Origin of the sequence: Micromonospora sp. NPDC018662, assembly GCF_044391475.1 — a bacterium.
Lineage (GTDB): Bacteria > Actinomycetota > Actinomycetes > Mycobacteriales > Micromonosporaceae > Micromonospora.
Window position 1 is genome coordinate 619,936 of record NZ_JBISAC010000002.1, and the last position, 363,428, is coordinate 983,363.

A 363,428-nucleotide genomic window follows, 5' to 3' on the forward strand; every position below is an offset into this window, starting at 1 on the left:
TCGGTGCGCTGACCGCGCTGGCGCTCGCGCTCTCCGGCTGCAACAACGGCTACGACGACGACGATGACGACTGCGCCCTCGGGCCGGCCGGCGGGGGCGGCGACACCGTCGCGGTGGCGCTGCGGGTCCCCGCGCCGGCCGCCGCGCGCGGCGACGCCGCCCCGCCCACCGCCGCGCTGCCCGACCGGGGCGGCTTCGGCACCTTCCTCGCCTCCTGCGGCGGCTGACGTGCGCCGCGAGGCCAGCCCGCCGCGCCCCGACTGGGACGACACCATCCGGGCCCAGGGCCTGGTGTACGTGGACACCGAGCTGCCCGACGGCGAGATCATGTCGTACTGGGACGAGACCGCGGCGTACGCGTTCACGCTGGACGAGGTGCTCCGGCTGGAGGAGGCGACCGAGGAGCTGCACCGGATGTCGGTGGCCGCCGCCGAGCACGTGGTGGCCCGCCGCCGCCACGCCGAGTTCGGCATCCCGGAGTGGGCCGCCGAGGCGGTCGCGCGTTCACTGCGGGAGGCCCCGCCGACGCTCTACGGCCGTTTCGACCTCTGGTACGACGGCAGCTGGCCGCCGAAGATGCTGGAGTACAACGCGGACACCCCGACCGCGCTGGTCGAGGCCAGCATCGTGCAGTGGTACTGGCTGGAGCACACCCACCCGGACGCGGACCAGTGGAACAGCCTGCACGAACGGCTGGTCGGCGCGTGGGCCAAGATCGGCGCCGGGCTGCACGACCCGCGGGTGCACGTGCTCTGGTCGTCCGAGGAGGAGTCCGGCGAGGACCAGATCACCGCCGGTTACCTCGCCGAGACGGCCCGCCAGGCGGGGCTGGACGTGACGCTCATGCCGATCCAGCGGGTCGGCTGGGACGGGCGGCGTTTCGTCGACGCCGACGACCGGCCGATCACCACCTGCTTCAAGCTCTACCCCTGGGAGTGGATGCTCGCCGAGCCGTACGGGCCACCGGCGCTGGACCCGGGCACGCCGACCACCTGGATCGAGCCGGCCTGGAAGCTGCTGCTGTCCAACAAGGCGCTGCTGGCCGTGCTCTGGGAGCTGTACCCGGGGCACGAGCTGCTGCTGCCGGCATACCTGGACTCGCCCCGTCAGATGACCGAGTACGTGGCCAAGCCGCTGCTCGGCCGCGAGGGCGGCTCGGTACGCATCGTGACCGGCGGCACCGAGATCACCAATCCGGGGATCTACGGCGACGAGGGCTTCTGCTTCCAGGAGTTCCGCGCATTGCCCCAGTTCGACGGCAACCACGTGGTGCTCGGAAGCTGGGTCGTGGACGGCGGGTCGGCCGGCGTGGGCGTACGCGAAAGCGAGAGCCTCATCACAGACGGTTACGCGCGGTTTCTACCCCACTACATCGACGCGCCGCGTCCGCGCTGAGTCGTCTACCGTTGGTCCCGTGAACTTCGACGCGTACGCCCGGACCGGGGTCGAGCTCGTCAACGCCCGGCTGGACGACCTGGACGGCCTGCGGGCCCTCTTCCCGGACGAGAACGCCTGGATGCGCGACGAGGTCGCGGAGCGGGACCTGGCGATCTTCCGGCGGGCGCAGAAGCGCCTCCGGGACGTCTTCGAGTACGGCACCTCGGGTCGGGACGCCGACGCGGTGACCGAGCTGAACGCGCTGCTGGAGGCGTTCCCCGTGCAGCCCCGCATCTCCGGGCACGACTCCTCCGACTGGCACATGCACGTGACCAGCCGGGGCGCCTCCGTCTCCGCCGAATACCTCGCCGGCGCCGTCTGGGGCCTGTCGGTCTGGCTCTGCGAGTACGGCAGCGCCCGGTTCGGCGTCTGCGCGGACGAGCGCTGCGGCAACGTCTACCTGGACACCTCGTCCAACTGCTGCCGGCGGTTCTGCTCGGAGCGCTGCGCGACCCGCTCGCACGTGGCGGCGCACCGGGCCCGCAAGCGGGCCGCGGTCGGCGAGCAGCCGGTGCCGACCCAGCCGCTCGCCCCGGTCAGCTGACCCGAGGCCGGCGGCCGGTTCCGGGCCGCCGGGACCGGGTGCCGGTCGCGGCGCGTGTCGGTGACGCCGGCCCCGCCGGTCAGGCGTCGACCGGGGAGGGCGCGGTCAGGTTCGCGCGGGCGAACTCCAGCGCCTCGCGCAGATCCGCCTCACGGACCGCGCGGCTCTTCGCGCCCCGGGTGGTCACCTCCACCGCTACCGAACCGGTGAAGCCGCGCCCGGCCAGCGAACGGAGCAGCTCCGCGCAGGGCTGGCCGCCCCGGCCGGGCACCAGGTGCTCGTCCCGCCCCTCGCCGGTGCCGTCGCCCAGGTGCACGTGCGCCAGCCCGGCGCCCATCCGGTCAGCCATGGCCAGCGCGTCGGTGTGCGAGGCCGCGCAGTGCGACAGGTCCAGCGTGTAGGAGGCGTAGCCGGTGTCGGTCGGATCCCAGCCCGGGACGTACGGCACGAACTGCCGGCCGGCCATCCGCACCGGGAACATGTTCTCCACCGCGAAGCGGAGACCGCCGAACTGCCCGGCGATGGCGCCGAGGCCGTCGCCGAACGTACGTGCGTAGTCACGCTGCCAGGTGAACGGCGGATGCACCACCACTGTCGGCGCCTCGAGCGTCTCGGCCAGCTCGGCGGCCTTGCGCAGCCGCTCCCACGGGTCGGCGCTCCACACCCGCTGGGTGACCAGCAGGCAGGGTGCGTGCACCGAGAGCACCGGAATGCCGTAGTGCTCGGAGAGGCCGCGCAGCGCGCCCGCGTCCTGGCTCACCGGGTCGGTCCAGACCATCACCTCGACGCCGTCGTACCCGAGCGCGGCGGCGAGCTGGAACGCCGCCGCGGTCCGCTCGGGAAAGACCGAGGACGTGGACAGGAGCACCGGGACGCGGGAAGTCACAACCCTCAGCGTAGCCGCACCCGCCAGGAGGCATCGGGACGAGCACCCGCAAAGCGCCCAGAGCGACCGCCGGGATCACATCGGCGCGAGCTGATCCAGCCGGCGCAGGATGACCCCCTCGCGCAACGCCCAGGGGCAGATGTCCAGGCTGTCGACGTCGAGCCGGCGCATCACCGCCTCGGCCACCACCGCGCCCGCGAGGAGCTGGTGGGCCCGCTGCGCGCTGACCCCCTCCAGCTCGGGCAGGTGGGTCGGCGGGATGTGCCGGACGAACCCGAGAACCTGCCGCAGCCCGGTACGGGTCAGGCTGCGCCGGGCCCAGAGACCGGCGCCGGACGGCGCGGCGCCGGCCAGCCGGGCCAACGTGCGGAACGTCTTCGAGGTCGCCACCGGACGCTCCCAGCCCACCTCGGTCAACTGCTTCACCACCGGGTCGAGCTGCGCGTCCACGTACTCCCGCAGCTCCTCCACGGCCTCGGCGGACGGCGGCATCAGGCCGGCCGGATCGACCGCCAGCCGCTCCCGGCTGAGCCGGCCCGCGCCGAGCGGCAGCGAGACCGCGACGTCCGGATGCTCGTCGATGCCGGCGGCCAGCTCCAACGAGCCGCCGCCGATGTCCATCGCCAACAGCCGACCGGCGGACCACCCGAACCACCGCCGCACCGCGAGGAACGTCATCCGCGCCTCGTCCGCGCCGGAGAGCACCTCCAGGCGTACGCCGGTCTCGTCCCGGACCCGGGCCAGCACCTCACCGGCGTTGGTGGCGTCCCGGACCGCGCTGGTCGCGAACGCCAGCAGGTCCTCGGCGCCCAGCCCGTCGGCCGCCGCCCGCGCCATGCCGACCGCCTTGACCAGCCCGTCCGAGCCGGCGTCGGTCAACGCGCCGTCCGGGCCGATCTGCTCGGCCAGCCGCAGCACCACCTTCTCGGAGTGCGCCGGCCAGGGATGCGCACCGTGGTGGGCGTCGACCACCAGCAGATGCACCGTGTTGGAACCGACGTCGAGGACACCCAGTCGCATGGGAAAGACCCTAGGGGCAACACGTTTCGTCGGCTCGCCGGCCGCGCGGGGAGAGCGCGCGTACGCTGGTCCGGGTGACAGGGCAGATCGAGCTTCACGTGCTGGTGGACGACCCGGCCGACCCGCGCAGCCGCGAGGTCGGGCTGGACTTTCCCCGCGAGTGGATCGAGTTCGCCGACCCGGCCGACCCGAAGCACCTCGTCCGGGCCGACCTGACCTGGCTGCTCTCCCGCTGGACGTGCATCTTCGGCAAGGGCTGCCACGGCATCGTCGCCGGGCGGGCCGCCGACGGGTGCTGCTCGCACGGCGCGTTCTTCACCGACTCCGACGACGAGAAGCGGGTGCGGGCCGCGGTCAAGCGACTCACGCCGGAGACCTGGCAGCACTTCCGCCGCGGCTTCAAGAACTGGACCGAGAACGACACGGTCGACGGCAAGACGCCGGCCCGGCGCACCGCCACCCGGGACGTGGACGCACCGTGCGTGTTCCTCAACGACGCCGACTTCCCCGCCGGCGGCGGGTGCGCCCTGCACGCCCAGGCACTGCGCGACGGCGTGCACCCGCTGGAATACAAGCCCGACGTCTGCTGGCAACTGCCGGTCCGCCGGGACCAGGAGTGGCACGACCGGCCGGACAACACCAAGGTGCTGATCTCCACGCTGGCCGAGTTCGACAGGCGCGGCTGGGGCGCGGGCGGGCACGACCTGGACTGGTGGTGCACCTCCTCCACCGACGCGCACGTCGGCGCCGAGCCGATGTACGTCTCCTACGGGCCGGAACTGACCGCGCTGATCGGCGCACCCGCGTACGCGAAGCTGGCCGAGCTGTGCGCCGCCCGCCTGCGTCAGGGGCAGATCGCGCCCCACCCGGCCAGCGAGTAGAGACGCCGAAGGCCGGCACCCCGGGTTCGGGGTGCCGACCTTCACGCTTCTTAGCTGTTCCAGTGCTGGTTGACGAGGTCGGTGGCCTGCTTCTCCCACTGCGCGTACGCGTCCGGGTAGGCCGACACCTGCACGGTCTGGGCAGCCTTGGTCAGCGGCATGTCCTGCCAGCCGTCGACCTGCTTCAGACCCTTCAGGAACGCCAGGGTCGAGTACTCCGGGTCGGTGATCTGCTCCGGCGTGCCCCACCCACTGGACGGGCGCTGCTGGAACAGACCCAACGAGTCGTGATCGTTGCGGTCGCCGAGGTGACCCAGGTTCTCCAACTTCGACTCCTGCAGGCTCGTCGCGATCGAGATGACCGCCGCCCGCTCCGGCAGGCCGGCCTTCTTCGTCGCCGCGATGATCGCCTTGGCGTTCGCGGTCTGCTCGCCGTTCAGGCTGATCGTCGACTGCTCACCCTGCACACTCGCGACCGCTACCGGCTTGCCAGCCGTGGCGGCGTGCGCGGCGTCGACGTGCCCGGCGATCGGACCGGCGAACACACCACCGGTGAAGGCCAGACCAGCAACACCCAGGATGCTCTTACGCAGGATCGTGTTCATGGTGGGGGCTCCATTCGGGGGTCAACACACCCGGGGATGGGTGCGGGCACCGTCAGGCGCTCTTGGGGGATCCGGCTGGCTCGCGGAAGCGCGGGGCCTCGACGCGGCGCCGGAAGACTCTGCAACGACCGGGGGCCCACCGTCATTCCCGGGGCGGGATCGGCGCGCGGGGGCGCTTGCCTTCCTCGGTCGTGCACCGGGATACAACGCCGCGACCCCCCGACCCATTCCACCGCCAGAGTGCCGCCCACCACCCCGACCCGGACAAACCACCCACCCGGCACACTCAGCGGAACACCACCCATACCGTTCCACCCACCGCCCACCACCACCGCGAGTGGAACGCCATGGGTGTCTCAGCGCCGTCCAGACACCCATACCGTTCCACCCACCGCCCACCCACCCCGCGAGTGGAACGCCATGGGTGTCTCAGGGCCCTCCAGACACCCATGACGTTCCACCCGCTGAAGGCACCCCCAGCGCGGCCCTCCGGACACCTGGCCGACCAGCCCCAGCCCCCAGCCCCCAGCCCCCAGCCCCCAGCCCCCAGCCCCCAGCCCCCAGCGATCATGAAGTTGACTGGGCGTGGGGTCCGATTTGTCGGCGCCAACTTCATGATCGACGCAGACAGGGCGGCGGGGCGGTGGGGTGGGGCGGGTCAGGGCTCGAACTTGTAGCCCAGGCCCCGGACCGTGACGATGTAACGCGGGGTGGACGGCTCTGGCTCGATCTTGGAGCGCAGACGCTTGACGTGCACGTCCAGCGTCTTGGTGTCGCCCACGTAGTCGGCGCCCCAGACGCGGTCGATGAGCTGACCCCGGGTGAGCACCCGACCGGCGTTGCGCAGCAGCAGCTCCAGCAGCTCGAACTCCTTGAGCGGGAGCTGGACGCTCGCGCCCTCCACGGTCACCACGTGCCGCTCGATGTCCATCCGGACCGGGCCGGCGGCCAGGGTCGGTGCGCCCGACTCGTTCGCCTCGGTGCTCTGCCGGCGCAGCACCGCCCGTATCCGGGCGACCAGCTCACGCGGCGAGTACGGCTTGGTCACGTAGTCGTCGGCGCCGATCTCCAGGCCGACCACCTTGTCGATCTCGCTGTCCCGGGCGGTGACCATGATGATCGGGACGTGCGACCGCTGGCGGAGCTGCCGGCAGACCTCGGTGCCCGACATCTCCGGCAGCATCAGGTCGAGCAGCACGATGTCGGCGCCGGTCCGGTCGAACTCGGTGAGGGCGGAGGTGCCGGTCGCGGCGACGGAGACCTCGAAACCCTCCTTGCGGAGCATGTAGGACAGGGCGTCGGAGAACGACTCCTCGTCCTCGACCACCAGTACGCGGCTCAACGGGTGTTTCCTTTCCTGTGGTCAGACCTGCCGGAGCTCGGCCGGGCCGGCCTCGATCCCAGCGGAGGCGAGTGTCGCCTCCAGGTCGTCCGGGGGGCGGGCAGGCAGCCGGAGAGTGAACGTCGAGCCCCCACCAAGGGTGCTCGACACATCCACCCGGCCGCCATGGTTGCTGGCGATGTGTTTGACGATGGCCAGCCCCAGACCGGTGCCACCGGTCGCCCGGGAGCGGGCCTGGTCGGCGCGGTAGAAGCGTTCGAAGATCCGGTCGACGTCGTTCGGGGCGATGCCGATGCCCTGGTCGGCCACCGCGATCTCGACGTGTTCTTCGGTGCCCCGCGTGGTCACCCGGACCGTGGTGTCCTCGGCCGAGTAGGTGACCGCGTTCTCCACCAGGTTCGCCACCGCGGTGGCGAGCTGGCTGTCGCTCCCGTACGCGGTCAGGCCCCGCTGCCCGGCCACGACGATCTCCACCCGGCGGGCGGTGGCCGCGGTGCGGGTCCGGTCGACGACCTCGGCGAGCACCCAGTCGAGGGAGACCGGTTCGGGTGCGGGTTGGGGTTCGGCGCCCTGGAGCCGGGTCAGCTCCAGCAGCTCCTGCACCAGCCGGCCGAGCCGGGTCGACTCGTGCTGGATCCGCTCGGCGAACCGCCGCGCGGCGATCAGGTCCTCGGACAGGTCGGGCCCGTCGGCGGCGGCCGGTTCGGTCGCGTCCACCAGCGCCTCGGCGAGCAGTTGGAGCGCGCCGATCGGGGTCTTCAGCTCGTGGCTCACGTTGGCCACGAAGTCGCGACGGACCCGGGCCAGGCGGTGCGACTCGGTGACGTCGACCGCTTCGATCGAGACGTAGCCCGAGCCGAGCCCCATGGCGCGCAGGTGCACACCGAGCGGGTTGTCGCCGGCGCTGTCGCGGCCCCGGGGCAGGTCCAGCTCGATCTCGCGACGCACGCCCGTGCGGCGGACCTGGCCGGCGAGGGTACGGATCAGCGGGTGCGCCGCGATCGACCCCGGCGTCGCCCCGGCCCGGAGCAGGCCCATCGCGCGGGCCGCCGGGTTCACCAGCACCGGCACGTCGTCGGGGTCGAGCACCACCACGCCGGCGCGCAACGAGTCGATCGTCTTGCGGCCGAGCCCGGAGAGGCCCCCCTGCGCTTCGTCCGGAATCGTCGGCCTCCCTGCGTCACGGCGGGTGGGCCCGCCGCCCCGCGACGCCCGGCGGCGCCGCCATTCCTCCACGGATCCGGACAGCAGCGAACCGGCGACCAGCCCGGTCACCAGCGCCAAGGCCACCGCGATGGCCACTGCCCACTCCACCCGGCGATCGTAGGGTCATTGTTAACCCTGGGATCGGTCACAAGGGGACGAATCACTCTCGCTTCCGGGAATGTTCACCCGCGGGTCCCGCGTCGTTCATCCGCGTTCACCCTGGTGCCGACCGTCCGGCCTACCGTGGGGCGCGCACCTGCTCATGCCGTACCCGAAGGAAGTGACGATGCGCGACGAGTTCCGGGCCGACCTGCAGATTGTCAGCCAACTGCTGGTGGACATGGCCGAGGCGGTGCGCGCGGCCATGCGGCAGGCCACCAGAGGGCTGCTCACCGCGGACCGCGTGGCGGCCGAGACGGTGATCGCGCGGGATGCCGAGATCGACGATCTCTACAAGCACGTCGAGGAGCGGGTCTGCGACCTGCTGGCGCGGCAGGCCCCGGTCGCCTCCGACCTGCGGGCCATGATCACCGCCCTGCACGTGGCCGCCGACCTGGAGCGGATGGGCGACCTGGCCGACCACGTGGCGAAGACGGCGTTGCGCCGGCATCCCTCCCCGGCGGTGCCGGCCGAGCTGCGGCCGGTCTTCACCGACATGGCCGGCATCGCCGACCGGATGGCCGAGAAGATCGGCGCGGTGCTGGCCAAGCCCGACGCGGACGTCGCCGCCGAGCTGGACCGCGACGACGACGCGATGGACGACCTGCACAAGAGCCTGTTCGGCGTGCTGCTCGGCGACGACTGGCCGTACGGGGTGGAGACCGCGATCGACGCGACCCTGCTGGGCCGCTTCTACGAGCGCTTCGCCGACCACGCGGTGAACGCCGGCGAGCACGTGGTCTACCTGATCACCGGATCGTCGTCGGCCTGACCCGCCCGGCCCCGGGGCAAGGAGGGGCCCCTTTTTAACAGGGGAGTGTTAAGAAGGGGCCCCTCCTCTACCGCAAGCGTTAAGAAGGGGCCCCGCCTTACATCAAGTGCTCAGCGGCCCTGGTTGGCTACCGCGGCGGCAGCCGCCTTGGCGGCCTCGGGGTCCAGGTAGGTGCCGCCGAGCACCTGGGGGCGCAGGTTGGCGTCCAGGTCGTAGCGCAGCGGGATGCCGGTTGGGATGTTCAGCTTGGCGATCGCCTCGTCGGAGATCTGGTCGAGGTGCTTGACCAGCGCGCGCAGCGAGTTGCCGTGCGCCGCCACCAGCACCGTCCGGCCGGCCAGGATGTCCGGCACGATCGAGTCGTACCAGTAGGGCAGCATCCGGTCGACGACGTCCTTGAGGCACTCGGTGCGCGGCATCAGCTCGTGCGGCAGCAGCGCGTACCGGGGGTCGCCGACCTGCGACCACTCGTCGTTGTCGTCGATCGGCGGCGGCGGCGTGTCGTACGACCGACGCCAGAGCATGAACTGCTCCTCGCCGTACTCGTCCAGGGTCTGCTTCTTGTCCTTGCCCTGGAGCGCGCCGTAGTGGCGCTCGTTGAGCCGCCACGACCGGCGTACCGCGATCCAGTGCCGGTCGGCGGCGTTCAGCGCCAGCTCGGCGGTGCGGATCGCCCGGCGCAGCAGGCTGGTGTGCACCACGTCCGGCAGCAGGTCGTGCTCACGGAGCAGTGCGCCGCCGCGCCGCGCCTCGGTCTCGCCCTTCTCGGTCAGGTCGACATCCACCCAGCCGGTGAAGAGGTTCTTGGCGTTCCAGTCGCTCTCGCCGTGCCGCAGCAGGACCAGCGTCCCGATGGTGGGCCCTTCGCTCGCAGTCATGCGGATCATCCTGCCGTACCGGCCCGGCGGACACGCGGGGACCGGTGGTGACGACCACCACGTGGAAATGCGGGTGACCGGCGTTCCGGCAGGCCACTAGGTTGTAAGGCATCTGAGTTTGATCGGTCATTACCAACGGGGGCGTCGGGGATGCGGACGGTACGGGGCTGGTTCCGGGACACGGCGGGCGGCTTGCCGCGTTCCTTCTGGTACCTCTGGACCGGCACGCTGATCAACCGGCTCGGCTCGTTCGTGCTGATCTTCCTCGCCATCTACCTGACCCGGGAGCGCGGCTTCTCGGCGGTCCAGGCCGGCCTGGTGATCGGCCTCTGGGGCGTCGGCGGCGCGATCGGCACCACCGTCGGCGGCACCCTCACCGACCGCTGGGGGCGGCGGCCCACGCTGCTCACCGCGCACCTCGGCGCGGCCACCATGATGGTCGGGCTCGGCCTGGCCCGGCCACTCTGGGCGGTGGCCGTGGGCGCGCTGCTGCTCGGCGCGTTCGCCGAGGCGGCCCGCCCGGCGTTCGGCGCGATGATGGTCGACGTGGTGCCGGAAAAGGACCGGCTCCGCGCGTTCTCGCTCAACTACTGGGCGATCAACCTCGGCTTCGCCTGCGCCGCCGTGCTGGCCGGGCTCGCTGCCGAGGCCGGCTACCTGCTGCTGTTCCTGGTGGACGCGAGCACCACGCTGGTCACCGCGCTGATCATCTTCACCCGGGTCAAGGAGACCCGGACCGCGCCGGTCGCCGTGGTCACCAAGGGGGCGGCGGCCCCGGCCGGCGCGTTGCGCACCATCCTCCGGGACCGGGTCTTCCTCGGCTTCGTGGCGCTCAACCTGTTCGCCGCGCTGGTCTTCCTCCAGCACATCTCGATGCTGCCGATCGCCATGGGCGACTCCGGGCTCAGCCCGGCCACCTACGGCTCGGTCATCGCGCTCAACGGCGTACTCATCGTGATCGGGCAGCTCTTCGTGCCCCGGCTCATCTCCGGCCGCAGCCGGTCGCACGTGCTGGCGCTGGCCGCGCTGATCATGGGCGTCGGCTTCGGGCTGACCGCGTTCGCGGACACGGTCTGGCTCTACGGCCTCACGGTGCTGATCTGGACGCTCGGCGAGATGCTCAACTCGCCCTCCAACGCCACCCTGATCGCGGAGTTGTCGCCGGCCGCGCTGCGCGGTCGCTACCAGGGCGTGTTCTCCCTCTCCTGGCAGCTCGCCGGCGCCAGCGCGCCGATCCTCGGCGGCCTGCTCCGGGAGCAGGCCGGCAACACCGCGCTGTGGCTGGCCTGCGCCGCGATCGGCGTGCTGACCGCGATCACCCACCTGGTCTCCGGCCCGGCCCGGGAACGACGGGCCGCCCAGCTCCGCGCCGCCGGCACCCCGGTCGCGCCGGTCACCCTGGCCCGCACCCCGGCGCCGGAGGCGGCCGAGGCCGCGGCGGCGTCCCCCGCCGAGCCGGTCCGGGCCGGTTCCTGAGTACGCCGACCGGCTGGGTACGGTACCGAGGGCGCATCAGTAAGGAAACCTTCCTGGAGGACGGGTGCAGGCCCTGCGGCGCTGGTGGGACGACACGGCGGGCGGGCTGCCCGCCACCTTCTGGTACCTCTGGTCCGGTCTGCTGATCAACCGGGCCGGCGCGTTCGCGCTGCTCTTCCTGTCGCTCTACCTCACCGCCGCGCGGGGTGCCCCGCCGTCGCTGGCCGGGCTCGTCGTCGGCGCGTACGGGATCGGCGGCGCGGCCGGCACGCTGCTCGGCGGCGTCCTGGCCGACCGCTGGGGCCGGCGGGCCACCCTGCTCGCCGCCCACCTCAGCGCCGCCGGGCTGATGGCCGCGCTGGCGTTCAGCCGGCACCTGGCGGTGATCGCCGTGCTGGCCACGCTGGTCGGGGTGGCGCACTCGATGCCGGGTCCGGCGTTCGTGGCGGCCATCGTGGACGTGGTGCCGGAGGCCCGCCGGTCCCGCGCGTTCAACCTCCAGTTCTGGGCGTTCAACCTGGGCATGGCGGTCGCCTCCCTGCTGGCCGGGGTGCTCGCCGAGGCGAGCTTCCGGGCGCTGTTCCTGGTCGACGCCGGGGCCACTGTGGCGGCGGCCGCGGTGATCGCGCTCACCGTGCCGGAGACACTGCGCCACCGCCCGGCGGTGGCCCCGGAGGCGGTGGTGGGGCGGCGACCCGGGCTGCACACCGCGCTGACCGACCGCACCTTCCTCGCCTTCGTCGGGCTGACGTTCCTGCTGGCCGTGCTGACCATGCAGACGTCGACGATCATGCCGCTGGCGATGCGCGCGGACGGCCTGCGCCCGTCCGCGTACGGGCTGGTGGTGGCGCTCGGCGGGGCACTGATCGTGGCCGGGCAGCTCTTCGTGCCACGGCTGATCGAGCCGTACCGCCGCTCGACCGTGCTGGCCGTCTCGACCGGGCTGATGGCGCTCGGCTTCGGCGCGCTGACCGTCGCCGACGGGCTGCCGCTCTATCTCGGCGCGGCGGTGGTCTGGACGGCCGGACAGATGCTCGCCGCGCCACCGAACGCGCAGATCAACGCGGACCTCGCTCCGCCGGAGCTGCGCGCCCGCTACCAGTCGGTGTTCTACCTGACGTTCCCGGCGGCGTCCTTCGTGGCGCCGGCGCTCGGCGGGCTCAGCCTGGAGCGGCTCGGCGAACGGCACTGGCTGGTGGTGGGCGGGCTGGGCCTGCTGGCCGCCGCCGGGCACCTGCTCGCCGGGCCGCCGCGGGAACGCCGGGTCGCCGCGCTGCGGGCCGCGTCCCGGCCGGTGGAGACGATGACGATCCGTCGGTGAGAACGGCCGAGCGCCCACCCCGACCCCCGTCGAGATGGGCGCTCGCACCGTACGCCCGGCGGCGGCGGGCGACACTCACCCCCGTAAGCGTCGCCCGCTCGCGCCGCCGGTTTCCACGGGCGGCACCGTCCCCCAACGGTGTGCTCCACCCGATCTTCGCGTCTCGCCTGCGCGGATCTGATCGATCCGCCGCTCCCCCGAACGAAAACAAGCGGTACGCGGTGCAATAAAGTTAGTTCGCCCGGATTCCGGATTCAACCCGGATCGCTGTCTTACCCGTCACAGCACCCGTGTCGGGAATCCGGCTGTCGCTGCTGCGGTCTCCGGTGTGGCCAACAAGCGGGTTCCCGTCGACCATTCCCGTAAACCTCAGCCATCCTCGCGATTCGGGTTCTCAGTCCGGAAGAAGTTGCTCTGCCGGCCGTCCCGCATCTGCTCCTGGTAGATCAGGTTCAGTCGTCGCGAGTCGAACGTCCGGAACCAGTCGTCCCAGGTGATCTCCCGGATCCGGCTGCTCTCCCGGTAACCCGGCAGGTTGAACGTCAGCACGCCGGGCCGGTCGCCCCGCTCGGTGCCGGCGATGGTGGCCGGCTTCGCGCCCCGGGCCCGGGCCCAGCGCTGGATCACGTCGTGGTTGCGGGTCACCAGGCTGCGCCCCGGACGCTCCGGACGGTCCGCGAGGGACGTGACGAGCTGCGACGACCCGATCGACCGGCTGGACGCCGGCCCCCGCGTCGGCGCGGCCTGCGCCCGCGCGGGTGCCGCCCTGCGCGCCGGAGCCGCCTTCGCGCGCGACGGAGCCGCCTTCGCGCGCGACGGAGCCGCCTTGGCGCGAGCGGGCGCCGCCTTCGCGCGCGAGGGTGCCGCCTTCGCGCGCGAGGCGGTCGCCTTCGCGCGGGCGGGCGCCGCCTTGCGCGTACCCGTCGCCTTGGCCCGGGCGCCGGTGGCCCGGGCGGCCGGCGCGGCCTTGGCCGGAGCGGTGGCCTTCCGGCGGGCCGACGTGGTCTTCCGGGCGGCGGTCCGCTTCGCCGCGGCGGTCTTCTTCGCGGCCGCCGGCCGGCCGGCCGGTCCGGTGCTGCGCCGGGCCGCGCCGCCGCGACCCTCCGCGCGCATGGTGCGCGCGAGCGTCTTCACCAGCTCCGGCTTGCGCAGCGCGGAGGTCCCGGAGACCCCGCGCCGGCGGAGCTGGCCCCGGATGTCGTCGACCTTCATCCGGGAGATCTCGGACTCCGACACCCTCGGGGTGTTCGGCGTCTGGTTACCGGTTTGCCGCTTCGTCCGGGTCGCAGTCGTGCCGCGACCTGAGCTGTTGCGCTGAGCCATGGGACACGCTCCTCGACAGTCCGTCCTCGGCCCGCGGTGGGTCCCAGTGCTCCGCACCGCGCGGTGCGGCATACCCGTCAGGCGGGCTCCGAACCTCCGGCGGCCGGGCCGGCCGGGTTCGACGGCTCGAAGAGGTGGGCGAACGCGGCCAGGTTGGCGGTCGACTCGCCGCGCTTCACCCGCCACTCCCACTCGCGGCGGATGGCGGCCCCGAAGCCGATCTCCAACATGCTGTCGAACGACTCGTCGGCGTAGGTCAGCACGGAGCCGAACAGGCGGTCCAGCTCGTCGGCGTCGAGCCCGGCCAGGTTCACCCGGCCGGTCAGGTAGACGTCGCCGGCCGCGTCGATGGAGAACGAGACGCCGTACATCCGCGCGTTGCGCTGCAACAGCCAGGCCCACAGCTCCTCGCGGCGCTCGTCGGGCTGGCGCATCACGAACGCCTCGATCCGCAACGCGTGCTCGCCGACGATCAGGTTGCAGATCGTCTTGAGCTTGTGCGTGCCCGGCAGGGTCACCGCGTACGACGCCTCGCCGGTGGACTCCCACTCCAGCTCGCGCTCCGCGCAGACGGCCTCGATCAGGGCGGCGACCTCACTCGTACGGCTCATCGCGCCCACTCTACGGTCGACCGGCTCCGCGCCGCCCGGCGGCGGTCACCAGGAACAACTGAGCGCCGGGTCGCCGAGCCGGCCGGCCAGCCGGACCCGGTGCTCGGTGATCGCCTCGCCGTAGACCGCGAGCAGCCCGGAGACGGTCCGGTGCCAGGAGAAGTCACGGGCGTGCCGCTCGGCGCCCCGGGCCAGCATCGCGCGACGCCTCCGCTCGGGCAGCAGGCGGGCCAGGGCCCGGGCCCAGTCGACCGGGTCGTGACCGTCGATGAGCATCCCGCTGACGCCGTCGCGTACGGCGGTGACCAGCCCGCCCACGGCGGCGGCCAGCACCGGCGTGCCGCAGGCCTGCGCCTCCAGCGCGACCAGCCCGAACGACTCGTTGTGCGACGGCACCGCGACCAGGTCGGCGGCGCGGTAGAGCGCGGGCAGGTCGTCGCCGGTGCGCGGCGGGAGGAAACGGACCCGGTCGGCCACGCCGAGCGAGCGGGCCAGCTCGATCAGCGCGGTGGGCCGGTCCAGCCCGCTGCCGCTGGGGCCGCCGCAGATCACCACCGTCAGCTCGCCGGCGAGCGCGGGATCCCGTTCGCGCAGCGCGGCGACGGCGCGGACCAGCACGTCCGGGGCCTTGAGTGGCTGGATGCGGCCGACGAACGCGACCACGTAGCCGTCGACCGGCAGACCGAGGCGACGGCGGGCGGCCCGGGTCGCGGCCTCCCGGTCACCGGCGGCGGGGCGGAAGCGGTCCAGGTCCACGCCGGGCTCCACCACGGCCACCCGGTCGGGGTCGGCGGCGTACCGGTCGAGCAGGTCGCGGGCCTCCACCCGGGTGTTGGCGACCAACCGGTCCGCCTCGGCGACCACCTGTTCCTCGCCGATCACCCGGGCCTTCGGCTCCGGCCGGTCCCCGGCGGCGAGCCGGGCGTTCTTGACCTTCGCCAGGGTGTGCGCGGTGTGCACCAGCGGGACACCCCAGCGCTCCTTGGCCAGCCAGCCGACCTGGCCGGAGAGCCAGTAGTGCGAGTGGATCAGGTCGTAGTGGCCGGGCGGGCGGGCCGCCTCGGCCCGCAGCACGCCGGCGGTGAACGCGCAGAGCTGCCCGGGCAACTCCTCCTTGGTCAGCCCCTCCAGCGGCCCGGCGGTGACGTGCCGGACGGTCACCCCGGGCGCCATCTCGACCACCGGGGGCAGGTCGCCGGCGGTGGCCCGGGTGAAGATCTCCACCTCGACGTCGGCCTCGGCCAGTCGCCGGGCGACCTCCAGGATGTAGACGTTCATGCCGCCCGCGTCACCGGTGCCGGGCTGGTGCAGCGGCGAGGTGTGCACCGAGAGGGTGGCGATGCGGCGCGGCCGGGGCCACGGCAGGGCACCTCGTTGACGACCCACACCGGTGTGCAACTCCGCCACGTCCGCTCCCTCTGTCACGGTTGATGCCGTCCCGCACGACCGGCGCCTCTCGGTCAACCCGTACGCCGGGTGTCATCTTCCCCATCGGGGTTCGGAAATGCCTGCGGCGGGTTCCCGGGCGTGACGGACCTCATCGCGGCACGGACCGCGACGGCGGGAGAGAATGGCCGGATGACAGCAGTCGCCATCGTCACCGGAGCGTCCAGCGGGATCGGCGCGGCCACCGCCCGCCGGCTGGCCGCCGAGGGTTTCCACGTGCTGGCCGCGGCGCGGCGTACCGACCGGCTGGCCGCGCTGGTCGCCGAGATCGAGGCGGCCGGCGGCGCGGCCACCGCGGTGGCGTGCGACGTGACCTCGGACGAGTCCGTCGCCGGCCTGGCCGCCGCCGCGGACGCCGCGCCCGGGCCGGTCACGCTGCTGGTGAACAACGCCGGCGGCGCGCGCGGCCTGGACCCGGTCGAGAGCGCCGACGTCGCCGACTGGCAGTGGATGTACGACGTCAACGTGCTCGGCACGCTGCGGGTCACCAAGGCGCTGCTGCCCGCGCTGGAGCGCTCCGGCACCGGCACCGTGGTGATCGTCAGCTCGACCGCCGGGCACGTCGTCTACGAGGGCGGCGGGGGCTACACGGCGGCCAAGCACGCGCAGACCGCGATCGCCGGCACGTTGCGCCTGGAGCTGTGCGGCCGGCCGGTGCGGGTGATCGAGATCGACCCGGGCATGGTGCGGACCGAGGAGTTCGGCCTGGTGCGGTTCGGCGGTGACGCGGACCGCGCCGAGGCGGTCTACGCCGGCGTGGCCGAGCCGCTGGTCGCCGACGACGTGGCCGACTGCGTCGCCTGGTGCGCCACCCGCCCGCACCACGTCAACGTCGACCGGCTGGTGGTCCGCCCGCTGGCCCAGGCCGCGCAGCACAAGGTGCACCGGGTCTAGCGTGAAGCGCGAGGAGTGAGCCGGGTCTGCGAGCCCCGCAGTCGCGAACCGGGGAGGCGCTGATGAAGCCCTTGGGCGTCGTCACCCGGGGCACCACGAACCCGAACCGGCTCCGGCGGGTGGACAACTGGATCGTCGAGACCTGCGGCGACGCGCTCCGCGCCGCCGCCGACCCGCTGGTGGTGGACCTCGGCTACGGCGCCACCCCGGTCACCCCGGTCGAACTGCGGGCCCGGCTCGCGACCGGCGTCCGCGCGGACGTGCGGGTGGTCGGGCTGGAGATCGATCCGGTACGCGTCGCCGCCGCCCAACCGGCCGCCGACCCGCCCGGGCTGACGTTCGCCCGGGGCGGCTTCGAGCTGGCCGGGCTGCGTCCCGCCCTGGTGCGGGCGTGCAACGTGCTGCGACAGTACGACGAGAGCGAGGTCGCCGACGCCTGGCGCACGATCACCGGGCGGCTCGCGCCGGGCGGGCTGCTGGTCGAGGGGACCTGCGACGAGCTGGGGCGGCTCGGCGCGTGGGTGCTGCTGGACGCCACCGGGCCGCGCACGCTCACGCTGGCCGCGAAGCTGACCGCGCTGGAGAGCCCGGCGACGCTGGCCGAGCGGCTGCCGAAGGCGCTGATCCATCGCAACGTGCCCGGTGAGCGCGTGCACGAGCTGTTCGGCGCGCTGGCGCACGCCTGGCGCTCCACCGCCGGATACGCCCCGTTCGGCCCCCGCCAGCGCTGGCTGCGCTCGGTGGCCGCGCTGAAGGAGGCGGGCTGGCCCGTCCAGGACCGTCCGAGCGCCTGGCGCCACGGCTACCTGACCCTCCCCTGGCCCGCCATAGCCCCCACCTGACCCCGCCCCACCCGGCCTCGCCTTGCCGATCATGGAGTTATGGCGCCCCAAGATCTAGCTTCTGAGGCTTCGCGAGGTGCTACACCTCCATGATCGCTGCCGTCCCGACCCCGGCGCAGAGATCTTGGTATCGAATGGCCCCCATGAGGGCCTTTTCCTTCCAAGATCTCTGCGTTTCCCACATTTTGGAAGATCGATCTCAACTCGGGGTCGGCGTTAGATCGTGGCGAGGTTCGTCAGCGCCGTGGCGAGGTTCGTCAGCGCCCTCGTGCACGGAGCCGGGCAGGGTCGGCACGGAGCGGAGCACGGGCGGCACGAAGCGGCGGCGGGGTATCAGACACGAAGGTGGGCCGGGGCGAAAAGGGTCAGATGGTGCAGTTGACCAGGACGGGCTCGGGGTGGAGGGGGACGCCGAAGCGGGCGTGCACGCCGTCGCGGATCTCCCGGGCCAGTGCCACCAGCGCGGCGGTGCTGGCGGCGCCGGAACGGTTGGTGAGCGCCAGCGTGTGCTTGGTGGAGATGGCGACGCCCCCCGGGCCGGCGTACCCCTTGCCGAAGCCGGCCTGCTCGATCAGCCAGGCCGCGCTGACCTTCACCACGTCACCGGCGCCCGGCCAGGCCGGCGGCTCGCCCACGCCCAGGTCGGCGGCGCGCGCCCGGAGCAGCTCGTACGCCTCGCGGTCGAGCACCGGGTTGGTGAAGAACGAGCCGACCGACCAGGTGTCCGGGTCGGTCGCGTCGAGCACCATGCCCTTGCCGGCCCGCAGCCGGCGTACGGCGGCCCGGGCATCGGCCAGGGGCGCCCGGTCCCCCACCTCGACGCCGAGCGCGCGGGCCAGTTCCGGGTAGCGGATCGGGCCGGAGAGCGGTGCGCGGGTGAGCCGGAAGTCGACCGAGAGCACCACCCAGCGGTCGCTGTACTTGAAGATGCTGCCCCGGTAGGCGAAGCCGCAGTCGGCCGCCGGGATCCGGACCACCTCGCGGCCCGTGCGGTCGTACGCCTCGACCGCGACGATCGTGTCGGCGACCTCTTGGCCGTACGCGCCGACGTTCTGGATCGGCGTCGCGCCGGTCGAGCCGGGGATGCCGGAGAGGCACTCCAGCCCGGCCCAGCCGCGCTCGACGGTGGCGGCGACGAGGTCGTCCCACGGCTCGCCGGCGGCCACGCGTACCGTGACGGTGTCGCCGTGCTCGGCGACGACCGCGAGGCCCCGGGAGCGGACGAGCACGACGGTGCCGGGGAAGCCCTGGTCGCCGATCACCACGTTGCTGCCGCCGGCCAGCACCAGCACTGCCTGCTCGCGGGCCTCCGCCTCCCGCACCTTCCGCACGATCGCGGCGGCGTCGCCGGCGATCTCCAGCCGACCGGCCGGGCCGCCGAGGCGCAGCGTGGTGTAGCGCGCCAGGGTGGCCGGATCGGTCGGTCCGGCGGCGGTCGTCGGTTCGGCGTAGACGTCTGGCACGCCTTTCACCCTAGGCTGAGGGGTAGCCGTGGCACCCACTGGTGGCCCGGTCACCCCCGGGAGGATGGCGATGAGCAGACTGCACCACACGAAGGACTTCTGGATCGGCGCGTTGCGGACGGAGGGCCCCGCGTTCGCCACGGCGGTGGCGGAGGCGCCTCCCGAGACACCCGTGCTGTCCTGTCCCGGCTGGACGGTCACCGATCTCGCCCATCACCTGACCCGCACCTACCTCTGGGTGGGCACCGTGCTGACCGCCGGTGGCACCGGCCGTCCGGAGCGGCGGGATGCGGAGCCGCCGGCCGGTCTCACCCCGTCCCGGTGGTACGCCCAGGAGTACGAGCGGCTGACCGCGCTGCTGGAGGGGCTGGACCCGGAGACGCCGGCGTGGAACTTCGCGCCCCAGCCGAAGAAGGCCGGTTTCTGGCCGCGCCGGGTGGCGCACGAGACGGCGGTGCACCGCTGGGACGCCCAGCTCGCCATCGGTGCGGGTGACCCGATCGAGGCCAAGCTCGCGGCCGACGGGGTGAGCGAGGTGCTGGACACCTGGTTGCCGGCGGGCCGGCGGGTCCGGTCCGGCCAGTGGCACGGGGTGGTCCAGTTGACCGCGACCGACGCCGCGCAGGAGTGGTACCTGCGGTTGCGGGGCGAGGGGGTCGCGTTGCTGGACACCGCGACGATCCTCGACCACGACGACCACCGGGCCCGGGCACAGGTGACCGGCACGGCCAGTGATCTGCTGCTGGCGCTGATGGGCCGGGTCAGCTTCGACACGCTGGGCGTGGCCGGTGACCGCAGCCTGCTGGAGGGGCTGCGGGTGGGCTGACACAGCACCCGATATCGGCGGAGAGGGGCGGTGACCGCCCCTCTCCGCTTTTTTCGGACGCTCTGAGAGCGCTCTCTTGACAGGACCGAGGGCATCGACCACGCTCTCGTGAGAGCGCTCTCTGAGTACCGGAACCGCCCTCCACCACCCGTTACGACCCCGAGAGGTCAGGACAGCATGCTCACCTTCACGCGCCGTCGACTGGCGGCGGTGGCCCTCGTCGCCGCCACCGCACTGCTCGGCACCACCGGCTGCGGCGGCGGCGACGAGCCCGCCGCCGACGGGCCGGTCACGCTCACCGTCGACGTCTTCGGCCAGTTCGGCTACGCGGACCTCTACCAGGAGTACATGGCCAGCCACCCCGACGTGAAGATCGTCGAGCGGGGCACCGGCAGCAACCTCGACGAGTACTCGCCGAAGCTCACCCAGTGGCTCGCCGCCGGCAAGGGCGCCGGCGACGTGGTCGCCATCGAGGAGGGGCTGCTGGTCGAGTACAAGGCGAACCCGCAGAACTTCGTGAACCTGCTCGACCACGGCGCGGCCGACCTGAAGGGCAACTTCCTCGACTGGAAGTGGAACCAGGGGCTCACCGCCGACGGCAAGCAGCTCATCGGCCTCGGCACCGACGTCGGCGGCATGGCCATGTGCTACCGCAAGGACCTGTTCGCCAAGGCCGGCCTGCCCACCGACCGGGAGGCCGTGTCGAAGCTGTGGCCCACCTGGCAGGACTACGTCAAGGTCGGCGAGCAGTTCACCGCGAAGAAGACCGGCGCCGCGTTCCTCGACGCCGCGACCAACACGTTCAACACCATCCTGCTCCAGACCGCCGGCAACACCACCGGCTACAGCTACTACGACACCAGCAACAACCTGGTCGTGGGCACCAACCCGGCGGTACGGCAGGCGTACGACATCACCATGGACATCGTCGACTCCGGCCTCTCCGGCAAGTACGGCTCCTGGTCGGAGGAGTGGGTCTCCGCGTTCAAGCAGTCGAAGTTCGCCACCATCGCCTGCCCGGCGTGGATGACCGGCGTGATCGAGGGCAACGCCGGCCCGGCCGCGAAGGGCAAGTGGGACATCGCCCAGGTGCCCGGCAACGGCGGCAACTGGGGCGGTTCCTTCCTCGCCGTGCCGAAGCAGAGCAAGCACCAGGCCGAGGCCATCGAGCTGGCCAAGTTCCTGACCAGCGCCAAGGGCCAGATCGGCGCGTTCAAGCTCAAGGGCCCGCTGCCCTCGTCCCCGCAGGCGCTGGCCGACCCGGCGATCGTCGACTCGAAGAACGCCTACTTCTCCGAGGCCCCGGTCGGCAAGATCTTCGCCGAGGGCGCCAAGAACCTGAAGCCGGTCTACATGGGCCCGAAGAACCAGGCCGTCCGCACCGAGGTGGAGAACGCCGTACGCACCGTGGAGCTGGGCAAGCGCTCCCCGCAGCAGGGCTGGACCGACGCCGTCGCCAACGCCGAGAAGGCCGCCGCCAAGTAACCCGAGCAGCGCGTGCGGGCGGTCCCGGCGACGGGTGCCGCCCGCACGGCGGGAAGGAATTCTCAGGTCATGGCAGTCCAGCTCGACGCCCGCCCGCCGGTCGCACCGGCCCCCCGGCACAGCCGTCCCGTCCGGGGCGCCCGGCTCAGCCGGTTCGACACCAAATACTCGCCGTACCTCTACATCGCCCCGTTCTTCCTGCTCTTCGGCGTCTTCGGGGCGTACCCGCTGGCGTACACGTTCTGGGTCTCGCTGCACGACTGGGACCTGCTCGGCGCCGAGCACCCGTTCATCGGCCTCGACAACTACAGCCAGCTCCTCGCCGACCCGGACTTCTGGCACTCCGTGGTCAACACGCTGGGCATCTTCGTGATCTCCACGGTCCCGCAGCTCCTCGCCGCGCTCTGGCTGGCCAACCTGCTCAACCGCCAGCTCCGCGCCCGCACCACGTGGCGGATGGCGGTGCTGGTCCCGAACGTCACCTCGACCGCCGCGGTGGCGATCGTGTTCGCGGTGCTGTTCGGCCGCGAGTTCGGCATGATCAACTGGCTGCTCGACCACGTCGGCGTGAGCGCGATCGACTGGAAGGCGAACAGGTTCGCCGCCTGGGTCGCCATCTCCACCATGGTCGACTGGCGGTGGACCGGCTACAACGCCCTGATCTTCCTGGCCGCCATGCAGGCCATCCCCCGCGACCTGTACGAGTCGGCGTCGATCGACGGCGCGGGCCGGGCCCGGCAGTTCTGGTCCATCACGGTGCCGCTGCTCAAGCCCACCATCATCTTCGCGGTGATCATCTCCACCATCGGCGGCCTCCAGCTCTTCACCGAGCCGCGGATGTTCAACTCCGGCACCAACGCGATCCGCGGCGGGCCACTGCGCGAGTCGCAGACGGTGACCATGTACATGTTCGAGAACGCGTTCGCGCCGCACTACAACTTCGGTTACGGCTCCGCCATCGCCTGGCTGCTCTTCGCGCTGATCGCGGTGGTCGCGGCGATCAACGTCCTGCTCCTGCGCCGGCTCGGCGGCGGCTCCCGCAAGGAGGTCTCCCGATGACCCGCGTCTGGTCGGCCAGCCGCCTCACCTACCTGGCCCTGGGGCTGTCGGCCCTGCTGTCGATCTTCCCGATCTACTGGATGTTCGTGGTGGCCAGCCGCACCAGCGACGCGATGGGCCAGGTCCCACCGCCGCTGACGCCCGGCGGCAACCTCGGCGCCAACATCGCCCGGCTCTTCGACAACACCGACGCGTACTTCCTCACCGGCCTGATCAACTCGACGATCGTGGCCGTCACGGTGACCGTCTCGGTGGTCTTCTTCGCCACGCTGGCCGGGTTCGCGTTCGCCAAGCTGCGCTTCCGCGGGCGCAACGCGCTGCTGCTGGTCATCGTCGCCACCATGATGGTGCCCACCCAGCTCGGCGTGATCCCGCTCTACCTGCTGATGACGAAGCTGAACTGGAACGACCGGCTGCCCGCCGTGATCGTGCCGGCGCTGGTCACCGGCTTCGGCGTGTTCATGATGCGGCAGTACGCCGGCCAGGCGGTCAGCACCGAGCTGATCGAGGCGGCCCGGATGGACGGCTGCAACACCGCCCGGATCTACTGGAACGTGGTGCTGCCCGCGCTGCGCCCGGCCGCCGCCGTGCTCGGCCTGCTCACGTTCATGACCACCTGGAACGACTTCCTGTGGCCGTACGCGGTGCTCAACGACCCGGAGAACCCCACCGTGCAACTGTCGCTGCGGGCCCTCTCCGACGGTTACTACCAGGACATGTCGCAGGTGTTCACCGGCACGGCCATCGCCACGCTGCCGCTGCTGCTGGTCTTCGTCCTGTTCGGCCGCCAGATCATCGGCGGGATCATGGAAGGTGCGGTCAAGGCATGACGAACGTCCGATTCCCCGAGGGATTCGTCTGGGGGGCGGCCACCGCCGCGTACCAGATCGAGGGCGCCGCCCGTGAGGACGGCCGCGGCCCGTCGATCTGGGACACCTTCAGTCGTACGCCGGGCGCCGTGCACCAGGGCCACACCGGCGACGTGGCCTGCGACCACTACCACCGGTACGCCGAGGACGTCGCGCTGATGGCCGAGCTGGGGCTGCGCGCGTACCGGTTCTCGGTGGCCTGGTCCCGGATCCGGCCGGACGGCACCGGCCCGGTCGAGCCGCGCGGGCTCGACTTCTACGACCGGCTGACCGACACGCTGCTGGCGCGGGGCATCGACCCGATCGTCACGCTCTACCACTGGGACCTGCCGCAGCCGCTGGAGGACCGGGGCGGCTGGACCGTCCGGGAGACCGCCGAGCACTTCGCCGACTACGCGGTCGCCGTGCACCGCCGCCTCGGTGACCGGGTCCGCACCTGGACCACGCTGAACGAGCCGTGGTGCTCGGCGTACCTCGGCTACGGCAACGGGGTGCACGCGCCGGGCCGGCAGGACGCCGGGGACGCGTTCCGGGCCGTACACCATCTGCTGCTCGGCCACGGCCTGGCCGCACGGGCGCTGCGCGCGGCCGGCGCGGAGACGCTCGGGATCACGCTCAACCTGGCCGACGTGCAGCCGGTCGACGCCGGCAGCGCCGCGGACGCCGAGGCGGTACGGCTGGTCGACGGCCTGCACAACCGGATCTTCCTGGACCCGCTGACCGGCGCCGGCTACCCGGCGGACGTGCTGGCGCACGTCAACCGGATGGTGGCGACGGACTTCGTCCGGGACGGCGACGAGAAGATCATCGCCGCGCCGCTGGACCTGCTCGGCCTGAACTACTACGCGCCCACCTACGTCGCCGGGCGGGCGGACGGCGCGGGCGGCAGCGCGTACCCGGGCACCGAGGGCTCGGTGGAGTTCCAGCCGGCGACCGGGACGCTCACCGACATGGGCTGGGCGATCGAGCCGGCCGGGCTCACCCGGCTGCTGGAACGGGTGGCCACCGACCACCCCGGGCTGCCGCTGATGATCACCGAGAACGGCGGCGCGTTCCCGGACCTCACCCGGGACGAGACGGGCCGGGTGGCCGACGCCGACCGGACCGCCTACCTCGACGGACACCTGCGCGCCGCGCACGAGGCCATCGCCCGCGGGGTCGACCTGCGCGGCTATCTCGTATGGTCGTTGCTGGACAACTTCGAATGGGCCGAGGGATACCGGAAGCGGTTCGGGATCGTCCACGTCGACTACCTGACCCAGCGGCGCACACCCAAGCAGAGCGCCCGCTGGTACCAGGAGGTGATCGCCCGGAACGGGCTGTGACGAGGTGGTGGTAACGGGGATGACGACGGCACAACGGCCGACCCTGGAGGCGGTGGCCCGACGGGCCGGCGTCTCCCGGGCCACGGTCTCCCGGGTGGTCAACGGCTCGACCACGGTCGCCGAGTCGATCCAGCAGGCGGTCCGCCGGGCGGTCGAGGAACTCGGGTACGTCCCGAACCTCGCCGCCCGCAGCCTGGTCACCCAGCGCACCGACTCGGTCGCGCTGGTCATGCCCGAGGCGGCCACCCGGGTCTTCTCCGACGACCAGGTCTTCCCCGGCATCATCCGCGGCGCCGCGCAGGAACTGGAGGCGGCCGACAAGCAACTCGTGCTGATGCTGGCCGGCTCGCCGGCCGGGCACGAACGGGTCGAGCGGTACACCACCGGGCGGCACGTCGACGGCGTGCTCTTCGCCTCGCTGCACGGCGAGGACCCGCTGCCCGGCCGGCTCGCCCGGCTCGGCATCCCGGTGGTGTGCAGCGGCCGGCCGCTCGGCGGCGCCGACGTGCCATACGTCGACGTGGACCACACCGGCGGCGTCACCCGGGCGGTCGAGCACCTGATCGCGACCGGCCGACGGCGGATCGCCACCATCGCCGGCCCGCAGGACATGGTCGCCGGCATCGAGCGGCTGATCGGCTACCGGGCCGCGCTCACCGCCGCCGGGCTGCCGGAACTGGTCGCGTACGGCGACTTCACCCGGGAGTCCGGCACCGCCGCGATGCGCGAACTGCTCGCCGCCGACCCGGCGCTGGACGCGGTGTTCGCCGCCTCCGACCTGATGGCGCACGCCGCCCTGCGTACGCTGCGCGAGGCCGGCCGGCGGGTGCCCGACGAGGTCGCGGTGATCGGGTTCGACGACATCGAGACCGCCGCGTACACCGAACCGCCGCTGACCACCGTGCGGCAACCGATAGTGGAGCTGGGCCGCGCGATGACCCGGCAACTGCTGCGCATCGCCGCCGGCGAGCACGTCGAGCAGGCCCTGATGCTCCCGACGGAGCTGGTGGTGCGCGAGTCCGCCTGAACGAACCTCGGCCAGGACCAGGTGTGCCCGCCGTCCAAGGGACGGCGGGCACACCTGTCACGACGGGACGAGTGGGCTACAGCTCGTCTTCGAAGTCGGCCGACACGACCACCTCACCACGGAGTTCCCGTAGGTCGGCGACCACCTTCCGCACGGCGGCGAGCATGGCGGCGTCGTCGACCCCCTCATCCCGGAAGACCTCGACCGTGACCGGCCAGGTCAGGAACGAGGGCGTACCGGCGATCAGATCCGGCCCCGCATCCCGGGGCATCGACTTGTTCTTCCTGACCGCGGCCCAGACCCCGTCCGTCACTCGCAACGACTGGTCGACCCGCTGGTAGTTCTGCGAACCCAGCAGCCGCTCCACGGTTTCCTCGGCAGAGCCGAGGCCATCGACGAAGAGACGGCACTCGTCGTATTCCTCGGTCTGGTCGCTCGCCACGTCAGCCTCCCACCGCATACCAGGGTCCGACATCGAACGGGCCACCGATGCGGATCACCGAGATGTCGACCTCGACGCCCAGCGACTTCTCAAGCTGCCTGCCGGTGCCGCTCAGGCCGATCTCGCCTCGCTGGATCTTACCGACTCTGATGCCGTGCTGAAGCGTCGCCCATCGGTTGCCTCCCGGTTTCAGGGTGGCGAGACGGGCCTGAGCGATGCGATCGAACTCGGCGTCCGACACCCGGATCGCGAAGTCGAAGTCGGAGTTCGCCCTGGGGGTGCCCCCGACCCGACTGCCGTGCAGCATCAGTTCGCCGTTGTATCCCTTGTCCCGCACCGCCTGACGCAGTAGCCCCATCGAATCGTCGAACGTCGCCTGGGTGGTGCCGGGCGGAAGGATCAATCCGTTGCCGCTCGGCGGGCGATTCATCGCCGCCGTGATACGAGCCAGCGCGGCTTCATCCGCCTCGGCCTGGGCGCTGATCCGTTCGAGCATGCCGGCGGCCCGGATACCCGCCGCGGTGCCGGCGGTTCCATACAGGCCCAGCAGCGCCGCCTCGCCGTACAGCGCGCCGAACTCCGGGCTGTTCGCGATGAGGAAGAGCCCGCACGGCTCCAGCACCGCGCACAGCAGGCCCAGTTCGAGCCCGACGAACGCGAACATCACCATGACGGCGGCGTCGATGAGCGGCTGGGCCAGTTCGAGCTGGCGGTTGTAGATGAACTCCGGGTTCAGCACGTCGTAGAGGCAGTTCTTGTGCGCCTCCGTGCCTTGCCGGTACATGTGTCCGCAGGTCTCGCCGAACACCAGCATCCGCTTGACGGTGTCGGTGGCCGTAGCACTGCCGATGGCCACACATTCCTTGCGGAGCTTCTCGTACAGCGGCAGGGTGCCCGGATACTTCTGCATGCACTTGGCAGCCTCGCTGCCGATCCGTTGCGCCTCCTCGTCCGCGATCTTCTGCTTGACCACGGCGAGCGCCTCGTTCGCAGCGACCGCGGCCAGTGCCGCATCCTTCTTCGCGGCCATCGAGGAGTCGAACGCCCGCTTGTACGAGGCGAACGCTTCCGCGGCGTACTTCCGCGCGCGCGCGGCGGAAGCCTGCGCCCACACAGCGGACTTGCTCGCCTCGTCGGCCGAGGCGGTCGCCCTGGCCGCCGCGTCCCTGGCGGTCGCTGCCGACGCCGCCGCCTGCTGGGCCGAGCGCTCGGCGTCGTTGGCGGAGTTCAGTGCCTGCTGAGCGAATCCCTGGGCATCGATCGCCGACTGCTTGGCCTGTTGGGCATAGGTGTTGGCGAGCGCCGCGTCGCCGCGAGCCTTCGCCGCGACCGCCTGTGCCTCCTGCGCACTCGCCAGGGCACTCGTCGCCGCCCGGGAGGCCTCCGCGAGCAGGCCCGACACCACCGCGTTGTGTGTCGCGCTGTCGTAGTCGTGCTGGGCGGCCGTGTAGCGGCCGGACCGGAGGAACTCGTTGAGGAGTGCCGGAGGACCGTCGAGCGCGGCCTGCGCAGCGCCCGCCAGTTCCGACCCGGGGGCCGCAGCGCTCAGGATCTGGTTCGCCTTGACCCGCGCGTCCATCGACTCGGCCTGGTATTGACCGGTGGCCAGGAAAGCAGCCAACACCGGGCCCGTGCCGGCGTCCAGCGCGTCCTGGGCCTTCTGCACGACGACCGTGTTGCCGGCTTCCCGGGCCTCGGCCTGAACGTTGTTGACGGCCAGTCGGTCGTCCTGCACCCTCCCCGGATAGTCCCGGGTGCGCAGGAACTCCGCGACCTGCGCGTCCGACCCCGCGAGGGCGGCCTGGGCCGCGGCGCTCATCGCATCGGAGCCGCCGACCGCCAGATCGGTCAGCGTCTTGCGATCGTCCTGGGCGGCTGCCTGCGGCAGGCCGGTACGCACGTACTCCAGCACCATCTCGTCGCTGCCACCGAGCGCCTCGAGCGCGGCGGTCCTCGTCCACTGCCCGTCGGACCGGGCCAGGGCGAGAGCGACCTTGCGCGCGTCGGTCACCGCGAGCGCGGGGTCCGTACCGGGAGCGGTCGCCTCGGCCAGGAGGCGGTTCGTCTCCGCCGAACGTTGAGCGGCCTGCTCCCGCTCGAGACTGACCCTCGACTGCTGCGCGGTCACCTTTGCCGCTGCTGCCAGGGCCGCCTGCTCGGCCTGTTGGGCAGCGGTGGCGATGCGCTCCCTCTCGGCCGTACGCGCGGCGTCGTAGACCGTCTTCGCCTCGTTGGCCGCGTTGATGGCGGCCTGGGCCGCAGCGGTGGCCGCGTTGGCGTGCGCGGTCGCGCGCTGCGCGGCGTAGGCCGCCTCGCCCGCATGCGCCGCGGCCTCGTCCGCGGCCTGAGCCGCCGCGTTGGCGTCGGCCACCGCCTTGTTGGCCGCGTCCCGTGCCTTGTAGGCCGCCGTCGCCGCGGCGTCCGCGAAGGCACTCGCCGCACCGGCCGCCCGGTTCGCGCGGTCGGCGTTCGCCCGTGCGGCAGCGGCCGCGGCGATCGCCTCCGCCGCGTTCGCACCGGACTGCTGGGCATAGACGCCCGCCTGCTCGGCAGCCTGCGCGGCAGCAGTGGCCTGCTGGCCGGCCGAGGTGGCCGCCTTGGCGGCGAGTCCCGCCTCCTTGGCGGCGTTTCCCGCCGCCGCGGCTGCGTCCGCTGCCTTCTTCGCACCGACCGCGATGTCTCGTGCCGCCTGGGCAGCGACCCGGGCATCGCTGGCCTTGTTGGCATCCACTGCGGCATCGGCCGCCGCCCGATACGCCTTTGATGCCGCCTGACCTGCTCGGGAGGCGGCGGAGGCGGCGCGGGAGGCGGCGCTCGCCGCGACTCGGGCCGCGGCGCTGGCGGCGTTCGCCGCACCGACCGCCTCGCGGGCGGCGTCGGCGGCGTTGTCGGCCGCGACTGCCGCCTGCTTGGCCGCCGCCGCGGCGGCCTGGGCGTTGCCCTGGGCGCTCGCGGTGGCTTCCTTCGCTCGTTCGGCGGCGGCGCGCGCGGCGGCGGCCTCCGCCGCTGCCTTCTCGGCGTTCTCCTTGGCGGCCTGCGTCTCCCGGGCCGACGTCTGGCTCGCCTCGGTCGCGGCGCTCGCCAGGTCGGCGATAGTCGCCGTCTCCTGGTCCCGGGCGGACGCCACCTCCCACTCTTCGTCGATGAACCGGGTGAACGCCTCCGGTGTCCCGGCGTCGAGGGCTCGCTGGGCGACGACCTTCACCTCGGGCCCGCCGCCGGCCTTGATCTGGTTTACCTTGATCCGCAGGTCGGTCTGCCAGGGCGTGCGCCAGCCGGCATCGATGAAGTCCTGGTAGGCGTCGTCGTCGTTGCTGTCGAGCGCCTTCTGCGCCGCCACCTTGAGCTGAGCGCCCCCGGCGGCCATCATCTGGTTGATGCGGACCCGCTGGTCGGTGCGCCACGGGTTACGCCAGCCCGAGTCCAGGAACCACTCCCGGTAGCTGCTCTCGGGCGAGTCGAGCGCCGTCTGAGCCGCGCTTCTGATCGCCGGGCCGCCGTTCGCCATCATCTGGTTGACGGCGATCCGCTCATCGACCTGGCGTCGCTGCTCCCAGTTGGTGGTCAGGAAGGCCCGGACGTCGGTCTCCGACCCCAGCAACGCCTTCTCCGCGGCGGCCCGCACCTCGGCACCACCGAGACGCCAGGCCTGCGCCACCAGCGCGCGATCGGCGGGGACAGGCGCTTCCTCGGCGCGTGCCGGCACCGCGCCGACCAGCGCCAGAACGACCGACAGCGCGGTGGTGGCCGCCACCGTCATACGACCGGCTGGTCGTATCCTCCATCTGCTCACTTTTCCCCCGTACTCAGCATTGTGGACATTTCACGCGGTCCCCGGCGGATTGGCCGGCGCTCGACCCGATGTTGCGCAGACAGCATTGGCCGCGTACCGCAAAGTGGTACGCGGCCAATGCCGGAGTGGCGTCCTGTGAACGGGTCGCCGGTCGTCGTCCCCGACGACCGGCGGTCGGTTACGGCTTGACGGTCAGCTGGACCAGAGTGGTCGGCTCGGTGCCGCCGTCACCGATGCCGAACTGGATGCTGCCGTTCGGGTCGAGGTTCTTCGTGGTCCTCTCCCCGTCGTCGGTGATGACCGTCGCCGTGCCGTTGTGGCCGGTGGTGGACGTCCGCCCGTCACCGTGGACCTCGTAGACAGCCGGCACCTTCAGGTCGAGCCGGCCGGTCGAGGCGAGCGCCTTGAAGCAGATCACGCCATCGCCCGTCTGACCGATCTGCTCAGTCGTGTAGACCTGGATCAGGCCGACGTCACCAGCGGGAGACGCGGCGCAGTCGGCCAGCACGATGTGCCCGTCACCGGAGATCAGCTCGACGTTCTGCTGGGCCAGGATGGCCGCCGCGCCCGGGTAGCTGAAATCCTCCACGATGGAACCGCCGTTGGTCTCGGTCGGCGCGTCGTCGGCCGCGGCGAGTGCGACACCGGCGAACGTGGCCGCCACCGCCGCTCCGACCGCACCGACGACCACAGCCTTTGACAACACCCGCATCTTTGCCTCTTCCTCACGTCATGTCCCAGCCGTCACCCGGCAAGGCACCTGCCCCCGTGCAGTGACGAACCCAGCACGCGGAGAGTACCCAAGCGCACGCGAGGTGTCTGCCCCGCTCGGACCGACCGCTGGTCCGGACCGGTCGCGGCCACGGCCGAAACCCGATGGAAGACGACAGGTGGCAACGCTAGGGTCGCCGGGATGAGCGACCTCGAGATCCGCGCCGCCCGTCCCGACGACGCGCCCGCCGTGGTGGCACTGCGCAAGCTGGTCTTCCCCTACCTGGTGCGCGGCGTCGAGTCGACCCGCCGGATGATCGACCAGCCGCCGCCCGGCGAGGACTGGGCGGCCTGGGTCGTCGAGGCGGACGGGCAGGTGGTCGGCTGGGCGTCGGCGTACCGCAACATGCAGACCTCGACGCCCGGAGTGGGCGAGATCTCCACGTTGCACGTCCACCCGGACCACCGCCGACGGGGCGCCGGCACCGCGCTGCTCGACGCCGCGCTCGACCACGTACGGGCCATCGGCTCGACCCGGGTGCTCGGTCACGCCCGCGCCGAGGCGCTGCCGTTCGCGCAGCGGCACGGCTTCACGCCCAGCCGGGAGCTGCGCTACTCCGCGCTCGACCTGGACCCGGCCCCGCCGATGCCGGAGCCGCCGCCGGGCGTCCGGCTGCTGCCGGCCGCCGGCCTCGATCCGCGCCGGGTCCACCGGGTGGACGCCGAGGCGTCCCGGGACGAGCCGGGGGACGTCCCGACGGACGCGCTCGACTACGACCTCTGGCACCACGAGTGCTGGGAGAACCTCGGGCTCGACCGGGAAGCCAGCACCGTCGCCGAGATCGACGGTGAGCTGGTCGCGTTGAGCCTGGTGAAGCGCGACGGCGACCGGATGTGGTCGGACTTCACCGGCACGCTGCCGGCCCACCGGGGGCGGGGGTTGGCCCGGCTGACCAAGCAGGCGGCGCTGCACGCCGCCGCGGCGCGCGGGGTGCGCACCGCGTACACCTCCAACGACGGGGCGAACGCGCCGATGCTGGCCGTCAACGCGCGGCTCGGCTACCGGCCGGTCGACAGCCAGTGGTCGTGCCGGCGCACGCTCACCTGAGCCCGGCGGCGACCCGCACCGCGGTCGCGTACGCGTCGGCGCCGAACAGCACCAGCCGGGCCTCGACCAGGTGGGCCGGGGTAGCCGCGTGCAGCACGGTCAGCGCCTGCGCGACCGCGTCCTCGACCGGCCAGCCGTAGATCCCGGCGGAGATCAGCGGGAACGCGACGGTCAGCGCGCCCAGCTCGTCGGCGACGCGCAGGCTGTTGGCGTAGCAGTCGCGCAGCAGCGCCGACCGGTCCTCGCCCGGCGAGAAGACCGGCCCGACGGTGTGCACCACCCAGCGCGCCGGCAGGTCGCCGGCCGTGGTGGCGACCGCCTGCCCGGTCGGCAGCCCCCGCCCGTAGCGGGCGGCGCGCAACGCCTCGCACTCGGCCAGGATCGCCGGCCCGCCCCGGTCGTGGATCGCGCCGTCCACGCCCCCGCCGCCGAGCAGCGACGAGTTCGCCGCGTTGACGATCGCGTCGACCTGCTGGGCGGTGATGTCGCCCTGGATCAGCACGGTGTCCATGGGGTCAGCGCTCCTCGATGTGCTGGCCGAACGAGCGGCGGGCCAACAGGGCGGCTCCGGCGACGGCTGCCGGCATGACCAGCACCGCGCCGAGCGGGATCAGGAAACACAGGAAGACCGCCGCCCCGAAGCCCAGCGCGGTCGGTCGGTCCGCCCGCAGCTTCGACCGTCGGTCCGGCAGCCGCATCCCGCGCCGCTGGAACGGCGCACCGACCAGCTCCAACGCCAGGAACCAGCCACCCACCAGGGCACCGACCACCGGCACCACCGTCTGCCCCACCAGCGGGATGAAACCGGCCACGAACAGGGGTACGCCGACCAGCGCGGAGATGGCCACCAGGCGCAACGAGTCGGCGATGCTGCGCCGCATCGAGGCCCAGAACGGCATCTCCACCTGGTCCGGGGTGCCGCCGAGGCGGTCCTCGACCCGCTCGGAGATGGCCTCGTAGAACGGGTCGCCGACGGCCAGCGTGACAGCGGTGAACGTGAGCACCCCGACCAGCGCCGCCACCCCGACGACGGCCAGCCCGGCGGTGACCCGCAGCAGCCCGCGCGCGGTCGACGACCAGTCGTCGGCGAACGGGGTGAGCCAGGCCGCCAGGTCGTCCACGAAGTAGAGCAGGGTGGCGAAGAGTGCCAGGTAGAGCACGCCGGAGATCAGCGCCGGCACCACGCCGAGCAGCATCAGTCTGGGGCTGCGGACGTACATGCCGAAGCCGCGCAGCAGCAGGCCGGCGCCGCCGAGGAAGCGGGTCACCGCGCCGGTGACGGGCGCGACGGTACGGGAGGCGTTCACGACGGCACAGCCTAGTGGGCTCGCGCACGCACAATGGGTGGGTGCGTGCGTCGCGGCTGATCTCGTTGGTGCTGCTGCTCCAGTCCCGGGAGACGATGACGGCGGCCGAGCTGGCCCGCGAGCTGGAGGTCTCCGAACGCACCGTCTACCGGGACGTGCTGGCGCTCTCCGCCGCCGGCGTGCCGGTCTACGCCGACCGGGGCCGGGCCGGCGGCTACCGGTTGCTCGGTGGCTACCGGACCCGGCTGACCGGGTTGAGCCGCGACGAGGCGGAGGCGCTGTTCCTGGCCGGGCTGCCGGGGCCGGCCGGCGACATGGGACTGGCCGACGCGGTGGCCGCCGCCGAGTTGAAGGTGCTGGCCGCGCTGCCGCCGAGCCTGCGGGACGCGCCCGCGCGTACCGGTCAGCGGTTCCACCTGGACGTGCCGGGCTGGTTCCGGGAGAGCGCGCCGCCGCCCCGGCTGGCCGAGCTGGCCGGGGCGGTCTGGCAGGACCGGACCGTCGAGCTGCGTTACCGGCGCGGCGACCGGGAGGTGACCCGCGCGCTGGCGCCGTACGGACTGGTGCTGAAGAACGGCGTCTGGTATCTCGTCGGCCGCGTCGGCGACGGGTGGCGGACGTACCGGGTGGACCGGGTGGTCGACGTCGAGGTGGGTGTGGAGCGCTTCACGCGGGACGAGCGCTTCGACCTCGGGGCGTACTGGCGGGAGCAGGCCGGCGCGTTCCTGCGGGACCTGCTGCGGGAGCGGGTCACCGTACGGCTCGGGCCGGCCGGGCTGCGGGTGCTGCGGCACCTGGTGGACGCGCCGTTCGTCTACGAGGAGGCGGTGGCCGCGGCCGGCCGGCCCGACGGGCAGGGCCGGCTGGTGCTCCGGCTGCCCGTCGAGTCGGTCGACGTGGCGTACGGCCAACTGTTGGCGCTCGGCCCCGAGGTGGAGGTGCTGGCGCCGCCGGAGCTGCGGGCCCGGTTCGCCGAGGCGGCCCGCCGCGCGGCGGCGCTCTACGCCGAGCCGCCGGACGACACCGGTCAGCGGTAGCCGGAGTCGTCGGCCGGCTTGCCCGGCGCGACCACCTCGTCGTGGTAGCGGGCCCAGTGCGGGCGGGTGCCGTCGAGGTCGGTGAAGCCGTACACCTGGGCCAGCCCGCCGCTGTCCAGCGACTGGCCGTTCCAGCGGTGCCGGTCCGGGTCGGCGGCCAGCGCGGCCACCGCCCGCCCGACGAACGCCGGCGTCTCGGACATGACGAAGTGCGGGTCGGTAGTCGCGCCGTCGCGCCAGTTGGCCTCCGTCACGCCGAAGTGCTCCAGCATCGCCTCGGAGCGCAGCCAGCCGGGCGTGAGCGCGACCGCGGTGCCGCCGTGCGGGGCCAGCTCGTGCGCCTGGGTGAAGCCGAGCCGGTTCACCGACACCTTCGCCAGGTCGTAGAAGACGGACAGGCGGTACGTCGCGTCGTTGTACGCCTTCGTGCCGTCGCCGATCTCGACCACCAGCCCGCCCGGCTTGCGGATCAGCAACGGTAGCGCGAAGTGGCTGGTGATGATGTGGGTGTCGACGGCCAGCCGCAGCGTCCGGAAGCCGGCGTCGAGCGGCTGCTCCCAGACCGGCTTCTCCCAGGTGATCAGCGGGTCCGCGCCCCAGATGTCGTTGACCAGCACGTCGAGCCGGCCCTGCTCGGCGTCGATCCGCTCGACCAGCTTGCGTACCTGTTCCGGGTCGAGGTGGTCGACGGCGACCGCGATGCCGGTGCCGCCGGCGGCGGTGACCAGCTCGGCGGTCTCCTCGATGGTCTCCGGCCGGCCCATCTCCGAGCGGCGGTCCCGGGTGGTGCGGCCGGTGGCGTAGACGGTGGCTCCGGCGGCGCCGAGTTGGACGGCGATCTGCCGGCCGGCGCCCCGGGTCGCGCCCGCGACGAGCGCGACCTTTCCGGTCAGTGGTGAGTTCATGGACTCACCGTGTCACCGATACCTGACAGCCGAAGTCCGGTTTCCCGATCGACTGGGATCCGCGATCATGACGGCATGGACCTGCTGCTCTCCGGCATCGTCGGCTCGGTCGCGTACGGGCTGGCCGGCCCCGGCTCGGACGTCGACCGGATCGGCGTGTTCGCCGCGCCGACGGTGGCGTTCCACGGCCTCCACCCGCCCCGGGAGTCGGTGGTCACCACCGACCCGGACGTCACCCTGCACGAGGCGCGGAAGTACGCGCTCCTGGCGCTGAGCGGCAACCCGACCGCCACCGAGCTGATGTGGCTGCCGGACGACTGTTACGAGACCCGCGCGGCGTTCGGCGAACGCCTGATCGACATCCGGTCGGCGTTCCTCAGCGCGCCCCGGGTCCGCGACGCCTACCTCGGGTACGCCTCGCAGCAGTTCCGCAAGCTCGCCGCCGCGCCGCTGGACACCGGTGGCCGGCGGCGCTCGGCGAAGCACGCCCGGCACCTGGCCCGGCTGCTGCACCAGGGCCGGGTCCTCTATGCCACCGGCGTGCTGGAGATCCGGCTCGCCGATCCGGAGTGGTTCCGGGCGTTCGGCGAGCGGGTGGCCGGCGGCGCGCTGGCCGAGGCGGAGTCGCTGGTGGCCGACGCCGAGGCGGAGTTCGCCCGGACCCGCTCGCCACTGCCGGAGCGCCCGGACGAGGAGACCGTGGAGCGGTGGCTGCTCGACGTCCGGGCGGCGCACCTGCCGGACTGACTCAGTCCGCGAGCCGGACCCGTACCCGGCGGTTGGCCCGGCCCTTGCTCTCCACCTTGACCACCTGGACCTTGCCGATCTGCGCGGTGGAGGCGACGTGCGTGCCGCCGTCGGCCTGCACGTCGAGCCCGACGATGTCGACGATCCGCACCTCCTGCTCGGTCGGCGGGATCAGGTTGGACTGGGTACGGATGATGTCCGGCAGGGCCAGCGCGTCGGCGCGCGGCAGCACCCGGACCGCGACCGAGCGGTCGGCGGCCACCTCGGCGTTGACCAGCTCCTCGATGCGGGCCTTGAAGTCGGGCGGCACCTCGGGGAGGTTGAAGTCCATCCGGGCCTCCCCGGGCTCCATGTTGCCGCCGGTGACCAGCGCGCCGAAGTCGCGGAACACCACGCCGCAGAGCACGTGCAGCCCGGAGTGGGTGCGCATCAGCATGGTGCGCCGGGCGTCCTCCACCGCGCCGGTGACGTCGGCGCCGACCGGCGGCAGCGGGTCACCATCGACCGGGATCAACCAGAGGTCGTCGCTCTTGCGGGTGCCCGCGATCCGGGTCTGCACGCCCTGCCAGAGCAGCACCCCGTGATCCGGCGGCTGCCCACCGCCGCCCGGGTAGAACGCGGACCGGTCCAGCACGATGCCCTGTTCGGGGTCGGCCGCCAGCACCCGGCACGTCCACTCGCGCAGCGTGGGATCGGCGAGGTCGAGGCGGTGCGTACGGCCGTGGTGTGTGACGCCCATGCCGGCCGACGTTACCCGTTGAGGAACGACGACACGCGCTCCCGCAGGTCGGCGCGTTCGGTCCAGAGCACGCCGGGCCGGTCGTACACGTGCAGGGTGGCCGCCGGCAGCGCGGCGGCGAGCTGCTCGGCCACGGCGACCGGGTGCAGGTCGTCGTCGACGCAGCCGATCACCAGGGCCGGAGCGGTGACCGCGGCGAGCGTGCCGGCGTCGTCCAGCGGGGCCTGCTCCGGCAGGCCGGCCAGCCCGGGCGCGAGCCCGTCGCGCAGCAGTTGGTCGAGCCGTTGCCGCAGGTAAGCCCAGCCGGCCGGGGTGTTGCGGACCGACGGCGGCAGCTCCAGCGACACCACCTCGGCGAGCGCGTGCGCGTCGCCGTCGGCCACCGCGTCGAGCAGGCCGGTGAGGCGGGCCCGGGCCACCTCGCCGCGCGGGGTGTCGAGCACGGCGGGGAGGAAGAAGACGAGTTTCTCGAAGCGTGCCGGGCTCTCGGCGAGCAGCCGGCACAGCGCGCCCGCGCCGAGGCTGGCGCCGAACGCGCGGGTGGCGCCACTCAGGTCGGCGACGGCCCGCAGGTCACGGGCGAGGTCGAGATAGCTCCACGGCCCGGGCGGGGAGTCGGACCGGCCGTGCCCGCGGAACTGGAAGAAGACCCGCCGGCCGGTGACGCCGCTGCCGAACGGCCGCGTGGTGGCGATGCCGTTGCCGAGCCCGTGCGCGAACACGGTGACCGGGTCACCGACGCCGGTGACCAGGCGTTCCAGGCTCACCCCGTGCGGGGTGTCGACCAGTTCCGTCTCCGGCTCGGGCAGCGCCGGCCGGCCGGTGCGCGGCCCGCCGGGCCCGGGCCCCCAGGTGCGGGGACCGCCGTCCGGCGGCGGGGGCCAGCGGAAACCTCTCACCAGGACCCTCGGCCGTCGTGCAGGTCACGCAGGCCGGGCCGCACGTCGAGCAGGTAGATGAGGCCGGCCGCGATGCCGACCAGTCCGAACAGGCTGATCGGGCCGAAGCCCAGCAGGGTCAGCAGCAGGCAGACCGCCAGGATGGCGACCCAGCCGCCCTTGGGCAGCGTGCCGAGGGCGGCGAAGCCGTCGCCACGCTGGGTGAGCGCGTGCACCAGGGCCACGCCCTGGATGACGAGGGCGAAGACGAGCAGGATCAGCTGAATCACATTGCGGACTTCGAACGCGAAGATCGGCGCGGCGTAGGCCATGTCGGCAAGCTTATGCCGAGACCCCGGAAACGTCCGACAGGACGCTGTCCGGGGTCTCGGTGGAGAGTCGGGTCACTCGGCGGTCGGGCGGGTCCGCTTCGTGGCCTTCGGCAGCTTCGCCGACGGGGTGGCCGGCTTGGCGGCGGCGGCCTGGGTGGCGGTCGCCTTGGTGGCCCGGGTCCGCTTCACGGCTGCCGGCTTGGCGGCCACCACCTCGGCGACCTCGGCCGGGCTCGGCGCCTCGGTCTTCGGGGCCACGGTCTTCGGGGCGGCCGGCGTCGGCACGGTCTCCGCGGTCGCCTCGATGTCGGCGTTCACCGTGTCGGCGGCCTCCAGCACGCCGGCGCCGACGACCCGCTCACCGCGGGCGACCAGCTCGGCGTACGCGGCCAGGGCGCGCTCCTGCGCGGCGTACGCGCCGGACACCACGGCGGCGGCGTTGCGGGTGGCGGCCTCGCGGAGCTTGTCCAGGTTGGCGACCTCGCGGAGCTGGTCGAGGTCGGTCGAGCGCAGCCCGGTGGCGGTCAGGTTGGCCGTCTTGAGCGTCTCGGTGGCCTTCTGGCGCAGCTCGTAACCGGTGCCGACGGCCTTGCCGCCGAGGTCGGCGACGACCCGGGTGCCCAGGCCACTGACCACGGTGGGCAGCTTGCGCAGCTGCTCCAGGGCCAGCTCGCCGGCGCCGGCGGCGGCGTAGAGGGGGGCGGGGATGCGGTTGGTCTTCGGCTGGGTCATGACTGCTCCTCTTCGGCCGCACCGGCGGCCTTCCGGGCCGCCCGGCGGGCGGTCGTGTCTGCACGGGCGGCGGTGGTCGGTGCGGGCGCGGGGCCCGCCTCGGTGACGGCGACCGACTCGAGGACCGCCTCGGTCGGGGTGCCGTCGGGTGTCACGGGGCCGGTCGCGGCCGGCGCGACGGTGGCCGGGGCCTCGGGCGCGGCGGCCGGGCTGGTGGGCTCAACCGGCTCCGCCGGCCCGGTGGGCTCGTCGGGCTCCGCCGGCCCGGCCGCGCCGGTCGCCTCGGCCAGGCGCGCGTTCTCGCGGCGGAACGTCTCGTAGATCTGGGTGAGCGACTGCTTCTGGGCCATCGTCAGCTCGGCGTCGACCGCGATGGCCGCGAGCACGCCCTGCCCCTCCTTGTCGTCCAGCAGCCCGGCCCGCAGGTACATGGCCGGGGTGGAGACGCGCAGCGCGCTGGCGAGCTGCTGGAGCACCTCGGCGCTCGGCTTGCGCAGCCCGCGCTCGATCTGGCTCAGGTAGGGGTTGCTGACGCCGGCCTGCTCGGCGAGCTGGCGCAGTGAGATCTTCGCGTTGCGCCGCAGGTCGCGAATGAACCCGCCGACATCGGGAAGGTCCTTGCTGGTGGCCATGACTCAACGCTAGCGCGGGCTGCTAGCTCCTGCAAGCAAAGTGCTAGCCAGAGTTAGCGAGGTCACCAGAAGGCGGTTGCGGGGCCCGCGTCCGCTCCGTACCGTTCCGCCGTGACCACGATCGAGATCAACGGCGCCGCGCTCGCCTACGACGAGACCGGCAGCGGCACCGCCGTGGTGCTGCTGCACGCCGGCATCGCGGACCGGCGGATGTGGCGCGGGCAGGTGCCCGCGCTCGCCGCCCGACACCGGGTGATCGTCCCGGACCTGCGCGGCTACGGCGAGTCGGAGCTGCCGCCCGCCCCGTTCGCCCACCACGACGACGTGGTCGGGCTGCTCGACGCGCTGGGCGTCGAGCGGGCCGCGCTGGTCGGTTGCTCGTTCGGCGGCCGGGTCGCGGTGGACACCGCGCTGGCCCACCCGGATCGGGTGAGCGCACTGGCGCTGTTCGGCGCCCCGGTCTCCGGCCACGAGTGGTCCGAGGAGACCGAGCAACTCTGGGAGGAACTGGTCGGCGACGTGGATCCGGCGGACTTCGGGGCCACCGCCGCCGGCGAGGTGCGGTTCTGGGTGGTCGGCCCGAGCCGGCAGCCGGAGGACGTCGACCCCGAGCTGATCCGGTTCGCCGAGGAGATGGACCGTCGGGCGCTCGCCGCCGAGCAGGCGCTCAGCGCGGTCGAGGTGGGCGAGCTGGACCCGCCGGCGATCGACCGGCTGGCCGAGCTGCGGATGCCGGTGCTGGCCGCCGCCGGCGCCGACGACCTTCCCGACGTCCGCCGGCTGGCCGACCGCATCGCCGCCGAGGCCCCACACGGGGTACGCCTCCCCGACGTCCCGAACGCCGCCCACCTGCTCCCCCTGGAGCACCCCACCCCGGTAAACACCGCCCTCCTCGCGTTCCTCCCCTGACCCGCCGTCGCCGATCTTGCACTTCCTGCCCCGGCAAACCTGGCACAACGGGCGAGACATGGGCCGCAAGTGCAAGGTCAGCGGGTCACCAGAGGGGGCGGACGGCGCCCACCTTCAGGCCGCCGCCCAGGAGGGGCACCTCGGCGTACTCGGTGAGGATGGGGGCGGTCAGGCCCAGGCGGGCCAGCGCCGACGTCAGGACCGGCATCCTCGGGCGGGCGGCGCCGTCGTCGACCTTGAGGGCGACCGCGCCGACGCCCGGGACCGCCGCCGCCATCACACCCTCCGCGCCGATCTTGGCGAGCAGCCCGGGTACGCCGCGCATCAGCCGGGTGTCGTCCGCCTGGGTGCCGCCGACCAACTCCGGGTACGCCCGCATCGCGTCCGCCACGGTCCGCTCGACGGTGCCCGGCTCGGCGTTCACCAGCCGCAGGAAGGCGCGCGCCAGCCCGGTCAACGAGACGGCGTGCACGGGTGCGCCGCAGCCGTCCACGCCCACCGCCGCCGCCCGCTCCCCGGTGAACTCCTCCACGGTGGCGGTCAGCCGCTGCTGGAGCGGGTGCTCCGGCCGCCAGTAGCCGTCGAGCGACCAGCCGGCGGCCCGGCAGGTCAGCAGCATGCCGGCGTGCTTGCCGGAGCAGTTCATCAGCACCCGCGTCGGGCCGCCGCCGGCCCGCAGCACGGCCTCCCGGGCGGCCTCACCGAACGGCAGGTCCGGCGGGCAGTGCAGCGCCCCCTCGGTCAGCCCGGCGCCCCGGAGCAGCGCGGTGACGCGCTCGACGTGGAACTCCTCCCCGGCGTGGCTCGCGGCGACCAGCGCCACGTCGGCCGGGTCGGTCAGCGCAAGCCCGGCCCGGAGCATGCCGATCGCCTGCATCGGCTTGTTCGACGACCGGGGAAAGATCGGCGAGCCGACGTCACCGGCGACGGCGACCGGCGAGCCGGCGGCGTCCAGCACCACCACGGAGCCACGGTGGACGCCCTCCACGAACCCGGACCGGACCACCTCGGCGAGCGGCACGCCGCCCTCGTACGTCTTTCCCACGGGATGGACGGTACCGACGGGACGATCACGGCCGGCAGCGGGGTGACCTGCGACGTCGGCCGCACCCGTACAGGTGCGGTTGCTCGTGCGCCGCTTACACGCCGAGCAGCGCGCGGGCCTCGGCGGTGGTCAGCGGCGGACGCTGGGCGAGCTGGGCGAAGCCGACCGCGCGCGCCACGAGCTGCATGTTGGACTCCACCGGGCGGCCCTTGGCGTAGGTGACCGTGTCCTCCATGCCGACCCGCAGGTGACCACCGGTGGCGAGCGAGGACAGCATCACCGGGATGGTGCTGCGGCCGATGCCGGTGGCCGCGAACGTGGTGCCCTCGGGCAGGTCACGCAGCATCTGCTGGGCCGCGACCAGGGTGGCGGTGGTGCCGGGCATACCACCCGGCACGCCCATCACGAAGTCGACGTGGACGTGCCCGCCGTGCGGCAGGCCGTACTTGCCGAGCAGCCGCTGCAACGCGGTGAGGTGGCCCAGGTCGAAGATCTCGTACTCGGGGACGACGCCCCGCTCCTGCATCCGGGTGTGCAGGTCGACGATGAACTCCCAGCGGTTGAGGAAGACGTCGTCACCGAAGTTGACAGTGCCCATGGTGCAGGAGGCCATGTCCGGCCCGGCGTCGAGCACCGCGAGCCGGTGCGCCTCCGGGTCGGTCACCGCACCGCCCGAGGAGAGCTGCACGATCAGGTCGGTGCTCTCCCGCAGCGCCGACACGGTCTCCCGCAGCCGGCCCGGGTCGAGCGTGGGTCGCGCCTCGTCGTCCCGGATGTGGACGTGGATCACGGCCGCGCCGAGCGCCTCGCACTCCTTGGCGGTCAGCAGCAGCTCGTCGAGCGTCACCGGCAGCGCCGGCACCTCGGCCTTGGCCGACTCCGCACCGGTGGGGGCAACCGTGAGCAACGTCCCTGTCGTCATGCCCCGGATCCTAGACCGCTCGCCAACCGCAAGTCTTCCCGTGTGCGACGTGTTAAGCGGGGGCCCTTCCTCTACCGGAGGCGTTAAGAAGGGGCCCTTCCTTACACATCGATGGCGGCGGCGCTGTCGCCCACCATCAGTCGGGCGTCGTCGGGGGTGTTGCGCTTCAGCACGGCGAGCGCGATCTGACCCAGCTCGTAGTGGTGCACGGCGGTGCCGACGAAGCCGACCGTCCGCCCGTCCAGCGTGACCGGCGTGCCGGCGGGCGGCGGCTGGTCGCTGGTCACGCCGTCCAGGTGCAGCAGCACGAGCCGGCGCGGCGGCCGGCCCAGGTTGTGCACCCGGGCCACCGTCTCCTGCCCCCGGTAGCAGCCCTTGTCCAGGTGCACGGCCGGGGCGAGCAGGTCCACCTCGGCGGGAATGGTGCGGTGGTCGGTGTCCACCCCGACCCGCGCCCGGCGGGCGGCCACCCGGACCGCCTCGTACGCCCACAGCCCGGCCACCGGCACGCCCGCGCCACGCAGCTCGGCCACCACGTCGGCCATGGCCGGGCGGGGCACCAGCAGGTCGACGCCGAGCGCCACCCGCCGGGCCCAGCCGCCGGACGGCAGCGGCTCGACGTCGTACACCACGGAGGGCCGCGCGGGCAGCTCGCCGGAACGGAACTTCGGACCCGGCACCCCGAGCAGGTCGGGTGCGGTCAGCCCGGTGACGCCGAGCGCGCCGAGCGCGTCGGCGGCCGCCGGCCCGACCAGCGAGAGCAGCGCGTGCCCGGCGGTGGCGTCACGCGGGTCGACCTTGCTGAAGAAGCGCATCTTCTCCAGGTATGACAGGAGGCCGCCGGTCATCCCCGGCTCGGTGTCCAGCCAGGTGGTCTCGCCGTCCTCGGCGACCAGCGCGTGCTGCTCGACGTGCCCGTTCGGGGAGAGCACCAGCAGCTCGGTGCCCTGCCCGGGCGCCAGCGCGGCCAGGTGCTGGCTGGTCAGCGTGTGCAGCCAGCCGATCCGCTCCTCGCCCGGCACCGCGATCACACCCCGGTGCGAGCGGTCGACCAGGCCCACGCCGGTGGCGAGGACGCGCTGTTCGCGCATCGGGTCGCCGTAGTGTGCGGCCACCGGCGCGACGCCGGCCGCCCGGTGTGCCGGCTCGGGCTGGTCCCGGGTCTCCTCGTCGATGGCGTCGGCGGCCACCGCGCCCGCGATGTCGATCATTTGCGTTCCCCGTCCTGTGCGCACCGACCGCAGACCCCGAAGAGCGCCACGTGCCCGATGTCGACCTGAAATCCGCGTTGCCCGGCGAGTTGGTCGGCGAGCGGCCCGAGCATCTCCGGGGAGATCTCGTCGATCCCCCCGCACTCCCGGCACACCAGGTGCACGTGCTGGTGCTCGCCGGCCGCGTGATAGGTCGGCGAGCCGTGCGACAGGTGGGTGTGGGTCACCAGGCCGAGCCGTTCCAGCAGCTCCAGCGTGCGGTAGATGGTGGTGATGTTGACCCCGGCCGCCACCTCGCGGACCGCCGTGTGCACCTGCTCCGGGGTGGCGTGCCCCAGATCCAGCACGGCCCGGAGGACCAGCTGCCGCTGCGCCGTGAGCCGCAGCCCGCGCGAGCGGAGCAGTTCCGCGAGGGAGGATTCGGACACCCCCCGATCATAGTTCGGCCGCCGCGCCGGTCCCGGTCGCCGCCGGGGTACGCCACTACGCTGCGCCCGTGGAGGCGATCCGGGTGGCGGTGCCCGGCCGGGGACTGGTCCCGGCCGGCGAGCCGGTGCTGCGCGGCGACGACCGGGGCGTCCTGCACGGCGACGGCCTCTTCGAGACGATGCACCTGCGCGCCGGCCGGCCCTGGCTGCGCGACGAGCACCTGGCCCGGCTGCGGGCCGGCGCGGCGGCGATCGACCTGCCGCTGCCCCCGGTCGAGGCGTTGGTGGAGCTGCTGGACGCGGTGAGTGCCGGCTGGCCGGCGGGGACCGAGGGCGCGCTGCGGCTGGTCTGCACGCGCGGGCCGGAGGGTGGCGGGCCACCCACGGTGTACGCCACGCTGGGCGAGGTGCCGGCGGCCACCCAACGAGCCCGGCGGGACGGCGTGACGGTGGCCACGTTGCCGCTCGGCGTCGCCGCCCGGTCCCGCCCCGGGCTGGGCTGGCTGCCGGCCGGCGTGAAGTCCACCTCGTACGCGCTGAGCACCGCGGCCCGGCGGTGGGCGGCACGGGCGGGCGTGGACGACGTGCTCTGGGTCTCGACGGACGGCTACGTGCTGGAGGCGCCGACCGCGAACGTGGTGTGGCTGGCCGCGGGCACGCTGCTGACCGTGCCGGCGGCGGCCACCGGCGTGCTGCCCGGCGTGACCGCCCACCACCTGTTGAGCCGCGCCCCCGAACTGGGCCTGACCGCAGGCGAGCATCTGCCCACCGTGTCCGACCTGCACGACGCCGACGCGATCTGGCTGACCAGCTCCCTACGCGGCCCCACCGAGGTCACCTCCCTGGACGGAACCCCCCGCCCCCGCTCCCCCCAGACCCCCCACCTGCAAACCCTCCTGGGCTTCCCTCCGGCCCACCCGCCCTTCCGGCGTTGATCAAGGAGTTTGCGTCGGAGTTGATCTCCCTGTTGACGCAAACCTCTTGATCAACGCCTCGGGAAAGGGGGTCAGCCGGCTACCCGGGTCAGGCGGGCGGAGAGGTGGGGGGTCAGGGGGTGGCCCATGGCGGCCATCTCCTGGGCGTAGAGCAGGGCGCCCTCGACGATGCCGAACAGGCGGGCGCCGGCGGTGACCTCCTTGGCGGTGGCCGTGCGGACGACCGCGTCGGTGGCGAACTCGATCTGGGTGCCCTTGCGCTTGCCGATGTGCAGCTCCATCACGCCGGTCGGCACGCTCATCAGCGCCTCGATCTCGTCGGTGACCCGCTCGCCGTCCAGCACCGGACGCCACCAGCCCACCTCGCGACCGGCCGGGCGGACCGGGCGGCTCTGCTCGTCCAGGATCCACGCCCGGGACTCGTAGAACAGGAACGGCCGGCCGTCGTGGCTGATCCGGATCTCCTGCGCGTAGTCGAAGTCCTCGATCGTCGGGAACCCGCCCCGGCCCCGGCCGCGCCACACCCCGATGTACGGCAGCAGCCCGTCCAGGCTCGGGTGCAGCTTGGGGCCGACGCGCAGGTCGTGGCTCTCCTGGTACGGGTACTCCTCGACCGGCGGCGCGTTCAGCCACGGCGGCTGAAGCGGATTCTCACTCACCATCTACCTCTTGCTATCCGGACTGCGACATAGACCAGGCCGCCGGCGAGCGCGCCCAGGCCGGCGACCAGCAGGCTGACGAACCCGATCTCGGTAACCATCCGGGCCATCCTATGCTGGGCGGCATGACGCGCACTCTCGTCGTCAAGGCCACCGCCGGCGCGGACGCCCCGGAGCGGTGCGCCCAGGCGTTCACCGTCGCCGCCACCGCGGCGGCGGCCGGGGTCGACGTGTCGCTCTGGCTGACCGGCGAGTCGACCTGGTTCGCGCTGCCCGGGCGGGCGGAGTCGTTCGAGCTGCCGCACTCGGCGCCGCTGGGTGAGCTGCTGCACGTGGTGCTGGCCACCGGCCGGGTGACCGCCTGCACCCAGTGCGCGGCCCGGCGGGACATCGGCTCGGACGACGTGCTCCCGGGGGTACGGATCGCGGGGGCGGCGGTCTTCGTCGAGGAGGCCATGGCCGAGGGCGCGCAGGCACTGGTCTACTGACCCACCCGCCGAGTTGTCCATTCTGACCGGTGCGCCGTTCCTGACCCGATATGCCGGGACCCCGCCTACCATTCGAATGTGAGCGAGGCGATCGAACGGTTCTTCGCGTCGTTGCCGGCGCGCGCTCCCGCCGTGCTGCGCAGCCCGATCGGCGGCACGCTCCGGATCGACCTGACCGACGGCAACCGCACCGAGCACTGGTACGTGACGCTGGCCCCCGGGTCGGCCCGGGTGAGCCGACGCGAGGAACGCGCACCCGACGCCGTGCTGACCGTCGGCACCCACCTCTTCGAGCGGCTGGTCACCGGCCGGGAGGCCGGGCTGGCCGTGGTGCTGCGCAACGAGGCCACCTTCGGCGGACACGTCGTGCTGTTCCTGGCGCTCCGCCGCTTCCTGCCCGACCCGCCCGGCGTGCGGGACCCGCGGGAGACCGCCCGCGAGCACGTCCGGCGGTCGGCGTGAAGGAACGGGTCAGCATCCTCGACGGCAACACGTTCCTGGTCAGCGACCGACGCGGCAACATCGAGCCGTCGTACGACTTTCCCACCGGCTTGTTCTCCTTCGACACCCGGTTCCTCTCGACCTGGGTCCTCTCCCTGGACGGCCAACCGCTGCACGCGCTCTCCATCGACGACTCGCTGTCGTACAAGACGCGGTTCTTCATGGTGCCGGGCGAGCCGACGCACTACCTGGACGCGGACGTCTCGGTGATCCGCAGCCGCTCGATCGGCGGCAGCTTCGACGAGGAACTGACCCTGCTCAACCACTCCGAGGAAGAGAAGGAGTTCCGCCTCCGGCTCGACATCGGCTCCGACTTCGCCGACCTGTTCGAGATCAAGCACCAGCGGGAGAAGAAGGGCCGCACCATACCCACCGTGGAGGAGAACGGGCTGCGGCTCACCTACCGGCGGCAGGGGTTCCACCGGGAGGCGCGGATCAGCAGCACCGCACCGACCGAGGTCGACCGGGACGGGATGACGTTCCGGATCCGGGTCGCGCCGCACCGCGAGTGGACCACCCGGCTGCACGTCGCCACCATGATCTACGGGGCCCGGGGTGAGGACATCCGGGCCACCCTGCCGCTGGGCGGACACCGCTCGGTGGCGGCCATCGAGGCCGAGCAGCAGGCGCTGATCGCCGGCGCGCCGAAGCTGGGCTGCGACTGCGAGCCGCTGGCCGGGGCGTACCGGCGCAGCCTCGCCGACCTGGCCGCTCTCCGGTACGAGTCGATCACGCTCGGCGTCCGACTGGTCGCCGCCGGGCTGCCCTGGTTCATGACGCTGTTCGGCCGGGACAGCATCTTCACCTCGCTCCAGATCCTGCCGTTCCTCCCCGAACTGATCCAGCCGACCATCCTCATGCTGGCCGGGCTCCAGGGCGGCCGGATCGACGACTTCCGCGACGAGGAGCCCGGCAAGATCCTGCACGAGTTGCGCTACGGCGAGACCGCCGGCTTCGAGGAGCAACCGCACTCGCCGTACTACGGCGCGGCCGACACCACCGCGCTCTTCGTGATCCTGCTCGACGAGTACGAGCGGTGGACCGGGGACGGGACGCTGGTGCGCCAACTGGAGTACGAGACGCGGGCGGCACTGGACTGGCTCGACACGTACGGGGACCTGCTCGGCACCGGTTACGTCTGGTACCAGACCCGCAACCCGGAGACCGGGCTGCCGAACCAGTGCTGGAAGGACTCCCCGGACGCCATCTCCTACTCCGACGGCCGGCTGCCGGAGTTCCCGCGGGCCACCTGCGAACTACAGGGGTACGCGTACGACGCCAAGCTGCGCGGTGCCCGGATGGCCCGCGAGTTGTGGGGCGACCCGGCGTACGCGGAACGCCTGGAACGCGAGGCGGCGGCGCTGAAGGAGCGGTTCAACCGCGACTTCTGGATCCCGGACCGGGAGTACTACGCGCTGGCGCTGGACCCGCAGGGACGGCACGTGGACGCGCTCACCTCGAACATCGGCCACCTGCTGTGGAGCGGCATCGTCGACGAGGCGCGGGCACCGGCGGTCGCCGCGCACCTGCTCGGCCCGCGCCTCTTCTCCGGCTGGGGCGTCCGGACACTCGCCGACGACCAGGGCCGGTACAACCCGATCGGCTACCACGTCGGCACGGTGTGGCCGTTCGACAACTCGATCATCGCGTGGGGGCTGTGGAAGTACGGCTTCCGCGAGGAGGCGGGCCGGATCTGCGACGCGATGCTGAGCGCGTCCCGCTACTTCGACGGCCGGCTCCCCGAGGCGTTCGCCGGCTACGAGCGCGGCCTCACCGACTATCCGGTGCAGTACCCGACCGCGTGCAGCCCGCAGGCGTGGTCCGCCGGCGCGCCGCTGCTGCTGCTGCGCGTCATGCTCGGGCTGGAGCCGCAGGGCGAACACCTGATCATCGACCCGGCCGTGCCGCCGGGGATGGGCCGGGTGGAGCTGCTCGACATCCCGGGCCGGTGGGGCCGGGTGGACGCGCTGGGCCGCAGCCGCACCCCGCACGACGAGGATGACCGGGGCTGAGCCGCGGCGGGAGGGGCAGGAGTTCCCGGACCACGCCGCCCTGACCCGGTCGGATCAGGCCCGGCCGGATCAGGCCCGGCCGGATCAGGCCCGGCCGGATCAGGCCCGGCCGGATCAGGCCCGGCCGGATCAGGCCCGGCCGGATCAGGCTCGGCAGGGGCTGGTGACCGCCACCCGGACCCGCTCGTCGACCCGCTCGGCCAGCACCGCCGGGTCACCCGGGCGGGCGTACCGGTCGGCGGAGTCCTCCACCGGCGCGGCGCCCGCGCCGAACGCGGCGGCCAACGGCTGGTCGGCAGCCACGGCGGCCTCGCCCCGGGCGGTCCGGACCGCCCCACCGTCCGGGCACGGCGCGGCCAGCACCTGGACCGCCCCGGTCGGGCCGCCCCAGCGGCCCAGCGCGCGGGTCAGCGCGGCCGTCTCGACGGCGGCGTCGACCGCCGGCGCCCGGTAGCCGTCACCGACCGGACGGCAGCCGGTGTCGGCGGTCAGCAGCACCCGACCGGGCCCGCCGGACCGGCCCTCGACCGCCACGAAATCGCCGGCGTCGGCGCGCAGCAACGGCTCGCCGTCGTACGTCGAGACACCTGCCCGCCACTCCGGCGGCAACCGGTCGGCGATCCGGCGCAGCACCTCACGGACGTCGGCGTCGCCGGTCGCCACCTCGACGCCGCGTTCCAGCGACGCGCCGGCGTCGATCGGCGTCACCCGGCAGCCCCGCGCCAGCCGGTCCGGCACGAGCGCCGGCACCCCGTCCGCCCCGACCGCGGCGGTCAGCTCACCGATCGCCCGGTCCACCAGCGGGCCGGCCTGGCTCAGCGAACGCTGCTCCTTGACGGTGGGCGGATCGTTGCGCACCGACCACCAGGTCAGGCCGGCGAGCAGCACGGCCCAGACCACCGTTGCGACCACCAGCCAGCGCTGCCGACGCCGGCCGGACGCGCGCCGGTCGGGCGCGTGCTGGTCGGGGGCCTGCTGGTCGGGTCGGGACGGCGGGGCGTACCCCGGCTGGACGGCACCACTCACCGGCCCATGGTGTCACGCCCCGGCACCCGCCGAGCGGCCCATCCCGATGCCGAGATCTTGGAAAGAAAGTGCCCCTATAGGGGCCGTTTCTTTCCAAGATTCACTCGGCTCCCACTATCCGGAAGATCGATCTCAGGGCTTGCGCAGCCAGGTCGCCGGGTCCGTCACGAAGACGCCCTTGCCCTGGTGACGGTCGATCACTTCCAGCGCCTCAAGGCGCACGAAAACCAGGCGGATCGTTGACGCGCTCACCCTGTGCAGCTCGCACAGCTCGGCGATCGAGGGGAGCTTCTCCCCCGCCTTGAGTCGACCGCTCCTCACGTCCGCCATGATCTCGTTAGCGATCTTGAAATAATCCGGCAAAGCAGGCATGGCACTCCTTGCGTGGCACCTGCGATTCGATCACGAGACACGCGCGGGGAACAAGCCAAAGACGCCAAACAGGCGGAGGTTGCCTTTAGTAACTTCAGTGACTATGTTGTCGATTGAGCGCTCCTCGCGTGGCAACGAGCAGGGCTCTCCCCCGGTCGGGGCGGGTGTCGAAGCTGGAAGGGACCGCCCGCCCCGGCCACCTTCCACGGCAGCCCCCACGGAGAGGTGGTCCTCATCGTGCCCAGGTTCCTCCGTCCGCTCGACCCGACAGTCCCAGGTGCACCGGTGACCACCGCTACCGACCGCGAGCGGTACGTCGTACACCTGACCGTGGCCGCCGACGACCTGCCGGCGGCGCGGCTGCTGGCCCGTGCGATCGGCCGGTCGCTGGCGTTCCTGCCGGAGCTGGTGCTCGGCGAGACGACGGTGTCCGAGGAGGGCGCGTCGGACGCGCAGCACCAGGTGTTCTGCGACCGGCGGCTCGGTGGGCGACGCCGCTGCGTCCGGCGGGTGCACCACCCGGGCGGCTGCACGTCCTGACCCGGTGGCCCGGCAACGGCTCGGGCCGGCCACCCCTGGACGGGGCGGCCGGCCCGAGCCGACGTACGCGGTGCGGAGGTGTTAAGCGGGGGCCCTTCCTATACCGGAAGCGTTAACAAGGGGCCCCGCCTTACGCCTTCACGGTGACGGTGACCTCGTTGATGCCGCGGGCGGCGGTTACCGCGGTGTCGCCGTTGCCGTGGCGGGAGAGCGCCCGCAGCGTCCACGGGCCCGGCGCGGCGAAGAACCGGAACTGGCCGGCGGCGGACGTCACCACCTCGGCGGTGAACTCGCCCGTCGAGTCGAGCAGCCGGACGTACGCGCCCGGCACCGTCTCGCCGGACTCGGCCAGCACCTGGCCGGTGATGACGGTTTCCTTCTCCAGGTCCAGGCTCGCCGGCAGCGGGGCGGCCTGGTCCGGTGCGGCGCAGCCGGCAGCGGTCGGAGCGGTGGGTGCGGTCGCCATGGTCACGCCTCCCCGGGCTCGTCGCCGAGCGCCACCGGCACGCCGACCAGCGAGCCGTACTCGGTCCAGGATCCGTCGTAGTTCTTCACGTTGCGGTGCCCGAGCAGCTCCTGGAGCACGAACCAGGTGTGCGAGGAGCGCTCGCCGATCCGGCAGTAGGCGATGGTCTCCTTGCCGTCGTCCAGCCCGGCGGCGGCGTAGATCTTGCGCAGCTCGTCGTCGGACTTGAACGTGCCGTCCTCGTTGGCCGCCTTGGACCACGGCACGCTGATCGCGGTCGGCACGTGGCCGGCCCGCTGCGCCTGCTCCTGCGGGAGGTGGGCCGGGGCGAGCAGCCGGCCCGCGTACTCGTCGGGGCTGCGCACGTCGACCAGGTTCTTGGTGCCGATGGCGTCGACCACCTCGTCGCGGAACGCACGGATCGAGGTGTCCGGCGCCTGCGCGACGTACTGCGTGGCCGGGCGGGTCACCGTGTCCTTGACCAGCGGGCGGGCGTCCAGCTCCCACTTCTTGCGACCACCGTCGAGCAGCTTGACGTCGCGGTGGCCGTAGAGCTTGAAGTACCAGTACGCGTACGCGGCGAACCAGTTGTTGTTGCCGCCGTAGAGGACGACGGTGTCGTCGTTGGCGATGCCCCGCTCGGAGAGCAGCGCCGCGAACTGCTGCTGGTTGACGAAGTCGCGGCGGACCTGGTCCTGGAGGTCGGTCTTCCAGTCGAGCTTGATGGCGCCGGCCAGGTGGCCGGTGTCGTAGGCCGAGGTGTCCTCGTCGACTTCGACGAAGACGACGCCCGGGGCGTCGAGGTTCTTCTCGGCCCACTCGGCCGAGACGAGTGCGGTGTCGCGACTCATCAGATCACTCCCTGGTGAGGATGGGTGGTGAGCCTGCGCGCGGAGATCGAAGCCGGTGGTAGTCGCACCACGCGCGGGACCCTGAGCTAGGAACGGATCACGGGTACGTGCGACGGCGCCGCTGCCGGGCGTTCGGGGGGTGTAAGGAACCCTTGGTGCCGGTGGTCGCTCAGGCGACCGGAGACAGCCCCGCCGTCAGATGACGGGGCGACACAGGCAGGTGGCCACGCGGCACAGGTCGACCGCGCGCCGTTTGGTGAGGTGGGTCCCCATGGGCAGGGAGACTACCAGCCGACCCGGTCTAGGGGCACCGGGCCGACCAGCATCCGGGACGTCAGCGGGTGGAGTTGATCGGCACGTTCGCGGCGTCCGCGTCGACCACCAGGCCCTCCGGCCTCGGCTCCACCTTGCGGACGTTGAGCTGGAACGGCAGCTCCGGCAGTGGCACGTCGATCGAGATGCTCCGGGCGTAGTTGGCCAGCAGCGTCCGCGCCAGCGCCACGTTCGGCAGGCCCTCGGCGGTGAGGTCGCTGAAGCGCAGCGCCACCTTGCCGTCGGCCACCGTCACCGCGGCGATGCCGTTGACGGTCAGCTTCACGCCGAGGATGTCCACCGGGGCGGTGACCGCCAGCTTGCCGTCGCGCTCGCCGAGCGTCAGCCCGGGCCGCTTCAGCAGCCTCGCCAGGCTGTCGTAGGTGACGGTGCCCCGCCCGTCGACGCGCTTTGCCACCACGTCGCCCTGGCCGGAGCGGATCGTGTCCAGCGACGCGGTCACGTCCCGGGCGTCCACGTCCAGGCGCGGCACGTCGACCGTGTCGCCCTGCACGTCGCCCTTGACGTCGGTCAACTGGATCGAGATGCGCTCGTACCTGCCGGCGAGCACCTGGTTGAGGAACGGGAAGCCGCCCACCTCGACCTTGGGCGCGGCGGACTGGGCGTCCTGCTTGGCGACCTCCTGCCGCACCTGGTCGGCGATCGCCCGCTCGGCCACCCCGGCGGCCACCCGGTCGGCGACGACCAGCAACCCGGCGAGCACCAGCAGCAGGACGAGGAAACCGATCAGCACCTTCCGGCCCCGACGACGGGGCCGGCCCTCTGCCGGGTACGCCTCTGCCACGCCGCCTCCAGTCCTCGCCACCGTCACCGCGCCTCGCGGCGCAACCGTACTTACCCGGGGCGCGGTTCCCCCAACCGGGCGGTCAGAGGAAGAGCACGCACATGGCGTACGCGGCCGGGGCGGCCAGCGCGAAGCCGCCCAGCGGCCCCTGCATGTGCCGGGCCGCCCACATGGTCGGCGGCTCGCCGGCCATCAGCCGGCCCGCCTCGGCGTACCCGACGGCGAGGTCGGCCAGCACGGCGGTGGCGGCGGTGACCACGCCGACCAGCGCGGCGCTGGTCGGGGTGAAGCCGACCAGGTAGCTGCCGAGCACGGCGCTGGTCAGCGTGCCGAGCATGGCGCCCGCGACCACGCCGGCCGCGCCGCGCGGCACCTGCGGCGCGAGCCGGGGCCACGGGGCCACCGCGTCGGTCAGCCGGGCCACCAGCAGGGCCACCCCGGCGGCGGTGAGGCAGACCGTGATCGCCTGGGTGCCCTTGGGGATCCGGCTGAGCACGATGAGCGAGGCGAAGGCGACCACCCCCACCACGATGAGCAGCGTGCCGCCCAGCGAGTCGGTCACCCGGACCCGGTCCACCCGGCGGACGAGCTGGCCCAGCACGCCGAGCACGAGGCCGGCCACCGCCGCGTACCCGAGGGGGGCCAGGCCGGCGACGTCGGCCCGGACGGCGGCGACGTCGGCGATCACCGCGGTGCCGGCGCTGACCAGCGCGACGACCAGCAGCGCGGGCGGTCGCATGGCCATCGTCCAGGCGAGCACGTAGAGCAGTTGGACGCCGAAGATGATGGCCGCGAACGGCAGCCGGTGCCCCGGACCGGCGGTCTGTGCCCCGAGCACCAGGCCGACGCCGAGCAGCGCGGCGAAGCCGGCCACGGTGAGCGCCAGCGGCCGGCGGAACTCCACCGGCGGCACCTCGTCCTCGGGCGCCTCGTCGACGGCGTCGTCGGGGCGTCGGCCCGGGCCGCCCTTGCGGAGCCGGCGGGGGCCCTTCCGCTCAGGTCGCTCCCCCTCCTCCTCGCCGGACCCGGCGCGCGGGGCGGGCGGGTAGCCAGGGGCCGGGCCGGACGGCCCGGAGGACGGGTCGTCGGCCCACGGTTCACGACCGGCGTCGCGCGAGGTGGAGGGAAACACGCCCCGATCGTGCCAGACCCGGGCGGTCCGGCGGGGGTCCCGGTTTCGGCAACGTTAAAACCTGCGCCGCGATCGAGGGCAGAAAGGGCAAACGGGAAAAGGCGCGAAGGTGACGGTCGGACCATCGGTTACGCTCAACCCGTTACCCCGCCCGTCAGCGACGCCGGGACCCACGCAAGTTCACAGCGCCGCCCCCACCCGGGCGTGCCGCTGGTCGCGCGCGGCCGAAGGGCCGCCGGGACGGAGGTGATCGTGGAGCTCCTGCTGCTCGTGACCGCACGGGCCGGTGAGCCGTCGGCGGTGTTGCCGGCACTCGACCTGCTGCCCCATTCGGTGCGCACCGCACCCCGGGACGTCCGCACGCTGGTCTCCGGCCCGACGCCGGACGCCGTCCTGGTGGACGCCCGCTCCGAGTTGAGCGAGGCGCGCGCCACCTGCCGGATGCTGCACGCCACCGGGCTCGGGGTGCCGCTGGTCGCGGTGGTCACCGAGGCCGGCCTGATCGCGTTGAACGCCGACTGGGGCGTGGACGACGTGATCCTCGCCGGTGCCGGCCCGGCCGAGGTGGAGGCGCGGCTGCGGCTCGCGGTCGGCCGGCTGAGCAACGCCGTCGCGGGCGCCGGCGGCTCGATCCGGGCCGGCGAGCTGAACATCGACCCGGACACGTACGCCGCCAAGCTGAAGGGCCGGCCGCTCGACCTGACCTACAAGGAGTTCGAGCTGCTGAAGTTCCTCGCCCAGCACCCGGGGCGGGTGTTCACCCGGGACCAGTTGCTGCGCGAGGTCTGGGGCTACGACTACTTCGGCGGCACCCGCACGGTCGACGTGCACGTCCGGCGGCTGCGCGCCAAGCTCGGCTCGGAGTACGAGTCGATGATCGGCACGGTCCGCCAGGTCGGCTACAAGTTCGTCGTGCCGCCGTCGCGCTCGCTGCCGGAGTCGGAGCCCGCCCCGCTGCCGGTCTGACCGGCGTCGACACCGGCCCCCGCCGGGGGCACTTTCCCCATATGCCCTATTTGCCCGCTGAGCCCCTCATATCCTGACTGCCTGATTTGTCAGGACCGAGGGGGGCCACGGTGCGCGCGGTGACCACGGGGGCGAAGACGGTGGCGGTGGTGACCGCCGTGCTCGCCGGGCTGCTGGCCTCGGCGTACGCGCTGGGTCGCGGCTTGGTGCCGGAGCACCATCCGAGGACCACGGGCGTGACCACCTCCGCGAACGCACCGCACTACGCCGACCAGCCACCGGAGACCGGCCGGCCGAGCCCGGACGCCGCCACGAGCGCGCCCGACGTCGGCGGCGACGGTCCGGGTCCGTACGGCGCACACGTCACCACCGGCTCGGCCCGGGTCGCACTGACCTTCGACGACGGCCCCGACCCCCGGTGGACGCCGCAGGTGCTCGCCCTGCTGAGCCAGTACGGCGTGAAGGCCACGTTCTGTGTCGTCGGCGAGAACGCGGAGAGCTACCCGGACCTGGTCCGCTCCATCGCGGCCGAGGGACACACGCTCTGCAACCACTCCTGGAAGCACGACGTCAACCTCGGCCGGCGAACCCCGGAGACGATCCGGGCGGACCTGAGCCGCACCAACGACGCGATCCTGGCCGCCGCGCCGGACGCCCGGATCGCGTACTACCGCCAGCCGGGCGGCGCCTGGACCGGCCCGGTGGCGTCGGTCTGCGCGGAGCTGGGCCTCACGCCGCTGCACTGGAGCGTCGACCCGTCGGACTGGCGGGCGCCCGGCGCGGAGACCGTGGCGGCGAGGATCCGCGCGCAGATCGCGCCGGGCGCGATCGTGCTCATGCACGACGCGGGCGGGGACCGCTCCGGCACGGTCGCGGCGTTGCAGCAGCTGCTGCCCGAACTGCTCGCGCGGTTCGAGCTGGAACCGCTGCCCACCCGCGCCCCGTGACGAGCGCCACCGCACGCCGTCGCCGCCCACCGGGACCGACCGCCCGCCGGCCGCTAACGTGACGGGGATGAGCAGCACCGAGCCGACGAGCAGTCCCGGACCCGAGGCGGCGCAGCAGAGCGGTCCGGTCGCGTCCACCGAGCGGCTGACGACGGCCGAGATCGCCGACGTGCTGGCGCTGGCCCGCGCGGCCGGCGACGCCGACGGCGCCGATCCGCTCGACGAACACGTGCTGCTGCGGCTGCGTGACCCGGAGGCGCCGGCCGTGCACCTCACCGCCCGCGCCACCGACGGCACCCTGACCGGGTACGCGCACCTCGACACCACAGCCCCCGCCGAGGGCGTCGGCGTGGAGCTGGTGGTGCACCCGGCGCACCGGCGGCGCGGCACCGGCCGGGCGCTGGCCCGCGGCGTGTTGGCCGCCGCCACCGGGCCGCTGCGCGCCTGGGCGCACGGCGACCACCCGTCCGCCGCCGCGCTCGCGGTCGACCTGGGCTTCACCCGGGCCCGGGTGCTCTGGCAACTCCGCCGCCCGCTGACCGAGCCGGTGCCCACGCCGGTCCTGCCCGAGGGCGTCGAGCTGCGCGCGTTCCGCCCAGGCGAGGACGACGAGACCTGGCTGGCGGTCAACAACGCGGCGTTCGCCCAGCATCCCGAGCAGGGTCGGTGGACGCTCGACGACCTGCGCGTACGGTTCGCCGAGCCGTGGTTCGACCCGGCCGGCTTCCTGCTCGCGGTGGACTCCGCCACCGGCCGGCTGCTCGGCTTCCACTGGACCAAGGTGCACGAGCGGCCCGGCTCGGCCCGGATCGGTGAGGTCTACGTGCTCGGGGTGGACCCGTCCGTGCACCGGGGCGGGCTCGGCCGGGCGCTCACCGCGGCCGGCCTGGCCCACCTGCGCGATCGGCGCGGGCTGGACCGGGTGATGCTCTACGTCGACGAGAGCAACACCGGCGCGGTCTCGCTCTACGAGCGCACCGGTTTCGCGCGCTGGTCCGCGCACGTCAACTACCAGCTCGGCTGAGGGCCGAGGGGCGCCCGCCGGGCGATCACGGAAGCATCACGCCGGAGGCACGGCGGGATAACAGCCGCCTGGATAAATCACGCTAAAAGCGATAGCGGGTCGCGAGTTCACGAAATGGACAGGCTCGCCTCAGCGTATGGCCACCTCGCCGGACGGACGTGTTCATCCCGCGTTCACTTCCGACCGGCGAACCGTCCACCTGGTCCTCCTAACTTTCACGTCAAGCCGGTCAGCGCCGGCCCCCGGCAACCCCGGGCGACCTGACCAAAGACGTGAAGGGAAACCTTTCAAGTGAAGCTCCAGCGGCACGGCGCCATCGCCTGTCTCGCTCTTACCGCGGTTCTCGGTCTCAGCGCCTGCGGCTCGGACAACAACGAGCCGGCCGCCGGCGCCTCCGGTTCCGCCGCCGCGGTCGACTGCGGCAAGGGCACGCTGAACGCGCAGGGCTCCTCCGCGCAGAAGAACGCCATGGCCGAGTGGATCAAGGCGTACCAGCAGAAGTGCGCGGGCACCACGATCAACTACGAGCCGAGCGGCTCCGGCGCCGGCATCCAGGCGTTCATCGCCGGCACCGCCGACTTCGCCGGCTCCGACTCCGCGCTCAAGCCGGAGGAGCAGCCGCAGGCCGACGCCAAGTGCGCCGGCGGCCAGGCCCTCAACCTGCCGATGGTGATCGGCCCGGTCGCGGTCGTCTACAACGTCAGCGGCGCGGACAACCTCCAGTTCAGCCCGGCCACCCTGGCGAAGATCTTCGCCGGCAAGGTGACCAAGTGGGACGACGCCGCGATCAAGGCCGACAACCCGGACGCGAAGCTGCCGTCGACCGCGATCCAGGCGGTCCACCGCTCCGACGAGTCGGGCACCACCGACAACTTCACCAAGTACCTCTCCAAGACCGCCGAGGCGGACTGGACGCTCGGCAACGCCAAGGCGTGGAAGGCGCCGGGCGGCGTCGGCGCGGCCAAGTCCGACGGTGTGGCCAGCAAGGTCAAGAGCACCGACGGCACCATCAGCTACGTCGAGTGGTCGTACGCCGAGAACTCCGGCCTGAAGATGGCCAAGATCAAGAACGGCGCCGGTGAGTTCACCGAGCTGACCGCCGAGTCGGCCGGCAAGACCATCGCCGGGGCCAAGTTCGAGGGTCAGGGCAACGACCTCAAGATGTCGATCGACTACAACACCAAGGAGGCCGGGGCGTACCCGATCGTCCTGGCGACCTACGAGATCGTCTGCAGCAAGGGCCTCGCCGCCGACAAGCTGCCGCTGGTCAAGGGCCTGCTCGGCCACGCGGCCAGCGCGGAGGGCCAGCAGGAGCTGGTCGAGCTGGGCTACGCCCCGCTCCCGGACGAGGTCCGCACCAAGGTCGAGGCCGCGGTCAAGAGCCTCTCCTGACGCCCTGATCGACACCTCCTCAACGCGAAGCGAGCGAGCAGATGGGTGACACCCCTCAGCGCTCGGCGCACGCCGGCACCGGCGGGACCCCCGTGGCCACGAGCCACGAGCGGCCCGCCGGTGCCTCGGCGCGTGTGGCCGAGCGCTCCGGCAACCCTGGCCGTCCCGACGGCGGCCTCGGCGGGGGCGGCGGCCTGCCCCGCGCCCGCGCCTTCGGCGCGGAACGGGCGTTCCGTGGCCTGACCCTGGCCGCCGGCAGCACCGTACTGATCATCATCGCGGCCATCGCGATCTTCCTGATCGCCAAGGCCGTGCCGGCGCTGCGGGCGAACACCGAGTCGTTCTGGACGTTCGAGGGCTGGTTCCCGAACGACGACCCGCCGAAGTTCGGCATCGGCGCGCTCGCCTTCGGCACCGTGCTGAGTTCGCTGCTGGCGCTGCTCGTGGCCGTGCCCGTCGCGCTGGGCATCGCGCTCTACCTGTCGCACTACGCCCCGCGCCGGCTCGGCAACAGCCTGGGCTTCCTGATCGACCTGCTGGCCGCCGTGCCGAGCGTGGTCTTCGGCCTCTGGGGCCGCGACTACTTCGCCGGCCCGGTCGCCGACCTCTCCGCCTGGCTGAACAAGTACTTCGGCTGGATCCCGCTCTTCGGCGAGGGCCCGTACGGCAGCTCGATCCTGCTCGGCTCCGTGGTACTGGCGATCATGGTGCTGCCGATCGTCACCTCGCTCTCCCGCGAGGTGTTCCGGCAGACCCCGACCGCCAACGAGGAGGCCGCGCTCGCGCTCGGCGCCACCCGCTGGGAGATGATCCGCACCGCGGTCCTGCCGTACGGCCGGCCGGGTGTCGTCGCCGCGGTGATGCTGGGCCTGGGCCGGGCGCTCGGCGAGACCATCGCGTTGGCGCTGACGCTCGGCTCGACGTACGCCATCTCGTTCAACATCCTCGAGGCTGGCGGCAACTCGATCGCCGCGAACATCGCCAACCGCTTCGGCGAGGCGAACGACACCGGCCGCGGCGCGTTGATCGCCTCCGGCCTGGTGCTGTTCGCGATCACGCTGATCGTCAACATCACCGCGCGGGCGATCATCTACCGCCGCCGCGAGTTCACGGAGTCGGCCGCATGACCACCACACTCCCCACCCACCGCCCGCGCCCGCCGGCCCAGCCGGCCACGCTGCGGGCCCGGCGGCTCCCGGCGTACGCCGCGCCCGCCATCGCCGTCGCGGCGCTGCTGCTGTCGGCGGGCCTCGTGTACGGCGCCGGCATCGGCGGCCCGGTCCTGGTCGTGGTGCTCGGCGCGCTGCTCTACCTGGCCGGCCTCTTCGCCGCGGCGAACGCGGTGGAGGGCCGCCGGTCGGCCCGCAACCGCACCTGGAGCGCGCTGATCCACTCCGCCTTCGTGCTGGCCGTGCTGCCGCTGGCCTCGGTGGTCTGGACGCTGGTCAGCAAGGGCTCCGAGCGACTGGACGCGAACTTCTTCGGCACCTCGATGAACAACATCGGGGCGCGGGACGCCAACGGCGGCGCCTACCACGCGATCATCGGCACGCTGGAGCAGGTCGGCATCGCCGCGTTGATCACCGTGCCGCTCGGCGTGCTCTGCGCGATCTACATCGTCGAGTACGGCCGCGGCCGGTTCGCCTTCACCATCCGCTTCTTCGTGGACGTGATGACCGGCATCCCGTCGATCGTCACCGGCCTGTTCGTGCTCGCGTTCTGGGTGCTGATCGTCTCGCCGTGGTTCAACGACGGCCGGCCGGGCTTCTCCGGCTTCGCCGCCGCGCTGGCGTTGAGCGTGCTCATGCTGCCCACCGTGGTCCGCTCCACCGAGGAGATGCTCCGGCTGGTGCCGGCGCCGCTGCGCGAGGGCGCGTACGCGCTCGGCGTCGCCAAGTGGAAGACCATCCTGCGGGTCGTGCTGCCGACCGCGCTGCCCGGCATCGTCACCGGCATCATGCTCGCCATCGCGCGGGCCGCCGGGGAGACCGCGCCGGTGCTGCTCGTCGCCGGCGGCGGCGCGGCGATCAACTTCAACCCGTTCGAGAACAACCAGTCGTCGCTGGCCCTCTTCGTCTACCAGCAGGCCGGCGAGGCGTCGAAGTACTCGCCGGCACGGGCGTGGACCGCGGCGCTGACCCTGGTCGCGCTGGTCCTCGTCCTGACCGTCGCGGCCAAGCTGCTGGCCCGTCGAAACCAGCTCGGCCGATGAACCCCGGAGGTACCGCCACCATGGCCAAGCGCGTCGAAGCCTCGAACGTCACCGCCTACTACGGCGGTTTCAAGGCGATCGAGAACATCAACCTCACCGTCGAGCCGAAGACCGTGACCGCCCTGATCGGCCCGTCCGGCTGCGGCAAGTCGACGTTCCTGCGGTCGATCAACCGGATGCACGAGGTGCTGCCCGGCGCCCGGGTCGAGGGCAACCTGACCATCGACGGGCAGGACGTCTACGACCGCGACGTGGACGTCACCGCGGTCCGTCGGATGATCGGCATGGTCTTCCAGCGGCCGAACCCGTTCCCCACCATGAGCATCTTCGAGAACGTGGTGGCCGGCCTGAAGCTCAACGGCGTCCGGCGCAAGTCGATCCTGGAGGAGACGGCCGAGAAGGCGCTCCGCTCGGCGAACCTCTGGGACGAGGTGAAGGACCGGCTGGGCAAGCCCGGCGCCGGTCTCTCCGGCGGTCAGCAGCAGCGGCTCTGCATCGCCCGCACCATCGCGGTCGAGCCGCAGGTGGTGCTGATGGACGAGCCGTGCTCGGCGCTGGACCCGATCTCCACGCTGGCCATCGAGGATCTGATGTTCCAGCTCAAGGACAAGTTCACCATCATCATCGTCACGCACAACATGCAGCAGGCCGCGCGGGTGTCGGACCGCACCGCGTTCTTCTCGATCGAGAAGACCGGCGACCCGGGCCGGCTGATCGAGTACGACAACACCCAGAAGATCTTCAGCAACCCGACCCAGAAGAAGACCGAGGACTACATCACCGGGCGCTTCGGGTGAGGTGTAAGGCGGGGCCCCCGGTTAACGCATTCTGCATAACCGGGGGCCCCGCTTAACACCTGCGGTCAGAGTGTCGGCCCGAGCTCGCCCAGCCGGACCTGGGTAGCGCCGGCCTGCCTGATGGTGCCGTCACCGTTGAGCCCCACGTCGAACGTGATGCCCCCGATCCTTCGCTTCCCGAGCACGCCGATCGGCACGCCGTCGATCACGACCTCCTTCGGGATGTCCAGGTAGACGTCGGCGCCGGCCTGGTTGATCCAGTAAATCGTGCCACCTTGGATCAATTCCCCCTCCTCACCGTCGCGGGGGCGGGGGTTCTCCAGGGAGAAGGTCAGGCCGGCGGGAATCGGCGACGAGGTCAACTCGGGTTGGATCGGCCAGATCCGCTGCCGGGTCACCTTGCCGTCCAGCCAGCACCAGCGCCCCTTGAGCTGCGCGTACGCCAGGCTGTCGATGACGTTGCGGGGGTCGTTGGTGCCGAGGATCCTGCCGTAGGTCACCGCGCCGTACTCGCCGGTGACGGTGAAGTCGCGGCACTGCTCCCCGGCCGGCGGCGCGCAGGTCCAGCCGTAGGGGTTGCCGGGGATGCCGATCGGAATGGTGGACACCTTGGCCACGGTGACGATGGCCCCAGGCTCGATGGTGCCCAACGCGCCGCTGTGGCCGGTGCCGTCCTCCTTGACCACGCCGCCGCCGGTGCCCACCGACACCGTCTGCCAGTACGACCCGTAGGAGAAGTTCACCGCGGTCCCCCAGCTACCGGGGTACCAGTTGTTCGCGGTGACGTAGAAGTTCAGGATCGAGCCGGGCCAGCGAGGGTCCGGCCGGTCCATCTGGATCAGGTAGCAGCCCGGGTCGTACGGCGAGTTCGCCCCGCCGAACTGGAGGCTGACCTGGGTTTGCGTATCGACTGTGAACTGCCGGGGCCCGGCGGCGCGGGCGGGCGTGGCGACGACCATCCCGGCCAGCAGCACGGCCAGCAGGGTGAGGACAACTGTTCGTGTGGGCCGGGACAGGGGCATCTGCATGTCGTGCCTTCCGGTGTGGAGTGGACTACCTGCGCCAAGAAAAGGGCATCGATGGCAGTGAGCGGAAGTGACGAATGCGCACCGCCGGTCGCGCTCCCAGTGCGTCCCGCGCAATACCGCACGTCGCCGGTCCCGGCCCTCGGGCGACGGGTATAAACAGCAGTGTGCAATGGCCCGACCTTCAGGCGTTCGCCGAGGTTTCCGAGGAACTCTCGTTCGGCCGTGCCGCCGAGCGACTGCACCTGTCCCCCTCGGCCGTGGTGCGCCGGATCCAGCGCCTGGAGCGCGATCTGGGGCAGCGACTGCTCGAGCGCTCCACTGTGCACGTGGCACTCACCCCGGCCGGCGCGGCGCTGGCCGCCCGCCTGCCCGTCCTGACCGACCACTGGCAGCAGGTGATCCGGGACGTGCGCGACGCACCGGGGTCGACGCCGCGGCTACGGTTGGGCCTGATCGAGCTGTGCAGCCGGCGGATGGCCGAACACATCGCCGCCGGCATGCCGGAGCGCCAGCTCGACTGGCTCACCGACGACGCCGCCGAGTTGTCGGCCATGCTGCGGCGCGGCGACCTGGACATGGCACTGTTGGCGGCCTTCCCCGGGGAGCCGCTGGACGTTCCCGCGCCGTTGCACGCGGTCACCGTCGTCCACGAGCCGATCTGGATCATGATCGGCCGGGCACATCGGCTCGGCGACACGGATCTGCTGGACATGGCGCAGTTGGCGGCGGAGAGCTGGGTGATCAGCCCGCGCAGCCAGTCGCCGTTCCAGTGGGAGGCCCGGATCCTCGCGGACTATCCGCAGGCGACGGTGGTGCCGACGACGTTCATCGCGGGCCGGCAGTTGGTCGATTCCGGGCGGGCGGTCGCCTTCGCCAGCGCGCTCGCCCACTCCCTGCCGCCGTACCGGGTGGTGCCGCTGCGAGGGCTCGCCGGGTCCGCCGCACGCCACGTCTACCTGGCCTGGAATCCGACGTTGGTGGGTGGGCAGTTGCCCAACCGGGTGCTGGCCCTGGTGCGGGGCCTCTATCGGGCCCAGGCCCGCCGGTCGCCGGCGTACTGGGACTGGATCTGTCGGCATCCGACCTCGTTCCCGGGGATCGCCGACGGCACGGGCTAGTGCTCCAGCCGCACGGACGCCCGTACGCCGCGCCGCCGGCTCAGGGTCACCGCCGCCACGGCCAGCAGGCCAACGACCGCGCTGACCGCCAACAGCGTAAGCCCCGCCATGACCGCGCTGATCGCGACGCCGGCCAGGGCCCATCCGGCGGTGAGGGTGTAGGGCAGTTGACCTCGGAGCAGGAAGGCGCCGACGCCTGCGGCCGTGGCCGCCGCCACCACGAACGCGCATTGCAGGGCCAACCCCGGACGCCCGACGAACGCCGACTCCGGCAGCAGGGTGGCCGTGTTGATGCACACCGCAGCGGTCGACCAGCCGGCATAGACACCGAGCACCCCGCCGACCAGCGCCCGACTCGTCCGCTCGCCTTCGTCGACCGGGCGCAGCACCCGTCGTAGGCTCACCGCCAGCCCGGCGAGCATCGCCACGAAGATCGGCACGGTGAGCCAGGTCGCGGCGGAGGCGGCAGCGACCAGCCAGGCGACGAAGCCGAGCTGGACCAGCGACAGCGGCACCTGCACCCGACGGTACGGCGGCGCCGTCGCCCGGCTGAGGGGAAAGCCCCACACCGCCACGGCGAGACAGCCGATCAGGATCACGCCCCAGACGGCGAAGAACGGCCCCGGCGGCACCAGGGGTGGATCGTCAGCCTGGCTGCGGAAGCCGATCAGCGGCGGCGCGGCGACCTGGAGGAGCGCCGTGGCCAGCAGCAGCCAACGGCCGACCGATCCAACGGTGCGATACGACTGGTTCACGGAGAGTGGCATGACCAGTGTTCGTCGACGCATGCCGCGGTGGATGCAACCGGCAGCGCGTCAGCGCAACAGGAAGCGCGGCTCGGCACCGTCCAGATCCTCGATACGCGGCAGGATCGGCGTACCCGGGTCCCGTTCGGACGCCGCGCGGGCCACGCCGGCGAGGTCGCCGGCGGCGGCCACCTCGGCGAGCGTGACCATGGTCGGCGGCAGCATGGTCAGCTCCCCCGCCTCCGCCCGGGCCAGCGCGTCCGCCGGGCGCAGCCAGGTGGTGTGGTCGGCCTCGCCGGAGACGTCGCGGGTCCGCTGCCCCTCGGGCAGCAGGGCGACGAAGAAGTACGTGTCGAAGCGGCGCGGCTCGAACTCCGGCGTGATCCACCGGGTCCATGGCAGCAGCAGGTCGGACCGGAGCGTGAGCCCGCGCCCGGCCAGCAGCGCGGCGAACCCGGTACGCCGGCCGACCAGATCCTGCCGGGCCGCCTCCCAGTCGTCGCCGCTCACGTCCCCGACCACGGTCTCGGCGTCCGGGCCGGCCAGCAGCACGCCCGCCTCCTCGAAGACCTCGCGGGCCGCGGCGCAGACCACCGCCTGCGCGTCCGCCGGGTCGAGCCGGAACCGCTCACCCCAGGCCGCCGGCGCCGGCCCGGCCCAGCCGAGGTGCGCCTCCGAGTCGGAGCGGTCCACCCCGCCGCCGGGAAAGGCGTACATGCCGCCGAACGTCATCGCCGCCACCCGCCGGATCAGGTAGACCTCGAAGTCGTCACCGGCCGGGCGGAGCAGCAGCACGGTCGCGGCGACCCGGGGCACCGCCGGCACGCCGCCCTCGGCGTGGAACCGGCGGGCATGCTCCACCAGGGCAGGGGGTGCGGCGAAGCCGTCGATCGTCATGGCCCGAGCCTAGGCCCTGCCTCGCGGATCATGTTCGGCCGCAAGCGCCCGCCCGGCCCGCTCAGCGTCCGCACCCGGTTTCCGTGGGCGGCCGGATTGCCGTGGCTGTGACCCCATCATGCGGTCGACAGGACAATGGCATCATCGGCCGATGAGCGATGGTCTCGATGCCGTGATCGCCAAGGTTCTCGACTGGGAGCCCGGGGCCGACGAAGCGCTGATCGCTGCCGGGCCAACCGGAGCGAGACGTGTCTTCGACCTCTACTACGGCAAGGTCAGGGCGAACCTGGTCACGAGAGCCACGGGTCGGGAGCTGGGTGACGGCTGGTCGGCCGCCCTGCACGTCGCCGCCTTGATCGCGCCCGAGGAGTTCCTCGCCCAGATGCCGAGCCGCGTCGGCACCACGGAGATCGTGATCCTCGGCGACATCAATGATCCCCGCGCTACGCACATCCTCTGCGAGCAGGCTCGGCACAAGGACTTCCTGCACCGCGTCAACGCCGTCAGGGCGCTGGCCAAGCACACCGGACCGGCGAGCCGGGCGGCGGTCGAGCAGGCCCTCGCCGATGAGGATCTCGTGGTACGCAGTGCGGCGATCCGGTGCGTCGCCGACACGGATCCCAGCCGAGGCAGGACCTTGTACGAAGCATTCCTGGAGGAGCCTCGCCTCACCCCACTGCTGCGGCAGGAGGCGGGGTGGGCGTTGTCCTACCTGCGTAGAGGCAGTCCAATACCGCTCCACCCGTGGTGAGTTCCCGGCTCGGCGACACGCCCCGGCGCAGCGGTTCGAGCGGCGGCAACTGCGTCGAGGTGGCCGACGATCTTGCCGGCGTCGTCGGCGTACGCGATTCGAAGGACCCGACCGGGCCGGCGCTGCTCTTTCCCGCGGCCTCGTGGCGCGCGTTCGTCGCGGAGGTCCCGGGCCGGGCCTGACGTCCCGACGGGTGGATCACCCTGCCGGCGGCGGAAGCGACCGGGATAGCGTTCGGGCATGACGCGTTGGGGAATCCTGGCCACCGGGCACATCGCCGCCTGCTTCGCCGCCGACCTGCGGCTGGTGCCGGGCGCCGAGTTGGTGGCGGTCGGGTCCCGGACCCGGGAGAGCGCCGAGGCGTTCGCGCGGCGGTTCGACGTGCCGCGGGCGTACGCCTCCTGGGCCGAACTGGCCGCGGACCCGGACCTGGACGCGATCTACGTGGCCACGCCGCACGCCGCGCACCACGAGGCGGCGCTCGCCTGCCTGGCCGGCGGCAAGGCGGTGCTGGTGGAGAAGCCCTGCACGCTGGACCTGCCCACCACCGTCGAGTTGGTGGAGACGGCGCGCACCCGCGGGCTCTTCTTCATGGAGGCCATGTGGATGCGGACGAATCCGCTGATCCTGCGCGTGCTGGAGCTGATCTCCGACGGCGCGATCGGCGAGGTGACCCACGTCCGGGCCGACTTCGGGGCGGCCGGGCCGTTCCCGCCCGAGCACCGGATGCGGAATCGCGCGCTGGGCGGCGGCGCGCTGCTCGACCTCGGCGTCTACCCGCTGAGCCTGGCCCACCTGGTGCTCGGCGCACCGCAGCACGTGCAGGCGTGGGCACGGCTGAGCCCGGAGGCGGTGGACGAGAACACCGGCATCGTCCTCGGCTGGGACTCCGGCGCGGTGGCGACGCTGAGCTGCGGCATCGTCGGCGCCACCGCGATCACCGCGTCGATCACCGGCACCACCGGCCGGATCGACCTGCCCGAGCCGTTCTTCCGGCCCGGGTCGGCGGTGCTGCACCGGCTCGGCGCCGAGCCGGAGACGATCGCGGCGGACCTGACCGGCGGCGGCTACCAGTACGAGGCGATCGAGGTGGGACGCTGCCTGGCGGCCGGGCTGACCGAGAGCCCACTGGTGCCGCACGCCGCCACGCTGGAGATCATGACCCTGATCGACGACATCAAGGCCCGGATCGGCGTCTCCTACGTGTAAGGCGGGGCCCCTTCTTAACACCCGGGTGTTAAGAAGGGGCCCCGCCTATACCGAAAGCGTTAAGCGGGGCCCCCGCCTTAAAACAGCGGGCGGACCAGCAGGTACGCGAGGCACGCGATGGCGGCCGCCGCCGGGAACGTGATGATCCACGCGATCACGATGTTGCCGGCCACGTTCCAGCGGACCGCGGAGAGACGCTTGGTCGCGCCGACACCCATGATCGCCGAGGTGATCGTGTGGGTGGTGGAGATCGGGGCCTTCAGCACCAGGGCGTTGAAGTAGAGCACCGCGCTGGCCACGGTCTCGGCCGCGAAGCCCTCCGCCGGGCCCAGGTCGATGATCTTCCGGCCCAGCGTCCGGATGATCCGCCAGCCGCCCGCGTACGTGCCGAGCGCCAGCATCGTCGCGGAGGTCCAGAACACCCAGCCCGGGATGTGCGTCTTGCTCTCCTGGAAACCGCCGGTGTAGAGCGCCAGCACGATGATGCCCATGGTCTTGGCGGCGTCCTGCATGCCGTGGCCGACCGACATGGCGGCGGCGGACGCGGTCTGCGCCCAGCGGAAGCCGCGGTTGAGCTTGCCCGGCTGCCCCTTCCGGAACAGCCACATGATCGCCAGCATCACCAGGAAGCCGAGCACCAGGCCGACCACCGGCGAGAGCACCATCGGGATGAGCACCTTCGCCACGATGTTGCCCCACTGCACGACGCCGTCGGCGGCGAACAGGGTCGCGCCGACCAGGCCGCCGAAGAGCGCGTGCGAGGAGGACGAGGGCAGGCCGAAGTACCAGGTGATCAGGTTCCAGGCGATCGCGCCGAGCACGCCGGCGAAGACCACGCCGAGGCTCTCCACCCCGGTCGGGAGCGTGACCAGGCCGTCGCCGACCGTCTTGGCGACCCCGGCGCCGAAGTGCGCGCCGACGAAGTTGCCGACGGCGGCCAGGCCGAGGGCGATCCGGGGCGTCAGCGCCCGGGTCGAGATGCTGGTGGCGATCGCGTTGGCCGCGTCATGGAAGCCGTTCGTGTAGTCGAACGCCATGGCGACCGCGATCACCGCCAGCACGGCGATGAGTTCGGGGCTCACAGGATCAGGACTCCTTGACCGCGATGGTCTCGACGGTGTTGGCGACGTGCTCGAAGGCGTCGCAGGCGGCCTCCAGCTCGTCGGCCACCTCCTTCATCTTCAGCACCGTGAGCGCGTCGTACTCACCGGAGAAGAGACGCACCAGCAGCATCCGGTACGCCTGGTCACCGTCGTTCTCGAGGCGGTTGCACTCGATCCAGTAGTCCTCGAGGTCCTTCATCGACTTCAGCCGGGGCATCGCCTCGGCGGTGAGCTTGGCCTGCTGGTCGAGCACGTTGACCAGCTCGTGCAGCTCACGCGGGAGCGACGGGAGCTTGGTCAGGCCGTACAGGTAGAGCAGGTTGCCGACCGCCTCCAGGTGGTCCATCACGTCGTCGAGCAGCGACCCCAGCCGGTAGATGTCCTCCCGGTCGAACGGCGTGATGAAGGTGGAGTTGATCTTCTTGTAGAGATCGTGCGTGATCTGGTCGCTGTCGTGCTCGACCTCGGTCAGCCGCTCGCTGATCGACTGCACGTCCGCGCCGGGCAGGCCCAGCTCGTTGAGCAGGTCGGTCCCCTTCACCAGGTTCTGCGCGGCCCTGGTGAAGAGCTCGTAGAAGGCGCCCTCGGTGGGACGGAAGGAAAACTTCACAGCACGGACCTCGTCGTGTCGGTGGAAGGGTGGCCGTCGCCTGGCAAGGCGCCTGCTCTGGGCATGCTAGGGACCCGGCGGAACCGGGCATCGACCGGCCCACCCCTGGTCAGACCCGATTCACCGCTCGTTCACCTGTTGTTCACCTGGCCGCTCCGAGCCCTGGTCGCGCAACCGGTCACGCTCCCGTTCCACGTCGAAATCGGCAGGCGGATACCCCAGATCCAGGCCGTCGAACGTCTCCCGCAGCAGGTGGGCCAGGGCCCAGTCGCGGTACCACTTGCGGTCCGCCGGCACCACGAACCAGGGCGCGGCGTCCGTGCCGCAGCGTTCCAGCGCCTCGGCGTACGCGGCCTGGTACTCGTCCCACCGGGCCCGGGTGTCCAGATCGCTCGGGTTGTACTTCCAGTACTTCGTGGGGTCGGTGAGCCGTTCCATCAGCCGCTCGCCCTGCTCGGCGTACGAGATGTGCAGCATGACCTTGACCACGGTGACCGCCTGCCCGGTCAGCTCCCGCTCGAAGTCGTTGATGATCTCGTAGCGGGACCGCCAGGTGGCGTCGTCGACCAACCCCTCCACCCGGGCGATGAGCACGTCCTCGTAGTGCGAGCGGTTGAACACGCCCACGTAGCCGGGCGGCGGCAACGCCCGCCGGATCCGCCACAGGAAGTCGTGCCGCAACTCCTCCTCGGTGGGCGGGCCGAAGGAGCGGATGTGCAGCCCGAGCGGATTCATCGCGCCGGCCACCCGCTTGACCGCGCCGTCCTTGCCGCCGCAGTCCATGGCCTGGAGCACCAGCAGCACCCGGCGCGGCCGGTCGCCGTCCAGTCGTCCGCCGGCCTGGCTGGGCGCGCTGGTGGCGCTCCCCGGGCCGGCCGCGACCTGGGCGGCGGCGTACAGCATCTCCTGCTGCCGGCCCAGCTCGGCGCCGATCAGCTCCACCTGGCCACGGGCCCACTCCTTGCGCGCCGAACCGTGCCCGGCCGCCCTCGGCAACCCCGGCATCGAGCGAGGGTCCACCGCCCCGAGGTCCACCGGCCCCGGCCCCACCCGCAACAACTCCCGCATCGACCCGTCCTCGGGCCTCACCACCCCACTCATCCCCCGATCCTCACCCGCGCGGCCCGATCATGGGTACGGCGCGTCCGGTACGCCCGCTTTGCGATCTGCCACTGGCCCCACCGCCACCCCTGCCCACCCTTCGACCCCGCCGTGCCCGTCCTGGCCTCTTCCAAAAAATGGGATCGGCGTAGATCTTGGTGAAAAGTGGCCCCATAGGGGCCTTTTCTCTCCAAGATCGGAGGGCGGCAGGCAGCCGGCCGAGAAGGGGCGGCGGGCGACCTGCCACCGCTGGGCCCGGACGCCGGCTGGCCGCCGCGCTGGTGACGCGCGGCTCAGACCACCAGGGCCAACCACTTCCGGTACGACGTGGCGAACGGCTCGGTGCCGTCGCCGAGCGCGCCGAGCAGCCAGCGGGACGCCGCCTCGGCCTCGGCGACCAGGTCGTCCGGGTAGTTCCACCGGGCCCGGTGCTCGGCGAACTCGTCCTCGTCGCGCAGCTCGACCAGGCCGGTCTCGCGGCGGCGCACCACGTCCAGGTCGAGGTCGACCAGGTGGACCGTCTCGTCGCCCTCCCAGCGGGCCGGCGTGGCGATGTCGCAGTAGACCTCGCTGGTGCGCGGCGGCGGGTTGAACATGCCCGTCCACCAGGCGTGCCGGGGCACCAGCAGGACGAACGGGATCTGCTCGACCGACGGCCGGCCGTGGTAGACCGACTCGGTGCCGACCGGCACGCCGAGCCAGACGCCGAGGTCGTCCTCGGCGAGCCGGCGGGCCGGGTAGTCGCGGTGGGCGCTGCCGTCGTACTTGCGGTAGATCACGCGGACCACATCGCTCGGCATGCCTGGCACCCTAACCGATTCCGGCCACGCCACGCGATCGGCAGGTAACCGGACGCGACCCGGTACTCCGCCACGCCGCCGGAGCGGCCGGACCGGCGTCGGTGCCGGCGGGTACGGTCGCACGGTGAGCCCGTCCCGCACCGCCACCGGCACCGCCGTCCCGAAGAAGCGCCGGAGTGGCCGCGCGAGCGGCACGGAGCTGCTGGCCGCCGCGGTCGGCGCGGTCCCGGGCGGCGCGACCCGGCCGGGCCAGCAGCAGATGGCCGAGGCGATCGAGCGCAGCATCGCCTCCGGCGAGCATCTGCTGGTGCAGGCCGGCACCGGCACCGGCAAGTCGCTGGCCTACCTGGCGCCGGCGCTGACCGTGGACGGCCCGGTGGTGGTCTCCACCGCCACCCTGGCGCTGCAGTCCCAGCTCGTCGACCACGACCTGCCCCGGCTGGCCGACGCGGTCGAGCCGGTGCTCGGCCGCCGGCCCACGTTCGCCGTGCTCAAGGGCCGCCACCACTACCTGTGCCTGGCCCGGCTGGACAGCTCCGTCGAGGACGAGCCGGACGACGCGCTCTTCGACGCGCCCCGGCCCGGCGGCGGCACCAAGTGGCTCGGCGAGGCGGGCCGGCTGGGCAAGCAGGTGCAGCGGCTGCGGGACTGGGCGGAGGAGACCGCCACCGGCGACCGGGACGAGCTGGATCCGGGCGTCGACGACCAGGTCTGGCGCAGCGTCTCCATGCCGGCCCGGGAGTGTGTCGGCGCGAGCCGCTGCCCGTTCGGGCAGGAGTGCTTCGCGGAGGCGTCCCGGGCCCGCGCCCGGGAGGCCGACCTGGTGGTGACCAACCACAGCCTGCTCGCCGTGGACATGCTCGCCGGGCGGCACATCGTGCCCCCGCACCGGCTGCTCGTCGTGGACGAGGCGCACGAGTTGGCCGACCGGGTCTCCTCGGCGGCCCAGGCCGAGCTGGTGCCGGAGCTGATCGACAGGTCCACCCGGCGGGCCCGGCCGCTGCTCCGCCCCGACCACGCCGACCGGCTCACCGAGGCCGGCGACGCGCTGGCCGTGGGGCTGGCCGAGGCGCCGGCCGGCCGGCTCACCGCCGGCCTGCCGTCCGCGCTGCGCGAGGCGTGCACGTTGCTCGACTCGGCGACCCGGGCCGCGCTGGAGGCGATCGGCGACGTGAAGGCCGACGACCCGGACCCGGTCCGCAAGCAGCAGGCCAAGGCCGTGCTGGACGAGCTGTCCACCACCGCCCAGCGCCTGCTGGAAGAGGGCGACCACGACGTGGCCTGGGTGGAGAAGCCGGAGAACGGCAGCCGCCGGGCGCTGGTGGTGGCGCCGCTGTCGGTGGCCGGCACGCTCGCCACCCACCTCTACGACGAGCGGACCGTGGTCGCCACCTCGGCCACGTTGGCGCTGGGCGGGCGCTTCGACACGGTGGCCCGGGCACTCGGGTTGGAGGCGCCGCCGCCGGCCCCGCCGTCGCCGGCCGCCGCCGCGATGGCGACCGCAGCCGCCGCCGGCCGCGGCACCGGTCCGGGGCCGGTGGCGAGCACCGAGGGCAGCCGGGCGGCGGTCGGCACGGTCCCGGCCACCGAGGGGCCGGGCTGGCGGTCGCTCGACGTCGGCTCGCCGTTCGACTACGCCCGGCAGGGCATCCTCTACGTGGCCGCACACCTGCCCCGTCCCAGCGTCTCCGGGCTGCCCACGGCGGCCGGCGAGGAGCTGCTGGCGCTGGTCGGCGCGCTCGGTGGGCGTACCCTCGGGCTCTTCTCCTCCCGGCGGGCCGCGCAGCAGGCGGCGGAGCTGGTCCGCGCACGGACCGACCTGCCCGTGCTGCTCCAGGGCGAGGAGGCGTTGCCACTGCTGGTGCGCCGCTTCCGGCAGGAGCGGGAGAGCTGCCTGTTCGGGGTGATGTCGCTCTGGCAGGGGGTGGACGTGCCGGGTGACGCCTGCCAGCTCGTGGTGATCGACCGGCTGCCGTTCCCCCGGCCCGACGAGCCGCTCGCCGCCGCGCGGGCGGCAGCGGTGGACGCGGGTGGCGGGTCCGGTTTCGCGGCGGTCAGCGTGCCGATCGCGGCGGTCCGGCTGGCGCAGGGCGTGGGCCGGCTGATCCGGGCCACCGGCGACCGGGGCGTGGTCGCGGTGCTCGACTCGCGGCTGGAGACGGCGCGCGGCTACGGCCCGTTCCTGCGCCGGTCGCTGCCGCCGTTCTGGTACACGACTCGTCCCGAGGTGGCCCGGGGCGCGCTGGAACGCCTCGCCAAGAGCTGACGCCCGCGCCCCCCGGGTGGGGTGACGCGGGCGTCGGCGGATCGGGCCGGGTCAGGGCGCCTGGGAGGCGACCACCACCGCGTCCGGCGGGGTGTCCGGCACGGTACGCGCGGCGAGCCGGCGGACCGCGGTGTTGAGCACGGCGATCAGCGGCACCGAGACCAGCGCGCCGGCGATGCCGGCCAGCACCACGCCGGCGGCGATGCCGATGATCACGGCGAGCGGGTGGATGGCCACCGCCCGGCCCATGATCAGCGGCTGGAGCACGTGGCCCTCGACCTGCTGCACGCCGACCACCACGCCCAGGATGATCAGGGCGGTCACCGGGCCGCTGTCGACCAGCGCCACCAGCACGGCCACCACGCCGGACAGGAACGCGCCGACGATCGGGATGAACGCGCCGAGGAAGACCAACGCGGCCAGCGGGAACGCGAACGGGATGTCGAAGACGACCAGGAAGATGCCGATGCCCACGGCGTCGATGAACGCGACCAGCACGGTGGCCCGCACGTACGCGCCGAGCGTCGCCCAGGACGCGCGCCCGGCGTCGTCGACCTTCCAGCGCGCGGCCACCGGCAGCAGCCGGACCAGGAACCGCCAGATGTTGTTGCCGTCGCGGAGGAAGAAGAACGTCGCGAAGAGCACCAGCACGGTGCCGGTGAGCACCTCGGCCAGCGTCGCGGCGGTGCTGAGCGCGCCGCTGGTGAACCGTTCGGTGTTGCCGTTGATCCAGGCCTGCGCCTCGTTGATGTAACGGTCGAGCTGGCTGTCGGACAGGTGCAGCGGCCCGGTCTTGAGCCAGTCCTGGATCTGCCGGACGCCCTGCGAGGACTTCTCGCTCAGCTCCGGCACGCCCTGGATGAACTCGTTGACCACCAGCGTGAGCGTGCCGATCACCGCAACCAGGCCACCGACCAGCACCACGCCGGTCGCCAGCGAGCGGGGGAACCGGGCCTTCAGCAGCCAGCCGACCGCCGGGGCGAGCAGCGCCGAGAGCAGCAGCGCGACGGTCAGCGGGATGATCACGATGCTGATCGTGCCGACGATCCGGAGCAGGGCCCAGGTGACGATGCCGATCACGATCAGTCGCCAGCACCAGGCGGCGGCGATGCGCAGCGCGTGCGGCACCTCGGTGTCGTCCCGGCTGACCGTCGAGTTGTGCATGGCGGCCGGCGGCTCGGCGCCCACCACCATCGCCGACGGCGACGCCACCGGACCCGGCGAGACGGGTGAGGCCACGCCCGCGTCGTCCGGTGCCGTGTCCGCCCCCTCCCGGCCGGCCCGGACGGACTCCCGTCCCGACTCGTACGCGCGGCGGAGCCGTCCGCGCATCCGCTCGAAGCGGCTCAAGCGCACCTCCGGCAAAGTTGGCCCACCCACGTACGTGACAGGGGGGACAGGATACGTCCGCCGCCCCACCATAGGGCGGCTCCGCCACACATTGCCCCGCCACGGTCCGGGCCAACCACGGCGGGATCGATCGCGGGGCACGCGGTAGCGTTTTCGCGTGACCGCCGACCAGAGTCTCGACGCCGGGCTGCCCATCCGCCTGCTGCACGATCGCGTGCTGGTGCGTACCGAGGGCGGTGAGGGGGAACGCCGCTCCACCGCCGGCATCGTGATCCCGGCGACCGCGGCGGTCGGCAAACGCCTCGCCTGGGCCACCGCGGTCGGCGTCGGGCCGCACGTACGCTCGATCGTGGCCGGGGACCGGGTGCTCTTCGACCCGGACGACCGGTCCGAGGTCGAGCTGCACGGCCGGGCGTACGTGCTGCTGCGCGAGCGCGACGTGCACGCGGTGGCGGCGGAACGGGTGGAGAGCGGCGCCACCGGCTCCACCGGGCTCTACCTGTAGCCCCGCGCCGTTTGCGGCGCTGCCCGGCGGGAAGCCCAGGCACCTCAGTGCGCCCTGGGGAGGGACCATGCCGATCGTGATCAAGAGGATTCTCGCCTGGGGGTTCCTCGCGTTCCTGATCTACTTCATGGCGTTCCGGCCGGACGGCGCGGCGCAGCTGTTCCGGGGGATCGGGGCCGCGCTGATGGCCATCGCCCAGGGGCTCGGCGACTTCCTCACCGGCATGATGACCTGACCGCCCCCGCGTGGGTGGGTGCTCAGCGGTGCGGGTGCCAGGCGTGCGGGCCGTAGCCCGGGGGCGGGGGCGGCGGGGCCAGCACCACCGGGATCGGCACCACCGGCTCGTCCGGCGCCTCGACCGCGCGCCGGGACCCGTCCGGGAACCGCAGGTGGTAGCGCTGCCCGTCCCAGACGCCGACCGGCGCCTGCGGGTCGCGGCCGACGAAGAACGACCGGTACGCGGCGATCGCGTCCAGCAGTTCCCGTTCCTCCCGCACCGTCCGGTCCCGCTCGGCGGGCTTGCGGTCGAGGCCCCGGCGCATCCCGTCGCGCAGCAGCGCCAGCCGGGTCGCGGCGAACTGGTAGCCCCGCATCGCCTTCACGCCGCCGTCGCCGGCCACCCGCCGGGCCCAGGCGCGGGCCGCGTGCCGCCGGCCCAGGCTGCCCAGCGCCGCCACCTCGGGCGGGGTGAGCCAACCCGCCCGGACGTAGTCGGGCAGCGTGCGCTCGGTGAGCCGCCCCTCCCAGGCCCGCAGCCAGACGGCCAGCCCCACCATGCCGAAGAAGATGGGCACCATCACGCCGATGTAGCCGTAGAGCACGATCACCTGCTGCCCGGTGGCCTGCGCCAGTGAGGGCAGCAGGTTCCAGGTGCCGTGCAGCATCATGGCCAGCAGCAGCCCGGCGAGCGGGGCGAGGATCCGCACCCGCCGGTCGGCGGTACGCGCGGCCACCCCCAGCCCGACGCCGGTCATCGAGGTGAACAGCGGGTGGGCGAAGCCGAAGAGCAGGATCCGCACGATGAAGATCGCGATCACCTGCTGTGCGCCGGTCGCCGGGCCGTACTCCTCCACGCCCGTGCGGTAGCCGTATCCGCCCAGGTAGAGGATGTTCTCGACCATCGCGAAGCCGACCGCGGAGAGCCCGCAGTAGACCAGGCCGTCGGTGATCCCGGAGAACTCCCGGCGCCGGAAGATCAGCAGCAGGATCGGACCGGCCGCCTTGGTCAGCTCCTCGATGAACGGCGCGACCAGCACGGCGGTCAGCGCGGCGGGCAACCCGTTGTCCTCGAACAGCCGCGCGCCGGTCTCGTTGACCAGCAGCGAGATGGCGGTGGAGACGAAGGCGCCCCAGGCGAAACAGAAGATCAGGTATTTCAGCGGCTCGGGTTCGTAGCGGTCGAGCCAGAGGAAGCAGGACACCAGCACCGGCACCGGCAGGATCGCCGCGATCACGCCGACCAGCAGCGCCTCCGCGCCCAGGCTCTCGCCCAGCGTGAAGACCATGAACAGCGCGCCGGCCGCGATCAGCAGCACCACCGCGGCCAGCGCCAGGAAGCGCCGCCAGCCGAGCCGGCGCAGCGGCATCCGCGGCGTCGGCGCCCCGGGCGGCGGGACGGCGGGCGCGGGCGGCGGCGGCAGTGCTCCGCCGGGCGGGTTGACGGCCATGCGGTCAGCGTAGCCACCCGCGCCCCACTGGTCCGGCCGCATCGTGACGGCTATGCTGCCGGGCAGGTCACGAGCGCCAGCGTCAAGCCCCGGCTTGCTGGCCGGCAACCCTCGTCGAGTTCGCGGTGGGGTGCCCCGGGTGATGACCGGGCCCAGCGCCGCGTCGCGTGCTGGGCAAGCGCGGACCCCGTCCCGGCACGCCGGGGTCCCGGTTCCCCGGAGGCTCCGCCATGACCGTCACCCTCGTACCCGCCCTTCCCCCGCTGCCCACGCCGGTCCGGCCGGACCCGCTCGGCGTGCTCGGCGTACCGGGGGAGATCAACCTGGACCATGCCGCCAGCGCGCCGTGCGCGCGGGCCGCGGCCGACGCGGTGGCCGAGCTGCTGCCCTGGTACGCGAGCGTGCACCGCGGCGCGGGCGCGCTGTCGCGGCGCTGCACGCTGGCCTACGAGCGGGCCCGGCAGACCGTGGCGGACTTCGTCGGCGCACGTCCCACCGACCACGTGATCTTCACCCGGAACACCACCGACGCGCTGAACCTGCTGGCCCGGGCGCTGCCCGCCGGCACCACGGTGGTCACGTTCGGCGGCGAGCACCACGCGAACCTGCTCCCCTGGCCGCGCGGCTCGGTGCGGCTGCCGGTGCCGGACTCCCCGGCCGACGCGGTCCGGTCGCTGACCCTGGCGCTGGGCGAACTGGCCCGCGACGCCCGGCCCGGCCTGCCGGTGCTGGTCGCGGTGACCGGCGCCAGCAACGTCACCGGCGAGTGCTGGCCGGTCGCCGAACTGGCCCGGGTGGCCCACCGGCACGGCGCGCGCATCCTGGTGGACGCCGCCCAACTGGCCCCGCACGCCCCGGTCGACCTGACCGCGCTGGACGTGGACTACCTGGCGCTCTCCGGCCACAAGCTGTACGCCCCGTTCGGCACCGGCGTGCTGGCCGGGCGCGCGGACTGGCTGGACGCCGCCCCGCCGTACCTGGCCGGCGGCGGGGCCACGAGTCACGTCGGCGCGGCCACCCACCAGGTGCGCTGGGTGACCGGCCCGGCCCGGCACGAGGGCGGCACCCCCAACCTGCTCGGCGCGGTGGCGCTGGCGGCGGTCTGCGCGGCGTTCTCGGCGGCGGACCGGACCGCGCTGCACGCCCGGGAGCAGGCGCTGCTGGCCCGGCTGCGGTCCGGCCTGGCCGCGCTGCCGGGCGTGGTGGAGCTGCGCACGTTCGGTCCGGACGCGCCCCGGGTGGGCATCGTCAGCTTCGTGGTCGCCGGGCGGGACTCCGCCGAGGTGGCCGCCCATCTGGCGGCCCGACACCGGATCGGCGTCCGGGACGGCCTGTTCTGCGCCCACCCGCTGACCCGCCGCCTGCTGACCGAGGCCGCCGTCCGGTCCGGCCGCACCGACCTGCCCCCCACCGCCCTCCGCGCCAGCCTGGGCCTGGGCACCACCGAGCACGAGATCGACACCCTCCTGACCGCCCTGGCGGCGCTGGCCCGTCCGCGTCGATCAGGAAGTTGACCGACCCGGAAAACGCTCTCCCACCCGTCAACCTCATGATCACCAAGGCGGGGCGGGGGTCAGCCGACGGGAGGGGCGGTGCAAGCGGTGGCGGGCTGGTCCTTTCCGTGGAACGCCTGCCGGACCAGGCGGTTCGCCTCGTCCTGGTCGATGCCGGACGCCACCATCAGGTCGCTGGCGGCGGTCCGCACCTGGGCGATCACCACGCTGCCGGAGAAGCCGACCCCCTCGGCGTACGCCCGGCCGGCCTCGCTGACCGCGCGCAACACCCGCTCCCGGGCCTTTTCCGGCTCGTCGCCGGAGGCGAACTCGTGCCGGAGCAGGCGTACCGACTCGGCCAGGTGGGTGATGGAGTCCGGCATCGGCTCGGGGACCGGCTCCTCGTCCTCGATCATGGTGACCGCGCGGCGGATGAGCGTGCCGCTGTTACGCATGGCCCGGTCGATCGGTTCGGCCGCCTCCGCGTAGTGGGTCAGCTCGCTGCGCCGGTGCCAGCGGGCCGGCGAGATGGTGATGGTCTCCTTGGCGCCCTCGATCGCCTCGGTCAGCGCGGCCAGTTCCTCCTTGTTCTCCCGGAGCCGGAACAGCGCCCGCTGGGCGGCGCCCCGGTCCCGGTTGCGCAGCGCCTCGGCGCACGCGTCGAGCTGCTCGGCGAGCAGGTCCAGCGCCGGCCGGGCGGCCCGGTTGAGCACCCGGAGCGGGTTGAGCGGCAGCAGGACGGCGGTCACCAGCAGCGCGATGCTGCCGCCGACGAAGGCGTCGACGAAGCGCGGGAACTCGATGTTCTCGGTGGACGGGGTGAGCGTCACGATCAGCACCGCGGTGGCCGCCGCCTGGATCACGATGGCCACGCTCGCCCCGGCGAAGATGGTCAGCAGGATCGCCGAGGTCACCACCAGCGCGAGCTGCCAGGCGCCGGTGCCCAGGAAATAGATCAGCACGTCGCCGACGAGGACGCCGACCGCCACCCCGATGATCAGCTCGACGGTACGCCGGAACCGCTGCCCCACCGAGGCGGCCAGCGTGCCCACCGCGGAGATCGGGGCGAACACCGGCTGCGGGTTGTGCAGCAACCGGTGCGAGACCAGGTACGCCAGGCCGGCCGCGAGCCCCGCCTGCAACGCCAGGCCGAACGCCGTCCGGACCCGGTGCAGCCGGTCGTGCAGCGTGGCCTTGCTCCGGTGGCGCAGCTCGTCCATGGCGGAGGCGATCCGTGGCCCGTCGAGGTCGCCCAGCGACTCGCGCGACGTCATGCGCCGCAGGAACGGCGGTCGTCGGTCCCGGGCCATGGCGGGTACTACCCGTCCCGTCCCCGGTGAATCCTCGCCCCGACGCCGGAGTGGGGCACACTGCACCGGATGGACGAGCTGACGGCGCGGTGGCGGGCGACGGCCCGGGCGGCCGGCGCGACCGATCCGGCCGGCGTGGCACGCGCCGGGGCGCGGCTGCTGGCCGGTTGGCGGGAGCCGCACCGGCACCACCACACGGTGACCCACCTGCGGGCGGTGCTCGACGTGGTCGACGCGTACGCCGATCTGGCCCGCCACCCGGAGCTGGTCCGGCTCGCGGCGTGGTGCCACGACGCGGTCTACGACCCACGGGCGGGCGGCGACGCCAACGAGCGGGCCAGCGCCGACCTGGGCGGCGCGCTGCTCGCCGCCGCCGGGCTGCCGACCGCGGCGGTGACCGGGGTACGCCGCCTGGTGCTGCTCACCGCCGGCCACGCGGTCGGGCCGGACGACCCGGACGGCGCGCTGCTCTGCGACGCCGACCTGGCGGTGCTGGCCGCCGCACCTGACGACTACGACAGGTACGCCGCCGCGATCCGCCACGAGTACGCCCACGTCCCGGAGCCGGACTTCCGCGCCGGCCGGGCCGCCGTGCTGCGGCACCTGCTGGCCCTGCCGGCGCTCTTCCGGCTACCCGAGCCGCACGCCCGCTGGGAGGCGCCCGCCCGCGCCAACCTGACCCGCGAGCTGGGCACGCTGAGCTGAGACCGGCGCGGCCGAGGCGGAGACGTGTTTCGGGCGGCGCAGGTCGGCGGCGCGCAGCAGCCGGACGATCTCGCGGGACGGCACCACCGTCGCGCCCAGCCAGACCGCCACCCGGAACCGCTCGGCGGGCAGGTCGTAGTGGTCCCGGTCGAAGCCGCGCCGGCTGACGCCGAGCAGCTCGGCGAAGGCGTGCAGTTCCGCGTACGAGACGTCGCTGATCAGGTGCGACCAGAGCCGGCCGCGCCAGGGCACGGTGGGCGGGTCCAGGTAGAGCACGGCCACAGACGGTACGCCGGTAGCCTTCCCGACATGGCCGCCCATCCCCTTCTCGACGAGCTGCGGGCCGCGCTCGGCGAGTCCGCCGTGCTGACCGACCCGGACCTGCTGGCCGGGCACGCGCGCGACGAGGCCGACCTGTGCGACTCGGGCACCCCGCTGGTGGTGGTCCGCCCCCGGGACACCGAGGACGTGGTGGCGGTGGTCCGGGCGGCCGGGCGGCACGGCGTACCGGTGGTGCCGCAGGGGGCGCGGACCGGGCTGGCCGGCGCGGCGAACGCGGTGGACGGCGCGGTGGTGGTGAGCACGGTGGCGATGGACCAGGTCCGGGAGATCGACCCGGTGGGCCGGATCGCCGTGGTGCAGCCCGGCGTGGTCAACGCCGCGCTGGCCGCGGCGGTGCGGGCGCACGGGCTCTGGTATCCGCCGGATCCCGGTTCCTGGGAGTCGTCCACCATCGGCGGCAACGTGGCCACCAACGCCGGCGGCATGTGCTGCGTGAAGTACGGCGTGACCAGCGAGTACGTGCTCGGCCTGGAGGTGGTGCTCGCCTCCGGCGAGGTGCTGCGCACCGGCCGGCGCACCGCCAAGGGCGTCGCCGGGTACGACCTGACCCGGCTCTTCGTCGGCTCGGAGGGCACGCTCGGCGTGATCACCGAGGTGACCGTGGCGCTGCGCCCGGCGCCGGAGGCGTCGCTGACCCTGGTGGCGGTCTTCGGCACCACGGCGGCGGCCGGCGGCGCGGTGGCCGGCATCGCCGAGCGGGGCCTCACCCCCAGCCTGCTGGAACTGCTGGACCGGACGCACCTGCGGGCGATCGAGGCGTACCGGCCGATGGGGCTGCGGACCGACGCGGAGGCGCTGCTGCTGGCGGCGGTGGACACCGGTGACCGGGCGGCCGGCGACCTGGCCCGGATCGCCGAGGTGTGCACGGCGGCCGGCGCCGACGAGGTCTGGGCGGCCACCGACGCGACCGAGGCCGCCGCGCTGCTCCAGGCGCGGCGGCTGGCCCACCCGGCGATGGAACGGTTCGCCGCGCAGACGTTCCCGGGTGGCAACGGCGGCCTGGTCATCGACGACGTGGCGGTGCCGCGCGGCCGGCTGGCGGAGCTGCTGGACGGGGTGGCCCGGATCGCCGTCGCGTGCGACGTGCCGATCGGGGTGGTCGGGCACGCCGGCGACGGCAACATGCACCCGAACATCGTGGTGGACCGGGCCGACCCGGCGAGCCTGGAGCGGGGCCGGCGGGCCTTCGACGAGATCATGCGGCTCGGGCTGGACCTGGGCGGCACCTGCACCGGCGAGCACGGCGTCGGGCTGCTCAAGCGGGACTGGCTGGCGCGGGAGATCGGCCCGGTGGGCGTCCGGGTGCATCAGGCGATCAAGGCGGCGCTGGACCCGGCGGGGCTGCTCAACCCCGGCAAGGTGGTCTGACTCAGCCCTTGTCGTCGGCCGGCGTGGCCTGGGTGAGCAGCAGCAGCACCTGGTACGCCACCGGCGGCGCCGGCTCCCCCGGGCAGTCCTGGATGGTGACGGTCAGCCCCGGCGGGATCAGCAGCGTCGAGGTCAGCACGCCGATGCAGAGCTGCCGGTACCGCCGGGCCTGGTCGGTCTCCCGGGCCAGCGCCGGGTCGGCGAGCATCCGCTGCAACCGGGACGTCTGCTCGGGGTTGAGCGAGCCGGTCGCGTCGACGCCGTCGCCGGCGCAGTCCCGGCACTGCCACCGGCCGGTCGGCTCCACGTCGAGCGTGCGGACCGGGCCGTCCCCGCCCAGCCGCTGCATCAGGGTGACGAGGTTCCCGGTCGGTGTCGGTGTGGCCGAGCCCTGCCGACCGGGTGCGGCGGCGCCCTCGGCGTTGCCGAGGAGCGCGCAACCGGTCAGGGCGGTCGCCAGCAGGACGCCGGCGGACAGGGCGGGGACGCGCGACCAGGATGGGCGAACCACGCCGGAAACCTACACTTCCGTAGGTAGCGCGCACTAGCCGTCGAGCGGCCGTTAGGGGTTCGGGTCGCCTCAGCGCGGCGACGTCGGCAGCCCGGCGCCCCGGTCGGCCACGAAGCCCCGCACGTCGGGCGCACCGAGCCGGGCCGCGTCGGCGGCGATGTCGTCCGGCATGAGCTGCGACGCCCGCTCGGCCTCCACCCGTGCCCGGTAGTGGGCGACCTCCCGGGCGCGGGTCGCCGCGTCCCAGCCGAGCACCGCGCCCATCAGCTCCGCGGTGTGCTCCGCCGACTCCAGGCCGCGGTGGCTGGTCTCGATGGAGATCCGGGTACGCCGGGTGAGCACGTCCTCCACGTGCAACGCGCCCTCGGCGCGGGCCGCGTAGGTGACCTCGGCGGCGAGGTATTCCGGCGCGCCGGCCAGCGGCGAGGCGAGCAGCGGGTCGGCGTCGACCAGGGCGAGCAGGTCCAGGGTGAGGGTGCCGTAGCGCTCCAACAGGTGCTCCACCACGCCGACCGGCACCCGGTGCCGGCGGGCCAGGTCGGCCCGGTCCCGCCACATGGCGGCGTACCCGTCGGCGCCGAGCAGCGGCAGGTCGGCGGTGCGCGACGGGCGGGTCCGGCCGAGCCGGCGCGCCGCGTGGTCGACCACGTCGGAGGCCATCACCCGGTACGTCGTGTACTTCCCGCCGGCCACCAGCAGCAGGCCGAGCATCGGCTCGACCACGGCGTGCTCCCGGGACAGCTTGGAGGTGGAATCCGCCTCGCCGGAGAGCAGCGGGCGCAGCCCCGCGTAGACGCCCTCGATGTCGGCGGTGGTCAGCGGCCGGTCCAGCACGGTGTTGACCTGCTCCAGCAGGTAGTCGATGTCGCGCGCGGTGGCGGCCGGGTGGGACCGGTCGAGCTGCCAGTCGGTGTCGGTGGTGCCGATGATCCAGTGGCCGCCCCACGGGATGACGAAGAGCACGCTGGTGGCGGTGCGCAGGATCAGCCCGGTCTCGCCGACGATCGCCGAGCGCGGCACCACCAGGTGCACGCCCTTCGACGCCCGGACGCGCAGGCCGGGCCGCAGCCCGACGTCGTTGAGCATCCGCGACATGTCGTCGCTCCACACCCCGGTCGCGGCGATCACGGTGCGGGCCCGGACCTCGAACTCGGCGTCCGGCGAACCGGCCGGCGCCTCCAGGTCACGCACCCGGACGCCGGTCACCTCGCGGGCCTGGCGGATCAGGCCGACCGCCCGGGCGCTGGTGACGACCGTCGCGCCGAGGCTGGCCGCGGTGCGGGCCAGCGTGACCACCAGGCGGGCGTCGTCGACCTGACCGTCGTAGTAGCGGATCGCCCCGGCCAGCGTGTCGGGCCGCAGGCTGGGGAAGATCCGGCGGGCGCCCTCCCGGGTGAGGTGCCGGTGCAGCGGCATGCCGCGCCCGCCGCCGAACACGCCGGCGAACACGTCGTACGCGGCCACGCCGAGCCCGTAGTAGGAGCGGCGGAGGACCCGCCGGGGCAGGTCGCGTACGCCGCCGGAGGTGGGCAGCGGCACCAGGATCGGCACCGGGCGGACCAGGTGCGGGGCGAGCCGGGTGGCGAGCAGCCCGCGCTCGGTGAGCGCCTCGTGGACCAGGTGGAACTCCAACTGTTCCAGGTAGCGCAGGCCACCGTGGATCAGCTTGCTGGACCGGCTGGACGTGCCGGCGGCGTAGTCGCGCGCCTCCACCAGGGCGACCTTCAGCCCTCGGGACGCGGCGTCCAGCGCGGCGCCCGCCCCGGTCACCCCACCGCCGATGACCAGCACGTCGAACCGCTCGGCGCGGAGCCGGCGCAGGTCGTCGGCGCGGCGCTCGGCGGAGAGCTGGCCGGCCACGGATCGGGACACGTTGGGGTCGCGCACCCGTCCACGGTAGCCGTCCGCACGCCACGGCGACACGTCCCGGCCGTACCGTGATGACCATGCTGACCGGCCCGCCCGCTGTGCCCGTACCCCCGCCGTCACCGCGCGAGACCGGGCCGTGGCCGGTCGTCGCGGCGGTCGCGGCCGGTCTCTGGGCGGTGCTGGTGACCGTGCCCGGCCAGGTCACCGGCTGGCTGGTCGACCAGGTGGTGCTGGTCACCGGGCTGGACCGGGCGGTGGCGGTCTGGCCGGTGGTCGCGGCGGGCACCGTGCTGCTGATCGGCGCGCCGGTGCTGGCGCTGGCGCTGCTGCCCCGCTCGCCGGCGCTGCGCGCGGCCGGGCGGGCGTGGGCCGGCGGCGCGCTGGCGCTGGGCGTGGGGACGCTGCTGCGGGCGCTCCCGCCGGTGCATCACGAGGCGTACCTGGCGGCGCTGGCGGCGACCGGCGCGCTGCTGGCGCTCGCCGCCGCCCGGCTCGCCCGCCGCCGCCCGCCCACCCCGGCGGACGGCCCGGCGACGACGGCCTGGCGAAGCGGCCCGACCTCGGCGGACGGCGACACCCTGACGGACGGCCCGGGGGCGACGGCCGAGGGAACCGGCCCGACGGCGGTGGGCGGCCGGAGCGGGCCGGCCGGTCGCGGGGGCGCGCGGCCCGACGCGGTGACGCTGCTGGCGGTGGCCGCCGGGCTGGCGGTCCTGCTGCCCTGGGTGTGGGTGGGCGCGCTTGGCGGGGCGTTGGAGACGCTGCTCGCCGGCCTGGCCGCCGCCGCCTTCGGCATGCTGGCCGGCGTGCTGCTCGGCCCCGGCTTCTGGGCCGCGTTCGCGGCCGGGCCGGCGCCCCGACCGGTCCGGCTGGTGCTGCTCGGCGGCCTGGTCGCGGGCGTCACGCTGACCATGCTGGCCGCCGGCGCCGGGCAGTCCGGCGCGCAGTTGCCGGGCCTGCTGCTGCTGCCGCCGCTCGGCTTCGTGCTGGCCGCGCTGGAGGCCGCGGCCCGGCGCGCCGGGCGTCCGGCCGGGGCGACGCCGGTGCGCTGGCTGGTCGGCCTGGCGCTGGCCGGGCCGCTGGCTCTCACCGACCCGGAGGAGATCACCCTGCTGCTGGCCAGCAGCCGCGACGTGCCGTTCTGGGTCGCGGTGGGCACCGGCGCGGCGTTCGCCGTCGCGGTCCTGCTCGCCGTCGGGTACGCCGTGCTGCTCGCCCGCCGCCGCGCCGGCACGCCCCGTCGGGGCGTGGCCGGGCTGGCCGCCGGGGCCCTGCTGGCCGCCGTGGCGGTCGTGTACGTCGTCCCCGGCCAGCCGGGCCTGTACGGCGAACGGCTGCTGGTGGTGCTGCGCGAGCAGGCGGACCTGAGCGGCCTGCCGGCCGGCGCGCCGGGCCGGGCGGGGCGGGACGTCCGGGCCGCCGAGGTCTACCGGCGGCTGGTGGCGACCGCCGACCGCACCCAGGGCGACCTGCGCCGCACGCTGACCCGGCTGCGCCTGAACCCGACGCCGTACTACCTGGTCAACGCCATCGAGACGGACGGCGGGCCGGGCATCCGGGCGTGGCTCTCCGGCCGGCCCGAGGTGGCCCGGGTGCTGGTCGACCAGCGTCCGCGCCCGCTGCCCGCGGCGGCGCCGCCGGCCCGTGGCGACACCCCGGCGCCGACCGGCCCCACCTGGAACGTGTCGCTGATCGGGGCGGACCGGGTCTGGTCGGAGCTGGGCGTCACCGGCGCCGGTGTGGTGGTGGGCAGCTCCGACTCCGGGGTGGACGGCCGGCATCCGGCGCTGGCGGCCGGCTTCCGGGGCGGCGACGACTCCTGGTACGACCCGTGGGAGCACCGCCGCGCGCCGGCCGACCGAGGGGGCCACGGCACCCACACGCTGGGCAGCGCGGTGGGCCGCGACGGGATCGGGGTGGCGCCCGGGGCGAGCTGGGTGGGCTGCGTCAACCTGGACCGCAACCTCGGCAGCCCGGCCCGCTATCTGGACTGCCTCCAGTTCATGCTGGCGCCGTTCCCGCCGGGCGGGAACCCGCTGACCGACGGCCGGCCGCGACGCGCGCCGGACGTGCTGACCAATTCGTGGGGCTGCCCGCCGCTGGAGGGGTGCGACGCGGGGGCGTTGCGCCCGGCGACCGCCGCGCTGGCCGCCGCCGGCATCCTGGTGGTGGCCGCCGCCGGCAACGAGGGTCCGTACTGCGGTTCCATCGCCGACCCGCCGGCGCCGTACCCGGACGTGCTGACGGTCGGCGCGGTCGACCGGGCCCGCCGGCTCACCGAGTTCTCCAGCCGGGGCCCGACCGCTGAGGTTCCCAAGCCCGACCTGGTGGCGCCCGGCGCGGCGGTGCCGTCGGCGTTCCCGGGCGGCGGGTACGCCACCCTGGACGGCACCTCGATGGCGACCCCGCAGGTGGCCGGCGTGGTGGCGCTGATGTGGTCGGCGAATCCGGCGCTGATCGGGGACCTGGCGCGGACCCGGCGGATCCTCACCGAGACCGCCACCCCGGCCACGGTCCCGGCCGGTACGACCTGCGGTGGCACCCGGGACCTGGTCGGCGCCGGCCTAGTCGACGCGTACGCGGCGGTGCGGGCGGCGCGGACGGGGTGACAAATCGCCGGCAAGGCCATCAATGGGGGCATAACGCCGTTCGTCCTCCAGGCTGATCGACCGGCCCCTACCGTTCGAGGGGCAGAGGAGGCGCGGTATGGCCACGGATGACGAACGGACCGACGACCCGGCGACCGGCCGGCGCTCGACCGGCGAGCTGCCCACCGACCGGCTCGACGTGGGCGACGCCGAGCAGGCCGCGGCGGACCAGCCGGCCGTGGAGGAGCCCCGGCAACCGGTGGACGAGCCGAGGCGGCTGCTGCCGCCGTACGGACCGGCGCACAAGCGACGCAACCAACGGCCGCTGCCCACCTGACGCGGACGCGGAAGGGGGCGGACCGCTGAACGCGGCCCGCCCCCTGTCGGCGTACTGGTGGAGCTGGACTCAGAAGTCCATGTCCCCGCCACCCGGGCCAGCCGGGGCGGCCGGGGTCTTCTCCGGCTTGTCCGCCACGACGGCCTCGGTGGTGAGGAACAGCGCGGCGATCGAGGCGGCGTTCTGCAGCGCGGAACGGGTCACCTTGGCCGGGTCGATGATGCCGGCGGCCAGCAGGTCGACGTACTCGCCGGACGCGGCGTTGAGGCCGTGACCCGGGTCGAGGTTGCGGACCCGCTCGACGACGACGCCACCCTCGAGGCCGGCGTTGACGGCGATCTGCCGCAGCGGGGCGTCCAGCGCGATCTTGACGATCTGCGCGCCGGTCGCCTCGTCGCCGGCCAGGTCCAGCTTGTCGAAGGCGGTCTTGCCGGCCTGCACCAGCGCGACGCCACCACCCGGGACGATGCCCTCCTCGACGGCGGCCTTCGCGTTGCGGACGGCGTCCTCGATGCGGTGCTTGCGCTCCTTCAGCTCGACCTCGGTGGCCGCGCCGACCTTGATCACCGCAACACCGCCGGCCAGCTTGGCCAGGCGCTCCTGCAGCTTCTCGCGGTCGTAGTCGGAGTCGCTCTTGTCGATCTCGGCCCGGATCTGGTTCACCCGGCCCTGGATCTGCTCGGCGTCGCCGGCACCGTCGACGATGGTGGTCTCGTCCTTGGTCACCACGACCTTGCGGGCGCGGCCCAGCATGTCGAGGTTGACGGCGTCCAGCTTGAGGCCGACCTCCTCGCTGATGACCTGGCCACCGGTGAGGATGGCGATGTCGGCCAGCATGGCCTTGCGCCGGTCACCGAAGCCCGGCGCCTTGACGGCGACCGACTTGAAGGTGCCACGGACCTTGTTGACCACCAGCGTGGCGAGGGCCTCGCCCTCCAGGTCCTCGGCGATGATCAGCAGCGGCTTGCCCGACTGCATGACCTTCTCCAGGATCGGGAGCAGGTCCTTCACCGACGAGATCTTGCTGTTGACGATCAGGAGGTACGGGTCGTCGAAGACGGCCTCCATACGCTCCGGGTCGGTCATGAAGTAGGCGGAGATGTAGCCCTTGTCGAAGCGCATGCCCTCGGTGAGCTCGAGCTCCAGGCCGAAGGTGTTGCTCTCCTCGACGGTGATGACGCCTTCCTTGCCCACCTTGTCCATCGCCTCGGCGATGATCTCACCGACGGTGCTGTCACCGGCGGAGATGGAGGCGGTGGAGGCGATCTGCTCCTTGGTCTCCACGTCCTTGGCGAGCTTGAGCAGCTCCTCCGAGACGCTGGACACGGCGGCCTCGATGCCCCGCTTCAGGGCCATCGGGTTGGCGCCGGCGGCCACGTTGCGCAGGCCCTCGCGAACCAGGGCCTGGGCCAGGACGGTCGCCGTCGTCGTGCCGTCACCGGCGACGTCGTCGGTCTTCTTCGCGACCTCCTTGACCAGCTCGGCGCCGATCTTCTCGTAGGGGTCCTCGAGCTCGATCTCCTTGGCGATGCTCACACCATCGTTGGTGATGGTGGGGGCACCCCACTTCTTCTCGAGCACGACGTTGCGGCCCTTGGGGCCGAGCGTCACCTTCACGGCGTCGGCGAGCTGGTTCATGCCCCGCTCGAGGCCGCGGCGCGCCTCTTCGTCGAACGCGATCATCTTGGCCATACGGCGTTGTCCTCCTGGACACTCACGGGCCACCCGGGATGACCGGATGGGCCGTCTGGTGTACGCACCTTGGGGACGTCGCCACCTGGCGACGACGACGTCCTCCTCGGTCGGGCCGGACAGCCCGCGACGACCGGCCCCGTTCCGCTCCGGCACCCCGTGAGGCACCGGCGCGGCCGTGGCCCTACCGCCCCGACCATTGGCACTCACCGTACGCGAGTGCCAATGACTTGTTTAGCACTCTCCCTAGCCGAGTGCAAGCACGAGCGCGCCGCTCAGCCGAGTTCCGCCGCCAGTCGGGCCGCGTTCACCGGGCCTTCGTGGGCCCGCTGTTCGGCGTACGCGACGACCAGCCCGACGAGCTGCGCCAGGTAGGCCGGCGCAGCCAGCGCGGCACCCACCACGGCCAGCGCCATCGCCCCGACCGCGGTGCCCGGCGCGGACGTCGGATCGGTGCCGAACGCCGCGCCGCTCACCGCGCCCACCACCACGTCCAGCACGCTCGCCGCGAGCAGCGCGCACATGACCAGCGCCACCCGGCCCAGCACCATGCCGAACCGCTTGTGGAACATCCGCCAGGCCCGCCCGATCGGCTCCTGCCGCTCGAACAGGTAGACCGGGCCGAACAACGCGACCGCGAACGCGGCGTAGATGCCGGGCAGCAGGCAGAGACACGCGCCCACCGTGATCAGCAGCGAGACGACGATCGTCCAGCCCCACAGCCCGAGCGCGCGGCGCACGCCGTAGCGGAGCGCGCCGCCGAGGCCGGCCGGCTCACCGGCCGCCTGCCGGGCGACCACCCAGGTGCCCGCACCCCAGCCGACCGCCTGGAGCGGACCGAACACCACCGCGGCGAGCAGGATCGCGCCGTAGAACACGACCACGTGCTCCAGGTAGCCGTCCGGCAGCACCGGCGCGCCGTCCGGGCCGGTCGCCAGTTCGCCGGTGGGGGCCAGGAAGAGCGAGAGGACGGAGATCACCGCCGCCGGGACGCCCTGGGTGAGCAGCATGATCGGCAGGAGTTGCCGCCAGCCCCGCCGGACCGCGCCGGCGCACCGCGCGAACCAGCCCCCGACGCCCGCGTGCGGCGGGGTGACCAGCGGATCCTGCGGATCGAGACCGGGGTACCAGCCACCGGCCATCGGGTGACCGGGGTACGTCACGCCGGGCATCGGGTGACCGGGGTACGCGGTCCCGGTCGCCGGCCAGCCCCAACCGCCGGGCGGAGCGGCGTCCGGCGCGGGCCACCCGGACGGGGCGGCGTCCGGCGCGGGCCAGCCGGGCGGGGCGGCGTCCGGCGCGGGCCAGCCGGGCGCGGCGGCGTCCGGCGCGGGCCAACCGGGCGGGGTGCCCTGCGGCGCGGGCCAACCGGGCGGAGTGCCCTGTGCTGCGGCTGGCCAACCGGGCGGGGTGGCCTGCGGCGCGGGCCAACCGGGCGGCGGCGGGGTGGCCGGGCCGGACGGGTACGGGTGGGCGGGCGGCGGGCCGTACCCGGACGGGTTCGGCGCGTCCGGTTCGGAGTCCGGCCGCCCGGCGGAGGTCGGGTCGGCCCACGGGTCGACGGCCGGTTGACCGGCGGTGGGCGTCGGCGAGCCGGGCGACCCCGGCTGCTCCGGCACCGGCGGCCCGACGGCCGGCGGCGTGGGCCGGTCCGGGTCGGCCGGGGGCACCGGCTCGGTGGAACCCGACGGGGGCAGGTCGGACATGGGCCCTCCTCAGCGGCGACGGCTGGAACGGCTCATGATCTTCCACGGTGCGGGGTGGCAACGCAGCCCCGGTCGGGCGGCTCGGCTCGGCCGCGGGCGACGGCCGGGAGCGATCAGGCGATGACGCGGACGCGCTCGGCCTGCGGGCCCTTCTGGCCCTGGGCGATCTCGAACTCGACCCGCTGGCCGTCGTCCAGCGCCTTGTAGCCGTCCATCTCGATCGCGGAGAAGTGGACGAAGACGTCCTGGCCGCCGTCGACGGCGATGAAGCCGTAGCCCTTTTCGGAGTTGAACCACTTCACGGTGCCCTGTGCCACGGTGCACTTCCTCACTCTGCGCGGCGTCCCAACACCCGGAGACCGGCGGACCGGCACCGGCGGCGCACCGGTTCGGCGATCGGCGACGCTGAATAGGTGACCGAAATCGCACGCTACACGAGGCGTGACGACGGCGCACGACCACAAATCGGGCATTTTTCGGGCTGGTACGGCACCCGGACGCGCCGCCTCCGACCCGGTCCGGTATGTATGCGGCATGACCAGCGCGCCCGTCCCGCCCACGGTCCGGCGGATCCGCCCGGAGGACGCCGCCCGGATGCGGGCGCTCCGGCTGGAGATGCTGGCCGACACCCCGCTGGCCTTCCTGGAGACCGTGGCCGAGGCCGCCGCCCGCCCGCACGCGGACTTCGCGGCCCGGGTGGCGACGGTCTCACGGGGCGACCACATCGCCCAGTTCGTCGCCGAGGCGGACGGTCGCCTGGTCGGTCACGCCGGCGGCATCGCCGCCCCGGACGAGCCGGGCCTGACGCTGGTCTACGCGGTCTACGTGACGCCCGCTCGACGGGGCACCGGGCTGCTGGCCTCGCTGGTGGACGCGGTGGCGGCCTGGTCGCGGGCCTGCCGGCGGCCCGAGCTGATGATGGAGGTGGTGGTCGGCAACGAGCGCGCCTGCCGGGCCTACCGGAAGCTGGGCTTCACCGACACCGGGGTACGCGTCCCGCACCCCCGGCTCCCCGCCCTGCGCGAACTCCAGATGCGCCGCCCGGCCTGACGTCTGGTGTTAAGCGGGGGCCCCTCCTCTACCGAATGCGTTAAGAAGGGGCCCCGCCTTTCACGCGTGGCGGCGTGACTGCACGACGCGGAAGCGGTTGGCGACGTAGGCGCCGTCGGTCAGCGCGGAGTTCGCCGCGGGGTTCGCGCCCGAGCCGTGGAAGTCGGAGAACGCCGCCGACTGGTTGACGAACACGCCGCCGGTCAGGTTGCAGGACAGGTGCACCCCGGCGTCGATCGCCGCCGCCTCGGCCGCGTCCAGCACGGCCTCGTCGGTGGAGTAGACGGCCGCGGTCAGCGCGCCCTTCTCCCCCACCGTCTCGCGCAGGATGCGCAGGCTGTGCTCGGTCGAGTCGGTAGCGATGGCGAACGAGATCGGCCCGAACCACTCCCGCGCGTAGGTCGCGGTGTCGCCGGCGTCCAGCTTGACCACGGTCGGCGTACGCACCACGGCGCCCGGGAAGGACGGATGCTCGACGGTCCGCGACTCCAGCACCGGCTCGCCGACCTTGGTGACCTCGTCGAGCCGCTCCAGCACCCCGTCGTTGACGATCGCGCCGGTCAGCTCCACGCCCCGCGCCGGGTCGGCGGTGAGCTTGGCGACCGCGCCGGCGATCCCGGCGGCCACCTCGTCGAAGCTCTTGTGCCCCTGGTCGGTCTCGATGCCGTCGCGGGGGATCAGCAGGTTCTGCGAGGTGGTGCACATCTGACCGCTGTAGAGCGTGAGCGTGAAGCCCAGGTTGCGGCAGAGCCCGACGAAGTCGTCCGTGGAGTCGATCACCACCGTGTTCAGGCCGGCCTTCTCGGTGTAGACGGCGGCCTGCCGGGCGTTCGCCTCCAGCCAGTCGCCGTACTCGGTGGAGCCGGTGAAGTCGACGATCTTCACGGCCGGGTGCAGGGCCAGCGTCGAGGCGAGCTTCTCGCCGGCCGCCTCGGGGGCGAGCTGCACCAGGTTCGGGTCGAAGCCGGCCTCGGCGAGCACCTGCCGGGCGTACTTGACGGTGATCGCCAGCGGCAGCACGGCGCGCGGGTGCGGCTTCACGACCACCGGGTTGCCGGTGACCAGCGAGGCGAACAACCCGGGGTACGAGTTCCAGGTCGGGAACGTGTTGCAGCCGATGACCAGGGCCACCCCGCGCGGCACCACGTGGAACGTCTTGGTCATCCGCAGCGGGTCGCCCTTGCCGGCGGCCTTCTCCCAGCCGGCCGTCCCCGGGTGGCGGGTCATCTCGGCGTACGCGTAGGCGACCGCCTCCAGCGCGCGGTCCAGCGCGTGCGCGCCGCCGGCCTGGAACGCCATCACGAACGCCTGGCCGCTGGTGAACTGCACGGCGTTGGCCAGCTCGAACACGTTCTTGTGCAGCCGGTCGAGGATCTCCAGGCAGACGCCCGCGCGGGCCTTCGGGCCGGCGTCGCGCCAGGCCGGCAGCGCGGCGGTGGCGGCGGCCACCAGCTCGTCCGCGCCGGCGTGCGGGTAGCGCACGTCCAGCGCCACGCCGAACGGGCTGGCCTCGGTGGCCACGGTGGTGCCGTCACTCGCCTGGTCGAGCGGGAAGTCGCCGCCCAGGTACGCCTCGAAGGCGGCCTTACCGTCGGCGGCGGCGGTCTCGCCGTACACCCGGGGGCTGGGCGACTCGGGATAGGCGGACCAGTACCCGCGCTCCGTGATGGCGGTCAGCGCCCGGTCGAGGGTCTCGGCGTGCCTGGCGTACAGGGGGTGCGGGGTCTCCGTCATGCCCGCCATCATGCAACAGAAAGGCACCAGATCAGTAGGGGCGTGTCACAAGTCAGATCGTCAACTGCCAGTCGACCGAGCCGGCGACCGGGCGGAAGCCGAGCTGCTCGTTGATCGCGATCATGTGACTGTTGGCGGCGGCGTTCCAGGTGTCGACGGTACGCAGCGCCGGTTCGCGCTCCAGCGCGTACGCCAGGTTGGTGGTCTTGCAGAGCAGGCCGAGCCGGTGGCCGCGGTGGCCGGGGTCGACGATGGTGATCTGCTGCCAGGCGTGGTCGGTGCTGCTCGCCTCCAGGCTGAGCTGGCTCCAGCCGACCAGCCGGCCGGACGCCTCGTGCACCGCACCGGTGTTGTAGCGGCGCACGCCCCGGGCGTCGAGCGCCCGCTCCACGCCCCGCTTCCGCTGCGCGTCCATCTTCTGCTGCTCCCACGCCAGCTCGCCCATGGGCGCGTCGAGCAGCAGCCGGCCCTCCAGGTGGGCGATGTCCGCGACGTACTCGTCGGGGGTGTGGTCGCGCCAGCGCACGGTGCGGTAGCCGGTGGCCGCCGCGCGGGCGTCGGCCAGCAGCGCGGCCAGCCGGGCCCGGTCGAGCGCGGTGATGTCGAGCCGGCGGCGGACGTCGGTGTTCGCCGGTTTCGCGCCCATGGCGGCGGCGAACGCCGCGCCGGGGAACACCCGCTCCGCCTCGCCGGGCAGCGCGGCGGCGGTGGAGCCGACCAGCCGCTTGCCGCCGTGCTCCCGGAGCAGGCGTACGCCGTGCCCGTGCAGCGCGCGCCCGATCCCGCGACGCCGGCGGTCCGGGTCGACCACCAGCTCGACGCCGGCGTTCTCGACGTTGTCCAGCGTGTGCAGGTGGAGCCGGAGCCAGCCGACCGGCTCCCCGTCGAGGCGGGCGACGAGCCACCGCCCGGCGATGCCGGGCATCGGGTGCCGCAGCAGCGCCTCGAACCGCCGGCGGCAGGTCGGCGGCAGGTCCGGCTCGTCGACGGCGCGGGCCGCCTCCGCGATCCGGTACGCCGCGTCCAGCGTCGGCGTGTCGGCGACGTCCAGCGGGGTGACGGTCAGGCCCATGGCGGTGAGCCTGCCCCGGAAGAAGCGACAGGGCCAGCGGTTTTCCGCTGGCCCTGTCCTACGTTGGTCGGGAGGGACGTCCGCACAACGCCTCCGGCGTTGGGTCGCAAAACTTTGAAAAGTCTCCGGCGAAAGCCCTCCCGCACGGAGCATCTTGCGCCGTCCGGTTCCTGCCGTCAAGTCCTCCGGTGACAGTTTTCCGACACTCCCCGCACTCCCCCCGTCACCCCCCGCCCCTCCCGCGCGAGCCCCACCCCACTCAGGCGGCGCGCTGATTCACGGAAAGTGTGGCTATTTCGTCCCGGATAGCCACACTTTCCGGGAAAGAGCGGGCATGGGGGTGAGGGGTCAGGAGAGGAGGCCGGCGTCTCGGGCGGCGCGGAGGTTGGGCTTGATGCGGTGGGTGGGGCCGGACTCGGCGGCCACCGCGTCGAGCGTCTTCAGGCCCTCGCCGGTGTTGAAGATCACCGTCTCGGCGGCCGGGTCGAGCTTCCCCGACTCGACCAGCTTGCGCAGCACCGCCACCGTCACGCCGCCCGCGGTCTCGGCGAACACGCCGGTGGTCCGCGCCAGCAGCGTGATCCCGGCGCGGATCTCGTCGTCGTCGGCGTACTCCATCCAGCCGCCGGTGCGGCGGACCGCCTCCAGCGCGTAGACGCCGGCCGCCGGGTCGCCGATGTTCAACGACTTGGCGATGCCGGTCGGCTTGACCGGGACGATGGTGTCGCGGTCGTCGTGCAGCGCGGTGGCGATCGGGTTGCAGCCGGCGGACTGCGCGCCGAACACCTTCCAGCCACCGGCCGGCGCCTCGACCAGCCCGATCTCGACCAGCTCGGTGAACGCCTTGTCGATCTTCGTCAGCAGCTCGCCGCTGGCCATCGGGATCACCACCTGGGCGGGGATCCGCCAGCCGAGCTGCTCGGCCACCTCGTAGCCGAGCGTCTTGGAGCCCTCGGCGTAGAACGGCCGGACGTTCACGTTGACGAACGCGGTGTCCTCGAACTCGTCGGTCTCCACCAGCTCGCCGCAGAGCCGGTTCACGTCGTCGTACGAGCCGTCGATGGCGACCAGGTCACCGCCGTAGACCGCGGTGGTGACGACCTTCCCCTGCTCCAGGTCGCTGGGGATGAACACCACCGACGGTACGCCGGCGCGGGCCGCGTGCGCGGCGACCGAGTTGGCCAGGTTGCCGGTGGACGCGCAGGCGTAGCGGGTGAAGCCGAGGGCGCGGGCGGCGGTCAACGCCACCGACACCACCCGGTCCTTGAACGAGTGGGTGGGGTTGGCGCTGTCGTCCTTCACCCAGAGCGGCGCGGTGAGGCCCAGCTCGGCGGCGAGGTGACCGGCGGCGACCAGCGGGGTCAGCCCCGGGTCGAGGGTGACCCGGGTGGCCGGGTCCTGGCCGGCGGGGAGCAGGGCGGCGTACCGCCAGATGCTGTCCGGGCCGGCCTCGATCTGCTCGCGGGTGACGGTGGCCAGGGCGGCGGTGTCGTAGTCGACCTCCAGCGGGCCGAAACACTCGTAGCAGGCGTGCTGCGCGGCCAGCGGGTAGCGCGCGGAACAGGCGCGACAGACCAGGGCGCGGGCCGGGCTGCGGGTGGTGTCGATGCCGGAGACGGCGGGAAGCGTCGACGTCATGTCGAGGAAGTTCCTCTCATCTTTCCCCGCATCGCCGGGTGCGGCGGGGACGGAATTGGCACCTGCCCGCAGGGCGCTCGCCATCGAGCGTGCGGGTGGTTGCCGGGGCGTCGTCGGGCCGTATCCCTCAGCCCCTCTGGATGAGGTATGCAGTTGTGCCGTCGAGTCTATGCGCCGCCCACCGTGCCGCCACCCGGGGTTCCCACCCTCTGGGCCGCCCCCACCGACTCCCACCTCCCCACCCTCACCCCACCCCCGTGGTTGATCATGACGTTGGCAGCGACAAATCGGACCGCGCCTGCCGCCAACTTCATGATCGCCAAGGGGGTGGCGGGACTTCGGGAGGGTGGGGTGGGTGGGATGATCCTCGGATGCGGAGGATGTGCGCGGGGATCGGGGTCCTTGTCGGGGGGACGCTGCTGGTGGGCTGCGCTCCGACGCCCGCCCGGGTCGACCCGCTGCCCATTGCGCCGGAGCGGCCGGGCGTCGAGGCGGCGCCGTCCACCCCGCCGCCGTCCACCCCTCCGCCCTGCACGCCGGAGGGCATCCGGATTACCGAGCTCGGGGTGAGCGCCGCGATGGGGCTGCGGGCCATGGGCCTGGAGCTGGTCAACTGCGGCAACCAGCCGTACGAGCTGCGCGGCCATCCGGCGGTCAAGCTGCGGGACGCCGACGGGGACCCGATCACCGTCCGGATCATCCCCGGCGCGAAGGGGATCACCTCCGGCTTCGACGCCCCGCCCACCCGGCTCGTGCTGCGCCCCGGCGAACGGGCCGGCGCCGCACTGCTCTGGCGAAACACGGTCACCGACCCGACAGTGGTGGCCACCGCGGGCGCTCAGCTCGACGTCGCGCCGGTGGCCGGTCGGCCGACGCAACCGGTGGCGCTGGACGGGCCGATCGACCTCGGCAACACCGGCCGGCTCGGGGTCAGCGCCTGGAAGCGCCGCGACGCCGACCCGACCACAAAACCGGTCACGCCGAGCGCCCCACCCTCCGCGGCGGAGACCCCGGACAACCCACTCTGACCGCCACGCCTGCACCGCCGACAGCAATCGGAGAGATCTTGGAAGGAAAGTGCCCCTCCAAGGGCCATCTCCTTCCAAGATCTCGGGCCGTGGCGGTGAGGGACCTCGCGACAGCCGCAGTGGGGTGGATTGCCCCCGGGTAGTTATCCATTCACCTCGCGCACGAACACCCCGCGGCCGGGAGCGCCGACGACCACCCCACGGTCGCGCAACAGTGCCACCGCCCGCGCAGCCGTGGAGAACGACACCGAGTAGAGGTCGGCGAGCTGCGAGTAGGACGGAAGCTTGGCACCCGGCCCGTACTCGCCGCTCTTGATCCGACCGGTGATGTCGGCGGCGATGTCGCTGTAACTCAATGGAATCGCGGGCACGGCGGTCCTCCCGGGTTGGCGGTCCCATCTGATCACGGCACGCAACTCACCTCAAGCGCTTGGTTGACCTATGTCACTAGGAGCAATAGCATCGAAGCGAGTCGCCCGGGTTGGCACCAGGGCGTCCCCCCGGGACAAGAGAGCCCGGACCGCGCCGGAGCAGCGCACCTTCGACGGGACCAATGCGCTGCTCCGGCACCCCACCAGGCAAAGGAGGCGTGATGTGACGAGTTCGGAGGTGCCCGCCGCCAGCGCGATCTGGGCGGTCGAACAGGTGACCGGCGAGCTGCGGGAGACGTACCTCGACGTGGCCGCCGCCGCCGTGCTGCTGGAGCGCGTCGGCGCGGGCTGCGCGCATCCGGCGATCAAGCTGGCCCGGCGCAGCGGCGAGGACGCCCTCGACCTGGCCGGCGACGCGGAATTCCAGGTCAGTGACGGGGTACGCCGGCTGCGCGTGGCCGCCGGACACCGGGACACCGCCACCATCGGCGGGCTGGTCGAGGCGCTGGACGGGGTGCGGGACCGGTTGGGCGCGGCGGCCGATCGGATCGGGCGGCTCCCGGCCCGGATCACCGCTGCCGGGCGGCAGCTCTCCGTCGCCGGCCGGGACGACGACCCGGTCAGCGGCACGACGGTCCGGCAGTGGCAGGACGGCGCCGAACGACTCGCCCGGATGGCGGAGAGCCTGACGTCGGCCGCTGCGGCGCTGTCGTCGTACACCGAGGGGTTGACCGACGGGGGTCGACCACGGTGACCGACCCGCACTGGATCATCCACCTGCCCACCACCCTGACCAGCGTCGACGAGGCCGCCGCCCTGTCCATGGCGCTGCGCCGTTCGCTCGGGCACGTGCTCGCCATCGACTTCGGTGAGACCACGCTGTCCGAGGAGGACCGACAGTCGGTGCGGACCCGGGTCTGGTGCGACGCCCCGCTCGCCACCTCCCGACGCTGCTCCCGCGCGGCGGCCCACTCCGGCCGCTGCCGCTGACGGATCGTGGTACGGAACCGCCCTCGGAAGGGCGCTCCCGTACCACGATCTCGGGGACGGCGGGTCAGGCGGGGACGGAGGCGCGGCGGGTCGCCGGGGTGGCGTCGGCGGGGGCGCGACGACGGGAGATCAGCGCGTCGAGCGCCCAGGTGCCCGGGCCGAGCACCGCGACCAGCAGGAACGACCAGCAGAAGAGCGCGGCCAGCTCGCCGCCGTTCTTCATCGGCAGCAGGCCGTGCGGCTGGTGGACCACGAAGTACGCGTACGCCATCGAGCCGGAGGCGAGCAGCGCGGCGGGCCGGGTGACCAGGCCGACGAGCACCAGCACGCCGCAGACGAGCTGGATCAGCGCGGCCCACCAGCCCGGCCAGGTGCCGACCGGGACGGCGCCGCCGGTGGCCGGATTGCCGCCGAGTATGCCGAAGATCGACGCGGCGCCGTGGAGCAGGAAGAGAAAGCCGACGACGATGCGGAACAGGGAGAGCACGGGACCGTTCAACTGCGCCGGGACCATGGGAAACCTCCTGGGACGGGTAACGGACGACGTCCAGGATGGCGGCCATAAAGATTGAAAGTAATCAATTCCTTGCAGGCGGGACAATCCCATGGGAACGCTCCCATGATATGGAAGTCGGGTAGCCGACAGGAAGACCTCCGACCGGTCGGAGTGTGGCATCTGTGCACTAGCGTGCTCCTTGCTCCCCAGTGGACCGTTCGGGAGGTGACCGGTGGGATCGGAGCGGGTCACGCTGGTGGTGGTGTGCGCCGAGGACGCGGCACAGCCGCTGGTCGAGGTGCTGGACGCGCGGGGCGTCGCCGCGCAGGCGTCCGGGCGGCGCAACCTCGACGGGGCCGCCGTCACGTCGTGGATGGTGGTGGCCGGGGTGGCGCTGAAGATGGCGCCGGACATCCTGCGCGCCCTGGCTGAGCTGGTCAAACAGTTCCGGGTGGGCCGGGTGGAGATGAACCTGGACGAGCGCACCATCGCCGTCGACAACCCGGGGCCGGCGGACGTCGAGGAGCTGTTACGGCAGTTCCGCACCGTGGTGGAGCCCGCCGAGGACGACGACGCGGCGAGCTGACGTTCGCATGCTCGACGACGACGTCCTCGACCACATCGTGCGGTCGCAGGTGGGTGCCGCGGTCCGGACGTGGCGGCACGAGCGCGACGGCCTCAGCCCGATGAACGTCGTGCTGGACGTCGTGGACGAGGTGGTCGACCACCCCTACGCGGTCTACTGGGTCGACGGCGGCGTGCCGGAGATGTTCTCCCTGCCGGGCCTGAGCCCGTCGGTCGTGCTGTTCAACACGCGCTACCTGGAGATGACCGGGCACCTGCGGAGGGTCCTCACCGCCCGCGAACTGTCCCCCGAGCTCATGGCCGACGTGGCCGAGCAGGTCAGCCTCCGTATCGTCGCGGAGCTGGTGCTCCGGTACGGCGACCCGAGCCTGGCCTGCCACCTGCTGGTGGAGTCGCTGCCGGCGAGCCGGACGTACTACCTGCCGGTCACGCTCATGGATCTCGAGCGCACGCCGATCGGCCACCACTACATGGCCGTGTGGTTCTACGCGTTGCTGCACGAACTCGGCCACGTCCACGCCACGCACCGGGCCACCGGGGAGCACGAGCCGACCGGCGGCGATGAGCACCTCGACCGGCTCATCGAAGAGGTGGCCCGCGAGATGTTCGGCGCGGACCGGGAGGACGACGTACGCGGATGGCGTCGCCGACGGGAGCGTGACTCGCTGGACCACCGGGTGCTCCGGGAGGAACTCGACGCCGACGTGTTCTCGATGCAGATGCTGTACGCGGCCACCGTCCGCGTCCTCCAACACAACGGCACGCCCGACGCGTACCGCGCCGACCGGCTCGCCGGCGAGATCCTGCTGATGTTCGGGTCGATGCACGTCATGAACAGTTGCCTGCTGATCGCCCGCTACGGGGCCCGGCTGGCGAAGGACTCGCTCGACCCGTTCCAGAACGTGGCGAACAACGTCCGCCTCAACAAGATGATCGACTTCTTGTCGCTGCACCTCTCCGGCGGCGACGGCCCCGGCTCTGACGTCGACCGGGAGACCGTCGCCGAGTTCCACGCCGCGCTGCTGGCGATGCACGCCCGGATCAACGAGCAGTTCACCGCGTTCGAGGTGGGACATGTGCGGGCGATGCGGCACGCCGCGTTCCCGGAGGAGCGGCGGCTGGACGTCTTCGAACGCCTGGCCGAGGCCTTCGCGCACGACCCGACCTCGGCCGTCCTCCGACTCGAGATCGAGCGGTTCCTCACCCTGGCCCGGACGCTCGACGTCCAGCACCCGGACCTCGACCTGCTCGCCGCGTTCGTCGACCGGCCCGCCGACGCGGCGGAGACCCTCGCCCGCCAGCAGCGCGTCTTCCTGGTCCCCTGGGTGACCGGCGAGGGCGTCGACCAGCCGTTCGGCCTGCCCGCCCACGACGAGCTGGTGGTCTTCGTGTTCGCCGCCCAGCGCACCGTCAAGCACTTCATCGAGGAGTTCCGCCCGATGCTCGCGCCCGGCCTCGAGCTGAAGCTCGCCGCCATCGTCAGCCCCACCGAACAGAACGTCGTCACCATCCTGTTCCAGCGACTGCCCGAGCACCGGCGGCGGCTCCAGGTGGTGTTCCAGGGCAGCGACGCGTTCGCCGACCGCTTCCGCCAGCTCGACGACGGGACGTTCTGGGCACCGGAGTGACCGGCCGCCTCAGCTCGTGATGTCCTTGCGGGTGAAGCGCCAGAACGCGAGCCCCCAGAACAGCGTGGCGTAGACGATCGCCGAGATCGCGCCCTTGACCACGTCGTCGGTCTGCATCGGCGACGACAGCAGCCCCAGCCAGGCGCTGCTGTAGTGGGTCGGCAGCAGGTCGCGCAGCCCGCCCAGCGCGGTGATCTGGTCGAGGATGCTGGACAGGATCCAGAGCAGCACCGCCCCGCCGACCGCGCCGAGCGCCGCGTCAGTGGTCACCGAGAGCAGGAACGCCAGGCCGGCCACCACCAGCAGCACCACCGCGAGGTAGCCGAGCACGCCGACCAGCCGCAGCAGCCCGTCGGCCGGGGCCAGCTCGGCGGAGACCTGGCTGCTCAGCGGCTTCCAGCCGTAGCGCAGCGTGCCGGCGAGCAGCGCGGTGCCGGCCAGCAACACCAGCGCCAACCCGGAGTACGCGAGCGCGACCACCAGCTTCACCGCCAGCAGCCGGGCCCGGGGCACCGGCACCGCCAGCAGGTAGCGCAGGCTGCCCCAGCTCGCCTCGCTGGCCACCGTGTCGCCGCAGAACAGCGCCACCACCACGACCAGCAGGAACGACGCCGACACCAGGATCGAGAACAGGGTGAAGTTGAGCCCGCCCGAGGTGGCCAGGTCGGCCAGGCTGGCGAACTCGCCCCTTCCGCCGCCGTCGTCGTTCCCCGAGTCGAACTGGAACGCCACCAGGATGATCAGCGGCAGCAGCACCATGAACCCGAGCGCCAACTGGGTACGCCGCCGCGACGCCTGCCGCCGGAACTCCGCCCCGAACGGCAGCGTGGCCGACGGCCGGTAACCGGCCGCCGCCCCGCCCGCCTCGTGCGCCACCGAAGAGTCCACCATCACCGGTCACCGCTTCCCCGAGAGTTCTCGCCGACCAGGGCGAGGAACGCGTCCTCCAGGCGACGCCGGGGCACCACCCGGTCCACCCCGATGCCGGCCCGGACCAGTTCCGCCACCACCTCGCTGCGGGCGGTGCCGTTGGTGTCCACCACCAGCCCGCCGTCGTCGTCCGGCAGCACCCGTACGCCGTCCAGCCGGTCCAGCACGGTCCGCGCGGCGTCCGGGTCGCTCACCTCGAACAGCACGCTGGGCGACTCGCCGACGATGTCCTCGACCGGGCCGGACGCCACGATCCGGCCCTTGTTCACCACCACCGCGTGCGTGCAGGTCTGCTCCACCTCGGCCAGCAGGTGACTGGAGACCAGCACCGCCCGGCCGTCGGTGGCGTACCGCTGGAGCACCCGGCGCATCTCGGCGATCTGCGGCGGGTCGAGCCCGTCCGTCGGCTCGTCCAGCACCAGCAGCTCGGGCAGGCCGAGCATGGCCTGGGCGATGGCGAGCCGCTGCCGCATGCCGTGGCTGTACTTCTTCGTCCGCCGGTGCACCGAGGCGCCCAGGCCGGCGATCTCCAGCGCCTCGTCGAAGTGCGCGTCCGCCCACGGCCGCCCGGTGGCCCGCCAGTACGCCTTCAGGTTGTCCAGCCCGGACAGGTGCGGCAGGAAGCCCGGCCCCTCGACCAGCGCGCCGATCCGGGACAGCACCGGCGAGCCAGGCACCAGCCGGTGCCCGAACACGTAGATCTCCCCGGCGGTGGGCTGGGTCAGCCCCATCAGCACCCGCAGCGTGGTGGTCTTGCCGGCGCCGTTCGGCCCGAGCAGGCCGACCACCTGGCCGGGGTGCACCTCGAAGTCCACGTCGGAGACGGCGACGAAGCCGTCCGCGTACTCCTTGCGCAGGTTGCGCACGGCGAGCGGGACGCCCGCGTACTCCGGGTGGATGGAGCGGTCCTGGCGGCGGTGCCGGCGGCGGGCGAGCAGCACCACCACGACGAGCCCGACCGCGATCGCGGCGAGCAGGCCGGCCAGCACCCAGCGCCAGATCGCGGCCGAGGTGGGGATCGGCGTGGCGTCGACGGTGGGCAGCACCAGCGGGCCGTCGCCGAGCGCCACGGTGTGCACCGCCGGCTCGGCCGGCGTGGCGTACGCCTGGTCGGACGTCGCCACCACGAGCCGCAGCCGGTGCCCGGCCTCGATCCGCCGGACGATCGCCGGCAGCGTGACGGTGACCGGCGCGGCGGCCTCGAGGGTGGCCGGCAGGCCGGTCAGCCGCACCGGCGCGACCAGGCCGTCCGGCAGCGTCGACGCGCCCTGCGGGTCGACGTCGTAGAGCTTGACGAAGAGCACCGCCTCACCGGTCGCCGAGGCGACCCGGATCCGCACGTTCGGCGCGCCCACCACGTCGACCGGGTCGTCCAGCGGCGCCGACTCGAAGCGGGCGTGTTGGCCGGGGATGTCGCCGGCCACGCCGTCCAGCAGCGAGCCGAGCGCGCCGGCGAACGGTACCGCGGAGATCGCCGCCGGATTGCCGTTCGGCGGTACGGCGACCGGCTGGGCCGGCCCGGTCAGCGCCACCTCGCGACGCTCCTGCCCTCGCACGCCCGGGTAGTCGTCGGTGCGGTAGCCGGTGGCCACCAGGCCCCGGTCCAGCGCGTCGAAGCCGGCGATCCGGGAGAACGTGAACGTGTCGCCGGGCGCCGCCCCCTCGCCCTTGACGTAGTGGTCGAGCCACTGCGCGGTCAGGAACTTCACCCGGTCGGAGTCGGAGGTCGGGCCGGCGCCGCCGTCGTGCCCGCCGGTGAACCAGGCGACCCGCACCGGCGTGCCGGCGGCGGCGATGCCGCGCGCGTTGGCGTCCGCCTCGGTGAGCGGGAACAACGTATCCGCCTCGCCCTGCACCAGCAGCGTGGGCGACTTGATCCGGTCCAGCACCCCGGCCGGCGACGAGCGGCGCAGCAGCTCGACCGCCGCCTCGTCGGCGCGACCGGTGGTGGCGATGCGCAGGTACGCGGCACAGACGTCCTCGGCGAACCGGCCGCAGGACGGGTCGGCCGCGCCGCCCGGGGCTCGACCGGAGCCGCTGCCCGGCCCCGCGCCCGGCTGCGGGCTCGCCGGGCCGGCCGAGGCGGGCGCGCCCTCCGGCACGGCGGCGGTCGCGCCGGACAGCCCGGCCGGCCCGGAGCCGGCGTTGCCGCCGCCGCCGAAGAAGATGCCGGCCCAGCCCTTCTTGAACACACCCTCGGTGGGCGGCTTGCCGGTGCTCTCCGGCAGGAACGCCCGGGACAGGTCGTTCCAGGTGATCATCGGGACGATCGCGTCGACCCGCTTGTCCTGCGCGGCCAGCAGCAGCGCCAGGCCGCCGCCGTACGAGCCGCCGACCACGCCGACGCGCGGGTCGCCGGCCGAGTCGAGGCGGACCTCGGGGCGGGCGGCGAGCCAGTTCAGCAGGCGCTGCGCGTCGCGTACCTCGTAGTCGGGGCTGTCCAGGTGGATCTGGCCGCCGGAGCGGCCGAAGCCGCGGGCGGTCCAGGTGAGCACCGCGTAGCCGCGGGCGACCAGGTCCTCGGCGTCCGGGCGGACCGACTCCTTGGTGCCGCCGAACCCGTGCGCCAGCAGCACCGCCGGCACCCGGTTGCCGTCCGAGGCGTCGGCGGGCAGGTAGAACGTGGTGTCCAGGTCGACCGGCTCGTCCCCGGCCGGCCCGGACCGCACGGTCACCAACGCCTGCTCGGTCCGGAAGTCCGACCCCTGCGGGCGGACCGCCCAGAGCAGCGCGGCGGCGACCAGGACGACCGCCACCACGGCGGCGACGATCCGGCGCGGATGGCCGGCCAGGGCGCGCCGGACCCGCGCGACGGGTGATCTCATGCGGCACACGGTACGGCCCGCCGGCTGAGCGTTCCCTGAGATCCGCCGTACGTTCGTCCGGTTGCGCCGTTCGGTGTGCGCCGCCCGTCGTCCGCAGAAGGTCCAGAGCATCCCAGCGGGATGTATTCGGATCACGTGAATTCACATCTACAGCCGCAAATCAGTGCTCAAGCCACGACTCGACGAGCCGATCGGACGCTGAGTGTCGAGCGACTCGACGTTCGGTCACCCCGGACGAACTGACGTGAAGCCGACTCGGCGACCCCGGTTCGCGCTCCGCCCGGGTCGACTAATTTTCCGGTCCGGTGCACGGGACTGCTTGCGGCGACCTCCCGAGGCATCGACCGCCCCGCCGTCGCCGGAGGAGACAGACCATGACAGTTCCCGCGCCGCGGGTGCGTCGGCGACCCTCCGTACCGGGCCGTGTCCTGCCCCTGCTGTTGGCGCTGGCGCTGCTCGCCCCGCTCGGGCTGCTCTTCGCGCTGGTCGACGGCACCACCACCGACGACCACGACCTGGCGTCCCGGGAACGGCTCGGGGTCCGCTACCTGCGCGCCCTCGGGCCGGTCACCGACGCGCTGGTGGAGGCCCAGTCCACCGCCGTCGCCGGGGCGCCGGTCTCCCCGGCCGCGCTCAACGCCGCCATCGAGCAGGTGGCCGCCGTGGACACCGCCGTCGGCGACGAGCTGCGCACCCACGAGCGCTGGGCCGGGCTGCGGGCGAAGATCGAAGGGCTGCCGGACCGCGGACTCGCCGACCCCGAGGCCGCCTACCGGGCGTACGGCGAGGCCAACGACCTGCTGCTCGCGCTCCACCGGAAGGTACGGGAGAGTTCCGGCCTGATCCGCGACCCCCGGTCCGACTCGTTCTTCCTCCAGGACGGCATCGGCGGGGACCTGCCCACCGCGACGGTGCTGGCGGGCCGGCTCGCCGACCTGGTCCGGCTGGCCGCCACGCGCCCCGCCGCGGACCGCGCGAAGACCGGCATCGAGCTGGCCGAACTGCGGGTGGCCGCGTTCGGCCCGGCCAACGACCTGGTCGCCGACCTGCGCGTGGCGGTGGACAGCTCGGAGAGCACCGACCTGGGCGCCAACGTGCTCACCCCGCTGGACGCCTACCAGCGGTCCCTGGAGGCGTTCACCGCCGCGGGCGGCGGCCGGAGCGCGCCGAACCCCGCCCAGCTCACCGCCGCCGGGCTCACCGCCCAGTCGGCCGCCAAACAGCTCCGCGCCGTCATCCTCGACCAGCTCGACACGTTGCTGGCGGAGCGGGTGGACGCACTCGACCGGGACCGGCTGCTGGCCCGCATCGCGGCCGGCGTGGCGGTGGCGTTGCTCGTCGGGCTGGCCGTCACGCTGCTCCGGCGCCCCGCCGGCGAGCCGCACCGGGCGCCGGCCGACGCCCCGCTGCCCCCGGCGGTCCGTCCCGACCCGACGGCCGCCGGCCGGGACGCCGGCCGCCAGCCGGTCGCGGTGGGTCGCGGCGTCGAGGCCGAGCGGTGGAGGCCGTTCGATGCTGCTCGCTAGGTTGCGGATCCGGGGCAAGCTCGCCCTCCTGGTGATCATCCCGCTGCTCAGCATGGTCGGGCTGGCCGTGCCGGTGGTCGTCGACCGGGTGGCCGCCGCGGAGCGCGCCGCCGACACCGCGGAGACCGTCCGCGTCGCCAGCCGGATCGGCAGCCTGGTGCAGGACCTTCAGCAGGAACGCCTGCTCTCGATCGGGTTGCTGCTCGGCCGGGTGACCCGCACCGAGCTGATCCAGAAGTCCGCCACCGTCGACGACCGCGTCGCCGACCTGCGCGCCGAGTCGCTGCCGACGTCGGTCCAGGACGCGCTCGACGGGGTACGCCGGCTGGCCGACATCCGTACCGCGACGCTCGCCGGCCGGGCCACGCCGGAACAGATCCTCAACACCTTCGCCCGGGTCGACCTGGCGCTGATCGAGGCGCTGCGGCTGCCGTTCCGGGTGGACACCGACACCTCGGCCGGGCGGCAGGTGCTCGCGCTGGACGCGCTGCTGCGCACCGACGAGGCGCTGAGTTCGTGCGCCACCCAGATCGTGCTGGTCCGCGCGACCGGTGACCCGCGGGTGTCCGCCTCGTACATCGCCTGCATGGCGGCGCTCGACGTGGACAACGAGCGGTTCCGCCGGCTGATCACCCCGGAGCAGTTGAAGCTGGCGCTGCTGGACGACGCGGCGGTGGCGGCCCGGACCAGCCAGACCTTCCTGCGGGACAGCGTCCGGGACCCGGTCGGCGCGATCGCCCCGCTGCCGCTGGACACGCTCTTCCCCTCGGTCCGCTCCATGATCACGCTGGGCCAGTTCGTGGAGAAGAAGGTCGTCGCGGACGTCATCGCGGAGACCCGTACCGAGGAGCGGGACGCACTGGTCGCGGCCTGGCTGGTCGCCGTGGCGGCGGCCGCGATCCTGCTCCTGGTGGTGCTGCTGAGCATGACGGTGGCCCGTACGGTGTCCCGGCCGCTGAGCCGGCTCACCCGCTCCGCCGAGCGCGTCGCCCGGGTCGCCGAGGCGGAGCTGACCCGGGTGGCCGACGACGAGACCGAGGCGGTGCCGCCGGTACGCCTCGACCCGGTCGACGTCCGCGCCCGCGACGAGATCGGCGACCTGGCCCGCGCGTTCGAGCGGGTGCAGCACACCGCCGCCCGGCTGGTCGAACGGCAGGTGGCCGGCCGGCGCAATGTGGCGCAGATGTTCGGTCACGTCGGCCGCCGTACCCAGAACCTGGTCGGCCGCCAGATCGCGCTCATCGACCGGCTGGAACGGCAGGAGGTCGACCCGGGCCGGCTGGAGCACCTCTACCGGCTGGACCACATCTCCAGCCGGCTGCGCCGCAACGCCGGCAGCCTGGTGGTGCTCTCCGGGGCCACCGGCTCGGACGGCCACGTGGCGCCGGTCCCGCTGGCCGACGTGGTCCGGCTCGCGCTCGGCGAGATCGAGGACTACACCCGCGTCGACGTGCAGGTCCCGCCCGGCGTCTCGGCGGCGCCGGCGATCGCCGGCGACCTGGTGCTGGCGCTGGCCGAGCTGATGGAGAACGCGACCGCCTTCTCGCCGCCGCACACCCGGGTCGTGGTGGCCGGCGAACTGACCGACTCCGGCGCCCGGCTCGCCGTGGTGGACCACGGCATCGGCCTCACCGAGGAGCGGCTCGCCGAGGAGAACGCCCGGCTCACCCGTCGGGAGCGGCTCGACCTCGCCCCGACCGAGGTGCTCGGTCTCTTCGTGGTGGGTCGGCTGGCCCGCCGGCACGGCTGGAGCGTACGGCTGGTGGCGACCGCGGGCGGCGGGATCACCGCCGGCCTGGAGATCCCGGCCGCCTCGCTGGTGATCCGCCGCCCGGAGCCGGCCGACGTCACCGCGGCGCGGGCCGCCGCGCCGGCCACCGCCGCTCCGGCACTGGCGCGGCAGCCGGAACCCGCGCCGGTCAGCCACCCGGTCCTGACCCAGCCGGCACCCACCGAGCCGGCCGGCTTCGACGAGGCGCTGCTGAGCCGGGCCACCCGCAGCATCTCCAGTGGCGACTCGTGGAACGCCTTCGGCAGCCAGGGCGACGACGCCGAGGCGACCGGAGCGCCGGCCACGGCGACGGCCGGCGCGGCGGGCGCCGACGGCCCGGTCGCGGCGCCGGCGGTCGCTGGTCCGCCGGTCGAGGACTTCCGTTTCCCCACCGGCGGTCCGCCGCCCGCCTGGCCGCCGGCGGCCGCACGGTCCGCCACGCTGCCCGCCGGCCCGACGACGTACCGCACCGGCACCACCCCGCCGACACCGGTCGTCGGTCCGGCACCGGCCGCTCCCCCGGCCGCCGGGCCGACGACCGGCCCCGCCCTCGTCCCACCGCCGGCCGGGCCGACGCACCCCGCCGGGCCGGCCCACTCCGCCCCGCCCGCCGACGGCTTCCCGCCGGCCGGGCCCGCCGCACCACCGATCCGGCCCGGCGCACCACCGCCCGGACCCGGCGCACCGACGGCGCGGCCGGCCGGGCCACCGGCGCGGCCCGCTGGAGCGACGCCGGGGCCCGCCGGAACGACGCCGGGGCCGGTCGGATCGACGCCGAGGCCGGTCGAGCGGCCGGCCGCCGGGCCGCGCTCCGCCGGGCCCGGCCCGGTCGGCCGGCCGTCCGGACCGGCCGGGACCCGGCCGATCCGGAAACGGGTACCCGGCGCGAACCTGCCGGCCGGCCCTCCGGGCCCGCCGGCCGGACCGGTGATCGGGCCGCTGATCGGTGTTCCGGACGACCCGGCCGCGGTCCGCGCGCTGGTGGAGGCGTTCCAGGACGGGGTACGCCGGGCCGAGGACGACGCCACCCCGGCCGAGCCGGCGCCCGAACGGCCCCGGCTCAGCCGGCGGGTCCCCGGGGCGAACCTGGCCGTCTCCGCGGTGCCGCCCGCGCCCCCGGCCAGCTCCGACCCCGGCGACCCGGTCGAGGTCCGCAACCTCATCACCGACTACGAGGCGGGCGTCGCCCGTGCTCTGCGTGAAGTCAGCACCGACCGCCGCTATGAAGAGGATCCATCACGGTGACCAGCCCGTACCTGCACGACAATGTCGAACAGAGCACGACCGGCGACCTCAGCGCCGAGGCGCGCACCTTCAACTGGCTGCTCGACTCGTTCACCTCCAGCACGGCCGGGGTGATGGAGGCGATCGCGGTCTCCTCGGACGGACTGCTGATGGCCATGTCCGCGATCAAGGACCGGTCCAACGCGGAACGGCTCGCCGCCGTGGTCTCCGGCATGACCAGCCTGGCCGGTGGCGCCGCGAGCTGGTACGCGCTGGGCGGGCTCAACCGGGTCATCGTCGACATGGCCGAGGGCTACCTGCTGATCAGCGCCATCAGCAGCGGCTCGGTCCTCGGCGTGGTCGCCGACCGCTCGGCCAACCTGGGCACCGTGGCGTACGAGATGACGCTCTTCGCCGGCCGCGCCGGCGGCGCCCTGAGTCCCCGCCTGATCGCCGAGCTGAAGAACGCCGTCCAGCAATGATCCCGGGGGTCGCCGGCGAGGACCCGGAGCCGGAACCCGGCGTCCGGATCCGCCCCTTCCTGCGTGCGTCCGTCCCCGGTCCCGGACCGGACGCGGGCGACGGGGAGCAGCCGACCGGCCCGCGCCCGTTCGTGCTCACCTCGGGACGGGTGGACGGCGACCCGGCGATCGGCCTGGAGACCCAGGTGACCGCCCGGCCGGGCAGCGGCTCGTGGTCGGTGACCGCCCGGCTGACCCCGGAACTCGCGGCGATCGTCGCGATCTGTGTCGAGCCGGTGTCGGTCGCCGAGATCTCCGCCCGGACCCGGATGCAGTTCGGCGTGACCCGGGTGCTGGTCGGTGACCTGCGCGCCGCCGGTCACCTCGACGTGCACGTCGGGGACGGCGACGACGCCCTCGATCCCGATCTCATCCTGCGAGTGATTGATGGACTTCGTGCGATCTCCTGACTGGCGGGCGGCCGCCCAGGGCGGGCCGGCCGCGAACAGCGTCCCCGCCCGCTACGGCAACCCGGCCCCACTGATCGGCCGAGCCACCCCGCCCCCACCGGCCGGGCCGCCGCTGCCGTACCGGCCGCCCGGCGCGCCCGGCGAGCCGGCCCCGATCGTCAGCCGGGTACCCGCGCCGCGCCCGCCGATCCCGGTGAAGATCCTGATCGCCGGCGGTTTCGGGGTCGGCAAGACCACCACGGTGGGTGCGATCTCCGAGATCGCGCCACTGACCACCGAGGCGGAGATGACCACCGCCGGGATCGGCGTCGACGACCCGGGCGGGGTGCCCGGGAAGACCACCACCACGGTGGCGATGGACTTCGGCTGCGTGACCATCGACCGCAGCCTGAAGCTCTACCTGTTCGGTACGCCCGGCCAGGCCCGGTTCGGCTTCATGTGGGACGACCTGGCCCGGGGCGCGCTCGGCGCGCTGGTGGTGGTGGACAGCGCGCGGCTCGACGACTGCTATCCGGCGATCGACTTCTTCGAGCGGGCCGGGCTGCCGTTCGCCGTGGGCGTCAACGCCTTCGACGGGCGGCTGGCGCTGGACCTGCCGTCGATCCGCTGGGCGCTGGCGATCGCCGAGCACGTGCCGCTGGTGCAGTTCGACGCCCGGGACCGGCTCTCCGTACGGGACGCCCTGCTGGTCGTCCTGGACCGGGCGCTGGACCGGGCGACCCGGTCCCGGGAACGCTGAACCGGCCGCCGGTTCGGTCCGTGCTCTTCGAAGGGGTGGACGCGATGAGGGGTGATCTGGACGAGACACTGGCCCGGCTGGCCCGGCGCGAGGAGGCGCAGCGCCGACGCGAGCCGCTGCCCGGCGAGCCGGTCGAGGCGGTCGACCGGGGCACGCCGGCCGAGGTCGAGCCGGTGGAGGACCGGGCGGGGCACGGCGCGTACCGGCTGCGGGGTGGCGCGGCGCCACCGCCGTCGCGGCGGGACCCGGTCGAGGAGGTCGCCGAGGCGGTCCGGCGGGTGGTCGCCGCGCATCGCGGGCTCGCCGTGACGCTGCGGGTGGAGGTGGGCGACCAGGCGTACCCGTTGCGGGTCTCCTGGTCGGGGCCGGAGGTGACGGTGGGTCCGGTGCCCGCGCCGACGCCGCCGCCGGCCTGGCCCATGTCGGTGAAGACGGTGGCCGCCCCCGGCCACGACCCGCGGGAGACCGACCCGGCGGCCCGGCTCGCCGAGCTGATCCGCCGGGACCCCTCGCTCCTGGACGGCCCGGACCCGCGCTGACCCCGACGGGTGGTGGTGCCGGCGGCTACTGTCGGCGGGTGGCGGAACCCGACCTGACCCTGACCGCGAGCCTGCGGCCGGCCGCGCTGGACGCCCGTCGCGGTGTCGTGCGCCTGCACCCCGAGGTGCTGACCGCGCTGGCACTGCGGCCCGGCGACCCGGTGCGGCTGACCGGCCGCCGGGTGACCGCCGGCATCGCCGGCGCCGCCGACCCGGGCACGAGCAGCGCCCTGCTCCACGCCGACGACCTGCTGCTCGGCAACCTCGGCCTGCGGGCCGGCGGCCAGGTCACGGTGAGCCCGTTGCCCTGCGTCGCGGCGAGCCGGGTCACGCTGGCCGGCCCGGTCGCGGTGACGGCCGCGGTCCCGCCGGAGATGCTGCGGCTCGCGCTGCTGGGCAAGGTGGTCACCGCCGGCGACGACGTCTCGCTGCTGCCCCAGGACGTGCTCCCGGACGCCGCCGTGCGCGGCCTGGTGGAGGCCGCGCGGCACAGCCTCGCCAGCTCCGTCGGGTACGCCTGGACGAGCACCCTGCTCAGCGTGGTGGCGGCCGAGCCGGCGACCGGCGCGCTGGTCACCATGGACACGGTGGTGGCCTGGGAACACGGCCCGGCCACGCACGGCCCGGGCCCGGCCGGTCCGACCGGGGGCACCGGCTCGACGGGTCCGGCCGGGGGCACCGGCTCGACGGGTCCCGCCGGGGGCACCGGCTCGACGGGTCCGACCGGTCCGGCCGGTGGGGTCCGCTCGGACGGTCCGGCCCCGGGCGTCGGGGTGACCGGCCCGACGGCGTCGGAGGCGGCGACCGGGGCCGACGGCCTGCTCGGCCCCGAGGACGCGCCCGACGTGGACGAGCTGCCCGGCCTGCGGGCCCAGGCCGAGGAGCTGACCGAGCTGCTGGACCTGGGCTTCCACCACCGCGAGGTGCTGGGCCGGCTGGGCACCGCGGTCGCGCTCGGGGTGCTGGTCGAGGGCCCCGCCGGCTCGGGCAAGTCGTCCCTGGTCCGCGCCGTCGCGGCCCGGGTCGGCGCGCGCATCCGCCCGCTCTGGGCGCCGGAGCTGGCCGCGCTGTCGAACGACGCGGCGGCCCGCCGGCTGCGGGAGGCGGCCGAGGCGGTCCGCGCGGTCGGGCCGGCCGTGCTGCTGGTCACCGACGTGGAGGCGATCGCCCCGGCCGACGATCCGGGCCCGCTGGCCACCGTGTTCCGCCAGGTGGTCGCCGAGACGGTACGCGCCGGGGCGGCAGTGGTCTGCACCACCGGCCGTCCCGAGGCGGTGGACCCGGCGTTGCGCGGCCCGGACCTGCTGGCGCTGCGGATCACCGTGCCGCTGCCCGATCCGGCGCTGCGCCGGGAACAGTTGACAGTGCTGACCCGGCAGGTGCCGCTGGCCGATGACGTCCGGCTGGACGAGGTGGCGGCGCGTACCCCCGGTTTCGTCGCCGCGGACCTGGCCGCGCTGGTGCGGGAGGCCGGGGTGCGGGCGGCGCTGCGGCAGAAGACGGCGGAGACGCCGACGGTGGCGATGGCCGACTTCATCGCCGCGCGGGAGGTGGTCCGGGCGACCACGATGGCCGCGTCCACGCTGGAGCTGGCCTCGGTGACGCTCGACGACGTCGGCGGCCTGCACGAGGTGAAGCAGACGCTGACCGAGTCGGTGCTGTGGCCGCTGACCTATCCGGACACCTTCGCCCGGTTGGGCGTGACGCCGCCGCGCGGGGTGCTGCTCTACGGGCCGCCCGGCTGCGGCAAGACCTACCTGGTCACCGCGTTGGCCGGCTCCGGGCGGGCGAACGTGCTGTCGGTGAAGGGCGCGGAGCTGCTCTCGAAGTGGGTGGGCGAGAGCGAACGCGCGGTGCGCGAGCTGTTCCGCCGGGCCCGCGAGGCCGCGCCCACCCTGGTCTTCCTGGACGAGGTGGACGCGCTGGCACCGGTGCGCGGGCAGGCCAGCGACGGCGGTACGACCGATCGGGTGGTGGCCGCGCTGCTCACCGAGCTGGACGGGGTGGAGGCGCTGCGCAACGTGGTGGTGGTCGGCGCGACGAACCGGCCGGAGCTGGTCGACCCGGCGCTGCTGCGTCCCGGCCGGCTGGAACGCCTGGTCTACGTGCCGCCGCCGGACGGGCCGGCCCGCGCGGAGATCCTCCGGGCGACGGCCCGCGACGTCCCGCTCGCGCCGGACGTCGACCTGGACGCGCTCGGCGCGGAGCTGGACGGCTTCTCGGCCGCCGACTGCGCCGCCCTGGTCCGGGAGGCGGCGTTGGCCGCGATGCGCGAGTCCCTGACCGCCACCACCGTGACGGCGACGCACGTCGGGTCGGCCCGCACCAGGGTCCGCCCCTCCCTGGACCCCACCCAACTGGCCCACCTGGAGTCCTACGCCGCCACCCACCGCTGACCTCACCGCCCACGATTGATCCACCCGAGGAAGCGGCGTCGAAGAGGCAGCCAGCCAGGTGGACCGACAGGGCGACGTGGTCACGCCGGTAGTCCACCAGCAGCAACAACGCAACTTCCCGGAGCCGATCGCCGTGCTGGCCATGGGCAAGGTGTGGCGGAAGACAGACGTCGAGAAGTGGGTCAAGGAGCACCGCCCGGACCTGTCCTCCGGCTGACCGCCGTCCGAGATCTTGGTAGAAATCGGCCCCCATAGGGGCCCTTTCGTACCAAGATCTCCCCTGCTCCCAGCATGCAAGACGGCTCGCCCGCCTCGTGGAAGCAGCCGCACCGCGCACCAGCCAGCCGGCACGCGCGCGGTGGAACGCCACTCGATCATGAAGTTGGCGGCGATGTGGATCTCCGTGGACACGCGAGCGGGGCGGGGTGGGTCAGTCGGTGGGGAGGAGCGGGCCCAGGGGGCCCAGGTCCAGGTTGAGGTCCTCGGGGGACAGGCCGAAGTACGCGCGGAGCTGGGTCATCTGCTCCTCCAACGCCATCAGGGTGGTGCCGATCCGCTCGATCTGCTCGTCGGTGAGGTCACCGAGGTCGACCCGGCGCAGCGCCTGCCGTTCCATGAGCTGCCGGAGCAGTTCGACGACGGTGAGCACCAGGCTCGCCAGCCCGCGCTCGACCGAGTCCTGGTCCACGGCGAGCCGGCGGTCCAGCGGCTGGACCCGGGGCGCCCGCCACTGCGGCTCACCGAGCGCCGCCGCCAGCTCGGCCGCCTCGTCCCGGCCGGTCACGACGACGCCAGCGGGTCGGTCGGCGGGGCGAGCGCGCCGACGGACGCGATCAGCGCGCGCAGCGAGATCCGGACCAGGTCGACGTCGGCGATGGCCAGCGTGATGTCACCGCTGACCACCACGCCGGCGGCGAGCACCCGGTCGAGCAGGTCCACCAGGGCCACGGTCCGGTAGCCGGGGTCGTCGGCCGCGCTGGGCGCGAGCGTGGTCACGCCCATGCCGGCGCCGCCTCCGGTTCCGCCACGAAGGAGTACGGCGGCCAGGGGCCGGTCAGCTCCAGGCGTACCGCGGGGTGCTCGTCGGCCAACCGACGGGCGGACGCGGCGAAGTCGGGCCACCGGTCCCGGTCGACCAGGTACGCGCCGTTGAGCACCATGGCGGTGGCCGCGCCGGAGAGCCGCCGGTCCTGCGGGGCGTGCCGGTGCGCCGCCACCGCCAACCCGGCGAGCGCGGCGTGCACCGCGGCAGCCGCGTCGGCGGCGGCCTGCTGCCCCAGCTCCCGCGCGTCGAGCTGGGCCCGACGCCGGCGCAGGTAGGCGGCCCCGACGCCGCCGCCCCCGACTGGAACCTCGGCGCTCGGCAGGGCGCCGGGCACCACGTACCCCTTGACGCCCCACTCGGTGCGGTCGGCGAGCCGGGCCAGCGTGCCGGCCAGTTCGTCGCGCCGCTCGGCCAGCACGCCGGCCACCCCGGCATCGTCGCGGTGCACGGTGGCGAGCCGGGCCGGCACCACCGCGCCGGCCCGGGCCAGCGCGTCCACCACCGCGTGGTGCGCCCGGGCGGCCCGTTCCAGCCAGGCCAGATCCTCCAGGTTGCGACGCAGCGCGGTCTCGCCGTACTCGCGCAGTGGCACGTCGCTGACCACGGCGGCCAGGCCGGCGCCGGTCACCACGCGCGCCGGCGTGCCGGCGAGGCCCGGCAGGTCGGTCGGGCCGGTCCCGCCCGCGACCACGCCGTGCAGCCAGACGGCGGTCCCGGCGTCCGGCTCACTCATCGCGGTCCCGCCTAGCGGCCCGGGCGGCGACGCGCGGCCGGCGGGACGCCTCGACCTCCTCCGGGTCGCGCGGCCCCGGCTCGACCGGCGGGCGAGCCCGGGAGCTGAGCCACGGATCGTGCTCCCACCAGTCGATGCCGATCTGCCGGGCGGTGTCCACCGAGGCGATGACCAGCCGCAACTTCAACGTCAGCAGCTCGATGTCGAGCAGGCTGACCCGGATGTCACCGGCGATGACGATGCCCCGGTCGAGGACCCGTTCCAGGATGTCGCCGAGGTTCGCCGGCTCGTGGCCGGCCGGCAGCACCTGACCGGAGTTCTGCACCACCGAGGGCTCCCGCGCCATGCTCATGTCAGCCCCCGTCGCCCTTGCCGCGCTGGTAGCGGCGCGTCCGCCGGTAGCCGAGCAGGCTGCCGGTCATGTCCAGCTCGACCTCGTAGAGCCCGAGCAGGTCGGTCGACGCCGGGATGCGGTGGTCCTCGACCACCTCCACCCCGACCAGCCAGCCGTCGTCGGTGGGCTGGATCAAGGTGATCCCGAGCGCGTCCTTCCCGGTCAGCGCCACCACCTGGCGCAGCCCCTCGCGGGCCGCCTCGGCGGTGCCGACCACGTCCTCGTCGTCCTCGTCGAGCTGCCACTCCTGGTCGTCCCGGGCCCGCGCCGACGTCATCGTGGCCCCCCTCGTGGCCGGCGCGGCCCACCGCCGCGATCGGTGGTCGGCCGCCGCGCCGACCCGCCGCGCCGCGACGGGGTACGGCCGGCGGCCGGCCCGGTCAGCCGCTCCAGCACCTGCTGCTGCCCCCGGTCCCGCTCCTCCGGGGTGATCTCACCGGCGGCGGCGGCCCGGTCCAGCTCCTCCAGCTCCCGCCGGACGGTGACCGGGTTGTGCTGCTGCGACTCCGCCTCCCGGGCGACCACCTTGACGATCGCGGTGAGCCCGCGCACCGGCGCGTACGGCAGGGTCAGCAGCGTCCACAGGATGTCCATGCTCACTCCACCAGTTGGTGCGCGCTCACGAAGTCGTACGGCGCCAGCGGGCCGATCAGGCGCATCCGGATCAGCTCCCGACGCTGCTCGGCGAAGTCCTCCACCGCCCGGATGAACTCGTCCTCGTGGTCGCCGGCGACCAGGAAGGCGACGCGTACGGCGTCCATCTCGTGGCTCGGCGGGCGGACCGCGTCCGCCTCCGCGTACCGGCCCACCGCGTCGATCAGGTCGCGGTTCTCGGACTCGCGGCGCAGCTCGACCGCCTGGCTGATCATCTCGCCGAGCCGGATGCGCTGCTCCCGGCTCTGCGCCTCCGACCGGCCGCGCACCTGCTCGGCGAGCGCGGCGGCGTCCGGGTTGGCGGCCAGCATCCCGCCGATGAACTCCGGCTCGTCGAAGCGGCCGTGCACGGTGTACTGCACCCGGTCCTCGAACTCGTCGAGCGCGGCGGCGAACCGGTCGTGGTGCGCGTCGAGCAGGTCCGCGACCGCGTCCTCGCCGGTCACCACCGTGCCGAACCGTACCGGCAGCACCGGCGCGACCTCCGCCGTGCCGTCCAGCAGCCGCTCGTACGCGGTCAGGTCGGCCGGCCGGCCCAGCGGCTCGTCCAGCCCCACCGCGCTGACCAGCGCGGCCAGTTCGCCGTGCCGGACGGCGCTCACCTCGCCGGGCGGGGAGCCGACCCCCTCGGCGTCGGCTGTCGGCTCCACGTCGGACGGCACGATGCCGTAGATGAACAGCCCACTGTCCTGGCTCATCTCAGCGCTCCCCGTCCCGCCGGCGCGGCCGGTCCCGCCCGATCTCGCGGTCGCGCGGCGCGTCCACCACCGCGCCGCTGATCCCCCGGGCCGCCTGGCTGGCCTCGCCGACCGTCCTGCCGACCGCCCCGGCGACGCCGTCGATCAGGTCGGGCAGCGTCTGCTGGTCCGTCGGCACGATGTTCATCCGGTCGACCGTGTCGGCGAACCGCAGGTACGTCTCGATGCTGGAGATCGCCACCCGGGCGTCGATCTCCAGGAGCTGGATCCCGACCACGGCGATCGACACCTGGGCGTCGATCACCACGCCCTTGTCCAGCACGGTCTCCACCACGTCGGCGAGCGCGCCGCCCGCACCGCCGCCAGCGGTGCGTTCCAACGCGCTGCCCGGCTGGTCGGCCGTCACCAGGCTCATTCGCCACGCTCCTCACGGCGACGCCGGACGACCGGCCGGCGGGGCGCCTCGGGAGCACGGCGGGCCCGCTCCTCGCGCGGTTCCCGCTCCTCGCGCTGCGGGCGGCGGGCCCGCTCCGGCTGCCGACGGCGGGGCGGCGGCTGCTCCTCCACCGGCTCCTCGTCGTACTCCTCGTCGTCGAAGTCGTCGCCGGCGTCGTAGTCGTCGTACTCCTCCTCCTCGACCGGACGGCGGCGCTGCGGCGGACGGCGGCGACCACGCTCGGCGGGCCGGCGCTCCTCCTCGGCCGGCTCCTCCGGGCCGCGGCCCGGCGCCGGCTGCTCGCCGGCCTCCTGCTCCTCGCGGAGCGCGGTCTCGTGGTCCGTGACCACCTGGGAGTCCCGGATCTCGCCGCGCCAGCCCTCGACCGAGTCCGGGTCGAGCACGGTCTCGGTCATCACGTGCCGGACGAAGTGCTTCAGCTCCAGCCGGACCCGGCGACCCTGCGCCCGCCACAGGTTGCCGGTGTGCTCGAACAGGCCCTGCGGGTGGTACTCCAGCACGACCAGGATGCGGGTCAGCTCCGGGCCGACCTCGTGGAAGCTGACGGTGCCGTCGACCGAGCCCTTCTCGCCCTTGGACCGCCAGTGGATGAGCCGGTCCGGGATCTGCCGGACGATCGTCGACTCCCAGGTGCGGTGCGACCAGAGGACCTGCGCCTTCCAGGTCATCTTCTCGTCTTCGTCGCAGTCGGCCTGCTCGACCTTCTTCATGAAGCTCGGGAAGTCGCCGAAGGTGGTCCACTGGTTGTACGCCACCCGGACCGGCACGCCGACCTCGATGGTCTCGACGATGTTGGTGACCTTGAGCTTCTTGCCGCCGCCCTTGCCACCCTTGCCGCCGCCGAACGCCGACATCAGCTTCTCCTTACCGCCGGCCAGGCCGGCATGGAACATGGCCTTCAGCGGGGAGTGGCCGTCGGCGAGCTTCTGCGCGCCGGTGGCCGCGGCGACCAGGCCGGGGCCGCCGCCCTGCTTCGCGTACTCGCTGAGCCGCCCGGTGGCGCCGGTGACCCGCTCGGTCACCACCTGCACGGCGCGTTCGCCGATCGCGGAGGCGAGGTTGCGCAGCTCGCCGCCGATCTGGTCGCGGGCCCGGTCGGTGAGTCCGGTGGGGGGCATGGTCACCGCCCCCGTCGCCGGCGCACGGGGGCCGGCTGCTCGTCGTAGTCGGCCTCGTCGTCGTCGGCCCCGGGCTGCTCGTCGAGCTCCGGCTCCTCGTCGGGCGCCGACCGCCGACCGTCCGCGGACTGCTCGTCGGACCCGGCGGAACGCCGACGCAACGAGTCGGCGCTGCCCCGCAGCCGGCCGCTTACCGCGTCGATGCCGCTGCCGGCGGCGGCGGTCGCGGCGGCCCGGCCGGCGGTGACCAGCGGCGCGCCGAGCCGGGAGAGGTTGGCCAGTTGCGGGTTCGACCCGAGAAGGCCGGAGGCCATCTGCTTGAGTCCGCCGGGGTTCTGGCTGGCCCGACCGGCGGCCACGGCGGCGGCCAGGGTGAGCGCCGTCCGCAGCTTCCTGCGCCGGCCCAGGACATATCCGAAACCGACCGCCAGGGCGATCCGAGCTCCGCTCTTCATCAGTTCTCCTTCGCTCCCCCGCGGAAGGGACACCTCATGCGTGGAGCAGGCCCGGAAAACAGCTGCCGAGGATCAGCGAAAAAGGGGCCTGCGGCCGGTGTCCCACATCAGCGGACCCGGCGGGCAGTACCCGCCATGCCATTCGCAAAACATTTCTCCAGCGGAAGGGAAACGCTTCGCAGGAAGGGCGAAAGTTCGCGTTGAGCCGCGAATGAGCAGGGAGGACGCGCAAACGTTGTCGCGCGGCAAGCAGTGGTGTCAGCGGGTCGGCAGGGCCGAATCCAGACACATTCGAGCGAACAGCTTTCCGCTTTCTTCGTGCAGTTCCGCGCCGCATTTACGAAGGACGGAAATGGCACCGGCATTGTCCGGGGTGGTATCGGCGACGACCGTGCGCATGCCGGCTGCCGCGGCGGCGTGCAACAACTCCCGCAACGCGGCGGCGCCCAACCCGCGGCCACGCGCCGACCGGCCCAGCCACATCCCGGTCTCCACCGTCCCCGGTTCGTCCCGACGGGTCATCCGCACCATGCCGACCACCTCGCCGCCGGACACGATCGCGTACATCAGCGTGCGGGTCGGGCCGTCCAGGCCACCGAAGCTGGCGCGGTGGAACTCGCGGAACGCGTCCCGGCGGGCCAGCGACCAGCCGGCCGGGGCATCCACCGGAGGCATGACGTCCTCCGGTTCCGCCTCCGCCGCCGCTACGGAGAGCAACGGTTCCAGGTTCCGCTCGTCCACCGGCTCCAGCCGTACCGCACCCGTCACGAGGCGGAGTCTGCCGGCCGCTCCGGCGCGCGTCCACCCCTTTGCGGACTCAATGCCGGTACGGCGGAACGGGCCGTCCGGTCGTACCCCCGAGACGTTCCACCTCACGCTCCGTTGTCATCCGACCGGCTCTTCCGGGCGTGAGCGTGCTCACCCCGAGGTCGCGACCGCGCTGGGCCGGCACATTCGGCGACTTTCCGTCACCGCGACGGCGCGGGCGGTAGCGTCGGACCCGACCGATCGGACCGGTGACAGGGGGAGCGCCATGTTGGAGCGGTTGCACGACTCGGGAATCCGCGCGGAACACGCCTATGTCGCCGGGTTCATCAGCATCGGACTGTCCTTCACGAGCTGGTTCCTGTCCAAGAGCCTGGAACGCGCCGGCGTGGCGCGGGCAGACCGCTGGGGCATCTTCATCGGCGAGTGGGCGCCGACGTTCTTCGCCATCGGCAACGGACTGCGCTCGTACGAGAAGTGAGGCCGGTCAACGCCGCCGGTTGCGGGCCCGCGACGAGCGGAGCCGACGCAGCCGGCCGATCAGCACCGGCTCGGCCGCCAGCGCGGCGGGATGGTCGAGCAGCGCGTTGAGGAGCTGGTAGTAGCGGGTCGCGGAGAGGCCGAACGTGTCCCGGATGGCCTGCTCCTTGGCCCCGGCGTGCTTCCACCACCGCGACTCGAAGGCGAGGATCCGCACTTCCCGCTCGGTGAGCCCACCGGCCGGCTCCGCCGCCGCAGGCTCGACCGCCGACGTGGACTCGGTCGACGGCGCAGGCTCGACCGGCGGCGTGGGCTCGACCGGCGGCGTGGGCTCGACCGGCGGCGTGGGCTCGACCGGCGGCGGTGGCGGGACGGACTCGGCCGGCGGCGCGGTGCGGGGCGGGGGGACGGCGACGCCGGGTGCCGCGCGCGTACCCCCGGCCGGTGCCGGTGGGTCCGGCCGCCCGATGGCGGCCCGGTCCGTGGCGTCGGCGGACATGGTGCTCCTCTCCGACGGCGACTGACCGGCGCGGGAGACGCGCCGGCCGGGGAGACCCCAGCGTAACCAGGGCCCTCCCCGACCGCATCGTCCCGCGCGGTCCGCGCCGTCGGCGCCCGGCCGGCGGCGCGGGAAGCGTCAGGCGATGTCCCGCCGGCGCATCGTCCAGAACGCGCCGGCCAGGGCCACCACGGCGCCGATGCCGAACACCACTGCCGACTGCTGCCAGGTCACGACGTACTTCGCCGGCTCGCAGGCGCCCCGGGCGAACTCGCAGGTGTCGTAGTCGAACAGCTCCGCCTGTTTCATGAACCACGACTGGGCGTACGTGGAGAGCACGTAGCGGTCGCCGAACGGCACCGACAGCACGGAGACCGCGATCCGGATGCCGATCTCGCTGACCGCGAACAGCGCCACCGCCGCGCCCAGCGCCATCGCGGTGTGCCGACCCACCGAGGCGAGCGCGAACGCGACCGCGCCGACGACCAGGATCAGCGCCAGCGCCCGGAGCCCGTCCAGCCCGATCGAGCGCCACACCCCGGCGGTCATCTTCGCGGTGGTGCCGCGGGAGGTGCCGATCAGCCAGAAGGCGGCCGTCCACAACGCGCCGAGCACGACGCTCAGCCCGAGCACCGTGGTGAGCAGCGCGGCCAGCTTGGTGCCCAGCACGGCGAGCCGTTTCGGCCGCCAGAGCAGCAGGTTCATCATCCCGCCGGTGTTCCACTCGGCACCCACGAAGGAGGCGCCGACGATGAACGCGAAGAGCGCCACCGCGCCGGCGAACACGGCGATGAACGTGGGGAACTCGGCCCGGAAGTCGAACTGGTAGGGCAGGTTCCACTTCGGGTCGAACATGTCCGGCTGCGGCTGGAAGTCCTTGCCGCAGTTCGGACCGTAGCGCTCCTCGGTCTGCTCGCCGCGGGCCTGGGCGGCCTCGCACTCGGTGACGGTGCGCTTCCACTCCTCGACCGACTTGCGGTACTGCGCGTCGGAATCGGCCTGCGCGGCGGCCACCACCTCGGGCGAGAGCTTGTGGCTGGAGAAGCTGAACGCGGTGGCCACGGTGGCGAGCCCGACCACCAGCAGGACGAGCAGCAGCCGGGTGACCCGGCGCTTGGTGAGCCGGCGCAGCTCGGTGACGAACAGGCTCATGCGCCCCAACCTCCTGCGGTGCCGGTCTGGTCGACCTTGGCGGACTGATCGACCTGACGGTTCTGGCCGGGGACCGGCGCGGTGGCGGTCAGTTCGAGGAAGACGCTCTCCAGGTCGACCGCGACCGGGGTGAGCTCGCTGACGTAGAGGTCCTGCTCGGCGAGGAGCCGGCTGACCACGGCCGGCTTGTCCACGCCGGACAGCATCAGGTGGTCGGCCTCGGCGGCGACGCGGATCCCGGACCGGGTCAGCGTCTCCTCGGCCCGGGGCAGGTCGGTGACCGCCTCCAGGCGCACCCGCACGGAGCCCTGGGAGTGCGCGGCGAGCACCTGCTCGACCGGCCCGAAGGCGACCCGCCGGCCGAGCGAGATGATGGTGACCGAGTCGCAGATGAGCTGGATCTCGCCGAGGATGTGGCTGGAGAGCACCACCGTCATGCCGGATTCGGCCAGCTCCCGCATGAGTCGGCGCATCTCCCGGATGCCGCCCGGGTCGAGGCCGTTGGCCGGCTCGTCCAGGATCAGCAGCTTGGGGTTCTTGAGCAGCGCCGACGCCACGGCGAGCCGCTGCTTCATGCCGAGCGAGTAGGTCTTCACCCGATCGCCGGCCCGGTCGCGCAGCCCGACCTGCTCCAGCACCTCGTCGACCCGCTGCTTCGGCAGTTCGCCGGCCTGGGCGAGCAGGCTCAGCGTGTCCCGCGCGGAGAAGTGCGGGAAGAACTGCGGGCTCTCCACGATGGCGCCGACCTGGCCGGTCACCGCCGGCAGCGCCCGCGGCAGCTCCTGGCCGAGGATGGCCATCCGGCCGCCGTTGGGCCGGATCAGGCCGAGCAGCGTACGCAGCGTGGTGGTCTTGCCGGAACCGTTCGGGCCCAGGAAGCCGTGCACCTGGCCGGCCTCGACCCGCATGTCGAAGCCGTCGAGCGCGTGGCGGACCCCGCGTTTCCGGCTCCGGTACGTCTTACGGAGACCCTCGATCTCCAGGACAGCCGACACAGCTGACCTCCCCCGATGTGTAGGTGACAGCGACACCATACGCGGTATGCACGGGAAGGCAATACCCGGTATGCACGGGTGGTCGGCGTGTCACTCTCAGGCGCAGACGACGTGCACGCCGGCGTCGCGGAACGCCTGCACCACGTCCGGGTCCGCCCCGGAATCGGTCACCAGCGTCTCCACCCGGTCCACCGGGCAGATCCGGGCGAACGCGTGTCCGCCCAGCTTGGACGAGTCGGCGATCACTACGACCCGCTTGGCGCGGGCCACCATCAGGCTGTTCATGGCCGCCTCCCCCTCGTGGTGCGCGGCGGCGCCGAGATGCGGGTCGATCGCGTCCACGCCGAGCAGCGCGACGTCCAGGGTGACCTCGCGCAGCAACGCCCCGCCCAGCGGACCGACCAGCTCGAATGACTTCGGGCGGACCACGCCGCCGGCCACCACGACCTTCATCCGCGAGCGCACCAGCAGCTCGTTGGCGATGTTCAACGCGTTGGTGACCACGGTGAGCTGGGCGCCCTCGGCGCTGGTGTTCAGATCCGGGCGGACGGCGAGCGCGCGGGCCACCTCGGTGCTGGTGGTGCCGCCGTTCAGGCCGACGACGGTCCCCGGGGAGACCAGCGCGGCGGCGGCGGCGCCGATCCGCTGCTTCTCCGCCGAGTGCTTGGCGGTCTTGTAGCGCAGCGGCAGGTCGTAGGAGACGCCGTTGGCGACCGCGCCACCCCGGGTCCGGGTGATCATCTGCTGCTGGGCGAGCTGGTCGAAGTCCCGCCGGATGGTGGCCTGGGAGACCGCCAGCCGCTCGGCCGCCTCCTCGACGCTGACCCGGCCGCTGTCGGTCAGCATCTCGAGCAGCGCGTTCCAGCGCGCGTAGCGGTCCACCGCGGGGCCCTCCCCTGACTGTGCACGTACGGTGATTGATTGCGTGCACCGTAGTGCGCGAAACTGCGTCTGCGCAAAACCCTGGCCTGCGCGAATGGGGAGACGGTTGCCACGCCCACCCCACTTCGCGCAGAATGGCGCGCGAAAGAAGGCCCTATCGCGCCGTATTGCGCAAGGTCTCCCCTGGCGAGGAGTTGTCATGGCGTACGTCCACGCGGAGATCGCGAGCCAGCCCGACTGCTGGCGCGAGGCGGCCCGGCTCGCGCCGGCCGTCGCCGACCATCTGCCGCGCCCCGGCGAGCGGGTCGCCGTGGTCGGCTGCGGCACGTCGTGGTTCATGGCGGCGGCGTACGCCGGGCTGCGCGAGACCGCCGGCCAGGGCGAGACCGACGCGTTCCAGGCCAGCGAGTTCCCCGTCGACCGCCGCTACGACCGGCTCATCGCGATCACCCGCTCCGGCACCACCACCGAGGTGCTCGACCTGCTCGCCGCGCTGCGCGGGCGGATCCCCACCACGGTCCTGGTGGGCGATCCGGCCTCGCCGGCCGTGTCCCTGGCCGACGCCACGGTCGCGCTGCCCTTCGCCGACGAGCGCTCGGTGGTGCAGACCCGCTTCGCCACCACCGCGCTCGCGCTGCTCCGCGCCCACCTCGGCGAGGACCTGGGCCGGCTGGCCGCCGACGCCGAGGTGGCCGTCCGGGCCCCGCTGCCGATCGACCCGGCCCGCATCGAGCAGGTCACGTTCCTCGGTCGCGGCTGGACCGTCGGGCTGGCCCAGGAGGCCGCGCTGAAGTGCCGCGAGGCGGCCACGTTCTGGGCCGAGGCATACCCGGCCATGGACTACCGCCACGGCCCCATCTCGATCGCCGCCCCGGGCCGTCTGGTCTGGGCGTTCGGCGGGATCCCGGACGGGCTGGCCGAGGACGTGGCGGCCACCGGCGCGGCGTTCGTGCACAGCCGGACGCACGGCTGCCGCACGGTGCTGACGAGCTGGGCGGCCGGCCGCAACCCGGTCGACCCGATGGCCGACCTGATCCTGGCGCAGCGCTTCGCCGTGGCGCTGGCCACCAGCCGCGGCCTCGACCCCGACGCGCCCCGGCACCTGACCCGCTCCGTGGTCCTGGCATGAGCGCGCGCGACGAGGTCGTCGTCGCGCTGGACGTGGGCGGCACCGGGATGAAGTGTGCCCTGGTCCGGCCGGACGGCACGACCGTGCACACCGAACGGCACCCCACCGCCGCCCAGCGCGGGCCGGACGCCGTGGTCGCCACGATCCTCGACGTGGCCGAGGGGCTGGCCGACAAGGCCCGCGCCGACGGGCTCACGCCGGTGGCCTGCGGCATCGCCGTGCCGGGCGTGGTCGACGAGGCCCGTGGCGTGGCGGTCTGGTCGGCGAACGTGGGCTTCCGGGACGTACCCCTGCGGGACCTGGCGGCCACCCGCCTGCGCCTGCCCGCGGCGCTCGGCCACGACGTGCGGGTGGGCGGCCTGGCCGAGGCCCGGCTCGGCGCCGGCCGGGACGCCGGCCACGTGCTCTTCGTGGCCATCGGCACCGGCATCGCCGCCGCGCACGTGGTCGACGGGTCGGCCGCCGTCGGCGCGCACGGCGCCGCCGGCGAGATCGGCCACATCCTGGTACGCCCCGACGGCCCACGCTGCGGCTGCGGTCGTGCCGGCTGCCTGGAGGCGGTGTCGTCGGCCTCGGCGATCGGCCGTCGCTACACCGAGCTGACCGGTGCGCCGGCGACCGCCGCCGAGGTGGCCGACCGGGCGGCGGCCGGTGACCAGCTCGCCGGCACGGTCTGGCGGGAGGCGGTCGAGGCGCTCGCCGACGGCCTCGCCACCGGGCAGGCGCTGTACGACGTGGCGACCGTGGTGATCGGCGGCGGGCTGGCCCAGGCCGGCCCCCGGCTGTTCGACCCGCTGCGCGACGCCCTGCGCGAGCGGTTGACCTTCCACCGCGAGCCGCGCCTGGTCGCGGCCGCCCTCGGCGACGAGGCCGGCTGCCTCGGCGCCGCCCTGCTGGCCCTGGACACTGTGGCGAAGGAGAGTCGATGACCCGGCGCGTGACCGGCAAGGTGGTGACCCCGACCGGCGTCATCCGGCAGGGCTGCGTGGAGATCCGGGACGACCGGATCACCGCGGTCGCCGATTACCCGTCGGTACGCGACGGGCACTGGATCGTGCCCGGCTTCGTGGACATGCACACCCATGGCGGCGGCGGGCACACGTTCACCACCGGCGACCCGGACTCGGCCCGGCAGGCCGCCGCGTTCCACAGCGGCCACGGCACCACCACGCTGCTGGCCAGCCTGGTCAGCGCCCCGTTCGCGTTGATGCGCGACGCCACCGCCGCGTTCCGGCCGCTGGTCGAGGCGGGCGTGCTCGCCGGCCTGCACTTCGAGGGCCCCTACCTGTCGGCGGACCGCTGCGGCGCGCAGAACCCGGAGTTCCTCCGCGACCCGTCCACCGACGAGCTGACCGAGCTGATCGCGCTGGGCGGCGGCGCGGTGCGGATGGTCACGATCGCGCCCGAGCGGGCGGGCGCCACCGAGGCGATCGAGCTGCTGGTGGCGAACGGCGTGGTGGCGGCCGTCGGGCACACGGACGCCACCTGGGCGCAGACGCGCGCGGCGGTGGCCGCCGGCGCCAGCGTCGGCACCCACCTGTTCAACGGGATGCGCCCGGTGCACCACCGCGAGCCCGGCCCGGTGGTGGCGCTGCTGGAGGCCGCGAACGTGGTCTGCGAGCTGGTCGCCGACGGCGTGCACCTGCACGACGGCATGCTCGGCTTCGCCACCTCGGTGGCCGGTCCGGAGCGGGCCGCCCTGATCACCGACGCGATGGCCGCCGCCGGCATGCCCGACGGCGAGTACGAGCTGGGCGGCCAGGCCGTCACCGTGGCCGGCGGCGAGGCTCGGCTCAGCCGGGACGGCGCCATCGCCGGCAGCACGCTCACCATGGACGCCGCGCTGCGCCACGCGGTCGGCGCCGGCGTCGCGCTGCCCGACGCCGTGCGGATGGCCGCCACCACCCCGGCCCGCGCGCTCGGCCTCGGCGACCGGGTGGGCGCGCTCCGGGCCGGCCTGCGCGCCGACCTGGTGGTGCTGGACGACGACCTGAACGTGGTCCGGGTGATGCGCGCCGGCGAGTGGGTGGAGTGAGCCCGACGGCGTGAGCTTGGCGGAGTGCCTTGCGGCGGCACGCTGCCGGTCTGTGGCCGCTGCTGGGTACTCCGGGCGATGCCGCACCTCGCCTGGCGGCCCACTACAAACTTGATGGCGTAAATGGTTCACCAGCAATGCTCGGCCGCCTGCCGACCGCCACGCCTCGACAGCACGGACAACCGGCGGCCGACGGCTTCCGCAGCTCAAGCGTCTGACTCATTCTCGCCATCAAGTTTGTAGCGCCCCCACGGTCACCCGTTTCCCCCGCCGCTCAGGACGCCGCACCAGCCCAGGACGTCGCAAGGCCCGCCAGGCAGCGCGCGCCCGGTCTCGGGGCGGGGATCAGACGGTGGGAACCTCGACGCCCAGCACGGCCTGCTCGTCCGGGCGGTGCACCAGCACATCGGCCAGGTAGGAGTGGACGGCCCGGCGCATCCCGACGTCCCGGCCGGCCTGCTCGGAGAGCAGCCACTTGTGCTCGATGATCTGGGCGAACAGCTCCTGCGGCTCGAGCTTGCGCCGCAGGTGCGCCGGCACCGCCCGGACCACCGGCTCGAAGACCTCGGTGAGCCAGCGGTGCGCCGCCTGCTGCTCGTCGGTCAGGTCGCTCTCCACCCGGTAGGCGTCCAGGTCGTTGAGGAGCTTGCGGGCCTGGTTCTCCTCGGCGTCCAAGCCGGTGAGCCGCAGCAGCCGCCGGGTGTGGTAGCCGGCGTCGACCACCTTGGGTCGCACCAGGTAGCGCCCGTTGTCGACGGTCGACAGCGCCACCTCGGCCACGTCGAAGCCCAACTCGTTGAGGCGACGGATGCGGCCCTCGATGTCGTGCCGGGCGGCGCGCTCGACCTGCTGCTCGTAGGTGATCTCGTGCCAGAGCCGCTCGTAGCGCCGCACGACCTCCTCGCAGACCACCTCCGGGTCGATCGACTCGTGCAGCAGGCCGGCGGCCTGGAGGTCGAGCGCCTCGCCGAAGATGTTGACTCGGGCGATCTCCAGGTCCTCGCCGCGCTGGCCGTTGGAGAGCGACGGGTGCAGCGCGCCGGTCTCCGCGTCGACCAGGTAGGCGGCGAACGCGCCCGCGTCCCGGCGGAACAGCGTGTTCGACAGCGAGCAGTCACCCCAGAAGAACCCGGTCAGGTGCATCCGGACGATCAGCGCGGCGAGCGCGTCCAGCAGCCGGTTCATCGTCTCCGGGCGCAGCGTGTTGGAGAACAGCGCGCGGTAGGGCAGGGAGAACTGGAGGTGCCGGGTGATCAGCACCGGGTCGAGCGGTTCACCGTCGTCGGTCTGCCGGTCGGCCACGATCGCGATCGCCTCGACCGACGGGAAGTCGATCCGCTCCAGCGCCCGCAGCAGGTCGTACTCGCGTTCGGCGACCCGCTCGCCGGTCTCCTTCACCGCGTAGACGAAGCCGCCGAGCCGGACGAACCGCACGATGTGCCGGGAGATGCCCTGGGGCAGCGCCACCAGGTGCTCGGCAGGCCACTGCTCCAGCGGGGTCGACCAGGGGAGGTCGAGCAGCGCCGGGTCGACGAGGGCCGAGGTGATCCGCACGGCAACCAGTGTGACCGCTGACCCGGCGGAGCGCTTCCCTTCGTGGTTCGACACACAACCGCCGATGACCGGCCGCCGTCGCCGGCCGGTAGCGTGGTCGCGTGCGCCAGACCTCAGGGGTACGCCGCGACCTGCGGCTGCGGCCCGTCCGACCGGCCGGTTGGTGGTACGACGGGCTGCTGCTCGCCGCGCTGGTGGCGCTGACCGTGGCGCTCGCCGCCGGGCACCTGTTCGGGCTCGACCGGGCGGTCGCCGACTGGTCCGCCGCGCACCGGCCGACCGCCGCCCGATGGGTGGCGATGGCGTTCAACCTGCTCGGCCAGGGCACCCCGCTGACGCTGCTGGCGACCGGGCTGGGCGTGCTGCTGGCGTGGCGGGTGCGCTCGGTGCGGGCGGTGCTGCCGCCGGTGACCGCGTTCGTGCTGACGACCTTCACCATCGGCCCGTTGAAGGTGTGGACGGCCCGCCCGGCGCCGAGCGCCAGCGCGAAGGAGCCGTTCCTGCCGCCCGAGCAGACGCTGCCGCTGTTCCAGCACGAGTTGCCGGTGCGCTTCGCCCAGTCGTACCCGTCGGGGCACGTGGCGAACGCGATCGTCTGGTACGGCGTGCTCGCCCTGCTGCTGGTCCCGCTGCTGCGCACGGTGGGCCGCACCGTGCCGGCCAGGCTGGACACCGTGGTCCGGCTGGCACCCCCGGCGATCGTCTTCTGCACCACCGTCTACCTGGGCTGGCACTGGCTCACCGACTCGGTCGCCGGGCTGCTGCTCGGGCTGCTGCTGGACCGGCTGCTGCGCCGGGTGCCCTGGAACGCCCTGCCGCTGCCGGCGCGGCTCGGCGGCTGGGCCCGGCCGGTCGACCAGCTCGACTGAAAAATCCGCCTCTTGTCCCGGCGCATCGACGCCGGTATACATTTAGCAACCTTAACAGTTAAGTTTGTTAAATGTAGGAGGTGCACGTGCTGGCGAGACGAATCAGCCGCTGGCTGTCGGCCGGCGCCGCCGGTCTGCTGACCGCGGCCATGGCGGTGGTGGTGGCCGCCCCGGACGCCCGGTCGGCCGCCGCCGACGACGAGGCGTGCCGGCCCGACGGGCTCTACCGCACGCCCGGGGTGTCGGTGCCCTACTGCACCGTCTACGACACCGCCGGCCGCGAGAAGATGGGCGCGGACCACACCCGCCGGATCATCGGCTACTTCACCAGCTGGCGGACCGGCCGCAACGGCACCCCGGCCTACCTGGTCAACCAGATCCCGTGGCAGAAGGTCACCCACATCAACTACGCGTTCGCGCACGTCGACGGCAACAACAAGATCTCCGTGGGCAACCCGGCCGCCGCGAACAACCCGGCCACGAACATGACCTGGCCCGGCGTGGCCGGCGCCGAGATGGACCCGAGCCTGCCCTACACCGGGCACTTCAACCTGCTCACCAAGTACAAGAAGCAGCACCCGAACGTCCGCACGCTGATCAGCGTCGGCGGCTGGGCCGAGACCGGCGGCTTCATCGACGACAGCGGCAACCGGCTCGACTCCGGCGGCTTCTACCGGATGACCACCACCGGCACCAACACCGTCAACACCGCCGGCATCAACACGTTCGCCGACTCGGTGGTGACGTTCCTGCGCACGTACGGCTTCGACGGGGTGGACATCGACTACGAGTACCCCACCTCCAACAACAAGGCCGGCAACCCGCTCGACTTCGCCCAGGCCGACGCCAAGCGGGCCGGCCTCAACGCCTCGTACCAGGTGCTGATGCGCACGCTGCGGGAGAAGCTCGACCGGGCCGCCGCCACCGACGGCCGGCACTACCTGCTCACCGTGGCCGCGCCCGCGTCCGGCTGGCTGCTGCGCGGCATGGAGTCCTACCAGGCGTTGCAGTACCTCGACTACGTCAACGCGATGTCCTACGACCTGCACGGCGCGTGGAACCACTTCGTCGGCCCGAACGCGGCGCTCTACGACAACGGCGACGACGCCGAACTGGCCGCCGGCGGCGTGTACGGCGCGTACTCCGGCATCGGCTACCTGAACACCGACTGGGCGTACCACTACTTCCGGGGCGCGCTGCCCAGCGGCCGGGTGAACATCGGCGTGCCCTACTACACCCGGGGCTGGCAGGGCGTCACCGGCGGCACCAACGGCCTGTGGGGACGGGCCGCGCTGCCCGACCAGACGAAGTGCCCGGCCGGCACCGGCGGCTCGATCGGCTCCACCACCCCCTGCGGCAACGGCGCGGTCGGCATCGACAACCTCTGGCACGACCTCGACGCCGCCGGCAACGAGGTGCCCGGCGGCGCCAACCCGATGTGGCACGCGAAGAACCTCCAGGCCGGCATCACCGGCGACTACCTGACCGGGTACGGGCTCACCCCGGCCACCGACCCGGCCGACCGGATCAGCGGCAGTTATGCCCGGAACTACTCGTCGGCGCTGGTCGCGCCCTGGTTGTGGAACGCCGAGAAGAAGGTCTTTCTCTCCACCGAGGACGACCAGTCGCTCGCCGCCAAGGCCGACTACGTCGCCGCCCGGGGCATCGGTGGCGTGATGATCTGGGAACTGGCCGGCGACTACGCCTACGACTCCGCCAAGGGCCGGTACGGCATGGGCGACACGCTCACCACGCTGCTCTACGACAAGCTGAAGACCGCACCGGCCTACGGCGCCCGCAAGGCGAGCAGCACCATGCCCACCCGGACGCTGGACGTGGCGGTCGGCATGGGCGGCTTCGCGCTCGGCGACAACAACTACCCGATCAACCCGGAGCTGCGGCTGACCAACAACACCGGCGCACCGATCCCGGCCGGCGCACAACTGGAGTTCGACTACCCGACCACCACCCCGGCCACCCTCAGCCAGCAGTCCGGCTGGGCGCTCACCACGGTCTCCACCGGCCACACCGGCAGCAACGTGGGCGGCCTGAAGGGCGACCACAACCGGGTACGCCTCACCGTGCCGGCCGCCATCGCACCCGGCGCGTACGCCGAGGTGACGCTCAACTACCAGCTCCCGATCTCCGGCCCGGCGAACTTCACGCTCGCCTTCGGCGGCCAGACGTACGCGCTGACCGGCGACTGGGCGCGCGGCGGCGCGGTGGTCACCCCGTCGCCGAGCCCGAGCGGCTCCACCCCGCCCGGCGGGGGCACCTGCACCGCGCCGGCCTGGTCGGCGGCGACCGCGTACTCCGGCGGCGCGACCGTCTCGTACGGCGGGCACACCTGGAGCGCGAAGTGGTGGACCCAGGGCGAGACGCCGGGTAGCGCGGCGGTCTGGGCCGACCAGGGCGCCTGCGCCGGCTCCCCGACGCCCACCGCCTCCCCGACGCCCACCGGCACGCCCTCGCCGACACCCACCGGCGGGACCTGCACGGCGCCGGCCTGGGCCGCCGGCACGGCGTACTCCGGTGGTGCGGTGGTGTCCCACCTCGGACACCGGTGGACCGCGCGGTGGTGGACCCAGGGCGACGTCCCGGGGGCCAACAGCCAGGGCGTCTGGACCGACAACGGGCCCTGCTGAACCGGCACCGGTGCCGCCGGCGCGATTCCGCCGGCGGCACCGGCCGTTCACGTCCGGCCCCTAGGCTGCGGATGTGGAACGGCTGGCGCGGCGACTCGGCGTACCCGATGCGGTCGTCATCGGTCTGGGCTCGATGCTCGGTGCGGGCGTCTTCGTGGTCTTCGCGCCCGCCGCGTCGGCGGCCGGCGGCGTCGGGCTGCTGGTCGCGCTCGCGCTGGCCGGGTTCGTCGCGTTCTGCAACGCCACCAGCTCGGCCCGACTCGCGGCCCGCTACCCGGAGTCCGGCGGCACCTACGTCTACGGCCGGGAGCGGCTGCGTCCGTTCGCCGGCTTCGTCGCCGGGTGGGGGTTCGTGGTCGGCAAGACGGCGAGCTGCGCGGCCATGGCGCTGACGATCGGGGCCTACCTGTGGCCGGGGCGGGCGCGGCTCGTCGCGGTCCTCGCGGTGGTGGCGGTGACCGCGGTGAACCTGCGCGGGATCGGCAAGACCGCGACCGCCACCCGGGCGCTGGTCGCGGTGGTGCTCACCGTGCTGGGCGTGGTGGCGGTGACCGGTGCACCGCAGGTGACGGTCGACCGGCTCACCGGTGCCGCCGACGTCGGGGCACACGGCGTGCTCACCGCCGCCGGCCTGCTCTTCTTCGCGTTCGCCGGGTACGCGCGGATCGCCACGCTGGGCGAGGAGGTGCGCGACCCGGAGCGCACCATCCCGCGCGCGGTGCCGCTGGCGCTCGGCGCGGTGCTGGCGATCTACCTGACCCTGGCCGTGGTCGCGCTCGGCGTGCTGGGCGCCGGCCGGCTGGCCGCCTCCCCGGCGCCGCTGGTCGAGGTGGTGACCGCGGCCGGTCGGCCCGGGTGGGCCTGGCTGGTGCGGGCCGGGGCGACCGTCGCGGTGACCGGGGTGCTGCTCTCGCTGCTGGCCGGCGTCGGACGCACCACGCTGGCGATGGCCCGCCGCCGGGACCTGCCGAACGCGCTGGCCGCCGTGCACCCCCGCCACCGGGTGCCGCACCGCGCCGAGCTGGCCGTGGCCGCCGTGGTGATCGTGGTGGTGGCGCTCGCCGACGTCCGGGGCGCGATCGGCTTCTCCAGCTGCACCGTGCTGGTCTACTACGCGATCACCAACGCCGCCGCGCTGACGCTCGGGCGGGACAAGCGGCTGCTCGCCGCGCTGGGGCTGGTGGGGTGCCTGGTGCTCGCGGTCAGCCTGCCGCCGGCCAGCGTGCTCGCCGGGTTCGGCGTGCTCGCCCTCGGCGCGGCCGGCTACGCCCTCCGCCGCATCCGCGCGAGCTGACCGGGGTCACTCGTCCGGTTCCCGGGGGGCCGGCGCGGGCGGCGGGGCGGGCGTGGTCTCGCGCAGCAGGGCGGTCAGCCCGGCCCGCCGGGCCACCACGGTCAGCCGGTCGCCGGCGCGCAGCACCAGGCGCGGATCGGCCGACCAGTCGCCCTTCTGGCCGACCCGGGTGTGCGCGAGCAGGCGCACCTCGCCGGGGCGGGCCACCGCGCCGAGCGGGCGACCGTCCAGCGGCGAGCCGGCCACCACCGGCACCTCGGTGACCAGCAACGCGTGCCGGTCCACCGGGATGGTGGCGATCACCGCGCGGTCCAGCAGGGCCGCCGCGAACGACGGCGCGGCCAGGTAGGAGACGCTGCGCGAGATGCCGATGCCGAACGCCTGCTGGATCCGCTCGGCGAAGTCGCCGTCGAACAGCCGCAGCACCACCCGCAGGTCGGGGTCGAGGGAGCGGGCGATCAGCGCGGCGCGCAGGTTCGCCCCGTCGTCGGTGGAGACCACCACCAGCGCCTGGCTGGTGTCGACCGAGGCGGAGCGGAGCGTCTCCTCCAGGCCGGCGTCGCCGACGATCACCGGCACCCCGAGCCGGTGCGCCAGCGCGGCGCCGCGCGCGTCCGGGTTCTTGTCGATGGCCACCACCTCGACACCGAAGTCGTGGAGCTGGGCCATCACCCGGGTGCCGATGTTGCCCAGCCCGACCACCACCACGTGCCCGGAGCGGTCGGGCTGGATCCGGCCGGTGTGCAGGGCCAGCCGGGCGTTGACGATGCCGTCGACCACGGCGGCCGTGATCAGCGGGATCAGCGCCAGCCCGGCCAGGTTGAGCACCACCTGCATGACCTGCGCGGCGACCGGTTTGTTGACGTCCGGGTCCTGGCCGCTCAGCGTGGTGACCAGGGTGAGGTAGAGCGCCTCACCCCAGGTGACCGCGGCGGCGCGGGCGTTGAGCCAGCCCAGCACCGCGATCACCCCGAGCAGCACCAGCACCGCGATGCCGATCTTGCGGGTGGCGAAGCTGCGGATCGCGCGGAGCAACACCTCCACCGGCTGCCGGCGTCGCCGGGCCCGGACCAGTCGACGGGCGGCCAGCTCGGTGCCGGGCGGGCGACCGGTCGCCTCGGCCAGCACCACGTCGGCAGCGGCCTCGTCGGCGGGCAGCACCCGGACCAGTTCCGGGTCCGTCGTGACGGCCAGGCCGCAGACCACGTCCTGCGGGCGTACGTCGGCGCGGCGGGCCACGTAGAGCGTGCGGCCGGCGTGCCGGAAGTGGGTCGGCGCCAGCTCGCCCAGCGCGGCGGCGACGAAGGCGGGCGCGGCCATCGAGGCGTCGGAGATCACCGCCGAGCCGGGGAAGAGCTGCCGCAGCCCGTCGGCCAGGTTGGTGTTGAACATCCGCACCACCAGACGCAGCCGGGGCTCGACCTCCTGGGCGCAGAGCGCGGCGTGCATGTTGCCCACGTCGTCCTGGTGCAGCAGGGCCAGCCCGTCCGCGTCGGCCAGCCCGGCCCGGCGGAACGTGGCCTCGTCGAGCCGGTCGGCCCGGATGACGCGTACCCCGGGCACGTCCCGCCCGTCGGGGCCGTCGGAGCGGCGGCGTTCCGGCACCACGAGCGTGACCCGCACCTGACCGGCGGTCGGGCCGGTGCCGAGCAGCGCCCGGACCACCCAGTAGGCCAGCGGGTCGGAGCCGCAGACCACGAAGTGGGGGCGCTCGTCGCCGTTCGACCGGAGCCGCCACCCGGTCGCGCGGCGCGCGCGGTCGCGCAGGGGCTCGGCCATGCCCGGATCGTAGTCAGCCGCTCGCGACGCGCACAGCCCCCTTCGATCTTGAAGGCATGGTGCCGCCGGGTACGGGTAGAGCAGCGGCATGCAGACGTTCCTGCCGTATCCGGACTTTCTGGCCAGTGCCCGGACCCTGGACCAGAAGCGGCTGGGCAAGCAGCGCGTGGAGGCCATCCAGGTGCTGCGCGGGCTGACCCGCCCGGACTACGGCTGGCGCAACCATCCGGCGGTGAAGATGTGGGCCGGGTACGAGGAGGCGCTGACCCGCTACGGGCTGGACATGTGCGCGGTGTGGTGCGAACCGGGCCGGGCGGACACCTGCGCCGCCACGCTCGCCACCGACCTCGCCGCCGCCTGCGGCATCACCACGATCCGCACCCAGGAGGAGCTGGCCGGCAGCGGCGACCTCCCGCCCTGGCTGGGCCGCGACGACCTGCACCGCAGCCACCGTTCGTCGCTGCTGCGCAAGGACCCCGCCCACTACGCTCCCCTCTTCCCCGACACCCCCACCGACCTGGAGTACGTCTGGCCCCCCTCCGACCGCCCCCGTCACTGCCTACCGTGAGAGGAAGGCCCCCTCCTAGGGTGTGGGGATGACGACCGCGCCGCGGGAGGCGGAGACGCGCATCGGTCCGGTCGGCGCGCTGCTCTGCCGAGTGATGTTCCTGGCGATCTGTCTGGCCGGGCCGGTCCTGTTGGTCCCCGTCGTGTCGCAGAGCCAGAGCCTGTCCACCGCAGACTTCTGGGGCCTGCTCGCCGGGGATCTCCTGATGACGATCGTCGGCGGCGGCTTCGGAGTGTGGGGCTTGCGCCTCGTCACTCGCTCGCGTCGCGACATGCGGCGGCTCGCCGCCACCGGCGTCGCCGCCACCGCGGAGGTTCTCACGGTGGCCAACAATCTGGGTGGGGAGGAACCCGGGCTGAGACTCCGCCTGCGGATCAGTGGCCCCGGGTTCGCCACCTTCGAGGTCGAGGCGGTCCGCGCCGACGACCCGGCCCTCGTGCCGGGGGCGCTTCTGGCCGTGGTCGTGGATCCGGCGGAACGCGTCTTCTCGTTCGGGTAGCTGAGCCCCTTCCCCACAGCTCGGGCAGGATGGGGGCACTGTTGAGCGGAGGGTGGGGCGTGGGGCTGTCGCAGAAGGTTGGCCGACTCATCGGCGTACGCGAGCACGTGGTCGACCCGGGCGGCGGTGGCGCCCCCCGGGTGCCGCGACCGGCGTCGGCGCTGGTGGTGGGCGGCGGCATCGCCGGCATGTCGGCGGCGGTGGTGCTGGCCGAGCGCGGGGTGTCGGTGACCGTGCTGGAGGCCGCGCCGCACCTCGGCGGCCGGCTCGGCGCCTGGCCGGAGGCGCTGGCGGACGGCGTCCAGCGCAACGAGCACGGGTTCCACGCGTTCTTCCGGCAGTACTGGAACTGGCGCTCGATCCTGCGCCGCGTCGACCCGACGCTGGATTTCCTCAAGCCGATCCCCGGCTATCCGATCCTGTCCGCGCAGTGGCCGACCGAGGAGTTCGGCAAGTTGCCGCCGGCCCCGCCGGCCAACCTGCTGGCGCTGCTGCTGCGCAGCCCGAGCCTGCGTCTGGCGGACCTGCGCGCGATGGACCGGGACGCCGCGTTGCCGCTGCTCACCTACGACCCGGTGCGCACCTACGCGGAGTTCGACGAGCGGACGGCGGACGAGCTGCTCACCTCGCTGCGCCTGCCGGACCGCGCCCGGGCCATGCTGTTCGAGGTCTTCTCGCACTCGTTCTTCAACCACGAGGCGGAGATGTCGGCCGCCGAGATGATCGCCCAGTTCCACTTCTACCTGCTCGGCAACCCGGAGGGGCTGGCCTTCGACTGCCCGGACGAGGACTACGCGACGGCGATCTGGGAGCCGCTGACCCGGCACGTGGAGAAGCACGGCGGCCGGGTGCTGACCGGCACGCCGGCGACCCGGCTGGACCGTACGCCGGAGGGCTGGCGGGTGACCGGCGCGAACGGTGACACCTGGGCGGCCGGGCACGTGGTGCTCGCCGTCGACCCGCCGGCGCTGGCCGCGCTGGTCGACGCCTCCCCCGGCCTGGTCGCGGCGGCGCCCGAGCTGGTGGCGCGGATGCCCGCGTTCGGCCGGCCCGGCCCGCCGTACGCGGTGGCGCGCTACTGGATGGACGGGGACGTGCGCCCGGACCGGGCGGTGTTCAGTGGCGTGTCCCGGCAGCCCACGCTGGACTCGGTGACGCTCTACCACCGGCTGGAGGCCGAGCCGCGCCGCTGGGCGGAGCGCACCGGCGGTTCGGTGGTGGAGTTGCACGCGTACGCCTGTGAGCCGGACGTGCCCGCCGACGAGCTGGCCGCGCGCATGCTGCGGGAGCTGACCGCGCTCTGGCCGGAGGTGGCCGACCTGCGGGTACGCGAGCTGCGGGCCCGGGTGGAGGCGCAGGCCCCGGCGTTCACGCCGGGCAGCCACGCCGGCCGGCCGGGCGTACGGACCGACGCGGCCGGGTTGTACCTGGCCGGGGACGGGATCCACACGGAGTTCCCGAGCGCGTTGATGGAGCGGTCGGCGGCCACCGGGATCATCGCGGCGAATCACATCCTGCGCGCCGAGGGTGCGGCGGCCGAGCCGGTCCGCTCGATCCGTCCGCGCGGCCTGCTGGCCGGCCGCGCACGATGATCCGCTGATAAAGGGGCAAATAACGCATTAAGGTCGAGCGGTGAGCACCGCGACGCGGACGGAGGAGCGGCGGGACGAGCGGGCGGTCGTGGTCACCGCGCTACGGCTCGGCTGGTCCATGGCGGACGCCTACCACCACGCGCAGACCGCCGACCTCACCGACGACGCGGACCGGCCGGCGACGGCCCCGGCGAAACTGTCAAACGTGACCGAGCTGCCGGGCCGCCACCGGCTCGGCATGTACCTGGACGGCGTGGACGTCGCGCTGACCCAGATCGCCGCGCTGACCCCGGCCGGCCGGGTGCTGCCCTCGACCGCCGCCGCCCGGCGGGTCGCCGGGGTCGACCGCCAGCCGCTGCTGTTCGCGCTCGACGCGCTGAACGTCGACGTGCTGCGCTGGACGATGGCCACCGACCACCGGGTCGGGGTGGCGTACCGGCTCGGCCGCTCGCTCGCCGACACGGTCCGGCGCGGCGACGGCACCGAGCTGGTCCGGCGGTTCGGCGGGCGGCAGTTCCAGCTCAGCCGGTGGCTGGACGAGCTGGCCAGCGTGCTGCCGCCGTACTCGGCGGCGGTGGTGCGCCGCTCGCTGTCCGCGTGGTCCACCGCGGTCGGCCGCGCCACTGTCGGCGACCCGGCCGAGGCCGGGCTCGCCGAACTGGCCCGTGAGCTGCGCAACCAGGGCGACCTGTGGCAGGACGTGCTCACCGGCGGTCTGCACCCGCGCGACCTGCTGGACGAGGAGAACTGGGCGGTGGTGGCCCGGAACCTGATCATCCGGGACCGGAAGCTGGTGGTGCAGGCGGCCCGGGGCATCTTCTGGCCGGTGCTGGCGCCGCTGCTGGTGGTGCTCCTGGCGGTGGTCGGGGTGAGTGCCGCGGCAGCGGCCGGCTCCCCCACCACCCGGGCGGCGGTGGCGCTGGTCGGCCTCGGGGCCGGGCTCACCGCGATCTGGCGGTCGATCTCCACCCCGACGCTGTCGGTGGCCGCCGAGGTGAACCGGCCGCTGCTGGAGAGCGAGCTGGTGACGCAGATGAGCACCCGGATCGACCGTCCGCTCGCCGCCGCCCGACGGGCCGGTCGGGCCGGTCGGCAGCGGCCGGCATCCGACGGCGGATCGAAATACGTTGCAGCCGTTTCCCGGGTGGATCTACCGTGAACGCGCAAGGTCAACCACCGCTCCGGGAGCCGTCCATGTCGCCGCGAACCGCCACCACGATGACGTCGTGGCTGCCCGGCGCCGGCTGCCCATGGTCCGGAAGGCCCGACTGACGCGCACGTCGCGCGCCCCTGTCGTCGCCGCCCGGTCCCCGTGACCGGGCGGCTTTTTCGTCGCCGTACCACCCCACCGATCGTGAAGGGAGAGCCCGGTGGACGCCGTCCTCGTCATCAACGCCGACCTCGGCCCGCTGCACCGGGTCACCGTCCAGCACGCGATCCGGATGCTCTGCCGCCGGGTCGCGGAGATCCACGAGTCCGAGCCGGACCGGCTCGTCGGCGTCTTCCCGATGCCGCGGGTGGTCCGCCTCGTCCGGTACGTGGTGACGCGCTGGCGGTTCAGCGCCGGCCCGGCCTGGTCCCGGGCCGGGGTGCTGGCGCGCGACGGCCGCCGGTGCGCCTACTGCGACCGCCCGGCCAGCACGATCGACCACGTCCTGCCCCGCTCGCGCGGCGGCCGGAACACCTGGGGGAACACCACCGCCGCCTGCTACGCGTGCAACCAGCGCAAGGGCGACCGGACCCCGGCCGAGGCGGGCATGCCGCTGCGGCGGGAGCCGGCGACCCCGAGCTGGGCCGCGCTGGCGCGGTGACGGACGGCCGGCGGGCACAGGGGGCGGCGCCGGGGGTACGCCTCCGGCGCGGCGCCCGCCGGCCCCGTCCGGCCCTAGCTGTCCGTTGAACTTTCCCGGGCGCGACGCGGCGATCGGGAGCCGCTCCTGAAGTGACCGGCGTTGCGTGCCCGGCTCACGGCCAGGTGCCGCACCCAGCCCAGGAACCTGCCATACATCGCCACCCCGTCCGGCGGCTCGGCATTCAGCCGGGTCAGGTCGGCGATCGCCTCGTGCAGCAGCTCGGCCATGTCGACGGCCAGCCACTTCGGTTCGCCGGCGTACTGCGCGGCCAACTCCAGCCGAGCCGGTCCGCAGGGCCACGGGTTGGCGCAGGCCGCACAGAACCACAGCGGCTTGACGGGTGCATGGCGCTGCATCTCCACCTCCTGATGGGTCGACGTGAGGCCGCACCGCCAGCAGGGCGGGTCTCGCAACCCATCGCACCGCACGCTCCACCCCCCTGTCAATCTGGGGACCCCTATTTGAGTATCCCTGATCGGGGACCACCGTTCGGGGAGATGAGTATGTGCATATGTTCAGGCCATGGCCAAGGGACCCGGCACACTGATGGGACCGTGGGAGATCTGCGAACGGCTCGGGGTGTCCCGATCGCGGTTCCAGCAGATCGCCATGCGCCCCTCGTTCCCGAAGCCGTACCAGGAGCTACGCGCCACGAAGGTGTGGTTGGCCGCCGACGTGGAAGCCTGGATCGCCGAGCACCGACAGCCTCGACCGACCGACGACGAGTAGGCCCGCCCCGCGATCGGCCGGGGATCGGATGATCGACTCCAGTACGCCGAAGTAGCGGGGTCGCGGCTCTCGGGATGCCGCCACTTCCCCGAACCGGAGCCCGGTCCGTCTCCCGGGAGCCCCCTCAGAGCGGTTCCGTCGCCGGGTCGGCGGGATGCGCCCGCAGGAACGCCTCGGCCCGGCGCGCGTCGCGGAGAAGCAGCCCCACCAGAATCGACACCAGCGTGAAGAACACGATCACGCCGACGAGCAGCAGCCGAACCCGTCGGCGTCCCTGCCGGATCTCCTGAACTTGCCTCGTGCCGTCCCTCATGGCCCCAAGATGAGACCTTGGAAGGAAATGGCCCCGGGAGGGGCCGAGATCTTCCAAGATCTAGTGCAGCGCGCGGGTGGGCTCGATCGGGTGGTGGTGACGCAGGTACGTCGCCGCGCGGCGGGCGTCCCGGTGGACCTGCCATCCGGCGAGCGCGAACAGCGCCGCCACCAAGCCGAAGACGGCCAGCGCCACGGGCGGGGCGAACCGGGCCAACGCCTGCCCGAGGTTGAACACCACGAGCCCGACCGCGAGCGTCGCCCACCAGCCACCGTCCACCATCTGGCGCGCGACCATGGTGAGCGTCGATGGGTCGGCGTCGGTGTCGCCGCGCCGCACCTGCTTGACCAGCCGGGACCGCTCTCGCATGCCCATCGCCCACAGTGGGGACTGCCGGCGGGACCGGAGCCGCCCGTGACGGGCGGCCCACACCAGCGCACCGACCTCGACCAGCAGGCCGAGGACGGTGAGCGCGAGCCCGGTGACCTGCGCCCACTCCGGCGTCCGTCCCTGCGGCCAGGACGGCAGGTTCCCGCCGTTCACCTGCCGGGCGATCAGCACGCCGAGCAGGCCGCCCAGCAGCGGCACGCCGAGCATGCTCCAGAGGAACCGGCGTCGGCCGCGCCGGATCAGGTGTGCCTGGTCGCTTCGACCGTCCATCATGGGCCCCCGTTCGTTGCCCGGGGCGTACCCAGCGGGGGCCGCCGGTCAAACGGCGGTCAGTGCGGGGCCCAGCCGAAGCGCGGCGGCCGGCGCTCGTTGGCCGCCGCCACCCCCTCGCGGGCCTCGCCACTGTCCCGCACCTGCGCGTGCCACCAGGCGATCCGGTCGGCGTCGGCACGCCCGTCGACGATCTCCTTCGCGGCGGTCACGGTGAGCCGGGAGCGCCCGGCCACGGTGGCGGTCAACGCCGCCACCCGATCGGGAAGCCCGGCGGCCGGCAACACCTCGTCGACCAGGCCGATCCGCAACGCCCGCTCGGCGTCGACGAGGTCGCCGGTGAACAGCAGGTGCTTGGCCGCAGACGGCCCGACCAGGCCGGCCAGCCGCCGGGTGGTCGGCGCGGGATAGACCAGGCCGAGCCGCGCCGGCGGTACGCCGAACCGGGCGTCCGCCGCGGCCAGCCGCAGGTCGCAGGCGACGGCGAGCTGGCAGCCGCCGCCCACGCAGGCGCCCTCGATCGCGGCGACGGTGGGGCGGCCGAACGCGGCGAGTCGTTCCTCGGCGGCCACCGCGATGCTCCCGTCGCCGGCGGCCAGCAGCTCGTCCAGGTCACCCAGGTCGGCGCCGGCGCAGAACGTGCCGCCCGCCCCGGTGAGCACCAGCACCCGGACCGCCGGGTCCGCCTCCAGGCCGTCGAGCAGCACCGGGAGCTGCCGCCACATGGCCGGGGTCATGGCGTTGCGGCGGGCCGGGTTCCGGATCACCACGGTCGCCACCGGGCCGTCCACCGTGACGGTCAACTCCGCGTCGGACATGGGTCCGACCGTAACGGGCGGGGCCCGGTGACCACCCGCGTGGGGTGGCCGCCGGGCCCCGAGGTCGGGCGGTCAGGTCAGGAGACGTCGACCGCGGTGTCGTCGATCACGAACGAGGTCTGGAGGGACGCGTCCTCGGTGCCGGTGAACTTCAACGTGACGGTCTGCCCGGCGTACGCGGCCAGGGAGAACGACCGCTGGGTGTAGCCGGTGGCCTTGTTCAGGTTCGAGTAGGTCGCCAGCGTCGCCAGCACGGTGCCGGACGAGTTGAGCACCTGCACGTTCAGCTTGTCGTACTGCACGCTGGTGGTGGACTCGGCCGAGTCGATGTGCAGCCAGAAGCTGAAGTTGTAGGTCGAGCAGCCGCTCGGCAGCGCCACCGACTGCGCGATGTTCTCGTTGCTGCTGTAGCCGTAGCCGTTCAGCCAGGCGAACCGGGTGCCGCCGTGCGCCGACTGGCCGGTGAAGGCGCCGATCGCGCCGGTGGTGCCGGTCCACGGGCTGGTGCCGGTCTCGAAGCCCGCGTTGCCGAGCTTCTGGCCGGCGCCGGTGCAGCCGCCGCCGGTGCCGGTGACGGTCAGCGAGTACGTGGCGGACTTCGTGCCCGACGTCGCGCTGCCGGTGACCGTCACCGAGTAGGTGCCGGGCGTGGTGCTCGCGCTGGTGGCGATGGTGAGGGTGGACGAGGCGCCCGAGGTCACCGAGGCGGGGCTGAACGACGCGGTGGCGCCGCTCGGCAGGCCGGACGCGGAGAACGTGACGGTCTGCGCGGTCCCGCTGGTGGTGCCGGTGCCGACGGTGGCGGAGACGGAACCGCCCTGGGCCACCGACCCGGCGGTCGGGGAGAGCGAGACGGAGAAGTCGTTACCGGTGGAGCTGCACGGCGCGTCGCTGCCGGCCACGTTCACCGCGGTCCACGCCGCCTGGACGGCCTTGTACTCGGTCGAGCAGTTGCCGTACAGGTCGGTCGCCGCCCGCAGGCTGTAGGCCCGGGCGGTGTTCGACGGGGTGGTGGTGTTGACGTACGAGGTGTTCGAGGTGAAGTACACGTCGAGCGCCCGGTACCAGATCTTCTCCGCCTTGGCGCGACCGATGCCGGTCACCGCCGGGGCCGAGCCGCAGACCGGCGAGGTGCCGTACGCGGTGGCGCCGGTGCCCTCGGCCAGGTTGAAGTAGAAGTGGTTGCCCACGCCGGAGGAGTAGTGCACGTCCTTGTTCTTCGTGCTGGTGGACCAGCAGGAGTCGGACGAGCCGTCCAGCGACGGGTTGTACATGTAGCGCAGCGGCGTACCGTTGCCGTTGATGTTGATCTTCTCGCCGACCTGGTAGTCGCCCGGGTCGCTGGGCGCGGCGGCGTAGAACTCCATCATGTTGCCGAAGATGTCGCTGGTGGCCTCGTTGAGGCCGCCGGACTCACCGGAGTAGACCAGGCCGGACAGCGCCTCGGTGACGCCGTGGCTCATCTCGTGCCCGGCCACGTCCAGCGAGACCAGCGGGCGGGAGTTGCCCGAACCGTCGCCGTAGGTCATCTGGGCGCCGTCCCAGAACGCGTTGACGTAGTTGCTGCCGTAGTGCACCCGGCTCGGCACGCCCTGGCCGTTGCCGAAGATTCCGTTGCGGCCGTGCACGTTGAGGAAGTAGTCGAACGTCTTCGCGGCGCCGAAGTGGGCGTCCACGGCGGCCGACTGCCGGTTGGAGTTGGCGCCGTTGCCCCACGCGTTGTCGGCGTCGGTGAAGGTGGTGCAGGTGGAGGTGCCGTTGTTCATGTCGCAGGTACGGCCGTTGCCGTGCGACGGGTCGATCATCTGGTAGGTGCTGCCGGAGAGCGTCGTGTCGATGCTGACCGTGCCGGTGTAGATGCCCTGGCCGCTGCCGACCACCGACTCGATCTCGTCGTACGAGCCGATCACCTTGCCGGTGGTGGCGTCGGTGACGACGTGCAGCTTCGACGGCGTCTGCTTGTCCGCCTTCCAGCCGGAGGCGACCGTCTCCCAGGCCAGCCGGCCCTTGCCGCTGCTGGCGTCGACGAACAGCTCGGGCGTGCCGACGGAGGTGAGGCTGCCGGAGAACGCCTTGCGCGCGCTGGCCTTGGCCGCGGCCGCGCCGACCTTGGCGCTGGTGCCGAGCGTGAGCGGGGCGGACAGGCCGACCGAGGTGCCGGTCATGGTGCCGTTCGGAGCGGTGTGGACGACGAAGTCACCGCCGTAGACCCGCAGGCCCTGATAGGTCCGGGTGTAGCGGGTGTGCGCCGCCCCGGAGGGGTCGACCTTGGTGCGGACGGCCTGGTACGCCTCCCCGCTGGCACCCTGCACGGCGCCGGGGTTGGCGCGGAGCAGGCTGTCGGCGCGCGCCGCGGCGGCGCGCTCGGGGCTGGGGGCGCTGGGCGCTGCCGCTTGCGCCGTGCTGGTGACGCAGGCCAGCACGCCGCTGGTGAGCAGCGCTGCGCTGACGGCGGCGACGGTTCTTTTCACGTGCCCTCCTGAAAGGAAGTTGTGACGGGGGTAGTCACTGATGTAGATATAGCTGAGACATCGAAGGACGTGAAAGAGGGCGACGGTTTCCCGCCTCAGACACTGACCGAACGGATGAGGGGGGCGCGGTGGTCCGGAACCGGGTGGCCCCGTCGTGCGTCCGATCGGTATGAGAGCAGCCCCCGCCGCGGCGATCGCCCTCGCCGCCGTCCTCACCCCGCTCGCCGGCTGCGCCCGCGCCGACGCACCGGCCCCCGTCGGGCCGGCCGCCACCGCGCTGCCCGGCGTCGAGGTGGTGCTCGTGCGGTCCGGCGGCATCGCCGGGCTGACCGACACCGTCACCGTGCGGCCGGACGGCCACTGGACGAAGACCGACCGGGCCGGCGCCGCCCGCGACGGCCAGCTCGCCGACGCCGACCTCGACCGGCTGCGGCAGCTCATCGCCGATCCCCGACTGGCCGCCGAGGCCGCCGTCACGGCGCCGGCCACCATGTGCGCCGACGCGTTCCACTACCGGCTCACCGTCGGCCGGACCACCAGCTCCTACGTCGACTGCCCGCCGCAGGCCACCCCGCCGGCCGCCACCGCCGACGTGGTCGACCTGCTCACCCGCGCCACCGGCTGACCGGCCCGCTCACCAGCCCGGCGCCGCCGTCAGCAGCGCCCGGCGCACGGCCTGCACCTCGCGCCGCCCGGCCGCCCCCGGCCGGGCCGCCAGGAAGAGCGTGTTCAGCGGCGGCACCGGCGGCGCGAGCAGCGCCCGCACCGCGCCCGAGGCCAGCTCCCCCCGGCAGAGGTACGCGGGCAGCACGCTTGCCCCGGCGCCCGCCACCACCGCCGACCGGACCGCCCGCAGATCGGCCACGACCAGGCTGGGGGTGCGGGTGAGCCGGGTGTCGAAGACGGTCCGCCAGTAGCGGCGCAGGATCGGCGCCTCCTCCCCATAGGCGACCAGCGGCACGTCGCGCAGCGCCGCCGGGGTCACCGGGTCGGGCAGCCGCTCCGCCCAGGCCGGCGCCGCCACCAGCACGAACTCCTCGTCATAGAGTGCCTCCACGACCACGCCACGCCGACGCGGGCGCACGCTCGTCACCGCCAGGTCGAGCCGGCCGGCCACCAGGTCGTCCAGCAGCCGCTCCGGCATCCCGGCCACCGCCCGCAGCTCCAGACCGTCGGCGACCAGACCGGCGAGCGCCGGCAGCACCCGCTCCGCGAGCAGCTCGGCCGGCCCGCCGAGAAAGACCGTCCGGGCGTACGCCGCACCCGGCTCGTCGGTCAGCACGGCGGCGAGCCGGTCCAGCGGCTCGGCCACCCGGCGGGCCAGCTCGTCCCCGGCGACGGTCGGGGTGACGCCCCGGGGCAGCCGGTCGAACAGCGGTCGCCCGACCGCCTCCTCCAACGCCCGGAGCTGCGCGGTCACCGTGGGCTGCGCCACACCCAGCAGCTCGGCCGCGCCGGTGACCGACCCGGCGCGGTGCACGGCGAGAAAGCTGCGGAGCAGGTCCAACGACACCTTCACATCAGTAAACCTATCGCCGACGTGACTCTCGCCTATTGGTCAGCTATGGCTCGGCGCGCCAGCATGGATCCCATGACTCGTGCACTCATCGCGCTGACCAGCCATTCCGACCTCGGCACCACCGGCCGCAAGACCGGCTACTACGTCGGCGAGGCCGCCGAACCGTGGGAGGTCTTCCGCGCCGCCGGGTACGACGTCGACCTGGTCTCGGTGGCCGGCGGCGAGCCGCCGACCGACGGCCGGGACGAGACCGACCGGACCCAGAACGACTTCCTCGCCACCGCCGGCGTGACCGACACCCCGAAGGCGGCGGACGTCGACCCGGCCGGCTACGACGTGATCGTCTTCGCCGGCGGCCACGGCACCATGTGGGACTTCCCCGACGACCCCGACCTGGCCCGGATCGCCCGCTCGGTCTACGAGCGCGGCGGCGTGGTCGCCGCCGTCTGCCACGGCCCGTCCGCGCTGGTTAACCTCACCCTCTCCGACGGCTCCCGCCTGGTCGCCGGCAAGCGGGTCGCCGGCTTCACCAACGACGAGGAGGCCGCCGTCGGCCTCACCGACGCGGTGCCGTTCCTGCTCGCCGACAAGCTCGCCGAGGCCGGCGCGCAGCACGTCCCGGCGCCGAACTTCACCGAGCACGTGGTGGTCGACGGCCGCCTGGTCACCGGCCAGAACCCGCAGTCCGCCCGCGCCCTCGCCGACGCCGTGGTGAAGCTGCGCGGCTGACCCCGGCATCGGGCCACGGCGCGCCCCGCGCCCCCGCCCCCGTGCTCACATTCACCGAAAGAGTGGCTATCCGAGCCCGAACAGCCACTCTTTCCGTGAAACTGCGGGGTGCGTGGGGTGCGTGGGGTGCGACGCGGCGGCGTCGGGTTGCGGGGGGCGGCCCGGCTCCGGCCCGGGTGAGCGGACGGTTTAGAACCGGTAGTCGTCGGGCAGGCCGGTGGCGCGCAGCTCGGGCGGCAGGTGGGCGGCGTCGTTCACCGCGAGCACCGTCGGCGGGCCGGCCGAGCTGTAACGGATCACGGTCAACGCGCAGTTGGCGTGGGCGAGCCCGATCCACCGGTGTGCCGGCGCCTCCAGCGCGTGCCGGACCAGCCAGGCGACCAGGAAGTTGTGGGTCACCACCAGCTCGCGTACGTCGCCCTCGGCGGGGGCGGTGGCGAACCGGGCCACCGCCCCCGCCGTCACGCGCGGCCCGTCCCGCCGCTCCGCCTCGGTGAACTGCGTCAGGAACGCCGCGTGCCGTTCCGGCAGGCCGGCCGGGTCGGTGTCGTGCGGCATGTGGTCACCGGCCCGGTCGTCGACGTGGACCGGGACACCCGGCAACGACGCCGCGACCAGCGCGGCGGTCTCCGCGGCCCGAGCCAGCGGCCCGTGGTGCACCGCGTCGAGGCGCGCGTCGCGCAGGCGCTCGCCGAGCAGCGTCGCCTGGCGGCGGCCCCGCGCCGACAGGCCGGTGTCCGCCTCCTCCTCGGGGCGGTCCTGCTCGCCGTGCCGGGCCAGGAACAACAGCCGGCTTCCCATCGGTCACCTCACCAAGATCGGGAAAGCCGACCCTAGCCCGCCGCCCCCGGCACCCGCAGCCCCGCGCTCAGCCGTTCGCCCACCGCTCGCGCGGGTGCATCTGACCGATCCGGATCCGGTTGCCGAACGGGTCGCGGATGCCGAAGTCGATCCCGTACGGCCGCTCGGTCGGCTCGTCGGTGATGTCCACGCCCTTGGCCACCAGGTCCGCGTGCGCCTTGTGCGCGTCGTCAGTGGTCAGGAACAGGAAGCCGCCGGTGGCGCCCTTCGTGAGCAGCTCCCGGACCAGCTCGGCGGTCTTCGGGTCCAGCGCCGGCGGGCCGGGCTTCTCCAGCAGGATCTCCCGGTCGGGGTCACCCGGCACGTTGACCGTGAGCCAGCGCATGAAGCCGAGATCCTGATCGGTGTTGATCTCGAGGCCGAGCTTGCCGACGTAGAAGTCGAGCGCCTCGTCCTGGTCCAGCACATAGATCTGAGAGCGGGAAATAGCGGTCATCGTCATGCCGAGGACGCTAGAGCAGGCGTCCGGCCTGCTGCTTATCCAAAACTGCCTGTTCGGGCCGCAGCACGCCGATGCCCGCCCTGCACCGCTTTGTCCTCGACGGGACCGACCACCGCCGGTGCCGGCCCGGCCGGTCGGCCGGCAGCGGCGCTCGGGCGCATCCATGCCCTGGTGAAGCAGCTCGGCACGTCGGCCAGGGCGGCCCTGCGGCGGCGGTAGGCGGAGGGAGACTCGCCGACGATGTCGTGGAACGTCCGGCTGAACGTGCCGAGGCTGCCGAACCCGACCAGATGGCAGATCTCGGTGACCGGCTCCGCGGTGCGCACCAGCAGGTACATGGCCCGCTCGATCCGGCGACGTTGCAGATAGCGGTGCGGCGTCTCGCCGAACGTCGCCCGGAAGGTGCGAATGAAGTGCGCCTCGGAGACGTGCGCGACCCGGGCCAGCGCCGGAATGTCCAGCGGCTGGGCGTACGCCCGGTCCATCGCGTCCCGGGCCCGCAGCATCGCCCGGTTCGACTTCTCCACCGCCCGGCTCATCCGGACCGCGCCTCGGCCACCTCGGCACCGTACCGGGTGCCGAGTCAACCCCCGCGTGCCGTGCCCGCCGTACCGCCTCCGCCGTCGGCCGGCGCTCGCCCGCCGGCGCGGCGGCGCAGCGCCAGGGCCGCCGCGCCGGCCGCGCCCAGCGTCACGACGCCGCCCACCGCGAGCCCGGTGGTGGTGTCCTTCGCGGTCCGGCCGCCGTCGCCGGTCCGGGCCGCGCCCGAGGGCAGCACCTCCACCGGACGCATCATGTCGTTGTCCTGATGCTCCAGGATGTGGCAGTGCCAGACGTACCGGCCGGGATACCGGAACCGGGCCACGATCCGGGTCGTCTCACCCGGCTGGACCATGACCGTGTCGAGCGGGCCGCGTTCCTGCGGCGGCACTGCGCCGTCCCCGCGCGGCCCTCGGCCCAGCAGCAGGAAATGGGTGCCGTGCAGGTGGATCGGGTGGGCCGAGGGAGTGTGGTTGTGCAGCTCCCAGATCTCCGACTCCCCCGCCACGGGCGTCTCCGTGACCGGGTCGTCGAAGTGCAGCGGCCGCTCGCGCCCCCGGGCGTCCACGGTGCCGAGCAGGAACGCGGCGGGTTCCCGCTCCGCCCGGCGCTCGGCCAGGAGCAGCCGGCGGGTCCGCCGGGCGGCGCCCGGGGGCGGGGGCGCCGGGAGTGAGAGCTGGTCCGGGGGTACGGTGCGGTCCGCCCCGACGCGGTCGACAACCATCAGCTTGAGCACCTGCCCGGTGGTACCCGGGTCGGTTGCGTCATGCCCGCCGGCGCCCTGGTGTGCCGGGTCGGAGCCCTCGTTGACGAGGTACAGCGTCGTGCCCGCCGGCACGGCGGTGAAGTCGACGACGACATCGGCCCGCTGGGCGGCGGCGAGCGGGAGGCGGTCCAGCCGGACCGGCGCGGGAAGGAAGCCGACGTCCGAGCCGATCTGCCAGAGCGGCGGCTCGGGCCGCGCCGGCCGCGCCGTCGGGTGGGCGGCGATCGAGAGCGTCAGCGTACGACCGTTGCAGCCGTTCAGCAGCCGGAACCGGTACCGGCGCCGCTCGACCCGCAGCACCGGCCAGGTGACGCCGTTGACCACCATGGTGTTCCCCAGGAACATCGGGACCCAGATCGGGGGCACCGACGGGTCCGCGGCCGGCCCGTCCCCGCGCTCGGCGCTGCGGTCGGGATAGAACAACGAGCCGTCGGCCCGGAAGGACCGGTCCTGGATCGTCAGCGGGATCTCGTGCGGGCCACCGGGCAGTACGCCGGCCGGCAGGTCGTGCGGACCGCCGCGCAACAGGTAGAGCCCGGCCAGCCCGGCGTAGATGGTCAACCGGTCCACGCCGAGGGTGTGATCGTGGTACCAGAGCGCGGTGGGCGGCTGCTCGTTCGGATACCGGTAGGTGGCCGAGCCGGGCCGCCAGCGCAGGCCGGCGCGCTCGCGGGCGGCCTCGGCGTACCGGTCGTACCAGCTCCCCACCCGGGCGTAGCCGGCCGGGATGTCGCGGGCGTCCGGCAGGAACCACGCCTCGGAATGCCCGTCGAACTCCGGCTGGGTGAGCTGGCCGTGCAGGTGCGTGACCAGCGGCACCGGGCCGTCGTAGTGGTTCGGACCGGCGGCGTCCACGAGCGAGCCCCGCGAGTCCCGCCCGCGTACCCCGCCCGGCGGGTTGGCCCAGTGCAGCGTCGGGTCCACCGGCAGGAAGAAGCGCAGGTAACGCCCGTTGCTGTCGACGAGCTGGTTGAGCCAGGTGACCTGCACCGGCCGGCCGACCCGGGCCTCGATCGTCCGGCCCGGCCAACGGAACGTCCCCGGATGGTCCGCCGAGCCGTACCCCCAGACCGTCGTGCGGGGCAGCCCGACCGGCAGGACCTGCTGCGCGAACTGCCGTCCCGCGATGCGGTACTCGTCGACGTCACCGGCGGACCGGACCGCCGGCATCCGCCCGGGGAGCGGCAGCGAGGTGACGTACTTCGGGATCGTCGCCGGATCGAGCAGCGGCGTCGCGCCGGTCGCGGCCGGCGTTTCAGGGCTACGGGCTCCGGCCAGCGCGCCGGACCAGGATGCGACCGAGCCGCCGGCCAGGCCGGCGAGGCCGGCCACGATGACGTTCCGTCGAGTTGTCACGGGTGCTTCCTTCCGGACGAGCGCACCCGCAACGATTACCAGGGGATTCATGGCGCTATGGGCGGTATAGGGCTTCCGCCCTGGAATGCAACCCTTGCGGGGAATGGTGGACACCCCAGCCCGCCGTCGTTCCGGGCGATGACGCAGCGAGGACTGCCCGAGCGGCCGATCCGCCACCGCGCCCATCCACAGCAGGCCGAAAGCGTGACAGTCATCGATTGAGCAAATCGCGCCGGGAGGAGCCGCCATGGACGCACTGAGGAAGACCTGGCTGGTCGCGGGCGGGTGCTACGTGCTCGCCTGCGTCGGCACCGCCGTCGTGCTGTTCCGCCGTCGCGGCCCTCCCCATCGCGGTGTGGGAGTTCTCGCTGGGCGTCTACCTGATCGCCAAAGGCTTCCGGCCCGCGCCGGCCACCGTCGGCGCCCGGACCGTCCAGAACGCCACCGGCTGACTGTCGCGCGTGGGCTGTCCGCCGGGAAACGTCTTGTGGAATTGGAGCCCCCGGCCGGGATCGAACCGGCGACATCTCGCTTACAAGGCGAGTGCTCTGGCCAGCTGAGCTACAGGGGCGCGTGTGACGGGCTCAGCATAGCGACTGGGCTCGGGAAATCCCGCCTGGCAGGGGTCCCGAGCACGGAAAACGTCACTTTCCTGACCGGGGCGGCGGGCGGATCGTCCTCTGATCACGCTCACAACGGGGAGATTGATGCCTCCCAGTGCCTGGGTGACCGAAATGTGTATGCCGTCCGTCCCACCCGCTGCTCTCCGTCTTGGCACGATCGCGAAAGCCGTTTACGGTTCAGTGACACGGACGACACTCCGGCCGGCCTTGGCTGCCCGGGCGACGCCCCCGTTGGCCGGCACCTCGGGTGCCGGTCGCTCCTTCACTCGGATCGTCCGGCACGTTCCTGCCGGTGAAAGGAAGCGCTCCCTCATGGCTACGGTCACCTACGCGAAGGCGTCCCGGATCTATCCGGGCACCGAGCGCCCCGCCGTCAACCAGCTCGACCTCCAGATCGGTGACGGGGAGTTCCTCGTCCTGGTCGGTCCGTCCGGCTGCGGAAAGTCCACCAGCCTGCGGATGCTCGCCGGCCTGGAGGACGTCGACGACGGCGCGATCTACATCGACGACCGGGACGTCACCCACCTCCCGCCGAAGGCCCGCGACATCGCGATGGTCTTCCAGAACTACGCGCTCTACCCGCACATGACGGTGTACGAGAACATGGCGTTCGCGCTGAAGCTGCGCAAGACCTCGAAGTCGGAGATCGACCGGCGGGTCAAGGAGGCGGCCGGGCTGCTCCAGCTCGAGGAGTTCCTCAGCCGCAAGCCGAAGGCGCTCTCCGGTGGTCAGCGCCAGCGGGTCGCCATGGGCCGCGCGATCGTCCGGGAGCCGCAGGTCTTCCTCATGGACGAGCCGCTGTCGAACCTCGACGCCAAGCTCCGGGTGCAGACCCGTACCCAGATCGCCTCGCTCCAGGCGAAGCTCGGCGTCACCACCGTCTACGTCACCCACGACCAGGTCGAGGCCATGACCATGGGTCACCGGGTGGCGGTCATGCTGGACGGCGTGCTCCAGCAGGTGGACACCCCGCGGGCGCTCTACGACACCCCCTCCAACGTCTTCGTCGCCGGCTTCATGGGCTCCCCCGCCATGAACATCAAGACGGTGCCGCTGACCGAGCAGGGCGGCGCGTTCGCCGAGATGATCATCCCGCTCACCCGTGAGCAGATCGCGGCGGCCCGCGCCGAGGGCGGCGACAACAAGGTCACCGTCGGCTTCCGGCCGGAGGACTGCGACCTGGTGAGCCCGTCCGAGGGCGGCATGCCGGTCGTGGTCGAGCTGGTCGAGGACCTGGGCTCCGACGCCAACGTCTACGGCCACGCCGCGCTCGAGGGCCACAACGAGCGGTTCGTGGTCCGCACCGACCGGCGCAGCATGCCGAACATGGGCGACACCGTGTTCGTCAAGCCGCGTGCCGGCCGCAACCACGTCTTCAACGCCAGCACCGGCAAGCGGATCTGACGTACGCGAAGAAAGGGGCGGCCCGCCACGGCGGACCGCCCCTTTTCGGGTTTCCGGGTCAGGCCTCGACGGCGCGACGGCGCGCGACCTCGGCGAGCGTGACCGCGGCGGCGACGCTCGCGTTGAGCGACTCCACGTCGGAGACCATCGGGATGCTGACGGTCAGGTCACAGGTCTCGCCGACCAGGCGGGACAGGCCGCGCCCCTCCGAGCCGACCACCACGACCAGCGGGCCGACCGCGGCCTCCAGGTCGTAGAGGTCGGTCTGCCCGTCGGCGTCCAGGCCGACCACGACGAAGCCGGCCTCCTTGCACGCCTTGAGCGACCGGGTCAGGTTGGTGACCTGGGCGACCGGGACGCGCGCGGCCGCGCCGGCACTGGTCCGCCACGCGGTCGCGGTGATCCCGGCGGCACGCCGCTCGGGTACGAAGACACCCTGCGCGCCGAACGCGGCGGCCGACCGGATCACCGCGCCGAGGTTGCGCGGGTCGGTGACGCCGTCCAGCGCGACCAGCAGCGGGGCGGCCTGCTCCAGCGCGGCGGTGACCAGGTCCTCGAACGGCTCGTAGGCGAACGGCGGCACCTGGAGGCCGACGCCCTGGTGCAGCACCCCGCCGGTCATCCGGTCCAGCTCGGCGCGGCTGATCTCGAGGATCGCGATGCCCCGGTCGGCGGCGGTGCGGACGATCTCCTTGACCCGGTCGTCGACGTCGATGCCCTGCGCGGTGTAGAGCGCGGTCGCCGGCACCTGGGCGCGCAGCGACTCCAGCACCGGGTTCCGCCCGACGAGCAGCTCGGGGCTGTCCTTCGCCGGGTTCGACTTGCGGCCCGGGGCGACCCGGGGCCCGCCGGACCGGCCGGCCGGCTTGCCGCCGCCGCGGCCCTTGGCGGTGGGTACGCCCCGACCGCCGCCCTTGCCCCAGGTGGTGTCCTTGCTGCCGGGCTGGCCGATCTTGGGCGCCCGGCCCTCCTCGGCGGCGGCGCGGCGCTCCTTGTCCTGCTTCCAGGCGGTGCGCTGGGGCAGCTTCTCGGTGCCGGAGTATGCCTTGTGCCAGGGGCGCTCGTCGGCCGGCAGGGTGCGACCCCGACCGGCGAGGGAGTCCTTGTTCTTGCCACCGGTGCCCTTGGGGGCGCCTGCCTTCGGCGTCAGTCGCCGGCCACGGCGCTGCGAGTTGCCGGCCATCAGTCCTGCTCTCCAATAGTCCAACGCGGGCCCTGGGGGGTGTCCTCGACGACCACGCCGGCCTGCTTGAGCTGGTCGCGTACGGCGTCGGCGGCGGCCCAGTCCTTGCGGCTGCGGGCCTGGGCGCGCTGCTCCAGGGCCAGCGCGATCAGCGAGTCCACCACACCGCGCAGGTCGTCCGTGCGCCCGCCGCCGGTCCAGGCCGGGTCCAGGGGGTCGACGCCGAGGATATCCAGCATCCCCCGCGCGGCGGCGAGCGTCGTGCGGACGGTCACATCGTCGCCGCCGCTCAACGCCGTGTTGCCGTCCCGGACGACCTCGTGCAGCACGGCGAGCGCCGCCGAGGTGTTGAGGTCGTCGTCCATCGCCGCCACGAACCCGGCCGGCAGCCCACCGGGTCGGCCCTCGCCGACCCGCTCGGCGGCCCGCTGCACGAAGCCCTCGATCCTCCGGTACGCGACAGCGGCCTCGCGCAGCGCGTCCTCCGAGTAGTCGATGCGGGACCGGTAGTGCGCGGCGGCGTAGTAGTAGCGCAGCTCGACCGGGCGCACCCCGAGCGAGGCCACGTAGTCGAGGTCGAGCGTGTTGCCGAGCGACTTGCCCATCTTGGTGCCGCCGATGCCGAGCAGGCCGTGGTGCACCCAGTAGCGGGCGAACGGCAGGTCGGCGGCCTGCGACTGGGCGATCTCGTTCTCGTGGTGCGGGAACGTCAGGTCGAGCCCGCCGCCGTGGATGTCGAACTCGGCGCCCAGGTATCGCCAGCACATCGCCGAGCACTCGATGTGCCAGCCGGGCCGGCCGCGGCCCCACGGCGAGGGCCAGGAGGCGTCGACTGGCTCGCCCGGCTTGACGCCCTTCCAGAGCGCGAAGTCACGCGGGTCGCGCTTGCCCCGGTCGGGCGCGTCGCCGGCCGGTTGCATGTCGGCCGGGGACTGCCCGGACAGCGAGCCGTACGCCGGCCAGGACGCCACGTCGAAGTAGACGTCGCCGGAGCCGTCGGTGGCCGGGTAGGCGTGCCCGGTCTCGATCAGGCGGGCGATCAGCTCGTGCATCTCCGGAATGTGACCGGTGGCCCGCGGCTCGTGGGTCGGCGGGAGCACGTTCAACGCCCGGTAGGAGGCGGCGAGGATCTGCTCGTTGGCGTACGCGATCGACCAGAACGGCCGGCCCTGCTCGACGGCCTTCGCCAGGACCTTGTCGTCGATGTCGGTCAGGTTGCGGATGAAGGTGACCTCGAACCCGTTGCCGACCAGCCAGCGACGCAGCACGTCGTAGTTGACGCCGGAGCGAAGGTGGCCGATGTGCGGCGGCGCCTGGAGCGTGAGACCACACAGGTAGACCCCCACCTTGCCGGCTTCCCGCGGGACGAAGTCCCGCACCGATCGGGTGGCGGTGTCATACAGGCGTAGCGTCACCTCACAAGGGTAGCCCTCCACACATTTCCGGGTTGGCCGGAGCCGGGTCGTACGCTGCGTGCTGTGGACACGGCGGCACGCCCGGGAGAGACCGCGCAGACCCTGGACCGGGGTCTGCGCCTGCTGCACCTCGTCGCGGACGCGCCGGGCGGGCTGACCGTCACCGAGGCCGCGCACCGGCTCGGCATCGGCCGGGCGGCCGTCTACCGGCTGGTCGGCGCGTTGACCGCGCACGGCATGCTCCGGCGCGACGGCGAGGGCCGGCTCCGGCTGGGGGTGGGCGTGCTGCACCTGGCCCGCCGGGCGCAGCCGCTGCTCGCCGAGGGTGCGCTGCCGGCACTGCGCCGGCTCGCCGAGCAGACCGGGGCGACCGCCCACCTGACGGTGGTGGAGGGCGGCGAGGGGGTCGCGCTGGCCGTGGTCGAGCCGAGCTGGACCGCGTTCCACGTCGCGTACCGGACCGGCACCCGGCACCCGTTGGCGCGGGGCGCGGCGGGCCGGGCCGTGCTGGCCGGGCGGGCCGGCGAGTCCGGCCCGGTGAGCACCAGCGGTGAGCTCCAGTCCGGCGCGTACGGGGTGGCGGCGCCGGTGCTCGGCGTGCCCGGGCTGGAGGGGAGCGTCGGCGTGGTGTCGCTGACCCCGCTCGACGTGACCGAGGTCGGCGCCCAGGTCACCGCCGCCGCCGAGGCGGTCGCCGCCGCGCTCTCCTGACCGAACCGCCCCGCCTGGGCTGGCGGGCTGGCGGGCGCAAGTTCGGGGAAGTGGCGGCATCCGCCCGGCTCGCATACGCCCACCTCGGCGAAATGGCGGCGCCACCCGCTGCGGATACGCCCATCTCGCCGGAACGGCGTCGCTCCTGACCGCGGCGCGGTTCGGGAACGGGTGCAGGCCCTAGCACATCGCGGGCGTCGGTGGGGGCTGTCCACAGGCGTGGTACGGACTCGGCAGTGGTGATTGTCCACAGGGGTGTCGACAGCCGCCTCGGAGCCACCACGCTTGCCGTATGCCACCTCACCCTCACCGCCCGCCGCAGTTGGCCTGGCAGGTCTTTCGTGGCTCGGACGCGGTCCGGCGCGGCCTTCTCTCGCGCCACCACCTCCGGGGCGCGTCCTGGCTCCGGCTCCGGCATGACGTCTACGCCGACGCCCGCCTCGACCGCGACCACGAGCTGGCCTGCCGCGCCGTGTTGCTCCGCATGCCGCCCGGCACGTTGATCGCCGGGCCGTCGGCGGCCTACCTGCACGGGGTCGAGCACGCCGCCGACTTCACCGACGACGTGCACGTCCTGCTGCCGGCCACGGTCCGAGCCGACTCCCAACCCGGCGTCCGGGTGCACCACGCCCCGGTGTCCAGCACCCGCAGCGGCCTGCTGGTTCCCGCCGGCACCGTCACGGCACCGATGAACACCGCCGCGCCGACCGGCTTCGGCCCGATGCCGGCACGCGCCGCCATCTCGACCGGCACGACCACTCGGCGCGGCGCGGGCAGACGACTCCCGGCCGTCCGGCCACCCGACGCGGCGGACCCGGGCCGTCCGCCGGTTCGGCACCGCCCGCCGCGTCCGGCCGGCCCGACGACTCCCCCCGGGTCGCCGGCCGGATCGACCGGTCCCCCGGAGCTGATGAGACCCCCCGCCCCGGTCGGGCCGCCGGACCCGAGAACACCCACCCCGGCCGGGCCGCCGGACCCGAGAACACCCACCCCGGCCGGGCTGCCGAACCCGAGAACACCCACCCCGGCCGGGCTGCCGAACCCGAGGCCGCCCGCCCCGGCCGGACCGCCGCCCCGCACCGCACCCGTCGCCTGCGCCTGGGAGACGGCGGTCTGGGCCGATCCCGTGCGTGCCGTCGGCATCATCGACGGGCTGCTGCGCATCCGTGCGGTCAGCCCGGCCGGGCTCGCCACCGAGGCGGCGCGGAACGCCGGCCGTCCGGGCGGCCGGCGGGCGTCCTGGGTGTTCGGCCTGACCGACGGATGCGCCCAGTCACCGCCCGAGTCACATCTGCGGGTGCGGCTCGTGCTCGCCGGTCTGCCGCGCCCGGTGGCGCAGCACCCGGTACGCGTGCCGGCCGGCCCTGTCCTGCATCCCGACCTGGCGTGGCCGGAGTTCCGCGTGGCGGTCGAGTACGACGGCCGGTGGCACGCGGATCCCGATCGGATGCACCTCGACCGGTGTCGGCTCAACCAGCTCGTGGGGGCAGGCTGGCTGGTGCTGCACGTGACCGGCCGACGCCTGCGCCAGGAGTTCCCGGCCCTGGTTCGCGAGATCCGCGCCGCGCTGGTGGCCCGCGGCTGGCGCCCGTGACCTCTCCACTCCGGCGCACCGGTCCGAACACGCGCACCCGTCGCGCCAACTTCGCCGGTGTCGCCTCACCACTCGGAGAGGCGGCGACGCCCGGGAGATCCGGACGCCGCCGCACCGGTTTCCGGTCAGGCCGGCGTCGTCACGGCGACGATGCCGCTGAACGCCGAGCTGCCGAACGAGTTCACCGCCTGGATCCGGTAGTAGTAGGTCGTCGACCGGGCCCGCCCGGTGTCGCTGTAGCTTCGGGCGCTTCCGGCCAGGGTGAACGTGGCCAGGTTGGCGGTGAACGCCACGTTGGTCGCCCGCTGGAGCACGAAGCTGGTGACCACGCTGCTGGCGCTCTCCTGCCAGGTGAGGTTCACGGTCGCGGTGCCGCCGGCCACGGCGACGGCCGTGCCAGCAAGGTTCGTCGGGGCAGCCGGCGGGCCGCCGACGGCGATCGTGGCGGTGTTCGACCAGGGCGAGCCGACGCCAAGATAGACGGTACGCACCCGGTAGTAGTAGGTGGTGCCGGCCACGACGGTGGTGTCGGTGTAGCTGGTCGCGTTGGCGGCCAACGTGACGGTGGTCAGCCCGGTGGTGAAGGCGGCGTTGGTCGCCCGTTGGAGTTCCACCGAGGTGGAGTACGACCGGTTGATCCAGTTCAGGGTGACCCGCACCGGGGCGCTGCCCGGCTGGGTGGCGGTCAGGTTCGTGGGCGCGCTCAGGGTGACCACTGCCGACGCGGTGTTCGACCAGCCGGAGTAGCTGGCGCTGTTCTCCCGCCGCACCCGGTAGAAGTAGGTGGTTCCGGGCACCGCTGTCGAGTCGGTGTAGCTGGTCGCGCCCGCCGCGAGGGTGAAGGTGGTGAGGTTGGCGGTGAACGTGGAGTTGGTCGAGCGCTGCACGAGGACCTGGGTGGCGGCCGGCAGGCCGGCGGGGTTCGTCCAGTTCAGCACGATCCCCGGCGGGACCGTGGTCGATCCGGCGGTGGCGGTGGCGGTGAGGTTGGTCGGCGGCGCCGGCGACACCCGGATCACCATCGGCCGCATCATGTCGAAGTCCTCGTGGTCGACCATGTGGCAGTGCCAGACATACTCCCAGCCGAAGTTGTAGGGCTGGTTGGTGACGACGGCCGGGTCGCCGGTCTGCGGGTCGATCTGGGCGAAGCCGTTCGTGGTGCCGGGGACCTGGGTCGGGTCGAGCAGCCGGACGCTGTCGCCGATCTTGAACGGCAGGTTGACCGGCAGCGAGGGCCGCATGGCCACGATGCAGTCCTCGAGCGGATTCATCCGCACGGTCTCCTTCCACCCGACCTCGTTGGCGTCCGGCGGCTTGTAGACGCCGTCCCAGCCGACCCGGTTGACCAGTTGCACGTTGAAGTAGTGGAAGTGCATGAAGTGGGTGTCCACGCCGTTGTGGGTGACCTTCCAGATCTGGGTGCCGTCACCGGTGGAGCCGACCGGGGTGGCCAGGTTGGACATGTAGAGGATCTCGGTCGGCGGGTCGATGTAGCCCAGCGGGATCGTGGTCTGGATGAACGCGCTGGTCTTGGGCAGCTCGACACCGAGCGTCGGCAACGCCCGGCCGTAGATCGGGTCGAACTCCTCGACGATCGCCTTTGGTTGCAGGTCGAGGGTGACCGGGGTGGTGCCGCCCACCGGGACGTAGGTGATGGTGGTGTCCTGGATCGCCACGTAGTGGTTCGTGTAGTTGGTCCCGAACGCCGCGTTGTACGCCTTCTCCGGCACGATCGGCTTCGGCTGGCTCTGCGCGTACGCCTGGGGCAGTCGGGTCCGGAGCCGGGCGAGGTCGAACGGCGCGGCCGGGGTGCCCACGACGCGGATCTGCATGATGGTCCGGGTGTTCGGGCCGTAGCCGGGCTGGGTGGTGGGCGCCCCGCCGGTGTCGGTCTGGTCCGGGTCGCCGGTGTAGTAGTCGTACCGGGTGTCGTAGGCGGGCATGGGCGCCGGGGCGTCGTTGTAGAGGATGATCGTCGACCCGGGCGCGACCGTGGAGAAGTCGACGATCACGTCTGCGCGTTCGGCCGGGCCGATCAGCAGCGAGTGGTCGGAGACGTTGAGCACCGTGATCGAGCGGCGGTCGTACTCGTAGTTGATGGGCTGGGGCGGGATGACGGCGACCTCCGGCAGGAGCCCGCCCTCGTTGCCGATCTGGATCCAGTCCGGGCCGACCGCGCTCGGGGCGGGCACGCCGCCCTCCCGGCCGTCGGTGGGCCAGGTCGGCGGGAAGGCCGGGTTCGGGCACGCCTCGACCATCGGCACCTCGCCGGAGGCGCCGTCGTTCAACGTGCCGTCCGGCTTCCACATCGTCCCGTTCGAGGCGGCGTGGTAGAGCTGGAGGTTGAGCGCCCGGTCGTTGCACGCGTTGAGGATCCGGAACCGGTACGCCTTCGGCTCGACCTGCAACGTCGGGTAGGCGCAGCCGTTCACGATCGGGGTGTCCATGAACGCCTCGGGCGTGATGGTGGGCAGCGGCGTCCCGGGCTGCACCGGCGGCTCCCAGGGCCGGGTCACCGGGTCGTAGTAGGGGTTGGGCACCGGCCCCTGCTCGATGCCGGTGAACGGCGGCCAGAACCACGGTCCGTAGTCCCAGCGGCCCATCGGGTTGGCGCCTGCGGCGTTGAAGGGGTTCTGGTTGGGCATGTAGACGTGCGGCATCCACAGGCTGCCCGCGTCGCCCCAGTTGGCGGTGTCCCAGGTGGGGTCCTGCCGGGCGAGCTGGCTCGGACCCGGCACGAACGTCTTGTCCTGGAACATCAGGGGGATCTCCTCGGCGGGGATGACGCCGTCGGTCACCAGTTGCCGCTCCACCGGGTCCTGGAGCAGGAGCATCCCGAGCTGCCCGCTGTACGGGTTGAGGTGGGTGATCCCCTCGGTGTGGTCGTGGAACCACATCATCCGGGCGCTCTGCTGCATCGCGTAGTAGAGCGTGACCGCGCCCGGGCCGGGGTCGGGCATGTCCGGCACGTTCGCGTAGCTGGCCCCCTTCGGGTAGGACGTGACCTCGCCGGCCGGGGTGAACCACTGGAGCGGGGTGCCGTCACTGATCCACTGTGTCTCGGAGCCGTGCATGTGCATGACGATCCGGTTCTGCGGGTAGAGCTCGGTGTTGTTGAGCGGGCCGGTGCCGTTGCCGGTGAGCGTGATGTCGACGGGCAGGAGCAGGTTGCCGGCCGTGCCGGTGGGCAGTTGGTTGATCAGCTTGATCCGGATCGGGCGGTCCCGTCGGGCGTAGATGAGTGGGCCGCCGTAGAACGGGCGGGGCGGCGGCGGCACGGTGTTGTGCCCGTTGGCGTCGGTGCCGTAGTTGATCTGCTTGTAGCCGCGCAGGCGGGTGCCCGGCACGTCCTTGTGCAGTTGCTGGGAGTACCGCTGGACCCAGATCTCGTAGTAGTCGCTGCCGGGGTAGGTGATGGTGTCCGGCACCGCCACCGGCAGGTAGTTGCCCAGGTCGTTCGCGTTGCCGGGGCCGACGCCCGGCAGGGTGTCGACGAACTTGCGCACCCCGGTGCCCGGTTGCACCACTCCGCCGACGACGGTCGGGAGCGGGCTGTTCGCAAAGTTCGGGATGAACCCGAAGTAGTCCGGTGGCGCGGCGGCCACCGCCGCCTCGGTCGCGCCCTGCTTCGGGACGGCAGCCTTGCGGATGGTCTCCTCGGACATGTCGCTCCTCCTCCGCGGGGGCCGCCGCAGCAGCACCGCTCGCAGCCCAATGATCACTATCAGTAACCATTGAAGTCGAGCGACATCGCTGAAGGAAGGGACTTCCGGCCCAGTCGGAGGGGGTTTGAGCTGCACGAATGCCAAATCACACCAACCGGACAGCGTCCGGCGGGAAGACCACGGTGCGCATTCTCCAGGCGCGGAGAAGCCCGGGCGACGTACGCCGCCCGGGCTTCTCGTGATGCGGTGTGCTTACGGCCGCGCGTTGGGCTTCAGCGGCGTCTTCACCGCCGCGTAGGCGTCGACGATGCCGTAGCCGTAGAAGCCGTTGAAGTTCAACGAACCCGCGCAGTACGCGTTGTACGTCTCGTCCCGGCCCTCGTTGGTGTAGGTCTGCAGCCGCGGCTCCGGGCAGGCGTGCTCGGCCGCCGTCCGGTAGAGGTGCTGCTCGACCAGGTCCGGCGCCATGCCGAAGCCGTTACGGCCCTGCTGCTTGCCGTACCGGCTGACGATCAGCGCGGCCACACCGGCGGCGTGCGGGGACGCCATCGACGTGCCCTGGAGGTAGGTGTAGTAGCCGCACTCACCCTTGGCCGTGCACTGCTTGAACACCGAGTCCTCGAAGCCGGCCACGATGTTGCCGTTCTCGTCGACCGACCCCTCCTCCTGGAGCACCTTCTTCGGGTACGTGGAGAGGATCATGTTGGCGTCGGTGCGGTACGTGTCGGTGCCGAAGCCGTCCCGGAACCAGCCGCCCGGGGCCGCCACCGAGGTCTGCTCGGTGCCGTAGTTCGAGTAGTCGGCCTTCTTGCCGGACGGGCCGACGGACGACACGCTGATCACGTGCGGGCCCTCGGTGGGCAGGTCCCAGCAGCTCGCGTTGTCGATCGGCCGCGGGTACGGCGGGGTGTCGCCGTAGTCCGGGCTGCTCTCGTCGACGCGGGGGTCGCCCAGGTCCTCGTTGTTGTTGCCCAGCGCGCCGACCAGCGTGACGCCCTTGCGGTGGGCGAAGGTCAGGGCCCGCTTCATGGCCTCGATGATGGTCCGCTGCTCGGCCTGCTGCTCCGGGGTGTCGGCCGGGTTGGCGGTGCAGTTGTAGAGCCACGGGTCGACGTAGAACGACATGTTGACCACGTCGAGCCCGGAACGGCCGGCGTGCACCAGCGCGTTGACCACCGGGTTGAGGAAGAAGTAGCCGCTGTCCTGGCCACCCTTCAGCTCGACCAGGGAGATCTTCGGGGCCACGCCGGAGAGGCCGAAGCCGTTGGCGGCCGCGCCGATCGTGCCGGCCACGTGGGTGCCGTGGCCACCGTCGTCGGTGCCGACCGGGTCGAGGCAGCTCGCCACCTCGCAGGGGCCGTCGACGTCGGGGAGGTCCGGCGCGAAGTTGCGGGACAGCGCCCAGTTGAAGTTCGGGGCCAGGTCGGGCTGGCTGGCGTCGACGCCGGTGTCCAGGACGCCGACGGTCACCCGACGGTCACCCGGCTCGATCTTGCGCGCCTGGTCGGCCCGGATCATGTCCAGACCCCACAGCTTGTCGTCCAGCGGGTCCATCTTCTTGGCGTTGCCCTTGGCGGCCCGGCCCTTGCTCGCGGCGGCGGCGGCCAGGTGTTCCTGCTCGACCCGGTCGAGCTTCGGCTTCCGGCCGATCGCCTTCTCCTCGGCCGCGCCGAGCAGCGCGCCGGCGGCGGTGGCCCGGCTGGCGAAGTCCGCCCGGTCGCTGGTCACCTGGAACAGGCCCACGTCGTCGGTGCGGGAGACGATCGTGCCGCCGGCCGCCTTGATCGCGGCGATCGCGGCGTCGTTGGACACGCCGCTCTCCGCCAGCACGGTGAAGGTCCGGGTGTTGGACGGCGCAGCCGTCGCCGGGACACCGAGGCCGGTCACCGTGAGTGCCAGCGAGGCCGCGACCGCGACCGCACCGGCGGTGAAGCGCTTGCTCACCACATTCAGATCCTCTCGTTGAGGGACGTGGCTGTCATCCCACATCACGGGAGCAGGTTTCGCCAGGTGTACGCCCGGAATAGCCCTCAATCAGGCATTCGCGCTCGTCAACGCGGCCAGCACCCCGGGCAGCTCGGCCAACGTGGACACCTCGGCGTCGGGTTCGAGGCCGCGCGGGCGGGGCAGTCCGGCCCGGTTGAGCCAGACGGCCCGCAGGCCGGCCCGCTGGGCGGCGGCCACGTCGTGTTCCGGCGAGTCGCCGACGTGCACGATCCGGGCGGCGGGCAGCCCGGCGGCCGCCACCACGGCGGCGAAGAACGCCGGCGCCGGCTTCTCCGGCAGGCCGCCCTCGTGCGCGTACCGGGCGAAGGCGAACTGGCCGTCGAGTCCACAGCGTTCGGCACGGCTGTTGCCGTTGGTGGCGAAGCCCAGCAGGTGGTGCGGGCGCAACGCGGCCAGCGCCGGCAGCACGTCGGGGAACGGCCGGCTCAGGGCGTACCGGCGGGCGAAGAAGAGTGCCGCGAACTCGTCCAGGTGGGCGTCCAGCCCGGCCCGGGCCAGCGAGCGGGCCAGCGCGACGCGCCGGATCTCCCCCACCGGGGCCGCGCTGAGCGCGCCGAAGACCGCGCCCCAGTCCCCCTCCAGGTCCGCGAGCGACACCTCGGCCGCCGCCGGGGTCCGCCGCCGCATCTCCTCGAGTACGGTCGCCAGCGCGCCGGTGACCGCCGGGCGCAGGTCGATCAGGGTCTCGTCGGCGTCGAAGACGACTGCGGTTCGGGGCGCGGTCACCGCTCACCGGCCAGCGCCGACTCGGCCGGGACCGGCGACACCGCCCCGGGGTCGGCCCGCAGCTCGTCCACCCGGACCAGCGCGACGCCGCCGACGATGAGCGCGCCGCCGACGAGTTGGATCGCGCTCGGCAGCTCGTTCAGCACCAGCCAGGCGATCAGCACCGCGAACATCACCTCGGTCAACCCCACGAAGGACGAGAGCCGGGCGCCGAGCAGCCGTGCCCCGGCGACGCCGGACAGGTACGCGACCACTGCGGCGATCAGCGACAGCCCGAGGATCGGCACCAGCCAGCTCACCCGGTGCCCGGCGAAGCTGACGTCGGCGGTGCCGGCGGCCAGCGGGAGCACCCCCAGCGCGCCGAGCAGCAGCAGCACCAGTGCGCCGACGGCCATGCCACCGCTGGCCATCACCACCGAGGGCAGTTCGGCGTCGAGGCGGCCGGCGATGACGAAGTAGCCGGCCAGCCCGATCCCGGCGCCGAGCCCCCAGAGCACGCCCACCGGGTCGAGGCGGCCGGCGCCGGTGAGGTCGAGGACGAGCACCAGCCCGGCCAGCGCGGTGAGCGAACCGGCCACGGTCAGCACCCGGGGGCGTTGCCCGTGGACCAGCCACATCCAGCCGACCACCAGCACGATGCCGAGGTATTCCAGCAGCAGCGCCACGCCGACCGGAAGGTACCGGACCGCGTTGAAGAAGCATGCCTGGGCCAGGGCCACGCCGAGCAGCCCGAACAGCACCACGGTGAGCGCGTGGCGGCGCAGCACCGGCCAGCGACCGCGCAACACCAGCAGGGCGGGCACGGCCAGCACCAGGGCGGCGATGCCGACCCGGGCGATCACCACCGCCACCGCCGACCACTCACCGGTGATCAGCGGACGGGCGAACGTGCCCGAGGTGGCGAACGTGAGCGCGGAGAGCAGGGCCAAGCCGAGCCCGGCGCCGGACCGTTCACGCATCGGCATCTCCTGGTCATGAGTGAAGAAGGGGTACGCTGATGACGTTAGGGGTGCCGTCGGACAGGAGTCAAGTTGCTTTTCGCCCATGACACCGAGTGCGGGTTGGTGGCCGCCGCCGCGTTGGTGAACACCGCCGGCCCGGGCCGGGAGGGCCTGCCGGACGTGGCCGCGCTCGACGGGTTCTTCACCGCGTACGGGTGGAGCGGCCGGCACGAGCACACCGACGCCGAACTGCGCCAGGTCCGCGCGTTGCGGCCCCGGCTGCGCCGGATCTGGTACGCCGACACCGACGAGGTGGTGGAGATCGTCAACGGGCTGCTCCGCGAGTCGCACGCCCTGCCGCAGCTCATCCGGCACGACGACGAGCCGTACCATGTGCACGCCGTGCCCCGCGACGCGCCGCTGGCCACCCGGATGGCGGTCGAGGCCGCGATGGCCGTGGCCGACCTGGTCCGCTCCGGTGAGCTGACCCGGCTGCGCCGCTGCGACCACCCCGACTGCGACAACGTGCTGGTCGACCTGTCGAAGAACCGGTCCCGCCGGTTCTGCGACGCCGGCTGCGGCAACCGGGCCGCGGTCAGCGCCTACCGGGCCCGCAGGGCGGCGTCCCACTCCTGACGGATCGCGGGCCAGTCCTGGGCGAGCAGCTCGTACTCCACCTCGCCGTGCTCCGTACCCGGGATCGGGTCGTCGAAGACGAGGTGGAACGTGCGGGTGTAGCGCAACCCGGCGCGGGCCATCACCGCGCGGGACCGGTCGTTGACGGCCATGGTCTGGGCCCACACCCGCCGCACCCCGACCGTGTCGAACGCGTGCCGCACCAACGCGCGCGCGCCCTCGGTGGCCAGCCCGTGCCCCCACACCGCGCGATGCAACCGGTAGCCCAGCTCCGCCTCGACGCCGTCGTCGGACGGGTCGAGCGCCAGCCAGCCGAGGAACTCCCCGCTCAACCGGTCGAGCGCGGCCCAGCGACCCAGCCCGGGATGACGGCCGTACTGTGCCAGCAGCCGGGGCAGCACGTCGTCCCGGATCGTCGCGGCCGGCGTCGCCTCGCCGCCGGTCAGGAAGCGCATGACCTCCGGGTCGGCGTCCAACTCGACCAACCGGTCCACGTCGGCCATGGTGAACCGGCGCAACGTCAGCCGCTCGGTCTCCCGCAACACCCCGTCGTCGTCAGGCACGGTCGGATCATCCCGCCCTGCCGGTGACCGGTCGAGGCAATTACCGCCGCGGTGGCGAAGCCCACCCGGGTTGGCCGCACTGCGGCTGGGATGCGGTAGATCTTGGAAGAATCGCGCCCCTCTGGGGGCCATTTCGTACCAAGATCTGTGGTCACCGCCAGCTCGGAAGATCCTCGGCGACCCACAGGCCGCGACCCTGTAGGCCCACGAGCAGGCCCCGGTCCTGAAGGATGATGATCGCCCGCTGCACGGTCGTGACGCTCACGCTGTACAGGTCGGCGAGCTCCTTGTAGGTGGGCAACCGCTCACCCGGCGGGTACTCGCCACTTCTGATCCGGGTGGTCAGATCTTCGGCCACCTCTCGGTAGCCACCGCTCGGTATGGGCATGGGAGGTTCCTTCGTTCGGCAAGCGACGAACCGAGCCACGCAGCCGTCCGGGCAGGCACGGGCCTGGTCCCCAGGACGGCGTCGCGGTGGGACCGTCCCGCTCCCCCGGCCGGGCGGTCCCACCCCAGCCGGGGCGGCAGCGATATCACCAACGACTCAGCTCGAAAGGGACCGCACATGCCCCTACCTGACCGGCCCCACCTGGCGTTGCGCCCGCTCTGGCTGTGCCGGACGTGCGGCACGCCCTGGCCGTGCGCCGACGGGCGATGCCCCGACCTCAGGGGTGCGTCATCCGGAGCAGGTCCAGCGCCTCGTCCAACTGGGTCTCGGTGAGCTTGCCCGAGTCGACGTGGCCCCGGGAGATCACCACCTCGCGGATGGAGACCTGCTTGGCCAGCGCCTCCTTCGCGATCGAGGCGGCCTCGTCGTACCCGAGGTGGCGGTTGAGCGGGGTGACGATCGACGGCGAGCCCTCCGCGTACGCCAGGCAGACCTCGGCGTCCGCGACCAGGCCGGCCACCAGGCGCTCGGCGAACAGCCGGCTGGACGCGGCGATCAGCTTGATCGACTCCAGCAGGTTGCGGCCCATCACCGGCAGCATCACGTTCAGCTCGAAGTCGCCCTGCGAGCCGGCGAAGGCCACCGCCGCGTCGTTGCCGATCACCTGCGCGCAGACCTGGCGCATCGCCTCGGCCACCACCGGGTTGACCTTGCCCGGCATGATCGACGAACCGGGCTGAAGGTCGGGGATGCGCAGCTCGCGCAGGCCGGCGCGGGGGCCGGAACCCATCCAGCGTACGTCGTTGGCGATCTTGTAGAGGCCGACCGCGACGGTGCGGAGCTGCCCGGACGTCTCCACCAGCGCGTCCCGCGCGCCCTGCGCCTCGAAGTGGTTGCGCGCCTCGGACAGCGGCAGGCCGGTCGACTCCCGCAGCCGCCCGATCACCTTGCCCGCGAAACCGAGCGGGGTGTTGATGCCGGTGCCCACCGCGGTGCCGCCCAGCGGCAGCTCGGCCAGCCGGGGCAGCGCCGCCTCCAACCGCTCCACGCCGTAGCGGACCTGCGCGGCGTACCCGCCGAACTCCTGCCCGAGGGTGACCGGGGTGGCGTCCATCAGGTGGGTACGGCCGGCCTTGACCACCGTCTCGAACTCGGCCGCCTTCGCCTCCAACGCCATGGCGAGCTGCGTCAAGGACGGGAGCAGATCCTCCACCACGAACTGGGTGGCGGCCAGGTGGATCGAGGTCGGGAACACGTCGTTGCTGGACTGCGACGCGTTCACGTGGTCGTTCGGGTGCACGTCGCGGCCCAGCTCGCGGCTCGCCAGCGACGCGATCACCTCGTTGGTGTTCATGTTGGACGACGTGCCGGACCCGGTCTGGAACACGTCCACCGGGAACTGGTCGTCGTAGCCGCCGGCGACCACGTGCGCGGCGGCGGTGGCGATCGCCTCGGCCACGTCCGCGTCGATCACCCCCAGCTCGCCGTTGACCTCGGCGGCCGCGCCCTTGATCTGGGCCAGTGCCTTGATCTGGGCCGGTTCGAGCCCGCGCCCCGAGATCGGGAAGTTCTGCACCGCGCGCTGGGTCTGCGCGCGCCACAGCGCCTCGGCGGGCACCTCCACCTCACCCATCGAGTCACGTTCGATCCGGTAACCGGTCGCCTCTGGAGTCGTCACGCGTACCATCCTGCCGCGCCGCCGGCCGGTACGCAGGGAAAGCGACGCGGCCCTCAGCCCAGCTCGGCCACCAACTCCTCGGTCGCCCGCTGCTCCGGGGACTCGATCTGACGGAACAGCACCAGCGCCCGGCCGGCGAACCGGCGGGCCTGCTCGGCATCCGTGTCGCGCAGGCAGCGGGCCATGCCGTCCAGCGCACGGGCCTGCTCGTAGCGGGCGCCGAGCCGGGTGGCGTCGGCGAGCACCCGGCGGTGCAGGTCGAGCGCGCTGGCCACGTCACCCTGGTCGAGCAACGCCTGGGCGAGCAGGTTGCGCGAGGCGCCCTGACCGATCCGGTCGCCGGAGTCGGTCACCACCACCAGCGCCTCCCGGTGCAGGTCGGCCGCACGCTCGGGCCGACCGACCCGCCGCTCCAGGACGCCCATCTCGTTGAGCACCTCCGCCTCGCCGTACCGGCCGATGTACGTCTTCTTGAGGCGCAGGGCGACCCGCAGCAGCCGGCGGGCCGGCTCCAGGTGACCCATCCGGTGCCGGATCATGCCGGTGTGCGCGACCGCGTTCGCCAACTGCCGGAAATCGCCGTTCTGCCGCGCCAGCACCAGGTGGGACCGGCTGAGGCGGAGCGCCTCCGCATGGCGGCCGGCCGCCAGCAGCGCGTAGGCGACGTTGTTGATCAGGTTGGCCAGCTCCGCCGTGTGGTCGGCGCCGCGGATCATCTGCATCGCGGCGTCGAAGCACTCCATCCCCTGCTGGTGGTCCCCGTTCGCCGAGTAGGACACGCCGAGGTTCCACAGCGACACCCGCATCTCGTCGCGGAGCCCGAGCCGGCGACGGATCTCGAGCGCCTGCCGCATCAGCCGGATGGCGTCGGGGAACCGGGCCTGCCGGTAGTAGACCGAGGACAGGTAGTTGTAGATCGTGCCCACCGCCGCCTCGTCGCCGAGCGCCTCGGCCGCGCGCAGGCCGACGGTGTGCGTCTCCAGCAGGTCGTCCAGGTGTCCACTGTCGAAGTTAGCCCGCCAGCAGGCCCGGGCGAGCTGCCAGCAGTGCCGCAGGAAGCCCTCCGCCTCGGCGAGCTGCACCAGCGCGGTCAACAGCGCCGCGTGCTCGTCGAACCAGGCCCGGCCCTGCGGGAGCGAGGCGGCGACCAGATCGGGCCGGCGCGGCGGGTTGGTGGGCAGGGACCGCAGGCTGCCCGCCGACTCGATCGTCCGGGCGATGGCGATCGCCACGTCGAGGTGATGGTCCAGCAGCCGTTCCAGGGCCGTCCGGCGCTCCGCGGCCCGGTCCGGCTCGGCGAGCAGCGTCCGGGCGTACTCGCGGATCAGGTCGTGCAGCCGGTAGCGGCCCGGCTCGCCCTCCTCCACCAGGTGCGCGTCCACCAGCTCGTCGAGGAGATCCTGCGCCTCGGCCAGCGAGATCTCGGCCAGCGCGGCGGCCACCCGGTTGTCGAAACCACCCCCCGGTGGCAGGCCGAGCAACCGGAGCATCCGCTGCGCCGTGGGCGACACCTGGGCGTACGAGAGCGCGAACGCCTGCCCGACGGAACGTTCCCCGGCGGCCAGCTCGGCCAGCGGATCCGGGCTGGTGGCCAGCCGTTCGGCCAGGTCCGCGACCCGCCAGCGGGGCCGGTGCGCCAGCCGGGCCGCCGCCAGCCGCAGGGCCAACGGCAGGTGCCCGCAGCGCCGCGCCACCTCGGCGGCCGCCTCCGGTTCGGCGGCGACCCGGTCCCGGCCGCCGATCCGGCCGAGCAGCTCCACCGCCTCCTCCGGATCGAGGACGGGCAGGGACGACGGGCGGCCCTCGTCCAGCCCGACCAGCCGGCGGCGACTCGTGATCAGGACGAGGCAGTCCGGGCCGTTCGGCAACAGCGGGGTGACCTGCGCGGTGTCGGCCGCGTTGTCGAGCACCACGAGCGCGCGGCGGCCGGCCAGCTCGGTACGCCACAGCGTCAACCGGTCCGCCAGGTCCAGCGGCATCCGCTCCGGCGGCACCCCGAGCTGGCGCAGCAGGACCGCCACCGCCGCCGCCGGGGTCAGCGGCATGCGCTCGCTGTGCCCGTGCAGGTCGACGAAGAGATGCGCATCCGGGTAGCGGTCACCGAGGGCGGCCGCCAGGTGCACCGCCAGCGTGGTCTTGCCGCTGCCGGCCATGCCGTCGATGAGCTGGACCCGGACCCGGTCCTCCTCGATCTCCTTCACCAGCCGGACCACGGTCTGCTGACGGCCGGTGAAGTCACTGATCGCCCGGGGCAGCGAGCGGACCGGCGTGGTGGACCGGTTCTCCGGGACGCCCAGCGCCAGATCGCCGGCGAGCACCCGTTGGTGCAGGTCCTGAAGCTCCGGACCGGGCTCGATGCCCAACTCCTCGGCGTACACCCGGCGGCCCTCGCGGTAGACGGCGAGCGCGTCGGCCTGCCGGCCCACCGCGGCGAGGGCGCGCATGAGCTGGCCGCGTAGCAGCTCCCGCAGCGGGTTCCGCTCGACGCTCTCGGCCAGCTCGTCGACGAGGTCGGCCGCCGGCCACAGGCGCAGCTCGATCTCGACGCACTCCTCCAACGCGGCCAGTCGCTGCTCGTCGAGGGCCTGCGCCCGCCCGCGTACGCTCCGGCTGGTGATGCCGCTGAGCGCGGGCCCCCGCCAGAGGGCCAGCGCGGTCCGGTAGTGACGTCGCGCCTCGTCGGGCCGGCCGGCGGCGACCGCGGCCCGCCCGGCGTCGACCGCCCGACCGAAGACGTCGGCGTCGAGGTCGTCCGGCGCGACCCGGATGCCGTAGCCGACCGGATCGGTGACGATGACGTCGGGCGGCAGCCCCAGGACCGCGAGGCGCTGTCGCAGTCGCGACACGCAGATCTGCAGCTGAGCTCTGGCGGTGGCCGGTGGGCGTTCCTCCCAGACGGCGTCGATCAGCTCGTCGGACGGCACCACGCGGCCGGCGCGCAACAGCAGCAGGGCGAGCACGACCCGGTCCCGACCTGCGGTGACGGTGGCTTCACCGCCGCCTACCCGCAGTGGTCCCAGGATCCCGAACCGCATGCGCCGCCCCCGTACGCCCCTTGTGCACTTACTGCAGCGTAACCCGCTGGTCACCGAACGGCTCTGGCACACATTGACGCGTCGGCATGCCCGTCACACCGTCTTGGCGGCGGGCGACCTGGAAGCGGTCGCGGTGGCGTGGGGCAGTCGAGCGGGCAGCCCGGCGCTACCGGCTGTAGGGCTCACTCAGGAGCACGACGGCCATGGCGCCCTGGCCCTCACCGAACTCCCAACCGGCGATCACCTTGCTGCCCGGCAGGTCGGCGATCGGCCGCAAATCGTGCGGGCACTCACCGGGGCCGAGGTAGTACGCGCCGGTCATCCGCGCCCAGTGAGCGTCGAGGCACAGCCCGCGGAGGTGCCGTCGCAGCGCATCGTCGCCGACCTGGTCCAGGGCCGATTCCCAGCGAGGGTCGACCACACTCACCTCGGGCTTGACATACCCCTCCTGGACGAGGCTGTCGCCGATGTCGCACAGGCCGTCGGGAGCGCTCATCGTCCACGTCGCCGTCCGCATCGCGTCCAGCAGCGAGCCGTCCGTCCGCGGCCGCAGGAGCAGATGGGGATACTGCCGGTAGCCGTCGGGGCTGAGCTCGTCGAGACTCAGCGAGCCAGCCTGTAGCGCCCTGCCGAGGTCCCTGCCCCACACCATGGCCCGGCCGTCGTCAGTCGTGCCGGTGAGCAGCGGCTGGAGCGCGGCGGGCCGCACCTCCGTGGCGATGAACGCCGACCTGGCCAGGTCGTCCATCCAGCGGTCCGGGTAGAGCCAGTCACCGCCGTTGTCGCCTGACCTTCCGTTGACGTCGGCGACGAGTTCTGCGGGATCAAGGTCCTCGAGCACCTCGCCGGCGGTCTCGTCGTCGTAGTGGAAGACCGCGTACGTCCCCGCCGCGTCGAACTCCGCCAGCGGCCGGCCGAGCATCAGCCCGAACGCGTGACCCAGCAGATCGTCCCAAGAGGACACGCCGTCTCCTTCCGGTAGCTGCCGCCTAGCGTGACCGGTGACCCGGGACCGCTCACAGATGATGATGCCAGCCCTACATCCGAGGCTGAACGGCGGAGGCATTCGAGACAGCTCTACCTGCCGTTCGTGATGGGGGCGCGCTTGTCCGGGAGCGAGACGGCCGCCAGGATGCCCCCGAACGACGCGTCGAGGCGATAGTGATCTGATAGCGGATCGACAGCGACGCCGTCCAGACTCGTCGCGGGTTGTCGGTGACGACATCCGACGGGGGCGGTGCGCCCGTCCGGCCGCGAGGTCGGGCGAGCGCACCGATGTCGGAAGGTGGAACCGGGCGGGTCGAAGCGGGCGTCAGCGGCGGCCGACGGTGAGCACCGGCTTGGTGACCTCGGCGAAGAAGTCGCTGCCCTTGTCGTCGACCACGATGAAGGCCGGGAAGTCCTCCACCTCGATCCGCCAGACCGCCTCCATGCCCAGCTCCGGGTATTCGAGCACCTCGACGTGCTTGATGCAGTCCTGGGCCAGCCGGGCGGCCGGGCCACCGATCGACCCGAGGTAGAACCCGCCGTGGGTGTGGCAGGAGCGGGTGACCTGGGCGGACCGGTTGCCCTTGGCCAGCATCACCAGCGAGCCGCCGGCCGCCTGGAACTTCTCCACGTAGGCGTCCATCCGGCCGGCAGTGGTCGGGCCGAACGAGCCGGAGGCGTAGCCCTCGGGCGTCTTGGCCGGACCGGCGTAGTAGACCGCGTGGTCGCGCAGATATTGCGGCATCGGCTCGCCCGCGTCCAGCCGCTCGGCGATCTTCGCGTGGGCGATGTCCCGCGCGACGACCAGCGGGCCGGTCAGGGACAGGCGCGTCTTCACCGGGTATTTCGACAGCTCGGCGCGGATCTCGCCCATCGGCCGGTTCAGGTCGACGCGGACGACCTCCTCGGTGTCGAGCGCCTCGTCGGTGACGTCGGGCAGGAACCGCGCCGGGTCGGTCTCGAGTCGCTCCAGCCAGACGCCCGACGGGGTGATCTTGGCAACCGCCTGCCGGTCGGCGGAGCAGGAGACCGCGATCGCGACCGGGCAGGAGGCGCCGTGCCGGGGCAGCCGGACCACCCGGACGTCGTGGCAGAAGTAGCGCCCGCCGAACTGCGCGCCGATGCCGAAGTTGCGGGTCAGCTCCAGCACCTCCGCCTCCAGCTCCAGGTCGCGGAAACCGTGCGCGCTCATCGAACCCTGCGTGGGCAGCGCGTCCAGGTATTTCGCGGAGGCGTACTTGGCGGTCTTCAACGCGTACTCCGCGGAGGTGCCGCCGATGACGATGGCCAGGTGGTAGGGCGGGCAGGCGGCGGTGCCGATCAGCCGCAGCTTCTCCTCCAGGAACTGCATCATCCGCGTCGGATTCAACAGCGCCTTCGTCTCCTGGTAGAGGTAGGACTTGTTGGCCGAGCCCCCACCCTTCGCCATGAACAGGAACTTGTACGCGTCCGGGTGGCCGTCCGGGTCCTCCGCGTAGAGCTCCACCTGGGCCGGCAGGTTGCTGCCGGTGTTCCGCTCGTCCCACATGGTCAGCGGCGCGAGCTGCGAGTAGCGCAGGTTGAGCCGGGTGTACGCCTGGTAGACGCCGCGCGAGATCGCCTCCGCGTCGGCGCCGTCGGTGAGCACGTGCCGGCCGCGCTTGCCCATCACGATCGCGGTGCCGGTGTCCTGGCACATCGGCAGCACGCCCCCGGCCGCGATGTTGGCGTTGCGCAGCAGGTCGAGCGCGACGAACCGGTCGTTCGGCGAGGCCGCCGGGTCGTCGATGATCGACCGGAGCTGGGCCAGGTGGGCCGGGCGCAGGAAGTGGGCGATGTCGTGCATGGCCTCGGCGGTCAACGCGGTCAGCGCGGCCGGTTCCACGGTGAGGAAGCGGCGGCCACCCGGGCCGTTGACGACGTCCACGCCCTCGTCGGTGACCAGGCGATATTCGGTCTGGTCGGGGCCGGTCGGCAGGAGGGGCGCGTACGAGAAGGCGGCAGCACTGCTCATGACCGAAAAGCCTAGGGCAGAGCGGTCGATCGGTGACACCCGCCGGTGGGTCCTGGGACGCCGATCTCACCCGGCGTCACTTCCCGTCGGCGCAGAGTTCCTTCTTCGGCCCGCAGTCGTCCTGGTCGCTCGGGGGACGCCAGGTGTCACCCGGGTCGGGCACCGGCACGGCGCCCTGGTCGGCCGGCGGCGCACCGGTGCCGCCGGCGCCCCAGCGGACGTACCCGATCTCCCGCCCCTCCCCGATGATCATGCCGTTCGGGCCGACCGCCAGCGCGTTCGCCGAGGTGCGCAGCTCGGCCAGCACCCGCCCGCCGCGCGGCTCGGCCGCGACCAGCCGGGACGGCTTCTCCTCCGTGATCACCACCGCGTACGGGGTGAGCGCCGCGCCGCTCTTCTGACCGGCCGGGCGGGTCCACCGGGTCCGGTCGGCGGACAGCTCGCGGCCGAGCAGGGAATCCTTGTCGGCGCTGCGCACCACCGCGTACCGGTCGTCGACGGCGAGCAGCTTCTCGCCCTCCGCGCCCACCTGGAGCAGTCGGCCGTCGTAGCCGTCGAGCACCGCCTCGCGGCCGTCCGGGGCCACCCCGATGAGCACGTTGCGGGCGCCCTGCGGGTCCTCCCGCTGCACGCAGCCGGCGGCGTCCGCGGTCCGCAGGTTGACCCCGGCCCGCCGCCACACCTGCTGGCCGGTGGCCGGGTCGACGGCGGTGATGACGAAATAGCAGCTCCCGTCGCGAGAGGTGGCCGCGATCCGGAGCAGCCGGCCGCCGACCACCGCGAGCCGCTCCTCCCGACCGGGCTGGACGTTCTGCAGCACCCGGCCGGTGGCGGTGTCCACCACGTGCACCCGGCCGTCGACCGGGAAGCCGAGCAGCGGCGGGACCGACTCCGGCCCGGCCACCCCGCCGTCGATGCGGGTCGCGCCCAGCCGGCGGGTGCCGAGCAGCTCCGGGTTGTCGGCGAGCAGGCCGCTGTGCACGCCGGGCAGGAACGCGCTCCACAGCGGAGCGGTCCCGCGCGGCTCCCAGGCCCGCAGCGTGCAGTCGGTGGCCTGCACACAGTACGCGTCGAGCAGCAGGTTCCGGTACGTCCAGACGGCGACCGCGCGATCGTCGCGCCGACGGGTCACGCCGGTGGTCGGGTCGAGCACCTCGTACCCCTTGTCGAGCAGCTTGCCCACGGCGACGACCGACCCCTGGCCGCTGCCGGCCACCGCCGACCAGTCGGCCTTGCGCTCCCAGAGCTGGCTGCCGTCGGCGAGCTTGCGGGCCTCGATCCGGGTGCGCTGCTCGACGATCACGGTGTCGCCGGCGATGGTGACGCTGCGCGGGGTGCCGCCGACGCGTTGCTGCCAGACCACGTCCGGCTCGGAGATCGGCTTGCTCCGGTCGACCCAGTCCCACAGGCCGGGGAAGGGATTCCAGACGCCGGTGGCGGCGAGCACGACCACGGTGATGAGCCCGAGCAGCAACCAGCCGCGTACGCCTAGGCCCTTCACACCGGACACGGTAGCGACGATCACCGTTCCCCGGGCTCCGTGCGGGGCGTGTCGCGCCGCTTCTTGCCCGGCCCGAGGTGTTAAGAGGGGGCCCCGCCTCTACCGAATGCGTTAAGCGGGGGCCCTTCCTTCCCCTCGGCCGCGGAGCGGACGAGGGGCAACGTGCGGTAGGGGATCTGCTCGGCCAGCGCGATGATGGTGGAGGCGCGCCGGATGCCCTCCGAGGCGACGATCTGGTCGATGACCCGCTGGAGGTCGGTGTTCGACCGGGCCACGATGCGGCAGAGCAGGTCGCTGGAGCCGGTGATGGTGTGCGCCTCCAGCACCTCCGGGATGGCGGCCAGGTGCGCGGTGACCTGGTCGTGGCCGTGCCGCTGGCTGATCTCCAGCGTGACGAAGCTGGTCACCCCGAAGCCGATCGCGGCCGGGGAGATCTCCGGCCCGAACCCGCCCACCACGCCGCGCCCGACCAGCTTGTCGAGCCGCGCCTGCACGGTGCCCCGGGCCACGCTGAGCCGGCGCGAGCACTCCAGCACCCCGATCCGGGGTTCCTCCGCGAGCAGTTCGATCAAGCGCGCGTCCAGCTCGTCGAGCTGTACATCCTGACCAGTGTTCACGGTGGTCAACGGTACCAAATGTGCAACCTGACCAGGAATACCGCCAACTATTGCCCAATTCCCGGGCGTCCGGCGATGCTCGCCGGAAGCACATCCACGGCGGCCCACGAGGCCGGCCGGTACGCGAGGGAGGCCACCATGACCCAGGCGATCGACCGACCCCAGTCGACCGAGGAGGTCGACGCCGACGTTCTCGTCGGCGCCGTCGACCACGACATCAGCCGGGACCCGTTCCCGGTCAAGGGCCTCGACCACCTGCACTTCCTGGTCGGCAACGCCAAGCAGGCGGCGCACTACTACTCCACCGCCTACGGCATGACCTGCGTGGCGTACCGGGGGCCGGAGCAGGGCTACCGGGACCACGCGCAGTACGTGCTGACCAGCGGGTCGGCCCGGTTCGTGCTGACCGGCGTGGTCCGCCCCGGCGCCGACGGCGAGGCGCACGTGGCCAAGCACAGCGACGGCATCTCCGACATCGCGCTGGAGGTGCCGGACGTGGACGCCGCGTACGCGCACGCCACCGCGCAGGGCGCGACCGGCCTGCTGGAGCCGCACGACGTCAGCGACGAGCACGGCACCGTCCGGATCGCGTCCATCGGCGCGTACGGCGACACCCGGCACACGCTGATCGACCGGTCCCGCTACACCGGGCCGTTCCTGCCCGGCTTCGTGGCCCGCGGCCCGATCGTGGACCGGCAGCCGATGATCGACGCCGGCCTCCAGCCGAAGCGCTTCTTCCAGGCCGTCGACCACGTGGTCGGCAACGTGGAGCTGGGCCGGATGGACGAGTGGGTCGAGTTCTACAAGCGGGTCATGGGCTTCAGCAACATGGCCGAGTTCATCGGCGACGACATCGCCACCGACTACTCCGCGCTGATGAGCAAGGTGGTGGCGAGCGGCACCCGCAAGGTGAAGTTCCCGCTCAACGAGCCGGCGGTGGCCCGCAAGAAGTCGCAGATCGACGAGTACCTGGAGTTCTACCAGGGCCCCGGCGCCCAGCACGTCGCGGTGGCCACCAACGACATCCTGGCCAGCGTGGACGCCATGCGGGCGGCCGGCGTGGAGTTCCTGGACACCCCGGACTCCTACTACCAGGACCCGGAGCTGCGCGCCCGCATCGGCAACGTGCGGGTGCCGATCGAGGAGCTCCAGTCCCGCAAGATCCTGGTGGACCGGGACGAGGACGGCTACCTGCTCCAGATCTTCACCAAGCCGGTGCAGGACCGCCCCACCGTCTTCTTCGAGCTGATCGAGCGGCACGGCTCCCTCGGCTTCGGCAAGGGCAACTTCAAGGCCCTGTTCGAGGCGATCGAGCGGGAGCAGGAGAAGCGCGGCAATCTGTGACACTGTCCGCGTGACCCAGCCTCCCCCGAACACGACGCCGCCGCCCGCCGGGCCCCCGCCCGTGGGCGGCGGCTTCGCGCCGCCGACCGGCCCGGCGGTGCCCGCGCAACACACCCCGCCGACGTACGCGGGCCTCCCCGGCTATCCCCCACCTCCCGGGTACGCCCCGCACGTCGCGTTCGCGCCACCGGCGCTGGCCCCGAACGGCCAGCCGCTGGCCGGGTTCGGCGAACGGCTGGTGGCCTGGCTGATCGACACGGCGGTCGCCTCCGCGGTGGCGATGGTGCTCTTCACGCCGGTCTTCATCTGGCTCTTCCTCCGCATGATCGACCGGATGCCGGCGCCCGGCCCGGACGGCACGGTGGCCGAGCCCGACCCCTGGGTCGTCTTCGGCGACTTCCTCCTGCCGGTGCTCCTGGCCGAGCTGGGGCTGTTCCTGCTGCTGCTGGTCTTCTACTGGCTCTACCACGTCGAGTACGCCCGCCGGACCGGCCAGACGCTCGGCAAGAAGGTGATGAAGCTGCGGATCATTCCGGCCCGGCCCGACGCCACGCTGACCCGCGGCATGCTCGGCAAGCGCTACCTGGTCGAGTTCGTCGCCGCCTCGCTGGTGCCGTTCCTCAACTACCTCGACGGTCTCTGGCAGCTCTGGGACAAGCCCTGGCAGCAGTGCCTGCATGACAAGGCTGCCGGCACGGTCGTCGTTAAGGTTGCACCGTGAGCGTGAGGAGCGAGCCGGGCCTGCGAGCCCCGCAGTCGCGAACTGAAGGGACACCGTGAGCGTGAGGAGCGAGCCGGGCCTGCGAGCCCCGCAGTCGCGAACTGAAGGGGCACCGTGAGCGTGAGGAGCGAGCCGGGCCTGCGAGCCCCGCAGTCGCGAACTGAAGGGGCACCGTGAGCGTGAACGAGCACCGCGAGGCATGTCCGTGAGTCTGGAACCCGGCTGGTACGTCGACCCCGCCGAACCGGAGACCCGCCGCTGGTGGGACGGGGAGGGCTGGATCGGCGCGCCGATCCCGGTCGACGTCACCCCGCCCGACGGCCCACCGCCCGCCGAGCCCGAACCGGCCGTCGCGACGCCGGCCACCGGCTCCGCCGCCGACCGCCCGACCTCCGGCCCGGCGGGTGGCCCCACCGGTCAGCCGGCCGGGCCGGTCCCGCCCGGGCAGCCCGGCCCGGGGTGGGGGCAGCCGGGCCAGGCCGGACCGTGGCCAGGGCAGCCCGGACAGCCGGGCCAGGCGGGACCGTGGCCAGGGCAGCCCGGACAGCCGGGCCAGGCGGGACCGTGGCCGGGACAGCCGCCCCAGCACGGCCAGCCGGGCCAGGCCGGACCGTGGCCGGGCCAGCAGGGGCAGCCGGGTCAGCAGGGACCGCCGCCGGGCTGGCCGTACCCGCAGTGGCCGGGCCGGCCGCCGGTGCCGCGCCCGCATGGGCTGCCGCTCGCCTCGTACGGCGCCCGGCTGGTCGCCCGCCTGATCGACCTCGGCGTGGTGTTCCTGCTCAACGTGCTGGTCAACGGGTGGTTCGTCTGGCGCTACTTCGAGGCGATCGAGCCCTACCTGCGGGAGACGATGCGCCGGGCGTTGAACGGCGACACCTCGACCGAGGGGCTGCCCCAGATCGACGACCAGGCCGGCGGGTTGCAGGTCGCCATCCTGCTGATCGCCACCGCGCTCTGGTTCGCGTACGAGGTGCCGTCGATGGCGGCCCGCGGGCAGACGTTCGGCAAGCGGGTGGCCGGCGTACGCGCCCTGCCGGTCGAGGCGGACCAGCCGCTCGGCTTCGGCCGGGCCTTCCGGCGCTGGAGCACGCTCGGGATGCCCACCCTGCTCTGGTACTGCTGCGGGCTGGGCCTGCTGCTCCAGTTCGTGGACGCCGTCTCGCCCCTGTTCGACCAGCCGCTGCGCCAGGCGCTGCACGACAAGCGGGCGCAGACCGTGGTGGTCCAACTCCCCCGTAACCGGCCCGACCCCCGTACCGCCCCGCGCGACCGCGCCGACCCCCCGGGAGACAATCCATGACCGAGACCGGACGTCACCAGCCCGCGCCGCGGCTCACCCGCGTCGACCTGGACGCGCTGCCCAACTACGTGCCCGGCCGCAGCCCCGCCGACCTGGCCCGGGAGCTGGGCCTGCCCGAGGCGATCAAGCTGGCCAGCAACGAGGTGCCGTACGGCCCGCTGCCCGGCGTGGTCGAGGCGGTCGCCGAGGCGGTCGCCGGTTCGCACCGCTACCCGGACATGGGCGTGGTGGCGCTGCGCCAGGCGCTCGCCGAGCGCTACGGCGTGGACGCCGACCGGATCGCCACCGGCTGCGGTTCGGTGGCGCTGGCCGAGCACCTGGTGCGGGCCACCTGCCTGCCCGGCGACGAGCTGCTCTACTCGTGGCGCTCGTTCGAGGCGTACCCGATCATCGCGGCGACCAGCGGCGCGACCAGCGTGCGGGTGCCGAACGACGCCGGCCACGGGCACGACCTCGCGGCGATGGCGGCGGCGGTGACCGACCGGACCCGGATGATCCTGGTCTGCAACCCGAACAACCCCACCGGTACGGCGGTGCGCAAGGCCGAGCTGGACCGCTTCCTCGACGCGGTGCCGGACGACGTGCTCGTGGTGATCGACGAGGCGTACCGGGAGTTCGTCACCGACGCCGAGGTGCCGGACGGCCTGAGCTACCTGGACCGGCCGAACGTGGCGGTGCTGCGCACCCTCTCCAAGGCGTGGGGCCTGGCCGGCCTGCGAATCGGCTGGCTGGTGGCCGCGCCGGCCGTGGCCGCCGCCGTCCGCAAGGTGGTCACCCCGTTCTCCACCAGCATGGCCGCCCAGGCCGGCGCGCTGGCCGCGCTCGCCCAGGCCGACGAGGTGCAGCGGCGCTGCGCGCTGGTGGTGGCCGAACGGGACCGGGTCACCGAGGCGCTGCGCAAGTTCGTGCCGGACGTGCCGGAGAGCCAGGCCAACTTCGTCTGGCTGCCGCTGGGCGATCGGGCCGTGGAGTTCGGCCGGGCGTGCGAGACGCGCGGCGTGATCGTCCGGCCGTTCCCGGGCGACGGGGTACGGGTCACCATCGGCACCCCGGCGGAGAACGACGCGTTCCTGGCCGCCGCCGAGGCCGCGCTCGCCTGAGAGGTAAGGAGGGGCCCCTGCTTAACGCCTGGCGTCGAGAAGGGGCCCCTTCTCACCGGCCGGCCGATCAGGTGGCGGCGAGCAGCACCGACTCGGCCATCAGGTAATAGCCCTGGTCGTCGTCGTCGGGGGTGGCGTCCTCGCGGACCCGCTCCACCGCGACGTAGCCGTCCACCGCGTACGCCCGGCCCGGCTGCCAGCCGATCCCGTCCCGCCCGACGTCCAGCACGAACTCGGACCGGGTCGCGCCGGTGAGCGGGTCCAGCGTGACCAGTTCCCGCCGGTCGGTCAGCAGGTGCACCCGTCCCGGCTCGACCGCGAGCACCCGGGCCGGGTGGACGTCGGCCCGTCGCCACAGCTCCTCGCCGGTACGCGGGGACCGCCCGGTCACCACGCCGCCGGACGTGTCCACCACCCGCTCGCCGTCCAGCACCGACGCCGGCCCGTCCAGGCCCGGCGCGGCGGTCGGCTCGCCGGGATCCGTCACCAGCCAGCCCCGGCTGCGCCCACCGTCCGGCCCGGCGGTACGCAGGCCACGGCAGCCGGAGTGCCCGTAGTGGCAGCCGACCGCTGTGACCACGAGTCGGTCCGGCGCGTCCGGTGGCCGCCAGCGGGTGCGCACCACGCCGGTCGCCGCGTCCCGCAGCTCGAGCGCGGCCGGTCCGTCGCAGGTGTCCACGCCGACGAGTTCGCCGCTCGCGGTGCTGCCCACGTCGACCCGGCAGCCCCGGCCGACGTCGGCGCGCCACAGTCGGCGGCCGTCCGTCAACGCGTACCCGCCGACCGCGCCGGGACCGGCGGCGAGCAGCACGTCGCGGCCGTCGGCGGTGCGGGCCACGTGCAGGCCGGCCGGATCCCAGACCGTGGCGGCGAACGTGCGGCGGGGCTTCGGCACCGACCCCGGCTCGGGCCCGTCGGCCCGCCAGGCCACCCGGCCGGTACGCGCGTCCAGCGCCACCAGCTTCCCGTCGGACCAGCGGCTGACCACGGTGGTGCCCTCGGCCAGCACGCCGACCAGCGTCGCCGGCCACCGTCGGTAGGACCAGAACGGGGTGACCCGGTGCCGACCGGTGACCGGCTGGTCCGCGTACACCTGGCGGGTGCCGGCGTAGACGCGGAGCCGGCCGTCCACGACCAGCGGCGCCACCGGCAGCCGCCCGATCACCCCGGCGGTCGGTGTGGTCGCCTCCGGGTACGCGCCCCGGGCCTCGGTCTCGACCTCGGCCGGCGCCAGCACCCGGACGACCACGGCGACCGACGCCGCGACGGCCAGCACCGCCACCAGCGCCACCACGGCCCGCCGCCTGCCGGCCTTCGCCATCCGCCACCTCCGCCCCGGCACCCTACCGGCCGGGGCACGACCGCGATCCGGTCGCCCGACCCTCGGCTCAGGCGGCCTCGGTGGAGCGGCTGGGGCCGGCGGCCAGCGCCAGGTCGGCCAGGTCACGCCGGAGCGCGCCCTCCACCGCCCGGGCGGCCAGGCCGCCGAGGATCAGCGCCAGCACCCGACCGTACGGCCGGGTGGGCACCGCCTCCTGCTCGACGGTGACCTCGGTGCAGCCGCGCCGCCGCCGCTCGACCGTGCGCAGCGTGAAGGTGATCCGGTAGTCGACGCCGGACCCGGGAGAGCCGAGCACCAGGCGGCGCGGCGCGACGGCCTCGACGACCTCGAACTCCTCCGGCTCGGCTCCGCCGTCCGGTCGGAGGCGGGTCTCCCGCCAGGTGGTGCCGGGCCCGAACCCACCGGCGGTGAGCACCTCGACCGCGCCGACCGCGGAGAGCCAGTCGGCACGGGCCGGAAGGTCGGTGAGCAGGCGCCAGAGGTCGGCGTCCTGCGCTTCGATGAAGGCGGAAACGGTTACCGTGGACATGGCACCTCCCGTGTCGTCCACGGTACGGGCCGTCACCGGTGTGGGGGAGCCCCATGGTGACAATTCCGCCGCCGGCGCCCCCGGCGGGGCACCGGGGTCGCCGGGATCGATCAGCCGCGGAAGGCGTCGCGCCGCAACGCCGTGACGAACGCGGTCCACCCCGGTGGGCTCACCGCGAGTGCCGGACCGCTGGGGTCCTTCGAGTCGCGTACGCCCACCACGCCGTGCGCGGCCACCACGTTCGTGGCCACCTCGACGCAGAGGCCCTGATCGTTGGAACGGCTGCTGGTGCGCCAGACGGCACCGATCAGCTCGGTCATGCTCGGTCCTCCCTGTGTTTCCTCGTGGGTGCGTACCGGACCGGCACCGCCCGCGCGCACCCGATCCGCGTCGATCAACGCACGAGGAAACGGCCCCGGTCGCACAGTGGGTGCGACCGGGGCCTTCGGTTCGGGAAACCGGATCTCAGCGGGCCGGGAGGACCGTCCCGGTGACCTCGCCGAGCGCGATCGTGGTGCCGTCCGGGCCGGGCGCGGTGGCGGTGATCGTCACCGTGTCGCCGTCGGCCAGGAACGTCCGCTGGCTGCCGTCGGCGAACGTCACCGGCTCGGACCCGCCCCAGGTGAGTTCCAGGAACGAGCCGACCTGGCCGCGTTCCGGGCCGGAGACGGTGCCGGAGGCGTAGAGGTCGCCGGTGCGCAGCGACGCCCCGTTGACGGTGAGGTGGGCGAGCTGCTGGGCCGGCGTCCAGTACATGGTGGCGAACGGCGGCTCGGTCACCCGCTCGCCGTTCCACTCCACCGACAGCGTCAGGTCCAGCCCGAGGTGCGGGGTGTCGCGCAGGTAGTCCTGCACCGGCGGGTCCTGGTCGGGCGCGGGCACGAACGCGGCGCCGAGCGCGTCCAGCGGCGTGACCCAGCCGGCCACCGAGGTGGCGAACGACTTGCCCAGGAACGGGCCGAGCGGCTGATATTCCCAGGCCTGGATGTCCCGGGCCGACCAGTCGTTGACCAGCACCACGCCGAAGACGTGGTCGGCGAAGTCGGCCACCGGCACCGGCTCGCCGAGCCGGCTCGGCACGCCGACCACGAAGCCGACCTCGGCCTCGATGTCGAGGCGTACGGAGGCGCCGGTGGTGGGGCCCTGCGCGCTGGCGCGCTGCCCGCTGGGGCGTACCACCGGCGTGCCGGAGACGACCACCGTGCCGGCCCGGCCGTGGTAGCCGATCGGCACGTGCTTCCAGTTCGGCAGCAGCGGCGGCTGGCCGGGCCGGAAGATCTGCCCGACGTTCGAGGCGTGGTGCTCGGAGGAATAGAAGTCGACGTAGTCCGCCACCTCGAACGGCAGCAGCAGCTCGACCTCACCGACCGGCACCAGCAGCGGCTCCACCGCCGGCCGGTGCGCCGGGTCGGTGAGCAGCTCGGTGACGCGCTCCCGGACGGCGGTCCACTGCGGCCGGCCGAGCGCCAGGAACGCGTTCAGCGTGTGCCCGCCCAGCGCGCCGCCGGCCAGCACCAGACCGGCGGCCTCCGCGCCGGCCAGGTCCAGCACGAGATCGCCGATGCGGACGCCGATGCGCGGCTCGCGCTCACCGTGGCGGAACACGCCGTACGGCAGGTTCGTCACCCCGTACGGCGAACCCGCCGCCCCAGGAACCCAGCTCACGATTCGAAGCCTCCGTTCACCAGCCCCAGCCGGATCAGATCGGTAAGTGGTTCGGCGATGCTGCACGAGCCGTACCCGACCCAGAGCGGGCGCTGCGCCTCGCGCCGGGCCCGGGCCGCCTCGACCACGCGCACCGAGTCGGTGACGGCCAGCAGCTCGGCCACACCGTCCACCTCGGCGCCCTCGACCGCGGCCAGCGTGGCGGCCAGCACGTTGACGAAACCGTGGTGGGTGAAGCCGGTCTCCGGATCGCGGTGCCGGATCGCGTGGTGCAGCCCGGCGGTGAGCTTGAACGGCAGGTCCCGGTCCCGGCAGGCGCAGATGACCGCGGCCAGCTCGACCGGGGTCGGGAACAGCTCGGCGGCCAGCCCGCCGGTGCGGAACTTGGCCGCCACCGGCAGTCCGCCGGCCCGGGCCTCGGCGAGCGCGTCCAGCGCGCCCATCAGCCCGAACGTCAGTGGGATCTCCGCGTAGACGGCGGTGCCGTCGAGCCGCCCGGCGAGCGCGACCAGCTCGGCCAGGCCGGGTTGCGGGTCCTCGCCCCGCTTGGCGACCGGCGCCTCGACCTGCCGGGCGGTGACGCCGTCCGGCGTGAGGGCGGCGAGCGCGGCGGGTAGCCGGTCGAGGCCGGTGTCGCCGATCAGCCCGATGACGAAGCCATCGGCCGGGTCCACCTGCCCGCGCAGCGCGCCGTCCTCGATCTCCGAGGCGGGCAGCAGCAGCGGGCCGACCAGGCCGGCGTACCAGGCGTCGCGGTGCCGGCGGTGCGCGGTCACCGCGTCGGGCAGCGCGGCGTTGCCGGGCGGAAAGACCGCGGCGTCGTCGACCAGGCCGGTGAGGAGGCGGGGCACCTGCGTTGACACGAGAGAAGAATGTACGGGACGCTACGAGGAACGGACAACCGCGTCCGATTATCGGACGCCACCGGCCGGCCAACGGGACATAACGGAGGCGAGATGCCGTACTACCGCAGCGTGGGCGAGGTGCCCCGCAAGCGCCACACCCAGTTCCGGCAGCCCGACGGCACGCTCTACGCCGAGGAACTGGTCGGCCAGGAGGGCTTCTCGTCCGACTCGTCGCTGCTCTACCACCGGCACGCGCCGACCGCGATCCTCGCCGCCGAGGAGTTCGCCCCGCCCACCGTCACCCGGGTGCCGAACCTGCCGCTCAAGCCGCGCCACCTGCGCACGCACAAGCTCGACGGCAGCGGTGCGGACCCGGTGCTCGGCCGGCGGTACCTGCTCGCCAACGACGACGTCCGGATCGCGTACGTGCTGGCCGACCGGCCGTCGCCGCTGTTCCGCGACGCCACCGGCGACCACTGCCTCTATCTCGAATCCGGCTCGCTGCGGGTGGAGTCGCCGTTCGGCGCGCTCGACGCCGTGGCCGGCGACTACGTCGTCATCCCCACCTCGACCATCCACCGCCTGGTGCCGACCGGCGACGAGCCGACCCGGCTGCTCGCCGTCGAGGCGTCCGGCCACATCGGCCCGCCCAAGCGCTACCTCTCCGTACGCGGGCAGTTCCTGGAGCACTCGCCCTACTGCGAGCGCGACGTCCGGGGACCGGACACCCCGCTGCTGGTCGACGGCGAGGAGGTGGAGGTGCTCGTGAAGCACCGCCGCGGATGGACGAGGTACGTCTACGCCAACCACCCGTTCGACGTGGTCGGCTGGGACGGGCACCTGTACCCGTGGGCGTTCTCCATCCACGACTTCGAGCCGATCACCGGGCGGATCCACCAGCCGCCGCCGGTGCACCAGACCTTCCAGGGCCCGAACTTCGTGATCTGCTCGTTCGTGCCGCGCAAGGTCGACTACCACCCGGCCGCCATCCCGGTGCCGTACAACCACCACAACGTCGACTCCGACGAGATGCTGTTCTACACCGGCGGCAACTACGAGGCCCGGCGCGGCTCCGGCATCGAGCAGGGCTCGATCTCGCTGCACCCGTCCGGCTTCACCCACGGCCCGCAGCCGGGCGCCGCCGAGCGGTCGATCGGGGCGGACTTCTTCGACGAGCTGGCGGTCATGGTCGACACGTTCCGCCCGCTGGACCTCTGCGACGCGGGCACCGCCTGCGAGGACGACGGCTACGCCTGGACCTGGGCGCGCAAGCCCTGACGTACGACGAAGGGGGCCGCGCGAACGCGGCCCCCTTCCTCGCATCGGATCGTCAGAACGTCGAGGCGTCGATGACGAAGCGGTAGCGCACGTCGGAGGCGAGCACCCGCTCGTACGCCTCGTTGATCTTCTCGGCCGGGATCACCTCGATCTCGGCACCCAGCCCGTGCTCGGCGCAGAAGTCGAGCATCTCCTGGGTCTCCGCGATGCCGCCGATCATCGAGCCGGCGAACGACCGCCGGGCCGGGATCAGCGAGAACGCGCGCACCGACAGCGGGTCCTCCGGCGCGCCCACGTTCACCAGCGTCCCGTCCACGGCCAGCAGGCCCAGGTAGGCGTCCAGGTCGATGGTCGCGCTGACGGTGTTGACGATCAGGTCGAACGAGCCGGCCAGCTCCGTGAACGTCCCCTCGTCCGAGGTGGCGAAGTAGTGGTCGGCACCGAGCCGCAGCCCGTCCTCCCGCTTCTTCAACGACTGGGACAGCACGGTCACCTCGGCGCCCATGGCGTGCGCGAGCTTGACGGCCATGTGACCGAGGCCGCCCATGCCGATCACGGCCACCTTCCGGCCCGGCCCGGCGTTCCAGTGCCGCAGCGGCGAGTAGGTGGTGATGCCGGCGCAGAGCAGCGGCGCGGCGGCGTCCAGCTCGATGCCGTCCGGGATGCGCAGCACGAAGTCCTCGGTGACCACGATGGCCTGTGCGTAGCCGCCCTGGGTCGGCTGGCCGTCCCGGCCGACCGCCCCGTACGTGCCGATGTTGCCCTTGAGGCAGTACTGCTCCAGACCCCGGCGGCAGTTGTCGCACTCCCGGCAGGAGTCGACCATGCAGCCGACGCCGACCCGGTCGCCGACGGCGAACTTCGTCACCGCGGAGCCGACCTCCCGCACCACGCCGGCGATCTCGTGGCCGACGACGATCGGATAGGTGGTCGGGCCCCACTCGCTGCGCGCGGTGTGGATGTCGGAGTGGCAGATGCCGGCGAACTTGATGTCGATGAGGACGTCGTCCGGTCCGAGGTCCCGCCGCTCGATGGTGGTCGGCGTGAGCGGGTCGGTCGCGGACGTCGCCGCGTAGGCGTTGACAGTCAGCATTCGACCTTCCTACCCCGGGACCACCGGCCGGCACACGTATGCTTCCTCACCCGGGCCAGCGGGAATACCCGTTCAGCGCCGGGTGAGCGCGACGAACCCGGCGACCACCGTGGCGGTGATCGCCCCGACCAGCGGCCACGGGCCACCGACCAACGCGTAGACCAGCAGCAGCAGCGGCGCGGCGGCCCCCGCGTACACCGCCGGGGCCAGACCGCGCGACATCGCGTCCCGCACGCCGGGCAGCCGGGTCAGCGGCCGCCAGGCCAGCAGCACCGCCCCGACCGCCGCCAGCGCCGCGAGCAGCCGGGACACGCCCGGCGCGGTCGGGGCCAGCGCGGCGACCAGCAGGGAGGCGGCCAGCGACCAACCGGCGGCGGACAGCACCAGCCGGCGCACACCGGCATCGACGGTCCGCACCGGGTCGGGCCCGGCCGGGGAGATGTCGGCCACCTCGGTCAGGTGCTCCAGCGTCTCCGCGTAGCGCCGCCGCTCCAGCCGGGCCACGCCCGGGTCCTGCCCCGCGCCGGCCAGCTCCGGGTCCAGTCGCAACGCCTCCCGGTAGGCGCGCTCGGCCAGGTCGAACAGCTCCAGCCGGACCGCGACCAGGCCGAGCACGAGGTGCGCCTCCGGTTCGTCCGGCGTCAGCTCGACCCCCCGCCAGGCCGCGTCCAGCGCCGGCTGCCCGTTGCGCGCGGCGGACAGGATCGCGGCGGCGCTGCGCTGCGCGTACGCGTCGGTGGGGTCGAGCGCCAGGAGCTCGTCCGCGGTGCTCGCGGCGGCCTTCCAGCGCTCCAGGTCGAGCAGCGCGAACCCGCGTGCCACCAGCGCCGGCGCGCCACCCGGGTCGGCGGCGACCGCCGCCTCGGCCACCGTCAGCGCCTCGGCGGGACGACCGGCGGCGAGCTGCATCCGGGCCAGCATGGTCAGCGCGGCGAGGTGCGCGGGCTCCACCGCGATCAGCGCGGTCAGCTCGCCGATCCCCTCGTCGTAGCGGCCCAGCTCGGCGAGGAGGTGCGCGCGTTGCAGGTAGCCGTCGGCGGCGGACTGGTCGGGGGCGGCGTCACTCGGCATCCCGGCGAGCGTAACCGCCGTCACCCGGCGACGCGGAACGGGTCAGTGCGCCGGTGCCTCGTACACCAGCGCCACCGCGATGCCGGCCAGCCCCTCGCCGCGCCCGGTGAAGCCGAGGCCGTCGGTGGTCGCCGCGGACACCGTGACCGGCGCGCCGGCCGCCTCGGAGAGCACGCGTTGCGCCTCGTCCCGACGGGACCCGATCCGGGGCCGGTTGCCGACCACCTGCACCGACACGTTGCCGATCGTGAAGCCGGCCGCCCGCACCCGGCGCGCGCTCTCGGTCAGCAGCGCCACCCCGGAGGCGCCCGCCCACTCCGGCTGGTCGACCCCGAAGTTGGCGCCCAGGTCGCCGAGGCCGGCGGCGGAGAGCAACGCGTTGCAGGCGGCGTGCGCCACCACGTCGGCGTCCGAGTGGCCGGCCAGGCCGTCCTGCCCGGGCCAGTGCAGGCCGGCGACCCAGCAGGGCCGTCCGGCCGCGAACGCGTGCACGTCGGTGCCGACGGCCACCCGAGGAACGATCATGACCCGAGCGTACGCGTCGCTCCTGGACGATCGCGTGGGCTAGCGCTAGCTTTGTCCCGTACGCCCCAGTGTCGCCTCTGCCTCGTGCATGCGCCTGGGGCTCTTTTCGCTCCGGCATCGTGAGAGACCCCGGACCACTGGGTCCGGACCGCTCTGTGTGCTCTCCTCGTGCAAATCAGATCTCCGGGCGGTTGCCAGCGTGGCGTCGCGCCTTCAACACCCCACGCGCCCAATTCAGCATCGAGCACCCATCTTCCCGGCACTGCGCGTCCGGGTGGTCCAGCTCACCAGCCGGCCCGACTTCCCCGAGCCGTTCGAACGCCTAGCCGGTGGCTCCGTCTGGTGGGCGGAAGACGTAGAGCGTTGGATCGCGGAACACCAGCCGTGGAAGGCACGCGGCGCGGACGAGCCGCCGCCACCCGAGAGCTGAACAAGGCTGACTAGCACTACCTCACCGGGCATGCCACCACTCCGTCGCCGCCCACGTCGATCAAGGAGTTCGCGTCACGAGGGACCGTGCGGCCGACGCAAACTCCTTGATCGACGCAGCACGGGGACGGTCAGGCGCCGGCGGTCAGGAGGTGTTCGGCGAGGGTCAGGTCGAACGGGCGGGTGATCTTCAGGGCCAGCTCGGAGCCGGGCACGCAGAAGACCGCGACGCCCTGCTTCTCCACCAGGCCGGCGTCGTCGGTGAGCGGATCACCGGCCGCCCGGTGCGCGGCGGTCAGCACCGGCCGGCGGAAGCCCTGGGGGGTCTGCACCGCGCGCAGGACGGCCCGGTCGACGGTGCCGAGCACCCGCTCGGCGGCGTCGACCTCCTTGATCGTGTCGACCACCGGCAGCACCGGGATCACCGCGTCGTGCCCGCCGCGGACCGCCTCGGCCACCGCCTCGACCAGTTCGGGCGGGGTGAGCGCCCGGGCCGCGTCGTGGACCAGGACGATCTCCGGCCCGGCCGGCACGGCGGCGAGGGCCGCCGCGACGGAGGCCTGGCGTTCGGCGCCACCCGGCACCACGGTCACCGGTGCCACCGGGGCCAGCAGCGCCCGGACCGACTCGACGTCGGCGGCGGGCGCGGCCACCACGATCGTGTGCACCGACGGCGCGGCGGCGATCCGCCGGACGGCGTGCACCAGCAGCGGCTCGCCGCCCAGCGCTCGGAGCGCCTTCGGAGCGCCGGGGCCGAGGCGTACGCCGGCACCGGCCGCAGGAACGAGGACCGCGACGTCACCGCGCGGATTGAGCTGCGCGGTCACGTCGCGGTCCTCGGTTTCGTTCCTGGTGCTGCGGGTAGAGGCAGCGGTGCGGATCAGGCTTCGGTCAGCACCTTGTCGAGCAGCGACTCCGCCTCGTCCTTGGTGCTCTTCTCGGCCAGCGCGACCTCGCCCACGAGGATGTCACGAGCCTTGGCGAGCATGCGCTTCTCGCCCGCCGACAGGCCCCGCTCCCGCTCCCGGCGCCACAGGTCGCGGACGACCTCGGCCACCTTCAGCGGGTTGCCGGAGGCCAGCTTCTCCAGATTCGCCTTGTAACGCCGCGACCAGTTGGTGGGCTCCTCGGTGTGCGGAGCACGGAGCACGTCGAAGACCTTGCCCAGGCCCTCTTCGCCGACCACCTCGCGCACACCCACGATCTCGGCGTTCTCGGCGGGCACCCGGACCGTCAGGTCACCCTGCGCGACCCTCAGGACGAGGTATTCCCTGGGCTCGCCCTTGATGACCCGAGTCTCGATTGCCTCGATGAGTGCGGCCCCGTGGTGGGGGTAAACAACGGTCTCGCCGACACTGAAAACCATAGGTTCGAAACCCCTTTCGCTGTGTCTAGGGTAACACGCTCAGGCACCGATGTCTCACCGCTGTCCTGATCGTTGGCGCAGCTCAGGGGCCCTGTGAGAGGTATTTCTTCGGCTTGACAGGAGGCCAAGACGATGGATTGAACACGCTCCGTGACGAACAAATGACAACCCGGTACGGGTGACCGGAGCGTACGGATCTAGGGCAATGCGCTTCTTCCATGGTAGCTCCGTAACTCCACCCGCGCCCAGGTGTGGCGGTACGGCCCCCGGTGCGGGACCCTGATGGTGGACGTGACGTCCGCTCGCCGAGACGTTCCTGGGGGTCCGATGGGCGTGCCTGACGCGGACGGCCAAGGCCCGGCGGACGGGCTGCCGGGGCTGCCTCCGGAATGGGGCCGGGTCGTCGTGCCCGACGACGCCTCGGCGCTCGCCGACGAGGCCCGGCAGGTCCGCCGCGAGCTGCGCCGCGCGCCTCGACGCACCGGCCGGCCGGCCCGGTTCACGCTCCCCCTGCTGACGCTGCTGGTCTCGGTGCTGATCACACTCGCCGGGCTGGCCGCCGTCACCTGGCCGCGACCGCACCGCTCCCCCGGTGCGCCGACCGTGCTCCCCCGGGCCAGCGCTCCCACGCCGGCGGCGGTCGGCCCGCTGCCCGCGCTCGACCTGGTCGGCGCCGACGACACACCGGTGCCGCTGCGCAGCCTGCTCCCCGCCATGATCATCCTGGTCGACGCCTGCGCCTGCGTCGACCAGGTCGGCACGGCGGCGGCCACCGCACCCACCGGCGTCACAGTGGTCACCGTGACCGAGGGCCGCAGCGCCGGGCCCGCCACCGCTCCCGGGGTACGCCCACTCGGCGACCCGGCCGGCGGCCTGCGCTCCTACCTGCACCTCTCGGCCCACCCGGGCACCGCCGCCGCGCTGCTCGTGGACCGACGGGGCACGCTCGTCCGGGTGGTGCCGGAACTGGGACCGGCGGCGGACTACCAGGCCGACCTGGCCCGGTTGGCCGGCTGAACCCGGCTCAGTAGAGCGCCTCCATCCGCGCGTCCAGCTCGACCTCGCCCCGTACCGCGGCGAACCGCACCAACACCGGCGCGCCCGTGCCGCCCAGGAGCGAGACGTTCACCCGCCCACCGCAGCCCATCACCCGCTCCACGCCGTCGGAGCCGGCCCCGGACACCGTCATCGAGACGGCCCCGTCGCCGGCACAGCTCACCGACAGCCGGTACTCGTCGTCCCGCGACGGATTCGCCTGCCGCACGACCGGCGGCCCGCCCGGCGACAGCCGGGACGTCTCCCGCCACACCACGTGCGACACGTCCCCCTGGCGCGTCCCACCGTCGGGCTCCACGTCGACCACCACCGGCGAACGGACCTCGCCGGTACGGGGATCGACCTCGACCACCATCCTGGAGCGGGCTGTCGGCTGCTCCGGTGGCGCCGCCCCGACCGCGGCGTCGACATCGACGCGGGACCGGGCGAGGTCGTCGGCGGAGGCGCCCACGGTCGTGCCCAGCCAGGGCGCCGTCGACCGCCACCACCACCCGCCGAGCGCCACCGCCAGCACGGTCAGGCCGACCAGCATCGCCGCCCGGATCCGCTCCTCCGAGACCATGCCGAGCAGCGTATCGACGCGACCGGCGGCCCGTCAGCCCGCGCGCTCCAGCAACGCCGCGTAGAGCGTCAGCCCCGGCCCGAACGCGAGCATCACCACCCGACGCGGCGGCGACGGCCTACCGGCCAGCCGGTCCAGGATCAGCAGCACCGTCGGGGACGAGCAGTTGCCGTGCTCGGCCAGCGTCTCCCGGGACGCCGCCAGCGCCGTCGGCGGCAGCTCCAGCTCACGCTCCACCACGTTGAGGATCCGCGGGCCACCCGGGTGCACCGCCCAGCCGTCCACCTCGGACCGGTCGCAGCCGTGCCGGGCCAACAGGTCGTCCACCAGGTCGCGGACGAACCGGGACAGCACCGTGGGCACCTTCGGCGACAGCCCCATCCGGAAGCCGGTGTCGGTGACGTCCCAGGTCATGTGGTCGGCGGTGGAGGTGTCGGTGACGGAGGTGACCTCGCGCACCGCGTACCCCCGGCCCCCGGGGACGACCACGGCGGCGACCGCCGCGTCCGAGAAGAGCGCGTGCGAGACGATCTGCTGGGTGTCCACCCGGGCACCCGGCGGCTGGATGTGCAGGCTGGTCAGCTCCGCGCAGAGCAGCAGCGCCGGCCGCCCCCGGGCGGTGACGAAGTCGCTCACCGCACCCAGCCCGGGCAGCGCCGCGTAGCAACCCATGTGCCCCACGAACATGCGCTGGGTGCCCGGGGCCATGCCGAGGTCACGGGCCAGCAGGATGTCCAGGCCGGGCGTGGCGTAACCGGTGCAGGAACAGACCACGAACAGGCCGACGTCGGAGGCGTCCAGGCCGGCGGCGGTGAGCGCGCGGCTGACCGCCTCCTTCCCGAGCGGCAGCGCCTCGACCTGATAGCGGCGCATCCGGCGCTCGGTCGGCCACTCCGAGACATCCTCCAGCAGCGGGTTCACCGCCGCCTGCCGCCGGGTCACCCCGGAGTTGGCGAAGATCTTCTCGGCCAGCACCCGCGTGGTGCCCGAGAAGTGCTTCTCGAAGAAACCCGTCCACAGCTCGTCCTGCGCGGCGCCCGGCGGCAGCGCCATGCCCAGACCCGCGATCACCGGTACGCCCACGTCCCCCACCTCTCGACAACGTTCCCCGCTCCCGGGCCGGCCTTCGTTCGCGACTGCGGGGCTCGCAGAACCGGCTCACTCCTCGCGCTCACCAACGAGGGACCGAGCCGTCCCGGTCCGGGTCGCCGCCGAGCGCGGCGATGCCGAGCCAGTCGGCGCACACGTCGGAGGTGGCCGGATGCAGCGAGCCGCACCGGGCGTCCCGGTAGAGGCGCTCCAACGGATGACCCCGGCGGGTCGCCGACGTGCCGGCCGCCTCCAGCATGGACGCCGCCACGTCGGCCGCCGTGGTGCCGGCCAGCAGCTTGGCCCGCCACACCCAGCGGTTCGTCTCGGCGGAGCCGGGTTCCTCGTCGACCCGACGGGCCGCCTCGGCGACCACCAGCTCGGCGGCGGCGGTGGCCGCGTCCGCCCGACCCAGGCGGGCCCGGACCGCCGGCAACCCGGCCAGGCCGCGGGTGTTCAGGTGCTCGGCGGCCGCGTCGATCGCGGCCCGGGCCACCCCGACGTAGACGGCGGCATAGCTGGCCACCAACCAGTGCGGCATGAGCTGGGCCACCACCAGCGCCAACCCCTCCACGCCGCCGAGCAGCCGGTCGGCCGGGACGGTCACGTCCAGGTGCAGGTCGTGCGACGAGGTGGCGCGCATGCCGAGCGAGTCCCAGGTCGGCTCGACCGTGATCCCCGCCCCGGCCGGGACCAGGAACTGGGAGACCAGCGACTGGTCGGTGGCGCTGCGCGCGGCCACCAGGTAGCCGTCCGGGTGGCCGGCGCCGGAGCAGAACGTCTTGGCGCCCTTGATGTGCCAGCCACCGTCGACCGGCTCGTAGACGGTGCTGAGCTGGGACAACCGCGCGCCGGCGCCGCGCTCGCTCATCGCCACCGCATACCACGCGCCGTCGGCCGCCGCGCGCAACAGCCGGTCGCGGGCGGCCAGCGCCTCCTCCGGTACGCCGAGCGCCTCGGCCAGTTCCTCGGTCACCGCGCCCAGCGCCCCGGTGACCGAGGCGTGCATGTTGAACACCAGCGCGGTGGCGCCGTTGCCGCGGGCCAGTTCGGTGGCGACGGCGGCGTACTCGGCGAAGGTCGCGCCCTGCCCGCCCAGCTCGCGCGGGACCATCAGCCCGAACAGGCCGGCCTGGCGAAGGTCGGCGAAGTCGTCCACCGGGAACGAGCCGTCCCGGTCGTGCCCGGCCGCCCGGGCGGCCAGTCGCGGCGCCAACCGGCGGGCCGCCTCCAGCGCGTACACGGTCATGTCGCCCCCTTCTCGGCGTCCCTTACCCCCGGTGACCTCCGCTATCCGCCCCGGCGTCCACTGCCCTGGTAGAGCACCGCGGTCGACCGCGTCGGCACGATGCGCGGCTCCGTCCGGACCGGACGGTCGCCGCCCCGCCACCGGCGCAGCAACCAGGCCAGCGTGCCGCCCAGCTCCGGCCGGACCCCGCGCAGGCGCAACGACACGCCGTGCCGGGCACACTCGGCGACCAGCGCCCGGGCGTCCACGAAGAGCCGGTGGTCGTGGATGCCGCGCGGCACGGTCGGCAGCCGTTCACCCAGCTCCACCGCGACCAGCCGGGCCAGCAGCGTGTCGTTGAGCGTGTCCAGCACCAGCAGCCCGCCGGGCCGCAGCAACCGGCACGCCTCGGCCACCGCCCGTCGCCAGTCCGGCACGTGCTCCAGCAGCTCGCCGGCGGAGACCACGGCGGCGCACCCGTCGACCAGCGGCACGGCGGTGGCGTCACCCTGGAGCACTGTCACGCCGTGCGCGGCGGCCTGGTCGAGCGCGGAGCGGGTCAGGTCCACCCCGACGTGCCGGTAGCCCTTGCCGGCCAGGTGCGGCGCCAGCAGCCCGGCCCCGCAGCCGAGGTCGACCAGCAGGTCGTCCGGGGTGGACGCCGGGGGCACCAGGGCGGCGCGGGCGCGCGCCAGCCAGTGCAGCATGGCGAAGGCGCCGTCCGGCCGCCACCACTCGCCGGCCAGGTCGTCGTACTGCCGGGGGTCGTTCGGGGGCAGCGCCCGGTGCGGGCTCGGCACCGCCGACACGTCTGGCATGGACCGAGCGTGGCACGACTCCCCGGTAACGACCAGACTTCCCTTATGTCGACGCGGGTGTTAGGGCTGGTCAGGGCGAGTCATCCGGAGCCGGCGGCGGCGGTCGTGGTGGTCGCCGCGCTGCTCGCCGCCGGCGTCGGGCACACCGCCGTGGGAATCGTGACGGTGGCGCTGACGGTGCTGGCCAGCCAGCTCGCGGTCGGCTGGAGCAACGACCTGATCGACGCCGACCGGGACGCCGCGGTGGGGCGTACCGACAAGCCGGTGACCACCGGCGCGGTCAGCCGGCCGACGCTGGCCCGGGCCACCGCGGTGGCCGCCGTCGCCACCGGACTGCTGGCGCTGGCCGGCGGCCCGGCCGCGGCGGCCTGCGCCACGCTGGGGCTGGTCTCCGCGCTGCTCTACAACAAGCCGCTGAAGTCGACGCCGGTGTCGGTGCTGCCCTACGCGGTCTCGTTCGGCGCGCTGCCCGCGTTCGTGGTGCTGGCCCGGCCCGGCTCGCCCGCGCCGCCGGTCTGGCTGGTGGCCGCCGCCGCCCTGCTGGGCGCCGGGGCGCACTTCGCGAACGTGCTGCCCGACCTGGCCGACGACGCCCGCACCGGAGTGCGCGGGCTGCCCCACCGGCTGGGCCCCGCGGGCAGCCGGTGGGCCGCCGCCGGGCTGCTCCTCGCCGCCACCGTCGCCCTGGTGTTCGGTCCGCCCGGGCCGCCGTCGTGGACCGGCCTGTCGGCGGTCGCCGCCGCCGTCGCGGTGCCGGCCCTCGGGTGGTACGTCGGACGCGCCGCGGCCGGGACCGGCGGCCGTCCGGTGGCCGCCTTCCGGTCGGTGCTGGTGGTGGCGCTCATCGATGTGGTGCTGCTGGTGGCGAACGGCCGGGTGGTCTGAGCCGTCGCCACCGAGGGTGGCATTGCCGGGTCCGCGTGCGGGCCTCGATCAGCTCCAACTACCCTGGAGCGCGGTCTGCGCGGGTATGGCCACCCCGTGTCCGGGGGTCGACCGGGCGGGGATCGTGACGAGGAGGACCGACGTGACGCGCTCGATCAGGGGTTCCCGGCGGCCGGCCCTGCTGCTGGCCGGCACGGCGGCGGCGGCGAGCCTGCTGCTGTCCGGGTGCGGCGCCGGGCAGGTGGCCGAGACCGCCAACAAGATCCCGTCGGTCCAGGGCGTCAACGTCCAGACCTCCGACAACCTCTACAAGGTGCGCGGGCTCTACGTGCAGTTCCCCGGCCCGGAGGGCTACCAGGCCGGCGCGAACGCGCCGCTGAACGTCGTGATCTACAACGACAGCCAGGCCCCGGTGACGGTGACCGTCACCACCGACAGCGCCCGTGAGATCCTGCTCACCGGCGCGGCCGGCGCCAGCGGCGCGGCCACCCCGACCGGCTCGCCGACCGAGCCGGCGTCGGCGTCGCCCACCGCCGCCGACCCCAGCGCCTCCCCCAGCCAGTCGCTGGAGGTGCCCGCCTCACCGTCCGCCTCGCCCAGCGAGTCGCCGTCGGGGAGCGCGTCGCCGTCGGAGAGCGCGTCGGCACCGGCCGGCCAGCCGGCCCGGATCGAGATCCCGGCGCTCGGCTACGCGCAGCTCAACAGCGGCAACCCGCAGTTCCTCCAGCTCGTCGGCCTGAACCAGAAGCTCCTCGTCGGCCAGCAGGTCAACCTGACCTTCGACTTCGGCGACGGCAAGGTGATCAAGACGCCGGCGCCGATCGGTGTCCCGCTGACCCCGCCGGCGCAGCCGTCCCAGATCGTCAACCCGCGCGAGCACTCCGCCGAAGAGGGTGGCACCGAGGGCGGCAGCCACGGCTGACGCCGTACCCGTTCCGTCCGACACCGCCGCGGTGGCCAGCGCCACGCGGCGGTGTCGTCGTCTCGGCGGTGGGCTTTCGTCACACCGGCCGGATAGCGTCCGGTGGTGACCACGCCCCGATCGACCCCGTCCCGCGCCGGCGCCGGCCGCGGTCGCGCCGCCACCCGCGAGCCCCGCCCGGCCTACGAGTGCGACGCCTGCGGCCACCAGCCGCCCAAGTGGATGGGGCGGTGCCCCGAGTGCGGCGAGTGGGGTTCGGTGGTCGAGTCCACGGTCACCGGCCCACTGGTCTCCGGCCGGGTGGTCAGCTCCCGGATGCCGGCCGAGCCGGCCCGGCCGATCGCCACCATCAGCGCCGCGCCGGCTCGGGCCCGGCCGACCGGCGTCAGCGAGCTCGACCGGGTGCTCGGCGGCGGGCTGGTGCCCGGCGCGGTGGTGCTGCTGGCCGGTGAGCCCGGCGTCGGCAAGTCGACCCTGCTGCTCGACGTGGCCCAGCAGTGGGCCGCCGGCGCGGGCAGCCCGTCGCTGGTGGTCAGCGGCGAGGAGTCGGTCAGCCAGGTGCGGCTGCGGGCCGAGCGCATGGGCACCCTGCACGACCAGCTCTACCTGGCCGCCGAGAGTGACCTGGCGGCGGTGCTCGGCCACCTCGACGCGGTCAAGCCGGGGCTGTTGGTGCTCGACTCGGTGCAGACCATCTCCACCACCGGCACCGAGGGGGTGCCCGGTGGGGTGACCCAGGTGCGCGCGGTCACCGCGGCGGTGGTCGCGGTGGCCAAGGAACGGGGCATCGCCACCGTGCTGGTCGGGCACGTCACCAAGGACGGCCAGGTGGCCGGCCCCCGGGTGCTGGAGCACCTGGTGGACGTGGTGCTCCACTTCGAGGGCGACAAGCACTCCTCGCTGCGCATGGTGCGCGGCGTGAAGAACCGGTTCGGCGCGGCCGACGAGGTGGGCTGCTTCGAGATGCACGAGGGCGGCATCAGCAGCCTGGCCGACCCGTCCGGCCTGTTCCTGACCCGCTATTCCGAGCCGGTGCCGGGCACCTGCGTCACGGTGGCCATGGAGGGCCGGCGGGCGCTGGTCACCGAGGTGCAGGCGCTCATCGGGGCCACGGTCGCCGGCTCGCCGCGACGCACCGTCTCCGGTCTCGACGGCGCCCGGCTGGCCATGGTCCTGGCCGTGCTCCAGCGACGCACCGAGCGGCTGACGCTGCACGACCGTGAGGTCTTCGCCGCCACCGTCGGCGGCATCCGGGTGGTCGAGCCGGCCGCCGACCTGGCGGTGGCGCTCGCGGTGGCCTCCGGCGGGCTCAACCTCGCGCTCAACCCGCACCTGGTCGCCATCGGCGAGGTCGGGCTCACCGGCGAGGTACGCCGGGTCGGCGCGGTGCCCCGGCGGCTGGCCGAGGCCGCCCGGCTGGGCTTCCGGCTGGCCCTGGTGCCGCCCGGTTGCGGCCCCGGCAGCAGCGGCGTCGCCCCTGAGCAGATGCGGGTGATCGAGGTCACGGACGTGCGAGCGGCGCTCCAGGCCGCCGCCCGGGCATCCGCGGAGTGACAGTGGGTAGTCACGTGCCGGGAGCGGCCGGGCGATTCCGGACAGGCCGTCCCGCCCGGCGGCCCCCCGCCGCGCCGGACACCACGACACATCACAGTAACCACGAGAGCACCCACCGCACCGCAGTCCGTAGACTGTGCGCGTGCCGATCGACCGCGATGCCACCAAGCCCGCAACGGCGACGCCGCACGCCCGCACCGGCGCCGTGAGCGGCAACCCCACCCGTGCCATCAGCGTGAGCGTCGCCGGCAGCGGCGCCGGCGCCGGCGCCGACCCGCTACGGGCCAACCTCGCCCTGATGGCACCGGGCACCGCGCTCCGCGACGGCCTGGAGCGGATCCTGCGCGGTCGCACCGGCGCGCTCATCGTGCTCGGCTACGACAAGGTGGTCGAGCAGATCTGCACCGGCGGCTTCCCGATGGATGTGGAGTTCTCCGCCACCCGGGTCCGTGAGCTGTGCAAGATGGACGGCGCCGTGGTGCTCTCCAGCGACGGCACCCGGATCGTCCAGGCCGGCGCGCACCTGATGCCCGACCCGTCCATCCCCACCGAGGAGTCCGGCACCCGGCACCGCACCGCCGAGCGGGTGGCCCGACAGACCGGCTACCCGGTCATCTCGGTCAGCCAGTCGATGCGGATCATCAGCCTCTACGTCAACGGCCAGCGGCACGTGCTGGACGACTCGGCGGCGATCCTGTCCCGGGCCAACCAGGCCCTGGCCACGCTGGAGCGCTACAAGCTCCGGCTGGACGAGGTCTCCGGCACGCTGTCCGCCCTGGAGATCGAAGACCTGGTCACCGTCCGCGACGCGGTGGCCGTGGTGCAGCGGCTGGAGATGGTCCGGCGGATCGCCGACGAGATCGCCGGCTACGTGGTGGAGCTGGGCACCGACGGCCGGCTGCTGGCGCTCCAGCTCGACGAGCTGATGGCCGGCGTGGACGCCGACCGCACCCTGGTCATCCGCGACTACCTGCCGGTCGGCCGCAAGTCGCGCACACTCGACGAAGGGCTGGTCGAGCTGGACCTGCTCAGCGCCACCGAGCTGATCGACCTGGTGGCGGTGGCCAAGGCGATCGGCTACCCGTCCGCCTCGGACGCGCTCGACGCGGCGGTCAGCCCGCGCGGGTTCCGACTGCTGGCCAAGGTGCCCCGGCTGCCCGCGGCCGTGGTCGACCGGCTGGTGGTGCACTTCGGCAGCCTCCAGCGACTGCTCGGCGCGACAGTCGAGGACCTCCAGGCCGTCGAGGGGGTGGGCGACGCCCGCGCCCGGGGCGTCCGCGAGGGCCTGTCCCGGCTCGCCGAGGCGTCGATCCTGGAGCGGTACGTCTGACCCGCCTCAGCCGGTGACGGTCAACTTCACCGGCTCGCTGATCTTGGTGCCGACCCGGGCGAAGACCTGGTACGTGCCGATCGGGGCGTACGGGCCGGCGGCCAGCCCGTCGGCGCAGCGGCTGGTGTCCCGCCCGTTCCAGCCCAGCTCGTAGGCGCGCTCGAAGTTCGGCGTGAACGACTGCACATCCGAGCCCTTGCCGGTGCCGCAGGTGTCCGACGACCAGATCTTCTCCGCGCCGGCCTTGACGTAGAGCTCCTGGAGATCGGCGCCGACGTCCCGGCTGCACGTGCGGTTCGAGACGTTCTTGACCTTGAGGCGCAGCGTGACCACCGTGCCCCGCTGGGCGGTGGCCGGCACCGCTACCGGCGTCACCTGAAGCTCGGCGTCGGTGCAGGCGCCGTCGGCGGAGACCGGCTCCCCGGACGCGCCGCCGTCGCCCGAGCCGTCACCCGTGCCCGAGCCGCCCCCGGTGCTCGTGCCGCCGCCACTGCTCGTGCCACCACCGCTGCTGGTGCCACCACCATCGGCGCCGGTGTCACCACCCGAGGCATCCGGCGCCGGCGACGGGCTGGCCGTCTGCGGGCTCAACACCGAGCCGGAGGGACCCGGGGCCGCCCCGGCGGAGCCGCCCGGCGACGGATCACCCCCGCCCGGCCCGCCGGCGTTGCGGTCCGTGCCGGTGCAGGAGTAGAGCAGGACAATCAGGAAGAGCAGGCCCGCGCCGAGCACGACGGCACGACGCCGCCAGTACACGGTGGGGGGCAGGGGGCCGACCGTCAGACGCATGATGCGCCTACCGTAGCCGCGCGGCGCTCGGTGCGCCGGTCCGACGCGCCGGTAACCGCGTGTCACCCCAGCCGATCGTCCACGATGGAGCGTGCCGGACCGGTCAGAGATAGACCTGGCGCTGGTAGACGGCGTGCGCCCCGGCGACCCGGTCGAGAAAGAGCAACCCGGCGCAGTGGTCGATCTCGTGCTGGAGCGCACGCGCCTCGAAACCGTCGGTCACCAGTCGCACCGGCTCCCCGCTGCCCGGCAGCACGCCCGCCACCACCAGCCGGCTGGCCCGCTTCACGTCACCGGTCAGGTCCGGCACCGACATGCAGCCCTCCCGGCCGGCCTTCCACCGGCTCGCCTCCACCACCCGGGCGTTGCAGAGCACGAACGTGCCGTGCACGGTGACCGCCTTCGGGTGCCCGGTCACGTCCACCGCGAACACCTGGGCGTTCACCCCGACCTGCGGCGCCGCCAGACCCACGCAGCCCGGCGAGACGCGCATGGTGGCCACCAGGTCGGCGGCCAGCCGCACCACCTCGTCCGCGGTGGGGTCGACCTCCGGACCGGGTCGGCTCAGCACCGGCTCCGGGGCGGCGACCACCGGACGGACCTCGCCCCGCACGCCCAGCTTCTCCGGCGTCCAGCCGCCCAGGCCGGCGTACCCCTCGGTGGTCACAGCAGGTCCGAGTCCGCCGGGCGGAGGCTGACGCCGACACCCAACTCGGCCGCCGCCCGGGTGAGCCGGCCGGCCACCTCGTCCGAGCTGCCCGGCGGCAACTCCACCTCGGCGACCACCACGTAGAGCGAGCCGGTCAGCCGAGTGCTCAGGTCGGTCACGTTGCCGCCGGCGTCGGCCAGCACCCGGGTCATCGCCGCCACGATGCCCATCCGGTCCGCGCCGTGCACCGCCAGCACGTACGGCTCACCGGCCGCCGCGCTGCCGCCGTCCGGCGTGACCGCGCGTACGGTGGCCAGCAGGTGCCCGTCGGCGGCCAGCGGGGCCAGCGCGGCCTCGACGTCGGCGGCGGCCGGCCCGACACAGATCAACGTCATCGCGAAGTGCCCGCGCAACCGGGTCATCGTCGAGTCGGTGAGGTTCGCGCCGAGCCGGGCGAGGGCCTCCGCGACGTCGGCGACGATGCCCGGCCGGTCCCGGCCGATGACGGTGATCGCGAGCTCGTTCATTCGGACATTCTGCCCCGCCGCCGAAGTCCCGCCACGCCGGGCCCACCCGGCCCGCCCAACCAGCGGGAAAGCCGCCCGTGACATCATCGGCACCGCCATGACTGAGCCCACCTTCGCCACCCAGGTCAGCCGGTGGTACGAGCGCAACGCCCGCGATCTGCCCTGGCGCAAGCCCGGCATCGGCGCCTGGGCGATCCTGGTCAGCGAGGTCATGCTCCAGCAGACCCCGGTGGTCCGGGTGGTGCCGGCGTGGGAGGCGTGGCTGGCCCGCTGGCCGGAGCCGCGGGCGCTGGCCGAGGACACCCCGGCCGAGGCGATCCGGATGTGGGGCCGGCTCGGCTACCCCCGCCGGGCGGTACGCCTGCGCGAGTGCGCGGTGGCCGTCGTGGAGCGGCACGGCGGCGTGGTGCCCGACCGGCTGGACCAGTTGCTGGCGCTGCCCGGCGTCGGCACGTACACGGCCCGGGCGGTGGCCGCGTTCGCGTACGGGCAGCGGCACCCGGTGGTCGACACCAACGTCCGGCGGGTGGTGTGCCGGGCGATCGCCGGTGAGCCGGACGCCGGCCCGACCACCCGCCCCGCCGACCTGGTCGCCACCGAGGAGCTGCTGCCGACCGAGCCGGCCGCGGCAGCCCTGGCCAGCGCCGCGTTCATGGAACTCGGGGCGGTCGTCTGCACCGCCCGCGTGCCCCGGTGCGCGGTGTGCCCGGTCGAGTCCAGCTGCGCCTGGCGGGCCTCCGGGCAGGCCGCGCCGACCGGGCCGACCCGCCGGCCGCAGCGCTACGCCGGCACCGACCGGCAGGTACGCGGACTGCTCCTCGCGGTGCTGCGGGAGACCAGCGGACCGGTGCCGCACCAGCGGCTGGACCAGGTCTGGCACGACGACGTGCAGCGGGCCCGGGCACTGGCCGGGCTGGTCACCGACGGGCTGGTGGAACCGGTGGGCCCGGAGTCCTTCCGGCTCGCCGGCGACGGCCCACCGGTCCCCCTGCCCTGACGGCTCCCCCTCACCTGGACCCCGCACCGAGCGGTGATCAGGGAGCTCGCGTCGCCAACGAACGCAAACTCCTTGTTCACCGGGACGGGCGGGGGCGGCACGGGAAAGGCGACGGCCCCGGTGGCTCTCGCCGACCGGGGCCGTCGCCCTGGGAACAGTTGCCCGCTTACGCGGCGGCGTCGTCCGCGCCGGTGGCGGCGGCGCCGAGATCCGCCGGGACCGCGTCCGGCACGGCGTCCGGCCGGTCCGCGCCCCGGAAGACCAGCTTGGACTTGTCGATGTTCTCCGGGTCGCCCTCGCAGTCCACCACCACGATCTGACCCGGGGTCAGCTCGTTGAAGAGGATCCGCTCGGACAGGTTGTCCTCGATGTCGCGCTGGATCGTGCGACGCAGCGGCCGCGCGCCCAGCACCGGGTCGAAGCCCTTCTTCGCCAGGTACTTCTTGGCGTTGTCGGTCAGCTCCAGGCCCATGTCCTTGTTGCGCAGCTGGCCCTCGATCCGCTGGATCATGATGTCCACGATCGAGAGGATCTCGAGCTCGCGCAGCTGGTGGAAGACGATGGTGTCGTCGATCCGGTTCAGGAACTCGGGCCGGAAGTGCTGCTTGAGCTCGTCGTTGACCTTCTGCTTCATCCGGTCGTAGTTCGACTCGGAGTCCTCGGAGGCCTGGAAGCCCAGGGAGACCGCCTTGGCGACGTCCCGCGTGCCGAGGTTGGTGGTCAGGATGATGACCGTGTTCTTGAAGTCCACGATCCGGCCCTGGCCGTCGGTGAGGCGCCCGTCCTCCAGGATCTGGAGGAGCGTGTTGAACACATCCGGGTGGGCCTTCTCGATCTCGTCGAAGAGGACCACCGAGAACGGCCGGCGACGCACCTTCTCGGTCAGCTGGCCGCCCTCGTCGTAGCCGACGTAGCCGGGAGGGGCACCCACCAGCCGGGAGACCGTGTAGCGGTCGTGGAACTCGGACATGTCGAGCTGGATGAGGGCGTCCTCGCTGCCGAAGAGGAACTCGGCGAGCGCCTTGGACAGCTCGGTCTTACCGACACCGGACGGGCCGGCGAAGATGAACGAGCCGGACGGGCGCTTCGGGTCCTTCAGGCCGGCCCGGGTGCGCCGGATCGCCTTCGAGACCGCCTTGACCGCGTCCTCCTGGCCGATGACGCGCTTGTGCAGCTCGTCCTCCATGCGCAGCAGGCGCGAGGTCTCCTCCTCGGTCAGCTTGTAGACCGGGATGCCGGTCCAGTTGCCGAGCACCTCGGCGATCTGCTCGTCGTCGACCTCGCTGACGACGTCCAGGTCACCGGCCTTCCACTCCTTCTCCCGCTGGGCCTTCTGGCCGAGGAGCTGCTTCTCCTTGTCGCGGAGCTGAGCGGCCCGCTCGAAGTCCTGCGCGTCGATCGCGGACTCCTTGTCGCGACGCACCTGGGCGATGCGCTCGTCGAAGTCACGCAGGTCCGGCGGCGCGGTCATCCGGCGGATGCGCATCCGGGCACCGGCCTCGTCGATCAGGTCGATCGCCTTGTCCGGCAGGAAGCGGTCCGAGATGTACCTGTCGGCCAGCGTCGCGGCAGCCACGAGCGCGGCGTCGGTGATGCTCACCCGGTGGTGTGCCTCGTAGCGGTCCCGCAGGCCCTTGAGGATCTCGATGGTGTGGGCCAGCGACGGCTCACCCACCTGGATCGGCTGGAAGCGGCGCTCGAGAGCGGCGTCCTTCTCCAGGTGCTTGCGGTATTCGTCGAGCGTGGTGGCGCCGATGGTCTGCAGCTCACCGCGGGCCAGCATCGGCTTGAGGATGCTGGCGGCGTCGATCGCGCCCTCGGCGGCGCCCGCGCCGACCAGGGTGTGGATCTCGTCGATGAACAGGATGATGTCGCCGCGGGTGCGGATCTCCTTGAGCACCTTCTTGAGGCGCTCCTCGAAGTCACCGCGGTAACGCGAACCGGCCACCAGGGCACCGAGGTCGAGCGTGTAGAGCTGCTTGTCCTTCAGCGTCTCGGGCACCTCGCCCTTGATGATCTTCTGGGACAGCCCCTCCACCACGGCGGTCTTGCCGACGCCGGGCTCACCGATCAGCACCGGGTTGTTCTTGGTGCGGCGGGACAGCACCTGCATGACCCGCTCGATCTCCTTCTCGCGCCCGATGACCGGGTCGAGCTTGCCCTCGCGGGCGGCCTGGGTCAGGTTGCGGCCGAACTGGTCCAGCACCAGGCTGGTCGACGGCGCGGCCTCGCCCGGCGCGGCGCCCGCGGCGGCCGGCTCCTTGCCCTGGTAACCGGAGAGGAGCTGGATCACCTGCTGGCGGACCCGGTTGAGGTCGGCGCCGAGCTTGACCAGCACCTGGGCGGCAACGCCCTCGCCCTCGCGGATCAGGCCGAGCAGGATGTGCTCGGTGCCGATGTAGTTGTGGCCGAGCTGCAGCGCCTCGCGCAGCGACAGCTCCAGCACCTTCTTGGCCCGCGGCGTGAACGGGATGTGCCCGCTCGGCGCCTGCTGGCCCTGGCCGATGATCTCCTCGACCTGCTGACGGACGCCCTCCAGGGAGATGCCGAGGCTCTCCAGGGCCTTTGCCGCGACACCCTCACCCTCGTGGATCAGGCCCAGCAGGATGTGCTCCGTACCGATGTAGTTGTGGTTGAGCATCCGGGCCTCTTCTTGGGCCAGGACGACAACCCGTCGCGCTCGGTCGGTGAACCGCTCGAACATGCCCTCGTGCTCCTCACATGCCGTGCGCCTTGATGGTCAGATCTCGGCGGGGCCGGTGCGCGAACGTCCGGGACGGGCGTCCGTGCCTCCTTACTCTATCGCCGCGGACCGTCCCCGCTGAGGTCGTGTGACCCCGCCGATGACCGTTCCGACGTCGTTTCTGCCAACCGTCCACGCTCAGGAGGTGTTCCGGGACCCCCGCCTGTACGCGCAGAGCGAAATTCGACAGTCGGCGGAGGGCCCGGTCGAGGGGGCTGCGGCGGCGTCGACGCGCCCGCCGCGGTCGGTCGTCCACAGCCTGTGGACGGAATCTCCACCGCCTGTGGACAACTCCCCGGGACGCCGGATTCTTCCCCGCGCCGACGATCCGGCCGGACCATCCACCGATCCCGGCCCGAAGCGGACATCGCTAACGAACGGGTCGAAATGCCGACGCCGGCCCGGGAGTCATCCGGGCCGGCGTCGGTCGCCGTCGCGTACGTCGGGGTCAGTGCCCCGCCTTCGCGTGGTACTCGTCCACGATCTCCTGCGGGATCCGACCCCGGTCGGAGATGTCCTTGCCGGCCTTCTTGGCCCACTCGCGGATGGCCCGGTTCTGCTCGCGGTCGGCGGTCGCACCGCCCCGGCCACGTGCGGCCCGGCCGCCCACGACCACTCCCCCGCGACCGACCTTCGTCCCGTGCGCGATGTACTGCGCGAATGCATCGCGCAATTTTTCAGCGTTGGAAGCCGACAGGTCGATCTCGTACTGCACGCCGTCCAGCGCGAACTTGACAGTCTCGTCAGCGTCCCCGCCGTCCAGGTCATCGACCAGCTTGTGAATGATCTGCTTGGCCACGTCCCACATTCCTTTCGAGCAGGGTTGCGCTCCTGCATTACCCCGAGCACGATAACCTGCCCGATGCTTGCTCCGTCAATAGGACGGCGTAACAAGCCGGAGAAGCTTTGCGGCCCTACTCGGGCCGGACCAAGGGGAACAGGATGGTTTCCCGAATTCCCAGGCCGGTCAGCGCCATCAGGAGCCGGTCGATTCCCATTCCCATACCGCCGGCCGGCGGCATTCCATACTCCATCGCCCGGAGAAAGTCCTCGTCGAGTCGCATGGCCTCGTCGTCGCCACGCGCCGCGAGCTGCGCCTGGGCCACCAGCCGCTCCCGCTGCACGACCGGGTCCACCAGCTCGGAGTACGCGGTGCCCAGCTCGAAGCCGAGCACGTAGAGGTCCCACTTCTCGGCCAGGCCGGGCTCGCTGCGGTGCGCCCGGGTCAACGGGCTGGTCTCCTCCGGGTAGTCGCGGACGAACGTGGGCGCCTGCAGGGACGGCACCACCAGTTCCTCGAACAACTCCTCGGCCAGCTTGCCGGGACCCCACTTCGGGTCGACGGAGAGGCCGATCTTGTCTGCGTACTCGACCAGGCGTGACCTTTCGGTGCGGACGGTGACCTCCTCACCGAGCGCCTCGGAAAGAACACCGAACAGCGTCACCGACCGCCACTCGCCGCCCAGGTCGAACTCGCGGCCGTCCGCATGGGTCACCACCGTCGAGCCGGCGACCGCGACGGCGGCCTGCTGCACCAGATTTCGGGTCAGCGCGGCCATCGTGTCGTAGTCGCCGTACGCCTGGTAGGTCTCCAGCATCGCGAACTCGGGCGAGTGCGAGGAGTCGATGCCCTCATTACGGAAGTTGCGGTTGATCTCGAAGACGCGGTCGACGCCGCCCACGACCGCCCGCTTGAGAAACAGTTCCGGTGCGATTCGCAGATACAGATCGGTGTCGAGCGCATTGCTGTGGGTCACGAATGGCCGGGCGGTCGCGCCGCCGTGCAGCAGTTGCAGCATCGGCGTCTCGACCTCGATGAAGTCCTGCCCGTGCAGGGTGTCCCGCAGGCTGCGGACCGCGGCGGCCCGGGTCCGCACCATCTGCCGGGCCTGCGGACGGACCACCAGGTCCACGTAGCGCTGGCGGACCCGGGACTCCTCGCTCAGCGGCTTGTGCGCCACCGGCAGCGGGCGCAGCGCCTTGGCGGTGACCACCCACTCGTCGGCCAGCACCGACAGCTCGCCGCGCCGGCTGGTGATCACCTCGCCGGTCACGCCGACGTGGTCACCGAGGTCCACCAGGCGCTTCCAGTCCGCCAGCCGCTCCGGGCCGACCCGGTCCAGCGAGAGCATCGCCTGGAGCTCCGTGCCGTCGCCGTCGCGCAGCGTGGCGAAGCAGAGCTTGCCGGTGTTGCGAATGAAGATCACCCGCCCCGTCACCGAGGCCCGGTCGCCGGTGGCGGTGTCGGTGGGCAGGTCGGCGTAGCGCTCGCGGAGCCGTGCCAGCGTGGTGGTCCGGGGGAAGCCGACCGGGTACGGCTCGACGCCCTCGGCGAGCATCCGGTCCCGCTTCTCCCGGCGGACCTTCATCTGCTCGGGAAGGTCGTCGGCGGGATCTGTTGGCAGGGCGTTCTGCTCGGTCACGGCACGCTTCCTCAGGCCTTGGGGAACATCGGCGGGGTCAGCCCATGAGCGTACTCAAGCGCCGTGGCGGCCGTTACGGGATAACGTGCCCGCCATGACCGACCCCACTGCGGCGCTCTCGTTCGGCGCCGCCGCCGCCGCGTACGACCGCTTCCGCCCCCGGTACCCGGAGGCGGCGCTGCGCTGGGCGCTGGACGGGTCGCCGGCCCCGGCCCGGGTGGTGGACCTCGGCGCCGGCACCGGCATCCTCACGCGTGGCCTGGCAGCGCTCGGGCACCACGTCGTACCCGTGGAACCCGATCCGGGGATGCGGGCGCAACTGGCCGCCGCCACGCCGGGCACGGCGGCGCTGGCCGGCAGCGCCGAAGCGGTGCCGCTGCCCGACGACGCCGCGGACGCGGTGCTGGTCGGGCAGGCCTACCACTGGTTCGACCGGGACCGGGCGCACGCCGAGGTCGCCCGCGTGCTGCGCCCGGGCGGCACGTTCGCGCCGGTGTGGAACGTCCGGGACGAACGGGTCGGCTGGGTGGCGGAGCTGACCCGGATCGCCCACCTCGACCACACCGCGAGCGACGTCACCGAGCGGTACGCCGACTTCGGGCCCGCGTTCACCCCGGTCGAGGTGGGCGAGTTCGCGCACACGACCACGCTCACGCCGGACGAGCTGGCGGCCATGCTGCACACCCGCTCCTACTGGCTGACCGCCACGCCCGCCGAGCGGGCCCGGGTCGACGAAGGGCTGACGGAGCTGTTCGCCACCCACCCCGACCTGACCGGCCGGGCCACCGTCGAGCTGCCCTACCGCACGTTCGTGCTCCGGGCGCGACGGCGTTAACAGGGGGCCCCTCCTCTACCGGAGGCGTTAACCGGGGGCCCCTCCTTGCACCTCAGGTGTTGCGCTCGTAGACCATCCGCAGGCCGATCAGGGTGATCATCGGCTCCTGGTGGGTGATGGTGCGGCACTCGCCCACCACCAGCGAGGCCAGCCCGCCGGTGGCGATCACCGCCTTCACCTCGCCCAGCTCCTCGGACATCCGCTCGACGATGCGGTCCACCTGGCCGGCGAAGCCGAAGTAGAGCCCGGACTGGAGGCACTCGACCGTGTTCTTGCCGATCACCGAGCGCGGCCGGGTGGCCTCCACCTTGCGCAGCTGCGCGGCGCGCGCGGCCAGCGCGTCGAAGGAGATCTCGATGCCGGGCGCGAACGCCCCGCCGAGGAACTCGCCCCGGCCACTGATCACGTCGAAGTTGGTGGTGGTGCCGAAGTCGACAACGATCGACGGCCCGCCGTAGAGCGTGTACGCGGCCAGCGTGTTCACCACCCGGTCCGCGCCCACCTCCTTCGGGTTGTCGATGGCGAGCTGCACGCCGGTACGGACCCCCGGCTCGACGATCACGCTGGGCAGGTCGGCGTAGTAACGGCTCAGCATGGTGCGCAGCGACCGCAACGCGGCCGGCACGGTCGAGCAGGCGGCCACCCCGGTGATCTCCACGGCGTCACCGGCGAGCAGCCCGCGGAACATCAGGCCCAGCTCGTCCGCGGTGGAACGGGCGTCGGTCTTGATCCGCCACGAGTGCACCAGCTTGTCGCCGTCGAAGGTCGCCAGCACGGTGTTGGTGTTTCCGATGTCGATGCAGAGCAGCACAGCGGCAGCCTAGACGGTTACTTCTCGCGCAGGTCGAGGGCGATGTCGAGGATCGGCGAGGAGTGGGTCAACGCGCCGACGGAGAGGAAGTCGACGCCGGTCGCGCCGTACTCGGCAGCCACCGGCAGGGTCAGCCCGCCGGTCGCCTCCAGCTCCGCCCGGTCGCCCACCGTGGCCACCACCTCGCGTAGCTGCGCCGGGGTCATGTTGTCCAGCAGCAGGAAGCCCGCGCCGGCCTCGACCGCCTCCACCGCCTCCGCCGGCGTGTCCACCTCCACCTGCACCGGCACGTCCGGGAACGCCTCCCGCACCCGACGGAACGCGGCCGCGATCCCGCCGGCCGCCACCTTGTGGTTGTCCTTGATCATGGCGACGTCGTGCAGGCCCATCCGCTTGTTGGTGCCGCCGCCGGCCCGTACCGCGTACTTCTCCAGCGCGCGCAGCCCCGGCGTGGTCTTCCGGGTGTCCAGCACCATGGCCTTCGTGCCGGCCAGCGCGTCGGCCCAGGCCCGGGTGTGGGTCGCCACCCCGGACATCCGGGAGAGCAGGTTGAGCGCCGTCCGCTCGGCGGTCAGCAGCAGCCGGGTCGGCCCGGTCACGGTGGCCAGCACGTCGCCGCGGGCCACCCGCTGCCCGTCGTGGGCCACCAACGACACCTCGACCGTACGGCCGGCGCCGGTCACGTCGCCCACCAGCTCGAACACGGCGGCGGCCACCGGCAGCCCGGCGACCACCCCGTCGGCGCGCGCCACCAGGTCGGCGGTGTCGTGCTGCGCGTCCGGGACGGTGGCGACGCTCGTCACGTCGAGGAAGTCCGCGCCGAGGTCCTCGGCCAGCGCGTCGACGACGACCCGCCGGACCCGCTCCGGGTCCAGGCCGCCCTCCCGCAGCGCCCGCACCGTCGACTCGATCATGAATTCCCCTCCCAATGTTCGGCCAACCGCCCGTCCGGGCCCACCTCGGCCACCAGGTGCCCCCGCCACCTGTCGTCGGCCGCCGGGAAGTCCTCCCGCCAGTGGCAGCCCCGCGTCTCCTCCCTGGCGTACGCGGCGGCGACCAGCGTCGACGCCACGGTGAGCAGGTTCGTCGCCTCCCAGTCGGCGGTACGCGGCACGCCCCGCCCCTCGCCCAGCGCGCGCAGCGTGGCGGCGGTGTCGGTCAGCGTCCCCGCCGAGCGGAGCACGCCCGCGCCCCGCGTCATCGCCCGTTGCAGCTCCGGCGTGCCCGCCGCCGGCACCAGCCGGCCCGGCCCGCCCACCCAGGCACCGGTCTCCGCCGGGCGGGCCTGCTCGGGCAGCCCGGCGGCGACGTCCTCGGCGATCCGGCGGGAGAAGACCAGCCCCTCCAGCAGCGAGTTGCTGGCCAGCCGGTTGGCGCCGTGCACGCCGGTGCAGGCCACCTCGCCGCACGCGTACAGGCCGGGGATCGAGGTGCGGCCGTGCAGGTCGGTGCGGACGCCGCCGGAGGCGTAGTGGGCGGCCGGCGCGACCGGGATCAGGTCGGTCGCCGGGTCCACGCCGATGGCCAGGCAGGACGCCACGATGGTGGGGAACCGCCGGGCCAGGAAGTCGCCGCCCAGGTGCCGCGCGTCCAGGAAGACATGGTCCGCACCGGTGGCGAGGAGCACCCGGTGGATGCCCTTGGCCACCACGTCCCGGGGGGCCAGCTCGGCCAGCTCGTGCTGACCGACCATGAACCGCTTGCCGTCGCCGTCGACCAGGTGGGCGCCCTCGCCCCGGAGCGCCTCGGAGACCAGCGGCTGCTGCGCCAGACCGGCACCCGGCCCGCCGGCCGGCACGATCAACGCGGTCGGGTGGAACTGGACGAACTCCACGTCGGTGACGGCCGCGCCGGCGCGCAGCGCCAACGCCACCCCGTCGCCGGTGGAGACCGCCGGGTTGGTGGTGGCCGCGAAGACCTGCCCCATCCCGCCGGTGGCCAGCACCACCGCGCGGCCGAGGATCGCGCCGACGCCGTCCTCACTGCCCTCGCCGAGCACGTGCAGCGTGATGCCGCAGGCCGGCCCGAGCCCGCCGGGACCGTCGCCCGGGGCGCGCAGCAGGTCCAGCACCAGCGCGTGCTCGACCAGCCGGATCCACGGGTCGCGGCGTACCGCGGCGTGCAGCGCGCGCTGCACCTCAGCGCCGGTGGCGTCCCCGCCGGCGTGCACGATCCGGTCGGCCCGGTGGCCGCCCTCCCGGGTGAGCATCAGCGAGCCGTCCGGGTTCCGGTCGAACTCCGCCCCGATCCGCATCAGCTCGCGCAGCCGGGTCGGGCCCTCCTCCACCAGCACCCGCACCGCCGCCGGGTCGCAGAGGCCGACGCCGGCCACCTCGGTGTCGCGGGCGTGCGCGGCCGGACTGTCCGCCGGGTCGAGCACCGCGGCGATCCCGCCCTGCGCCCAGCGGGTCGAGCCCTCGTCGATGTCGACCTTGGTGACGACCGTGACGTGCAGGCCGGCCTCGCGCAGGTGCAGCGCGGCGGTCAGCCCGGCCACCCCGGAGCCGACGACGATCACGTCGGTCGTCTCCACCCAGCCGGGCGCGGGCGCGGCGAGCAGCCGGGGCAGCGCCGGCAGGTCGGCGGTGGGAAGGTCCATGAGCACAGTCAACCCGAAGCATCCTCGTCCCGGGCGACGGGGGCGGGACGAGTGGTTCCGGCTACCGCGTCCGGACCGGCATCCCGGCCGGACCGACGCCCTTCAACGAGGCACTCACCTTCCGGTCGCTGAGCCACAGATAGCAGCGGACCCCGCGGTCGCCGACCGCCCAGCGACCGGTGCCGGGCGGCCGGACCACCACGTTGCTGCGGTAGCGCAGCACCGGGTCGGCGGCCACCCCGGTCCAGCGCGCGATCGCGGCGTAGCAGCCGGCGTAGAGCGGGGCCCAGTCCGCCGGCTTCTTCGGGTACGGCCGGGCCGGCGCCACCCACACGCCGACGAACTCGGCGTCGTGCGCCGTCGCGCAGTCGACCGGGGTGAGCGTCTGCACCCGCCGCTGGTCCTGCCCGGTGCGCTGGCAGCCCAGGCGCAGCGGGGACGGCGACCTGAGCGCGTCGCGCAGGCTGCCCGTCCGGGTCACCACGGTGGCCGCCGCCTCGGTCGTGTTCAGCTCGGTCAGGTCGCAGCGGTACCAGCGGGAGCCGGCCGTCCACCCGGTGCCGGTGGGCATCGCCACGGCCAGCCGGAGCCGGCCGGCACGCCAGTCGTCGCCGACGTAGCCGCTGGCCCGGGTGTCGCAGTCGGCGAACGCGGTCCGCAGCTCCGGTGAGGTGAGCGCCGGCGGGGTGGCCCGGTCGACGGCGAACGCCCCGACGTGCACCGTCTCCACCCGATGGGGCAGGTCGCAGCCGACCGGGGCGTAGCCGGCCAGGCCCACGGTCGGGGTGAAGTCGGCGACCTGGCAGACGCCGGCCACCGGCGTGAACGGCCCGGGGGCGCCCAGCGCCGGCCAGTCGTCGACGAGATCCCCGTCCACCCCGCCCGACGAGGCACACCCGGCCAGCATCGCGCCCGCGACCACCGCGGCGACGACGCTGCGCATCGCACGGCCCATCGCGCCTCCCCCAGCCCGACGACCGTCGATTCCGACGGCCCGCCCAGGGTAGCCGAAAATGACCTTCCGGTAACAGACCGCGCTCGCCCCACCCCCGCCCCCGTCCCGGCGATCTTGCACTTGCCGCCCCGACAAAAGGGGCAAAAAACGTGGCGGAGGGGCACCAACTGCAAGGTCGCGGGAGTGGGGGGTTGGGGTCAGGGTAGGGCGGCGGCCAGGGGGTTGGGGACGGGGGTGCCGGCGGTGCCGGGGGCGGCGGTGGTGGGGTCGGCGGTCAGGTCGACGATGCGGTTGTCGGCGTCGACGTGCACCACCCGGGGCTGCCAGGCACGCGCCTCGGCGTCGTCCATCTGCCCGTACGAGATGAGGATGACCAGGTCACCGGGGTGCACCAGGTGCGCGGCGGCACCGTTGATGCCGATCACGCCGCTGCCCCGCCGGCCCGGGATCACGTACGTCTCCAGCCGGGCGCCGTTGGTGATGTCCACGATCGCGACCTGCTCGCCGGGAATCAGGTCCGCCGCGTCCAGCAGATCCTCGTCCACCGTCACCGAGCCGACGTAGTGCAGGTCGGCCTGGGTCACCGTGGCCCGGTGGATCTTCGACTTGAGCATGGTCCGGAGCATCGGGGTGCCTTTCCGCATTTCGTGGTGGGGTCAGGGACGCGGCGCGAGATGGATCGCCGTGTTGTCGATCAGGCGGGTGGCGCCCACCCAGGCGGCGATCAGCAGCCGGGCCGCGCCGGAGACCGGGCCGGGCTCCAGCTCCGGATCGGTGAGCACCAGGTAGTCGAGGCGGGCCTCCGGCGCGTCGAACGCCCGGTGCGCGGCGGCCAGCACCGCGCCCGCGTCGTCGCCCCGCTCCGCCGCCGCCACACCCGCGCGCAGCGCGGCGGAGAGGCTCAGCGCGGCCTGCCGCTCCGACGCGGAGAGGTAGCGGTTGCGGCTGGACAGCGCCAGGCCGTCCGGCTCCCGTACGGTCGGCACGCCGACGATCTCGGTCGGCACGTCGAGGTCGCGGACCATCCGGCGGACCAGGGTGAGCTGCTGGTAGTCCTTCTCGCCGAAGAAGGCCAGGTCCGGGCGGGTGAGCTGGAGCAGCTTCAGGACCACGGTGAGCACCCCGTGGAAGAAGCCGGGCCGGCTCAGGCCCTCCAGGTCCTCGCCGAGCGGGCCCGGGTTCAGCCGCACGGTCGGCTGGCCCCCCGGATACATCTCGTTCACCGGGGGCGCGAAGACCAGGTCCACCCCGGCCCGCCGGCAGATCTCCAGGTCCGCGTCGAGGGTGCGCGGATAGCGGTCGAAGTCCTCGTTAGGGCCGAACTGGAGCGGATTCACGAAGATCGTCACCAGCACGTGGTCGGCCCGTTCCCGGGCGGCCCGCAGCAGCGTCTCGTGCCCTTCGTGCAGCGCGCCCATGGTCATCACCACACCGACCGTGCCGGCCAACCCGTCCCGGGCCGCCGCCAACTCCTTGCGCGTGTGCACCACGTTCACCACGAGGAGGCCACCTCCATCCCGTCCAGCACGTCCCGCAGCGGCGCCGCGTCCGCCGGGCGGAGCCGGCCCGCCGCGACGGCGCGGTCCGCCGTCCGTCGGGCCAACGCCAGGTAGGCCGGCACCGATTCCGGCGCGGTCGCGGCCAGCCGGTCCAGGTGCCGGCGTACGGTGCCCGCGTCGCCCCGGGAGACCGGGCCGGTCAGCGCGTCGTCGCCCAGCCCCAGCGCGTTCTCCAGGGCGGCCCGCAGCAGCGGGGCGAGCACCTTCTCCGGCCGGTCCACCCCGGCGTCGCGCAGCCGGTCCGCCGCGTCGTTGACCAGTGTCACCAGGTGGTTGGCGCCGTGCGCGAGCGCCGCGTGGTAGAGCGGTCGGTCGGCCTCGCCCACCCACTCCGGCACCCCGCCCAGGTCGGCCACCAGCCGGGCCGCGAACGGGCGCAGCTCGGCCGGGGCGGTCACCCCGTAGGAGCAGCCGGCCAGGCGGGACAGGTCGTCCGGCGTACCGGTGAAGGTCATCGCCGGGTGCAGCGCGAGCGGCCGGGCGCCGGACGCGGCGGCCGGAGCCAGCACGGCGAGCCCGTGCGCACCCGAGGTGTGCGCCACCACCTGCCCGGGGCGCAGCGCGCCGGACGCGGCCAGGTCGGCGACCACAGCGGCCAGGGCGTCGTCGGGGACCGCCACGATCAGCAGGTCGGTGGCGGCGCGCGCCACGGCGGGCGCGGCGCGGTGCGGGGTCTGCGGCAGCAGCAGCGCCAGCCGGGCCCGCGAGGCGCCGGACGTGCCGGACGCGGCGACCACCCGGTGACCGGCGGCGGCGAGGGTCGCGCCGAGCACGGCGCCGACCCGGCCGGTGCCCAGCACACCGACGGTGAGGGTACGGGGAAAGGCGAGCGGGGCGCGGTGGGCCCGCGGGCGCAGCGGTGCGCTCATGGCAGCGATCCAGTCCTCGAAGGGGGTACCGGTCGATGGCAAGTATGCGCCGCGGTCAGGGAGCCGGAACAAGCATGTGTGAAATCGTTCACCGCCACCCGGACCGGGGCACCGCCACCGGCGCGGGGATCGTGGCCCGTCCCCGGTTCGCGCGCCGTAGGGTCGGCACGGTGACGTCCGGGGAACGAGGCATGCAGTGACGGCGCTGCGCTGGCGCGACGCGATGGAGGCCGCGCTCTACGGCCCGGACGGCTTCTTCGTCTCCGGCCCCGGGCCGGCGGCCCACTTCCGCACCAGCGTGCACGCGTCCCCGGTCTTCGCGTCGTGCCTCCGGCACCTGGTCACCGCGCTCGACCTCGCGCTCGGCCACCCCGCCCGGCTGGACGTGGTGGACGTGGGCGCCGGCCGGGCCGAGCTGCTCCGGTCGTTGCTCGGTGCCCTCGTGGAAGCACCCACCGATCCGTCGCTGGCGGAACGGGTCCGTCTCGTCGCCGTCGAGAAGGCCGGCCGCCCGGACGACCTGCCGGCGGAGATCGAGTGGCGGGACGAGATCCCCGACGACGTCACCGGCCTGCTGCTGGCCACCGAATGGCTCGACAACGTCCCCCTCGACGTCGCCACCGACACCCCCGACGGCTGGCGCCACGTCCTGGTCGACCCCGCCACCGGCGCGGAGTCCCCCGGCCCCCCGCTCTCCCCCGCCGACACCGCCTGGCTGACCCACTGGTGGCCGCTCCCGTCTCCCCCGTCCCCGGTGATCAAGGAGTTCGCGTCGGGCGGAGGCCCGGACCGCGACGCGAACTCCTTGATCACCGCCGTGAAGGGTGGGCGGGTGGAGATCGGGTGGGGGCGGGACGCGGCCTGGGCCGAAGCGGTGGGGCGGGTGCGGCGGGGGGCGGCGCTGGCGGTCGACTACGGGCACCTGCGGGACGCCCGACCGGTGGACGGGACGTTGACCGGGTATCGGGGCGGGCGGCAGGTGCCACCGGTGCCGGACGGGTCGTGCGACGTGACCGCGCACGTGGCCATCGACTCGGTCGCCTCTGCCGGTGAGCGGGTCGCGCGGTGTGCGTACACCCTGGTGTCGCAGCGGGCGGCGCTGCTGGCGCTCGGGGCCGACGGCGGGCGACCGCCGCTGAGCCTGGCCTCCCGGGACCCGGCCGGCTACCTGCGCGCGCTGGCCGCGGCGTCGGCGGTGGCCGAGCTGACCGACCCGGCCGGCCTCGGCGGGCACTGGTGGCTGTGGCAGCCGGTCGGCGTCGACCTCGATCCGCTTCTGGCACGATGACGGGCATGACCACGGACGCCGGCGACCTCCGCGAGCTGACCGTCGGGACCGGCGCCGGCGGTGAGCAGCTCGGCACCGACATGGTGCTCAACATCGGGCCGCAGCACCCGTCGACGCACGGCGTGCTCCGGCTGCGCCTGGTGCTCGACGGGGAGCGGGTGGTCGCCGCCGAGCCGATCGTCGGCTACATGCACCGGGGGGCGGAGAAGCTCTTCGAGGTACGCGACTACCGGCAGATCATCGTGCTCGCCAACCGGCACGACTGGCTGTCCGCGTTCTCCAACGAGCTGGGCGTGGTGCTCGCTGTCGAGCGGCTGATGGGCATGGAGGTGCCGGAGCGCGCCACCTGGCTGCGGATGGCGCTGGCCGAGCTGAACCGGGTGCTCAACCACCTGATGTTCCTCGGCTCCTACCCGCTGGAGATCGGCGCGATCACGCCGATGTTCTACGCGTTCCGGGAACGGGAGACCATCCAGGCGGTGATGGAGGAGGTCTCCGGCGGCCGGATCCACTACATGTTCAACCGGGTCGGCGGCCTGAAGGAGGAGGTGCCGGCCGGCTGGACCGGCCGCGCCCGCGCCGCCATCGCCGAGGTACGCAGGCGCATGCCCGACCTGGACAACCTGATCCGGCGCAACGAGATCTTCCTGGCCCGCACCGTCGGCGTCGGCGTGCTCTCCGCCGCCGACGCCGCCGCGTTCGGCGCGTCCGGGCCGGTCGGCCGGGCCTCCGGCCTCGACCTCGACCTGCGCCGGGACGAGCCCTACCTGGCGTACGACCAGCTCGACGTGCCGGTGGTGACGAAGACCGCCGGGGACTGCCACGCCCGGTTCGAGGTGCTGCTCGACCAGGTGTACGCGTCGCTGGACCTCGCCGAGCAGTGCCTGGACCGGGTGGACCGGATCAGCGGGCCGGTGAACACCCGGCTGCCCAAGGTCGTCAAGGCGCCCGAGGGACACACGTACGCCTGGACCGAGAACCCGCTCGGCATCAACGGCTACTACCTGGTGTCCCGGGGCGAGAAGACGCCGTGGCGGTTGAAGCTGCGCACCGCCTCGTACGCGAACGTGCAGGCGCTGTCGACGCTGCTGCCCGGGTGCCTGGTGCCGGACCTGATCGCCATCCTCGGCTCGATGTTCTTCGTGGTCGGCGACATCGACAAGTGACCTCCGGCGCGGCGGCACCGCCGCACGGACGGTCGGGTCCCGGTCAGCGCCAGCGGTCGGCGGCGTCCTGGTCAGCGCCAGCGGTCGGCGGCGTCCCGGTCAGCGCCAGCGGTCGGCGGCGTCCTGGTCAGCGCCAGCGGTCGGCGGCGTCCCGGTCAGTGCCAGCGGTCGGCGGCGTCCCGGGGCGTCGGGCCGTAGCCGTCGGGCTCCGGGCGGCGCCACTCCGGCTCGGGCTGCCGCCATTCCGGCGTGAGCTGCTGCCACTCCGGCTCGGGCTGCCGCCACTCGGGCTGGCCGCTGCGTTGGGTCGGCGGTCGCCACGCGTCCGGCGTCGGCACCCCGCCGGCCGGCAGCGCCGGCTGACCCTCGCCCGACCAGCCGCCGCCCGACGGCTCCCGGTCGGGTCGGGGCGCGCCGCCGTCGTGGTACGCCGACCCCCGGTCGTGGCGCGTCGGGCCGGCGCTGTCGTAGCCGGGTGGCGTGCCGCGGACGGAGGCCCACCGGTCCTCGACCCGGTACCCGGTGCCGCCGCCGTCGGCGTGCGCCGAGGCCCGCCGCTCCCCGACCCGGACCTCCCGCCCCTGGCCGTCGTCGCGGACCTCGGCCCAGCGGTTGCCGGCGCGCAACTCGGACCAGTGGCCGCCATCCGGCTCGCCGATCGCCGCCCGGCCGTACGGCTCGGGCGACGCCGCCCGCTCATGGTCCCCGGCCGACGGCCGACCGGCCTCTCCCGCCGGCGGCCAACCAGCCTCTCCCGCCGGCGGCCAACCGGCCTCTCCCGTCGACGGCCGACCGGTCCGGTCGTCATCCGACCCGGGCCAGGGCCGAGGCTCGTCCGCCGACCGGCCCGGTCGCGGGCCGGTCGACCAACCGTCCTCCGCCGGACGCGCCGGCCAGCCCCGGTCACCGCCTGCGGCACGACCCACGCCGGCCCACGGGTGCTCCCGCCCGCCGTCGGCCCGCGAACCCGACCACGCCGCACCGTCCCGCGAGCCGTCGTCCCGCGTGGCGGGCCACGCCCCGCCGTCCCGCGCGCCACCGGCCGAGGCACCGGGCCAGGGCTGCTCCGGGCCGGACCGCGGCGCTCCGGGCCAGGCGTCCTGCCCCGCACCGGACCAACCGGGGCGCGCCGGCTCGTCCCCGACCGGCTCCCGGTGGCCGGCGGCGCGCTGCCCGACCGGTTCCGCGCCCCTCGGCCGTTCCTCCGCCGACGGGGACCAGCGGCCCGCGTACCCGCCGTACCGGGAACCGGCCGCGTCGCCGCCGTCCACGATGGTGTGCCGGGTGGTGACGTGCACGGTCTCGGTGTGGTGGACCACCCCGACCGGGCGGGATTCCGGCCGGGCCCCCGGCTCGGGCACCCGCGCCGCGCCGTACACGCCGCCGGCGGCCCGTCCCGCGTCCCGCCCGGCCGGTGTCGACGTGCCGTAGGCGCCGAACTCCGTACGCTCCGCGCGCGGCCGGGGCGGGCCGGCCGGGTAGTCGCCGAACTCCGCGTGCTCATCGGCCGAGCGGTCGAGATCGGTGCCGAGCGGCTCCGGTCGCGCCCGCCCCTCGGCGGCGTACGCGTCGGATCCGGACCGTTCGGCCCGGCCGTCGACGTGACGGCCGGTGGCGTCGGAACGGGCCGGCCACGGCGAGTCGACCCGCCGGTCGGCGCCGGGGCGACCGCCCGCCGACCGGCTCGACGCGTCCTCGTCGGGGCCGGCCGGTTGCGCCCGCCCCGCGTCGTACGCCTCGACGACCGGCACCCGGGCCCGCCCGCCCGGACGTTCCTCGGCGGGTGGGGCGGCCAGGCCGGCGGCCGCCGCGTCGAGCCGGTGACGCACCGTGCCGGCCGCTTCCTCCGCCCGTCGCGCCTGGTCGAGCGCCTCGTTGCCGCGCTGGGCGGCGGCCACGATCTCGGCCCGCAACTCCCGCCGGAGCTGCTCCAACTCCTCGCGCAACCCCTCGGACACGGTCCCGTCGGCGCCGTTCTCGGCCCGCAGCGCCATGGAGAGGCCGATCAGCACGACGGCGAGGATCGCGAGCACGGCGCCGAACCGGAGCGTGCCGTTGCCGTCGGCGACCAGCAGGATCAGCGCCGCCAGGGGCGCCAACCCCACACCGGTCCAGAACAGGACCGTCAGCAGCGTCGGGGTGCGCTTGTCGGTGGGGGCGACCGAGGCGGGCATGGGTGAGCAGCGTACCGAGAGTTCCATCGGAGTGGAACGGCTCGGCACCGTCGGATGCCCGCACCGCCGGCCGGGCCATCAGCCCCGACGCGCCGCCGGCCGGCCGGTGCGACCGGCCGGCGGCGACCGGTCAGCTCGTGGCGAGCGCCGCGTCGGAGGAGAAGACCAGACCGACGCTGGCGGAACCGGTCTTCAGCGCGTTCTTGGTCTGCGGGCCGCCCGCGTCCAGCGAGCTGAACGAACCGGCCTTGAAGTCGTAGACCTCGACGAGCCCGGCCTGGCACTTCGGCCGCTGCGGGCACTCCGGCGGGCCGGCCAGCACGGTGGCCTGGCCGGAGCACTTGGCGGCCAGGTCGGAGAGCGTGGACACGCCGTACTTGTCGGCGAAGGCCTTGGTGACCGCGAAGGCGTTCTGGTCCTGCGCCTGGGACGGCTGGCCGAACACCAGGCCGGACTTCTCGCCCTCGGTCTTGAGCGCCGCGACCGTCTTCTCCAGCTCGGGCGAGGAGATCGGCTGGGCGTCCTTGCCGTTGGCCTTGGTGTTGAGGAACTCCGCCATGGTGGCGGCGTACTCCGGGACGACCTGGATCTGCCCCTTCTCCAGGGCCGGCTCGTAGAGCTCCCGGTTGCCGATGGTCTGCACCTTGACCTGGTAGCCGGCCGCGGTGAGCGCGATCTTGTAGAGCTCGGCGACGGTCTGGCTCTCGCTGAAGTTGCCGGCGCCGACCGTCACCTGGCCGCCCGGACCCTTCTCGATGCCGTCGGTCACGCCGTTGGCGCCGGCGAACTCCTGCGCCGCCACCTGAGGCGTCTTCCGGTCGACGTCGACCGCCCGGTTGAGCTGGATCAGCTTGGTGGTGTCGAGCTTCGCGGAGACCTTGTCCAGCGCGGCGACCAGCTGCGGGGTGGCCGCCTTCTGGTTGATCGCGGGAAGGACGTTGTCGGTGTTCTGGAGCTTCTTGTCGTCGGTGAGGACGACGAGCTGGTCACCCGCCACCGGGGCGCAACCGGCGCCCGAGGCGCCCGCCTCGGGCGCGTCGGTGCCGGACGAGCCGGCGTCGCCGCAGCCGGTGAGAAGACCCGCCGCGAGGAGGGCGCCGAACGCCCCCGCGGCCAGCCGTGAACGTGCGCGCATCAGATGCCCGCCTTCCGTGTCCCGGCGCGGCCCCTTCGGGCCGGCCGCGTGTCCGACGGGCGATCCGTACGCCGCCCGTGACTTCACCCAACATCCTCACGGACCGGACCGACAAATTCGGAGCGGTTTTCGTCATCGGATCGTCATCCGGAGGCCGCCCGACAGTGACCGGCGTCTCGGCGCCCGCCCCCGGACGCCGGGCGTCAGCCGCCGGCAGTGGCCGCCGCCGCGCGGCGGTTCGCCCGCCGTCGGACCCGGCGCAGCGGACGCGGTGTGACCAGCCGCTCCAGCACCGCGAGCACGCCCTCGACCAGCAGCGCCAAGCCGGCCACCAGGACGCCGCCGGCGATGATCTGGCCGCCCCCGGCGGCGATGTCGAGGCCGAAGCCGGCGCGGATGATCTGCCCCAGCCCACCGCCGTTGACGAACGAGGCCAGCGCGGCGGTGGCCACCACCTGCACGGCCGCGGTCCGGAACCCGGCCGCCAGGTAGGGCACCGCCAGCGGCAACTCCACCCGGCGCAGCACCTGCCCGCCGGAGAGCCCCATGCCGCGGGCGGCGTCCCGGGCCTCCGCGTCGGCCTGCCGGACCCCGGTGTACGCGTTCGCCAGCAGCGGCGGCACCGCGAAGACGGCGAGCGCCACCACCACTGACGCGCGGCCGAACCCGAGGAAGGTCAGCGGCAGGATGGTCAGCAGGGCCAGGGTGGGGATCGCCAGCGTCACGTTGGAGACCAGCAGCACCAGGCCACCACCCCGACCGCTGTGCCCGAGCCAGAGGCCGATCGGCCAGGCCACCAGGCAACCGAGCAGCACCGCCAGGGCGGACATGCTCAGGTGCTCGCCCAGCCGGTCCAGCACGCCGCCCGGGTTGGTCCAGTTCAGCGGGTCGTTCAGCCAGGTCACCGCCGCCGGCACCGGGTTCACCGGGCTGACCTTTCGCGCAGCCAGGGGGTGAGCAGCCGGCCCACGCCGGCCAGGACCAGGTCGAGCACCAGCGCCAGCAGCACGCAGAGCACCGTGCCGGTCATGATCTGCGCCTTGTAGAAGTTGTTCTGGAAGCCGGCGAAGATGAGCTGGCCGAGCCCGCCCCGGCCCACCACCACCCCGACCGTGACCAGCGCGACAGTGGAGACGGTGGCCAGGCGTACGCCGGTGAGGATGCCGGGCAGCGCCAGCGGCAGCTCGATCCGGAACAGCCGACCCCAGCGGCCGTACCCCATGCCCTCGGCGGCCTCCCGCACCTCGGGCGGCACCTGGTTCAGGCCGGCCAGCGTGTTGCGCACGATCACCAGCAACGCGTACAGCGCCACCACGGTGAGCACGGTCACCGCGCCGATGCCGAGGTAGGGGGCGAGGAATGCGAACAGCGCCAGCGACGGGATCGTGTAGAGCACCCCGGTCAGCGCCAGGATGGACGCGGCCAGCGACCGGAACCAGTACGCTGCCACCGCGAGCGGCAGCGCCACCAGCGCGGCGATCACCACGGCCCGGGCGGTCAGCCAGGTGTGCTCGCGCACCGCGGCGAGGATGCTGTCAGAGTTGTCCCGCACGTACTGCCAGGAGAACCACGGATTACCCGGGGCGGCCCGGTAGCTCAGGTGGAGGAACACACGTGGACGTTACCCCGGAGACCCCCGCCGGTCACGGCGCCGCCTCGATCACGCTGGAGGGCATCCGCAAGCGCTACCCGGACGGCACCGAGGCGGTCCGCGGGCTGAGCCTGGAGGTCCGGGCCGGCGAGCTGGTGGTGCTGATCGGCCCGTCCGGCTGCGGCAAGTCCACGGTGCTGCGGATGATCAACCGGCTGATCGAGCCGACCGACGGGCGGATCATGCTCGGCGACGACGACGTCACAAGGGTCGACCCGGTGACGCTGCGCCGCCGCATCGGCTACGTGATCCAGAACGTCGGCCTCTTCCCGCACCAGACCGTGGCCGCCAACGTGGCGACCGTGCCGGGGCTGCTGGGCTGGCCCCGGGAGCGCACCCGGGCCCGGGTCGGCGAGCTGCTGGAACTGGTCGGGCTCGACCCCGCGCAGTTCGGCAAGCGCTACCCGCACGAGCTCTCCGGCGGCCAGCGGCAGCGGGTGGGGGTGGCGCGGGCGCTCGCCGCCGACCCGGTGGTGCTGCTGATGGACGAGCCGTTCTCGGCCGTCGACCCGATCGTCCGGACCCGGTTGCAGGAGGAGTTCCTCCGGTTGCAGGCCGAGGTCCGCAAGACCATCGTGCTGGTCACCCACGACCTCGACGAGGCGGTCCGGCTGGGCGACCGGATCGCGGTGCTGTCCGAGGGCGGCGTCCTCGAGCAGTACGACCGGCCCGCCGCGCTGCTCGGCTCGCCCGCCTCGGCGTTCGTCCGCGAGTTCGTCGGCGCCGACCGGGGCATCCGCCGCCTCGCGGTCACCCCGGTGACCCGCGCGGTGCTCGACCCGCTCCCGGCCGGCACCGCCGACGGGCTGCCCACGGTGCCGCTGGGCAGCTCGGCCTACGACGCGCTGGGCACGCTGCTCACCGCCGGCGCCGACCAGGCGGTGGTCACCGAGGACGGCCGCCCGCTGGGCCTGCTCGCCCGAACCCGGGTGCTGACCCTGGGCGCGGTCGACTGAGACGACCCGACCGGGGGTCAGGCCCGGCCGGCTCGACCTGGCCAGGCCGACGATCCCCGCTAGGTCAGGCCCGGCCGCCCAGGCTGGCCAGGCCGACGATCCAGCCGGCGAAGAAGCCGTACGCGGCGCCGGCGCTCGCCGCCTGGAACGCGGCGTAGAGCGTGCCGTGCGGCCCGAGAAGCGTGGCCAGCAGGGCGCTGAGCCCGGCGGCCAGGGCGTACGCGCCCCAGCCGGAGAGGAACTGGCTGCCCGAGGCCGCCACCCGGTCGACCTGTGGGCCGGGCAGCAGGTAGAGCAGCGCCGCGGCCAGCACGATCAGCAGGATCGCCCGCAGGTTGGTGGCGAGCATCCCCTCGTCCGCGTGCCACCGCCAGGCCGGCCAGGCCAGCAGCCGCAGGAACCAGCCGCCGGCGCCGGACGGGTCGGTGTGCTCCTGCGCCCAGCCGACGTACATCGGGCTGCCGCCGACCGCGACGAGCAGGAACGCGGCGAGCGTGCCGGTGCCGGCGGCCGTGCCGTACCGGCCGACGGTGCGGGGGCGGTTGGTGAGGGCCATGGAGCGGTCAGTTCCCGGGCCGCCGCGCCGGGCAAACCTGCCCGGTCGCCGGGCCGGCGTCGGCCGGCGCGCGGCCACCGGGTCAGTGCTTCATCAGGTAGTCGATGAAGGCGGCGCGCAGCAGCGGCGCGGACTCCTCGTAGCCGTGCCCGGTCAGCTCACGCCACAGCGCGTTGGCCTCGTCGATGGTCGGCCCGACCGAGTTGGGCGCACCGTCCAGGGCCGCGGCCTCGTCGGCGTTCGGCAGGTGCCGCAGCACCGACCAGAAGAACCCCACGTCACGACGCTCCCGGGCCAGGTGGAACGCCTGCTCGCGCAGCTCCTCGGTGGAGAGCTTGTCGAGTTCGTCGAAGGTACGGCCGCCGGGGGCAGGAGTCTCCGTCATGCCGCCGAGCCTAACCGGCGAGATCAGCTCCGGCCCGTCGGACGCGACGCCGCCGGCCGACGTCAGCGGCCGTCGGTGTCCCAGCGTCGCGGCTCGTTCTCCCAGCGCGGCGCCTCCCAGGCGTCGACCGGGGTGTCGGTGTCCCGCACCGGCAGCACCGACGGCCAGGTGTCGGTGGGCTCGGGCCTCGGCGGCATCACCCAACCGCCGCTGATCGTGCCGTCGCCGGGGGGCCGGAGCGGCACCGGCGTGCCCGCTCCCGGCCCGGCCCCCGGGCGGGGGCGACCGAACGTCTCCACCAGGCGGGTGACCACCAGACCGGCACCGAGGACGGCACCGCCCACCGCCCAGCGGCTGACCGTCCAGTCGTGCGCGCCGGCCCAGGCCAGGAACACCACCACCAGGCAGACCGCCAGCAGGGCGCCGAAGATGCCGCCGCGCCGGCCGTACGCGCTGGTGCCGCCGAGCAGCACGGTGCCGACCGCCAGCACGGACCAGTCCAGCCCGGTGCCCGGCGGGACCGGGCCGTCGGAGTTCGCGGCCACCAGCACCCCGCCGAGCATCGCCAGCACGGTGGAGCCGACGAGCGCCAACGCGGTCACCGTGGCGGCCACCGCGCCCCGCCGTCGGGCCGGGTCGGCGACCGGGCGGAACCGGCCGAGCAGCCGGCGTACCGGTTTGATCGCGCCGAACAGGCCGCCCAGGACGGCCACCGCGGCGAACCCGACGAAGAGGTAGAGCGCGGTGCGGCGGGGGTCGTAGTCGCCCTGGACCGCGACCGGGGCGGTCCGCCGCTCCAGCCAGACGATCACGCCGGCCGCGCCGGCCAGGCTCGCCGCCCAGCCGGGCACGTGCAGCACCACCACGGCCAGGGCGAGGGCCAGCCCACCGGCCGCCGCCACCCCGAGCGCCGGCAGCAGCGCGTCCCGCAGGCCCCGGTCACCCTGCTCGGCGAAGTGCACCGCGGCGGCCAGCGCGACCGGGCCGACCGCGAGGTTCACCGCGGCGGCCCGCAGGCTCAGGCCGGCGGCCAGCGTGAGCAGGCCCAGCCCGGCCACGTCGACCAGCAGCATCTTCAACGCGCCGCCGCGCAACGCGTCCGAATCCTCCCGCCAGAGCAGCCAGGTCACCGCGACCAGGCCGGCCAGCAGCACGAACTCCCAGACCACGTGCACCGCGATCCGGTCCCGGCCGGGCTCACCGTGGGACGGGTCGTCGAAGACGTTCTCCAGCACCGCGGCGGGCACGCCGGACGACGTCTCCGGTGGCGCCGTCCGGCCCGACTCGTCGTACCCCATTGGCCCGTGCCTCCCAGTGGCCGCGTCCGGCCCACGCCGCGGGCGGACCGGTGGCGGCCGTCGCTCTCCGGTCGCCAGGGACGGTACCTGCGGGCGGAAGCGGGGGAAACCCTCCGCTCAGCGGCGCCCGCGTGGTGTCTCGCGATCGCCAGGCTCGCGGTCGTCGTCGTCCTCCTGCTCGGGCACCCGGCACGAGCGCTCCAGCCAGAGCGCGGCGGCGACCAGGGCCAGCGAGGCGACCAGCCCGGCCAGCGCGGCCGGGCGGTCGCCGGCGGCGGCCTTGGTCCGCTCCACGAGGAGCCAGCCGGCCAGCCCGGCGTAGAAGCCGGCGAAGATGGCCCCGGCCAGCGCGGACGCCTTGGCGAGCACCACGAACCGGGCGACCAGGAGCGGGTTCACCGGCTCCCGGCCGGGCCGCCGCTCGACCCGGGCACGGGTGTTGGCCGCCGCGTAGCCCTCCAGCACGGCCAGCCCGGCCAGCGTGATCACCGGCAGCCACGGCAGGTCGGGGGCGAAGTCGTAGTAGAAGCCGCTGATCAGCAGCCAGGCCACCGCGGCGGCGGCCAGACCGGCGACGACCAGCGTGGAGACCCGGGTCGGACCCATCCGGAAGCGGTCGGGGTCCTGCGGGGGCCGGGCCGTACTCATGCGTCCGACTCTAGCGTCAGATCGGGCCGCGGGCTCAGTTCCAGGGCGTCGGCGGCCAGCGGCTCGGCGTTGAGCAGGTCGGTCAGCCAGCCGTGCCCGGGCAGCCGGCCGTGCGGCTCGATGTCGATCCACGGCCGCAGCACGAAGGCACGCTGGTGCGCCCGGGGATGCGGCAGGGTCAGCTCGGGGTCGTCGCTGAGCACCGGCTGCCCGGCGGCGTCCCAGACCGCGATCACGTCCACGTCGAGCGTGCGCGGCCCGTACCGGCGGGCCGGGTCGCGGGTCCGGCCGGCCGCCGCCTCCGCGGCCCGGGCCCGCGCCAGCCAGTCGCCCGGCGCCGCCGCCGGGTCCGCGACCATCACCACGGCGTTCAGGTACGCGGGCTGGTCCGCGTCCCCCCACGGTGGGGTCTCGTAGACGCCGGAGACCAGCAGCACGTCGCCGCCGAGCGCGGCCACCGCGCCGCGCAGGTGGTCGAGGCGGTCGCCGAGGTTGCTGCCGATCGACAGCACGGCGCGGGTCACCGGGTACGCCGCATGATGACGGCCACGTCGCGGAACGCGTGCGGGATGGGGGCCTCCGGCTTGTGCACGGTCACCGTCGCGGCGGCGACCCGCGGCTCGGCCAGGCAGACCGCGAGCAGCCGGTCGGCGAGCGTCTCGATCAGGTTCACCGGCTCGCCGGTGAGCACCGCGACCAGCCGCTCGGCCAGCTCGCCGTAGTGCACGGTGTCGGTCACCTCGTCCGACCGGGCGGCCGGCGCCAGGTCGAGTTCGAGCACCGCGTCGACCACGAACTCCTGCCCCTGGGCCCGCTCGAAGTCGTAGACCCCGTGCCGCCCGTGCGCCCGCAGGCCGGTCAGCTCGATCCGGTCGGTCATCGGTCCCCTCCGCTGTGGACGGCGGCCCGCGCCGCGCTCGCCAGCCGTGGGCGGCCGGTCGCCCGCCAGACCGCGAGCGCGTCGGTGGTGCCGCGGACGTCGTGCACGCGTACCCCCCACGCGCCGGCGGCCACGGCCAGCACGCTGGTCGCGATGGTCGCGGCCGCCCGCCCGGCGGTGGGGCGCGGCTCGCCGGCCGGGTCGGCGAGCAGCCGACCCAGGTAGGACTTGCGGCTGGCCCCGAAGAGCAGCGGGAAGCCGAGGTCGACCAGCTCGGGCAGGCGGGCGCTGAGCTCCCAGTTGTGCGCGGCGGTCTTGGCGAAGCCGAGCCCCGGGTCGACGATGATCCGGTCGGCGGCGACGCCGGCGGCGAGCGCCGCGTCGACCCGCTGCCCCAGCTCGGCCCGGACGTCGGCCACCACGTCGGTGTAGGTGGCCAGGTCGCGCATGCCGCGGGAGTGGCCCCGCCAGTGCATGAGCACCCAGGGGCAGCCGGCGTCCCGGACCACCCGGCCCATGTCCGGGTCGGCGAGCCCGCCGGAGACGTCGTTCACCACCACCGCGCCGGCCGCGAGCACCGCCTCGGCGACCCGGGCCCGGCTGGTGTCGATGCTGACCGGGATGCCGGCGGCGCTCAGTTCGCGGATCACCGGCAGCACCCGGGCGGTCTCGGTCTCCGCGTCGACCCGGTCGGCGCCGGGCCGGGTGGACTCGCCGCCGACGTCGACCAGGTCCGCGCCGGCCTCGCGGAGTCGCACCCCGTGTGCGACGGCAGCGTCCAGATCGGCGTATCTGCCGCCGTCGGAGAACGAGTCGGGCGTGACGTTCAGGACGCCCATCACCACCGGGGCGTCCGCCCGTACCAGATCGGTCACGGACCCGACAGTACCGTTCGCCGGCAGGGCTTCCGGCGACCGGGCGCGACCCGGACGCGGTGCCCCTGACGTGCACATTGGAACAGGTGTACGATCGGTCGTCCGGGTCGAAGCGGGCCCACTCTTCGCGGCTTGTCGCAAAGGTGGCCGGCCCGTACGCTTTGGAATTGCCCAGCATCGAGATGGCGAAGCCCGGAGGGAGGGCCGAAGCGGGAACAATCCGCCCAAAGCTCACCACTGAGCGTGGTGGGTGACGGACTCAGCGTCGACGGCGCTGTTCCGATCGAGCACCATCCCGCCAGGCTTGTCCTAACTGCACCATCGCGGCGCCGCCGGCCGCGACCTTTGGGGAGGTTTCCAGTGATCGCCATCGAGCTCATGGCAACGGCGTCCACCGCCGTCGACCACGCGCTCCACACCCTGGCGTCGACTCCACTCGCCGAGCCGGCTCCGAAGGGCATCGACACCGACAACGTCGTCACATTCTTCGCCAGCAAGGTCGCGCCGATCCTGCTCGCCGTGCTCGGCGTGATCTTCATCGGCCGGGCCAGCCGGGGTGAGATCTCCAAGGTGCTGACCAGCTCCGCCATCGCCATCATCGGGCTGGCCTTCATCGCCGGCGCGGCCACACTCTTCTTCGTCGGCGACTACCTGATCAACCTCATCTTCGAGTAGGGCGTTGGGCGACGATGCGGCTGCGCACCGACGACGACATCTACCGGGCTCGCCTCGTCTACCTGGGGCCGCCCGGCTACACCCTGCCCGTCCATCTGCCGTACGCCCAGTACGGCCTGTTCATGCTGCTCGTACCCCTCTACGTGTTCATCCACTGGTTGTTCACGCTCCAGGTCGAGCTCTTCCCCGCGTGGGAGATCTCGCTGGCCATCGTGACGACCTCGTTCATCTTCCGGTACGTCGACCCGGACCGGCCGGCGCGCATGGTCATCCGGACCGCGCTGACCGACTGGCGACGCACCCGGGAGCCGGCCGCCGAGCTGCGCGACCCGCGCCTCGTCGCGAGCCGGATCAGGATCCGGGAGGAACTGGCATGACCGGGCGCAGGCCGACGGTGCAGACGAACGACGCGGGTGAGGCGGTCGCATGAGTCGCTCTTCCACGCCGGGTTCCCCGGCCGGGCGCCCGGCCGGCACGCCCGGTAACCGTGCGCGATCGTTCGACTACCCACCGGACGAGGACCTGGACGAGGTCGTGCTCGACCCGGCGCTCGTCACCAGCCCCGGCCACGGCCGGGTCGGCGTGTTCCAGCCGCCCCGCCCGCTCGCCGCGCGCGGCGCCGACCCGCGGGAGCCGGTCCGCCCCGACGGCGACATCGACTCGCCCTTCCTCGACCTGTTCGGCGGCGCACAACCCCGGGTCCGCCGCCCGGCCGCCGGGCCCACCCCGCCGGCGCCGCCGATCGAGCCGGTCGTCGCGCCGCCCCGCCGCGGGGTCGGCCGGGACGCGCTGCCGATCCCGCACCAGCCGGCCGTGCCGGTCGAGCCGGCGCCGCCGGTCCAGCCCGAGCCGCCGGCCCGGGAACACACCCCCGGCGTACGCGCGGTCGGGCGCCCCCGCCCGGAGCCCGTGCTCCCCGCGCCCGTCGAGCCACCCGCGCTCGACCCGCCACCGGCGGCCCGTAACCGGGTGCCGCTCCAGGCCGGGGACCGGCTGCCCGCCCTCCGGCCCACCACCGAACCGGAGCCGACCCCCGAGCCGCTCGCCCCGCCGCCGCCCGTCGAGGCGCGCGGTCCCGCCCACCGGCGCGAGCCGGACCTCGAACCGGTGGACGCCCCCACGGCGCTGGCCGCACCGTCCCGGGAGGTCGGGCGGCCGGCGCACCGCGAGGTCACGCCGCCCCGGCAGCGCTCGGCCGAGCGCCGGAACAAGCCCGCCAAGCCGGTCCGGGTCCGCGCCCCGAAGATCAAGTTCGGTGACCGGGACCCGGCGGTCGAGCTGGCCATCACCGAGATCGCCGGTCACCTCACCTTCACCCCCAACACGGTCACCGCCTGGTACTGGCTGCCCGAGGTGCGCTGGGCGTTCCGCCCGGACGCGGAACGCGAGGCGCTCCTCTCGGCGATCTCCGAGCAGTACGCCGGCCTGGCCGGGTTCCGGCTGCACCTGCGCCGCACCACCCGGCCCTTCCCGGCCGACGAGTGGGCCCGCACCATCGACGCGCACACCGCCACCCCGCTGCCCGACGTGGCCGGCACCGCCGGCTGGGCCGACCACCTGGTCGCCGCCCAGCGGCACCTCATGTCCGTCAACCACGCCGAGGGCCAGACCTACCTCGGCGTCACCTTCGCCCGCCGGTCGCTCGGCGACTCGCTCACCGAGCGCCTGCTGCGCACGTTCGGCCGGGGCACCGCCGACGGCGAACGGCGCCGGCTGGGCCGCACCGTCGAGCAGTTCGACGAGGTGCTCGGCGCGTTCGGCATGCGCGGCCGCCGGGTCACCGCGCCCGAGCTGGAGTGGCTGCTCTACCGCTCGGTGGCGCTCTGCATGGCGCCGCCCGGCGTGCTCTCCCCGATCACCAACGGCCGGTGGGAACGCGGCGACCTGCTGGCCCTCACCGAGCAGGTCGAGCGCTACCGCACCCCGTACGGCTCCACGGTGAAGCTGGTCAACCGGATGACCGGCGAGGAACGGCACGTGGCCGTGCTCGCGGTCGGCCGGATGGAACCGCTGGAGATCCCCGAGCGGCACGAGCCCTGGCTGCACTTCCACGAGCGGCTGCCGTGGCCGATGGAACTCTCCACCCGGGTCGACCTGCTCGGCCCCAACGACTCCTTCCGGAACCTCGAACACCGGCTCCGGATGATCCGCTCCCAGCAGCTCGACTACGCCGAGCACGGCATCGACGCCCCGCCCGAGCTGGAACGGCTGGCCAAGCGGGCGCTGGTGATCGGTGACGAGATGACCACCGGGCTGCCGGTCGACTCGGCCCGCGCGCACGGCTGGCACCGGATCGCGGTCGGCGGTCGTACCCGGGAGGAGTGCCTGGAACGGGCCCGCCGGCTCATCCAGCTCTACTCCCGCGAGCTGCGGATCTCGCTCCAGCACCCGAAGAACCAGGACTGGCTGGCCCGCGAGTTCATCCCCGGCGAGCCGATCGCCAACACCGGATACGTCCGGCGGATGCCGGTCCAACTGCTCGCCGCCGCGCTGCCCCAGGCCGCGTCCACCGTCGGCGACCGGCGCGGCGACCTGATCGGCCGGACCGCCGGCACCTGCCGCCGCCCGGTCTTCCTCGACCTGCACTTCCCGATGGAGGTACGCGAGCGCTCCGGGCTCGCCGTCTTCGTCGCCGAGCCGGGCGGCGGCAAGTCCACGCTGCTCGGCGCGCTCGGCTACCTGGCCGCACGACGCGGCGTGCAGGTGACGCTGCTCGACCCGTCCGGCCCGCTGGCCCGGCTCTGCGCCATGCCCGAGCTGGCGCCCTACTCGCGGGTGCTCAACCTGACCGGCTCGGAACAGGGCACCCTGGCCCCGTACGCGCTGATCCCCACGCCGCTGCGCAGCGAGTTCGGCACCGGGGCGGCCGGCGACCGGGAGTTCGAGATCGCCGTCTCCAACGCCCGCGCCGAGCGCCGGATGCTGGTGCAGGACATCTGCATGATGCTGGTGCCGCCGCAGGTGGCCCGGGAGGCGTCCACCGCCACGCTGTTCCGGCACGCCGTACGCCAGGTGCCGGCCGAGGAGACCTCCACCCTGGACGACGTGGTCGCCTGCCTCCAGGGGCTCGACGACGACGCCGGCCGCGAACTGGCGAACCTGCTGCTCGACACCGCCGAGATGCCGCTGGCCATGCTCTTCTTCGGCCGGCCGCCGGAGGGGCTGCTCGGCGCCGACGCCGCGCTCACCGTGATCACCATGGCCGGCCTCCGGCTGCCCGACCTCAAGATCGAGCGGGAGTACTGGTCGGCCGAGGAGGCCCTGGCCCTGCCGATGCTGCACACCGCGCACCGGCTGGCGGTCCGCCGCTGCTACGGCGGGTCGATGGCCTCCCGGAAGCTGGTCGGCCTGGACGAGGCGCACTTCATGGAGGGCTGGCGCTCCGGACGCTCGTTCCTGGTCCGGCTCGCCCGGGACTCCCGGAAGTGGAACCTGGCCGCGCTGGTCGCCTCGCAGAACCCGAAGGACATCCTCGGCCTCGACGTGCAGAACCTCGTCTCCACCGTCTTCGTCGGCCGGATCGCCGAGGACAGCGAGATCGCCTCCGAGGCACTGCGGCTGCTCCGGGTGCCGGTCGACGACGGCTACGAGGCCACCCTCGCCTCGCTCTCCCAGGCGGACAGCGGTTCGGCCAACCGGCTCGGGTTCCGTGAGTTCGTCATGCGCGACGTCGACGGGCGCGTGCAGAAGGTCCGGGTCGACGTGTCGTACGTCGACGGGCTGCTGAAGCACCTGGACACCACCCCCGCCGCGGTCGCCCAGGCCGCCGGCCAACTGCCGACCGTGCTGGCTGATCTGGAGGCGTGACATGGCGAGGGCCCGGGCACGGATCACGGCGCTCCTCATCGCTCTAGGCGTACTCGCCGGGGCCACGATCTCCTGGCCGCTGATCGGGGCCACACCCGCGTACGCGGCCGGCCCGGTCGCCCAGGCGCGGGCCGAGCTGTGCAGCACCAAGGAGTGGCAGGCCGACTTCCGGGCCTGCGTGGGCAAGCTCAAGGCGGTCAGCGAGGACCAGGTCGAGTGCCGCAACGCGCCGGTGCCCGGCGCGCCGGACTCCGGCCTCGCCGGCTGGTTCGCGGCCCGGCCCGACTCCGCCAAGCAGCCCGGCCCCAAGGGCCTCTACAGCGACTACGGGTACGCCGGGTACAGCTACACCACGTACGACGTGGACGGCGGCTGCGCCTCGTCCGTGCTCCACCCGGACTACCGCTTCACCACCATGGTGGCGAACGGCGAGTTCATGTTCGCGAACGCGGTGATCGGCGCGTCGAACGCGTTGCGTGAGCGCGCGTGGGACCCGCGGACCATGTGGCGCTGGGCGGACCCGCTGGTGGAGCAGGCCACCAAGGCCGTCTACCAGAAGGTGTTCAGCGTCTTCGGCATCATCACCATCTGCGTGGTCGGTCTCTACCTGCTCTGGCGCTCCCGCCAGTCGGACATGAGCAACGCGATGACCACAGCCGGTTGGGCGATCCTGGTGATGGTGGCGGTGACCGCGCTGGCCGCCTGGCCGGTGAAGTCCGCCAACATCGCCGACAGCACCCTGATAACCACCCTGGGCGTGGTCCACGACGCCGTCGGCCCGTCCACCAAGGACATCCCGCCGGGTAAGTGCGTGCTGCCCAACCCGGACGCCTGTGTCGACAAGCGTCCGCCCGCCGTACGGGCCAGCGACACCGCGACCGAGACCATGCTGTACCGCAACTGGCTGCGCGGCGTGCTCGGCTCCGCGGACAGCGAGACCGCCAAGAAGTACGGCCAGGCACTCTACGACGCCAAGTCACTGACCTGGGAGGAGGCGGAGAAACTCCGCCAGAACCCGGCAACCCGCGAAGGCACCATCAAGGCCAAGCAGCAGCAGTGGGCGCGGGTCGCCGAGCAGATCAAGTCGGAGGATCCGGAGGCGTACGAGTACCTCCAGGGCACCAAGGACATGGACCGGATCGGTGCCGGCTTCATCGCGGTACTGGCCTCGCTGCTCTTCGCCATGTTCGACCTCACCGCGTCGGTGCTGGTGCTGCTCGGCTTCCTGATCTTCCGCTGGGCGGTGATCGCCGCGCCCATCCTCGGCACGGTCGGGCTGATGCGCCCGGCCAGCGCCGGGCTCCGCCGGCTGGCGAACGCGGTGGTCGCCGCCGTGTTCAACATCGCCATCTTCGGCACCGGCGCCGCCATCTACCTCTTCGCCGTCGACCTGATCATGAATACCGCCACGCTGCCCGGCTGGCTCCAGGTGGTGCTGGTCTGGCTCTGCGGGGTGGTGGGCTGGCTGTTGCTGCGACCGTACCGGCGGATCACCCAACTCGGCGGCAAGGACAGCAGCGAGGCGGTCAGCTCGGCCGGCTCGTGGCACCGGCGGTTCTTCCGGGACATGCGGGTCGCCGCCCGGCTGGACGTGGCCGAGCCCGGCGGCACCAACGAGCCGGCGTTCGGCAGGCGTCGCGGCGTCGTGGCCGACCAGCGCAGTCTCCGACCGGAGGCGCGGCACGAGGATCCGGCGCACGCCGCCACAGCGGTCGAGCGGGATCGGCCGGACGGACGGGAACGGCCCGATGAGGCGCCCGCGCCCGAGCGCACCGGTGGACGGCCCACCACTGCCCCCCGGCCGCGCCGCGCACCGTCCACCTGGACCGAGCCGGACGTGCCCGAGGAGGTTCCCTCCTACGCCGTCTACCGGCCCGACTCGGCGGACCGAGCGACCGCACCGGCCACCCGGCCGGCGCCGCGGATCCGCTCCGAGGCCAGGTGACCTCCGATGCGACGGGCGCTGGAGTTCCTCTTCAGCCGGGTCCTGCGGTCCCGGCTCGGCATCGCGCTGGTGATCGCCGTTCTCGTCTTCGGGGTGATCGGCACGGCCCGGCTGGTCTCCGGAGCCGGCGACGGGGGCGTCGGCGTCGCCGTCCGCCCCACCCAGCCGATCAGCACCGTGGATCCCGAGGCCGGTGAGGACGGGGTGCTGTCCAGCCCACCGGCCGCGGTCGCCCCGAGGACCCGCCCGGGTGAGCCCACCCCCGAGCAGGTGGCCGGGCGGTTCACCACCGCCTGGCTGGCCGGTCCGGGCAGCACCGGTGCGGCCTGGCAGGCCCGGCTGCGTCCGCTCTCCACCCCCGCGCTGGTCGAGAAGATGGCCGGCGCCGACCCGGAGACCGTGCCGGCCCGGCGGACCACCGGTCCGCCGACGCTCCGCCCCCGTACGGAGTCCTTCGTGGAGGCGTCGATTCCCTTGGACAACGGCACGCTCCGGCTCGAACTGGTCGCCCCGGACGGACCGTGGCTGGTGGACGCGGTCGACTGGGAGCGGTCGTGAGCGCCGGGGCGGCCGCCGTCGGGCAGGTCCGCCGCAAGGTGCGGGTCGGCGTGCTGGCCACCGCGGTGACCGGGGTGCTCGCCCTGCTCTGCTGCGTGGGCGGCGCCGGCGCCTTCTTCCTCACCGAACTGGGCGGCGACCGGGAGGACCCGAAGCTCGCCAGTCTGACCTGCGACCCCACCTATCAGGTCAACCTGACCGGGGACATGCCGCGCTTCGCCGCGTACGGCGACGGCCAACTGCGCAACGCTGCCGCCATCATCAAGACCGGCCAGGACATGAAGGTGCCCGCCCGGGGCTGGGTGATCGCGTTGGCCACCGCGATGCAGGAGTCGGCGCTGCGCAACCTGGCCAACAGCCGCGTGCCGGCGTCGCTGGCGCTGCCGCACGAGGGGGTCGGCGCCGACCACGACTCGGTGGGTCTGTTCCAGCAGCGGCCCGGCTGGGGCAGCGTCGAACAGCGGATGACGCCGTCGTATGCGGCGCGCAAGTTCTACCAGAAGATGGTGAAGGTGCCGAACTGGCAGCAGCGGCCGCTGTCCGTGGTGGCGCAGCGGGTCCAGGTCAGCGCATTCCCGGATGCCTATGCCAAGCACGAGGAGCTGGCCGGACGGATCGTCGACGCACTCGCCGGCGGAGCGGCCCGGACCGTGGAGATCGCCGGGAAGGCCGTCTGCGACGCCGCCGCCGGGGCCCGGATCGCCGCCTCCGGCTGGACCGCGCCGCTGCCCGGCGGCGTGGTCTCCGGTTTCCGGACCGACGCCCGCCCGAGCCACGACGGTGTGGACCTGGCCGCGGAGAAACGCACCGAGATCCACGCCGCCTCGGCCGGCCGGGTGCTGGTCTCCCGCTGCGACCCCGACCACTCCGGCCGGCGGGACTGCGATCGGGACGGCTGGCCGGACAAGGGTGGCTGCGGGTGGTTCGTCGACATCCTGCACGCCGGGGGATTCATCACCCGCTACTGCCACATGATCGAACGACCCCGGGTGCGTCCGGGGCAGGAGGTCGCGGCCGGTGAGGTGATCGGGCTCTCCGGCACCAGCGGCAACTCCTCCGGCCCGCACCTGCACTTCGAGGTGCACCACGACAGCGACCGGTCCAGCCGCGGTGCGGAGAACCCGGTGCCGTTCATGCGCGAGCGTGGTGCGCCGCTCACCGGGACCGGATGAGTTCACCGCCGATGAGCAACCCGCTGCCCGACCCGTTCGCGGACCGCCCCGACTGGGCCCCGCTGCCGCCCCGCCCGATCGAGGTCGTGCCCGCCACCGGCGGAGCCGAGCTGCGCGGTCGCCGGGTGCTGGTCGGTCTGCCCGGCCTCGGCTGGCGCGGTGACCTACGCGCCGACGAGCGGGTGGTGCAGGGCAGCCGCACCTACGTGCCGGTCATCCCGGAACACGAGTGGTACCGGGCCGAGTCCGAGCAGGTGGAGGTGTTCGCGCCGCTGGTGCCGGTGGAACGCGTCTGGGTGGAGACGGTCGGCGGACGACGACCGCCGGTCGGGCCGACCGAGTCCGGCATCCGGCTGGTGTCGCTCGACGCACCCACCCGCCGGCCGCCCACCCCGGTCTTCGAGGCCGACGCGGTGACCGGGCGGCGCGTGGTGCACGTGGACGACGGCGCGGAGCGGCGTGACCTGCGGGCCGTCACCGAGACCTACTCCGGCGCGGACGGCGACATCTGCGTCCGGGTGGCACCTGAGCTGGAGTGGTACCGCTGGGCGTGGCGAGGGCAGCCACCCACCACCCTGGAGGTGCCGGTCCACCTGCTCTGGCTGGAATAGGCCGGGCTCAACTGCTGCGCTGGGCCGTGCATACGCCCCAGCCGTCTCCCCGCCTCGTCTCGAACCGCCAGCCCTGCCGGTCGGTCTGCGAGATGCCGTCGACGGAAGCGGAGATGATGAGCTCGACCTCGACCGCCGCGACGTCGCCGGACTCCCGGGCGGTCAGCGGGCCCCAACTCACCGAAATCTTCGTGTCGAACCGCCGCTCCCTGGCGACGAGGTCGTCCCGGAGCGACCGCAGGCCGTTCAGGTCGGTCCGGCCGTCGCAGGTGTACTGCGCCGCCTTGGTGTCGTTGCGGTCTACCAGAAGCGCCCGCACGTAGTTGTCGACCACCACGTCTGGGGCGCTGCGGTCCGGTGCTGTCGCGCGGTCGTACAGCACGAAGCCGACCACCGCGCCGCCCGCGCAGAGCAACGCCACCACCCCCGCGACGACCGCGAGCACGGTGCGCAGCGGGCGCTTGGCGCGGACCGGAGCCGGAGCCGGCGCGGGGGGCGCCAACTGCTCCGGCGGGGTCCGCTGCGCCGGTACGCGGGAGACCTGGGAACCGGCGGGGGGCTGCACTGATTCCACCTCCTGAGGCTATCGGCTGCGCGCCGCGTACCCAATGCCTCAGAACTGGCGGATCGTGGCGAACCGCCGTACGGACGCCGCCCGGCGCGGGGGTGAGGCTGCTCACCGGCGCGCAGCTCACCGCGCCGACCGACATCCCGGTGGACGGCTCCCGGCTGGGTTACCGTCACAGCTCGGGGGGAAGATGTCGGCCTCGGGAAGAGAGGTGGACGCGGTGGCGACTCCGAAGGCGCGTGCCGGCCGGGCCGCCGCGTTGCACCGCAGGGCCGAGGCCGCGGCGACCGCGGCGGCCGGCATCCTCGACGAGATCCGGCCCGCGCCCGCCGACCATCACCGGCAGTACGAGCTGGCCGAGCGCCTGCGCGTGGCCGCCGAGCGGGTGGCGCCCGGCTGGGCCGGCGCGGCGCTGGAGGACCTGACGCCGGCCACGCCGCCCGGCGACGGTCCGCCGGCCCGGGTCCGGGTCGGCAGCGCCGCGCCGCTGGACGACGTCCGCTTCCCGGCGCTGGTGCCGCTGTTCGGCAGCGGCCACCTGAGCATCGACGGCGACGCCACCGATCCGCGGGTGGCAGGGCTGCTCCGGGCGCTGCTGCTGCGTTTCTTCGCGGCGACGCCGGCGGGCGCGCTGCTGGCCCGGGTGGTCGACGCGGGGCCGGGTGAGACGTTCGCCGGTTACGCGGCGCTCGCCGACGCCGGCCTGCTGCCGCCGCCCGCCACCGATCCGGCCGGGCTGCGTGCGGTGCTGGCCGAGGCGGAGCAGTGGGTGGCCGCCGGCACCGCCCGGCAACGTGGACACGACCGTACGCTGCTGCTCGTGGTGGCCGCGCTGCCCGACGGCACCACCCCGGCCGACCTGGACCGGCTCACCGACCTGGCCGAACGGGGTCCCCGGGCCGGGTTGCACCTGGTGGTCGCCGGCTGGCCGGCCGTGGCTCCGCTGCCCCGGGCCACGCCGCTGGCGGTGCGCACCGCGTACGCGCTGGTCGGTGACCCACCGGCGGCCGGGTTCAGCAGCCCGGGCGCCGAGGCACCCGGCGGGTTGAACTCGCCGGTGTTCCTGGACGAGGATCCGCCGGCCGAGCTGGTCGCCGAGGTGTGCGGACGGTTGGCGCGGCAGATCGAGGACGGGTCGCGGCTGGCCCTGGCCGATCTGCTGCCGGCTGACGGGCTCTGGACCGCCGGCTCGGCCGACGGGCTCAGCACCACTGTCGGTGACGCGGCCGGTCGCCCGGTGAGCCTCGGGTTCACCGAGCTGACCCCGCACTGGCTGGTGAGTGGCCGGTCGCAGGCCGGGCGCTCGGCGTTCCTCACCGACGCGCTGTTCGGGTTGGCCACCCGCTACGGTCCGGACGAGCTGGTGCTCTACCTGGCCGACCTGGGCGACGGCGAGTCCTTCGTGGAGTTCCTCCAGACCGAGCGGGACCGTTCCTGGGTGCCGCAGGTCCGCGCCGCCGGGATGGCCGCCGACCGGGAGTACGTCGCGGACCTGTTCGGTGAGCTGGAGGCGGAGGCGCGTCGCCGCGAGGAGGCGTCCCGGCGGGCGGGCGGGCAGCGTTACGCCGAGTTGCGCCAGCATCAGCCGCTGCCCCGGATCGTCTGCGTGATCGACAACTTTCCGCTGCTGCTGCGCGACCGGGACCGGCTCGCCACCGACCTGCTGGCCCGGCTCGACGCGTTGGCCCGGGCCGCTCGTTCGTACGGGATCCACCTGGTCCTGGCCGGCGAGGGTGACCTGGGCATCGGTGGCCCGCGCGATCCGCTGCTCGGCCAGTTCCCGGTGCGGGTGGCGCTGCCCGGCGGCTCGGCGGTGCTGGAGCCGGCCAACGACTCGGCGGCCGGCCTGCCGGTGGGCAGCGCGGTGGTGAACACGGCCGGCGGCCTCGGCGGCCCGCGCGGCGCGACCCGGGGCCACGAGCGGATGATCCGCTTCCCGGACCCGTACGGGGATCCGGACGTCCTCACCGACCTGCGGCGGCGGCTGTGGTCGGCCCGGCCGGAGACGGCGGTCCCGCCGGTGGTGTTCGCCGGCTATGCCCGCCCGCTGCTCGCCAACGACCCGCGGCACCGGGCCGCGCTGGCCGGTCGGGTGCACGCGCCGGCCGCGCTGCTGGGGCGCGCGGTGGACGTGCGGCGCACCACCGTGGCCGTGCCGCTCGGTCCGGCCGCGGGCCGGAACCTGGCGGTGCTGGGTCGGGACGAGGAGGCCGAGCGGCTGCTGGTCACCGCTGTGCGCAGCGCGGCGGCGGCGCACCCGGACGCCGGGCGGTTCGTGCTGGCGCCGCTGGCGAACGGGTCGGCCGAGCCGGCCGGCGTGCTCGCGGCCGAGCTGGCCGGGCGGCACCGGGTGGAGACGGTCGACTCCGGCGGGTTGCGGGCGGCCATCGAGGCGGACGAGCCGGGTTACCTGGTGGTGTTCGGCCTGGACGTGCCGGACGCCGCCGAGTTGCCGCCGGAGCTGCTGCGGACGCTGCTGCTGGAGGGGCCCCCGGCCGGCCGGCACCTGCTCGGCTGGTGGCGTACGCCGGCTCCGCTGGCCGGGCTGCTGGGTTCGGGGGGCGAGGTGGACAAGCTCACCGCCGTGGCGGTCACCGACGTGCCGGGTGGGCGGCTGGAGCGGCTCTTCGACCGGCCGGTGTGGTGGCATCCGCGGCCCGGTCGCGCGGTGCTCTGGGACGGCCCGGAGGAGCAGGGCACGGTCTTCGTGCCGTTCGGCGCCGGGGAGGCGGCCTGATGAGCGAGACTCCGACGGCGGTGCCCGGGCCTCGGGTGGGTGATCCGACGGTGACGGTGGACGCCACCGAGTCGGCCTGGGCGGAGTACGTGGCAGCCGCGCGGCAGCTCGACGGCGTACGCCGCGCGGCGTCGACCGCCGCCGGGGAGCAGGCCCGGTCGGTGACGGCGGCCCGGGAGGAGCTGACCGGGGTCCGCGAGCGGCTGGCCGCGCAGCAGTCCCGGCTTCGTGAGCTGGGCGTACCGGCGATCTCGCTGGCCCCGACGCCGCCGGAGGTGAGCGAGGCGGCCCGGTCGATGGCGGGTGGGCCGTCGGCCGTGCTGGCGGCGCTGCGGGCGGCCGGCGGCTGGGCGGACGCCGCTGACGACACGCTCGCCGCGCGGGGGCTGCCAAGGCTGGCCCGGTGGCCGGCCCGCCCGCGCAACCTGCTGGTGTACGGGCCGCTGGCGCTGGTGGTGCCGCTGCTGCAACTCATCCTCTACGCGGTCACCGGCCCGGGGCCGGTGACCGTGCTGGCGCTGCTGGTCGGGCTGCCGCTGCCGGCGGTGGCGTTCATGCTGGGCTGGCTGGCGGTCGGGCGGGTGTTCCGCCCGCGACCTACCGACCGGGTGGACCGGACGCCCCGGTTCGGCGCGTTGGTCTGTCTGGTCCCGGCCGTGCTCACCGCCGCCGGCCTGCTGCTGGCCATGCTGCCGGGCTGACCGGCCCGGGGACGGGCACGGCCGCGCTCCCGAGGGGAGGCGCGGCCGTCGGTGCCGGCGGGGTCAGCGGTGCATGATCAGTGCCATCGCCTCGGCCCGCGACTTGGCGTCGTTCTGGAGGCCGCCCCGGACCGCCGAGGTGATGGTCTTGGCGCCGGACTTCTGGATGCCCCGCATCGCCATGCACATGTGCTCGCATTCGAGCACCACGATGACGCCGCGCGGGGCGAGGCTGGACATCAGCAGGTCGGCGATCTGCGACGTGAGCCGCTCCTGCACCTGCGGCCGGCGGGCGAACACCTCGACCAGCCGGGCCAGCTTGGAGAGGCCGGTGATGCGGCCGTCCGGCCCGGGGATGTAGCCGATGTGCGCGCTGCCCCGGAACGGCAGCAGGTGGTGCTCGCACAGGCTCATCACGTCGATGTCCCGGACGAGCACCAACTCCTCGTGGTTGGCCTCGAAGGTGGTGCGGAGCACCTGCGCCGGGTCGACGCGCAGGCCGGCGAAGAGTTCGGCGTAGGCGCGGGCGACCCGGGCCGGCGTCTGCTGGAGGCCGTCCCGGTCCGGGTCCTCACCGACCGCGATGAGGATCTCCCGGACCGCCTTCTCGATCCGGCCGAGGTCGACGCTGTCCTCGACCGGGCCGCCGGTGAGCTTGCCGCTGATCAGGCGCGCGGCCACGTAGTCGAGCGCGTCGTCCCCGTCGGGCTCGGTAGCGGAAACGGCCGGCTCCCGATGAGGGGAGCCGGCCGTCGGGTCGGTGCTCAGTGCGTACCGTCCGAGTTGTTGCTGGCGCCGCCGACCGAGATGCCGTCGGCGGTGGCCTGCGCCTTGAGCGCGTCCTTCTCGGCCGGGGTGAGGACCGGCGGCTCGGTGGAGGGCAGGCGCTTGCCGAAGCCGTGGTAGGGCGCCATCGGCGGACGCTTGACCACCCGGGCGCAGATCCGGGCCATGTCGGCGGTGGAGAGCGTCTCCTTCTCCATCAGCTCCAGGACCATGTTGTCCAGGACGTCCCGGTATTCCACCAGGATCTCCCAGGCCTCGTCGTGGGCCAGCTCGATCAGCGCGCGCATCTCGCCGTCGATCTCGGCGGCCACCGAGTCGGAGTAGTCCCGCTCGTGGCCCATGTTGCGGCCGAGGAACGGTTCGTCGCCGCTGGTGCCGTACTTGATCGCACCGAGCTTGGAGCTCATGCCGTACTGGGTGATCATCGCGCGGGCCAGTTGGGTGGCCTTCTCGATGTCGTTGCCGGCGCCGGTGGTCGGCTCGTGGAACACGAGTTCCTCGGCCGCCCGGCCGCCCAGCGCGTACGCCAGGGTGTCGATCATCTCGGCCCGGGTCTGGGTGTACTTGTCCTCGGTCGGGAGGACCAGCGTGTGACCCAGCGAGCGGCCCCGGGACAGGATGGTCACCTTGTGCACCGGCGCGGCGTGCGGCAGCGCCCAGGCGACCAGCGCGTGCCCACCCTCGTGGTAGGCCGTGATCTTCTTCTCCTGGTCGCTCATCACCCGGGTGCGCCGCTGCGGGCCGGCGATCACCCGGTCGATCGACTCCTCGAGCGAGTCGTTGGAGATCGCCCGCTGCTCCTTGCGTGCGGTGAGCAGCGCGGACTCGTTGATCACGTTGGCCAGGTCGGCGCCGGAGAAGCCCGGGGTACGCCGGGCGACCGCGTCGAGGTCGACGTCGGGCGTGAACGGCTTGCCCTTGGCGTGCACCCGCAGGATGGCCTTGCGGCCCTCCATGTCGGGGGCGTCGACCGGGATCTGCCGGTCGAACCGGCCCGGGCGCAGCAGCGCCGGGTCGAGGATGTCCGGCCGGTTGGTGGCGGCGATCAGGATGACGCCGCCCTTGGTGTCGAAGCCGTCCATCTCGACCAGGAGCTGGTTGAGCGTCTGCTCCCGCTCGTCGTGGCCGCCGCCCATGCCGGCCCCACGGTGGCGGCCGACCGCGTCGATCTCGTCGACGAAGACGATCGCCGGCGCGTTCGACTTGGCCTGCTCGAACAGGTCACGGACCCGGCTGGCGCCGACACCGACGAACATCTCGACGAAGTCGGAGCCGGAGATGGAGTAGAAGGGCACCCCGGCCTCACCGGCGACGGCGCGGGCCAGCAGCGTCTTACCGGTGCCGGGCGGGCCGAAGAGCAGCACGCCCTTCGGGATCTTGGCGCCCAGGGCCTGATATTTCGCCGGGTTCTGCAGGAAGTCCTTGATCTCGTGCAGTTCCTCGACGGCCTCTTCCGCCCCGGCCACGTCCGCGAAGGTGGTCTTCGGCGTGTCCTTGGTGATCATCTTCGCCTTGGACTTGCCGAAGTTGAGCACCCGCGAGCCGCCACCCTGCATCTGCGACATGAAGAACAGCAGCAGGAGCACGAGCAGCGCGATGGGAAGGAGGTTGACCAGCAGGCTGACCCAGATGCTGTCCGACGACACCTTGGTGTCGACCGGGCCGGTGATCCGGTCCGCCGCCTCGGCCTCGCGGACCTGGTTCCAGACCTGGCCGCCGACCTCGTACGGGAACTGCGCCTCGATCTTGTCGGTGGTGGTGTCGTCGAACTTGGCCTTGTCCTTCAGGTCGAGCTGGAGCGTCTGCTCCTTGTCCTGGAAGACGACCTTCTCGATACCGCCCTTGTTGAGCTGGTCGAGCGCGACGGACGTGTCCACGCGGTGGTAGCTGGGACCAGCGGTGAACAGTTGACTGAGCACAACGGCGCCGAGGATGACCAGGATGATCCAGACCACCGGTCGGCGGAAGAAACGCGTACGTTCCATGCTGTCGTCGGGCACCGAGGCGCCCGCATCCTCCTGATCGACGTCCTGACCGTCTGAATGGTGTCGCCGCCTCGGGCGGCGGCCGGGGCCGCCGTGCGGGCCGGCCCGACCCCCGGGGCACGCGAACTGCCGCACCACGGTCATTCGACCGTACACCGTGTGCGCGAGGAGTGAGCTTGCGAGCCCGGCACTTACGCGTACGGCGAACCAGGGTTTGAGCCGGCGTGGCGGGGAGCTCCGCACCCGACCGATGCATGCCGCACGGTCACGCGGCTCGAACGGTCGGGCGTGGAGGGTGCCTCCACGTCACCGACCCCTACCGTAGACCGAAAGACTGAGAGCCCGCTGAATGTCAGCTGACGAGCGGCTCGACGGTGGTGCTCAGGCCCGCGCGTAGACCTCGGGCTTGAGCACCCCGACGTACGGCACCTCGCGGTACCGCTCGCCGAAGTCCAGCCCGTAGCCGACCACGAACTCGGTCGGGATGTCGAAGCCGACGTACTTCACCGGCACCTGCACCTTGACCGCGTCCGGCTTGCGGAACAGGGCGACCACCTCGACGCTGGCCGCGGAGCGCGACTCGAGGTAGCGCAGCAGCCAGGACAGGGTCAGCCCGGAGTCGACGATGTCCTCGACCACCACCACGTGCCGGCCGGCGATGTCGCGGTCCAGGTCCTTGAGGATGCGGACCACCCCGGACGAGGTGGTGCCCTGGCCGTACGACGAGACGGCCATGAACTCCAGCTCGGCGGGCGGGCCCTGGCGGCCCAACGCGCGGGCGAAGTCGGCCATGAACATGACCGCGCCCTTGAGCACGCAGACGAGCAGGAGACCGTCCTCGACGTGTGCGTAGTCCGCCGAGACCTGCTTGGCGAGTTCCGCGGTCTTCTCGCGGATCTGCGCCTCGGAGATGATCACGTGGTCGATGTCGGCGTCGTACCAGGAGCCGTCAGCCATGCTCCTAGCCTGCCGTACGCCGGATGGCCGCCGTCGGCGGGGCCGCCCCTTTTGGCGCGGTCCCGCCGGGGATCTTCGGCGCGATCGGGGCAAATCACCTCAGCAGGTGCGGGAGCGCCAGCGCCGCCCGTCGTCGGTCGGCTTCCAGTCGGCCGAGTCGCGGGTGTCGGCGGTGAGCCCGAGGGCGCTGGCACCGGCCAGCAGGAGCAGGAAGAGCAGGAGCAGCAGGACGATCATGGCGGCGCTCGCTTTCGCATGGTTGGTTCGCTTTTCGCCGCCGGTGCGCACCGGACACCACCAAGTCTGCGACCCGCCGTCCGACCCGGACAGTGGCAGGAATGCCCGTGAGCATCGATTTCCTGCCACCTGCCGGGTTACCCTCGTCACATGCTGCGCTCGGTTGCCGTGCTCGCGATGGACCGGGTCGCCACGTTCGAGCTGGGCGTGTTCGCCGAGGTGTTCGGCACCGACCGCACCGACGACGGCTTCCCCGCCTACCGGTTCCAGGTCTGCTCGCCGGACGGCGGGGCGGTGCGTACCTCGTCCGGGTTCGACCTCCAGCCGCACGCCGACCTGGCGCCGCTCGACGACGCCGACCTCGTCGCGGTGCCCGCGCACTTCAGCGGCGTCACCGTGCCCGGCGAGGACGACCTGCGGGCGATCCCGCCCGCCGTGCCGGCCGCGCTGCGGCGGGCCGCCGCCCGCGGGGCGTACGTGTTGAGTGTCTGCTCGGGCGCGTTCGTGCTCGGCGCGGCCGGCCTGCTGGACGACCGGGAGTGCACCACCCACTGGCTCTACGTCGACGAGTTGCAGCGCCGCAATCCCCGGGCCCGGGTCCGGTGCAACTCGCTCTACGTCCAGGACGGCCGGCTGCTCACCAGCGCCGGCACCGCCGCCGGGATCGACGCCTGCCTGCACCTGGTACGCCAGGAGCACGGCTCGGCGACCGCCACCCGGCTGGCCCGGCGGATGGTGGTCCCACCGCACCGCGACGGCGGCCAGGCGCAGTACGTCGAGGCGCCGATCCCGAAGGCGCCGGAGGCGCCCACCCTCGAACCGGTGCTGGAATGGCTGATGGGCCACCTCGACCGCGGCGTGACAGTGGACGAGCTGGCCGCCCGCGCCGGGATGGCGCCGCGCACCTTCGCCCGCCGGTTCCGCGCCGAGACCGGCACCACGCCGCACGACTGGCTGACCAACCAACGGGTGCTGCTGGCCCGGCGGCTGCTGGAGGACACCCGGCTGAGCGTGGAGAGCGTCGCCGACCAGGCCGGCTTCGGCGACGCGGCGGCGCTGCGGCACCACTTCACCCGCCGGGTCGGCACCACGCCGCACGCCTACCGGACCACCTTCCGCGAACGCGCCGACGCCTGACCGGGCCGCCCTCGTTGTCAAGCGGGGCCCCCGCCTATGCCGAAGGCGTTAAGCGGGGCCCCCTCCTTACACCAGGCGACCGTCGTGTCGGCGTACCGGGCGGCCGCCTGGCAGGTACGCGGGGCCCTGCCCGCGCCACGCGGTGACCAGCGCGTCCAGCGCCGCCACGTGCCGGTGGGACAGCGCGGCCGGCGCGGCGCCCAGCTCCCGCGCCCAGGCGTGCAGCACCCGGGTGCGGACCGCCGCCGGCAGCCCGGCCAACCCGTCGACCGAGAGCCCGCCACCGGCGGCCCGCACGTCGGCGAGCGCGTCACCGGCCAGCGCGTCGAGCGCGGCGGTGTCCGCCGCGAGCAGGCGCGCGGTCCGGGCCAGGTTCGCCACCACACCCGGCCCGAGCGCGTCGACGAGCGCCGGCAACGCCTCGGCCCGGACCCGGGCCCGGGCGTACGCGGGATCGGTGTTGTGCGGGTCGGCCCACGCCGCCAGGCCGAGCGCGGCACAGGCCGCCCGGGTGTCGGACCGGGTCACGTCGAGCAGCGGACGCAGCAGCGGCACCCCGTCCCGCTCCCGCCGCTCCGGCATCCCGGACAGCCCGCGTGGCCCGGCGCCCCGGGCCAGCGCGAGCAGCACGGTCTCCGCCTGGTCGTCCCGGGTGTGCCCGAGCAGCACCCCGGCCGCGTCGTGCCGTCGGGCAGCGGCGACCAGCGCCTCGTAGCGGGCCTCCCGGGCGGCCGCCTCGGGGCCGCCGTCGCGCCCGGCCACCCGTACCGGAATCACCTCGACCGGGTCGAACCCGGCCGTGCGGGCCCAGCCGGCGACCGCGTCGGCCCGCTCCGCCGAGCCGGCTTGCAGACCGTGGTCGACGGTCACCAGGCCGGCGCGGCGGCCGAGGCGGGGCGCCACGAACGCGGTGGCCGCGGCGAGCGCCAGCGAGTCGGCCCCGCCGGAGCAGGCCACCAGCACCGGTCCGGGCCCGGGCAGGTCGGTCAGCAACCGGCGTACGGCGAGCCGCACGGCGGCCACGGACGGCGCAGGCGCAGGCGCCGTCGGCGCGGCCGGTCCCTGCGGCGCGGCCGGTTCAGCCGGCGGTCGGGGTGGCACCGGCCGGCCCGTGCACCCGGGACACCCAGGCGTCCGGGTCGCCCAGCTCGTCGAGCCGGGGCAGCGTGAGCGGGGAGGAGAAGATCTTGTTGAAGCCGGTCATGCCGACCCGGTCGACCACGCCGTGCACGAACTTCCGGCCCTCGGCGTACTGGCGCATCTTGACCTCGACGCCGAGCAGCCGGCGGATCGCCTTCTCCAGCGGGTTGCCGGACTCGCGACGGCGGTTGAACGACGCCCGGATCGACCCGACGCTGGGGATGACCTGCGGACCGACGCCGTCCATCACGAACTCGGCATGCCCCTCCAGCAGCGTCATCAGCGCGGTCAGCCGGTCCAGCACGGCGCGCTGCGCCGGGGTCTGCACGATGTCGAGCACGCTGGCCCGGCTCTCCGGGTCCTTGACCGCGTCGGAGAGCGTGGCGACGCCGCGGCGCAGGCGCTCCAGCAGGTGCTCGCCGCCCTGCGAGGCGTCCACGAACGCCTGCACCTCGCCGAGGAAGTAGGCGCGCATCCACGGCACGGCGGTGAACTGGGTGCGGTGGGTGACCTCGTGCAGGCACACCCACAGCCGGAAGTCACGCGGGTCGGCGCCGAGCTTCCGCTCCACCTCGACGATGTTCGGCGCCACCAGCAGCAACTGGCCGGGGTCGCCGGCGAAGACCTCGTACTGGCCGAGCACCCGGCCGGACAGGTAGGCCAGCACGGTGCCGGCCTGCACGCCGGTCACCCGGGAGCCGATCGCCTCGGTGAGCGCGCCCGGCCGCTTGTCCCCGGAGAGCCGCTCCACCAGCGGGGTGACGACCTCGCGCAGCCCGGCGATGTTGGCCGCCGCCCAGTCCCGGCGGTCGACCACGCGGACCGGCGGATGCGCCACCTGGGCCCGCAGGCCGGTGTAGTCGGCGACGTGACCGGCGGCTTCCTCGGTCAGCCGCCGCAGGTCGCCGACCACGTCGGTGGCCTCGGCGTACGACACCCGGGGGCCCGACTTGCTCAGCGCCCCCGCGGTAGCGGCGGCCAGATCCCAGTCCACGAACTGCGCCATGAACCCACCGTACCCGCGCCGGCACACCCCCACCGGGCTCGCGCCGGCGGATCGACGCCGGTCGGTCAGCGGCAGCCGCAGCCGGCCAGCGCGGAGGTGATCCGGTCGAGCGCCTGCCGGGTCTCGTCGAGCGAGCCCTGCGTCCGGTCGGTGAGCACGGCGAACGTGAGCAGCCGACCCTCGACCGTCGTGACCGTGCCGGCGATGGCGTTCACCCCGGTCAGCGTGCCGGTCTTGGCGCGCACCACGCCGGCGCCGGCCCGCGTCGCGGCCACCTGGTAACGCTCGTCCAGGGTGCCGGACCAGCCGCCCACCGGCAGGCCGCCGAAGATCGCGGCCAACTCGGGGTGGCTCCCGTTGCCGGCGAGCGTGATCAGGTCGGTGAGCAGCGAAGGGCTGATCCGGTTGGTGCGGGACAGCCCGCTGCCGTCGGCCAGGCTGATCTCGCCGGCCGGCAGGCCGAGTTCGCCGAGCACCTCGTCGGTGGCCGCCGCGCCACCGACGAAGGACCCGGGCTTGCCCTTGGCCAGCGCCACCTGGCGGGCCATCGCCTCGGCGATCACGTTGTCGCTGTCGCTGATCATGAGGTCGACCAGCCGGATCACCGGCAGGGACTCGACAGTGCCCAGCTCGGCGCCGGGCGCGGTGCCGGACCCACCGGCGGCCGGTGCGGTGCCCCGCGTCACCTGTGCGGCGTTCCCGGTGAGCCCGAGCAGCTTCGCGAACTGCCGGCCGGCGGTCAGCTCCGGCTGGGGCACCCGCTCGGCGGCGTGGTTGGTCTCCTCCGCGGTGCGCCGGGCCTGGACCGGGTCCTTCCGGGCGCCGTCGGTCATCAGCGCGGTGATCGCCGCGCCGAACCCGCCGGTGGGGATGTCGGCGTCCCAGCCGGGCTCGAAGACCGGGCCGCTGAACAGCGTCGAATCCACGATCACCTTGGTCGGGGCGGTGCCACCGAGCGCGGTGCGCACCTGGGCGGCCAGGTCGTCCAGCCGGGCCGCGCCCGGGTAGAAGGCGTTCTTCCGGTCCACCGCGAGCGTGGGGTCACCGCCGCCGACCAGGACCACCTCGCCCGGGTTCGCGCCGGCCACCGCACGGGTGGGGATCCGGTACGCGGGGCCGCGCGCGGCGAGCACCGCGACGCCGGTGGCGAGCTTGGTCACCGAGGCGGGCACGGTCGGCGCGTCCGCTCCCCGGCCGTAGAGCGCCTGGCCGGTGGTCACGTCCGCCACCGAGACGTTCACCCGGTCACCGAGTGCGGCGGCGCGTACCAGCGGATCCAGCGCGGCGCGGAGCCCGGCAGCGGTGGGCAGCGGGGCGTTGCCGTCCGGACCGGCGAGCACCACCGGCGGGTCGGGCTCGGGCGGCGCGGCGGTCGCGCCGGACGCGGTGCCCTCGCTGCCCAGCCAGCCGGCCACCGGGCCGGGGCGGAGCACCGCCAGCCCGGCCACGGCCAGGGCCAGCACCAGCACGCCGGCCAGCGCCGCGACCAGCCGGGTGCGGCGGCGCGACGGGACCGGGGGCGGGGGGAGCGGGGGCGGCGCGGTGCCGGCCGGCGGGACCGGCGGGCTCACCGGCGCCGGCCCGGGCCAGTTGCCGGCCGCCCGGTCGGCCGGGCGGGCCGAGCCGGTGGCCGGTGGCGCGCGGTGGGTGAGGTTGGCACCCGGGACGGACACCCGTCCGGTGGCGCCGGCCGGGCCGGAATCGGATCCGACGGACCGCCGCCCGTCAACCCCCTCGGGGCGGTAGTGTGAATCTTCCCTCCCCACGGCCCCCTCCTCCCCCGCTCGGAATCACCTTGGGTGACACTACTTCGGTCCGAACACTATGCGGCGGCCGGAGCCGGCGGGGGGCGTTCCTCCCGTGCGGGCGGCGAGCCGGTGGTTCCGTTAGCCAGCGTGGGCAAACGAGGGAGCGTGGGAGATGGATTTCGACGTCACGGTTGAGATCCCCAAGGGTCACCGCAACAAGTACGAGGTGGACCACGCGACCGGCCGGATCCGGCTGGACCGCACCCTCTTCACCTCCACGCAGTACCCCGCCGACTACGGCTTCATCGAGGGCACGCTGGGCGAGGACGGCGACCCGCTGGACGCGCTCGTGCTGGTGCCGGAACCCACCTTCCCGGGCTGCCTGATCCGCTGCCGCACCATCGGCATGTTCCGGATGACCGACGAGAAGGGTGGCGACGACAAGGTCCTCTGCGTGCCCTACGAGGACCCGCGCCAGGAGCACCTGCGCGACATCCACCACCTGGGCGAGTTCGACCGGCTGGAGATCCAGCACTTCTTCGAGGTCTACAAGGACCTGGAGCCGGGCAAGTCGGTCGAGGGCGCGACCTGGGTGGGTCGGGTCGAGGCGGAGGCCGAGATCGTCAACTCGTACCGCCGGGCCAAGGAGGCCGCGGAGCGCGGCGAGACGCTGCACTGACGGCGAGACTTCTCCGGGCCCGGGTCGCATCGGCGACCCGGGCCCCGCGTCGTTCAGGCGAGCAGGCCGCGGGCCCGGTCGTAGAGGTCGAGCACCGCGCAGGCCACCGGCACCACGGCCACCACCAGCGCGGTGTCGGTCAGGTCGGCCAGCCGACCGAGGTACGGCGACACCGGCCGGCGGGCGTACGTGGCGCCGGCGGTGACCGCCACCAGGGCCAGGGTCAGCCCGCCGACGGCCAGCGCGAGCCGGCCGCCCGGCCCGGCCCGTTCCGCGAGCACCACGCCGAGCAGCGCGAACCCGGCCAGGCCGGCGGCGACGGCCGGCACCCGGTGCCGCACCGCCACGAAGAGCCGGGAGCGCAGCAGCAGCACTCCGGCGGCGACGGCGACCAGCAGTCGCCCGGCGGTCCCGCCGGTGGCGACGAGCACCGTGGCGGCACCCACCGCCAGCACCGCGTGCCCGAGCAGCATCCCGGTCAGCGCCTCCTCGGCGCGGGCCACGGCCGCGTGCACCCGACCCCGGTCGGGCAGGTCGCGGGTGCCGGCGGGGGCGGGCAGCGTGAGCGGCGGCAGCGGTAGCTTGCCGACCCGGATGGCCAGCAGCGGCAGCCCGCCGAGCGCGAAGACTCCGACGGCGAGCAGCACGGCCGCAGTGCCGGCCGGGTCGAGCAGCAACGCACCGAGCGCGGCCGCCGCGCCGGCCACGCCGACCGTCACGCCGGCCACCGGCACCCGGGACCGGTGCGCCACGCCGAGCAGGCCGAGCACCGCCACCAGCAGCACCGCCACCGAGCCGACGAGCAGCTCGGGGGCACCGACCCAGCGCAGGCCGGGAAGTGGGCCGACCGGGTCGCCCGAGCCGACCGCGAGCGCGCCCGCCGCCGCCGCCCAGGGCAGCGCGTATCCGCCGAGGGTCGCGCCGACCGGGCCGTCGCCGTAGGCCCGGGAGGCCGCGGTGGCGGCGAGCACGAGGATCAGGGCGGCCGCGGCGGCGACCGCCCAGCCGCGCCCGCCGGGGCCGGCGGACAGCACCGCGACCAGTCCGACCGCCAGCGGCACGGCGGCACCGGCCAGCGCGGCGGCCCGGGTCGCCCCGGCCGACCAGGCGGCACCGCGGCGGCGGGCCCCGTCGACGATCGCCTCGACCACGTCGTCGTACTCCAGCTCGGGCCATTCGGCGCGGGCCGGTACGAGATGCAGCACCTCACCGTCGCGGACGCCCTGCGGCAGCAGCGCCTGGGCGGTGGCCAGCACCGCGCCGTCGGTGCGCCGCAGCACCCAGCCGCCGTGCCGTTCGCCGTCGTCGGCGAGCCCCTCCCCGGCGTGCCGGAGCACCTCGGGCAGCAGCTCGGCCAGGGGGACCTGCTCCGGCAGGGCCACGTCGACCCGTCGCCGGGGCGCGCTGATCGTGACCCGGGCGAGCCCGCTTGTCATCGACGTATCTCCATCATCGAGCCGGAACGGTGGGCTGACGGACGAGTGGACTTTACCTACTATGAGCCAGGCTCGGGTTACCGAGAGCCATGGGAGGCTGCGTGTCCACTGTCGTCATCAAGCGGCCGCCGCGCCGACCGGCCCCGGAGATCCCGGTCGGCGAGCTGCCCGTCGAGGCGCCGCCGGAGATCCCGGTGGCGGCCGGCGGGCGCTGGCAGCAGGCGCTGATGGTGCTGCCGATGCTCGGCGGGACGGTGGCCATGGCGATGATGTTCGGCCGGGGCGGCGGCGCCTACTCGTACGTGGTGGGCGGCATGTTCGGGCTCTCCTCGCTGGCCATGCTGGTGACCACCTGGGGCAGCGCCGGCCCGAAGAAGTCCGAGCTGATGGCCGCCCGGCGGGAGTACCTGCGCCACCTGGCCACGCTGCGTCGCCGGGTCCGGGAGACGGCCGGCGCCCAACGCGCCGGGCTCGCCTACCGCCACCCGGAGCCGGGTCGGCTCTGGTCCACCGTCGACAGTCACCGGGTCTGGGAACGCCGGCCGGGCGACCCGGACTTCGCCGTGGTCCGGGTCGGCGTCGGGCCGCAGACGCTGGCCACCCCGCTGGTCCCGCCGGTCACCCGGCCGCTGGAGGAACTGGAGCCGATGACCGCCGGGGCGTTACGGCGCTTCCTGGACGCGTACTCGGTGGTGCCGGACCTGCCGGTGGCGCTGTCGCTGCGCAGCTTCGCCCGGGTCTTCGTGCGCGGCCCGGCCGGCGAGGTACGCGGCACCGGCTCACCGGCCGCCCAGGCGCTGGCCCGGGCGGTGCTCACCCAGCTCGCCGTCTTCCACGCCCCGGACGAACTGCTGATCGCGGTCTGCGCCGGCCCGGAGCGCCGGGACCGGTGGGAGTGGGTGAAGTGGCTGCCGCACGCCCACCACCCGGCGCGCGCCGACGCACTCGGCCCGGTCCGGCTGGTCACCAGCGCCGCCGCCGACCTGGAACGGCTCCTCGACGACGTGCTCGGCAGCCGCTCCCGGTTCAGCCCACACGGCCCGGCCACCGACGGGCCGCACGTGGTGGTGGTGCTCGACGGCGGCGACCTGACCGGGGCCGCCGACCTGGCCGGCGACGGCGGCATCGACGCGGTCACCGTGCTCGACCTGGACACGCCGCCACCCCGGCTGCTCGACCGGTACGCCCTGCTGCTCGACCTGGTCGACGGCCGGCTGCACTCGCACTCCGCGGAGGGGCACGCCGAGGTGGGCGCCGCCGACGCGCTGGCGGCGGCCGACGCCGAGGCGGTGGCCCGGCGGCTCGCGCCGCTGCGGCTGGCCGGCACGGTACGCGGGCCGGACGCGCCGCCCGGCGCCGAGCCGGGCCTGCCGGAGCTGCTCGGCCTCGGCGACCCGGACGGTTTCACCGCGGAACAGGGCTGGGCGCCCCGCGCCGCCCGGGACCGGCTGCGGGTGCCGATCGGGGTGGGCGCCGACGGCGGGGCGATCGACCTCGACCTGAAGGAGTCGGCGCTGGACGGGATGGGCCCGCACGGGCTGCTGATCGGCGCCACCGGCTCGGGCAAGTCGGAGCTGCTCCGCACGCTGGTGCTCGGCCTGGCCGCGACGCACAGTTCGGAGCAGCTCAACTTCGTACTCGTCGACTTCAAGGGCGGCGCCACGTTCGCGCCGTTCGCGCGGCTGCCGCACACCGCCGCCGTGATCACCAACCTGGCCGACGCGCTGCCCCTGGTCGACCGCATGGTCGACGCGATCAACGGGGAGCTGATGCGCCGCCAGGAGCTGCTGCGCCGGGCGGGCAACTTCGCGAGCGTGCGCGACTACGAGCGGGCCCGCGCGGCCGGCAACCCGTTCGCCCCGCTGCCGTCGCTGCTGCTGATCTGCGACGAGTTCTCCGAGCTGCTCTCCGCCAAGCCCGACTTCATCGACCTGTTCGTGCAGATCGGCCGGCTGGGCCGGTCGCTCGGCGTGCACCTGCTGCTGGCCAGCCAGCGGCTGGAGGAGGGGCGGCTGCGGGGGTTGGACACCCACCTGTCGTACCGGATCGGGTTGCGCACGTTCTCCGCGCTGGAGTCCCGGACGGTGCTGGGTGTCCCGGACGCGCACGAGCTGCCCCGCAGCCCGGGGCACGGCTACCTGCGTTCCGGCACCGACCCGCTGGTCCGCTTCAAGGCCGCGTACGTCTCCGGCGCGGTCCGCCGCCGCCACGGTCCGGCGGGCCCGCCCGGCGCCGGCGACGCGCGGGTGCTGGCGTTCTCCACCCACCTCACGCCGGTGCCCGAGCCGCCGACACCGGCCGCGCTCCCGGCCGAGGAGGAGAGCGGTGAGACGCTGCTCGACCTGCTGGTCGACCGGCTGGCCGGGCAGGGTCCGCCGGCGCACCAGGTGTGGCTGCCGCCGCTGGACGCCTCCCCCACGCTCGACGAGCTGCTCGGCCCGGTCGGCGTCGACCCGGCCCGCGGGCTCACCGTGGCCAATCCCGAGCTGCACGGCGCGTTGCAGGTGCCGGTGGCGGTGGTGGACAAGCCGTTCGAGCAGCGGCGGGACCTGTTCTGGCTGGCGTTGGACGGCGCGGCCGGGCACGTCGCGGTGGTCGGCACCACCCGCAGCGGCCGGTCCGCCCTGCTGCGCACGCTGGTCTGCGCGCTGGCGCTCACCCACACCCCGGCCGAGGTGCAGGTCTACTGCCTCGACTTCGGCGGCGGCACGCTCGGCGCGCTGCGGGACCTGCCGCACGTCGGCGGCGTGAGCGGGCGGACCGACGGCACCGCGGTCCGCCGTACCGTCGGGGAGGTCGCCGGCCTGCTCGCCGAGCGGGAGCGGCGCTTCACCGGGTCCGGCGTGGAGTCGATGGCGGCCTGGCGCCGGCGGCGGGCCGTGACCCCGGCGGCGGGCGTCGACCCGTTCGGGGACGTGTTCCTGGTCGTCGACGGCTGGAACACGCTGCGCGGCGAGTACGAGGACCTGGAACCGCTGGTCACCGAGCTGGCCACCCGGGGGCTGGCGTACGGGGTGCACGTGGTGGCGAGCGCGCTGCGCTGGTCGGACTTCCGGCCGGCGATCCGTGACCTGTTCGGCTCCCGGCTGGAGCTGCGCCTCGGCGACCCGGCCGACTCGGTGGTGGTCAAGCGCGCGCTGGCGGCGACCGTGCCGGAGGAGCGGCCGGGGCGCGGGATCACCGCGGGCGGGCTGCACTTCCTCACCGCCGAGCCCCGGCTGGCCGCGCTGGGCGATGGCACCGCCGACCTGGTGAAGGCCGTCGCCGGTGGGTGGTCCGGTCCGGTGGCGCCCCGGGTGCGGCTGCTCCCGCCGGTGCTGCCGTACGCCGAGCTGGACCAGACCGCGACGACCGGGCTGGCGTTCCCGGTCGGGGTGGCCGAGGCGGACCTGGCCCCGGTGGTGCTGGATTTCGCCACCGAGCCGAACTTCGTGGTCTTCGGCGACGCCGAGTGCGGCAAGTCCTCGTTCCTGCGCGCGCTGGCCACCTCGATCGTCCGCCGGTTCACCCCGGAGCAGGCCCGGGTGATCCTGGTCGACTACCGGCGCAGCCTGATGGGCACCATCGAGACGGCGCACCTGATCGGGTACGGCACGGCCGCGCCGCACACCACCGAGCTGATCGAGTCGGCGGCCGGTTACCTCCAGGGGCGGCAGCCCGGCCCGGAGGTGACCCCGGCCGAGTTGCGCACCCGGTCGTGGTGGACCGGGCCGGAGCTGTTCGTGCTGGTGGACGACTATGACCTGGTGGCCGGCGGGCCGACGAACCCGCTGCGCGCGCTGGAGGAGCACCTTCCGCACGCCCGGGACGTCGGGCTGCACCTGGTGCTGGCGCGGCGCTCCGGCGGCGCCGGCCGGACCTCGTACGAGCCGATCATCCAGCGGCTGCGGGAGCTGTCCACGGCCGGGTTGGTGATGTCCGGTGGCCCGGAGGAGGGGCCGCTGGTCGGCCAGGTGAAGGCCGGGCCGCTGCCGCCGGGCCGGGCCCGCCTGGTCACCCGCCGTGAGGGCGTACGTCTGGTGCAGTTGGCGCATCTGCCGCCCGGGTGAGGCGGGTGTGCGGAGTTGCCCCGTGACGGCCGGGACTACCGGTAATCTCCGAGCAGCATGTGTCTGACGCGACGGAATGGCTGGGGAATGTGACCAGGGATCGGCAGGGACGTCCCGGCGTGCCGTCCCGGCGTCTCGCCGGGCGGGCGTTGCTGGCCGGCGCGGCGGCGTTGGCCGTCACGGCCGGCCCGCTGGTCCCACCGGCGCACGCCGCGCCGGCGGCCGCCGTCGCGGCCCCGTCCTGGTCCGTGCCGGACCGGCTGTTCCGCGCCGACCAGGTCCGCGACGAGCAGTGGCAGTTGACGGAGCTGCGGGCGAAGACCGCCTGGCGGACGTCGACCGGGCGCGGCGTGGTGGTCGCGGTGATCGACTCGGGGGTGGACGGTTCCCATCCCGACCTGGCCGGTCAGGTGCTGCCGGGCCTCGACCTGGTCGAGCCGGGCGGCACGGACGAGCCGGACCCGGTGGGGCACGGCACCACGGTGGCCGGGCTGATCGCCGGGCGGGCCGACGACGACCGCGGCGTGGTGGGGCTGGCGCCGGACGCCCGGATCCTGCCGGTCCGGGTGCTGGACGCGGAGAACCGGTACGATGACGCGTTGATCATCGCGAAGGCGGTGCGCTGGGCGGTCGACAACGGCGCCCGGGTGGTGAACCTGTCACTCGGTGGCAGCGGCGACAGCCCGGCGCTGGCGGCGGCGCTCGACTACGCGTTCGCCCGGGACGTGGTGGTGGTCGCCTGCACCGGCAACCTGGCCACCTCGACCACCACCAAGGTCTGGTACCCGGCCCGTGAGCCGGGCGTGCTGGCGGTCACCGGCCTGGACCGCGACAGCGAGAACCTCTGGTCCGGTTCGATCACCGGCCACGAGACCACGCTCAGCGCCCCGGCCACCGCGCTCTACGGCGCCCGCTCCCGGGGCGGCTACTGGCGGGTGCAGGGGACGAGCTTCGCCGCGCCGCTGGTCGCCGCGACGGCCGCCCTGGTCCGGGCCCGCTACCCGCGCATGTCGGCCGGGGACGTGGTCAACCGGCTGATCAGCACCGCCCGGGATCTCGGCCCGACCGGCCGGGACGACCGGTTCGGCTACGGCATGGTCGATCCGGTGGCCGCGCTCACCGCCGACGTGCCGCTGGTGGGGCGCAACCCACTCGACGACAACGCCTCCCCCGGCGTGGTGGGTTTCGGTCCCGCCCCGGGCGAGGGGCCGGACACCCGGGCCGCGGCGGCGGGAAAGGGCGGTGACCCGTTCGGTCGCCCGCCGGCGGCCGGGTGGTCGGCCCGCGCGGCGGGCCAGGCCGACACGTCCACGCCGGGACGGCTCTGGACCGGGCTGGCGCTGCTCGTCGCCCTGGTCACCGGCACCGCGCTGATGGTGCGCCGGTTCCGGCAGGCCCGCCGCTGACCGGCGGGTCTGACGACGCCCTGCCCTGGGTAGTGAACGGCGCATGAACAGCACCGGCCCGATGTCCACGCGTGACCGGTCGTGGCGGCGTCGCCGCCTCGACCCCGACCACTCGCTGGGTCTGCGGCTCACCCTGGCCGCCGCCGCGGCGGTGCTGGTGCTGGTGCCGTTCGCGCTGCTCGCGCTGCTGGTGCTGGGGGCCTGGCCGCCGCTGCTCCGGCTGGACGCCTCGGTGACCGAGGCGTTCCACGGGTATGCCGTGCACCACCCGCTGTGGGTCCGGGTGATGACGGTGTGGACGCACGCGTTCGGGCCGGGCCCGCTGCGGGTGGCCGCCGCGGTGACGGTGGTCTGGTTGCTGCGCCGTGGGGCGCCGCGACTGGCGGTCTGGGTGGTCACCACGATGCTGGTCGGCGGCCTGCTCGGCGCGCTGCTCAAGCTGCTGGTCGGGCGGGACCGGCCGGACCTGCTCGAACCGGTGGCCCGGGCCGCCGGCTACTCCTTCCCGTCCGGTCACGCGCTGAACGCGGCGCTGGCCGCCGGGGTGCTGCTGCTGGTCTTCCTGCCGTTCGCCCGGGACAGTCGGGCCGGCCGGGTCGCGCTCTGGACGGCGGCGACGCTGCTCACGGTGGTGACCGGGTTGAGTCGGATCGCGTTGGGCGTGCACTGGACCAGCGACGTGATCGGCGGCTGGGTGCTGGGCGTGGCCACGGTCGCCGCCACCGCGGCCGGGTTCGCCACCTGGCGCACCGGGACCGGCCGGCGACCGGCCCGTCCGCTGCGTGAGGGGGTCGAGCCGGAGGTGACCGAGGATCGACGGGCGTAACCGGACGCCCAGCGGGGTAAAGGGCGGCTCATGTCCGATGTCGCGGTTCAGATCGCCCGGCGCGTCCTGCTGCCGGTGGCCCTGCTCTTCGCCGTCATGGTGGGGCTGGGCCTGCTGGTCACCCGGGTGCTCACGCACACCTGGCCGTTCACCGTGGAGGACGCGGTGAACCGCGAGTTCGCCGGCGACCGGACGTCCGGCTGGAACGACGTGTCGCTGGTCTTCAGCACGCTGGCCAGCACCCAGATGATCGTCGTGGTGACGGTGCTGGCCGCGCTGGTGCTGCGGTTGGTGCTGCACCGCTGGCGGGAGCCGATCTTCCTGTGCGCGGCGGTGACCGCGCAGGCGCTGATCTTCCTGTTCACCACCATGGTCATCGACCGGAACCGGCCGACCGTGGAGCACCTGGACTCCTCCCCGCCGACGTCCAGCTTCCCCTCCGGGCACACCTCGGCGGCGACCGCGCTCTACGTCGGCCTCGCGGTGCTGCTGGCGCTGCGGGCACGCAGCACCCCCGCCAAGGTCACCTGGTGGACGCTGCTGGTGCTGGTGCCGGTCGGCGTGGCGCTCACCCGGATGTACCGGGGCATGCACCACCCCAGCGACGTGGTGGCCTCGTTCATCAACGGCGGCACCTGCGTGGCGATCATGGCGCGGGCGGTGCTCGACCGCACGCTCACCTGGGGCCGCGCGAACCTGTCGCTGAGCCGGCCGGGCGACGACGTGACGCCGGCCGGGGCCTCGGCGGGCGGCTGACCGCCGCGCCGGCTGACCACCGCGCCGGCCGGCCTGGCGTCGGTCGATTCAGGTGCAGTCGCCGGTGGCGACTCCCCGGGTACGCTCCGCGCCGGTCAGCGCCACCGAACGCGCCTCGGCGGCGGTCACCGCGAAGCCGGTGTTCGGGTCGTCCGCCGCCGCCGCGAAGATCACGCCCAGCACCAGCCCGTTCGAGGAGACCAGCGGGCCGCCGGAGTTGCCGCTGCGCACCAGCGCCCGGATCGTGTAGATCTCCCGCGTCACGTCCCCGGCCGAGTAGATGTCCGGCCCGGTGATCCGGTCGACGTCCCGCACCCGGGCCGGCCGGGCGTCGTACGGGCCGTCGAGGGGGAAGCCGAGCACGATCGCGTCGGCCCCGCTGGCGGCCGCCCCGGCGGCGAAGCGCAGCGACGGGCCGGGCAGCCCGGGCACGTACAGCACGGCCAGGTCCCGTTCCGGGTCGTAGACGACCACCTCGCCGTCGTAGCGCTCGCCACGAAGTTCCACCGCCACCGACCGGGTGCCGGCCACCACGTGCGCGTTGGTCATCACGCGGTCGTCGGCGTAGACGAAACCGGAGCCCTCGATCCGGCGGGAGCAGCTCGGTGCGGAGCCGAGCACCTTCACCACGGCCCGCTTGCTGTTCTGCACCACCTGGGAGTTGGCCAGCGCCGGGTCGGGCGGGGACACCTGCCGGGCGGTGGTGCGGTCCAGCCCGTTGAACACGTCCGGGAAGCCGTTCGTGTCGACCGTGTCGCGCAGCGCCGTGGACAGTTCCTGCGCCTGGTCCGGCAGGACCCGGTCGACCACGGTGAGCAGCGCGCTGTTCTTGACCGAGGCGGCCAGCCAGGGCACCGAGGAGGAGCCGAGCGGCACCGCGACGAGCCAGGCCACCAGCATGACCGCGATGACCGAGATGAACGCGCCGCCGACGTCGTCGATCTTCCTACCGGCCGGCCCGGTGATGGCCGCGCGCAGGTTGGAACCGAGCCAGCCGGCGAGCGCCTGCCCCAGCACGGCGAGCCCGAAGATCGCCACCAGGGAGATCAACACCCGGGTGCCGCTGGACGCGAACTGCCGGGCGATCAGCGGGCCGATCTGGAGGCCGAGCAACGCGCCCAGGAAGAACCCGGAGAACGACAGCGCTCCGATGACGAAGCCCTGGCGGTATCCGCTGATCGCGAACACGAGCATGAGCAGGAGCAGGACGAGATCCACGGCGGACACGCCCCAAGGGTACGGGCACCGGGCCGGTGGCCGGCTCAGCGCTCGCTGAACGTGACCTGAGGATGCGTGCGGGTGATCAGCGCACCGGACTCTCGTCGGCCGCGTCGGTGCCGGCCGAGGGGGCGGGCGCGGTGCCGACCGGAGGCAGTTCCCACACCCGCGAGCGCGGCCAGGGCCGGGCCCAGCCGCCCATCTCCAACAGCCGGTCGATCACGCCGGCGGTGAAGCCCCAGACCAGCATGCCGCGCACCGAGAACGCCGGGCCGATCCAGCCGCTGGGATGGCGTACCCGCATGCGGTTGTCCGGGTCGACCAGCTCGGCGACCGGCAGCCGGGCGACGTGCGCGACCTCGGCCGGCTCGCGGGGGTGGACCGGGTGCGGGTCGTGCCACCAGGCGAGCACCGGGGTCACCACGAAGTCGCTGACCGGGATCCACAGCCGGGGCAGTTCGGCCAGCACGGTGACGCTGCTCGGGTCGAGACCGACCTCCTCGTTCGCCTCCCGCAGCGCGGTGGCCCGGGCGTCGGCGTCCTCCGGGTCGGCCGCGCCACCCGGAAAGGCCGGCTGCCCGGCGTGGTTGCGCAGCGTCGCGGCGCGTTGGAGGACCAGCACGTCCGGCCCGGCGCCGGGCTCCTCGCCGAGCAGCACCAGCACGGCGCTCTCCCGGCCGCCGGTCTCCGGCGTGGTGAGCCGGGTGAAGTCCTCGGCCTGGGCGCCGCCGAGCCGGCCCAGCAGCGAGTCGAACCATCCGGGCGGTGGCCGGGTCACACCGACACCCCGAGATGCGTGCGGACGAGCGCGGCGAGGCGGGCGTCGTCGAGCGCGCCGGTGCCGTCGATGTGCCGGATCCGACCGTCGGAGCCGACCAGGACGGTGAGCGGGAACGCGCTGCGTTCGAGCGCGCGCTCGAACGCGTCGCCCTGGTCGACCAGCATCGGGAACCCGACGCCGAAGTCCTCGCCGAAGGACTGCGCGCCGCCCCGGCTGTCCCGGCTGTTCACGCCGATCACCTGGAACCGGCCGTCGGCGCGGTCGCTGAGCCGCTGGAACGCGGGCAGCTCCTTGCGGCAGGGCGGGCACCAGGACGCCCACACGTTGATCACGGCCGGGCCCCGCACGTCGCGCAGCTTGACCGGCGTGCCGCCGGTGAAGCAGTTGAGCGCCAGGTCGGGCAGCGGGTCACCGGGCTTGCCGGCCGGCGACGGCGCGGCCGAGGCCGGCGCCACGGTCAGCGGGGCGCAGTCGGCGAACGGCGAGGGGCGTTCCGCCCGGGTGGCGGGCGGCGGGCCGGCCGGCTGCTCGGCCGTGGCGGTGCAGCCCGCCGCCGCCAGCAGCAGCGGGACGAGCAGGTACGCGAGCCGGCGGGTCACGGCACGTCCGCCACGGTCGCCTGCTGCGGCACCAGGTCGGGGTCGAGGCCGACGGCCGCCGCGAGGTCCCGCGCGCGGGGGCCCTTGAGCAGCTTGGCCGCGGCGGCCGGCTCGGTCGGCCCGGTGCCGTACGCGGGGCAGAGCTTCGCCAGCGTGCACGCGCCGCAGGCCGGCTTGCGGGCGTGGCAGACCCGGCGGCCGTGGAAGATGATCCGGTGCGACAGCATGGTCCAGTCGCGCTTCGGGTAGAGCGCGCCGATCGCATGTTCGATCTTCACCGGGTCGGTCTCGGTGGTGAGCTGCCACCGCTGCACCAGCCGCTGGAAGTGGGTGTCGACGGTGATGCCGGGGACGTCGAACGCGTTGCCGAGGATGACGTTCGCGGTCTTGCGCCCGATCCCCGGCAGGGTGACCAGGTCGGCCAGCTTGCCGGGCACCTCGCCGTCGTACCGCTCGCAGAGCGCGCGGCCCAGGTTGATCAGCGAACTGGTCTTGTTGCGGTAGAACCCGGTGGGCCGGATCAGCTCCTCCAGCTCGGCGCGGTCCGCCCCGGCGTAGTCGGCGGCGCTGCGGTAGCGGGCGAACAGCTTCGGCGTGACCTCGTTGACCTTCTTGTCGGTGCACTGGGCGGACAGGATCGTGGCGACCGCCAGCTCCAGCGCGTTGCCGTGGTCGAGCTCGCAGTGCGCGTCGGGGTGGGTCTCGGTCAGCACCCGTCCGATGCGGCGGGCCCGACGCGTACGGCCGAGGTCGGTCTCGGGAGAGCGCGTGGTCACGCCGGCCAGCCTACGTCGCGGGGCCGACGCCCCGGTGGGTCGACGCGGGCGGCGTGCGCTCAGCCACCCGCCGGGGCGGTGATCTTGCCGCTCGCGTCGATCTTCGCGCCGGTGTCCGGGAAGTCCGCCCGGGTCACCTCGCGCACCAGCCCGAGGCCGCGGTCCTGCCGGTCGACGGAGGGCCGGCCGACGCCGTTCATCGCGGTCGAGGTGAACGTGCCGCCGACGAACCGGCCCTCGGCGGTGAGCGACACCTTGAGCACGCCGCCCCAGCCGAGCCGGCCGGCGCTCTGCAGCGACTTCCCGCCGCCGGCGAAGTTGCCGAGGCTGTAGGCGATCAGCTTGCCCTGGTAGAACTCCAGGCCCCGCAGCACGTGCGGCCCGTGCCCGATCACCAGGTCCGCGCCGGCGTCGATCACGGTGCGGGCGAAGCGCATCGGGTCGCCCCGGTTCTCGCCGACGTACATCTCGGTGCCGGGCTTGACCCGGGTCCGGTCCGCGCCCTCGGCGCCCATGTGCACCTGCACCACCACGAGCTTGGCCATCCCCTTGGCCATCTCGATGACCTGCTTGGCGGCGGCCAGGTCGATCAGGCTGTTGGACCAGGGGTACGACGAGAAGCCGACCACTGCCACCTTGACGCCCTTGACGTCCACCACGGTGATCTCACCGGGCGCGCCGGTGTGCTTGAGGCCGTGCGCCTCCAGCGCCGACTGGGTGTTCTCGTAGCCCTGCTGGCCGTAGTCGTTGCCGTGGTTGTTGGCCTGGTTGAGCAGCTGGAACCCGGCCGAGCGCAGGTGCGCGGCATAGCCGGGCGGCGCCCGGAACTGATAGCAGTTCTGCGGGTTCGGGCCGCACTTGCCGGCGCCGGTGTCGTCGGTGAGCGGCTCCTCCAGGTTGCCCATCACCAGGTCGCCCTTGAGCGCCGACTTCACGTCGTCGAAGAAGCCCTTGCCGCCGTTGGGGGGCAGCCGGTTCGGCGCGTTCCCCATGATCACGTCGCCGGTCGCGGTCAGCGAGATCGACGGTTCGGCCGGCGTGCCGGACGCGGCCGGCTGGTCGCCGGTCGCCGGCCCGGCGGACCCGGTCGAGCCACCGCCCTGCCCGGTCTGCCAGAGCGGGCCGTCGCCGCCGCCGGAGTCCGAGCAGCCGGCGACGAGCAGGACCGCGAAGAGCGCGGCCAACGCGGCCAGGCGCGGGCCGGCGACGGGACGGCGCCACCGGGGGCCGGCGAGGCGCGGGCCGGCGAGGCGCGGGGCGTGGCCGGCGGCGCGGCGGGGACGGGGCACAGAGCGGGCGGAAGCGTACATCGTCGGCGACGCTACCGTCCCCGGAACGCCGCGACGAGGGCCGAATGGTCGGAATACCGGTCTGCGCACGTCAGCCCGCCCGCCGGTCGGACCAGGGCACGACCGTGCCGGCGCCGCCGTCGCGTACGGCGGCGTGCACGGCCCGGGCCAGCGGGGCGCCCCAGGCCGAGCGCGGGCCGCCGTACGGGGCCGGCTCGCCGTCGGCCGGGCAGAGCACGGTGACCGCGTCGGTGGCGGTGCCGGTGGCCGTGAGCCCCAGCTCCCAGATCGCCTGCGCCTTCGCCTCGGTGGCCGTGGCCACGGCGTTGACCAGGGCGGCGTCCCCGAGCCGCACCGGCACGTACGCCACGATGTTGACCGTGCCGACCCGGTGCGCGGGCGCGGGCACGGCCGGCGCGGCGGGCCCGGGCGCGGCGGCCCAGACCGGGGTGCCCAGGCCGACCGTCGCCCAGACCTGCACCCCGGCGTCGGTCCGGCGCACCACCTCGGCCACGTCCACCCCGGTCAACAGCCCGACCCCGGGCCCGACCAGGTCCAGGTCGTGGGCCAGCTCGGCCAGGTGGGCGGCCGGGTCGTCCCGGTCGTACGTCATCGGCACCGTCGCGTTCAGCACCCACCGGCGGACGCCGAGCCCGCCGCCCAGCGGGGCGGACCCGACCGCCAGCAGCGGCGCCCCGGCCCGCCACACGAGCAGCGGGATGTCCCACCCGGCTTCGGACCGGCTGGTGAGGATCGGCTCGTACAGCACGCCGGTCACCCTACGATCACAGGTGGGGACCGGTGGTGCCCGGCCCGGTGCCGTGGGGCCGGATCCAGGGGTGCACCTCCGATTCCTGCTCATGTGCGCCTAGACTGGCGGCGCGCGAGGGATCAGCGGACGGCGGACCCGGGCCGACGGACGGCACGCGCAGGCGGAGGTGCGCGATGGACGAGGTACTGGCCCGCAGCGGGATCTTCCAGGGTGTCGACCCGGAGGCTGCCGAGGCGCTCGCCAAGGAGATGGAGACGATCGAGGTCCGCAAGGGCGAGGTCGTCTTCAACGAGGGCGAGCCCGGCGACAGTCTCTACATCCTCCTGTCCGGCAAGATCAAGGTGGGTCGCCGCGCGGCGGACGGCCGGCAGAACCTGATCGCCGTGATGGGCCCGTCGGACATGGTCGGCGAGTTGTCGCTGTTCGACCCCGGCCCGCGGACGGCGACCGCCACGGCGGTCACCGACACCCGGCTGGTCCGGCTGCGCAAGCAGGCGCTGCGGCCGTGGCTGAACAACCGGCCCGAGATCGCCGAGCAGCTCCTGCGGGTGCTGGCCCGCAGGCTGCGCCGGACGAACGACTCGCTCGCCGACCTGATCTTCACGGACGTGCCCGGCCGGGTCGCCAAGAACCTGCTCCAGATGGCCGGCCGGTTCGGCACCCGCGACGGCGGCGTGCTGCGGGTCACCCACGACCTCACCCAGGAGGAGATCGCCCAGCTCGTCGGCGCCTCCCGGGAGACCGTCAACAAGGCGCTCGCCGACTTCGCCTCGCGCGGCTGGCTGCGGCTGGACGGCAAGAGCATCATCATCCTCGACCCGGAGCGCCTGGCCCGCCGCGCACGCGTCTGACCCACCGGCCGGCGCTCCCGGCCCCCGATCCGTTCCGGCCCGGACCGCCCCGCGCGGTCCGGGCCGGTCCCGTCCCGGCGGGTACCCCCGAGGCGCGCACCGCCGGCCCGGACGTCTGCTGGACGCAGAATCGCTGGACGCCCGGTCCCCGGCTGCGCAGGCTGGGGCGATGCCTGACCGTGTCGCCGTCCTCTCCGACATCCACGGTGTGCTGCCGGCGCTGGAGGCCGTCCTGGCCGAGCCGGACGTGGCCGCCGCCGACCTGATCGTGCTCACCGGGGACATCGCGTCCGGCCCGCAGCCGGTCGAGGTGCTGGACCGGCTCGCCGCGCTCGGCGACCGCGCCAGCTGGGTCGGCGGGAACGGCGAACGGGAGCTGGTCGAGGCGCGGGCCGGGAAGCCGTCGGAGTTCGAGGTCGCCAACTGGGCCGCCGCGCAGCTCCGGGACGACCAGGTGGCCCGCCTGGCCGCGCTGCCGCCGCACGTCACGCTGCCGGTGACCGGGCTCGGCGAGGTGTTGTTCTGCCACGCGACGCCCCGCGACGACGAGGAGGTCGTGCTGGTCGACTCGCGGCCGGAGCGCTGGGCCGAGGTCTTCGCCGGCCTGCCGGCCGAGGTCGGCACCGTGGTCTGCGGGCACACCCACATGCCGTTCACCCGGTTGGTCGACCGCCGCCTGGTGGTCAACCCGGGCAGCGTCGGCATGCCGTACGGCGGCGCGGGCGCCTGGTGGGCGCTGCTCGGTCCGGGTGTGCAGCTCCGCCGCACCCGGTTCGACGTGGACGCCGCCTGCGCCCGGGTGGTCGCCGGGTCCGGCTTCCCCGAGGCGGCGCAGTGGGCCGACGAGTACCTGCGCGGGGGCTACTCCGACCTGGACGCGCTCACCGCGTTCGGCCCCCGGGACGGTCGCTGACCGGTACCCGACGTCCACGCTGGACGGGGGCGTCCTGAGCCGCGACTCTGCGATAGCGTGGCGTGATGGGACGGCGGTACCGGGTGCTCCTCGTCTCCAGCAGCGGCGGCGTCCTGCTGGATCTGCTCGCGCTCCGCCCCTGGTGGGAGCGGCACGATCCGGTCTGGGTGGCGGTCCGCGCCCCCGACACCGAGGTGGCGTTGGCCGGGCAGCGGGTGCACTGGCAGCCCGAGTTGTCGACGCGCACCCGGCTGCGGGTGCTGCCGGCGGCCTGGCGGGCGCTGCGGCTGCTGCGCCGCGAGCGACCCGACGTGGTGGTGTCCGCCGGCACCGGCGTCGCCGTCGGCGTCTTCCTCGCCGCCCGCCTGCTCCGGGTGCCGTCGCTGTGGCTGGAGACGTTCAACATGACCGGTCCCGCCGGGGCCGCCGCCCGGCTCTGCTCCCGGCTGGCCGCCGCGGTGCTGGTGCAGCGTCCCGCCCTGCTGGCGTCCCGCCCCCGCGCGGTGCTCGTCGGGGAGCTCTACTGACCATGGCCCGCGTCCTGGTCACCGTCGGCATGGGTCCGTGGCCGTTCGACCGCCTGGTCGACGCCGTCGCGCCGCTCTGCGCCGCGCACGAGGTGTTCGTCCAGACCGGCACGTCGACCGTGACGCCGCCCTGCCCGCACGAGGCGTTCCTGCCCCTGGACGACCTGCGGGAGCGGCTGGCCGCCGCCGACGTGGTGATCACCCACGCCGGGAACACCGTCCGGCTGGTCCAGCGGCTCGGCCGGGTGCCGGTCGCGGTGGCCCGGGAGGCGGCGCGGGGCGAGATGGGCAACGACCACCAGGTCGCCTACCTGCGCGACGAGGAGCGCTCGGGCCGGGTGGTCGCGGTGTGGGACGTGGCCGACCTGCCGGCCGCGCTGGCCGCGCACCCCGAGCGGCAACGGCGGTTGCTAGCCGAACGGCCGCTGCCCGGCGTGGTCGACGGCGCACGGCTGGCCGCCACGATGGACGCGCTCTGCGCGCGGCTGGTCCGATGAGCCGGGCCGACACGGCGACCCGCCGGCCGGGCCGGCCGCCCTTCGCCACCCACCCGCTGCGCCGCTACGCGTTCGCCTGGTCGGCGCTGGCCGGCCGCACCGGCCGGCACCTCGACCTGGGCTGCGGCCCCGGTGACTTCCTCGCCGTGCTGCACGAACACGGCACGGTGACCTGCGAGGGCGCCGACCCGCACCCGGGCTACCTCGCCCGGCTGGCCGACCGCCACCCCGACCTGCCGCTGCACCGGCTGCGGGTCGGTCGACCGCTGCCGTTCACCGACTGCCGCTTCGACTCGGTCAGCCTGCTCGACGTGCTGGAGCACGTGCCCGACGAGGCCGCGCTGCTCGCCGAGACGCACCGGGTGCTCGCCCCCGGTGGGCTGCTGGTGCTCACCGTCCCGCGCCGGCACGTCTTCAGCTTCCTCGACCCCGACAACGCGAAGTTCGACTTCCCCCGGCTGCACCGCCGGATCTACTCGTGGCGGTTCGGGTCCGAGGTGTGGCACAGCCGATTCGCCGACCTCTCGGACGACCTGCGCGGGGACATGTCTGTCGGCCGGGACCGGCACACCAACTACCGCACCGCGGACCTGCTCGACCTGCTGCGTACGGCGGGCTTCACGCCGGCCACGGTGACCGGCGCCAACCTGTTCTGGCGGTGGTTGCAGATCCCGGCGCTGCTCACCGGCGGGCCGGTACGCCGCCTGCTGGAGCGCGGCATCCACCTCGACGGCCGGCTGTTCCGCTCGGCCAACCTCTTCGTCGTCGCCCGGAGGTGCCCGTGAGCATCGCCCACCCCGTCCGGAGGCTGCCGTGAGCGTGACCGACACCGCGCGGCTGGCCTGGTTCTTCGGCCGGCTCGCGGTGAAGGAGCGGGTCGCGCCCCGGCTGCACGTCCGGCCGCTGGTCGCCGAGCTGTTCCTCACCGACAACTGCAACCTGCGCTGCACGAGTTGCGGCTGCTGGACCACCAACACCAAGGGTGAGCTGTCCACCGAGGAGTGGCGGGACGTCCTGCGCCAACTCGTCGCGATGCGCATCCACAAGGTGAACTTCACCGGCGGCGAGCCGTTGATCCGGCCGGACGCGCTGGCGCTGATGGCGTACGCCCGCGAGGTGGGCGTACGCCACCTGCACCTGAACACCAACGGCATCCGGCTCACCCCACCCGTCCTGGAGGAGGTGCTCGCGGCGGGCGTACGCAGCTTCAACGTCTCGGTCGACGGCCCGACGGCGTTGGTGCACGACCGGATCCGGGGCCGGCTCGGCGCGTTCGAGACGACCACCCGGCACCTGCGGAACCTGATCGCGGAGCGCGACCGGCTCGGCCTGAAGGTGCGGATGAACTTCACCGTCATGCGGGACAACGTGGACAGCCTGCCCGGCATCGCGGCGCTGGCCCAGGAGCTGGGCGTGACGCTCTATCTCAACCTGGTCACCGACCGGACGTTCCTGTTCCGCACCGACGCGGTCACCGGGCAGACCGACGTGGCCGGCGACCGGCTCGACGCGGCGCTGGCCGAGCTGGAGGCGATGGCCCGGGCCGACCGGCGGTGGCTGCCGCGCTACTCGGAGCTGCGCTACCTGCGCGGGCACTTCGACGATCTCGTGCAGCGTGACCTGCCCTGCGCCGAGTCGCAGCTCAAGCTGATGGTGCACTCCCGGGGCGAGATCGGTGGTTGCTGGGCGCACGACCCGACCGCCTCGGTCCGGCAGCGCCCGATCGCCGAGATCGTCGACGCCCCGGAATACCGCGCCGAGCACGCGCGGCTGTTCCGCAAGGAGTGTGTCGGCTGCGGCAGCAACTACAGCCTCAACCTGCGCTGGCGACCGGGCACCTATCTGGCCGACCGGCAGTGGCGGCGCGGGCGGCGCAGCCTTGTCTGAGCCGATGCGCCCGAGCCAGCCGCTGTACGACGCGCTGGCGCCCGGCTACGAGGAGCACTTCGCGGTGCCGCACCGGCGCGCGTACGACGATCTGGCGTGGGAGCGGGTGAGCGCGCTGCTGCCGCCGGACGGCCCGGTGGTGGACGCCGGCTGCGGGGTGGGCCGCTGGGCCCGGCGGCTGCTCGACCGGGGCCATCCGGTGACCGGCGTCGAGCAGGCGCCGGGGATGCTCGCCGAGCTGCGCCGCCGCCCGCCCGGTGCCGGCTTCACGCTGGTGGAGGGCTCGATGACGGCTGTGACGCTGCCCGCCACGGCCGGCGCGGTGCTGGCGATGGGCTCCCTGCAATACACCGCCGATCCCGAGCGGGCGGTCCGGCACCTGGCCGGCTGGCTGCGTCCGGGCGGGGTGTTGGCGGTGCTCGTCGACTCGCTGGTCGGCCTGGTGCTGGAGCTGGTCGGCGACGGTCGGGACGACGAGGCGGTGGACCGGTTGGCCCGGCGTCGGGGCGTCTGGCGTGCCGACGGGCACGCCGCCGACCTGCACCTGCTGGACCGCGCCCGGTTGGAGGCCGCGTTCGCCGCCGCCGGCCTGGTCGAGGTCCGCAGCGCCGGGTTGCTGGTCAGCGCCGGGCCGCTGGGCCGGGCGGGGCTGGCCGGGCGGCTCGCCGCCGACCGGGACGCGCTGCTGGCGTTGGAGCGCCGGCTGGGCGACGACCCGGTCCTCGCCGACGCCGGCAAGCAACTGCTGGTGACCGGCCGCCGCGCGGCGAGCTGAGGCAGCCGTCAGCCCAGGCAGCGGCGCAGCGCGGCGACCACCCGTTCCGCCTGTTCCACGGTGAGTTCCGACGACATCGGCAGGGCGAGCGCCTCGGCGTCCAGCCGGTCGGTCACCGGCAGCCGCTCGCCGCCGCCGAGCGGGCCGCGGTGGATCGCCGCGAAGTAGGGCTTGGTCTGCACGCCGAGCGCGGCCAGCGCGTCCGCCACCCGGTCCCGGTCGGCGATCCGGGCCACCCAGTGCACCCAGCAGTGCCGGTCTCCGGGGCGGACCTGCTGGAACTCCACCGGCAGGGTGCGGGCGGCGGCGGCGTACACCTCGGCCACCTCGGCCCGCCAGCGGACCAGCGTGTCCAGCTCGGCGAGCTGGTCGACCGCGACGACGGCGTGCAGCTCGTTCATCAGCTCGGAGCGGGTCCAGCCGGCCGGCGCGGTGAGCACCGCCTCGGCGGCGTCGGCGGGCAGCACCAGGGCGCCGCCGGCCCCGCCGGCGGAGACCACCTTGGCGAAGCTCATCGAGTACGAGTGGGCCAGCGCCTGCTGGGCCACCGGGCGGCCCCGGTGCAGGCTGCCGAGGGCGGCGGCGGAGTCGGCCAGCAGCGCCACCCCGGCGGGGTCGCAGACCGCCCGCAGGGCCGGGTAGTCGCACGGGTTGCCGAACGTGTCCACGCAGAGCACCAGCCGTACGCCGCCCTGCGCGATGGCGGTGGCGACGGCCGCCGGGTCCAGCGTCCAGGTCGCGGCGTCCACGTCGACGAAGCGCAGCGCGTACCCGAGTTGGACCAGGATCTCCGCGGTCGCGGGAAAGGTGTACGACGGCAGCACCGCCACGTCGCCGGGGCGGGCCGGGCCGACGGTGGCGGCCACCATGATCCGCAGCGCGGCGGTGCCCGACGCGGTGACCAGGACCCGGTGGTCGTCGTCGAGTTCCAGCTCCTTGCCCAGTCGTTCGGTCAGCTCCCGCGTCCACCGGTTGCCGTGCTTGACCTCGCCGCCGGCGAGCGCCGCCTGCTGGCGGGCGGCCACCAGCTCGGGGTTGGCCGGCGGTGGCGGCACGACGACCGGCAGCGGCGGCCGGAACACGGGTGCCCGGTCGGTGTCCACCGCGTCGACCAGCTCCGCCAGTCGTGGCCGGAGCGGTGGCACGCGGTGGCCGGCGGCGGTCAGCTTGTCGGTGACCACCAGGCCGGAGCTGTCCGGCGTGCGGCGGGGCGCGGTCAGCAGCGGCGCCGACGAGCCGCACAGGTCGCGGATCCAGGTGGCGAGGTCGACCAGTGGCACCGGCTCCCCACCGACGTTCCACACGCCGGGGCCGAGGCCGTCGAGCAGCATCGGGGCGAGGGCGTCGGCGGGCAGGAAGCTGCGTACGGCGTACGCGGTGACCGGCAGCGGCAGCCCCTGGCGGGCCCGGCGGACCAGCCGGGTGGCGACCCGATGCTGTCCCGCGCCGAAGGCGTTGGCGAGCCGGAGCACGGTCAGCCGGTCGGGGTCGACCGCGCCGGCGACGAGCCGTTCCTGGGCGAGCTTCGCCATCGCGTACGTCCACCGGCCGGTCGGGTCGGCGTCGGCCATGGCCCGGGCCAGCGGGGCGGCCCGCCAGGGCGGGCAGGGCGTCCGGGCCAGTTCGCGGGCGGCGGCGCACCAGCTGTCCACTTCCTCGACGGTCCACGGCAGGTCGGGCGTGGTCTCCTCGGTCAGCGGACCGGCCGCGGCGCCGTAGACCTCGACGGATGAGGTGAGCACCACCTGCCGGCCGGCGAGCCGGGGCAGCAGCCGGGCGGTGCTGATCGCGTTGTCCAGCGGCAGCGTCCAGGGCCGGCGGGGGCGCGGCTCGCTCGCGCCGAGCAGCACCACGACGGTGCCGGGCGGCAGCTCGGGCGGGTCGTCGACCAACAGGTCGACGCGGATCCAGTCGGGAGCGCCGGTGCTCGTGCCGGCCGGCGGATGCCGGTCCACGGTGGTCACCCGCGCGCCGGCGGCCAGCAGTGCCTCGGCGGTCGCGGTGCCCAGGAAACCGGACCCGCCGACCAGCACGAATTCATCCATCGTCGTGCCTCCCCGTGAACCGAGCACAGTATCGCGGAACGGAGCGTCCGGGAGTGTCGGATAGCGGCGACAGAAAAAAGTCAGGCTTGACTGTTTGTTTTTCGGCCGGCAGGCTGTGGGCGTGTCGACCCGCGTGCCTCAGCAGGAGCGCAGCCGTGCCACCCAGGCCCGGCTGCTGGAGGCGACCGTCGAATGCCTGGTCGAACACGGCTGGTCCGGCACCACGACCACTGTGGTGGCCGCCCGGGCCGGTGTCTCCCGGGGTGCGCAGCTGCACCACTACCCCACCAAGGCCGCCCTGGTCACCGCCGCCGTCGCCCACCTCGCCGAGCGCCGGGCGGTCGAGCTGCGCACCGAGGCGGACGCGCTGCCGGCCGGCCCGCAACGGCTGGACCGGGTGATCGACCTGCTCGGCGCCGCCTTCACCGGGCCGCTCTTCGTCGCCGCCCTCGAACTCTGGGTCGCCGCCCGCACCGACGCCGAGCTGCGCGACGCGCTGGTGCCGCTGGAGGCCACCGTGGGCCGGGAGATGCACCGGCTCACCGTCGAACTGCTCGGGGTGGACGAGCGCCGCCCCGGCATCCGCGAGGCCGTGCAGGCCACCCTCGACCTGCTCCGCGGGCTGGGCGTGGCCAACCTGCTCAGCGACGACTCACCCCGCCGCGCCGCGCTGCTGCGGATGTGGAAGCGCCAACTCGCCACCCTGCTCACCCCCGAGGCCCCCTGACCGGCAACCCCGCCCGGAGGCACCATGGTCGACGCGACCGCACTGCTCGCGGATCTCACCGCTGAGTCCGACCAACTCGACGCGCTCGTCAGCGGGCTGCCGCCGGAGGACTGGGCCCGGGACACCCTGGCCGCCGGCTGGACCGTCGCCCACCAGATCGCCCACCTGGCCTGGACCGACCACGTGGCCGGGCTCGCCGCCACCGACCCCGACGCGTTCTACGCCTCGGTGCTGTCCGCGCCCGACCCGGCCCGGATGGTCGACGACGGGGCCGAGTCCTTCCTCGCCCCGCCGGCCGCGCTGCTGGCCCGCTGGCGGGACGGCCGGACCGCGCTCGCGGCGGCCCTGGCCGCCACCCCGGCCGGCGAGAAGCTGCAGTGGTACGGGACCCGGATGTCGCCCGCCTCGATGGCCACCGCCCGGATCATGGAGACCTGGGCGCACGGCGAGGACGTCGCCGACGCGCTCGGCGTCACCCGCGCCCCGACCACCCGACTGCGGCACGTCGCGCACCTCGGCTTCCGTACCCTCGGGCACGGCTTCGCCGCGCACGGCCGCCCGGTGCCGACGGACCCGGTCCGGGTCGAACTCACCGCGCCGGCCGGCGACGAGGTCTGGGCCTACGGGCCGGCGGCGGCGACCGACCGGGTGATCGGGCCGGCGCTCGACTTCTGCCTGCTGGTCACGCAGCGCCGGCACCGCGCCGACCTGGCCCTGGTCGCGACCGGGCCGGTCGCCGACGCGTGGCTGGACGTGGCCCAGGCGTTCGCCGGGCCGCCGGGCGCCGGCCGGGCGGCGGAGGCCCGCCCATGAGCGGGGTGCTGCGCGTCGGCAACGCGTCCGGCTTCTACGGCGACCGCTTCTCCGCCTGGCGGGAGATGCTCGACGGCGGCGAGCTGGACGTGCTGACCGGCGACTACCTGGCCGAACTGACCATGCTGATCCTCGGCCGGGACCGGATGCGTGACGCGTCGCTCGGCTACGCGAAGACCTTCCTGCGGCAGGCGGAGGGCGTGCTCGGCACCGCGCGGGAGCGCGGGGTCACGCTGGTCACCAACGCCGGCGGCCTCAACCCGGCCGGCCTGGCCGACGCGATCCGGTCGCTCGCCGCACGACTCGGCCTCGACGTGCGCGTCGGGTACGTCGAGGGCGACGCGCTCCAGCGGCCGGACGCGCTGACCGCGAACGCCTACCTGGGCGCGTTCGGGATCGCGGCCTGCCTCGACGCGGGCGCGGACGTGGTGGTGACCGGGCGGGTCACCGACGCGTCGCTGGCGGTCGGCCCGGCCATCGCCCGCTTCGGCTGGACCCGGGACGACCTCGACGCGCTGGCCGGCGCGACAGTGGCCGGGCACCTGATCGAGTGCGGGGCGCAGGTCACCGGCGGCAACTTCAGCTTCTTCACCGAGTTGCCGGACGGCGGGCGCCGGCCCGGCTTCCCGATCGCCGAGCTGCATCCGGACGGTTCGTCGGTGCTCACCAAGCACCCCGGCACCGGCGGCGCGGTCACCGTCGAGACGGTCACCGCCCAACTGCTCTACGAGGTGGGCGGGCCGGATTACCTCGGGCCGGACGTGGTGACCCGGCTGGACACGGTCCGGCTGGAGCAGGCGGGACCGGACCGGGTACGCGTCTCCGGGGTGCGCGGCACGCCGCCGCCGGACACGCTGAAGGTGGGCGTCAACAACCTGGGCGGCTTCCGCAACTCGATGACGTTCGTCCTGTGCGGGCTGGACATCCCGGCCAAGGCGGACCTGGTCCGGGGCCAGGTGACGGATGCGGTGGGCCCGGACGGGCTGGAGTTCACGCTGGCCCGCACCGACCACCCGGACGCGGCGGACACCGAGGCGGCGAGCGCGCTGCTGCACGTACACCTGCGCGACAGTGACAGGGCGCGGGCCGGGCGGGCGTTCTCGGCGGCGGCGGTGGAGCTGGCGCTGGCCTCCTACCCGGGCTGCACGCTGACCACGTTGCCCGGTGACGCCACGCCGTACGGCGTCTTCACCGCCGACGCGGTCGCGCAGGACGCAGTGGCGCACGTGGCAGTGCTCCCCTCCGGCGAGCGCGTGCCCATCCCGCCGCCCTCGGTCACGAGGCGATTGGCGGGGCCCCCGCCTCTACCGAATGCGTTAAGCGGGGCCCCCGCCTTGCATCCCACCCGGCGGGGGGCGCTCGGTGAGGTGGTGGGGGCGCGGTCGGGGGACAAGGGTGGGGACGCCAACCTGGGCGTCTGGGCCCGGACGGACGCCACCTGGGCCTGGCTGCGCGGCTGGCTCACCGTGGCGCGGCTGGCGGAGCTGCTGCCGGAGACCGCACCGCTGACCGTGGAGCGGTACGAGCTGCCGAACCTGCGCGCGGTCAACTTCGTGATCCGGGGGCTGCTGGGGCAGGGCGTGGCCGCCTCCACCCGGTTCGACCCGCAGGCCAAGGCGCTCGGCGAGTTGCTCCGGGCCCGGGTGGTCGACCTGCCGGCGGAGGTGTCGGCGTGACCATCGTGGACAGCCCCGAGCGTCGCCAGTTGCGCGAGCTGACCCGCGCCTTCGTCACAAAGGAGGTGCTGCCGCACCTGGCCGACTGGGAGCGGGCCGGCGAGGTGCCCCGGTCGCTGCACGGGACCGCCGCGAAGGTCGGGCTGCTCGGCATCGGCTTCCCCGAGTCGGTCGGCGGCAGCGGTGGCGACCTGCTCGACTCGATCGTGGTCACCGAGGAGATCATCCGCTCGGGCGGCTCGTCCGGGCTGATCGCCGCGTTGTTCACGCACGGCATCGCGCTGCCGCACATCGTCGCCGCCAAGGACGAGCACCTCATCGAGACGTACGTGCGCCCGACACTGGCCGGGGCCGCGATCGGCGCACTGGCGATCACCGAGCCGGACGGCGGTTCGGACGTGGCCGCCATCCGCACCTGCGCGGTACGCGACGGCGACCACTACGTGGTGAACGGCTCGAAGACCTACATCACCAGCGGCGTGCGGGCGGACTTCGTGACCACCGCGGTCTGCACCGACTTCCCCGGCTCCGGCTCGCTCAGCCTGCTGGTGGTCGACAGGGGCACGCCCGGGTTCACCGTGGGCCGGCGGCTGGAGAAGCTGGGCTGGCACTGCTCGGACACCGCCGAGCTGTCCTTCGTCGACGTCCGGGTGCCGGTGACGAACCGGGTCGGCCCGGAGGACACCGGCTTCCTGGCCATCATGCAGCAGTTCGCCGCCGAGCGGCTGTCGCTGGCCACCCAGGCGTACGCGACCGCGCAGCGCTGCGTCGACCTGGCGGTGCAGTGGTGCCGGGACCGGTCCACGTTCGGTCGTCCGCTCGCGAGCCGGCAGCTCGTCCGGCACCGGCTGGCCGAGATGCACACCCGCGCCGAGGCGGCCCGCGCGTACGTGCACGAGGTGGCCGAGCGGGTGGCCGCCGGGCAGCCGGTGGTGACCGAGGTGGCGATGGCGAAGAACGTGGCGGTGGCCGCCTGCGACCACGTGGTGGACGCCGCGCTGCAACTGCACGGCGGCTTCGGCTACCTGCGCGACGCGGAGGTGGAGCGGCACTACCGGGACGCCCGGCTCCTCGGCATCGGCGGCGGCACCACCGAGATCATGAACGAGATCATCGCGAAGGGCATGGGCCTGTGAGCACCGTTCTCCAGAGCACGATCGACCCGTCCGCGCCGGCCTTCACCGCGAACCGGGAGGCGCTGCTGGAGCGCCTCGCCGAGCTGGACGCGGCGCTGGACCAGGCTCGGGCCGGCGGCGGTGAGAAGTACGTGACCCGGCACCACAAGCGCGGCAAGCTGCTGCCCCGGGAACGCATCGAGCTGCTGCTCGACCCGGACAGCCCGTTCCTGGAGCTGTCGCCGGTGGCCGCGTACGGCACGGACTTCCCGGTGGGCGCCAGCACCGTGACCGGCATCGGCGTGGTCGAGGGCGTGGAGTGCCTGATCGTGGCGAACGACCCGACGGTACGCGGCGGCGCGATCAACCCGTGGTCGCTGGCGAAGACGCGCCGGGCGGGCGAGATCGCGCTGGCCAACCGGCTGCCGATGGTGAACCTGGTCGAGTCGGCCGGCGCCGACCTGCCCTCCCAGGCGGAGATCTTCATTCCCGGCGGGCGGGTGTTCCGCGACCTGACCCGGCTCTCCGCGGCGAAGATCCCCACGGTCAGCGTGGTGTTCGGCAACGCCACCGCCGGCGGCGCGTACGTGCCCGGCATGTCGGACTTCACCATCATGATCCGGGACCGGTCGCAGGTCTACCTGGCCGGGCCGCCGCTGGTGAAGATGGCCACCGGCGAGGTCACCGACGACGAGTCGCTGGGCGGGGCGCGGATGCACGCCGGCACGTCCGGCCTGGCCGACTTCCTGGCCGAGGACGAGCGGGACGGCATCCGGCTGGCCCGGCAGTGCGTCCGCCGGCTCAACTGGCGCAAGGGCGGCCCGCCGCCGCGCACCCCGTCCCCGCGCCCACCCCGGTACGACCCGGAGGAACTGCTCGGCATCGCCAGCGCCGACCTGAAGGTGCCGTTCGACCCGCGTGAGGTCCTCGCCCGGGTGCTGGACGACAGCGCGTTCGACGAGTTCAAGCCCGGCTACGGCACGGCGCTGGTGACCGGCTGGGGTGAGCTGCACGGCTGGCCGGTCGGCGTGCTGGCGAACGCCCGGGGCGTGCTGTTCAGCGAGGAGGCGCAGAAGGCGGCCCAGTTCATCCAGCTCGCCAACGCGGCGGACACGCCGCTGGTCTTCCTCCAGAACACCACCGGCTACATGGTCGGCACCGAGTACGAGCAGCGCGGCATCATCAAGCACGGCGCGCTGATGATCAACGCGGTGTCGAACTCGACCGTGCCGCACCTGACGGTCAACCTGGGCGCCTCCTACGGCGCCGGCAACTACGGCATGTGCGGCCGGGCGTACGAGCCACGGTTCCTGTTCACCTGGCCGAACGCGAAGTCGGCGGTGATGGGCCCGGCGCAGTTGGCCGGCGTGCTGTCGATCGTGGCCCGGCAGGCCGCCGCGGCCCGGGGGCGCGACTACGACGAGGACTCCGACGCCGCCATGCGGATGATGGTCGAGCAGCAGATCGAGTCGCAGTCCGGGGCGCTGTTCCTCTCCGGTCGGCTCTACGACGACGGGGTGATCGACCCCCGGGACACCCGTACCGTCCTCGGGCTCTGCCTGTCGGCGATCCACAACGGACCGGTGAAGGGCGCCGACGGTTTCGGCGTCTTCCGGATGTAGGGGGTATCTGCATGATCACCCGACTTCTCGTCGCCAACCGGGGGGAGATCGCCCGCCGGATCCTCGCCACCTGCCGCGCGCTCGGCGTGGACACGGTCGCCGTGCACTCCGACGCGGACGCCGACGCGCCGTTCGTGGCCGAGGCCGACCAGGCGGTCCGACTGCCGGGGAACACGCCGGCCGAGACGTACCTGCGCATCGACCTCATCCTCGACGCGGCCCGCCGGGCCGGCGCGGACGCCGTCCACCCCGGCTACGGCTTCCTCGCCGAGAACGCCGAGTTCGCAGCGGCGGTCACCGACGCGGGCCTCACCTGGGTGGGTCCGTCGGCGAAGGCGATCGCCGCGATGGGCGACAAGATGGCCGCCAAGGCGATGCTCGCCGACGCGGGCGTGCCGATGCTGCCCACCTGGACCGACCCCGACCAGGTCACCGCGTTCCCGGTGCTGGTCAAGGCCAGTGCCGGCGGCGGCGGCCGGGGCATGCGGATCGTCCGCGACGCGGCCGGGCTCGCCGAGGCCGTCGCGGGCGCGCGCCGCGAGGCGGCGGCGGCGTTCGGCGACGGCACGGTCTTCATCGAGCGGTACGTCGAGCGCGGCCGGCACGTCGAGGTGCAGATCTTCGGCGACACCCACGGCACGGTGGTGGCGCTCGGGGTGCGCGACTGCTCGATCCAGCGCCGGCACCAGAAGATCGTCGAGGAGGCGCCCGGGGTGCTGCCCGACGACGTGCGCGAGCGGCTGCACTCCGCGGCGGTGGCCGCCGGCCGGGCGGTCGACTACGTCGGCGCGGGCACCGTGGAGTTCCTGCTGGCGCCGGACGGGCAGGTGCACTTCCTGGAGATGAACACCCGCCTCCAGGTGGAGCACCCGGTCACCGAGCTGACCACCGGCCTGGACCTGGTGCGGCTGCAACTGCTGGTCGCCGAGGGCGAGCCGCTGCCGGTCACCGGCACGCCGGCCCCGGACGGTCACGCCATCGAGGTGCGGCTCTGCGCCGAGGAACCGGCGCAGGGTTTCCGTCCGGCCACCGGCACGCTGCACCGGTTCGCGATCCCCGGCGTCGACGCCGAGTTCGGGCCGTCGCGCGGGCTGCGCCTGGACTCGGGTGTGGTGGACGGCTCGACGGTGGGCGTGCACTACGACTCGATGCTGGCCAAGCTGATCGCCTGGGCGCCCACCCGCGCCGAGGCGGCCCGTGCCCTGGCCGGCGCGCTGGCCCGGGCCGAGCTGCACGGCGTGGCCACCAACCGGGACCTGCTGGTCCGGGTGCTGCGCAGCGGCGAGTTCGCCGCCGCCGACGTGGACACCGGCTTCCTGGACCGACACCCCGAGGTCTTCGCACCGCTGCTGCCGGCCGACCAGCTCCCGCTGGCCGCGCTGGCGGCGGCGCTGGCCGGTGCCGCCGCGCGCCGGGCCGCCGCGCCGGTGCTGGCCGGGCTGCCCTCGGGCTGGCGCAACGTACCGGCCGTCCCGCAGGTCACCCGCTTCACCGACATCGAGATCCACTACCGCCTCACCCGCACCGGCGCCCTCGCCGAGTGGGGAAGGCGGGGGCCCCGCTTAACGGATTCGGTAGAGGCGGGGGCCCCGCCTAACACCCCGACGGTGGAGCTGGTGTCGGCCGCGCCGGACCGCGTGGTGCTCGACGTGGACGGGGTGCGGCGGGCTTTCCGCGTACACCGGGTGGGGTCGGACGTGTTCGTGGACGGCCCGGACGGGGCGGCGAGCCTCACCGAGCTGCCGCGCCTGCCCCCGCCCACCGTGGAGCTGGCGGCCGGGTCGCTGCTCGCGCCGCTGCCCGGCGCGGTGACCCGGGTGCACGTCGAGGTCGGCCAGCGGGTCGCCGCCGGCGACCTGCTGCTGACCCTGGAAGCGATGAAGCTCGAACATCCCGTGCTCGCCCCGGCCGACGGCGTGGTGGCGGCGCTGCCGGTCGCGCCCGGCGGCCAGGTGGAGACGGGCGCCGTGCTGGCCGTGGTCGACCCCGAGGAGGACCCGCAGTGAACTTCGACCTCACCGCCGAGCAGGACCAGCTCCGCGACGCCGTGCGCGCGCTGGGCCGCAGGTACGGCCACTCCTACTTCGTGTCCAAGGCCAAGTCGGGGGAGCACACCACCGAGCTGTGGCACGAGGCCGGACGGCTCGGCTACCTCGGCGTCAACATCCCCACCGAGTACGGCGGCGGGGGCGGCGGCATCACCGAGCTGGCGCTGGTCTGCGAGGAGCTGGCCGCGGCGGGCTGCCCGCTGCTGCTGCTCGTGGTCTCCCCCGCCATCGCCGCCACCGTGATCAACAAGCACGGTACGGAGGAGCAGCGCAAGCGGCACCTGCCCGGCCTCGCCGACGGCTCCCAGAAGATCGTCTTCGCGATCACCGAGCCGGACGCCGGGTCGAACTTCCACCGGCTCGGCACGGTGGCCCGCCGCGACGGCGACGACTGGCTGCTCACCGGCCGCAAGGTCTACATCTCCGGCGTCGACGAGGCCGGCCACGTGCTGGTGGTGGCCAGGACCGAGGATGCTTCCTCCGGCAAGCTCAAGCCGGCATTGTTCATCGTGCCGACCGACGCGCCCGGCCTGGAGAAGTCCAAGCTGGACATGGAGATCCTGTCCCCGGAGAACCAGTTCCAGCTCTTTCTCGACGACGTGCGGCTGCCGGCCGATGCGCTGGTCGGCGAGTCGCTGGACGCCGGCCTGCCGGCGCTGTTCGCCGGCCTCAACCCGGAGCGGATCACGGTCGCCGCGATGGGCGCCGGCACTGGCCGCTACGCCATCGAGAAGGCGTCCGACTACACCGCCACCCGCAAGATCTGGGGCGGGCGGTCGATCGGCTCGCACCAGGGCGTCGCGCACCCGCTCGCGCACGCCGCCGTGCAGGTCGAACTGGCCCGGCTGATGATCCACAAGGCGGCCACGCTCTACGACGCCGGCCGCGACCTGGAGGCCGGTGTCTCCGGCAACATGGCCAAGTACGCGGCCGGCGAGGCCGCCGCGCTCGCCGTGGACACCGCCGTCCAGGCGCTCGGCGGGGCCGGCATGACCACCGAGTACGGCGTGGCGACGCTGCTCGGCGCCGTGCGCGCCGGCCGGATCGCCCCGGTCAGCCGCGAGATGATCCTCAACTTCGTCGCCCAGCACGTGCTGGGCCAGGACAAGTCCTACTGACCGGTGAGTGGAACGCCATGGGTGCCTCCGGCCTCGTTTGACACCCATGGCGTTCCACTCCCGGTCGTTTCCTTCAGCGGGTGGTACACCATGGGTGTCAAAACGGGTGGGAGGGCACCCATGACGTTCCACCCGAGCGGTGGCGAGACTGGTGAGGTGGAGCGGGCGGGTGAACGGCTAGCTGGACCTCGGCCCCTACCTGGCGGACTTCGCCGAGCTGTCGGGCGGCGCGTCCACCCGCCACCTCGCGGAGGTCGTGCGGTGGTCGGCACCCGACGAACGGTCGAGACGCGAGCGGGACCGCTGGCTGACCTCCGACATCCCGGCCGAGTTGCTGTGGGCTGCGGCGGTGGCCGACGCGGGAACCCCACTCGGCGACGAGGCAGCCGACCTGACCGACCTGCTCCGCACCACGCGCTGACCCGGCCACCGGGCTGGCTCAGGTTCGGGCGCGGTCACGGGGCAGATCTTGGAAGCAAATGGCCCCCGGAGGGGCCCTCATCTTCCAAGATCCGGTTGCGGGGGCGCGTCAGGCGTCGACTGTGCACGCGTTCCCGCAGATCTTGGTACGCGCCCGCCCTGGAAGGGCGCCCCCGTACCAAGATCCCACGTGAGCCGCGCCGGTCAGCGGACCGTGCGGCAGGCGGCGTCGATGCGGTGGACCGGACGGACCCGGCGACCCAGCCCCTCCAACAGTGAGTCCTCCACGTGGAAGTCGCGCACCCGGAGCTGCCGCCGGGGCAGTTCGTCCTCGCTCGGGCAGAGCACCTGCGCGCGTACCTGGCCGACCGGCAGGTAGCGGACGCCGCCACGCTCCTGGAGCAGCACCACGTCGACGTCGTCCACGGTGACCACGTGACCGCGGACGTCCTCGGTGACGCCGGGTGACGTCTCGACAGTGGTGACGGTCAGCGGCAGCACCGGTGTGCTGATCACCGGCAGCGCGGCCCAGACCAGCATGGCCAGCACCGCCGCCTCGGTGACCGAGGCGAGCGGCCGGACCACCGCCGCCGGCAGCGGGCCGGTCACGAACAACGCCAACACCGGGGGTACGACCAGCAGCGCCAGCGCCAGCGTCTCCCCCTGGCGGCCGGCGTCGAGCAGGGTGGGCCCGAGCAGCCAGAGGTATCCGGCGAAGCCGGCGGCGAGCAGCAGCAGGCGGGGGACCCGCTGTTCGTGCAGCCGTTCCGGGCTGAGTTGGAACGCGGCCACGAACGCCGGCAGCAGCAGCGGCAGGTAGAGCAGCGGCCAGGTGACCAGCGCGAGCAGGAAGCTGGCCACCGCGAACCAGGCCGGCGTGCTGTCCACCCAGCGGGCGAAGAGCGGCCGGCGGATTCCGGGTGGCATCCGGTCCACGCTGACCCGGAGCACCGCGCCGAGCGCGAACACCGCGACCAGGGCGGTGGAGAGCAGCGCGGCGGCGGTGGTGAGGAAGCCGGCCAGCAGGTTGACCGTGCCGACGTTGGCCACCAGCAGCAGCGTGGTCTGCAACTCGCCGCCCGCCTCGACGCCGAGCCGCAGCACCGAGAAGACGGCCGGCACCCCGACCACCGCCGTCCAGAACGACTGGGTGGCCCGCGCGCGGCGCTCGGCCGGGTCGGCCGGCGCCGGCACGGCCCGGGTCGGCGCGGCGGCACCCGGGCCGGCAGTGGCAGCCCCCGGACCGGCGGTGCCGGCACCCGACCCGGCCGCACCCGCCGTTACGGCGTCCGCCGGGGCGGTCATCGCCGGGGCGCCTTGTCGTCGAAGTCGACGAGCTTCGGCACGTTCAGCGGCTGCGGCTGGGACTTGTCCGCCTTGAGCCACGGCCCGAGCGTGCGGTTGTACGCGGTCAGCCACGGGCTGCTGATCCCGTCCCGCCCCTCCAGGTAGCTCTTCTGGAGCGCGAACGCGACCAGGTCACGCAGCGCCGGGTCGCCGATCGGCACGCCGATGCCGAGCAGCTCACTGGTGCCGAACGGCATGTCGACGATCTCGAACTCGGTGGGGAACTGGGAGAGGAAGCCGGCCAGGATGGTCTCGTCGGAGCTGACCGCGTCGTACCGCTTCTCCCGGATGCCCCGCACGCAGTCGCCGACGGTCTTCACCACGTACGCCCGGACCTGGTGTTTCTCCAGCTCCGCCTCGGTGGTGGAGCCGCCGCTGGTGCAGACGCGCAGCCCCGGCCGGCGCAGGTCCTCGATGGTGCGGACCTGGTCGCGCAGGCGCGTCGGCACCATCACCTCCTGGGTGGTGACGAAGTACGGCCCGGCGAAGCTGATCAGCTTCTCGCGCTCCTCGGTCATCGAGAAGCTCGACACGACCAGGTCGACGGTGCCGCCCTGGAGTGCGGGAATGCGGTCCTCGGTGGCCAGCGCCACCCACTGGATGCGCTGCTCGCCCTGGAAACCGAGGGACGCGGCGATGTAGCGGGCGATCTCGACGTCGAAGCCGGTGTGCGCGCCGTCGCGCAGCTCGCCCATCAGCGGCTCGGTCTCCGACACCCCGATCTTGACCTTCGCCTGGCCGTCGATGTGCGAGTCGTGCAGCTTGTCGAGCACCGAGGGCAGCGGGGGTTCGCGGCGGTTGTCGCAGCCGGCGGCCGCGGCCAGGGTGAGCGTCAGTGCCACGGCCAGCGTGGTGGCGAGGGAGCGGAGCCGGCGGGAAGAGACCTCGGGCATCGGGCACCTCGATCGCGGGACACGACTACGGGACACTCAGGGTAGCGACCGCCACACAATGTGCTGTGTGGCGACTGCCCGGGGTACGGCGGGCGCCCGATCGCCCGCCGTACCCCGGGGGTCCGTCAGCGGACGGTCAGCGTGCCGACCCCCGGCCGCGGCGTGGCCACCGGCGGCAGCCGCTTCGGCTCGCCCCGACCGGGCGCACCGGCGCGGGCCAGCTCGCTCTTGGACGCGGCCACCCGGCCGGCGGCCGGGTCCTCCTGGAACGGCTGGGCGTCACCGACGCAGAGCGTGCCCTTGGCCGGCACCTTGCCGGTGAGCAGGTACGCGTCGATCTTGCCGGTCGCGCACGCGGAGGTGCCGTACGCGGTGTGCCCCCAGCTGTCGCTGCTCAGCAGCCGGCTGTTCGGCAGCAGCGCGGCCGAGCCGACCGCGCCCTGGTAGTTGGTCGCCGGGTCCCAGTAGTTGCCGACCACCAGCACCGGGGCGGTGGTGGTGCGGTTGAACGGGCCGGTGTAGGCGTCCTCGTCACGCACGGTCCAGGTGTTGCGGGCGCAGGGCGAGGTGCCCCAGGCCCAGGCCCGCCCGAAGTAGGGCGCCCGCTGGTCCTCCCTGGCCGACAGCGCCGGCCAGGCGTCCGCGCTCTTCGGGTGGTACGCGTCGGTGCAGTCCACGGTCAGGAACGTCTCCAGCCCGTTGTTGTACGGGAAGTCGTACCCCCGCTGCTGCCGGGCCTGCGCGGCGCGGGCGGCGAGCGCCTGGCGGGCCGTCGCGGCGGCGGCCTTGCCGGCGGCCGGGTCGGTAGCGGTCAGCAGCTGCTCGGTGATGTCCACGACCGACTGCCAGCCGTACGGGTCGTAGAGCGCGCTGAGCGTGGCGCCGACGAAGTCGGCGTAGCTGACGGTGAACGAGCCGTTGTCCGGGTCGTCGATCACGGCCGGCTTCTTGCGCAGCCGCTTCGCCACGGTCTCGTAGCCGGCGACCGGGTTCCCGCGGGCGGCCAGCGCGCACTGCTCGGCGCCGGCCTTGCCGCACCGCACCAGGATCTCGTGCAGCGCCTTGTACGCGCCGTCGGCGCTGCGCAGCCGCGCCTCCTGGACCTGGTTGCGGGCCTGGCCCTGGCCGACCCAGGCGTTCGGGTTGAGCACGCCGTCGACGACGAGCGCGCGGAACCGGTCCGGGAACATGTTGGCGTAGTACTGCCCGAGCGCGGTGCCGTAGCTGAAGCCCAGGTAGCTGAGCTTCTTGTCGCCGACCGCCCGGCGCAGGACGTCCATGTCGCGGGCCACCTCGGCGGTGGACGCCGCGCCGGTCAGCGGCTTGCCGGTGGTCGAGCACGCCGTGCCGACCGCCTTCGAGGCGGCGACGTACGCCTTCTCCTCCGCCTTCGTCCACGGGAACGCGACGTTCAGCCCGCCGTACGCCTTGGTCTGGTCCTTCACCGTGCGGAAGCACTTGATGTTGTCGCTGGCCTCGACGCCGCGCGGGTCGACGCCGACCACGTCGAAGCGGTCGAGCAGGTCGTCGCCGAGGAAGTAGGGCGCGGCGAGCGCGATGCTCGTGCCGGAGCCGCCCGGGCCACCCGGGTTGAGGAACAGGCTGCCGACCTTGTGCTGCTGGTCGCGGGCCTTGACCCGGAGCAGCGCGACCTCGGTGGTGGCGCCCTTCGGGTTGTCGTAGTCCAGCGGCAGCCGGACCGTGGCGCACTCGGCGTAGTCGTAGCAGGCGTACCAGTCGAGCTTCGGCGTCGGTACGCGATCCACCCGACGCGCCTCGGCCGCGCTGGTGCGGTCGTACGTCGTCGGTTGCGGGGTCGGCGCCGCCACGGCGGGCGAGACGGCCGACCCGGCGAGGAGGATCCCGGCGATCCCTGTTGCGGCGAGGGACCGGATTACACGGGGCATGTGACTGCCTTCCGGTGGGGAACAGATCCGTCGAGGGAACCTCGACCCCCGTCACTCTAGGATTCGACAGCCATCGGAGGTGACCCCCAAAAGCGGATCGACACCGCAAAAGACCAAGTCATGTAACGATTTTTTCTCGATCGACGCTTTTCGCACTCCGATGTGGAGCGCCGAGTGACGGGAAGCCGTCCCGGGCCGGCGGTTGACAGGTCGACGCGCTGGGCCATGCTTGTCGGGTGAGTTCGTTCCCGAGGTCCGATGCGCGGGTGAAGGCCGTCGCCGCGTCCGCGGCGACCGTGGCGGCGCTGGTGACGCTGGCGGTCTGGCGGCCGCCCGGCATCCTGTCGGTGGTGCTGGCCCTGGTCTGCGTCGTGCTCGGCATGGTCGCCGGCGTGACGATCACCGCCGCCCGGCAGTCCCCCGCCGGCAGCGTCACCCCACCGGCCGAGGGCTGGCCGGCCCCCGACCCGGACCACGGCGTGGACGCCGACACCCTCCAGGCGATCGACCCGCGCGCGGTGCGGAACCTGCGCACCCCGGGCGGCCCGCCGGTCGACGCGGACACGTTGGAGGCGCTCGACCCCCGGGCGGTCCGCCGCCTGCGCGCGGCCGGCGCGCTGGACGCCGACACGCTGGAGGCGCTCGACCCGAGGTCGGTGCGGCAGCAGCGGCCGGTGAACGGGGTCAGCGACCGGTGAGCGTGGGGCGGGCGAGCGCGTTCACGCCCTGCCCGGCCAGGCAGCGGTAGGTGCGGTCGGGCTCGCTCTCGGCCGGCGGCAACACCTCGAGGTTCCACCCGGTCGCCGGTTCGACGCCGCTGACCAGCCGGAACGTGCCCACGTTGCAGACCTTGCGGACGGTCGGGTCGGCGACGACCACGTCGTGCCCGGCCCCGGTGAGACCGCTCGGCAGGTCACCGGCGGCGTACGTCTCCCAGGTGTGCTGGCCGTCGCACGGCACCCGGCTCGCCTCGGCGCGTTCCCGACGGAGGCGTACCGGGCCGTAGCACTCCAACTCGGGCGCGCAGCGCGCCCCGGCCGGGAGCCGCACGTCGGCGGACGCGCAGCCGGGCAGCGGTGTCGCCCCGGCCACGCCGGTGGCCACCGGCGTCGGCGACACCACCGGCGGGGTGCCGCCGGCCAGCCACGCGCCGCCGCCGGCCGAGGCGGCCAACGCGAGCACCCCGGCCCCGCCGAGGAACCAGCGCCGCGGCCAGCGCCGGCTCCGCGCCGGGACGGTCGGGTGGTCGTCCTTGACCGGCTGCCGCGGGCTCGGGCCGCCGGTGCGGTCGTACGGGCCGCCGGTGCGGTCGTAGGGGCCGCCGACGAACGGGGGCGCCGGGGTGCCGGGGTCGAGCGGCAGCGCGGCGAGCAGGCCGCGCAGCTCGACGGCGGAGGGGCGCGCGCCCGGATCGTTGGACATGCCCAGGCGGAGCACGTCGATCAGCTCGTCGGGCACCCCGGGCAGGCCGGGGATCGGATGCTGGAACATCTCCAGCACGGTGACCAGGCTCGGGTTGCGCTCGGACTGCCAGCGCGGCGGCCGACCGTGCATCACCGCGTAGAGCGTGGCGCAGAGCGCGTAGACGTCGACGGCCGGGCTGGGCGGGCTGTGGCTGAACATCTCCGGCGGCGCGTACGCCGGGGTGAGCACCTCCAGCGTGACCGAGGCGTCGCGCACCTCGGCCAGCACCGCCAGACCGAAGTCGGCCAGCACCGCCGAGTTGAACTCGGAGTGCAGGATGTTGGCCGGCTTGACGTCGCGGTGCAGCACCCCCGCCGCGTGCGAGTGGGCCAGCGCGTCGGCGATCTTCACGCCGAGGTCGCGGGTCTCCAACGCGTCCAGCGGCGAGGTGCGCATCCGTTCCGCGTACGAGCCGTCGCACAGCTCCATGATCAGATAGGGGTGCTGGTCGACGGTGACCCCGACGTCGAAGAGGTCGACCACGTGCGGGTGCGACGACATCCGCCCGGCGGCGCGGGCCTCGCGCAGGAAGCGGGCCTGGTCGCGCTCGCTGTCCAGCGTCCGGTTCTCGACCTTGACGGCCACCTCGCGCCCCACCGAGATCTGAGTGGCCCGGTAGACGGTGGCGTAGCCGCCCCGGGCAAACACCGACAGGTCGGTCAGACCGGGCACGATGGGCTGCCGCAGGGCGCCGGGCGGGGTCTCGGTCACGGCTCGAAAATACCCAACGGTCCCGGTCGGTCAGCGCGCCGCGTCGGAGGCGGGCACCGGCGCGGAGCCGTCCGGACCGGACGGGACCGCCGGAGCGGCGGCCCCACGGCGGGCGTCCCACCACAGGCCGGCGGCGGTCGCGAGCGCGCCCAGCCCCTCCCAGGCGGCCACCCCGAAGAACCGGTCCGGCGCCACGTCGGAGAGCACCGCGATGGTGAACACGGTGAACGTGACCAGCCGGAACCAGACCGTGAAGCGGTAGAACGGCCGCCACTCGGTGGCCACCGCGAGCAGGTAGTAGACCCCCATGTTGAACGAGGCCATCGAGGACGCGGTGAGGAACGTGCCGGTGTAGTCACCGGGGGCACGCTCGGCCGGCACCTCGAAGCCGAGCAGGCGCAGCTGCGTCTCCGGCCAGATCAGACCCAGCGCGCCGAGCAGCAGCGCCAGGAGCCCGAAGACCGCGATCGTCCAGCCGGCGCCGGAGCGCGGCAGCCTCATCGTCCCTCCCCACGAACTCCTCCGGCGGCGCTCGCCGGCCGCACCACGCTAACCGGCCCCACCGACGAGCACATCCCCGGAACCGGCAGAACAGGGGTGCTCAGCCGGCGACGAGGCGGGCCCGCAGCGCGTCCGCGGCGACCCGCTCGCTGAGCTGCTCGGTGGCGTACGCCAGGCGGACCGCCTCGTCGGCGCTGGCCAGCGCCTCCGCCGGACGGCCGGCGGCGTCCAGCGCCTCGGCCAGCACCAGCCGCGCCACCACCTGGCTGCGGACGTCCTCGGCCGGGGCGGCGACCGCCCGCTGCGCCCAGTCCAACGCCTGCTCCCGCTGACCGTGGGCGAGCAGCGCGGCAGCGTACCGGGCCATCGTCTGCCGCCGGGAGATCAGCAGTGAGGGCGCGTTCGCCGCCACCATGGCCACCGGGGCGAGCAGTCCCACCGCGGTTCCCGGGTCACCGGCCGCGACCCGGGCCATCGCGAGCAGCACCCGCGGCGCGACCTGGGCCGGCGCCTGCGGGTTGTGCGGCTCCACACTGGTCAGCACCGACCGGGCCTCCCGCTCGGCGGTCTCGCAGTCGCCCATGTCCAGCGCGACGAAGCCGCGCAGCGTGCCGGCCATGCCGGTGAGCAGCGGATGGGTGGTGCGACCGGCGTACGCCAGCGCGTCGGAGAACAGGTCGGCGGCGTGCTCCGGCTCGCCCAGCCCGCGCGCCACCACGCCGCGCACCACCAGCGCGAAGCCCTGCCCCCAGTCGTCCCCCACCTCGGCGAAGTCCCGGTACGCGCGCCGCGCCGCCCGGTCCGCCTCGGCCAGATCACCCAGCTCGGCGGTGGCGTACGCCTCGACCGCCCGCAGCGTGCCCACCGCCCACGCCTCGCCGACCCGCTCCCCGAACGGCAGGAACACCCGGGCCAGCCGACACGCCTCCCGCAGCCGGCCGGCGAGCAGCCGGGCGAACGCGGTGGTGCCGCGCAGCCAGGCCCGCCCGTACGGATCCTTCAGCTCGGCGAACAACCGGGCGGCCCGGCCGAGCACCGCGTCGGTGCCGGCGAAGTCGCCCCGGGTGGTGGTCACCCAGGCCAGGTTCTGCAACGACCAGGCCTGCCCGCGCGGATCCTTCGCGGCGAGGCTGACCTGGTAGGAGGCGGCCAGCCGGCTGCTCGCCTGCCCCAGCCGGCCGGCGACGAAGTCGGCCATGCCGAGCCGGCGCATCGCCGAGGCCCGCAGCGTGGGCAGGTCGGCGTCGGTGGCCACCTGCAACGCCTCGGAGTAGCTGCGTTCGGCGCGCTCCACGTCACCCAACGTCTGCTGGGCCTGCCCGGCCAGCAGCAGCGCCGCGGCCCGGGTCGCCGGTTCGCCGGCGTTCGCGGCGATCTTCTCGGCCGAGGCGAGCGCGTCGGCCGGGCGGCCGATCTGCAACAACGCGCGGGCGTGCACCACCCGGTCGGCCGGGGGCACCGCGCCACGGGCCAGCTCGGCCGCGCGTTCGGCGTACTCGACGGCCAGCGCCGGCTCGCCGACGCGCAGCGACCGGCGGGCGGCCCGGCCCAGCGCGGACATGCCCAGCGAGGCGACCGCCCGAGCCGGCGCGTCCGGGCGGAGCTTGACCGCGTCGGCGAGCGCGGTCGCCCGTTCGACGTGCGCGGCGACGAAGTCGTCCCGGGCCGCCTCGGTGAACCCGCCCGCCGGGGCGCCCGCCTCGGCGACGCTCTCCGGGGCCGCCCAGCGGGCCAGCGCGGCGTGCCGCTCGGCCAGCTCGGCCTTGCTCACCCCGGTGTACGCGGCCTCCCGCATCAGCGGGGTGGCGAACGCGAACCCGGTGCGGGTGCGGTGCAGCATGCGGCGTTGCAGCAACTCCTCGACGGCCCGGTCCAGCTCGACCGCGGCCACCGCGGCCGGCCGCCCGTCCCGCCCGACCCGCTGTTCGCGCAGCGCCTCCAGCGCGCCGGCGGCCACCGTGTCGCCGACCACCGCGGCGTCCCGCAGCACCGAACGGGCGTCCGGTGGCAGCGCGTCGATCCGCGCCGCGAGCACGGCGGCCAGGTCCCGGGAGAGCAGCCGGCTGCCGAGCGAGCCGGGGGCCAGTCGCCAGGCCACGTCCGCGCCGCGGCCCGCGCCGGCGGTCAGCGCGCCGCGTTCCATCAGCAGCGTGACCAGTTCGGCCAGGTAGAACGGGTTGCCCTGGGCGGTGGCGAGCAGCCGGTCCGCGTCGGCCTGGGGCAGTCGGCCCCCGGCCAGGTAGCTGGTGAGCAGCCGGGCCGCGTCCGCGCCGCGCAGCGGCGGCAGCGCGTGCACCTCGGCGTCCGCGAGCCGGGTGAGCGCGCCGGCGGTGCGCACCAGCTCGGGACGGCCGAGCAGCAGCACCAGCACCGGCCCGGTGAGCCGGTTGAGGGCCAGCGCGAGCGCCTTCACCGTCTCGGCGGTGGCGTCGTGCAGGTCGTCCACCACGATCACCAGCGGCGCCTCGCCGGCCAGCGCGCTGAGCAGGTCCGCGACCGCGTTCGGCACCACCTCGGCGTCCGACGGCACGGTGGCGGCGTTCCACTCGACGCTCTCCGTGGCGGGCGGGAGTTCGGCGTACCCGAGCAGGGCCAGGAGCTGGTCCACGGCGATCGGCGGCGGGTCGCCGGGGAGCCGGGCGAGGCGCTGGCCGAGCCGGCGCAGGCGTTCCTCGACGGCCGCCCGGGTGACCGCGGTCGCCGCGTCGGTGGGCAGGCCGACGGCGGCGCGGACCAGGTCGGCCAGGGGTGCCAGCCGGCGCCGCTCGCCGAAGGCGGCGCAGCGGACCGAGAGCACCCGGGCGCCGGTGTGTGCCGCGTACCGGCCGGCGCCGACGTCGTAGCCGGCGGCGAGGCGCTCCACCTCGGCGGCGAACCGGGACTTGCCGATGCCCGCCTCGGCGGTCATCAGCAGCACCCGAGGCTCACCCCGGTCGATCACCTCGGCGAGCCGGCCGGCCATCCGGCCGATCTCGGTCTCCCGGCCCACGTAGGGCGCCTCGTCGCCGAGGCCGGACCGGGTGCCCGGCGCGTCCAGCAGGCCCAGCAGCTCGTACGCCTCGACCGGCTCACGCTTGCCCTTGAGCCGCAGCGGGCGCAGCGCCCGCCAGGAGGCCACGTGCCGGGTCGCGGTGGAGGTCCGCGCGCCGGCGTAGATCGCGCCGACCGCGGCGGCGTCGGCGAGCCGCGCGGCGGTGTTCACCGTGTCGCCGATGACTGTGTATTCGATGGCCGCCTGGATGCCGGCGATGACGTCGCCGGTGTTGAGCCCGACCCGCAGGCCGAGCGGCGCACCGCCGCCCCGTTCGTCGTCGAGCACCCGACGGACGGCCCGCTGCATGGACAGCGCCGCCCGGACCGCCCGCTCGGCGTCGTCCTCGTGCGCGACCGGCGCACCGAAGACCGCCATGATCCCGTCACCGGTGAGCTTGTCGACGTGCCCGCCGAACGTCTTGACCGCGCCGGCCAGGGCGGCGAGCACCCGGTCGGTGACCGCGCCGACCCGCTCCGGGTCCAGGTCCTCCGACCAGGAGGTGAACTCGGAGAGGTCGCCGAAGAGCACGGTGACCACCCGGCGTTCGGCGGCCGGCAGCGTGGCGGCGGCCGGCAGCGCCGCGCCGCAGTTGTGGCAGAACTTCGCGCCGGGCACGGCGACGGTCCCGCACACCGGGCAGGTCACGGCTGCTCCACCCCGAGGTGTTCGAGCTGGGCGCGGACCGACCACTCGGCGGCCCACCACAGCGACCGGTCGACGTCGGCGTAGACCACGGCGACCACCTCGGGCGCGGTGGTCGCACCGGCCGCCACGGCGGCGCGCACCTGGTCGAGCCGGGCCCGCCGGTGGGCCAGGTAGAACTCGGCCGCCGCGCCGCAGTCGGCCAGCGCCGGGCCGTGGCCGGGCAGCGCCGGGATCCCCCGGTACGTCGAGAGCAGCTCCAGGCTGGACAGGTAGTCGCCGAGGTGGCCGTCCGGGTGGGCGACCACTGTGGTGCCCCGGCCGAGGATGGTGTCGCCGGTCAGCACGACCCGTTCGCCGGCGTGCTCGACCAGGAGGCAGACCGAGTCGGCGGTGTGCCCGGGGGTGGGCAGCAGCCGGATGTCGAGCCCGGCGTCGAACGCGGTGGCCGTGGTCAGCGGCGGGCCGCCGGCGGTGTGCGCCGGGTCGGCGGCGAGCACCGGCACGCCGCCGAGCAGCTCACGGAGCCGGGGCGCGCCCTCGGTGTGGTCCGGGTGCCCGTGCGTGATCAGCACGAGCCCGACCGGCCGGTGCGCCGCGATCGCGGCCAGGTGCCCCTCGTCGGCCGGCCCCGGGTCGACCACCACGGCCGGCGCGTCCGGCCCGGCGCGCAGCACCCAGGTGTTCGTCCCGTCGAGCGTCATCGGCCCCGGGTTGGGCGCGCGCAGCAGCGAAACCCACCCCGGCAGTTCCTCCGCCAGCGCCCCTGCGGCCCCCACCAAACGCCCACCCATGGCAGCGATCGTACGACCCCGCCCGCCACTCCCCGCGATCTTGCACTTCCGGCCCGGGGTTTGTCCTCGTTCGGGGCTTGTGCCGGGGCGGAACCTGCAAGATCGCGGGGGTGGGCGTTACGCGACCTCGACGATGACCTCGACCTCGACCGGGGCGTCGAGGGGGAGTTCCGCCACGCCGACGGCGCTGCGGGCGTGGCGGCCGGCCTCGCCGAAGACGGCGCCGAACAGGTCGGAGGCGCCGTTGATGACGGCGGGCTGGCCGGTGAAGCCGGTGGCGCTGGCCACGAAGCCGGTCAGCTTCACGATCTTGACCACGTTCTCCAGCCCGACCAGCGCGTCGATCGCGGCGAGCGCGTTCAGCGCGCACCGCTCCGCCAGGTCCTTCGCCTGGTCGGCGGAGACGCCGTTGCCGACCTTGCCGGTGGCGAGCAGCTTGCCGTCGGCCATCGGAAGCTGACCCGAGACGTAGACGTGCTGCCCGGACTGGACGGCCGGCACGTAGCTGGCCACCGGCGGCACCACCTCGGGCAGCGTGAGACCGAGCTCGGCGAGCTTCGCGTGCGGTCCGTTGCTCATCGCGGTCAGCCCTTCGGGCGCTTCAGGTAGGCGACGAGCTGCTCCGGGTTCGGGCCGGGCACCACGGAGACCAGCTCCCAACCGTCCTCGCCCCAGTTGTCGAGGATCTGCTTGGTCGCGTGGACCAGCAGCGGCACCGTGGCGTATTCCCACTTCTGCATCGGAGGAGGGCTCCCTTGCCTGACTTGGACGTCGGTCAGGCACAGCCTACGGTCCGACCGCCTCAGCCGGACGCGGGACGCTGCTCCGGCGCGGGCGGCTCGCCACAGGGGCCCTCGTGCTCGTAGCGCTGCGGACAGCGGCCACGGTCGGGCAGCAGCAGGTCGCAGAAGACGCGGTGCCGGTTGTTCTGGTCGTCGGCGGTGGAGACGGTGGTCTCGCCGGCGTCCAGCTCGGCCAGGAAGCCGAGCGAGGTGGCCACGATGCCGGCGAGCGCGGTCGCGGCCGCCAGGTCGGGCACCCGCACCGGCAGGTGGATGACGTAGCCCGGCTCCTCCTCGTCCCGCCGCCGGCCGGCCGGCCGGAGCAGGGTGCGGACCACCTCGACCGGGGGCCGGTACGAGCGCTCGTTGAACGGTGTGCCCGCGCCGGGACCGTCGGCGTCGCCGGACCGTGCGGCCCGGTCACCGGGGGAAAACTGGGCTCGGGGAACGTTCTCCGCGTCGCGCATCCGCTGCCTCCGGACGTCATACCTGTTCATGGGCACCATCGTGCGGCTCGGAATCCCCCGGTCCGGCCGCCGTGTCGGGACGAACGTAGGACGTGGCCGGGTGCCCCGACAACGGGACGCGCATGACTGATCACGTCGAGTCACATATGTGACACAAGACTGGTCCGGAACGCGACGGCGTTCTCGCGTCCGGCACGTCATGACGCGGGGCTGGCAAGCGGCCCGCCGACCGCTACCCTTCCGGACTGGGCGCGCGCGGTCGCGCGTCCACCACCTCGACCCCGTGCCCGTCGCCTGGGGCGGCGACGGGCGCGCCGCAACCCGGGGGAGACCGATGACCCAACCGCCCGCCGGTGGCACTACCGGCACGCCCGGCGAACCGATCCCGCAGCCGAACTCCGCCGGGGCCACACCGCCGACCGGGCCCGGCCAGCCACCGCCCGGCTCCGGCCCACCACCGGGGCTCGGCCACCCGCCGTACCCGTCCGGGGCGCCGCCGCGCAAGCGCCCGACCCTGCTGATCGTCTCGCTCGTGCTGGCCGCGGCCGTCCTGCTGTGCGGCGGCGGTGGCACCGCCGCGTTCCTCGCGCTCCGCACCGGCGAGGACGGCCAGGGCGCGAAGGAGCCGCAGGTGGCGGTGGACGGGTTCCTCAAGGCCGTCTACCAGGACCGGGACGCCGACAAGGCGGCCACGTTCGTCTGCTCCGCCGCCCGCGACGACGAGAAGATCGCCGCCAAGGTCGCCGAGGTGCAGAAGTACGCCGGGCAGTACCAGAACCCCCGGTTCCGCTGGACCAGCCCGACCGTCGACAACCAGACCGGGGACCGGGCCACGGTCTCCACCCGGGTCACCATGACCACCGCCGACGAGAAGGTCGCCGATCAGGAACTGCGCTTCACCGTGGTGCGGAAGACGGGTTGGTGGGTCTGCGAGGTCGCCTGATCCCACCGGCTGGTTAGGCTCGACGGGTGGCAGCGAGTGAGCAGCCGGCCGAGTCCGCCGGCAGATGGCCGGGCCGCCTGCACGTGGTGACCGGCAAGGGTGGCACCGGGAAGACCAGCGTGGCCGCCGCGCTGGCCCTCGGCCTGGCCGCCGGGGGCCGGCGCACGCTGCTGGTCGAGGTCGAGGGGCGGCAGGGCATCGCCCAGCTCTTCGGCACCGACCCGCTGCCGTACGAGGAGCGGCACCTCACCGACGCGCCCGGCGGCGGTGAGGTGCGGGCGCTGGCGGTCGACGCCGAGGAGGCGCTCCTCGAATACCTGGACATGTTCTACAAGCTCGGCGCGGCCGGCCGGGCGCTGCGCAAGCTCGGCGCGATCGACTTCGCCACCACGATCGCCCCCGGGCTGCGCGACGTGCTGCTCACCGGCAAGGTCAAGGAGGCCACCACCCGCACCAGCGGGTCCCGCCGGGCGTACGACGCGGTGGTGCTGGACGCGCCGCCGACCGGGCGGATCGGCCGCTTCCTCAACGTCACCGCGGAGACCGCCCGGCTGGCCAAGGTCGGCCCGATCAAGACCCAGAGCGAGGGCGTCTCGGCGCTGCTCCGCTCGCCGATGACCGCCGTGCACGTGGTGACGCTGCTGGAGGAGATGCCGGTCCAGGAGACGCTCGACGCGGTGGCCGACCTGACCCAGTTCGGCTTCCCGGTCGGCCGGGTGATCGTGAACGGCGTCCGCCCGCCGGTGCCGGCCGGCCGCGCGGTGACCGCGGCCGAGCTGAAGCGCGGGTTGGCCGCCGCCGGCCTGCCGACCGACGCGCGGACCGTGGCCGGGCTCGCCGAGGAGGCCCGCGACCAGCGGGTACGCCGTGAGCTGGAGGATTCACTCCGGGGTGACCTGGTGGAGTTGGGACTGCCCCTGACCGAGCTGCCGTTGCTGCCCGACGGCGTCGACCGGGCCGGGCTGGAGACGCTGGCCGAGACGCTCGTCCGGGCGGATTGACTCACACCTGAGGCCGGCCCGGAGCAGAGAGCCCCTCGGGACCGATACGCTCGATTGGTGCCTTCCGAAGACGCGGCGCCTCCGCTGGACGTCGACCAGATCCTCGCCGACCCCGGCGTGCGGATCGTGGTCTGCTGCGGGGCGGGCGGTGTGGGCAAGACGACCACCGCCGCGGCGCTGGCGCTGCGGGCGGCCGAGCGGCACGGCCGGCGGACGGTGGTGCTCACCATCGACCCGGCGCGCCGGCTGGCCCAGTCGCTCGGCCTGACCGAGCTGGACAACACCCCCCGGCAGGTCAAGGGCCTCGACGTGGAGGTCAGCGGCGGCGAGCTGCACGCCATGATGCTCGACATGAAGCGCACGTTCGACGACGTGGTGCTCCAGCACACCGACCCGGCGAAGGCGGCGGAGATCTTCGCCAACCCCTTCTACCAGGCCATGAGCTCCACCTTCGCCGGCACGCAGGAATACATGGCGATGGAGAAGCTGGGCCAGCTCCACGCCCGGGGCGAGTGGGACCTGATCGTGGTGGACACGCCGCCGTCGCGCTCGGCGCTCGACTTCCTCGACGCGCCGGCCCGGCTGTCGCGGTTCCTCGACGGCCGGATGCTGCGGTTGCTGCTGGCCCCGGCGCGCAGCGGCGGCCGGAGCATGTTCAGCCTGGTGACGGCGAGCTTCGGGATGTTCTCGAAGGTGGTGCAGAAGGTGCTCGGCGCGCAACTGCTCACCGACCTGTCCGGCTTCGTCGCCGCACTCGACTCGATGTTCGGCGGGTTCCGGCAGCGGGCCGAGCAGACGTACCGGATCCTGCAGGCCGGGGAGACCGCGTTCCTGCTGGTCGCGGCGCCGGAGCCGGACGCGGTCCGGGAGGCCGCCTACTTCGCGGGCCGGTTGCGCGACGAGCGGATGCCGCTCGCCGGGCTGGTGCTGAACCGGGTGCACCGGCCGGCCGCGGCGGGGCTGTCCGCGGAGCGCAGCCTGGCCGCTGCGGAGCGGCTGGCGGGCGTCGGCGGGCACGAGGGCAGCGTCGAGGTGCTGCGCGCGCACGCCGCGCTGGCCCAGCAGGCGGATCGGGAGCAGCGGGTGGCGGCCCGGTTCACCGAGGCGTTCCCGGCGGTGCCGGCGGTGTCGGTGCCGGCGCAGCCCGCCGACGTGCACGACGTCGACGGGCTGCGGACGATCGGCGAGGCGATCAGCCGGCGGTGAACACGCCGGCCGGGCCCGCGGTCAGGAGGTGGCGGTGGTGACCAGGATCTTGTCCTTGCCGGCCTTCTCCTTGGCGTTCTTCTTCATGGCCGCCTCGAACATCTTGCGCCAGCTCGTCACCTGTGGGTGACGACGGAGCAGCGCGCGGCGTTCCCGTTCGGTCATGCCACCCCACACACCGAACTCGATCCGGTTGTCGAGCGCGTCGGCCAGGCACTCGTACCGAACTGGGCAGCTCCGGCAGATCCTCTTCGCCACGTTCTGTTCGGCGCCCTGTACGAACAACGCGTCCGGGTCCCCGTTCTGACACGCCGCCAGTGACGGCCAGTCAGTGATCATGCCCATCTGTACACGTCCCCCCTTGCAGTACCTACCGACGTCGCGCGAGCAGCCTCGAACTTCCCCCCGATCGTCCGGCCGGCCTCCCCAGGGCGGCGCGGACGACGTGTGACTGCGATCGCCGCCACCATCATGCTGTGTAGTCACCCGATTACGCAACGTTGTCGGCGAAATCCCTAATTTCCGGACACTCCCGGCTTCCCGGGCCTTCGCCCGCCGTCTACCCGGCCCCGGTACGGAAAAACGCCGCGCCACTCCCCCGTTCGGAGGAGACTTCTGCGGATCTCGCGCAACCTCGCACCAGGGTTCGTGCGTTTAGCACAACGAGGCCGGCGCGGGATGGAAATGGGGAAAGTTCCCCGTGCGCCGGCCGATCCCTGCTCGCGTACCCTGTCGAGGTGACCTGGATGCGGAAACGTGACCACAATGTCTTCACCAACGCCGCATCGCTGCTGATCTGTGGCCTACTGGCCGGTGTGGTGGTCGCCGCGGCGGCCTTCCCCGCAGTGGCGATGACCGGGCTTGCCGCGAAGGCCGGCTCGGAGACGTTCGGCGCGCTGCCCAAGGAGCTGACGGTGGCCCGGGCCCCGCAGATCACCTATCTGCTCGCCTCCGACGGCAAGACGCCGCTGGCCACCATGTACGACGAGAACCGCAAGGACGTCAAGCTCAAGGACATCTCGCCCTACATGGTGAAGGCCATCATCGCGGCCGAGGACCACGACTTCTACAAGCACAACGGCGTGGACCTCAACGGCGTCGCCCGGGCGTTCGTCAACAACCAGTCCGCCGGCTCGTCCCGGCAGGGCGCGTCCACGCTCACCATGCAGTACGTCCGGCTGGCCATCTCCTACTCGGCCGTCCACCCGGCCGACGTGGTCGCCGCCACCGAGGACACCAGCACCCGCAAGCTGCGCGAGATGAGCCTGGCGCTCCAGGTCGACAAGGAGCTCTCCAAGGACGAGATCCTGGAGCGCTACCTGAACATCGCCGCGTTCGGCAACGGCGCCTACGGCGTCTACGCCGCCAGCCAGGTCTACTTCGGCAAGCCGCCGAGCAAGCTCGACATCCAGCAGTCGGCGATGCTCGCCGGCATGGTGAAGGCGCCGACCGCGTTCGACCCGACCACCAAGGCCGGCTACCCGGAGGCGGTCGGCCGGCGCGACTACGTCATCCAGAACATGGTGCAGACGAAGGCGATCACCCAGGCCGAGGCGGACGCCGCCAAGAAGATCAAGCTCAAGGTGAACGACAAGCGCACGCCGAACGGCTGCGTGCAGACCAACACCAACTCCTGGGGCTTCTTCTGCGACTTCTTCTACCGCTGGTGGCTCCAGCAGGAGACGTTCGGCGGCACCTCGTACGACCGGGAGCGGCGGCTCAAGAGCGGCGGCTACACCATCGTCACCAGCATGGACGTGCAGGCGCAGAAGGCCGCCGACAAGGCGGTCCGCAACAAGCTGGGCGAGAGCAGCAAGGCGGCCCGGATGGTGGCCGTGGTGGAGCCGGGCACCGGCCGGGTCCGGGCCGTGGCGGTGAACCGCAAGTTCAAGATCGACGACCCGAAGAACCCGCAGAACAAGCTCTCCAGCGACCCGCGCAAGGCCAAGAAGAAGATCCGGGGCAACTACCCGAACACCGTGAACCCGCTGGTCACCGGCGGTCCCGGCATCTCCGGCTACCAGGCCGGCTCGACCTTCAAGATCTTCACGCTGGTCGCCGCGTTGGAGAAGGGCTACCCGCTCAGCTACAGCATCAACGCGCCACAGCAGTTCAAATCCGACTATCCGGTCGAGTTCAACTCCCCGGCCGCCTGCCCGGGCACCAACAAGTACTGCCCGACGAACGCGAACCCGGCGATGGCCGGCCCGCACAACATGTGGAGCGGCTTCGGCTTCTCGGTGAACACGTTCTTCATCGACCTCCAGCAGCGGGTCGGCGCGGAGAACGTGGTCAAGGCGGCGCAGAAGCTCGGCATCACGTTCCGCTCGTCGAGCGACGCCCAACTCGCCGCCAACCCGCACCAGTGGGGCGCGTTCAGCCTCGGCGTCTCGCAGACCACCCCGCTGGAGCTGGCCAACGCGTACGCCACGCTGGGCGCCGACGGGAAGTACTGCGAGCCGATCCCGGTGCAGGAGATCCGCGGCCCGGACGGCGACAAGCTCGACATCGCCAACCCGCGCTGCGAGCAGCGGATCAGCACCGAGGTGGCCCGCGCCGCCGTGGACGCCGCCCGCTGCCCGGTCGGTGACCGCTCCACCACGTCGAAGTGCGGCACCGCCACCGCCGGCAACGTCCGCGGCATCGTCAAGGCGCCGGTGGCCGGCAAGTCCGGCACCACCGACGGCGACAAGACGTCCGCCCTGGTCGCGATGACCAAGCAGTACGCGGTGGCCGGCATCATGGCCGACCCGGACTGGGCGCAGACCACCCAGAAGATGCTCCACAACGAGACGCCCCAGGGCATCAACCCGGCGGTCTACGAGACGCTGCGGGACGCCATGAAGGGCAAGGAACGGAAGAACTTCACCCCGCCGGACGGCAAGATCGTCATGGGTGACCAGCGCTCGATCCCCGGCGTGAAGTGCGAGTCCGTCGACACCGCCAAGTCGCGGATCAAGGGCGCCGGCTTCGAGGCGGTGGTGTCCAGCAACCGGGTGCCGTCGGAGTGCCCGGCGGGCACCGCGGCCGGCACCAGCCCGGACGGGCGCACCATCAAGGGCGGCGTGGTGCTGATCGAGGTCAGCTCCGGCCAGGGCGCGCCGAAGCCGGGCGACTCCACCGGGCCGGGCGGTCCGGCGAACCCGCCGGGCAACGGCAACGGCCGGCCGGGACGCCCACGCGGCTGACCGGCGAACGACGACGACGGGCGGGCACCCCAGCGGGTGCCCGCCCGTTCCGTCTCGGTCGGAGCGTCTACAGACCGAGCTGGCGGCGTACCTCGGCGGCGACCCGGCCCCCCTCGGCCCGGCCGGCCACCGCGGCCTGGGCCGCCTTCATGGCCGGGCCCATCTGCGCCTTGCCGGTGAAGCCGCCCGCGGCGAGCGCCCCCGAGACCAGCTCGGCCAGCTCGTCGTCGGGGAGCTGCTTCGGCAGGTAGCGCTCCAGCACCTCCCCCTCGGCGGTCTCCTTGCCGGCCTGCTCGGCGCGCCCGGCGTCGGCGAACGCGGTGGCCGCCTCGCGCCGCTTCTTCGCCTCCTTGGTCAGCACCGCGAGCACCTCGTCGTCGCTGAGCTCGCGCTTCTCGCGGCCGGCGACCTCGGCGTTGCCGACGGCCGCGAGGGCCATCCGCAGCGTGGAGGTGGTCAGCTCGTCGCGCGCCTTCAGCGCGGCGCGCATGTCGGTGGTGAGGCGGTCCTTCAGCGTGCTCATGGTCGGTGAAACTACCCTGAACAGCATGCGAAAGCGCACACTATTCCGGCTCGCGGCCGGAACCGCCGCCGCCGGCGCGGCCACGCTGGCCTACGCGTCGCTCGTCGAGCGCAACCTGTTCACCCTCCGCCGGTACGACGTGCCGGTGCTCCCGGCCGACGCCGAACCGCTGCGCGTGCTCCACCTGTCCGACCTGCACATGATGCCCAACCAGCGGCGCAAGCAGGACTGGGTGGCCTCGCTGGCCGCGCTCGACCCGGACCTGGTGGTGGTCACCGGCGACAACATGGCCGACCCGGAGGCGGTGCCCGGTGTGCTGCGCGCGCTCCAGCCGCTGCTCGACTTCCCCGGCGCGTTCGTGTTCGGCTCCAACGACTACACCGGGCCGGTCCTGAAGAACCCGTTCACCTACTTCCTGCCCGACCGGGAGTACACCGAGGGCGTGCCGCTGCCGTACGAGGAGCTGCGCGGCATCCTCACCGGCGCCGGCTGGGCGGACCTGAACAACGCCCGCACCACGCTCAAGGCCGGTGGGCGGGCGATCGAGGTGGCCGGGGTGGACGATCCCCACATCGAGCGGGACGACTACGACGCGGTGGCCGGGCCGGTCGGTGACGGGGCCGCGCTGTCGATCGCGCTGGCCCACTCGCCGGAGCCGGCCGTGCTGGACCGGATGGCCGCCGACGGCTTCGGGCTGCTGCTCGCCGGGCACACCCACGGCGGGCAGGTCTGCGTGCCCGGGTACGGCGCGCTGGTGACCAACTGCGGGCTGCCCCGGTCGATGGCGCGCGGGCTGCACCGCTGGCCCGGCTCGGACTCCTGGCTGCACGTCTCCGCCGGCCTGGGCACGCACCCCACCGCCCCGATCCGCTTCGCCTGCCCCCCCGAGGCGAGCATCCTGACCCTGATCCCCCGCTGACGCTGGCGATCTTGGTACGCATCCGCCCTCATCGGGGCGAATCCGTACCAACATCCAGGCGTCGCGCGGGGCCGGGGGGTACCGAATTTGATCCCGGGGGCGGGTGGGCTACTATTTGTCGGCACGCCTCGGGGTGTGGCGCAGCTTGGTAGCGCGCTTCGTTCGGGACGAAGAGGTCGTCGGTTCGAATCCGGCCACCCCGACCAGAGGTAACGCAGGTCAAGGCCCCTCCACGGAGGGGCCTTGACGCATTTCTGGGGTACGCCGCACCATGCGGCCTGGGTTGGGCTTCCGTCTGAGCGTCGCGCCACCGGCCACCGATGGTGATCGTGGATGTCGCTGATCGGCAGACGGGCCGACGACGCTTGCTCACGTACTGGGGGGATTGTGGTGCCTCGCGGCAATGCCCGACCCGAAGTGCCGCTCTGCCTCGTGCTGATGCTGGTTGGCGCTGGCCTGGCGGACCGCAGTCGAATCCACCTCGGACGAGAGTCGATCCCGGTCCCGGCGGCTCACGAAGCCAACGACCGCGAGCACCAACGCCGCCAACACCACGAGCGATACCACCACCGTCGTCATGCATCGACGCTACGACACGCGTACCACTCGCCGCCATGGTGGCAAGCAGGATCGGCTCAGTAGGATGCCGAGATGTCCCGGCCAGTGATCTTCGATCTCTTCCACACCCTGATCCAAGGGGCCGACGAGGAACGGGACCGGGTCGTCGGCGAGATGGCGGTCATGGTCGGGGTGGCTCCGGGCGACCTGGTCGCCGCGTACCACGCCAGCTGGCGGGACCGGCTGGTCCGGTGGGACGTGGAGGAGACCATCCGCATCCTCGTCGGACGCCTCGGCGGCACGCCGACCGACGAACAGGTGACACGGGCCGGTGAACATCGGCGAGCCCTCGGTCGCCGAGTGCTGCACAGCGTCTCGACCGCCACCCTGGACGTGCTCGACGCGCTACGCGGCGACGGGCATCCGCTGGCCCTCATCAGCAACGCCACCTCGGACACTGCCGAGGCATGGCCGCAAAGTCCGCTTGCCCAACGGTTCGACGTCGCGGTCTTCTCCTGCGACGTCCAGCTGGCCAAGCCCGATCCGGCGATCTATCGCCTTGCTGCCGAGCGTCTGGCTGCCCGGCCGGCGGAGTGCGTCTTCGTTGGCGACGGCGCAGACGGCGAACTGGCCGGGGCGGCAGCGGTCGGCATGACCGTCTTCCGGACCACGGAACACAACGACACCGACCCAGGTTGGCGCGGACCGGCCTTCGCCACGCTGGGCGGCCTGCCTGCCACACTCCGAGAATCGTCCAAGGTCCGCCAGGGTGCGTGACGTCACATAGCGTGGCGTTCAGGTGTACCTTCCGATGCGGTGGAGCGCGTTCCTCCTTCCTGCGCTGGGAGCGTCGTTGTGTCGCACATCGATCCGCGTTTCGGGAATCAGCTACGGGCACTGCGTGCCAGCCGGGGGCTGTCTCTGCGGGCGCTCGGGCAGCTCGCGCATCGGGCCAAGAGTCACCTGCACGACGCGGAGGCGAACGAACTGCTGGCTCGGGTGCGCGCCAGTGATGTGAGCGCCGAGACTCTGAGCCGGATCGAGACGGGCGTCGACGACCTGGCGAGTGCCTACGCGACCACGCGGCCGGTGGACCTGCTTCCGATGGTGCGGCGGCATCTGGCGTACGTGGGTCGACTGCTCGACGGCCGGGGCACCGTTGCCCAGCGGCGGCGTCTGATCGTTGCCGGCGGTTGGCTGACCGTGCTGCGGGCGACGGTGCACATCGACCTTGAGCAGGGTTCCGCAGCCGACGCGCATCTGGCCGCCGCAGCCAAGCTCGCCGAACACGGCGAGCATGCGGAGATCCAGGCGTGGTGCCTGGAGACCCGGGCCTGGGACCGGCTCACCTCGGGCGATCACCGGCAGGCGCTCGAACTGGCGCAGCAGGCCCAGCGGGTGGCACCCCGGGGAAGCTCGGCGCACATCCAGGCGACGGCGCAGGAGGCTCGGGTCTGGGCACGCGTCGGTGACGTCCGGCAAACCCGCGATGCGCTGGACCGCTTGGAGCGGGTGACCGCGAACCTGTCCGTGCCGCAGCGGGCCGAGCATCACTACCGGTACGACCCGACGAAGGCGTTGGCGTACACGGCGACGACGTTGTCCTGGGCGGGCGACCCGGCTGCGGAGCAGGTCGCCCGGGTCGTGTTGGCGGAGTTGGATCCGCGCGGAGACGGTGGCGACCGCCCTAGACGCTCCGCTTCCGCGCGTCTCGACCTGGCCTTGGCGCTGGTCGCGGCGGATCAGCCCGACGAAGCCAGCATGGTCGCCGCCGAGGCGATCCGCTCCGGACGGGTGGTGCCTTCGAACTGGTGGCGGGCGCGAGAGGTGCTCCGGCGGGTCGAGCAGACCGGCGCGAAAGACGCGTCGGCGCTGCGCGAGGCCTACGAGTCGTACCGGCCCGCCTCCTGACAGCGGACAGCCCGTTCGTTCAGCGGACACGCGCCGCCTTCAAGTAACCGACTCGTCACTCGATGCTGTGATCAGGGCGGATCACGTTCGGTCCGGTACCGCTGAGAAGCGGCCCGCCTGGAGCCGGGCGCCCGACGGCGATCACCGACCTCGCCGCCAGCCTCGGCACGGGCTGAGGACGACCAACGGGCGACGTACCGCCGACGATCTCCCGGCTGCGGGCGGCTGACGGGTTCACCTGGCAAGGTAGACGCATGCCAGCGATGATCCGATCCCGCCTGACCGATTGGACCACCGTCGTACCCGTGCTCGCCGTGCTCCTGCTCGTCTTCACCTGGGGCCGGGAGCTGCCCGGGGTGCTGATCTTCGTGGTGGCCGCCCTCCTCGCAGCAGCCGTGCTGGCCGCCGTCCACCACGCCGAGGTGGTGGCGCACAAGGTGGGTGAGCCGTACGGCTCACTGGTGCTGGCGGTGGCGGTCACCGTGATCGAGGTCGGTCTGATCGTCACGCTGATGATCAGTGGTGGGGACAAGACGCAGGCGCTGGCCCGGGACACCGTCTTCGCCGCCGTGATGATCACCTGCAACGGCATCCTCGGTCTGTCCCTGCTGCTCGGCGCGCTACGCCGGCAGGTGGCGGTGTTCAACCCGGAAGGCACCGGCGGGGCGCTGGCCACCGTGGCGACGCTCGCCACGCTCAGCATGGTGGTGCCCACGTTCACCACCAGCCGCCCCGGCCCGGAGTTCTCCCCGGCCCAGCTCGCCTTCGCTGCGGTCGCCTCGCTCGCGCTCTACCTGCTGTTCGTGATGGTGCAGACCGGGCGGCACCGCGACTACTTCCTCCCGGTCACCCAGGAGGGCAGCATCCTGGCGGAGGACACCGACGGCGACGGGCACGCCGAGCCGCCGTCCAGGCGTACCGCGCTGGCCAGCCTGGCGTTGCTGGTGGTGGCGCTGGTCGCGGTGGTCGGCGACGCGAAGACCATCTCCCCGGCGATCGAGAGCGCGGTGCAGGCGGCCAACCTGCCGCAGGCGTTCGTCGGCGTGATCATCGCGCTGCTGGTGCTGGCGCCGGAGACGCTGGCCGCCGCTCGGGCGGCCCGCCGGGACCGCGTGCAGATCAGTCTCAACCTGGCGCTCGGCTCGGCGATGGCCAGCATCGGCCTGACCATCCCGGCCATCGCGATCGCCTCGATCTGGCTGGACGGCCCGCTGCTGCTGGGCCTGGGCGGCACCCAGATGACGCTGCTCGCGCTGACCGCGGTGACCGCCGTGCTCACCGTGGTGCCGGGGCGGGCCACCGTGCTTCAGGGCGGGGTGCACCTGGTGCTGCTCGCCGCGTTCGTCTTCCTGGCCGCCAGCCCGTAACGGCGCTGCCGGGCCGGTCAGTCGTGCAGTTCGGTGCGGGCCACCTCGGCGAACGCCGCGGTCAGGTAGTCGGCGAACGGCCGCCCGGTGACCGCCAGCAGGTCGGCCACGAGCAGCGGGGCGTGCCGGGCGACCGCCGCCGGGTCGGGCGGGTTCTCGTCGTCGCCCGGGTCGTAGACGCCGAGCGCGCCGGCCAGCAGCACCAGCAGCACGTGCGGGTCGACCTCGGGCCACCACGTCGCGGCCGACCGGGCGCAGCGCTCCAGCACCTGGCGTACGTCGTCGCCGTCCAGCCCGTCCGGATGCCCCTCCTCCAGCAGCAGCCGTACCGCACCGCCGAGCACCAGCCCGGCCCGGTCGGCGGCGGCGAGCCGTTCCACCGCCGGCCGGTACGCGTCGGCGTCCCGCGCCCGGGCCGCGTCGACCGCGTCCGTGGCGGTCACCGCGATCTCGCGGGCCGGGGCGGGCAGATGACGCCAGGTCGTGGTCACCGGGCCAGCATGGCAGACCGGGTGGGCTTGCTCACCTTCCGGCTCCGCGCCCGTCCGGGGCGGGGGTAAACGGGTCGCGGTCGTCGTACCCGCCGCCCAGAATCCAGCCATGCTGCGCCGCGCCCTGCCCGCCCGTCCCGAAGCCCGCCGGATCCTCCTGGGCACCCTGCTCTCCGCCGTCGGGCGCGGCCTCACCCTGCCGTTCCTGTTCATCTACCTCACCGACGTACGCGGCCTGACCGACGCCCGCGCCGGCCTGGTGATCGGCTGGTTCGGCGCGGTGACACTGGTGCTCTCCCCGCTGGGCGGGACGCTGATCGACCGGTTCGGCGCCCGGCGGGTGGTGCTGCCGTGCCTGGTCGTCGAGGCCGTCGGCACCGGATCGCTGGCGCTGGTCGACTCCACCGCGTCGGCGTTCGGGGTGATGACCCTGGTCGCCGTCGGCAGCTCGGCGATCTGGGCCGGGCAGAACACGATCCTCGCGTCGCTCACCGGCGACGGTGAGCGGCAGCGGGTCTTCGGGTTGAACTTCGCCCTGCTCAACCTCGGCATCGGCGTCGGCGGCCTGATCTCCGGCGCGGTGGTCGACGTGGCGCGGCCGGCCACGTTCCAGGCGGTCTACCTGCTGGACGCGGTGAGCTACCTGACCCCGGCCCTGATCCTGCTCACGCTGCCGCACGTGGGACGCCGGCCGGCCATGGCCGCGGACGCGGGCGACGCCGCGCCGGCGGCCGGCGGCTACCTGGCGGTGCTCCGGGACCGGCCGTTCCGCCGGCTCGTCGTCTTCGGGCTGGTGCTCACCACCTGCGGGTACGCGCAGATCGAGGTGGGCTTCGCCGCGTACTCGGTGCGGGTGGTGGAGGTGACGCCGCGGGTGGTGGCCTGGGCGCTCGCCGCGAACACCGTGATGATCGTGCTCTCCCAGTTGTTGGTGCTCCGCCGGCTGGAGGGGCGCAGCCGCACCGGCGCGCTGGCGGCGGTGGGCGCGGTCTTCGCGGTCGCGTGGCTGGTGCTCGGTGCGGCCGGCGTGGTCGGTGGCGGCAACGCGCTGCTCGCGGCGCTCGGCGTGGTGGCCTGCTCGGCGATCTTCGGGTTCGGCGAGACCATGCTGTCGCCGATCATGCCCGCCCTGACCAACGCGTTGGCCACGGACGAGCTGCGCGGCCGCTACAACGCGATGAGCTCGATGATCTTCGGGATCAGCGGGGTCGTCGGTCCGGTCACCGCCGGGCCGCTGATCGGCGCGGCGGGCGGGCGGGTCTGGGTGGCGGTCGTGGTGGGTGGCTGCCTGGCCGCCTCGCTGCTCGCCCTGTCCCTGCGCCCCCTGCTCAGCACAGCCCAGGACGGCCGCCCCACCCCCACCCCCACCCCAACCCCCCACCTCACCCCCACGACCTGACCGTCCCCAGCCGTCGATCAAGGAGTTTGCGCCACCTTTTCACGCTCTGCCGGACGCGAACTCCTTGATCGCCGAGCGGGCGGTCGCGGGCGCGGACAAGGAACGGGCCCCGGAGCAACGCTCCGGGGCCCGTTCTCGGTGTGGTCGCCGTCAGGCGGCGGGGACCTCCGCGGTGGTCTGGATCCGGTCCAGCGCCGGCGCGGACACCGGCGACTTCTCGGTCAGGTACGCGGTGAAGGCGTCCAGGTCGATCTGGCCGGTCACCGCGTTGGTGCCGCCGGTCAGGACGCTGAAGCCGTCGCCGCCGCCGGCGAGGAAGTTGTTCACCGTGACCCGGTAGGTAGCGGTGTCGGTCACCGGGGTGCCGTTGATGGTGAGGCTGCCCCGGACGACCCGGCTGCCGGCACACGGCGTGCCGGCCGGCGCGGTGGTGCCGTTCACGTCGACGACGTAGTGCACGGACGAGGACGCGTAGAGCACCCGCGCCACGGTGAACTGCTGCTCCAGCATGCAGTAGAGCTGCGCGCCGGTCAGGTCCAGCGTCACCAGGTTGTTGGCGAACGGCTGCACGGTGAACGCCTCGGCGTAGGTGACCGGGCCGGCGTCGAGGTCGGCGCGGACACCACCGGGGTTCATGAACGCGGCGACCGCGTTCTGCTCGGTGTCGGTGGCGGCGAGCTGGGCGTCGGCGATCACGTTGCCCAGCGGCGACTCACCGGTCTGGTAGGTCGGCTTGCCGTTGGCGTCGACCCCGGTCTGGTACAGGTTCTCCTGGGTCTTGGTGATCGCGGTGGTGGTCTCACCCACCACCCGGTCGGCCACCGGGCCGAGCGCGGTCTTGTACCGGGTGATCAGCTCGGTCGAGGCCGGGTCCTTGGCGACGTCGCGGGTGACCACCACGTTGTTCGCCGACGCGCTGACCACGTCCCGGGTACGCGGGTCGATCTTCAGGTTGATGTCGGTGACGAGGCGGCCGAACGAGCTGGCGCTGGTGACCAGCTTGCCGTTGATGTTGCAGTTGTACGCGGCGTGGGTGTGCCCGCTGACGATCACGTCGATCGCCGGGTCCATCCGGTTGGCGATGTCGACGATCGGGCCGCTGAAGCCGGTGCAGTCGTTGATGCCGCCGCCGTTCTGCACGCCACCCTCGTGCAGCAGCACGACGATGCTCTTGACGCCGAGCAGCCGCAGGATCTTGGCGTACTTGTTGGCGGTGTCGGCCTCGTCGGTGAAGCGCAGCCCGGCCACACCCTGCTGGCTGACGATGTTCGGGGTGCCCTCCAGCGTCATGCCGATGAAGCCGATCGGCACACCCTTGACGATCTTGATGCCGAACGGCTGCATCAGCGGCAGGCCGGTGGAGGTCTTGAACGCGTTCGCCGAGAGGTACTTGAACTTCGCGCCCGCGAACGGCGTGCCGTCGGCGCAGCCGTCCACCGGGTGGCAGCCGCCGCGCTGCATCCGCAGCAGCTCGGTGGCGCCCTCGTCGAACTCGTGGTTGCCGACGCTGGCGAACTCGAGCCCGGCGAGGTTCATCTCCTCGATGGTGGGCTCGTCGTGGAACGCGGCGGAGAGCAGCGGCGAGGCGCCGATCAGGTCGCCCGCGGCGACGGTGACCGTGCCCTTGCCCTGCGCCTGGGCCGCGGCGCGCATCGCCTTCAGGTGGCTGGCCAGGTATTCCGCGCCACCGGCGGGCTGCCCGTCGATGGTGCCGCTGGAGCCGGTCGGGGGCTCCAGGTTGCCGTGGAAGTCGTTGATCGCGAGCAGCTGGACGTCGACCGGCTTCGAGTGGGCCTCGGCCTGGTCGGGGGTGACGGCGACGGCGGTGAACGCGGTCGCGGCGAGTGCGGCCAGGCCGACGACGGCCCGGCGGCGCATCCCGGGGACGGACATGGAACTCCTCGTGAGATACCGGCGCGTGATGTCCGGACGATGGTTCGCCCGGGGTAGCTTGTCATCCACCGGGCCGCAGGTCGAGCCCACGGCGCCGGCCCCCAGGGACCAGGGAGCCGGCGCCGCCGCTCATGTCACGCCGAAAACCTTGCTCTGGCAACCTTCCTGACCGGAAAAACTCCCGGCGGGCCACCCGTCGCCAACCGAACGGCCGTTCATGTCCACCGGTCCGGCGGCCAGAGCGGACTGTCCGAACTCGACCGGAGCGCCGGAGGGCGGGTTCGGGGCCGCGGCGTGGGCGGTGCCGACCAACGTCCGGAGCGCCGCCCGGGTCCACCGCCCGGCGACCCCCGGCCGCCCGGCCAGATAATCGACGGTGCGCGCGACGCCCCAGCCGTGCGCCTCCCGCAGTCCCCGGGCCACCATGCCCAGATAGACCGGCGCCGGCCGGGTCCAGGGCACCTCCACCGCGCGGTGCGGGGCGGTGAAGGTCAGCATCGGCCGGCCGTCGCGCTCACCGACCCGGAGCAGCGTCTCGTAGCGGCCCGGACCGAGCGTGGCCCGGCCGGTCGCGACCGCCGCCCGGATCCCGGCCAGGTCCGCGCCGGGCGGCCGGTACATCTCCTGGGCGGCGATGTCGGCGAACTGCTCGACCGTGACCAGGTAGCCGCGGACCGCCGCCCGGCCGGGCAGCTCCGGGTCGTAGAACGCCATGCCGCCGGTCCAGGCCCGGGACTCGCCGGCGAAGTAGACGCCGCCGGGGATCAGCGCCGGGACCGTCCGGTGCGGTGGTCGGCAGTCCCGACAACCCGGGTACGTGCGCAGCCCGCCCGGTGGACGCCCGCCGCGCAGATACCAGTCGAGGCGGGCGGCGTGCAGGTTGGAGCCGTACGCGACGTACCAGAGCAGGGGCACCGGAGCGGTCAGAAGCCGCACGTCCGGCCGGCGGCGTGGCTGACCTGGACGGTGTGCGTGACGCAGCCGCCGTCGGCCACCCGGTGCAGCAGGAACGCGGTCGGCTCGGCGACCCAGCCGATCTCGTCCTCGTCGGTCATGGTCAGGCTCGACTGGATCCAGGTGCTCGGCGCGCAGGTCAGCACCGTACCGGCGAACGCGCTGGTCACCTGGCGGTGCAGGTGGCCCGCGGCGACGCGTACGACGTGGGGGTGTCGGGCGATCACGGCGGCGAGCGCGTCGGCGTCGGCGAGCCCGATGGCGTCGGCGGCCGGGACGCCCACCGCGACCGGCGGATGGTGCAGACACACGACGGCGGGCGCCTCCGGCCGGCCGGCGAGCACACCGTCGAGCCAGTCGAGCTGCTCGTCGCCGAGCCGACCGCCGGAGCCGCCCGGGGTGAGCGAGTCGAGCACCACGAGCGTCGCGTCCGGGTGGTCGACGTGGTAGTGCGCGGAGAATCCGCCGGCCAGGTAGGGGGTCCCGCCGAACGTGTCGAGCAGCGACTCGCGGTCGTCGTGGTTGCCGGCGGCCAGGTGGACCGGCAGCGGGAACCGCCCGACGATCTCCCGGAGGGCGAGGTATTCGTCCGGCCGGCCGCTACCGGTGAGGTCACCGGTGATCACCACGCAGTCGGGCCGGGGGCGCAGGGCGAGCGCCGCGCCGAGCGCCCGGTGCAGGCCGGCCGCCGGCGCGGCGGCGAGCGGGCCGGTGGTCACGTGCGGATCGCTGAGCTGGGCGATGAGCATCGGCGCCTCCTCGGGCCGGGACCCTCACGCTACCGCCGCGCCGGCCCGCGCGTTACCCACAGGCCGCGTCCACAGCCTGTGGATAGCACATGTGTACGAAGGTCGAGAGCGGTCCCGCTGAGTACGCTTGATCGCGACCCGACCCCCTCCGAGCAGGAACGACGTGGATCACGAGCGAGTCCTCCGCGACGTCACGGTGCGCCTTCCCACGGCGTCGACCGTGCCGGAGGCGTGCCAGTGGACCGTCGCCGCGCTGGCCCGGCACACCCCGGCCACCGCCACCATCCTGCTGCGCGTCCACGACCGCCTCCGGTGCGTCGCGGCCACCGGTGCCTGGCAGGTCTTCTCCCACGTCCCGGCGACCGTCGACGGGGCGGCCCGGCACCGGCCCGAACCGTCGGTGGTGCGGCGGGTCTACGCCTCCGGCGAGACGGCCGCCGTGCCCGACGTCGCCGCCGACCCCGACTACCTGCCGGTCCGCCCGGACGTCACCGCCGAACTCTGCGTCCCGGTACGCGACCCGGCCGGCCGGCCGATCGGCGTGCTCGATCTCCAGTGGAGCGGGCCGGTGACGCTGGCGCCCTGGCGGGAGACCGCCGAGCGGCTGGCCGACCGGCTCGGCGCCCGGATCGCGGCGCTCGGCGGCCCGCCGGCCGAGAGCCGCAGCGAGAAGCTGCTCCGGCACGCCGCCGCGTTCACCACCGCCGGAACCGACTGGGACCTGATGACCGCCGCCATCGCCGCGGCCCGGGACGTCTCCGCGCTCTCGGCCGCCGTGCTGGTGCTCACCGGTCGGGACGGGCCCCGCCTCGGCGCGCCCACCGACACCCCGGGCGAACTGGAGGCCCGCATCCGGGCCGAACTGGCCGAGGCCGGCCCGGCCACGCTCGACCGGATGATCGACCGCGCCCACCGGTACGGCTCGGCGTACACGCTGGGCGAGGCGGGGCACCCGCCGACCGAGGAGTACCTGCCGCTGACCCGGGCCGGGGCGCGCACGCTGGTGGCGGTGCCGGTCGGCGCGCCGTCGAGCGGCGGCGTGCTGCTGGTCGCCGACGAACTGTCGCTGCGACCCGACCCGACCACTGTCAACCTGATCGAGCTGCTGGCCGGGCAGGCGTGGACCTGTCTCGACCGGCTACGGACGCTGGCGCGGCTCCGCGAGCAGGCCAGCTCGGACCCGCTCACCGGGCTGCGGCACACCGGGCCGTTCGGGCAGCGGATCGCCACCGCCACGCCGGGACGTACCGCGCTGCTGGCCATCGACGTGGACGGGTTCAAGGACGTCAACGACACGTACGGCCACCAGGCCGGCGACCGGCTGCTGGTGGGGCTGGCCCGGGCGCTGGAGGGCGCGCTGCGGCAGGGCGACGAGCTGTACCGGACCGGTGGCGACGAGTTCGTCGCGGTGATCGAGGTGAGCCACCCGCAGGAGGCGGTCCGGATCGCCGAACGGCTCACCGAGGCGGCCCGCCGCACCGGCCGGACGATCAGCGTCGGCATCGCGCTGCCCCGTCCCGACGAGCCCCCGGAGCGTACGCTGCACCGCGCCGACCAGGCCCTCTACGCGGTCAAGCGGCACGGCCGGGACGGCGTCCACCTCTCCGCCGCCTGACCCCTCCCCCTCCCCCGCGCCCTCCCGCCCCCGCATCCTCCCCCTCCCGCATCCTCCCCCTCCCGCGCCCTCCCCCTCCCGCGCCCTCCCTCCCCCGCCCCCCGCGTCCTCCCGCCCCCGCGTCCTCCCGCCCCCGCGTCCTCCCGCCCCGCGCCCTCCCCCTCCCGCGCCCGCGCCCTGTTTCACGGAAAGAGTGGCTATTCGGGCCCCCATAGCCACTCTTTCCGTGAATCGGGGGGGCGCACGAGGCGCGCGGGGGGCGCGGGGCGTACACGAGGCGCGCGGGGCGCGCGGGGCGCACACGAGGCGCGGGGCGCACACGAGGCGCGGGGCGCGCACGCGGTGCGCGAGGTGGCAGGGGGTCAGTGGGTCAGTTGCTTGGCCAGGAGTTCGGCGATCTGGGCGGTGTTGAGGGCGGCGCCCTTGCGGAGGTTGTCGCCGGTCACGAACAGGTCCAGCGCGCGCGGGTCGTCCACCGCGCGGCGGATGCGGCCCACCCAGGACGGGTCGGTGCCGACCGCGTCGATCGGCATCGGGAACTCCCCGGCGGCCGGGTCGTCGACCAGGATCACGCCCGGCGCGTTGCGCAGTGCCTCGCGGGCGCCCTCGGCGTCGACCTCGGTGGCGAAGACCGCGTGCACGGCGACCGAGTGGCCGGTCACCACCGGCACCCGTACGCAGGTCGCGGAGACCTTCAGGTCGGGCAGTCCGAGGATCTTGCGCGACTCGTTGCGGAGTTTCAGCTCCTCGGAGGACCAGCCGCCGTCGGCCAGCGCGCCGGCCCAGGGCACCACGTTGAGCGCGAGCGGGGCCGGGAACGGGCCCAGTTCCTCGCCGACCGCCTGTCGCACGTCGCCGGCACGGGAGCCGAGCGCCCGGTCGCCGGCGATCTTGGCGAGCTGGAGGTGCAGGGCGTCCACCCCGGTCTGCCCCGCCCCGGAGGCCGACTGGTAGGAGGCGAGGACCAACTCGCGCAGGCCGTACTCGCGGTGCAGCGGGGCGATCGCCACGATCATCGCCAGGGTGGTGCAGTTGGCGTTGGCGATGATGCCCTTGGGCCGGTTGCGTACCTGCTCGGGGTTGATCTCGGGGACCACCAGGGGCACGTCCCGGTCCATCCGGAACGCGCCGGAGTTGTCCACCACCACGGCGCCCCGGGACACCGCGATCGGCGCCCACTCGGCCGAGACGTCGTCGGGCAGGTCGAACATCGCCACGTCGACGCCGTCGAACGCGTCGGCGGTGAGCGCCCGGACGGTCAGCTCCTCGCCCCGGCACGGCACCCGGCGGCCGACCGAACGCTCGGAGGCGAGCAGCCGGATCTCGCCCCACACGTTGCGGCGGGAGGAGAGGAGCTGGCACATCACCGTGCCGACGGCACCGGTCGCCCCGACCACGGCAAGGGTGGGCAGCGACGGCATCCGCGCTACCGCCCGGTGCCGGCGTAGACGACGGCTTCGGTGTCACCACCCAGCTCGAAGGCGTCGTGGATGGCCTTGACCGCCTTGTCGAGGTCGGTGTCCCGGCAGACCACGGAGACCCGGATCTCGGACGTGGAGATCATTTCGATGTTCACGCCGGCGGTGCCGAGCGCGGCGAAGAAGCCGGCGGCGACGCCCGGGTGGGAACGCATGCCGGCACCGATCAGGGACACCTTGCCGACGTGGTCGTCGTAGAGCAGGCCCTTGAACTTGACCGGCTCCTGGATCTTGCTGAGCGCGGCCATCGCGGTCGGGCCGTCGGCCTTGGGCAGCGTGAACGAGATGTCGGTGCGGCCGGTGCCCTCGGTGGAGACGTTCTGCACGATCATGTCGATGTTGATCTCGGCACCGGCCACGGTGTCGAAGATCCGCGCGGCGGCACCCGGCTCGTCGGGCACCCCGACGATGGTGATCTTCGCCTCGCTGCGGTCGTGGGCGACCCCGGTGATCAGTGCCTGTTCCACGGGAAGGTCCTCCATCGATCCGGTGACCATGGTGCCGGTGTTGGTCGAGTATGACGAACGGACGTGGATCGGCAACCCCGCGCGCCGGGCGTACTCGACGCTGCGCAGGTGCAGCACCTTCGCGCCGCAGGCGGCCAGCTCCAGCATCTCCTCGTAGGTGATGTGCCTGATGTGCCGGGCGTTCGGCACGATGCGCGGGTCGGCGGAGAAGATGCCGTCCACGTCGGTGTAGATCTCGCAGACGTCCGCGTGGAGCGCGGCGGCGAGCGCCACCGCGGTGGTGTCCGAGCCGCCCCGGCCCAACGTGGTGACGTCCTTGGTGTCCTGCGAGACGCCCTGGAAGCCGGCGACGATCACCACCGCGCCCTCGTCCAGCGCGCCCTTGAGCCGCCCCGGCGTCACGTCGATGATCCGGGCCCGGCCGTGCACCGAGGTGGTGATCACGCCGGCCTGGGAACCGGTGAACGAGCGGGCTTCGTACCCCAGGTTGTGGATGGCCATGGCGAGCAGCGCCATGGAGATCCGCTCCCCGGCGGTGAGCAGCATGTCCAGCTCGCGGCCGGGCGGCAGCGGGCTGACCTGGTTGGCCAGGTCGAGCAGCTCGTCGGTGGTGTCGCCCATGGCGGAGACCACCACGACCACGTCGTCGCCCGCCTTGCGGGCCGCCACGATGCGCTCGGCCACCCGCTTGATCCGCTCGGCGTTGGCGACGGAGGACCCGCCGTATTTCTGCACCACGAGTGCCACGACGGCGCACTCCCTCCCGGTGACGACCCTGAGCGTGCCGACGCCGCCGGGTCTGAAGGGTCCGGCGGCGCGTGTCAGACAGCCTCAGGGTATCGGGCGGGCCACACCGCCGGGTCGGGTGATCCCACCATCCGGCCCGGCGTGGGGCGGCTCACCAGCCCCGGGCGTCACGCGACACGCCAAGCGGTACAGCCGTACGGTGGGCTGACCGGAGCCACTGTCGCACCGCAGAATGACCCGGTGCACGCTCATCGACGCGCGGCCCGCCGGCTGTCCGGCGTACTCGCGCTCACCCTGCCGGCGCTGCTGGCCGCCTGCGTCGCCGACCCGTCGGGGTCCGCGCCGGCCGGCACCGCCGATCCGGTGCCGGTGCAGGTCGACGCCGCCCGCGACGAGTTGGCCGGGTTGGCCGCCGCCGCGCAGGACCGGCACCTCACCGCCACGTACGCGTTCGCGCCTCCCGGCGGCCCCTCCCGCACGGTGACGGTGACCAGCGGGAACGACGGGAGTTGGCGGGTCGACGTGCCCGGCTGGGGGCGGGACGGCACGGTCGACGTCTCGCTCGCCGCCACCTCGGACGGGCTCTTCCAGTGCGCCCTGCCGTCGGCCGGCTGGACGCGACCCGCCGGCTGCGTACGCCTCGGCGACGCCGACGACGCGGTGCCCCGCCGGCTGGACCCCCGGGTGCAGCACCCGTTCACCGACTGGCTGGAGGTGCTCACCGACCGGCGGGCACCGTTGGCGGTCTCGCCCGCCAAGTCGCCGGCCGGCGTCACCGGCCGGTGCTATGCGGTCGACTCGACCTCGGCCTCGCTGAACGCGCCGCTGGACGTGGGCGTCTACTGCTTCGGCGAGGACGGCACGCCGCTGGCGGTCCGGGCCACGCTGGGCAGCCTCACGCTGACCGGCTCGCCCGGCCCGGCACCGGCGACCGTGGAGCTGGCCGGCGCGGTGACCGACGGCGAGCCGGTGAGCCGGGACATGCCGACACCCGGAACGTCGTAGCGCTTTGTCCGTTACGGGTGGTGTTGACCACATCGCTCCACCCCGGCCCGGACGACAAAACGGGCATCGGGGACGCTGTGGCCATGACCGACCTGACCCCGCTGCTGGCGTTCCGGTGGAGCCCCCGTGCGTTCGACCCCGATGCCGAGCTGACCGCCCCCGAGGTGGCCGCGCTGCTGGAGGCGGCCCGCTGGGCGCCGTCCGCCGGCAACGCCCAGCCGTGGCGGTTCGCGCTCGGCCACCGGCAGGACGAGACGTGGAAGCGGATCCTGGTCGGCCTGCCCGACGCCGACCAGGGCTGGGCCCGGCATGCGGCCACCCTGCTGCTCGCCGCGCACGCCGGCGACGACCCGGAGCGGAGCGCCTACGACCTGGGCCAGGCGGTCGCCCACCTCACCGTGCAGGCCACCGCGCTCGGCCTGCACGTACGCCAGGTCACCCGCCTGGACCGCCCCCGCCTCGCCGCCGAACTGGACCTCCCCGGTGACATCCGGCCGCTGGTGGTGGCCGCCGTCGGCCGCCTCGGCGACCCCGCCACGCTCCCCCCGGACCTGTACGCGCGGGAGACCGCGCTCCGCCGCCGCCGGCCCCTCCCCGCCCTGCTGCTCCACTGAGCCGGCCGACCGACGCCGACGTCGGACCGACCCGGTCGACGCCGGCCCCGGCGCGGCGCGCTCAGGTCCGGGCCGGTCGGCTCACCCGCCCCCGGCGGCGCGGAGCAGTACGGCGCCGACCTCGGTGTTGCGGTAGAGCACGTGCCGCCCGGCCGGGAAGCGCGCCACCAGCCCGGCGGCGTGCAGCGCGGACAGGTGCTGGGAGACGTTCCCGGCCGACATCCCGGTGAGCCGGGCCAGGTCGGTGGTGGTCACCGCCGTGTCGAGCAGGCGCAGCAGCGTGGCCCGGCCGGCACCGACCACCCGGACCAGCGGGTCACCGGGCGGGGCCGGGGCGCGCGCCCAGAGCGTCCCGACCGCCCGGACCGGGTACGCCCCGGCGGGCAGCGAATCCTCCAGCAGGTTCCACAGCACCCGCCGGTCGGTGAACACGCTCGGGTTCAACGCCAGCCCCCGACCTCGCAGGTCGAAGTCGCGCTCGAACGGGTCGTCGCTGACCACCCGGTCGCCGAGCCAGCGCAGGCTCGGGTGGAGCTGCTCGAACAACCGGCCCGCGCCGCCCTCCACGAGCCGGGCGGCCCGGTACGCCACATCGGCGTCGAGCAGCGCCCGCAAGCGCGGCCAGTCCGGGGCGATCGCCTCGTCGTACCAGACCCGTACCGCGTCCACGAGCTGCGGCAGCAGCCCGCGCGGGTCGGCGAGCAGCGCCTGACCGAACGGGCCCAACGGGCGGCGCGGGATGGTGGCCAGCAGGTCCTGGACCACCACGGCCGGCGGCGTCGCCGCGATCTGGTCGAGCTGCTCGGCCATCCCCGCGTCGGGCCGGGCCGCCGGGGTGAGGAAGTCGGGCAGCCAGCGGCCCGGGCGGGCCAGCTCCACCAGCGGGCGGACCCGGACGGCCACCTCCGGGCGGCGCAGCGTCACCCGGGCCCGGTCGATCCAGGGCAGGTGCACCGCGTAGCGGACCGGGTCGGCCAGCGCCCACATGCTCATGACCGTCTCGTTGGCCGGCGACACGGCGAACCGCACGCCCGCGACGTCGGCCAGGGTGAACCGCAACTCGGACACACGCACCCCCGGACGCAGGATTCGGCCCAGACTAAAGGGCTCGACCGGAGCGTGGGGGGCGCGGTTTGCTCACCGGCCATGGGGGCCAGGGAGAGCATCAGCACCGCCGTCCGACACGTCGTACCGCCGGCCGGGCTGACCCGCGCCCTGGCCGTGCAGGCCATGGTGTTCGCCGTCGGCCACGGCCTGTTCCAGGCCGGCAGCGCCGTCTTCTTCACCCGGGCGCTGGGGCTGAGCCCGGCCCAGGTGGGTCTCGGCCTGTCGCTGGCCGCCGGGGCGTCGCTGCTCGGCACCGTCCCGCTGGGTGGGCTCACCGACCGGTACGGCCCGCAGCGGGTGTGGATCGTCTGCCTGCTGCTCGACGCGGCGCTGTTCGCGACGTACCCGTTCGTCGGTGGCTTCGCCGGGTTCCTCGCCGTGGTGCTCGCGCTGGCCACGACCGGCGCCGCCACCGGCACCGCCCGCCAGGTCTACTCGATCAACGCGCTGCGCCCGGAGGAACGGGTCACCGCGATGGCCTACCAGCGGTCCTCGCTCAACGTCGGCTTCGGGCTGGGCGCGCTGATCAGCGGCCTGGTGCTGGCCGTGGACACGATCTGGGCGTACCGGGGCATGGTCTTCTTCATCGCGGCGGTCTACCTGGTGACCGCCGGCTTCGTGCGCCGGCTGCCCCGACTGCCGGAGGTGGCCCGGCCGGCCGAGCCGATGAGCCGGCTCGCGGTGCTGCGGGACCGCCCGTTCCTGGCGGTCACGCTGCTCTCCGGGATGCTCACCGCGCACCAGACGCTCTACCTGACCGTGATGCCGCTGTGGATCCTCACCCGCACCGACGCGCCGAAGACGCTCATCGCCGCGCTGGTGCTGCTCAACACCGTCCTGGTCGTGCTGCTCCAGGTGCGGGCCAGCCGGGGCGCGGACACCGCGCCGGGCGCCGCCCGGGCGTCCCGCCGGGGCGCCGTGCTGATCGCCCTGTTCTGTGTGGTCCTGCCGATCTCGGGACAGACCCGGGGCTGGCTCACCGTGGCGGCGCTGGTGGCCGCCGCGACGTTGCTCATCGTGGCCGAGCTGATCGAGTCGGCGGGCACCTGGGGGCTGACCGCCACGCTGCCGCCCGCCGCCCAACGCGGCGCGTACGTCGGCGCGTTCGCGCTCGGCTCGCAGTTGCAGTTCCTGATCGCCCCGGCCGGGCTGACCGCGCTCGGCGTGAGCACCGGCGGCTGGGGCTGGTACCCGGCGGCGGCGATCTTCGTGCTGGTCGGGCTCGCGATCGTGCCGGCGGTGGCCTGGGCGGAGCGGACGCCCCGGCTGGGCGCGACGCCCGAGTCCACCGAAGCGGTGACTCCGGTCCCATAGTCCGGACCGGCCTTCCCACCGTCCGTCCCACCACGTAGGGTAACCCTGTCATGTGGCAGGCGTACCTTCTCCTTGGCTGCCGCGACGAGGCCTGACCGGCCGGCACCTCGTCGCGGAGTTGAACCGCGCCGTCCAGCACATCCGAACTTCCTCTCGGCACCGCCGCGCACCGTCGCCCGGCACCTCGCCGACACCTTCCGATCTGCTGACGCCACATGTTCCCAGGGAGCACTCCGAGATGGCTCAACCTGTCACCGACCCGTTCGCCCAGCAGCGCCCCAGCCGCATGCCGGTGCACCGTTACCTCCCGTACGACAGGCAGTTCCGGGTCGAACTGCCGGACCGCGCCTGGCCGACCCGCCGCGTCGAGGCCGCGCCCCGCTGGTGCGCCGTCGACCTCCGCGACGGCAACCAGGCGCTGATCGACCCGATGTCGCCCGAGCGCAAGCGCCGGATGTTCCAGCTCCTGGTGCAGATGGGCTACAAGGAGATCGAGGTCGGCTTCCCGTCGGCCAGCCAGACCGACTACGACTTCGTCCGCCAGCTCATCGAGCAGGATCTGATCCCGGAGGACGTCACCATCCAGGTGCTGACCCAGTGCCGGGAGCACCTGATCGAGCGCACCTTCGAGTCGCTGCGCGGCGCGCGCCGGGCCATCGTGCACTTCTACAACTCCACCTCGACGCTCCAGCGCCGGGTGGTCTTCGGCCTGGACCGTGACGGCATCACCGACATCGCCACCCAGGGTGCCCGCCTCTGCCAGAAGTACGCGGAGATCCACACCCCGGACACCGACATCCACTACGAGTACTCGCCGGAGTCCTACACCGGCACCGAGCTGGAGTACGCGCTGGAGGTCTGCGCGGCGGTGATCGAGGTGGTCGACCCGACCCCGGACCGGAAACTGATCGTCAACCTGCCGGCCACTGTCGAGATGGCGATGCCGAACGTCTACGCCGACTCGATCGAGTGGATGCACCGGCACCTGCCCCGGCGGGACAGCCTCTCGCTGAGCCTGCACCCGCACAACGACCGGGGCACCGGCGTGGCCGCCGCCGAGCTGGGCCTGCTGGCCGGCGCCGACCGGATCGAGGGCTGCCTGTTCGGCAACGGCGAGCGCACCGGCAACGTGGACCTGGTGACGCTGGGCCTGAACCTGTTCTCCCAGGGCATCGACCCGATGATCGACTTCTCGAACATCGACGAGATCCGGCGCGCCGTCGAATACTGCAACCAGCTCCCGGTGCACGAGCGCCACCCGTACGCGGGCGACCTGGTCTACACCGCGTTCTCCGGCTCCCACCAGGACGCCATCAACAAGGGCTTCGCCGCGCTGCACGCCGACGCCACGGCGGCCGGCGTGCCGGTCGACGAGTTCACCTGGGCGGTGCCCTACCTGCCGATCGACCCGAAGGACCTGGGCCGCACCTACGAGGCGGTCATCCGGGTCAACTCGCAGTCCGGCAAGGGCGGCGTCGCGTACATCATGAAGTCCGAGCACCAGCTCGACCTGCCCCGCCGCCTCCAGATCGAGTTCTCCGGCGTGGTGCAGGCCGTCACCGACCACGACGGCGGCGAGGTCGAGCCGGGCACCATGTGGGAGATCTTCGCCCGCAACTACCTGGTCGACCACCAGGTCGACCCGGCGGTCACGCTGGCCGGCTACACCATCGGCACCGTCGACGGCAAGGTCGAGATCGACGCCCGGGTCGGCTTCGACGGCGGGACCCACGCGCTCACCGCGGTCGGCAACGGCCCGATCGACGCGTACGTCAACGCGTTGCAGTCGCTGGGCGTGACGGTACGGGTGCTCGACTACCACGAGCACGCGCTCGCCTCCGGCGGTGACGCGCAGGCCGCCGCGTACGTGGAGTGCGAGGTGGACGGGCGCACGGTGTGGGGCGTCGGGGTGGACGCCAACATCGTCACCGCCTCGATCAAGGCGGTCACCAGCGCCGTCAACCGCACCCGCTGACGTGCAAGGCGGGGCCCCTTCTTAACGCTTAACGCATAGGAAGGGGCCCCGCTTAACATGCGTCCTCGGCGCGAGCCCTGCGGTGTTAATAAGGGGCCCCGCCTCTACCGAATGCGTTAAGAAGGGCCCCCGCCTTGCCCCCGCGGGCGGTGGATGAGCACGGCGGCCAGCAGGGCGCCGACGAGCAGCAGCCCCGCGCACCACGCCAACGCCCCCCGGTACGCGTCGGCCAGCGCGCCCTTCTGCTCGTACCCGGTGCCGGACAGGCCGACCAGCAGCGGCAGCGCGGCCACCGCGAGCAGGCCGCCGGCCCGGGAGGCGGCGTTGTTGAAGCCGCTCGCCACCCCGGCGAACCGGTCCGCAACGGCGCCCAGCACCGACGTGGTCAGCGGCGCGACCACGAGCGTCAGGCCGGCGCCGAACAGCGCCACACCGGGCAGCACGTCCACCCAGTAGGACGCGCCCGGCCCGACGCGGCGCAGCAGCAGCAGGCCGGCGGCGGCGACCACCGGGCCGACGGTGAGCGGCAGCCGGGGGCCGATCCGGGCGGAGAGCGCGCCGGCCCGGGGCGAGCCGACCAGCAGCAGCAGCGTCATCGGCACCGTGGCCAGGCCGGTGAGCAGCGCCGACCAGCCGACCACGTTCTGCAGGTAGACGGCGAGGAAGAAGGTGAACCCGCCGAGCGCCGCGTACACCACCACGGTGAACACGTTGAGCACCGAGAAGAGCCGGCTGGAGAACAGCCCGGTGGGCAGCATCGCGGTATCCCCGCGCCGCCGCTCGACCAGCACGAAGACCGCCACGGCGGCCAGCCCGACCAGCGCCGCGGCCAGCACCGCCGGGGAGGCGCCCCGCGCCGGGGCGTCGATCAACGCGTAAGTGACGCCGCCGAGCGCCAGCGCGCCGAGCAACGCGCCGGCCACGTCGAACCCGCCGTGCCCACCGGTACGCGAGACCGCCTCGTCCCGGCTCTCCGGCACCCAGCGCATCGTGGCGAGCACCACGCCCACGGCCAGCGGCAGGTTCACGAAGAAGATCCACCGCCAGGAGAGCGCGTCGATCAGCCAACCGCCGACCAGCGGCCCGAGCGCGGTGGACACGCCGGAGAGGCCGGACCAGGTGCCGATCGCCCGGCCCCGGTCGTCGGGGTGGAAGCTGGCCTGGAGCACGGAGAGCGAGCCGGGGGTGAGCAGCGCCCCGCCGGCGCCCTGGAGGAAGCGGGCGGCGATGAGCCAGCCGGTGCCCTGGGCCAGCCCGCAGAGCACCGACGCCGCCGCGAACCAGACCACGCCGAGCAGGAAGATCCGCCGCCTGCCGAACCGGTCGCCGAGCGCGCCGCCGAGCAGCACGAACGCGGCGAGCATCAGCAGGTAGCCGTTCACGGTCCATTGCAGACCGGCCACGGTGGCCTTCAGTTCGGCGCCGAGGCGCGGCAGCGCCACGTTGACCACGGTGCTGTCCAGGAAGACCATGCCGGAGGCGAGGATCGCGGCGAGCAGCGTGCCGCGTCCGGCGGCGGAGCCGGTACGCAGTGCGGGAGCGGGAGCGGTCACGTCCATCCACTCTGCCCGTGATCTTCCGCCCACGCCACGAATCACGGAAACCGCCGCCGGGTACTGTGCGGACTCGCCCGGAGCCCGCAAGCTGGAGAGGTGTCGTCTGTGCGTACGAGATCAGGAGTCCAAGCCGGGCTGGCCGCCGCGCTCACCGCGGTGCTCGCCCTCGGCGTGGCCGGCTGTGATGGCCAGGTCACCGAGCCGGATGCGCCGCCGAGCGCTGCCGGGAACGTGAACAAGCAGCTCGGCGAGCTGACCGTGGCCGCCGCCGGGTCGATGAAGGGCTACAGCCGCTCCCGGTTCCCGCACTGGCGGGACACCGGCAAGAACTGCGACGTGCGGGACAGCATCCTCCAGAAGGACGGTGAGGGGATCAAGCTCTCCGGCTGCAACGTGGTCGGTGGGCGATGGGAGAGCGTCTACGACGGGGTGGAGCTGACCGACCCGTCGGACGTGGACATCGACCACACCGTGCCGCTGGCCAACGCCTGGCGCTCCGGCGCGGACGAGTGGGACGACTCGAAGCGCGGCGACTTCGCCAACGACCAGACCCGGCCGCAGCTCATCGCGGTTTCTCTCCGCTCCAACCGGGCAAAGGGTGACCAGGACCCGTCCCAGTGGAAGCCGGCGAACCGGTCGTACTGGTGCCAGTACGCGGCGGACTGGGTGACGGTCAAGCACTACTGGCGGCTGACGGTGACCAGTGCCGAGAAGGCCGCCCTCACCGACATGCTGGAGGGTTGCACATGGGCGAGCAAGCCGTGACCGGGGCGGATGGCACACCGGCCCCGGGGAGCACGCCGGACGCCACCGGCGACGACGCCGCGGCGGCCGGCACCGACCCGACCCCGACCGGTCCGGCCTCGGCCGGGATGACCGCGGACGGCCAGCAGGCCGCGCCCGCCGACGTCTCCGGGGCGGGCATGTCCGCCGACGCCGCACCGGGTGCGCCGACCGGCCCGGCGAGCCGGACCGCCGACATCACCGCCGGTCCGGGTGGGGTGATGACCGACGAGGTGGGCGTGGTGACCGGGGAGCTGACGTTGCGGAGCGAGCACGCCGACGGCCGGGTGACGCTGCGGGTGCAGTACAAGGACGCCGACGAGTGGTACGCGGTCACCGGTGGCTCGGCGCCGCTGGCCGACCCGGCCGGGCTGGACGCGGTGCACACGGTCGCGGTGGGCCTGCTGAACCGCCCCGAGGGCTGAGCCGGGTGGACGCGTCGGCCCCCGGGCGGGGGCCGACGCGTCGGTGTCACGGGGTCGGGATGAGTTCGCCGGTCTCGCCCGGCGCCGCGCCGTCGTCCGGGCGGACCAGCTCCGGCTCCACCTCGTGCGGCCGGATCCGGCCGGCCGCGATGTCCTCGGCGTAGTGGCAGGCGACCCGGTGCCCGTCGAGCACCTCGCGCAGCGCGGGCCGCTCGTCGGCGCAGCGGGTGGGCTGGGCCCACGGGCAGCGGGTGTGGAACCGGCAGCCGGCCGGCGGGTTCGCCGGTGACGGCAGGTCGCCGGCGAGCAGGATCCGCTCGCGGCGGTCCTCCACCTGGGGGTCGGGCACCGGCACCGCCGACATGAGCGCCCGGGTGTACGGGTGCATCGGCTCCCGGTAGAGGTCGTCGCTGGACGCCTCCTCGACCAGGCCACCGAGGTACATCACCCCGACCGTGTCGGCGATGTGCCGGACCACCGCCAGGTCGTGCGCGATGATCAGGTACGTGAGGCCGCGCTCCTCCTGCAACTCGTCGAGCAGGTTGAGCACCTGGGCCTGGATCGACACATCCAGCGCGGACACCGGCTCGTCGGCGACGATCAGGTCCGGTTCGAGCACCAGCGCGCGGGCGATGCCGATGCGCTGGCGCTGGCCGCCGGAGAACTCGTGCGGATACTTGCTGAGCGCGGACGCGGGCAGGCCGACCGCGGCGAGCGCGTCCCGGAGCCGCTTGTCGACGGCCGCCTTGTCCTTCGCCAGGCCGTGCGCCTTGAGGCCCTCGACCAGCAGCGATTCCACCGACTGCCGGGGGTCGAGGCTGGACAGCGGGTCCTGGAAGATCATCTGGATACGGCGGCGGATCCGGCGCATCGGCTCGGCCTTGAGCGAGCGCAGGTCGGTGCCGTCGAAGACGATCTCCCCGGCGGTCGGTTCGACCAGCCGCAGCAGGCCCCGGCCGAGCGTGGACTTGCCGCAGCCCGACTCGCCCACCAGCCCGTACGTCTCACCCTTGTTGATGGTGAGCGAGACGCCGTCGACGGCGTAGACGTGCCCGATGGTCCGGTCGACGAGCACGCCGCTCTTGATCGGGAAGTGGACCTTGACGTCGCGCAGTTCGATCAGGGGTTCGGTCGTCCGCTCGGTCGACTCGGTCACGGGACCGCCACCTCCTCGGAAACGGGGTTGTTGCAGCGCAGGTCGCCGCCGTTCGCGGTGGGCTCCAGCGGGGGCGGCCCGTCCAGGCAGGCGTCCACCACGTTGTCGCACCGGGGGGCGAACGCGCAGCCCTCCGCCCACGGGATGTTGTCGGCCACCGAGCCGCGGATGGCGTGCAGCCGCTCACCGCGCGGCGAGTCGAGCCTCGGCACGGAGTTGAGCAGCCCGTGCGTGTACGGGTGCCGGGGCCGGGCGAACAGTTCGTGCCGGGCCGCCCGCTCCACGATCTTGCCGCCGTAGAGCACGTTGACCGTGTCGCAGAGCCCGGCCACCACGCCCAGGTCGTGCGTGATCATGATCAGCGCGGTGCCGGTCTCGTCGACGAGCTGCTTGAGCAGCGTGAGGATCTGCGCCTGGATCGTCACGTCCAGCGCGGTGGTCGGCTCGTCGGCGATCAGCAGCCGCGGCTTGCAGGCCAGCGCGATGGCGATCAGCGCGCGTTGCCGCATGCCGCCGGAGATCTGGTGCGGGTACTCCTTCAACCGCCGGGTCGGGTCCGGGATGCCGACCGCGTCGAGCAGCTCCCGGGCCTCCTTCAGCGCCACCTTGCGGTCCATGCCCCGGTGCCGTTCGAGCACCTCGGCCACCTGGGTGCCGATCGGGATGACCGGGTTCAGCGAGGAGAGCGGGTCCTGGAAGATCATGCCGATGTCCCGGCCGCGCCGGTCCCGCAGGTCCTCCGGGCGCAGCTTCAGCAGGTCGGCGCCGTCGAAGTTCACCTCGCCGGTGACCTTGTTGCCGCGTTTCGGCAACAAGCCCATGATCGCCAGGCTGGTGACGCTCTTGCCGCAGCCGGACTCACCGACCAGGCCGACCGTCTGCCCCGGCTCCACGCTGAAGCTGACCTCGTCGACCGCGGTGAACGGCCGCTCACCCTTGCGCTGGAACACGACGCTCAGGTCGCGTACGTCGAGCAGGCTCATCGGGTCACGTCCTCACCGTGCTGGTCGTTGGTCCACACCGCGCTCACCGCCGGCTCTTCGGGTCGATCGCCTCGCGCATGCCCTCGCCCAGCAGGGTGAAGCCGAGCGCGACCACGATGATCGCGGCGGCCGGGAAGTAGGCCAGCTCCGGGCGGACCTCGAAGTACCGCTGACCGTCCACGCCGAGCATCAGCCCCCACTCGGCGCGGTTGATGTCGGGGTCACCGAGGCCGAGGAAGGAGAGCGACGCGGCCTCCAGGATCGCGGTGGAGAGCGTCAACGTCGCCTGCACGATCACCGCGGTCATCGCGTTGGGCAGCATGTGCCGCAGCACGATCGCCCCCCGCTTGACGCCGAGCGCGCGGGCGGCCAGCACGTGGTCGCTCTCCCGCTGGGCGAGCATCGAACCGCGCAGCAGCCGGGCGAAGATCGGCACGTTCACGATGGCCACCGCGAGGATGACCGTCCACTGGCTGGACCGGCTGGCCAGGGCCACCAGGCTGATCGCCAGCAGCAGCGCCGGCAGCGCCAGCATCACGTCGGTGAAGCGCATCAGGATGTTGTCGACCCAGCCGCCGAACGCGCCGGCGAGCGCGCCCACCAGTACGCCCAGGGCCAGCCCGATCAGCGTGGCGAGCACGCCGACGAACAGTGTCTGGCGGCTGCCGTGGATCATCCGGGACAGGAAGTCCCGGCCGAGCGGGTCGGAGCCGAGCGGGAACTCGCTGCTGGCGCCGGGGATGTTGTCCACGGTCAGGTTGCGGGTCAGCTCGTCGAAGCGCTGCGCCGGGTCGTGCGGGGCCAGCAGCGGGGCGAAGAGCGCGACCAGCACGAAGATCGCCACGATGGCCGCGCCGACCATCGCGGTCGGGTTGCGCCGCAACCGGCGGAACGCGTCCCGGACCAGGCTCACCCCGCCCTTGTCGGCGGTGGCCTGGGCCAACTGCTCCAGCCGGGCGCGCTTGCGCTCGCCGAGCCGGTCCAGGCCCCGGGGCAGGGTGCCCTCGGGCTTCTCGGTGACGGCCGACGGGTCCACGCTTTCACGCGGGGCCCCCACGGTGGGGCGGGTGATCGGATCGCTCATCGCACACGCACCCTCGGGTCGATGAAGGCGTAGGAGAGGTCGACCAGGAGGTTGACCAGCACGAAGACCAGCGCGGCCAGCAGGATCAGCGCCTGGAGCACCGGGTAGTCGCGACCGCCGCTGATCGAGTCGTAGATCAGCGTGCCGAGGCCGCCCCAGTTGTAGACCCGCTCGGTGAGCACGGCCCCGGAGAGCAGCGCACCGGTCTGCAGGCCGATGGTGGTGACCACCGGCAGCAGCGCGTTGCGCAGGATGTGCCGGCCCCGGATGGTCTTGTGCCGCAGCCCCTTCGCCTCGGCGGTGCGGACGAAGTCCTCGTTGAGGACGTCGAGCACGCTGGCCCGGGTGATCCGGACGACGACCGCGAGCGGGATGGTGGCCAGCGTGACCGCCGGGAGGATCAGGTGCCACAGCGCGTCGCCGGTGGCGTCGAACTCCCGGGTGAGCAGCCCGTCCAGCACGAAGAAACCGGTGATGTCGGTGTTGTCCATCCCGGTGCTGATCCGGCCGGACGGCGGGAACAGGTGCATGTTCTGGGTGAACACGTCCTTGAGCAGGTAGCCCAGGAAGAAGATCGGGATCGAGATGCCGAGCAGGGTGCCGCCGATGCTCAGGTTGTCGAGCAGCCGGCCGCGGTGCCGGGCGGCCAGGTAGCCGAGCGGCACACCGAGCCCGATCGCGATGATCATCGCGGCGGCGGCCAGCTCGACGGTCGCCGGGAACGCGCGGCCGATCACCTCGGTGACCGGGTCGCCGCTCCGGATCGAGTTGCCGAAGTCGCCGGTCAGCAGCCGCTGCATGAACTTCGCGTACTGGACCAGGATCGGCTGGTCGTAGCCGAGCGCCTTGACCAGCAGCGCGCGCCGCTCCGGCGTGGCCCGCTCACCGAGCAGCGCCTCGATCGGGCCGCCGGGCAGGTTCCGCAGCCAGACGAAGACCAGCGCGGACAGCCCTATCAGGGTCACCACCAGCTGGAGCAGGCGGCGAACTATGACTCGCAACATCTCTCACACACCAGATTCTCGGTTGAACAGCGGGTCGGCCCGGGCCGGGAGCGAGAGCCCGGCCCGGGCCGATTCCGCGTGTGGCGTCAGCGGTGGAGCCGCCTCAGCCGACGCTGACGGTGTTGAACCGCTCGTCGGTCAGCGGGCTGGCGACGAGACCCTTGACGTCCTTGGTGACCACGATGGCCGGCGGGGCGTGCCAGACCGGCACGGCCGGCAGCCACTTGGTGGCGATGTCACGGTTGACCTGCTCCCAGGCGGCCTTCTTGCCGGCCTCGTCGACCGTGCCGTCCGCCTTGGCGATGGCCTCGAACATCTCGGTCATGCCCTGGTCCCCGAACTCGACCTTCTCGCGGCCGAAGAAGGTGCCGACGAAGTTGCCCGGGTCGTTGTAGTCCCCGGTCCAGCCCAGCAGGTGCAGGTCGTGCTTGCCGAACTGCTGCACGTCGTCCTTGTAGCCGCCGTTCCACGGGCGGGCCACCCCGTTGACCGTGATGCCCACGGCCTTCAGGTCGTTGGCCAGCACGGTGAAGATCTCCTGCGGGTTCGGCATGTACGGCCGGGACACGTCGGTGGGGTAGTAGAAGTTGAGCGTCAACTTCTCCGCGCCCGCCTCCTTGAGCAGCTGCTTGGCCTTCTCCGGGTTGTAGTCGTACTTCTGCACGTCCGGGGCGTAGCCGAGCACCGTGTCCGGCATGAACTCGTCGGCGACCTTGGTGCCACCCGGGCCCTTGGTCTGGACGAGCTGCTGGCGGTTGAGCGCGTAGGCGATCGCCTGCCGGACCCGCAGGTCCTTCAGCTTCGGGTTCTTCTGGTTGATGCCGAGGTAGAGGATGTTGAACGCGGGGCGGTCGAGAACCTGGTAGCCCTCACCGGCCAGCGCCTTCCGGTCGGCCGGGGCCGGGAAGTCGATGCCCTGGACGGTGCCGGCGCGCAGCTCCTGCTTCCGGGTGTTCTCGTCCTTGATGATCTTGAGGACGAGCTTGTCGACCTTGGCCTTCTCGCCCCAGTAGTCGGCGTTGCGCTCCAGGGTGATCTCACCCTTGGTCTTGTCCCAGCCCGCGAACTTGAACGGGCCGGTGCCCACCGGGTGCTCGTTGGCGAACGCGCTGTACTCGAACGAGTCGCCGTTCTGCTTCACCGTGTCGGCGTCGTACTTCTTCAGCGCCTCGGGGCTGGCGATGGAGAGCGCGGTCAGCGCGAAGGCACCCGGGAAGGCGCCCTTGTACTGGTTCATCGTGACGACGGCGGTGCCGTCGTCCTTCGCCTCGCACTTGTTGTAGACCGGCTGGCCGACGCCCTCGGCCTCGTTCTTGGCGAAGCCGCCGAACGTGTCCGAGTAGTAGATCATCTGCGACTGGGCGGCGGCGCCCTTCATGTTGAACCAGCGGTCGAAGTTGAAGCAGACCGCGGCGGCGTTGAAGTCGGTGCCGTCGTGGAACTTCACGCCCTTGCGGAGCTTGAAGGTCCACACCTTGCCGTCCGGGTCGTGCTCCCAACTCTCCGCCAGGGCACCCTGCAGCTCGGCGGTGCCGGGCTTGTTCTGCACGAGGGTGTCGTACATCTGGCGGATCGGCCGGAACGACTCACCGTCGTCGTTGAAGATCGGGTCGAAGTTCTTCGGGTCCCCGGCGCCGGCGAAGACGAAGGTGCCGCCGCTCTTGGCGCCCCCACCCTCGTCGTCTCGGTCGCTCTTGGCGCAACCGGACGCACCGACCGCCAGGGCGGCCGCGGCCGCGAGGGCCATGGCCGTTTTCAGCCTGCTCGCCTGCATCTCTCACCTCTGTCATGCACATGTGTCCACGCCGAGCTGTGACTCAGTCCGTGAGCGGGAGGTTATGGCATGTCACACAGAAGAGGAACGGGCGAAGGGTAATCGCTATCAAGCCGACACCTTCCGAGGCCGCCTCACACCACGGCCCGGTGGTGGGCACACCGCCCACCACCGGGCCGGGAACTCAGACCGCCCGGCGCCCCTCGAAGGCGCGGCCCAGCGTGATCTCGTCGGCGTACTCCAGGTCGCCGCCGACCGGCAGGCCGCTGGCCAACCGGGTCACCGCGATCCCCATCGGCTTGACCATCAGCGCGAGATAGGTCGCCGTCGCCTCGCCCTCGGTGTTCGGGTCGGTGGCGAGGATCAGCTCGCGGACCTCACCGCCGCCCAGCCGGGTCATCAGCTCCCGGATCCGCAGGTTGTCCGGGCCGATGCCCTCCAGCGGATTGATCGCGCCGCCGAGCACGTGGTAGCGCCCGCGGAACTCGCCGGTCCGCTCGATCGCCACCACGTCCTTCGGCTCCTCGACCACGCAGAGCACCTCATCGGTACGCCGAGGATCGCGGCAGATCCGGCACTGCTCGGACTCGGCCACGTTGTAACAGGTCGTGCAGAACCGGACCAGGTCCTTGACCTTGCGCAGCGCGCCGGCCAGCCGGTTGACGTCGGCCGGATCCGCCGACAGGACGTGGAACGCGATCCGCTGGGCGCTCTTCGGGCCCACGCCCGGCAGCCGGCCCAACTCGTCGATCAGATCCTGGATGGCGCCTTCATACATCTGTCGGCTCAGAACCCGGGCAGGCCGAGGCCGCCCATCCCGCCCGCGACCGGGCCCATCTTCTTCTCGGTCAGCTCCCGGGCCGCCTCGGCGGCGTTGTGCACGGCGGCGACGACCAGGTCCTCCAGCGTCTCCACGTCCTCCGGGTCGACCGCCTTCGGGTCGATCTTGATCGCCTTCAGCTCGCCGGTGCCGGCGACGGTGGCGGTGACCAGGCCGCCGCCGGCGGTGCCGGTCAGCTCCGCCTCGGCCAGCTCGGCCTGGGCGTTGGCGATCTGCTGCTGCATCTTCTGCGCCTGCTTCAGCATCTGCTGCATGTTCGGCTGTCCACCTGGGCGCACGGACCGCTCCTTCTCGCACTCGTCTGCTCGGCCGCCGCTCAGCCTATCCGCTGAGCGGCTGGCTCCACCCCTGCGCGGCGGCCCGCCCGTCGCACCCGACACCGGGTGGGGACGGGCGGGTCGCACGGCCCGGACGGTCACCAGGGCTGCGTCCGGCCGCCGGACCAACCCGCGTCGACCGCGAAGACGTCGAGCTGACCGTTGGTGTCGCCGTACACCAGATTCGTCGCGTACGAGGTGAAGGGAACGAACCGGCCCTGGTAGTCGATGGAGGGGTCGTTGCTCCGGTCGTTGGCCTGGGCGCCCTCGGCGGAGACGCTCAGTCGGGTGGTCGTCCCGGTGGGCCACTCACTCAGGAAGACGTCCTCGACGCCGTTGGTGTCGCCCGGCACCAGGTTGGTGGCCACCGAGACGAACGCGACCCGCCGGCCGTCGCCGCTGAGCGCGGGCTGGTTGCTGGGCGCGTTGGCCTGCGCGCCACCGGCGGCGACGCTGACCCGACGCGTCACGCCGGTGACCAGGTCCCGGACGAAGACGTCCTCGACGCCGTTGGTGTCGCCCGGGACCAGGTTGGACGCCCGGGCGCTGAAGGCGGCGAAGCGGCCGTCGACGCTGATCGCCGGCCCGCTGCTGTCGCCGTTTCCCTGGACGCCGGCCGAGGAGACGCTGACCCGGGAGGTGACGCCGAGCAGCAGGTCGCGGACGAAGATGTCGGCGACCCCGTTGGTGTCGCCGGGCACCAGGTTGGACGCCGCCGAGTAGAAGATCGCGTACCGCCCGTTGCCGCTGATCATCGACGAGGTGAAGCCGCTGGGTCCGTTGCCCTGGACGCCCGCGCTGGAGACACTGACGCGGGTGGTGGTCCCGAGCAGCCGGTCCCGGACGAAGAGATCCGCCACCCCGTTGGTGTCGCCGGCCACGAGATTGGTCGCGTACGAGGTGAAGGCGACGAAGCGACCGTCGTGGCTGATGCTCGGCACGGTGCTCTCGCCGTTGCCCTGCGCGCCGGTGGTGGAGACGCTCACCAGGCTGGTCGTGGACGTCAGCCGGTCCCGGACGAAGATGTCGCGGACGCCGTTGGTGTCCCCCGGCACCAGGTTGGAGGCGACCGAGATGAAGGCGACGTAGCGGCCGGTGCCGCTGGTCGCCGCGCCGAAGCTCACGCCGTTGCCCTGGGCGCCGGCGCTGGAGAGGCTGACCAGGGACGTGGTGTGCAGCTCGCGGTCCCGGACGAAGACGTCGATGACGCCGTTGGTGTCCCCCGGCACCAGGTTCGTGGCGGCCGACTCGAACGAGACGTAGCGTCCGCTGCTCGAGCTGCTGCTGGCGGCGCTGCGGGCGTTCCCCTGGACCTGGTCACCGGACACGCTGATCCGGATGGTCGTCGGATCGGGCTGCGGTGCCGCGGCAGCTCCGGAGGCTGCTGCCACCGTCGTCGTCAGGGTCAGGGTCGCCACGAGGGCCGCGCCCACCGGAACAGTTCTCACTTTCCCCACCAACCCTCTCGAAAAGCACCAAACTGCATCGAGGGTTGCCTGTTCTGGCCCGCGCCGTCAAGGCCCTGACCAGGAGAAACGTCTATTTGTCCGGATGACGCGGACCGATGGATGCGGGTAGCCGGGAGGAGCCCTACCGGGCGTCCACCTCGTCGATCTGCTCGGCGCCGAACGCCTCACGGAGCAGCCGTACCGCCTGCTCCTGACTGGACTCGCGCGCGGTCCGCTCGTCGATGACCTCGTCCAGCGGCTCGTCACCCGGGTCGAAACCCTCGAAGTTCGCCGCCGCCGGCGTCGCGCCGCCGGAACGACCCGCGCCGCCGCGCACCGGGCCGTCGAAGTCCGGGTCGTACGGCGGCTCGCCGGCCCACTCGGCGTCTGCCGTCTTCCGGGCCGCCGCCGGCCCGGTACGCGGGCCACGTCCCGCCGCAGCCGCCCGGGCCGCCGCGATCGCACTGCTCACCGGCGGCCCCTTCGGCACGGCCGGCGCCGTCGAGGACGTGGCCGGTTCCGGTGCGGCCGGGACCGCGTGGGCCACCGGTGCGCCACCAGGCGGCGTACCGGCCGGTCGGGCCGATGCCGGCCGCTCGTCCGCGCTCGCGGAACCGCCCGGGCGCGCCGGCTCGGGCCACTCGTCCGCGCTGACGGCGGCGCCACCCGGGCGGGCCGGCTCGGGCCAGTCCTCGACCGCGTCCGCGGCGGGAGCACCATCGCGTCCCGCCTCACCAGCACCGGGATCGGCCCGGACCGTTTCACTCCGGCCGCCCGCGCCACCTGTCCGCCCCGGTCCGCCGACCGACCCCGGTCCGCCCGCCGACCCCGGTCCGCCCGCCGGCCCCGGTGCGCCCGCCGGGTCACGCGACAGGCCCGGTCCGCCCGCTGCGCCGCTTCCCGGCCTGCCGGACGCGTCGCGCGCGTTTCCCGGCCCGCCGTGGGCGCCGCCGGCACGACTCGTGCCGTTCGGGCCAGCGGCCCCGGCATGGCGGGACGGGTCGACACCGTCCGGCTGCTGGCGGACGGGCGTCTCCGGCGGCGGAGCTGCCGGGCGAGTCGGACGGGACGGGCCGCCGAGCGACACGCCGCCCCGCTCACCGGCCACCTCGCAGCGGATCTGCCAGCGACCGCCCAACTCCTCGTAGAGCGCGTCGGTGAGCACCGCGGCGTGGTCCGCCATCATCTTCGCCAGCACCGTCGACTTCACGGTCAGCACCAGCGTGTCGCCGTCCAGGTCACGCACCACGGCATCGCGCATCAACGCGGCGATCCGCTTGTTGCTCCGGTTGACCTTGCCGACCACCTCCGGCCAGGCCCGGCGCACCGCGACGGCGTCCAGCGCGCCCGGGCTCGCCGCGCCTGGACGGGGCGGCTCGGGCGTGGACGGATCGGGCATCACCGCCGACTGTGGCACCGGACGACGGACCGAGGCCGCCGACTCCGGACCGACCGGCCGGTGGGAGCCGGCATCCAGGCCCGCCGGCGACGAGCCGACACCCGGACCCGCCGACGCGGGAGAACCGTTGCGCGCGCCCGGGCCTGCCGGCGCGGGAGAACCGTTACGCGCGCCCGGATCCACCGACGCGGAGGACCCGGCGACCGCACCCGGCCCGGAGGCGTCGGCGACCGCGTCCCGCCCCGAAGCGTCGGCGACCGCGCCCGGATCCGCCGGCCCGGCTGAGCCGGTGCCCGCGCCCGGAACACCGGGGGTCGCTCGGGAGGCGGCCGCCAGGGCGGCGGCACGGGCGGCGGCCGGCCCGGTCGGGGCGTCGGCAGCCGCCGGCGTGCCGGCGGTGGACGGGTGGACCGCGGCGGCAGCCGCGCCCGGGGCGGGAGCGGCTGGGCGTACCTCCGGGGTGGGGGTGGTGGACGCGGACGGCGACGGCTCGGCGCCGCCCAGCGTGAGCCGGCGTTCCATCCGCTCCAGGCGCTGGAGCAGGCCGCCGGACGAGTCGTCCGCGCCGGGCAGGAGCATGCGCGCGCAGATCAGCTCCAGCAGCAGCCGGGGCGCGGTGGTGCCGCGCATCTCGACCAGGCCGTTGTGCACGATGTCGGCGCAACGCGACAGCGTGGCCGGGCCGAGGCGCTGCGCCTGGGCGGCCATCCGCTCGATCTGGTCGGCCGGGCCGTCGATGAGGCCCCTGGCGGCGGCATCAGGCACCTGCTGCAGGACGATCAGGTCGCGGAGGCGTTCCAGCAGGTCGGAGGCGAAGCGGCGCGAGTCGTGCCCGGCCTCGGCGACCCGGTCGACGGTGGCGTACGCGGCGGCGCCGTCACCGGCGGCGAGCGCGTCGCACATCTCGTCGATCAGCGCGGAGTCGGTGACGCCGAGCAGCGCGGCGGCCCGGGCGTAGCCGACCCCCTCCGGGCCCGCGCCGGCGATGAGCTGGTCGAGCACGGAGAGGCTGTCGCGCATGCTGCCCCCGCCGGCGCGCACCACCAGCGGGAAGACCGCCGGCTCGACCTTGACGCCCTCCGCCTCGCAGAGCTGCTCGAGATAGGGACGGACCACCTTCGGCGGGAACAGCCGGAACGGGTAGTGGTGGGTCCGCGACTTGATCGTGCCGAGGACCTTCTCCGGTTCGGTGGTGGCGAAGATGAACTTGACGTACTCCGGGGGCTCCTCGACCAGCTTGAGCAGCGCGTTGAAGCCGGCCGACGAGACCATGTGCGCCTCGTCGATGATGTAGATCTTGAAGCGGCTGCGGGCCGGGGCGAAGAACGCCTTCTCACGCAGCTCCCGGGCGTCGTCGACACCACCGTGGCTGGCCGCGTCGATCTCGATGACGTCGATCGAGCCGCCGCCGTCGGGAGCCAGCCCGCGACACGAGTCACACTGCCCGCACGGCTCGGGGGTGGGGCCCTGCTCGCAGTTGAGGGAGCGGGCCAGGATCCGGGCGCTGGAGGTCTTGCCGCAGCCCCGCGGACCGGAGAAGAGGTAGGCGTGGTTGAGCCGCCCGCTACGCAGCGCCTGCGACAGCGGCTCGGTGACCTGTTCCTGGCCGATCATCTCGGCGAACGTCCGCGGCCGGTACTTGCGGTAAAGGGCCAGTGCCACCCGTCCCGCCTCCTCTCGACCGAGCCATTCTGCGCCGGTCGGCCCCGGGTGACCACCCACCACCCCGTGACTCGACCCGCGGCGACGTTACCCGGACCCGGAGACAGAAAGGCCTCCCGTGCACCCGGCAGAGCTCGCTTATCCTTGCTGCCTTCCGGCCCTGGGGAGGTTCACGAGATACCGCCGCACGGGAGGTGACGCCAAGCCTACCCGAAGCCGTGTGGATCTTCCGGGAGGGTGGGGTGGCCCGCCGTCGCGGGACCTGTATCCTGGCTCGCGGAGGATTCGCCTAGAGGCCTAGGGCGCACGCTTGGAAAGCGTGTTGGGTTTACACCCTCACGAGTTCGAATCTCGTATCCTCCGCGCGTCACGACAGGGCCGGCCCCACGGGGACCGGCCCTGAGTCGTCTCCGGCCCGCCCCCACCCGGCCCGCCCCGGCGATCATGAGGTTGACGGCGATTCCAGTCCGAATTGCCGCCGCCAACTCATGATCGTGCCGTGCGGCCGCCCCTACTGACGGAAAGCCCCCGGGATCCGGCGGAGACCGTTGTTGACCAAGGAGTTCGCGTCCGGAGGCAGACCGAGTCCGGACGCGAACTCCTTGATCGCCACCTGGCGGTCAGGCGAGGGCGGGCAGCGGGACCGTTGATAACGATTTCTGGACCGGTTCATCGGGTTGGTGGGCACATCAGCGGCGGTTCAGGCATTGACAAAGTTAACCGGTTAAGCCGACCATCGTGGATATCTTCGCCGGGTCGGACGCCGGAAGGGCAACCGACGGTCCGACCCGTCCGGGCGGCGAGGGCTCCCCGCAACCACCATCCGTACGGGAGTTCTCATGATCCAACGCACCCGCACGCGGGCCTGCCTGGCCGGGGCGGCGGCAGCCGTCACCGCGCTGGCCACCGCGTTCGTCACCACACCACCCGCCCAGGCCGCCGCCGGCGCCTGCTCGGTGACCTGGCAGGTCACCAACGACTGGGGCGGCGGCGCCAGCACCACCGTCACCATCACCAACACCGGTGCCGCCGTGAACGGCTGGACGCTGGGCTGGGCGTTCCCCGGCAGCCAGGTGATCGGCGACATGTGGAACGCGACGAAGACGCAGTCCGGCGCGAACGCCACCGCCACGAACGTCTCCTACAACGCGAGCGTCCCGGCCGGTGGCACGGTGAGCTTCGGCTTCAACGTCACCTACAGCGGCTCGAACCCGGCCCCGACCGCGTTCACGTTCAACGGCGCGGCCTGCGGCGACACCACGCCACCGAGCCCGACCGGCAGCCCGACGCCGAGCCCGACCGGCAGCCCGAGCCCGAGCCCGACGGTGGACCCGAACCCGACCACCACCCCCACCGGCAACCTGGCGCTCAACCGGCCGGTCACCGCGTCGTCGACGGAGAGCCCGAACGCCGCCGGCCAGGCGGTCGACGGCAACGGCGGGACCCGTTGGTCCAGCCTCTACGCCGACCCGCAGTGGATCCAGGTCGACCTGGGCGCCACGTACCCGATCAACACGGTGCGGCTGCGCTGGGAGGCCGCGTACGGCAAGGCGTACCAGATCCAGACCTCGACCGACGGCACCACCTGGACGCCGGTGTTCAGCACCACGACCGGCGACGGCGGCACCGACGACGTGACGCCGGCCGGCGCGAGCGGCCGGTACGTGCGGATGTCCGGCACCGCGCGCGGCACCGCCTGGGGCTACTCGCTCTACGAGTTCGAGGTGTACGCGGTGAAGCCGCCCACCCCGCCCGGCCCGGACTGCGGCCAGGCCCCGGCCGACCCGCAGGCGAACTCGAAGGCCCGTAACCTGATCTGCTACCTGCGCACCCACACCTACGTCAGCGGCCAGACCGACCTGCCGGACGCGGACAAGGTGCAGCAGCTGACCGGCCGCTACCCGGCGATCGTGGCGTTCGACTTCATGGAGTACACCAAGGGCAGCATCCAGACCCAGCAGGTCATCGACTGGGCGAAGGCGCGCAACGGCATCGTGGCGTTCCAGTGGCACTGGTACTGCCCGCGCGGCGGCAACTACTCCGCGCCCTGCGACTTCCAGCCCGACCTGAACAACCCGTCGTCCCAGCTCTACAAGGACATCGACCTGGTGGTGCGCGAGCTGAAGAAGATGGGCGACGCCGGCGTGCCGGTGCTGTTCCGCCCGCTGCACGAGGCGAACAACAACTACATGTGGTGGGCGAAGAAGGGCCAGGACGCCTACAAGCAGCTCTGGCGGCTGATCTACCAGCGGGCGCAGCTCGCCGGCGCGCACAACATCGTCTGGGTGTTCAACGGCATGGCCAGCGGCCAGGGCACCTCGTTGGCGTCCTGGTACCCGGGCGACGGCTACGTCGACCTGGTCACCTCGGACTACTTCCAGAGCAGCAGCGACTTCGCCACCACCAAGGCGGTCAGCGGCGCCAAGACCACCGGCGTGGCGGAGACGTTCAGCCCGCTCAACCCGAACTCCGACCCGGCCTGGCCGTACTTCGTGGTCTGGGCGTCGCGGGACTGGAACGGCAGCGGCAAGGACGTGGCCGGGCTGTGGCGCACCGCGATGGCCAACCCGCGCACCATCTCCATCGACCAACTGCCCGACATGTCCGCGTGGTGACGACCTGATCGCCAGGGGGCCGGGCCCGTCGAGGGTCCGGCCCCCTTCTCGCGTACGCACAGAGCCAGCCACCTATGCGCCTTCTGTATACCGAGCAGTGACGCAGCGGGTTGAATGAGCCGATGACCGCGATGTCGAGGCGAGCCGGTTGCGCCCGCTGTGGGGCCGGCCTGGCGGCGGGCAACCACTCCGGGCGTTGCGCCCCCTGCCAACGGGCGGAGCGGGATCGGATCGTCGCAGCGCCCGACGTTCCGGCAGCCTTCTGGTCGCACGAACCGCTTCGCCGAGCCTTGGCGGAACGGCACCTCGGCCGCGTGATCCGCGCCTACCGCCACCATCCGTACCACGGCCGGCAGCCGCTGCCTCAGGCCACGGTGGCCAGTTGGTTCAGTGTCACCCAAGCGCAGCTCAGCCGCGTCGAGACCGGGCCGCCGATGGTGCACCTCGACCGGCTCGCGCATTGGGCTCGGATCCTGGGGATTCCCGCGCACATCCTGTGGTTTCGCCTCCAGCCCGGGCGGGACGCCGCTCCGCCACCCGTCGCCGGAGAAGCCGGTCCCCACCTGCTCCGCGCACTTCGATGTGCGGATCGGCAGATCGGCGGACGGAACCTGTACCGCGCGGCGCTGGCGCACATCACCGCGTTCTCACAGCCGACGGGGGAATCCTCAGCCATCCCTCGGCCGACGCTCCTGGCGGCAGCAACGCTGCACGAGATGGCCGGCTGGATGGCACACGATTCCGGCGACTCGGCCACCGGCCGCCAGCACTTCCGTGACGCGCTGGCGCTCGCCGTCGACAGCGGCGCCCACCTCCTTGTCGGTCAGATTCAGGGCAGTCTCAGCCATCTCGCATCCCACGACGGCAACGCAGCGGCAGCCATCGCCCATGCCATCGAAGGGCTCGGCGTAGTCGCGGACGAAGAAGCGGGCGCACGGGTCCGCGCGCGGCTGTTCGCCCTACAGGCGCGCGGTCTCGCGGCAGCGGGCCGAGCCACCGAGTGCCACTCGTCTCTCCGCCTCGCCGAAGCCGCACTCGGCCAGGCAGCAGCGTCGCCAAGCGCATGGTTGAGTCCGTTCGACCGCACCTCACTCGACATCGAGACGGCCCGGTGCTTCCTTCGTCTCGGTGATGTGACGGCCGCGCTACGCCTGCTCGACGACATCGTGACCGACGAGCCGACCACCCGGGTACGCAGTCAGGCACTTGCCCGGACGCTGCTGGTCACGGCGCTGGACGGGCAGGCCCGGATCGAGGAGGCGTGCCTGGTCACCCATCAGACCATCGACCTCACCCACGGGCTCGGTTCCACCGTCGTCCTCGATCAGCTCCGGCATCTCGCACTACTGCTGCGGTCGCATTCCGTCCACCTCCCCGACGTGCCGCAACTTCTGGACCGACTTCGCGACACGTTCCGGGAACGGAGTTGGATGGCACTGCCGCTGCCGACCGGATGAGAGCCGCCGACAATGGGCGTCATGGCCGACGAGCGCCCCCTGTACGAGCGAGATCCGGCAGCCTGGCGCGCGCACCTGGCCGAGGGCAACGCGCGCCAACCGCGTAAGCGGGTCGGGGTGGACGTGCTCCTGCGCAACGGACGTGGCGAGATCCTGCTCGTCGACCCCCGCTACAAGCCGGACTGGGACCTACCGGGCGGCATGGCCGAGGCCAACGAACCGCCGCACGTCACTGCCGTTCGGGAACTCCGCGAAGAACTCGGGCTGGAGCTTCGCGTCGGGTCGATGCTGGTGCTGGACTGGGTGGCCCCGCACGGCCCGTGGGACGACAGCCTGATGTTCGTCTTCGACGGCGGCCTGCTGCCGGCCACGGAACACCTTCGGCCGACGGACGGCGAGCTGGCCGAGGCGCGTTTCGTCGCGCTCGACGACGCGCGGGCGCTGCTTCGCCCGTACATCTGGCAGCGGTTGCGTCATGCGGTGGCCGCGCTCGCCGACGGACGCCCGAGGTATCTCGTCGGCGGCTCCTGACGTCAGCCGCGGAGGTGGCGCAGCACGGCCAGGACGCGACGGTTGTCGGTGTCCGACGACGGCAGGCCCAGCTTGGCGAAGATGTTCGCCACGTGCTTCTCCACCACTCCGGGCGTGATGACCAGCGCCGCCGCGATCCCGCTGTTGGATCGCCCCTCGGCCATCAGCGAGAGCACGTCCCGCTCCCGTGGGGTCAGCGACGCCACCCCGGTCGTCCCCTGCCCGGCCCGCATCAGGTGGCCGACGACCTCCGGGTCCAGCGCGGTGCCGCCGGACGCCACCCGGGTCAGCGCGTCCACGAAGTCGGCGACGTCGGCGACGCGGTCCTTGAGCAGGTAGCCGACGCCGCTCGGCCGGTCGGCGAGCAGCCGGGTCGCGTAGCGGGTCTCCACGTACTGCGAGAACACCAGCACGCCGACGTCGGGATGGTCGCGCCGGAGGTGGATCGCGGCGCGCAGTCCTTCGTCGGTGTGCGTCGGTGGCATCCGGATGTCGACGACCGCCACGTCCGGTACGGAGGCGGCGACCGCGGACCGCAACGCGTCCGCGTCCGCCACCGCCGCGCACACCTCGAAGCCCCGGTCGGTGAGCAGCCGGACCAGCCCTTCGCGCATCATCGCGGCGTCCTCCGCGATCACCACCCGCATGTCGTCGCCTCCGTTCACACGTGTGTGGGCAGCTCGATCGTGACCCGGGTCGGGCCGCCCGCCGGGCTGTGCACGCGCATCCTGCCGTCCACCACCGCGATGCGGCGGGCCAGGCCGGCCAGGCCGGGGCCGCCCGGGTTCGCCCCGCCGACGCCGTCGTCGGTGACGGTCAGCGTCAGACGCCCGCCGAAACGGACGACGCCGAGCCGGACGCGGGTCGCCCGGCTGTGCTTGGCCGCGTTCGCGAGCAGTTCGGCGGCGCAGAAGTACGCGATGGTCTCGATCGCGGGCGCCGGACGCTCGGGCAGGTCGACGTGCACCGCGGCCGGGACGGCGCTGTTCGTCGCGAGCGTCGCCAACGCGTCACCGAGCCCGTTGTCGAGCACCGGCGGGTGGATGCCACGCACCAGGTCGCGCAGGTCGGCGAGCGCGTCCTTCGCGCCCTGGTGGGCGAGCGCGACCAGCTCACGGGCCTGCCCGAGGTCGGGTGGCGGGCCGTCCACGCCGAGCTTCTCGGTCGCCATGCCGAGGTTCATCGCCAGCGTGGCCAGCCGGACCTGCGCGCCGTCGTGCAGGTCGCGTTCCAGCCGGCGCATCATGGTGGCCGCGTCGTCGATCGCGCGGGCGCGGCTGACCTGGAGTTCGCGTACCCGTTCGGCGAGCCGGCGCGGGCCGAGCAGCCACCGCATCGCGGCCACGTCCGCCGCCGTGCCGGCCCGCATCAGCCATGGCGCGACCAGCAGCATGGCCAGGCCGGCGGCGGCGATGAGGAACGTGCCGGGGAACGTCCGCGTGCCGAGGGGGCCGAACGGCGTGAGCGCCCACACCGGCCCGAGGCGGGTGCCGGGCGGGTGGTTGCGGAACAGCGGCCACCACAGCGGGTAGCTCAGGTTGGCCGGGCCGACCAGGTAGCAGAACGCGCCGTAGCCCTGCGGGATGGCCAGCGGCACCTTGAGCAGGCCGTACCCGACCGCGCGCCAGCCCGGCCCGTCGGCGACCAGCGCCCCGATCCGCGTCGAGCGCCGGGGCGGCGGATCGGCCACGCGCACGCCGAGCAGCCGGTACGCGAGCCGGCGATGCGCTGCTCCCGTCGCGCGCCCGATCGGGGCGGCCAGCACGACCAGCAGCCCGACGGTGAGCGGGAACAGCACCAGGAACACCGGCGCGACGGCCGGTGCGGGCTGCCGGGACGCGGCACCGGTCAGGCGCAGGACGAGGGCGGCCAGCGCCGGCACGATCGCCGGGACGGCCAGGATCCCGACCGCGCTGACCACGCCGACGAGGCAGAACACCGCCCGGCGCAGAGCCAGCGTGGTGAACGGTGCGCGCAGCGCGGTCATCGGTCCAGTGTCGCCGGTCACGCGTCGCGACGGCGCAGCAGCAGGCCGCCGCAGAGGATCGCCACCGCCGCGTACCCGCACATCACCAGCACGCTGAGCCAGCCGGCGAACAGCCCGGGTGTCGGCGTGGTCACCGCGACGGAGTTGAGCAGCATCAGCAGCGGGACGAAGCGGCCGACCGCGATGCCGTCGGCACCGAACAGGCCGACCGCGAACGACGGGACGAACACCAGCGCGAACAGCGTGCCGATCGCGGCGCCGGAGTGCCGTACGACAGTCCCGACGCCCACGCCGATCAGCGCGGTCGCGGCCAGGTAGCCGCCGGTGAGCAGCACCGCGCGCAGGATCGCCGGGTCGCCCAGGGAGGCGGCCGGGATGGCGGTGCCGCGGATCGCGAGTTGCCCGCCCAGGTAGCCGGCGAAGCTGGCGAGCAGGCCGACGACGAGCGCCGCGCCACCGCCGACGACGACCTTCGCGGCCAGGACGGTCCGGCGGCGGGGGACGGCGGCGAACGTCGAACGGATCATCCCGGTGCCGTACTCGCCGGTCACCGCGAGGATGCCGAGCGCGCCGAGCAGGAGTTGGGCCAGGATGGCACCGCTCAGGCTGTTGTTCAGGATCTGGGCGGTGGTGGCCACCGGCGTGTGCCCGCGGTAGCCGAGTCCCACCCCGACGCCGGCCGCCGCCATCGAGAGCACCGCCGCCGTCGCCAGCCACCACGTCGACCGGACGCTGGTCAGTTTGATCCGTTCCATCCGGGCCGCGTGCCGGAATCCGTAGCCGCTCATGACACATCCGTTCCGTGGTAGTCGGTGACCCGTGAGGTGAGCCGGAAGAACGTGTCCTCCAGGTTGTCGCCGCCGGCCGCGAGTTCGGCGACGGTGGTCTCGGCCAGCAGGCGGCCCCGGCCGATGACCACCAGCCGGTCCGCGGTCAGCGCCATCTCGGCGATCAGGTGGCTGGACACGAACACGGTCCGGCCTTCGGCGGCGAGCCGGCGCAGCAGGTCCCGGATCCAGCGGATGCCCTCCGGGTCCAGGCCGTTGACCGGCTCGTCGAGCAGGAGGACGCCCGGATCGCCGAGCAGCGCGACCGCGATCCCGAGTCGCTGGCGCATGCCCAGCGAGTAGGTGCCGGCACGCCGGTCCGCCACGTCGGACAGTCCGACCACGCGGAGCACCCGCTCGACCCGGGACCCGGAGATGTCGTTGCTCGCAGCCAGCGCGGCCAGGTGCGCGCGGCCGCTGCGGCCGGGGTGGAACGCGCCGGCGTCGAGCAGCGCGCCGACGGTCCGCAACGGCCAGGTCAGGTCCGCGTACCGGACGCCGTCGACAAGCGCCTCGCCGTGGTCCGGGGCGTCCAGGCCGAGGATCATCCGCATCGTCGTGGACTTCCCGGATCCGTTCGGGCCGAGGAAGCCGGTCACCGCGCCCGGCTGCACCCGGACGGTGAGCCTGTCCACGGCGGTCCGCTTCCCATAGCGTTTGGTCAACTCACGTAGTTCGATCACGGGATCGACGCTATGCACCGCGCTCGGGAGCGGTAAGCCGGAAACCATCCGACCTGGTCCGGGGGTTTTCCACCCCCGGCGGCGGGCTACCGTTCCAGGGCGACAGCAGGACCATCGTCGTACACATGTTCCATCCACAGCCTGTGGACGCCGAGAGGACCGGATGAGTTACCAGCTCAGCGCCGTGGTCGCCGACGTCGAGCTGCTGCGCGAGCAGACCGCCGACCTGGACCACGCGGTGCTGGCCGCGCTCCGGCAGGATTTCGCGCTGCTGCCGGTCACCCCGCAGCTCGTGGCGGAGCTGACCGGCGAGCCGCCGGATTTCGCCGCCGAGGAGCCCTGCGCGGTACGCCCGTTCCGGCTCGTCCTCTCGCCGCCCCTGGCGGAGCTGCTGGCCCGCTGGTCGAGGCGCGGGCCGGTGGCGTACCTGGAGGCGGAGTTCGCCGGCGGGCTCGGCCACCAGGCGGCGGTGGTGTGGCTGGACGGCGACGTGAGCTGGGGCCCGCGCTTCGACGGCGCGCTGGACCGGCCGCGCACGGAGTGGCCGATCAACACGGCGCTGGCGCGGCTCGGCGCCGAGCCGGGCGCGTGGATCGACCCGTTCGCCGAGCTGGGCCTGCACCTGGAGCGCGACACGGCCGGCTGGCTGGCGCACGGCCGGCGCGGGCTGTCCGCCGACTACTGGGACGAGCTGGCCGAGGAGTGGGAACTGCGCCAATCCGGCCCGCACCAGCAACCTCTTCGCCCCGGTCCCGTTGGGGACTGGGGGATTGCATGAAATTACGACAATTCGGCTTTATCGCCGCGCTGATGACTGCCGCTTCCGTCGCCGGGAGCGGCGTCCATCCACAGGGGCCGGACGTGCCGGCCCGACCGGTCGGCACCGCCGAGGTGGTCAGCCTGAGCGGCCTGCGCAACGCGGAGTTCGGCGCCACCGAGGAGGACCTGACCCGCCGCGGCCTGCTGCGCACCGACGAGGAGGCGTGCGGTGTCACGCTGACCGGGCACGGCTCGGTCAGCCCGATCTTCATCGACGACCGGCTCATCCTGCTCTGGCTCGACGACCCGATGACCACACCGGAGGGGATCGGCGCCGGCACGCCGGTCGGCGAGGTCCGCGCCGCGTACCCCGACGCCGCCGCGCTGCCGGCGCCGCCCGGCAGCCACCGCTTCGCCGGGCTACTCGCCCGCGACGGCGACCGCGCGTACCTGTTCCTGCACGACGGCGTCACCGTCCGAAAGATCATCGCCGGGTACGCGGACTGGGCCCGCCGCCTCTTCGCCGAGGGCTACGGCCCCTGCTGACCAGCCGGTCACGCGCGGTCCGACAAGCTGATTGTCCGACATCGACCACCGTGGAATCATCTCCTCGCTCGCGCAGATCGCGCAGCTCTAACGGGGGAGTACACCGTGCGTACAACCATGTCCGTTCCATGGTGGAGACTGCTGGCGAGGTGGGCGGCCGTCACCGCCCTGAGCGCCACCGCGGCGGGCCTGCTGGCCGGGCCCGCCGCCGCCGCCGCCCCGACGACCGATCCCTCGCCGCGACCGACGACGACGGCCGAGCAACCGCGTCCGGCGACCGTGCCGTCGGCGGCACCGACCACCACTCCGGCTCCCACCGCGACGCCGGCCCCGGCAAAGCCTGCGGCGGTCGCCAGCACGGCCGCCACCTGCGGTGGGCAGCTTCCGCTGGGCAAGGTCATGAACTGCGCGTCGATCACCGGCGCCGCGCAACACACCTGGACGGTCACCTCGACGGTCGACCAGGACACCCTGCTCGTCCGGCTCCGGCAGGTCTCGGGGGACGGTGTCGGCGCACAGGTCACCGGTCCCGACGGCAGCAACGCCTGCTACGCCGGCCCATACCTGAACGACTGCCGGCTCGGCGCGGCAGGCACCTACCGGATCACGGTGACGCTCACCTACGGCACCGGCAAGGGCGCCTACTCGCTGTCGGCGGAGTCGATGCGGGCGCCGTCCACCTGTGCGACGCTCTCCGAGAGCTTCTTCTCCTTCGCGTCGGCCGGACGCAGCGGCACGCTGCCCGCCGGCCTGGCCGCTCGCTGCTTCACGTTCACGCAGCCCACCGGCACGGTGCTGCACCTGGCCGACCCGGGCGGCGCCGAGGACATCCAGGGCAACATCCTGGACGGGCAGTTCCAGCCGATCTGCTCCGTGCGCTACGCCACCGAGTGCACGCTCGGCTCGCCGGGGCCGTACCGGCTCTTCCTGGAGGAGACCTACGGCACCAAGGCCGCCTACACCCTCAAGATGCCGCGGATCTCGCGGTCGGTCGGCTGCCCCGCCCTGCCCCTGACCACCTTCGGTGACCCGGGCTCGGCGGTCGGCACCGGCACCGTACCGCCGAGCGAGGGGGTTGGCTGCCAGAAGCTGCGGGTCACCACGCCCGGCCCGCTGCTCGTCCGGATCGAGCAGTACGCGAACCAGTACCTCAACTGGCAGGTGTACGACGACGCGGGCCAGGTGGTGTGCTCGGAGTACGACTCCTGGCGTTCCTGCGCGGCGCCGACCGTCGGCTCCTACACCCTGCTGATGCGGAACTGGAACTGGGAGCCGGTCACCTACCGGGTGGCGGTGGCGCGGCTCGACCAGGGCGTGGGCTGCGCCGACCCGACCGGACTCGCCTGGGACCAGCCGACCCTGACGGTGCACCAGACCTCGGCCGTGCAGACCAACTGCCAGCCGTTCCACGGCGAGGCCGGCGAGCGGGTCATGGTCTACCGGGCCCCGGACCGCTACAACGACCTCTACTCCTGGCTCGTCGACGAGCAGGGGGCCGTGCTGTGCACCGAGTGGTCGGAGGAGGACGGCTGCGTCCTGCCGTCGACCGGCACCTTCCGCGTCGTCTCCTACCTCTCCCGGTGGGAGCCGGAGGACACCGACCTGACCTACCGGCTACAGATCCGCCTCCTCGGCGACGCGACCGGCTGCCCGACGGTCACGCTCGGCGCGTACAACGCCGCGCCAGCAGGCGCGCTCGGCGGCATCCGCTGCCGCGTCCTGGACCTGCCCGAGGGCACCTTCCGGGTCAAGGCGGTCGGCGAGGACAACTACCGGCAGTACGCGACCGTCTACGACGACGCCGGGCACAAGGTCTGCACGGACGTGCGGTGCGAGATTCCCGCCGCCGGGCGGTACATCCTGGTGCTCAGCGGCGGCGCACCCGACGCGGTGATCGACGACAGCCTGCGGTACCACCTCGCGGTGCTGCCGTGGATGCCGTCGGACTGCCGGCCGGTGTCCGACACCGGTTGGCAGGACGCACCGGTGCGGGGACGCCTGAGCACACCGGCCCAGTTCGACTGCCTCCAGCTGAGCAGCCCCGCCGGCGCCCTTCTCACCGGGCTGTTCCCGGGCGACGCCACCGGAGCCGGCTGGCCCGAGATGACGGTGGTCGACGCCACCGGGGCCTCGGTGTGCGACGAGTACTCGTTGCGGCAGTACCACTGCGAGCTGACCGGCCAGGCACCGTTCCGCGCCGTACTCAACTCGGGCAACGGCGACGCGGACGGGCCGTACTCCCTCGCCTTTGCCCGCACCGACGGCCCGCCCGCCTGCCCGGCGCTGCCGGCGGGTGCGACGGGGGCCACGGTGACCACGGGCGCGGACCGCTTCGGGGTCTGCCTCTCGATCCCGGCCGACGCGCGCGGGGCCACGGAATCGATCACCTGGAAGCGGACCAGCGGCACCGGTGACGCCCGCCTGTCCGTGTTCGACTCGGCCGGCCGGCGCTACTGCGGGCCGACCGGCTACGCCGTCGAGCGAACGATCTCCTGCACGCTACCGGCCGGCCCGGTCACGGTGATCCTGGAGGCCGACGCGGTCGCCGCCACCTATCAGCTCACCCACCGGGACGCCAGCCTGCCGGCGAGCTGATCGGCGACGGAACGGGAGACGCCCGGTCGATCCTCGCGGATCGACCGGGCGTTCTCGCATTTCACGAGCGGTGGCGGCGGGATTTGAACCCGCGGAGGGCGTAAACCCTCACACGCTTTCGAGGCGTGCTCCTTAGGCCACTCGGACACGCCACCGCCGACGAGGGTACAGGACCACCGGTACCGACGCCGAACCGGTATCCCGTCCGCCGGCCTGGCAGGATCTTTGCCATGAGTACGCACATCGGCGCTGAGCCGGGAGAGATCGCCGAGCGGGTCCTGATGCCGGGTGACCCGCTGCGGGCCAAGTGGATCGCGGAGACCTACCTCGAGGAGGCCCGCTGCTACACGACGGTGCGCGGCATGCTGGGCTTCACCGGGCGGTGGAACGGCGTCGACGTCTCCGTCCAGGGCTCCGGCATGGGCATGCCGTCCGCCTCCATCTACGCCCACGAACTGATCAACGAGTACGGCGTGAAGACGCTGATCCGGGTCGGGTCGTGCGGGGCCCTGACCGAGGACCTGCAACTGCGGGACGTGGTGGCGGCCATCGGCTCGTCCACCGACTCGAACATGAACCGGATGCGCTTCGACGGGCTGATCGACTACGCCCCGGTGGCCGACTTCGGGCTGCTGCGTACCTCGGTCGAGGTGGCCGAGCGGCGCGGCATCACCATGCGGGTCGGGCCGATCCTGGCGGCGGACGCCTTCTACACCGACCGCCCGGACCTGTACGACACGCTCGCCGACTACGGCGTGCTGGCGGTGGAGATGGAGTCGGCGGCGCTCTACACGATCGCGGCCCGGTTCAAGGCCCGCGCGCTGACCATCCTGACCGTGAGCGACCACATCAAGACCGGCGAGAAGACCACCTCGCAGGAGCGTGAGCAGACCTTCGCCCAGATGGTCGAGATCGCCCTCGACACCGCCATCGCCTGACCGTTTCGTCGCCGCGCCGCCCCGGGACCGCATGGTGCCGGGGCGGTCGCCGTCCGTCCCCCCGCCAGAAGACGGGTCTCGCTTCACGCGATATGACACAGCGGCATAATTATGACGCTGTGTCATATCGCCGAACAGCAGGTCGTGCTTCGGCCGCGACACGCCGCCCCAGTCCGCGCGGACACGCGCTCAGCGGAAGAACGCGCGCAGCAACGCGGCGCTCTCCGTCTCCAGAACGCCGCCGTACACCTCGGGGCGGTGCGTGACCCGACGGTCGCGCAGCACGTCCCAGAGCGAGCCGACCGCGCCCGTCTTCGGTTCCCACGCCCCGAACACCACTGTCGAGACCCGGGCCAGCGCGATCGCGCCGGCGCACATGGTGCACGGCTCCAGCGTCACCACCAGCGTGCAGCCGTCCAGCCGCCACCGGCCCAGCCGCTGCGCGGCCCGGCGCAGCGCCAGCACCTCGGCGTGCGCGGTCGGATCGCCGGTCAACTCCCGCTCGTTGCGCCCGATCGCCAGTTCGGCGCCGTCGGGTCCGTAGAGCACCGCGCCGACCGGCACGTCGTCGGCGCCCTCGTCCGGCGTCGGCCCGTCCGGGCCGGTCGCCGCGACCTGGAGGGCCCGGCGCATCCACAGCTCGTGCCGCTGCCGGCGGCCCACCGGGCCCGGGTCGGCCATCGCCTCGTTCGCGCCGGGCAGCACCGACCCGTCGGGCTCAGACCTCACGCAGCTCCTCGACCTCGTCCACGCAGCCGAGCACCTGGCAGATCTCGGCCGTCACGTCGGCCGGCATGTTGCCCTCGTGTGCGCAGAGCGCGAGCAGCTTCGGCGCCGGGATGCCCAGGTCGGCGAGAAGGTCGGCGTCGCCCACCGGGTCGGCCTCCGGGTCCACGGCCGGCTGCTCGGTGTCGTCGTCGCCGCCGGACGGTCGCGGCTCGTCGACGTCCTCCAGCCCGGTGACCGAGGTCTTCAGGTCACCGACCAGCAGCGCGCCCAGCCGGGACTCCTCCGCGTACGCCGAGTCGGAGCCGAAGACCCGCAGGTCCTCCCCCTCGTCGAGGCGCAGGACGACCAGGTAGGTGTCGTCCGCCTCGACGAACAGCAGGGAGAGGTCGGCGTCCGGCTCGACGTCGCGCAGCCGGTCGGCCACCTCCTCGATGTCGGTGACGCCCCGCAGGCTCACCTCGCCGGCGGTCCAGCCGCCGTCGATGCGCGCCACGGCAGCAGCGAAGTACGACACGGTCCCCCCAAATTGGCCTCGGCAGCACGCCGACACGTCACGCGATGCACGTTAACCGGTCGGGTCGGCGGGCGACCGGTCAACGCCCCGACAGGGGCCGGCCGTTCCTGGAGAAAGTCGCCTCAGCCGGCCACGCGGCGGCGCGTCGCGATGAGCTGGCGCAGGCGTTCGCTGCGCGCCCGCTGCGGCCGTTCGCGCTGCTGTACCGCACGGGCACCGGCCAACTCGGCGAGGAGTTGCAGGCGACGGCGGCTCCGATCGGGGTCGAGCCGCGGCGGTGTGGTCCAGGCCATACGGCGAGCGTGAACCGTTACCGCGCGTACGTCAAGATGGTCTTCGCTACGCAGCGAAAGCGGCACCCAAGGTCACCAGAGCGGCCAGTCGCCGGTCTGCGCCCACCGCACCGCGACGATGGCCGCGGCGATGCTCCAGCCGCCCGAGGTGACGATCGCCACCCCGGTGGCCACCCCCCGGTCGCCGTGGCGGGTCAGCACGGCGGCGACCGCCCAGGCGATGCCGCCGGCGAGCACCGTCCACCGGGCGTAGCCGGGCACGTCGTGGCCCACCAGCCCGAACAGCAGCAACCAGGCGAAGGTGAGCACCGCGCCGAGCGCGACGCCAGCACCGGTCACCGGGTACGGCTCGCGGTAGCTGGGCCGCATCGGCCCGCCGGACGGAAAGAGCCCCGACGGGGTACGCGGCGGCTGGTGGAACGCCCCCGGCCCGCCGCCCTCGGCTCCGCCGTGCCACCCGTTCGTCACCGCTGCTCCCCTCCCGACCCGCCCCGCCGACGTGACCCACCGTCACCGGCCGGTGCGACCGGGCCGGCGCGCTCGTTCCCACGGTAGTGGTCTGCCAGGATGATCGGATGCGCTCGCCATCGATCGGACGCCGCGCGCGCCCGGCGTACCCGGTCCTGTTGCTCGTCGCGGCGTTGGCCGCCGGGTGCGACCGACCCGCGGCGCCCGCGGACGCGTGGCAGGATCCGAGCCCGATGGTGACGGCGGCCCAACCGGCCGAGCCGACGGCGAGCCCGGCCCCGCCGGCCGCCTCCTCCGCCCCGGCCGCCAGCGTCGCCCCGACACCGTCGCGCACCGCGGCGCGGCGTGTCTTCCCGGTCCGGGCCGGCAACGTCGACTACCACCCGACGCACGGCGGCTACCCGGGCACCGACCTGTTCGCCGACTGCGGTGAGCCGGTGGTGGCGGTCACCGACGGGGTGGTCCTGGAGGTGAGCCGGGTCGACCGGTTCGACAAGCGCGGGCCGCTCGGGCCGAACAACGGCGGGCTCTCGGTCTCGCTGCTCGGCGACGACGGGGTGCGCTACTACGGCTCGCATCTGAGCGCGATCGCCTCCGGCGTCGACGCCGGCGTCCGCGTCCGCGCCGGGCAGCAGCTCGGCAAGGTGGGCCGCACCGGCAACGCCAACAACGTGTGTCACCTGCACTTCGGCCTCTCCCCGAAGTGCTCCGGCCACGACGACTGGTGGATCCGCCGGGGGGTGGTCTGGCCGGCGCCCTACCTGAACTCCTGGCGCCAGGGCGGCAACCGGTCCCCGGTCGCCGAGGTCACCGCCTGGCAGCGCAAACACGGCTGCCCGGCGTCGCCGGGTCGGTCCGCGGCGGGCGGCTGACCCGACGCGCGGTCCGGCGGCGCACGGCGGACGGCCTTAGCGCGTAGGTTCCACTGCATGACTGCCCGGGATCCCCTCGCCGACCTGCGCCGGATCGCGTTCCTGCTGGAACGGGCCAACGAGGCCACCTACCGGGTCCGGGCGTTCCGGTCGGCGGCCACGGCGCTGGGCGCGCTACCGGCCGGCGAGGTGGCCGAGCGGGCCCGCACCGGCAAGCTGACCGAGTTGGCCGGCGTCGGCGACGTCACCGCCCGCTGCGTGGCCGAGTCGCTGGCCGGCGAGGAGCCGGTCTATCTGCGTCGGCTGCTGGCCACCGAGGGCACCGACTTGGACGACGAGGCGGCGAAGCTGCGGGACGCGTTGCGCGGCGACTGCCACACCCACTCCGACTGGTCGGACGGCGGCTCACCGATCGAGGAGATGGCGCTGGCCGCGGTCGAGCTGGGCCACGAATACCTGGTGCTCACCGACCACTCGCCCCGCCTCAAGGTGGCCCGTGGTCTCACCGCGGACCGGCTGCGCCGGCAGCTCGACCACGTGGCCGCCGTGAACGCGGCGCTGCCGAAGGGTTTCCGCATCCTCACCGGCATCGAGGTCGACATCCTCGCCGACGGCTCGCTCGACCAGACCGACGAGTTGCTCGCCCGGCTGGACGTGGTGGTCGGCTCGGTGCACAGCGGCCTGAACGACGACCGGGCGAAGATGACCCGCCGGATGCTGACCGCGGTCGCGAACCCGCACCTGGACATCCTCGGGCACTGCACCGGCCGGATGGTGTCGTCCCGGCCGGCCGGCGTGACCGGGCCGGGCGACAAGGGGCACCGGGCGCGTACCCGCAAGGAGAGCGAGTTCGACGCGGACGCGGTCTTCGCCGCCTGCGCGGAGCACGACGTGGCCGTCGAGATCAACTCCCGACCGGAGCGGCAGGACCCGCCGAAGCGGCTGATCCGCCGCGCGTTGGAGGCGGGCTGCCGGTTCGCGATCGACACCGACGCACACGCGCCCGGCCAGCTCGACTGGCAGCGCTTCGGCTGTGAGCGGGCGGCGCGCTGCGGCGTACCGGCCGACCGGGTGGTCAACACGTGGACCGCCGACCGTCTGGTGAGGTGGACGGCGGGCCGGGGCTGAGCGGTCAGCCCCGGGCGGCCGGCTCGACCGTGCGGGTGGCCGCGGCCACCGGCTCCGGCCGGCGTCCACGCCGGCCGAACAGGCCCTGCGCCACGGCCACCCCGACCAGCACGATCAGCGCGCCCACCGGCTGGTGCCAGTTCATCCGCTCGCCGAGCACCACGGCGCCGACCAGCACCGCGAAGACCGGGATCAGGTACGTCACGGTGGACGCGGTGCTGGCGCCCGCCAACCGGATGTTGCGCAGGTTGATCACGAAGGCGAGCCCGGTGCCGAGCGCGCCGAGCGCGAGCACGCTGGCCACCACCCGGGGGGACAGGCCGGTCGGCAGCGGTGGCGCACCGGCCACCAGCGGCGCGACCAGCGCGAGCTGCGCGGTCGCCACGAGCAGTTGCGCCGCCGACAACGACAGTCCCGAGTACGCGCGGCCCGCGATGAACTTCTTCTGGTAAGGGATCGCCAGCCCGTAGCAGGCCGCCGCCCCGAGGCACATGAGCTGGCCGGTGAAGTGCGCACCACCCACGCCCGCCCAGACGCCCAGCACCACCAGCACGCCGACGAAGCCCAGCGCCAGCCCGATCGCCCGCCGCGCGGTCAGCCGTTCGGTGCGGAACACCAGCACCGCCAGCGGCAGCACGATGAGCGGCGTGGTGGCGTTCCAGATGCCGGCGAGCATGGACTCGACCCGCTGCTCGCCGTAGCCGAACAGGGTGAACGGCAGCACGACGCCGAACGCGGCCACCACCAGCAGGTGGGCCCAGATCCGGGGCTCGCGGGGCAGCCGGTCGCGCAGCGCGGCCAGCACCACCAGCAGCGTGGCCGCGCCGGTGGCCACCCGGTAGAGGGTGAGGTGCACCGGGTGCAGCTCGCTCACCCCCACCTTGATGAAGAGGAAGCTGGAACCCCAGATCGCGGCCAGTGCGACGAACCCGGGCAGCCAGCTCCGCAGCGGCGCCCGGTCAGGAGTGATATGCGCGTTCACCCCTGACACTCTGCTCCTCGGGCACGCCGAAGTCGCGCGGATTTCGGTCGTCGTGTCGACCGCCACAGCAACCGCCCGATCCCCAACCCTGAACACGGCAAACGGGCTCGACAGCGGGGTGCTCCGGTCACGTAGGGTCGCCCCGTGGGACGAATCGATGACCTCGCCAACCGGTACGTGGCGGAGTGGGCTCCGCTGAGCCCGACCGGCGCCACCTACGTCGGCATCGCCGGCTACGACGACCAGCTCGACGACCTCTCCCCCGACGGCTACGCGGCCCGCGCCGAGCTGGCCCGACGCACGCTCGGCCAGCTCGACGTGACCGAGGCGGGGACCGAGGCGGAGCGGACCGCGCAGGAGGCGATGCAGGAGCGCCTCGGCCTGGAACTCGCCCGGTACGACAGCGGCGAGACCACCAGCGAGGTCAGCGTGATCACGAGCGGGCTGCACGAGCTCCGGATGGTCTTCGACCTGATGCCGACCGACGGCGAGGAGGCGAAGGCCAACGTCGCCACCCGACTCAACCGCTTCGCGTCCGCGCTGGAGGGCTACAAGCGCACGCTGCGGGAGGCGGCCGCGGCCGGCCGGGTCAGCTCGCAGGTGCAGCTCGTCGAGGTGGCCAAGCAGTGCGACATCTGGGCCGACCCGAACGGCGACAACTTCTTCCACGGCCTGGCCGAGCGCCTCGACGCGGACGGCACGCTCGGTGCCGAGCTGCGCAAGGGCGCTTCCGCCGCGACTGCGGCCACTGCCGAGTTCGGGCACTTCCTCCGCACCGAACTGGCGCCCGTCGGTCGGCAGAAGCAGGCCGCCGGCCGGGAGCGCTACGAACTGGCCTCGCAGTACTTCCTCGGCGCGAAGGTCGACCTGGACGAGACGTACGCCTGGGGTTTCGCGGAGCTGGCCCGCCTGGAGGGCGAGATGCGGGCGGTGGCCGCGCGGATCGTCGGCCCCGGCGCCACGGTCGACGACGCGGTACGCGCGCTCGACGCCGACCCGGCACGGACGGTCCGGGGCAAGGAGGCGTTCCGCGACTGGATGCAGGCGCTCGCCGACCGGGCCATCAGCGAGCTGGACGGCACCCACTTCGACATCCCGGAGCAGGTCCGCCGGATCGAGTGCTGTCTCGCGCCGACCAGCGACGGCGCCATCTACTACACCGGGCCGAGCGAGGACTTCTCCCGGCCGGGGCGGATGTGGTGGGCGGTGCCGCAGGGCATCACCGAGTTCTCCACCTGGCGTGAGGTGACCACCGTCTACCACGAGGGCGTGCCCGGCCACCACCTTCAGGTCGCGCAGACCGCCGTCCGGGCCGACCTGCTCAACCGCTGGCAGCGGCTGCTGTGCTGGGTCTCCGGGCACGGCGAGGGCTGGGCGCTCTACTCGGAGCGGCTGATGGACGAGCTGGGCTACCTGGAGGATCCGGGCGACCGCCTCGGCATGCTCGACGGGCAGGCGCTGCGGGCGGCCCGCGTGATCGTCGACATCGGCATGCACCTCGAGCTGGCGATCCCGGTGGACAATCCGTTCGGCTTCCACCCGGGCGAACGCTGGACGCCGGAGCTGGGTTGGGAGTTCATGCGGGCGCACTGCCGGGTGCCGGACGAGACGCTGCGCTTCGAGCTGAACCGCTACCTCGGCTGGCCGGGGCAGGCGCCCTCCTACAAGGTGGGCGAGCGGATCTGGTTGCAGGCGCGCGATGAGGCGAAGGCCCGCAAGGGCGCCGACTTCGACCTGAAGGAGTTCCACCGCCAGGCGCTCGACCTGGGCGCGCTGGGGCTCGACCCGCTACGCCGGGCGCTGGGAAGACTCTGAGGACGACGGTGGCCGGGCGTCGGAGGGACCTCCGACGCCCGGCCGTTTCCGTGGTGCGCCCGGATCAGGCCAGGTCGACCCGGAGCACCGGCTTGGCGGTGAGCGAGTTCGAGTGCTCGTACGCCAACTCGATCACCGGGTCGTCGAAGCTGATCGGGATCGGCGAGGTGATCGGGATGCCGTCCGGGAAGGGCAGGTCCGGCGTCAGCGTGATCTTGATGCCGAGCAGGTGCCCGACGAACCGGGTGGCGTAGAACGCGACGTCGCCGGAGACGGTGAGCCGGTCCGTGACGTACCGCTGCTTCTTGCCCGCCGGGCCGCTGGCCAGCAGCGTGAAGTCGTCGGTGACCGCCTTGTCCATGGTGAACTTCAGGCACTTGAGCTTGCCCCGGTAGGTGGGCAGCTCGACGATGCCCTCGAAGCGCAACCCGGTCATGGTCACCTTGGAGCCGGTGAGCAGGGAGGGCGGGTCGGCCACGAGCGGCTGGTCGGGGTCGGCGGCCAGCTTGGGCAGCGGCTTGCCCTCCTCGACCGGCTTGGGCTTGGTCGGGGCCGGGTCGGCGTCGCCGCAGTCGGCATCCGGCTTCGCCGAGGTCGACGGCTTGGCGCTGCCGGCGGGCTTCGGCGTGACGCTCGCGCTCGGCGTGGCGGCAGCGGCGGGCGCCACTGCCGATGGCGACGGCGACGGCTCGGCCTTCTCCTCCCCGCCGGTGAACAGGTCGGTGATGCCGTCGACGAGGTCGGTCAGCAGGTTGCCGTCCGGGTCCTCCGCCGGCGGCGCCGTCGTGGCGGTGGCGCTCGGGCTGGCCGACGGCGACGCCGGGGCGGTCTTCGAGGCGGACGGCTTCGGCGCCGGCGCCGACGTGGTCGGGCAGGCCGTCGGCGCGGCGACCGCCGGCCGCTGGTCGCGGAGCGCGACCAGACCGCCCAGGGAGACCGCGAGGACCAGCAGGATCGCGTACGCCCGGGGCGGTTGCCCCGACCCGCGGGGCGCGTCCGGCGCGGCGGGGTCGACGGGTGCCGCCTCGCGCAGCGGGTTACGCGGCGCCGGCAACGTGTCGGTGAGGACGCCGGTGGCGTCGTCCTCCCGCTGCCGGGGCGGCAGCAACTCGTCGACGAGGGCGGGCTCCGGCTCCTCGTCCGGCTCCACCGCCGGCTCGTCGACCGGCTGGGCCGGCGTCGGGTCGCCGGCGGCCTCCTTGCGCGGCACCCAGGCGAAGCCGAGCGCGCTGCCGATCATGCCGAGCAGCAGGCCGATGAAGAAGCCGCCGAGGTTCACGCCGATCAGCGAGTAGAGCGCGGTGATCGCCGCGACCACCGCGTAGAACATCCGCTGGGCCGGGCTGAACCAGAGCAGCATGCCGCAGGTCACGAGGATGGTCGGGATGAGCCAGGACAGGAACCCGGTGGGCCCCATCTGGAACGTGAGGCCGTTGAGGCTCATCTGGGTGGTGGCGAAGATCTCCAGACCGGCCAGCGCGGTGAAGAGACCGCCCCAGAACGGTCGTGCCCGGCGCCACCGGCGGAAGCCACGCCACGCCTGGCCGGGCCGACCCGGCCGGGCCTGCTGCGTCTCGGCGGTTGTCACGTACTCCTCCTGGCGGTGCTGACGGGGTGAGACATGGTCGAGGCCCGCGGAGGGCGCCCTCCGCGGGCCTCGCCATCAGATCAGAAGCACTCCTTGGCGTCCTTGCCCACGTTGACCTTCAGCTTCAGGCCGTTGAGGGTGAAGACGCCGGCGCTGGTGGAGCGCGCCACCTGCTCCAGCTTCGTGATGGTCACCGTGTCCGCGCTCTGGCCGAACGCGCCGGGCTGGCCCTTCGTCGGGTTGAGCTCGTTGGCGTCGCGGCCGATCTGGATGTTCTCGAACGTGGCGTCGCCCTCGAGCGACTCCATGTCGATCAGCAGGTTGGTGGCGGTGGCCGGCTTGCCGCCGCCACCGGCGTTGATGGTCAGCACGATCGGCACGCCCGGGATGCTGGCGTTGACCGACTGGCAGAGGTCGTAGAGCTTGGCGTCGGCGATCTCCGAGACGGCCACCGGGTGCTTGGTGCCGCTCTTCTCCTCGACCAGACCGCCGTACTGCTTGAAGCCGTTGCCCTCCAGCTTCGTGGCGCCGACCTTGAAGGTCTGGCCCGACACCGCGAACGAGGCCGCGATCGCGCCGTTGGCCATGCCCAGCACGATGCCGCCGGCGACGACCGTCGCCGGCACCATCATCGCGGCGAAGCGCCGCCAGCGGGTGCCGCCACTCAGCTGACGGTTCTCCGATTCACTCACAAGGTCCTCCTCGACGGGGGTGCGTCTCCGGACGCGGGACGCGACGCGGGACGGGAAAGCTGCGGGGCGGCGCGGATGCCGTCGTGCCGAACGGCCGCGCGGTCGCGGATTGGATGCTCTCGCGAAGCGACAGACCTCACAAGCCCCAAGCTACTGACGGGTAACACAGTCGTGATATCAAGATCGCCTGTGGTTACCAACGGTTAACATCCTCGGGACCACGAGGTCAGGGCAAACCCGCCTGATTACGACAGGATGGCGAACGCGTTTCACCTGTGGTAATCGCCACTGCCAAACATCACAGTTCGATAACGGCGAGCTGGCAAGGCGCTGTGGGTGAGGACCCGATCACCCGTCCGGCCGACCCCGGCCACCGACCGGCGAGCCGTCAGCCCCGCCCGTCCAACCACGACCCCAGCAGGTGGCGGTCGATCGAGTCGATCCGGCCGAGGGAACGCCCGGCGGCGGCCCGTGCCCGCAGCTCCGCCCGGGTGAACCAGCGCGCCTCCACCAGCTCCTCGCCGTCGACCCGGACCCGCGTCGACGACGCCGTCGCCCGGAACCCGACCATCAGCCCGGCCGGGAACGGCCACGCCTGCGAACCCTGATAGGACACCGCACGCACGGACACGCCGGCCTCCTCGGTCAACTCCCGCCGGACCGCGTCCTCCAGGCTCTCGCCGATCTCCACGAAACCGGCCAACAGCGACCAGGAGTCCTCCGCCGCCCCGCGATGCCGGCCCAGCAGGCAACGCGCCGGCTCGTCGGGCGCCTCGACCAGCATGATCACCGCCGGCTCGATCCGCGGGAAGAGCAGCCGGCCGCAGCCCGACCCGGCGCAGGAACGGACGTGCCCGCCCGACCCGGCCACCGTCGCCGCGCCACAGGCGCCGCAGAACCGCTGGCCCCGATGCCAGTGCAACAACCCCTTCGCGTACGCCTGGAGTGCCGCCTCGGCCGGCGCCAGCCCGCCCACCAGGGCCCGGACGTCCACCGCCCCGACCGCGCCGGCCAGCTCGCAGGCCTCGCTCCCGGCCCGACCGGACAGGTCGACGGCGAACACCGCACGCCCCGCGTCCAGCCCCAGGAAGACGGTCTCGTCGGCGGCGGCGAGCAACCCGGCGGCGTCCACCGTCGCCGGGCGCACCGGTGCCCGCTCGGCGTCCACCAGGCAGTTGTCCTGCCACAACGGCAGCACCACGCTTGCCGGATCGGCCAGCCGCTCGGCCAGCCAGACCGCGTCGCCGCGCCGCTCCGCCGCCCGGTCCAGCCAGCCACCGCCGTACGCCAACCCCCGCTCGTCCGCCCGCACCCGCTCACCGTGTCACGATCGGGGCGTCGACGGGGACCCGAAACGGGTGATCGGCACGACACCGCCACCCACCCGACACGACCGCCCGGCCGGAGACTCCCGGCCGGCCCGAGCGTTGGTTACCGTAGGTGTCTCCCGCGGGGGAAGCGGTCCCCGCACATGTACTTCCGATCGAGGTTGCAGTGACGATGTACGGCGAGAAGATGCCGGCCGCCGACGACCGCCCCACCATCAAGGTGGCGGCGGTGAGCTGGCCCGGGGTCGAGCTGGAGCCGGTCGCCACACCGCCCACCGGCGACCCGGGGAAGCCGGCGCGCTCCCGGCGCGGCCGACTGCTGCTGGCCGGCGGGATCACCGCCGTCCTGCTCGCCGGCGGCGTCGGCGTCGGCGCCTACGCGTACGCCGGTGACGTGCCCCGCGGCACCACGGTGCTCGGCACCGAGCTGGGCGGCCGGAGCCGCGCGGAGGCAGCCCAGGCGCTGCGCACCGAGCTGGAACGACGGGCCGACAAGCTGAACGCCCCGATCACCGTGACCGTGGGCGAGCAGAAGGTCGAGCTGAAGCCGGCCGACGTCGGGCTCGCCATCGACGTGGACGCCACCGTCGCGGCGGCCGCCGCCGCCGACGCGCACGCGGTGAGCCGGCTGGTCGGCTCCCGCGCGGTCGAGCCGGTGATCACTGTCGACGCCGCCCGACTGGCGGCCGCCCTGCGCAAGGCGGTGGGCGACCAGGGCCGCGAGATGACCATGCCGACCATCATCTGGACCGGCACCACCCCGAAACCGGTCTACCCGAAGCCGGCGCTGACCGTCGACACGGCCGGCGCGACGGCAGCGGTCACCTCGGCGTGGCTGGCCGCCCGGCCGGTCACCGTGCCGCTGGTGGAGAAGTGGCCGGCGACCACCCGGGAGGAGGTCGACCGGCTCGTCACCGAGTTGGCCCGGCCGGCCGTGGCCGCGCCCGTCACGCTCACCACCGACGGCGGCTCGGTCACCATCCCGCCCGCCGCCATCGCCCGGTCGCTGCGCTTCCCGACCGACGACGCCGGCACGATCACTCCCCGGGTCGACGTCAAGCGCCTGCGCGCCGCGCTCGGCGGCAAGCTGGCGACGCTCGAGGTGGAACCACGCGACGCCGGGCTGACCATCAGCGGCGGCAAGCCGAAGGTGGTGCCGAGCCGGGCCGGCCGCCAGGTCGACGCCGCGGCGCTCGGGCCCGCGCTGCTCGCGGTGCTGCCGAAGCCGACCGGCCGCACGGTGACCGCCGAGCTGAAGCCGGCCACCCCGGAGCTGACCGAGGCCAAGCTGACCGAGCTGGGCATCAAGGAACGGGTCTCCACCTTCACCACCCGGTTCACCGGCGGCCTCTCCTCACCGCGCAGCCAGAACATCGTCCAGGCGGCCAAGGACGTGGACGGCACCATCGTCAAGCCGGGGGAGACGTTCTCGCTCAACGCGCACACCGGCGAACGCGGCTACGACCAGGGCTACCAGGACGCGCCGACGATCGTGAACGGCAAGCTGGTGCCGGGCGTGGGCGGCGGCGTGTCGCAGTTCACCACCACGCTGTTCAACGCGACCTACTACGCCGGGATGGAGGACGTCGAGCACAAGCCGCACTCGTTCTACTTCAGCCGCTACCCGGCCGTCATCGAGTCGACCATCTACTGGCCGCAGCTCGACTTCAAGTTCCGCAACAACACCACGCACGGCGTGCTCATCGACACCTCGTACACGGGCAGCACGATCACCGTGTCGATCTGGAGCACCAAGATCTACGACAGCGTGAAGACCGAGTACGGCCCGCGTCGGAACGTCACCCAGCCGAAGACTGTCTACCTGAAGCCCGGCCCGGACTGCATCGCCGCGGCCGGTGGCGTGGGATTCGCCCAGGACGCGTTCCGGGTGATCAAGAAGGACGGCAAGGTCATCAAGCGGGAGAAGTTCAGCTGGCGCTACGACGCCGAGCCACGCTTCATCTGCGCCCCCGACCCGGGCGCCTGACCCCGGACACCAAGAAGGCCCCGCTCAGCGGGGCCTTCTTCGTGCTCGACGTGGTCAGGGCCGCGCCGCGGCCAGACCCTCCCGTACGCCGTCGGCGTCCCGGTCGGTGCCGTACACCGGGGTGTCCGGCTGCTGCCGCCAGCTCTCGTCCAACGTGCCCGCGTCGACCGGGTCGAAGCCCAGCTCGTCCACGAGCCCCATGACGATCCGCTTGGCGTCCGCGTCGTCACCGGCGACCGGCAGCCCGATCCGGCCCGGCGTGCCCGCCGGCTTGCCCTCGTCCATCAGGTGCGCCGCCTGGATGTTGTTGAAGACCTTCACCACCCGGGCGCCCTTGAGGTGGTCGGCGGTCCACCGGCTGGAGCTGAGGCTGCGGTCCAGCAGCTCGGCCACGTCGCCGTCGCGCTGGGGGTAGTAGTTGTTCGCGTCCACGACCAGCTTGCCGTCGAAGAGCGACGCCGGCAGCTGCGGCACCACCTTCAGCGGGATCGCGATGACCACGAGTTCCGCGCCCTGGACCGCCTCCTCCAGGCTCACGGCCCGGGCGCCGGTCTCGGCGGCGAGGTCGGTCAGGCTCTGCGGGCCGCGGGAATTGGTTACCGCGACGTCGTGGCCGAGTGAACTCAGACGACGGGTGAGGGTGCCCCCGATGTGCCCCGACCCGATGATTCCGATCTGCATGACCACTCCTGTACCCCGACCGGTCCGTACCGATCCCGAACCCGCCGTACGTCACGTCACGTTTCCTGGACCCCGTCGGGCGGTCCCCGGCTTGACGGTACGAGACGCAGCGGGTTCGTCGTGGTGATTCCGGCCGTTCGGTGAAACGCAGTCAGGGCCACCCCGAAGGGTGGCCCTGACTGGAAGATTGTCCGGCGGTGTCCTACTCTCCCACACCCTCCCGAGTGCAGTA

Annotated in this window: 338 protein-coding genes, 4 tRNA genes, 1 other RNA gene, 7 pseudogenes and 2 riboswitches (1 of these 352 running past the window's edge); of the genes and pseudogenes, 152 read left to right on the plus strand and 198 right to left on the minus strand. The window is 73.5% G+C overall.

From position 1 onward, the window contains the following. The 3 genes in view from ACH495_RS08300 to ACH495_RS08310 are tightly spaced (at most 19 nt apart) and all read left to right on the plus strand, a layout consistent with a single transcriptional unit that may run on beyond the window. Positions 1–227, plus strand: partial view of a hypothetical protein gene (locus ACH495_RS08300; RefSeq protein ID WP_396857018.1) — the 3' portion only. Its footprint begins 46 nt before the window's first position; only the last 227 of its 273 coding nucleotides appear in the window; its start codon lies beyond the left edge, outside the window; it ends in the stop codon at positions 225–227. A gap of 1 nt (position 228) precedes the next feature. Beyond that, positions 229–1,395 carry a glutathionylspermidine synthase family protein gene (locus ACH495_RS08305; protein ID WP_396857019.1) on the plus strand — a complete coding sequence of 389 codons (1,167 nt, stop codon included), beginning with the start codon at positions 229–231 and terminating at the stop codon, positions 1,393–1,395. Between the two features lie 19 nt (positions 1,396–1,414). Further along, complete coding sequence (locus ACH495_RS08310; RefSeq protein WP_396857020.1) at positions 1,415–1,981, plus strand: CGNR zinc finger domain-containing protein; 567 nt, start codon at positions 1,415–1,417, stop codon at positions 1,979–1,981. A 79-nt stretch (positions 1,982–2,060) separates the two neighbouring features. On the opposite strand, the gene ACH495_RS08315 is transcribed toward ACH495_RS08310, so the two are convergent. Both ACH495_RS08315 and ACH495_RS08320 read right to left on the minus strand, forming a co-directional pair. Beyond that, positions 2,061–2,867 carry a sugar phosphate isomerase/epimerase family protein gene (locus ACH495_RS08315; RefSeq protein WP_396857021.1) on the minus strand — a complete coding sequence of 269 codons (807 nt, stop codon included), beginning with the start codon at positions 2,865–2,867 and terminating at the stop codon, positions 2,061–2,063. A 75-nt stretch (positions 2,868–2,942) separates the two neighbouring features. Further along, a complete protein-coding gene (locus ACH495_RS08320; RefSeq protein WP_396857022.1) occupies positions 2,943–3,887 on the minus strand; it encodes a Ppx/GppA phosphatase family protein in 945 nt (314 codons plus the stop codon). Between the two features lie 74 nt (positions 3,888–3,961). Here ACH495_RS08320 and ACH495_RS08325 point away from each other — a divergent pair, with 74 nt between their 5' ends. Next, positions 3,962–4,768 (plus strand): hypothetical protein, encoded by an 807-nt coding sequence (locus ACH495_RS08325; protein ID WP_396857023.1) that lies wholly within the window; start codon positions 3,962–3,964, stop codon positions 4,766–4,768. Between the two features lie 50 nt (positions 4,769–4,818). On the opposite strand, the gene ACH495_RS08330 is transcribed toward ACH495_RS08325, so the two are convergent. From ACH495_RS08330 to ACH495_RS08340, 3 genes are all read right to left on the minus strand, one after another. Next, positions 4,819–5,373, minus strand: coding sequence for a hypothetical protein (locus ACH495_RS08330; protein WP_396857024.1), 555 nt, complete (start codon positions 5,371–5,373; stop codon positions 4,819–4,821). Positions 5,374–6,031: 658 nt separating this feature from the next. Further along, positions 6,032–6,715, minus strand: a complete 684-nt coding sequence (locus ACH495_RS08335; RefSeq protein WP_396857025.1) for a response regulator transcription factor — start codon at positions 6,713–6,715, stop codon at positions 6,032–6,034. Positions 6,716–6,736: 21 nt separating this feature from the next. Continuing rightward, positions 6,737–8,029, minus strand: coding sequence for a sensor histidine kinase (locus ACH495_RS08340; protein WP_396857026.1), 1,293 nt, complete (start codon positions 8,027–8,029; stop codon positions 6,737–6,739). A gap of 178 nt (positions 8,030–8,207) precedes the next feature. On the opposite strand from ACH495_RS08340, the gene phoU reads away from it, so the two are divergent. After that, entirely contained in the window at positions 8,208–8,852 is a 645-nt protein-coding gene (gene phoU, locus ACH495_RS08345; protein WP_396857027.1) for a phosphate signaling complex protein PhoU, read from the plus strand. Positions 8,853–8,962: 110 nt separating this feature from the next. On the opposite strand, the gene ACH495_RS08350 is transcribed toward phoU, so the two are convergent. Beyond that, a complete protein-coding gene (locus ACH495_RS08350) occupies positions 8,963–9,730 on the minus strand; it encodes a phosphoglyceromutase (RefSeq protein WP_396857028.1) in 768 nt (255 codons plus the stop codon). A 150-nt stretch (positions 9,731–9,880) separates the two neighbouring features. On the opposite strand from ACH495_RS08350, the gene ACH495_RS08355 reads away from it, so the two are divergent. Further along, entirely contained in the window at positions 9,881–11,206 is a 1,326-nt protein-coding gene (locus ACH495_RS08355; protein ID WP_396857029.1) for an MDR family MFS transporter, read from the plus strand. A 64-nt stretch (positions 11,207–11,270) separates the two neighbouring features. Beyond that, complete coding sequence (locus ACH495_RS08360; protein ID WP_396857030.1) at positions 11,271–12,527, plus strand: MFS transporter; 1,257 nt, start codon at positions 11,271–11,273, stop codon at positions 12,525–12,527. Between the two features lie 369 nt (positions 12,528–12,896). Here the strand turns inward: ACH495_RS08360 and ACH495_RS08365 are convergent, their stop codons facing one another. The 3 genes from ACH495_RS08365 to mshA form a co-directional block, all read right to left on the minus strand. Beyond that, positions 12,897–13,850, minus strand: coding sequence for a hypothetical protein (locus ACH495_RS08365; protein ID WP_396857031.1), 954 nt, complete (start codon positions 13,848–13,850; stop codon positions 12,897–12,899). Between the two features lie 77 nt (positions 13,851–13,927). Further along, positions 13,928–14,461, minus strand: coding sequence for a YbjN domain-containing protein (locus tag ACH495_RS08370; protein ID WP_396857032.1), 534 nt, complete (start codon positions 14,459–14,461; stop codon positions 13,928–13,930). A gap of 45 nt (positions 14,462–14,506) precedes the next feature. Next, positions 14,507–15,868 carry a D-inositol-3-phosphate glycosyltransferase gene (gene mshA, locus ACH495_RS08375; protein ID WP_396857033.1) on the minus strand — a complete coding sequence of 454 codons (1,362 nt, stop codon included), beginning with the start codon at positions 15,866–15,868 and terminating at the stop codon, positions 14,507–14,509. A 171-nt stretch (positions 15,869–16,039) separates the two neighbouring features. Here mshA and ACH495_RS08380 point away from each other — a divergent pair, with 171 nt between their 5' ends. Both ACH495_RS08380 and ACH495_RS08385 read left to right on the plus strand, forming a co-directional pair. Next, the gene (locus ACH495_RS08380; RefSeq protein WP_396857034.1) at positions 16,040–16,801 is read left to right on the plus strand and encodes an SDR family NAD(P)-dependent oxidoreductase; all 762 of its coding nucleotides are present in this window, start codon (positions 16,040–16,042) and stop codon (positions 16,799–16,801) included. A gap of 62 nt (positions 16,802–16,863) precedes the next feature. After that, positions 16,864–17,643 (plus strand): class I SAM-dependent methyltransferase, encoded by a 780-nt coding sequence (locus ACH495_RS08385; RefSeq protein ID WP_396857035.1) that lies wholly within the window; start codon positions 16,864–16,866, stop codon positions 17,641–17,643. 365 nt (positions 17,644–18,008) lie between these two features. Here ACH495_RS08385 and ACH495_RS08390 read toward each other — a convergent pair whose 3' ends face one another. Further along, positions 18,009–19,106: a UDP-N-acetylmuramate dehydrogenase gene (locus ACH495_RS08390; protein WP_396857036.1), complete on the minus strand. Its 1,098-nt coding sequence runs from the start codon at positions 19,104–19,106 to the stop codon at positions 18,009–18,011. 70 nt (positions 19,107–19,176) lie between these two features. Here ACH495_RS08390 and ACH495_RS08395 point away from each other — a divergent pair, with 70 nt between their 5' ends. From ACH495_RS08395 to ACH495_RS08420, 6 genes are all read left to right on the plus strand, one after another. After that, positions 19,177–19,932 carry a maleylpyruvate isomerase family mycothiol-dependent enzyme gene (locus ACH495_RS08395; protein WP_396857037.1) on the plus strand — a complete coding sequence of 252 codons (756 nt, stop codon included), beginning with the start codon at positions 19,177–19,179 and terminating at the stop codon, positions 19,930–19,932. A gap of 177 nt (positions 19,933–20,109) precedes the next feature. After that, positions 20,110–21,417, plus strand: coding sequence for an ABC transporter substrate-binding protein (locus ACH495_RS08400; protein ID WP_396857038.1), 1,308 nt, complete (start codon positions 20,110–20,112; stop codon positions 21,415–21,417). 69 nt (positions 21,418–21,486) lie between these two features. Beyond that, entirely contained in the window at positions 21,487–22,476 is a 990-nt protein-coding gene (locus tag ACH495_RS08405; protein WP_107160442.1) for a carbohydrate ABC transporter permease, read from the plus strand. Beyond that, positions 22,473–23,306 (plus strand): carbohydrate ABC transporter permease, encoded by an 834-nt coding sequence (locus ACH495_RS08410; RefSeq protein WP_107160444.1) that lies wholly within the window; start codon positions 22,473–22,475, stop codon positions 23,304–23,306. Before ACH495_RS08405 ends, ACH495_RS08410 begins: the two co-directional genes overlap by 4 nt. Further along, positions 23,303–24,670, plus strand: coding sequence for a GH1 family beta-glucosidase (locus ACH495_RS08415; RefSeq protein ID WP_396857039.1), 1,368 nt, complete (start codon positions 23,303–23,305; stop codon positions 24,668–24,670). The genes ACH495_RS08410 and ACH495_RS08415 overlap by 4 nt, the downstream gene beginning before the upstream one ends. Before the next feature lie 19 nt (positions 24,671–24,689). Further along, complete coding sequence (locus tag ACH495_RS08420) at positions 24,690–25,697, plus strand: LacI family DNA-binding transcriptional regulator (protein WP_396857040.1); 1,008 nt, start codon at positions 24,690–24,692, stop codon at positions 25,695–25,697. 76 nt (positions 25,698–25,773) lie between these two features. On the opposite strand, the gene ACH495_RS08425 is transcribed toward ACH495_RS08420, so the two are convergent. The 3 genes from ACH495_RS08425 to ACH495_RS08435 all read right to left on the minus strand — a co-directional run bounded on the left by ACH495_RS08425 (position 25,774) and on the right by ACH495_RS08435 (position 30,644). Then, on the minus strand, positions 25,774–26,139 hold the full coding sequence (locus ACH495_RS08425) for a hypothetical protein (protein ID WP_396857041.1): 366 nt from the start codon (positions 26,137–26,139) through the stop codon (positions 25,774–25,776). 1 nt (position 26,140) lies between these two features. Continuing rightward, entirely contained in the window at positions 26,141–29,893 is a 3,753-nt protein-coding gene (locus ACH495_RS08430; protein WP_396857042.1) for an ALF repeat-containing protein, read from the minus strand. Positions 29,894–30,110: 217 nt separating this feature from the next. Then, the gene (locus tag ACH495_RS08435) at positions 30,111–30,644 is read right to left on the minus strand and encodes a hypothetical protein (protein ID WP_396857043.1); all 534 of its coding nucleotides are present in this window, start codon (positions 30,642–30,644) and stop codon (positions 30,111–30,113) included. Positions 30,645–30,845: 201 nt separating this feature from the next. Here ACH495_RS08435 and ACH495_RS08440 point away from each other — a divergent pair, with 201 nt between their 5' ends. Next, positions 30,846–31,751: a GNAT family N-acetyltransferase gene (locus tag ACH495_RS08440; RefSeq protein WP_396857044.1), complete on the plus strand. Its 906-nt coding sequence runs from the start codon at positions 30,846–30,848 to the stop codon at positions 31,749–31,751. Here the strand turns inward: ACH495_RS08440 and ACH495_RS08445 are convergent. After that, positions 31,744–32,262, minus strand: a complete 519-nt coding sequence (locus ACH495_RS08445) for an O-acetyl-ADP-ribose deacetylase (RefSeq protein WP_396857045.1) — start codon at positions 32,260–32,262, stop codon at positions 31,744–31,746. The two genes, ACH495_RS08440 and ACH495_RS08445, sit on opposite strands and share 8 nt — an antisense overlap. A gap of 4 nt (positions 32,263–32,266) precedes the next feature. Further along, entirely contained in the window at positions 32,267–33,058 is a 792-nt protein-coding gene (locus tag ACH495_RS08450; protein WP_396857046.1) for an EI24 domain-containing protein, read from the minus strand. Positions 33,059–33,099: 41 nt separating this feature from the next. On the opposite strand from ACH495_RS08450, the gene ACH495_RS08455 reads away from it, so the two are divergent. Beyond that, positions 33,100–34,095, plus strand: a complete 996-nt coding sequence (locus ACH495_RS08455; protein ID WP_396857047.1) for a helix-turn-helix transcriptional regulator — start codon at positions 33,100–33,102, stop codon at positions 34,093–34,095. Here ACH495_RS08455 and ACH495_RS08460 read toward each other — a convergent pair. Continuing rightward, entirely contained in the window at positions 34,086–35,000 is a 915-nt protein-coding gene (locus tag ACH495_RS08460; protein ID WP_396857048.1) for an SDR family oxidoreductase, read from the minus strand. The genes ACH495_RS08455 and ACH495_RS08460 overlap by 10 nt on opposite strands. Before the next feature lie 75 nt (positions 35,001–35,075). Here ACH495_RS08460 and ACH495_RS08465 point away from each other — a divergent pair, with 75 nt between their 5' ends. Beyond that, complete coding sequence (locus ACH495_RS08465) at positions 35,076–35,747, plus strand: DNA polymerase beta superfamily protein (protein ID WP_396857049.1); 672 nt, start codon at positions 35,076–35,078, stop codon at positions 35,745–35,747. 1 nt (position 35,748) lies between these two features. Here the strand turns inward: ACH495_RS08465 and ACH495_RS08470 are convergent, their stop codons facing one another. From ACH495_RS08470 to ACH495_RS08490, 5 genes are all read right to left on the minus strand, one after another. Further along, complete coding sequence (locus tag ACH495_RS08470; protein WP_396857050.1) at positions 35,749–36,486, minus strand: alanyl-tRNA editing protein; 738 nt, start codon at positions 36,484–36,486, stop codon at positions 35,749–35,751. Between the two features lie 11 nt (positions 36,487–36,497). Then, positions 36,498–37,385, minus strand: coding sequence for an alpha/beta fold hydrolase (locus ACH495_RS08475; protein ID WP_396857051.1), 888 nt, complete (start codon positions 37,383–37,385; stop codon positions 36,498–36,500). Beyond that, complete coding sequence (locus tag ACH495_RS08480; RefSeq protein ID WP_396857052.1) at positions 37,382–37,696, minus strand: DUF2516 family protein; 315 nt, start codon at positions 37,694–37,696, stop codon at positions 37,382–37,384. The genes ACH495_RS08475 and ACH495_RS08480 overlap by 4 nt, the downstream gene beginning before the upstream one ends. A gap of 72 nt (positions 37,697–37,768) precedes the next feature. After that, complete coding sequence (locus ACH495_RS08485) at positions 37,769–38,428, minus strand: hypothetical protein (protein WP_396857053.1); 660 nt, start codon at positions 38,426–38,428, stop codon at positions 37,769–37,771. Beyond that, positions 38,425–39,060 carry a helix-turn-helix domain-containing protein gene (locus tag ACH495_RS08490; protein WP_396857054.1) on the minus strand — a complete coding sequence of 212 codons (636 nt, stop codon included), beginning with the start codon at positions 39,058–39,060 and terminating at the stop codon, positions 38,425–38,427. Before ACH495_RS08490 ends, ACH495_RS08485 begins: the two co-directional genes overlap by 4 nt. 111 nt (positions 39,061–39,171) lie before the next feature. On the opposite strand from ACH495_RS08490, the gene ACH495_RS08495 reads away from it, so the two are divergent. Further along, a complete protein-coding gene (locus tag ACH495_RS08495) occupies positions 39,172–39,969 on the plus strand; it encodes an alpha/beta fold hydrolase (protein WP_396857055.1) in 798 nt (265 codons plus the stop codon). Between the two features lie 85 nt (positions 39,970–40,054). Here the strand turns inward: ACH495_RS08495 and ACH495_RS08500 are convergent, their stop codons facing one another. The 4 genes from ACH495_RS08500 to ACH495_RS08515 form a co-directional block, all read right to left on the minus strand. After that, positions 40,055–41,014 (minus strand): asparaginase, encoded by a 960-nt coding sequence (locus tag ACH495_RS08500; RefSeq protein WP_396857056.1) that lies wholly within the window; start codon positions 41,012–41,014, stop codon positions 40,055–40,057. Positions 41,015–41,108: 94 nt separating this feature from the next. Next, the gene (locus ACH495_RS08505; RefSeq protein WP_396857057.1) at positions 41,109–41,936 is read right to left on the minus strand and encodes a 3-keto-5-aminohexanoate cleavage protein; all 828 of its coding nucleotides are present in this window, start codon (positions 41,934–41,936) and stop codon (positions 41,109–41,111) included. A gap of 101 nt (positions 41,937–42,037) precedes the next feature. Next, a complete protein-coding gene (locus ACH495_RS08510; protein WP_396857058.1) occupies positions 42,038–43,147 on the minus strand; it encodes a YgfZ/GcvT domain-containing protein in 1,110 nt (369 codons plus the stop codon). After that, the gene (locus ACH495_RS08515; protein ID WP_396857059.1) at positions 43,144–43,575 is read right to left on the minus strand and encodes a Fur family transcriptional regulator; all 432 of its coding nucleotides are present in this window, start codon (positions 43,573–43,575) and stop codon (positions 43,144–43,146) included. The genes ACH495_RS08510 and ACH495_RS08515 overlap by 4 nt, the downstream gene beginning before the upstream one ends. 68 nt (positions 43,576–43,643) lie before the next feature. Between ACH495_RS08515 and ACH495_RS08520 the strand changes: the two genes are divergently transcribed. Further along, positions 43,644–44,510 carry an aminotransferase class IV gene (locus ACH495_RS08520; RefSeq protein WP_396857060.1) on the plus strand — a complete coding sequence of 289 codons (867 nt, stop codon included), beginning with the start codon at positions 43,644–43,646 and terminating at the stop codon, positions 44,508–44,510. A gap of 71 nt (positions 44,511–44,581) precedes the next feature. On the opposite strand, the gene ACH495_RS08525 is transcribed toward ACH495_RS08520, so the two are convergent. Further along, a complete protein-coding gene (locus ACH495_RS08525; RefSeq protein ID WP_396857061.1) occupies positions 44,582–45,172 on the minus strand; it encodes an FABP family protein in 591 nt (196 codons plus the stop codon). Further along, entirely contained in the window at positions 45,166–45,270 is a 105-nt protein-coding gene (mtfM, locus tag ACH495_RS08530; RefSeq protein ID WP_013475110.1) for a small membrane protein MtfM, read from the minus strand. The genes ACH495_RS08525 and mtfM overlap by 7 nt, the downstream gene beginning before the upstream one ends. 12 nt (positions 45,271–45,282) lie before the next feature. Here mtfM and ACH495_RS08535 point away from each other — a divergent pair, with 12 nt between their 5' ends. From ACH495_RS08535 to ACH495_RS08545, 3 genes are all read left to right on the plus strand, one after another. Continuing rightward, entirely contained in the window at positions 45,283–45,657 is a 375-nt protein-coding gene (locus tag ACH495_RS08535) for a DsrE family protein (RefSeq protein WP_396857062.1), read from the plus strand. Positions 45,658–45,735: 78 nt separating this feature from the next. Continuing rightward, a complete protein-coding gene (locus ACH495_RS08540) occupies positions 45,736–46,119 on the plus strand; it encodes an SCP2 sterol-binding domain-containing protein (RefSeq protein ID WP_396857063.1) in 384 nt (127 codons plus the stop codon). Beyond that, complete coding sequence (locus tag ACH495_RS08545; RefSeq protein ID WP_396857064.1) at positions 46,116–48,170, plus strand: glycogen debranching N-terminal domain-containing protein; 2,055 nt, start codon at positions 46,116–46,118, stop codon at positions 48,168–48,170. The genes ACH495_RS08540 and ACH495_RS08545 overlap by 4 nt, the downstream gene beginning before the upstream one ends. Before the next feature lie 144 nt (positions 48,171–48,314). On the opposite strand, the gene ACH495_RS08550 is transcribed toward ACH495_RS08545, so the two are convergent. Both ACH495_RS08550 and ACH495_RS08555 read right to left on the minus strand, forming a co-directional pair. Continuing rightward, on the minus strand, positions 48,315–49,196 hold the full coding sequence (locus tag ACH495_RS08550) for a hypothetical protein (RefSeq protein WP_396857065.1): 882 nt from the start codon (positions 49,194–49,196) through the stop codon (positions 48,315–48,317). Between the two features lie 132 nt (positions 49,197–49,328). After that, the gene (locus ACH495_RS08555) at positions 49,329–49,568 is read right to left on the minus strand and encodes a winged helix-turn-helix domain-containing protein (RefSeq protein ID WP_396857066.1); all 240 of its coding nucleotides are present in this window, start codon (positions 49,566–49,568) and stop codon (positions 49,329–49,331) included. Positions 49,569–49,853: 285 nt separating this feature from the next. On the opposite strand from ACH495_RS08555, the pseudogene ACH495_RS08560 reads away from it, so the two are divergent. Beyond that, positions 49,854–50,102: pseudogene (locus ACH495_RS08560) on the plus strand (hypothetical protein); the annotation flags it as partial. Between the two features lie 136 nt (positions 50,103–50,238). On the opposite strand, the gene ACH495_RS08565 reads toward ACH495_RS08560, so the two are convergent. From ACH495_RS08565 to ACH495_RS08585, 5 genes are all read right to left on the minus strand, one after another. Continuing rightward, positions 50,239–50,574: a DUF1416 domain-containing protein gene (locus ACH495_RS08565; protein ID WP_396857067.1), complete on the minus strand. Its 336-nt coding sequence runs from the start codon at positions 50,572–50,574 to the stop codon at positions 50,239–50,241. A 2-nt stretch (positions 50,575–50,576) separates the two neighbouring features. Then, complete coding sequence (locus ACH495_RS08570; RefSeq protein ID WP_396857068.1) at positions 50,577–51,425, minus strand: sulfurtransferase; 849 nt, start codon at positions 51,423–51,425, stop codon at positions 50,577–50,579. A 195-nt stretch (positions 51,426–51,620) separates the two neighbouring features. Next, positions 51,621–51,698: an Ms5788A family Cys-rich leader peptide gene (locus tag ACH495_RS08575; RefSeq protein ID WP_310503780.1), complete on the minus strand. Its 78-nt coding sequence runs from the start codon at positions 51,696–51,698 to the stop codon at positions 51,621–51,623. A gap of 61 nt (positions 51,699–51,759) precedes the next feature. Then, on the minus strand, positions 51,760–52,542 hold the full coding sequence (locus ACH495_RS08580) for a DUF2993 domain-containing protein (protein ID WP_396857069.1): 783 nt from the start codon (positions 52,540–52,542) through the stop codon (positions 51,760–51,762). A gap of 82 nt (positions 52,543–52,624) precedes the next feature. Beyond that, positions 52,625–53,674 carry a hypothetical protein gene (locus ACH495_RS08585; protein ID WP_396857070.1) on the minus strand — a complete coding sequence of 350 codons (1,050 nt, stop codon included), beginning with the start codon at positions 53,672–53,674 and terminating at the stop codon, positions 52,625–52,627. Between the two features lie 246 nt (positions 53,675–53,920). Here ACH495_RS08585 and ACH495_RS08590 point away from each other — a divergent pair, with 246 nt between their 5' ends. From ACH495_RS08590 to pstB, 7 genes are all read left to right on the plus strand, one after another. Then, complete coding sequence (locus tag ACH495_RS08590; RefSeq protein ID WP_396857071.1) at positions 53,921–54,640, plus strand: winged-helix domain-containing protein; 720 nt, start codon at positions 53,921–53,923, stop codon at positions 54,638–54,640. Positions 54,641–54,750: 110 nt separating this feature from the next. Beyond that, positions 54,751–55,587 carry a polysaccharide deacetylase family protein gene (locus ACH495_RS08595; protein WP_396857072.1) on the plus strand — a complete coding sequence of 279 codons (837 nt, stop codon included), beginning with the start codon at positions 54,751–54,753 and terminating at the stop codon, positions 55,585–55,587. Between the two features lie 67 nt (positions 55,588–55,654). Next, positions 55,655–56,611, plus strand: coding sequence for a mycothiol synthase (gene mshD, locus ACH495_RS08600; protein ID WP_396857073.1), 957 nt, complete (start codon positions 55,655–55,657; stop codon positions 56,609–56,611). Between the two features lie 291 nt (positions 56,612–56,902). Continuing rightward, positions 56,903–58,003, plus strand: a complete 1,101-nt coding sequence (gene pstS / locus ACH495_RS08605) for a phosphate ABC transporter substrate-binding protein PstS (RefSeq protein ID WP_396857074.1) — start codon at positions 56,903–56,905, stop codon at positions 58,001–58,003. Positions 58,004–58,044: 41 nt separating this feature from the next. Then, positions 58,045–59,130, plus strand: a complete 1,086-nt coding sequence (gene pstC / locus ACH495_RS08610) for a phosphate ABC transporter permease subunit PstC (protein WP_396857075.1) — start codon at positions 58,045–58,047, stop codon at positions 59,128–59,130. Continuing rightward, positions 59,127–60,215, plus strand: a complete 1,089-nt coding sequence (gene pstA / locus ACH495_RS08615) for a phosphate ABC transporter permease PstA (RefSeq protein WP_396857076.1) — start codon at positions 59,127–59,129, stop codon at positions 60,213–60,215. Before pstC ends, pstA begins: the two co-directional genes overlap by 4 nt. A 20-nt stretch (positions 60,216–60,235) precedes the next feature. Further along, positions 60,236–61,012, plus strand: a complete 777-nt coding sequence (gene pstB / locus ACH495_RS08620) for a phosphate ABC transporter ATP-binding protein PstB (protein ID WP_396857077.1) — start codon at positions 60,236–60,238, stop codon at positions 61,010–61,012. Between the two features lie 65 nt (positions 61,013–61,077). Here pstB and ACH495_RS08625 read toward each other — a convergent pair whose 3' ends face one another. After that, positions 61,078–62,040: a hypothetical protein gene (locus ACH495_RS08625; RefSeq protein ID WP_396857078.1), complete on the minus strand. Its 963-nt coding sequence runs from the start codon at positions 62,038–62,040 to the stop codon at positions 61,078–61,080. Between the two features lie 164 nt (positions 62,041–62,204). Between ACH495_RS08625 and ACH495_RS08630 the strand changes: the two genes are divergently transcribed. Next, complete coding sequence (locus ACH495_RS08630; protein WP_396857079.1) at positions 62,205–63,158, plus strand: LysR family transcriptional regulator; 954 nt, start codon at positions 62,205–62,207, stop codon at positions 63,156–63,158. Here the strand turns inward: ACH495_RS08630 and ACH495_RS08635 are convergent. Continuing rightward, positions 63,155–63,925 (minus strand): hypothetical protein, encoded by a 771-nt coding sequence (locus ACH495_RS08635; RefSeq protein WP_396857080.1) that lies wholly within the window; start codon positions 63,923–63,925, stop codon positions 63,155–63,157. The genes ACH495_RS08630 and ACH495_RS08635 overlap by 4 nt on opposite strands. 48 nt (positions 63,926–63,973) lie before the next feature. Further along, complete coding sequence (locus ACH495_RS08640; protein WP_396857081.1) at positions 63,974–64,801, minus strand: NUDIX hydrolase; 828 nt, start codon at positions 64,799–64,801, stop codon at positions 63,974–63,976. A gap of 151 nt (positions 64,802–64,952) precedes the next feature. Between ACH495_RS08640 and ACH495_RS08645 the strand changes: the two genes are divergently transcribed. From ACH495_RS08645 to ACH495_RS08655, 3 genes are read left to right on the plus strand one after another with little or no spacing between them, the layout of a single operon-like run. Next, the gene (locus ACH495_RS08645; RefSeq protein ID WP_396857082.1) at positions 64,953–65,552 is read left to right on the plus strand and encodes a HEAT repeat domain-containing protein; all 600 of its coding nucleotides are present in this window, start codon (positions 64,953–64,955) and stop codon (positions 65,550–65,552) included. Beyond that, complete coding sequence (locus ACH495_RS08650; protein WP_396857338.1) at positions 65,549–65,734, plus strand: DUF397 domain-containing protein; 186 nt, start codon at positions 65,549–65,551, stop codon at positions 65,732–65,734. The genes ACH495_RS08645 and ACH495_RS08650 overlap by 4 nt, the downstream gene beginning before the upstream one ends. Before the next feature lie 58 nt (positions 65,735–65,792). Next, entirely contained in the window at positions 65,793–66,761 is a 969-nt protein-coding gene (locus tag ACH495_RS08655) for a Gfo/Idh/MocA family protein (protein ID WP_396857083.1), read from the plus strand. A gap of 77 nt (positions 66,762–66,838) precedes the next feature. Here the strand turns inward: ACH495_RS08655 and ACH495_RS08660 are convergent, their stop codons facing one another. From ACH495_RS08660 to ACH495_RS08675, 4 genes are all read right to left on the minus strand, one after another. Further along, complete coding sequence (locus ACH495_RS08660; RefSeq protein WP_396857084.1) at positions 66,839–67,843, minus strand: anion permease; 1,005 nt, start codon at positions 67,841–67,843, stop codon at positions 66,839–66,841. A 4-nt stretch (positions 67,844–67,847) separates the two neighbouring features. Then, positions 67,848–68,474: a DUF47 domain-containing protein gene (locus ACH495_RS08665; RefSeq protein WP_089157475.1), complete on the minus strand. Its 627-nt coding sequence runs from the start codon at positions 68,472–68,474 to the stop codon at positions 67,848–67,850. Between the two features lie 120 nt (positions 68,475–68,594). Further along, positions 68,595–69,575, minus strand: a complete 981-nt coding sequence (locus tag ACH495_RS08670; protein WP_396857085.1) for a PPK2 family polyphosphate kinase — start codon at positions 69,573–69,575, stop codon at positions 68,595–68,597. Positions 69,576–69,868: 293 nt separating this feature from the next. Next, entirely contained in the window at positions 69,869–70,375 is a 507-nt protein-coding gene (locus tag ACH495_RS08675) for a DUF402 domain-containing protein (RefSeq protein ID WP_396857086.1), read from the minus strand. 124 nt (positions 70,376–70,499) lie between these two features. On the opposite strand from ACH495_RS08675, the pseudogene ACH495_RS08680 reads away from it, so the two are divergent. Then, a pseudogene (locus ACH495_RS08680) lies at positions 70,500–71,843 on the plus strand (ATP-dependent DNA helicase); the annotation flags it as partial. 111 nt (positions 71,844–71,954) lie between these two features. After that, a pseudogene (locus ACH495_RS08685) lies at positions 71,955–72,641 on the plus strand (ATP-dependent DNA helicase); the annotation flags it as partial. A 51-nt stretch (positions 72,642–72,692) separates the two neighbouring features. Here ACH495_RS08685 and ACH495_RS08690 read toward each other — a convergent pair. Continuing rightward, on the minus strand, positions 72,693–73,973 hold the full coding sequence (locus ACH495_RS08690) for an AI-2E family transporter (RefSeq protein WP_396857339.1): 1,281 nt from the start codon (positions 73,971–73,973) through the stop codon (positions 72,693–72,695). 175 nt (positions 73,974–74,148) lie between these two features. On the opposite strand from ACH495_RS08690, the gene ACH495_RS08695 reads away from it, so the two are divergent. Further along, on the plus strand, positions 74,149–74,496 hold the full coding sequence (locus tag ACH495_RS08695) for a GroES family chaperonin (RefSeq protein WP_396857087.1): 348 nt from the start codon (positions 74,149–74,151) through the stop codon (positions 74,494–74,496). 67 nt (positions 74,497–74,563) lie between these two features. Continuing rightward, complete coding sequence (locus ACH495_RS08700) at positions 74,564–74,731, plus strand: hypothetical protein (RefSeq protein ID WP_396857088.1); 168 nt, start codon at positions 74,564–74,566, stop codon at positions 74,729–74,731. Between the two features lie 22 nt (positions 74,732–74,753). Here ACH495_RS08700 and ACH495_RS08705 read toward each other — a convergent pair whose 3' ends face one another. Then, positions 74,754–76,205 (minus strand): PrsW family intramembrane metalloprotease, encoded by a 1,452-nt coding sequence (locus ACH495_RS08705; RefSeq protein WP_396857089.1) that lies wholly within the window; start codon positions 76,203–76,205, stop codon positions 74,754–74,756. A 23-nt stretch (positions 76,206–76,228) separates the two neighbouring features. Continuing rightward, positions 76,229–76,350: riboswitch (SAM riboswitch) on the plus strand. 43 nt (positions 76,351–76,393) lie between these two features. Here ACH495_RS08705 and ACH495_RS08710 point away from each other — a divergent pair. Next, the gene (locus ACH495_RS08710; RefSeq protein ID WP_396857090.1) at positions 76,394–77,677 is read left to right on the plus strand and encodes an aminotransferase class V-fold PLP-dependent enzyme; all 1,284 of its coding nucleotides are present in this window, start codon (positions 76,394–76,396) and stop codon (positions 77,675–77,677) included. A gap of 59 nt (positions 77,678–77,736) precedes the next feature. Here ACH495_RS08710 and ACH495_RS08715 read toward each other — a convergent pair whose 3' ends face one another. Then, the gene (locus tag ACH495_RS08715) at positions 77,737–78,966 is read right to left on the minus strand and encodes an aromatic acid exporter family protein (protein WP_396857091.1); all 1,230 of its coding nucleotides are present in this window, start codon (positions 78,964–78,966) and stop codon (positions 77,737–77,739) included. 69 nt (positions 78,967–79,035) lie between these two features. Here ACH495_RS08715 and ACH495_RS08720 point away from each other — a divergent pair, with 69 nt between their 5' ends. After that, positions 79,036–79,671 (plus strand): metal-dependent phosphohydrolase, encoded by a 636-nt coding sequence (locus tag ACH495_RS08720; RefSeq protein ID WP_396857092.1) that lies wholly within the window; start codon positions 79,036–79,038, stop codon positions 79,669–79,671. Here ACH495_RS08720 and ACH495_RS08725 read toward each other — a convergent pair. After that, on the minus strand, positions 79,597–79,947 hold the full coding sequence (locus tag ACH495_RS08725; protein ID WP_396857093.1) for a DUF4031 domain-containing protein: 351 nt from the start codon (positions 79,945–79,947) through the stop codon (positions 79,597–79,599). The two genes, ACH495_RS08720 and ACH495_RS08725, sit on opposite strands and share 75 nt — an antisense overlap. 33 nt (positions 79,948–79,980) lie before the next feature. Here ACH495_RS08725 and ACH495_RS08730 point away from each other — a divergent pair, with 33 nt between their 5' ends. Next, positions 79,981–81,381 (plus strand): FAD-binding oxidoreductase, encoded by a 1,401-nt coding sequence (locus ACH495_RS08730; protein WP_396857094.1) that lies wholly within the window; start codon positions 79,981–79,983, stop codon positions 81,379–81,381. A gap of 1 nt (position 81,382) precedes the next feature. Here ACH495_RS08730 and ACH495_RS08735 read toward each other — a convergent pair whose 3' ends face one another. Together ACH495_RS08735 and ACH495_RS08740 are read right to left on the minus strand one after the other, a co-directional pair. Then, a complete protein-coding gene (locus ACH495_RS08735; protein WP_396857095.1) occupies positions 81,383–81,892 on the minus strand; it encodes a hypothetical protein in 510 nt (169 codons plus the stop codon). 69 nt (positions 81,893–81,961) lie between these two features. Beyond that, complete coding sequence (locus ACH495_RS08740) at positions 81,962–83,764, minus strand: glycerol-3-phosphate dehydrogenase/oxidase (protein WP_396857340.1); 1,803 nt, start codon at positions 83,762–83,764, stop codon at positions 81,962–81,964. A 74-nt stretch (positions 83,765–83,838) separates the two neighbouring features. On the opposite strand from ACH495_RS08740, the gene ACH495_RS08745 reads away from it, so the two are divergent. Together ACH495_RS08745 and ACH495_RS08750 are read left to right on the plus strand one after the other, a co-directional pair. Continuing rightward, positions 83,839–86,370 (plus strand): S8 family serine peptidase, encoded by a 2,532-nt coding sequence (locus tag ACH495_RS08745; protein WP_396857096.1) that lies wholly within the window; start codon positions 83,839–83,841, stop codon positions 86,368–86,370. Between the two features lie 97 nt (positions 86,371–86,467). After that, the gene (locus tag ACH495_RS08750; RefSeq protein ID WP_396857097.1) at positions 86,468–86,686 is read left to right on the plus strand and encodes a hypothetical protein; all 219 of its coding nucleotides are present in this window, start codon (positions 86,468–86,470) and stop codon (positions 86,684–86,686) included. A 69-nt stretch (positions 86,687–86,755) separates the two neighbouring features. On the opposite strand, the gene groL is transcribed toward ACH495_RS08750, so the two are convergent. The 3 genes from groL to ACH495_RS08765 all read right to left on the minus strand — a co-directional run bounded on the left by groL (position 86,756) and on the right by ACH495_RS08765 (position 90,401). Then, positions 86,756–88,378, minus strand: a complete 1,623-nt coding sequence (gene groL / locus ACH495_RS08755) for a chaperonin GroEL (RefSeq protein ID WP_396857098.1) — start codon at positions 88,376–88,378, stop codon at positions 86,756–86,758. A 275-nt stretch (positions 88,379–88,653) separates the two neighbouring features. Then, entirely contained in the window at positions 88,654–90,084 is a 1,431-nt protein-coding gene (locus ACH495_RS08760) for a hypothetical protein (RefSeq protein ID WP_396857099.1), read from the minus strand. A gap of 113 nt (positions 90,085–90,197) precedes the next feature. After that, on the minus strand, positions 90,198–90,401 hold the full coding sequence (locus tag ACH495_RS08765) for a cold-shock protein (RefSeq protein ID WP_067305333.1): 204 nt from the start codon (positions 90,399–90,401) through the stop codon (positions 90,198–90,200). A gap of 217 nt (positions 90,402–90,618) precedes the next feature. Here ACH495_RS08765 and ACH495_RS08770 point away from each other — a divergent pair, with 217 nt between their 5' ends. After that, positions 90,619–91,134: a GNAT family N-acetyltransferase gene (locus tag ACH495_RS08770; RefSeq protein WP_396857100.1), complete on the plus strand. Its 516-nt coding sequence runs from the start codon at positions 90,619–90,621 to the stop codon at positions 91,132–91,134. Between the two features lie 60 nt (positions 91,135–91,194). Here the strand turns inward: ACH495_RS08770 and paaN are convergent, their stop codons facing one another. The 3 genes from paaN to thrC all read right to left on the minus strand — a co-directional run bounded on the left by paaN (position 91,195) and on the right by thrC (position 95,578). Further along, the gene (gene paaN / locus ACH495_RS08775) at positions 91,195–92,868 is read right to left on the minus strand and encodes a phenylacetic acid degradation protein PaaN (protein ID WP_396857101.1); all 1,674 of its coding nucleotides are present in this window, start codon (positions 92,866–92,868) and stop codon (positions 91,195–91,197) included. A 52-nt stretch (positions 92,869–92,920) separates the two neighbouring features. Further along, a complete protein-coding gene (locus ACH495_RS08780; protein WP_396857102.1) occupies positions 92,921–93,940 on the minus strand; it encodes a GNAT family N-acetyltransferase in 1,020 nt (339 codons plus the stop codon). A gap of 348 nt (positions 93,941–94,288) precedes the next feature. Next, entirely contained in the window at positions 94,289–95,578 is a 1,290-nt protein-coding gene (thrC, locus tag ACH495_RS08785) for a threonine synthase (RefSeq protein ID WP_396857103.1), read from the minus strand. Positions 95,579–95,591: 13 nt separating this feature from the next. Then, positions 95,592–95,725: riboswitch (SAM riboswitch) on the minus strand. 224 nt (positions 95,726–95,949) lie between these two features. Here thrC and ACH495_RS08790 point away from each other — a divergent pair. Further along, positions 95,950–96,606, plus strand: coding sequence for a DUF4232 domain-containing protein (locus ACH495_RS08790; protein WP_396857104.1), 657 nt, complete (start codon positions 95,950–95,952; stop codon positions 96,604–96,606). 143 nt (positions 96,607–96,749) lie between these two features. On the opposite strand, the gene ACH495_RS08795 is transcribed toward ACH495_RS08790, so the two are convergent. Continuing rightward, the gene (locus tag ACH495_RS08795) at positions 96,750–96,977 is read right to left on the minus strand and encodes a winged helix-turn-helix domain-containing protein (protein ID WP_396857105.1); all 228 of its coding nucleotides are present in this window, start codon (positions 96,975–96,977) and stop codon (positions 96,750–96,752) included. Positions 96,978–97,200: 223 nt separating this feature from the next. On the opposite strand from ACH495_RS08795, the gene ACH495_RS08800 reads away from it, so the two are divergent. Both ACH495_RS08800 and ACH495_RS08805 read left to right on the plus strand, forming a co-directional pair. Beyond that, positions 97,201–97,731 carry a hypothetical protein gene (locus ACH495_RS08800; RefSeq protein WP_396857106.1) on the plus strand — a complete coding sequence of 177 codons (531 nt, stop codon included), beginning with the start codon at positions 97,201–97,203 and terminating at the stop codon, positions 97,729–97,731. Next, positions 97,728–97,967 (plus strand): hypothetical protein, encoded by a 240-nt coding sequence (locus tag ACH495_RS08805; protein WP_396857107.1) that lies wholly within the window; start codon positions 97,728–97,730, stop codon positions 97,965–97,967. The genes ACH495_RS08800 and ACH495_RS08805 overlap by 4 nt, the downstream gene beginning before the upstream one ends. Positions 97,968–98,031: 64 nt before the next feature. Here the strand turns inward: ACH495_RS08805 and ACH495_RS08810 are convergent, their stop codons facing one another. Continuing rightward, complete coding sequence (locus tag ACH495_RS08810) at positions 98,032–98,481, minus strand: DoxX family protein (protein ID WP_396857108.1); 450 nt, start codon at positions 98,479–98,481, stop codon at positions 98,032–98,034. Between the two features lie 214 nt (positions 98,482–98,695). Between ACH495_RS08810 and ACH495_RS08815 the strand changes: the two genes are divergently transcribed. Continuing rightward, positions 98,696–99,049: a hypothetical protein gene (locus tag ACH495_RS08815; protein WP_396857109.1), complete on the plus strand. Its 354-nt coding sequence runs from the start codon at positions 98,696–98,698 to the stop codon at positions 99,047–99,049. Positions 99,050–99,056: 7 nt separating this feature from the next. Next, complete coding sequence (locus tag ACH495_RS08820; RefSeq protein WP_396857110.1) at positions 99,057–100,676, plus strand: hypothetical protein; 1,620 nt, start codon at positions 99,057–99,059, stop codon at positions 100,674–100,676. A gap of 9 nt (positions 100,677–100,685) precedes the next feature. Here ACH495_RS08820 and ACH495_RS08825 read toward each other — a convergent pair whose 3' ends face one another. Next, positions 100,686–101,567, minus strand: a complete 882-nt coding sequence (locus tag ACH495_RS08825) for an ABC transporter permease (RefSeq protein WP_396857111.1) — start codon at positions 101,565–101,567, stop codon at positions 100,686–100,688. Further along, positions 101,567–104,431, minus strand: coding sequence for an alpha/beta fold hydrolase (locus ACH495_RS08830; protein WP_396857112.1), 2,865 nt, complete (start codon positions 104,429–104,431; stop codon positions 101,567–101,569). Before ACH495_RS08830 ends, ACH495_RS08825 begins: the two co-directional genes overlap by 1 nt. A 374-nt stretch (positions 104,432–104,805) precedes the next feature. Between ACH495_RS08830 and ACH495_RS08835 the strand changes: the two genes are divergently transcribed. The 8 genes from ACH495_RS08835 to ACH495_RS08870 are packed head-to-tail and all read left to right on the plus strand — an operon-like array spanning position 104,806 to position 113,774. Beyond that, on the plus strand, positions 104,806–105,957 hold the full coding sequence (locus tag ACH495_RS08835) for a hypothetical protein (protein WP_396857113.1): 1,152 nt from the start codon (positions 104,806–104,808) through the stop codon (positions 105,955–105,957). Continuing rightward, a complete protein-coding gene (locus ACH495_RS08840) occupies positions 105,944–108,973 on the plus strand; it encodes a nitrate- and nitrite sensing domain-containing protein (protein WP_396857114.1) in 3,030 nt (1,009 codons plus the stop codon). Before ACH495_RS08835 ends, ACH495_RS08840 begins: the two co-directional genes overlap by 14 nt. Then, on the plus strand, positions 108,970–109,434 hold the full coding sequence (locus tag ACH495_RS08845) for a roadblock/LC7 domain-containing protein (protein WP_396857115.1): 465 nt from the start codon (positions 108,970–108,972) through the stop codon (positions 109,432–109,434). The genes ACH495_RS08840 and ACH495_RS08845 overlap by 4 nt, the downstream gene beginning before the upstream one ends. Then, positions 109,431–109,883 (plus strand): DUF742 domain-containing protein, encoded by a 453-nt coding sequence (locus ACH495_RS08850; RefSeq protein ID WP_396857116.1) that lies wholly within the window; start codon positions 109,431–109,433, stop codon positions 109,881–109,883. Before ACH495_RS08845 ends, ACH495_RS08850 begins: the two co-directional genes overlap by 4 nt. Further along, positions 109,861–110,622, plus strand: coding sequence for a GTP-binding protein (locus tag ACH495_RS08855; RefSeq protein ID WP_396857117.1), 762 nt, complete (start codon positions 109,861–109,863; stop codon positions 110,620–110,622). Before ACH495_RS08850 ends, ACH495_RS08855 begins: the two co-directional genes overlap by 23 nt. Before the next feature lie 44 nt (positions 110,623–110,666). Further along, positions 110,667–111,161 (plus strand): hypothetical protein, encoded by a 495-nt coding sequence (locus tag ACH495_RS08860; RefSeq protein ID WP_396857118.1) that lies wholly within the window; start codon positions 110,667–110,669, stop codon positions 111,159–111,161. A gap of 38 nt (positions 111,162–111,199) precedes the next feature. Then, positions 111,200–113,557, plus strand: a complete 2,358-nt coding sequence (locus ACH495_RS08865; RefSeq protein ID WP_396857119.1) for an AAA family ATPase — start codon at positions 111,200–111,202, stop codon at positions 113,555–113,557. A gap of 58 nt (positions 113,558–113,615) precedes the next feature. After that, on the plus strand, positions 113,616–113,774 hold the full coding sequence (locus ACH495_RS08870; protein WP_396857120.1) for a DNA-binding protein: 159 nt from the start codon (positions 113,616–113,618) through the stop codon (positions 113,772–113,774). Positions 113,775–113,987: 213 nt separating this feature from the next. Here the strand turns inward: ACH495_RS08870 and ACH495_RS08875 are convergent, their stop codons facing one another. From ACH495_RS08875 to ACH495_RS08925, 11 genes and pseudogenes are all read right to left on the minus strand, one after another. Further along, positions 113,988–114,341: a gas vesicle protein K gene (locus ACH495_RS08875; RefSeq protein ID WP_396857121.1), complete on the minus strand. Its 354-nt coding sequence runs from the start codon at positions 114,339–114,341 to the stop codon at positions 113,988–113,990. After that, positions 114,338–114,559, minus strand: a complete 222-nt coding sequence (locus ACH495_RS08880; RefSeq protein ID WP_396857122.1) for a gas vesicle protein — start codon at positions 114,557–114,559, stop codon at positions 114,338–114,340. The genes ACH495_RS08875 and ACH495_RS08880 overlap by 4 nt, the downstream gene beginning before the upstream one ends. Next, a complete protein-coding gene (locus tag ACH495_RS08885) occupies positions 114,550–115,335 on the minus strand; it encodes a GvpL/GvpF family gas vesicle protein (RefSeq protein ID WP_396857123.1) in 786 nt (261 codons plus the stop codon). Before ACH495_RS08885 ends, ACH495_RS08880 begins: the two co-directional genes overlap by 10 nt. A 151-nt stretch (positions 115,336–115,486) precedes the next feature. After that, positions 115,487–115,687, minus strand: a pseudogene (gvpJ, locus tag ACH495_RS08890) (gas vesicle protein GvpJ); the annotation flags it as partial. 1 nt (position 115,688) lies between these two features. Next, positions 115,689–116,006 (minus strand): gas vesicle protein, encoded by a 318-nt coding sequence (locus ACH495_RS08895; protein WP_396857124.1) that lies wholly within the window; start codon positions 116,004–116,006, stop codon positions 115,689–115,691. Next, positions 116,003–116,323 carry a gas vesicle protein GvpG gene (locus ACH495_RS08900; RefSeq protein ID WP_396857125.1) on the minus strand — a complete coding sequence of 107 codons (321 nt, stop codon included), beginning with the start codon at positions 116,321–116,323 and terminating at the stop codon, positions 116,003–116,005. Before ACH495_RS08900 ends, ACH495_RS08895 begins: the two co-directional genes overlap by 4 nt. 2 nt (positions 116,324–116,325) lie before the next feature. Continuing rightward, on the minus strand, positions 116,326–117,081 hold the full coding sequence (locus ACH495_RS08905; protein WP_396857126.1) for a GvpL/GvpF family gas vesicle protein: 756 nt from the start codon (positions 117,079–117,081) through the stop codon (positions 116,326–116,328). Between the two features lie 193 nt (positions 117,082–117,274). Then, positions 117,275–117,460: pseudogene (gene gvpJ / locus ACH495_RS08910) on the minus strand (gas vesicle protein GvpJ); the annotation flags it as partial. 32 nt (positions 117,461–117,492) lie between these two features. Beyond that, positions 117,493–118,656, minus strand: coding sequence for an SRPBCC family protein (locus tag ACH495_RS08915; protein ID WP_396857127.1), 1,164 nt, complete (start codon positions 118,654–118,656; stop codon positions 117,493–117,495). A 2-nt stretch (positions 118,657–118,658) separates the two neighbouring features. Beyond that, entirely contained in the window at positions 118,659–119,111 is a 453-nt protein-coding gene (locus ACH495_RS08920; RefSeq protein ID WP_396857128.1) for a hypothetical protein, read from the minus strand. Positions 119,112–119,369: 258 nt separating this feature from the next. Next, a complete protein-coding gene (locus tag ACH495_RS08925) occupies positions 119,370–119,879 on the minus strand; it encodes a GNAT family N-acetyltransferase (RefSeq protein WP_396857129.1) in 510 nt (169 codons plus the stop codon). Positions 119,880–120,144: 265 nt separating this feature from the next. On the opposite strand from ACH495_RS08925, the gene ACH495_RS08930 reads away from it, so the two are divergent. Then, entirely contained in the window at positions 120,145–120,357 is a 213-nt protein-coding gene (locus tag ACH495_RS08930) for a hypothetical protein (protein WP_396857130.1), read from the plus strand. Between the two features lie 6 nt (positions 120,358–120,363). Here ACH495_RS08930 and ACH495_RS08935 read toward each other — a convergent pair whose 3' ends face one another. From ACH495_RS08935 to ACH495_RS08950, 4 genes are all read right to left on the minus strand, one after another. After that, a complete protein-coding gene (locus ACH495_RS08935) occupies positions 120,364–120,855 on the minus strand; it encodes a DUF3263 domain-containing protein (protein WP_396857131.1) in 492 nt (163 codons plus the stop codon). 138 nt (positions 120,856–120,993) lie between these two features. Further along, positions 120,994–122,007 (minus strand): ABC transporter permease subunit, encoded by a 1,014-nt coding sequence (locus ACH495_RS08940; protein WP_396857132.1) that lies wholly within the window; start codon positions 122,005–122,007, stop codon positions 120,994–120,996. After that, on the minus strand, positions 122,004–123,002 hold the full coding sequence (locus ACH495_RS08945) for an ATP-binding cassette domain-containing protein (RefSeq protein WP_396857133.1): 999 nt from the start codon (positions 123,000–123,002) through the stop codon (positions 122,004–122,006). Before ACH495_RS08945 ends, ACH495_RS08940 begins: the two co-directional genes overlap by 4 nt. Before the next feature lie 96 nt (positions 123,003–123,098). After that, positions 123,099–123,884, minus strand: a complete 786-nt coding sequence (locus ACH495_RS08950; RefSeq protein ID WP_396857134.1) for a DeoR/GlpR family DNA-binding transcription regulator — start codon at positions 123,882–123,884, stop codon at positions 123,099–123,101. Positions 123,885–124,083: 199 nt separating this feature from the next. Between ACH495_RS08950 and ACH495_RS08955 the strand changes: the two genes are divergently transcribed. From ACH495_RS08955 to nagA, 3 genes are read left to right on the plus strand one after another with little or no spacing between them, the layout of a single operon-like run. Continuing rightward, a complete protein-coding gene (locus ACH495_RS08955; protein ID WP_396857135.1) occupies positions 124,084–125,013 on the plus strand; it encodes an SIS domain-containing protein in 930 nt (309 codons plus the stop codon). Beyond that, positions 125,010–125,942, plus strand: coding sequence for an ROK family protein (locus ACH495_RS08960; RefSeq protein WP_396857136.1), 933 nt, complete (start codon positions 125,010–125,012; stop codon positions 125,940–125,942). Before ACH495_RS08955 ends, ACH495_RS08960 begins: the two co-directional genes overlap by 4 nt. After that, positions 125,939–127,048 carry an N-acetylglucosamine-6-phosphate deacetylase gene (gene nagA / locus ACH495_RS08965; protein ID WP_396857137.1) on the plus strand — a complete coding sequence of 370 codons (1,110 nt, stop codon included), beginning with the start codon at positions 125,939–125,941 and terminating at the stop codon, positions 127,046–127,048. Before ACH495_RS08960 ends, nagA begins: the two co-directional genes overlap by 4 nt. 345 nt (positions 127,049–127,393) lie before the next feature. On the opposite strand, the gene ACH495_RS08970 is transcribed toward nagA, so the two are convergent. Beyond that, the gene (locus ACH495_RS08970) at positions 127,394–128,602 is read right to left on the minus strand and encodes a DUF4032 domain-containing protein (protein ID WP_396857138.1); all 1,209 of its coding nucleotides are present in this window, start codon (positions 128,600–128,602) and stop codon (positions 127,394–127,396) included. Positions 128,603–128,703: 101 nt separating this feature from the next. Between ACH495_RS08970 and ACH495_RS08975 the strand changes: the two genes are divergently transcribed. The 3 genes from ACH495_RS08975 to ACH495_RS08985 all read left to right on the plus strand — a co-directional run bounded on the left by ACH495_RS08975 (position 128,704) and on the right by ACH495_RS08985 (position 133,410). Then, a complete protein-coding gene (locus tag ACH495_RS08975; protein ID WP_396857139.1) occupies positions 128,704–129,471 on the plus strand; it encodes a phosphatase PAP2 family protein in 768 nt (255 codons plus the stop codon). 86 nt (positions 129,472–129,557) lie between these two features. Beyond that, positions 129,558–132,116 carry a chitinase C-terminal domain-containing protein gene (locus ACH495_RS08980; protein ID WP_396857140.1) on the plus strand — a complete coding sequence of 853 codons (2,559 nt, stop codon included), beginning with the start codon at positions 129,558–129,560 and terminating at the stop codon, positions 132,114–132,116. A gap of 73 nt (positions 132,117–132,189) precedes the next feature. Continuing rightward, a complete protein-coding gene (locus ACH495_RS08985) occupies positions 132,190–133,410 on the plus strand; it encodes an APC family permease (protein WP_396857141.1) in 1,221 nt (406 codons plus the stop codon). A gap of 6 nt (positions 133,411–133,416) precedes the next feature. Here the strand turns inward: ACH495_RS08985 and ACH495_RS08990 are convergent, their stop codons facing one another. Then, positions 133,417–135,189, minus strand: a complete 1,773-nt coding sequence (locus ACH495_RS08990) for an NAD-binding protein (protein WP_396857142.1) — start codon at positions 135,187–135,189, stop codon at positions 133,417–133,419. 88 nt (positions 135,190–135,277) lie between these two features. On the opposite strand from ACH495_RS08990, the gene ACH495_RS08995 reads away from it, so the two are divergent. From ACH495_RS08995 to ACH495_RS09015, 5 genes are all read left to right on the plus strand, one after another. Next, positions 135,278–135,757: an MSMEG_6728 family protein gene (locus ACH495_RS08995; RefSeq protein WP_396857143.1), complete on the plus strand. Its 480-nt coding sequence runs from the start codon at positions 135,278–135,280 to the stop codon at positions 135,755–135,757. Positions 135,758–135,785: 28 nt separating this feature from the next. Further along, entirely contained in the window at positions 135,786–136,256 is a 471-nt protein-coding gene (locus ACH495_RS09000) for a hypothetical protein (protein WP_396857144.1), read from the plus strand. Between the two features lie 59 nt (positions 136,257–136,315). Next, positions 136,316–137,848, plus strand: a complete 1,533-nt coding sequence (locus ACH495_RS09005) for an FAD-dependent oxidoreductase (RefSeq protein ID WP_396857145.1) — start codon at positions 136,316–136,318, stop codon at positions 137,846–137,848. 40 nt (positions 137,849–137,888) lie between these two features. Then, positions 137,889–139,007, plus strand: coding sequence for a hypothetical protein (locus ACH495_RS09010; protein ID WP_396857146.1), 1,119 nt, complete (start codon positions 137,889–137,891; stop codon positions 139,005–139,007). A gap of 211 nt (positions 139,008–139,218) precedes the next feature. Then, positions 139,219–139,659 (plus strand): HNH endonuclease, encoded by a 441-nt coding sequence (locus tag ACH495_RS09015; RefSeq protein WP_396857147.1) that lies wholly within the window; start codon positions 139,219–139,221, stop codon positions 139,657–139,659. Between the two features lie 74 nt (positions 139,660–139,733). Here ACH495_RS09015 and ACH495_RS09020 read toward each other — a convergent pair whose 3' ends face one another. Further along, a complete protein-coding gene (locus ACH495_RS09020; RefSeq protein ID WP_396857148.1) occupies positions 139,734–140,057 on the minus strand; it encodes a flavin reductase in 324 nt (107 codons plus the stop codon). Positions 140,058–140,223: 166 nt separating this feature from the next. Between ACH495_RS09020 and ACH495_RS09025 the strand changes: the two genes are divergently transcribed. Then, positions 140,224–140,430 (plus strand): hypothetical protein, encoded by a 207-nt coding sequence (locus ACH495_RS09025; protein WP_343444743.1) that lies wholly within the window; start codon positions 140,224–140,226, stop codon positions 140,428–140,430. A gap of 124 nt (positions 140,431–140,554) precedes the next feature. Here ACH495_RS09025 and ACH495_RS09030 read toward each other — a convergent pair whose 3' ends face one another. From ACH495_RS09030 to ACH495_RS09045, 4 genes are all read right to left on the minus strand, one after another. Continuing rightward, a complete protein-coding gene (locus tag ACH495_RS09030) occupies positions 140,555–140,743 on the minus strand; it encodes a hypothetical protein (protein WP_396857149.1) in 189 nt (62 codons plus the stop codon). Positions 140,744–140,803: 60 nt separating this feature from the next. After that, entirely contained in the window at positions 140,804–141,406 is a 603-nt protein-coding gene (locus ACH495_RS09035; protein WP_396857150.1) for a hypothetical protein, read from the minus strand. A 56-nt stretch (positions 141,407–141,462) separates the two neighbouring features. Beyond that, a complete protein-coding gene (locus ACH495_RS09040; protein WP_396857151.1) occupies positions 141,463–142,221 on the minus strand; it encodes an enoyl-CoA hydratase/isomerase family protein in 759 nt (252 codons plus the stop codon). A 77-nt stretch (positions 142,222–142,298) separates the two neighbouring features. Next, entirely contained in the window at positions 142,299–144,692 is a 2,394-nt protein-coding gene (locus ACH495_RS09045; protein ID WP_396857152.1) for a M4 family metallopeptidase, read from the minus strand. A 154-nt stretch (positions 144,693–144,846) separates the two neighbouring features. Between ACH495_RS09045 and ACH495_RS09050 the strand changes: the two genes are divergently transcribed. After that, positions 144,847–145,317 carry a protealysin inhibitor emfourin gene (locus tag ACH495_RS09050; RefSeq protein WP_396857153.1) on the plus strand — a complete coding sequence of 157 codons (471 nt, stop codon included), beginning with the start codon at positions 144,847–144,849 and terminating at the stop codon, positions 145,315–145,317. 9 nt (positions 145,318–145,326) lie between these two features. Here ACH495_RS09050 and ACH495_RS09055 read toward each other — a convergent pair whose 3' ends face one another. Continuing rightward, positions 145,327–146,211 (minus strand): LysR family transcriptional regulator, encoded by an 885-nt coding sequence (locus ACH495_RS09055; RefSeq protein ID WP_396857154.1) that lies wholly within the window; start codon positions 146,209–146,211, stop codon positions 145,327–145,329. 72 nt (positions 146,212–146,283) lie between these two features. Here ACH495_RS09055 and ACH495_RS09060 point away from each other — a divergent pair, with 72 nt between their 5' ends. Next, complete coding sequence (locus tag ACH495_RS09060; RefSeq protein ID WP_396857155.1) at positions 146,284–146,940, plus strand: type 1 glutamine amidotransferase domain-containing protein; 657 nt, start codon at positions 146,284–146,286, stop codon at positions 146,938–146,940. Between the two features lie 189 nt (positions 146,941–147,129). On the opposite strand, the gene ACH495_RS09065 is transcribed toward ACH495_RS09060, so the two are convergent. The 5 genes from ACH495_RS09065 to ACH495_RS09085 all read right to left on the minus strand — a co-directional run bounded on the left by ACH495_RS09065 (position 147,130) and on the right by ACH495_RS09085 (position 151,476). Beyond that, positions 147,130–147,741, minus strand: coding sequence for a histidine phosphatase family protein (locus ACH495_RS09065; protein WP_396857156.1), 612 nt, complete (start codon positions 147,739–147,741; stop codon positions 147,130–147,132). Between the two features lie 67 nt (positions 147,742–147,808). Beyond that, positions 147,809–148,243, minus strand: coding sequence for a VOC family protein (locus tag ACH495_RS09070; protein WP_396857157.1), 435 nt, complete (start codon positions 148,241–148,243; stop codon positions 147,809–147,811). Between the two features lie 35 nt (positions 148,244–148,278). Continuing rightward, complete coding sequence (locus ACH495_RS09075; protein ID WP_396857158.1) at positions 148,279–148,782, minus strand: helix-turn-helix domain-containing protein; 504 nt, start codon at positions 148,780–148,782, stop codon at positions 148,279–148,281. Between the two features lie 44 nt (positions 148,783–148,826). After that, positions 148,827–150,905 (minus strand): multicopper oxidase family protein, encoded by a 2,079-nt coding sequence (locus ACH495_RS09080; protein WP_396857159.1) that lies wholly within the window; start codon positions 150,903–150,905, stop codon positions 148,827–148,829. Positions 150,906–151,399: 494 nt separating this feature from the next. Next, positions 151,400–151,476: transfer RNA gene (locus ACH495_RS09085), tRNA-Thr, on the minus strand. A gap of 364 nt (positions 151,477–151,840) precedes the next feature. On the opposite strand from ACH495_RS09085, the gene ACH495_RS09090 reads away from it, so the two are divergent. Next, the gene (locus tag ACH495_RS09090; protein WP_396857160.1) at positions 151,841–152,932 is read left to right on the plus strand and encodes an ABC transporter ATP-binding protein; all 1,092 of its coding nucleotides are present in this window, start codon (positions 151,841–151,843) and stop codon (positions 152,930–152,932) included. A 58-nt stretch (positions 152,933–152,990) separates the two neighbouring features. Here ACH495_RS09090 and rlmB read toward each other — a convergent pair whose 3' ends face one another. After that, positions 152,991–154,115 carry a 23S rRNA (guanosine(2251)-2'-O)-methyltransferase RlmB gene (gene rlmB, locus ACH495_RS09095; protein WP_396857161.1) on the minus strand — a complete coding sequence of 375 codons (1,125 nt, stop codon included), beginning with the start codon at positions 154,113–154,115 and terminating at the stop codon, positions 152,991–152,993. After that, positions 154,115–155,530 carry a cysteine--tRNA ligase gene (gene cysS, locus ACH495_RS09100; RefSeq protein WP_396857162.1) on the minus strand — a complete coding sequence of 472 codons (1,416 nt, stop codon included), beginning with the start codon at positions 155,528–155,530 and terminating at the stop codon, positions 154,115–154,117. Before cysS ends, rlmB begins: the two co-directional genes overlap by 1 nt. A 63-nt stretch (positions 155,531–155,593) precedes the next feature. Between cysS and ACH495_RS09105 the strand changes: the two genes are divergently transcribed. Continuing rightward, the gene (locus ACH495_RS09105; protein ID WP_396857163.1) at positions 155,594–156,241 is read left to right on the plus strand and encodes an IclR family transcriptional regulator; all 648 of its coding nucleotides are present in this window, start codon (positions 155,594–155,596) and stop codon (positions 156,239–156,241) included. A 292-nt stretch (positions 156,242–156,533) separates the two neighbouring features. Beyond that, positions 156,534–157,835 carry a hypothetical protein gene (locus ACH495_RS09110; protein ID WP_396857164.1) on the plus strand — a complete coding sequence of 434 codons (1,302 nt, stop codon included), beginning with the start codon at positions 156,534–156,536 and terminating at the stop codon, positions 157,833–157,835. Between the two features lie 125 nt (positions 157,836–157,960). Here ACH495_RS09110 and ACH495_RS09115 read toward each other — a convergent pair whose 3' ends face one another. The 4 genes from ACH495_RS09115 to ACH495_RS09130 all read right to left on the minus strand — a co-directional run bounded on the left by ACH495_RS09115 (position 157,961) and on the right by ACH495_RS09130 (position 165,192). Further along, the gene (locus ACH495_RS09115; protein ID WP_396857165.1) at positions 157,961–161,500 is read right to left on the minus strand and encodes a hypothetical protein; all 3,540 of its coding nucleotides are present in this window, start codon (positions 161,498–161,500) and stop codon (positions 157,961–157,963) included. A 252-nt stretch (positions 161,501–161,752) separates the two neighbouring features. Beyond that, positions 161,753–163,444, minus strand: coding sequence for a S8 family serine peptidase (locus ACH495_RS09120; protein ID WP_396857341.1), 1,692 nt, complete (start codon positions 163,442–163,444; stop codon positions 161,753–161,755). Between the two features lie 90 nt (positions 163,445–163,534). Beyond that, a complete protein-coding gene (locus ACH495_RS09125) occupies positions 163,535–164,233 on the minus strand; it encodes an HAD family hydrolase (RefSeq protein WP_396857166.1) in 699 nt (232 codons plus the stop codon). Next, positions 164,230–165,192 carry an EamA family transporter gene (locus tag ACH495_RS09130; RefSeq protein ID WP_396857167.1) on the minus strand — a complete coding sequence of 321 codons (963 nt, stop codon included), beginning with the start codon at positions 165,190–165,192 and terminating at the stop codon, positions 164,230–164,232. Before ACH495_RS09130 ends, ACH495_RS09125 begins: the two co-directional genes overlap by 4 nt. Before the next feature lie 72 nt (positions 165,193–165,264). Here ACH495_RS09130 and ACH495_RS09135 point away from each other — a divergent pair, with 72 nt between their 5' ends. Then, positions 165,265–165,810, plus strand: a complete 546-nt coding sequence (locus ACH495_RS09135) for a CGNR zinc finger domain-containing protein (protein ID WP_396857168.1) — start codon at positions 165,265–165,267, stop codon at positions 165,808–165,810. Here ACH495_RS09135 and ACH495_RS09140 read toward each other — a convergent pair. From ACH495_RS09140 to ACH495_RS09175, 8 genes are all read right to left on the minus strand, one after another. After that, entirely contained in the window at positions 165,777–166,373 is a 597-nt protein-coding gene (locus ACH495_RS09140; protein WP_396857169.1) for a GNAT family N-acetyltransferase, read from the minus strand. The genes ACH495_RS09135 and ACH495_RS09140 overlap by 34 nt on opposite strands. Before the next feature lie 151 nt (positions 166,374–166,524). After that, positions 166,525–166,761: a GntR family transcriptional regulator gene (locus ACH495_RS09145; protein WP_396857170.1), complete on the minus strand. Its 237-nt coding sequence runs from the start codon at positions 166,759–166,761 to the stop codon at positions 166,525–166,527. Positions 166,762–167,038: 277 nt separating this feature from the next. Beyond that, the gene (locus tag ACH495_RS09150; protein ID WP_396857171.1) at positions 167,039–168,448 is read right to left on the minus strand and encodes a class II fumarate hydratase; all 1,410 of its coding nucleotides are present in this window, start codon (positions 168,446–168,448) and stop codon (positions 167,039–167,041) included. 44 nt (positions 168,449–168,492) lie between these two features. Further along, positions 168,493–171,474, minus strand: coding sequence for a BTAD domain-containing putative transcriptional regulator (locus ACH495_RS09155; protein ID WP_396857172.1), 2,982 nt, complete (start codon positions 171,472–171,474; stop codon positions 168,493–168,495). A 166-nt stretch (positions 171,475–171,640) separates the two neighbouring features. Next, positions 171,641–172,438 carry a hypothetical protein gene (locus ACH495_RS09160; protein ID WP_396857173.1) on the minus strand — a complete coding sequence of 266 codons (798 nt, stop codon included), beginning with the start codon at positions 172,436–172,438 and terminating at the stop codon, positions 171,641–171,643. Between the two features lie 348 nt (positions 172,439–172,786). Continuing rightward, the gene (locus ACH495_RS09165) at positions 172,787–174,454 is read right to left on the minus strand and encodes a fumarate hydratase (protein ID WP_396857174.1); all 1,668 of its coding nucleotides are present in this window, start codon (positions 174,452–174,454) and stop codon (positions 172,787–172,789) included. Positions 174,455–174,530: 76 nt separating this feature from the next. Then, positions 174,531–175,964, minus strand: coding sequence for a PQQ-binding-like beta-propeller repeat protein (locus ACH495_RS09170; protein ID WP_396857175.1), 1,434 nt, complete (start codon positions 175,962–175,964; stop codon positions 174,531–174,533). 71 nt (positions 175,965–176,035) lie between these two features. After that, entirely contained in the window at positions 176,036–176,572 is a 537-nt protein-coding gene (locus tag ACH495_RS09175; protein ID WP_396857176.1) for an Lrp/AsnC family transcriptional regulator, read from the minus strand. A gap of 138 nt (positions 176,573–176,710) precedes the next feature. Between ACH495_RS09175 and hppD the strand changes: the two genes are divergently transcribed. The 4 genes from hppD to hisC all read left to right on the plus strand — a co-directional run bounded on the left by hppD (position 176,711) and on the right by hisC (position 181,037). Continuing rightward, positions 176,711–177,916 (plus strand): 4-hydroxyphenylpyruvate dioxygenase, encoded by a 1,206-nt coding sequence (gene hppD / locus ACH495_RS09180; protein ID WP_396857177.1) that lies wholly within the window; start codon positions 176,711–176,713, stop codon positions 177,914–177,916. A gap of 10 nt (positions 177,917–177,926) precedes the next feature. Then, on the plus strand, positions 177,927–178,637 hold the full coding sequence (locus ACH495_RS09185; RefSeq protein WP_396857178.1) for an RDD family protein: 711 nt from the start codon (positions 177,927–177,929) through the stop codon (positions 178,635–178,637). Positions 178,638–178,842: 205 nt separating this feature from the next. Further along, positions 178,843–179,937, plus strand: coding sequence for an RDD family protein (locus tag ACH495_RS09190; protein WP_396857342.1), 1,095 nt, complete (start codon positions 178,843–178,845; stop codon positions 179,935–179,937). Continuing rightward, complete coding sequence (hisC, locus tag ACH495_RS09195) at positions 179,934–181,037, plus strand: histidinol-phosphate transaminase (protein ID WP_396857179.1); 1,104 nt, start codon at positions 179,934–179,936, stop codon at positions 181,035–181,037. The genes ACH495_RS09190 and hisC overlap by 4 nt, the downstream gene beginning before the upstream one ends. Before the next feature lie 67 nt (positions 181,038–181,104). Here hisC and ACH495_RS09200 read toward each other — a convergent pair whose 3' ends face one another. The 5 genes from ACH495_RS09200 to ACH495_RS09220 form a co-directional block, all read right to left on the minus strand. Next, the gene (locus ACH495_RS09200) at positions 181,105–182,358 is read right to left on the minus strand and encodes a PQQ-binding-like beta-propeller repeat protein (protein WP_396857180.1); all 1,254 of its coding nucleotides are present in this window, start codon (positions 182,356–182,358) and stop codon (positions 181,105–181,107) included. A gap of 67 nt (positions 182,359–182,425) precedes the next feature. Further along, positions 182,426–182,908 carry an SRPBCC family protein gene (locus ACH495_RS09205; protein ID WP_396857181.1) on the minus strand — a complete coding sequence of 161 codons (483 nt, stop codon included), beginning with the start codon at positions 182,906–182,908 and terminating at the stop codon, positions 182,426–182,428. 110 nt (positions 182,909–183,018) lie between these two features. Beyond that, positions 183,019–183,228: a DUF397 domain-containing protein gene (locus ACH495_RS09210; protein WP_396857182.1), complete on the minus strand. Its 210-nt coding sequence runs from the start codon at positions 183,226–183,228 to the stop codon at positions 183,019–183,021. Between the two features lie 145 nt (positions 183,229–183,373). Beyond that, positions 183,374–184,573, minus strand: a complete 1,200-nt coding sequence (gene fahA / locus ACH495_RS09215) for a fumarylacetoacetase (RefSeq protein ID WP_396857183.1) — start codon at positions 184,571–184,573, stop codon at positions 183,374–183,376. Beyond that, complete coding sequence (locus tag ACH495_RS09220; protein WP_396857184.1) at positions 184,570–185,436, minus strand: hypothetical protein; 867 nt, start codon at positions 185,434–185,436, stop codon at positions 184,570–184,572. The genes fahA and ACH495_RS09220 overlap by 4 nt, the downstream gene beginning before the upstream one ends. 93 nt (positions 185,437–185,529) lie before the next feature. Between ACH495_RS09220 and ACH495_RS09225 the strand changes: the two genes are divergently transcribed. Next, positions 185,530–186,696, plus strand: a complete 1,167-nt coding sequence (locus tag ACH495_RS09225; RefSeq protein WP_396857185.1) for a homogentisate 1,2-dioxygenase — start codon at positions 185,530–185,532, stop codon at positions 186,694–186,696. 52 nt (positions 186,697–186,748) lie between these two features. On the opposite strand, the gene ACH495_RS09230 is transcribed toward ACH495_RS09225, so the two are convergent. The 5 genes from ACH495_RS09230 to ACH495_RS09250 form a co-directional block, all read right to left on the minus strand. Then, entirely contained in the window at positions 186,749–187,789 is a 1,041-nt protein-coding gene (locus ACH495_RS09230) for an NAD(P)-dependent alcohol dehydrogenase (RefSeq protein WP_396857186.1), read from the minus strand. A 72-nt stretch (positions 187,790–187,861) separates the two neighbouring features. Then, the gene (locus tag ACH495_RS09235; RefSeq protein WP_396857187.1) at positions 187,862–188,860 is read right to left on the minus strand and encodes a tetratricopeptide repeat protein; all 999 of its coding nucleotides are present in this window, start codon (positions 188,858–188,860) and stop codon (positions 187,862–187,864) included. Between the two features lie 42 nt (positions 188,861–188,902). Next, positions 188,903–189,385 carry a 2-C-methyl-D-erythritol 2,4-cyclodiphosphate synthase gene (ispF, locus tag ACH495_RS09240; protein ID WP_396857188.1) on the minus strand — a complete coding sequence of 161 codons (483 nt, stop codon included), beginning with the start codon at positions 189,383–189,385 and terminating at the stop codon, positions 188,903–188,905. A gap of 560 nt (positions 189,386–189,945) precedes the next feature. After that, complete coding sequence (ispD, locus tag ACH495_RS09245) at positions 189,946–190,641, minus strand: 2-C-methyl-D-erythritol 4-phosphate cytidylyltransferase (protein ID WP_396857189.1); 696 nt, start codon at positions 190,639–190,641, stop codon at positions 189,946–189,948. A gap of 53 nt (positions 190,642–190,694) precedes the next feature. After that, positions 190,695–191,180 (minus strand): CarD family transcriptional regulator, encoded by a 486-nt coding sequence (locus ACH495_RS09250; RefSeq protein ID WP_091610855.1) that lies wholly within the window; start codon positions 191,178–191,180, stop codon positions 190,695–190,697. 327 nt (positions 191,181–191,507) lie between these two features. On the opposite strand from ACH495_RS09250, the gene ACH495_RS09255 reads away from it, so the two are divergent. Further along, entirely contained in the window at positions 191,508–192,197 is a 690-nt protein-coding gene (locus ACH495_RS09255) for a hypothetical protein (protein ID WP_396857190.1), read from the plus strand. Positions 192,198–192,204: 7 nt separating this feature from the next. Here the strand turns inward: ACH495_RS09255 and ACH495_RS09260 are convergent, their stop codons facing one another. The 4 genes from ACH495_RS09260 to ACH495_RS09275 all read right to left on the minus strand — a co-directional run bounded on the left by ACH495_RS09260 (position 192,205) and on the right by ACH495_RS09275 (position 195,933). Next, positions 192,205–192,798, minus strand: a complete 594-nt coding sequence (locus ACH495_RS09260) for a hypothetical protein (protein ID WP_396857191.1) — start codon at positions 192,796–192,798, stop codon at positions 192,205–192,207. Positions 192,799–192,831: 33 nt separating this feature from the next. Continuing rightward, entirely contained in the window at positions 192,832–193,890 is a 1,059-nt protein-coding gene (locus ACH495_RS09265; RefSeq protein WP_396857192.1) for a type III polyketide synthase, read from the minus strand. A gap of 79 nt (positions 193,891–193,969) precedes the next feature. Then, complete coding sequence (locus ACH495_RS09270) at positions 193,970–195,136, minus strand: acyl-CoA dehydrogenase family protein (protein ID WP_396857193.1); 1,167 nt, start codon at positions 195,134–195,136, stop codon at positions 193,970–193,972. A 41-nt stretch (positions 195,137–195,177) separates the two neighbouring features. Further along, complete coding sequence (locus ACH495_RS09275; RefSeq protein ID WP_396857194.1) at positions 195,178–195,933, minus strand: methyltransferase domain-containing protein; 756 nt, start codon at positions 195,931–195,933, stop codon at positions 195,178–195,180. A 45-nt stretch (positions 195,934–195,978) separates the two neighbouring features. On the opposite strand from ACH495_RS09275, the gene ACH495_RS09280 reads away from it, so the two are divergent. The 4 genes from ACH495_RS09280 (at position 195,979) to disA (ending at position 200,624) form a co-directional block, all read left to right on the plus strand. Continuing rightward, on the plus strand, positions 195,979–196,818 hold the full coding sequence (locus tag ACH495_RS09280; protein WP_396857195.1) for a UbiA family prenyltransferase: 840 nt from the start codon (positions 195,979–195,981) through the stop codon (positions 196,816–196,818). A gap of 142 nt (positions 196,819–196,960) precedes the next feature. Then, entirely contained in the window at positions 196,961–197,740 is a 780-nt protein-coding gene (locus ACH495_RS09285) for a hypothetical protein (RefSeq protein WP_396857196.1), read from the plus strand. Positions 197,741–197,845: 105 nt separating this feature from the next. After that, complete coding sequence (gene radA / locus ACH495_RS09290; RefSeq protein ID WP_396857197.1) at positions 197,846–199,294, plus strand: DNA repair protein RadA; 1,449 nt, start codon at positions 197,846–197,848, stop codon at positions 199,292–199,294. A 142-nt stretch (positions 199,295–199,436) separates the two neighbouring features. Next, positions 199,437–200,624, plus strand: a complete 1,188-nt coding sequence (gene disA, locus ACH495_RS09295) for a DNA integrity scanning diadenylate cyclase DisA (protein WP_396857198.1) — start codon at positions 199,437–199,439, stop codon at positions 200,622–200,624. A 6-nt stretch (positions 200,625–200,630) separates the two neighbouring features. Here the strand turns inward: disA and ACH495_RS09300 are convergent, their stop codons facing one another. The 3 genes from ACH495_RS09300 to ACH495_RS09310 all read right to left on the minus strand — a co-directional run bounded on the left by ACH495_RS09300 (position 200,631) and on the right by ACH495_RS09310 (position 202,589). Then, complete coding sequence (locus ACH495_RS09300; RefSeq protein WP_396857199.1) at positions 200,631–201,413, minus strand: hypothetical protein; 783 nt, start codon at positions 201,411–201,413, stop codon at positions 200,631–200,633. A 103-nt stretch (positions 201,414–201,516) separates the two neighbouring features. Next, positions 201,517–202,080 (minus strand): peptide deformylase, encoded by a 564-nt coding sequence (locus tag ACH495_RS09305; protein ID WP_396857200.1) that lies wholly within the window; start codon positions 202,078–202,080, stop codon positions 201,517–201,519. Continuing rightward, entirely contained in the window at positions 202,077–202,589 is a 513-nt protein-coding gene (locus ACH495_RS09310) for a glycine cleavage system protein R (protein ID WP_396857201.1), read from the minus strand. The genes ACH495_RS09305 and ACH495_RS09310 overlap by 4 nt, the downstream gene beginning before the upstream one ends. A 97-nt stretch (positions 202,590–202,686) precedes the next feature. On the opposite strand from ACH495_RS09310, the gene ACH495_RS09315 reads away from it, so the two are divergent. Further along, a complete protein-coding gene (locus ACH495_RS09315) occupies positions 202,687–203,586 on the plus strand; it encodes an A/G-specific adenine glycosylase (protein WP_396857202.1) in 900 nt (299 codons plus the stop codon). A 166-nt stretch (positions 203,587–203,752) separates the two neighbouring features. Here the strand turns inward: ACH495_RS09315 and ACH495_RS09320 are convergent, their stop codons facing one another. The 3 genes from ACH495_RS09320 to lysS all read right to left on the minus strand — a co-directional run bounded on the left by ACH495_RS09320 (position 203,753) and on the right by lysS (position 208,752). Further along, positions 203,753–206,290, minus strand: coding sequence for an ATP-dependent Clp protease ATP-binding subunit (locus tag ACH495_RS09320; protein ID WP_396857203.1), 2,538 nt, complete (start codon positions 206,288–206,290; stop codon positions 203,753–203,755). 487 nt (positions 206,291–206,777) lie between these two features. Further along, entirely contained in the window at positions 206,778–207,128 is a 351-nt protein-coding gene (locus tag ACH495_RS09325; RefSeq protein WP_343444672.1) for an Lsr2 family protein, read from the minus strand. 115 nt (positions 207,129–207,243) lie between these two features. Next, the gene (gene lysS / locus ACH495_RS09330; protein WP_396857204.1) at positions 207,244–208,752 is read right to left on the minus strand and encodes a lysine--tRNA ligase; all 1,509 of its coding nucleotides are present in this window, start codon (positions 208,750–208,752) and stop codon (positions 207,244–207,246) included. Between the two features lie 94 nt (positions 208,753–208,846). Between lysS and ACH495_RS09335 the strand changes: the two genes are divergently transcribed. After that, the gene (locus ACH495_RS09335) at positions 208,847–209,587 is read left to right on the plus strand and encodes a class I SAM-dependent methyltransferase (RefSeq protein WP_396857205.1); all 741 of its coding nucleotides are present in this window, start codon (positions 208,847–208,849) and stop codon (positions 209,585–209,587) included. 52 nt (positions 209,588–209,639) lie between these two features. Here ACH495_RS09335 and ACH495_RS09340 read toward each other — a convergent pair whose 3' ends face one another. The 7 genes from ACH495_RS09340 to ACH495_RS09370 all read right to left on the minus strand — a co-directional run bounded on the left by ACH495_RS09340 (position 209,640) and on the right by ACH495_RS09370 (position 216,380). Then, a complete protein-coding gene (locus ACH495_RS09340; protein WP_343444669.1) occupies positions 209,640–210,398 on the minus strand; it encodes a type III pantothenate kinase in 759 nt (252 codons plus the stop codon). A gap of 17 nt (positions 210,399–210,415) precedes the next feature. Next, positions 210,416–211,312: a carboxylating nicotinate-nucleotide diphosphorylase gene (nadC, locus tag ACH495_RS09345; protein WP_396857206.1), complete on the minus strand. Its 897-nt coding sequence runs from the start codon at positions 211,310–211,312 to the stop codon at positions 210,416–210,418. Then, the gene (locus tag ACH495_RS09350) at positions 211,309–212,997 is read right to left on the minus strand and encodes an L-aspartate oxidase (protein WP_396857207.1); all 1,689 of its coding nucleotides are present in this window, start codon (positions 212,995–212,997) and stop codon (positions 211,309–211,311) included. The genes nadC and ACH495_RS09350 overlap by 4 nt, the downstream gene beginning before the upstream one ends. A gap of 61 nt (positions 212,998–213,058) precedes the next feature. After that, positions 213,059–213,952, minus strand: a complete 894-nt coding sequence (locus ACH495_RS09355; protein ID WP_396857208.1) for a septum formation family protein — start codon at positions 213,950–213,952, stop codon at positions 213,059–213,061. Between the two features lie 197 nt (positions 213,953–214,149). Further along, positions 214,150–214,578, minus strand: coding sequence for an aspartate 1-decarboxylase (gene panD, locus ACH495_RS09360; protein ID WP_396857209.1), 429 nt, complete (start codon positions 214,576–214,578; stop codon positions 214,150–214,152). A gap of 30 nt (positions 214,579–214,608) precedes the next feature. Further along, positions 214,609–215,451 carry a pantoate--beta-alanine ligase gene (gene panC / locus ACH495_RS09365; protein ID WP_396857210.1) on the minus strand — a complete coding sequence of 281 codons (843 nt, stop codon included), beginning with the start codon at positions 215,449–215,451 and terminating at the stop codon, positions 214,609–214,611. After that, on the minus strand, positions 215,445–216,380 hold the full coding sequence (locus ACH495_RS09370; RefSeq protein ID WP_396857211.1) for a Rossmann-like and DUF2520 domain-containing protein: 936 nt from the start codon (positions 216,378–216,380) through the stop codon (positions 215,445–215,447). Before ACH495_RS09370 ends, panC begins: the two co-directional genes overlap by 7 nt. A gap of 223 nt (positions 216,381–216,603) precedes the next feature. Between ACH495_RS09370 and ACH495_RS09375 the strand changes: the two genes are divergently transcribed. Both ACH495_RS09375 and ACH495_RS09380 read left to right on the plus strand, forming a co-directional pair. Further along, the gene (locus ACH495_RS09375) at positions 216,604–217,668 is read left to right on the plus strand and encodes an SAM-dependent methyltransferase (RefSeq protein WP_396857343.1); all 1,065 of its coding nucleotides are present in this window, start codon (positions 216,604–216,606) and stop codon (positions 217,666–217,668) included. Then, positions 217,665–218,834, plus strand: coding sequence for an NADH-quinone oxidoreductase subunit D (locus ACH495_RS09380; protein WP_396857212.1), 1,170 nt, complete (start codon positions 217,665–217,667; stop codon positions 218,832–218,834). The genes ACH495_RS09375 and ACH495_RS09380 overlap by 4 nt, the downstream gene beginning before the upstream one ends. A 155-nt stretch (positions 218,835–218,989) precedes the next feature. Here the strand turns inward: ACH495_RS09380 and ACH495_RS09385 are convergent, their stop codons facing one another. From ACH495_RS09385 to ACH495_RS09400, 4 genes are all read right to left on the minus strand, one after another. After that, a complete protein-coding gene (locus tag ACH495_RS09385; RefSeq protein WP_396857213.1) occupies positions 218,990–221,008 on the minus strand; it encodes a hypothetical protein in 2,019 nt (672 codons plus the stop codon). A gap of 130 nt (positions 221,009–221,138) precedes the next feature. Continuing rightward, positions 221,139–222,143: a glycine betaine ABC transporter substrate-binding protein gene (locus tag ACH495_RS09390; protein ID WP_396857214.1), complete on the minus strand. Its 1,005-nt coding sequence runs from the start codon at positions 222,141–222,143 to the stop codon at positions 221,139–221,141. Positions 222,144–222,346: 203 nt separating this feature from the next. Further along, positions 222,347–223,069, minus strand: coding sequence for an ABC transporter permease (locus ACH495_RS09395; protein ID WP_396857215.1), 723 nt, complete (start codon positions 223,067–223,069; stop codon positions 222,347–222,349). After that, positions 223,066–223,755: an ABC transporter permease gene (locus ACH495_RS09400; protein ID WP_396857216.1), complete on the minus strand. Its 690-nt coding sequence runs from the start codon at positions 223,753–223,755 to the stop codon at positions 223,066–223,068. Before ACH495_RS09400 ends, ACH495_RS09395 begins: the two co-directional genes overlap by 4 nt. 2 nt (positions 223,756–223,757) lie before the next feature. Between ACH495_RS09400 and ACH495_RS09405 the strand changes: the two genes are divergently transcribed. After that, on the plus strand, positions 223,758–224,750 hold the full coding sequence (locus tag ACH495_RS09405; protein ID WP_396857217.1) for an ABC transporter ATP-binding protein: 993 nt from the start codon (positions 223,758–223,760) through the stop codon (positions 224,748–224,750). A 64-nt stretch (positions 224,751–224,814) separates the two neighbouring features. Here the strand turns inward: ACH495_RS09405 and ACH495_RS09410 are convergent, their stop codons facing one another. The 7 genes from ACH495_RS09410 to folP form a co-directional block, all read right to left on the minus strand. Next, positions 224,815–225,306 (minus strand): hypothetical protein, encoded by a 492-nt coding sequence (locus ACH495_RS09410; protein ID WP_396857218.1) that lies wholly within the window; start codon positions 225,304–225,306, stop codon positions 224,815–224,817. 82 nt (positions 225,307–225,388) lie between these two features. Then, positions 225,389–225,691 carry a hypothetical protein gene (locus ACH495_RS09415; protein WP_120572796.1) on the minus strand — a complete coding sequence of 101 codons (303 nt, stop codon included), beginning with the start codon at positions 225,689–225,691 and terminating at the stop codon, positions 225,389–225,391. 62 nt (positions 225,692–225,753) lie between these two features. Beyond that, positions 225,754–226,989: an ABC transporter permease gene (locus ACH495_RS09420; protein WP_396857219.1), complete on the minus strand. Its 1,236-nt coding sequence runs from the start codon at positions 226,987–226,989 to the stop codon at positions 225,754–225,756. A gap of 117 nt (positions 226,990–227,106) precedes the next feature. Beyond that, the gene (locus ACH495_RS09425; RefSeq protein WP_396857220.1) at positions 227,107–227,637 is read right to left on the minus strand and encodes a DUF3180 domain-containing protein; all 531 of its coding nucleotides are present in this window, start codon (positions 227,635–227,637) and stop codon (positions 227,107–227,109) included. Further along, positions 227,634–228,161, minus strand: a complete 528-nt coding sequence (gene folK / locus ACH495_RS09430; RefSeq protein WP_396857221.1) for a 2-amino-4-hydroxy-6-hydroxymethyldihydropteridine diphosphokinase — start codon at positions 228,159–228,161, stop codon at positions 227,634–227,636. Before folK ends, ACH495_RS09425 begins: the two co-directional genes overlap by 4 nt. Beyond that, entirely contained in the window at positions 228,158–228,517 is a 360-nt protein-coding gene (gene folB, locus ACH495_RS09435; protein WP_396857222.1) for a dihydroneopterin aldolase, read from the minus strand. The genes folK and folB overlap by 4 nt, the downstream gene beginning before the upstream one ends. Further along, complete coding sequence (gene folP, locus ACH495_RS09440; protein ID WP_396857223.1) at positions 228,514–229,392, minus strand: dihydropteroate synthase; 879 nt, start codon at positions 229,390–229,392, stop codon at positions 228,514–228,516. Before folP ends, folB begins: the two co-directional genes overlap by 4 nt. Positions 229,393–229,752: 360 nt before the next feature. On the opposite strand from folP, the gene ACH495_RS09445 reads away from it, so the two are divergent. From ACH495_RS09445 to ACH495_RS09475, 7 genes are read left to right on the plus strand one after another with little or no spacing between them, the layout of a single operon-like run. Next, positions 229,753–230,067: a hypothetical protein gene (locus tag ACH495_RS09445; RefSeq protein ID WP_091070155.1), complete on the plus strand. Its 315-nt coding sequence runs from the start codon at positions 229,753–229,755 to the stop codon at positions 230,065–230,067. A 14-nt stretch (positions 230,068–230,081) separates the two neighbouring features. Next, positions 230,082–230,444 (plus strand): hypothetical protein, encoded by a 363-nt coding sequence (locus tag ACH495_RS09450; RefSeq protein ID WP_089157613.1) that lies wholly within the window; start codon positions 230,082–230,084, stop codon positions 230,442–230,444. Between the two features lie 49 nt (positions 230,445–230,493). Then, a complete protein-coding gene (locus ACH495_RS09455; RefSeq protein WP_396857224.1) occupies positions 230,494–233,874 on the plus strand; it encodes an ATP-binding protein in 3,381 nt (1,126 codons plus the stop codon). 1 nt (position 233,875) lies between these two features. Then, a complete protein-coding gene (locus ACH495_RS09460) occupies positions 233,876–235,819 on the plus strand; it encodes an MFS transporter (protein WP_396857225.1) in 1,944 nt (647 codons plus the stop codon). 6 nt (positions 235,820–235,825) lie between these two features. Next, the gene (locus ACH495_RS09465) at positions 235,826–236,377 is read left to right on the plus strand and encodes a hypothetical protein (protein ID WP_396857226.1); all 552 of its coding nucleotides are present in this window, start codon (positions 235,826–235,828) and stop codon (positions 236,375–236,377) included. Beyond that, positions 236,374–237,549 carry a M23 family metallopeptidase gene (locus ACH495_RS09470; RefSeq protein ID WP_396857227.1) on the plus strand — a complete coding sequence of 392 codons (1,176 nt, stop codon included), beginning with the start codon at positions 236,374–236,376 and terminating at the stop codon, positions 237,547–237,549. The genes ACH495_RS09465 and ACH495_RS09470 overlap by 4 nt, the downstream gene beginning before the upstream one ends. A gap of 11 nt (positions 237,550–237,560) precedes the next feature. Next, a complete protein-coding gene (locus tag ACH495_RS09475) occupies positions 237,561–238,160 on the plus strand; it encodes a hypothetical protein (RefSeq protein ID WP_396857344.1) in 600 nt (199 codons plus the stop codon). Positions 238,161–238,167: 7 nt separating this feature from the next. Here ACH495_RS09475 and ACH495_RS09480 read toward each other — a convergent pair whose 3' ends face one another. After that, a complete protein-coding gene (locus ACH495_RS09480; RefSeq protein ID WP_396857345.1) occupies positions 238,168–238,725 on the minus strand; it encodes a hypothetical protein in 558 nt (185 codons plus the stop codon). A 214-nt stretch (positions 238,726–238,939) separates the two neighbouring features. Between ACH495_RS09480 and ACH495_RS09485 the strand changes: the two genes are divergently transcribed. Both ACH495_RS09485 and ACH495_RS09490 read left to right on the plus strand, forming a co-directional pair. Continuing rightward, the gene (locus ACH495_RS09485) at positions 238,940–241,465 is read left to right on the plus strand and encodes an FtsK/SpoIIIE domain-containing protein (RefSeq protein ID WP_396857228.1); all 2,526 of its coding nucleotides are present in this window, start codon (positions 238,940–238,942) and stop codon (positions 241,463–241,465) included. Then, complete coding sequence (locus ACH495_RS09490) at positions 241,465–242,166, plus strand: hypothetical protein (protein WP_396857229.1); 702 nt, start codon at positions 241,465–241,467, stop codon at positions 242,164–242,166. Before ACH495_RS09485 ends, ACH495_RS09490 begins: the two co-directional genes overlap by 1 nt. A gap of 63 nt (positions 242,167–242,229) precedes the next feature. Here ACH495_RS09490 and folE read toward each other — a convergent pair whose 3' ends face one another. The 4 genes from folE to ACH495_RS09510 all read right to left on the minus strand — a co-directional run bounded on the left by folE (position 242,230) and on the right by ACH495_RS09510 (position 246,131). Further along, positions 242,230–242,847, minus strand: coding sequence for a GTP cyclohydrolase I FolE (gene folE / locus ACH495_RS09495; RefSeq protein ID WP_107159537.1), 618 nt, complete (start codon positions 242,845–242,847; stop codon positions 242,230–242,232). Positions 242,848–242,930: 83 nt separating this feature from the next. Beyond that, complete coding sequence (ftsH, locus tag ACH495_RS09500) at positions 242,931–244,937, minus strand: ATP-dependent zinc metalloprotease FtsH (protein ID WP_343444632.1); 2,007 nt, start codon at positions 244,935–244,937, stop codon at positions 242,931–242,933. A gap of 381 nt (positions 244,938–245,318) precedes the next feature. After that, complete coding sequence (hpt, locus tag ACH495_RS09505) at positions 245,319–245,894, minus strand: hypoxanthine phosphoribosyltransferase (RefSeq protein WP_281934365.1); 576 nt, start codon at positions 245,892–245,894, stop codon at positions 245,319–245,321. Positions 245,895–245,993: 99 nt separating this feature from the next. Beyond that, a complete protein-coding gene (locus tag ACH495_RS09510; protein ID WP_396857230.1) occupies positions 245,994–246,131 on the minus strand; it encodes a hypothetical protein in 138 nt (45 codons plus the stop codon). A gap of 150 nt (positions 246,132–246,281) precedes the next feature. Between ACH495_RS09510 and ACH495_RS09515 the strand changes: the two genes are divergently transcribed. Next, entirely contained in the window at positions 246,282–247,268 is a 987-nt protein-coding gene (locus ACH495_RS09515; protein ID WP_396857231.1) for a GlxA family transcriptional regulator, read from the plus strand. 66 nt (positions 247,269–247,334) lie between these two features. Here ACH495_RS09515 and tilS read toward each other — a convergent pair whose 3' ends face one another. The 3 genes from tilS to dacB all read right to left on the minus strand — a co-directional run bounded on the left by tilS (position 247,335) and on the right by dacB (position 250,985). After that, complete coding sequence (gene tilS, locus ACH495_RS09520; protein ID WP_396857346.1) at positions 247,335–248,282, minus strand: tRNA lysidine(34) synthetase TilS; 948 nt, start codon at positions 248,280–248,282, stop codon at positions 247,335–247,337. Between the two features lie 64 nt (positions 248,283–248,346). After that, the gene (locus tag ACH495_RS09525; RefSeq protein WP_396857232.1) at positions 248,347–249,414 is read right to left on the minus strand and encodes a zinc-dependent metalloprotease; all 1,068 of its coding nucleotides are present in this window, start codon (positions 249,412–249,414) and stop codon (positions 248,347–248,349) included. Between the two features lie 65 nt (positions 249,415–249,479). Then, on the minus strand, positions 249,480–250,985 hold the full coding sequence (gene dacB / locus ACH495_RS09530; protein WP_396857347.1) for a D-alanyl-D-alanine carboxypeptidase/D-alanyl-D-alanine-endopeptidase: 1,506 nt from the start codon (positions 250,983–250,985) through the stop codon (positions 249,480–249,482). Positions 250,986–251,334: 349 nt separating this feature from the next. Between dacB and ACH495_RS09535 the strand changes: the two genes are divergently transcribed. Continuing rightward, positions 251,335–251,841 (plus strand): inorganic diphosphatase, encoded by a 507-nt coding sequence (locus tag ACH495_RS09535; RefSeq protein ID WP_091070192.1) that lies wholly within the window; start codon positions 251,335–251,337, stop codon positions 251,839–251,841. A 53-nt stretch (positions 251,842–251,894) separates the two neighbouring features. Here ACH495_RS09535 and eccD read toward each other — a convergent pair whose 3' ends face one another. Beyond that, positions 251,895–253,277: a type VII secretion integral membrane protein EccD gene (gene eccD / locus ACH495_RS09540; protein ID WP_396857233.1), complete on the minus strand. Its 1,383-nt coding sequence runs from the start codon at positions 253,275–253,277 to the stop codon at positions 251,895–251,897. Between the two features lie 101 nt (positions 253,278–253,378). Here eccD and eccCa point away from each other — a divergent pair, with 101 nt between their 5' ends. The 4 genes from eccCa (at position 253,379) to ACH495_RS09560 (ending at position 260,314) form a co-directional block, all read left to right on the plus strand. Further along, on the plus strand, positions 253,379–257,326 hold the full coding sequence (gene eccCa / locus ACH495_RS09545) for a type VII secretion protein EccCa (RefSeq protein ID WP_396857234.1): 3,948 nt from the start codon (positions 253,379–253,381) through the stop codon (positions 257,324–257,326). Positions 257,327–257,415: 89 nt separating this feature from the next. Further along, positions 257,416–258,732, plus strand: a complete 1,317-nt coding sequence (gene mycP / locus ACH495_RS09550) for a type VII secretion-associated serine protease mycosin (RefSeq protein WP_396857235.1) — start codon at positions 257,416–257,418, stop codon at positions 258,730–258,732. Between the two features lie 43 nt (positions 258,733–258,775). Further along, complete coding sequence (locus ACH495_RS09555) at positions 258,776–259,558, plus strand: phosphatase PAP2 family protein (RefSeq protein WP_396857236.1); 783 nt, start codon at positions 258,776–258,778, stop codon at positions 259,556–259,558. 30 nt (positions 259,559–259,588) lie between these two features. Then, entirely contained in the window at positions 259,589–260,314 is a 726-nt protein-coding gene (locus tag ACH495_RS09560; RefSeq protein ID WP_396857237.1) for a phosphatase PAP2 family protein, read from the plus strand. Between the two features lie 48 nt (positions 260,315–260,362). On the opposite strand, the gene ACH495_RS09565 is transcribed toward ACH495_RS09560, so the two are convergent. From ACH495_RS09565 to ACH495_RS09590, 6 genes are all read right to left on the minus strand, one after another. After that, entirely contained in the window at positions 260,363–261,541 is a 1,179-nt protein-coding gene (locus ACH495_RS09565; RefSeq protein WP_396857238.1) for a MarP family serine protease, read from the minus strand. A 76-nt stretch (positions 261,542–261,617) separates the two neighbouring features. Then, positions 261,618–262,310, minus strand: coding sequence for an NUDIX hydrolase (locus tag ACH495_RS09570; protein ID WP_396857239.1), 693 nt, complete (start codon positions 262,308–262,310; stop codon positions 261,618–261,620). Then, positions 262,307–262,912 carry a TlpA family protein disulfide reductase gene (locus tag ACH495_RS09575; protein ID WP_396857240.1) on the minus strand — a complete coding sequence of 202 codons (606 nt, stop codon included), beginning with the start codon at positions 262,910–262,912 and terminating at the stop codon, positions 262,307–262,309. The genes ACH495_RS09570 and ACH495_RS09575 overlap by 4 nt, the downstream gene beginning before the upstream one ends. Next, a complete protein-coding gene (gene nth / locus ACH495_RS09580) occupies positions 262,909–263,688 on the minus strand; it encodes an endonuclease III (protein ID WP_396857241.1) in 780 nt (259 codons plus the stop codon). The genes ACH495_RS09575 and nth overlap by 4 nt, the downstream gene beginning before the upstream one ends. Positions 263,689–263,747: 59 nt before the next feature. Then, entirely contained in the window at positions 263,748–264,977 is a 1,230-nt protein-coding gene (locus tag ACH495_RS09585) for a CapA family protein (RefSeq protein ID WP_396857242.1), read from the minus strand. Between the two features lie 91 nt (positions 264,978–265,068). Continuing rightward, positions 265,069–265,746: an adenosylcobinamide amidohydrolase gene (locus ACH495_RS09590; protein WP_396857348.1), complete on the minus strand. Its 678-nt coding sequence runs from the start codon at positions 265,744–265,746 to the stop codon at positions 265,069–265,071. Between the two features lie 176 nt (positions 265,747–265,922). Here ACH495_RS09590 and ACH495_RS09595 point away from each other — a divergent pair, with 176 nt between their 5' ends. From ACH495_RS09595 to ACH495_RS09625, 7 genes are all read left to right on the plus strand, one after another. Continuing rightward, positions 265,923–266,600, plus strand: a complete 678-nt coding sequence (locus tag ACH495_RS09595) for a Crp/Fnr family transcriptional regulator (protein WP_007073398.1) — start codon at positions 265,923–265,925, stop codon at positions 266,598–266,600. A gap of 169 nt (positions 266,601–266,769) precedes the next feature. Beyond that, positions 266,770–267,513 (plus strand): metallophosphoesterase family protein, encoded by a 744-nt coding sequence (locus ACH495_RS09600; RefSeq protein WP_396857243.1) that lies wholly within the window; start codon positions 266,770–266,772, stop codon positions 267,511–267,513. 65 nt (positions 267,514–267,578) lie between these two features. Continuing rightward, a complete protein-coding gene (locus ACH495_RS09605) occupies positions 267,579–268,040 on the plus strand; it encodes a glycosyltransferase (RefSeq protein ID WP_396857244.1) in 462 nt (153 codons plus the stop codon). A 2-nt stretch (positions 268,041–268,042) separates the two neighbouring features. Continuing rightward, positions 268,043–268,537: a hypothetical protein gene (locus ACH495_RS09610; RefSeq protein ID WP_396857245.1), complete on the plus strand. Its 495-nt coding sequence runs from the start codon at positions 268,043–268,045 to the stop codon at positions 268,535–268,537. Further along, the gene (locus ACH495_RS09615) at positions 268,534–269,322 is read left to right on the plus strand and encodes a class I SAM-dependent methyltransferase (RefSeq protein ID WP_396857246.1); all 789 of its coding nucleotides are present in this window, start codon (positions 268,534–268,536) and stop codon (positions 269,320–269,322) included. The genes ACH495_RS09610 and ACH495_RS09615 overlap by 4 nt, the downstream gene beginning before the upstream one ends. A 28-nt stretch (positions 269,323–269,350) precedes the next feature. Then, positions 269,351–270,424: a radical SAM protein gene (locus ACH495_RS09620; protein ID WP_396857247.1), complete on the plus strand. Its 1,074-nt coding sequence runs from the start codon at positions 269,351–269,353 to the stop codon at positions 270,422–270,424. Positions 270,425–270,428: 4 nt separating this feature from the next. Beyond that, entirely contained in the window at positions 270,429–271,199 is a 771-nt protein-coding gene (locus tag ACH495_RS09625; RefSeq protein ID WP_396857248.1) for a class I SAM-dependent methyltransferase, read from the plus strand. Between the two features lie 8 nt (positions 271,200–271,207). Here the strand turns inward: ACH495_RS09625 and ACH495_RS09630 are convergent, their stop codons facing one another. Further along, positions 271,208–273,244 carry an aminotransferase class I/II-fold pyridoxal phosphate-dependent enzyme gene (locus tag ACH495_RS09630; protein ID WP_396857249.1) on the minus strand — a complete coding sequence of 679 codons (2,037 nt, stop codon included), beginning with the start codon at positions 273,242–273,244 and terminating at the stop codon, positions 271,208–271,210. 115 nt (positions 273,245–273,359) lie between these two features. Between ACH495_RS09630 and ACH495_RS09635 the strand changes: the two genes are divergently transcribed. The 8 genes from ACH495_RS09635 (at position 273,360) to ACH495_RS09670 (ending at position 282,784) form a co-directional block, all read left to right on the plus strand. Continuing rightward, on the plus strand, positions 273,360–273,971 hold the full coding sequence (locus tag ACH495_RS09635) for a TetR/AcrR family transcriptional regulator (protein ID WP_396857349.1): 612 nt from the start codon (positions 273,360–273,362) through the stop codon (positions 273,969–273,971). Between the two features lie 24 nt (positions 273,972–273,995). Further along, positions 273,996–274,784, plus strand: a complete 789-nt coding sequence (locus tag ACH495_RS09640) for a TIGR03084 family metal-binding protein (RefSeq protein WP_396857250.1) — start codon at positions 273,996–273,998, stop codon at positions 274,782–274,784. Then, entirely contained in the window at positions 274,781–276,460 is a 1,680-nt protein-coding gene (locus ACH495_RS09645; RefSeq protein WP_396857251.1) for an acyclic terpene utilization AtuA family protein, read from the plus strand. Before ACH495_RS09640 ends, ACH495_RS09645 begins: the two co-directional genes overlap by 4 nt. Beyond that, positions 276,457–277,596 carry an acyl-CoA dehydrogenase family protein gene (locus ACH495_RS09650; protein ID WP_396857252.1) on the plus strand — a complete coding sequence of 380 codons (1,140 nt, stop codon included), beginning with the start codon at positions 276,457–276,459 and terminating at the stop codon, positions 277,594–277,596. Before ACH495_RS09645 ends, ACH495_RS09650 begins: the two co-directional genes overlap by 4 nt. Further along, positions 277,593–279,197, plus strand: coding sequence for an acyl-CoA carboxylase subunit beta (locus tag ACH495_RS09655; RefSeq protein WP_396857253.1), 1,605 nt, complete (start codon positions 277,593–277,595; stop codon positions 279,195–279,197). Before ACH495_RS09650 ends, ACH495_RS09655 begins: the two co-directional genes overlap by 4 nt. A gap of 11 nt (positions 279,198–279,208) precedes the next feature. After that, the gene (locus ACH495_RS09660) at positions 279,209–281,203 is read left to right on the plus strand and encodes a biotin carboxylase N-terminal domain-containing protein (protein ID WP_396857254.1); all 1,995 of its coding nucleotides are present in this window, start codon (positions 279,209–279,211) and stop codon (positions 281,201–281,203) included. Next, on the plus strand, positions 281,200–282,363 hold the full coding sequence (locus tag ACH495_RS09665; RefSeq protein ID WP_396857255.1) for an acyl-CoA dehydrogenase family protein: 1,164 nt from the start codon (positions 281,200–281,202) through the stop codon (positions 282,361–282,363). Before ACH495_RS09660 ends, ACH495_RS09665 begins: the two co-directional genes overlap by 4 nt. A gap of 256 nt (positions 282,364–282,619) precedes the next feature. Further along, positions 282,620–282,784, plus strand: a complete 165-nt coding sequence (locus tag ACH495_RS09670; RefSeq protein ID WP_396857256.1) for a hypothetical protein — start codon at positions 282,620–282,622, stop codon at positions 282,782–282,784. 203 nt (positions 282,785–282,987) lie between these two features. On the opposite strand, the gene ACH495_RS09675 is transcribed toward ACH495_RS09670, so the two are convergent. The 3 genes from ACH495_RS09675 to ACH495_RS09685 all read right to left on the minus strand — a co-directional run bounded on the left by ACH495_RS09675 (position 282,988) and on the right by ACH495_RS09685 (position 286,930). Further along, positions 282,988–284,088: a hypothetical protein gene (locus ACH495_RS09675; RefSeq protein ID WP_396857257.1), complete on the minus strand. Its 1,101-nt coding sequence runs from the start codon at positions 284,086–284,088 to the stop codon at positions 282,988–282,990. Further along, entirely contained in the window at positions 284,085–285,023 is a 939-nt protein-coding gene (locus tag ACH495_RS09680; RefSeq protein WP_396857258.1) for a transporter substrate-binding domain-containing protein, read from the minus strand. The genes ACH495_RS09675 and ACH495_RS09680 overlap by 4 nt, the downstream gene beginning before the upstream one ends. Before the next feature lie 125 nt (positions 285,024–285,148). After that, positions 285,149–286,930 carry an alpha/beta hydrolase gene (locus ACH495_RS09685; protein WP_396857259.1) on the minus strand — a complete coding sequence of 594 codons (1,782 nt, stop codon included), beginning with the start codon at positions 286,928–286,930 and terminating at the stop codon, positions 285,149–285,151. A gap of 266 nt (positions 286,931–287,196) precedes the next feature. Between ACH495_RS09685 and ACH495_RS09690 the strand changes: the two genes are divergently transcribed. Next, entirely contained in the window at positions 287,197–287,628 is a 432-nt protein-coding gene (locus ACH495_RS09690; protein ID WP_396857260.1) for a hypothetical protein, read from the plus strand. On the opposite strand, the gene ACH495_RS09695 is transcribed toward ACH495_RS09690, so the two are convergent. The 7 genes and pseudogenes from ACH495_RS09695 to ACH495_RS09725 form a co-directional block, all read right to left on the minus strand. Continuing rightward, the gene (locus ACH495_RS09695) at positions 287,615–289,105 is read right to left on the minus strand and encodes a serine/threonine-protein kinase (RefSeq protein ID WP_396857261.1); all 1,491 of its coding nucleotides are present in this window, start codon (positions 289,103–289,105) and stop codon (positions 287,615–287,617) included. The two genes, ACH495_RS09690 and ACH495_RS09695, sit on opposite strands and share 14 nt — an antisense overlap. A gap of 30 nt (positions 289,106–289,135) precedes the next feature. After that, a complete protein-coding gene (locus ACH495_RS09700) occupies positions 289,136–289,606 on the minus strand; it encodes a hypothetical protein (protein WP_396857262.1) in 471 nt (156 codons plus the stop codon). Between the two features lie 100 nt (positions 289,607–289,706). Next, positions 289,707–293,285, minus strand: a complete 3,579-nt coding sequence (locus ACH495_RS09705; protein WP_396857263.1) for an adenylate/guanylate cyclase domain-containing protein — start codon at positions 293,283–293,285, stop codon at positions 289,707–289,709. Next, complete coding sequence (locus ACH495_RS09710; RefSeq protein ID WP_396857264.1) at positions 293,282–294,076, minus strand: MBL fold metallo-hydrolase; 795 nt, start codon at positions 294,074–294,076, stop codon at positions 293,282–293,284. Before ACH495_RS09710 ends, ACH495_RS09705 begins: the two co-directional genes overlap by 4 nt. Positions 294,077–294,193: 117 nt before the next feature. Further along, complete coding sequence (locus ACH495_RS09715) at positions 294,194–294,655, minus strand: RidA family protein (protein WP_396857265.1); 462 nt, start codon at positions 294,653–294,655, stop codon at positions 294,194–294,196. A gap of 5 nt (positions 294,656–294,660) precedes the next feature. Then, positions 294,661–294,816 (minus strand): DUF4177 domain-containing protein, encoded by a 156-nt coding sequence (locus ACH495_RS09720; protein ID WP_013289021.1) that lies wholly within the window; start codon positions 294,814–294,816, stop codon positions 294,661–294,663. Positions 294,817–294,862: 46 nt separating this feature from the next. After that, a pseudogene (locus ACH495_RS09725) lies at positions 294,863–295,325 on the minus strand (hypothetical protein). A gap of 334 nt (positions 295,326–295,659) precedes the next feature. Between ACH495_RS09725 and ACH495_RS09730 the strand changes: the two are divergent. The 3 genes from ACH495_RS09730 to ACH495_RS09740 are packed head-to-tail and all read left to right on the plus strand — an operon-like array spanning position 295,660 to position 298,475. Continuing rightward, positions 295,660–296,268, plus strand: a complete 609-nt coding sequence (locus tag ACH495_RS09730; RefSeq protein WP_396857266.1) for a hypothetical protein — start codon at positions 295,660–295,662, stop codon at positions 296,266–296,268. 26 nt (positions 296,269–296,294) lie between these two features. Next, positions 296,295–297,269 carry an ArsA-related P-loop ATPase gene (locus ACH495_RS09735; protein WP_396857267.1) on the plus strand — a complete coding sequence of 325 codons (975 nt, stop codon included), beginning with the start codon at positions 296,295–296,297 and terminating at the stop codon, positions 297,267–297,269. 54 nt (positions 297,270–297,323) lie between these two features. Then, positions 297,324–298,475, plus strand: coding sequence for an ArsA family ATPase (locus ACH495_RS09740; RefSeq protein WP_396857268.1), 1,152 nt, complete (start codon positions 297,324–297,326; stop codon positions 298,473–298,475). A gap of 21 nt (positions 298,476–298,496) precedes the next feature. Here the strand turns inward: ACH495_RS09740 and ACH495_RS09745 are convergent, their stop codons facing one another. After that, positions 298,497–298,820 carry a WhiB family transcriptional regulator gene (locus tag ACH495_RS09745; RefSeq protein WP_396857269.1) on the minus strand — a complete coding sequence of 108 codons (324 nt, stop codon included), beginning with the start codon at positions 298,818–298,820 and terminating at the stop codon, positions 298,497–298,499. 401 nt (positions 298,821–299,221) lie between these two features. Here ACH495_RS09745 and ACH495_RS09750 point away from each other — a divergent pair, with 401 nt between their 5' ends. Continuing rightward, positions 299,222–301,663 carry a transglycosylase domain-containing protein gene (locus tag ACH495_RS09750; protein WP_396857270.1) on the plus strand — a complete coding sequence of 814 codons (2,442 nt, stop codon included), beginning with the start codon at positions 299,222–299,224 and terminating at the stop codon, positions 301,661–301,663. Between the two features lie 67 nt (positions 301,664–301,730). Here ACH495_RS09750 and ACH495_RS09755 read toward each other — a convergent pair whose 3' ends face one another. After that, positions 301,731–302,186 (minus strand): GatB/YqeY domain-containing protein, encoded by a 456-nt coding sequence (locus ACH495_RS09755; protein WP_343444576.1) that lies wholly within the window; start codon positions 302,184–302,186, stop codon positions 301,731–301,733. Between the two features lie 25 nt (positions 302,187–302,211). Here ACH495_RS09755 and ACH495_RS09760 point away from each other — a divergent pair, with 25 nt between their 5' ends. After that, positions 302,212–303,105 (plus strand): metallophosphoesterase, encoded by an 894-nt coding sequence (locus ACH495_RS09760; protein WP_396857271.1) that lies wholly within the window; start codon positions 302,212–302,214, stop codon positions 303,103–303,105. 129 nt (positions 303,106–303,234) lie between these two features. Continuing rightward, positions 303,235–303,311, plus strand: a tRNA-Pro gene (locus tag ACH495_RS09765). Positions 303,312–303,474: 163 nt separating this feature from the next. Here ACH495_RS09765 and ACH495_RS09770 read toward each other — a convergent pair. After that, a complete protein-coding gene (locus ACH495_RS09770) occupies positions 303,475–303,684 on the minus strand; it encodes a hypothetical protein (protein ID WP_396857272.1) in 210 nt (69 codons plus the stop codon). A gap of 72 nt (positions 303,685–303,756) precedes the next feature. On the opposite strand from ACH495_RS09770, the gene ACH495_RS09775 reads away from it, so the two are divergent. The 3 genes from ACH495_RS09775 (at position 303,757) to ACH495_RS09785 (ending at position 306,941) form a co-directional block, all read left to right on the plus strand. Beyond that, positions 303,757–304,440, plus strand: a complete 684-nt coding sequence (locus tag ACH495_RS09775; RefSeq protein WP_396857273.1) for an HAD family hydrolase — start codon at positions 303,757–303,759, stop codon at positions 304,438–304,440. A gap of 39 nt (positions 304,441–304,479) precedes the next feature. After that, positions 304,480–305,574 carry a transcriptional regulator gene (locus ACH495_RS09780; protein WP_396857274.1) on the plus strand — a complete coding sequence of 365 codons (1,095 nt, stop codon included), beginning with the start codon at positions 304,480–304,482 and terminating at the stop codon, positions 305,572–305,574. A gap of 263 nt (positions 305,575–305,837) precedes the next feature. Further along, on the plus strand, positions 305,838–306,941 hold the full coding sequence (locus tag ACH495_RS09785) for a calcium:proton antiporter (protein WP_396857350.1): 1,104 nt from the start codon (positions 305,838–305,840) through the stop codon (positions 306,939–306,941). Positions 306,942–306,958: 17 nt separating this feature from the next. Here the strand turns inward: ACH495_RS09785 and ACH495_RS09790 are convergent, their stop codons facing one another. Further along, entirely contained in the window at positions 306,959–307,432 is a 474-nt protein-coding gene (locus ACH495_RS09790) for a hypothetical protein (protein ID WP_396857275.1), read from the minus strand. A gap of 109 nt (positions 307,433–307,541) precedes the next feature. On the opposite strand from ACH495_RS09790, the gene ACH495_RS09795 reads away from it, so the two are divergent. Then, entirely contained in the window at positions 307,542–308,831 is a 1,290-nt protein-coding gene (locus ACH495_RS09795; RefSeq protein ID WP_396857276.1) for an MFS transporter, read from the plus strand. A 150-nt stretch (positions 308,832–308,981) separates the two neighbouring features. Here the strand turns inward: ACH495_RS09795 and ACH495_RS09800 are convergent, their stop codons facing one another. The 3 genes from ACH495_RS09800 to ACH495_RS09810 form a co-directional block, all read right to left on the minus strand. After that, a complete protein-coding gene (locus ACH495_RS09800; protein ID WP_396857277.1) occupies positions 308,982–310,724 on the minus strand; it encodes a bifunctional metallophosphatase/5'-nucleotidase in 1,743 nt (580 codons plus the stop codon). 129 nt (positions 310,725–310,853) lie between these two features. Continuing rightward, positions 310,854–311,660 carry a histone deacetylase gene (locus ACH495_RS09805; protein WP_396857278.1) on the minus strand — a complete coding sequence of 269 codons (807 nt, stop codon included), beginning with the start codon at positions 311,658–311,660 and terminating at the stop codon, positions 310,854–310,856. Then, entirely contained in the window at positions 311,648–312,427 is a 780-nt protein-coding gene (locus ACH495_RS09810; protein WP_396857279.1) for a metallophosphoesterase, read from the minus strand. The genes ACH495_RS09805 and ACH495_RS09810 overlap by 13 nt, the downstream gene beginning before the upstream one ends. A 163-nt stretch (positions 312,428–312,590) precedes the next feature. Between ACH495_RS09810 and ACH495_RS09815 the strand changes: the two genes are divergently transcribed. Next, on the plus strand, positions 312,591–314,042 hold the full coding sequence (locus tag ACH495_RS09815) for a diguanylate cyclase domain-containing protein (RefSeq protein WP_396857280.1): 1,452 nt from the start codon (positions 312,591–312,593) through the stop codon (positions 314,040–314,042). Positions 314,043–314,404: 362 nt separating this feature from the next. On the opposite strand, the gene ACH495_RS09820 is transcribed toward ACH495_RS09815, so the two are convergent. Beyond that, entirely contained in the window at positions 314,405–315,463 is a 1,059-nt protein-coding gene (locus tag ACH495_RS09820) for an aspartate-semialdehyde dehydrogenase (RefSeq protein ID WP_396857281.1), read from the minus strand. 5 nt (positions 315,464–315,468) lie between these two features. Beyond that, positions 315,469–316,734: an aspartate kinase gene (locus tag ACH495_RS09825; protein ID WP_396857282.1), complete on the minus strand. Its 1,266-nt coding sequence runs from the start codon at positions 316,732–316,734 to the stop codon at positions 315,469–315,471. A gap of 240 nt (positions 316,735–316,974) precedes the next feature. On the opposite strand from ACH495_RS09825, the gene ACH495_RS09830 reads away from it, so the two are divergent. Both ACH495_RS09830 and ACH495_RS09835 read left to right on the plus strand, forming a co-directional pair. Continuing rightward, on the plus strand, positions 316,975–317,739 hold the full coding sequence (locus ACH495_RS09830) for a hypothetical protein (protein WP_396857283.1): 765 nt from the start codon (positions 316,975–316,977) through the stop codon (positions 317,737–317,739). Positions 317,740–317,822: 83 nt separating this feature from the next. Beyond that, positions 317,823–318,353, plus strand: a complete 531-nt coding sequence (locus tag ACH495_RS09835) for a nitroreductase family protein (protein ID WP_396857284.1) — start codon at positions 317,823–317,825, stop codon at positions 318,351–318,353. Positions 318,354–318,434: 81 nt separating this feature from the next. Here the strand turns inward: ACH495_RS09835 and ACH495_RS09840 are convergent, their stop codons facing one another. Continuing rightward, entirely contained in the window at positions 318,435–319,427 is a 993-nt protein-coding gene (locus tag ACH495_RS09840) for an ArsR family transcriptional regulator (protein WP_396857285.1), read from the minus strand. Between the two features lie 72 nt (positions 319,428–319,499). On the opposite strand from ACH495_RS09840, the gene ACH495_RS09845 reads away from it, so the two are divergent. Further along, positions 319,500–320,774, plus strand: a complete 1,275-nt coding sequence (locus ACH495_RS09845; RefSeq protein ID WP_396857286.1) for an MFS transporter — start codon at positions 319,500–319,502, stop codon at positions 320,772–320,774. A gap of 238 nt (positions 320,775–321,012) precedes the next feature. Then, complete coding sequence (gene leuA, locus ACH495_RS09850) at positions 321,013–322,749, plus strand: 2-isopropylmalate synthase (protein WP_396857287.1); 1,737 nt, start codon at positions 321,013–321,015, stop codon at positions 322,747–322,749. A 116-nt stretch (positions 322,750–322,865) separates the two neighbouring features. On the opposite strand, the gene ACH495_RS09855 is transcribed toward leuA, so the two are convergent. After that, on the minus strand, positions 322,866–324,302 hold the full coding sequence (locus ACH495_RS09855; protein ID WP_396857288.1) for an MFS transporter: 1,437 nt from the start codon (positions 324,300–324,302) through the stop codon (positions 322,866–322,868). Between the two features lie 108 nt (positions 324,303–324,410). Here ACH495_RS09855 and ACH495_RS09860 point away from each other — a divergent pair, with 108 nt between their 5' ends. Both ACH495_RS09860 and ACH495_RS09865 read left to right on the plus strand, forming a co-directional pair. Beyond that, positions 324,411–325,070: an HNH endonuclease family protein gene (locus ACH495_RS09860; RefSeq protein WP_396857289.1), complete on the plus strand. Its 660-nt coding sequence runs from the start codon at positions 324,411–324,413 to the stop codon at positions 325,068–325,070. Further along, positions 325,052–325,513 (plus strand): hypothetical protein, encoded by a 462-nt coding sequence (locus tag ACH495_RS09865; RefSeq protein ID WP_396857290.1) that lies wholly within the window; start codon positions 325,052–325,054, stop codon positions 325,511–325,513. The genes ACH495_RS09860 and ACH495_RS09865 overlap by 19 nt, the downstream gene beginning before the upstream one ends. A 46-nt stretch (positions 325,514–325,559) precedes the next feature. Here ACH495_RS09865 and ACH495_RS09870 read toward each other — a convergent pair whose 3' ends face one another. The 10 genes from ACH495_RS09870 to ffs all read right to left on the minus strand — a co-directional run bounded on the left by ACH495_RS09870 (position 325,560) and on the right by ffs (position 337,378). Next, positions 325,560–326,669, minus strand: a complete 1,110-nt coding sequence (locus tag ACH495_RS09870; RefSeq protein WP_396857291.1) for an ABC transporter ATP-binding protein — start codon at positions 326,667–326,669, stop codon at positions 325,560–325,562. After that, entirely contained in the window at positions 326,666–327,652 is a 987-nt protein-coding gene (locus ACH495_RS09875) for an ABC transporter ATP-binding protein (RefSeq protein WP_281934235.1), read from the minus strand. The genes ACH495_RS09870 and ACH495_RS09875 overlap by 4 nt, the downstream gene beginning before the upstream one ends. A gap of 43 nt (positions 327,653–327,695) precedes the next feature. Next, positions 327,696–328,637 (minus strand): ABC transporter permease, encoded by a 942-nt coding sequence (locus tag ACH495_RS09880; RefSeq protein ID WP_396857351.1) that lies wholly within the window; start codon positions 328,635–328,637, stop codon positions 327,696–327,698. 95 nt (positions 328,638–328,732) lie between these two features. Next, entirely contained in the window at positions 328,733–329,740 is a 1,008-nt protein-coding gene (locus ACH495_RS09885) for an ABC transporter permease (protein WP_396857292.1), read from the minus strand. 103 nt (positions 329,741–329,843) lie between these two features. Next, positions 329,844–331,514, minus strand: coding sequence for an ABC transporter substrate-binding protein (locus tag ACH495_RS09890; protein ID WP_396857293.1), 1,671 nt, complete (start codon positions 331,512–331,514; stop codon positions 329,844–329,846). A 184-nt stretch (positions 331,515–331,698) separates the two neighbouring features. Continuing rightward, the gene (recR, locus tag ACH495_RS09895; protein ID WP_013289050.1) at positions 331,699–332,292 is read right to left on the minus strand and encodes a recombination mediator RecR; all 594 of its coding nucleotides are present in this window, start codon (positions 332,290–332,292) and stop codon (positions 331,699–331,701) included. 8 nt (positions 332,293–332,300) lie between these two features. Continuing rightward, positions 332,301–332,609 carry a YbaB/EbfC family nucleoid-associated protein gene (locus ACH495_RS09900; RefSeq protein WP_269694699.1) on the minus strand — a complete coding sequence of 103 codons (309 nt, stop codon included), beginning with the start codon at positions 332,607–332,609 and terminating at the stop codon, positions 332,301–332,303. Positions 332,610–332,770: 161 nt separating this feature from the next. After that, positions 332,771–334,000, minus strand: a complete 1,230-nt coding sequence (locus ACH495_RS09905) for a hypothetical protein (RefSeq protein ID WP_396857294.1) — start codon at positions 333,998–334,000, stop codon at positions 332,771–332,773. Positions 334,001–334,262: 262 nt separating this feature from the next. Then, positions 334,263–337,181, minus strand: a complete 2,919-nt coding sequence (locus ACH495_RS09910) for a DNA polymerase III subunit gamma and tau (RefSeq protein ID WP_396857295.1) — start codon at positions 337,179–337,181, stop codon at positions 334,263–334,265. Positions 337,182–337,288: 107 nt separating this feature from the next. Continuing rightward, positions 337,289–337,378: signal recognition particle sRNA small type (ffs, locus tag ACH495_RS09915), an RNA gene on the minus strand. 81 nt (positions 337,379–337,459) lie between these two features. On the opposite strand from ffs, the gene ACH495_RS09920 reads away from it, so the two are divergent. The 4 genes from ACH495_RS09920 (at position 337,460) to ACH495_RS09935 (ending at position 341,784) form a co-directional block, all read left to right on the plus strand. Next, positions 337,460–337,544: transfer RNA gene (locus ACH495_RS09920), tRNA-Ser, on the plus strand. A 476-nt stretch (positions 337,545–338,020) separates the two neighbouring features. Next, positions 338,021–339,796: a glycosyl hydrolase gene (locus ACH495_RS09925; protein ID WP_396857296.1), complete on the plus strand. Its 1,776-nt coding sequence runs from the start codon at positions 338,021–338,023 to the stop codon at positions 339,794–339,796. Positions 339,797–340,110: 314 nt separating this feature from the next. Beyond that, the gene (locus tag ACH495_RS09930; RefSeq protein ID WP_396857297.1) at positions 340,111–341,253 is read left to right on the plus strand and encodes a DNA-binding protein; all 1,143 of its coding nucleotides are present in this window, start codon (positions 340,111–340,113) and stop codon (positions 341,251–341,253) included. A 21-nt stretch (positions 341,254–341,274) separates the two neighbouring features. Further along, entirely contained in the window at positions 341,275–341,784 is a 510-nt protein-coding gene (locus ACH495_RS09935) for an NUDIX domain-containing protein (RefSeq protein ID WP_396857298.1), read from the plus strand. Positions 341,785–341,786: 2 nt separating this feature from the next. On the opposite strand, the gene ACH495_RS09940 is transcribed toward ACH495_RS09935, so the two are convergent. From ACH495_RS09940 to ACH495_RS09955, 4 genes are read right to left on the minus strand one after another with little or no spacing between them, the layout of a single operon-like run. Beyond that, positions 341,787–342,431 (minus strand): LuxR C-terminal-related transcriptional regulator, encoded by a 645-nt coding sequence (locus ACH495_RS09940; RefSeq protein WP_396857299.1) that lies wholly within the window; start codon positions 342,429–342,431, stop codon positions 341,787–341,789. Between the two features lie 14 nt (positions 342,432–342,445). Then, the gene (locus tag ACH495_RS09945) at positions 342,446–343,771 is read right to left on the minus strand and encodes a sensor histidine kinase (RefSeq protein WP_396857300.1); all 1,326 of its coding nucleotides are present in this window, start codon (positions 343,769–343,771) and stop codon (positions 342,446–342,448) included. A 17-nt stretch (positions 343,772–343,788) separates the two neighbouring features. Then, positions 343,789–344,559: an ABC transporter permease subunit gene (locus tag ACH495_RS09950; protein ID WP_396857301.1), complete on the minus strand. Its 771-nt coding sequence runs from the start codon at positions 344,557–344,559 to the stop codon at positions 343,789–343,791. Then, positions 344,556–345,281, minus strand: a complete 726-nt coding sequence (locus ACH495_RS09955) for an ABC transporter ATP-binding protein (protein WP_396857302.1) — start codon at positions 345,279–345,281, stop codon at positions 344,556–344,558. The genes ACH495_RS09950 and ACH495_RS09955 overlap by 4 nt, the downstream gene beginning before the upstream one ends. 163 nt (positions 345,282–345,444) lie before the next feature. Between ACH495_RS09955 and ACH495_RS09960 the strand changes: the two genes are divergently transcribed. From ACH495_RS09960 to ACH495_RS09970, 3 genes are all read left to right on the plus strand, one after another. Next, positions 345,445–346,059 (plus strand): hypothetical protein, encoded by a 615-nt coding sequence (locus ACH495_RS09960; protein ID WP_396857303.1) that lies wholly within the window; start codon positions 345,445–345,447, stop codon positions 346,057–346,059. Positions 346,060–346,091: 32 nt separating this feature from the next. Further along, positions 346,092–346,586 (plus strand): hypothetical protein, encoded by a 495-nt coding sequence (locus tag ACH495_RS09965; RefSeq protein WP_396857304.1) that lies wholly within the window; start codon positions 346,092–346,094, stop codon positions 346,584–346,586. A 117-nt stretch (positions 346,587–346,703) separates the two neighbouring features. Beyond that, the gene (locus ACH495_RS09970; protein ID WP_396857305.1) at positions 346,704–349,181 is read left to right on the plus strand and encodes a hypothetical protein; all 2,478 of its coding nucleotides are present in this window, start codon (positions 346,704–346,706) and stop codon (positions 349,179–349,181) included. A gap of 68 nt (positions 349,182–349,249) precedes the next feature. Here the strand turns inward: ACH495_RS09970 and ACH495_RS09975 are convergent. After that, a tRNA-Ser gene (locus tag ACH495_RS09975) sits at positions 349,250–349,336 on the minus strand. A gap of 75 nt (positions 349,337–349,411) precedes the next feature. On the opposite strand from ACH495_RS09975, the gene deoD reads away from it, so the two are divergent. Then, positions 349,412–350,119 carry a purine-nucleoside phosphorylase gene (gene deoD, locus ACH495_RS09980; RefSeq protein WP_396857306.1) on the plus strand — a complete coding sequence of 236 codons (708 nt, stop codon included), beginning with the start codon at positions 349,412–349,414 and terminating at the stop codon, positions 350,117–350,119. Between the two features lie 189 nt (positions 350,120–350,308). Here the strand turns inward: deoD and ACH495_RS09985 are convergent, their stop codons facing one another. The 4 genes from ACH495_RS09985 to ACH495_RS10000 form a co-directional block, all read right to left on the minus strand. After that, positions 350,309–350,800: a nucleoside deaminase gene (locus ACH495_RS09985; protein ID WP_396857352.1), complete on the minus strand. Its 492-nt coding sequence runs from the start codon at positions 350,798–350,800 to the stop codon at positions 350,309–350,311. A gap of 37 nt (positions 350,801–350,837) precedes the next feature. After that, positions 350,838–351,362, minus strand: a complete 525-nt coding sequence (locus ACH495_RS09990) for a tRNA adenosine deaminase-associated protein (RefSeq protein WP_396857307.1) — start codon at positions 351,360–351,362, stop codon at positions 350,838–350,840. Positions 351,363–351,484: 122 nt separating this feature from the next. Continuing rightward, the gene (locus tag ACH495_RS09995) at positions 351,485–351,655 is read right to left on the minus strand and encodes a hypothetical protein (RefSeq protein WP_175441502.1); all 171 of its coding nucleotides are present in this window, start codon (positions 351,653–351,655) and stop codon (positions 351,485–351,487) included. Between the two features lie 72 nt (positions 351,656–351,727). Beyond that, positions 351,728–352,024, minus strand: coding sequence for a hypothetical protein (locus ACH495_RS10000; protein ID WP_396857353.1), 297 nt, complete (start codon positions 352,022–352,024; stop codon positions 351,728–351,730). Positions 352,025–352,356: 332 nt separating this feature from the next. Here ACH495_RS10000 and ACH495_RS10005 point away from each other — a divergent pair, with 332 nt between their 5' ends. Both ACH495_RS10005 and ACH495_RS10010 read left to right on the plus strand, forming a co-directional pair. Then, positions 352,357–352,995, plus strand: a complete 639-nt coding sequence (locus ACH495_RS10005) for a M23 family metallopeptidase (protein WP_396857354.1) — start codon at positions 352,357–352,359, stop codon at positions 352,993–352,995. Between the two features lie 57 nt (positions 352,996–353,052). Next, complete coding sequence (locus tag ACH495_RS10010; RefSeq protein ID WP_396857308.1) at positions 353,053–354,123, plus strand: PHP domain-containing protein; 1,071 nt, start codon at positions 353,053–353,055, stop codon at positions 354,121–354,123. On the opposite strand, the pseudogene ACH495_RS10015 reads toward ACH495_RS10010, so the two are convergent. Further along, a pseudogene (locus ACH495_RS10015) lies at positions 354,006–355,105 on the minus strand (DMT family transporter); the annotation flags it as partial. The gene ACH495_RS10010 and the pseudogene ACH495_RS10015 overlap by 118 nt on opposite strands. A 144-nt stretch (positions 355,106–355,249) precedes the next feature. On the opposite strand from ACH495_RS10015, the gene ACH495_RS10020 reads away from it, so the two are divergent. Next, on the plus strand, positions 355,250–356,920 hold the full coding sequence (locus ACH495_RS10020) for a DUF885 domain-containing protein (protein ID WP_396857309.1): 1,671 nt from the start codon (positions 355,250–355,252) through the stop codon (positions 356,918–356,920). Between the two features lie 64 nt (positions 356,921–356,984). On the opposite strand, the gene ACH495_RS10025 is transcribed toward ACH495_RS10020, so the two are convergent. The 3 genes from ACH495_RS10025 to nudC all read right to left on the minus strand — a co-directional run bounded on the left by ACH495_RS10025 (position 356,985) and on the right by nudC (position 360,512). Further along, entirely contained in the window at positions 356,985–358,508 is a 1,524-nt protein-coding gene (locus ACH495_RS10025) for a DUF6114 domain-containing protein (RefSeq protein WP_396857310.1), read from the minus strand. Positions 358,509–358,588: 80 nt separating this feature from the next. Continuing rightward, complete coding sequence (locus ACH495_RS10030; RefSeq protein ID WP_396857355.1) at positions 358,589–359,140, minus strand: DUF6230 family protein; 552 nt, start codon at positions 359,138–359,140, stop codon at positions 358,589–358,591. 448 nt (positions 359,141–359,588) lie between these two features. Beyond that, positions 359,589–360,512, minus strand: a complete 924-nt coding sequence (gene nudC, locus ACH495_RS10035; protein WP_396857311.1) for an NAD(+) diphosphatase — start codon at positions 360,510–360,512, stop codon at positions 359,589–359,591. Between the two features lie 188 nt (positions 360,513–360,700). Between nudC and ACH495_RS10040 the strand changes: the two genes are divergently transcribed. Beyond that, complete coding sequence (locus ACH495_RS10040; RefSeq protein WP_396857356.1) at positions 360,701–362,515, plus strand: VanW family protein; 1,815 nt, start codon at positions 360,701–360,703, stop codon at positions 362,513–362,515. Between the two features lie 54 nt (positions 362,516–362,569). On the opposite strand, the gene ACH495_RS10045 is transcribed toward ACH495_RS10040, so the two are convergent. Continuing rightward, positions 362,570–363,196: an NADPH-dependent F420 reductase gene (locus ACH495_RS10045; protein ID WP_396857312.1), complete on the minus strand. Its 627-nt coding sequence runs from the start codon at positions 363,194–363,196 to the stop codon at positions 362,570–362,572. Positions 363,197–363,428 lie beyond the last annotated feature (232 nt).

What these genes read in the sequence shown, in the direction of transcription:
- ACH495_RS09370 (WP_396857211.1), bottom strand. Translation starts at nt 216,380, where the DNA reads ATGAGCGCACCGCTGCGCCCGCGGGCCCACCGCGCCCCGCTCGCCTTT.
- ftsH (WP_343444632.1), bottom strand. Translation starts at nt 244,937, where the DNA reads ATGGAACGTACGCGTTTCTTCCGCCGACCGGTGGTCTGGATCATCCTG.
- nagA (WP_396857137.1), top strand. Translation starts at nt 125,939, where the DNA reads ATGACCCGGCGCGTGACCGGCAAGGTGGTGACCCCGACCGGCGTCATC.
- ACH495_RS08955 (WP_396857135.1), top strand. Translation starts at nt 124,084, where the DNA reads ATGGCGTACGTCCACGCGGAGATCGCGAGCCAGCCCGACTGCTGGCGC.
- pstA (WP_396857076.1), top strand. Translation starts at nt 59,127, where the DNA reads ATGACCACCACACTCCCCACCCACCGCCCGCGCCCGCCGGCCCAGCCG.
- mshD (WP_396857073.1), top strand. Translation starts at nt 55,655, where the DNA reads ATGAGCAGCACCGAGCCGACGAGCAGTCCCGGACCCGAGGCGGCGCAG.
- ACH495_RS09270 (WP_396857193.1), bottom strand. Translation starts at nt 195,136, where the DNA reads ATGACCGTGTACGCGCTGGAGGCGGCCCGCCGGTTGGCGCCGCGACTG.
- ACH495_RS09865 (WP_396857290.1), top strand. Translation starts at nt 325,052, where the DNA reads ATGGGCGAGCAAGCCGTGACCGGGGCGGATGGCACACCGGCCCCGGGG.
- ACH495_RS09375 (WP_396857343.1), top strand. Translation starts at nt 216,604, where the DNA reads ATGGAGGCCGCGCTCTACGGCCCGGACGGCTTCTTCGTCTCCGGCCCC.
- ACH495_RS09645 (WP_396857251.1), top strand. Translation starts at nt 274,781, where the DNA reads ATGAGCGGGGTGCTGCGCGTCGGCAACGCGTCCGGCTTCTACGGCGAC.
- ACH495_RS09490 (WP_396857229.1), top strand. Translation starts at nt 241,465, where the DNA reads ATGAGCGAGACTCCGACGGCGGTGCCCGGGCCTCGGGTGGGTGATCCG.
- ACH495_RS09130 (WP_396857167.1), bottom strand. Translation starts at nt 165,192, where the DNA reads ATGCGTGAACGGTCCGGCGCCGGGCTCGGCTTGGCCCTGCTCTCCGCG.
- ACH495_RS09890 (WP_396857293.1), bottom strand. Translation starts at nt 331,514, where the DNA reads ATGCAGGCGAGCAGGCTGAAAACGGCCATGGCCCTCGCGGCCGCGGCC.
- ACH495_RS09210 (WP_396857182.1), bottom strand. Translation starts at nt 183,228, where the DNA reads ATGACCGAGCTGATCGGTGCCGTCTGGCGCACCAGCAGCCGTTCCAAC.
- paaN (WP_396857101.1), bottom strand. Translation starts at nt 92,868, where the DNA reads ATGACGGAGACCCCGCACCCCCTGTACGCCAGGCACGCCGAGACCCTC.
- ACH495_RS09475 (WP_396857344.1), top strand. Translation starts at nt 237,561, where the DNA reads ATGAGCAACCCGCTGCCCGACCCGTTCGCGGACCGCCCCGACTGGGCC.
- ACH495_RS10040 (WP_396857356.1), top strand. Translation starts at nt 360,701, where the DNA reads ATGTACGGCGAGAAGATGCCGGCCGCCGACGACCGCCCCACCATCAAG.
- ACH495_RS08370 (WP_396857032.1), bottom strand. Translation starts at nt 14,461, where the DNA reads ATGAGCCGTACGAGTGAGGTCGCCGCCCTGATCGAGGCCGTCTGCGCG.
- ACH495_RS09425 (WP_396857220.1), bottom strand. Translation starts at nt 227,637, where the DNA reads ATGAGTACGGCCCGGCCCCCGCAGGACCCCGACCGCTTCCGGATGGGT.
- ACH495_RS09065 (WP_396857156.1), bottom strand. Translation starts at nt 147,741, where the DNA reads ATGGGAAGCCGGCTGTTGTTCCTGGCCCGGCACGGCGAGCAGGACCGC.
- ACH495_RS09385 (WP_396857213.1), bottom strand. Translation starts at nt 221,008, where the DNA reads ATGCCCGCCTCGGTCGCCCCCACCGACAAGCGCACCCCGACGCTGCTG.
- ACH495_RS08535 (WP_396857062.1), top strand. Translation starts at nt 45,283, where the DNA reads ATGCTGGGCGGCATGACGCGCACTCTCGTCGTCAAGGCCACCGCCGGC.
- ACH495_RS08625 (WP_396857078.1), bottom strand. Translation starts at nt 62,040, where the DNA reads ATGCAGATGCCCCTGTCCCGGCCCACACGAACAGTTGTCCTCACCCTG.
- rlmB (WP_396857161.1), bottom strand. Translation starts at nt 154,115, where the DNA reads ATGGCCGGCAACTCGCAGCGCCGTGGCCGGCGACTGACGCCGAAGGCA.
- ACH495_RS08745 (WP_396857096.1), top strand. Translation starts at nt 83,839, where the DNA reads ATGCTGACCGGCCCGCCCGCTGTGCCCGTACCCCCGCCGTCACCGCGC.
- ACH495_RS09355 (WP_396857208.1), bottom strand. Translation starts at nt 213,952, where the DNA reads ATGGGCCGTGCGATGCGCAGCGTCGTCGCCGCGGTGGTCGCGGGCGCG.
- ACH495_RS08655 (WP_396857083.1), top strand. Translation starts at nt 65,793, where the DNA reads ATGACGCGTTGGGGAATCCTGGCCACCGGGCACATCGCCGCCTGCTTC.
- eccD (WP_396857233.1), bottom strand. Translation starts at nt 253,277, where the DNA reads ATGACAAGCGGGCTCGCCCGGGTCACGATCAGCGCGCCCCGGCGACGG.
- ACH495_RS08380 (WP_396857034.1), top strand. Translation starts at nt 16,040, where the DNA reads ATGACAGCAGTCGCCATCGTCACCGGAGCGTCCAGCGGGATCGGCGCG.
- ACH495_RS08730 (WP_396857094.1), top strand. Translation starts at nt 79,981, where the DNA reads ATGGCCGCCCATCCCCTTCTCGACGAGCTGCGGGCCGCGCTCGGCGAG.
- hisC (WP_396857179.1), top strand. Translation starts at nt 179,934, where the DNA reads ATGACCGAGACCGGACGTCACCAGCCCGCGCCGCGGCTCACCCGCGTC.
- ACH495_RS09535 (WP_091070192.1), top strand. Translation starts at nt 251,335, where the DNA reads ATGGATTTCGACGTCACGGTTGAGATCCCCAAGGGTCACCGCAACAAG.
- ACH495_RS09760 (WP_396857271.1), top strand. Translation starts at nt 302,212, where the DNA reads ATGCGAAAGCGCACACTATTCCGGCTCGCGGCCGGAACCGCCGCCGCC.
- phoU (WP_396857027.1), top strand. Translation starts at nt 8,208, where the DNA reads ATGCGCGACGAGTTCCGGGCCGACCTGCAGATTGTCAGCCAACTGCTG.
- ACH495_RS08820 (WP_396857110.1), top strand. Translation starts at nt 99,057, where the DNA reads ATGCTCGACGACGACGTCCTCGACCACATCGTGCGGTCGCAGGTGGGT.
- ACH495_RS08640 (WP_396857081.1), bottom strand. Translation starts at nt 64,801, where the DNA reads ATGACGATCGACGGCTTCGCCGCACCCCCTGCCCTGGTGGAGCATGCC.
- ACH495_RS08770 (WP_396857100.1), top strand. Translation starts at nt 90,619, where the DNA reads ATGACCAGCGCGCCCGTCCCGCCCACGGTCCGGCGGATCCGCCCGGAG.
- ACH495_RS09410 (WP_396857218.1), bottom strand. Translation starts at nt 225,306, where the DNA reads ATGGCCCTCACCAACCGCCCCCGCACCGTCGGCCGGTACGGCACGGCC.
- ACH495_RS08460 (WP_396857048.1), bottom strand. Translation starts at nt 35,000, where the DNA reads ATGAACTCACCACTGACCGGAAAGGTCGCGCTCGTCGCGGGCGCGACC.
- ACH495_RS09300 (WP_396857199.1), bottom strand. Translation starts at nt 201,413, where the DNA reads ATGCGTCTGACGGTCGGCCCCCTGCCCCCCACCGTGTACTGGCGGCGT.
- ACH495_RS10000 (WP_396857353.1), bottom strand. Translation starts at nt 352,024, where the DNA reads ATGCGGCCCAGCTACCGCGAGCCGTACCCGGTGACCGGTGCTGGCGTC.
- ACH495_RS09630 (WP_396857249.1), bottom strand. Translation starts at nt 273,244, where the DNA reads ATGGATGAATTCGTGCTGGTCGGCGGGTCCGGTTTCCTGGGCACCGCG.
- ACH495_RS09225 (WP_396857185.1), top strand. Translation starts at nt 185,530, where the DNA reads ATGCCGTACTACCGCAGCGTGGGCGAGGTGCCCCGCAAGCGCCACACC.
- ACH495_RS09250 (WP_091610855.1), bottom strand. Translation starts at nt 191,180, where the DNA reads ATGGTTTTCAGTGTCGGCGAGACCGTTGTTTACCCCCACCACGGGGCC.
- ACH495_RS08320 (WP_396857022.1), bottom strand. Translation starts at nt 3,887, where the DNA reads ATGCGACTGGGTGTCCTCGACGTCGGTTCCAACACGGTGCATCTGCTG.
- ACH495_RS09380 (WP_396857212.1), top strand. Translation starts at nt 217,665, where the DNA reads ATGACGGGCATGACCACGGACGCCGGCGACCTCCGCGAGCTGACCGTC.
- ACH495_RS08415 (WP_396857039.1), top strand. Translation starts at nt 23,303, where the DNA reads ATGACGAACGTCCGATTCCCCGAGGGATTCGTCTGGGGGGCGGCCACC.
- ACH495_RS08485 (WP_396857053.1), bottom strand. Translation starts at nt 38,428, where the DNA reads ATGACCCAGCCGAAGACCAACCGCATCCCCGCCCCCCTCTACGCCGCC.
- ACH495_RS09755 (WP_343444576.1), bottom strand. Translation starts at nt 302,186, where the DNA reads ATGAGCACGCTGAAGGACCGCCTCACCACCGACATGCGCGCCGCGCTG.
- folB (WP_396857222.1), bottom strand. Translation starts at nt 228,517, where the DNA reads ATGACCGACCGGATCGAGCTGACCGGCCTGCGGGCGCACGGGCGGCAC.
- ACH495_RS08895 (WP_396857124.1), bottom strand. Translation starts at nt 116,006, where the DNA reads ATGACGTCGGCGCGGGCCCGGGACGACCAGGAGTGGCAGCTCGACGAG.
- ACH495_RS09775 (WP_396857273.1), top strand. Translation starts at nt 303,757, where the DNA reads ATGTCCCGGCCAGTGATCTTCGATCTCTTCCACACCCTGATCCAAGGG.
- ACH495_RS09515 (WP_396857231.1), top strand. Translation starts at nt 246,282, where the DNA reads ATGCTGCGCTCGGTTGCCGTGCTCGCGATGGACCGGGTCGCCACGTTC.
- ACH495_RS08860 (WP_396857118.1), top strand. Translation starts at nt 110,667, where the DNA reads ATGAGGGGTGATCTGGACGAGACACTGGCCCGGCTGGCCCGGCGCGAG.
- ACH495_RS09820 (WP_396857281.1), bottom strand. Translation starts at nt 315,463, where the DNA reads ATGCCGTCGCTGCCCACCCTTGCCGTGGTCGGGGCGACCGGTGCCGTC.
- ACH495_RS08900 (WP_396857125.1), bottom strand. Translation starts at nt 116,323, where the DNA reads ATGGACATCCTGTGGACGCTGCTGACCCTGCCGTACGCGCCGGTGCGC.
- ACH495_RS08445 (WP_396857045.1), bottom strand. Translation starts at nt 32,262, where the DNA reads ATGGACACCGTGCTGATCCAGGGCGACATCACCGCCCAGCAGGTCGAC.
- ACH495_RS09390 (WP_396857214.1), bottom strand. Translation starts at nt 222,143, where the DNA reads ATGCGCGCACGTTCACGGCTGGCCGCGGGGGCGTTCGGCGCCCTCCTC.
- ACH495_RS08675 (WP_396857086.1), bottom strand. Translation starts at nt 70,375, where the DNA reads ATGCCGAGCGATGTGGTCCGCGTGATCTACCGCAAGTACGACGGCAGC.
- ACH495_RS09600 (WP_396857243.1), top strand. Translation starts at nt 266,770, where the DNA reads ATGCCTGACCGTGTCGCCGTCCTCTCCGACATCCACGGTGTGCTGCCG.
- ACH495_RS08470 (WP_396857050.1), bottom strand. Translation starts at nt 36,486, where the DNA reads ATGGGCGTCACACACCACGGCCGTACGCACCGCCTCGACCTCGCCGAT.
- ACH495_RS09450 (WP_089157613.1), top strand. Translation starts at nt 230,082, where the DNA reads ATGCGGCTGCGCACCGACGACGACATCTACCGGGCTCGCCTCGTCTAC.
- ACH495_RS09275 (WP_396857194.1), bottom strand. Translation starts at nt 195,933, where the DNA reads ATGCCAGACGTGTCGGCGGTGCCGAGCCCGCACCGGGCGCTGCCCCCG.
- ACH495_RS09960 (WP_396857303.1), top strand. Translation starts at nt 345,445, where the DNA reads ATGAGTTACCAGCTCAGCGCCGTGGTCGCCGACGTCGAGCTGCTGCGC.
- ACH495_RS09835 (WP_396857284.1), top strand. Translation starts at nt 317,823, where the DNA reads ATGACCGACCTGACCCCGCTGCTGGCGTTCCGGTGGAGCCCCCGTGCG.
- ACH495_RS10030 (WP_396857355.1), bottom strand. Translation starts at nt 359,140, where the DNA reads ATGATGGTGCCGGCGACGGTCGTCGCCGGCGGCATCGTGCTGGGCATG.
- ACH495_RS08330 (WP_396857024.1), bottom strand. Translation starts at nt 5,373, where the DNA reads ATGAACACGATCCTGCGTAAGAGCATCCTGGGTGTTGCTGGTCTGGCC.
- ACH495_RS08915 (WP_396857127.1), bottom strand. Translation starts at nt 118,656, where the DNA reads ATGCCCCCCACCGGACTCACCGACCGGGCCCGCGACCAGATCGGCGGC.
- ACH495_RS08880 (WP_396857122.1), bottom strand. Translation starts at nt 114,559, where the DNA reads ATGGGCGTGACCACGCTCGCGCCCAGCGCGGCCGACGACCCCGGCTAC.
- ACH495_RS09165 (WP_396857174.1), bottom strand. Translation starts at nt 174,454, where the DNA reads ATGAGCAGTGCTGCCGCCTTCTCGTACGCGCCCCTCCTGCCGACCGGC.
- ACH495_RS08365 (WP_396857031.1), bottom strand. Translation starts at nt 13,850, where the DNA reads ATGGCTCAGCGCAACAGCTCAGGTCGCGGCACGACTGCGACCCGGACG.
- ACH495_RS08760 (WP_396857099.1), bottom strand. Translation starts at nt 90,084, where the DNA reads ATGTCCGACCTGCCCCCGTCGGGTTCCACCGAGCCGGTGCCCCCGGCC.
- ACH495_RS09040 (WP_396857151.1), bottom strand. Translation starts at nt 142,221, where the DNA reads ATGTCCGACGCGGAGTTGACCGTCACGGTGGACGGCCCGGTGGCGACC.
- leuA (WP_396857287.1), top strand. Translation starts at nt 321,013, where the DNA reads ATGGCTCAACCTGTCACCGACCCGTTCGCCCAGCAGCGCCCCAGCCGC.
- ACH495_RS08810 (WP_396857108.1), bottom strand. Translation starts at nt 98,481, where the DNA reads ATGGTCCCGGCGCAGTTGAACGGTCCCGTGCTCTCCCTGTTCCGCATC.
- ACH495_RS08940 (WP_396857132.1), bottom strand. Translation starts at nt 122,007, where the DNA reads ATGAGCCTGTTCGTCACCGAGCTGCGCCGGCTCACCAAGCGCCGGGTC.
- ACH495_RS09510 (WP_396857230.1), bottom strand. Translation starts at nt 246,131, where the DNA reads ATGATCGTCCTGCTGCTCCTGCTCTTCCTGCTCCTGCTGGCCGGTGCC.
- ACH495_RS09745 (WP_396857269.1), bottom strand. Translation starts at nt 298,820, where the DNA reads ATGGGCATGATCACTGACTGGCCGTCACTGGCGGCGTGTCAGAACGGG.
- ACH495_RS09595 (WP_007073398.1), top strand. Translation starts at nt 265,923, where the DNA reads ATGGACGAGGTACTGGCCCGCAGCGGGATCTTCCAGGGTGTCGACCCG.
- ACH495_RS09785 (WP_396857350.1), top strand. Translation starts at nt 305,838, where the DNA reads ATGATCCGATCCCGCCTGACCGATTGGACCACCGTCGTACCCGTGCTC.
- hppD (WP_396857177.1), top strand. Translation starts at nt 176,711, where the DNA reads ATGACCCAGGCGATCGACCGACCCCAGTCGACCGAGGAGGTCGACGCC.
- ACH495_RS08350 (WP_396857028.1), bottom strand. Translation starts at nt 9,730, where the DNA reads ATGACTGCGAGCGAAGGGCCCACCATCGGGACGCTGGTCCTGCTGCGG.
- thrC (WP_396857103.1), bottom strand. Translation starts at nt 95,578, where the DNA reads ATGACGTCGACGCTTCCCGCCGTCTCCGGCATCGACACCACCCGCAGC.
- ACH495_RS09560 (WP_396857237.1), top strand. Translation starts at nt 259,589, where the DNA reads ATGTCCGATGTCGCGGTTCAGATCGCCCGGCGCGTCCTGCTGCCGGTG.
- pstC (WP_396857075.1), top strand. Translation starts at nt 58,045, where the DNA reads ATGGGTGACACCCCTCAGCGCTCGGCGCACGCCGGCACCGGCGGGACC.
- ACH495_RS09945 (WP_396857300.1), bottom strand. Translation starts at nt 343,771, where the DNA reads ATGACCGCGCTGCGCGCACCGTTCACCACGCTGGCTCTGCGCCGGGCG.
- ACH495_RS08835 (WP_396857113.1), top strand. Translation starts at nt 104,806, where the DNA reads ATGACAGTTCCCGCGCCGCGGGTGCGTCGGCGACCCTCCGTACCGGGC.
- ACH495_RS08555 (WP_396857066.1), bottom strand. Translation starts at nt 49,568, where the DNA reads ATGCCTGCTTTGCCGGATTATTTCAAGATCGCTAACGAGATCATGGCG.
- ACH495_RS09685 (WP_396857259.1), bottom strand. Translation starts at nt 286,930, where the DNA reads ATGCCCCGTGTAATCCGGTCCCTCGCCGCAACAGGGATCGCCGGGATC.
- ACH495_RS08840 (WP_396857114.1), top strand. Translation starts at nt 105,944, where the DNA reads ATGCTGCTCGCTAGGTTGCGGATCCGGGGCAAGCTCGCCCTCCTGGTG.
- ACH495_RS09935 (WP_396857298.1), top strand. Translation starts at nt 341,275, where the DNA reads ATGGCCGACGAGCGCCCCCTGTACGAGCGAGATCCGGCAGCCTGGCGC.
- ACH495_RS09320 (WP_396857203.1), bottom strand. Translation starts at nt 206,290, where the DNA reads ATGTTCGAGCGGTTCACCGACCGAGCGCGACGGGTTGTCGTCCTGGCC.
- ACH495_RS09035 (WP_396857150.1), bottom strand. Translation starts at nt 141,406, where the DNA reads ATGATGGACGGTCGAAGCGACCAGGCACACCTGATCCGGCGCGGCCGA.
- ACH495_RS08790 (WP_396857104.1), top strand. Translation starts at nt 95,950, where the DNA reads ATGCGGAGGATGTGCGCGGGGATCGGGGTCCTTGTCGGGGGGACGCTG.
- ACH495_RS08420 (WP_396857040.1), top strand. Translation starts at nt 24,690, where the DNA reads ATGACGACGGCACAACGGCCGACCCTGGAGGCGGTGGCCCGACGGGCC.
- groL (WP_396857098.1), bottom strand. Translation starts at nt 88,378, where the DNA reads ATGGCCAAGATGATCGCGTTCGACGAAGAGGCGCGCCGCGGCCTCGAG.
- ACH495_RS08355 (WP_396857029.1), top strand. Translation starts at nt 9,881, where the DNA reads ATGCGGACGGTACGGGGCTGGTTCCGGGACACGGCGGGCGGCTTGCCG.
- ACH495_RS08410 (WP_107160444.1), top strand. Translation starts at nt 22,473, where the DNA reads ATGACCCGCGTCTGGTCGGCCAGCCGCCTCACCTACCTGGCCCTGGGG.
- ACH495_RS08990 (WP_396857142.1), bottom strand. Translation starts at nt 135,189, where the DNA reads ATGGCCGAGCCCCTGCGCGACCGCGCGCGCCGCGCGACCGGGTGGCGG.
- ACH495_RS09845 (WP_396857286.1), top strand. Translation starts at nt 319,500, where the DNA reads ATGGGGGCCAGGGAGAGCATCAGCACCGCCGTCCGACACGTCGTACCG.
- ACH495_RS09640 (WP_396857250.1), top strand. Translation starts at nt 273,996, where the DNA reads ATGGTCGACGCGACCGCACTGCTCGCGGATCTCACCGCTGAGTCCGAC.
- ACH495_RS08570 (WP_396857068.1), bottom strand. Translation starts at nt 51,425, where the DNA reads ATGAGTCGCGACACCGCACTCGTCTCGGCCGAGTGGGCCGAGAAGAAC.
- ACH495_RS09115 (WP_396857165.1), bottom strand. Translation starts at nt 161,500, where the DNA reads ATGTCCGAGGAGACCATCCGCAAGGCTGCCGTCCCGAAGCAGGGCGCG.
- deoD (WP_396857306.1), top strand. Translation starts at nt 349,412, where the DNA reads ATGAGTACGCACATCGGCGCTGAGCCGGGAGAGATCGCCGAGCGGGTC.
- ACH495_RS09415 (WP_120572796.1), bottom strand. Translation starts at nt 225,691, where the DNA reads ATGACGGAGACTCCTGCCCCCGGCGGCCGTACCTTCGACGAACTCGAC.
- ACH495_RS09970 (WP_396857305.1), top strand. Translation starts at nt 346,704, where the DNA reads ATGTCCGTTCCATGGTGGAGACTGCTGGCGAGGTGGGCGGCCGTCACC.
- recR (WP_013289050.1), bottom strand. Translation starts at nt 332,292, where the DNA reads ATGTATGAAGGCGCCATCCAGGATCTGATCGACGAGTTGGGCCGGCTG.
- ACH495_RS09770 (WP_396857272.1), bottom strand. Translation starts at nt 303,684, where the DNA reads ATGACGACGGTGGTGGTATCGCTCGTGGTGTTGGCGGCGTTGGTGCTC.
- ACH495_RS09070 (WP_396857157.1), bottom strand. Translation starts at nt 148,243, where the DNA reads ATGACGATGACCGCTATTTCCCGCTCTCAGATCTATGTGCTGGACCAG.
- nadC (WP_396857206.1), bottom strand. Translation starts at nt 211,312, where the DNA reads ATGATCGAGTCGACGGTGCGGGCGCTGCGGGAGGGCGGCCTGGACCCG.
- ACH495_RS08855 (WP_396857117.1), top strand. Translation starts at nt 109,861, where the DNA reads ATGGACTTCGTGCGATCTCCTGACTGGCGGGCGGCCGCCCAGGGCGGG.
- ACH495_RS08405 (WP_107160442.1), top strand. Translation starts at nt 21,487, where the DNA reads ATGGCAGTCCAGCTCGACGCCCGCCCGCCGGTCGCACCGGCCCCCCGG.
- ACH495_RS09700 (WP_396857262.1), bottom strand. Translation starts at nt 289,606, where the DNA reads ATGAGGCTGCCGCGCTCCGGCGCCGGCTGGACGATCGCGGTCTTCGGG.
- ACH495_RS09810 (WP_396857279.1), bottom strand. Translation starts at nt 312,427, where the DNA reads ATGCTCATCGCCCAGCTCAGCGATCCGCACGTGACCACCGGCCCGCTC.
- ACH495_RS09200 (WP_396857180.1), bottom strand. Translation starts at nt 182,358, where the DNA reads ATGGCGAAGGCCGGCAGGCGGCGGGCCGTGGTGGCGCTGGTGGCGGTG.
- ACH495_RS08710 (WP_396857090.1), top strand. Translation starts at nt 76,394, where the DNA reads ATGACCGTCACCCTCGTACCCGCCCTTCCCCCGCTGCCCACGCCGGTC.
- ACH495_RS08850 (WP_396857116.1), top strand. Translation starts at nt 109,431, where the DNA reads ATGATCCCGGGGGTCGCCGGCGAGGACCCGGAGCCGGAACCCGGCGTC.
- ACH495_RS09020 (WP_396857148.1), bottom strand. Translation starts at nt 140,057, where the DNA reads ATGCAGCGCCATGCACCCGTCAAGCCGCTGTGGTTCTGTGCGGCCTGC.
- ACH495_RS08930 (WP_396857130.1), top strand. Translation starts at nt 120,145, where the DNA reads ATGTTGGAGCGGTTGCACGACTCGGGAATCCGCGCGGAACACGCCTAT.
- ACH495_RS09335 (WP_396857205.1), top strand. Translation starts at nt 208,847, where the DNA reads ATGACCGACCCCACTGCGGCGCTCTCGTTCGGCGCCGCCGCCGCCGCG.
- ACH495_RS09025 (WP_343444743.1), top strand. Translation starts at nt 140,224, where the DNA reads ATGGCCAAGGGACCCGGCACACTGATGGGACCGTGGGAGATCTGCGAA.
- ispF (WP_396857188.1), bottom strand. Translation starts at nt 189,385, where the DNA reads ATGATCGTTCCTCGGGTGGCCGTCGGCACCGACGTGCACGCGTTCGCG.
- ACH495_RS08825 (WP_396857111.1), bottom strand. Translation starts at nt 101,567, where the DNA reads ATGGTGGACTCTTCGGTGGCGCACGAGGCGGGCGGGGCGGCGGCCGGT.
- ACH495_RS09420 (WP_396857219.1), bottom strand. Translation starts at nt 226,989, where the DNA reads ATGGGGTACGACGAGTCGGGCCGGACGGCGCCACCGGAGACGTCGTCC.
- ACH495_RS08440 (WP_396857044.1), top strand. Translation starts at nt 30,846, where the DNA reads ATGAGCGACCTCGAGATCCGCGCCGCCCGTCCCGACGACGCGCCCGCC.
- ACH495_RS10045 (WP_396857312.1), bottom strand. Translation starts at nt 363,196, where the DNA reads ATGCAGATCGGAATCATCGGGTCGGGGCACATCGGGGGCACCCTCACC.
- ACH495_RS09075 (WP_396857158.1), bottom strand. Translation starts at nt 148,782, where the DNA reads ATGAGCCGGGCGGTGGAGAAGTCGAACCGGGCGATGCTGCGGGCCCGG.
- ACH495_RS08635 (WP_396857080.1), bottom strand. Translation starts at nt 63,925, where the DNA reads ATGCCACTCTCCGTGAACCAGTCGTATCGCACCGTTGGATCGGTCGGC.
- ACH495_RS09875 (WP_281934235.1), bottom strand. Translation starts at nt 327,652, where the DNA reads ATGAGCCTGCTCGACGTACGCGACCTGAGCGTCGTGTTCCAGCGCAAG.
- ACH495_RS08385 (WP_396857035.1), top strand. Translation starts at nt 16,864, where the DNA reads ATGAAGCCCTTGGGCGTCGTCACCCGGGGCACCACGAACCCGAACCGG.
- ACH495_RS09310 (WP_396857201.1), bottom strand. Translation starts at nt 202,589, where the DNA reads ATGAACGAGCTCGCGATCACCGTCATCGGCCGGGACCGGCCGGGCATC.
- ACH495_RS08510 (WP_396857058.1), bottom strand. Translation starts at nt 43,147, where the DNA reads ATGATCGACATCGCGGGCGCGGTGGCCGCCGACGCCATCGACGAGGAG.
- ACH495_RS08575 (WP_310503780.1), bottom strand. Translation starts at nt 51,698, where the DNA reads ATGGGGACCCACCTCACCAAACGGCGCGCGGTCGACCTGTGCCGCGTG.
- ACH495_RS09730 (WP_396857266.1), top strand. Translation starts at nt 295,660, where the DNA reads ATGACCCAACCGCCCGCCGGTGGCACTACCGGCACGCCCGGCGAACCG.
- ACH495_RS09150 (WP_396857171.1), bottom strand. Translation starts at nt 168,448, where the DNA reads ATGGTACGCGTGACGACTCCAGAGGCGACCGGTTACCGGATCGAACGT.
- ACH495_RS08645 (WP_396857082.1), top strand. Translation starts at nt 64,953, where the DNA reads ATGAGCGATGGTCTCGATGCCGTGATCGCCAAGGTTCTCGACTGGGAG.
- ACH495_RS08780 (WP_396857102.1), bottom strand. Translation starts at nt 93,940, where the DNA reads ATGGGCCTGACCGTCACCCCGCTGGACGTCGCCGACACGCCGACGCTG.
- ACH495_RS08750 (WP_396857097.1), top strand. Translation starts at nt 86,468, where the DNA reads ATGGCCACGGATGACGAACGGACCGACGACCCGGCGACCGGCCGGCGC.
- ACH495_RS09940 (WP_396857299.1), bottom strand. Translation starts at nt 342,431, where the DNA reads ATGCGGGTGGTGATCGCGGAGGACGCCGCGATGATGCGCGAAGGGCTG.
- ACH495_RS08935 (WP_396857131.1), bottom strand. Translation starts at nt 120,855, where the DNA reads ATGTCCGCCGACGCCACGGACCGGGCCGCCATCGGGCGGCCGGACCCA.
- pstB (WP_396857077.1), top strand. Translation starts at nt 60,236, where the DNA reads ATGGCCAAGCGCGTCGAAGCCTCGAACGTCACCGCCTACTACGGCGGT.
- ACH495_RS09235 (WP_396857187.1), bottom strand. Translation starts at nt 188,860, where the DNA reads ATGCCGAGTGACGCCGCCCCCGACCAGTCCGCCGCCGACGGCTACCTG.
- ACH495_RS09205 (WP_396857181.1), bottom strand. Translation starts at nt 182,908, where the DNA reads ATGTCCACGGTAACCGTTTCCGCCTTCATCGAAGCGCAGGACGCCGAC.
- ACH495_RS08670 (WP_396857085.1), bottom strand. Translation starts at nt 69,575, where the DNA reads ATGAGTGGGGTGGTGAGGCCCGAGGACGGGTCGATGCGGGAGTTGTTG.
- ACH495_RS09675 (WP_396857257.1), bottom strand. Translation starts at nt 284,088, where the DNA reads ATGACCGCCCCGGCGGACGCCGTAACGGCGGGTGCGGCCGGGTCGGGT.
- ACH495_RS09965 (WP_396857304.1), top strand. Translation starts at nt 346,092, where the DNA reads ATGACTGCCGCTTCCGTCGCCGGGAGCGGCGTCCATCCACAGGGGCCG.
- ACH495_RS09110 (WP_396857164.1), top strand. Translation starts at nt 156,534, where the DNA reads ATGCCACCTCACCCTCACCGCCCGCCGCAGTTGGCCTGGCAGGTCTTT.
- ACH495_RS09900 (WP_269694699.1), bottom strand. Translation starts at nt 332,609, where the DNA reads ATGCAGCAGATGCTGAAGCAGGCGCAGAAGATGCAGCAGCAGATCGCC.
- ACH495_RS08465 (WP_396857049.1), top strand. Translation starts at nt 35,076, where the DNA reads ATGGACCTGCTGCTCTCCGGCATCGTCGGCTCGGTCGCGTACGGGCTG.
- ACH495_RS09710 (WP_396857264.1), bottom strand. Translation starts at nt 294,076, where the DNA reads ATGGGTGGGCGTTTGGTGGGGGCCGCAGGGGCGCTGGCGGAGGAACTG.
- ACH495_RS10010 (WP_396857308.1), top strand. Translation starts at nt 353,053, where the DNA reads ATGACTGCCCGGGATCCCCTCGCCGACCTGCGCCGGATCGCGTTCCTG.
- ACH495_RS09625 (WP_396857248.1), top strand. Translation starts at nt 270,429, where the DNA reads ATGCGCCCGAGCCAGCCGCTGTACGACGCGCTGGCGCCCGGCTACGAG.
- ACH495_RS09145 (WP_396857170.1), bottom strand. Translation starts at nt 166,761, where the DNA reads ATGCCCATACCGAGCGGTGGCTACCGAGAGGTGGCCGAAGATCTGACC.
- ACH495_RS09985 (WP_396857352.1), bottom strand. Translation starts at nt 350,800, where the DNA reads ATGGCCGACCCGGGCCCGGTGGGCCGCCGGCAGCGGCACGAGCTGTGG.
- ACH495_RS09315 (WP_396857202.1), top strand. Translation starts at nt 202,687, where the DNA reads ATGACTGAGCCCACCTTCGCCACCCAGGTCAGCCGGTGGTACGAGCGC.
- mtfM (WP_013475110.1), bottom strand. Translation starts at nt 45,270, where the DNA reads ATGGTTACCGAGATCGGGTTCGTCAGCCTGCTGGTCGCCGGCCTGGGC.
- ACH495_RS09255 (WP_396857190.1), top strand. Translation starts at nt 191,508, where the DNA reads ATGGGCGTGCCTGACGCGGACGGCCAAGGCCCGGCGGACGGGCTGCCG.
- ACH495_RS08480 (WP_396857052.1), bottom strand. Translation starts at nt 37,696, where the DNA reads ATGGCCTACGCCGCGCCGATCTTCGCGTTCGAAGTCCGCAATGTGATT.
- ACH495_RS09525 (WP_396857232.1), bottom strand. Translation starts at nt 249,414, where the DNA reads ATGGCGCAGTTCGTGGACTGGGATCTGGCCGCCGCTACCGCGGGGGCG.
- ACH495_RS09720 (WP_013289021.1), bottom strand. Translation starts at nt 294,816, where the DNA reads ATGCAGAAGTGGGAATACGCCACGGTGCCGCTGCTGGTCCACGCGACC.
- ACH495_RS08490 (WP_396857054.1), bottom strand. Translation starts at nt 39,060, where the DNA reads ATGGCCACCAGCAAGGACCTTCCCGATGTCGGCGGGTTCATTCGCGAC.
- ACH495_RS09060 (WP_396857155.1), top strand. Translation starts at nt 146,284, where the DNA reads ATGACTCGTGCACTCATCGCGCTGACCAGCCATTCCGACCTCGGCACC.
- ACH495_RS09660 (WP_396857254.1), top strand. Translation starts at nt 279,209, where the DNA reads ATGATCACCCGACTTCTCGTCGCCAACCGGGGGGAGATCGCCCGCCGG.
- ACH495_RS09605 (WP_396857244.1), top strand. Translation starts at nt 267,579, where the DNA reads ATGGGACGGCGGTACCGGGTGCTCCTCGTCTCCAGCAGCGGCGGCGTC.
- ACH495_RS09680 (WP_396857258.1), bottom strand. Translation starts at nt 285,023, where the DNA reads ATGCCCGAGGTCTCTTCCCGCCGGCTCCGCTCCCTCGCCACCACGCTG.
- ACH495_RS08700 (WP_396857088.1), top strand. Translation starts at nt 74,564, where the DNA reads ATGCCGATCGTGATCAAGAGGATTCTCGCCTGGGGGTTCCTCGCGTTC.
- ACH495_RS08565 (WP_396857067.1), bottom strand. Translation starts at nt 50,574, where the DNA reads ATGGCGACCGCACCCACCGCTCCGACCGCTGCCGGCTGCGCCGCACCG.
- ACH495_RS09455 (WP_396857224.1), top strand. Translation starts at nt 230,494, where the DNA reads ATGAGTCGCTCTTCCACGCCGGGTTCCCCGGCCGGGCGCCCGGCCGGC.
- ACH495_RS09465 (WP_396857226.1), top strand. Translation starts at nt 235,826, where the DNA reads ATGCGACGGGCGCTGGAGTTCCTCTTCAGCCGGGTCCTGCGGTCCCGG.
- ACH495_RS08830 (WP_396857112.1), bottom strand. Translation starts at nt 104,431, where the DNA reads ATGAGATCACCCGTCGCGCGGGTCCGGCGCGCCCTGGCCGGCCATCCG.
- ACH495_RS08905 (WP_396857126.1), bottom strand. Translation starts at nt 117,081, where the DNA reads ATGAGCCAGGACAGTGGGCTGTTCATCTACGGCATCGTGCCGTCCGAC.
- ACH495_RS09615 (WP_396857246.1), top strand. Translation starts at nt 268,534, where the DNA reads ATGAGCCGGGCCGACACGGCGACCCGCCGGCCGGGCCGGCCGCCCTTC.
- ACH495_RS09230 (WP_396857186.1), bottom strand. Translation starts at nt 187,789, where the DNA reads ATGCTGACTGTCAACGCCTACGCGGCGACGTCCGCGACCGACCCGCTC.
- ACH495_RS09800 (WP_396857277.1), bottom strand. Translation starts at nt 310,724, where the DNA reads ATGTCCGTCCCCGGGATGCGCCGCCGGGCCGTCGTCGGCCTGGCCGCA.
- ACH495_RS09715 (WP_396857265.1), bottom strand. Translation starts at nt 294,655, where the DNA reads ATGAGCAACGGACCGCACGCGAAGCTCGCCGAGCTCGGTCTCACGCTG.
- ACH495_RS09795 (WP_396857276.1), top strand. Translation starts at nt 307,542, where the DNA reads ATGCTGCGCCGCGCCCTGCCCGCCCGTCCCGAAGCCCGCCGGATCCTC.
- ACH495_RS08885 (WP_396857123.1), bottom strand. Translation starts at nt 115,335, where the DNA reads ATGAGTGAGCCGGACGCCGGGACCGCCGTCTGGCTGCACGGCGTGGTC.
- ACH495_RS08720 (WP_396857092.1), top strand. Translation starts at nt 79,036, where the DNA reads ATGGACGAGCTGACGGCGCGGTGGCGGGCGACGGCCCGGGCGGCCGGC.
- ACH495_RS09350 (WP_396857207.1), bottom strand. Translation starts at nt 212,997, where the DNA reads ATGGACCTTCCCACCGCCGACCTGCCGGCGCTGCCCCGGCTGCTCGCC.
- hpt (WP_281934365.1), bottom strand. Translation starts at nt 245,894, where the DNA reads ATGGCTGACGGCTCCTGGTACGACGCCGACATCGACCACGTGATCATC.
- ACH495_RS08920 (WP_396857128.1), bottom strand. Translation starts at nt 119,111, where the DNA reads ATGAAGAGCGGAGCTCGGATCGCCCTGGCGGTCGGTTTCGGATATGTC.
- ACH495_RS09260 (WP_396857191.1), bottom strand. Translation starts at nt 192,798, where the DNA reads ATGGTCTCGGAGGAGCGGATCCGGGCGGCGATGCTGGTCGGCCTGACC.
- ACH495_RS08715 (WP_396857091.1), bottom strand. Translation starts at nt 78,966, where the DNA reads ATGGCCCGGGACCGACGACCGCCGTTCCTGCGGCGCATGACGTCGCGC.
- ACH495_RS08705 (WP_396857089.1), bottom strand. Translation starts at nt 76,205, where the DNA reads ATGCGGCCGGACCAGTGGGGCGCGGGTGGCTACGCTGACCGCATGGCC.
- ACH495_RS08525 (WP_396857061.1), bottom strand. Translation starts at nt 45,172, where the DNA reads ATGGTGAGTGAGAATCCGCTTCAGCCGCCGTGGCTGAACGCGCCGCCG.
- ACH495_RS09610 (WP_396857245.1), top strand. Translation starts at nt 268,043, where the DNA reads ATGGCCCGCGTCCTGGTCACCGTCGGCATGGGTCCGTGGCCGTTCGAC.
- ACH495_RS09555 (WP_396857236.1), top strand. Translation starts at nt 258,776, where the DNA reads ATGAACAGCACCGGCCCGATGTCCACGCGTGACCGGTCGTGGCGGCGT.
- ACH495_RS09750 (WP_396857270.1), top strand. Translation starts at nt 299,222, where the DNA reads ATGCGGAAACGTGACCACAATGTCTTCACCAACGCCGCATCGCTGCTG.
- ACH495_RS09155 (WP_396857172.1), bottom strand. Translation starts at nt 171,474, where the DNA reads ATGCGGTTCGGGATCCTGGGACCACTGCGGGTAGGCGGCGGTGAAGCC.
- ACH495_RS09995 (WP_175441502.1), bottom strand. Translation starts at nt 351,655, where the DNA reads ATGGCCTGGACCACACCGCCGCGGCTCGACCCCGATCGGAGCCGCCGT.
- ACH495_RS09885 (WP_396857292.1), bottom strand. Translation starts at nt 329,740, where the DNA reads ATGTTGCGAGTCATAGTTCGCCGCCTGCTCCAGCTGGTGGTGACCCTG.
- ACH495_RS08395 (WP_396857037.1), top strand. Translation starts at nt 19,177, where the DNA reads ATGAGCAGACTGCACCACACGAAGGACTTCTGGATCGGCGCGTTGCGG.
- ACH495_RS08505 (WP_396857057.1), bottom strand. Translation starts at nt 41,936, where the DNA reads ATGACGACAGGGACGTTGCTCACGGTTGCCCCCACCGGTGCGGAGTCG.
- ACH495_RS08435 (WP_396857043.1), bottom strand. Translation starts at nt 30,644, where the DNA reads ATGCGGGTGTTGTCAAAGGCTGTGGTCGTCGGTGCGGTCGGAGCGGCG.
- ACH495_RS09000 (WP_396857144.1), top strand. Translation starts at nt 135,786, where the DNA reads ATGACGACCGCGCCGCGGGAGGCGGAGACGCGCATCGGTCCGGTCGGC.
- ACH495_RS09925 (WP_396857296.1), top strand. Translation starts at nt 338,021, where the DNA reads ATGATCCAACGCACCCGCACGCGGGCCTGCCTGGCCGGGGCGGCGGCA.
- ACH495_RS08400 (WP_396857038.1), top strand. Translation starts at nt 20,110, where the DNA reads ATGCTCACCTTCACGCGCCGTCGACTGGCGGCGGTGGCCCTCGTCGCC.
- ACH495_RS08960 (WP_396857136.1), top strand. Translation starts at nt 125,010, where the DNA reads ATGAGCGCGCGCGACGAGGTCGTCGTCGCGCTGGACGTGGGCGGCACC.
- ACH495_RS09950 (WP_396857301.1), bottom strand. Translation starts at nt 344,559, where the DNA reads ATGAGCGGCTACGGATTCCGGCACGCGGCCCGGATGGAACGGATCAAA.
- ACH495_RS08690 (WP_396857339.1), bottom strand. Translation starts at nt 73,973, where the DNA reads ATGCGCGGACGGCTCCGCCGCGCGTACGAGTCGGGACGGGAGTCCGTC.
- ACH495_RS09090 (WP_396857160.1), top strand. Translation starts at nt 151,841, where the DNA reads ATGGCTACGGTCACCTACGCGAAGGCGTCCCGGATCTATCCGGGCACC.
- ACH495_RS09030 (WP_396857149.1), bottom strand. Translation starts at nt 140,743, where the DNA reads ATGAGGGACGGCACGAGGCAAGTTCAGGAGATCCGGCAGGGACGCCGA.
- ACH495_RS10005 (WP_396857354.1), top strand. Translation starts at nt 352,357, where the DNA reads ATGGTGACGGCGGCCCAACCGGCCGAGCCGACGGCGAGCCCGGCCCCG.
- ACH495_RS09460 (WP_396857225.1), top strand. Translation starts at nt 233,876, where the DNA reads ATGGCGAGGGCCCGGGCACGGATCACGGCGCTCCTCATCGCTCTAGGC.
- panD (WP_396857209.1), bottom strand. Translation starts at nt 214,578, where the DNA reads ATGCTCCGGACCATGCTCAAGTCGAAGATCCACCGGGCCACGGTGACC.
- ACH495_RS08995 (WP_396857143.1), top strand. Translation starts at nt 135,278, where the DNA reads ATGCAGACGTTCCTGCCGTATCCGGACTTTCTGGCCAGTGCCCGGACC.
- ACH495_RS09280 (WP_396857195.1), top strand. Translation starts at nt 195,979, where the DNA reads ATGTCGACGCGGGTGTTAGGGCTGGTCAGGGCGAGTCATCCGGAGCCG.